Annotated in this window: 361 protein-coding genes, 6 pseudogenes and 1 riboswitch (1 of these 368 cut by a window edge); of the genes and pseudogenes, 192 read left to right on the forward strand and 175 right to left on the reverse strand. The window is 70.7% G+C overall.

Going from position 1 to position 436,299, the window contains the following annotated elements; translation table 11 throughout:
• A protein-coding gene (hflX, locus tag ABD355_RS19290) for a GTPase HflX (RefSeq protein WP_344401710.1) crosses the window boundary here: on the forward strand, positions 1 to 1,045 show its 3' portion. The gene continues 449 nt to the left of window position 1, outside the view; only the last 1,045 of its 1,494 coding nucleotides appear in the window; its start codon lies off the left edge, out of view; the stop codon is at positions 1,043 to 1,045.
• A gap of 100 nt (positions 1,046 to 1,145) precedes the next feature.
• On the forward strand, positions 1,146 to 2,360 hold the full coding sequence (locus ABD355_RS19295) for an IS30 family transposase (protein ID WP_344401711.1): 1,215 nt from the start codon (positions 1,146 to 1,148) through the stop codon (positions 2,358 to 2,360).
• A 71-nt stretch (positions 2,361 to 2,431) separates the two neighbouring features.
• Here the strand turns inward: ABD355_RS19295 and ABD355_RS19300 are convergent, their stop codons facing one another.
• The gene (locus ABD355_RS19300) at positions 2,432 to 3,670 is read right to left on the reverse strand and encodes a trypsin-like serine peptidase (RefSeq protein ID WP_344401712.1); all 1,239 of its coding nucleotides are present in this window, start codon (positions 3,668 to 3,670) and stop codon (positions 2,432 to 2,434) included.
• A 367-nt stretch (positions 3,671 to 4,037) separates the two neighbouring features.
• On the opposite strand from ABD355_RS19300, the gene ABD355_RS19305 reads away from it, so the two are divergent.
• The 4 genes from ABD355_RS19305 (at position 4,038) to ABD355_RS19320 (ending at position 10,937) form a co-directional block, all read left to right on the forward strand.
• A complete protein-coding gene (locus tag ABD355_RS19305) occupies positions 4,038 to 5,513 on the forward strand; it encodes a diaminobutyrate--2-oxoglutarate transaminase family protein (RefSeq protein WP_344402055.1) in 1,476 nt (491 codons plus the stop codon).
• Between the two features lie 398 nt (positions 5,514 to 5,911).
• Entirely contained in the window at positions 5,912 to 7,849 is a 1,938-nt protein-coding gene (locus tag ABD355_RS19310) for an IucA/IucC family protein (RefSeq protein ID WP_344402056.1), read from the forward strand.
• A gap of 78 nt (positions 7,850 to 7,927) precedes the next feature.
• Positions 7,928 to 8,737 carry a GNAT family N-acetyltransferase gene (locus ABD355_RS19315; RefSeq protein ID WP_344401713.1) on the forward strand — a complete coding sequence of 270 codons (810 nt, stop codon included), beginning with the start codon at positions 7,928 to 7,930 and terminating at the stop codon, positions 8,735 to 8,737.
• A 223-nt stretch (positions 8,738 to 8,960) separates the two neighbouring features.
• Complete coding sequence (locus ABD355_RS19320) at positions 8,961 to 10,937, forward strand: ATP-dependent DNA helicase (RefSeq protein WP_344401714.1); 1,977 nt, start codon at positions 8,961 to 8,963, stop codon at positions 10,935 to 10,937.
• 154 nt (positions 10,938 to 11,091) lie between these two features.
• Here ABD355_RS19320 and lexA read toward each other — a convergent pair whose 3' ends face one another.
• A complete protein-coding gene (lexA, locus tag ABD355_RS19325) occupies positions 11,092 to 11,871 on the reverse strand; it encodes a transcriptional repressor LexA (RefSeq protein ID WP_115909488.1) in 780 nt (259 codons plus the stop codon).
• 565 nt (positions 11,872 to 12,436) lie between these two features.
• Here lexA and nrdR point away from each other — a divergent pair.
• The 3 genes from nrdR (at position 12,437) to ABD355_RS19340 (ending at position 16,926) form a co-directional block, all read left to right on the forward strand.
• Positions 12,437 to 12,997, forward strand: coding sequence for a transcriptional regulator NrdR (gene nrdR / locus ABD355_RS19330; RefSeq protein WP_344401715.1), 561 nt, complete (start codon positions 12,437 to 12,439; stop codon positions 12,995 to 12,997).
• 162 nt (positions 12,998 to 13,159) lie between these two features.
• Entirely contained in the window at positions 13,160 to 16,054 is a 2,895-nt protein-coding gene (locus ABD355_RS19335) for a vitamin B12-dependent ribonucleotide reductase (protein WP_344401716.1), read from the forward strand.
• Positions 16,055 to 16,218: 164 nt separating this feature from the next.
• Positions 16,219 to 16,926 (forward strand): DUF6215 domain-containing protein, encoded by a 708-nt coding sequence (locus ABD355_RS19340; protein WP_344401717.1) that lies wholly within the window; start codon positions 16,219 to 16,221, stop codon positions 16,924 to 16,926.
• A gap of 7 nt (positions 16,927 to 16,933) precedes the next feature.
• Here ABD355_RS19340 and ABD355_RS19345 read toward each other — a convergent pair whose 3' ends face one another.
• A complete protein-coding gene (locus ABD355_RS19345; RefSeq protein WP_344401719.1) occupies positions 16,934 to 17,467 on the reverse strand; it encodes a TerD family protein in 534 nt (177 codons plus the stop codon).
• Between the two features lie 160 nt (positions 17,468 to 17,627).
• Between ABD355_RS19345 and ABD355_RS19350 the strand changes: the two genes are divergently transcribed.
• The 3 genes from ABD355_RS19350 to ABD355_RS19360 all read left to right on the forward strand — a co-directional run bounded on the left by ABD355_RS19350 (position 17,628) and on the right by ABD355_RS19360 (position 19,956).
• Entirely contained in the window at positions 17,628 to 18,233 is a 606-nt protein-coding gene (locus ABD355_RS19350) for a YdbC family protein (protein ID WP_344401720.1), read from the forward strand.
• A 133-nt stretch (positions 18,234 to 18,366) separates the two neighbouring features.
• Positions 18,367 to 19,026 carry a histidine phosphatase family protein gene (locus ABD355_RS19355; RefSeq protein WP_344401721.1) on the forward strand — a complete coding sequence of 220 codons (660 nt, stop codon included), beginning with the start codon at positions 18,367 to 18,369 and terminating at the stop codon, positions 19,024 to 19,026.
• A 12-nt stretch (positions 19,027 to 19,038) separates the two neighbouring features.
• The gene (locus ABD355_RS19360) at positions 19,039 to 19,956 is read left to right on the forward strand and encodes an ADP-ribosylglycohydrolase family protein (RefSeq protein WP_344401722.1); all 918 of its coding nucleotides are present in this window, start codon (positions 19,039 to 19,041) and stop codon (positions 19,954 to 19,956) included.
• Between the two features lie 306 nt (positions 19,957 to 20,262).
• On the opposite strand, the gene ABD355_RS19365 is transcribed toward ABD355_RS19360, so the two are convergent.
• Positions 20,263 to 21,810 carry an MFS transporter gene (locus ABD355_RS19365; RefSeq protein ID WP_344401723.1) on the reverse strand — a complete coding sequence of 516 codons (1,548 nt, stop codon included), beginning with the start codon at positions 21,808 to 21,810 and terminating at the stop codon, positions 20,263 to 20,265.
• Positions 21,811 to 21,997: 187 nt separating this feature from the next.
• On the opposite strand from ABD355_RS19365, the gene ABD355_RS19370 reads away from it, so the two are divergent.
• The 3 genes from ABD355_RS19370 (at position 21,998) to ABD355_RS19380 (ending at position 24,102) form a co-directional block, all read left to right on the forward strand.
• Positions 21,998 to 22,621 carry a TetR/AcrR family transcriptional regulator gene (locus ABD355_RS19370; protein ID WP_344402057.1) on the forward strand — a complete coding sequence of 208 codons (624 nt, stop codon included), beginning with the start codon at positions 21,998 to 22,000 and terminating at the stop codon, positions 22,619 to 22,621.
• Positions 22,622 to 22,702: 81 nt separating this feature from the next.
• Positions 22,703 to 23,404, forward strand: coding sequence for a ribonuclease HII (locus ABD355_RS19375; RefSeq protein WP_344401724.1), 702 nt, complete (start codon positions 22,703 to 22,705; stop codon positions 23,402 to 23,404).
• 68 nt (positions 23,405 to 23,472) lie between these two features.
• A complete protein-coding gene (locus ABD355_RS19380; protein ID WP_344401725.1) occupies positions 23,473 to 24,102 on the forward strand; it encodes a hypothetical protein in 630 nt (209 codons plus the stop codon).
• 338 nt (positions 24,103 to 24,440) lie between these two features.
• On the opposite strand, the gene ABD355_RS19385 is transcribed toward ABD355_RS19380, so the two are convergent.
• Both ABD355_RS19385 and ABD355_RS19390 read right to left on the reverse strand, forming a co-directional pair.
• Positions 24,441 to 25,076 (reverse strand): hypothetical protein, encoded by a 636-nt coding sequence (locus ABD355_RS19385; RefSeq protein WP_344401726.1) that lies wholly within the window; start codon positions 25,074 to 25,076, stop codon positions 24,441 to 24,443.
• Positions 25,077 to 25,381: 305 nt separating this feature from the next.
• Positions 25,382 to 27,547 (reverse strand): RecQ family ATP-dependent DNA helicase, encoded by a 2,166-nt coding sequence (locus ABD355_RS19390; protein WP_344401727.1) that lies wholly within the window; start codon positions 27,545 to 27,547, stop codon positions 25,382 to 25,384.
• 132 nt (positions 27,548 to 27,679) lie between these two features.
• On the opposite strand from ABD355_RS19390, the gene ABD355_RS19395 reads away from it, so the two are divergent.
• The 7 genes from ABD355_RS19395 (at position 27,680) to ABD355_RS19425 (ending at position 39,211) form a co-directional block, all read left to right on the forward strand.
• Entirely contained in the window at positions 27,680 to 29,470 is a 1,791-nt protein-coding gene (locus ABD355_RS19395; RefSeq protein WP_344401728.1) for a DUF4192 domain-containing protein, read from the forward strand.
• Positions 29,471 to 30,349: 879 nt separating this feature from the next.
• Positions 30,350 to 32,245: a glycogen debranching N-terminal domain-containing protein gene (locus tag ABD355_RS19400; RefSeq protein ID WP_344401729.1), complete on the forward strand. Its 1,896-nt coding sequence runs from the start codon at positions 30,350 to 30,352 to the stop codon at positions 32,243 to 32,245.
• A 131-nt stretch (positions 32,246 to 32,376) separates the two neighbouring features.
• Positions 32,377 to 33,135 (forward strand): NUDIX hydrolase, encoded by a 759-nt coding sequence (locus ABD355_RS19405; RefSeq protein ID WP_030939512.1) that lies wholly within the window; start codon positions 32,377 to 32,379, stop codon positions 33,133 to 33,135.
• An 89-nt stretch (positions 33,136 to 33,224) separates the two neighbouring features.
• Positions 33,225 to 35,225 carry an ABC transporter ATP-binding protein gene (locus tag ABD355_RS19410; RefSeq protein WP_344401730.1) on the forward strand — a complete coding sequence of 667 codons (2,001 nt, stop codon included), beginning with the start codon at positions 33,225 to 33,227 and terminating at the stop codon, positions 35,223 to 35,225.
• A 161-nt stretch (positions 35,226 to 35,386) separates the two neighbouring features.
• A complete protein-coding gene (locus tag ABD355_RS19415) occupies positions 35,387 to 36,274 on the forward strand; it encodes a FadR/GntR family transcriptional regulator (RefSeq protein ID WP_344401731.1) in 888 nt (295 codons plus the stop codon).
• 426 nt (positions 36,275 to 36,700) lie between these two features.
• Positions 36,701 to 38,230 carry an RNA polymerase sigma factor gene (locus ABD355_RS19420; protein ID WP_344401732.1) on the forward strand — a complete coding sequence of 510 codons (1,530 nt, stop codon included), beginning with the start codon at positions 36,701 to 36,703 and terminating at the stop codon, positions 38,228 to 38,230.
• A 135-nt stretch (positions 38,231 to 38,365) separates the two neighbouring features.
• Positions 38,366 to 39,211, forward strand: coding sequence for a S1 family peptidase (locus ABD355_RS19425; protein WP_344401733.1), 846 nt, complete (start codon positions 38,366 to 38,368; stop codon positions 39,209 to 39,211).
• Between the two features lie 115 nt (positions 39,212 to 39,326).
• Here ABD355_RS19425 and ABD355_RS19430 read toward each other — a convergent pair whose 3' ends face one another.
• A complete protein-coding gene (locus ABD355_RS19430; RefSeq protein WP_030945102.1) occupies positions 39,327 to 39,557 on the reverse strand; it encodes a DUF7455 domain-containing protein in 231 nt (76 codons plus the stop codon).
• 442 nt (positions 39,558 to 39,999) lie between these two features.
• On the opposite strand from ABD355_RS19430, the gene ABD355_RS19435 reads away from it, so the two are divergent.
• The 6 genes from ABD355_RS19435 to ABD355_RS19460 all read left to right on the forward strand — a co-directional run bounded on the left by ABD355_RS19435 (position 40,000) and on the right by ABD355_RS19460 (position 46,897).
• A complete protein-coding gene (locus tag ABD355_RS19435; protein ID WP_344401734.1) occupies positions 40,000 to 42,123 on the forward strand; it encodes a DNA gyrase/topoisomerase IV subunit B in 2,124 nt (707 codons plus the stop codon).
• Positions 42,124 to 42,328: 205 nt separating this feature from the next.
• Positions 42,329 to 42,853, forward strand: coding sequence for a DUF1453 domain-containing protein (locus ABD355_RS19440; RefSeq protein ID WP_344401735.1), 525 nt, complete (start codon positions 42,329 to 42,331; stop codon positions 42,851 to 42,853).
• Positions 42,850 to 44,001, forward strand: coding sequence for a sensor histidine kinase (locus ABD355_RS19445; RefSeq protein WP_344401736.1), 1,152 nt, complete (start codon positions 42,850 to 42,852; stop codon positions 43,999 to 44,001). Before ABD355_RS19440 ends, ABD355_RS19445 begins: the two co-directional genes overlap by 4 nt.
• Entirely contained in the window at positions 43,998 to 44,681 is a 684-nt protein-coding gene (locus ABD355_RS19450; protein WP_344401737.1) for a response regulator transcription factor, read from the forward strand. Before ABD355_RS19445 ends, ABD355_RS19450 begins: the two co-directional genes overlap by 4 nt.
• Before the next feature lie 69 nt (positions 44,682 to 44,750).
• Positions 44,751 to 45,308, forward strand: coding sequence for a DUF485 domain-containing protein (locus tag ABD355_RS19455; protein ID WP_344401738.1), 558 nt, complete (start codon positions 44,751 to 44,753; stop codon positions 45,306 to 45,308).
• Positions 45,305 to 46,897, forward strand: a complete 1,593-nt coding sequence (locus ABD355_RS19460) for a solute symporter family protein (protein WP_344401739.1) — start codon at positions 45,305 to 45,307, stop codon at positions 46,895 to 46,897. Before ABD355_RS19455 ends, ABD355_RS19460 begins: the two co-directional genes overlap by 4 nt.
• A 77-nt stretch (positions 46,898 to 46,974) precedes the next feature.
• On the opposite strand, the gene ABD355_RS19465 is transcribed toward ABD355_RS19460, so the two are convergent.
• Positions 46,975 to 47,667 (reverse strand): response regulator, encoded by a 693-nt coding sequence (locus ABD355_RS19465; RefSeq protein WP_344401740.1) that lies wholly within the window; start codon positions 47,665 to 47,667, stop codon positions 46,975 to 46,977.
• A 161-nt stretch (positions 47,668 to 47,828) separates the two neighbouring features.
• Here ABD355_RS19465 and ABD355_RS19470 point away from each other — a divergent pair, with 161 nt between their 5' ends.
• The 3 genes from ABD355_RS19470 (at position 47,829) to ABD355_RS19480 (ending at position 50,631) form a co-directional block, all read left to right on the forward strand.
• Positions 47,829 to 48,644 carry an ABC transporter ATP-binding protein gene (locus ABD355_RS19470; protein WP_344401741.1) on the forward strand — a complete coding sequence of 272 codons (816 nt, stop codon included), beginning with the start codon at positions 47,829 to 47,831 and terminating at the stop codon, positions 48,642 to 48,644.
• Positions 48,634 to 49,512: an ABC transporter permease gene (locus ABD355_RS19475; RefSeq protein ID WP_344401742.1), complete on the forward strand. Its 879-nt coding sequence runs from the start codon at positions 48,634 to 48,636 to the stop codon at positions 49,510 to 49,512. Before ABD355_RS19470 ends, ABD355_RS19475 begins: the two co-directional genes overlap by 11 nt.
• A 66-nt stretch (positions 49,513 to 49,578) precedes the next feature.
• Positions 49,579 to 50,631 carry an ABC transporter substrate-binding protein gene (locus ABD355_RS19480; protein WP_344401743.1) on the forward strand — a complete coding sequence of 351 codons (1,053 nt, stop codon included), beginning with the start codon at positions 49,579 to 49,581 and terminating at the stop codon, positions 50,629 to 50,631.
• Between the two features lie 54 nt (positions 50,632 to 50,685).
• Here the strand turns inward: ABD355_RS19480 and ABD355_RS19485 are convergent, their stop codons facing one another.
• The 4 genes from ABD355_RS19485 to ABD355_RS19500 all read right to left on the reverse strand — a co-directional run bounded on the left by ABD355_RS19485 (position 50,686) and on the right by ABD355_RS19500 (position 55,409).
• A complete protein-coding gene (locus tag ABD355_RS19485; RefSeq protein WP_344401745.1) occupies positions 50,686 to 51,366 on the reverse strand; it encodes a response regulator in 681 nt (226 codons plus the stop codon).
• Positions 51,363 to 53,033: an ATP-binding protein gene (locus ABD355_RS19490; protein ID WP_344401747.1), complete on the reverse strand. Its 1,671-nt coding sequence runs from the start codon at positions 53,031 to 53,033 to the stop codon at positions 51,363 to 51,365. Before ABD355_RS19490 ends, ABD355_RS19485 begins: the two co-directional genes overlap by 4 nt.
• Positions 53,034 to 53,134: 101 nt before the next feature.
• Positions 53,135 to 54,076 (reverse strand): ferredoxin family protein, encoded by a 942-nt coding sequence (locus ABD355_RS19495; RefSeq protein WP_344401748.1) that lies wholly within the window; start codon positions 54,074 to 54,076, stop codon positions 53,135 to 53,137.
• A gap of 79 nt (positions 54,077 to 54,155) precedes the next feature.
• Positions 54,156 to 55,409: a citrate synthase gene (locus ABD355_RS19500; RefSeq protein WP_344401749.1), complete on the reverse strand. Its 1,254-nt coding sequence runs from the start codon at positions 55,407 to 55,409 to the stop codon at positions 54,156 to 54,158.
• Between the two features lie 109 nt (positions 55,410 to 55,518).
• On the opposite strand from ABD355_RS19500, the gene ABD355_RS19505 reads away from it, so the two are divergent.
• Positions 55,519 to 56,685 carry a citrate synthase/methylcitrate synthase gene (locus ABD355_RS19505; protein WP_344401750.1) on the forward strand — a complete coding sequence of 389 codons (1,167 nt, stop codon included), beginning with the start codon at positions 55,519 to 55,521 and terminating at the stop codon, positions 56,683 to 56,685.
• Positions 56,686 to 56,759: 74 nt separating this feature from the next.
• Here ABD355_RS19505 and ABD355_RS19510 read toward each other — a convergent pair whose 3' ends face one another.
• The 3 genes and pseudogenes from ABD355_RS19510 to ABD355_RS19520 all read right to left on the reverse strand — a co-directional run bounded on the left by ABD355_RS19510 (position 56,760) and on the right by ABD355_RS19520 (position 58,207).
• Positions 56,760 to 57,005, reverse strand: a complete 246-nt coding sequence (locus tag ABD355_RS19510) for a hypothetical protein (protein WP_344402058.1) — start codon at positions 57,003 to 57,005, stop codon at positions 56,760 to 56,762.
• 105 nt (positions 57,006 to 57,110) lie between these two features.
• Positions 57,111 to 57,344 (reverse strand): annotated as a pseudogene (locus ABD355_RS19515) (hypothetical protein); the annotation flags it as partial.
• A gap of 305 nt (positions 57,345 to 57,649) precedes the next feature.
• Positions 57,650 to 58,207 (reverse strand): DUF6082 family protein, encoded by a 558-nt coding sequence (locus ABD355_RS19520; protein ID WP_344401751.1) that lies wholly within the window; start codon positions 58,205 to 58,207, stop codon positions 57,650 to 57,652.
• A gap of 321 nt (positions 58,208 to 58,528) precedes the next feature.
• Here ABD355_RS19520 and ABD355_RS19525 point away from each other — a divergent pair, with 321 nt between their 5' ends.
• Positions 58,529 to 59,620: a CobW family GTP-binding protein gene (locus ABD355_RS19525; RefSeq protein ID WP_344401752.1), complete on the forward strand. Its 1,092-nt coding sequence runs from the start codon at positions 58,529 to 58,531 to the stop codon at positions 59,618 to 59,620.
• On the opposite strand, the gene ABD355_RS19530 is transcribed toward ABD355_RS19525, so the two are convergent.
• The gene (locus ABD355_RS19530; protein ID WP_344401753.1) at positions 59,617 to 62,073 is read right to left on the reverse strand and encodes a DNA gyrase/topoisomerase IV subunit A; all 2,457 of its coding nucleotides are present in this window, start codon (positions 62,071 to 62,073) and stop codon (positions 59,617 to 59,619) included. The two genes, ABD355_RS19525 and ABD355_RS19530, sit on opposite strands and share 4 nt — an antisense overlap.
• A gap of 261 nt (positions 62,074 to 62,334) precedes the next feature.
• Between ABD355_RS19530 and ABD355_RS19535 the strand changes: the two genes are divergently transcribed.
• The 4 genes from ABD355_RS19535 (at position 62,335) to ABD355_RS19550 (ending at position 67,179) form a co-directional block, all read left to right on the forward strand.
• The gene (locus ABD355_RS19535; protein WP_344401754.1) at positions 62,335 to 63,738 is read left to right on the forward strand and encodes a M16 family metallopeptidase; all 1,404 of its coding nucleotides are present in this window, start codon (positions 62,335 to 62,337) and stop codon (positions 63,736 to 63,738) included.
• On the forward strand, positions 63,735 to 65,123 hold the full coding sequence (locus ABD355_RS19540; protein ID WP_344401756.1) for a M16 family metallopeptidase: 1,389 nt from the start codon (positions 63,735 to 63,737) through the stop codon (positions 65,121 to 65,123). The genes ABD355_RS19535 and ABD355_RS19540 overlap by 4 nt, the downstream gene beginning before the upstream one ends.
• 203 nt (positions 65,124 to 65,326) lie before the next feature.
• Positions 65,327 to 65,523, forward strand: a riboswitch (cyclic di-AMP (ydaO/yuaA leader).
• Positions 65,524 to 65,535: 12 nt separating this feature from the next.
• A complete protein-coding gene (locus tag ABD355_RS19545; RefSeq protein ID WP_344401757.1) occupies positions 65,536 to 66,300 on the forward strand; it encodes a M23 family metallopeptidase in 765 nt (254 codons plus the stop codon).
• A 186-nt stretch (positions 66,301 to 66,486) separates the two neighbouring features.
• Positions 66,487 to 67,179 carry a GntR family transcriptional regulator gene (locus ABD355_RS19550; RefSeq protein WP_344401758.1) on the forward strand — a complete coding sequence of 231 codons (693 nt, stop codon included), beginning with the start codon at positions 66,487 to 66,489 and terminating at the stop codon, positions 67,177 to 67,179.
• Between the two features lie 140 nt (positions 67,180 to 67,319).
• Here ABD355_RS19550 and ABD355_RS19555 read toward each other — a convergent pair whose 3' ends face one another.
• Positions 67,320 to 67,601, reverse strand: a complete 282-nt coding sequence (locus ABD355_RS19555; RefSeq protein ID WP_030605519.1) for an HPr family phosphocarrier protein — start codon at positions 67,599 to 67,601, stop codon at positions 67,320 to 67,322.
• A 208-nt stretch (positions 67,602 to 67,809) separates the two neighbouring features.
• Here ABD355_RS19555 and ABD355_RS19560 point away from each other — a divergent pair, with 208 nt between their 5' ends.
• From ABD355_RS19560 to ABD355_RS19575, 4 genes are read left to right on the forward strand one after another with little or no spacing between them, the layout of a single operon-like run.
• Positions 67,810 to 70,638 carry a bifunctional acetate--CoA ligase family protein/GNAT family N-acetyltransferase gene (locus ABD355_RS19560; protein WP_344401759.1) on the forward strand — a complete coding sequence of 943 codons (2,829 nt, stop codon included), beginning with the start codon at positions 67,810 to 67,812 and terminating at the stop codon, positions 70,636 to 70,638.
• 55 nt (positions 70,639 to 70,693) lie between these two features.
• Entirely contained in the window at positions 70,694 to 71,290 is a 597-nt protein-coding gene (locus tag ABD355_RS19565) for a DUF5998 family protein (protein ID WP_344401760.1), read from the forward strand.
• Complete coding sequence (locus tag ABD355_RS19570) at positions 71,290 to 72,483, forward strand: alkaline phosphatase family protein (RefSeq protein WP_344401761.1); 1,194 nt, start codon at positions 71,290 to 71,292, stop codon at positions 72,481 to 72,483. The genes ABD355_RS19565 and ABD355_RS19570 overlap by 1 nt, the downstream gene beginning before the upstream one ends.
• 47 nt (positions 72,484 to 72,530) lie before the next feature.
• Positions 72,531 to 73,178: a thymidine kinase gene (locus ABD355_RS19575; RefSeq protein ID WP_344401762.1), complete on the forward strand. Its 648-nt coding sequence runs from the start codon at positions 72,531 to 72,533 to the stop codon at positions 73,176 to 73,178.
• Between the two features lie 16 nt (positions 73,179 to 73,194).
• Here the strand turns inward: ABD355_RS19575 and ABD355_RS19580 are convergent, their stop codons facing one another.
• The gene (locus ABD355_RS19580) at positions 73,195 to 73,998 is read right to left on the reverse strand and encodes a VOC family protein (protein ID WP_344401763.1); all 804 of its coding nucleotides are present in this window, start codon (positions 73,996 to 73,998) and stop codon (positions 73,195 to 73,197) included.
• Positions 73,999 to 74,274: 276 nt separating this feature from the next.
• Here ABD355_RS19580 and ABD355_RS19585 point away from each other — a divergent pair, with 276 nt between their 5' ends.
• Positions 74,275 to 75,135 (forward strand): sulfurtransferase, encoded by an 861-nt coding sequence (locus tag ABD355_RS19585; protein ID WP_344402059.1) that lies wholly within the window; start codon positions 74,275 to 74,277, stop codon positions 75,133 to 75,135.
• A 1,051-nt stretch (positions 75,136 to 76,186) separates the two neighbouring features.
• Here the strand turns inward: ABD355_RS19585 and sepH are convergent.
• From sepH to ABD355_RS19600, 3 genes are all read right to left on the reverse strand, one after another.
• On the reverse strand, positions 76,187 to 77,233 hold the full coding sequence (sepH, locus tag ABD355_RS19590) for a septation protein SepH (RefSeq protein WP_344401764.1): 1,047 nt from the start codon (positions 77,231 to 77,233) through the stop codon (positions 76,187 to 76,189).
• Positions 77,234 to 77,635: 402 nt separating this feature from the next.
• Entirely contained in the window at positions 77,636 to 78,955 is a 1,320-nt protein-coding gene (locus ABD355_RS19595) for a D-arabinono-1,4-lactone oxidase (RefSeq protein WP_344401765.1), read from the reverse strand.
• Entirely contained in the window at positions 78,915 to 80,153 is a 1,239-nt protein-coding gene (locus ABD355_RS19600; protein WP_344401766.1) for an MFS transporter, read from the reverse strand. The genes ABD355_RS19595 and ABD355_RS19600 overlap by 41 nt, the downstream gene beginning before the upstream one ends.
• Before the next feature lie 220 nt (positions 80,154 to 80,373).
• Between ABD355_RS19600 and ABD355_RS19605 the strand changes: the two genes are divergently transcribed.
• Positions 80,374 to 81,501, forward strand: a complete 1,128-nt coding sequence (locus ABD355_RS19605) for a ferrochelatase (RefSeq protein WP_344401767.1) — start codon at positions 80,374 to 80,376, stop codon at positions 81,499 to 81,501.
• A gap of 8 nt (positions 81,502 to 81,509) precedes the next feature.
• Positions 81,510 to 82,325: an inositol monophosphatase family protein gene (locus ABD355_RS19610; RefSeq protein ID WP_344401768.1), complete on the forward strand. Its 816-nt coding sequence runs from the start codon at positions 81,510 to 81,512 to the stop codon at positions 82,323 to 82,325.
• A gap of 104 nt (positions 82,326 to 82,429) precedes the next feature.
• Here ABD355_RS19610 and ABD355_RS19615 read toward each other — a convergent pair whose 3' ends face one another.
• On the reverse strand, positions 82,430 to 82,594 hold the full coding sequence (locus ABD355_RS19615) for a hypothetical protein (RefSeq protein ID WP_016432180.1): 165 nt from the start codon (positions 82,592 to 82,594) through the stop codon (positions 82,430 to 82,432).
• Positions 82,595 to 83,023: 429 nt separating this feature from the next.
• Between ABD355_RS19615 and ABD355_RS19620 the strand changes: the two genes are divergently transcribed.
• The 4 genes from ABD355_RS19620 (at position 83,024) to ABD355_RS19635 (ending at position 86,546) form a co-directional block, all read left to right on the forward strand.
• Positions 83,024 to 83,677: a response regulator transcription factor gene (locus ABD355_RS19620; RefSeq protein ID WP_003993508.1), complete on the forward strand. Its 654-nt coding sequence runs from the start codon at positions 83,024 to 83,026 to the stop codon at positions 83,675 to 83,677.
• Positions 83,678 to 83,683: 6 nt separating this feature from the next.
• The gene (locus tag ABD355_RS19625) at positions 83,684 to 84,919 is read left to right on the forward strand and encodes a sensor histidine kinase (protein WP_344401769.1); all 1,236 of its coding nucleotides are present in this window, start codon (positions 83,684 to 83,686) and stop codon (positions 84,917 to 84,919) included.
• Positions 84,920 to 85,312: 393 nt separating this feature from the next.
• The gene (locus ABD355_RS19630; protein ID WP_005481602.1) at positions 85,313 to 85,609 is read left to right on the forward strand and encodes a DUF4193 domain-containing protein; all 297 of its coding nucleotides are present in this window, start codon (positions 85,313 to 85,315) and stop codon (positions 85,607 to 85,609) included.
• Between the two features lie 13 nt (positions 85,610 to 85,622).
• Entirely contained in the window at positions 85,623 to 86,546 is a 924-nt protein-coding gene (locus ABD355_RS19635) for a hypothetical protein (RefSeq protein ID WP_344401770.1), read from the forward strand.
• Positions 86,547 to 86,552: 6 nt separating this feature from the next.
• On the opposite strand, the gene ABD355_RS19640 is transcribed toward ABD355_RS19635, so the two are convergent.
• Positions 86,553 to 87,017 (reverse strand): DUF3093 family protein, encoded by a 465-nt coding sequence (locus ABD355_RS19640; protein ID WP_099931840.1) that lies wholly within the window; start codon positions 87,015 to 87,017, stop codon positions 86,553 to 86,555.
• A gap of 58 nt (positions 87,018 to 87,075) precedes the next feature.
• Here ABD355_RS19640 and ABD355_RS19645 point away from each other — a divergent pair, with 58 nt between their 5' ends.
• From ABD355_RS19645 to ABD355_RS19685, 9 genes are all read left to right on the forward strand, one after another.
• A complete protein-coding gene (locus ABD355_RS19645; RefSeq protein ID WP_344401771.1) occupies positions 87,076 to 87,660 on the forward strand; it encodes a PaaI family thioesterase in 585 nt (194 codons plus the stop codon).
• Positions 87,657 to 88,208, forward strand: coding sequence for a dUTP diphosphatase (dut, locus tag ABD355_RS19650; RefSeq protein WP_344401772.1), 552 nt, complete (start codon positions 87,657 to 87,659; stop codon positions 88,206 to 88,208). The genes ABD355_RS19645 and dut overlap by 4 nt, the downstream gene beginning before the upstream one ends.
• A 1-nt stretch (position 88,209) precedes the next feature.
• On the forward strand, positions 88,210 to 88,971 hold the full coding sequence (locus tag ABD355_RS19655; RefSeq protein ID WP_344401773.1) for a DUF3710 domain-containing protein: 762 nt from the start codon (positions 88,210 to 88,212) through the stop codon (positions 88,969 to 88,971).
• Between the two features lie 224 nt (positions 88,972 to 89,195).
• Complete coding sequence (locus ABD355_RS19660) at positions 89,196 to 90,326, forward strand: alginate lyase family protein (RefSeq protein ID WP_344401774.1); 1,131 nt, start codon at positions 89,196 to 89,198, stop codon at positions 90,324 to 90,326.
• Positions 90,327 to 90,398: 72 nt separating this feature from the next.
• A complete protein-coding gene (locus ABD355_RS19665) occupies positions 90,399 to 91,091 on the forward strand; it encodes an ABC transporter ATP-binding protein (RefSeq protein ID WP_344401775.1) in 693 nt (230 codons plus the stop codon).
• 122 nt (positions 91,092 to 91,213) lie between these two features.
• Positions 91,214 to 93,760, forward strand: a complete 2,547-nt coding sequence (locus ABD355_RS19670; protein WP_344401776.1) for a DUF4118 domain-containing protein — start codon at positions 91,214 to 91,216, stop codon at positions 93,758 to 93,760.
• Positions 93,757 to 94,443 (forward strand): response regulator, encoded by a 687-nt coding sequence (locus ABD355_RS19675; RefSeq protein ID WP_344401777.1) that lies wholly within the window; start codon positions 93,757 to 93,759, stop codon positions 94,441 to 94,443. Before ABD355_RS19670 ends, ABD355_RS19675 begins: the two co-directional genes overlap by 4 nt.
• A 156-nt stretch (positions 94,444 to 94,599) precedes the next feature.
• Positions 94,600 to 94,998, forward strand: a complete 399-nt coding sequence (locus tag ABD355_RS19680) for a single stranded DNA-binding domain-containing protein (RefSeq protein ID WP_115909545.1) — start codon at positions 94,600 to 94,602, stop codon at positions 94,996 to 94,998.
• Between the two features lie 3 nt (positions 94,999 to 95,001).
• Positions 95,002 to 95,763 carry a DUF3159 domain-containing protein gene (locus ABD355_RS19685; protein ID WP_344401778.1) on the forward strand — a complete coding sequence of 254 codons (762 nt, stop codon included), beginning with the start codon at positions 95,002 to 95,004 and terminating at the stop codon, positions 95,761 to 95,763.
• Positions 95,764 to 95,872: 109 nt separating this feature from the next.
• On the opposite strand, the gene ABD355_RS19690 is transcribed toward ABD355_RS19685, so the two are convergent.
• Together ABD355_RS19690 and ABD355_RS19695 are read right to left on the reverse strand one after the other, a co-directional pair.
• Positions 95,873 to 96,550, reverse strand: a complete 678-nt coding sequence (locus ABD355_RS19690; RefSeq protein WP_099931848.1) for a potassium channel family protein — start codon at positions 96,548 to 96,550, stop codon at positions 95,873 to 95,875.
• On the reverse strand, positions 96,550 to 97,221 hold the full coding sequence (locus ABD355_RS19695) for a potassium channel family protein (RefSeq protein WP_030939613.1): 672 nt from the start codon (positions 97,219 to 97,221) through the stop codon (positions 96,550 to 96,552). The genes ABD355_RS19690 and ABD355_RS19695 overlap by 1 nt, the downstream gene beginning before the upstream one ends.
• Positions 97,222 to 97,603: 382 nt before the next feature.
• Between ABD355_RS19695 and ABD355_RS19700 the strand changes: the two genes are divergently transcribed.
• On the forward strand, positions 97,604 to 99,658 hold the full coding sequence (locus ABD355_RS19700) for an APC family permease (RefSeq protein WP_344401779.1): 2,055 nt from the start codon (positions 97,604 to 97,606) through the stop codon (positions 99,656 to 99,658).
• A 91-nt stretch (positions 99,659 to 99,749) separates the two neighbouring features.
• Entirely contained in the window at positions 99,750 to 101,078 is a 1,329-nt protein-coding gene (locus ABD355_RS19705; protein ID WP_344401780.1) for a class I SAM-dependent RNA methyltransferase, read from the forward strand.
• A gap of 68 nt (positions 101,079 to 101,146) precedes the next feature.
• Here the strand turns inward: ABD355_RS19705 and ABD355_RS19710 are convergent, their stop codons facing one another.
• Positions 101,147 to 102,583 (reverse strand): endo-1,4-beta-xylanase, encoded by a 1,437-nt coding sequence (locus ABD355_RS19710; protein WP_344401781.1) that lies wholly within the window; start codon positions 102,581 to 102,583, stop codon positions 101,147 to 101,149.
• A gap of 521 nt (positions 102,584 to 103,104) precedes the next feature.
• Between ABD355_RS19710 and ABD355_RS19715 the strand changes: the two genes are divergently transcribed.
• Positions 103,105 to 104,529: a non-reducing end alpha-L-arabinofuranosidase family hydrolase gene (locus ABD355_RS19715; RefSeq protein ID WP_344401782.1), complete on the forward strand. Its 1,425-nt coding sequence runs from the start codon at positions 103,105 to 103,107 to the stop codon at positions 104,527 to 104,529.
• A 234-nt stretch (positions 104,530 to 104,763) separates the two neighbouring features.
• Here ABD355_RS19715 and katG read toward each other — a convergent pair whose 3' ends face one another.
• Together katG and ABD355_RS19725 are read right to left on the reverse strand one after the other, a co-directional pair.
• Positions 104,764 to 106,953, reverse strand: coding sequence for a catalase/peroxidase HPI (gene katG, locus ABD355_RS19720; RefSeq protein ID WP_344401783.1), 2,190 nt, complete (start codon positions 106,951 to 106,953; stop codon positions 104,764 to 104,766).
• A gap of 23 nt (positions 106,954 to 106,976) precedes the next feature.
• Positions 106,977 to 107,414: a transcriptional repressor gene (locus ABD355_RS19725; RefSeq protein ID WP_099931868.1), complete on the reverse strand. Its 438-nt coding sequence runs from the start codon at positions 107,412 to 107,414 to the stop codon at positions 106,977 to 106,979.
• 196 nt (positions 107,415 to 107,610) lie between these two features.
• Here ABD355_RS19725 and ABD355_RS19730 point away from each other — a divergent pair, with 196 nt between their 5' ends.
• Positions 107,611 to 108,021 (forward strand): hypothetical protein, encoded by a 411-nt coding sequence (locus tag ABD355_RS19730; protein WP_344401784.1) that lies wholly within the window; start codon positions 107,611 to 107,613, stop codon positions 108,019 to 108,021.
• A 17-nt stretch (positions 108,022 to 108,038) separates the two neighbouring features.
• On the opposite strand, the gene ABD355_RS19735 is transcribed toward ABD355_RS19730, so the two are convergent.
• The 6 genes from ABD355_RS19735 to ABD355_RS19760 form a co-directional block, all read right to left on the reverse strand.
• Positions 108,039 to 108,722, reverse strand: a complete 684-nt coding sequence (locus ABD355_RS19735; RefSeq protein ID WP_344401785.1) for a cupredoxin domain-containing protein — start codon at positions 108,720 to 108,722, stop codon at positions 108,039 to 108,041.
• A complete protein-coding gene (locus tag ABD355_RS19740; RefSeq protein ID WP_344401786.1) occupies positions 108,710 to 109,225 on the reverse strand; it encodes a hypothetical protein in 516 nt (171 codons plus the stop codon). The genes ABD355_RS19735 and ABD355_RS19740 overlap by 13 nt, the downstream gene beginning before the upstream one ends.
• A 106-nt stretch (positions 109,226 to 109,331) precedes the next feature.
• The gene (locus ABD355_RS19745; protein WP_344401787.1) at positions 109,332 to 110,369 is read right to left on the reverse strand and encodes a cupredoxin domain-containing protein; all 1,038 of its coding nucleotides are present in this window, start codon (positions 110,367 to 110,369) and stop codon (positions 109,332 to 109,334) included.
• Between the two features lie 61 nt (positions 110,370 to 110,430).
• Positions 110,431 to 111,765 (reverse strand): copper resistance CopC/CopD family protein, encoded by a 1,335-nt coding sequence (locus ABD355_RS19750; RefSeq protein ID WP_344401788.1) that lies wholly within the window; start codon positions 111,763 to 111,765, stop codon positions 110,431 to 110,433.
• Positions 111,762 to 112,388 carry a hypothetical protein gene (locus ABD355_RS19755; protein WP_344401789.1) on the reverse strand — a complete coding sequence of 209 codons (627 nt, stop codon included), beginning with the start codon at positions 112,386 to 112,388 and terminating at the stop codon, positions 111,762 to 111,764. The genes ABD355_RS19750 and ABD355_RS19755 overlap by 4 nt, the downstream gene beginning before the upstream one ends.
• Before the next feature lie 242 nt (positions 112,389 to 112,630).
• Positions 112,631 to 113,284: a helix-turn-helix transcriptional regulator gene (locus tag ABD355_RS19760; RefSeq protein ID WP_344401790.1), complete on the reverse strand. Its 654-nt coding sequence runs from the start codon at positions 113,282 to 113,284 to the stop codon at positions 112,631 to 112,633.
• Between the two features lie 105 nt (positions 113,285 to 113,389).
• Here ABD355_RS19760 and ABD355_RS19765 point away from each other — a divergent pair, with 105 nt between their 5' ends.
• From ABD355_RS19765 to ABD355_RS19780, 4 genes are all read left to right on the forward strand, one after another.
• Positions 113,390 to 113,926, forward strand: a complete 537-nt coding sequence (locus ABD355_RS19765; RefSeq protein WP_344401791.1) for a DUF2231 domain-containing protein — start codon at positions 113,390 to 113,392, stop codon at positions 113,924 to 113,926.
• Positions 113,927 to 113,961: 35 nt separating this feature from the next.
• On the forward strand, positions 113,962 to 114,384 hold the full coding sequence (locus tag ABD355_RS19770) for a hypothetical protein (protein WP_344401792.1): 423 nt from the start codon (positions 113,962 to 113,964) through the stop codon (positions 114,382 to 114,384).
• A gap of 170 nt (positions 114,385 to 114,554) precedes the next feature.
• Positions 114,555 to 118,637 carry a bifunctional nitrate reductase/sulfite reductase flavoprotein subunit alpha gene (locus ABD355_RS19775; RefSeq protein ID WP_344401793.1) on the forward strand — a complete coding sequence of 1,361 codons (4,083 nt, stop codon included), beginning with the start codon at positions 114,555 to 114,557 and terminating at the stop codon, positions 118,635 to 118,637.
• A 21-nt stretch (positions 118,638 to 118,658) separates the two neighbouring features.
• Positions 118,659 to 119,612, forward strand: a complete 954-nt coding sequence (locus tag ABD355_RS19780; protein ID WP_344401794.1) for an XdhC family protein — start codon at positions 118,659 to 118,661, stop codon at positions 119,610 to 119,612.
• 158 nt (positions 119,613 to 119,770) lie between these two features.
• Here the strand turns inward: ABD355_RS19780 and ABD355_RS19785 are convergent, their stop codons facing one another.
• From ABD355_RS19785 to ABD355_RS19795, 3 genes are read right to left on the reverse strand one after another with little or no spacing between them, the layout of a single operon-like run.
• Positions 119,771 to 120,409: a DUF305 domain-containing protein gene (locus tag ABD355_RS19785; RefSeq protein ID WP_344401795.1), complete on the reverse strand. Its 639-nt coding sequence runs from the start codon at positions 120,407 to 120,409 to the stop codon at positions 119,771 to 119,773.
• Positions 120,410 to 120,467: 58 nt separating this feature from the next.
• Positions 120,468 to 120,860: a DUF6153 family protein gene (locus tag ABD355_RS19790; protein WP_344401796.1), complete on the reverse strand. Its 393-nt coding sequence runs from the start codon at positions 120,858 to 120,860 to the stop codon at positions 120,468 to 120,470.
• A 39-nt stretch (positions 120,861 to 120,899) separates the two neighbouring features.
• Positions 120,900 to 121,382, reverse strand: coding sequence for a DUF5990 family protein (locus tag ABD355_RS19795; protein ID WP_425585771.1), 483 nt, complete (start codon positions 121,380 to 121,382; stop codon positions 120,900 to 120,902).
• Positions 121,383 to 121,466: 84 nt separating this feature from the next.
• Here ABD355_RS19795 and ABD355_RS19800 point away from each other — a divergent pair, with 84 nt between their 5' ends.
• On the forward strand, positions 121,467 to 122,075 hold the full coding sequence (locus tag ABD355_RS19800; RefSeq protein ID WP_344401797.1) for a hypothetical protein: 609 nt from the start codon (positions 121,467 to 121,469) through the stop codon (positions 122,073 to 122,075).
• Between the two features lie 39 nt (positions 122,076 to 122,114).
• On the forward strand, positions 122,115 to 122,849 hold the full coding sequence (locus ABD355_RS19805; RefSeq protein ID WP_344401798.1) for a YcnI family copper-binding membrane protein: 735 nt from the start codon (positions 122,115 to 122,117) through the stop codon (positions 122,847 to 122,849).
• A 10-nt stretch (positions 122,850 to 122,859) separates the two neighbouring features.
• Here the strand turns inward: ABD355_RS19805 and ABD355_RS19810 are convergent, their stop codons facing one another.
• Both ABD355_RS19810 and ABD355_RS19815 read right to left on the reverse strand, forming a co-directional pair.
• Positions 122,860 to 125,979, reverse strand: a complete 3,120-nt coding sequence (locus tag ABD355_RS19810; RefSeq protein WP_344401799.1) for an FAD-binding and (Fe-S)-binding domain-containing protein — start codon at positions 125,977 to 125,979, stop codon at positions 122,860 to 122,862.
• A 65-nt stretch (positions 125,980 to 126,044) separates the two neighbouring features.
• Complete coding sequence (locus tag ABD355_RS19815; RefSeq protein WP_344401800.1) at positions 126,045 to 126,563, reverse strand: MarR family winged helix-turn-helix transcriptional regulator; 519 nt, start codon at positions 126,561 to 126,563, stop codon at positions 126,045 to 126,047.
• Positions 126,564 to 126,696: 133 nt separating this feature from the next.
• Here ABD355_RS19815 and ABD355_RS19820 point away from each other — a divergent pair, with 133 nt between their 5' ends.
• Positions 126,697 to 127,212: a YceI family protein gene (locus tag ABD355_RS19820; protein WP_344401801.1), complete on the forward strand. Its 516-nt coding sequence runs from the start codon at positions 126,697 to 126,699 to the stop codon at positions 127,210 to 127,212.
• Between the two features lie 6 nt (positions 127,213 to 127,218).
• Here the strand turns inward: ABD355_RS19820 and ABD355_RS19825 are convergent, their stop codons facing one another.
• Entirely contained in the window at positions 127,219 to 128,961 is a 1,743-nt protein-coding gene (locus ABD355_RS19825) for a hypothetical protein (protein ID WP_344401802.1), read from the reverse strand.
• A 234-nt stretch (positions 128,962 to 129,195) separates the two neighbouring features.
• On the opposite strand from ABD355_RS19825, the gene ABD355_RS19830 reads away from it, so the two are divergent.
• The 4 genes from ABD355_RS19830 (at position 129,196) to ABD355_RS19845 (ending at position 131,851) form a co-directional block, all read left to right on the forward strand.
• Complete coding sequence (locus ABD355_RS19830) at positions 129,196 to 129,585, forward strand: cell division protein SepF (RefSeq protein WP_344401803.1); 390 nt, start codon at positions 129,196 to 129,198, stop codon at positions 129,583 to 129,585.
• 75 nt (positions 129,586 to 129,660) lie between these two features.
• Positions 129,661 to 130,860 carry an AAA family ATPase gene (locus ABD355_RS19835; protein ID WP_344401804.1) on the forward strand — a complete coding sequence of 400 codons (1,200 nt, stop codon included), beginning with the start codon at positions 129,661 to 129,663 and terminating at the stop codon, positions 130,858 to 130,860.
• Positions 130,857 to 131,183 (forward strand): nucleotide pyrophosphohydrolase, encoded by a 327-nt coding sequence (locus tag ABD355_RS19840; protein WP_344401805.1) that lies wholly within the window; start codon positions 130,857 to 130,859, stop codon positions 131,181 to 131,183. The genes ABD355_RS19835 and ABD355_RS19840 overlap by 4 nt, the downstream gene beginning before the upstream one ends.
• Positions 131,184 to 131,380: 197 nt before the next feature.
• Positions 131,381 to 131,851, forward strand: a complete 471-nt coding sequence (locus tag ABD355_RS19845; protein WP_344401806.1) for a DUF6099 family protein — start codon at positions 131,381 to 131,383, stop codon at positions 131,849 to 131,851.
• 10 nt (positions 131,852 to 131,861) lie between these two features.
• On the opposite strand, the gene ABD355_RS19850 is transcribed toward ABD355_RS19845, so the two are convergent.
• A complete protein-coding gene (locus tag ABD355_RS19850) occupies positions 131,862 to 132,026 on the reverse strand; it encodes a hypothetical protein (protein ID WP_181922541.1) in 165 nt (54 codons plus the stop codon).
• Between the two features lie 330 nt (positions 132,027 to 132,356).
• Here ABD355_RS19850 and ABD355_RS19855 point away from each other — a divergent pair, with 330 nt between their 5' ends.
• The 4 genes from ABD355_RS19855 (at position 132,357) to ABD355_RS19870 (ending at position 139,806) form a co-directional block, all read left to right on the forward strand.
• Entirely contained in the window at positions 132,357 to 133,280 is a 924-nt protein-coding gene (locus ABD355_RS19855) for an LLM class F420-dependent oxidoreductase (RefSeq protein WP_344401807.1), read from the forward strand.
• Between the two features lie 158 nt (positions 133,281 to 133,438).
• A complete protein-coding gene (locus ABD355_RS19860; RefSeq protein WP_344401808.1) occupies positions 133,439 to 134,911 on the forward strand; it encodes a 3' terminal RNA ribose 2'-O-methyltransferase Hen1 in 1,473 nt (490 codons plus the stop codon).
• Positions 134,908 to 137,466: a polynucleotide kinase-phosphatase gene (locus tag ABD355_RS19865; protein ID WP_344401809.1), complete on the forward strand. Its 2,559-nt coding sequence runs from the start codon at positions 134,908 to 134,910 to the stop codon at positions 137,464 to 137,466. Before ABD355_RS19860 ends, ABD355_RS19865 begins: the two co-directional genes overlap by 4 nt.
• A gap of 231 nt (positions 137,467 to 137,697) precedes the next feature.
• Positions 137,698 to 139,806 carry a RiPP maturation radical SAM C-methyltransferase gene (locus tag ABD355_RS19870; RefSeq protein ID WP_344401810.1) on the forward strand — a complete coding sequence of 703 codons (2,109 nt, stop codon included), beginning with the start codon at positions 137,698 to 137,700 and terminating at the stop codon, positions 139,804 to 139,806.
• Positions 139,807 to 139,958: 152 nt separating this feature from the next.
• On the opposite strand, the gene ABD355_RS19875 is transcribed toward ABD355_RS19870, so the two are convergent.
• A complete protein-coding gene (locus tag ABD355_RS19875; RefSeq protein ID WP_344401811.1) occupies positions 139,959 to 140,852 on the reverse strand; it encodes a hypothetical protein in 894 nt (297 codons plus the stop codon).
• 595 nt (positions 140,853 to 141,447) lie between these two features.
• On the reverse strand, positions 141,448 to 142,617 hold the full coding sequence (locus ABD355_RS19880) for an SPFH domain-containing protein (protein ID WP_344401812.1): 1,170 nt from the start codon (positions 142,615 to 142,617) through the stop codon (positions 141,448 to 141,450).
• Positions 142,618 to 142,748: 131 nt separating this feature from the next.
• Here ABD355_RS19880 and ABD355_RS19885 point away from each other — a divergent pair, with 131 nt between their 5' ends.
• Both ABD355_RS19885 and argF read left to right on the forward strand, forming a co-directional pair.
• Complete coding sequence (locus ABD355_RS19885) at positions 142,749 to 143,972, forward strand: arginine deiminase (RefSeq protein WP_344401813.1); 1,224 nt, start codon at positions 142,749 to 142,751, stop codon at positions 143,970 to 143,972.
• A 61-nt stretch (positions 143,973 to 144,033) separates the two neighbouring features.
• Positions 144,034 to 145,041 (forward strand): ornithine carbamoyltransferase, encoded by a 1,008-nt coding sequence (argF, locus tag ABD355_RS19890; protein WP_344401815.1) that lies wholly within the window; start codon positions 144,034 to 144,036, stop codon positions 145,039 to 145,041.
• Between the two features lie 15 nt (positions 145,042 to 145,056).
• Here argF and ABD355_RS19895 read toward each other — a convergent pair whose 3' ends face one another.
• Entirely contained in the window at positions 145,057 to 145,515 is a 459-nt protein-coding gene (locus ABD355_RS19895) for an ATP-binding protein (protein WP_344401816.1), read from the reverse strand.
• Between the two features lie 300 nt (positions 145,516 to 145,815).
• Between ABD355_RS19895 and ABD355_RS19900 the strand changes: the two genes are divergently transcribed.
• Positions 145,816 to 146,643, forward strand: a complete 828-nt coding sequence (locus ABD355_RS19900; protein WP_344401817.1) for an enoyl-CoA hydratase family protein — start codon at positions 145,816 to 145,818, stop codon at positions 146,641 to 146,643.
• Between the two features lie 2 nt (positions 146,644 to 146,645).
• Positions 146,646 to 149,018, forward strand: a complete 2,373-nt coding sequence (locus ABD355_RS19905; protein WP_344401818.1) for a bifunctional salicylyl-CoA 5-hydroxylase/oxidoreductase — start codon at positions 146,646 to 146,648, stop codon at positions 149,016 to 149,018.
• A gap of 34 nt (positions 149,019 to 149,052) precedes the next feature.
• Here the strand turns inward: ABD355_RS19905 and ABD355_RS19910 are convergent, their stop codons facing one another.
• The gene (locus tag ABD355_RS19910) at positions 149,053 to 149,865 is read right to left on the reverse strand and encodes a PaaX family transcriptional regulator (RefSeq protein ID WP_344401819.1); all 813 of its coding nucleotides are present in this window, start codon (positions 149,863 to 149,865) and stop codon (positions 149,053 to 149,055) included.
• A 15-nt stretch (positions 149,866 to 149,880) separates the two neighbouring features.
• Positions 149,881 to 151,473 (reverse strand): AMP-binding protein, encoded by a 1,593-nt coding sequence (locus ABD355_RS19915; protein WP_344401820.1) that lies wholly within the window; start codon positions 151,471 to 151,473, stop codon positions 149,881 to 149,883.
• 122 nt (positions 151,474 to 151,595) lie between these two features.
• Here ABD355_RS19915 and ABD355_RS19920 point away from each other — a divergent pair, with 122 nt between their 5' ends.
• A complete protein-coding gene (locus ABD355_RS19920) occupies positions 151,596 to 152,759 on the forward strand; it encodes an acyl-CoA dehydrogenase family protein (protein ID WP_344401821.1) in 1,164 nt (387 codons plus the stop codon).
• Entirely contained in the window at positions 152,756 to 153,154 is a 399-nt protein-coding gene (locus ABD355_RS19925; protein WP_344401822.1) for a RidA family protein, read from the forward strand. Before ABD355_RS19920 ends, ABD355_RS19925 begins: the two co-directional genes overlap by 4 nt.
• A gap of 9 nt (positions 153,155 to 153,163) precedes the next feature.
• On the opposite strand, the gene ABD355_RS19930 is transcribed toward ABD355_RS19925, so the two are convergent.
• Positions 153,164 to 153,358 carry a DUF5999 family protein gene (locus ABD355_RS19930; protein ID WP_344401823.1) on the reverse strand — a complete coding sequence of 65 codons (195 nt, stop codon included), beginning with the start codon at positions 153,356 to 153,358 and terminating at the stop codon, positions 153,164 to 153,166.
• Positions 153,359 to 153,583: 225 nt separating this feature from the next.
• Here ABD355_RS19930 and ABD355_RS19935 point away from each other — a divergent pair, with 225 nt between their 5' ends.
• Complete coding sequence (locus ABD355_RS19935) at positions 153,584 to 154,045, forward strand: DUF6299 family protein (protein ID WP_344401824.1); 462 nt, start codon at positions 153,584 to 153,586, stop codon at positions 154,043 to 154,045.
• 80 nt (positions 154,046 to 154,125) lie between these two features.
• On the opposite strand, the gene ABD355_RS19940 is transcribed toward ABD355_RS19935, so the two are convergent.
• Genes ABD355_RS19940 through modA form a run of 3 tightly spaced genes read right to left on the reverse strand, consistent with a single transcriptional unit; the run spans position 154,126 to position 156,883 of the window.
• Positions 154,126 to 155,211 (reverse strand): ABC transporter ATP-binding protein, encoded by a 1,086-nt coding sequence (locus ABD355_RS19940; protein ID WP_344401825.1) that lies wholly within the window; start codon positions 155,209 to 155,211, stop codon positions 154,126 to 154,128.
• Entirely contained in the window at positions 155,208 to 156,062 is an 855-nt protein-coding gene (gene modB, locus ABD355_RS19945) for a molybdate ABC transporter permease subunit (protein ID WP_425585773.1), read from the reverse strand. The genes ABD355_RS19940 and modB overlap by 4 nt, the downstream gene beginning before the upstream one ends.
• Positions 156,059 to 156,883, reverse strand: coding sequence for a molybdate ABC transporter substrate-binding protein (modA, locus tag ABD355_RS19950; protein WP_344401826.1), 825 nt, complete (start codon positions 156,881 to 156,883; stop codon positions 156,059 to 156,061). Before modA ends, modB begins: the two co-directional genes overlap by 4 nt.
• Positions 156,884 to 157,149: 266 nt before the next feature.
• Here modA and ABD355_RS19955 point away from each other — a divergent pair.
• Both ABD355_RS19955 and ABD355_RS19960 read left to right on the forward strand, forming a co-directional pair.
• Positions 157,150 to 157,633, forward strand: a pseudogene (locus ABD355_RS19955) (molybdopterin-dependent oxidoreductase).
• A 68-nt stretch (positions 157,634 to 157,701) separates the two neighbouring features.
• Positions 157,702 to 158,394: a M24 family metallopeptidase gene (locus ABD355_RS19960; RefSeq protein WP_344401827.1), complete on the forward strand. Its 693-nt coding sequence runs from the start codon at positions 157,702 to 157,704 to the stop codon at positions 158,392 to 158,394.
• Between the two features lie 275 nt (positions 158,395 to 158,669).
• On the opposite strand, the gene ABD355_RS19965 is transcribed toward ABD355_RS19960, so the two are convergent.
• Positions 158,670 to 160,199 (reverse strand): helix-turn-helix domain-containing protein, encoded by a 1,530-nt coding sequence (locus tag ABD355_RS19965; RefSeq protein WP_344401828.1) that lies wholly within the window; start codon positions 160,197 to 160,199, stop codon positions 158,670 to 158,672.
• Positions 160,200 to 160,649: 450 nt separating this feature from the next.
• Here ABD355_RS19965 and acnA point away from each other — a divergent pair, with 450 nt between their 5' ends.
• The 4 genes from acnA (at position 160,650) to ABD355_RS19985 (ending at position 165,827) form a co-directional block, all read left to right on the forward strand.
• The gene (gene acnA / locus ABD355_RS19970) at positions 160,650 to 163,367 is read left to right on the forward strand and encodes an aconitate hydratase AcnA (protein ID WP_344401829.1); all 2,718 of its coding nucleotides are present in this window, start codon (positions 160,650 to 160,652) and stop codon (positions 163,365 to 163,367) included.
• A 145-nt stretch (positions 163,368 to 163,512) separates the two neighbouring features.
• Positions 163,513 to 163,836 carry a hypothetical protein gene (locus ABD355_RS19975; protein WP_344401830.1) on the forward strand — a complete coding sequence of 108 codons (324 nt, stop codon included), beginning with the start codon at positions 163,513 to 163,515 and terminating at the stop codon, positions 163,834 to 163,836.
• A complete protein-coding gene (locus tag ABD355_RS19980) occupies positions 163,833 to 165,320 on the forward strand; it encodes a sensor histidine kinase (protein ID WP_344401831.1) in 1,488 nt (495 codons plus the stop codon). Before ABD355_RS19975 ends, ABD355_RS19980 begins: the two co-directional genes overlap by 4 nt.
• 345 nt (positions 165,321 to 165,665) lie before the next feature.
• A complete protein-coding gene (locus tag ABD355_RS19985; RefSeq protein ID WP_344401832.1) occupies positions 165,666 to 165,827 on the forward strand; it encodes a DUF397 domain-containing protein in 162 nt (53 codons plus the stop codon).
• Between the two features lie 265 nt (positions 165,828 to 166,092).
• On the opposite strand, the gene ABD355_RS19990 is transcribed toward ABD355_RS19985, so the two are convergent.
• Together ABD355_RS19990 and ABD355_RS19995 are read right to left on the reverse strand one after the other, a co-directional pair.
• Entirely contained in the window at positions 166,093 to 166,530 is a 438-nt protein-coding gene (locus ABD355_RS19990) for a hypothetical protein (RefSeq protein WP_344401833.1), read from the reverse strand.
• A 45-nt stretch (positions 166,531 to 166,575) separates the two neighbouring features.
• Positions 166,576 to 167,439, reverse strand: a complete 864-nt coding sequence (locus ABD355_RS19995) for a helix-turn-helix domain-containing protein (protein WP_344401834.1) — start codon at positions 167,437 to 167,439, stop codon at positions 166,576 to 166,578.
• Between the two features lie 585 nt (positions 167,440 to 168,024).
• Between ABD355_RS19995 and ABD355_RS20000 the strand changes: the two genes are divergently transcribed.
• The gene (locus tag ABD355_RS20000; RefSeq protein WP_344401835.1) at positions 168,025 to 169,098 is read left to right on the forward strand and encodes a lytic polysaccharide monooxygenase auxiliary activity family 9 protein; all 1,074 of its coding nucleotides are present in this window, start codon (positions 168,025 to 168,027) and stop codon (positions 169,096 to 169,098) included.
• 212 nt (positions 169,099 to 169,310) lie between these two features.
• Here the strand turns inward: ABD355_RS20000 and ABD355_RS20005 are convergent, their stop codons facing one another.
• Entirely contained in the window at positions 169,311 to 173,114 is a 3,804-nt protein-coding gene (locus ABD355_RS20005) for a GH92 family glycosyl hydrolase (protein WP_425585774.1), read from the reverse strand.
• A gap of 527 nt (positions 173,115 to 173,641) precedes the next feature.
• Here ABD355_RS20005 and ngcE point away from each other — a divergent pair.
• From ngcE to ABD355_RS20050, 9 genes are all read left to right on the forward strand, one after another.
• Positions 173,642 to 175,096, forward strand: a complete 1,455-nt coding sequence (gene ngcE / locus ABD355_RS20010; RefSeq protein ID WP_344401836.1) for an N-acetylglucosamine/diacetylchitobiose ABC transporter substrate-binding protein — start codon at positions 173,642 to 173,644, stop codon at positions 175,094 to 175,096.
• Positions 175,097 to 175,154: 58 nt separating this feature from the next.
• Positions 175,155 to 176,081 carry a carbohydrate ABC transporter permease gene (locus tag ABD355_RS20015; RefSeq protein WP_344401837.1) on the forward strand — a complete coding sequence of 309 codons (927 nt, stop codon included), beginning with the start codon at positions 175,155 to 175,157 and terminating at the stop codon, positions 176,079 to 176,081.
• A 6-nt stretch (positions 176,082 to 176,087) separates the two neighbouring features.
• Entirely contained in the window at positions 176,088 to 177,011 is a 924-nt protein-coding gene (locus ABD355_RS20020) for a carbohydrate ABC transporter permease (RefSeq protein WP_344401838.1), read from the forward strand.
• A gap of 205 nt (positions 177,012 to 177,216) precedes the next feature.
• Positions 177,217 to 178,416 (forward strand): ROK family transcriptional regulator, encoded by a 1,200-nt coding sequence (locus ABD355_RS20025; protein WP_344401839.1) that lies wholly within the window; start codon positions 177,217 to 177,219, stop codon positions 178,414 to 178,416.
• Between the two features lie 123 nt (positions 178,417 to 178,539).
• On the forward strand, positions 178,540 to 179,640 hold the full coding sequence (locus ABD355_RS20030) for a sugar ABC transporter substrate-binding protein (protein ID WP_344401841.1): 1,101 nt from the start codon (positions 178,540 to 178,542) through the stop codon (positions 179,638 to 179,640).
• A gap of 252 nt (positions 179,641 to 179,892) precedes the next feature.
• Complete coding sequence (locus ABD355_RS20035) at positions 179,893 to 180,684, forward strand: ATP-binding cassette domain-containing protein (RefSeq protein WP_344401842.1); 792 nt, start codon at positions 179,893 to 179,895, stop codon at positions 180,682 to 180,684.
• Complete coding sequence (locus tag ABD355_RS20040; protein ID WP_344401843.1) at positions 180,681 to 182,003, forward strand: sugar ABC transporter permease; 1,323 nt, start codon at positions 180,681 to 180,683, stop codon at positions 182,001 to 182,003. Before ABD355_RS20035 ends, ABD355_RS20040 begins: the two co-directional genes overlap by 4 nt.
• A 409-nt stretch (positions 182,004 to 182,412) precedes the next feature.
• Positions 182,413 to 184,341: a 1-deoxy-D-xylulose-5-phosphate synthase gene (dxs, locus tag ABD355_RS20045; RefSeq protein WP_344401844.1), complete on the forward strand. Its 1,929-nt coding sequence runs from the start codon at positions 182,413 to 182,415 to the stop codon at positions 184,339 to 184,341.
• 142 nt (positions 184,342 to 184,483) lie between these two features.
• Entirely contained in the window at positions 184,484 to 185,980 is a 1,497-nt protein-coding gene (locus ABD355_RS20050) for an amino acid permease (protein WP_344401845.1), read from the forward strand.
• A gap of 36 nt (positions 185,981 to 186,016) precedes the next feature.
• Here the strand turns inward: ABD355_RS20050 and ABD355_RS20055 are convergent, their stop codons facing one another.
• A complete protein-coding gene (locus ABD355_RS20055; RefSeq protein WP_344401846.1) occupies positions 186,017 to 186,391 on the reverse strand; it encodes an NTP pyrophosphohydrolase in 375 nt (124 codons plus the stop codon).
• 35 nt (positions 186,392 to 186,426) lie between these two features.
• Positions 186,427 to 187,311 carry an NAD(P)-dependent oxidoreductase gene (locus ABD355_RS20060; protein WP_344401847.1) on the reverse strand — a complete coding sequence of 295 codons (885 nt, stop codon included), beginning with the start codon at positions 187,309 to 187,311 and terminating at the stop codon, positions 186,427 to 186,429.
• Between the two features lie 129 nt (positions 187,312 to 187,440).
• Between ABD355_RS20060 and ABD355_RS20065 the strand changes: the two genes are divergently transcribed.
• Together ABD355_RS20065 and ABD355_RS20070 are read left to right on the forward strand one after the other, a co-directional pair.
• Positions 187,441 to 188,457: a DUF8189 domain-containing protein gene (locus ABD355_RS20065; protein WP_344401848.1), complete on the forward strand. Its 1,017-nt coding sequence runs from the start codon at positions 187,441 to 187,443 to the stop codon at positions 188,455 to 188,457.
• A gap of 41 nt (positions 188,458 to 188,498) precedes the next feature.
• On the forward strand, positions 188,499 to 188,891 hold the full coding sequence (locus ABD355_RS20070; protein WP_344402064.1) for a hypothetical protein: 393 nt from the start codon (positions 188,499 to 188,501) through the stop codon (positions 188,889 to 188,891).
• 60 nt (positions 188,892 to 188,951) lie between these two features.
• Here the strand turns inward: ABD355_RS20070 and ABD355_RS20075 are convergent, their stop codons facing one another.
• The 5 genes from ABD355_RS20075 to ABD355_RS20095 all read right to left on the reverse strand — a co-directional run bounded on the left by ABD355_RS20075 (position 188,952) and on the right by ABD355_RS20095 (position 195,584).
• Positions 188,952 to 191,078, reverse strand: coding sequence for a 3-hydroxyacyl-CoA dehydrogenase NAD-binding domain-containing protein (locus ABD355_RS20075; RefSeq protein WP_344401849.1), 2,127 nt, complete (start codon positions 191,076 to 191,078; stop codon positions 188,952 to 188,954).
• Positions 191,075 to 192,301: a thiolase family protein gene (locus tag ABD355_RS20080; protein WP_344401850.1), complete on the reverse strand. Its 1,227-nt coding sequence runs from the start codon at positions 192,299 to 192,301 to the stop codon at positions 191,075 to 191,077. Before ABD355_RS20080 ends, ABD355_RS20075 begins: the two co-directional genes overlap by 4 nt.
• A 223-nt stretch (positions 192,302 to 192,524) precedes the next feature.
• A complete protein-coding gene (locus ABD355_RS20085) occupies positions 192,525 to 193,829 on the reverse strand; it encodes an HRDC domain-containing protein (protein WP_344401851.1) in 1,305 nt (434 codons plus the stop codon).
• Positions 193,830 to 194,069: 240 nt separating this feature from the next.
• Positions 194,070 to 194,732 carry a response regulator transcription factor gene (locus ABD355_RS20090; RefSeq protein WP_030939825.1) on the reverse strand — a complete coding sequence of 221 codons (663 nt, stop codon included), beginning with the start codon at positions 194,730 to 194,732 and terminating at the stop codon, positions 194,070 to 194,072.
• A gap of 222 nt (positions 194,733 to 194,954) precedes the next feature.
• The gene (locus tag ABD355_RS20095) at positions 194,955 to 195,584 is read right to left on the reverse strand and encodes a DUF3000 domain-containing protein (RefSeq protein ID WP_344402065.1); all 630 of its coding nucleotides are present in this window, start codon (positions 195,582 to 195,584) and stop codon (positions 194,955 to 194,957) included.
• A 168-nt stretch (positions 195,585 to 195,752) separates the two neighbouring features.
• On the opposite strand from ABD355_RS20095, the gene hemE reads away from it, so the two are divergent.
• A complete protein-coding gene (gene hemE / locus ABD355_RS20100) occupies positions 195,753 to 196,820 on the forward strand; it encodes a uroporphyrinogen decarboxylase (protein ID WP_344401853.1) in 1,068 nt (355 codons plus the stop codon).
• 22 nt (positions 196,821 to 196,842) lie between these two features.
• Here hemE and ABD355_RS20105 read toward each other — a convergent pair whose 3' ends face one another.
• Positions 196,843 to 197,667 carry a rhomboid family intramembrane serine protease gene (locus ABD355_RS20105; RefSeq protein WP_344401854.1) on the reverse strand — a complete coding sequence of 275 codons (825 nt, stop codon included), beginning with the start codon at positions 197,665 to 197,667 and terminating at the stop codon, positions 196,843 to 196,845.
• 125 nt (positions 197,668 to 197,792) lie between these two features.
• Between ABD355_RS20105 and ABD355_RS20110 the strand changes: the two genes are divergently transcribed.
• Positions 197,793 to 198,113 (forward strand): hypothetical protein, encoded by a 321-nt coding sequence (locus tag ABD355_RS20110; protein WP_344401855.1) that lies wholly within the window; start codon positions 197,793 to 197,795, stop codon positions 198,111 to 198,113.
• 16 nt (positions 198,114 to 198,129) lie between these two features.
• Here the strand turns inward: ABD355_RS20110 and ABD355_RS20115 are convergent, their stop codons facing one another.
• Both ABD355_RS20115 and ABD355_RS20120 read right to left on the reverse strand, forming a co-directional pair.
• Positions 198,130 to 199,518: an FAD-dependent oxidoreductase gene (locus ABD355_RS20115; protein ID WP_344401856.1), complete on the reverse strand. Its 1,389-nt coding sequence runs from the start codon at positions 199,516 to 199,518 to the stop codon at positions 198,130 to 198,132.
• 48 nt (positions 199,519 to 199,566) lie between these two features.
• Positions 199,567 to 200,532, reverse strand: a complete 966-nt coding sequence (locus tag ABD355_RS20120) for a DUF4349 domain-containing protein (RefSeq protein WP_344401857.1) — start codon at positions 200,530 to 200,532, stop codon at positions 199,567 to 199,569.
• 129 nt (positions 200,533 to 200,661) lie between these two features.
• On the opposite strand from ABD355_RS20120, the gene hemG reads away from it, so the two are divergent.
• Together hemG and hemQ are read left to right on the forward strand one after the other, a co-directional pair.
• Positions 200,662 to 202,152, forward strand: a complete 1,491-nt coding sequence (gene hemG / locus ABD355_RS20125) for a protoporphyrinogen oxidase (protein WP_344401858.1) — start codon at positions 200,662 to 200,664, stop codon at positions 202,150 to 202,152.
• Positions 202,153 to 202,156: 4 nt separating this feature from the next.
• On the forward strand, positions 202,157 to 202,888 hold the full coding sequence (gene hemQ / locus ABD355_RS20130; protein ID WP_344401859.1) for a hydrogen peroxide-dependent heme synthase: 732 nt from the start codon (positions 202,157 to 202,159) through the stop codon (positions 202,886 to 202,888).
• A 22-nt stretch (positions 202,889 to 202,910) separates the two neighbouring features.
• Here the strand turns inward: hemQ and ABD355_RS20135 are convergent, their stop codons facing one another.
• The 6 genes from ABD355_RS20135 to ABD355_RS20160 all read right to left on the reverse strand — a co-directional run bounded on the left by ABD355_RS20135 (position 202,911) and on the right by ABD355_RS20160 (position 209,408).
• A complete protein-coding gene (locus tag ABD355_RS20135) occupies positions 202,911 to 204,551 on the reverse strand; it encodes an alpha/beta hydrolase (protein WP_344401860.1) in 1,641 nt (546 codons plus the stop codon).
• A gap of 99 nt (positions 204,552 to 204,650) precedes the next feature.
• On the reverse strand, positions 204,651 to 205,451 hold the full coding sequence (locus ABD355_RS20140; protein WP_344401861.1) for a TIGR04222 domain-containing membrane protein: 801 nt from the start codon (positions 205,449 to 205,451) through the stop codon (positions 204,651 to 204,653).
• Between the two features lie 104 nt (positions 205,452 to 205,555).
• The gene (locus ABD355_RS20145) at positions 205,556 to 206,314 is read right to left on the reverse strand and encodes a DUF4142 domain-containing protein (protein ID WP_344401862.1); all 759 of its coding nucleotides are present in this window, start codon (positions 206,312 to 206,314) and stop codon (positions 205,556 to 205,558) included.
• Between the two features lie 72 nt (positions 206,315 to 206,386).
• Entirely contained in the window at positions 206,387 to 207,697 is a 1,311-nt protein-coding gene (locus ABD355_RS20150) for an MbnB/TglH/ChrH family RiPP precursor modification enzyme (RefSeq protein ID WP_344401864.1), read from the reverse strand.
• A gap of 124 nt (positions 207,698 to 207,821) precedes the next feature.
• On the reverse strand, positions 207,822 to 208,607 hold the full coding sequence (locus tag ABD355_RS20155; RefSeq protein ID WP_344401865.1) for a DUF4142 domain-containing protein: 786 nt from the start codon (positions 208,605 to 208,607) through the stop codon (positions 207,822 to 207,824).
• An 84-nt stretch (positions 208,608 to 208,691) separates the two neighbouring features.
• Entirely contained in the window at positions 208,692 to 209,408 is a 717-nt protein-coding gene (locus ABD355_RS20160; protein WP_344401866.1) for a peptidyl-tRNA hydrolase, read from the reverse strand.
• Between the two features lie 53 nt (positions 209,409 to 209,461).
• On the opposite strand from ABD355_RS20160, the gene ABD355_RS20165 reads away from it, so the two are divergent.
• Complete coding sequence (locus ABD355_RS20165) at positions 209,462 to 210,334, forward strand: ABC transporter ATP-binding protein (protein ID WP_344401867.1); 873 nt, start codon at positions 209,462 to 209,464, stop codon at positions 210,332 to 210,334.
• Positions 210,331 to 211,002, forward strand: a complete 672-nt coding sequence (locus ABD355_RS20170; protein ID WP_344401868.1) for an ABC transporter — start codon at positions 210,331 to 210,333, stop codon at positions 211,000 to 211,002. Before ABD355_RS20165 ends, ABD355_RS20170 begins: the two co-directional genes overlap by 4 nt.
• A gap of 608 nt (positions 211,003 to 211,610) precedes the next feature.
• Here the strand turns inward: ABD355_RS20170 and ABD355_RS20175 are convergent.
• The 8 genes from ABD355_RS20175 to zapE all read right to left on the reverse strand — a co-directional run bounded on the left by ABD355_RS20175 (position 211,611) and on the right by zapE (position 218,113).
• Positions 211,611 to 211,790 (reverse strand): hypothetical protein, encoded by a 180-nt coding sequence (locus ABD355_RS20175; protein ID WP_344401869.1) that lies wholly within the window; start codon positions 211,788 to 211,790, stop codon positions 211,611 to 211,613.
• Between the two features lie 18 nt (positions 211,791 to 211,808).
• Positions 211,809 to 212,669, reverse strand: a complete 861-nt coding sequence (locus tag ABD355_RS20180) for a polysaccharide deacetylase family protein (protein WP_344401870.1) — start codon at positions 212,667 to 212,669, stop codon at positions 211,809 to 211,811.
• A 70-nt stretch (positions 212,670 to 212,739) separates the two neighbouring features.
• Positions 212,740 to 213,291, reverse strand: coding sequence for a YbhB/YbcL family Raf kinase inhibitor-like protein (locus ABD355_RS20185; RefSeq protein WP_344401871.1), 552 nt, complete (start codon positions 213,289 to 213,291; stop codon positions 212,740 to 212,742).
• Positions 213,292 to 213,414: 123 nt separating this feature from the next.
• Complete coding sequence (locus tag ABD355_RS20190) at positions 213,415 to 214,227, reverse strand: slipin family protein (protein ID WP_344401872.1); 813 nt, start codon at positions 214,225 to 214,227, stop codon at positions 213,415 to 213,417.
• 101 nt (positions 214,228 to 214,328) lie between these two features.
• Positions 214,329 to 215,786 (reverse strand): SulP family inorganic anion transporter, encoded by a 1,458-nt coding sequence (locus tag ABD355_RS20195; RefSeq protein ID WP_344401873.1) that lies wholly within the window; start codon positions 215,784 to 215,786, stop codon positions 214,329 to 214,331.
• An 8-nt stretch (positions 215,787 to 215,794) separates the two neighbouring features.
• Positions 215,795 to 216,373: a carbonic anhydrase gene (locus ABD355_RS20200; RefSeq protein ID WP_123968085.1), complete on the reverse strand. Its 579-nt coding sequence runs from the start codon at positions 216,371 to 216,373 to the stop codon at positions 215,795 to 215,797.
• Between the two features lie 87 nt (positions 216,374 to 216,460).
• On the reverse strand, positions 216,461 to 216,853 hold the full coding sequence (locus tag ABD355_RS20205) for a hypothetical protein (protein WP_344401874.1): 393 nt from the start codon (positions 216,851 to 216,853) through the stop codon (positions 216,461 to 216,463).
• 153 nt (positions 216,854 to 217,006) lie between these two features.
• Positions 217,007 to 218,113, reverse strand: a complete 1,107-nt coding sequence (zapE, locus tag ABD355_RS20210) for a cell division protein ZapE (RefSeq protein ID WP_344401876.1) — start codon at positions 218,111 to 218,113, stop codon at positions 217,007 to 217,009.
• 37 nt (positions 218,114 to 218,150) lie between these two features.
• On the opposite strand from zapE, the gene ABD355_RS20215 reads away from it, so the two are divergent.
• The 4 genes from ABD355_RS20215 to msrB all read left to right on the forward strand — a co-directional run bounded on the left by ABD355_RS20215 (position 218,151) and on the right by msrB (position 221,556).
• Entirely contained in the window at positions 218,151 to 218,990 is an 840-nt protein-coding gene (locus tag ABD355_RS20215) for a pyrimidine reductase family protein (RefSeq protein WP_344401877.1), read from the forward strand.
• Positions 218,991 to 219,123: 133 nt separating this feature from the next.
• Complete coding sequence (locus tag ABD355_RS20220; protein WP_344401878.1) at positions 219,124 to 219,597, forward strand: indole-3-glycerol phosphate synthase; 474 nt, start codon at positions 219,124 to 219,126, stop codon at positions 219,595 to 219,597.
• Between the two features lie 149 nt (positions 219,598 to 219,746).
• Positions 219,747 to 221,135, forward strand: coding sequence for a UDP-N-acetylmuramate--L-alanine ligase (gene murC, locus ABD355_RS20225; RefSeq protein ID WP_344401879.1), 1,389 nt, complete (start codon positions 219,747 to 219,749; stop codon positions 221,133 to 221,135).
• Between the two features lie 13 nt (positions 221,136 to 221,148).
• Positions 221,149 to 221,556 (forward strand): peptide-methionine (R)-S-oxide reductase MsrB, encoded by a 408-nt coding sequence (gene msrB, locus ABD355_RS20230; RefSeq protein WP_115909777.1) that lies wholly within the window; start codon positions 221,149 to 221,151, stop codon positions 221,554 to 221,556.
• Positions 221,557 to 221,561: 5 nt separating this feature from the next.
• Here msrB and ABD355_RS20235 read toward each other — a convergent pair whose 3' ends face one another.
• Positions 221,562 to 222,101: a hypothetical protein gene (locus ABD355_RS20235; RefSeq protein WP_344401880.1), complete on the reverse strand. Its 540-nt coding sequence runs from the start codon at positions 222,099 to 222,101 to the stop codon at positions 221,562 to 221,564.
• A 100-nt stretch (positions 222,102 to 222,201) separates the two neighbouring features.
• Entirely contained in the window at positions 222,202 to 223,437 is a 1,236-nt protein-coding gene (locus tag ABD355_RS20240; RefSeq protein ID WP_344401881.1) for a hypothetical protein, read from the reverse strand.
• A gap of 243 nt (positions 223,438 to 223,680) precedes the next feature.
• Between ABD355_RS20240 and nagZ the strand changes: the two genes are divergently transcribed.
• Positions 223,681 to 225,180, forward strand: a complete 1,500-nt coding sequence (gene nagZ / locus ABD355_RS20245; protein WP_344401882.1) for a beta-N-acetylhexosaminidase — start codon at positions 223,681 to 223,683, stop codon at positions 225,178 to 225,180.
• Between the two features lie 88 nt (positions 225,181 to 225,268).
• Here nagZ and ABD355_RS20250 read toward each other — a convergent pair whose 3' ends face one another.
• A complete protein-coding gene (locus ABD355_RS20250) occupies positions 225,269 to 226,558 on the reverse strand; it encodes a glycoside hydrolase 5 family protein (RefSeq protein WP_344401883.1) in 1,290 nt (429 codons plus the stop codon).
• A 5-nt stretch (positions 226,559 to 226,563) separates the two neighbouring features.
• On the opposite strand from ABD355_RS20250, the gene ABD355_RS20255 reads away from it, so the two are divergent.
• Positions 226,564 to 227,655, forward strand: a complete 1,092-nt coding sequence (locus tag ABD355_RS20255) for an N-acetylglucosamine kinase (protein ID WP_344401884.1) — start codon at positions 226,564 to 226,566, stop codon at positions 227,653 to 227,655.
• A gap of 90 nt (positions 227,656 to 227,745) precedes the next feature.
• Positions 227,746 to 230,007 carry a glycoside hydrolase family 3 N-terminal domain-containing protein gene (locus tag ABD355_RS20260; RefSeq protein WP_344401885.1) on the forward strand — a complete coding sequence of 754 codons (2,262 nt, stop codon included), beginning with the start codon at positions 227,746 to 227,748 and terminating at the stop codon, positions 230,005 to 230,007.
• Here ABD355_RS20260 and ABD355_RS20265 read toward each other — a convergent pair.
• The 6 genes from ABD355_RS20265 to ABD355_RS20290 all read right to left on the reverse strand — a co-directional run bounded on the left by ABD355_RS20265 (position 229,997) and on the right by ABD355_RS20290 (position 239,338).
• Positions 229,997 to 230,875 carry a carbohydrate ABC transporter permease gene (locus ABD355_RS20265; protein ID WP_344401886.1) on the reverse strand — a complete coding sequence of 293 codons (879 nt, stop codon included), beginning with the start codon at positions 230,873 to 230,875 and terminating at the stop codon, positions 229,997 to 229,999. The two genes, ABD355_RS20260 and ABD355_RS20265, sit on opposite strands and share 11 nt — an antisense overlap.
• The gene (locus ABD355_RS20270; protein ID WP_425585775.1) at positions 230,872 to 231,891 is read right to left on the reverse strand and encodes a carbohydrate ABC transporter permease; all 1,020 of its coding nucleotides are present in this window, start codon (positions 231,889 to 231,891) and stop codon (positions 230,872 to 230,874) included. Before ABD355_RS20270 ends, ABD355_RS20265 begins: the two co-directional genes overlap by 4 nt.
• Positions 231,892 to 231,893: 2 nt before the next feature.
• Positions 231,894 to 233,270, reverse strand: coding sequence for an extracellular solute-binding protein (locus ABD355_RS20275; RefSeq protein WP_344401887.1), 1,377 nt, complete (start codon positions 233,268 to 233,270; stop codon positions 231,894 to 231,896).
• 142 nt (positions 233,271 to 233,412) lie between these two features.
• Positions 233,413 to 234,123 (reverse strand): peptidyl-prolyl cis-trans isomerase, encoded by a 711-nt coding sequence (locus ABD355_RS20280; protein ID WP_344401888.1) that lies wholly within the window; start codon positions 234,121 to 234,123, stop codon positions 233,413 to 233,415.
• Positions 234,120 to 238,343 (reverse strand): glycoside hydrolase family 38 N-terminal domain-containing protein, encoded by a 4,224-nt coding sequence (locus ABD355_RS20285; RefSeq protein WP_344401889.1) that lies wholly within the window; start codon positions 238,341 to 238,343, stop codon positions 234,120 to 234,122. Before ABD355_RS20285 ends, ABD355_RS20280 begins: the two co-directional genes overlap by 4 nt.
• 110 nt (positions 238,344 to 238,453) lie before the next feature.
• A complete protein-coding gene (locus ABD355_RS20290; protein WP_123968103.1) occupies positions 238,454 to 239,338 on the reverse strand; it encodes a MurR/RpiR family transcriptional regulator in 885 nt (294 codons plus the stop codon).
• A gap of 171 nt (positions 239,339 to 239,509) precedes the next feature.
• Between ABD355_RS20290 and ABD355_RS20295 the strand changes: the two genes are divergently transcribed.
• The gene (locus ABD355_RS20295) at positions 239,510 to 240,274 is read left to right on the forward strand and encodes a sugar isomerase domain-containing protein (RefSeq protein ID WP_344401890.1); all 765 of its coding nucleotides are present in this window, start codon (positions 239,510 to 239,512) and stop codon (positions 240,272 to 240,274) included.
• A 90-nt stretch (positions 240,275 to 240,364) separates the two neighbouring features.
• Here the strand turns inward: ABD355_RS20295 and ABD355_RS20300 are convergent, their stop codons facing one another.
• Positions 240,365 to 243,454 (reverse strand): beta-N-acetylglucosaminidase domain-containing protein, encoded by a 3,090-nt coding sequence (locus ABD355_RS20300; RefSeq protein ID WP_344401891.1) that lies wholly within the window; start codon positions 243,452 to 243,454, stop codon positions 240,365 to 240,367.
• Between the two features lie 278 nt (positions 243,455 to 243,732).
• Here ABD355_RS20300 and ABD355_RS20305 point away from each other — a divergent pair, with 278 nt between their 5' ends.
• Entirely contained in the window at positions 243,733 to 246,621 is a 2,889-nt protein-coding gene (locus ABD355_RS20305; RefSeq protein WP_344401892.1) for a SpoIIE family protein phosphatase, read from the forward strand.
• Here the strand turns inward: ABD355_RS20305 and ABD355_RS20310 are convergent.
• Complete coding sequence (locus ABD355_RS20310) at positions 246,597 to 247,958, reverse strand: hypothetical protein (protein ID WP_344401893.1); 1,362 nt, start codon at positions 247,956 to 247,958, stop codon at positions 246,597 to 246,599. The genes ABD355_RS20305 and ABD355_RS20310 overlap by 25 nt on opposite strands.
• A 66-nt stretch (positions 247,959 to 248,024) precedes the next feature.
• Here ABD355_RS20310 and ABD355_RS20315 point away from each other — a divergent pair, with 66 nt between their 5' ends.
• The 3 genes from ABD355_RS20315 (at position 248,025) to ABD355_RS20325 (ending at position 250,094) form a co-directional block, all read left to right on the forward strand.
• The gene (locus ABD355_RS20315) at positions 248,025 to 249,263 is read left to right on the forward strand and encodes a molybdopterin-dependent oxidoreductase (protein ID WP_344401894.1); all 1,239 of its coding nucleotides are present in this window, start codon (positions 248,025 to 248,027) and stop codon (positions 249,261 to 249,263) included.
• Complete coding sequence (locus ABD355_RS20320) at positions 249,263 to 249,718, forward strand: hypothetical protein (RefSeq protein ID WP_344401895.1); 456 nt, start codon at positions 249,263 to 249,265, stop codon at positions 249,716 to 249,718. The genes ABD355_RS20315 and ABD355_RS20320 overlap by 1 nt, the downstream gene beginning before the upstream one ends.
• A gap of 160 nt (positions 249,719 to 249,878) precedes the next feature.
• Positions 249,879 to 250,094, forward strand: coding sequence for a hypothetical protein (locus ABD355_RS20325; protein ID WP_344401897.1), 216 nt, complete (start codon positions 249,879 to 249,881; stop codon positions 250,092 to 250,094).
• A gap of 76 nt (positions 250,095 to 250,170) precedes the next feature.
• Here ABD355_RS20325 and ABD355_RS20330 read toward each other — a convergent pair whose 3' ends face one another.
• The 3 genes from ABD355_RS20330 to ABD355_RS20340 are packed head-to-tail and all read right to left on the reverse strand — an operon-like array spanning position 250,171 to position 252,319.
• Positions 250,171 to 251,025 (reverse strand): methyltransferase domain-containing protein, encoded by an 855-nt coding sequence (locus ABD355_RS20330; RefSeq protein WP_344401899.1) that lies wholly within the window; start codon positions 251,023 to 251,025, stop codon positions 250,171 to 250,173.
• Entirely contained in the window at positions 251,022 to 251,630 is a 609-nt protein-coding gene (locus tag ABD355_RS20335) for a TIGR04282 family arsenosugar biosynthesis glycosyltransferase (RefSeq protein ID WP_344402067.1), read from the reverse strand. Before ABD355_RS20335 ends, ABD355_RS20330 begins: the two co-directional genes overlap by 4 nt.
• A 5-nt stretch (positions 251,631 to 251,635) precedes the next feature.
• A complete protein-coding gene (locus ABD355_RS20340) occupies positions 251,636 to 252,319 on the reverse strand; it encodes a glycosyltransferase family 2 protein (protein ID WP_344402068.1) in 684 nt (227 codons plus the stop codon).
• A gap of 185 nt (positions 252,320 to 252,504) precedes the next feature.
• Between ABD355_RS20340 and ABD355_RS20345 the strand changes: the two genes are divergently transcribed.
• The gene (locus ABD355_RS20345) at positions 252,505 to 253,242 is read left to right on the forward strand and encodes a response regulator transcription factor (RefSeq protein ID WP_344401900.1); all 738 of its coding nucleotides are present in this window, start codon (positions 252,505 to 252,507) and stop codon (positions 253,240 to 253,242) included.
• Positions 253,243 to 253,244: 2 nt separating this feature from the next.
• Positions 253,245 to 254,357 carry a sensor histidine kinase gene (locus ABD355_RS20350; RefSeq protein ID WP_344401901.1) on the forward strand — a complete coding sequence of 371 codons (1,113 nt, stop codon included), beginning with the start codon at positions 253,245 to 253,247 and terminating at the stop codon, positions 254,355 to 254,357.
• A 369-nt stretch (positions 254,358 to 254,726) separates the two neighbouring features.
• Here the strand turns inward: ABD355_RS20350 and ABD355_RS20355 are convergent, their stop codons facing one another.
• The 4 genes from ABD355_RS20355 to ABD355_RS20370 form a co-directional block, all read right to left on the reverse strand.
• Positions 254,727 to 255,032 carry a hypothetical protein gene (locus ABD355_RS20355; RefSeq protein WP_344401902.1) on the reverse strand — a complete coding sequence of 102 codons (306 nt, stop codon included), beginning with the start codon at positions 255,030 to 255,032 and terminating at the stop codon, positions 254,727 to 254,729.
• A 183-nt stretch (positions 255,033 to 255,215) separates the two neighbouring features.
• Positions 255,216 to 256,217 (reverse strand): NAD-dependent epimerase/dehydratase family protein, encoded by a 1,002-nt coding sequence (locus tag ABD355_RS20360; RefSeq protein WP_344401903.1) that lies wholly within the window; start codon positions 256,215 to 256,217, stop codon positions 255,216 to 255,218.
• A gap of 84 nt (positions 256,218 to 256,301) precedes the next feature.
• The gene (locus ABD355_RS20365) at positions 256,302 to 257,741 is read right to left on the reverse strand and encodes a sensor histidine kinase (protein WP_344401904.1); all 1,440 of its coding nucleotides are present in this window, start codon (positions 257,739 to 257,741) and stop codon (positions 256,302 to 256,304) included.
• Positions 257,738 to 258,427, reverse strand: coding sequence for a response regulator transcription factor (locus tag ABD355_RS20370; RefSeq protein ID WP_344401905.1), 690 nt, complete (start codon positions 258,425 to 258,427; stop codon positions 257,738 to 257,740). The genes ABD355_RS20365 and ABD355_RS20370 overlap by 4 nt, the downstream gene beginning before the upstream one ends.
• Before the next feature lie 152 nt (positions 258,428 to 258,579).
• On the opposite strand from ABD355_RS20370, the gene ABD355_RS20375 reads away from it, so the two are divergent.
• From ABD355_RS20375 to ABD355_RS20390, 4 genes are all read left to right on the forward strand, one after another.
• The gene (locus ABD355_RS20375; protein WP_344401906.1) at positions 258,580 to 259,917 is read left to right on the forward strand and encodes a ferredoxin reductase family protein; all 1,338 of its coding nucleotides are present in this window, start codon (positions 258,580 to 258,582) and stop codon (positions 259,915 to 259,917) included.
• Between the two features lie 19 nt (positions 259,918 to 259,936).
• Positions 259,937 to 260,638, forward strand: coding sequence for an FMN-binding protein (locus ABD355_RS20380; RefSeq protein WP_344401907.1), 702 nt, complete (start codon positions 259,937 to 259,939; stop codon positions 260,636 to 260,638).
• Positions 260,639 to 260,643: 5 nt separating this feature from the next.
• Positions 260,644 to 261,384: an FAD:protein FMN transferase gene (locus ABD355_RS20385; protein ID WP_344401909.1), complete on the forward strand. Its 741-nt coding sequence runs from the start codon at positions 260,644 to 260,646 to the stop codon at positions 261,382 to 261,384.
• Between the two features lie 532 nt (positions 261,385 to 261,916).
• The gene (locus ABD355_RS20390) at positions 261,917 to 265,066 is read left to right on the forward strand and encodes an ATP-binding protein (RefSeq protein WP_344401910.1); all 3,150 of its coding nucleotides are present in this window, start codon (positions 261,917 to 261,919) and stop codon (positions 265,064 to 265,066) included.
• On the opposite strand, the gene ABD355_RS20395 is transcribed toward ABD355_RS20390, so the two are convergent.
• The 4 genes from ABD355_RS20395 to ABD355_RS20410 all read right to left on the reverse strand — a co-directional run bounded on the left by ABD355_RS20395 (position 265,056) and on the right by ABD355_RS20410 (position 270,221).
• On the reverse strand, positions 265,056 to 266,285 hold the full coding sequence (locus tag ABD355_RS20395) for a cytochrome P450 (protein ID WP_344401911.1): 1,230 nt from the start codon (positions 266,283 to 266,285) through the stop codon (positions 265,056 to 265,058). The genes ABD355_RS20390 and ABD355_RS20395 overlap by 11 nt on opposite strands.
• 35 nt (positions 266,286 to 266,320) lie before the next feature.
• Entirely contained in the window at positions 266,321 to 267,109 is a 789-nt protein-coding gene (locus ABD355_RS20400) for an ABC transporter permease (protein WP_344401912.1), read from the reverse strand.
• Positions 267,106 to 268,062, reverse strand: a complete 957-nt coding sequence (locus ABD355_RS20405) for an ATP-binding cassette domain-containing protein (protein WP_344401914.1) — start codon at positions 268,060 to 268,062, stop codon at positions 267,106 to 267,108. The genes ABD355_RS20400 and ABD355_RS20405 overlap by 4 nt, the downstream gene beginning before the upstream one ends.
• Before the next feature lie 146 nt (positions 268,063 to 268,208).
• On the reverse strand, positions 268,209 to 270,221 hold the full coding sequence (locus ABD355_RS20410) for an ArnT family glycosyltransferase (protein ID WP_344401915.1): 2,013 nt from the start codon (positions 270,219 to 270,221) through the stop codon (positions 268,209 to 268,211).
• A gap of 208 nt (positions 270,222 to 270,429) precedes the next feature.
• Between ABD355_RS20410 and ABD355_RS20415 the strand changes: the two genes are divergently transcribed.
• From ABD355_RS20415 to ABD355_RS20425, 3 genes are read left to right on the forward strand one after another with little or no spacing between them, the layout of a single operon-like run.
• Positions 270,430 to 271,569: an ABC transporter ATP-binding protein gene (locus ABD355_RS20415; RefSeq protein WP_344401916.1), complete on the forward strand. Its 1,140-nt coding sequence runs from the start codon at positions 270,430 to 270,432 to the stop codon at positions 271,567 to 271,569.
• Positions 271,566 to 272,276 (forward strand): ABC transporter permease, encoded by a 711-nt coding sequence (locus ABD355_RS20420; protein ID WP_344401917.1) that lies wholly within the window; start codon positions 271,566 to 271,568, stop codon positions 272,274 to 272,276. The genes ABD355_RS20415 and ABD355_RS20420 overlap by 4 nt, the downstream gene beginning before the upstream one ends.
• The gene (locus ABD355_RS20425) at positions 272,273 to 272,944 is read left to right on the forward strand and encodes an ABC transporter permease (protein WP_344401919.1); all 672 of its coding nucleotides are present in this window, start codon (positions 272,273 to 272,275) and stop codon (positions 272,942 to 272,944) included. Before ABD355_RS20420 ends, ABD355_RS20425 begins: the two co-directional genes overlap by 4 nt.
• Before the next feature lie 87 nt (positions 272,945 to 273,031).
• On the opposite strand, the gene ABD355_RS20430 is transcribed toward ABD355_RS20425, so the two are convergent.
• The 4 genes from ABD355_RS20430 to ABD355_RS20445 are packed head-to-tail and all read right to left on the reverse strand — an operon-like array spanning position 273,032 to position 277,398.
• Entirely contained in the window at positions 273,032 to 273,634 is a 603-nt protein-coding gene (locus tag ABD355_RS20430) for a GTP-binding protein (protein WP_344401920.1), read from the reverse strand.
• Positions 273,621 to 274,037: a DUF742 domain-containing protein gene (locus ABD355_RS20435; protein ID WP_344401921.1), complete on the reverse strand. Its 417-nt coding sequence runs from the start codon at positions 274,035 to 274,037 to the stop codon at positions 273,621 to 273,623. Before ABD355_RS20435 ends, ABD355_RS20430 begins: the two co-directional genes overlap by 14 nt.
• A 53-nt stretch (positions 274,038 to 274,090) precedes the next feature.
• Positions 274,091 to 274,549, reverse strand: a complete 459-nt coding sequence (locus ABD355_RS20440; protein ID WP_344401922.1) for a roadblock/LC7 domain-containing protein — start codon at positions 274,547 to 274,549, stop codon at positions 274,091 to 274,093.
• Complete coding sequence (locus ABD355_RS20445) at positions 274,546 to 277,398, reverse strand: ATP-binding protein (RefSeq protein ID WP_344401923.1); 2,853 nt, start codon at positions 277,396 to 277,398, stop codon at positions 274,546 to 274,548. The genes ABD355_RS20440 and ABD355_RS20445 overlap by 4 nt, the downstream gene beginning before the upstream one ends.
• A 264-nt stretch (positions 277,399 to 277,662) precedes the next feature.
• Here ABD355_RS20445 and ABD355_RS20450 point away from each other — a divergent pair, with 264 nt between their 5' ends.
• Positions 277,663 to 278,622, forward strand: a complete 960-nt coding sequence (locus ABD355_RS20450; protein WP_344401924.1) for an ABC transporter substrate-binding protein — start codon at positions 277,663 to 277,665, stop codon at positions 278,620 to 278,622.
• 65 nt (positions 278,623 to 278,687) lie between these two features.
• Here the strand turns inward: ABD355_RS20450 and ABD355_RS20455 are convergent, their stop codons facing one another.
• The 7 genes from ABD355_RS20455 to ABD355_RS20485 all read right to left on the reverse strand — a co-directional run bounded on the left by ABD355_RS20455 (position 278,688) and on the right by ABD355_RS20485 (position 286,182).
• On the reverse strand, positions 278,688 to 280,094 hold the full coding sequence (locus ABD355_RS20455; protein WP_344401925.1) for a glycoside hydrolase family 43 protein: 1,407 nt from the start codon (positions 280,092 to 280,094) through the stop codon (positions 278,688 to 278,690).
• Positions 280,095 to 280,202: 108 nt separating this feature from the next.
• The gene (locus ABD355_RS20460; RefSeq protein WP_344401926.1) at positions 280,203 to 280,805 is read right to left on the reverse strand and encodes a GTP-binding protein; all 603 of its coding nucleotides are present in this window, start codon (positions 280,803 to 280,805) and stop codon (positions 280,203 to 280,205) included.
• Positions 280,792 to 281,151, reverse strand: a complete 360-nt coding sequence (locus ABD355_RS20465; protein ID WP_344401927.1) for a DUF742 domain-containing protein — start codon at positions 281,149 to 281,151, stop codon at positions 280,792 to 280,794. The genes ABD355_RS20460 and ABD355_RS20465 overlap by 14 nt, the downstream gene beginning before the upstream one ends.
• A gap of 1 nt (position 281,152) precedes the next feature.
• Entirely contained in the window at positions 281,153 to 281,584 is a 432-nt protein-coding gene (locus ABD355_RS20470) for a roadblock/LC7 domain-containing protein (RefSeq protein WP_344401928.1), read from the reverse strand.
• A 15-nt stretch (positions 281,585 to 281,599) separates the two neighbouring features.
• A complete protein-coding gene (locus tag ABD355_RS20475; RefSeq protein WP_344401929.1) occupies positions 281,600 to 283,951 on the reverse strand; it encodes a sensor histidine kinase in 2,352 nt (783 codons plus the stop codon).
• Between the two features lie 171 nt (positions 283,952 to 284,122).
• Positions 284,123 to 285,130, reverse strand: coding sequence for a substrate-binding domain-containing protein (locus ABD355_RS20480; protein ID WP_344401931.1), 1,008 nt, complete (start codon positions 285,128 to 285,130; stop codon positions 284,123 to 284,125).
• A 233-nt stretch (positions 285,131 to 285,363) separates the two neighbouring features.
• Complete coding sequence (locus ABD355_RS20485) at positions 285,364 to 286,182, reverse strand: SAM-dependent methyltransferase (RefSeq protein ID WP_344401932.1); 819 nt, start codon at positions 286,180 to 286,182, stop codon at positions 285,364 to 285,366.
• A gap of 318 nt (positions 286,183 to 286,500) precedes the next feature.
• Between ABD355_RS20485 and ABD355_RS20490 the strand changes: the two genes are divergently transcribed.
• Positions 286,501 to 287,958, forward strand: a complete 1,458-nt coding sequence (locus ABD355_RS20490; RefSeq protein WP_344401933.1) for an MFS transporter — start codon at positions 286,501 to 286,503, stop codon at positions 287,956 to 287,958.
• Positions 287,959 to 288,054: 96 nt separating this feature from the next.
• Here ABD355_RS20490 and ABD355_RS20495 read toward each other — a convergent pair whose 3' ends face one another.
• The 3 genes from ABD355_RS20495 to ABD355_RS20505 form a co-directional block, all read right to left on the reverse strand.
• Positions 288,055 to 289,059, reverse strand: a complete 1,005-nt coding sequence (locus ABD355_RS20495) for an Lrp/AsnC family transcriptional regulator (RefSeq protein ID WP_344401934.1) — start codon at positions 289,057 to 289,059, stop codon at positions 288,055 to 288,057.
• Between the two features lie 109 nt (positions 289,060 to 289,168).
• Positions 289,169 to 289,618: a DUF6114 domain-containing protein gene (locus ABD355_RS20500; RefSeq protein WP_344401935.1), complete on the reverse strand. Its 450-nt coding sequence runs from the start codon at positions 289,616 to 289,618 to the stop codon at positions 289,169 to 289,171.
• Complete coding sequence (locus tag ABD355_RS20505) at positions 289,618 to 290,271, reverse strand: DUF6230 family protein (RefSeq protein WP_344401936.1); 654 nt, start codon at positions 290,269 to 290,271, stop codon at positions 289,618 to 289,620. The genes ABD355_RS20500 and ABD355_RS20505 overlap by 1 nt, the downstream gene beginning before the upstream one ends.
• 667 nt (positions 290,272 to 290,938) lie before the next feature.
• On the opposite strand from ABD355_RS20505, the gene ABD355_RS20510 reads away from it, so the two are divergent.
• Positions 290,939 to 291,592 (forward strand): Tat pathway signal sequence domain protein, encoded by a 654-nt coding sequence (locus ABD355_RS20510; protein WP_344401937.1) that lies wholly within the window; start codon positions 290,939 to 290,941, stop codon positions 291,590 to 291,592.
• A gap of 18 nt (positions 291,593 to 291,610) precedes the next feature.
• On the opposite strand, the gene ABD355_RS20515 is transcribed toward ABD355_RS20510, so the two are convergent.
• The gene (locus ABD355_RS20515) at positions 291,611 to 292,534 is read right to left on the reverse strand and encodes a lytic polysaccharide monooxygenase auxiliary activity family 9 protein (RefSeq protein WP_344401938.1); all 924 of its coding nucleotides are present in this window, start codon (positions 292,532 to 292,534) and stop codon (positions 291,611 to 291,613) included.
• Positions 292,535 to 292,959: 425 nt separating this feature from the next.
• On the opposite strand from ABD355_RS20515, the gene ABD355_RS20520 reads away from it, so the two are divergent.
• The 3 genes from ABD355_RS20520 to ABD355_RS20530 all read left to right on the forward strand — a co-directional run bounded on the left by ABD355_RS20520 (position 292,960) and on the right by ABD355_RS20530 (position 295,512).
• Complete coding sequence (locus ABD355_RS20520; RefSeq protein WP_344401939.1) at positions 292,960 to 293,223, forward strand: AfsA-related hotdog domain-containing protein; 264 nt, start codon at positions 292,960 to 292,962, stop codon at positions 293,221 to 293,223.
• A 158-nt stretch (positions 293,224 to 293,381) separates the two neighbouring features.
• A complete protein-coding gene (locus ABD355_RS20525) occupies positions 293,382 to 294,026 on the forward strand; it encodes a ScbR family autoregulator-binding transcription factor (protein ID WP_344401940.1) in 645 nt (214 codons plus the stop codon).
• Positions 294,027 to 294,342: 316 nt separating this feature from the next.
• Positions 294,343 to 295,512, forward strand: coding sequence for a damage-control phosphatase ARMT1 family protein (locus ABD355_RS20530; RefSeq protein ID WP_344401941.1), 1,170 nt, complete (start codon positions 294,343 to 294,345; stop codon positions 295,510 to 295,512).
• A 17-nt stretch (positions 295,513 to 295,529) separates the two neighbouring features.
• Here ABD355_RS20530 and ABD355_RS20535 read toward each other — a convergent pair whose 3' ends face one another.
• Positions 295,530 to 296,792 carry a cytochrome P450 gene (locus ABD355_RS20535; protein WP_344401942.1) on the reverse strand — a complete coding sequence of 421 codons (1,263 nt, stop codon included), beginning with the start codon at positions 296,790 to 296,792 and terminating at the stop codon, positions 295,530 to 295,532.
• 158 nt (positions 296,793 to 296,950) lie between these two features.
• Here ABD355_RS20535 and ABD355_RS20540 point away from each other — a divergent pair, with 158 nt between their 5' ends.
• The 10 genes from ABD355_RS20540 to ABD355_RS20585 all read left to right on the forward strand — a co-directional run bounded on the left by ABD355_RS20540 (position 296,951) and on the right by ABD355_RS20585 (position 308,249).
• The gene (locus ABD355_RS20540; RefSeq protein ID WP_344401943.1) at positions 296,951 to 297,922 is read left to right on the forward strand and encodes an ABC transporter substrate-binding protein; all 972 of its coding nucleotides are present in this window, start codon (positions 296,951 to 296,953) and stop codon (positions 297,920 to 297,922) included.
• A 7-nt stretch (positions 297,923 to 297,929) separates the two neighbouring features.
• Positions 297,930 to 298,748 (forward strand): ABC transporter permease, encoded by an 819-nt coding sequence (locus ABD355_RS20545; protein ID WP_344401944.1) that lies wholly within the window; start codon positions 297,930 to 297,932, stop codon positions 298,746 to 298,748.
• Between the two features lie 68 nt (positions 298,749 to 298,816).
• Positions 298,817 to 299,593 (forward strand): ABC transporter permease, encoded by a 777-nt coding sequence (locus ABD355_RS20550; RefSeq protein ID WP_344401945.1) that lies wholly within the window; start codon positions 298,817 to 298,819, stop codon positions 299,591 to 299,593.
• The gene (locus ABD355_RS20555) at positions 299,590 to 300,342 is read left to right on the forward strand and encodes an ABC transporter ATP-binding protein (RefSeq protein ID WP_344401946.1); all 753 of its coding nucleotides are present in this window, start codon (positions 299,590 to 299,592) and stop codon (positions 300,340 to 300,342) included. Before ABD355_RS20550 ends, ABD355_RS20555 begins: the two co-directional genes overlap by 4 nt.
• A gap of 99 nt (positions 300,343 to 300,441) precedes the next feature.
• Complete coding sequence (gene cyc2 / locus ABD355_RS20560) at positions 300,442 to 302,598, forward strand: germacradienol/geosmin synthase Cyc2 (protein ID WP_344401947.1); 2,157 nt, start codon at positions 300,442 to 300,444, stop codon at positions 302,596 to 302,598.
• A 101-nt stretch (positions 302,599 to 302,699) separates the two neighbouring features.
• Positions 302,700 to 304,577 carry an O-aminophenol oxidase PhsA gene (gene phsA, locus ABD355_RS20565; protein WP_344401948.1) on the forward strand — a complete coding sequence of 626 codons (1,878 nt, stop codon included), beginning with the start codon at positions 302,700 to 302,702 and terminating at the stop codon, positions 304,575 to 304,577.
• Between the two features lie 83 nt (positions 304,578 to 304,660).
• Positions 304,661 to 305,236 carry a PDZ domain-containing protein gene (locus tag ABD355_RS20570; protein ID WP_344401949.1) on the forward strand — a complete coding sequence of 192 codons (576 nt, stop codon included), beginning with the start codon at positions 304,661 to 304,663 and terminating at the stop codon, positions 305,234 to 305,236.
• A gap of 149 nt (positions 305,237 to 305,385) precedes the next feature.
• Positions 305,386 to 306,003: a LysE family translocator gene (locus ABD355_RS20575; RefSeq protein WP_344401950.1), complete on the forward strand. Its 618-nt coding sequence runs from the start codon at positions 305,386 to 305,388 to the stop codon at positions 306,001 to 306,003.
• Between the two features lie 117 nt (positions 306,004 to 306,120).
• Positions 306,121 to 307,248: a M24 family metallopeptidase gene (locus ABD355_RS20580; RefSeq protein WP_344401951.1), complete on the forward strand. Its 1,128-nt coding sequence runs from the start codon at positions 306,121 to 306,123 to the stop codon at positions 307,246 to 307,248.
• A gap of 47 nt (positions 307,249 to 307,295) precedes the next feature.
• On the forward strand, positions 307,296 to 308,249 hold the full coding sequence (locus ABD355_RS20585) for an aminoglycoside phosphotransferase family protein (RefSeq protein ID WP_344401952.1): 954 nt from the start codon (positions 307,296 to 307,298) through the stop codon (positions 308,247 to 308,249).
• Positions 308,250 to 309,272: 1,023 nt separating this feature from the next.
• Here the strand turns inward: ABD355_RS20585 and treZ are convergent.
• Positions 309,273 to 311,018, reverse strand: a complete 1,746-nt coding sequence (treZ, locus tag ABD355_RS20590; protein ID WP_344401953.1) for a malto-oligosyltrehalose trehalohydrolase — start codon at positions 311,016 to 311,018, stop codon at positions 309,273 to 309,275.
• A gap of 173 nt (positions 311,019 to 311,191) precedes the next feature.
• On the opposite strand from treZ, the gene ABD355_RS20595 reads away from it, so the two are divergent.
• The 3 genes from ABD355_RS20595 to ABD355_RS20605 all read left to right on the forward strand — a co-directional run bounded on the left by ABD355_RS20595 (position 311,192) and on the right by ABD355_RS20605 (position 313,684).
• Complete coding sequence (locus ABD355_RS20595) at positions 311,192 to 311,743, forward strand: FHA domain-containing protein (RefSeq protein ID WP_344401954.1); 552 nt, start codon at positions 311,192 to 311,194, stop codon at positions 311,741 to 311,743.
• A 160-nt stretch (positions 311,744 to 311,903) separates the two neighbouring features.
• Complete coding sequence (locus ABD355_RS20600; RefSeq protein ID WP_344401955.1) at positions 311,904 to 313,268, forward strand: M14 family zinc carboxypeptidase; 1,365 nt, start codon at positions 311,904 to 311,906, stop codon at positions 313,266 to 313,268.
• On the forward strand, positions 313,265 to 313,684 hold the full coding sequence (locus ABD355_RS20605; RefSeq protein ID WP_344401956.1) for an SSI family serine proteinase inhibitor: 420 nt from the start codon (positions 313,265 to 313,267) through the stop codon (positions 313,682 to 313,684). The genes ABD355_RS20600 and ABD355_RS20605 overlap by 4 nt, the downstream gene beginning before the upstream one ends.
• A 43-nt stretch (positions 313,685 to 313,727) precedes the next feature.
• On the opposite strand, the gene ABD355_RS20610 is transcribed toward ABD355_RS20605, so the two are convergent.
• Both ABD355_RS20610 and lpdA read right to left on the reverse strand, forming a co-directional pair.
• A complete protein-coding gene (locus ABD355_RS20610; RefSeq protein ID WP_344401958.1) occupies positions 313,728 to 314,978 on the reverse strand; it encodes a M14 family zinc carboxypeptidase in 1,251 nt (416 codons plus the stop codon).
• A gap of 154 nt (positions 314,979 to 315,132) precedes the next feature.
• The gene (lpdA, locus tag ABD355_RS20615; RefSeq protein ID WP_344401959.1) at positions 315,133 to 316,578 is read right to left on the reverse strand and encodes a dihydrolipoyl dehydrogenase; all 1,446 of its coding nucleotides are present in this window, start codon (positions 316,576 to 316,578) and stop codon (positions 315,133 to 315,135) included.
• Between the two features lie 88 nt (positions 316,579 to 316,666).
• Between lpdA and ABD355_RS20620 the strand changes: the two genes are divergently transcribed.
• Positions 316,667 to 317,584 (forward strand): LysR family transcriptional regulator, encoded by a 918-nt coding sequence (locus tag ABD355_RS20620; RefSeq protein WP_344401960.1) that lies wholly within the window; start codon positions 316,667 to 316,669, stop codon positions 317,582 to 317,584.
• A 139-nt stretch (positions 317,585 to 317,723) separates the two neighbouring features.
• On the opposite strand, the gene treY is transcribed toward ABD355_RS20620, so the two are convergent.
• On the reverse strand, positions 317,724 to 320,081 hold the full coding sequence (gene treY, locus ABD355_RS20625) for a malto-oligosyltrehalose synthase (RefSeq protein ID WP_344401961.1): 2,358 nt from the start codon (positions 320,079 to 320,081) through the stop codon (positions 317,724 to 317,726).
• A gap of 81 nt (positions 320,082 to 320,162) precedes the next feature.
• Between treY and ABD355_RS20630 the strand changes: the two genes are divergently transcribed.
• Positions 320,163 to 321,446: an MFS transporter gene (locus ABD355_RS20630; protein ID WP_344401962.1), complete on the forward strand. Its 1,284-nt coding sequence runs from the start codon at positions 320,163 to 320,165 to the stop codon at positions 321,444 to 321,446.
• Here ABD355_RS20630 and glgX read toward each other — a convergent pair.
• The gene (glgX, locus tag ABD355_RS20635; protein ID WP_344401963.1) at positions 321,443 to 323,572 is read right to left on the reverse strand and encodes a glycogen debranching protein GlgX; all 2,130 of its coding nucleotides are present in this window, start codon (positions 323,570 to 323,572) and stop codon (positions 321,443 to 321,445) included. The two genes, ABD355_RS20630 and glgX, sit on opposite strands and share 4 nt — an antisense overlap.
• A 193-nt stretch (positions 323,573 to 323,765) precedes the next feature.
• Between glgX and ABD355_RS20640 the strand changes: the two genes are divergently transcribed.
• From ABD355_RS20640 to ABD355_RS20655, 4 genes are all read left to right on the forward strand, one after another.
• Positions 323,766 to 324,566 (forward strand): Tat pathway signal sequence domain protein, encoded by an 801-nt coding sequence (locus ABD355_RS20640; RefSeq protein WP_344401964.1) that lies wholly within the window; start codon positions 323,766 to 323,768, stop codon positions 324,564 to 324,566.
• Positions 324,567 to 324,621: 55 nt separating this feature from the next.
• A complete protein-coding gene (locus tag ABD355_RS20645; protein WP_344401965.1) occupies positions 324,622 to 325,944 on the forward strand; it encodes a copper amine oxidase in 1,323 nt (440 codons plus the stop codon).
• Positions 325,945 to 326,054: 110 nt separating this feature from the next.
• Positions 326,055 to 327,302 (forward strand): SAV2148 family HEPN domain-containing protein, encoded by a 1,248-nt coding sequence (locus ABD355_RS20650; protein WP_344402069.1) that lies wholly within the window; start codon positions 326,055 to 326,057, stop codon positions 327,300 to 327,302.
• 102 nt (positions 327,303 to 327,404) lie between these two features.
• Positions 327,405 to 328,133, forward strand: coding sequence for a 3'-5' exonuclease (locus ABD355_RS20655; RefSeq protein ID WP_344401966.1), 729 nt, complete (start codon positions 327,405 to 327,407; stop codon positions 328,131 to 328,133).
• A gap of 88 nt (positions 328,134 to 328,221) precedes the next feature.
• Here ABD355_RS20655 and ABD355_RS20660 read toward each other — a convergent pair whose 3' ends face one another.
• Positions 328,222 to 329,094 (reverse strand): phosphotransferase enzyme family protein, encoded by an 873-nt coding sequence (locus ABD355_RS20660; protein WP_344401967.1) that lies wholly within the window; start codon positions 329,092 to 329,094, stop codon positions 328,222 to 328,224.
• A 185-nt stretch (positions 329,095 to 329,279) separates the two neighbouring features.
• On the opposite strand from ABD355_RS20660, the gene ABD355_RS20665 reads away from it, so the two are divergent.
• The 3 genes and pseudogenes from ABD355_RS20665 to mgt all read left to right on the forward strand — a co-directional run bounded on the left by ABD355_RS20665 (position 329,280) and on the right by mgt (position 332,378).
• A complete protein-coding gene (locus ABD355_RS20665) occupies positions 329,280 to 330,032 on the forward strand; it encodes a carbohydrate ABC transporter permease (protein WP_344401968.1) in 753 nt (250 codons plus the stop codon).
• A gap of 296 nt (positions 330,033 to 330,328) precedes the next feature.
• Positions 330,329 to 331,108 carry an ErmE/ErmH/ErmO/ErmR family 23S rRNA (adenine(2058)-N(6))-methyltransferase gene (erm, locus tag ABD355_RS20670; protein ID WP_344401969.1) on the forward strand — a complete coding sequence of 260 codons (780 nt, stop codon included), beginning with the start codon at positions 330,329 to 330,331 and terminating at the stop codon, positions 331,106 to 331,108.
• 12 nt (positions 331,109 to 331,120) lie between these two features.
• Positions 331,121 to 332,378: pseudogene (mgt, locus tag ABD355_RS20675) on the forward strand (macrolide-inactivating glycosyltransferase).
• Positions 332,379 to 332,451: 73 nt separating this feature from the next.
• On the opposite strand, the gene ABD355_RS20680 reads toward mgt, so the two are convergent.
• Positions 332,452 to 334,710 (reverse strand): MMPL family transporter, encoded by a 2,259-nt coding sequence (locus tag ABD355_RS20680; protein WP_344401970.1) that lies wholly within the window; start codon positions 334,708 to 334,710, stop codon positions 332,452 to 332,454.
• A 390-nt stretch (positions 334,711 to 335,100) separates the two neighbouring features.
• On the opposite strand from ABD355_RS20680, the gene ABD355_RS20685 reads away from it, so the two are divergent.
• From ABD355_RS20685 to ABD355_RS20700, 4 genes are read left to right on the forward strand one after another with little or no spacing between them, the layout of a single operon-like run.
• Positions 335,101 to 335,649: a DUF1697 domain-containing protein gene (locus tag ABD355_RS20685; RefSeq protein WP_344401971.1), complete on the forward strand. Its 549-nt coding sequence runs from the start codon at positions 335,101 to 335,103 to the stop codon at positions 335,647 to 335,649.
• Positions 335,650 to 335,706: 57 nt separating this feature from the next.
• Positions 335,707 to 336,741, forward strand: a complete 1,035-nt coding sequence (locus tag ABD355_RS20690) for a ketopantoate reductase family protein (RefSeq protein WP_344401972.1) — start codon at positions 335,707 to 335,709, stop codon at positions 336,739 to 336,741.
• A 10-nt stretch (positions 336,742 to 336,751) separates the two neighbouring features.
• On the forward strand, positions 336,752 to 337,345 hold the full coding sequence (locus ABD355_RS20695) for a TIGR03086 family metal-binding protein (protein ID WP_344401973.1): 594 nt from the start codon (positions 336,752 to 336,754) through the stop codon (positions 337,343 to 337,345).
• A gap of 55 nt (positions 337,346 to 337,400) precedes the next feature.
• Entirely contained in the window at positions 337,401 to 338,018 is a 618-nt protein-coding gene (locus tag ABD355_RS20700; protein ID WP_344401974.1) for a mycothiol-dependent nitroreductase Rv2466c family protein, read from the forward strand.
• Between the two features lie 13 nt (positions 338,019 to 338,031).
• Here ABD355_RS20700 and ABD355_RS20705 read toward each other — a convergent pair whose 3' ends face one another.
• From ABD355_RS20705 to ABD355_RS20775, 15 genes are all read right to left on the reverse strand, one after another.
• The gene (locus ABD355_RS20705; RefSeq protein ID WP_344401975.1) at positions 338,032 to 338,781 is read right to left on the reverse strand and encodes a sirohydrochlorin chelatase; all 750 of its coding nucleotides are present in this window, start codon (positions 338,779 to 338,781) and stop codon (positions 338,032 to 338,034) included.
• A 4-nt stretch (positions 338,782 to 338,785) separates the two neighbouring features.
• A complete protein-coding gene (locus ABD355_RS20710; RefSeq protein ID WP_344401977.1) occupies positions 338,786 to 339,664 on the reverse strand; it encodes an ABC transporter permease in 879 nt (292 codons plus the stop codon).
• On the reverse strand, positions 339,651 to 340,430 hold the full coding sequence (locus tag ABD355_RS20715) for an ABC transporter ATP-binding protein (protein WP_344401978.1): 780 nt from the start codon (positions 340,428 to 340,430) through the stop codon (positions 339,651 to 339,653). Before ABD355_RS20715 ends, ABD355_RS20710 begins: the two co-directional genes overlap by 14 nt.
• 34 nt (positions 340,431 to 340,464) lie before the next feature.
• The gene (locus ABD355_RS20720; protein ID WP_344401979.1) at positions 340,465 to 341,577 is read right to left on the reverse strand and encodes an aliphatic sulfonate ABC transporter substrate-binding protein; all 1,113 of its coding nucleotides are present in this window, start codon (positions 341,575 to 341,577) and stop codon (positions 340,465 to 340,467) included.
• 231 nt (positions 341,578 to 341,808) lie between these two features.
• The gene (locus ABD355_RS20725; RefSeq protein WP_344401980.1) at positions 341,809 to 343,137 is read right to left on the reverse strand and encodes a sulfate adenylyltransferase subunit 1; all 1,329 of its coding nucleotides are present in this window, start codon (positions 343,135 to 343,137) and stop codon (positions 341,809 to 341,811) included.
• A 2-nt stretch (positions 343,138 to 343,139) separates the two neighbouring features.
• Positions 343,140 to 344,075, reverse strand: coding sequence for a sulfate adenylyltransferase subunit CysD (gene cysD / locus ABD355_RS20730; RefSeq protein WP_344401982.1), 936 nt, complete (start codon positions 344,073 to 344,075; stop codon positions 343,140 to 343,142).
• The gene (gene cysC, locus ABD355_RS20735; RefSeq protein ID WP_344401983.1) at positions 344,072 to 344,638 is read right to left on the reverse strand and encodes an adenylyl-sulfate kinase; all 567 of its coding nucleotides are present in this window, start codon (positions 344,636 to 344,638) and stop codon (positions 344,072 to 344,074) included. The genes cysD and cysC overlap by 4 nt, the downstream gene beginning before the upstream one ends.
• Positions 344,635 to 345,345: a phosphoadenylyl-sulfate reductase gene (locus ABD355_RS20740; protein WP_344401984.1), complete on the reverse strand. Its 711-nt coding sequence runs from the start codon at positions 345,343 to 345,345 to the stop codon at positions 344,635 to 344,637. Before ABD355_RS20740 ends, cysC begins: the two co-directional genes overlap by 4 nt.
• Positions 345,342 to 345,521 (reverse strand): hypothetical protein, encoded by a 180-nt coding sequence (locus ABD355_RS20745; protein ID WP_099932046.1) that lies wholly within the window; start codon positions 345,519 to 345,521, stop codon positions 345,342 to 345,344. The genes ABD355_RS20740 and ABD355_RS20745 overlap by 4 nt, the downstream gene beginning before the upstream one ends.
• A gap of 31 nt (positions 345,522 to 345,552) precedes the next feature.
• Entirely contained in the window at positions 345,553 to 347,250 is a 1,698-nt protein-coding gene (locus ABD355_RS20750) for a nitrite/sulfite reductase (RefSeq protein ID WP_344401985.1), read from the reverse strand.
• Between the two features lie 153 nt (positions 347,251 to 347,403).
• The gene (locus ABD355_RS20755; protein WP_313904670.1) at positions 347,404 to 347,487 is read right to left on the reverse strand and encodes a putative leader peptide; all 84 of its coding nucleotides are present in this window, start codon (positions 347,485 to 347,487) and stop codon (positions 347,404 to 347,406) included.
• A 127-nt stretch (positions 347,488 to 347,614) separates the two neighbouring features.
• A complete protein-coding gene (locus tag ABD355_RS20760; protein ID WP_344401986.1) occupies positions 347,615 to 348,187 on the reverse strand; it encodes a GNAT family N-acetyltransferase in 573 nt (190 codons plus the stop codon).
• A 154-nt stretch (positions 348,188 to 348,341) separates the two neighbouring features.
• Positions 348,342 to 349,616: a hypothetical protein gene (locus ABD355_RS20765; RefSeq protein WP_344401987.1), complete on the reverse strand. Its 1,275-nt coding sequence runs from the start codon at positions 349,614 to 349,616 to the stop codon at positions 348,342 to 348,344.
• Between the two features lie 174 nt (positions 349,617 to 349,790).
• Entirely contained in the window at positions 349,791 to 351,080 is a 1,290-nt protein-coding gene (locus tag ABD355_RS20770) for a GAF domain-containing protein (RefSeq protein ID WP_344401988.1), read from the reverse strand.
• 293 nt (positions 351,081 to 351,373) lie between these two features.
• A complete protein-coding gene (locus tag ABD355_RS20775) occupies positions 351,374 to 353,008 on the reverse strand; it encodes an acyl-CoA dehydrogenase family protein (protein WP_344401989.1) in 1,635 nt (544 codons plus the stop codon).
• Between the two features lie 192 nt (positions 353,009 to 353,200).
• Here ABD355_RS20775 and ABD355_RS20780 point away from each other — a divergent pair, with 192 nt between their 5' ends.
• Positions 353,201 to 354,343: a YihY/virulence factor BrkB family protein gene (locus ABD355_RS20780; protein WP_344401990.1), complete on the forward strand. Its 1,143-nt coding sequence runs from the start codon at positions 353,201 to 353,203 to the stop codon at positions 354,341 to 354,343.
• Positions 354,344 to 354,440: 97 nt separating this feature from the next.
• Here the strand turns inward: ABD355_RS20780 and ABD355_RS20785 are convergent, their stop codons facing one another.
• The gene (locus ABD355_RS20785; protein ID WP_344401991.1) at positions 354,441 to 355,283 is read right to left on the reverse strand and encodes an NmrA family NAD(P)-binding protein; all 843 of its coding nucleotides are present in this window, start codon (positions 355,281 to 355,283) and stop codon (positions 354,441 to 354,443) included.
• Between the two features lie 80 nt (positions 355,284 to 355,363).
• Between ABD355_RS20785 and ABD355_RS20790 the strand changes: the two genes are divergently transcribed.
• Together ABD355_RS20790 and ABD355_RS20795 are read left to right on the forward strand one after the other, a co-directional pair.
• Complete coding sequence (locus ABD355_RS20790; RefSeq protein ID WP_344401992.1) at positions 355,364 to 356,338, forward strand: AraC family transcriptional regulator; 975 nt, start codon at positions 355,364 to 355,366, stop codon at positions 356,336 to 356,338.
• Positions 356,339 to 356,831: 493 nt separating this feature from the next.
• Complete coding sequence (locus tag ABD355_RS20795; protein ID WP_344401993.1) at positions 356,832 to 357,518, forward strand: helix-turn-helix domain-containing protein; 687 nt, start codon at positions 356,832 to 356,834, stop codon at positions 357,516 to 357,518.
• Here the strand turns inward: ABD355_RS20795 and ABD355_RS20800 are convergent.
• The 9 genes from ABD355_RS20800 to ABD355_RS20840 all read right to left on the reverse strand — a co-directional run bounded on the left by ABD355_RS20800 (position 357,501) and on the right by ABD355_RS20840 (position 367,469).
• Positions 357,501 to 357,902 (reverse strand): VOC family protein, encoded by a 402-nt coding sequence (locus tag ABD355_RS20800; RefSeq protein ID WP_344401994.1) that lies wholly within the window; start codon positions 357,900 to 357,902, stop codon positions 357,501 to 357,503. The genes ABD355_RS20795 and ABD355_RS20800 overlap by 18 nt on opposite strands.
• Before the next feature lie 53 nt (positions 357,903 to 357,955).
• Entirely contained in the window at positions 357,956 to 358,588 is a 633-nt protein-coding gene (locus ABD355_RS20805) for a VOC family protein (protein ID WP_344401995.1), read from the reverse strand.
• A 165-nt stretch (positions 358,589 to 358,753) separates the two neighbouring features.
• Positions 358,754 to 359,797, reverse strand: a complete 1,044-nt coding sequence (locus ABD355_RS20810; RefSeq protein ID WP_344401996.1) for a LacI family DNA-binding transcriptional regulator — start codon at positions 359,795 to 359,797, stop codon at positions 358,754 to 358,756.
• A 184-nt stretch (positions 359,798 to 359,981) separates the two neighbouring features.
• A complete protein-coding gene (locus ABD355_RS20815) occupies positions 359,982 to 361,607 on the reverse strand; it encodes a glycoside hydrolase family 43 protein (RefSeq protein ID WP_344401997.1) in 1,626 nt (541 codons plus the stop codon).
• Between the two features lie 22 nt (positions 361,608 to 361,629).
• Positions 361,630 to 362,535, reverse strand: a complete 906-nt coding sequence (locus ABD355_RS20820; protein WP_344401998.1) for a carbohydrate ABC transporter permease — start codon at positions 362,533 to 362,535, stop codon at positions 361,630 to 361,632.
• Positions 362,535 to 363,419: a carbohydrate ABC transporter permease gene (locus tag ABD355_RS20825; RefSeq protein WP_344401999.1), complete on the reverse strand. Its 885-nt coding sequence runs from the start codon at positions 363,417 to 363,419 to the stop codon at positions 362,535 to 362,537. The genes ABD355_RS20820 and ABD355_RS20825 overlap by 1 nt, the downstream gene beginning before the upstream one ends.
• Before the next feature lie 19 nt (positions 363,420 to 363,438).
• Positions 363,439 to 364,773: an ABC transporter substrate-binding protein gene (locus tag ABD355_RS20830; protein WP_344402000.1), complete on the reverse strand. Its 1,335-nt coding sequence runs from the start codon at positions 364,771 to 364,773 to the stop codon at positions 363,439 to 363,441.
• A 262-nt stretch (positions 364,774 to 365,035) separates the two neighbouring features.
• Positions 365,036 to 366,124 (reverse strand): LacI family DNA-binding transcriptional regulator, encoded by a 1,089-nt coding sequence (locus ABD355_RS20835; protein ID WP_344402001.1) that lies wholly within the window; start codon positions 366,122 to 366,124, stop codon positions 365,036 to 365,038.
• 331 nt (positions 366,125 to 366,455) lie between these two features.
• The gene (locus ABD355_RS20840) at positions 366,456 to 367,469 is read right to left on the reverse strand and encodes a hydroxyacid dehydrogenase (RefSeq protein ID WP_344402002.1); all 1,014 of its coding nucleotides are present in this window, start codon (positions 367,467 to 367,469) and stop codon (positions 366,456 to 366,458) included.
• 641 nt (positions 367,470 to 368,110) lie between these two features.
• On the opposite strand from ABD355_RS20840, the pseudogene ABD355_RS20845 reads away from it, so the two are divergent.
• The 6 genes and pseudogenes from ABD355_RS20845 to ABD355_RS20870 all read left to right on the forward strand — a co-directional run.
• A pseudogene (locus ABD355_RS20845) lies at positions 368,111 to 368,323 on the forward strand (extracellular solute-binding protein); the annotation flags it as partial.
• A 58-nt stretch (positions 368,324 to 368,381) separates the two neighbouring features.
• A pseudogene (locus ABD355_RS20850) lies at positions 368,382 to 368,876 on the forward strand (carbohydrate ABC transporter permease); the annotation flags it as partial.
• The gene (locus tag ABD355_RS20855; protein WP_344402070.1) at positions 368,873 to 370,402 is read left to right on the forward strand and encodes a glycosyl hydrolase family 28 protein; all 1,530 of its coding nucleotides are present in this window, start codon (positions 368,873 to 368,875) and stop codon (positions 370,400 to 370,402) included. The pseudogene ABD355_RS20850 and the gene ABD355_RS20855, both read left to right, overlap by 4 nt.
• Entirely contained in the window at positions 370,399 to 373,749 is a 3,351-nt protein-coding gene (locus ABD355_RS20860) for a putative Ig domain-containing protein (RefSeq protein ID WP_344402003.1), read from the forward strand. Before ABD355_RS20855 ends, ABD355_RS20860 begins: the two co-directional genes overlap by 4 nt.
• A gap of 27 nt (positions 373,750 to 373,776) precedes the next feature.
• Complete coding sequence (locus ABD355_RS20865; RefSeq protein ID WP_344402004.1) at positions 373,777 to 375,036, forward strand: alginate lyase family protein; 1,260 nt, start codon at positions 373,777 to 373,779, stop codon at positions 375,034 to 375,036.
• A 93-nt stretch (positions 375,037 to 375,129) separates the two neighbouring features.
• Positions 375,130 to 376,716 (forward strand): carboxylesterase/lipase family protein, encoded by a 1,587-nt coding sequence (locus tag ABD355_RS20870; protein WP_344402005.1) that lies wholly within the window; start codon positions 375,130 to 375,132, stop codon positions 376,714 to 376,716.
• Positions 376,717 to 376,729: 13 nt separating this feature from the next.
• Here the strand turns inward: ABD355_RS20870 and ABD355_RS20875 are convergent, their stop codons facing one another.
• From ABD355_RS20875 to ABD355_RS20885, 3 genes are all read right to left on the reverse strand, one after another.
• Positions 376,730 to 377,785 (reverse strand): LacI family DNA-binding transcriptional regulator, encoded by a 1,056-nt coding sequence (locus tag ABD355_RS20875; protein WP_344402006.1) that lies wholly within the window; start codon positions 377,783 to 377,785, stop codon positions 376,730 to 376,732.
• Between the two features lie 147 nt (positions 377,786 to 377,932).
• Entirely contained in the window at positions 377,933 to 378,856 is a 924-nt protein-coding gene (gene mmuM / locus ABD355_RS20880; protein WP_344402007.1) for a homocysteine S-methyltransferase, read from the reverse strand.
• A gap of 186 nt (positions 378,857 to 379,042) precedes the next feature.
• Entirely contained in the window at positions 379,043 to 381,124 is a 2,082-nt protein-coding gene (locus tag ABD355_RS20885; RefSeq protein WP_344402008.1) for an autotransporter, read from the reverse strand.
• 186 nt (positions 381,125 to 381,310) lie between these two features.
• On the opposite strand from ABD355_RS20885, the gene ABD355_RS20890 reads away from it, so the two are divergent.
• Together ABD355_RS20890 and ABD355_RS20895 are read left to right on the forward strand one after the other, a co-directional pair.
• Complete coding sequence (locus ABD355_RS20890; protein WP_344402009.1) at positions 381,311 to 382,399, forward strand: glycoside hydrolase family 43 protein; 1,089 nt, start codon at positions 381,311 to 381,313, stop codon at positions 382,397 to 382,399.
• Position 382,400: 1 nt separating this feature from the next.
• Positions 382,401 to 383,813, forward strand: a complete 1,413-nt coding sequence (locus tag ABD355_RS20895; protein WP_344402010.1) for an RICIN domain-containing protein — start codon at positions 382,401 to 382,403, stop codon at positions 383,811 to 383,813.
• Between the two features lie 2 nt (positions 383,814 to 383,815).
• Here the strand turns inward: ABD355_RS20895 and ABD355_RS20900 are convergent, their stop codons facing one another.
• A complete protein-coding gene (locus ABD355_RS20900) occupies positions 383,816 to 385,492 on the reverse strand; it encodes a rhamnogalacturonan lyase B N-terminal domain-containing protein (protein WP_344402011.1) in 1,677 nt (558 codons plus the stop codon).
• A gap of 207 nt (positions 385,493 to 385,699) precedes the next feature.
• On the opposite strand from ABD355_RS20900, the gene ABD355_RS20905 reads away from it, so the two are divergent.
• Entirely contained in the window at positions 385,700 to 386,743 is a 1,044-nt protein-coding gene (locus ABD355_RS20905; RefSeq protein ID WP_344402012.1) for a rhamnogalacturonan acetylesterase, read from the forward strand.
• A gap of 81 nt (positions 386,744 to 386,824) precedes the next feature.
• Complete coding sequence (locus ABD355_RS20910; protein ID WP_344402013.1) at positions 386,825 to 388,531, forward strand: DUF2264 domain-containing protein; 1,707 nt, start codon at positions 386,825 to 386,827, stop codon at positions 388,529 to 388,531.
• 281 nt (positions 388,532 to 388,812) lie between these two features.
• Here ABD355_RS20910 and ABD355_RS20915 read toward each other — a convergent pair whose 3' ends face one another.
• Positions 388,813 to 389,817: an esterase/lipase family protein gene (locus ABD355_RS20915; RefSeq protein ID WP_344402014.1), complete on the reverse strand. Its 1,005-nt coding sequence runs from the start codon at positions 389,815 to 389,817 to the stop codon at positions 388,813 to 388,815.
• 173 nt (positions 389,818 to 389,990) lie between these two features.
• On the opposite strand from ABD355_RS20915, the gene ABD355_RS20920 reads away from it, so the two are divergent.
• Together ABD355_RS20920 and ABD355_RS20925 are read left to right on the forward strand one after the other, a co-directional pair.
• Positions 389,991 to 390,380: a hypothetical protein gene (locus ABD355_RS20920; protein WP_344402015.1), complete on the forward strand. Its 390-nt coding sequence runs from the start codon at positions 389,991 to 389,993 to the stop codon at positions 390,378 to 390,380.
• 104 nt (positions 390,381 to 390,484) lie between these two features.
• Complete coding sequence (locus tag ABD355_RS20925; protein ID WP_344402071.1) at positions 390,485 to 390,904, forward strand: NUDIX hydrolase; 420 nt, start codon at positions 390,485 to 390,487, stop codon at positions 390,902 to 390,904.
• A 2-nt stretch (positions 390,905 to 390,906) separates the two neighbouring features.
• Here ABD355_RS20925 and ABD355_RS20930 read toward each other — a convergent pair whose 3' ends face one another.
• Genes ABD355_RS20930 through ABD355_RS20945 form a run of 4 tightly spaced genes read right to left on the reverse strand, consistent with a single transcriptional unit; the run spans position 390,907 to position 394,529 of the window.
• Positions 390,907 to 391,635 (reverse strand): hypothetical protein, encoded by a 729-nt coding sequence (locus ABD355_RS20930; protein WP_344402016.1) that lies wholly within the window; start codon positions 391,633 to 391,635, stop codon positions 390,907 to 390,909.
• A gap of 47 nt (positions 391,636 to 391,682) precedes the next feature.
• Positions 391,683 to 393,044 carry a hypothetical protein gene (locus ABD355_RS20935; protein WP_344402017.1) on the reverse strand — a complete coding sequence of 454 codons (1,362 nt, stop codon included), beginning with the start codon at positions 393,042 to 393,044 and terminating at the stop codon, positions 391,683 to 391,685.
• Between the two features lie 59 nt (positions 393,045 to 393,103).
• On the reverse strand, positions 393,104 to 393,928 hold the full coding sequence (locus ABD355_RS20940) for an alpha/beta fold hydrolase (protein WP_344402018.1): 825 nt from the start codon (positions 393,926 to 393,928) through the stop codon (positions 393,104 to 393,106).
• The gene (locus tag ABD355_RS20945) at positions 393,921 to 394,529 is read right to left on the reverse strand and encodes a TetR/AcrR family transcriptional regulator (protein WP_344402019.1); all 609 of its coding nucleotides are present in this window, start codon (positions 394,527 to 394,529) and stop codon (positions 393,921 to 393,923) included. Before ABD355_RS20945 ends, ABD355_RS20940 begins: the two co-directional genes overlap by 8 nt.
• 183 nt (positions 394,530 to 394,712) lie before the next feature.
• Here ABD355_RS20945 and ABD355_RS20950 point away from each other — a divergent pair, with 183 nt between their 5' ends.
• Positions 394,713 to 395,627, forward strand: a complete 915-nt coding sequence (locus ABD355_RS20950; RefSeq protein WP_344402020.1) for an NAD-dependent epimerase/dehydratase family protein — start codon at positions 394,713 to 394,715, stop codon at positions 395,625 to 395,627.
• On the opposite strand, the gene ABD355_RS20955 is transcribed toward ABD355_RS20950, so the two are convergent.
• Positions 395,628 to 396,092, reverse strand: coding sequence for a hypothetical protein (locus ABD355_RS20955; RefSeq protein WP_344402021.1), 465 nt, complete (start codon positions 396,090 to 396,092; stop codon positions 395,628 to 395,630).
• A 381-nt stretch (positions 396,093 to 396,473) separates the two neighbouring features.
• On the opposite strand from ABD355_RS20955, the gene ABD355_RS20960 reads away from it, so the two are divergent.
• Genes ABD355_RS20960 through ABD355_RS20975 form a run of 4 tightly spaced genes read left to right on the forward strand, consistent with a single transcriptional unit; the run spans position 396,474 to position 399,325 of the window.
• On the forward strand, positions 396,474 to 396,671 hold the full coding sequence (locus tag ABD355_RS20960) for a hypothetical protein (RefSeq protein WP_099932078.1): 198 nt from the start codon (positions 396,474 to 396,476) through the stop codon (positions 396,669 to 396,671).
• A complete protein-coding gene (locus ABD355_RS20965; protein ID WP_344402022.1) occupies positions 396,668 to 397,303 on the forward strand; it encodes a sigma-70 family RNA polymerase sigma factor in 636 nt (211 codons plus the stop codon). Before ABD355_RS20960 ends, ABD355_RS20965 begins: the two co-directional genes overlap by 4 nt.
• 7 nt (positions 397,304 to 397,310) lie before the next feature.
• Positions 397,311 to 398,030, forward strand: a complete 720-nt coding sequence (locus ABD355_RS20970; protein WP_344402023.1) for a hypothetical protein — start codon at positions 397,311 to 397,313, stop codon at positions 398,028 to 398,030.
• Positions 398,027 to 399,325, forward strand: a complete 1,299-nt coding sequence (locus ABD355_RS20975) for an MFS transporter (protein ID WP_344402024.1) — start codon at positions 398,027 to 398,029, stop codon at positions 399,323 to 399,325. The genes ABD355_RS20970 and ABD355_RS20975 overlap by 4 nt, the downstream gene beginning before the upstream one ends.
• 29 nt (positions 399,326 to 399,354) lie before the next feature.
• On the opposite strand, the gene ABD355_RS20980 is transcribed toward ABD355_RS20975, so the two are convergent.
• The 12 genes from ABD355_RS20980 to ABD355_RS21035 form a co-directional block, all read right to left on the reverse strand.
• Complete coding sequence (locus ABD355_RS20980; protein ID WP_344402025.1) at positions 399,355 to 400,518, reverse strand: MFS transporter; 1,164 nt, start codon at positions 400,516 to 400,518, stop codon at positions 399,355 to 399,357.
• Entirely contained in the window at positions 400,515 to 401,321 is an 807-nt protein-coding gene (locus ABD355_RS20985; protein WP_344402026.1) for an ABC transporter permease, read from the reverse strand. Before ABD355_RS20985 ends, ABD355_RS20980 begins: the two co-directional genes overlap by 4 nt.
• Positions 401,321 to 402,124, reverse strand: a complete 804-nt coding sequence (locus ABD355_RS20990) for an ABC transporter permease (protein WP_344402027.1) — start codon at positions 402,122 to 402,124, stop codon at positions 401,321 to 401,323. The genes ABD355_RS20985 and ABD355_RS20990 overlap by 1 nt, the downstream gene beginning before the upstream one ends.
• 1 nt (position 402,125) lies before the next feature.
• Positions 402,126 to 403,133: an ABC transporter ATP-binding protein gene (locus ABD355_RS20995; RefSeq protein ID WP_344402028.1), complete on the reverse strand. Its 1,008-nt coding sequence runs from the start codon at positions 403,131 to 403,133 to the stop codon at positions 402,126 to 402,128.
• Positions 403,130 to 404,212, reverse strand: coding sequence for an MFS transporter (locus ABD355_RS21000; protein WP_425585776.1), 1,083 nt, complete (start codon positions 404,210 to 404,212; stop codon positions 403,130 to 403,132). Before ABD355_RS21000 ends, ABD355_RS20995 begins: the two co-directional genes overlap by 4 nt.
• 89 nt (positions 404,213 to 404,301) lie before the next feature.
• Positions 404,302 to 407,199, reverse strand: a complete 2,898-nt coding sequence (locus tag ABD355_RS21005) for a glycoside hydrolase family 2 TIM barrel-domain containing protein (protein ID WP_344402030.1) — start codon at positions 407,197 to 407,199, stop codon at positions 404,302 to 404,304.
• A 28-nt stretch (positions 407,200 to 407,227) separates the two neighbouring features.
• Entirely contained in the window at positions 407,228 to 408,094 is an 867-nt protein-coding gene (locus ABD355_RS21010; protein ID WP_344402031.1) for a carbohydrate ABC transporter permease, read from the reverse strand.
• Positions 408,091 to 409,059, reverse strand: a complete 969-nt coding sequence (locus tag ABD355_RS21015) for a carbohydrate ABC transporter permease (RefSeq protein WP_344402032.1) — start codon at positions 409,057 to 409,059, stop codon at positions 408,091 to 408,093. Before ABD355_RS21015 ends, ABD355_RS21010 begins: the two co-directional genes overlap by 4 nt.
• Positions 409,060 to 409,079: 20 nt before the next feature.
• A complete protein-coding gene (locus ABD355_RS21020; protein WP_344402033.1) occupies positions 409,080 to 410,354 on the reverse strand; it encodes an ABC transporter substrate-binding protein in 1,275 nt (424 codons plus the stop codon).
• Positions 410,355 to 410,591: 237 nt separating this feature from the next.
• The gene (locus ABD355_RS21025) at positions 410,592 to 412,436 is read right to left on the reverse strand and encodes a glycoside hydrolase (protein ID WP_344402072.1); all 1,845 of its coding nucleotides are present in this window, start codon (positions 412,434 to 412,436) and stop codon (positions 410,592 to 410,594) included.
• A gap of 11 nt (positions 412,437 to 412,447) precedes the next feature.
• Positions 412,448 to 413,692, reverse strand: coding sequence for an ROK family transcriptional regulator (locus tag ABD355_RS21030; RefSeq protein ID WP_344402034.1), 1,245 nt, complete (start codon positions 413,690 to 413,692; stop codon positions 412,448 to 412,450).
• Positions 413,693 to 413,819: 127 nt separating this feature from the next.
• Positions 413,820 to 415,073, reverse strand: coding sequence for an FAD-binding protein (locus tag ABD355_RS21035; RefSeq protein ID WP_344402035.1), 1,254 nt, complete (start codon positions 415,071 to 415,073; stop codon positions 413,820 to 413,822).
• Between the two features lie 110 nt (positions 415,074 to 415,183).
• Here ABD355_RS21035 and ABD355_RS21040 point away from each other — a divergent pair, with 110 nt between their 5' ends.
• The 4 genes from ABD355_RS21040 to ABD355_RS21055 all read left to right on the forward strand — a co-directional run bounded on the left by ABD355_RS21040 (position 415,184) and on the right by ABD355_RS21055 (position 420,014).
• Positions 415,184 to 416,191 (forward strand): hydroxyacid dehydrogenase, encoded by a 1,008-nt coding sequence (locus ABD355_RS21040; protein WP_344402036.1) that lies wholly within the window; start codon positions 415,184 to 415,186, stop codon positions 416,189 to 416,191.
• Between the two features lie 90 nt (positions 416,192 to 416,281).
• Positions 416,282 to 416,944 carry a pyridoxamine 5'-phosphate oxidase family protein gene (locus tag ABD355_RS21045; protein ID WP_344402037.1) on the forward strand — a complete coding sequence of 221 codons (663 nt, stop codon included), beginning with the start codon at positions 416,282 to 416,284 and terminating at the stop codon, positions 416,942 to 416,944.
• A 58-nt stretch (positions 416,945 to 417,002) separates the two neighbouring features.
• Positions 417,003 to 418,322 (forward strand): radical SAM protein, encoded by a 1,320-nt coding sequence (locus ABD355_RS21050; protein WP_344402038.1) that lies wholly within the window; start codon positions 417,003 to 417,005, stop codon positions 418,320 to 418,322.
• 216 nt (positions 418,323 to 418,538) lie between these two features.
• Entirely contained in the window at positions 418,539 to 420,014 is a 1,476-nt protein-coding gene (locus ABD355_RS21055) for a cellulose binding domain-containing protein (protein ID WP_344402039.1), read from the forward strand.
• Positions 420,015 to 420,088: 74 nt separating this feature from the next.
• Here the strand turns inward: ABD355_RS21055 and ABD355_RS21060 are convergent, their stop codons facing one another.
• Genes ABD355_RS21060 through ABD355_RS21070 form a run of 3 tightly spaced genes read right to left on the reverse strand, consistent with a single transcriptional unit; the run spans position 420,089 to position 422,967 of the window.
• Entirely contained in the window at positions 420,089 to 421,087 is a 999-nt protein-coding gene (locus ABD355_RS21060; RefSeq protein WP_344402040.1) for an ABC transporter substrate-binding protein, read from the reverse strand.
• Between the two features lie 12 nt (positions 421,088 to 421,099).
• Positions 421,100 to 422,164, reverse strand: a complete 1,065-nt coding sequence (locus ABD355_RS21065; protein ID WP_344402041.1) for an ABC transporter permease — start codon at positions 422,162 to 422,164, stop codon at positions 421,100 to 421,102.
• Positions 422,161 to 422,967, reverse strand: a complete 807-nt coding sequence (locus ABD355_RS21070) for an ATP-binding cassette domain-containing protein (RefSeq protein ID WP_344402042.1) — start codon at positions 422,965 to 422,967, stop codon at positions 422,161 to 422,163. The genes ABD355_RS21065 and ABD355_RS21070 overlap by 4 nt, the downstream gene beginning before the upstream one ends.
• 144 nt (positions 422,968 to 423,111) lie before the next feature.
• Between ABD355_RS21070 and ABD355_RS21075 the strand changes: the two genes are divergently transcribed.
• From ABD355_RS21075 to ABD355_RS21100, 6 genes and pseudogenes are all read left to right on the forward strand, one after another.
• The gene (locus tag ABD355_RS21075) at positions 423,112 to 424,128 is read left to right on the forward strand and encodes a LacI family DNA-binding transcriptional regulator (protein WP_344402043.1); all 1,017 of its coding nucleotides are present in this window, start codon (positions 423,112 to 423,114) and stop codon (positions 424,126 to 424,128) included.
• 231 nt (positions 424,129 to 424,359) lie between these two features.
• A pseudogene (gene rsgA, locus ABD355_RS21080) lies at positions 424,360 to 424,800 on the forward strand (GTPase RsgA); the annotation flags it as partial.
• A 70-nt stretch (positions 424,801 to 424,870) separates the two neighbouring features.
• Positions 424,871 to 426,241 (forward strand): recombinase family protein, encoded by a 1,371-nt coding sequence (locus tag ABD355_RS21085; RefSeq protein WP_344402044.1) that lies wholly within the window; start codon positions 424,871 to 424,873, stop codon positions 426,239 to 426,241.
• Positions 426,214 to 426,462, forward strand: coding sequence for a hypothetical protein (locus ABD355_RS21090; RefSeq protein ID WP_344402045.1), 249 nt, complete (start codon positions 426,214 to 426,216; stop codon positions 426,460 to 426,462). The genes ABD355_RS21085 and ABD355_RS21090 overlap by 28 nt, the downstream gene beginning before the upstream one ends.
• A 579-nt stretch (positions 426,463 to 427,041) precedes the next feature.
• The gene (locus ABD355_RS21095) at positions 427,042 to 427,368 is read left to right on the forward strand and encodes a hypothetical protein (protein WP_344402046.1); all 327 of its coding nucleotides are present in this window, start codon (positions 427,042 to 427,044) and stop codon (positions 427,366 to 427,368) included.
• Between the two features lie 1,451 nt (positions 427,369 to 428,819).
• The gene (locus tag ABD355_RS21100) at positions 428,820 to 429,509 is read left to right on the forward strand and encodes a ComEA family DNA-binding protein (protein WP_344402047.1); all 690 of its coding nucleotides are present in this window, start codon (positions 428,820 to 428,822) and stop codon (positions 429,507 to 429,509) included.
• A gap of 422 nt (positions 429,510 to 429,931) precedes the next feature.
• On the opposite strand, the gene ABD355_RS21105 is transcribed toward ABD355_RS21100, so the two are convergent.
• Together ABD355_RS21105 and ABD355_RS21110 are read right to left on the reverse strand one after the other, a co-directional pair.
• Complete coding sequence (locus ABD355_RS21105; RefSeq protein WP_344402048.1) at positions 429,932 to 432,172, reverse strand: hypothetical protein; 2,241 nt, start codon at positions 432,170 to 432,172, stop codon at positions 429,932 to 429,934.
• A 15-nt stretch (positions 432,173 to 432,187) separates the two neighbouring features.
• Positions 432,188 to 433,282 carry a hypothetical protein gene (locus ABD355_RS21110; protein ID WP_344402049.1) on the reverse strand — a complete coding sequence of 365 codons (1,095 nt, stop codon included), beginning with the start codon at positions 433,280 to 433,282 and terminating at the stop codon, positions 432,188 to 432,190.
• Positions 433,283 to 433,700: 418 nt separating this feature from the next.
• On the opposite strand from ABD355_RS21110, the gene ABD355_RS21115 reads away from it, so the two are divergent.
• Positions 433,701 to 435,323 carry a serine/threonine-protein kinase gene (locus tag ABD355_RS21115; protein ID WP_344402050.1) on the forward strand — a complete coding sequence of 541 codons (1,623 nt, stop codon included), beginning with the start codon at positions 433,701 to 433,703 and terminating at the stop codon, positions 435,321 to 435,323.
• Between the two features lie 62 nt (positions 435,324 to 435,385).
• Complete coding sequence (locus ABD355_RS21120) at positions 435,386 to 435,736, forward strand: DUF6886 family protein (protein ID WP_344402051.1); 351 nt, start codon at positions 435,386 to 435,388, stop codon at positions 435,734 to 435,736.
• The last annotated feature ends 563 nt before the right edge of the window (positions 435,737 to 436,299 follow it).

The following is a 436,299-nucleotide window of genomic DNA, read 5'->3' on the forward strand; positions in this document are numbered from 1 at the left end:
CATCTGCGACGGTGAGCTCAGCCCCGGCCAGCTCATCCACCTCGAAGACGTCGTCAAGGTCAAGGTCATCGACCGTACGGCCCTGATCCTCGACATCTTCGCCCAGCACGCCAAGTCCCGAGAGGGCAAGGCGCAGGTCGCGCTCGCACAGATGCAGTACATGCTGCCGCGGCTGCGCGGCTGGGGTCAGTCGCTGTCCCGGCAGATGGGCGGCGGCAAGGGCGGCGGCCTCGCCACCCGTGGTCCCGGTGAGACCAAGATCGAGACGGACCGGCGACGGATCCGCGAGAAGATGGCGAAGATGCGCCGGGAGATCGCGGAGATGAAGACCGGCCGCGAGATCAAGCGCCAGGAGCGCAAGCGCAACAAGGTGCCGTCCGTCGCCATCGCGGGCTACACCAACGCCGGAAAGTCCTCGCTGCTCAACCGCCTGACCGGCGCCGGTGTCCTGGTCGAGAACGCCCTGTTCGCGACCCTGGACCCGACCGTCCGCCGCGCGGAGACCCCGAGCGGGCGCCTGTACACGCTGGCGGACACCGTCGGCTTCGTACGGCATCTGCCGCACCACCTGGTCGAGGCGTTCCGCTCCACCATGGAGGAGGTCGGCGAGTCCGACCTGATCCTGCACGTGGTCGACGGCTCGCACCCGGCGCCGGAGGAGCAGCTGGCCGCAGTGCGCGAGGTGATCAGGGACGTCGGCGCCACCGACGTACCCGAGATCGTCGTGATCAACAAGGCGGACGCGGCCGACCCGCTGGCCCTTCAGCGGCTCATGCGGATCGAGAAGCGCTCCATCGCCGTCTCGGCCCGCACCGGAAAGGGCATCCAGGAGCTGCTCGCGCTCATCGACAACGAGCTGCCCAGGCCGTCCGTCGAGATCGAGGCGCTGGTGCCGTACACCCACGGCAAGCTGGTCGCCCGCGCGCACGACGAGGGCGAGGTGATCTCCGAGGAGCACACCCCGGAGGGCACGCTGCTCAAGGTGCGGGTGCACGAGGAACTGGCGGCGGACCTCGCGCCGTATGTCCCGGCCCCGGCGGTCTGAGCCGCAGGCCGGATCACCGCAGAACCGAGCATCGCCAAAGGGCCGCCCCTTCACCCTTCAGTTCTAGAGGTCGTTGCAACACCCCAGTTCAGGGGATGCAATGGACTTCGAGATCCGTGGGGACCGGACGGCTCAGGGGCCTGTGAAGCTGAGTCGGGAGCGCGCGGAATACTCCCGGCTCGTGCAGCAGGGCTACAGCAACAAGGAAGCCTGCCGGCTGGTCGGTATCGACGAGCGGACCGGCAGGAAGTGGCGCAACGGCCGTAGCGCCGACGGCAGGCAGAAGGCGGCACCACCGATCGGCACGGTGGTGCCGCCTTGTGGTTCGTCCCGGTACCTGCGCGAGGGCGACCGGATCCACATCGCCGACCGGCTGCGGGAGAAGGCGACCGTCCGGGCGATCGCCGCTGAGCTGGGCCGCAGCCCGTCCACCATCAGCCGGGAGATCCGCCGCAACCGGCACCCGGTGGGCGGGCAGTACCGGCCGCACGCTGCCCAGGCCCGCGCGGATGCCCGCAGGCCCCGCCCCAAGCCGGGGAAGATCGGACAGAACCCGGAGCTGCGGGATTTCATCCAGAGCCGCCTGCGTCTTCGGTGGAGTCCGGAACAGATCTGTCAGGCTCTTCGGGCACAGTTTCCCCAGCGGCCGGAGATGCACGTGGCCCACGAGACGGTCTACCAGGCTCTCTACATCCAAGGACGTGGAGAGCTACGCCGCGAGCTTGCCCGCGCCCTTCGGACCGGTCGCGCCCGGCGCAAGCCGCGCCGCCAGGCCCAGCAGCGCCAGCCGCGGTTCTCCGCCCCGATGGTCATGATCAGCGAACGTCCTGCCGAGGCGGAGGACCGGGCCGTGCCCGGGCACTGGGAGGGCGACCTCATCATCGGCAAGGACGGGAAGTCGGCCATTGGCACCCTGGTCGAACGCGCCACCCGCTACGTCATGCTCCTGCACCTGCCCGGCGACCACGGCGCCGAGAGCGTCCGGGACGCGTTGGTCACCACGGTCGAGACCCTGCCCTCACACCTCACGCGGTCCCTGACCTGGGACCAGGGAAGCGAGATGGGCGCTCATGGCGCATTCACCGTCGCGACCGGCATCCCGGTCTACTTCTGCGACCCGGCCAGCCCCTGGCAGCGCGGCTCCAACGAAAACACCAACGGCCTGCTCCGGCAGTACTTCCCCAAAGGCACCGACCTCTCGGTCCACCCCCGCGAGCACCTGGACGCCGTCGCGGCCGAACTCAACGGCCGGCCACGCAAAACGCTCGGCTGGGAAACCCCAGCCGAGCGTTTGCATAAACTGCTCGCGGCCTGATCCACACGACCACGTGTTGCGACGATCCCTAGAATCCGCCACCGAGGGGCGGGCCTTCAGCATGAGCAGCTCTACTGACCGGCGAACTTCTTGCTCACCGAGTCGTACACACCCTTGGCCACAGCACCCAGCCGCGGTCCGGCCAGCCAGCCCGAAGTCACCGGGCCGATCGAGGTGTTGGACACCAGCGCCGGCTTGCCGTCCGAGCCGGTCGCGACCCAGCCGCCGCCGGACGAACCGCCCGTCATGGTGCAGCCGATGCGGTACATCGTCGGGTCCGAGGCGTTGATCGACAGCCGTCCCGGCCTGTCGGTGCACCGGAACATCTTCTGGCCGTCGAACGGCGGGGCTGCCGGGTAGCCGGTCGCGGTGATGCTGGAAACCTTCGGCACGGCCGGAGCGTTGAAGTCGACAGGCAGTGCCGAACCGACCGTCTCCTCGAGCGACTTGCCGTTGCCGCCCTTCTCCGGCGTCACATGGATGACGGCGTAGTCGTAGGAGGCACCGTCACCGCCCGTCTCGCCGCCCTTCTCGATCCACTGCTGAGAGGTCTGCGCCCAGTCGCCCCACCAGACGCCGTACGGAGCGGCCTCCTCCCTGGTGGCGTTCTGCAGCTGGGCGGCCGACCTGCCCGCGTTGTTGTACGACGGCACGAACGCGATGTTGCGGTACCAGCCGCCCTTCTTGCCGGCATGCACGCAGTGGCCCGCCGTCCACACGAGGTTCGACTTGCCGGGGTGGGCCGGGTCCTCCACGACCGTCGCCGAGCAGACCATCGTGCCCTCGGGGGAGTCGAAGAACACCTTCCCGGACGCCGCCGCGTTGGCGTGGTACGGAGGCGCCACGGCCTTCGCGTCCACGGGTGCCGGCGTGGGGTCGGTCACGCCCTGGTCGCCGGAGAGGTCGTTCTCGTTGACGCCCTTGTCGGGGTCGTTGGCCTTCCGCATCCGGTCCGGGTTCCACAGACCCTTGATGATCGGGTTGATGAACTCGTCGGCCTCGCGCAGCCAGTCGTCCTTGTTCCAGTTCTTCCAGGCGCCGTGCTTCCACTTGTCGATGTCGAACCCGTGCTCTTTGAGCTTGTTCTTGATGTCGTCCGGGATCTTGATCTTGCCGTCGCCGCTGCTGCCGGTGTCACTCGCTGAGGCGGACGCAGAGGCCTGGCCGTCGGCCTTGTCGTTGCCCGAGTTGCAGGCGGTGACGGTGAGTGCCAGCGCCGATGCGAGGGCAACGGCGGCCAGAACGGGGGAGGTTCTGCGGCGGGCACCCCTCTCCCGGCGAACGGTGACGGACGGCCTGATGGTTCGCATGCGCTGACTCCCCCTGGGATGAACTGAACAAATCGGGTGCTGCGGCCGTGAATCCACGCCCGAAGCAGGTGATCCCAGGTGCCTTCACGGCTCCTTGGAACGGCATCACACACTATGCGCTCGCTGTGGGGGACTTCCGATGGAACGGCAACGGTTCCGTCACGGAAAGGATCTTGAGGCAACCCGTAACCCGGTGAGCTGCGGCGGGTTGGTACCGGTGGGGGTTCTGCTGTCCGTGTGCGGTTCCCCGGTGGGAGGACAGGGAGTCGTGGCCGAGTCTGCATGCGGCGGGAGTGCGTCCGAGGGGACTCTTGGACGGCGTGCTGCCGGTGAGGTCTCCTCTGCCGGCCGGGCCGCGCACGAGGGGATCCTGCGGCGGCAGTCGGCGCGCGAGTCGGCGGCGCGCACCTATGCGCGTGCCCTGCCGATCGTGCCGGTCCGGGCCCGGGGGCTGACCATCGAGGGTGCCGACGGCCGCCGCTACCTCGACTGCCTCTCCGGAGCCGGGACGCTCGCCCTCGGCCACAACCACCCCGTGGTGCTGGAGGCCATCCGCAAAGTCCTCGACTCGGGTGCCCCGCTGCACGTCCTCGACCTGGCGACCCCCGTCAAGGACGCCTTCGTCACCGAGCTGTTCCACACCCTGCCCCGCGGCCTCGCCGACCACGCGCGCGTGCAGTTCTGCGGGCCGGCGGGCACCGACGCGGTGGAGGCCGCGCTCAAGCTCGTCCGCACCGCGACCGGCCGCACCGGACTGCTGGCCTTCACCGGCGCCTACCACGGCATGACCGCCGGAGCCCTTGAAGCGTCCGGGGACGCCTCGGACGTACGAGTCGCCCGCCTTCCCTATCCCCAGGACTACCGCTGCCCCTTCGGCGTCGGCGGGCCCCGTGGCGCCGAACTCGCCGCACACTGGACCGAGTCCGTCCTCGACGACCCCAAGTCGGGGGTGCGCCATCCCGCGGGGATGATCCTGGAACCCGTCCAGGGCGAGGGCGGGGTGATCCCCGCGCCGGACGAGTGGATGCGGCGCATGCGGACGATCACATCGGCCCGCTCCATCCCGCTGATCGCCGACGAGGTCCAGACGGGGGTGGGGCGGACCGGTGCCTTCTGGGCGGTGGAGCACAGTGGCATCACCCCTGACGTGATGGTCCTCTCCAAGGCCATCGGCGGCAGCCTCCCCCTTGCCGTGGTCGTCTACCGCGACGACCTCGACGTCTGGGAACCCGGCGCCCACGCGGGCACCTTCCGCGGCAACCAGCTCGCCATGGCCGCAGGCACGGCCACCCTGGCCTACGTCCGAGAAAACCACCTCGCCGAGCGAGCGGCCACCCTCGGCTCCCGCATGATCACCCAACTCCGCTCCCTGGCAGGGGAGTTTCCCTGCATCGGGGATGTGCGCGGACGGGGGCTGATGATCGGGCTGGAGTTCGTGGATGCGGAGGGGGATTGCGCAGGGCGCCGCGTCCGGCCCGATCGTCCGGTGGATGGCGAGCCCCTCAACCGCGGGACGACTCCGGCGGCGGTGCCGGATTCCCGCGCCGGCAGCCCGCGCCCGGCCGATCCCGAACTCGCGGCCGCTGTCCAGCGGGAGTGCTTGCGACGTGGCCTCATCGTCGAGGTGGGGGGCCGCCACGCAAGCGTCGTGCGGCTCCTCCCGCCACTGACGATCAGCGACGAACAGGCGGCTGCCGTACTGGACCGACTGGCCGACGCCGTGGAAACAGCGGCCCGCGACCGCTCCGGCCGACCACCTGGAATACGACGGCCTCACGGATCCGATCCCCAGCACCGACGACTGGGCGAGCGCGCCGAGCGGGCGAGCCACCACGGCACCTGATGCTTGCCCGCTCGTCCGTGCCGTCGGCACCAACGTCCATACCAGCGCACGCCTCGCACCCCCTGAACGCCCCGAACTCTTCCAACCAGGACGCCCATACCTCCACTTCGTCGACAGCGCAGTAAGGCCCAGGTTCGTCACCGCGCGAACCCGAACCACCCACGAGGACCGCCTTGAACCCCACCCCTGCATCCGACGCCCGCACCCACGCCCCCGAGCGAGGCCCTTCCGAAGCACCGTCCTCGCAGCAGCTTCCGCCACCACGGGCGACCCCCTCAGCGCCTCGTCAGCAGGGACGAGCGGCTGCACGGGAGCTGGGGCGGGGTGCGGAGCGGGAGTCGGAACAGAGGCCGGCTCGGGCTTCGGCCGAGGGCGGAACCTCGCGGGACGGTCGCTCGATCGAGCGGGTTCCGGAGCAGCGTAAAGCCCCCGTCGCGGAGAGCCGGCGTCACGCCGACGCCGATCTCCTCGAGCATCCCGACCCGCACACCGCAGCCGAGGCCGCGGCGGTCGAGAACCTGCTGCGCTGCTGGGTGCGCGAAGCCGGCCTTCCCGCCCCCGGGGACGGCACCCTCCGTATCCCGCTGCCCGCCAGCGGCACGGCCCTCCTCGTCCCCGTCCATTACTGGTCCCCGACGGGATGGCACCGATTCGGTCTCCCCCTCCTCGCCAACGCTCCGGCACATGCCCGACCGGCCGACGCGGTCACCGTCGCCGCACTGCTGACCAGGGAAACGCCTGACCGTGGCAACGACACGGCCGTCCCGCCCGCGACCGCCGAACCCGGCACCACTGGCGCCAGCCGTCCTTCGACCGCCCCGACATCGGCCCCCACGCCAGTCGCCTGCACATCCGGCCCGGACCTCGTCGCCCGCGTCGCCGACTCCCTCCGCCGTACCAGCACGTTCATCCGCGAGCGCCGGGAGCGTCCCTCCGACGGACCGGACCTCTTCCTCTCCGCCGAGCAGGCACTCGTACTCGGGCACCCGCTGCATCCCACTCCCAAGAGCCGCGAAGGTCTCTCCGAGGCCGAGGCGCGGTCGTACTCACCCGAGTTGCGCGGCTCCTTCCCTCTGCACTGGCTGGCTGTCGCCCCTTCTGTACTCGCCTGGGACTCCGCGTGGACCGAGCGCGGCCGTCCTGTCCCCGCGCCCCAGCTCATGGCACGGCTCGCCGAAGCCGAGCTGACGCTGCCCGACGGCTACGCAGCCCTTCCCTTGCACCCTTGGCAGTTGCGCGAGGTGCGGCAACGCGCCGACACCGCGCCCCTGTTCGATGCCGGGCTCCTCCGTGACCTAGGCGCGCACGGCTCGCCCTGGCATCCCACCTCCTCCGTACGCACCGTGCACCGGACCGGCTCTGCTGCCATGCTCAAACTGTCGCTGGGCCTGCGGATCACCAACTCCCGTCGTGAGAACCTCCGCAAGGAACTGCACCGAGGTGTCGAGGTCCACCGCCTGCTGCGCAGCGGCCTGTTCAGGCAGTGGCAGGCTGCCCACCCCGGGTTCGACATCGTTCGCGACCCCGCCTGGCTCGCGGTCGACGCGCCGGACGGCAGCCCCGTGGCCGGACTCGACGTGATGATCCGCCACAACCCGTTCGGCCCGTCCGACGACGTCTCCTGCATCGCCGGCCTCGTCTCGCCCCGGCCGCAGGCCGCGACAGGCAGCAAGTCGGCGGACGCAGCGCGCCGCCCGCAGGACGGCCCGCCGCTTCTGCAGTCCCGGCTGGCCACGGTGGTCACGCGCCTTGCGGGCCGAACCGGTCGTCCCCGTACGGCCGTTGCCGTCGAGTGGTTCCTGCGCTACCTCCAGCAGGTCGTCCGCCCCGTGCTGTGGCTGGACGCGGAGGCGGGCATCGCCCTGGAGGCGCATCAACAGAACACGCTGCTCCTGCTGGACGCCGACGGCTGGCCCGCCGGCGGCCGCTACCGCGACAACCAGGGCTACTACTTCCGGGAGTCCCGACGCACCCAGCTCGACGCCCGGCTACCCGGTATCGGCGAGCACAGCGACACCTTCGTCTCCGACGAGGTCACCGACGAGCGTTTCGCCTACTACCTCGCGATCAACAACGTGCTCGGCCTCATCGGTGCCTTCGGCTCCCAGCGCCTCGCCGACGAACAGCTGCTGCTCGCCGCCTTCCGCCACTTCCTGAGCGACGTCGCCTCCGGCCCTGCCCGGTTGGGCACGTCACTTCCAGCCCACCTCCTGGACTCACCCGTGCTGCGCTGCAAGGCCAACCTGCTGACCCGCCTGCACGGCCTCGACGAACTCGTCGGCCCGGTCGACACCCAGTCCGTCTACGTCACCATCGCCAACCCCCTGCGTTTTTGAAACCCACCGCCGACCCCCGTCAACTCCCTTCGCTTCTGAGGAACATGCCCCATCCCGTCTTCTGAGAGGAGCGGCGCCGTGCCTCCCACCGACGCCAGCGCACACGCAGCCACCGTCCCCGGCACCGAGCTCGGCGCCGACTCGAGCCCCGTCGCGACCGAGAGCGGCACCGGTGCGAGCACGGACAACGAGGACACTCTGGACCTGCGGCTGCCCGGCGAACTGCTTGCACTGTTTGCAGCGGAAACGGACTCCGAGGAGCCACGAAGCCGGTGCGAAGATCCGGCACCGCCCGTTACCGTCACCAGAGCCGACGACGACCTCCTCGACCGTGTGGCGCACTGGGGGCCGGTCGTCACACCCGCGGGTGTGTTCCACCTCGTGCCCGTGCACGTCGAGCGGGACCTATCGCTGATCAGCCGGTGGATGAACGACCCTGCCGTCGCGGAGTTCTGGGAGCTGGCCGGCCCTACGACCCGGACCGAGAGCCACCTGCGGGCCCAGCTCTGCGGCGACGGACGCAGTGTTCCGTGCCTCGGTGTGCTGGAGGGCACACCGATGAGCTACTGGGAGATCTACCGCGCGGACCTCGACCCGGTGGCCCGCCACTATCCCGCTCGGCCTCACGACACCGGACTGCACCTCCTCATCGGCGGGGTCGCCGACCGAGGCCGCAAGCTCGGCAGCACCCTGCTCAGAGCCGTGGCCGACCTCGCCCTGGACAAGCGGCCCGCCTGCGCACGCGTCATTGCGGAACCCGACCTTCGCAACACCCCCTCCGTCGCTGCTTTTCTGAGCGCGGGCTTCCGGTTCGCCGCCGAGGTCGACCTGCCCGCCAAGCGGGCCGCCCTCATGATCCGAGACCGGTCCCTGCGCGATCTGCTGTGACTCGGTGTCGCAGCAGCATCACTTCCGGTACACCGCCCGGGCCGATCCGGTTCCCGGGTTTTCCGCAGCGCCGGTCCCGAGGGCACGCGAGCCGATCCTCCCGTGCCGATCTCCCGAGCGATCCACTCCTACCCTCACCCGAGGAGCAGCCGGCCTTGATCCCGCCCTTCGTCCCCGTCTTGATCACCCGTTTGTCAGTGCCGGGTCGTAGGGTGGTCGCGCTATGACGAAGCCCTCACTCCCCGAACTCCTGCATGCTGCCGTCACTGCCGTCGGCGGTACGGAGCGCCCCGGCCAGGTGACCATGGCCGAAGCCGTCGCGGAGGCGATCGACGACGGTTCCCATCTGCTGGTCCAGGCCGGCACCGGCACCGGAAAGTCGCTGGGCTACCTCGTGCCCGCGCTCGCCCACGGGGAGCGTGTCGTCGTGGCGACGGCCACCCTCGCCCTGCAGCGCCAGCTCGTCGAGCGGGATCTGCCGCGCACCGTCGATGCGCTGCACCCGCTGCTGCGCCGCCGCCCGGAGTTCGCCATGCTGAAGGGCAGATCGAACTACCTGTGTCTGCACCGGCTCCACGAGGGTGTCCCGCAGGACGAGGAGGAGGGGCTGTTCGACCAGTTCGAGGCGGCGGCGCCCACCAGCAAGCTGGGCCAGGACCTGCTGCGACTGCGCGAGTGGTCGGACGAGACCGAGACCGGCGATCGCGACAACCTCACACCCGGTGTCTCCGACCGGGCCTGGGCGCAGGTGTCGGTCTCCTCCCGGGAGTGCCTGGGTGCCACGAAGTGCGCGTACGGCGCCGAGTGCTTCGCCGAGATGGCCCGCGAGCGTGCCAAGCTCGCCGAGGTGGTCGTCACCAACCACGCCCTGCTCGCGATCGACGCCATCGAGGGAGCCCCGGTCCTCCCGCAGCACGAGGTGCTGATCGTCGACGAGGCGCACGAACTGGTCTCCCGGGTGACCGGAGTGGCCACCGGCGAACTCACGCCGGGCCAGGTCAACCGTGCGGTCCGACGCGCTGCGAAACTGGTCAACGAGAAGGCCGCCGACCAGCTCCAGACCGCCGCGGAGGGCTTCGAGCGGCTGATGGAGTTGGCCCTGCCCGGCCGTCTGGAGGAGATCCCGGAGGACCTCGGGTACGCGCTCATGGCACTGCGCGACGCCTGCCGCACGGTGATCTCCGGGATCGGCGCGACCCGGGACAAGTCAGTCCAGGACGAGGACGCGGTCCGCAAGCAGGCGCTGGCCTCCGTCGAGACGGTGCACGACGTGGCGGAGCGGATCACGAACGGCTCCGAGTGGGACGTCGTCTGGTACGAGCGCCACGACCGCTTCGGAGCCTCCCTCCGCGTCGCCCCCATGTCCGTGTCGGGGCTCCTGAGGGAGAAGCTCTTCGCGGACCGCTCGGTCGTCCTGACCTCCGCGACGCTGAAGCTGGGCGGCGACTTCAACGGCGTCGGCGCCTCCCTCGGTCTCGCACCGGAAGGCACCGAGGGCGAGGACCTCCCGCAGTGGAAGGGCGTCGACGTCGGCTCGCCCTTCGACTATCCCAGGCAGGGCATCCTCTACGTCGCCAAGCATCTGTCCCGCCCCGCACGGGACGGCGACCGCGCGGACATGCTGGACGAGCTGACGGAGTTGATCCAGGCGGCCGGAGGCCGCACCCTCGGCCTCTTCTCCTCCATGCGCGCCGCTCAGCTCGCCGCCGAGGAACTGCGCTCCCGGATCCCTGAGTTCCCGATCCTTCTCCAGGGCGAGGAGACGCTCGGCGAGCTGATCAAGAATTTCGCCGCCGACCCGAAGACCTGCCTGTTCGGCACGCTGTCACTCTGGCAGGGCGTCGACGTCCCCGGCCCCAGCTGCCAGTTGGTCGTCATGGACAAGATTCCCTTCCCGCGTCCGGACGACCCGCTGATGAGCGCCCGCCAGAAGGCGGTGGAGGATGCCGGGGGCAACGGCTTCATGGCGGTCGCCGCCACACACGCCGCGCTGCTCATGGCCCAGGGGGCCGGCCGCCTCGTACGGGCCTCGGGGGATCGCGGGGTGGTCGCCGTACTCGACCAACGACTGGCCACGGCGCGCTACGGCAGCTATCTGAAGGCGTCACTGCCGGACTTCTGGTACACGACGGACCGTAACCAGGTCCGGAAGTCGCTGGCGGCGATCGACGCGGCGGCGAGGAAGTCAGAGGCCGAATGAGCGAGGGTTGGTCTGTCGCGCCATCGCGGCAGACCAACCCCCAGTGCGTCACACCCGCTGGCGGGTGCCCGGGCAGCGCAGGGCCCCGGAACCGGCGCAGGGGTTCCGGGGCCCGGTCAGAGGGTGGCTCGGTACGAACCGCCCGCCGCAGCCGTCATACGCGCCGCAGCACTGCCACCACCTTGCCGAGGATGGTCGCGTCGTCGCCCGGGATCGGCTCGTACGCCGCGTTGTGCGGGAGGAGCCAGACGTGGCCGTCCTCGCGCTTGAAGCGCTTGACGGTGGCCTCGCCTTCCAGCATGGCCGCGACGATGTCGCCGTTCTCGGCGACCGGCTGGCGGCGCACCGTGACCCAGTCGCCGTCGCAGATCGCGGCCTCGATCATGGAGTCGCCGACGACCTTCAGCACGAACAGCTCGCCGTCACCGACCAGCTGGCGGGGGAGAGGGAAGACGTCCTCGACCGACTCCTCGGCGAGGATCGGGCCACCGGCGGCGATGCGGCCGACCAGCGGGACGTACGATGCGGCGGGCTTGCCGGCGGTGTCCGTGGGCTGCACGGAGGCGCCCTGGTCGGAGCCGCGCACCTCGTACGCGCGCGGGCGGTGCGGGTCGCGGCGCAGGAAGCCCTTGCGCTCCAGTGCCATCAGCTGGTGAGCGACCGAGGAGGTGCTGGAGAGGCCGACCGCCTGGCCGATCTCCCGCATCGACGGCGGGTAGCCGCGCCGCTGCACGGAGTCCCTGATGACCTCGATCACTCGGCGCTGCCGGTCGGTGAGGCCCGAGCTGTCCGCCCGGATGCCCGGAGGTCGGCCTGGCAAGGAGCGCTTGGGCCCCTCGGGATTCACGGCTTCGTTCATCGCATGCACCGGCTCGAGTCGGCCCTGGGAGCGGTCCTGGGCAGTGATGGTGGCACTGTCTGCGGTGGTGGTCACGTCGGCCCCTCTCGATGGTCTCCCTGCTGGACAACGGTAGTTGCTTTCGAAAGGTTGCGCCAAACACACGTTCGAGTGAAAAAACGCGGATCGCCGTACTTGATCATGTGTCTGGGTGTATGGCTAACGCGGCACCTGGCGGACAAAAGGGCCCATTGTTGTACTCTTCACCGCCGGGATGCGGACCTCGTGGGTTCCTGCCCCAGTCTGCCATCCGGCATTCCGTCAACCGGGCACAGGTCTCCATCTCTGCGGGAGCCCCACGTCGCCTCCCTGCGGCGCCCACGGTATCTCCGCATCTGCCGTAACGGTACGGCTGTGCACCCGCGGATCCGGTGCGCCGCACCGGTCGTGTGGCACATGCCCATACCTGCGCGACACGCGCGTACGGAGTGCATGCATGGGCCAATCCCCACATGTAGTGGTTGGATTGCGGCAGCAGCCCAGAAGTTGTGGTCCCCCGGGTCTTCAGGCTCCTGGCGATCGCCTATGCTTGGGGCTGCTTCGAGGGGCCCATGAGGCCCAGCGAGGCTATTGAGTCTGCTGTGAGGAGGGTTGGGAGTTCATGCACTGCCCCTTCTGCAGGCACCCCGACAGCCGTGTCGTCGACAGTCGTACGACCGACGATGGCACGTCGATCCGCAGGCGCCGCCAGTGTCCGGACTGCTCCCGTCGTTTCACGACCGTGGAGACGTGCTCGCTCATGGTGGTCAAGCGGTCCGGAGTCACCGAGCCTTTCAGCCGTACCAAGGTCATCAATGGCGTGCGCAAGGCATGCCAGGGACGGCCTGTCACCGAGGACGCACTCGCCCAGCTCGGCCAGCGGGTCGAGGAGGCGGTGCGGGCCACCGGAAGCGCCGAACTGACCACCCACGACGTGGGGCTGGCCATACTCGGCCCGTTGCAGGAGCTCGACCTCGTCGCGTATCTGCGATTCGCCTCCGTCTACCGGGCATTCGACTCGCTCGAGGACTTCGAGGCAGCGATCGCGGAACTCAGGGAGGAGAGGCGACCCGTCGCCGCGGACAACGACGACCGCGAGGACGCTGTCGCGGGGGGCCAGGAAGAAGACTGCGGGCCCTCAGGGACCGCTCAGGTCCCAGAGCCCGCCCACGCCGCCGACTGATCGGCGGGCCGGAACCGGGCGGAGGTCCTGATTCCGGCCGGACGGCGGCCATCGAAGACCCGTTGCGGGTGGCAGCGCGAGATACCCGCAACACCAGACACAACACGTGCCACGGGAACATCGGGGCACTTCAGGGCGTTTTAGCCCGTACAGGGAGGCGGCATGACAGAGACGGCGAGCGGTCCGGCACGGAGTTCCCGCGCCAAGGGCACCAAGGCGACCAAGGGACTGCGTATCGAGCGCATCCACACCACCCCCGGCGTGCACCCGTACGACGAGGTGGCCTGGGAGCGCCGTGACGTCGTCATGACCAACTGGCGCGACGGCTCGGTCAACTTCGAGCAGCGCGGCGTGGAGTTCCCCGACTTCTGGTCGGTGAACGCGGTCAACATCGTCACCAGCAAGTACTTCCGCGGTGCCGTCGGCACCCCGCAGCGCGAGGTGAGCCTCAAGCAGCTCATCGACCGCATCGTGAAGACGTACCGGAAGGCCGGCGAGGACTACAAGTACTTCGCCTCGCCCGCCGACGCCGAGATCTTCGAGCACGAGCTGGCGTACGCCCTCCTGCACCAGATCTTCAGCTTCAACAGCCCCGTGTGGTTCAACGTGGGCACCCCGCAGCCCCAGCAGGTCTCCGCCTGCTTCATCCTGGCCGTCGACGACTCCATGGAGTCGATCCTCGACTGGTACAAGGAAGAGGGCATGATCTTCAAGGGCGGCTCCGGCGCCGGCCTGAACCTCTCCCGCATCCGCTCCTCCAAGGAGCTGCTGTCCTCGGGCGGCAACGCCTCGGGCCCGGTCTCCTTCATGCGCGGCGCCGACGCGTCCGCCGGCACCATCAAGTCCGGTGGCGCCACCCGCCGTGCCGCCAAGATGGTGATCCTCGACGTCGACCACCCCGACATCGAGGACTTCATCGAGACCAAGGTGAAGGAAGAGGAGAAGATCCGCGCCCTGCGCGACGCGGGCTTCGACATGGACCTCGGTGGCGAGGACATCACCTCCGTCCAGTACCAGAACGCCAACAACTCGGTCCGTGTGAACGACGAGTTCATGAAGGCGGTCGAGCAGGGCGGCAAGTTCGGCCTGCGCGCGCGGATGACCGGAGAGGTCATCGAAGAGGTCGACGCCAAGGCCCTGTTCCGCAAGATGGCCGAGGCCGCCTGGGCCTGCGCCGACCCGGGCATCCAGTACGACGACACCATCAACCACTGGCACACCTGCCCGGAGTCCGGCCGTATCAACGGCTCGAACCCCTGCAGCGAGTACATGCACCTGGACAACACGTCCTGCAACCTGGCCTCGCTGAACCTGATGAAGTTCCTGAAGGACGACGGCAAGGGCCACCAGTCCTTCGAGGTCGAGCGTTTCGCGAAGGTCGTCGAGCTGGTCATCACCGCGATGGACATCTCCATCTGCTTCGCGGACTTCCCGACCCAGAAGATCGGTGAGAACACGCGCGCGTTCCGCCAGCTCGGCATCGGCTACGCCAACCTCGGCGCCCTGCTGATGGCGACCGGTCACGCCTACGACTCCGACGGCGGCCGCGCCCTCGCCGGTGCCATCACCTCCCTGATGACCGGCACGTCGTACAAGCGCTCCGCCGAACTCGCCGCGGTCGTCGGCCCGTACGACGGTTACGCCCGCAACGCCAGTGCCCACAACCGCGTCATGAAGCAGCATGCCGACGCCAACGCCGTGGCCGTTCGCATGGACGACCTGGACACGCCGGTCTGGGCCGCCGCCACGGAGGCCTGGCAGGACGTGCTGCGCCTCGGTGAGAAGAACGGTTTCCGCAACTCCCAGGCGTCGGTCATCGCCCCGACCGGCACCATCGGTCTGGCGATGTCCTGCGACACCACCGGCCTCGAGCCCGACCTCGCCCTGGTGAAGTTCAAGAAGCTGGTCGGCGGCGGCTCGATGCAGATCGTCAACGGCACGGTTCCGCAGGCCCTGCGCCGCCTGGGCTACCAGGAGGAGCAGATCGAGGCGATCGTCGCCCACATCGCCGAGCACGGCAATGTCGTCGACGCCCCCGGCCTCAAGCACGAGCACTACGAGGTGTTCGACTGCGCCATGGGCGAGCGCTCCATCTCCGCGATGGGCCACGTCCGCATGATGGCCGCGATCCAGCCGTGGATCTCCGGCGCCCTGTCCAAGACGGTCAACATGCCGGAGTCGGCGACCGTCGAGGAGGTCGAGGAGATCTACTTCGAGGCGTGGAAGATGGGCGTCAAGGCGCTCGCCATCTACCGCGACAACTGCAAGGTCGGCCAGCCGCTCTCCGCCAAGACCAAGGAGAAGGAGAAGGCCGAGGTCACGGAGAAGGCCGAGGCGGCCATCCGCGAGACGGTCGAGAAGGTCATCGAGTACCGCCCGGTCCGCAAGCGTCTGCCCAAGGGGCGTCCCGGCATCACGACGTCCTTCACGGTCGGCGGCGCCGAGGGCTACATGACCGCCAACTCCTACCCGGACGACGGTCTCGGCGAGGTCTTCCTGAAGATGTCCAAGCAGGGCTCGACTCTCGCGGGCATGATGGACGCCTTCTCCATCGCCGTCTCGGTCGGCCTCCAGTACGGCGTGCCGCTGGAGACGTACGTCTCGAAGTTCACCAACATGCGCTTCGAGCCGGCCGGTATGACGGACGACCCGGACGTGCGGATGGCGCAGTCGATCGTCGACTACATCTTCCGCCGCCTGGCGCTGGACTTCCTGCCGTTCGAGACGCGCTCCGCCCTCGGCATCCACTCCGCCGAGGAGCGCCAGCGTCACCTGGAGACCGGTTCGTACGAGCCCTCCGAGGACGAGGTGGACGTCGAGGGCCTCGCCCAGTCGGCTCCGCGCGCCCAGGAGCTCAAGGCCGTCGCCACGCCGCGTGCCGAGGTCGAGGCGGCCAAGCCCGCTCCGAAGCAGGCCCACACCAGCGCCGAGCTGGTGGAGATGCAGCTGGGCATCCAGGCCGACGCCCCGCTGTGCTTCTCCTGCGGTACGAAGATGCAGCGGGCCGGCTCCTGCTACATCTGCGAGGGCTGCGGCTCGACCAGCGGTTGCAGCTGACGCCGGTACTGGACCAGCTGTCGGGGGCGGCGGAGCGTTTCACGGCTCCGCCGCCCCCGGCGTTTCACACCGATGCGAAAACTTGTTCCTCCACGGGACGATCACAGGCTAGGCTCCCTCCGCGCACGACCGGCGCGAACGGCAGGGTGGGGAACGTGGGGGACATGGTCGACGATTTCGCCGACTCCAAAAGAGCAACGAGCGAGGCTGGGAAGCCCGTGAACGTCGCGGCTCAGGTGATCGCCGCGATTGTGGTGGTCGGGGGCCTCGCAGGGCTCCTGTGGGCGCTGGATCTGGACTCGAAGGCGTCCGCCGAACGCGGGCCGGCCACCTGCACGGCCACGCACGACAGCAAGCCGTCGAAGCCGGTCTCGGGGGCCCGGCTCTGCACGGCACTCAACCGCCCGGACCTGCCCGCGCTGCTCGGTACACCGGACGAGCACGCGGAGACCGCCGACGGCAACGAGAGCACGATCACCTCGGCCGACGGCACGAAAACCACCACCCCCGAGGCGGACGTCGACCTGAAGACGTACTCCCTGAGGCTCTCGGCATCAAACGACGATCTCGGCGTGGCCGACATGGCCGGCCTGCTGGGCACCGGCGCCGAGAAGAAGACGGTGCTCGGACATCCGGCGGTCGTCTACTCGGACCGGACCATCGCCCTGAGCTTCAACCTCGGAGGCGGCAAGGCCAAGAGTGGTCCTGGCGGTATCGCCCGCAGCCTGCTGGTCGCCCGGGACGCCAAGGACGGCGGCGGTTACTTCGAAGTCTCCATCTGGCGCCAGGACTTCGCTACGCCCGACGACACGGCCCTGTTCCGCGTCGCCGAGAAGGTGCTGCCGACGGTCCCGGGATGGGCCGCCCGCTGACCGGAGGTCAGGGCTGGTGTGCCCGGCCCATGTCCCGGGTGAACGACGCCGGGTCGTCCTCGAAGCCGTGGACCCCGGGACGAAACGTCCACTCGCCGGACTCGTCCCGTATGAACTCCCCGACCGTCGCCGCGGTGGCCCCGAGGACGCCGCCGAAGTCGTCCTCGGCCAGGACGGTGTAGCCCTCCCGTATGCGCAGCCCCGGGTTGATCACGCCGACGAAGGTCCGGGGCGCCGTGCGCTGCTGGATGACGACGCCGACCACCACGCGCGCGTACCGCTCGCTGAGCCGTTCCAGCTCCAGCGTCATGACCTCGTCCCAGCCGAAGCCCTTGCCGTCCTTGCTGTCCCGGTTGAGGTAGATCGTGCCGTCCGGGGAACGGCTGTCGAAGTGCACCACATAGGCGGGATCGCCGTACGCGTCGCCCGCCGGGTAGGTGGCGGCGACGATGTCGAGATCGGTGTCCGCCTGTCCCGCCGGACTGGGGTCCCACTTGAGCGCGACCTCGACCTTGCGGATCCCCTTGTTGATGCCGGTCACCGGACCTCCCCTTCCCCGTCTCCCCGTGTGCCCCCGTCCGTCCGAACTGCGCGACGGACTGGGCCTGTTGTCCATCCTGCCACGCGCGCGTGCAGGTGTGCGCCGGAGCTGTCCACCGGAGCGTGACCGGCGCCACGCTCCGTGGCCTTACCATGGCGCGGTGCTGGTCAAGTGGATTCGCTGCACCGTGGTGGACCGCCGCGGCTTCGAGCGGGGGCAGCGAAAGTGGGCGGGGCTTCTGGGGGAGCCGGGGTTTCGGGGACAAGGCGGTGGCTGGAGCCGGGGACGCACAGGAGTGGCCCATATCTTTGCCTTCTGGGAGAGCCGTGCCTTCTACGACTCCTTCATGGCCCGTTCCCATGATCGGCTTGCAGCGGCCCAGTCGGGCACCTTCAAGGACGCCCAGGTCAAGCTCTTCGACTACCGCTTCGACGTGAAGACCGGCTTCGAGCCGCGGTTCACGGACGCTGACCTGCTGCGGGTCGCCCTCTGCCGGGTGCACGAGGAACGGGCCGAGCACTTCACGCTGATGCAGGAGAAGGTCTGGAACCCGGCCATGGCCGGCTCTCCCGGCATGATCCGGGGCCTGTTCGGCGAAGCCCCGGGCCACGAGTTCCTGGTGCTGTCCATGTGGCGATCGGCCGCCGAACACGGCAAATACCGCACGGAGCGCGTGGAGCGGCTCGCCCTGCGGGCCCAGACGGAGGCGGACATCGCGGCCCTCACGGGCGACATCATTGAGCTGGAGCCGACCTGGACGGTCTGAAACGTTCGGTTTGGAAACTGGACGCGGTAATCGAGCAGCTTGGTGCGGCCAGAGGTGCAGGAAGTGTGTGACCTACGCCGTATGGGGGCTGTACGAGTGCTCGATCGGCCGTCACCCGATCTAGGGTTTTGGCATGGCACGACCACGGCGCATCGTCCTTGTCCGGCACGGAGAGTCAACGGGCAATGTTGATGACACCGTTTACGAGCGGGAGCCCGACCATGCGCTCGCCCTGACCGAGCGGGGCTGGCAGCAGGCCGAGGAGACCGGCAAGCGGTTGCGCGAGGTCTTCGGCCGTGAGCGCGTCAGCGTGTACGTGTCGCCGTACCGCCGCACCCATGAGACCCTGCGCGCCTTCCATCTCGATCCCGAGCTCATACGGGTGCGGGAAGAGCCCCGGCTGCGCGAACAGGACTGGGGAAACTGGCAGGACCGCGACGACGTACGCCTCCAGAAGGCCTACCGGGACGCGTATGGCCACTTCTTCTACCGCTTCGCCCAGGGGGAGTCCGGTGCCGACGTGTACGACCGGGTCGGCGGCTTCCTGGAGAGCCTGTACCGCAGCTTCGAGGCCCCCGACCACCCGTCCAACGTGCTGCTGGTGACCCACGGCCTGGCCATGCGGCTGTTCTGCATGCGCTGGTTCCACTGGACGGTCGCAGAATTCGAGTCGCTGTCGAATCCGGGGAACGCGGAGATGCGGATGCTCGTTCTCGGGGACGACGGCAAGTACGTGCTTGACCGGCCTTTCGAACGCTGGCGAGATCCGGAACCGTACGGGATCACCGGATAGAGTGGCAGAGCAATGACCCCTGACTCCTCTTCCGACGGGCGCCTGGACCGCGCCGTGGCCAGCCTGCGTGGACTGGCGGTGGGGGATGCACTGGGCTCCCAGTTCTTCGTACCGGTGAACTACCCGCTGCTGCAGCGTCGCGAGCTGCCGCCAGGCCCCTGGCAGTGGACCGACGACACGGAGATGGCCTGCTCCGTGGTCGCGGTCCTGGCCGCCCACCACCGCATAGACCAGGACGCCCTGGCGCATTCCTTCGCCCACCACCATGACTTCGACCGGGGGTACGGTCCCGCGGTCAACCGTCTGCTGCGGCTGGTCCGAGAGGGCGGGGACTGGCGCGAGCTGGCCGCCGAGCTCTTCAACGGACAGGGTTCCTGGGGCAACGGAGCGGCCATGCGGATCGCCCCGCTGGGCGCCTGGTACGCGGACGACCCGGAGCAGGCGACGCATCAGGCGGAGATCTCCGCGTACCCCACGCACCAGCACCGCGAGGCCGTCGTCGGCTCCATGGCGGTTGCGGCGGCCGCCGCGCTGGTCGCCGCCCCCGACGGCCCGCCGAGCCCGGAAGCGCTCCTCGACGCAGTCGTCGCACTCGTCCCGAAGAGCGCCGTCGGCGCGGGCCTGCGGCGCGCACGGGACATGCTCGACTACGCCGACGCCGGCACCGTCGCGGCCGTACTGGGCTGCGGACGGCGTACGTCCGCCCATGACACGGTGCCCTTCGCGCTCTGGTCGGCCGCACGTGCCCTCGGGGACTTCGAAGAGGCGTTCTGGACGACCGCGCAGGTCGGTGGTGACGTGGACACCACCTGCGCCATCGTGGGCGGGGTGCTCGCCGCCGGGAAGGGCGGCCTGCCGCCTGCCGAGTGGGCAGGGCGGACGGAGGCACTGCCGGACTGGGTGCCGACCGTCCGGACACCGTCGGTCTGAACCCTCCGCGGCCTTGTGCAGCTTGCCCGGAGATGCCGCTGGAAACTCTCTGTGCTCATCGGGAACTCTGCGTGACCGCGCGTCCGTTGTGGTGACATCAGCCGTGTGGCGCAGGAGCGGGTGTACTGCACCTGACGCGCGAAAGGTCCGGGGGTGGTCGTGCAGTTCGTGGTCGTGTGGGCGGTGCTTTCCACCCTGAGCTTGCTGTGCCCTGCGGAACGTGTGCGGAGGGCCGGACCGACGTCCTCGCCGTCGGTCCCCCGGACTCGGTCCGGCCCTCCGCGGCCCCGTGGAGGAGCGGTTGTTTCAGCCGACCGTCGCTCCCGCCGTGCCGGCGAGTGCCTCCAGGTCGCTCTTGCGGACCCGGATCACGAACCAGGCGGTGCCGAAGGCGAGTACGGCCATGGCCGCGGCCGCCACGAAGCCCATGGAAATCCCTTGGGCGAGCACCTCGTGTCCCCAGGTGCCGGGCAGCTGGTGCGTCTTGGCGAACTCTGCCTTCTGCTGCGCCGAACCGTTGGCGAGGAACTTCGGCAGCTGCTTCTGAGCCTCGTCCTTGCTGGCCGACCCGAACACCGTCGTCAGAATGGACAGGCCGAGCGAACCACCCACCTGCTGTGTGGCGTTGAGCAGTCCGGAGGCCGCGCCCGCCTCGTGCTGGGCGACACCGGAGACCGCTGTGACCGTCAGCGTCACGAAGTTCAGGCCCATGCCGAAGCCGAAGACCAGCATCGGACCGAGCACTCCGCCGGCATACGAGCTGCCGGAGCTGATGAGGGTCTGCCAGGCCAGTCCGATCACCGCGAGAGCCGAGCCGGTGAGCATGAACGGCTTGGGCCCCAGCACCGGCAGGAACCGCTGGGACAGCCCGGCGCCGAGCGCGATCACGACGGTCACCGGCAGGAACGCGAGACCGGCCCGGATCGGGCTGTACCCCAGCACGTTCTGCACGAAGAGAACGATGTAGAAGAACATCCCGAACATCGCCGCGGCCAGGCTCAACATGATCACGTAGGTTCCGGAGCGGTTGCGGTCGGCGAACATCCGCAGCGGAGTGATCGGCTCCTTGGCCCGGGACTCGATGAGCGCGAAGGCCACCAGCAGGACCACGGCGGCGCCGAAGGAGCCGATGGCCAGGCTGTCCCGCCAGCCGTCGTCCGCTGCGCGGATGAAACCGTAGACGAGGGAGGCCATGCCTGCCGTCGAGGTCACGGCCCCGGCGATGTCGAAGCGGCCCGTGTGTCGTTCGGACTCGCTGATGTAGAGCGGCGCGAGCAGGGTGATCAGGATGCCGATCGGCAGGTTGACGAAGAACACCCAGCGCCAGTTGAGCCACTCGGTGAGCATGCCGCCGGCCAGCAGACCGATCGCGCCACCACCCGCGGAGACCGCGGCGAAGACGCCGAACGCCCGGTTGCGCTCGGGGCCTTCGGGAAACGTGGTGGTGATGAGCGCCAACGCGGTGGGAGACGCAATTGCGCCACCCATGCCCTGCAGGACGCGCGCGGCCAGCAACTGCCAGGGTTCCTGGGCGAGTCCGCCGAGCAGCGAGGCGAAGGTGAACAGCACGATGCCGGTCATGAAGACCCGGCGGCGGCCGAGGATGTCACCGGCGCGGCCGCCCAGAAGCAGCAGGCCGCCGAAGGTGAGCGTGTAGGCGCTGACGACCCAGGTGAGGTCGGTCGTGCTGAACTGCAGAGCGTCTTGAATGTGCGGGAGCGCGATGTTCACAATCGTCGCGTCGAGTACCACCATGAGTTGGCAGGCCGCGATGACTGCGAGCGCAATGCCGGGATGTCCCTCCCGGCGAGCCGCACCTGGCTTCTGTTCCTTGATCAACTGAGAGGTTGTCACTATGGGTCCCCCACAAGTGCGTTAGTGAACGCTCGCGTTCACTGTCGCGTCAACCGTAGTGAGTCCCCGATAGTGAACGCAAGCGTTCACTTAAATTGGTGTCACGTGGCGAATCCCCCGTTGCTGCCACCTGGTGCTCTCCCGCCCCACGAAAACTCCGCTCCCCCTGCTCGCTGGAGATACGCAGATGGTTACTTCGCGCTGGACGGCCGCCCCCGCTCAGGCGGCCTCCCTCCGTCGGCGCGGCGCCGTACTCGAACGCGCGATCCTCGATGCCGCCCTGGAACAACTCAGCACGGTCGGCTGGAACGGCCTCACCATGGAGGGCGTCGCCGCCGGCGCCCAGACCGGCAAGGCCGCCGTCTATCGGCGCTGGCCGTCCAAGGAGGATCTCGTCGCTGACGCCCTGCAGGCCGGGCTCCCGCGGATAGAGGAGGCGCCCGACCTCGGCAGCGTGCGTGAAGATCTGCTCGCACTGTGCCGGCAGGCGCGTGAGGCGATGTTCTCGCGACCGGGTTTCGCGGTCCGCTCCGTGATTCACGAATGCGATCCGATTCAGGCGGAGCGCTTTCATGGCGTGATCTTCGAGGGGATCGTGGAGCCCACCATCAAGCTGCTTCGAGAGGTCATCACGCGTGGAATAGAGCGGAACGAGGTGCGGCCCGACGCGGCGAACAGCTATGTCTTCGATGCCATCCCGGCCATGATGATGTACCGCTCCAAGCTGCGCGGAAGCGAATGGGACGATCGTGATCTCGAGGAGATGATCGACCAGTTGATGGTTCCGCTGCTGCGACCGGGCATCGACTGAGTGCGGAGAGCCGTCGTCCTGAAGTGAGAGGGGGAGCCGGGGTGTCGCCGGGTGATCCGCGGGGCGTAGGCTGAGGGCGCCATGCCGTACGAACCACCTACACACACCGTCGAGCGCTCCCTTCGCGCCACGACCGGAGCGAAGATCATTGCCGGTGTCGACGAGGTGGGGCGCGGTGCGTGGGCCGGCCCCGTCACCGTCTGCGCGGCGATCACGGGACTGCGTCGGCCACCCGAGGGCCTCACCGACTCCAAGCTGCTCACCGTCAAGCGGCGCACTGTTCTTGCCGTGGAACTGCAGAAGTGGGTGACCTCGTACGCACTGGGTCACGCCTCGCCGGAGGAGATCGACGAGCTGGGCATGACCGCGGCACTGCGCCTGGCGGCCGGCCGCGCCCTGGAGGCTCTGCCGGTCCGTCCCGACGCGGTCATCCTGGACGGCAAGCACGACTATCTGGGCTCGCCCTGGCAGGTCCGTACGGTCATCAAGGGCGACCAGTCGTGCGTGGCGGTTGCGGCGGCCTCGGTGATCGCCAAGGTTCAGCGCGACAAAATGATGGCCGAACTGGGTATCGACCATGCAGACTTCGGTTTTGCGGACAACGCCGGGTATCCGTCGCCCGTGCACAAGGCCGCACTGGCGGAGCGGGGCCCCACCCCGTACCACCGGTTGTCGTGGGCGTATCTTGATGCGCTGCCCCAGTGGCGACATCTCAAGAAGGTCCGCAGTTGGGCGGACGGAGGCGTTCCGGAAATCGAGGGTCAGCTCGGCTTCGACTTCTGACGAATCCGCTCGCGCTCATGTGCCACCCGCCGACGCGAGCCGCACCAACGTTTGATAAATATCAGCCCATGCCTCTCATTCCCGAGGAGCCTCAGATTCACGAGAGTGCCCAGGGTCCCCGCGCCACGCCGGCCAGCGGCCGCACCGCGCCGACCCCCCGTCCCGTACCCGGTCCCCGTCCCGCGGCTCCGCCGCGTCCCGGTCGTCCAGGTCCGCTCCGGCCCACGCCGCCGGTGCAGCGCGCGTCGCGTGACGTGGCCGTGGCCACGCCCGGACCCTCGGTCCCGGCCGCCGCCACTGCTTCGGCCACCCCGCAGATCCAGCTGATCCCGGCCTCGGCGGAGGGCGCACTCGACGCCGCCGAGGAAGCCGTGGACCTGCTTCTGGACTCGGGTCGTGCCCCCGGCGACGTACTGGTGATCACCACCGGTGAACAGCACCCGTGGGCCGCCCACGAGCTGTCCTTCGGTGAAGCCTCCTACTGGGCGCAGCACGACGCGGGCGACGACGTCTTCTACACGGACGCCTCTGTCGCCGGTCGCGCCGCCTCGCGCCCCGTGGTCGTGGTCGCCGTCAACGGCGGCTCCGACGCGGCAGCCGCCTCTGCCCTTCCGCTGGCCCTCACCCGGGCCGGAGCCCTGCTGATCGTCTGCGGCGACCCGCAGCAGATCAACTCGGTGCTGGGCGCGGGCGTCTGAGTCTCTTCCGGTACGTCCACGGGGGCACCGGAGCGACGAGGACGCCGCTGTGGCGGCATCGGCACAGTGGGCGTTTCGGCGTGCGCAGATACGGCCGGGACGCCCGGTGCGCCCTTGCGCCTGCTCCTGTCGTGTGACGGACGAGAGCGAGCGTCGGCGCGCCGGGCGTCCGTCCGTCGTTCTTGCAGCGAACGTCTCCAGGGTGTGCGGCGGTGATTGCTCGGAGTGCCGACGGACGGCCCTGACCGGTGTGTGTGCAACTCCCCTCGTGCGGTGCGCTGCTCACTCGGCGTACGAAGGGAGTGTGCTGGTCGGTCGGGCGTGACCCGTCGGTGTTCTCAGCGGGCTGCGGCGCGGCGCAGGACCTCCGAGGCGGCACCACCGGTGCGGGGCAGCGGAGGCGGCACCTCGGATATGCCGAAGGGCTCCGGTGAGGAGTCCGCGTTGGGGCGGCGCCCGCCACGGCCCTCCCCGAGCACCTGCCAGCCGTCCCGGGTCAGGGTGATGTACGCCCCGCAGCGCAGCCCGTGCAGTGTGCACGCGTCACGCAGGCCCCACATCCAGGCGCCGTCCTCCTCGGTCCAACGCGCGTCGCCCTCACGGCAGTAGAGCAGCACCGCGGTGCGCACCGGTGTGCGGCGCCGCAGGTCGTGCGGGATGACCCGGCGAAGCTGCGCAAGCAGTGTGTTGCGGAACATCCAGCCGTCGGCGGGAGCCGGGCGGCGCGTGAACGAGGCGCTCGCGCACACGCGTTCGTCCGGGTCGAGGACGGCCACCACCGCGGTCGCGGGCCTTGGGTGATGCCGGGAATGGAGTCCGCTGACGACCTCTCGGGGATTGCGCAGCAGAGGAATTCCGGCGGCGGCCCACTCCGCGGGTTCGAGCATGCGGGTGAGAGGGTTGGCGGATGCGGCGGACAGGTCGGCAGACGTCGACGTGGATGCCGCCGAGGACGGAGCGAATCCGAAGGTCACGGTCCTCCCTTCGGCTACGCGCCCACACGGGGGCGGGGTCATGTTCAGGGGAGCGCACGCCGCAGCAGAGCCCTACCGGACCACGGACGAGCCGTGCGGGGAGCGGAGTTCAATTCTTCCTGTCGAACTTGGATGCGGCAACGAGCAATTGGGGCCACTGACCGAAACGCGGCGGTGTGCGGTTTATATCCCTACCCAGTACGTTGCGTCACGACGCATGCGCCGACCGTTCACCTCGAGTTCGTGCACCGTTGGAGTGGAGGGTTTCAAGGCGAGGCCGCCGAGCGGCGTGCTTCGGTTCGCGGTCAGCCCTGGACGGCCAGGACGAGTGGCAACACCCCCTGCGCACCGGCACGTCGGAGCAGCCGGGCCGCGACCGCGAGCGTCCAGCCGGTCTCGGTGAAGTCGTCCACGAGGAGCACCGGACCCCCGGCCTCGGCGAGAGCGGAGGCGAGGGCGGGCGGCACGGTCAGCGTGCCGGCCAGGGCCTTCAGGCGTTGTGCACTGTTGCTCCGGGAGACGTGGGCCGCGTCGCCCGTGTATTCCACGGAGCCGAGCAACGGCAGTCTGCCGACCTCCGCGATACGCGCACCCAGGGAGTTGATCAACTGCGGGCGGGTGTGCGAGGACACGGTGACCACACCCACCGGGCGCGGCTGCGGGTCGGCTGCTCCCGGGGCCCAGCCTGCCGGTCCTTTGGCCCAGTCGGCGAGTACGCCCACAACGGCCTTCGCCACGTCTTCCGGCACGGGGCCGTCCGGGGCCTGTGCGGCCAGCATCGGCCGCAGCCGGTTGCCCCAGCCGATGTCCGACAGGCGACCCAACGCCCGCCCAGGGGCGGCCTGTTCACCGACCGGGATGCGTCCCTTGAGGTCGACGCCGATCGCCGGCAGGCCGGTCGGCCACATACGGCGTGGCTCCACCTCGACGCCCGCCCGGCCGAGATCGACACGTGCCGCGTCCAGCGCGGTCGTGGACATGTCCGTGGTGAACCGTGCCCCCGCGCAGTTGTCGCAGCGGCCGCAGGGTTTGGCGCCCTCGTCGTCCAGCTGGCGCTGCAGGAACTCCATGCGGCAGTCGGTCGTCGAGGAGTACTCCCGCATCGCCTGCTGCTCGGTCCTGCGCTGCCGCGCGACCCACTCGTACCGCTCCGCCTCGTACGTCCACGGCTGCCCCGTGGAAATCCAGCCGCCCTTGACCCGCTTGACCGCCCCGTCCACGTCGAGCACCTTGAGCATGGTCTCCAGGCGGGAGCGGCGCAGTTCGACCAAGGGCTCCAGGGCCGGCAGTGACAAGGGCTTGTCCGCGCGCGCGATGACGTCGAGAGTACGGCGCACCAGGTCTTCCGGCGGGAAGGCGAGCGACGCGAAGTACTCCCAGATCGCCTCGTCCTCCTTCCCCGGGAGCAAAAGCACCTCCGCGTGCTCGACCCCGCGTCCGGCGCGGCCCACCTGCTGGTAGTAGGCGATGGGCGAGGACGGCGAGCCGAGGTGCACCACGAATCCGAGATCCGGTTTGTCGAAACCCATGCCCAGCGCCGAGGTGGCGACCAGGGCCTTCACCCTGTTGGCGAGGAGATCGTCCTCGGCCTGCTGCCGGTCGGCGTTCTCGGTCCTGCCCGTGTAGGAAGCGACCGTGTGACCACGGTGCCGCAGGAAAGCGGTGACCTCCTCGGCCGCGGCCACGGTGAGCGTGTAGATGATCCCGGAACCCGGCAACTCGCCCAGGTGATCGGCGAGCCAGGCCATGCGATGTGCGGCGTCCGGCAGCCGCAGCACGCTCAGGCTCAGGCTCTCCCGGTCCAACGGGCCCCGGAGCACCAGGGCGTCCGACGAGCCCCCGGTGCCGAGCTGTTCGGCGACGTCGGCTGTCACGCGGGCGTTGGCGGTGGCAGTGGTCGCGAGCACCGGGACGCCCGGCGGCAGATCGCCGAGCATGGTGCGCAGCCGCCGGTAGTCCGGACGGAAGTCATGCCCCCAGTCGGAGATGCAGTGGGCCTCGTCCACCACCAGGAGCCCGGTGGCGGCGGCGAGCTTGGGCAGCACCTGATCCCGGAAGTCCGGGTTGTTGAGGCGCTCCGGACTGACCAGCAGGACGTCGACCTCACCCGCGGCGATCTCGTCCTGAACGGTGTCCCACTCCTCGGTGTTCGAGGAGTTGATCGTCCGCGCATGGATACCGGCCCGGGCTGCGGCCTCGACCTGGTTGCGCATCAGCGCGAGCAGCGGGGAGACGATGACCGTGGGCCCGCTGCCCCTGGCCCGCAGCAGCGACGTCGCCACGAAGTAGACCGCGGACTTGCCCCACCCCGTGCGCTGCACGACGAGCGCTCGGCGTCTGTCGGCGACCAGCGCCTCGATCGCGCGCCACTGGTCCTCGCGCAGCCGGGCCGCGCCCATGGCGTCCCCGACGAGGCGGGCGAGGACCGCGTCCGCGGCCGCCCGGAGTTCCGCGTTGCTCGTGTGCTCCATGCATCCCATCAAACAGGACGCCACCGACAAGCCCGGCCCAGGCCTGTGGAGGAGAGGGCTGCCTGACGTGTCCCTGACCTGACTTATCCACAGGGCAGACCGGAATATCGCGATCCGCGAGATCGTCTGCGCATGACGAACCACGGCGAAACCACTGGATCCCCCGAAAACGGCAAGGCCACCGGACGCGAAGGCGCCCAGCGCCACGACGGACCCGGCCGGGAAAAGCACGTCGGCCCGGCCGCTTCGGACGACCGCGGCGGGCGCGATGCGCAGGGCAAGCACGGTGCACAAGACGCACACGAGGAGCGTCCGTGCCGCCCGGACCACGTCGACTGCACCGCCTACGACAGTCATGGCCCCGAGCACCAGGTCACGCTGCGCACCCCGGCCGAACTGGCCGATGCCCTGCCCTATCTGCTGGGGTACCGGCCCGAGGAAAGCATCGTCCTGGTCGCCCTGCACGACAGGGACGGCCGCGGCCGTTTCGGCGGCCGTGCCCGGCTCGGCATTCCGGCGAGTGCCGACGACTGGGCGGCCGTCGCCCAGCAGTTGGCCCACGGGCTGGTCACCGGCAGTGAGCGCAGGGGCGGCCGGCCCGAACAGATGGTCGCGTACCTCTGCCAGGAACCGGCGAAAGGTGAAACGGGTCGGCAGGTCATGGAGCGGTTGCGCCCGCTGGCGCAGAAACTGCGCGTCGAGTGCGGACAGCTCGATGTGCCGGTGATCGAGGCGCTGTGCATCTCGGACGGCCGCTTCTGGTCGTACTGCTGCGGGAACGAGGCGTGCTGTCCGCCCGAAGGACTGCCCATGGGCCTGCCCGGCACCTCAGTGCTGGCCGCCGCCGCCACCTATGCCGGCCTGCAGGTACGGGGCACTCTGCGGGAACTGCGGGCCCGGCTGCTGCCCTGGGAGACCGCGGCCGCCCTGGAGCAGGAGAGTGCCCTGGATGCCGCGAGCATGGCTTTGGTCCCCAGGATCCTCGACGGCGCCGGCCGCGAGGGTGTCGCCGCGGAGACACTGGAGCTGTCCGCGCAGATCATGCGCCGACTTGCGGGCGCACCGCCCGTGTCCGGCACGCTCACGGCGGACCTCCGCGACGACGAACTGCTCGCACATGACGAAGCCGCAACCCTGATTCTCGGCCTGCAGGACCGTGCGACCCGGGACCGAGCGGCCGAGTGGATGGAGGGCGAGGAGGCCGCGCTCGCCCTCAGGCTCTGGCGGGCCCTGGCCCGCAGGTGCGTCGGACCCTACGGCGAACACGCGGCGGCACCGCTGACACTGGCCGGTTGGGTCGCCTGGTCCACGGGTGACGACCTGGAGGCCCGGGAAGCACTCGCCATGGCACTCGGCGCGGATCCGGGTTACCTCTTCGCACGCCTGCTGCACCAGGCCTGCAACGAGGGGCTGGACCCGGAGTCGATCCGCCGCTGCCTGCGAGCGGAGCGGCAGGACCGGGGGCGGACGGCAGTCGAGCAGCCGCAGGGCACAACGGGAAGCGCAGAGCCGGTGACGGACCAGGACGTCGAGGCGGAGCTGGTGTCGGAATCGGTCTCGCAATCGGTCTCAGGATCGGAGCCGGAGCCGGAGCCGGAGCCGGGGCCGGTGTCGGAGTCGGAGTCGGAATCTGTGTCGCAATCGGTGTCGGATCCGAGGTCGGAGGAGGCTTCCCGCCCGCGACGCCGAGTCCGCTTGAGCGGCACGGTCCGCAGCCACTCCCGTTCGGCGAGGGCGGAGGACCGGGGGAGTGGCGCGAGCGTCCCGCGCCCGCGGACGGCAGTGGCAAGCGGCACCCGTCCCGGCTCCGCACGGACTGGTCGCACCCGTCCGCGCACCCCCGGGAAGGGCGCTGCGCGCCGCGGCGACCAGTGCCCCGAAGGCCTGCGTACCCGAAGCGACGGCACAGGGGAGCAGTCGTGAGCAGGTATGGGGCGAGCGATGGTCGTTGCGGCCGGACCGACGGCAGCCGCGGGACGCTCCGCGCGAGGGAACCACAATTGGCTGGGGGCGATCAGCGTCACCGCCGACCATCCGGGCGGACCCGTCGCGGGCGTGACCCGGAGGACTGCTCTTCCGTTCACCTGAGTGGCGGAACGCCTGGATGGGTGGGGCCGCCACACAGTCCACGTCCGTCCGGATCCTCCCACCCGGCGCCGCATACGCCCGAGGTGCACCGAGCGCAGAAGAAGCCGCCCCATGCATCAGCCGACTCCGCCCTCCGCTGCCGGCGACGACACTTCCGGCGCAAACCGGCCCACGCAGTCTCCCGGGGCCGGCGCCCCCCTGCCGACCCACGCGGGCCCTGCCGGTCGGCGCGACGCGTGGTCCGTGGCCGCCAGCACACCAGCCTCTGCACCGAGCGGCCAGGACCGGTACCCACCCGGGGTGACGGAACGACCCGGGTCGACCATCGGGGCGGCCTATCAGGATCGTCTCCCTGGCAGGCCGACCGACCGGGGCCTCACCGCCGTTCGTCTGCACGACCCCGGGCGCTGTGCACTCGAGCCGACCGAGCCGAGCCCCTCTGCGTCCAGGCCGACGCACCCGGATCAGCCCCCGCCCGGGTCGGCCGCCCCGACCCGGCCGCCCGAGCCACTCACAGATCGGCAACGCGCACTGCCGTCACCTTCAGGCCAGGGTCGGTTCCTGAGCTCACCCTCGGGCCAGACGCCCCGCCCGTCCACCTTCTCGCCCCCAGGAGCAACTCCACCGTCCCGAGCCGCAACGCCGCCGACGTCCCGCCGGTCCGTCGAACTGCCGTCCACGCACACCGCCATGATCTGCGTCGCGCTCCCTGGGATGGCCATCTCGCCGGAGGACGGGCAGATGACCGGTCAGGGGCTGGAAGGGTTCTACCGGGCGGGCCGACGCGTGCTCTCCCGTTGCCAGGTCCGCGTGGCCGGGCGCGAACCGCTGGCGGTGCAAGCCCGGATGACCTCGTCCGACCGGGCCCGCTTCGTGGGCACGCTGCGTGCCTCGCCGCACTCCGGCCCGGACCCCGACCTCGTCGTGGAGCGGATGCGCCATGCGGACGGGACGGAGCGCATCACCTTGCACAGTGCGGCCCGGCGCCCCCTGCGTGTGCCTCTCGAAGTCGCCCTCGGCACGGACCTGGCCGACCTGGGCGCCATCGCGTCCGGCACCGCTGGGCCCGAACTGCCCGCCACTGTCCACGACTCGGGCCTGCGCTGGTCGGGCGCCATCGGGAACTCGTCGGTCACGGCAGATCCGCCGCCCGCGGACGCACTGGCCTCCGCGGGGTTGCTGCGCTGGGAGTTCGAGCTGTCCCCCGGCGGCAGCACCAGCGTGGAGCTGAGGGTACGGCCGGACGGAGCGGGCCCTGTCCGGGCCGTGCGCCGCACGGCCACAAGCCCTCTCGCCGCCGCCAGGGGGTCCGGTGACGATCCCAGGGTCCAGCCGCTGCTGCGGACAAGCGTCGAGGACCTCCATGCCCTGCTGCTGCGCGACCCCGCCCACCCTTCCGACATACAACTCGCGGCAGGAGCCCCCTGGCGGTGCGGTCCGGCCCCGGCCGAGGCACTGGCGGCGGCGCGGATGACGCTGCCCCTCGGGACCCGGCTCGCCATAGGCACGCTGCGCACCCTCGCGCGCACCCAACTCCAGGGTGCGGGGCCGCAGTCCGGCATGATCCCCGGGCCGCGACGGGACGCGGGCATCCATCTGCCACCAGGTTGTACCGGCACGGAAGCCACGTTGCTCTTCCCCGCGCTCCTCGCGGAGGCCCGCCGCTGGGGCCTCCCCGAGGCCGAGACGGAGGAACTGCTGCCGGCGGCCGAGCGCTGTCTGGCCTGGCTGCGGACCGCCGTCGGCGAGGGCACCTACCTGAGTGACCCGCATCCCGGCGGTCCCGTCCGCTGCGAGACGCAGGCCCACGCCCACCGTGCGGCCCTGCTGGGCGCCGATCTGCTCGATGGCTGCGGGAGGCCGGGCGGCGCCGAGCTGCGGCAGTGGGCCCAGATGCTGCGGGCGGAGTTCAGGGAGGACTTCTGGGTCGACGACCGGAGTGGCGGCAGGCCGGCCGCCGCTCGAGCCCCCGACGGCACCCCGCTGCCGTACCTGAGTGCTGCCGCCGCCCATCTCCTGGACACCGGTCTGCTCGGCGGTGGCGAGCCGGCCCCCGGGCTGCTCGACAAGGTGCAGACCGAACAGCTCGCCCGCTTGCTCGGCGGCCCAGCGATGGACTCGGGCTGGGGGCTGCGCGGACTGGGCGTGAAGGAAGCCGGCTACAACCCGTTCGGCCACCGCAGCGGCGCCGTGCGGGTCCACGAGACGGCGATCGCCGTCGCGGGCCTGGCCGCCGTCGGCTACGAGAAGGAGGCAGGTTCGCTGCTGACAGGCGCCCTGGCGGCGGCCGAGAGCTTTGGGTACCGGCTGCCCGAGATGTACGCGGGGGAGCAGCGCACCGCCGCGAGCGCTCCCCTCCCGCACCCGGCGGCGTGTCGTCCGGCGGCCACCGCGGCGGCCGCCGGTGTGCTGCTGCTGGTGACTCTCGCGGGTATCCGTCCGGACGCTCCGGCCGGGACGATCACGCTGCGGCCCATGCACAGTGCCCCGCTGGGCGAGATCGTCCTGAGGGGACTTCGCATCGCCGGGGCTCCCTTCTCCGTACGGGTCAGCCGCCTCGGCCTCGCCATGGTCGAGGAGGCCGCCGACGGGCTGCAATTGGGAGTGTGACCTGGGACGACGTACCACCGCACAGCACCCGGAGCCAGGGGGTGCGTCTCATACCGGACCGAAGTGGATCAGCCGTCGAAGCGGCCGGCGAAAGGAGTGTTTATCGTCAGGCAGACGACTATGATCGCCGCATGCCCTACGACCCGTCAGCCTTTCCGCCCTTCGCCGTCACCGTGGACCTGGTCGTGCTGACCGTGCGCCGCCATGCCCTGTGCGCGCTGGCGGTACGCAGGGGCGAACCACCGTTCCAGGGGCGCTGGGCGCTCCCCGGCGGCTTCGTACGGGCCGACGAGGATCTGGCGCAGGCGGCCGCACGCGAGCTGGCCGAGGAGACCGGGCTGCGCGCCCACGACCCGGCCGTTCCCGCCCAGGACAACGGTGCCCACCTGGAACAACTCGCGACCTACGGTGACCCCAAGCGGGACCCGCGGATGCGTGTGGTCAGCGTCGCCCACCTGGCACTCGCCCCCGACCTGCCCGCCCCCCGAGCGGGCGGCGACGCCAGCAACGCGCGCTGGGCGCCGGTCGAGGAGCTGCTGCAGCAGGGTGGTTACGGCCGAGACGGCGAACCGGTGGCACCGCTCGCCTTCGACCACGCCCAGATCCTGTCCGACGGCGTGGAGCGCGCCCGCTCCAAGATCGAGTACTCGTCCCTCGCCACGGCGTTCTGCCCCACCGAGTTCACCGTCGGCGAGCTGCGCCGGGTCTACGAAGCGGTGTGGGGCGTGGCCCTCGACCCGCGCAACTTCCACCGCAAGGTGACGGGCACACCCGGGTTCCTCGTCCCCACCGGCGGGACCACCACACGCCAGGGCGGCCGCCCCGCCCAGTTGTTCCGGGCCGGCGGCGCCACACTGCTCAACCCCCCGATGCTGCGCCCCGAAGTGTGACGGCATGGTGCCGGGCGGACCGGTCACGGCCTGCAGAGCGGGCCGCGCTATACCCGAAAAATCGGACATAGCGCGCTATCTTGCTTCGGGTGATCCAGGCCTACGGATTGACCAGCAATCCCCGCAAGGAGCTTCCGCCCGCGGTCGACGACGTCTCCTTCGACGTGCGCGCAGGCCGCGTCACTGCGCTGCTCGGCGCGCCGGGGGCGGGCAAGACGACTGCACTCAAACTCATGCTCGAACTGCAACAGGGCCGTGGCATCACCTACTTCAAGGGCCGCCCCCTGCACCGCATCCCCCATCCGGGGCGCGAAGTCGGCGTGCTCCTGGGTGATGTACCGGGGCACCCGGCCCGTACCGTCCGTGGCCATCTCCGCATGCTGTGTGCCGCCGCAGGAGTTCCCGCCCGCCGCGCCGACGAGGTCCTCGAGGTGGTCGGCCTCGTCAGCCTGCGCGACGAACGCCTCGGCACCCTCTCGCGCGGCATGGACCGCCGCCTCGGCCTGGCCTGTGCCCTGTTGTCCGACCCGCACACGCTCGTACTCGACGAACCCGCCGGCGGTCTCTCCCCCCGCGAGGCCCGCTGGCTGTACGGCATGCTGCACGCGCACGCCGCCCAGGGCGGCACGGTCCTGCTCACCACGGCCGACCCCAAGGAGGCCGCGCGCAGTGCCCACCGGGTCGTCACGCTGGAGCGGGGCAGGCTCGTCGCCGACCAGGACGCGGAGGACTTCGCCCGCACCCGGCTGCGCCCCCGCGTCGCCGTCCGCAGCCCGCACGTCGTGCGCCTCGCCGCCCTGCTCACCAAGGAAGCCCGCACCGGCCATCGCTCCGTCGAAGTCGTGCACGAGGGCGGCAACCGCCTCTCCGTCTACGGCAGCAGTTGCGCCGAGGTCGGAGAGACCGCGTTCCGCCACGGCATCCTCGTACATCAACTCGCCGACGAGATCGGCGACATGGGGCCCGGAGCGGTGGAACCCCCGGTCGACTGGCCGGAATCCGCCGACGAGCCGCAGGTGCCGGACCAGCCGCACGCCTCGGACGGACCCCTCGGGCCCGACGCGGCAGCGCACTGCTCGACCCCGGCTGACGCGGGAGGCGCCGAACCGACCTCCCCGAGTCCGGCCGACGCATCCTGCGAAGCGCCCCCCGCGGTTGCGGCTGACGCGCCCGGGGAGATCGGCGCGCTGAAGGCGCCCGTCCCCGCACCCCCGTCACGCGTGACGTCGCGGCGCGCCCCGACGCCGGCGGTACGCCCGGCTGAAGCAGGCGCCCTCGACGGCCCGCCCTCCCTTCCGCCCCCCATCTCCGTCCGCCCGGCTCCCAGCCCCCTGCGTCCTCTGCGCTACGAAATCCGTCGCGCCGCCGGCATCGGCACCGGGTTCGTCACCGGGGCCGTCGTGCTCGTCGTGTCCGCCCTCGCCGCCGTCGTCCTCGCCCGGGTCGGACACACACCACAGGCGCGCCTGGTGGCCGCATGGCCGCGCGAGCTGCCGCTGCCGCCCGCCGCGCTCGGTGCGGGACTCCTCGGCGCGCTGGCCTTCGGCGACGAGTTCCGCCATCCCGCGCTTGCGGCGGATCGCGGCACCGTGCCCCGTCGGCTGGGGCTGCTCGCCGCGAAACTCCTCGTCGCCACGGCCACCGCGCTGATGCTGGCCTTCCTCACGGTCGGCTGCGACGCCGAGGTGCTCTACATCGTCTACGGACGGGAGCTCATGCAAGTTCCCATGGACTGGCTCTCGCTGAGCGCAAGTTGGCTCGGACTCGTCGTCGGATGTGCCTGGGCCGGAGTGCTGGCCGCGGGCGTCTTCCGGTCCACCACGGCAGGACTCGCGGCCGTGGTCTCCGTACCGGTCGTCGTCGTTCCGCTCGTACAGAAGGCCTTGGCAGGATCGTCCGTGCGGATGGCGGCCGGGCTTCCGCTGCGGTTGCGCGAGGTGTTCCTGCTGCAGTGGCCCTTCGGGGGAGAGCGCTATCTGTGGGCCGCGGCGAGGGTGATCGCCCAACCCGTCGGCGGTGCCCTGACGTTGTCGCTCACCGCTCTGCTCTGCGCATATCTGCTCACCACCCTGCGCAGCAGGGTCCGATGACAACCCTCCGCGCGCTTTCGTCCTACCCTGTGCGCAACTCCCTGGGGAAAGCCCATTTCTTTCCGATAAGGCGTCAATTGCGACGGGGTGAGCGATCACCCTTTCGTGTGCTTTTCACCAAAGACCTCAAGGGAGTTGGAGACGGCGCCGACAAAGGATCCGTGAGTACCCTTGCGCACACCATGATGACCGCCGCCCGCTCCGCCGACTCCGGTCTGGCCGGCCCGGGCGATCTCGACCGCTACCCCTACGCCGAGGCCCACGTGGTCGACCGCGTCGGAGCCCCCGCCTGGGAGAGCGCGGACCCCGAGCTGGGCCGCGTGGGCCGACGCGCCGCGGGCAGCCGCGGACGCGGGCTGCACGGCCAACTCGTCCAGCAGCTGGGCCAGATGATCGTCTCCGGCGACCTGGGCGCCGACCGTCCGCTGGTGCCCGAGGAAATCGGCCAGCGTTTCGAGGTCTCCCGTACCGTCGTCCGTGAGTCGCTTCGGGTCCTGGAGGCCAAGGGCCTGGTCAGCGCCCGACCGAACGTCGGTACGCGTGTGCGCCCGGTCAGCGACTGGAACCTGCTCGATCCGGACATCATCGAATGGCGCGCCTTCGGGCCGCAGCGCGACGACCAGCGCCGCGAGCTGAGCGAACTGCGCTGGACGATCGAACCGCTCGCCGCCCGCCTCGCCGCCGGGCACGGGCGCGAGGACGTCCAGCAGCGGCTCGCCGACATGGTGGAGATCATGGGCCACGCCATGGGGCAGGGTGACGCCATCACCTTCTCCCGTGCCGACGCCGAGTTCCACTCCCTGCTGATCCAGGTTGCGGGCAATCGGATGCTGGAGCACCTCTCCGGGATCGTCTCGGCCGCCCTCCAGGTCTCCGGCGGCCCGGTGACCGGCTGCGACCGGCCGAACGAGACGTCGCTGGCACACCACGGCAGGATCGTCGACGCCCTCGCTGCCGGGGACGGCACGGCGGCCGAGTCGGCCATGCGCCAACTGCTGACCGTCCACCCCGAGGTGGAGCGCGTGGTGCCCGCGCCGCGCGAACACTGACCGCACCCCGCGGGCGGCGCGGCCGGGAGATGCCTCCCCCTCCTGGGGCATGGCTCGGCCGCCGAACCGCCTCCGTCGGACCCCGCAGGATCTCCGGGATCCTGCGGGGTCCGACGGCGCCACGGACCGCGGAGATCTTGGAAAAGCCCCGATCTCACCCACGGGTGACCCCGTATGTCTCTGTCTGACCGTCTTTGGGTGCTTACAGGGTGTGATTCGGACCACGCAGATTGGGCGTAACACTCGGGGAAACAGCGCGATGACCTAAGAGGTGACAGCCGAGGAGGGAATACGGACGCCGTTTGCGGCGCTGTGCATCTTCCCGGTCCCGCCCGCGCCGTCGGCCCAATCCCCAAGCCGGCGGTCGGCTCCTGTCCGTCCTGGACGGGGCCGGAAGCCGTTTTCCAACGTTCCGAGAGGTTGTTCGTGTCGGCCAGCACATCCCGTACGCTCCCGCCGGAGATCGCCGAGTCCGTCTCTGTCATGGCTCTGATTGAGCGGGGAAAGGCTGAGGGGCAGATCGCCGGCGACGATGTGCGTCGGGCCTTCGAAGCTGACCAGATTCCGGCCACTCAGTGGAAGAACGTACTGCGCAGCCTCAACCAGATCCTCGAGGAAGAGGGTGTGACGCTGATGGTCAGTGCCGCGGAGCCCAAGCGCACCCGAAAGAGCGTCGCAGCGAAGAGTCCGGCCAAGCGCACCGCCACCAAGACGGTCGCGGCGAAGACGGTGACCGCCAAGAAGGCCACCGCCACCGCCACCCCCGAGGCGCCCGCCGCCGACACGCCCGTCGAGGACGACGCCAAGCAGGTCGCTGCAAAGAAGGCGGTCGCCAAGAAGGCGGCGCCCGCGAAGAAGACCGTCGCCAAGAAGACGGCGGCCAAGAAGACCAGCGCCAAGAAGGACGACGCCGAGGTCCTCGAGGAGGAGGTGCTCGAGGACACCCCCAAGGGCGCCGACGAGCCCGAGGGTGCCGAGAGCGCGGGCTTCGTGCTCTCCGACGAGGACGAGGACGACGCGCCCGCCCAGCAGGTCGCCGCGGCCGGCGCCACCGCCGACCCGGTCAAGGACTACCTCAAGCAGATCGGCAAGGTCCCCCTGCTCAACGCCGAGCAGGAGGTCGAGCTCGCCAAGCGCATCGAGGCGGGCCTGTTCGCCGAGGACAAGCTGTCCAACGCCGACAAGCTGGCCCCGAAGCTCAAGCGCGAGCTGGAGATCATCGCCGAGGACGGCCGCCGCGCCAAGAACCACCTCCTGGAGGCCAACCTCCGTCTGGTGGTCTCCCTGGCCAAGCGCTACACCGGCCGCGGCATGCTCTTCCTGGACCTCATCCAGGAGGGCAACCTCGGTCTGATCCGCGCGGTCGAGAAGTTCGACTACACCAAGGGCTACAAGTTCTCCACGTACGCCACCTGGTGGATCCGTCAGGCGATCACCCGCGCCATGGCCGACCAGGCCCGCACCATCCGTATCCCGGTGCACATGGTCGAGGTCATCAACAAGCTCGCGCGTGTGCAGCGCCAGATGCTCCAGGACCTGGGCCGCGAGCCCACCCCGGAGGAGCTGGCCAAGGAACTCGACATGACCCCCGAGAAGGTCATCGAGGTCCAGAAGTACGGCCGCGAGCCCATCTCCCTGCACACCCCGCTGGGCGAGGACGGCGACAGCGAGTTCGGTGACCTCATCGAGGACTCCGAGGCCGTCGTCCCGGCCGACGCGGTCAGCTTCACGCTCCTGCAGGAGCAGCTGCACTCCGTGCTCGACACCCTGTCCGAGCGCGAGGCGGGCGTCGTCTCCATGCGCTTCGGTCTCACCGACGGTCAGCCGAAGACCCTCGACGAGATCGGCAAGGTGTACGGCGTCACGCGCGAGCGCATCCGCCAGATCGAGTCCAAGACCATGTCGAAGCTGCGCCACCCGTCGCGTTCTCAGGTGCTGCGCGACTACCTCGACTAGGTCGCCGTCGTACGACATCGAAGGCCCGGTCCTCCGCGGGGAGGACCGGGCCTTCTCGTGCCGTCGCGCAGGTGCGGGCCGTGCCCGGCTGGATCACTCTGGGTCTCCCACGACATCCCAGAGTGAGGAGCTCGTATGCGTCGACCCTTTGTCCGGGCGCTGGCCCGGCCGCTGGCCCTGGTGGCCGCGGCGACCGCAATACCGTTGCTTTCCACTGCCCCCGTGGCCGCCGACAGCGTTGTCATAGGGAGTTTCCCGATCGATGTGTCCGAGAGCCCGTGGACGGTGGCGCTCTCCAGTCGTGACCGGTTCGGGGGTACGCGTGCGGGGCAGTTCTGCGGCGGTGTCGCCATCAGCCGTACGACCGTGCTCACCGCGGCCCACTGCATGGGCGAGGAGGTCCTGGGGGCGCCCCCGGAGCGGGTCCACGACCTCAAGGTCATCGCGAACCGCACGGACCTGCTTTCGGACCGCGGCCGGGAGATCTCGGTACGTGACGTCCAGGTGAGTCCGACCTTCGACAGCGACAGCAACGCCGAGGACTTCGCCGTCCTCACCCTCGCCACACCGCTGCCGCGCAGCTCGGTCATCGCAATGGCGGCCGCCGGCGATCCTGCGTACAAGCCGGGTACCAGTGCGACCGTCTCCGGGTGGGGCGATCTCACCGGCGGCGGCGACTATGCACACACTCTGCGGGCGACACGCGTCCACGTGCTGCCTGACGCCCGCTGCCAGGAGGCGTATCCGGGCAGTGCCGACGGTACGTACCAGGCCAAGAGCATGCTGTGCGCCGGGGAGGCGCGAGGAGGCCACGACGCCTGCCAGGGGGACAGCGGTGGGCCTCTTGTCGCCCAGGGGAAACTCATCGGGCTCGTGTCCTGGGGGAGCGGCTGCGGTCGTGCGGGCAGCCCCGGCGTCTATACGCGCGTCTCCGAGGCTCTACGAGGGATGGGCCGGCGGAGCGGGGGCAGGGGCCACTGACGGAGCCCGGACGGCATCCGGGGTGGTACGAGCGCGGGCGGCGCGGTCCCTGAAGCAGGGGCCGCGCCGCCCGTACCGGCCTGTGCCGGAGCTGGCTCGTCGTATGTGCGAGGTATCAGCGCTCTTCTTCGGAGGCGGATGCCGGAACGGACGTCAGCCGCTCCGTCTCGTCCTGTATCTCAGCGGCGATCTTCTTGAGTTCCGGCTCGAACTTGCGGCCGTGGTGGGCGCAGAAGAGCAGTTCTCCGCCGCTGAGCAGGACAACGCGCACGTAGGCCTGCGCGCCACAGCGGTCGCAGCGATCGGCGGCCGTCAGTGGGCTCGCGGGGGTCAGAACAGTAGTCACGTCGCCTCTTCTCTAGCTCGACGAGCTGTCGTACCAGGGTCAACATCCAACCAGCCCTAAAACGTTCCCGCCCCGGGCTTTTCCTCGAAAAAATCTTTCGAGGCCGGCTGTCTGCTGCCGGTTGGCGGCGAATGTGCCGTATTGCGTGTCTGTGTGTCGTACGGGTTCGCGCAGTCTGTCAATGTCAGGTCCTCCCGGCTGGCTTGCCGGTTGTTCATGAGGACGTGCCCGGAGCCTAAATGGTTCATGCCTCGAAGGGAACGTGATATGTACTTCACTCCATCGAGGGATCGAACATGCATGCGACTGTGGACTAGTCTTAACTCCAGACGAGGGTGGCGTTACAACGGCTCTACCAGGCCTCGGTACCCTCTTGACGGCGACCGAAGCCGGGTCCTTACCCACCAGGGCCCCACCTGAAATTCAGCGAGGAGCGAACCGCGTGACCGCCGAGACGTCCGTGCCGTCCACAGCGCTGCTGGCAGGAGCAGACCGGGACGGTTCCAACTACACCGCGCGGCACCTGCTCGTCCTCGAGGGGCTCGAGGCCGTGCGCAAGCGCCCGGGCATGTACATCGGGTCCACCGACAGCCGCGGTCTGATGCACTGCCTGTGGGAGATCATCGACAACTCCGTCGACGAGGCCCTCGGGGGGTACTGCGACCACATCGAGGTGATCCTCCACGACGACGGCTCGGTGGAGGTCCGGGACAACGGCCGGGGCATCCCGGTCGACGTCGAGCCCAAGACCGGTCTCTCCGGCGTCGAGGTCGTCATGACAAAGCTGCACGCCGGCGGCAAGTTCGGCGGCGGCTCCTACGCGGCCTCCGGCGGTCTGCACGGTGTGGGCGCGTCCGTGGTGAACGCCCTGTCGGCCCGCCTGGACGTCGAGGTGGACCGCGGTGGCCACACCCACGCGATCAGCTTCCGCCGCGGCGTGCCGGGTGCCTTCGCCGCGAACGGCCCCGAGGCCAAGTTCGAGGCCTCCAGTGGGCTGCGCAAGGCCAAGCGGATCCCCAAGACCCGCAGCGGCACGCGCGTGCGTTACTGGGCCGACCGCCAGATCTTCCTCAAGGACGCCAAGCTCTCCCTGGAGAACCTGCACCAGCGTGCGCGTCAGACGGCGTTCCTGGTGCCCGGCCTGACCATCGTCGTCCGGGACGAGTTCGGGCTCGGCGAGGGCGGCAGCAAGGGTGAGGAGTCCTTCCGCTTCGACGGCGGAATCAGCGAGTTCTGCGAGTACCTGGCGAGCGACAAGCCGGTCAACGACGTCCTCCGCTTCTCCGGCCAGGGCACCTTCAAGGAGACGGTCCCGGTCCTGGACGACCACGGTCAGATGACGCCCACCGAGGTCACCCGCGAGCTCGGCGTCGACGTCGCGATGCGCTGGGGTACCGGCTACGACACGACCCTGAAGTCGTTCGTCAACATCATCGCCACCCCCAAGGGAGGCACCCACGTCGCCGGCTTCGAGCAGGCGGTCACCAAGACGATGAACGAGGTGCTGCGCGCGAAGAAGCTGCTGCGCGTCGCCGAGGACGACATCGTCAAGGACGACGCCCTCGAGGGACTCACCGCGGTGGTCACCGTCCGCCTCGCCGAGCCCCAGTTCGAGGGCCAGACCAAGGAGGTCCTCGGCACCTCGGCGGCCCGGCGCATCGTGAACACCGTGATCTCCAAGGAGCTCAAGGCGTTCCTGACCTCCACGAAGCGGGATGCCGCCGCGCAGGCCCGCGTGGTCATGGAGAAGGCCGTCGCCGCCGCCCGGACGCGCATCGCGGCCCGCCAGCACAAGGACGCCCAGCGCCGGAAGACGGCCCTGGAGTCCTCCTCGCTGCCCGCGAAGCTCGCCGACTGCCGCAGTGACGACGTGGACCGCAGTGAGCTGTTCATCGTCGAGGGGGACTCCGCGCTCGGCACCGCCAAGCTCGCGCGGAACTCCGAGTTCCAGGCGCTGCTGCCGATCCGCGGCAAGATCCTCAATGTCCAGAAGTCGTCCGTGACCGACATGCTCAAGAACGCCGAGTGCGGCGCGATCATCCAGGTCATAGGAGCCGGCTCGGGCCGGACGTTCGACATCGACGCGGCCCGCTACGGCAAGATCATCATGATGACCGACGCCGATGTGGACGGCTCGCACATCCGGACCCTGCTGCTGACGCTGTTCCACCGGTACATGCGGCCCATGGTCGAGGCGGGTCGGGTCTTCGCCGCGGTGCCGCCGCTGCACCGCATCGAGATCGTCCAGCCGAAGAAGGGCCAGGACAAGTACGTCTACACGTACTCGGACCGTGAACTGCGCGACAAGCTGCTGGAGTTCCAGAGCAAGGGGATCCGCTACAAGGACTCCATCCAGCGGTACAAGGGCCTCGGCGAGATGGACGCCGACCAGCTGGCCGAGACCACCATGGACCCGCGGCACCGCACCCTGCGCCGGATCAACCTCTCCGACCTGGACTCCGCAGAGACGGTCTTCGATCTGCTGATGGGCAACGACGTGGCACCGCGCAAGGAGTTCATCTCCAGCTCGGCGGCGACGCTGGACCGGTCCCGCATCGACGCGTAGCCGCTGCGCTCGGTCGGGCCGGCGGCTCGGCTCGGGCTGCCTGGGTGTTCGTACGTCGGCTCCACCCGTGGGTGGAGCCGACAGCCGTTTGCGGATCCACCCACGATCCACCCCCGCTCCGATCTGCTGACCTGCGAACTTCCGTAGCGTCGAAGGCGTCGACAGCACTCGCTGCCGGCTCCCCTCTTCGCTCACGGAGGCTCTGATGTCCGGGCTCGTCAACGCGCTGGCGATCGCGGCTGTCGTCGTTCTCGTAGTCGTGCGGCAGTTCCGCGCGCAGCAGATCGGCGCCGGCAGGCGCTGGTGGCTGCTGCCCGTGATCCTCGCCTTCGTGGCCCTGCGTGAACCCGGCGTCCTCGACGCCCACCACCCCACGGAGTCTGCCGTCCTGCTGGGCGCCGAACTGCTCGTCGGCCTTGCCACCGGGGCCGGGTGGGCCTGGACGACCCGAATATGGGCGGAGCCGGACGGCACGGTGTGGAGCAAAAGCACCAAGGCGAGCGTGGCGGTCTGGATCGTCGGCATCGCCCTGCGTGTCGGCCTCTTCGCGCTCGGTACGCTCTTCGGGGTGCATCAGGACAGCTCCGCCCTGCTCGTCGCCCTCGCGGCCACCCTGCTGGTCCGCTCCGGGATCCTGGTCTGGCGGGCACAGTCCGTGGCTGCGACGCACGGTGGGGGCACGGCCTACGCTGACCCCATGGTCGGCCCGCCGCGGAAGGAGCGCGTGTGACGCAGAACGCCTGGATGCGCTGGCCCTCCCCGGAGGCGCTCGGGCGAGCGGGCATCTCGCGACCTCGGCGCATGCTCGCCTGGGCCGTGAGATTGTTCGCCCTCGCCATCCTGCTGTGGGGCGCCTTCGACAGCAGCCGGGTCCACGGCTGGGTGACGGTCGTGGGCGGCATCGGTGTGGTCGTGGCCGGAGTACTCGCCTGGGCCCTGTACCGGACCACGTTCCAGCACCGGCTCTGGCCCTCCCTCGGCATCCTGCTCGCGCTCCTGGGACTGGCCGTCGGGGCCGAGACCCTGGGGTTCCGGGGGCCGGCCCTCGTCCTGTGGTGCGGCTGCGCCATCACCGCGCTGGAACGGCTGCCGCTGGCGGCCGCTCTGCCGACGGCGTCCGTGGCCCTCGCGTCCTACGCCGCGGTCAACAACGACGTGTGGCTGACCACGGCGGCCACGACGGTGGGCCTGGCTCTGGCCGGCTATGTCCTGCGCCTCGACGCCGAAGCCCGTGGCAGCGCCCAGCGCCTGCTCGCCCAGGAGCGTGCCGCCCGGGCCGCGGAGGCGGAGTCGGCGGCGCTCGCGGAGCGGGCCCGGATCGCGCGAGAGATCCATGACGTGCTGGCGCACAGTCTCTCGGCCCAACTCGTGCACCTCGAGGCAGCCCGGCTGCTCATCGAGCGAGGCGCCGGCCGGGACCAGATCCTGGAGCGGGTGGTGGCGGCAAGGGGGATGGCCCGTGACGGACTCGACGAGACGCGGCAGGCGCTCTCGGCGTTGCGCGGGGAGCTGACTCCGTTGGAGGACTTCCTCTCGCAGCTCGTCGATACGTCGGCCGGTGCACAGGTCACCATTACGGGTGAGCGCAGGCAGCTGCCCGCGGAGGCATCGCAGGCCGTGCGCAGGGTCGCGCAGGAAGCCCTGACGAACGTGCGCAAGCACGCGCCTGGGGCCAAGGTGCGGGTGCGGCTGGACTACAGCGACCATCAAGTGACGCTGGACGTACGGGACTCCGGCGGCACGCCGGGCGAACTCGCCGGGGCGGGCGCCGGGTACGGTCTGCTGGGCATGCGCGAGCGTGCCGAGCTGTTGGGCGGCTCGCTGGAGGCCGGGCCGGACGAGGAGGGGTTCGCGGTGACGCTGAAGGTGCCCGTATGACGGAAGGGGCGGAGCAGCGGCCCGCACGCGTGGTGGTCGCGGACGACCAGACCGTGGTGCGTGAGGGCATCGTGATGCTGCTGGGCCTGTTGCCCGGGGTCGAGGTCGTCGGGGCCGCGGGGGACGGGGACGAGGCCGTGCAACTCGTGGCGGAACTCGCCCCGGACGTGGTGCTGATGGACCTGCGCATGCCGCGCTGCGACGGTGTGGAGGCGACCCGGCGCATTCGCGCGGAGTACCCCGGGACGCAGGTCGTGGTGCTCACCACGTACGCGGATGACGAGTCCCTGTTCCCCGCCTTGCGGGCCGGGGCCCGGGGCTATCTCACCAAGGACGCCGGCGGGGACGAGATCGTACGGGCCGTGCAGAGCGTGCTGTCCGGGGACGCCGGGCTGTCTCCGAGCATCCAACGGCGGCTGCTGGAGCGGCTGTCCGGCCCGGAGCCCCAGCCGCCGGCTGTGACGGAAGTGCCGGACGGGCTGACCGCGCGCGAGACCGAGGTGCTGCTGCTGATCGCCGACGGCCTCAGCAACCAGGAGATCGCCCGCAAGCTGCATGTCTCCACCGCGACCGTGAAGACGCACATCAACAACCTCTTCGGCAAGACGGGGCTCAAGGACCGTGCCCAGGCGGTGCGTTACGCCTATGCGAAGGGGCTCGCGCGGCCACCGGCGGGATGAGTCACCTGATGGGGTGAAGAGCGCGGAGAAGCAGAGTCGGGGATCTATCCGTTCTGTCCATCCTTGGGCATGCAGTCAAGCAATGGCCGTCCCTGCGGAGGCGGGGGCGGCGCCGATGGTTCGGCCGGGCGCCGCGATCACGACTCGTCCCCTGCGGAGGCGTCCGGAGGTGCGGGTTACGACGACCCGTGGTACGAGGCGCTTGCCTCCGGATGGGGCGAGTCGGACGGTGTCGGAGGTGCCGTACCCGAGGCCGGGCCTGCAAGCCGGCCGTGCCAGGACGAGACGGCCGCTGCGGCCGATGTGTATCTCGAGGTGCAGCGCAGCGCGGAGTTCCAGGAAGTGCGCAGCAGATACCTCGGGTTCGTCGTGCCGGGAGTCGCTGTCTTCCTCGTCTGGTACGTGGCATACCTCGTGACCGCCACCACCGCGCCCGCTCTGATGGCGCATCCCGTGGCCGGTGCCATGAACGTGGCGATGCTCGCCGGGCTCGGGCAGTTCCTCAGCACCTTCTTGTTCGCGTGGGCCTACGCCCGGCATGCGCGGCTGCGCCGCGACCGGGCCGCGCTCGAACTGCGCTGGAACACACAGGAGTTGACTCGCGGAGTCGGGGGTGGTGTGTTGTGACGGGCGGCCATCAGACGCTTGCGCTGTTCCTGTTCAGCGTGTTCGTCGCCATCACGCTGGCGATCACGACATGGGTGAGCCGCAACCGGCAGGGCTCGGCGGAGGAGTTCTACGCGGGCGGGCGTCTTTTCTCACCCATGGAGAATGGTTTTGCCATCGCGGGCGACTACATGTCGGCCGCTTCCTTCCTGGGCGTCACAGGGCTCATCGCCCTGTTCGGATATGACGGACTGCTGTACGTGGTCGGCTTCCTCGTCGCCTGGCTGGTGGTGCTCTTCCTCGTCGCCGAACTCGTGCGCAACTGCGGGCGTTTCACGCTCGCCGACGTGGTCGCGGCACGCATGAGCGAGCGGCCCGTGCGGATCGCGGCGGGAACTTCCTCGGTCACCGTGTCCGTCCTGTATCTGGTGGCGCAGATGGTGGGGGCGGGCAGCCTGGTCGCGCTGCTGCTCGGGGACACGAGCACGGCGGCGCGGGCCTGGACCGTCATCGGTGTCGGCGCGCTCATGGTGATCTATGTGTCGCTGGGAGGGATGCGGGCCACCACCTGGATCCAGATTGTCAAGGCGGTACTGCTGCTCGCCGGTACGGTCGTGTTGACCGTGCTCGTCCTGCTGCGGTTCCACGGCGACTTCGACCGGCTGCTGCTGACGGCGGCGGAGCGCAGTGGTCACGGCGACGCGTTCCTCGCCCCGGGGCTGAAGTACGGCGGGGACTGGACCGCCCGCCTGGACTTCATCAGCCTGGGGCTCGCCCTGGTGCTGGGCACGGCAGGGCTGCCGCACATTCTGTCCCGCTTCTACACGGTGCCCACCGCCCGGGCCGCCCGGTGCTCGGCGCTGTGGTCGATCGGGCTCATCGGGGGCTTCTATCTGATGACGATCGTCCTCGGCTTCGGGGCGGCCGCGATTGTGGGGCCGGACGCGGTACGAGCGTCGAACGCGGCCGGGAACACAGCTGTGCCGCTCCTGGCGCTCGCCCTGGGCGGCGGGGCGAACTCCACCGCAGGAACGGTTCTCTTCGCGGTCGTCGCCGCCGTCGCCTTCGCCACGATCCTCGCGGTGGTCGCCGGCATCACGCTCGCTTCCTCGGCGTCCGTGGCCCACGACCTGTACGCGTCACTGCGGCGCAGCCGTGCCGAGCCGCGCAGCGAAGTGGCCGTGGCACGCGTCGCCTCGGTCGGCATCGGCGTGGTCGCGATCGCCCTCGGCCTGCTGGCCCGTGACCTCAATGTCGCCTTCCTGGTGGGCCTCGCCTTCGCAGTCGCCGCGTCCGCGAACCTCCCAGTGCTGCTCTACTCGCTGTTCTGGCGCGGCTTCACCACCCGCGGCGCCGTGTGGGCCGTGTACGGCGGGCTGGTCCCGGCACTCGCCCTGGTCGTGCTGTCGCCCGTGGTCTCGGGCAGTCCGGAATCGCTGTTTCCGGCCGTCGACTTCCAGTACTTCCCGCTGCAGAACCCCGGCCTCGTGTCGATCCCGATGGGCTTCCTCGCGGGCTGGCTCGGCACGGTCACCTCCGACGAGGTCCCCGACGAGGCCAAGCACGCGGAGACCGAGGTGCGGGCGCTGACGGGGGCGGGGGCCGTGTAGGGAGCGCCGCCCTCACCGTCGTAGGACACACGCCTGTACACCTGCCGTGCCGTCGTACGGAGCAGCGCGGACGTCGGCTACGGCGTCACCCACGCGTACCGGTGTTCGGGGCGCCCCGTGTCGCCGTACTTGAGGGAGAGGCGGAGGCGGCCGGCCTGTTCGAGGTGGCGGAGGTAGCGCTGGGCGGTGGAGCGGCTCAGGCCGGTCTCCGCGGCCACCTCGTGGGCCGAGAGCGGGTGTTCGGCGTGGTGCAGGACCCGGCAGATCAGGTCGGTCGTCGGTTCCGAGTGGCCGCTGGGCAGGCCTGGCGACGACGGCGCCGACGTGGTGCGCAGAGCGCCGAAGATCCGGTCCACCTGCTCCTGGCCTGCGATGCCGCGGCCGCCGACGCGGTCGACGGTGCGGCGCAGCGCGGCGTACGAGTCGAGGCGGGTGCGCAGGGCGGCGAAGGTGAACGGCTTGACCAGATAGTGCAGCGCGCCGAGGCGCATCGCGGCCTGCACGGTCGCCACGTCACTGGCCGCGGTGATCATGATGACGTCCGTGCCGAGGCCCTGCTCCCGCATGCGGTGGACGAGTTCGAGGCCCGTCTGGTCGGGCAGGTAGTGGTCGAGCAGGACCAGGTCGATGGTCCCGCGCTGCACGCTGGCCAGCGCCTGGGCAGCGCTGTGTGCGCGGGCGGCGACCCGGAAGCCGGGAACCTTTCCCACGTACTTGGCGTTGATCTCGGCAACGCGGAAGTCGTCGTCCACGACCAGCACGTCAATCATCGGGCCTCTTTCTGTCAAGGCCTGGCGAGCGTTGAGCCCGTGTTTCGGCTCCGCTGTTGTAGCGCGCGCAAAACGAGCACAACAGGCTGTTGCAAGCAAAAGAACGGCATGCGCTCACAAGGCTGCTGCCGTGGCCCGGGCCACATCTACCGTCCCCGGCCATGAGCGCAGACACCAGCCCCGCCATCCGGTTGCGGGGCGCGAGCAAGATCTTCAGGACCCCGTCGGGGGGTCTGCACACGGCCGTCAGGGAGCTGGACCTCACGGTCGGGCGTGGCGAGTTCGTGGCGGTCGTCGGCCCCACGGGGTGCGGCAAGTCGACCACGTTGACCTTGGTCAGCGGGTTGGAGGAGCCCACCGAGGGCGAGGTTCTGGTTGCCGGGGAGCCGGTTCGCGGCGTCGGCGACAAGGTCGGTTTCGTCTTCCAGCAGGACGCCACCTTCCCCTGGCGCACCGTGCTGTCGAACGTCATGGCGGGCCCGCGTTTTCGTGGCGTGCCCAAGCCGGAGGCGAAGGCGAAGGCGCGTGAGTGGCTGGCCCGGGTCGGGCTCGCCGCCTTCGAGGACCGCTACCCGCACCAGCTCTCCGGCGGCCAGCGCAAGCGCGTCGCGCTCGCCGCGACCTTCGTCAACGACCCCGAGATCCTGTTGATGGACGAGCCGTTCTCGGCGCTCGACGTGCAGACCAGGGCACTGATGTCGGACGAGCTGCTCGAACTGTGGGAGGGCACGGGGGCATCCGTGGTCTTCGTCACACACGACCTGGAGGAGTCGATCGCGCTGGCCGACAAGGTCGTCGTCATGACGGCAGGCCCGGCCACCGTGAAGCAGGTCTTCGACATCGACCTGCCGCGGCCGCGCAAGGTCGAGTCGGTGCGCCTGGAGCCGCGGTTCATCGAGATCTACCGCGAGATCTGGGAGTCCCTCGGCGAAGAGGTCCGCATCACCCGTGAGAGGGGTGCCACCCATGTCGCCTGACGTCATGCCCGAGGCACAGGTCGCGCTGACCATGACCGAACCCGGAAACAAGACGGACCGCGCGCAGTCACGCGCGCGTGCCGCCCGTAGACGCAAGATCGTCGTCACGATCACCCGCGTACTTCTCCTGGTCGCCGTGCTGGGTCTGTGGGAGTTGCTCGCCCGGACCGAGGCCATCGACCCCTTCAACTTCTCGATGCCCTCGAAGGTCTGGGACCAGATCTACACCTGGGTGGCGCACGGGACCGCCATCGGGTCCCTGGGCGAGCAGATCTGGTACACGCTGTACGAGGCGCTGCTCGGCTGGGTTCTCGGTGTGATCGCCGGTGTCCTGTTCGGCATCACCCTCGGACGGATCACCTTCCTCGCCGATGTCCTTGGTCCATACATCAAGGTGCTCAACTCCATACCCAGGATCGTCCTCGCTCCGATCTTCATGATCTGGTTCGGGCTCGGTCCCGCCTCCAAGGTCGCGTCGGCGGTCGTCCTGGTCTTCTTCCCGGTCTTCTTCAACGCCTTCCAGGGCGCCCGCGAGGTCGACCGCAACCTTGTCTCCAACGCCCGGATCCTCGGCGCGAGCGACCGCAGAGTGACGCTTCAGGTGGTCGTCCCGTCCGCCACTTCGTGGATCTTCACCAGCCTCCATGTCAGCTTCGGGTTCGCCCTCATCGGCGCCATCGTCGGCGAGTACATCGGCGCGACCAAGGGCGTCGGCCTGCTGATCTCGCAGTCGCAGGGGACCTTCAACACGGCCGGTGTGTACGCGGCGATGGTCATCCTCGCCGTCGTCGCGCTCGCCGCCGAGGGGCTGCTGACCTTCGCCGAGCGCCGCATCTTCCGGTGGAAGCCGTCGGGTTCCGACAGCTGAACGCCGTCACAAGCCACCCCCCCCCCGTCTTTCCCGCACCGCCCTCTCACAAGGACGTGAACCCTCATGCGCAAGTCCGCCAGATACACCACCCTGGCCGCCGCCGGCCTGCTCACCCTCTCCGCGCTCACCGCCTGTGCGAACGAGGCGGCCAGTACCGCCTCCACCAGCAAGGGCGACGGCAAGGGCACGAAGGTCAAGATCATGGTCGGTGGCCTCGACAAGGTCATCTACCTGCCCGCGATGCTCACCCAGCGGCTCGGCTACTTCGACGCGGAGGGCCTCGATGTGGAGATGCTGAGCGAGCCCGCCGGTGTCCAGGCCGAGACCGCGCTCGTCTCCGGGCAGGTCCAGGGGGCCGTCGGCTTCTACGACCACACCCTCGACCTTCAGACGAAGGGCAAGTCGGTGGAGTCCGTGGTGCAGTTCTCGCACGCGCCCGGAGAGGTGGAGATCGTCTCCAGCAAGGCGGCGGGAGACATCAAGTCGCCCAAGGACTTCAAGGGCAAGAAGCTCGGCATCACCGGTCTCGGCTCGTCGACCGACTTCCTCACCAAGTACCTCGCCGTCAAGAACGGGGTGAACGTCAGCGACTTCACGCCGGTCGCCGTCGGCGCGGGACCGACCTTCATCTCGGCGCTCCAGAAGGGCGCCATCGACGGCGGCATGACGACCGACCCGACCGTCGCCACCATCCTCGACAAGAAGGCGGGCAAGGTCCTCCTCGACATGCGGACCCCGGAGGGGTCCCAGGAGGCGCTCGGCGGCCCGTACCCGTCGTCAAGCCTGTACATGCAGACGGACTGGGTCAACAGTCACAAGGACACCGTCCAGAAGTTGGCCAATGCATTCGTCAAGACGCTCAAGTGGATGTCCACCCACAGCTCGACGCAGATCGCCGACAAGATGCCCGCCGACTACTCGCAGGGCAACAAGATCCTCTACGCGGCGGCCATCGAGAGCACGCTGCCGATGTTCACCAAGGACGGCGTGATGCCCAAGGACGGCCCCGAGACCGTCGAGAAGGTCCTCAGGGCGTTCAACCCCAACATCAAGAACGCCAAGGTGGATCTGAGCAAGACGTTCACCACCGAGTTCGTGGAGAAGGCAGCGGGCTGAATCCGTATGTAGGAAAGGGCACGGCTACTTCCCCCGCCCCCACCGGCCGTGCCCTCAGGCGCGGGTCGCCCACACGTAACGGTGTTCAGGGCGGCCCGCGTCGCCGTATTTCAGGGTGAGCCGGGCCCGTCCGGTGCGCTCCAGGAGCTTCAGATAGCGCTGGGCGGTCTGGCGGCTCACTCCCGTCCGGTCGGCGATCTCCTGGGCTGACAGGGGCCCTTCGGCGCTCATCAGGGACTGACGTACGAGTTCCGCGGTGGTGGGGGAGTGGCCTTTGGGCAGCCCCGGCTCCGAAGAGGCCGACAGGGCACCGAAGATGCGGTCCACCTCGGCCTGCTCCGCCTCGCCTCCGCCGTCGAGCGTGCGGCGCAGCTCCGCGTACGCCTCCAGCTTGGCGCGCAGGCCCGCGAAGGCGAACGGCTTGACCAGGTACTGCAGCGCGCCGTGCCGCATCGCGGCCTGCACGGTCGACACGTCACGGGCCGCCGTCACCATGATCACGTCGGTCTGTTGGCCGCGCCGGCGCATCTCCTGGACGACCGCGAGACCGGTGTCGTCGGGCAGGTAGTGGTCCATGAGGACCAGGTCGAGACGGGGCAGCGTCTCCAGCAGACGGAGCGCCTCGGCGGCGCTGTGCGCCTCGCCGGCCACGTGGAAACCCGGCACCTTCTCGACGTAGGCGGCGTTGACCTGGGCGACCCTGGTGTCGTCGTCCACGACCAGGACCTCGATCATCGCGACTCCTCCTTGGCGGTCGTGTCCGCGGTGGCCGTGAGGGCCGGCTCCGGCGCCCGCTCGGTCAGTGCTTCCGGCAGGACGACGGTGAACTCCGCCCCACCACCGTCCGCTTCGCCCACCGTCGCGCTGCCGCCCTGCCGCTCCGCGAGCCTGCGCACCATGGACAGGCCGATGCCGCGCTTGCGGTGTGCGGGCGGCTCCTTCGTGGACCACCCGTCAGTGAAGATCAACTCGTGCTGTTCCGCCGGGATTCCGGGCCCGGTGTCGCGCACCCTGAGGACGGCGGTACGCCCTTCGGTGCGCAACTCGACCTCCACGCGCGCGTGGAGGGTGCCGGCGACCGCGTCGAGCGCGTTGTCCACCAGGTTCCCCACGATCGTGACGAGCCCCCTCGGGTCGATCAACCGGTCCGGGAGCCGCGTCCGGTCTGAGACCCACAGGGCGACACCGCGCTCGGCCGCAACGGTCGCCTTGCCGACCAGCAGAGCGGCGATCAGCGGATCCTGGATCTTCTCGGTGACCTGCTCGGCCGTGGCCCGGTGGTCTCCCACCACCTCTCCGACGAACTCCACGGCATCGTCGTACATCTCCAGTTCGAGCAGCCCCAGGAGCGTGTGCATACGGTTGGCGTGCTCGTGGTCCTGGGCGCGAAGGGCGTCGATCAGGCCGCGCGTCGAGTCGAGTTCCCGGCCGAGCTGCTCCAGTTCGGTGCGGTCGCGCAGGGTGGCCACGGCGCCGCCGTCGTCGGTGGGCATGCGGTTGGCGACCAGGACGCGCTGGCCGCGCACGGTGAGCAGGTCGGTTCCCGTCACCCGGCCGGCCAGGATGTCGGCCGTGCGTCCCTCGCCGAGTGCCTCGTCGGGGGACCGGCCGACGGCGTCCCCGTCAATGCTCAGCAGCCGGTGCGCCTCGTCGTTCAGGAGGCGTATCCGGCCGGCCCGGTCCAGGGCGACGACGCCCTCCCGGATACCGTGCAGCATCGCCTCGCGCTCCGCGAGCAGCGCCGAGATGTCCGAGAAGGCGAGGTCGCGGGTCTGCCGCTGGACCCGCCGCGAGATCAGCCAGGCGGCCAGCGCACCGACGGCCAGTGCGCCGCCGGCGTAGGCGAGCAGTCCGGGGATCGCGCCGATGAGGTCGGCCCGCACGCTGTCGTACTTGATACCGACCGAGACCGCTCCGATGATCTTGCCGTGGCTGTCCCGAAGGGGCACTTTGCCGCGGGCCGAGCGGCCCAGGGTGCCGCTGTCGATCTCCATGACCTCTTTGCCGGCCAGGGCCTCTCGGGGGCTCGTGGAGACGATGTTGCCTATCTCCGACGCCGTGGGGTGCGACCAGCGCACCTTGTTCCGGTCCAGCACCACGATGTACTCGGCGTGCGTGGCCCGCCGGATCCGCTCGGCCTCCTTCTGCACCGGGCCGTCCCTGGTCGGCGGGGTGTGCAGGACCCCCTCGGCGATCTGCGGGTTCTGCGCTGTGGTCTCGGCTATGGCGAGCGCCTGGCGCATCGCCTCCTCGTCGAGCTGCTTGCTCAGCGGAGCCAGGAACAGTCCGGTCGCGAGCACCGCGACCCCCGCGGCGATCGCCACCTGCATCAGCAGCACCTGCGAGAACACCCGCTTGGGCAGACCGAGGCGCAGGCGGCGGGCTGGGGGAGTGGGGCTCATACCCACGACGGTACGTGGACGCGTCGGAGCTGCCGTAGGGGGTGTGGCATGCATCTCTTGATCAATGCTGAGCCCAGCGACCGAAGTATTGAGGGGACCGGTCAACTCGCGAGTGCGGTCATGCTCAGCTCGTGCACCGCCAAGACCTCCATCCGTGCAGGTGAACCGAGGATCGACGTCCCACAGCTCTCCGGGCGGGGCGGCAGGGCCGCACCCTGGGCCACCTCGACGCGCCACCGGCGTCCGTCCACGTGAGCGACGGTCACCTGCCAGCGCGGCGCGGCCCCGTCCGTTCGTACGACTCTCAGGGCGTCCGCCGCGTACTCGCGTACGGCCGAGCGCACGGCCAGCTCGGCCGCCTGACCGGGCCGCTCCCAGGCGGAGCGCCCGCGGCAGCCCTCCACGGCCATCCGTCCCTCCTGGACGCCGTGCAGGACCTCCTTGACCGCGTGGGCCTCGGCGCGGCCGTACGCGTACCCGTACGGAAGGACGAGCAGTGTGGGCGAGAAGCGATGGCCACCCAGATGGGTGACCTCCCAGACGCCCTCCACCTCGGTGGCGGCGAGCTCGGCCGCGAGCGGGCGGCCGAGCAGCGCGCAGCAGCGGTCCCGCTTGCCGTTCGTACAGACGAGGGCGAGCGGAGCGCCGGCATGCGGTCGGGCATCGAGCGCCGTGTCGAAGGTGTGGTGCGCGCCCCTGCCGAGCGCGGTGAAGTCGAGGTCGAGCAGAGCCCGCGGATCGCGGACGGTGGCCGAGTGCAGCCATGCGTTGCCGGGCGCGGTGTGGGCCGCGTACACCTGCCGCATGGTGGGAGCGCCGCAGTCGGCGTGCCGTCCCGGGCGGCGGATCAGCGCGATGCGTACGCCCGTGCCCTTGACGGCCGCCTCCAGGGCGCGGCCGAGTGCCGGATCGAGGTGGCTCGAAGTGAGCGCCTTGGCGCCCCAGGGACCCGGCTGCTCCAGCAGCAGCCAGGTCCGCGCGGTGGCCGCGGTTCCCGAAAGGGGCTCGTCGAGCTCCCGGGAGACGGTTGAGCACGTACTCACAGAGGTGAGCCTAACCTGACTTGGCTCACCGCGGCTTCCGGCCGCGTCCGTGTCCTGCGCCTACAGGGGGTCGGTCCTGCTACGGCAGCGGCTGGGGCGGCTTCGGGCCGACGTAGTGTCCACTGGGCCGCATGCGCAGCGGGCGTTCCCCGTACTCCTCGAGCGCATGGGCGATCCAGCCCGCCGTACGCGCCACGGCGAAGATGGTCTCGCCTGCGGTGGAGGGCATGCCTGAGGACGCGGTGAGCACGGCCAGGGCCAGGTCGACATTCGCGTGCAGCGGAGTGTGACGGGCAGTGGTGGCCACGATGTCGCGGGCCGCAGCCAGGGCGGGCGCGGCGCGGGGGATCTCCTCCAGGAGCCCGAACAGGACACGCGCGCGTGGGTCCTCGCCGGGATAGAGGCGGTGACCGAGCCCCGGGATGCGGCGGCCCGCCCGCAACTCTTCCGCGATGACCGGGGCCGCATTGCCCTCGTCGAGCACGTCGAGCAGCAGCCGGTGGGCGAGGCCGCTGGCCGCTCCGTGCAGAGGGCCTTCCAGTACTCCGAGCCCGGCGGAGACGGCCGCGTACGCGTGGGCGCGGGCCGAGGCGGCGACGCGCACGGCGAGCGTCGAGGCGGCGAGGTCGTGGTCGACGAGCAGGGCGAGCGCGGTGTCCAGCACACGTAGCGAGGCCTCGTCGGGCTCGGCTCCGGTCAGCCGCGCCCACAGGCGGTGTGCCAGCGGACCCTCGTCACGGTGGCCGCGCCGGGCCGGCGGCAGGGCCGCGACCAGGGTGGGGATGAGCGTGCGCGCGGTGCCGAGCACGGCGTCCTCGGAGAGGTCGAAGCGCAGCGGATCCGCCACCGCGGCGGCGATCGCCGCAACCCGCAGCCGGTCGGTCGGTCCGGTGTGCTCGGGCAGCGCGTCGACGGCGCGGCGGGCCAGGGCGACGGGGGCCTCGGGCGCGGTGAACACCGTGCCGGGGCGCAGCCGACCGGTCCACAGCCACTCGGCGACCTCTTCGTAGGAGTGGCGCGCGGCCAGTTCGGTGGCGTCGACGCCGCGGAAGAAGTACCGGTCCGTCTCGATGAGGGTGATGCGCGTGCGCACGGAGAGTTCGCCCCCCGATGGTGAACTCCCGCTGCTCTCCCGTCTGTTGCGCCGGGCGAGTGCCTCCACCTCCTTGACGTCGAAGGTGCTGCCCCGGCCGCCGGGGACGCGGCGGCTGCTGAGCTGGCCGCGGCTCACGTACGCGTACACGGTCTCAGGCTTCACGCCCAGCAGTTCGGCGGCTTCCTTGGTGGTCAGCCGGCGTTCGGCGTGACCGGCGGAGGGGTCTTGATCGCGCATGGGGTCACCGTATCCGCATCACGACGCATGGATCGAAAGTATTGATTCAATCAACATTGACAGTGAAATAGTCAAGCATGGACAGTTGAATCAAGTCCAGGGAGGAATCATGTCCGTCAACAGGTCAGCCGTCGCCACCGTCGACGTGCCGCGGGGGCTCGCCGGCGTCGTCGTCACCGACACCGAGATCGGGGACGTCAGGGGGCTCGAGGGCTTCTACCACTACCGTCAGTACTCGGCCGTCGAACTCGCGCAGAGCCGCGGGTTCGAGGACGTCTGGCATCTCCTGGTCCACGGCGAACTGCCGGACGAGGCGCAGCGTGCGGCCTTCGTCTCCGAAACGGCCGCCCTGCGGCGGCTGCCCGACGAGGTGCGGGCCGCGCTGCCCGCCATCGCGGCGGCGAGCGGGGGATCGGGCCCGCTGGCCGGTATGCGCACCGTGCTGTCGCTGCTCGGTGCGGCGAAGGGCTTCCGGCCGGTGTACGACATCGACGCGGCCGCCCGCCGTCAGGACACCCTCGTGGCGGCCGCGGCCGTGCCGACCCTGCTCACGGCGCTGCACCGGCTGGGCCGCGGTCTCGAACCGGTGGAGCCCCGGGACGACCTCTCCTATGCGGCGAACTACCTCTACATGCTGACGGGTTCGGTGCCGGAGCCGAAGCGGGCCCGGGCGGTCGAGCAGTACTTGATCTCAACCATTGATCACGGCTTCAATGCGTCAACCTTCACGGCACGGGTCATCGCGTCGACGGGAGCGGACGTCGCCGCCTGCCTGGTCGGAGCCGTGGGGGCGCTCTCCGGTCCGCTGCACGGTGGTGCGCCCAGCCGTGCGCTGGACACTCTGGACGCGATCGGCACCCCGGACCGCATCGACCCCTGGGTCCGTGAACGCGTCCTCGCCGGCGACCGCATCATGGGCTTCGGCCACCCGGTCTACCGCACCGAGGATCCGCGTTCACGGATGCTCCGCGAGTTGGCCCAGAGTTTCGGCGGCCCGCGCGTGGAGTTCGCGGTGGAGGTCGAGCGTCACGTCGAGAGCATCCTGGCGGAACTGAAGCCCGGCCGCGAACTCCACACGAACGTCGAGTTCTACGCGGGCGTGGTCATGGAACTGTGCGGCCTGCCCCGCGAGATGTTCACGCCGACGTTCGCGGCGGCGCGGGTGGTGGGCTGGAGCGCGAACATCCTGGAACAGGCGGAGGACTCGAAGATCATCCGGCCGGTGGCCCGGTACGTGGGGGCGGAGGCGCCGGTGGCGGTGCCGGGGGTGGTCTGAGGGGCCGATCGTCGCAGCTGCACGAGGGGCTCGGCACCGCTCGGTGCCGAGCCCGGACGGCGCATCGCGACGCGTCAGGCGTCGGGAATGTCCTTCTTGGCCTCGATCAGGGTTTCGCGGCTGATGACGACGATGCGCTCGTAGTCCGCCCGTGAGGCGTCGGGCGGCAACTTGTCGTCGAGTTCTTTCGTGGCCTCCGTACCGATGACGGCGAAGTTGCCGTCGCTCAGCTCGAAGATGTCGGGGCAGGTTTGTCCTGTAGTGCTCGGTGATGACTTACGTGACTGAGGCGGCACGCCGATCCGCCGTACGATTTTCACGTTTTGTTGATCTCCCCTGCTTGCGGGTGTAGGCACAGGCCTGGTGCCGACGGCCTTTGAACGCCCCGCGCTGAGCAGTGCAGGAGCCGTTCGGAGACTTTCGGCGGCAACGGGAATGTCGACTTTGGCGTGAATCAGAGTTTCGCGTGTGACCATGACGATGCGGTCGCCGTCGGTCCGGCAGGTGTCGGCAGGAAGTTGAGCGTCCAGCCTGTTCGTGGCATCTGTTCCGATGACGGCGAAGTTCCCGTCGGCCAGCTCGAAGATATCCGGGCAATTCTGCCCGGATACGCTTCCTCGAGCCTTTGGAGGAGTGCCAAGCCGACGGATGATCCGAATCACTGTTCAAGTTCCCCTTGGTCTCAAGGCCTGAGCGCCTGCGCGCTGTCGCTGCGCGGTGTGACGCGGCCCTGTGGGGCTGCTGACTCGACGACCGGGCGGCATGGAGCGACGGTTCGGTGGGGTTGACCCTGAACGCGATCGCGGAGCAGTCAACCCTGTTGGCATGAGGGGAAACGCGAGAATTTGCGAGTTCGTTATCGCCCGACTGTGTGATCCACCCGGAAGGTGCTTCGGCGGACGAAACTTCACGGCCGACGCCGTGGCGGAGTCCGTGCGGCTCGGTCGACGGCGCAGCGAGGTCCTCAGTCGATCGGGGGTTCCCCCACTACCCACCACTCTTCGCCGTCGGCCTCTTCGAGCTGGCGCAGGAGGTCGTCGACCATCTGCCCAAGTTCTGCTTCCTCCGAGGTGTCGATCAGCGTGGCCCTGTGGGGGCGGGTGGCATACCAGTACTCCCTGAAGATGGGATTCTGCAGGATGCCTCGGGCGAATCCGAAGAATTCATCGCGGCTGATGTTGCCGATGCGGTAGTAGCAGAGTGCATTCGTGTACAGGGCGTTGGCGAACAGGAACTGACGCTGCTTCTTGGCGGAGACGGTCTCCTCGTAGGTGTCGAGCACCTCGGCAAGTTCGTGATCGTCCATGGCCTTGCTCAACAGTTCCCAGTGCAGACGCTGTTGGTGGGCGAGATTGGCATCGCGCTGGGCCTGTGCGGCCTGTTCCAAGTGCTCGAGGCGCATGCGCAGCGAGGCGAGGGCCTGCCGCTGTGCGGCCAAGGTGACGAGCGTTCCTGTCACCAGTCCCATTCCGGCCGCGGCGATCGCGCTCAGCCCTCGTACTCCACGCTTCTGTGTGGCCATGTCAACCCCCGAGTCAGGCGGCCGTCCGCCGGTCGTCGGGGTGCGGGTCGACTGATGGGGACCGGCGAGCGGTGGGCGGCGCTTGCCGTCTCCCAGGGTGCCGAGCGGCTCTGGTCGGCAGGGAGGCGGAGAGGAGGCGCACGGAGGGAAGCGAGGGTCGCACGCTCCGGCGCCTTGCCCAACGTCTGCCCCGCAAGTGCTGCTAACAATCGTTCACTTCGCGGGGATTATTCCGGCTCGTATCCTGGTCCGGCATTCAATCCTCATGCGTGCGCCGGGACCGCGATCCGGTGCACGCGTCGGTGTCAGAGAGGTCGCACGTTGAGTCAGCCGAGCCACAGCCTCCGGCAGATCCCGGTCGTCGTACTCGCCGGATTCCTGGGCTCCGGCAAGACCACCCTGCTCAATCACCTCCTCCACCGCAGCGGTGGCAGCCGCATCGGTGCCGTCGTCAATGACTTCGGCGCCATCGAGATCGACGCCATGGCCGTGGCCGGAGCGCTCGGCGATTCCACCGTCTCGCTCGGAAACGGCTGTCTGTGCTGTGCCGTGGACGTCAGCGAGCTCGACCTCTATCTGGAGCGGCTCGCCCGGCCCTCCGCCGACATCGACGTCATCGTGATCGAGGCCAGCGGCCTCGCCGAACCCCAGGAACTCGTGCGCATGGTGCTCGCCAGTGAGCAACCGGGGATCGTGTACGGCGGCCTCGTCGAGGTCGTCGACGCCGCCGAGTTCGACGACACGCGCGTGAAGCACCCCGAGATCGACCGGCACCTCGCCCTCGCCGACCTCGTCGTCGTCAACAAGCTCGACCGGGCAGCGGACGCAGAGCGCGTCCTCGGGCTCGTCCGCTCGCTCGTCGACCGCGCAGCCGTCGTCCCGGCCACCTACGGCCGCATCGACCCCGAGTTCCTCTTCGACTGCAGGCCCAGCGAGGAACGCATCGGGCAGCTGTCCTTCGACGACCTGCACGAACACGGCGAACACGGCGAACATGGGGAACTCGGCCGGCGCGGCCACGCCGATCATCTGCACGCGGCCTACGACAGCCTGTCCTTCAGCTCCGAAGCGCCCCTGGACCCACGCCGGTTGATGGAGTTCCTCGACAGCAGGCCCGAGGGGCTGTACCGGATCAAGGGGTACGTCGACTTCGGGGCGTACGACGTCCACAACCGTTACGCCGTGCACGCGGTGGGGCGCTTCCTCCGGTTCTACCCGGAGCCCTGGGCGCCGGGCGATGCCCGCCTCACCCAGCTGGTCCTCATCGGCTCCGGCATCGACGCGGCCGCCCTCGGCAAGGAACTCGAGGCGTGCAACAGCGACGCCCCGCACACCGCCGACGAGCACGGTATGTGGGGCGTCCTGCGCTATGTACAGGATCCGGAAGAGGATCTCGTGGAGCCGCCGGCCTAGACCGGGCCCGCCACCACCGCCACCGTCTTCGGCAGGGACACGCCCGAGCCGTCGCGGCGCGGGTCGAGCTCCGGGAGGTCGGCCGGGGTGCCGTTCTTCTGGGCGGCCTTGGCCGGGACGGTGCCCGCCCAGGCCAGGGACAGACAGTCCTCGCCCTTCAGGAAGCGCTGGCAGCGCACCCCGCCGGTGGCGCGGCCCTTGCGCGGGTACTGGTCGAACGGGGTCAGCTTGGCCGTCGTCTGGACCGAGTCGTCGAGCGTGCCGCGCGAGCCCGCGACCGTGAAGACGACCGCATCCGCCGCCGGGTCCACCGCAGTGAAGGAGATGACCTTCGCGCCCTCGGTCAGCTTGATGCCCGCCATACCGCCCGCCGGACGGCCCTGGGGCCGGACCTGCGAGGCCTGGTAGCGCAGCAATTGCGCGTCGTCCGTGATGAAGACCAGGTCCTCCTCACCGGTGCGCAGCTCGACCGCGCCGACGATCCGGTCGCCGTCCTTGAGCGTGATGACCTCCAACTCCTCCTTGTTGGACGGGTAGTCGGGGACCACACGCTTGACGACGCCCTGTTCGGTGCCGAGGGCGAGACCGGGGGAGGACTCGTCCAGCGTGGTCAGGCAGACCACCGTCTCGTCGTCCTCCAGGGAGAGGAACTCCGACAGAGGCGCACCGCCGGAGAGGTTCGGCGCCGACGCCGTCTCCGGCAGCTGGGGAAGGTCGACCACGTTGATCCGCAGAAGGCGGCCGGAGGAGGTCACCGCGCCGATCTCGCCGCGTGCCGTCGCCGGGACCGCCGACACGATCACGTCGTGCTTGGTGCGCCGGGCGTCGGCGTCCTCCGGGAAGGGCTCCCCGTTCGACGTGCGGGCCAGCAGACCCGTGGAGGACAGCAGCACCCGGCACGGGTCGTCCGCGACCTGCAGCGGTACGGCGGCCGCCGGGGCGCCCGAGGCCTCCAGCAGGACCGTACGCCGCTCGGTGCCGAACTTCTTGGCCACCGCGGCCAGTTCCGAGGAGACCAGCTTGCGCAGCTCCGCGTCCGACTCCAGGATCCGGGTCAGCTCCGCGATCTCCGCGTTCAGCTTCTCCTTCTCCGACTCCAGCTCGATGCGGTCGTACTTGGTGAGACGGCGCAGTGGCGTGTCGAGGATGTACTGGGTCTGGATCTCCGAGAGCGAGAAGCGCTCCATCAGGCGTTCCTTCGCCTGCGCGCTGTTCTCGCTGGAGCGGATCAGCCGGATGACCTCGTCGATGTCGACGAGAGCCGTCAGCAGGCCCTCCACCAGGTGCAGCCGGTCGCGGCGCTTGGTGCGGCGGAACTCGCTGCGGCGGCGCACGACCTCGAAGCGGTGGTCGAGGTAGACCTCCAGGAGCTCCTTGAGGCCGAGGGTGAGCGGCTGGCCGTCCACCAGTGCGACGTTGTTGATGCCGAAGGACTCCTCCATCGGCGTCAGCTTGTACAGCTGCTCCAGGACGGCCTCCGGCACGAAGCCGTTCTTGATCTCGATGACCAGGCGCAGGCCGTGCTCGCGGTCGGTGAGGTCCTTGACGTCGGCGATGCCCTGGATCTTCTTCGAACCGACCAGGTCCTTGATCTTGGCGATCACCTTCTCAGGGCCGACCGCGAAGGGCAGTTCGGTGACGACCAGGCCCTTGCGGCGGGCGGTGACGGTCTCGATCTCCACCGTGGCACGGATCTTGAAGGTGCCGCGGCCCGTCTCGTACGCGTCCCGGATGCCGGCGAGGCCCACGATGCGGCCGCCGGTGGGCAGGTCCGGTCCGGGAACGTGCTTCATCAGGGTGTCGAGGTCCGCGGCCGGGTAGCGGATCAGGTGCCGGGCGGCCGCGATGACCTCGGCCAGGTTGTGCGGCGGCATGTTCGTCGCCATGCCGACCGCGATGCCCGACGAGCCGTTCACCAGCAGGTTCGGGAAGGCCGCGGGCAGGGCGACCGGCTCCTGCTCCTGGCCGTCGTAGTTGGGCGCGAAGTCGACCGTGTCCTCGTCGATCGACTCCGTCATCAGGCTCGTCGCCTGCGCCTGGCGGCACTCGGTGTACCGCATGGCGGCCGGCGGGTCGTCGTTGCCCAGCGAGCCGAAGTTGCCGTGGCCGTCGACGAGCGGCACGCGCATGGAGAAGGGCTGGGCCATGCGTACCAGGGCGTCGTAGATCGACGCGTCGCCGTGCGGGTGCAGCTTGCCCATGACCTCGCCGACCACGCGCGCGCACTTCACATAGCCGCGGTCGGGGCGCAGCCCCATCTCGTTCATCTGGTAGACGATGCGGCGGTGGACCGGCTTGAGGCCGTCGCGGGCGTCGGGCAGGGCTCGGGAGTAGATGACCGAGTACGCGTACTCGAGGAAGGAGCCCTGCATCTCGTCGACGACGTCGATGTCGAGGATGCGCTCCTCGAACGAGTCGTCGGGCGGCGGGGTCTTCGTGCTGCGGCGGGCCATCGCTGCCGGCTCCTCTTTTCTGGCTGCTCGCGCTGAAGCGTGAACGGGTTCTGACGCGACCATTGTGGACCGCGGCACTGACAACGCGGACGAGGACCTGGCGTCGAAGTAGGTTCCCGGCGTGGCGGAAGGCTACGCGATCCGCTGTGGGCGTACGTCGTCCGGGAACTTCGCCGACGATCTGCACGCTTGCATACAGTGGCAGGACCGGCAGGAAAACCGCGGTTCGAACCACCGCATCCGCGAGGCGAAGGGACGTACATGCCCATGGGTCACACGGCCACAGACCAGGCAGGCACCGGGGGCCTGACAGCGACCGAGCACCGCCTGGCCAACGGCCTGCGCGTGGTGCTCTCAGAGGATCACCTGACCCCCGTCGCGGCGGTGTGCCTCTGGTACGACGTCGGCTCGCGCCACGAAGTCAAGGGACGTACCGGCCTGGCTCACCTTTTCGAGCACCTGATGTTCCAGGGCTCCGGGCAGGTCAAGGGCAACGGGCACTTCGAGCTGGTGCAGGGTGCCGGCGGCTCGCTGAACGGCACCACCAGCTTCGAGCGCACCAACTACTTCGAGACCATGCCCGCCCACCAGTTGGAGCTCGCCCTCTGGCTGGAGGCCGACCGGATGGGCTCCCTGCTCGCCGCCCTCGACGACGAGTCCATGGAGAACCAGCGGGACGTCGTCAAGAACGAGCGCAGGCAGCGCTACGACAACGTGCCGTACGGTACGGCGTTCGAGAGGCTGACCGCCCTCGCCTACCCGGAGGGCCATCCCTACCACCACACGCCGATCGGCTCGATGGCCGACCTGGACGCGGCGACCCTGGAGGACGCGCGCGCGTTCTTCCGCACGTACTACGCGCCGGGCAACGCCGTCCTCTCGGTCGTCGGCGACATCGACCCGGAGCAGACGCTCGCCTGGATCGAGAAGTACTTCGGGTCCATCGCCTCGCACGACGGGAAGCCGGAGCCCCGCGACGGCTCGCTGCCCGAGATCATCGGTGAGCAGCTGCGCGAGGTCATCGAGGAGGAGGTCCCGGCGCGCGCCCTGATGGCGGCCTACCGGCTGCCGCAGGACGGCACGCGCGAGGCGGACGCCGCCGACCTGGCGCTCACCGTCCTCGGCGGCGGCGAGTCCTCCCGCCTCTACAACCGGCTGGTGCGCCGCGACCGTACGGCCGTCGCGGCCGGATTCGGCCTGCTGCGGCTGGCCGGAGCGCCCTCCCTGGGCTGGCTCGACGTGAAGACCTCCGGTGACGTCGAGGTGCCGGTCATCGAGGCCGCCATCGACGAGGAGCTCGCCCGGTTCGCCGCGGAGGGCCCCACGGCCGAGGAAATGGAGCGTGCCCAGGCCCAGTTGGAGCGCGAGTGGCTGGACCGGCTCGGCACGGTCGCGGGCCGCGCCGACGAACTGTGCCGGTTCGCCGTCCTCTTCGGCGACCCGCAGCTCGCCCTCACCGCCGTCCAGCGCGTCCTGGAGGTGACGGCCGAGGAGGTCCAGGAGGTCGCCAAGGCCCGTCTGCGCCCCGACAACCGCGCGGTGCTCGTCTACGAGCCGCTCTCACCCGAGTCCGCGGAGCACACCCAGGACGAGGACTTCCCCGAAGACCCCGAGTCCGAAGCCACGGTGGAAGCCACCGACCAGAACGAGGAGGCGGCCAAGTGACCGAGCTCGCCACGATGCAGTTCCACCCGCAGCCCCGGGCGGGCGAGGCCAAGCCGTGGGCGTTCCCGTCCCCCGAGCGCGGCGCGCTCGACAACGGCCTCACCGTCCTGCGCTGCCACCGCCCCGGCCAGCAGGTCGTCGCCGTCGAGGTGCTCCTGGACGCGCCTCTGGAGGCCGAGCCGGCCGGTTTCGAAGGTGTCGCCACGATCATGGCGCGGGCCTTCTCGGAGGGCACCGACAAGCACTCCGCCGAGGAGTTCGCCGCCGAGCTGGAGCGCTGCGGCGCCACCCTCGACTCGCACGCGGACCACCCGGGTGTACGTCTGAGCCTCGAGGTCCCGGCCTCCCGTCTCGCCAAGGCGCTCGGTCTGCTCGCCGACGCCCTCAGGGCGCCCGCGTTCGCCGACAGCGAGGTCGAGCGGCTGGTCCGCAACCGCCTGGACGAGATCCCGCACGAGCTGGCCAACCCCTCGCGCCGTGCCGCCAAGGAGCTCTCCAAGGAGCTGTTCCCGGCGACCTCGCGCATGTCGCGTCCGCGCCAGGGCACCGAGGAGACGGTCGAGAAGATCGACGCGGCGGCCGTGCGCGCCTTCTACGACCGCCATGTCCGGCCCGCCACGGCCACCGCCGTCGTCGTCGGCGACCTCACCGGCATCGACCTGGACGCGCTGCTCGACGACACCCTGGGCGCCTGGACCGGCTCCAAGGCCGAACCCCGCCCCGTGCCGCCGGTGACCGCCGACGACACCGGGCGCGTGATCATCGTGGACCGTCCCGGTGCCGTCCAGACGCAGCTGCTCATCGGCCGCGTCGGCCCCGACCGGCACGACCGCGTGTGGCCCGCGCAGGTGCTCGGCACGTACTGCCTCGGCGGCACCCTCACCTCGCGCCTGGACCGCGTCCTGCGCGAGGAGAAGGGCTACACCTACGGTGTGCGCGCGTTCGGCCAGGTCCTCAGGTCCGCCCCGGACGGCTCCGGTGCCGCGATGCTCGCCATCAGCGGCTCCGTCGACACCCCGAACACCGGCCCGGCGCTGCAGGACCTGTGGACGGTGTTGCGCACCCTCGCCGAGGGCGGCCTCACCGACGCCGAGCGCGACGTCGCCGTACAGAACCTCGTCGGTGTGGCGCCGCTCAAGTACGAGACCGCGGCGGCGGTGGCGAGCACGCTGGCCGACCAGGTCGAGCAGCACCTGCCCGACGACTACCAGGCGACGCTGTACCAGCAGCTCGCCGCGACCGGCACCGTGGAGGCCACCGCGGCGGTCGTGAGCGCCTTCCCGGTGGACCGTCTGGTGACGGTTCTCGTCGGTGACGCGGCGCAGATCAAGGAGCCCGTCGAGGCGCTCGGGATCGGCGAAGTCAGCGTGGTGTCGGCCGAGTAGCGGCACGCGCGCGCGGGACGGCCCTGGTGACGGATGCGTCGCCAGGGCCCTCGTATGTCCGAATTGGCAGAGAATCGAAGGAGAGTTGCCTGTCTGCCCTGTGGGATGCGCTACAAACACCGTGATCCGTTTGGGGATTGAAAGCGGCCCCGCTTAGCGTCGTCCGGGCTGTCCGTCAGGCACCGCGCCGCATCCGCGGCACCGGACAGCCATCGCCGAGTCCCCGTACGGCGCGAGCCAGGGGAGCCGGGGACCCGCCCTCCTGTCGCCGCCATCGCGGCTGGAGGGGCCCAAGTCCCAGGGGTGAATCGGACGCCCGCGCGTGCAGCGAGGGGGTCCGTAGGAGACCTTCCTGCTCCGAACCCGTCAGCTAACCCGGTAGGCGAGAGGGAAGGAAAGGACCAGCCACTACATGGCGTTCACGCGCGCCACCGGGAAGCACCGTCGTCCCACGCGGATGCACCGCACCACCACCCGCGCCGCCGGAGTCGCGGCCCTCGCCGCCACCGGCGTCATCGGCACCCTCGCGGCTCCCGCGCTCGCCGCCGACACCGCCGTCGAGCAGACCGGCCTGACCCCTGTCATCACCATCGGCAACACCATCGCCGACAAGATCGACGCCCAGGCCGACGCCCAGAAGCAGGCCGCCGAGGAGGCCGCGCTCAAGAAGGCGGCCCTGGAGGCGGCACGCGAGAAGGCCGCCGCCCAGGCCAAGCAGGAGCGCGAGGCCAAGGAGCGCGCCGCCCGCGAGGCCGAGCGCAAGCGCCTCAACACGTTCGTGGCGCCGATATCGGACTCGTACGTCTCCACCGGCTACAAGGCCAGCGGCTCCCTGTGGTCCTCCGGCAGTCACACCGGCATCGACTTCCACGCCGCGAGCGGCACGGTCGTCCACGCGGTGGGCGCCGGGACCGTCGTCCAGACCGGGTGGGGCGGCGCCTACGGCAACCAGATCGTGATCAAGATGAACGATGGCACGTACACCCAGTACGGCCATCTGTCGTCCATCGGCGTCTCGGTCGGGCAGACGGTCACCCCGGGCCAGCAGATAGGCCTCTCCGGCGCGACCGGCAACACCACCGGACCGCACCTGCACTTCGAGGCCCGCACGACGCCCGAGTACGGCTCGGACATCGACCCCGTCGCCTACCTGCGCTCGCACGGCGTGAACGTGTGACGACGGATCGCAGGATCCGCTGAAGCCCCGGCTCCCGAGCCGGGGCTTTCGGCGTTTCTGCCGCCCTGCTGTCCAAAAAATATCCATGGATTCCGGCCCGCCGTCGGAAATTCCGCCTCCGTGCAATAGAGTCACCGATACACGTCAATCATCGACGTTTCACGGGGATTAAGTCGGAGGTCGGTCATGCGTATTCCGGCGCACTCGGTGTGCACGGCGATCCGGGACGACATCGTCGCCGGTGTCTACGAGCGCGGCAGCCGGCTCACCGAGGAACTCCTCGCGCGCCGCTACGGCGTCTCGCGCGTCCCCGTGCGCGAGGCCCTGCGCACCCTGGAGGCCGAGGGCTTCGTGGTGACCCGGCGGCACGCGGGCGCGTGCGTCGCGGAACCGACCGAGCAGGAGGCCGCCGACCTGCTGGAGATGCGCATGCTGCTGGAACCGCTCGGCGCCTCCCGGGCCGCCCAGCGGCGCACCGACGCCCATCTCAAGGTGCTGCGCGGCCTGGTCAGACTGGGCCAGGAGCGGGCCAGGAGGGGCAACAGCGAGGATCTGCGCTCCTTGGGGGGCTGGTTCCACGAGACGCTCGCCCAGGCCTCGGGCAGCCCCGCGCTGACCTCGATGCTGACCCAGTTGCGCCACAAGATCGCCTGGATGTACGCCGTGGAGGCGCCGGCCAACCCCGTGGAGTCCTGGGCGGAGCACGGCGCGATCGTCGACGCCGTGGCCCGCGGCGACAGTGAGCGCGCGCGGGCGGTCACCACACTGCACACCGAGCGTTCGAGCGCGGTGCACCGGCTGCGGTTCGGCGGCGCGGAGCGGGCGAACGCTGTGAGGAACTCGCAACATGCCGTAAACATGTCGGGCCTGCGGCATTAACACGGGCACCGTATACAAAGAGGGAACAATTCGCGGGGGCATTATTTCTGCTGCCCGCGATCGGTAATTCCATCGCCTCTGCGCGGGAAAAGCAAAGGGCTCGCCCGGCAATTCGGACGAGCCCTTCTGTGGTGCCGTGATCAGACGGTCTCGGGAAGCTCCTCGAGCCCCTCGGAGACCAGCTTCGCCAGCCGGTCGAGGGCGACGTCCGCACCCTCGGCCTCGGAGGCGAGGACGATCTCCTCGCCTCCCTGGGCGCCCAGGCCGAGAACGGCCAGCATGGAGGCCGCGTTGACGGGGTTGCCGTCGGCCTTGGCGATCGTCACCGGGATACCTGCGGCCGTGGCGGCCCGGACGAAGATGGAAGCGGGGCGGGCGTGGAGGCCCTCGGCCCAGCCGACGTTGACGCGGCGCTCAGCCATGTGATGCTGCCCTTCAGAGTCTCAGGGTTGTCTAGACCAGTTTCCCACACGTGAAACGTCTCCGGAGCGGTCCTGTGTCCCGTCCGGGGTGGGCAGTCGGACCGCGGCCTCGGCCCGACTTCCGTCCTTGTTCTCTTCTCAACGGACTGCCGTGTTCTCCACAGACTGCCTCGCGCCGTTGTCGGACGCGAGCCGTACTCTGGGGCCCATGCAGACCTCGCCGGACCGGCACGAGTACCCCGCCCACTGGGAGGCCGACGTGGTGCTGCGCGACGGCGGCACCGCGCGCATCCGCCCCATCACCGTTGATGACGCCGAGCGCCTGGTCAGCTTCTACGAGCAGGTTTCGGACGAGTCGAAGTACTACCGCTTCTTCGCGCCCTACCCTCGTCTGTCCGCCAAGGACGTCCACCGCTTCACGCACCACGACTTTGTGGACCGGGTGGGACTCGCGGCCACGGTCGGCGGCGAGTTCATCGCCACCGTACGCTATGACCGCATCGGCGCCGACGGCATGCCCGCGTCGGCCCCGGCCGACGAGGCCGAGGTCGCCTTCCTCGTACAGGACGCCCACCAGGGGCGCGGTGTCGCCTCCGCCCTGCTCGAACACATCGGGGCGGTCGCCCGGGAGCGTGGCATCCGCCGCTTCGCCGCCGAGGTGCTGCCCGCCAACACCAAGATGATCAAGGTGTTCACGGACGCCGGGTACACCCAGAAGCGCAGCTTCGAGGACGGCGTCGTACGCCTGGAGTTCGACCTCGAACCCACCGACCGCTCCCTCGCCGTCCAACGCGCGCGTGAGCAGCGCGCCGAGGCGCGGTCCGTGCGACGGCTGCTCGTGCCCGGCTCGGTCGCCGTCGTCGGCGCCGGCCGCACCGCCGGAGGCGTGGGCCGCAGCATCCTCGACAACATCCGTGACGCGGGCTTCACCGGGGCGCTGTACGCCGTGAACAAGGCGCTCCCCGAAGACGTCAAGGAGCTCGACGGCGTCCCCGCCCACCGCTCCGTCCGGGACATCGACGGCCCCGTCGACCTCGCGGTCGTCGCCGTGCCGGCCGAACGCGTCCCCGAAGCGGTCACCGAGTGCGGAGAGCACGGCGTACAGGGACTCGTCGTCGTCTCCGCCGGATATGCCGAGAGCGGGCCCGAGGGTCGCGAGCGCCAGCGCGAACTCGTACGGCACGCGCGCACGTACGGCATGCGGATCATCGGGCCGAACGCCTTCGGGATCATCAACACGTCCTCCGAGGTACGGCTGAACGCATCCCTCGCCCCCGAGATGCCCCGCCCCGGCCGGATCGGTCTGTTCGCCCAGTCCGGCGCCATCGGCATCGCGCTGCTGTCCCGGCTGCAGCGACGCGGCGGCGGCGTCACCGGAGTCACGGGCGTGTCCACCTTCGTGTCGTCCGGCAACCGCGCGGACGTGTCCGGCAACGACGTCATCCAGTACTGGTACGACGACCCCGACACCGACGTCGTCCTCATGTACCTGGAGTCCATCGGCAACCCGCGCAAGTTCACCCGCCTCGCCCGTCGCACGGCCGCCGCGAAACCCCTGGTCGTGGTCCAGGGTGCCGGATCCGCCCCGCAGGGACATGCCGTACGGGCCACCCGGTTGCCGCACGCGACGGTATCCGCGCTGCTCAGGCAGGCCGGCCTGATCCGCGTGGACACGATCACCGAGCTGGTCGACGCGGGCCTGCTGCTCGCACGGCAGCCCCTGCCGGCCGGCCCACGGGTGGCGATCCTGGGCAACTCCGAGTCCCTCGGGCTGCTCACGTACGACGCCTGCCTCTCCGAAGGGCTCAGGCCCCTCAGGCCACTGGACCTGACCACCGGGGCCTCGGCGGAGGACTTCCACCAGGCACTGCTGCGCGCCCTCGGGGACGACTCGTGCGATGCGGTGGTGGTGACCGCGATCCCGGCGATCGGCGAGGGGTCGCCGGGGGATGCCGAGCTGGCGGAGGCGCTGCGATCGGCCGCCGAGTCCGTGCCGGGCAAGCCCGTACTCGTGGTGCACGTGGAGCTCGGCGGCCTCGCGGCGGCCCTGTCGGCCGCGACCAGCACCGCCCCGCAGCCGGACACCACCGCGACCGGCAGCCGCCGGCTGCGCCCCTCACAGCAACTGCCCCCTCCGGCACGCGCACAGGAGCCCGCGGCGCCCGCCACCTGCTCCCGCCTCATCCCCGCCTACCCCGCCGCCGAGCGCGCCGTCCGTGCCCTCGGCGAAGCCGTGAAGTACGCGCAATGGCGCCGCGACAGCGCCGACCCCGGCAAGGTGCCCGAGTACGAGGACATCGACGAGAAGGGAGCCGCCCGGCTCATCGGCCGGATGCTCGCGCGCGGGCAAGGACTCACGCTCGGCACCGAGGACACCTGCGAGCTGCTCGGGCAGTACGGCATCCCCGTGCGCAGGGCGGTTCCCGCCTTCACCCCCAACGACGCCGTCCGGGCCGCCGAGACCCTCGGCTACCCCGTCGCCCTCAAGGCCACCGCCCCGCACCTGCGCCACCGCGCCGACCTCGGCGGCGTACGCCTGGATCTCGCGGACGAGGAACAACTGCGGCGCGCGTACGCCGAGTTGACCGAGTTGTTCGGGAAGCCGGAGGAGCTTCGGCCGGTGGTGCAGGGGATGGCACCACGCGGCGTGGACACCGTGGTACGGGCCGTCATCGACCCGGCGGCCGGGGCCGTCCTGTCCTTCGGGCTCGCCGGAGCCGCCTCCCAGCTGCTCGGCGACATGGCGCACCGGCTGGTCCCGGTCACCGACCGGGAGGCCACCTCCCTGGTCCGGTCGATCCGGACGGCGCCGCTCCTGTTCGGCTGGCGCGGCTCCACCCCGGTCGACACCCCTGCACTGGAGGAGCTGCTGCTGAGAGTGTCCAGACTGGTCGACGACCACCCCGAGGTCGTCGCCGTGACCCTGGAGCCGGTCGTCGTCGCACCCCGAGGTCTCACCGTCCTCGGCGCCTCCGTCCGCCTCGCGCCGCCACCGGCCCGCGACGACCTCGGGCCGCGCACCCTCCCCGTCTACTGAGACGTGCGCCAAGACAGCGCTGACCGGTGCCTCGCAGTCAGTGCACCCCCGTAGGATGGACGTCATGGCCAAGACCAGTACGACGACCCAGGGGCTGCGCGCGGCGATCGAGCGCAGCGGCTACTACCCGGCCCTCGTGGCCGAGGCGGTGGAGGCCGCCGTGGGCGGCGAGCCCATCCGGTCGTACCTGGTCCACCAGGAGACCACGTTCGACGCGAACGAGGTGCGGCGGCACGTCACGGTGCTCGTCCTCACCGGCAACCGCTTCATCGTCAGCCACACCGACGAGCAGGCCGCGGACACCACCTCCCCGACGCCGTACGCCACGACCTCGACGGAGTCCGTGAAACTCGGCCGGATCTCCTCGGTCGTGGTCAGCCGCGTGGTCGCCAACCCGGAGCAGTACCAGCCGGGCACCCTGCCCCGCGAGGTCGTCCTCACCATCGGCTGGGGCGCCGTCTCGCGCATCGACCTCGAGCCGGCCGCCTGCGGCGACCCCAACTGCGAGGCCGACCACGGATACACGGGCAACTCGACGGCGGACGACCTCAGCCTGCGCGTCAGCGAGGCCGGTGACGGACCGGAGACCGTCCGCCAGGCGCTCGCCTTCGCCCAGTCGCTCTCCGAGGCCACCGCGGACACCACCCGCTGATGTCGCAGTCCGCTCCCTGGGACACCCACCCGGAACCCCTCGCCGTCGACTCCGCGCCACAGCCCGAGTACGGCAGCGGCTCCCTTGCCGACCTGCTGCCCACACTGGCCGCCGGCATGGGCGTACCGGACATGACCGCCGCGATCACCGAGCTGACCCCCGCCGACCGCAACTGCGTGTTCCTGATCGACGGGCTCGGCTGGGAGCAGCTGAAGGCGCACCCGGACGAGGCGCCCTTCATGACCTCGCTCCTCGGCACCTCGCGCGGCGGCACCGGCCGCCCCCTGACCACCGGCTACCCGGCGACCACCGCGACCTCCCTCGCCTCCGTCGGCACCGGTCTGCCGCCCGGCGCGCACGGCCTGCCCGGCTACACCGTGCGCAACCCGGAGACCGGCGAGCTGATGAACCAGCTGCGCTGGCGGCCCTGGACCTCGCCGCGCACCTGGCAGCCCTACCCCACCGTCTTCCAGCTGGCCGAACAGGCCGGGGTGCACGCGGCCCAGGTGACGTCGCCGACCTTCCAGAACACCCCGCTGACCCAGGTCGCCCTCAGTGGCGGAACGTTCCACGGCCGGCTGTCCGGCGAGGACCGCATGGACCTCGCGGCCGCGCAACTCGCGGCCGGCGACCGCTCCTTGGTCTACACGTACTACGCCGAACTGGACGGCGCGGGCCACCGCTACGGCGTCGAGTCGGACACCTGGCGGGGCCAGCTCATGCACGTCGACCGCCTCGTCCAGCGCCTCGCCGAGCAACTCCCGCCGCGCACCGCGCTGTACGTCACCGCCGACCACGGCATGGTCGACATCCCCTTCGACGAAGAGCACCGCATCGACTTCGACGAGGACTGGGAACTGCGCGCGGGTGTCGCCCTGCTGGGCGGCGAGGGCCGGGCGCGGCACGTGTACGCGGTGCCGGGCGCCGAGAACGACGTCCTCACCTGCTGGCGCGAGGTGCTCGGCGAGCAGTTCTGGGTGGCCTCGCGGGACGAGGCGATCGCGGCGGGCTGGTTCGGACCGCACATCGACGAGCGCGTGTACGCCCGCATCGGCGACGTGGTCGCGGCCGCCCGCGACGACGTCCTGATCATCGCCTCCGAGCGGGAGCCCAAGGAGTCGGCGATGGTCGGCAACCACGGCTCGATGACCCCTGCCGAACAACTGGTCCCCCTCCTCGAAGTACGCTCCTGAGGCCCGCCCCTCCGATCCCCCTCCCACCGAAAGGTGCTCAACTCCCCATGCCCGAGCTGGTGTTCTTCTCCGGAACCATGGACTGCGGGAAGTCGACGCTGGCTCTGCAGATCGAGCACAACCGCTCGGCGCGCGGCCTGGCCGGGATGATCTTCACGCGTGACGACCGCGCGGGTGAGGGCAAGCTCTCCTCCCGCCTCGGCCTGGTCACGGACGCGGTGGAGGTCGAGGACGGGCAGGACCTGTACGCCTACGTCGTCGACCACCTCTCGCAGGGCGGCCGCGCGGACTACGTCATCGCGGACGAGGCGCAGTTCCTGGCACCGGAGCAGATCGACCAACTCGCGCGTGTGGTGGACGACCTGGGCCTGGACGTCTACGCCTTCGGCATCACGACCGACTTCCGCACCAAGCTGTTCCCCGGCTCCCAGCGGCTGGTCGAGCTGGCCGACCGCGTCGAGGTCCTCCAGGTGGAGGCCCTGTGCTGGTGCGGCGCCCGCGCCACGCACAACGCCCGCACGGTGGGCGGCGCCATGGTCGTCGAGGGCGCACAGGTCGTCGTCGGCGACGTCAACCAGTCGGAGGCCGTCGGCTACGAGGTGCTGTGCCGCCGCCACCACCGCCGCCGTATGACGGCGACGACGTCGGGCTCGGCGGCCCTGTCCCCCGACGTGCTGCCGGTGTCGCAGGCGTAGAACGGTCGCCCTGCCGTCAGCGGGGGCTCTGGATCAGTGAGAAGCGGGCGCCCTCCGGGTCGGCGACCGTGGCAACGCGCCCGTGGGCGCTGTCCCTCGGGGACTTGAGGACGTGGCCCCCCAGGTCCACGAGGCGGACGACCGCGTCGTCCGTGTCGGCGACTTCGAAGTACGTGATCCAGTGCGGGCCCCGGTCGCGCGGCAGGGCGGTGCCCACGCCGTGGATGCCGGCGACCGGGCGGCCCTCGATGTGCAGGCTCACGTAGTCGAAGTCGGCGGAGACGACCGGCTCCTCCTCGTAGCCGAAGACCGTCTCGTAGAACTTGGCCACGCTCGCCGACTCGAAGGTCAGCAGCTCGTTCCAGGCCGGGGTGCCGGGTACGCCCGTGAGAGCCGTGCCGAGGTGCTCGGCCGCCTGCCAGATGCCGAAGACGGCGCCGACGGGGTCCGAACCGATCGCGAGACGGCCGGCCTCGGCGGCGTCCAGGGGCCCCACCCCGATCGTGCCGCCGCACAGCCGCACCGTCTCCGCGGTCTGGTCCACGTCGTCCGAGGCGAGGTAGGGCGTCCAGGCGATCGGCAGATGGCGGTCCGGCGGCAGTTGGCCGATGCCGGCCACCTCGTAGCCGTCGAGCAGGGCTCGCGCGTACGGGCCGAGCTGCTGGGGGCCCGGCTGGAACTCCCAGCCGAACAGCGCACCGTAGAAGTCCTGGGTCGCGGCCAGACCATGCACCATCAGGCTCACCCAGCAGGGTGTGCCGGGCGCGTGCCGAGCGTGCGTCTCGCTGTTCGGGCCGGCCGACCCCCGTGCCTCCGTCATCGTCAACTCTCTCCTCGACCCCTCGCGGTCGCCGTGTCGCTTCCGCACTCCGGATCTCCGTGCAGATGCTCGCACCACAGATGCGACCGCGCGCTCCGGGCGCGCCGCATGCCAGGAGGATGCCCGGTGTGCGGTTTGTCGTCCGTTTCTGTGCGATTGCCGACGGGTGTCGGTCAGCTGTACAGCATGTGCCCGAACCCGTACGCCTCGTGATCGGGTCTGTCCGGCCGAGCAGAGTAGCCGGACATGGACGATGCGGCCACCCGGTGCGCAAGGATGGGGGCCATGAACGCCATCATCTCCGCTTCCGAACTCGCGAGCGAGCTCGCGGGGCCGCGCCCGCCCGTGCTGCTCGATGTCCGCTGGCAGCTCAGCGTGGCCAAGGCGGCCGGCGAGCCGCCCTTCGACGGCCGGGCCGAGTACGAGGCCGGGCACCTCCCCGGTGCCGTCTACGTCGACCTGGACTCGGAGCTCGCCTCCGCGCCCGGCGAACGCGGCCGCCACCCGCTGCCCGACCTCGGCGTCTTCGGCGCCGCGATGCGACGGGCGGGTGTCTCGGCCGGGACACCGGTGATCGTGTACGACGGCGGACAGGGCTGGGCCGCGGCCCGTGCCTGGTGGCTGCTGCGCTGGACGGGTCACCCGGACGTGCGAGTCCTCGACGGCGGGTTGCCGTCCTGGGAGGGGCCGCTGGAGACGTCGGCGCCCGCGCCGGCGGAGGGCGACTTCGAGCCGGTTGCGGGTGGGGCGGGGCTGCTGGACGCCGATGGCGCGGCGGCGCTGGCGCGGGCCGGGGTGCTGTTCGACGCGCGGGCGGGGGAGCGGTATCGCGGGGAGGTGGAGCCGATCGACCGGGTCGGCGGGCACATTCCCGGGGCGGTGTCGGCGCCCACGAACGAGAACGTGGGGGCGGACGGCCGGTTCCTGCCGGCGGAGGAACTCGCCGAGCGGTTCAAGGCGCTTGGCGCGGCGGACGGTTCGCCGGTCGGCGTGTACTGCGGCTCGGGCGTCTCCGGGGCGCACGAGGTGCTGGCGCTGGCGGTCGCGGGGATCGATGCGGCGCTGTACGTGGGCTCGTGGTCGGAGTGGTCGTCGGATCCGTCCCGGCCGGTCGCCGTGGGGGCTGATCCTCAGTAGACCTGGGCTGCTGTCGGGGCGGCCTCGCTCGCCGGCACTGGCCGGGCGCCGCCTCTCCTTGGCTCGCGAGCCGCCCCAGCGGCACGAATGCCCGCAGGCTACGCAAGACCGGGCGCTGCCCTGGGTGGCGTGACTGCGTGCAGGCTGCGGAGGGGGTGGGTCGGATGGCGGCCCCAGTTGCCCGCAGGCTATGCAGGTGGCGGGCTGGGTGCTGCCCTGGGTGGCGTGACTGCGTGCAGGCTGCGCAGGGGGTGGGGCGGGTGGTGTCCCGAGTGGCCTGCAGGCTAGGCAGGTGGCGGGCTGGGTGCTGCCCTGAGTGGTGCGACTGCGCGCGGGCTGCGCAGGGGGGGTGGGTCGGGTGGCGTCCGGAGTGGCCTGCAGGCTAGGCGGGTGGCGGGCTGGGTGCTGCCCTGGTGGTGCGACTGCGCGCGGGCTGCGCAGGGGGGTGGGTCGGGTGGTGCCCCGAGTGGCCCGGCGGCTGCGCAAGGTCGGGTGCTGCCTGAAGCGGCACGAATGCCCGGCAGGCTAGGCGGGCGGTTGGTGGGGTGCCGCTGTGTGCGGGACGACTGCGCGCGGGCTGCGCAGGGGGTGGGTCGGGTGGCGTCCCGAGTGGCCTGCAGGCTAGGCAGGTGGCGGGCTGGGTGCTGCCCTGAGTGGCGCGACTGCGTGCAGGCTGCGCACGTGGTGGCTCAGGTGGTGCCACGAGTGGCACGACTGCCGCAGGCTGCGCAGGTGGCGGTCGCGTGGCGCTCTGTGGGGCACGTTGCCCGCGGGCTGGGCAGGCGGTGAGTCGGGTGCCGCTGTGTGCGGGGCGACTGCGCGCAGGCTGTGGGCAGGTGCCGCCACGAGTGGCACGACTGCCGCAGGCTGGGCAGGCGGTGAGTCGGGTGCCGCTCTGTGTGGGACGACTGGGCATGCCGCCCCGAGTGGCAGCATGCCCGCCGGCTGCGCAGGTGGTCGGGGCCGCCCCCGTGCGGTACGCACTGCTCGCAGGCCCTGCATGAGTGAGGGCCGCGCTCGGTCGGCGCGGCCCTCGTTGGCGTGCGGTCGGCTACTCCTGTTTCTTGCGGCGGGTGCCGAACACGATCTCGTCCCAGCTGGGGACCGCCGCGCGGCGGCCCGGGCGGACGCCGTCGGCCTCGGCCTGGCGGTCCGTGGCGCCGACGAGGCGGTCACGATGGCTGGTGACCGAGCGGGGCATGAGGACGTCCGCGTAGGCGGAACCGGCCGAGGCCGCGGGAGCCGGGGGCTCCTCCTCCTCGGGTTCGGCTGCGGCGGGCTCCTCCGGCGGTGGCGGCGGGGGCGAGGCCTCCGCGGGACGCTCCGGGACCACCAGATCGCCGCGGAAGCTCGGTACCGCTTCCAGCAGGCTGGTCAGCGAGTCCCGTTCCCCCGCGCTCTCCTCTGCGGGCTCGGAGGCCTGCGCCGGCAGGCTCGGCCGGTCGAGGGCACGGTCCAGCGGGCGGTCCCGCGGCAGCCGTGCGATGCGTGGCACGAACGGAAAGCTGGGCTCCGGCGCCGCGAGATCCTCGGACTCGCCGATCAGCGAGCGCGCCTCCTCGTCGACGGCCTGGACGAGCCGCCGGGGCGGGTCGTACGTCCAGCTCGCCGAGTGCGGTTCGCCCGCGACCCGGTAGACCAGCAGGACCTCCCAGGTGCCGTCGTCGCGGCGCCACGAATCCCACTGCACGGTGTCCTTCTCGGCACCGCGCAGCAGCAGCCGCTCCTGGACGGCCTCGCCGAGCTGGGGTCCGGCGTTCTCACCGGGCCGGCGGACGGGTGTCTTGCGGGCCCGCTCGGCCATGAACGCGCGCTCCGCGAGCACCGGGCCCTCGAAGCGCCGTACGCGGTCGACGGGGATGCCGGCGAGCTGGGCGACTTCTTCAGCGGAGGCACCGGCGCGTATACGCGCCTGGATGTCACGGGGGCGGAGATGGCTCTCCACCTCGATCTCGATCTGGCCGAGGCGGGGCCGGTCGCCGCGGACGGCGGCGCGCAACCGTTCGTCGATCGGAAGCGTGTACTCCGTTGCGTCGGCAGCCTTCAGCACCAGCCGTGTGCCGTCATTCGAGACGGCCACGACACGCAGTTCGGGCATGGGGACCTCCCGGGTGGTGCCTGCCGACGTCACGTGCGTCGCTGCTTCCGCTAGTCGAGTGTGGCCTGCCCGGGTGCAGCCTGCCACAACCTTGCCGAGTTGCCCGGCGTGTCGGGCCAGGGCCCTGGATCGCCGTTATGGCACGGTTACCTATTCGCAACGCTAAGTGACCAACTCCGTCACCCTGTGCAACTAGCCCCCTCCCGGCGGTCCTTGAAGGTCACGGACGCCCTGGCGGGAGACCGGACCCAGGGCTCGCAACAGTACTCCATTCGGGCCACGTGCGTGGATTGGCGCGCCGCCCAACTTCTGGCAACGGACCGGACCCGGCCGCCCGTTGCGGGGTATTCGGGATCTTGAACGTGGCGTACTTCACGGAATCGGCAGAAACGGAACCAATGGCTACGGCCCCAACACCCGCCGCAGGTAGTCGTTCTGGAAGCGCCGGTCCGGGTCGAGCCGGTCCCGCAGTGCGGTGAACTCGCCGAAGCGCGGATAGACCCCGGAGAAGTACTCGGCGTCCCGCGTGTGCACCTTGCCCCAGTGCGGTCGGCCCTCGTGCGCGGTGAAGATGCGCTCGGCGGCGGTGAAGTACGCCTGATAAGGCGTCCCCCGGAACATATGGACGGCGATGTACGCACTGTCGCGGCCCGATGCCGTGGACAGCGTGATGTCGTCGGCGGGCGCCGTGCGCACCTCGACGGGGAAGCTGACCCGCAGGCCGGAGCGTTCCACCATCGTCTTCAGTTCGCGCAGCGTCTCGGCGAGCGCCTCGCGCGGGACGGCGTACTCCATCTCCACGAAGCGCACCCGGCGCGGTGACGTGAAGACCTTGTACGGAATGTCGGTGTACGTGCGCGCGGAGAGGGCCTTGCTGGAGATCTGGGCGATCGTCGGGACGGTCGCGGGCGCCGCCCGGCCGACCCACTGGGCGACCTGGAAGACGCCGTTGGAGAGGAACTCGTCCTCGAACCAGCCCGCGATCTGGCTCACCGGCTTCTCGGGGCCCGCGCTGCGGTTGTTGCGCTTGGTGTTGGTGGAGCCGGTGTGCGGGAACCAGTAGAACTCGAAGTGCTCGTTCTCGGCCCACAGTTGGTCGAACTCGGCGAGCACCCTGTCGAAGGGCATCGGTTCCTCGCGCGCGGTGAGCAGGAAGATCGGCTCCACGGCGAAGGTGATCGCGGTGACGATGCCGAGGGCGCCGAGCCCGATCCGGGCGGCCGCGAAGACGTCCGCATTCTCCTTCTCGGAGCAGGTGAGCACCGAGCCGTCGGCCGTGACCAGCTCAAGTCCCTTGATCTGGGCGGCTATCGAGGCCGACTCGCGGCCGGTGCCGTGCGTGCCCGTGCTGGTGGCGCCGGAGACCGTCTGCTCCATGATGTCGCCCATGTTGGTCAGCGAAAGACCCTCGCGGGCCAGCGCCATGTTGAGCCTCTTGAGCGGGGTGCCGGCCTCCACCGTGACCGTCATGGCCTCGCGATCAATCTTGCGGATACCGGTCAACAGTTGAGGGCGGATCAACACACCGTCGGTGGCGGCGATGGACGTGAAGGAGTGCCCGGTGCCGACGGCCTTCACGGTCAGCCCGTCCTGAGCGGCCTGCCGTACGGCCGCCGACAGTTCCTCCACGGAGGCCGGCTCGACCTCCCGCGCGGGACGGGCCGTGACGTTGCCGCCCCAGTTACGCCACGTGCCGTTCTTCCCGCTCGCTGTGCTGCTCAACGGTGCCTCCCCGACGCGGAGCCGGCCTGCTGAGCCGGCGGTACCCCAGGAAACCGACCGTGACCGCGACGGCCCCGGACACCGCCGGAACCCCGTACCCGGCACGTGCACCGGCCGCGTCGATGACCCAGCCGGCGACCGAGGAGCCGAGTGCGACGCCGACCGCGAGGCCGGTGCTCACCCAGGTCATGCCCTCGGTCAACTGTGCGCGTGGTACGTGCTCTTCGATGAGGGACATCGTCGTGATCATCGTGGGAGCGATGGACAGACCCGCAACGAACAGCGCCACGGCCAGAAACGGCAAGTTTCCGACCAGTAGGAGGGGGATCATACTCACGGCCATCACGCATATGCCCAGCAGCCAGCGGCGTGCGGGCGCCCCCTTGAAGTGCAGCAGCCCGAACACGACCCCCGCCACGCAGGAACCCGCCGCATACAGGGCGAGTACGACGCTCGCGGCCGCCTTGTGTCCCCGCTCGTCGGCGAAGGCCACGGTGACCACGTCGACGGAACCGAAGATCGTCCCGGTCGCCGCGAAGGTGGCCACCAGCACTTGCAGGCCACGCGCGCGTAGTGCGGTACCGCCGCCGTGCTTCTCCCGGGGATGCGGCTCGGGCTCGGTGGCACGCTGGGCGGTCAGCCAGAACACGCCGGTCGCCAGGAAGCAGGCGGCGAGCAGCGGCCCCGCCTCCGGGAACCAGGCCGTGGACAGGCCGATGGAGATGATCGGCCCGAAGATGAAGCACACCTCGTCCACCACCGACTCGAAGGAGTACGCGGTGTGCAGCTGCGGAGTGCCCCGGTACAGGGCGGCCCAGCGGGCGCGGATCATCGCGCCGAGGCTCGGCACCGAGCCGATGCCGGCGGCGCACACGAACAGCACCCAGTCCGGCCACCGGAAGTGCGCGGCGAGCAGCAGCCCGGCCGCCGAGGCGAGCGCGACGAGCGTCGCGGGCCGCAGGACCCTGCGCTGCCCGTACTGGTCCACCAGCCGGGAGATCTGCGGCCCGATCGCCGCGGCCGCGAGCGCGATGGTCGCCGACAGGCCGCCCGCGAGCCCGTAGCGCCCGGTGAGCTGGGAGATCATCGTGACCACGCCGATGCCCATCATCGACAGCGGCATCCGGCCGAGGAGGCCCGCGGCGGAGAAGCCCTTGGTGCCGGGGGCGGCGAACAGGGCGCGATAGGGGCTGGGCACGGGGTCTCCGATGGCTGCGGCTCAGAAAGGTGCTGACGACGGAAAGACGAAAGTGCTGGCTGGAGCTCAGTAAGGTGCGAATACAGCTGATACAGCTTACGAGTGGGGTCACCCTAATGCACCCGGCAATGCGGCGGGTGAACGCGTCCGGAATGCGGCCCGCCCCCGCTCGTCACCCCGCCGTTTCCCGGCTGTCAGTGCCGGGTGGCAGGATCGACCCATGTCAGACGCGCTCGATGCCACCCCCTACGACGCCCTGCTCCTGCTCTCGTTCGGCGGCCCGGAGGGCCCGGACGACGTGGTCCCGTTCCTGGAGAACGTGACGCGCGGGCGCGGCATCCCCAAGGAACGCCTGAAGGAAGTCGGGCAGCACTACTTCCGGTTCGGCGGGGTCAGCCCCATCAACGACCAGAACCGCGCCCTCCTGGACGCCCTCCGCAAGGACTTCGCGGACCACGGCCTGGACCTGCCGATCCACTGGGGCAATCGCAACTGGGCGCCCTACCTGACGGACACCCTGCGCGAGATGGTCGCCGACGGCCACCGCCGCATCCTGGTTCTCGCCACCAGCGCCTACGCCTCGTACTCGGGCTGCCGCCAGTACCGCGAGAACCTCGCCGACTCGCTCGCCGAGCTGGAGGCCGAGGGTCTGGAGCTGCCGAAGATCGACAAGATCCGGCACTACTTCAACCACGAGGGCTTCCTGGAGCCCATGATCGAGGGCGTCCTGCGGTCCCTGGCCGACCTGCCCGAGGACGTCCGGGACGGCGCGCACCTCGCGTTCTCGACGCACTCGATCCCCACCGCGTCCGCGGACACCTCCGGCCCGGTCGAGGACCACGGCGAGGGCGGCGCGTACGTCGAGCAGCACCTGGAGGTCGCTCAGCTGATCGCCGACGCGGTCCGCGAGCGCACCGGCATCGACCACCCCTGGCAGCTCGTCTACCAGTCGCGCTCCGGAGCCCCGCACATCCCGTGGCTGGAGCCCGACATCTGCGACCACCTGGAGGAGCGGCACGCGGCCGGCGTCCCGGCGGTCGTCATCGCCCCCATCGGCTTCGTCTCCGACCACATGGAGGTCCTCTACGACCTCGACACGGAGGCCAAGGCGAAGGCCGAGGAGCTGGGTCTGCCGATGCGCCGCTCGGCCACCGTCGGCGCCGACCCGCGCTTCGCCGCCGCGATCCGCGACCTCGTCCTGGAGCGGGCGTCCGTGGAGCGCGGCGAGGAGGTCACGCCCTGTGCCCTGGGCACGCTGGGCGCGAGCCACAACGTCTGCCCGGTCGGCTGCTGCCCGGCCCGTGCCCCCCGCCCGGCCGCCGCGGGCGTCGACAGCCCCTACGCGTGAGGAGCCCCGTGACCGACCCCCTGCATCAGGAACTGCTCGCACTGGCCCAGGAGGCCGCCCGCCGGGCCGGGGCGCTGCTGCGGGACGGCCGTCCGGCCGACCTCGCGGTCGCCGCGACCAAGTCGAGCCCGATCGACGTGGTCACCGAGATGGACATCGCGGCGGAGAAGCTGATCACGGACCTGATCTCCGAGCACCGCCCGGACGACGGCTTCCTCGGAGAGGAGGGCGCCTCCACCGAGGGCACCAGCGGGATCCGCTGGGTGATCGACCCGCTCGACGGCACGGTCAACTACCTGTACGGACTGCCCACTTGGGCCGTCTCCATCGCGGCCGAGCAGGACGGCGAGACCGTCGTCGGGGTCGTCGCGGTCCCGATGCGCGGGGAGACGTTCCACGCGGTCCGCGGCGGCGGAGCGCGCGCCACGGGCGCCTGGGAGGGCGAGCGCGAGCTGGCCTGCCGCCCCGCGCCGCCCCTCGACCAGGCCCTGGTCTCCACGGGCTTCAACTACGTCACCGAGGTCCGCACCCACCAGGCCGAGGTCGCGCAGAAGCTGATCCCCCTGCTGCGCGACATCCGGCGCGGCGGCTCGGCCGCCGTCGACCTGTGCGACCTCGCGGCGGGCCGCCTCGACGGGTACTACGAGCGCGGGCTGCACCCCTGGGACCTCGCGGCCGGCGACCTCATCGCCCGGGAAGCGGGCGCGCTGACCGGTGGACGCCCCGGAGAGCGCCCCGCACACGCCCTGACGATCGCCGGTACCCCGGGCGTCTTCGAGCCCCTCCAGCGCCTCCTGGAGGACTTCGGGGCCTGGCACGACTGACTGCGGCACAGGGCGTCCAACGCCCACAACCCAAAAAGCATGCCCCCGGCGCTGGATTCGCCGGGGGCATGCTGTCGTACGTACGCGCTGATCAGACGCAGACGCTAGGCGCCGACCTCCACACCGTGCTCGGCGGCGAGGCGGCGCAGGTCGTCGAGCTCGCCCTGCTCCACCTCGACGAGGAAGTCGTCGCCCTCGTCGCGAGCCCGCGTCAGGTCGGACTCGGTCGTCCTTATGCGCTGCAGAAGTCCTGCGGTGAATGCGTCCATGCTGCGCCCCCTCGTCCTGGGTCGTGGGTCGGTGGCACGGGGGTGTGCCGGTTGGGAAGGGGCGATCACGTCTCCATCAGGTGCCCGGCACACGGGCGCCGGGGGTGGCGACGGTGCCGGACACCCACGCCCACTCTGCGGAAAGCGGATTGCGCCGTGCCGCATGGTGCTGCGGCACTAGCAGAGCGTGATCGCGGGGTATGAACCGTCCTCCCCCCGCTTCCTTCCACGGAAACCTCAACCCGGCGAGAAAATCTCGCATTCCCGGGTCTCACACCTGTCCTTCATCCTGCGCTCATCCTCCGCCCACCCGCCTTACCGCCGACTTATGACCGAAAAGGGCAGGATGGAGGCACACAGTCATGAAGACCCCTGCCCGCGTGTGCCCTTGCAGGCGCTACGCGGGTGGACACAGGAAGGACAAGCGACGTGCGCGTACTCGTCGTCGAGGACGAGCAGCTGCTCGCCGATGCGGTGGCCACCGGACTGCGCCGGGAGGCCATGGCCGTCGACGTCGTGTACGACGGTGCGGCCGCCCTGGAGCGCATCGGCGTCAACGACTACGACGTGGTCGTCCTCGACCGCGACCTCCCGCTCGTCCACGGCGACGACGTCTGCCGCAAGATCGTGGAACTCGGCATGCCCACGCGCGTGCTGATGCTCACCGCCTCCGGCGACGTCAGCGACCGCGTCGAGGGCCTGGAGATCGGCGCCGACGACTATCTCCCCAAGCCCTTCGCGTTCAGTGAGCTCATCGCACGCGTGCGTGCCCTCGGCCGGCGCACGAGTGTGCCGCTGCCGCCCGTCCTGGAGCGTGCCGGCATCAAGCTCGACCCCAACCGCCGCGAGGTCTTCCGCGACGGCAAGGAGGTGCAGCTCGCCCCCAAGGAATTCGCCGTCCTGGAGGTGCTGATGCGCTCCGAGGGCGCCGTCGTCTCCGCCGAGCAGCTCCTGGAGAAGGCCTGGGACGAGAACACCGACCCGTTCACGAACGTCGTGCGCGTGACCGTCATGACCTTGCGCCGCAAGCTGGGCGAGCCGCCCGTGATCGTCACAGTGCCCGGCTCCGGCTACCGGATCTGATGCGCGATGGCCGCAACACCCGCTCTCCCCACGGCACCCCCCAAGCCCACCTGGGACCCCAGGAAGCCCGAGCCACCGTTCCCCTGGCTGCGCCCGACCATCCGCATACGCCTCACGCTCCTGTACGGCGGCATGTTCCTGATCGCCGGCATCCTGCTGCTGTCGATCATCTATCTGCTGGCGGCCCAGGCCCTCCACGAGGGCAGTGGCCAGGCGTTCTCGGTGTCCGGCAACTTCGACATCACCAGCACCACCTGCCCCGCGGTGAACTCGGCACCGCTGAGCGAGGTCGCCTCGATCCTCAAGAACTGCGACGCCATCCAGCGCCAGCACGCCCTCGACGACCTGCTCAGCCGCTCCCTGCTCGCTCTCCTCGGCCTCGCGATCATCGCCTTCGCCTTCGGCTACGCCATGGCCGGCCGGGTGCTCTCCCCGCTCGGCCGGATCCTTCGCACCGCCCGCGCGGTGGCCGGCTCGGACCTGTCCCGGCGGATCGAGCTGGACGGCCCGGACGACGAGATCAAGGAGCTGGCCGACACCTTCGACGACATGCTGGAGCGCCTGCAGCGTGCCTTCACCGCCCAGCAGCGCTTCGTCGGCAACGCCTCGCACGAGCTGCGCACACCCCTCGCGATCAACCGCACGCTGCTCGAGGTGCACCTGTCCGACCCGAACGCGCCGGCGGAGCTGCACCAGCTCGGCAAGACGCTGCTGGCCACCAACGAGCGCAGTGAGCAGCTCGTCGAGGGCCTGCTGCTGCTCGCCCGCAGCGACAACCAGATCGTCGAGCGCAAGCCGGTGGACCTCGCCGAGGTCGCCGAGCAGGCCGTCGACCAGGTGCGCTCGGAGGCGGACGCCAAGGGCGTGGTGATCCGCGGCGAGCTGAAGCCCGCGGTCGTGCAGGGCAACGGCGTCCTCCTGGAGCGGATCGCGCTGAACCTGGTTCAGAACGCCGTGCGGTACAACGTGCCGGAGGACGGCTGGGTCGAGGTCACCACCGAGGTCCAGCACGGCCAGGCGGTCCTGGTGGTCTCGAACACCGGACCGGTGGTACCGGCGTACGAGATCGACAACCTCTTCGAGCCGTTCCGGCGGCTGCGCACGGAGCGCACGGGCAGCGACAAGGGCGTCGGCCTCGGTCTTTCCATCGCCCGGTCGGTGGCCCGGGCCCACGGCGGGCACATTTCGGCCCAGCCCCGCGAGGGGGGTGGCCTCGTGATGCGCGTCGCGCTGCCGATCTGAGATCATGTCGCCGACACACGGGGATGTTCGCTTTGCGCGGAATTTTCTGGCCGCCGGATGGAGCATCCCATGTGTGATCGATCACAAGGGCGATTTTCCAGCCGTCTACTCTCCGTGATCATGGGGGCCGCCGTAAAGCCGGGAAAATCCGGGTTTTCGGGTGTCCTGATCACGGGAAGTACAGGGTGAGGCGCCTTTGAAGTGCGGTAGGGGGACCGTGTACGGTCCCGTTCGCCATCCAAGCCGATCACTCTTGAGGAGTCCGGTTGGGTGTCGATTGAGTAACAGACCTTGATGTGAGGCAAAATCTCCGCCTCGGGTCGGGCACAAGTCCGGCCTCTCACGCGTTACGTGCGCTGGAGACACCGCAGACACCCAGAGGGGGAGAGCGACATGGCAACGGATTACGACACCCCACGCAAGACCGACGACGACGTCGACTCGGACAGCCTTGAAGAGCTCAAGGCCAGGCGTAACGACAAGTCGACCTCCGCTGTGGACGTCGACGAGTTCGAGGCCGCAGAAGGCCTGGAGCTGCCCGGCGCGGACCTCTCGAACGAGGAGTTGGCCGTCCGGGTGCTGCCGAAGCAGCAGGACGAGTTCACCTGCATGAGCTGCTTCCTGGTGCACCACCGCAGCCAGCTGGCCCGCGAGAAGAACGGTCAGCCGATCTGCCGCGACTGCGACTGAGGCCGGGTCGGCCGTGACCGGCTCGACCCCTCCTTGGAAGCGCCGCTCCCTTTTGCCGGGAGCGGACGAAGGGCCGCCCGGCGGCCCTCACGGCGCGCGTGACGACGAGCGGGGCCCATCCGGTGCGACACCGGGTACGACAGGGCCCACAGGATCGGCCTCGCTCGAACCGGCGGCCGGCCGGGTTGACCTCCCGGCCCCGCCGCGGACACGCGTGCCCGGCGCCAGACGGGCCGCGGTGATCCGCGACAAGGCCAGGGAAGGCGTCCGCAGGAGCGGCAGCGCCGCCAGGGCGGGCCTGGCGTATGTCGCGGACCGGATCATCGAGAACGCCCCGCGGATCCCCGTCCGAGACCTCGCGGCGCTCCGCAGACAGTTCCCGGGGCTGGGGCCCGAGCAGCTCGCGGACAAGCTCGTGGCGGGTGCGGCGGCCGCCACCTCCACGGTCGGCGCGGGTATCGGAGCGGCGGCGATGCTTCCCGTACCGCCCGCGATGCCGACGGAATTGGCCGCCGAGATCACCGGGGTCGCGGCGATCGAGCTGAAACTGATCGCCGAACTCCACGAGGTCTACGGCGCACGCCCGCCCGGCAACCTCAAGCAGCGCAGCACCGCGTATCTCAACTCCTGGTCGGGAGAGCGCGGGATCGACGTGACCAAGCCGTCGACCGTGAGCTCCGCGCTGAACGGCCCCATGAAGCGCGAACTGCGTCAGCAGATCATGAAGCGCATGGTCCGCGACCTGCCGAACCTCATGCCCTTCATGGTGGGAGCCGCCGTGGGGGCGGTCATGAACCGCCGGGACACCAAGAGGCTCGCGGCGCGGATCCGGGCGGACCTGAGAAAGATCCAGGTGCCCTGGGACGCACTCGCCGGACTCCCGCCCCTGGAAGCCCCCGAGCGGCCGCTGGAGCTGGGGGAGGGCTCAGCGGGCTGAGCGGGGTTACGCCACGGCCTCCCTGGCCGTCCTCAGCGCCTGAGCCAGGCGCTCCGGCTCCCGCGTCGACAGGTACAGATACGGCGTCGGGTCCTCGGGATCGGTGACCTCCACGCGCAGCGCCGTGGGGATGTAGGCGCGCAGCAGGAGGAAGGCGCGGGTGTCGGCCTTGTAGGTGCGCCAGGCGCGTGCCTCCTCCGGATCCAGCACCTCCGCCTCGCCCAGCGCCGTCACCGGGATCTTCGCCTCGCCCGCGATCAGCGAGCCACCCACCACCCGGATGCGCACCGAGCCGTATGCGCTCGCCGCGACCGCCATCGCCGCCGTGCCGCCGACCAGGCCGCCGAGCAGCGGCAGGGTGCCGAAGGGCAGCAGGATCAGGGCGAAGGAGACACCCACCAGGAAGGAGATCAGCCACCACGAGCGGGGGGCGGTGAGGCGTTCTTCGTAAGGGGTGGCGGAGAGCTGCATGCAGCCAAGCTTGGCATGGTGTCCGGATTCGGTGGACGCGCGGGTAAGGTCTGCGGCTGTGAGTGGTACTTCCCCAGCTCTTCAGCCTCCCGCCGACGCGGTGAAACCGGTGCGGCATCCTGATGCTCCCGCGCCCGGTGAGCTGCTCGGTGCCCACTACGAACAGTGTTTCGGATGCGGCGGCGGGCAGCCCCACGGACTGCACCTGGAGGCGCGGGCCGGTGAAGGTGTCACGATCACCGCGGAGTTCACCGTCCAGCCCGCTCACCAGGGGGCGCCCGGACTGGCCCACGGCGGGGTGCTGGCCACCGCCCTGGACGAGACCCTCGGCTCGCTGAACTGGCTGCTCAGGACGATCGCCGTGACCGGACGGCTGGAGACGGACTTCGTGCGGCCCGTTCCGGTCGGGACGGTGCTGTATCTGGAGGCCGAGGTCACGGCGGTGGCGGGCCGCAAGATCTACTCGTCCGCCACCGGACGCATCGGCGGCCCGGACGGGCCCGTGGCCCTGCGCGCCGACGCGCTGTTCATCGAGGTGAAGGTCGACCACTTCATCGACAACGGCCGCCCGGAGGAGATCCGCGCCGCCATGGACGACCCGGACCAGAGGCGGCGCGCACGCGCGTTCGAGGTGAACCCGTGAGCCGTGACCCCGTGAACGTACCGATCCGGCGCGTCGACCCCGACGTACCGCTCCCGTCCTACGCACATCCCGGTGACGCGGGCGCCGATCTGCGGACCACCGAGGAGTGTGAACTGCAGCCGGGCGAGCGGGCCGTGCTGCCCACGGGGGTGTCGATCGCCCTCCCGGAGGGGTACGCGGCCTTCGTGCACCCGCGGTCCGGGCTCGCCGCCCACTGCGGTGTCGCCCTGGTGAATGCCCCGGGGACGGTTGATGCCGGGTACCGTGGGGAGATCAAGGTGATCGTGGTGAATCTCGACCCGCGCGAGGCCGTGCGGTTCGAGCGCTTCGACCGGATTGCCCAACTGGTCGTCCAGCAGGTCGAGAGGGTCCGCTTCCAGGAGGTCGCGGAGCTTCCCGGCTCGGCGCGGGCCGAAGGGGGCTTCGGGTCCACCGGAGGTCATGCGGCGGTGGCCGGAACGAGCAGCACAAGCGGTCAGGCCGCCGTGGGCGGCGCTACGGGTGGGAATCGATACGCTTCGGTCGTATCCGACCGGGAAGGACAGTGACGTGTTCGGACGTCGCAAGAAGAAGGGTGCCGCCGAGGACGCGGCCGGCGAGGCCGAGCAGGTCGTCGACTTTGTCGACACTGAGGCGGACGACGAAGAGGGCGAGCGTGAGCGCGTGAGGCTCGAGCCCGAGCCGCGGCCGGACGGGCCCTGGGACGACTCCGAGGTGCGCGATCCGGCCGAGGGCCGGGTGGACCTGGGCGGGCTGTTCGTGCCCGGCGTCGACGGCATGGAGCTGCGGGTCGAGGTGGCGGGCGACGCGATCGTCGCGGCGACCGTCGTGCTGCGCGACAGCGCCATCCAGCTGCAGGCCTTCGCCGCCCCCAAGCGCGAGGGCATCTGGGCCGAGGTGCGCGAGGAGATCGGCTCCGGCATCACCCAGCAGGGTGGCATCATCGACGAGGTCGAGGGCCCGCTGGGCTGGGAGCTGCGCGCCCAGGTGCCGGTGCAGCTGCCGGACGGCACGGGCGGTTTCCAGGTCGTGCGGTTCGTCGGTGTGGACGGTCCCCGCTGGTTCCTGCGCGGTGTGATCTCCGGCCAGGGCGCGGTGCAGCCGCAGGCGGCAGGCCTGCTCGAGCAGATCTTCCGGGACACGGTCGTGGTCCGCGGCGAGGGCCCGATGGCGCCCCGCGACCCGATCGTCCTGAAGCTGCCGAACGACGCCCAGATGGTCCCCGAGGGCGTCCAGCAGGAGGAGGGCTCGCGCTTCTCCGGCGGCATGGGGCAGCTGCAGCGCGGACCGGAGATCACCGAGGTCCGGTAGGCGCAGCTTGCGAAAAGGGCCGTACCCCAGGCGGGGTGCGGCCCTTTTTCGTATGTCCGCCCCTGACTTCGTGCGCGGACCCTTGACGGCGAATTGGTCTGTACCTACGGTCTCCGCTCAACGCCTGAGTTCATAGAGGCGCTCATCGTTCATATAAGAGAACGGATGGCCCCTAGATGCGCCGTACCGCATTCCTTACAACCGCCTCCGTGCTTGTCGTGTGCATGATCACCTGGCCCGCGGCCCGCCATGCCGACGCCGCCCCCGCCGCCTTCGTGCACCCCGGAGTCACCGTCTCCAAGGCGCAGTTGGACTTCGTGCGGACCCAGGTGAACGCGGGCGCCCAGCCCTGGAAGGGCGCCTTCGACCAGATGATGGCGAGCAAGTACGCCGACCTGAACCGCACGCCGAAACCCCGCGCGACCGTCGAATGCGGCTCCTACTCCAACCCCGACCACGGCTGCACGGACGAGCGCCAGGACGCGATCGCCGCGTACACCGACGCACTCGCCTGGTACATCACCCGCGACGACCGGTACGCCAAGAAGTCGATCGAGCTGATGGACGCCTGGTCCGCCGTGATCAAGGAGCACACCAACAGCAACGCGCCCCTGCAGACCGGCTGGGCGGGCTCCACCTGGCCGAAGGCCGCCGAGATCATCAAGTACACGTACACCGGCAGCTGGGCGAACTCCGGCCGTTTCGCGACCATGCTCCGCAACGTCTACCTCCCCGAGATCATCAACGGCTCCGACTCCAACGGCAATTGGGAGCTGTCCATGATGGAGGCCGCGGTCGGCATCTCCGTCTTCCTCGAGGACAAGGCGTCGTACGACAAGGCCATGGCGAAGTTCCGGACCCGTACCGCCGCCTATGTCTATCTCTCCTCGGACGGCGAGCTGCCCAAGACCGTGCCCGGACAGAACCTCGACACCAAGGCGAAGATCGTCGGCTACTGGCAGGGGCAGTCCACCTTCGTCACCGGGCTCACCCAGGAGACCTGCCGCGACTTCACCCACACGGGATACGGCATCTCCGCGATCTCGCACGTCGCCGAGACCAGCCGGATCCAGGGCCAGGACCTGTACGGCACCGACGTCGGCGAACGGCTGCGGCAGGCGCTCGGGTTCCAGGCCAAGTACCAGCTGGGCGCCGCCGTCCCCGGCTGGCTGTGCGGCGGCTCGCTCAAGCTCGGGCTCGGGCCCGTCACCGAGGTCGGCTACAACGCCCTGCACAACCGCCTCGGCATCGCGATGAGCAACACCCAGGCGCTGACCGAGCAGCAGCGCCCGGCCGGCACCAACAACCTCTTCGTCGCCTGGGAGACCCTCACCCACGGGGACGATCCGAACTGACCGACCGTTGAAGGGCCGGGCGCCGGGTGACCATACTGGGCGCCCGGCCGACGGCTGCACGGGGGAGGGCGCATGAGCCAGGTGGTCACCGAGACCATGGTGCGGGTCGAGAACGTCCACAAGTCCTACGGCCGGGGAGCGGCCGCCGTGCATGCCCTGCGCGGTGTCTCCTTCGAGGTGCCGCGCGGCGAACTCGTGGCCCTCAAGGGCCGCTCGGGGTCCGGCAAGACGACGCTCCTCAACATCGTCGGCGGACTGGACGTGCCGGACGAGGGGCGAGTGAGCGTCGACGGCCTCGACCTGTCGCAGCTCGGCGAGGACGGTCTTCTGGCCCTGCGGCGCGACCGCGTCGGCTTCGTGTTCCAGTCCTTCGGGCTGATCCCGATCCTCACGGCCGCCGAGAACGTCGGCGTGCCGATGCGGCTGCGCCGGGCCGAGGTGCGCGAGCGCGAGGAGCGCGTCGAGCTCCTGCTCGCCCTCGTCGGTCTCACCGACCACGCGGCACAGCGGCCCGGAGAGCTGTCCGGCGGCCAGCAGCAGCGGGTCGCCATCGCCCGCGCCCTCGCCAACAGCCCCTCGCTCCTCGTCGCCGACGAGCCCACCGGCCAGCTGGACGCCGAGACCGGGCACGCCGTCATGGAGCTGCTGCGGGCCGTCGTCGACAGCGAACAGGTCACCGCCCTGGTCGCCACCCACGACGCGACCCTGCTGGACCTCGCCGACCGGGTGCTGGAGCTGCGCGACGGGGAGATCGCCGAGGCCTGAGCGGTACGGCGTCAGAGTTCCGTCAAAGACCGCTCCGATGCCGCTGACGGGACCTTTTGTCGCGATTGCTGGCCGTAAGGTCGACGCTGCGTGGGCAGCAGGGACCGGAAGACAATGGGGCCATGGGACGCGGCAAGCTTCGGATCTACCTCGGTGCGGCACCGGGCGTCGGCAAGACGTACGCGATGCTCTCCGAGGCGCACCGGCGGGTGGAGCGGGGCACCGACTGCGTCGTGGCCTTCGTGGAGCACCACGGGCGCCCGCGCACCGAAGTGATGCTGCACGGCCTGGAGCAGGTGGCCCGCAAGGAGCTGGCGTACCGGGACGCGGCCTTCACCGAGATGGACGTCGACGCCGTCCTCGCCCGCAGCCCCCAGGTGGCCCTGGTGGACGAGCTCGCCCACACCAACGTCCCCGGCTCCCGCAACGCCAAGCGCTGGCAGGACGTGGAGGAGCTGCTCGCGGCCGGCATCGACGTCGTCTCGACCGTCAACATCCAGCACCTGGAGTCGCTCGGCGACGTCGTCGCGTCGATCACCAGCGTACGGCAGCGGGAGACCGTTCCGGACGAGGTGGTGCGGCGGGCGGACCAGATAGAGCTCGTCGACATGTCGCCCGAGGCACTGCGCCGGCGGATGGCGCACGGCAACATCTACCAGCCCGACAAGGTCGACGCGGCCCTGTCGAACTACTTCCGGCCCGGCAATCTGACCGCACTGCGGGAGCTCGCCCTGCTGTGGGTGGCGGACCGGGTCGACGAGTATCTGAAGCAGTACCGCAGCGACCACCGGGTGTCGAAGATATGGGGCTCGCGGGAGCGGATCGTGGTCGGGCTGACCGGCGGACCCGAGGGCCGCACCCTCATCCGGCGGGCCGCGCGCCTCGCCGAGAAGGGCGCGGGCGGCGAGGTGCTCGCCGTCTACATAGCCAGCAGCGACGGGCTGACGGCCGCCTCACCGAAGGAACTGGCCGTGCAGCGCACCCTCGTGGAGGACCTCGGCGGCACCTTCCACCACGTGGTCGGCGACGACGTACCGGCGGCGCTGCTCGCCTTCGCGCGCGGGGTCAACGCCACCCAGATAGTGCTCGGTGTCTCACGGCGCAAGAGCTGGCAGTACGTCTTCGGGCCCGGCGTCGGCGCGACGGTCGCCCGCGACTCGGGGCCCGACCTCGACGTCCACCTGATCACGCACGACGAGGCGGGCAAGGGCCGCGGGCTGCCGGTGGCCCGGGGGGCGCGGCTGGGCCGGTCGCGGATCATCGCGGGCTGGCTGGTCGGCGTGCTCGGCCCCGCGGTCCTCGCTGTGCTCCTGAACACCGTCCATCTCGGCCTCGCCAACGACATGCTGCTGTTCCTGGCGGTGACGGTCGCGGCGGCGCTGCTCGGCGGCCTGCTGCCCGCGCTGGCCTCGGCCGCGCTGGGCTCGCTGCTGCTGAACTACTTCTACACACCGCCCCTGCACCGCTGGACCATCGCCGACCCGAAGAACATCGTCGCCATCGTGATCTTCGTGGGTGTCGGCGTCTCGGTGGCCTCGGTGGTCGACCTGGCCGCCCGGCGCACCCACCAGGCGGCCAGGCTGCGCGCCGAGTCGGAGATCCTGTCGTTCCTCGCGGGCAACGTGCTGCGTGGCGAGACCGGCCTGGAGGAGCTCCTGGAACGGGTCCGCGAGACCTTCGGCATGGAGTCGGCGGCCCTGCTGGAGCGGGCCGGCGACCACGACCCGTGGACCTGCGCGGGCCGCGCCGGCCTCGGCCCCGCGGTGCGGCGGCCGGACGAGGCGGACGTCGACGTACCGGCCGGGGACCACATGGCGCTGGCGCTGACCGGGCGGGTGCTGCCCGCCGAGGACCGCCGGGTGCTGGCCGCGTTCGCCGCCCAGGCGGCCGTCGTACTGGACCGCCGGCGCCTCCAGGAGGAGGCCGAACAGGCCCGGACGCTGGCCGAGGGCAACCGCATCCGGACGGCGCTGCTGGCCGCCGTGAGCCATGACCTCCGTACCCCGTTGGCCGGGATCAAGGCGGCCGTGTCGTCCTTGCGCTCGGACGACGTGGCGTGGTCCGAGGAGGACCGGGCGGAGCTGCTGGAGGGCATCGAGGAGGGCGCGGACCGGCTCGACCACCTGGTGGGCAACCTCCTCGACATGTCCCGTCTGCAGACCGGCACGGTCACCCCGCTGATCCGCGAGGTCGACCTCGACGAGGTCGTACCGATGGCGCTGGTCGGAGTGCCCGAGGACAGCGTCGAGCTGGACGTGCCGGAGACCTTGCCCATGGTCGACGTGGACCCGGGCCTGCTGGAGCGGTCGGTGGCCAACCTGGTCGAGAACGCCGTCAAGTACAGCCCGCCGGACCGGGCGGTACTGGTCGCCGCCAGCGCCATCGCCGACCGGGTCGAGGTGCGCGTGGTCGACCGCGGACCCGGCGTCCCCGACGACGCCAAGGAGCGCATCTTCGAGCCCTTTCAGCGCTACGGCGACGCCCCGCGCGGAGCCGGCGTGGGCCTCGGGCTCGCCGTGGCGCGCGGCTTCGCCGAGGCCATGGGCGGCACCCTCAACGCCGAGGACACCCCCGGCGGCGGACTCAGCATGGTCCTCACCCTGCGCGCGGCGGGACCGCGCGCGCCCGAGCCTCTCCACCCGGCGGAACCCGAAAGGCAGGCCACATGACCCGTGTGCTGGTCATCGATGACGAGCCGCAGATCGTGCGCGCCCTCGTGATCAACCTCAAGGCGCGCAAGTACGAGGTCGACGCGGCCCACGACGGCGCGACCGCCCTGCAGCTCGCCGCCGCCCGCCACCCCGACGTGGTCGTCCTCGACCTGGGCCTGCCCGACATGGACGGCGTCGAGGTGATCCGCGGGCTGCGCGGCTGGACCCGCGTGCCGATCCTGGTGCTGTCCGCCCGGCACACCTCCGACGAGAAGGTCGAGGCCCTCGACGCCGGCGCCGACGACTACGTCACCAAGCCCTTCGGCATGGACGAACTGCTCGCCCGGCTGCGGGCCGCCGTCCGCCGCGCCGAGCCGGTCGGCGCCGGCGAGGACGACGTGACCACCGTGGAGACCGAGGAATTCACCGTCGACCTGGCCGCGAAGAAGGTCAACCGGGGCGGCAAGGACGTACGGCTGACGCCCACCGAGTGGCATCTGCTGGAGGTGCTGGTGCGCAACACGGGCCGGCTGGTGAGCCAGAAGCAGCTCCTCCAGGAAGTGTGGGGTCCGTCATACGGGACCGAGACGAACTACCTGAGGGTGTACATGGCCCAGCTGCGCAGGAAGCTGGAGGCGGACCCGTCGCACCCTGAGCACTTCATCACTGAGCCTGGGATGGGCTACCGCTTTGAGAGGTGAGCTGCGCGGCGGGCCGGGGGCCCGGGGGTTGTCCCCCGGGAGATGCAGCATCACTGCGCCCGGGATGGGGTACCGGTTCGAGAGGTGAGGGGCGTCGGTTCGGGCGCCGGGGTCGCGGGTACGTAGCTGTCAGTGCACCCCGGTACGCTTCAGAGTATGAGTGCTGTTCCTCAATCCGAAAAGCCGGTGGGCCGGATCCGGCGCATGCTCGACCGGCTCTCCTCTTCGCAGGAGGACCTGGAGTCCGAGGAGCTGCGGGAGGACACCGAGACCGCCGGATGCACCCGGATCGGTGACTGTCACGACCGACAGATCGTTACGGTTACTGGTACCTTGCGCACGGTCACCCTGCGGCCGCGCGCGGGCGTACCGGCCCTGGAGGCCGAGCTGTTCGACGGCTCCGCCGCCCTGGACGTGGTGTGGCTCGGCAGGCGCTCCATCGTGGGCATAGAACCGGGGCGCAGGCTGATCGCATCGGGCCGCGTCTCGCTCAGCCGGGGCCGCCGGGTGCTGTTCAATCCGAAATACGAACTGAGACCCCTCGGACGGGAGTAGCCGGTGACGTCGCTCGACAAGCCGACCGAAGACACTCAAGCCGACGACGCCCGGGCGGTGACCGAGGCCGCCCTGTTCGAAGCGTTCGGCGGAGTGCGGGGCATGGTCGAGACGGTGCTGCCCGGCCTCCTCTTCGTCACCATCTTCACGATCAACAAGGACCTGCACTGGTCGGCCATCGCCGCCCTCGCCGTGTCCCTGCTGCTCGTGGTGGTCCGCCTGGTCATGCGGGACACCGTCAAGCACGCGTTCAGCGGTGTCTTCGGTGTCGCCTTCGGTGTCGTCTTCGCGATGATGACGGGCAATGCCAAGGACTTCTACCTCCCCGGCATGCTCTACACGCTGGGCCTGGCACTGGCGTACATCGTCACGACGCTGTGCGGGGTGCCGCTGCTCGGACTGATCCTCGGGCCGGTGTTCAAGGAGAACCTCTCCTGGCGGACGCGCAATCCGGGGCGCAAAAAGGCGTATGCGAAGGCCAGTTGGGCCTGGGGGCTCATCCTGCTCGCCAAGTGCGCGATTCTCTTCCCGCTGTACTGGTGGGCGAACACGGCGCAGTTGGGCTGGGTGCTGGTCGCGCTGAAGATTCCGCCGTTCCTGCTGGCCGTGTGGCTCACCTGGGTGTTCCTGGCGAAGGCGCCCGCGCCGATCGATGTGTTTGCGGAGATGGAGGCGGAGGAGCGGGCCGAGAAGGAGCGGGCCGCTGCGGATTCCGCTGCCGCGGGGGCTGAGGCGAGTGGCGGGCGGCACCGTCGGGAGGCGTAGTCCCTGGGGGCTGCGCCCCCAGACCCCCGCTTTCGGCCTGACGGCCTCGTCCTCAAACGCCGGACGGGCTGAAATGACAGGGCGCCCCCGCTTTCAGGGGCGCCCTTCGTCAGCTCGCCGTGTCCTCGCGCCGTACCGAGAGCAGGTCCTCCAGCTGTTCCTCCCGGGCCTGGGCGGCGACGAACAGGAGTTCGTCGCCCGGCTCCAGGGAGTCGTCGCGGGACGGGGTGAGGACTCGGGTGCCGCGGATGATGGTGACCAGAGAGGTGTCCTCGGGCCACTCCACGTCGCCGACCTGGGTGCCGGCCAGGGCCGACTCCTCCGGCAGCGTCAGCTCCACCAGGTTCGCGTCGCCGTGGCTGAAGCGCAGGAGGCGTACCAGGTCGCCGACCGAGACCGCTTCCTCGACCAGGGCCGACATCAGACGGGGGGTCGAGACCGCCACGTCGACGCCCCAGGACTCGTTGAAGAGCCACTCGTTCTTGGGGTTGTTGACGCGCGCCACGACACGCGGGACGCCGTACTCCGTCTTCGCGAGGAGCGAGACGACCAGGTTCACCTTGTCGTCGCCCGTCGCGGCGATCACCACGTTGCAGCGCTGGAGCGCCGCCTCGTCCAGCGAAGTGATCTCGCAGGCGTCGGCCAGCAGCCACTCCGCCTGCGGGACGCGCTCGACCGAGATGGCGGTCGGCGCCTTGTCGACGAGCAGGACCTCGTGGCCGTTCTCCAGCAGCTCGCCCGCGATCGAGCGGCCGACCGCGCCGGCACCGGCAATGGCGACCCTCATCAGTGACCGCCCTCCTCTTCGGGACCCTTGGCGAAGGACGCCTCGACCTTGTCGACCTCGTCGGTGCGCATCATCACGTGCACCAGGTCGCCCTCCTGCAGCACCGTCTGCGAGCTGGGCAGGATCGCCTCACCGAGCCGGGTCAGGAACGCCACGCGGACGCCCGTCTCCTCCTGCAACTTGCTGATCTTGTGGCCGACCCAGGCGGCGGAGGCATGCACCTCGGCCAGCTGGACACCGCCGGTGGGGTCGCGCCAGAGCGGCTCGGCGCCCGAGGGCAGCAGACGGCGCAGCATCTGGTCGGCCGTCCAGCGGACCGTGGCGACGGTGGGGATGCCGAGGCGCTGGTAGACCTCGGCACGACGCGGGTCGTAGATACGGGCTGCGACGTTCTCCACGCCGAACATCTCGCGGGCCACCCGCGCGGAGATGATGTTCGAGTTGTCTCCGCTGGACACGGCGGCGAAGGCACCGGCCTCCTCGATGCCGGCCTCGCGCAGGGTGTCCTGGTCGAAGCCGATCCCGGTGACCCGACGGCCGCCGAATCCCGGCCCGAGGCGGCGGAAGGCCGTGGGGTCCTGGTCGATCACTGCGACCGTGTGCCCCTGTTGCTCCAGGGTCTGGGCCAGCGCGGAACCCACTCTTCCGCAGCCCATGATGACGATGTGCACGACCGTCCTTCCGGTGTCAAGAGTTACTGCTCAGCCACATCAGGGTCTCAGACAGACGCCCAAGCTACACACGCGCGTAGGACGTCGGCACCCCTGTGCACGGTTGCCGTGCCGCGTGTGACCTCAGCGACGGCTGATGCTGCGGACGCTGGCAAGAGTCAGGATTCCGAGGCCGACGAGGGCCGCCGCGGCGCCGATCAGCTCTGCGGTGGCATGCATGGAACCTCCAAGGGGCGGCAACTGGGGCGGAGATTGTCATATAGGCATGAGGGCGTGACGACCTGCGGAATCCGTCGCCGGAGCCCCCTTTGTTTTCACTCGGAGGGCAGATGGGTGGGGGAGGGTGGTTGGGTGCCCGTTCGAACGCCTACGATTACCTGTTGTGTCCAAACTGACCGACGTGCCCAAACGGATCCTGATCGGGCGCGCACTGCGCAGTGACCGGCTGGGCGAAACGCTCCTGCCGAAGCGCATCGCCCTCCCCGTCTTCGCCTCCGACCCGCTGTCCTCCGTGGCCTACGCCCCGGGAGAGGTGCTGCTGGTCCTGTCCATCGCGGGCGTGTCGGCGTACCACTTCAGCCCCTGGATCGCCCTCGCGGTCGTCGTGCTGATGTTCACCGTGGTCGCGTCCTACCGGCAGAACGTGCATGCCTACCCCAGCGGCGGCGGCGACTACGAGGTCGCGACCACCAACCTGGGCGCCAAGGCGGGCCTGACCGTGGCCAGCGCCCTGCTCGTCGACTACGTCCTCACCGTCGCCGTGTCGATCGCGTCCGGCATCGAGAACCTCGGCTCCGCGATCCCGTTCGTGGTCGAGCACAAGGTGCTGTGCGCCGTCTCCGTGATCGTGCTGCTGACGTTGATGAACCTGCGCGGCGTGAAGGAGTCCGGCAAGCTCTTCGCGATTCCGACGTATGTGTTCGTCGGCGGCGTGTTCATCATGATCGCGTGGGGTGCGTTCCGCGGGCTGGTGCTCAACGACACCATGCGGGCGCCGACGGCGGGCTACACGATCAAGGCCGAGCACCAGGGACTGGCCGGTTTCGCGCTGGTCTTCCTGATGCTGCGGGCCTTCTCCTCCGGCTGTGCCGCGCTCACCGGTGTCGAGGCGATCTCCAACGGTGTGCCGGCCTTCCGCAAGCCCAAGTCGAAGAACGCGGCGACCACGCTGGCCGCGATGGGTCTGCTCGCCGTCACCATGTTCTGCGGGATCATCGTCCTCGCCCTGACGACCAAGGTCCGCATGGCCGAGAACCCGGCCACCGACCTGCTCAAGCACGGCGTGGCGATCGGCTCCGGCTATGTGCAGAACCCGGTGATCACCCAGGTGGCCGAGGCCGTCTTCGGCAAGGGCAGCTTCCTGTTCGTGGTGCTCGCCGCGGCCACCGCCCTGGTCCTGTTCCTGGCCGCCAACACCGCCTACAACGGCTTCCCGGTGCTCGGCTCGATCCTCGCCCAGGACCGCTATCTGCCCCGCCAGCTGCACACCCGCGGCGACCGCCTGGCGTTCTCGAACGGCATCGTGCTCCTCGCGGGCGCGGCCACCCTGCTGACCGTGATCTACGGCGCCGACTCGACCCGGCTGATCCAGCTGTACATCGTCGGCGTGTTCGTGTCCTTCACGCTCAGCCAGACCGGCATGGTCCGGCACTGGAACCGCCATCTGGCCGTCGAGAAGGACGTCGCCACGCGCCGCCACATGATGCGCTCCCGCGCGATCAACGCCTTCGGCGCCTTCTTCACCGGCCTGGTGCTGGTCGTGGTCCTGGTCACCAAGTTCACGCACGGCGCCTGGGTCGCCCTGCTCGGCATGGTGATCTTCTACGCGACGATGACCGCGATCCGTAAGCACTACGACGGCGTGGCCGCGGAGATCGCGGCGCCCGAGGGCCCGAGCGACGACAGCGTACGGCCCTCCCGCGTCCACTCGGTCGTCCTGATCTCGAAGATCCACCGCCCCACGCTGCGCGCCCTCGCCTACGCCAAGCTGATGCGCTCGGACAGCCTGGAGGCGCTCACCGTCAACGTCGACGCGGCGGAGACCAAGGCGCTGAAGGAGGAGTGGGAGCGGCGCGGCATCGACGTCCCGCTGAAGGTGCTCGACTCGCCGTACCGCGAGATCACGCGGCCGATCATCGAGTACGTCAGGGGCCTGCGCAAGGAGTCGCCGCGGGACGCGGTGTCCGTGATCATCCCCGAGTACGTGGTCGGCCACTGGTACGAGCATCTGCTGCACAACCAGAGCGCTCTCAGGCTCAAGGGCCGGCTGCTGTTCACGCCGGGCATCATGGTGACGTCCGTGCCCTACCAGCTGCAGTCCTCGGAGGCGGCGAAGAGCAGGGCCCGCAAGCGGCAGGAGTGGAACGCGCCGGGCTCGGTGCGGCGCGGTCCGGCCCAGGAGGGCCGGCCGAAGGAGCCCTCGGGCTCCCAGGGCTGACCCACGTCGGTCAACGGCCGGACGACACCCACGTAGACTGGTGGGCTGTTGTCCGGCCGTTTCCCTTTCGATGTTGTGGAGTCACCCCGCCATGCAGGCAGAACCGAAGAAGTCGCTGGTCGGGGAGGAGTACGAGGTCGAGATCGGCCCCGTCGCCCACGGCGGGCACTGCATCGCCCGTACCGCCGAGGGCCAGGTGCTGTTCGTCCGGCACACGCTGCCCGGTGAGCGGGTCGTGGCGAGGGTCACGGAGGGCGAGGAGGGGGCCCGGTTCCTGCGCGCGGACGCCGTCCAGGTCCTTACGGCCTCCAAGGACCGCATCGAGGCGCCCTGCCCCTACGCCGGCCCCGGCCGCTGCGGCGGCTGCGACTGGCAGCACGCCAAGCCGGGGGCACAGCGGCGGCTGAAGGGCGAGGTGCTCGCCGAGCAGCTGCAGCGGCTCGCGGGTCTGACGCCCGAGGAGGCCGGCTGGGACGGCACGGTGATGCCGGCCGAGGGCGACAAGCTGCCCGCGGGCGAGGTGCCTGCCTGGCGGACGCGGGTGCAGTACGCGGTGGACGCCGAGGGCCGTGCCGGTCTGCGCCGGCACCGCTCGCACGAGGTCGAGGCGATCGACCACTGCATGATCGCGGCCGAGGGCGTCAGCGAGCTGGGCATCGAGAAGCGTGACTGGGCGGGCATGGCGTCGATCGACGCCATCGCTGCGACGGGGTCGCAGGACCGGCAGGTGATCCTCACGCCGAAGCCGGGCGCCCGGCTGCCGATCGTCGAGCTGGACAAGCCGGTGTCCGTCATGCGGGTGGAGGAGAAGGACGGCGGGGTGCACCGCGTCCACGGCCGCCCCTTCGTCCGGGAGCGCGCGGACGGCCGTACGCACCGGGTCGGCAGCGGCGGCTTCTGGCAGGTCCACCCGAAGGCCGCCGACACGCTGGTGACCGCGGTCATGCAGGGCCTGCTGCCGCGCAAGGGCGAGATGGCACTCGACCTGTACTGCGGCGTGGGCCTGTTCGCGGGCGCCCTGGCCGACCGGCTCGGCGACAAGGGCGCGGTCCTCGGCATCGAGTCGGGCAAGCGGGCCGTCGAGGACGCCCGGCACAACCTCGCCGACTTCGAGCGGGTGCGGATCGAACAGGGCAAGGTCGAAGCGGTACTGCCGCGCACCGGAATCACCGAGGTCGACCTCATCGTCCTGGACCCCCCACGCTCGGGTGCCGGCCGTCAGACGGTGGCCCACCTGTCGTCCCTGGGCGCCCGCCGCATCGCATACGTGGCTTGCGACCCGGCGGCGCTGGCGCGGGACCTGGCGTACTTCCGGGACGGCGGCTACCGGGTGCGGACGCTGCGGGCGTTCGACCTGTTCCCGATGACGCATCACTTGGAGTGCGTGGCGATTCTGGAGCCGGTGGCGAAGGGCGCCTGACCTGCCGGTCCGCAGCGAGGGCCGCCGCCTTCACGGCGGCGACCCCGGTCCCCGGGCGTGACGCACCCTCAGGTGCGGGTCCAGTGCTGGTTGGTGCCGTTCGAGCAGGAGTAGAGCTGGATCAGGGTTCCGTTGGCGGTGCCGGCTCCGACGGCGTCGAGGCACAGTCCGGACTGGACGCCGACGATGGAACCGTCGGAGCCCAGGCGCCACTTCTGGTTGTCGCCGCCCCAGCAGCTGTAGATCTGCACCTTGGTGCCGTTGCCCGTGCCGGCGGCGTCCAGGCACTTGTTGCCGTAGACCCTGAGTTCACCGGCGTCGGTGAGCGTCCACTGCTGGTTGGTGGCGCTGTTGCAGTCCCACAGCTGGACCTGGGTGCCGTCGGTGGTACTGGCGTTGGGCACGTCCAGGCAGCGGCCCGAGCCGACGCCCTTGATCTGTCCGCCTCCCGTGGGGGGAGGCGTGGTGGTGGAGCCACCGTTGAGCGCGTTGAGGACCGCGGTGTAGGCGGGCTTCTTGCTGCCGTCGCCGTTGAACAGCAGCGGCGTGTCCCCCGAGCGCCAGGAGTCGCTGTCGCGCACGCCCCAGACGGTGATGCCGAGGCAGCGCGAGACGGCCAGGCAGTCGTTGGTCACGTTGGCGTAGGTTGCGGACGAGGCGCCCTGGATGTCGAGTTCGGTGATGGCCACGTCGACGCCGAGAGCGGCGAAATTCTGCAGTGTGGTGCGGAAGTTGCTGTTGTAGGGGCTGCCGCTGTTGAAGTGCGACTGGAACCCGACGCAGTCGATCGGCACACCGCGCTGCTTGAAGTCGCGGACCATGTTGTACACGCCCTGGGTCTTGGCCCAGGTCCAGTTCTCGATGTTGTAGTCGTTGTAGCAGAGCTTGGCCGCAGGGTCGGCGGCCCGAGCGGTGCGGAAGGCGACCTCGATCCAGTCGTTGCCGGTGCGCTGGAGGTTGGAGTCCCGGCGGCCGCCCGAACCGTCGTCCGCGAAGGCCTCGTTGACGACGTCCCACTGGGCGATCTTGCCCTTGTAGTGGGCCATCACGCCGTTGATGTGGTCGATCATCGCCTGGCGCAGTGAGCTGCCGCTGAGGCTCTGCATCCAGCCGGGCTGCTGGGAGTGCCAGGCGAGCGTGTGGCCGCGCACCTTCTTGCCGTTCTGCACGGCCCAGTTGTAGACCCGGTCGCCGGCGGTGAAGTTGAACTGGCCCCGCTGCGGCTCGGTGGCGTCGATCTTCATCTCGTTCTCGGGCGTCACCATGTTGAACTCGCGGTTCGCGATGGTCGTGTAGGCCGAGTCGCCCAGCCTGCCCGAGGCGATGGCGGTGCCGAAGTAGCGGCCGCTCTGTGCCGCCGCGGCGCCCAGCGTGTTGCCGGCGGCGTGGGCCTTCGGCGGCGCGACCAGTGCGGTGACCAGACCGAGGACGCCGACGACCAGGGCCAGGAGCAGGCCGGGGGTCTTCCGGTGGATGACGGATCTGGGAAGGGCGTACGAGCCCATGACTGTTCCTCCGGGGGTTGAGATCACGGATGGACTGAAGTGCAGGGGGAGCGCAGGGGACTGCGTCTCCGCCCACGTCGTGCGCACCTCACCGGAACGGAAGGGGTGACGTGCCGTGCGGCACGCATCGCCCAGTCAGGGATGATTGGCGGGTTGACCGTGGATCGTCAATAGTCTTCGCAGAAGAAATTTCCGATTGACTTCCGAAACATTCGGAATCGGGGTGATCATCCCGTCGCCGCAATGGCCTCCAGCGATTGCATGACGGGTGGCATGGGAATTCCCTGCGTCACGCGTAAAAGTCGACTCGGCGTGGACCGTCCGGCGCATTGCAGCTCGAAAGATTTCGACGGTCATGGCGATACATGCGAGAGGTATTGACGCCGTTCAACGGCTCTCTATCATTCGGGTTGCTCGACCCTTCGGTCCTTGTTCGACCTAGCGAACATTCCGACGTCTCCTCGTCGTATATGTCATGAACCCGACAAACATCGAACGCTCCCGAGTCTGAGGAAGTGTCCATGCGCAGAATGAGGTTCAGTCGCAGGCATCGGTCCATGGCGCTCGCCGCCGTGATCGCGGCCCTGTCCGCGCTGGCAGCGATGCTCGTCGCCGGCCCGGCTCAGGCGGCCTCCAGCGGCGCCCTGCGTGGTGTCGGTTCCGGCCGGTGTCTCGACGTGCCGGGGGCCAGTCAGACCGACGGCACGTCTGTGCAGCTCTACGACTGCTGGGGTGGGACCAACCAGCAGTGGACGTCGACGGACGGCAACCAGCTCACCGTGTACGGCAGCAAGTGCCTGGATGTTCCGGGCCATGCCACCACGGCCGGTACCCGGGTGCAGATCTGGACCTGTTCCGGCGGGGCGAACCAGCAGTGGCGGGTGAACGCCGACGGCACGGTCGTCGGCGTGGAGTCCGGGCTGTGCCTGGAGGCCGCGGGCTCGGGCACGGCCAACGGCACGGCGGTGCAGATCTCGACGTGCAACGGCGGCAGCAACCAGAAGTGGACCGGCCTGTCCGGGACGACGACCCCGCCGAACGGCACGTGTGCTCTTCCGTCGACGTACCGGTGGACGTCGACCGGTGCGCTGGCGCAGCCGGCGAACGGGTGGGTCTCGCTGAAGGACTTCACCACCGTGACGTACAACGGCAAGCACCTGGTCTACGCGTCGAACGTGTCGGGATCGTCATACGGCTCGATGGCGTTCAGCCCCTTCACCAACTGGTCCGACATGGGGTCGGCCCGCCAGACCGGGATGAGCCAGGCCGCGGTGGCTCCCACGCTGTTCTACTTCGCGCCCAAGAACATCTGGGTGCTGGCCTACCAGTGGGGCGCGTGGCCCTTCATCTACCGCACATCGAGCGACCCCACCAACCCCAACGGCTGGTCCGCGCCGCAGCCGCTGTTCACCGGCAGCATCCCGGGCGCCGCACCGATCGACCAGACCCTGATCGCCGACGGCCAGAACATGTACCTGTTCTTCGCCGGTGACAACGGCAAGATCTACCGGGCGAGCATGCCGATCGGGAACTTCCCGGGCAACTTCGGCTCGTCGTACACGACGGTCATGAGCGACACGGTGAAGAACCTGTTCGAGGCTCCGCAGGTCTACAAGGTCCAGGGCCAGAACCAGTACCTCATGATCGTCGAGGCCCGCGGTGCGAACGAGCAGCGCTACTTCCGCTCTTTCACGGCCTCCAGCCTGAGCGGTTCGTGGACCCCGCAGGCCGCCACCGAGTCCAACCCCTTCGCGGGCAAGGCCAACAGCGGGGCCGGCTGGACCAACGACATCAGCCACGGCGACCTGGTCCGCAACAACCCCGACCAGACCATGACCATCGACCCCTGCAACCTCCAGTTCCTCTACCAGGGCAAGTCCCCCACCGCGAGCGGCCCCTACGACCAACTGCCCTGGCGGCCGGGCGTCCTGACCCTGCAGCGCTGAACCCGCCCGAGCACCGCGCCGGCGGCCGGCCTCATCCGGATGAGGCCGGCCGCCGCCTGCACTGCCCTGCGCAGCGCCCCCAGCACCCTGGACACCGGAGACCCCTCGACCGTCCGGCGGCGCTGCACCTGACGGCGGGCGTGCGGCCGTAAACGGCGACGTCCGGGCCGCCCCCTGCGGGACGGCCCGGACGTCAGTGGCCCTGCTCGGTGACCGAGCCGGTGACCGTGCGGATCAGGCGATGTCGAAGCGGTCCGCGTTCGACACCTTGACCCACGCCGCGACGAAGTCGTTCACGAACTTCTCCTTCGCGTCGTCGGCCGCGTAGACCTCGGCGAGCGCGCGGAGCTCGGAGTTCGAGCCGAAGACCAGGTCGGCACGGGTGCCGGTCCACTTGACCTCGCCGGTCGCGTCGTCACGGCACTCGAAGACCGTCTGGTCCTCGGAGACCGGCGACCACGTGTGGCCCAGGTCGAGCAGGTTGACGAAGAAGTCGTTCGTCAGCTTGCCGGGGGTGTCGGTGAAGACGCCGTGCGCGGTCTGCTGGTAGTTGGCGCCGAGGACGCGCAGACCGCCGACGAGGACGGTCAGCTCGGGGGCGCTCAGGCCCAGCAGGTTGGCCTTGTCGAGCAGCAGGTACTCGGCCGGCAGGCGGTTGCCCTTGCCCAGGTAGTTGCGGAAGCCGTCGGCGGTGGGCTCGAGCGCGGCGAAGGACTCCGCGTCGGTGTGCTCCTCCGTGGCGTCCACCCGGCCCGGGGTGAAGGGCACCTCGATGTCGTGACCGGCGTCCTTGGCGGCCTTCTCCACGGCGGCGGCGCCACCGAGGACGATCAGGTCGGCCAGGGAGACCTTCTTGGCACCGGTGTTGAACTCGGCCTGGATGCCCTCGAGGACACGCAGCACCTGAGCCAGCTGGTCGGGCTCGTTGACCTCCCAGCCGGCCTGCGGCTGCAGGCGGATACGGGCGCCGTTGGCACCGCCGCGCTTGTCGCTGTTGCGGTACGTCGAGGCCGACGCCCACGCCGTGGACACCAGCTGGGCCACGGACAGACCCGACTCCAGCAGCTTGGCCTTGAGCGCCGCGACATCGGCGGCGTCGATGGGCTCACCCTCGGCCTCCGGCAGCGGGTCCTGCCACAGCAGGGTCTCCTCCGGGACCTCCGGGCCGAGGTACAGGGACTTCGGGCCCATGTCACGGTGCGTCAGCTTGTACCAGGCGCGGGCGAAGGCGTCAGCGAACTCCTCCGGGTTCTCGTAGAAGCGGCGCGAGATCGGGCCATAGATCGGGTCGAAGCGCAGCGAGAGGTCGGTGGTGAGCATCGTCGGGAGCTTCTTCTTCGACGCGTCGTGGGCGTCGGGGATGATCGCCTCGGCGTCCTTCGCGACCCACTGCTTCGCGCCGGCCGGGCTCTCGGTGAGCTCGTACTCGTACTCGAAGAGGTTCTTGAAGAACCCGTTGCTCCACTGGGTCGGCGTGGCGGTCCAGGTGACCTCCAGGCCGGAGGTGATCGCGTCGCCGGCCTTGCCGGAGCCGTAGGTGCTCTTCCAGCCGAGGCCCTGGGCCTCGATCGGCGCGGCCTCGGGGTCGGCGCCGACGTGGTCGGCCGGGCCCGCGCCGTGGGTCTTGCCGAAGGTGTGGCCACCGGCGATGAGGGCGACGGTCTCCTCGTCGTCCATCGCCATGCGGCGGAAGGTCTCACGGATGTCGCGGGCCGCGGCGATCGGGTCCGGGTTGCCGTTCGGGCCCTCCGGGTTGACGTAGATCAGACCCATCTGGACCGCGCCGAGCGGGCTCTCCAGCTCACGGTCGCCGGTGTAGCGCTGGTCGTCGAGCCAGACCTTCTCCGGACCCCAGTAGACGTCCTCCTCCGACTCCCAGACGTCCTCACGGCCACCGCCGAAGCCGAAGGTCTTGAAGCCCATGGACTCCAGCGCCACATTGCCCGCGAGGATCATCAGGTCGGCCCAGGACAGGCTCTTGCCGTACTTCTTCTTCACCGGCCACAGCAGACGGCGGGCCTTGTCCAGGTTGCCGTTGTCCGGCCAGCTGTTCAGCGGGGCGAAGCGCTGCTGACCGGCGCCGGCGCCGCCACGGCCGTCGCTGATGCGGTAGGTGCCCGCGCTGTGCCAGGCCATACGGATCATGAACGGGCCGTAGTGCCCGAAGTCGGCCGGCCACCAGTCCTTGGAGTCCGTCAGGATCGCGGCGATGTCCTGTTTCACGGCCGGCAGGTCGAGGCTCTTGAACGCCTCGGCGTAGTCGAACTCCTCACCGAGGGGGTTCGCCACGGCAGGGTTCTTGGCAAGGATCTTCAGGTTGAGCCGCTCCGGCCACCACTGGCGGTTTCCGCCGCCCTGGGTCGGGTGCAGAGCGCGATCGTGCGCCACCGGGCACTTCGCTTCAGCGGCGTTGTTCTCAGACATGGGAATCCTTCCGGGGTTGGTGCTCAGGCCGTGCGAGCGGTGGAACAGTCGGGGCACAGGCCCCAGTAGATGACCTCGGCCTCGTCGATCGCGAAGCCTCGGTCGTCCGAAGCGGTGAGGCAGGGGGCATGACCGACCGCGCAGTCGACGTCGAGGACGGCGGCGCACGAGCGGCACACCAGGTGGTGGTGGTTGTCCCCGACCCTGCCCTCGAACCGGGCCGGGCTGCCCGGCGGCTCGATGCGACGTACGAGTCCGGCCGTGGTGAGGGCGTGCAGCGCCTCGTACACGGCTTGCAGGGATATGTGGCCCACACGGTCCCGCACACCCGAGGCGATCGCCTCGACGCCGAGGTGGTCACCCTCGCGGACGGTCTCGAGCAGCGCGACGCGGGCGGCCGTCACCCGCAGGCCGGCACCGCGCAGCTCCTCGGCGGTGGTCGGAGTCTGGGGTGAAGTCATGGCACCCAAGCTACCCGCACAAACACGAATGATTCAAGAAAACGAACAAGACAGGTTTGGTGGCCGGCGGATGACCTCCGGAGGAATCCCCGCAGATCAATGGCTGGCAAGGGGTTCGCACCACTGTTCACGCCTACGGGTGAATCAGTGAATGGATGTCCGTTCTGCGCTCGTTCCCTGCGCTGTGCTGGGGCGCGTGACTGTCTTCGTTCTGTGCGCGTGGCTGCTGACCGCGGGGCTCGGCGGCTATCTGGCCTCGGTGTGGATCCGCCACGGCGGCCTGCGGCAGCGCACGCCGGGGGTGACGCGGCTGCCGCTGTGGCTCGTCGTGGGGCATGTGGTGCTGGCCGTCGCCGGTCTGGTCTGCTGGACGGCCTATCTCGCGGGCGCGGTCCGTGGCACGGCCTGGGCGGCCTGCGCCGTGGTGCTGGTGGTCGCCGCGTTCGGCTTCATGATGCTGCTGCGCTGGCTGCCCAGCTCGGGACGGCACTCCCGGGGCGCACGGACCGCGGAGCGCCACTTTCCGCTGACGGCGGTCGTCGCCCACGGGACGAGCGCGGGCGCAACCGTGCTGCTGGTCGTGCTGGTGGTGCTGCGCCGGGCATGACCGGGCCCGGTGCGAGGTCAGCCCGTACCCGCCTCCTCGTTCCGGGACGCGGCGGCGGCCGAGCGGGAGCCGACCAGGAGCAGGCACAGGACGGCCACGCCTGCCACGACGCCGGTGAGGAGCAGGAGGGGGCTGAGGGGACGGATGGCGGAGGCGGCGTTGTCCACGGCGGGCTGCGCTGCCGCGGGGGCGGAGGCGGAGGCCGTGGGGGAGGGGGACGGGCTCTTGGCGGCGCCGGGGGCGGCGGCCTCGGCGCTGTGGCCCATGTGCATGGACGACGGCATCGCGCCGGCGGCCCGGGTGGCGGGTGCGGCGGCAGTCGGGTGCTGGTGCTGCTGGACGGTGGGCGCGGGCGCGGCGGCCGCCTCCACGACGAGCTGGGCCGTCATGCCCGGATGCACGGTGCAGAGGTAGCCGTAGGTCCCCGGCGTGGTGAACGTGTGGCTCCAGCTGCCGCCCTTGCTGAGCATCGGGGAGTGGACGGAGGCGGGGCCGGAGGTGGTCTCGACGTCATGGGGCGCCTGGTCCTGGTTGGTCCAGGTGACCGTGTCCCCGGCGGTGATGGTCAGGCTGCGGGGCGAGAACGCGTAGCCGGACATGAGGACTTGGTGGCCGGCGGCCGCCTGCACCGCGGGCGCGGGCAGGACGATGGCGGCGCCCGCCAGGAAGAGGGCGCCGAGGAGGGCGGTCAGACGGGGCATGTGAACTCCGCGGCTACGAGCAGCCGGATGCGGTCTGCGGGACGGATGCGGGGCAGGGCGAGGCCGGTCGTACGGCGCAGGGGGCGGTACGGCAGCCGGAGCGTGCCGAGGACCAGGAGGCGGTCGGCGGTGCGCTCCACGACACGGAAGCCGAAGAGGGCCGGGGCCGGTTCACCGGCCAGGGCGAGTTCGCCGGGGACGTGCAGCCGGGTGGCCTCGTCCGTGGGTGTGAGGCTGGTGCTGACGAAGGTGAGCACCCTGCCGCCCAGCGGCCGGCCGGCCACCTCCAGGCTCAGCACGCAGTCGTCGGAGTCGGGCGCCACGGTGAGGGTCGCGTCCAGGGCGGTGAGCCGGCGGCGCAGGGTGGTCAACGGACCGAAACGGGCGGTCAGTTCGACGATGCAGCGGTCCGGGGCGGCACCGTAGGTGCCGGGGTCGGGCAGCCAGTCGGGGCCCGGGCGGGCCGGGGGCAGGACGGCGGTGGGGCGGGTCTCGGTGGTCATCTCGGCACCTCGATGGGCGAGCGGAGTGACGGGCGGGGAGAATGGAGCGAGCGGCGGGCCGGCCGACTGCGACTCGGCCGGCCCGCCGCGTCCTGCTGAAAGGGGGTCAGCAGGAGTTGGTGACGTAGTTCTCGGTGGGAGCGAGCAGGTGCTCGGCCCAGACCGTGTGCATCTTCACGTAGGCGTCGGGGTTGAGGATGTCCGCGAGCTGCTGGCCCGGGGACTCCTCCAGATGCGCCTTGTCGATGTGCTGCAGGAGCACGCCGAGGGTGTCGTCGGCGACGCTGCCGGTGCCGTTCACCGCGGGGGTGAGGATGGACTCCAGCCAGACGGTGTGCATCTTGAGGTAGCTGTCGAGCTTGAGCGCGTCCTGGACCTGCTGGCCCGGGGACTCCTCCAGGTGCGCCTTGTTGATGTGCTGCAGGATCGGCAGCAGGACCTGCTGGACGCTGACGCAGTCGCCGCCGTCGCCCCCGCCGCCGGTACCGCCGGAGCTGCTGCCCCCGCCCGTCGAACCGCCCGTGGAGCCGCCGGTGCTGCCGCCCGTCGAGCCACCCGTGCCACCGCCGGTGGAACCGCCCGTGCCGCCGGTGGATCCTCCGGTCGAGCCGCCGGTGCTGCCTCCGGTCGAGCCCCCGGTGGAGCCGCCCGAGCCGCCGCCGCTGTCCGCGACCACGGTGATCGACGCCGTCATGTCCGGGTGGACCGCGCAGTAGTACTGGTACGTACCGGCCTTGGTGAAGGTGTACGACCAGCTGTCGCCCTTCTGCAGGGTCCCGGAGTCGAACTTGGCCGGGCCGCTGGTGGTGGTGACCGTGTGCGGAGCGGAGTCCTCGTTGATCCACTTCACGGTGTCGCCGACCTTCACGGTCAGCTTGGGCTGGGCGAACTTGTAGTTCTTGATCTCGATGGTGTACTTGGCCGCCGCGGCCTTGGTGGCCGAGTGGTTCATGTCCGGCATCGACTGCGCCTCGGCCGCCGGCGTGGCGGTCTGCGGGGCCGCGGCCCCGGCGGACGCCTGGAGCAGTCCGAGGCCGGCCACGGCCGCGAGGCCGGCGCCGAGGCCGGTGGCCAGCAGCACCCGGTTGCCCGCACGGGAGCGCCGGTGGTGCGGCGCGGGTGCGGTGGTTTCCTCTGTGTGCATGGTGGTGCTTCTCCCTTGTGAGTTCCCTGGTGAGGGCAGAGGGGTGGGACAGGGGTGCGGGTCAGCGGCCGGGAGCGGACGTGACCAGCAGACTCGTCGCGGCGAGTACGACGAGGACGAGCCCCGTCTCGGCCGCGACCGAGTGGACGAAGGGCCGCACCGTGGCGCGGTCGCCGCGCAGCAGTACGGCGATGTCAAGCCGGGTGCGCACCCAGCCGCGACTGCGCTGGGCGATGAGCAACACGGCGGCCAGTACGGCGAGTTTGACCAGCAGGAGCCGCCCGTAGCCGGTGTGGAACAGGGCGTCGAAGGACCCGACCACCTGCCAGGTCAAAACCGCCCCCGCCGCCACGATCGCCGCGACCGACACCCCGGCCAGCGTGGAGTAGCCGGTCACGACGGCCGACAGCTCGTCGGGGCGGCGCCGGGGCAGCACCCCGAGCAGCAGCACCGCCAGACCGCCGAGCCACAGTGAGACGCCGAGCAGATGGACCAGGTCGGCCACCGCGCCCCAACCGGGATGAGTGCCCTCGGAGTTGTGGCCGGTCATGCTCGTCGTCCGCAGCAGTCCGAGGGCGACGGCGAGTGCGCCGACGCGCCAGCCGGGCGACCGCGCGGCCCGGTCCCCGCCCTGCAGCAGGGCGGCCAGCGCGATGGCGGCGAGCACCCACATCAGCACCCGGCAGGCGGCCACGACGCCGACCTCGGTGCTCAACAGATCGGTATAGGTGCCGGCTCGGAACACGGCGCCGAGGGTGCCCATCGTTCCGTACGCGCCCTGGAGTCCGGGCGCGAGCAGACTCGCCGCGAGACCTGCGGCCCAGGAGAGGGTGAGGACGCGGCGGGTACGACGGTCCCACGCGCCCTGCGGCCACAGCAGCGCGAGGAACGCCAGACCGCCGACGAACAGGGCGAGCGACAGATAGCCGGCCCAGCGGACGGCGACCCAGGCGGAGTGCACCGTCTCGGACGGCTCCGGGACCGCCGCTGCTTCGGCCGGGTGGCCCGCCTTCGCGGTGAGGCGGAAGGAGAGCGTCCCGGACGTGAGATGCCCGTCCTCCATGTCGAGTACCTGCCAGACCAGGGTCAGACCACCCCGGTCCTTGCTCTGCTCCTGCGCCGAGATCTTCGGGACGGTGACCTCGATGGTGTCGTTGCCGTGGTCGCCCCGGGACACGGCCAGCGGCGTGCCGGCCGCCTTGATGTGCACGTCGGCCGGTTCGACCGGCTCGCTGAAGGTGAGCCGTACGGTGGCGGGGGTGTGCGGGAGCCGGGCGCCCTCCTTCGGCGCGGAGGACTTCAGCTCCGTGTGGGCCGAGGCGGGGGGTGCCGCGAACAGCAGGGCCGCGAGCGCGGTCAGGAGCAGGGCGAGCAGGGACGGGGTGCGGCGTCTCACGGCAGTACCTCCGGGACGACCGAGGGCGAGGCGGCGACACCGACGCACAGCGAGGAGAGGGCGCCGGCCGACGACGACGGGGACGGGGAGGGCGACGGACTCGGGGAGGCCGGGGCCAGGAGCCCGTCCAACAGACCGGTGACCGGAGTGACCACGCCGTTCAACAGCGGCTGTACGAGGTGGACTTCACCCTCGTTGCAGTTGTCCGAGGGCGTGGGGGTCGGAGTGGGGGAGGGCGAGGGGCCGGTGGTGGATCCGCCCCCCGATCCGCCGTGCGATCCGCCCGTACCGTGACCGTGACCGCTTTCCCCGCCGCCGGACGGCATGCCGCCCGCCACGGGAATTCCGGCATCGTTGCCGCCCGGCCAATAGCCGCCCGCCGCGCCGGAGCCGTAATTCCCGACGGCGGTGTCGGGAGGTCCGGTTGCGGAGCGGGCCGTGGGTTGATGCGGTTGGGGAGATGTCTCGGACGCCGGCGGGGACGCGGTGTCGATCGTCGTCGGTGCCTGGGCGCCAATGCCCGAGGCGTATCCGAGGACCACCACGACGGCCGCGACGAGCGCGCCCGCGACGATCTCGTCGCGATGGTCTGTTGGCCAGGACCCCCTGGCAAAGAAGGACATGGTCCCTCCTGACGCTGTGCGTGAACGGCGGTGACGAGGAGTGCACCGGTGTGACGATTCCCGTCCGCTACGCGTCAGTTAATCGATGGTTTCGTTGCCTCATTTCCGACCGGGGGGTGACTGTGAGAACGGACCTCACCGCCCCAATGCACGCATTGCATTCCGGTGGCATTCCGTGGAGAAAACGAAGGGATCGTGAATTCGAACGCGCACGGCATTTCCCTGCCGGCTCCTGTCGGTTCTTAACGCTCGGTGTGCAACTCGACGCAACAGATACCGGGTTGCGGAGTCAGCACGGCGGTCGTCTCGGGATGGCCGGACGCGGCGAGGCAGGCGCGCAAGAAGGCGTGGTTCATGCCGCAGATCAGATCCGGCGCCTGGGCCGCGACCGGATGGAAGGGGCAGTTGTGCAGCACCGTGCGGCCGGCCCCCTCCTCGGCGGGCTCGAATCCGAGCGATTCCAGGGTGGCCATGAGGTCGCCGGTCCGGGCCGCCGCGCCCACGGCCTCACCTCTCTCCCCGGCCACGCGCAAAGCCGCCTCCTGCGCGTTCTCCCCCGGCTTCTGTGCCGTCAGCGCCTCGGTCAAAAGCGAGGCCAGCAGGTCGTGGCGGCGCGGCGGAAGGCTCAGGGAGAGGGTGTGCGGGGTGGGCTCGTACACCTTCGGGGCGCGGCCGACCCGGCGCGGGCCGTGGCCGCCGTGCCGGGACTGCAGCAGCCCCGAGGCCACCAGCTTGTCGAGGTGGAAGGCCGCGAGCTTGCGGGAGATCCCGACCGCCGCCGAGGCCTCCTCCCGGGTCACCGGCCGCCGGGCCCGCCGTACGAAGTCCAGCAGGCGGCGCCGTGACTCGTCGCCGAGGACGGCGAGCGCGGCGATGGGGTCGGAGCCGGAGGTCACGGGGTCACGGTAACTCCGATCCGGGGTACTCGGCGCTTGTGGTTGACCTCGGCGCGAATAAGACCAACACTTGTTGGTGAAATACCTCTCAGGTGAGGTGGCACCATGACGGTCGACAGTGAGCTACGTCAGGCGAAGCAGCCGGTCAGCGGTGCGCTGGCAGGCCCGTACGGGCATCCGTTCCATCCGATCCTGGTGACCGTGCCGATCGGGGCCTGGGTGTGCAGCCTGGTCTTCGACATCGCCTCCAAGATCGTCGACCGGCCGGGCTTCCTGACCCATGGCTCCGCCTGGCTGATCGCGATCGGTGTGCTCGGCGCCCTGGCCGCGGCGTGCGTGGGCTTCCTCGACCTGTTCGCCATCCCCACCGGGACACCGGCCTTCCGTACGGCGCTGGTGCACATGTCACTGAATCTCGCCGTGACCGCGGCTTACGCGGCGGGTTTCGCCTGGCGTCAGGGCGACGGCTACGCGGGAGGGCAGAGTGTCGGCAACGGGCAGCTGACACTCTCCGCCGTCGCCCTGGCCGTCCTCGGTGTCTCCGGATACCTGGGCGGCAAGCTCGCCTACCGCTACGGCGTCCGCGTGGCCGCCGAGTCCGTGCAGACGGAGGGGTACCGCAGTACCCGTACGACGCCCTGAGCAGAACCACTGGGCCCGAGCCACTGGAGCCGGTCATGGACATCGCCGCTCTCGTCGCCTGGATCGTCACCGCCCTCGGCGGGTTCTTCCTCCTCGTGCGCTGGATCTCCGGCGGCGGCCTGCGCCAGCAGCAGACCGGGACCACCCGGTTCCCGGCGCCGCTGGTCTTCGGGCACTTCCTGCTGGCGGCCGCCGGACTGGTGGTGTGGATCGTCTATCTCGCCGCCGACAGGACCGCCCTGGCCTGGGCGTCCTTCGGCGTGCTCGTCGCCGTCGCCCTCCTCGGGTTCACCATGCTCGCCCGCTGGATCCCCGTGTACCGCGCGGCCCCTGCCGGAACGGAGGCGACGACACCCGCCGAACGGCATCTGCCCGTGCCGGTCGTCGGCGCCCACGGCCTCCTCGCCGCGACCACCCTGGTCCTGGTGCTGCTGGCGGCCATCGGAGTCGGCAGCTGACGTCCACCCCCCGATCGCTCCCCGAAGGTCCTCTCACACAGCCCGCCCGACTCCTGTGCGCCCGGCGTAACCCCTGATGACCGGCCCAGGAGACATCGGTGTAATGGGCATTTCGTACCGTCACGAAAGCTCCACCCGTACGGGACGATCATGAGAGGCAGGGGGTGCCCGTGGCCGCGCCGGACTCGCGGAACGCCAACTCGACGACGGCGCCGAAGGTGCGGACGGTCTGTTCCTACTGCGGGGTGGGCTGCGGCATCGTGCTGGACGTCGGGTTCGGACCCGACGGACGCCGTAGGGTCCTGAAGGCGTCCGGCGACAAGGAGCACCCCGCGAACTTCGGCCGCCTGTGCACGAAGGGCGCGACCACCGCCGATCTGCTCGCCGCTCCCGGGCGGCTGACCACGGCCCTCGTCCGGCACGGGCGGGGCGAGGAGCCGGTGCCTGACGCCGTCCACGCGGCCGTCAGGGAGACGGCCCGGCGCCTTCGCGCGATCGTCGACGAGCACGGGCCGGACGCGATCGCCTTCTACGTCTCCGGGCAGATGAGCCTGGAGGCGCAGTACCTGGCGAACAAGCTGGCCAAGGGGTTCGTGCGGACCAACCAGATCGAGTCGAACTCCCGGCTGTGCATGGCCAGTGCGGGCACCGGCTACAAGCTGTCGCTCGGCGCCGACGGACCGCCCGGCTCCTACCAGGACCTCGACCGGGCCGACCTCTTCTTCGTCATCGGCTCCAACATGGCCGACTGCCACCCGATCCTCTTCCTGCGCATGATGGAACGGGTGAAATCGGCCGGCGCCAAGCTCATGGTCGTCGACCCGCGCCGCACCGCCACCGCCGAGAAGGCCGACCTGTTCCTGCAGATCAAGCCGGGAACGGACCTCGCGCTGCTGAACGGCCTGCTGCACCTCCTGCACGAGAACGGTCACACGGACCCCGAGTTCATCGCCCGGTACACCGACGGCTGGGAGGAGATGCCCGCCTTCCTCGCCGACTACCCGCCCGCCACCGTCGCCGGGATCACCGGCATCCCCGAGGACGACATCCGGGAGGCCGCCCGGCTGATCGGCGAGGCGGGGGAATGGACCAGCTGCTGGACCATGGGCCTCAACCAGTCCACGCACGGCACCTGGAACACCAACGCCCTGGTCAACCTGCATCTCGCGACGGGCGCGATCTGCCGGCCGGGCAGCGGCCCGTTCTCCCTCACCGGCCAGCCCAACGCCATGGGCGGCCGCGAGATGGGCTACATGGGCCCCGGTCTCCCCGGCCAGCGGTCCGTGCTCGTCGACGAGGAGCGGGCGTTCGTAGAAGAGCTGTGGGGGCTGGAACCCGGCACCATCCGCGCCGACGGGGTCGGCAAGGGCACCGTCGAGATGTTCCGGAAGATGGCCGACGGCGAGATCAAGGCCTGCTGGATCATCTGCACCAACCCGGTCGCCTCCGTCGGCAACCGCAAGACGGTGATCGAGGGCCTGGAGGCCGCCGAGTTCGTCGTCACCCAGGACGTCTTCGCCGACACCGAGACCAACGCCTACGCCGACGTCGTCCTGCCCGCCGCCCTGTGGACCGAGACCGAGGGCGTCCTCGTCAACAGCGAGCGCAACCTCACCCTCGCCCGGCCGGCCGCCGACCCGCCCGGCGAGGCCACGGCGGACTGGCGGATCATCGCCGCCGTCGCCCGGGAGATGGGATACGAGAAGGGGTTCGCCTACGACAGCGCCGAGGAGATCTTCGAGGAGATCAAGCAGGCCCGGAACCCGAGGACCGGCTGGGACCTGCGCGGGGTGACGTACGAGCGGCTGCGGGAAACCCCCGTGCAGTGGCCCGCCGCGAGCGGCGACGGGCCCGACCGCAACCCGATCCGCTACGTCGGCGAGGACGGCTCCCTCACCTTCCCCACCGCGAGCGGCCGTGCCGCCTTCTTCGCCCGCCCGCACCTCCCGGCCGCCGAGATGCCCGACGACGACTACCCGTTCGTACTGAACACCGGGCGGCTGCAGCACCAGTGGCACACGCTGACCAAGACGGCGAAGGTGCCCAAGCTGAACAAGCTCAACCCGGGGCCGTTCGTGGAGCTCCACCCGCAGGACGCCGCCACACTCGATGTCGGCGACGGCGACTCGGTGGAGGTCGCCTCGCGGCGCGGACGGGCCGTGCTGCCCGCGGTGGTCACCGACCGGGTGCGGCCTGGGAGCTGCTTCGCGCCGTTCCACTGGAACGACCTGTTCGGCGAGTACCTGAGCGTCAACGCCGTCACGAGCGACGCGGTCGACCCGCTGTCCTTCCAGCCCGAGCTGAAGGTGTGCGCGGTGTCGCTGACCAAGGTCTCGACTCCGGTGACCGTACGAACCCCGGGCGTGGAAGCGGCAGTTGAAACTGCGCCGGTCGCGGCTGCCGCTTCCGATCCCTTCGGGCTCGCGCCCGCCCCGCCGCCCGTGCTCACCGCCCAGGAACGGCAGTACCTCGTGGGGTTCCTCGCCGGTATCCCCTCCGGCGCCCCGGGCGTGCCGGTGCTGCCGCCCTCCGCGCCCTTCAGCCCCGAGCACGCCCTGTGGGTCAACGGGGTGCTGGCCGGCATGTACTCGCGGGCCGCCGATTCCGCCGTACCGACCACGTCGGCACCCGGCCGTGAGGTCGTGATCCTGTGGGCCTCGCAGACCGGCAACGCCGAGGAGTTCGCCGCCGCCGTCGCCGAGCGGGTCAAGTCCGACGGACACGCCGCCTCGCTGCTGGGCATGGACGAGGCCGACCCCGCCGCGCTGCCGTCCGGCGCCGACCTGCTCCTGGTCACCAGCACCTTCGGCGACGGCGACGCACCCGACAACGGCAGCGGGTTCTGGGAGACCCTCGCCGCCCCCGACACCCCGCGCATGGAGGGGCGGCGTTTCGCCGTCCTCGCCTTCGGCGACTCCTCCTACGACGACTTCTGCGGCCACGGCCGCCGCCTCGACCAGCGCCTCGACGAACTCGGCGGACTGCGCCTCGCCCCGCGCACGGACTGCGAACCCGACTACGAGGACGCGGCACACGCCTGGCTCGACCAGGTACTCACCGCCCTGTCCGGTACGCCGGAACGCCCCGCCCTCGCAGCGGCGGCCCCGCCCGCGGCCGCCCCGCGCACGAAGAAACCCACCCCCGTCACCGCCCGCCTCACCGGCAACCGTCTGCTGAGCCTGCCCGGCGCCGGCAAGGAGGTCCGCCGGTTCACCTTCGACACCCGCGACAGCGAGACCCCGCTGCTCTACGAGGCGGGCGACGCGCTCGGCGTCCGTCCCCTCAACTCCCCTGAACTGGTGGCCGAGTGGCTGACCGTCACCGGCCTGGACGCGGAGACGGCGGTCGAGGTCAAGGGTGCCGGCGAGGTCCCCCTCGGCGAGGCCCTGCTCCGGCACCTCGACATCACCCGTGTCAGCCCCGACCTGCTCCGCTTCGCCGCCGAACGGGCCCGCGACCCACGGGAGTTGAAGAAGCTGCTGCGCCCCGACAACAAGGGCGAGCTGGCCAAGTGGTCCTGGGGCCGGCAGGCCGTGGACGTGATCGCCGAGCACCGGGTCCGGGCCGACGCCCAGGAGTGGGCCGACGCGCTGGGCCGCCTGCAGCCACGGCTGTACTCCATATCGTCCAGCCCGCTCACCGACCCCCACCTGGTCTCGCTGACCGTCTCCGTCGTCCGCTACGAGAACCTGCACGGCCGCCCCCGCCAGGGCGTCTGCTCCCCCTTCCTGGCCGACGCCGAGCAGGACACCCCCGTACCGGTGCACGTCCAGCGCTCCGCACACTTCCGCCCGCCCGCCGATCCCGCGACCCCGATGGTCATGGTCGGCCCCGGCACCGGCGTCGCCCCCTTCCTCGGCTTCCTGGAACAGCGCCGCGCCCTCGGCCACCGTGGCCCGGGCTGGCTGTTCTTCGGCGAGCAGCACCGGGCCACCGACTTCTACTACGAGGAGGAGCTCACCGCGTTCCTCGCCGAAGGCACCCTGGCCCGTCTGGACACCGCCTTCTCCCGCGACCAGCGCGCCAAGGTCTACGTCCAGGACCGGATGCGCGAACACGGCCCGCTGCTGTGGTCCTGGCTCCAGGACGGCGCCCACTTCTACGTCTGCGGCGACGCGTCCCGCATGGCCAAGGACGTCGACCAGGCCCTGCGCGACATCGCCGTGGTGCACGGCGGCCTGGACGAGACGGGCGCGGCGGCGTACGTCAAACAGCTCGCGAGCGAGAAGCGCTACGTCAGGGACGTGTACTGACCTGCGGACTACGCTGGATCCATGCGTGAACTGGCCGATACGGCAGCACAGTGGACGGCGCAGGGCCGCGCGGCGGTCCTCGCGCGGCCGCTCAGCGAGCGGGGCTTCGGGCCACGCCATCCGGCCGACGCGATCCTCGTCGACGAGGACGGACACTGCCACGGCCGGCTCTACCGGGGCGCCTTCGACCGGCAGCTGGTCGCCGAGGCGGCCTCGCTTCCGCCCGGTCACACCGCCCGGGTGGTCGCGGTGGCCGTGCACGACGACGGCGTGCAGGAGGCCGGACTGACCTGCGGGGGTCAGGCCGAGATCCTGCTCCAGCCGCTGGCCGCCGTACCGGCCCGCTGGTGGGAGCTGCTCGGCGCGGGTGCCGACGCGGCGCTGGTCACCTGGCTGGACGAGCGGCGGACGCATGCCGTCAGCGCCGTCGTCACCCCGGACGACAGGGCCGACGGCCCGGACGTGCCGCCGCAGGCCGCCGCCTGCGCCCGCGACCTGCTCGCCCGCCACCGCGCCGGGCGCGAGGTGCACGCGACGGAGGCCGGACTCTGCCTCGTCGAGACCTGTCCCGCCGTCCCCCACCTCGTCATCGTCGGCGGTGGCGAACTCGCCGAACTCCTCGTCGCCCAGGCCGGGTTGCTCGGCTGGCAGGCCACGGTGACGTCGGCCGCCCGGGATGCGGGCAAGCTGCTTGTTGCGCATCCGGCCGCCGCCTGTCTGATCATGCTGAGCCATGAGCCCGATGTGGACGTGCCGACTTTGCATGCCGGTCTGACCGCGCAGATCCCGTATGTGGGGGCGCTGGGGTCCCGGCACACGCAGGAGCGGCGCGCCGCCGGGCTGAGGGCGGCGGGCCTGGATGAGGGGCAGCTCGGGCGGATTCATGGGCCGATCGGGCTGGACATCGGGGCGCGTACGCCGGCGGAGACGGCCTTGGCCATCTGCGCGGAGGTGCTGGCGGCGCTTGGGCGGTGAGCTCCGTGGGGGCCGCGGTGTTGTTTTGTCTGCTGCGCCGTTGTGGCTGGTCGCGCCCACGCGGCGGAGCCGCATATGAATACAGCCCCGCGCCCCTATGGGGCGCGCCCTTCAGGGCTGTGGGGAGGGACCGGACAGCGGCCCCTCCCCTCAAGACGTCAGCTCCTGCCGAGGAGCTGGTTCATTTCCTTGATCTCGGCGGTTTGGCCCGTGATGATGGCGTCCGCCATGGAGGTGGCAGGGGTGTAGGCGCCCTTGGTCTTCTCCGTGCCGGCCATCTGTACGGCGCCCTTGTGGTGTTCGATCATCATGGTCAGGAACATGGTGTCGAACTCGGCGCCGGACGCCTTCGCCAGCTTGTCCATGTCCTTGGGATCCATCATTCCGGCCATGCCCGAGTGGGCCGAGTGGTCCATGCCGGGCATCGCCGAGGGCACGCTCTGGCCCCAGGACTTCAGCCAGCCGCTCATGGTGCGGATCTCCGGGTCCTGGGCCTTCTCGATGCGCGCGGCGAGATCCTTGACCTTGGCGGAGGAGGCCCGGCCGGCGGCCAGCTTCGCCATCTCCAGGGCCTGCTGGTGGTGCGGGATCATGCCCTGCGCGAAGGACACGTCCTGCGCGTTGTGAGCGGCGGCGCTCGACGAGGGCGAGGACGAGGACGAGCCGGCGGTGTGGCTGTCGTGGCCGCCGCTCCCGCTGTCGCTGCTGCCGCCGCAGGCGGCCAGGACGAGCCCGGCGGTGACGGTCGCGGCCACCAGGGCGGTGCGACGGGCCATGGAGGTACGGGTGTTGCGCATGCTGGAACTCCTGCGTTGCTGCGTGAAAGGGATCTGGACGTGCCGAAGCGCGCGGTGTCTAGATCCGCAGGAGCTGTAGTTCCGCCAGGGAGGGCGGCGCGCGTGCACCGTCCGGGGCCGTGCCCGCGTAGGGGCAGGGGGCGTCGGAGGGTGAGGGCACGGCCACCGGGTCGGCGGCCGGCGCGGGCAGCGTGGGCCCGCCGCTCAGGGCGCCGGACGCACAGGTCCGGTCGGCGTGCTGGGCATGGCCGCCACCGCAGTCGTCGCCCGCACAGCCGCCGTGCAGGGCGACCGCCGCCGTCATGTGCCGTGCGGCGGAGTGCTCGACGACACCGCCACCGGGCGCCAGGCCATGCATGGCGAGCAGCCCGGCCAGCAGCCCGAGCACGAGCAGCACCCGCCACCGCAGGGAAGGCGGTGGCGCATCGCGATGCTGTGTACGGGCTGTCACGGCGCCCATGTTACGCAGACCGCCGTGGGCCCCGGGCCGTCACCCCTGTTCCGCGGTCCAGGCGATGTGCGGCGGCACCACCCGTGCGCACAGCGGGTTTCCGCGGGCGTCGGTCAGCCGCAGCCGCCCCACCAGCAGCCCCTCGCGCGCGGCGGCGCCCAGCACCTCGGCGGGCACGGCGTCCAGCATCAGCTTGGCGCGCCGGAACATGCCGAAGGCGCCGGAGCCGTCGACCGTCCCCCAGGACAGATAGACGAACCGCCCGCCCGGACGCCCTTGAACATACGGCCCCTTGACGTCCGTACCTGTGACCGTGCACTCCAGCGTCCAACTCACGGACACGGCGTCGCCGGGCTGCGGATCGAGAAGCTCGCCCGGTCGGTCCCGGCGCTGTACGGCCACATGGATGTCGGAGTACGACGGCATGTCACCGCCGGGCCCGCACGCACGGCCCGGCAGGTCGACGCCGTCGATACGGATGCGCAGTCCGGCCGGCACCCCGTCACCGCCTTCGCTCGGCACTCCTTCGCGAGTGTCCAGTGTGCACCTGTGCGCTTGGGGATCCGCCGGACGCGGCCACCCGGGCGCGTGGCAGGATCGGGCGCCATGAGGGCGTCCCCTTCGGTACGCGTGCTGCGCGCGGCGGTGTTCGCCGCGCTGTGCGTGCTGCTCGCCACCGGGGGACACGCACTGGCGACCGGGACGGCACCGCCCGTGTGGGTGCAGGCCGCCGGGTTCGTACCGGTCTTCGGGGCCGGCTGTCTGCTGGGCGCCCGGGAACGCTCGCTGGCCGCGATCGGCGCGGGCACGCTCACGGCCCAGGGCGGCCTGCACCTCGTCTTCGACGCCGTACGCCCGCACCCCCTGATGCTCATGCGCGGCATGTACGGCATGCAGGGCATGGACGCCATGCACATGGGCCACTCCCACGCCCTGACCCCGCACGCCACCGTCGCCCATGTCGGCGCGGCCGTGGTGCTGACCTGGTGGCTGCGGCGCGGTGAGGCCGCGCTGTGGTCGCTGCTGCGGCGGGCCGTCACGCTCGTACCGGGCCTCGCGGCCTGGTGGCGGGTGCGCGGCGGGGCAAAGACCCTGCCGGCCGCGCCGGACGCGGTACGCCCGGGTGCCGACGGTCCGCGGCCGTTGCGACGGCTGCTGCTGCGGCACGCGGTGCAGCGGCGTGGCCCGCCGCGGGGGATGTCGTACGCGATCTGACCTCGACATCCCTTCCTCAGTACGGAGATCAGCTCACCCATGTCCACTGCACGCACCGCCCTGCGCCGCGCCGGCACCGTCACCGCGCTGACCGCCGGGGGGCTTCTGGCCGCCGCGGGAATCGCCTCCGCGCACGTCACCGTCCACCCCGAGAGCTACGCGAAGGGCGCCACGGACGGCGTCCTGACCTTCCGCGTCCCCAACGAGGAGGACACCGCGAGCACCACCAAGGTGCAGGTGTTCCTGCCCACCGACCACCCCGTCCTCGGTGTGCTCGTGTCGCCGCCGCAGAACGGCTGGACGGCGAAGGTCACCAACGCCAAGCTGAAGACGCCCGTCAAGACGGACGACGGCACCATCACCGACGCCGTCTCCGAGATCACCTGGACGGGCGGCAGGATCGGAGCCGGCCAGTACCAGGACTTCAACGTCGCCTTCGGTCAACTGCCCGACGACACCGACCAGTTGACCTTCAAGACCCTCCAGACGTACTCCGACGGCAAGACCGTCCGCTGGATCGACGTGCCCCAGTCCGGCGCGGCCGAACCGGAGAACCCGGCACCGGTCCTCAAGCTGACCGCCAAGGGCGCCGAGGAGGGCAGCGCATCCGCCTCGTCGACGGCGCCCAGGAGCGCCGCCGGCTCCGCGTCGAGCGCGGCCGGAAGCGACTCCACCGCCCGCGGACTCGGTGTCGCCGGACTGGTCCTCGGCGTACTGGGCCTGGCCGCAGCGGCGTTCGCGCTCGTCCGCAACCGCGCGGCCAAGGGCTCCTGACCGCGGTTCCTCACCGCCGCAGCACGCGCGTCACCGCTGCTGCGGCGGCCGCCGCGCCCAGCCCGACCCCGGCCAGGGCGAGGGACTGGGCGCGGCGGCCCGGCGGGGCCGGCCGTACGCCCGCGCCGACGCCGTAGGCACTGCCGTGCGCACCGTCGGGCAGTGCCGAGGCCAGCAGTTCCGCGAGGTGCACCGCCTCGTGGCCGCCGCTGTCGAACTCGTGGACCTGGGTGCGGCAGCTGAAACCGTCGGCCAGCAGTACCGTCGACGGGTCGCTCTCGCGCAGCCGGGGCAGCAGGACGCGTTCCGCGCAGGCCTCGCTGACGTCCAGGTGACCGCGTTCGAAGCCGAAGTTGCCGGCCAGCCCGCAGCAGCCCGACTCCAGTTGCTCGGCGTCCACTCCGGCCCGGCCGAGCAGTTCCCGGTCGGCGTCCCAGCCGAGCACCGCATGCTGGTGGCAGTGCACCTGCGCCAGCGCCCGCGCCGAACGGTCCGGCACCTGCGGGGGCTGGTAGCCGGGGGAGTGCTCGGTGAGCAGCTCGGCGAGCGTCACCGTCTGGGCGCTGAGCCTGCGCACGTCACGGTCGCCGGGGAAGAGCTCGCCCATGTCCGAACGGAACACGGTGGTGCAGCTCGGCTCCAGGCCGACCACCAGCCCGCCCGCCCGGACATGCCCGGCGAGACGGCGCACCGTGCGGCTCAACACCCGCTCGGCCATGGCGAGTTGACCGGTGGAGATCCACGTCAGTCCGCAGCACAGCGGTTCCCGGGGCAGCTCGACCCGCCAGCCGGCGTGCTCCAGCACCTCCACGGCCGCCTGTCCGACATGCGGGTGGAAGAAGTTGGTGAAGGTGTCCGGCCACAGCAGAACGCTGCCGCGGGACCCGTCGCCGTACGACTCACGACGGCCGGCGAACCACTGCTGCAGGGTCCGCCCCGCGAACAGCGGTATCTCCCGGTTCTCGACCCCGGCCGCCGCCACGGCCGCCCGGGACAGCGGCGGGGTGTGGGTGAGCGTGTTGACGAGCGGCCCGAGCCTGGCCCGGCCGACGGCCTGGGCGACGGCCGGCAGCCAGCCCATGGACAGGTCGGAACGGGGCCTGCGCCAGGGCCGGCCCTCGTAGTGGTGGGACAGGAACTCCGCCTTGTAGGTCGCCATGTCCACATCGGCCGGGCAGTCCTTCTTGCAGCCCTTGCAGGCCAGACAGAGGTCGAGCGCGTCCCGTACCGCCTCCGAGCGCCAGCCGTCCTGGATCGCGCTGTCGCCGTGCCCGTCGAGCATCTCGAACAGCAGCCGCGCCCGCCCCCGCGTGGAGTGCTCCTCCTCCCGGGTCACCTGGTACGAGGGGCACATCACCGAGCCGCCCTTGTTGGTCAGCTGCCGGCACTTGCCCACGCCGACGCACCGGTTCGCGGCCTCGGCGAAGGACCCGCCGTCGTGCGGGAAGCGGAAGTGCAGGTCACGGGGGGCGTAGGGGGCCCAGTCGCCGCCCAGGCGCAGGTTCTCGTCCAGCCGGTACGGCGCCACGACCTTCCCCGGGTTCATCCGGTCGAGCGGGTCGAACACCGCCTTCAGCCGTCCGAAGGCCTCGACCAGCTCCTCGCCGAACATCCGCGGCAGCAGCTCACCGCGGCTCTGCCCGTCCCCGTGCTCCCCGGAGAAGGACCCGCCGAACTCGGCGACCAGATCGGCCGCCCGTTCCATGAACCGCCGGTAGGTGGCCACCCCGTCGGCCGAGTACAGGTCGAAGGGGATCCGGGTGTGCACACAGCCCTGCCCGAAGTGGCCGTAGAGGCTGGGCCCGGTGTCGCTGAGATACCCGAACTCGTCGTAGAGGCGGCGCAGTCGGCGCAGATAGTCGCCGAGCCGCTCCGGTGCCACGGCCGAGTCCTCCCAGCCCTCGAAGGTGTCGGGCTTGCCGGGGATGTGCGCGGTGGCGCCGAGGCCCGCCTCGCGCACCTGCCACAGCTCCTCCTCGTGGGCGGGGTCGTCGAGGAAGGCGACCTCCGCCTCGTGCTCGGACTCGTGCAGCCCGTCGAGCATCCGGTGCGCCCGCTCGTCGGACTCCTCGACGGTGTCCCCGCCGAACTGCACCATCAAGAAGGCGTTGCCCTTGGGCATCTGGGCGCGGGCCTTCGGATTGAGGCGCTTGATCCGTTCGTCCTTGATGAGCCGCGCGTCGACGCCCTCCAGCGCCATCGGCTCGTACGGCAGGATCGCGGGTACGGCGTCGGCGGCCACGGAGATCTCCGGGAACCCGAGGACCACCAGCGTCCGTTCCTTGACCACGGGCACCAGCTCCAGCTCCGCCCGCAGGACGGTGACCAGCGTCGACTCGCTGCCCACCAGCAGCCCCGCGACGTCGAAGCCGTGCTCGGGCAGCAGCGAGTCCAGGTTGTAGCCGGAGACCCGGCGCGGGATGTCCGGGTAGCGGCGGCGGACCTCGTCGCCGTACCGGTCCCGCAGCGCGCGCAACTGCCGGTAGAGGGCGGCCCGCAGATCGCCCTGCCGTTCGATCTCGGCGTACTCCTCGTCGCTCGTCTCACCGCACCAGAAGCGGGTGCCGTCGTACAGCAGCACCTCAAGCCGGGCGATGTTGTCGACGACCTTGCCGGTGGCCTGGGCGGTGGCGCCGCAGGAGTTGTTGCCGATCATGCCGCCGATGGTGCAGTTCATGTGGGTGGCGGGCTCGGGGCCGTAGCGCAGGCCGGTCGGGGCGAGCTGCCGGTTCAGTTCGTCGAGGACGATGCCGGGCTGGACGACGCAGGTGCGGGCGTCCGGGTCCACGGATTCGAGCCGGTGGCAGTACTTCGACCAGTCGATCACCACGCCCGCGTTGGTGCACTGTCCGGCGAGGCTGGTCCCACCGCCGCGCGACAGGACGGGCGCGTCGTACTCGCGGGCGACGGCCACCGCCTCCGCGGCCGCCTCGGGGGTGCGCGGCACGACGACGCCGATCGGGGTCTGCCGGAAGTTCGAGGCGTCGGTGGAGTAGGCGGCCCTGCTCCCGGCGTCGAAGCGGACTTCGCCGTCGACCCGCTCACGTAGCGCGGCCTCCAGCCCTGCCGCGTCGACCGGCGGGGCGGCTCCGCTGCGGACGACGGGTTCGGGCAGGTCCAGTGCGCCCATGGAGCCCTCCTGCGATCGCCGGCACGGGACCGCCGAGTACCCAGGAGGGGGCGGGTCACCACGCGCTAGGGCTGTTCGTCCTCGGTGAGCGCGGCCTCTTTGGCCGGCTCGGGCAGCAGGCCGCACATCGCCTCGTGCTGGTCCGGGCCCATGACCTGGGCCAGCGCCCGGGTGACCGTCGAGGCGAGGGTGCCGGAGGCCTCCTCCAGGAGGCGGCGGGCCTTGTCGGTGAGGGCCACCTCGATGCCCCGCTTGTCGCCGCAGACCGACTGGCGGGTGACCAGCCCGGCGTGCTGGAGACAGGCGATCTGATAGGTGAGCCGGGTCTTGGGGCGGCCGAGCAGCTCCGCGATCCGCGTCATGCGCAGCCCCGCCCCGGGCTGCTCGGCGAGCAGGCACAGGATCAGGAACTCGTCGTGCGAGACGTCGAGGCGCTCCTTCACGACCGACCGCAGTTCCTGCTCCACCGCCCCCACGGCACCGAGCATCACCATCCAGGCCCGCAGCTCCTTGGGCAGCAGTCCGCCACCCTGCGCGGACGGGCATTCGGGCAGGTCGGTGGGGTGCTCCTCGGGGTCGGCCATGGTGTCGAGTCTACCTGTCGTTCAATTTTGGACCGAAGGGTTGTCCAGATTTGGATAATGCTCTACGGTCGTAGTCATCCAAATTTGAAGTACTTGCCTCAGATCCCCGGATCCGCGCTCACTGGAGAAGATCATGACCGTCGCCGTCGAAACCGGTGTCTGGCAGCTCGACGCCGCCGCTTCCACCGTCGCCCTGCGCCACAAGACGATGTGGGGCCTCGTCACCGTCAAGGGCACCTTCGGTGCCGTCGGCGGACAGGGCGAGGTGCAGCCCGACGGCTCCGCCACCGGCACCCTGACCCTGGACGCCGCCACCCTCGACACCAAGAACAAGAAGCGGGACGAGCACCTGCGCTCGGCCGACTTCTTCGACACCGCGAACCACCCCGAGATCACCTTCGCGGTCCGCAGCGCGAAGGTGGGCGCCGGCGACAACGTCGAGGTCTCCGGTCAGCTGACCGTGCGCGGCATCAGCAGGCCGCAGACCCTCACCGCCCGCCTGGCCGGTGCGGACGCCGACGCGCTCACGCTGGAGACGGAGTTCACCGTGGACCGCGGCGAGTTCGGCCTGGGCTGGAACCAGCTGGGCATGATCCGCGGCCTGACCACGGTGGCCGCCACCCTCCGCTTCGTGCGTACGGCCGCCTGACGCGCGTCAGCGGGTGCCGCGCACCCGCAGGTGGAGGTTCATGCTGGACAGCGTCTGCGGTGTGGGGGTGAAGACCCGCAGCCGGAGCCGGGCGTGCGGCCCCGGCAGGGTGAACTTCCCGTGGTCCGGCGGCCGGATCACATAGTCGGCCGAGGCGTGCGCGGGCAGGGTGGCCGGTCCCTTCAGGACCGTCCAGTACTGGCGCAGGCCCTGGCCGACGGTGAGCATGAAGTGCGGTTCCAGGGCGCTGTCGTCCTTGTTGGTGACCCGCAGGCTCAGCCGGCTGAGGACGTTCGCGTCCGCCGCCGTCCGGCGCACGGCGGTGATCTCCATTCTGAGCGGCGGCTTCCCGGTGACCGCCACGACGGCGCTGACCAGCGCCGGGGCGACCAGCAGCGCGGCCGTCGCGGCCAGCGCCGGGCGCCGACGGGGGCCGGTCAGCAGACGCGGGCGCGGCTGCCAGGCCCGTACGAACTCGGACGGCGGCGCGGTGACGGCGGTCGCCAGCCACAGCGGCGTCATCATCAGGTAGTAGCCGTCCTGGGACCGGGTCGCCAGGAAGAAGGCGCACCAGGGGAGCACGGTCGCCGCGGGCCCCAGCCGGCGCATGAACAGGATCAGCAGCCCGAGCAGGGCCGCGGCCAGCAGCATGCTCGCGTGCCCGTACCACTCGACCCGGTCGCTGCCGTTCGTGTAGTACAGGGACACCCCCACGAGGCCCTGCCCGTGCAGCGTCGCCCCCTGGGTCAGCGGCAGCGCGATACCACTGATCCAGGTGCTCGGCTCACTCACGATGAAGTACGTGTTGATCAGCAGCCACACGGTCGCGGCGATCCCCGCGATCCGCGCCACCACCAGCGTCGCGGCCCGTCCGCCCAGCTCACCGCGGCGCACCGCGTAGATCCCGGCCAGCAGGAACGGCGTCAGGAACCAGGGCAGCTGCTGTGCGGCACACGCGGCACCCAGGCATGCGGCCCGCGCGACACCGGCCGCCCCGAGACGCCCGCCCTGTCCGATCCGCGGCCAGCGCACCACCACCGGGATCAGCAGGGCCAGCGCGGTGATCGCCGGGTAGCCCTCACGGCCGTAGGTCGGCAGAAACCCGAAGCCCAGGCACGCCATGGTCGCCGCCGACCGCCACTGCACGGGCAGCATCCGCCACAGCACGACCGTGCCGACGATCAGCGCGCCCGTGCTGACCGCCGTCGCCGGGGCGCCGCCGTGACCGATCCACAGCAGGGGTGCGGTGAGCAGCGTGGCGAGCGGGGGATAGCCGTAGGTGTAGTCGTAGCCGCCGTCGAAGGTCGTGGTGAGGGCGATGCCCTTCTGGAAGAGCCAGGGCCACGGATGCCCGTAGACGGAGTGGCCCGCGACCAGCTCCTTGGCGGCCTGGGTGGTCAGCACCGCCTCGTCCGAGCCGCCGTGGTTCATGGCCCAGGCGCACAGGGCGAGGACCACGGCGGTCACCAGCACGACCACGTCGAGCCGGGCGAGCGACCGGGCCCGGCGCACGACGAGCGCCAGCACCCCGCACACCAGGATCGAGGCGTAACACACCGAGATGACGGCGGCCACGGCCGGCCGGTGACTCGCCGCCTGCGTCCACACCGTGCGCGTACCGATGAACAGGCTGACGTTCGCCAGCAGAGTCAGCACGCGATGCCACTGCGCGGGAGGTTCCGGTGCGGCGGACACCGCCGACTGCGTCCGCCGGCCGGGTGTCACCAGCTGGTTTTCTGCCAAGTGCACGTCAGGGGACGCTAGTGCCGCCCGGTGAGCAGTACGGGGCCGGAGGTGAAGAGTCCGGTGTGAGGGGGGTAAGAAGTCTTGTTCGATCAGGAACCGGCTCATACCTGACCGGTTCTCGTCGCCGAGGAACGGTTGTGACGGTCGCGGACCGTGTCGCTGTTGGGCCGAACGGGTGACTTGGCGTAAGAATTGGCTGGTGCAGGCAATGAGTGCGAGTCAGTTCGGGGGGAGCCGGTGAACAGCCACGACGTCACCGATGAACAGTGGGAAGGGCTCGCCCAGGTCGTGCCGCTGCGTGGACGCGACGCCTGGCCGTCCGCGGTGGACCACCGCGCGCACCCGGAAGCCCTGACGGAGACCCGGCGCCGTTTCGTGGTCCTCCGGGTCAACGTCTTCGCCGACGCACGCGAGGTCGCCGAGACCCTGATGGCAGGCGTTCCCGTCCTGCTCGACCTGAGCGGTGCGGAGGCCGAGGTCGCCAAGCGCGTCCTCGACTTCAGCACCGGAGTCGTCTTCGGCCTCGCGAGCGGCATGCACCGCGTCGACCGGAACGTCTTCCTGCTGGCCCCCGCGGACACCGAGGTCACCGACCTGGTGGAGAGCGCCGGGGTGGCCGGCTCCTGAGCCCGGTCCCCCGATCGTAGGAAGCTCCCGACGCCGTAACGGTTCACCTTCCGGGCACAGCCCTACGGTCCGGACATGACCGTGTCATCCGTGCCGCCCGCCGCGAACTCCGCCCCGTCGTCCCCGCTGCGCACCCTCGCGGACCGCCCGCGCCCGGACCGCCCGTGTGTCACCGAGCTGCGGCTGTCCGCCTTCGCCGGACACCGGCGGGCCGGGTTCGCGCTCGGGCCGGTCACCCTCTTCGCCGGGGGCAGCGGCTGCGGGAAGACGAGTGCCCTGCGGGCGTACGAGGCGCTGGCCCGGCTCGGTGGCGGTGCCGAGGTCGGGGAGGTGTTCCCCGACGCGGCCGACTGTGTGCCGCAGCGGGCGCGGCCCGATGCGCAGCGGCGGCGCGGATTCCGTATCGGCTGCACGGCCGACGGGCCCGAGGGGCCGGTCCGGCTCGACGTCGCCGTGCAGGCCGAGCCCGAACTGCGCATCGTGGGCGAGCGGCTGACCGCGGGCGGTCTTGTGCTCCTGGAGACCGCCCTGCGCGACCCCTCCCGCCGGACCGTGCAGGCCGCCTGGCACACCGCGGGCTCGGCACCGGTGACCCGGGCACCGCTGCCCGACGACCGGCTCGGCACCGCCCTGCTGCCGCTGCGGGTGGCCGGCAAGACCGACGGACAGCGCAGGGTGCTCGCCGGCGCCGAACAGATGGTGGTCGCCCTGCGGTCCGTCTTCGCCTGCGATCCGCGCCCCGGCCGGATGCGGGCCCCCGCCCCGCTCGGCTCCGGACTGCTCCTCGGCGGCTGCGACAACCTCGCCGACGTCCTGTGGCGCACCCGCGCCGAGTGCACACGACGGCACGCACAGCTGGTCGAGGTGGTGCGCGCCGGCTGCGCGGGACCGGTGGCCGACGTGCTCGCCGAGCCGCTGGGCGACGGGACCGTGCAGGCACTGCTCGACCGCGGTGACGGTTTCCGGACGGCTCTGGGGCGCCTCGGCGACGGCGAGCTCAGATATCTCGCCCTCGCGCTGGTCCTGCTGACCGGACCGGGCGTCCTGGAGGTGGACACCGCCGGGGAGGTGCCCGCGGCCATGCAGACGCTCACCGTCCTCGCCGACGGCTTCGACCGCTCACTGGACCCACGGCAGCGGCGGGAACTGCTGCGGCTGGCCCTGCGGACCGCCGGCCGCGGGCACATCCGGGTCGTGGCCGCGGTCAGCGACGCCTCGTGGGCCGCCGGGGCGGCCGGGCCGGAGCCCGTCACGGTGGTACACCTGGAGCCGTGACCGATCATCTCGACGTGGCGAAACTGCAGCGCAGGCTGGCCGACTTCGCCGCCGCCCGCGACTGGCGGCAGTACCACACCCCCAAGAACCTCGTCGCCGCGCTCAGCGTGGAGGCCTCCGAACTGGTGGAGATCTTCCAGTGGTTGACGCCGGAGGAGTCGGCCCGCGTCATGGACGATCCGGATACCGCGCACCGCGTGACGGACGAAGTCGCGGATGTGCTCGCCTACTTGCTGCAGCTGTGCGACGTCCTGGACATCGACCCGCTCGCGGCGCTGGACGCGAAGATCGACCGCAATGAACGCAGGTTCCCGGCGCCGTAGTCGAACAGGGCAGCCGTCGGGAGTGGTTCAGTCCACTTTCACTCTCCGGAGTCAAAAACCGGCCCGAAACCGATTTGTTGTCCACAGATTTCGGTCTTCCTCTGGCTTTTCGTCCCGCACACCCTCACTCTGGGTAGTGGACAACGGAGTTCGGGCGGACGTGCGGGCAGCGCGTCCAGACAGACGGGGGCAGCGGCATGGACGCTGTGCGGCTCATCGTGACGAGCAGACGTGCCCTTGCAGGGAGCGGCGACGCTCCGGAGACCATGACCGAGGTGTGGCAGGCGCAGGCCCTGGCGCAGGCGATAGGCAGCCGCCTCGCGGTCTCCGGACCACCCGAACTGCGCGGCGAGGCACTGGGGTTGACGGAGCTGGCGGGCCGGGGCTGCGGGGTCCTCGACACCCCGCACCTGGCCACCGAGGACCTGCGCGCGGCCCAGCTCACCGACCTGGGCGACGCCCGCCAGGCCCTCCTCTGCCTCGGCGGCCTCCTGGGCGAGGTGGGCATCGCCCTGGTGGGACTCGCCTGCGCCGCGGACGACGAGAGCACCTACTGGCAGTGCATGGAGGCCATCGACGCGGCGGACGAGTCCAGGGACCGGGTCCGGGAGATGCTGCGCAGACTCGCGGACCGGGAAGAGGCGTTACCCGAGCGGGAGGCCGGCTAGAGACGGGTTCTCAGCCCGCCTCGCTCTCCTCCGCGCCCCGCCCCGCGGACTGCAGATCCGCGTCCAGGGCCGACAGGTCCGCGTTCAGCGCCGCCATCAGCTCCTCCATCTGCTGCAGCAGGCCCTTCGGCCGGCCGGTGCCGCCGCCCTGCTGCGGCACGGACTCTTCGGACATGACGGCCTCCTCGGCCCCAGGCCCCGCCAGGAGGCCGATCGGGTGACATCCCGGCGACGGCCGCCGGCGCGGGTGCCGGGCGGTCCGGCTCCGCACGAGCCAACGACCACCACCGCAGCGGGTTACTCAGGTCTGCCTCGCGGTGGCCGCGCCGGTCAGAGTGGCTGGCTTGCTTCTCTGCTGGGGGTCCGGGGGTTGTCCCCCGGAAAAATGCAGAACTGGCGCGGGTGCGTACCCGCCCGCCGATGAGGGATTTTCACCCGACCGTGGACGGGAGTGCCCTCAGGGACCGGTGGGGTTGACCGCCACTGTGGAGTGCAGGATGGAGGTATGGATCTTCGCATCTTCACCGAGCCCCAGCAGGGGGCCTCCTACGACACGCTGCTCGCGGTGGCCAAGGCCACCGAGGACCTGGGTTTCGACGCCTTCTTCCGCTCGGACCACTTTCTCCGCATGGGCTCCGTGGACGGCCTGCCCGGCCCCACCGACGCCTGGATCACCCTCGCGGGACTGGCCCGCGAGACCAAGCGCATCCGCCTGGGCACCCTCATGACCGCCGGCACCTTCCGCCTGCCCGGCGTGCTCGCCATCCAGGTCGCGCAGGTCGACCAGATGTCCGGCGGGCGCGTCGAACTCGGCCTCGGCGCCGGCTGGTTCGAGGAGGAGCACAAGGCGTACGGCATCCCGTTCCCGAAGGAGAAGATCGGCCGGCTGGAGGAGCAGCTCGAGATCGTCACGGGCCTGTGGCAGACCAAAGTCGGTGACACCTTCGACTTCCACGGCAAGTACTACGACCTCACCGACTCGCCCGCGCTGCCCAAGCCCGCCCAGGACAAGATCCCGGTCCTGATCGGCGGCCACGGCGCGACCCGCACCCCGCGACTGGCCGTCCGCTACGCCGACGAGTTCAACATGCCCTTCGCCTCGATCGAGGACAGCGAGCGCCAGTTCGCCCGGGTCCGCGCCGCCGCTGAGGAGGCCGGCCGGCGACCCGAGGACCTCGTCTACTCCAACGCCCTGGTCGTCTGCGTCGGCAAGGACGACCAGGAGGTGGCCCGCCGGGCCGCCGCGATCGGCCGCGAGGTCGACGAACTGAAGGCCAACGGCCTGGCGGGCACCCCCTCCGAGGTCGTCGACAAGATCGGCCGATACGCCGAGACCGGCGCCGGCCGCTTCTACCTCCAGATCCTCGACCTGGCCGACCTGGACCACCTGGAGCTGATCTCCGCCCAGGTCCAGTCGCAGCTGTCGTAGCGACCGCCGTACAACGCTCCCCGCAGCAATAAACAAGGGCGCAGGTCGGCCGCCGTATGCGAAGGTGAGACCGTCGTCCTGCCGAGCCCCCAGGATCACCACCTGGGGGCTTTCGTGCGCACGGCGTCCCGAACCGTCCACCTGTGGAGAGTCTCCGCATGTTCCTGACCATCACCACCACCGGCACACCGGAACGCCCCGCCACCGACCTCGGCTTCCTGCTGCACAAGCACCCCGACAGGGCGCAGGCGTTCTCCACCTCCTACGGCACGGCGCACGTCCTCTACCCCGAGGCCGATGCCGAGCGCTGCACGGCGGCGCTGCTGCTGGAGGTCGACGCCGTGGCGCTGGTGCGGCGGGGGAAGGGCAAGGGACGCGGCGGTGCGCCCGACGCGGCACTCGCGCAGTACGTCAACGACCGTCCGTACGCGGCCTCTTCGCTGCTCGCGGTGGCGCTGAGCAGCGTGTTCTCCAGCGCGATCCGCGGCGTGTGCAACGCCCGCCCCGAGCGCGCCACGCAGCCGCTGCCGCTGCGCATCGAGGTGCCCGCGCTGCCGGCCCGCGGCGGACCGGAGCTGGTACGACGGCTCTTCGAGCCACTGGGCTGGACCGTCACCGTCGAACCGGTGGCGTTGGACACCGAGTTCCCCGAGTGGGGCGACTCGCGGTATGTGCGGCTCGTCCTGGAGGGCGGGGCACTCACCCTCGCCGAGGCCCTGCGCCACCTCTACGTCCTGCTCCCGGTCCTCGACGACGCCAAGCACTACTGGGTGGCCTCCGACGAGGTCGACAAGCTGCTGCGGGCCGGCGAGGGCTGGCTGCCCGGCCACCCGGAGCAGAAACTGATCACCAGCCGTTATCTCTCGCGCCGCTGGTCGCTGACGCGTGAGGCGATGGAACGCCTTGAGCTGGTGCGGCTCGCGGAGGCGGACGACAGCGAGGTCGAGGACATCGACAACGCCGTCGAGGCGGAGACCGAGACGGAGGAGAAGCCCACCCCGCTCGCCGTGCAGCGACGCGACGCGGTCATCGCCGCGCTCGGCGCGTCCGGCGCCGCCCGGGTGCTCGACCTCGGCTGCGGGCAGGGCCAGTTGGTGCAGGCGCTGCTCAAGGACCCGCGGTTCACCGAGATCGTCGGCGTCGACGTGTCGATGCGCGCGCTGACCATCGCCTCCCGGCGGCTGAAGCTGGACCGCATGGGGGAGCGGCAGGCCGCGCGGGTCAAGCTCTTCCAGGGCTCGCTGGCGTACACGGACAAGCGGCTCAAGGGGTACGACGCCGCCGTGCTCAGCGAGGTCATCGAGCACCTCGACCTGCCGCGGCTGCCCGCCCTGGAGTACGCGGTGTTCGGCTCGGCCCGCCCGAGGACCGTCCTGGTGACGACCCCCAACGTCGAGTACAACGTCCGCTGGGAGTCCCTCCCGGCCGGCCATGTCCGGCACGGCGACCACCGCTTCGAGTGGACCCGCGAGGAGTTCCGCACCTGGGCGCACACGGTGGCCGAACGGCACGGGTACGGCGTGGAGTTCGTGCCCGTCGGACCCGACGACCCCGAGGTCGGACCGCCGACCCAGATGGCCGTGTTCCAGATCAAGACCGAGAAGACCGAGAAGGAGGCGAAGGCGGCATGACCGAGACAGCGGAGAACGCATCTGAGAAGAAGGGACGGGTCCTCCCCGTCACCGACCTCTCCCTCGTCGTCCTCGTCGGCGCCTCCGGCTCCGGCAAGTCCACCTTCGCCCGCCGGCACTTCAAGCCGACCGAGGTGATCTCCTCCGACTTCTGCCGCGGCCTGGTCTCCGACGACGAGAACGACCAGAGCGCGACCAGGGACGCCTTCGACGTCCTGCACTACATCGCGGGCAAGCGCCTGGCGGCCGGCCGCCGCACCGTCGTCGACGCGACCAGCGTGCAGCAGGACGCCCGCCGTCAGCTGATCGACCTGGCCAAGCAGTACGACGTGCTGCCCATCGCCATCGTGCTGGACGTACCGGAGGAGGTGTGCGCCGAGCGCAACGCGGCCCGCACCGACCGGTCCGACATGCCGCGCCGGGTCATCCAGCGCCACATCCGCGAACTGCGCCGGTCCATACGGCACTTGGAGCGCGAGGGCTTCCGCAAGGTGCACGTCCTGCGCGGGGTGGAGGACGTCGAGAACGCCACCGTCGTCACCGAGAAGCGCTTCAACGACCTCACCCACCTCACCGGCCCCTTCGACATCATCGGCGACATCCACGGCTGCTCCTCCGAACTGGAGTCGCTGCTCGGAAAGCTGGGCTACGTCGACGGTGTCCACGCCGAGGGCCGTACGGCCGTCTTCGTCGGCGACCTCGTGGACCGCGGCCCGGACAGCCCGGGCGTACTGCGCCGCGTGATGTCGATGGTCGAGTCCGGCAACGCGCTGTGCGTACCCGGCAACCACGAGAACAAGTACGGCCGCCATCTCAAGGGCCGCAAGGTCCAGCACACCCACGGCCTCGCCGAGACCATCGAGCAGATGGAGGGTGAGAGCGACGAGTTCCGTGCCCGGGTACGGGAGTTCATCGACGGGCTGGTCAGCCACTACGTCCTCGACGGCGGCCGGCTGGTGGTCTGCCACGCCGGTCTGCCCGAGAAGTACCACGGCCGCACCTCCGGCCGGGTCCGCTCGCACGCGCTGTACGGCGACACCACCGGCGAGACCGACGAGTTCGGGCTGCCCGTGCGCTACCCCTGGGCGGAGGACTACCGGGGCCGGGCGGCGGTCGTCTACGGCCACACACCCGTGCCGGAGGCCAGTTGGCTCAACAACACCATCTGCCTGGACACCGGTGCCGTCTTCGGCGGCAAGCTCACCGCGCTGCGCTGGCCGGAGCGTGAGCTGGTCGACGTACCGGCCGAGCGGGTCTGGTACGAGCCGACGAGGCCGCTGCTGACCGAGGCACCCGGCGGGCACGACGGCCGGCCGCTGGACCTGAACGACGTGCACGGCCGCCGGGTCGTGGAGACCCGGCACTCGGGCCGGGTGTCCGTCCGCGAGGAGAACGCGGCCGCGGCCCTGGAGGTCATGAGCCGCTTCGCGATCGACCCGCGTCTGCTGCCGTACCTGCCGCCCACCATGGCGCCCACGGCGACCAGCCACGTCGACGGCTACCTGGAGCACCCGGTGGAAGCCTTCGCCCAGTACGCCGCCGACGGGGTGGCGCGGGTCGTGTGCGAGGAGAAGCACATGGGCTCGCGCGCGGTGGCCCTGGTGTGCCGGGACGCGGAGGCGGCCGGGAGGCGGTTCGGGGTCGACGGTCCGACCGGTGCGTTGTACACCCGTACCGGACGGCCGTTCTTCGACGACGAGTCGGTGACGGAGGAGATCCTCCAACGCGTGCGCACGGCGGTTGACGCCGCCGGTCTCTGGGACGAACTCGCCACTGACTGGCTCCTGCTGGACGCCGAGCTGATGCCGTGGTCGCTGAAGGCCGCCGGGCTGCTGCGGTCCCAGTACGCGGCCGTCGGCGCCGCGTCCGGGGCGGTGTTCCCCGGTGCGCTCGCCGCGCTGGAGGGTGCCGCGTCCCGGGGCGTCGAGGTGAGCGACCTGCTGGCGCGCCAGCGGGAACGGGCCTCGAACGCGGCCGCGTTCACGCAGGCGTACCGCCGCTACTGCTGGCCGACCGAGGGCCTGGACGGTGTACGACTCGCGCCCTTCCAGGTCCTGGCCGTCCAGGGCCGCAGCCTCGCCGGACTGCCGCACGACGAGCAGCTCGCCCTGCTCGACCGTCTTGTCGAGCACGACGGCAGCGGTCTGCTGCAGACCACCCGACGGCTCTACGTCGACACCGGCGACCCGGAGTCGGTGCAGGCCGGCGTCGACTGGTGGCTGGAGATGACCGGTCGCGGCGGCGAGGGCATGGTCGTCAAGCCGCTGGGCGCGCTGGTGAGGAGCGAGGCGGGGCGGCTCGTGCAGCCCGGCATCAAGTGCCGGGGCCGCGAGTACCTGCGGATCATCTACGGTCCGGAGTACACGCGCCCCGACAACCTCGTCCGGCTGCGCAGCCGCTTCCTGAACCACAAGCGGTCGCTGGCGATCCGCGAGTACGCCCTGGGCCTGGAGGCCCTGGACCGGCTGGCGGAGGGCGAGCCGCTGTGGCGGGTGCACGAGGCCGTGTTCGGGGTGCTGGCGCTGGAGTCGGAGCCGGTGGACCCTCGGCTTTGAGCCAATCGTGAGCCGTGTTCGCACAAGCGCCATGGAAGGCTTGTGTCACGCGCGCAGCCCCGCCTAACTTGAACAACCTTACGCATCAGGGGAGTTCGCGGAGGGCGGGGCAGGCGTGGAGATCAAGAAGGTGGTGGTCCGGGAGGAAGAGAAGACCAACCGGCAGCCCCGCATCGTGGAGAAACGGCCCACGCCCTGACCGGTCGGCGGGGCGGCACGGGCATCACGCTCGTGACGATGCCCTGGCATCCGATCGATCTGCCCTCGCTGCAGCTGGGCCTGTTGCACGCCCTGGTCTCGCGCATCCGCCCCCAGGACGAGGTGCGGGAGTTCCACGGCTCCCTGCGCTGGGCGGAGTTCCTGCTGGAACGCTCCGGCGGACGGCTGCGACCCGGCGACTACGTACGGGTCGGCAGCGACTCGATCTTCCACGGCCTGGGTGACTGGGTCTTCTCCGGAGCCCTCTACGACGACCCCGACTGGGGCACCGCGCGACTGCGCGACTACGCCGTCCGGCACGGGATCGACGTGGACACGGCATGCGAAATGCGCGCGCACGCGGCCGAGTTCATCACCGTGTGCGCGGACGAGGTACTCGCCGACGAGCCGGATGTCGTCGGATTCACCAGCACGTTCATGCAGAACGTGTCCTCCCTGGCGCTCGCCCGCGAACTCAAGCTCCGTCGCCCGCAGGTGACGATCGTCTTCGGTGGCAGCAACTGCGACGGCCCCATGGGGCACGCCCTGCACCGCAACCACCGCTTCGTCGACCATGTGGTGCGCGGCGAGGGCGAGTACGCCTTCCCCGCGCTCCTGCGCCACCTCGACGACGGCACACCTCCCGGGGACGTGCCGGGCCTGTGCTGGTGGGAGGGCCAGGTCTCACGCGCCAACCCCGAGTCGCGGCGCACGGTGGCGCCCGCCGACATCCCCTCGCCCGACTACGACGACTGGCAGTCGGCGCTGGAGACCTCCCCGGTCGCCGAGTACGTGCACCCCAAGCTGGTCGTGGAGGGTGCGCGTGGCTGCTGGTGGGGCGAGAAGCACCACTGCACCTTCTGCGGACTCAACGGCTCGGCCATGGCCTTCCGTGCCAAGCCCGGCGAGCGCCTCTGGTCCGAGGTCGACCGCCTGGTGCGCCGGCACCGCATCCTCGACGTGGTGACCGTCGACAACATCCTCGACATGGCGTACTTCAAGGACTTCCTGCCACGGGCCGCCGCCAGCGGGTGGGACTTACGCATGCACTACGAGGTCAAGTCCAACCTCACCCCCGACCAGCTCGCCCTCCTCGCCGACTCGGGCACCGTGCACATCCAGCCCGGCATCGAGAGCCTCGGCAGCCGTGTCCTCGACCTCATGGACAAGGGCGTCACCGCAGCCCGCAACGTCCGCACCCTCCGCGAGTGCGAGAACCACGCGCTGACCTGCTCCTGGAACCTGCTCTACGGCTTCCCGGGCGAGACCGCCGACGACTACACCGCCGTCATCGACCAACTCCCCGCACTCGTCCACCTCCAGCCCCCGAGCGGCGCCCACCGCATCCAGCTCGAACGGTTCAGCCCCCACTTCAACGACCCCGCCCTCGGCTTCGGCGAGCGGCGCCCGGCCGAGATGTACCGGCACGTCTACGACCTGCCCGAGGACGAACTCACCGATCTCGTCTATCTGTTCGATACGGAAGACGCAGGCATCAAGGGAGAGGTGGAGGCCCGCCTGAAGCAGGGCGTCGAGCGCTGGCTCACCGTCCACCCGGGGTCACGGCTGACGTTCGCCGAGGACGGGGGGACCCTGCTGGTGCACGACCGGCGGGCGGGCTGGCCGCGGCGCACGCACCGGTTCACCGGCTGGCAGGCGGCCGCCCTGCGCCGGCTGGAGGACGGGCGGACCGTCCCGGCGCTGCACCGTCTGCTGCTGGAGGACGGCCACCGCCTCACGGCCGAGGATCTGGACGAGTGGCTCCAACGCGCCCTGCACCTCGGCCTGTTGTTCCGCGACGGGCGGACATACGTCTCTCTGCCGACCTGGGGCGTTCCGGTGCGCCTGGACGAGCCGGGGTATGCCGGCGAGATGCTCCACCATCGGCGCGGCCCCGATTTCGTCATCGTCATGGACCGGAGGGACAAGGGGGTGTCGGTCCGCTACACGCTCGACGACCCCGACCTCCTCGCCACCTTCGACGTCCTTCAGGAGGCCACGCCGCTGGCCGGGTTGGGCGACAGACAGCTGGAAGCGGCGAAGCTGCTGGCGGACGAGGGACTGGCCCTGGTCGCGGAGGGCCGGGCGGTCGCCCTGCCACCCCGTCTCCGGCGCTGGCCCGTGCCCTGCACCGGGATCTGAGGGTGACCGCCCCGCCTGCTCTGCGCGGGACAGACCGCGGGCTCCGTCGGCCGCGGGGCACTGGCGGTGGCGCTGGGCAACGTACCGGTACTGGTGGCGACAGCAACGATCACACTGGCCTCCGGTACGACACTGTGGGCGCGATGCCTCCGCTACCCGACCAGGCGCAGTGATGTCCCCGCCATGCCCACCCGTACCGACTGCCCCCATGTCAGCTGCAGTGCGTCCTGCTCCATCCCGTCCCCGAAGGCGATCAGTCGTTCGGACTCGACGGTGAGGGTGAGACGGGCCGACGCGGCGAGTTCGCCCGCCACCAGTGAGGTCCCCGTGGCCGGTGACGGCCACGCCTCCCGTACGAACCACAGCAGCCGGTCGTCGGTCGGGCGCGGCAGCGACAGGGCGGCGCCCCGCTCCTGCCACACCGAGCGGATCCAGCCCGTCGCACCGGTCCCCGTCCCCACCAGCACCCCGGACGAAGCCTGGGCCTCGACGACACCCCCGTCGCCCTCGAGGCCCAGGCGGTACCTGGCCGTCTGATGTCCGGCGGCGCCCAGATAGATCTCGTTGAGCGCGACGATCCGCTGGGTGTCGTCGGCGACCGCCTCGACCATGGTGAGTTCGTCCACGGCGCTGGTGCGGACCGCCGGGAGCAGCGCCGCCGCGTCCGCGGGGCGGTGCCGTACCAGGACGCCCAAGTTGCGCCCCGGGTCCGTGTCGATGCCCACCACCGGCTGCCCGGCGAGGTACTTGGCGACGTTCGCCACCAGCCCGTCCTGCCCGACGACCACCACCACGTCCTCCGGTGCGAACAGGAAACGGTCCAGGTCGCCCCGCTCCACCTGTGTCTGACGCCAGGTCAGCGGAATCGCGGCGGTCACCTCGGCGAGCGCACGCCGGGTGCGGCGGTGCCGCTCGGCCACCTCCGCGATGTCCCGGCCCCGGGAGGAGAGGAAGAAGGCGGCCTGCCCGTGCGTACCGTGGTGGGCCACCAACTCCTCGTACTCCGTGGTCCGATGGACGAGCACGACACGTGGCGCGAGGCTCACGCGACGCACTCCCCGCAGAGGACGGGCCGGGTCCCCGCCACCCCGGCGGCGGACGCCGGCTGCCCGGCGCCCGGATCCGCGCCGCGCACGGGCCCGACGGGCGCTGCCGCTGGCTCGGCGGCGGGCGATGGCTGCATCGCTTTTGGACCGGTGTCGCGGACCGGCAGGGTCGCTGTCGGCGCGGTGGCGGATGGTGGCTGCCCGGTATTCGGGTCCGCGTCGCGGGCTGGCCCGGGCGCTGCCGCTGGCTCGGGGGCGGGCGGTGGCTGCATCGCTTTTGGACCGGTGTCGCGGACCGGCAGGGTCGCTGTCGGCGCGGTGGCGGATGGTGGCTGCCCGGTATTCGGGTCCGCGTCGCGGGCTGGCCCGACGGGCGTTCCCGCTGGCTCGGCGGCGGGCGATGGCTGCATCGCTTTTGGACCGGCGTCGCGGACGGGCCGGGGCAGGGTCGCTGTCGGCGCGGTGGCGGATGGTGGCCCGGCGGCGGACGGTGGCTGCCCCGCGCTAGGGTCCGTGCCGCGGAAGCCCGTCCGGTCGGCCGAGGACAGGCCGGTCACCCTCACTGCCGGGAATCCGGCCCGTCCGGCTCCCGTCTTCACGTCCGCTCCCCGTTGCCGAGCCGGGCGAGCAGCCCTGTCAGTACGTCCGGCGAGATGGTCACGCTGTCGATGTTCGGCAGGTTCTCCGCCAGCCGGGTCGCGGCGAGGGCGTGCAGGGTCGCGACGTCCACCTCGCCATGCACCCGCAGCCAGGCCGCCTGCGCCTGAGCCCGCGCCTCCCCGATCTCGCGCGCGCCTTCGGCCTCGGCACGGGCGAGCCGGACCGAACGAGCCGCCTCGGCATCGGCCATCCGCACTGTCCGCGCCGCCTCCGCCTCCGCCAGCCGCTCGGTACGCCGCGCCTCGGCGTCCGCGAGCTGCACGGACCGCGTGGCCTCCGCGTCGGTCAGCCGAAGCGAGCGGTCCGCCTCCGCCTGAGCCAGCTTCACCGTCCGCGCCGCCTCCGCCTCCGCCCGTACCGCGTCCGCCGCCGCGTGCTCCTCGGCCTCCCGGCGGGCGTTCGTGCCGCGCTGCTCGACCAACTGCTCCTCGCGGCGGGCGAGCTCGATCTGGCTGGCCAGTTCGTTCTCGGCGATCGCACGCTCCCGCTCGACGGCCACCGCCCGCCGCTCGTACGTCGCCCGGTCGGCCTCCTGCTGGATCTGCTCGCGGGCGGGTGTGCGCAGGGCCCGCTCCACCTCCGGCTCCGGACGCAGCGCCACCACACGGACGGCGACCACCTCGATGCCGGTCGCCGGCAGCCGCGGCTCGGCGCCCAGCCCCGCCGCGACCCGCTCCCGTACCGCCGCCACCCCGTCCACCAGCGTCGACGACAGTGACGTACGAGCGAGGACGTCCAGCGCATGCTGCTGCGCCGTCTCCGTCAGCAGCGTCCCCAGTTGCTCCAGCGGCGCACCCCGCCACACCCCCGTGTCCGGGTCGACGGAGAAGTCAAGACGGGCGGCGGCGAGCGCCGGGTCGCTGATCCGGTACGTCACCGTCGCCTGCACCGCCACGTCCTGGAAGTCGGACGTACGGGCATGGAAGGTCATCGCCAACTCACGGTCGTCCACCGGGACTTCGGAGAGCGCCGCGGTCAGTGCACGGAACCAGAAGCTGAGCCCCGCGCCGTCGTGCAGCAGCTTCCCCGCGCGCTGGTGCCGGATGTGAGCCGTCGGCGCCCCGCGCAGATGGCGCCAGCCCAGACGCCGTGTGATGTCGGCCATCGAACCCCCTCGGTTCTCGTCCGTTCGACGATAATCGCCACAAGCGCTTATCGTCAAGAGGACGAGAACAAGAAGGCGAAGAAACCGTCCATCAGCGGGTCAACATGGCCCGCGGTGGTCAGGATGGAGGCATGGGAATGCATGTCGACTCCGAGGCCGGGCGGCTGCGCCGCGTCATACTCCACCGGCCGGATCTCGAGCTCAAAAGGCTCACCCCCAGCAACAAGGACGCCCTCCTCTTCGACGACGTGCTCTGGGTGCGCCGGGCACGCGCCGAGCACGACGGCTTCGCCGACGTCCTGCGCGACCGCGGGGTCGCCGTCCACCTCTTCGGTGACCTGCTCACCGAGGCCCTGGAGCTCCCGGCGGCCAGAAAGCTCGTCCTGGACCGGGTCTTCGACGAGAAGGAGTACGGCGTCCTCGCCACCGACCACCTCAGAGCCGCCTTCGAGACCCTCCCTGCGCAGGAGCTGGCCGAGGCCCTGGTCGGCGGCATGACCAAGCGCGAGTTCCTGGGTGCCCACGCGGAGCCCACCTCCGTCCGCTTCCACGTCATGGACCTCGACGACTTCCTCCTCGCGCCGCTCCCCAACCACCTCTTCACCCGCGACACCTCCGCCTGGATCTACGACGGCGTCTGTGTCAACGCCATGCGCTGGCCGGCCCGCCAGCGCGAGACGGTCCACTTCGAGGCGATCTACCGCCACCACCCCCTCTTCCGTGACGAGGACTTCCGCGTCTGGTCCGAGGGGCAGGCCGACTACCCGTCCACCATCGAGGGCGGGGACGTCCTCGTCATCGGCAACGGCGCCGTCCTGATCGGCATGAGCGAGCGCACCACCCCGCAGGCGGTGGAGATGCTGGCGCACAAGCTGTTCGAGGCCGGCTCCGCGCAGACGATCGTGGCCCTCGACATGCCGAAGCGGCGCGCCTTCATGCACCTGGACACCGTGATGACGATGGTCGACGGCGACACCTTCACCCAGTACGCGGGCCTCGGCATGCTCCGCTCCTACACCATCGAGCCGGGCGCCGGCGACAAGGAGCTCAAGGTCACCGACCACCCGCCGGAGCACATGCACCGCGCGATCGCCGCCGCCCTCGGGCTGAGCGAGATCCGCGTCCTGACCGCCACCCAGGACGTGCACGCCGCCGAGCGCGAGCAGTGGGACGACGGCTGCAACGTCCTCGCCGTCGAGCCGGGCGTCGTCGTCGCCTACGAACGCAACTCCACCACCAACACCCATCTGCGCAAGCAGGGCATCGAGGTCATCGAGATCCCCGGCAGCGAACTGGGCCGGGGCAGGGGCGGCCCGCGCTGTATGAGCTGTCCCGTCGAACGCGCTGCCGTATAGAAATGCGATTCATCGTATAGACTTCCAGCGGTACATGTCCCCGCATTCCTGGAGCGCCCCCATGGCGACAGTCCCGACCGCCCTCGCCGGCCGCCACTTCCTCAAGGAGCTCGACTTCTCCCAGCAGGAGTTCCTCGGCCTGATCGAGCTGGCCGCCGAGCTGAAGGCCGCCAAGAAGGCCGGGACCGAGACGCAGTACCTGCGGGGCCGGAACATCGCGCTGATCTTCGAGAAGACCTCGACACGTACGCGCTGTGCGTTCGAGGTCGCCGCCGCCGACCAGGGCGCCTCGACGACCTACCTCGACCCCTCGGGCTCGCAGATCGGGCACAAGGAGTCCGTGAAGGACACCGCGCGCGTGCTGGGGCGGATGTACGACGCGATCGAGTACCGCGGGCACGGACAGGGCGTCGTCGAGGAACTGGCCGCCTACGCCGGGGTCCCCGTCTACAACGGCCTCACCGACGAGTGGCACCCCACCCAGATGCTCGCCGACGTACTCACCATGACCGAGCACAGCGACAAGCCGCTCGACGAGACGGTCTTCGCCTATCTCGGCGACTCCCGCTACAACATGGGCAACTCCTACCTGGTCACCGGCGCCCTGCTCGGCATGGACGTCCGGATCGTCGCGCCCCGGGTGCTGTGGCCCGACGAGACGATCGTCGAGGTGGCCCAGCGACTGGCCGCCACCTCCGGCGGCCAGGTCACCCTCACCGAGGACGTGAAGGAGGGCGTGCGCCACGCCGACTTCGTCGCCACCGACGTCTGGGTGTCGATGGGGGAGCCCAAGGAGGTCTGGGACGAGCGCATTGCGCTGCTCGGCCCCTATGCCGTGACCATGGACGTGCTGCGCGCCACCGGCAATCCCGACGTGAAGTTCATGCACTGTCTGCCGGCCTTCCACGACCTCGGCACACGCGTCGGCCGCGAGGTCCACGAGCGGCACGGCCTCACGGAGCTGGAGGTCACCGACGAGGTGTTCGAGTCGGAGCACTCCGTGGTCTTCGACGAGGCCGAGAACCGTATGCACACCATCAAGGCGGTCCTGGTCGCGACCCTGGCGTGACGCCCGGCCCCGTGCTCAGGCGGGACGCCGCTGCCGAGGCACCACCGGCAGACGGAACCACACGGCCTTGCCGGACGTCGTCGGCCGGTGACCGCAGGACGAACTGAGCGCGCGGATCAGCAGCAGCCCGCGCCCGTGCTCCTGCCAGGGGTCGGGCGGCTGAGCGCCCGGCCAGGTGAGATCGAACGGCGGTACCGGGTCGGGGTCGTGCACCTCGATCCGGCAGCCGCTCGGCAGCAGCTCCACCACGAGCTCTATCGGCGAGTCGCCGACGACGGTGTGCTCCACGGCGTTCGCGACCAGCTCCGCCGTGAGCAGTTCCGCGGTGTCGCAGTCGGCCCCGTGCTCCAGCTCGGCCAGCGCCGTGCGCACGAGTGCACGGGCCACGGGCACGGCCGCGGCGGAGTGCGGCAGTGCGATGCGCCAGGAGGCGCCGGACGCGGAGGGGCGGTCGTACAAGGCGGGTCCGTTCATGAGCAGGCTGTCCTGCTTTCAACTTTTACGAATGGTACGGCGCCGCCCGACGTGAGGCCCGGCGGGCACCGTGCGGGACCTGCGGCCCCGCTGACGGGCGGCTTACCCGTAGCAACGGCTTGCCTCGCGGTGCCGCTCCCGTCGTAGCCGCTCTGTCGACGAGCCGTGACGGATGTGACCGGGCCGGGTCACATCCGGCCAGCTCTATCGCGCCCTCGTGACGACAGTCACGGATGAGTGATAGCTTCGAAGGGTAGAGCTCAGTGAGGCAGTGCCCGCCCCCCGAGGAGGCCGCACGTCATGAGTCCCTTCACCGGCTCCGCCGCCCGCACCTCAGACTGGCGGCATCTGCGCGTGGAGCACGCCGACGGGGTCGCCACGGTCACCCTCGCCCGCCCCGAAAAGCTCAACGCGCTCACCTTCGGCGCCTACGCCGACCTGCGCGACCTGCTCGCCGAACTCTCCCGTGAGCGGTCCGTACGGGCGCTGGTCCTGGCCGGCGAGGGCCGCGGCTTCTGCTCGGGCGGCGACGTCGACGAGATCATCGGCGCGACCCTGTCCATGGACACCGCCCAGCTCCTCGACTTCAACCGGATGACCGGCCAGACCGTGCGGGCGATACGGGAGTGCCCGTTCCCGGTGATCGCGGCGGTGCACGGGGTGGCGGCGGGCGCCGGGGCGGTCCTCGCCCTGGCGGCGGACTTCCGCGTCGCGGACCCGTCCGCCCGGTTCGCGTTCCTGTTCACCAGGGTGGGCCTCTCCGGCGGCGACATGGGCGCGGCATACCTCCTGCCGAGGGTCGTGGGCCTGGGCCACGCCACCCGCCTGCTGATGCTGGGCGAACCGGTCCGCGCCCCCGAGGCGGAACGCATCGGCCTCATCAGCGAACTGACCGACGAGGGCCACGCGGACGAGGCGGCACGGGAGCTGGCCCGCCGCCTGGCCGACGGCCCTGCCCTGGCGTACGCCCAGACGAAGGCACTCCTCACGGCCGAGCTGGACATGCCACTCGCAGCATCGGTCGAACTGGACGCCTCAACCCAGGCGCTGCTGATGAACGGCGAGGACTACGCGGAGTTCCACGCGGCGTTCACAGAAAAACGCCCTCCCAAGTGGAGGGGACGGTGACCATGGCTCCCTCAGGGGCGCGGGAAAATGTTGAATTTGCGGCTACCGCCGCGTGGGCGCGACCAGCCACACGCGACCTGCAGCCGCCCGACGTGACTGGCCACCCCCAACGCATCGCGATCATCGGCGGCGGCCCCGGGGGCCTGTACGCCGCCGCCCTCCTCAAACGGCTGAACCCGGGACGGCAAGTCACCGTGTGGGAACGCAACGCCCCCGACGACACCTTCGGCTTCGGCGTCGTCCTCTCCGACGAAACCCTGGGCGGCATCGAACACGCCGACCCCGTCGTCTACGAAGCGCTGCAAAAACACTTCACCCGCTGGGACGACATCGACATCGTCCACCGAAACAACCGCCAAACCTCCAGCGGCCACGGTTTCGCCGCACTCGGCAGAAAACGCCTCCTGGAAATCCTCCACGACCGCTGCCGAGACCTGGGCGTCGACCTGCGCTTCCGCTCGGAAGCCCCCTACCCCGACTGGCTGGCACAGTCGTACGACCTGGTCATCGCCGCCGACGGAGTCAACAGCACCACCCGCGAGGCCTACGCCGATGTGTTCCGCCCCCGGGTGGCCACCCACCGCTGCCGCTACATCTGGCTCGCCGCCGACTTCGCCTTCGACGCCTTCCGCTTCGAGATCGCCGAGACCGAACACGGCGTGATGCAGCTGCACGGCTACCCCTACGCCCCCGACGCGTCGACGGTGATCGTCGAGATGCACGAGGACGTCTGGCGGGCCGCCGGTTTCGAGGACCTCGACGAGGCGGAGTCCGTGGAACGCTGCGCCAAGATCTTCGGGGAAGCGCTCGGCGGCCGCCCGCTCCGCTCCAACAAGTCGGCGTGGACCACCTTCCGTACGGTCGTCAACGAGCGCTGGTCCCACGGCAACGTGGTGCTGCTCGGCGACGCCGCCCACACCGCCCACTTCTCCATCGGCTCCGGCACCAAGCTCGCCGTGGAGGACGCCCTCGCCCTCGCCGCCTGCCTGGAGGAACAGCCGACACTGGCCGAGGCGCTCGCCGCCTACGAGGAGGAGCGCAAACCCGTCGTCGCCTCCACCCAGCGCGCGGCCCGCGCCAGCCTGGAGTGGTTCGAGAACCTGGGGCTCTACCTCGACCAGCCGCCCCGCCAGTTCGCCTTCAACCTGCTCACCCGCAGCCGCCGCGTCACCCACGACAATCTCCGGCTGCGCGACGCCCGCTTCACCGAAGCCGTGGAGCGCGAGTTCGGCTGCCCGCCCGGTACGCCCCCCATGTTCACCCCGTTCCGGCTGCGCGGTCTGACCCTGCGCAACCGGGTCGTCGTCTCGCCCATGGACATGTACTCGGCGGTCGACGGCGTCCCGGGCGACTTCCACCTCGTCCATCTGGGCGCACGGGCGCTCGGCGGCGCCGGCCTGGTGATGACCGAGATGGTGTGCGTCAGCGCGGAGGGCCGGATCACCCCCGGCTGTACCGGCCTCTACACCGGACGGCAGGCCGAGTCCTGGAAACGGATCACCGATTTCGTGCACGCCCAGTCGCCCGGCACCGCGATCGGCGTGCAGCTCGGCCACTCCGGCCGCAAGGGCTCGACCAGGCTGATGTGGGAGGGCATGGACGAACCGCTGCCCGAGGGCAACTGGCCCCTGGTGGCCGCCTCCCCGCTGCCGTACAAGCCGGGCAGCCAGACCCCGCGTGAGCTGACCCGCGCCCAACTCACGGATATCCGCGAGCAGTTCACGGCCGCCGCCTGGCGGGCCGCCCGCGCGGGCTTCGACCTCCTCGAACTCCACTGCGCCCACGGCTATCTGCTCTCCGGCTTCCTCTCCCCGCTCACCAACCGCCGCACCGACGCCTACGGCGGCTCGCTGGAGAAACGACTCCGCTTCCCGCTGGAGGTCTTCGACGCGGTACGCGGCGTGTGGCCCGAGGAGAAGCCCATGACCGTCCGCATCTCCGCCACCGACTGGGCAGAAGGCGGTACGACGGCCGAGGACGCCGTCGAGATCGCCCGCGCCTTCGCCGCGCACGGCGTCGACGCCATCGACGTGTCCACCGGGCAGGTCGTGTCCGAGGACCGCCCGGAGTTCGGTCGCTCGTACCAGACGCCGTACGCAGACCGCATCCGCCACACCACCGGACTCCCCGTGATCGCGGTCGGCGCGATCTCCTCCTGGGACGACGTCAACTCCCTGATCCTGGCCGGGCGTACGGACCTGTGCGCGCTCGCCCGCCCCCACCTCTACGACCCCCATTGGACCCTGCACGCGGCAGCCGAGCAGGGTTACGACGGCCCCGGCGTCGTCTGGCCGGCCCCCTACCGCGCGGGCAGCCGCCGCCCCCAGACCGGCCGCACGGACGCCCCCAAACCCCGCCTGACCCTGGAGACCTGACAGAGCACGCCGTCGCGTGTGAGGACCGCGGGGGTCATACGCCGGCGAACTCGGCCCCCGCGTCCCTGAGCCGCGCGTGCAGCTCCCGGAAGACGGCCGCCGAACGGACGCCGGGCCAGTCCTCGGGGAGGAGGCGGGCGGGCAGGCCGGGGTCGGTGTAGGGCAGGTGGCGCCAGGAGTCGAGGGCGAGGAGGTAGTCGCGGTAGGCCTCCTCGGGCGGGGTGTCCGGCCGGTGCTCCCACCCGTGCAGCACGGGTGCGTGCCGGTCGAGGAAGGCCTCGTGCTCCTTGGCGATCGCGGCCAGGTCCCACCAGCGGGCGACCGCCTCCGCGGTCGCGGCGAACCCGAGGTGCTCGCCGCGGAACAGGTCGACGTAAGGGTCGAGGTGCAGCCGCTGGAGGGTGTGCCGGGTCTCCTCGTACAGCCGGCCTGGAGCGATCCACACTCCGGGTGCCGCCGTGCCGAACCCCAGCCCGGCCAGCCGGGAGCGCAGCACGTGCCGCTTCTGCCGCTCCGACTCCGGTACGGAGAACACGGCGAGCACCCAGCCCTCGTCCTCGGGCGGGGCGGTGGAGTAGATGCGCCGGTCGCCGTCGTCGAGCAACTGGCGGGCGTCCGGCGACAGTTCGTACCCGGCCGCACCCTGCGCCGTACGGGCCGGCAGCAGCAGTCCGCGGCGTTTGAGGCGGGAGACCGACGAGCGCACCGAGGGTGCGTCCACGCCGACCGCGGCCAGCAGCCGGATCAGCTCGGCGACGGGCACGGGGCCCGGCGCGAAGCGGCCGTACGCGCCGTAGAGCGTGACGATGAGAGACCGTGGTGCATGCTGGTCGGACACGTTGATCATCTTAGGTCTTCGGCATCAGTGCTGGTCACCTTCGGTGCGCAGTCTGAAGCGCTGCAGCTTGCCGGTCGGCGTGCGGGGCAGGGCGTCCAGGAAGACGATCTCGCGGGGGCACTTGTACGGCGCGAGCTCGGACTTGACGAAGCCGCGCACGGCCTCGGCGTCCCGCTCGGCGCCCTCCCTGAGGACGACATACGCCACGACGACCTGTCCGCGCGCCTCGTCGGGCCGTCCCACGACGGCCGCCTCCACCACGTCTGGGTGGCGCAGCAGGGCGTCCTCGACCTCCGGTCCCGCGATGTTGTACCCGGCCGAGATGATCATGTCGTCGGCGCGGGCGACATACCGGAAGTAGCCGTCGCTCTCGCGGACGTATGTGTCACCGGTGACATTCCAGCCGTCGCGCACATAGACGCGCTGACGCGGGTCGGTGAGGTAACGGCAGCCGACGGGCCCGCGCACGGCGAGCAGCCCCGGCTGTCCGTCGGGCAGGGGCCGGCCGTTCTCGTCCTGCACGCGCGCGTGCCAGCCGGGGACGGGCACGCCCGTCGTGCCGGGCCTGATGTGCTCGTCGGCCGCGGAGATGAAGATGTGCAGCAGCTCGGTGGCGCCGATGCCGTTGATGATGCGCAGCCCGGTCCGCTCGTACCAGGCCTGCCAGGTGGCGGCGGGCAGGTTCTCGCCGGCCGAGACGCAGCGGCGCAGGGAGGAGGTGTCGTGGGCGTCGAGCTCGTCGAGCATCGCGCGGTAGGCCGTCGGGGCGGTGAACAGCACGGAGACCCGGTGCTCGGCGACCGCCGCCAACAGCTGCTGGGGATGGGCCTGTTCGAGCAGGAGCGCGCTCGCGCCGACGCGCATCGGGAAGACGACAAGACCGCCGAGCCCGAAGGTGAAGCCGAGCGGGGGGCTGCCCGCGAAGACGTCGTCCTCATGTGGTTGCAGCACATGCTTGGCGAAGGTGTCGGCTATGGCGAGCACATCCCGGTGGAAGTGCATGCACCCCTTGGGGCGGCCGGTCGTGCCCGAGGTGAACGCGATCAGCGCGACGTCGTCGGCCGCGGTCGCGACGGTCGGGTACGGGGTGTCGGGTGCCAGGCGGTGCAGGAGGTCGTCGGGAGCGTCGCCGCCGTACGTCGTGATCTGCAGGCCCGGTATCTCGGCCTTGGCGAGGTCGTCGACGGCACGTATGTCGCACAGGGCGTGCCGGATCAGTGCCATGTCGCAGATGACCTCCAGCTCGTGCGGCCGCTGCTGGGCCAGCACGGTGACCGCGACCCCGCCCGCCTTCAGCACCGCCAGCCAGCAGGCCGCGAGCCAGGGCGTGGTCGGGCCGCGCAGCAGGACGCGGTTGCCGGGGACGACGCCGAGGTCCCCCGTCAGGACATGCGCGATCCGGTCGACGCGGGCCCGCAGATCGCCGTACGTCCACGAAGGCCCGGCAGGGGCGTGGAACACCGGGCGGCCGGGGTCGGCGTGGTCCAGCAGCTCGGCGGCGCAGTTCAGCCGATCGGGGTAACGCAGCTCCGGCAGGTCGAACCGGAGTTCCGGCCACTCCTCGGGCGGCGGCAGGTGGTCGCGCGCGAAGGTGTCGACGTGGGCCGAGACATGCATGGCGGTGCGCCCCCTTGCCGTTGTGGGCGTCCTGGTGGGCTCGTTCGAGCGTATCGTGTTGGTGACGACAGTCAACGGTGCGCGATATCGTCGAGGGGTCATGTCGAGAGAGGGGACCGCCAATGCCCGTATTCTCGCTCGATCCGGTACAAACCGCCTGGTGTGCCGAGCTGCGCTCCCTCGCCGCCGACCGGCTGCGCCCGCTCGTGGAGAAGGCGGAGAAGAGCGAGCCGGGGCACGTCAACCGCCCGCTGGTCGCCGAACTCGGCCGACTCGGGCTCCTGGAGCGGCTGTTCACCTCGGGGGCCCTCGACCTCTGTCTGATGCGGGAGTCGCTCGCCTACGCCTGCACGGAGGCGGAGACGGCCCTTGCGCTGCAGGGGCTGGGCGCTCATCCGGTCCATGCGTACGGCACGCCCGCCCAACGGGAGCGCTGGCTGCCCCGGGTGAGCGAGGGGAGCGCCGTGGCCGCGTTCGCGCTCAGCGAGCCGGGCGCGGGATCGGATGCGGCGGCGCTGTCGTTGACCGCCCGTCCCGACGGCCCCGGCCGCTGGCGGCTCACCGGCGAGAAGTGCTGGATCTCCAACGCCCCCGAGGCCGACTTCTACACCGTCTTCGCGCGCACCACACCCGGCGCCGGCGCCCGCGGGGTGACCGCCTTCCTGGTGCCCGCCGACCGTCCCGGTCTGACCGGCAGGGCCCTCGACCTGCTCTCGCCGCACCCCATCGGCGCCCTCGACTTCGACACCGTGCCCGTCACGGCGGACGATGTGCTCGGTGAGGCCGACCGCGGGTTCCGCGTCGCCATGGGAACCCTCAACCTCTTCCGCCCGAGCGTCGGCGCGTTCGCGGTCGGCATGGCGCAGGCGGCGCTGGACGCGACCCTCGCGCACACGGCAGGGCGGGACGCGTTCGGCGGCAGGCTGAAGGACCTGCAGGCCGTCGCCCACCAGGTCGCCGAGATGGCGCTGCGCACCGAAGCGGCCCGCCTCATGGTGTACGCGGCGGCGACGGCGTACGACGAGAACGCCCCTGATGTCCCGAAGCGTGCGGCGATGGCGAAGCTGCTCGCCACCGAGACCGCGCAGTACGTCGTCGACCAGGCCGTCCAGCTGCACGGCGCCCGCGCCCTGCGCCGCGGCCACCTCCTCGAACACCTCTACCGCGAGGTGCGCGCCCCTCGCATCTACGAGGGCGCGAGCGAGGTCCAACGCGGCATCATCGCGAAGGAGTTGTACAAGCAAGTGGACAGCGAGCCGGCTGCCGACGTGGAGGCACCCCAGTGAGCACCGAGCGCGTCAACCCGCCCGACCTCTCCCCGCCCGCCGGCTTCTCCCACGCCGTCGTCGCCACCGGCACCCGTGTCGTCTTCCTGGCCGGTCAGACCGCGCTCGACACCGACGGCAAGGTCACCGGCGACACCCTCCCCGCCCAGTTCGAGCGGGCCCTCACCAACCTCCTCACCGCCCTGCGCGCGGCGGGCGGCACCCCCGCGGACCTCGCTCGCGTCACGGTCTACGCCACCGATGTCACCGCGTACCGCGCCCACGCCCCCGAACTGGGGCGCCTGTGGCGGGAGTTGGCGGGACGCGACTACCCGGCGATGGCGGTCGTGGAGGTCGTACGCCTGTGGGACGAGGAGGCGATGGTGGAACTGGACGGGTTCGCCGTCCTGCCCTAGGCGTGCTGCTCAGGCGGCGACGGCGAGCCGTTCCGCCGGTGCCCGGTGCGGTGCGACGGCCCTGCCGTCGGGGGTCAGTTCGCCGCTGTCGTCGAACACGATTGCGCCGTCGCACAGGAGGCTCCAGCCCTGTTCGGGGTGGGCGGCGACGACGTGCACGGCGAGCTCGTCGAAGGAAGGGCACGAAGTCTGGTGGGAACACATGGCGCACCTCCACGTCGGTCGGGACCGTCCGCCGGTCCCCATGGGTAGACCATGCTCCCGTCTCGAACGCATCGGAACGTCCCGGCGTGAAGCGTGACAACACGCGGACAACACCAGGACGGTTCCACGACCGTCGGGGCGGACTCGCCACCGAGTGGGTGACGGTCACGGCCGGGGGCGTGTCCGCCGGGTACCAGTGGAAGCCCCACCTACAGGAGGTTTCCGATGTCCAAGCGACCCGCCCTGGCTCTCGCCGCCGGTGCCGCCCTGCTCCTGCTCGCCGCTCCCGCCGTGACCGCGGCCCCGTACAGGGCCGCGGAGCTGGAGGAGACGGTGACCGTCGACCCGACGGGCCACATCTCCGCGGACGGCACCGTCACCCTCTCCGGCACCTACCGCTGCACGGACAGCACGGGCGCGGCGTTCGTCAGCTCCTCCGTGAGCACCACGAAGGCCTCCGCGACCCACGGCACCTCGACCCTGATCCAGGGCATCGGCGGCACGGTCGCCGTGTGCGACGGGGTGACACACCGCTGGGAGAACACGAGCAGACCGTCCCCGGCCATCGGCCCGGGCAAGGTCGGCGTCGAGGCCACGGTCGCGGAACTCCGCTTCGAGGGGATCCTGCCGCTGCCCCGCATCCACGCCGACGAGCGGCACGAGGTCACCCTGACCAAGGAGGGCTGACCACCGCCCGTGCGCGCCGCCGGACCGGCCCGGCGGCGCGCACGCGCTCGACACTCCACCAATGAGTGGTGCGGGGGGCCTCAGGCGGGATACGCATGCGTCTGCGCCGCCTTCACCGTCGCCCAGACCGTGGCGCCGGGGTGCAGGTCGAGTTCCGCGGCGGCGACCGTGGTGAGGTCGGCGGCGAGGGGCAGTTCGCCGGTGAGGGCGGCACGGATCTGGTCGCCGTGCGTCTCCAGGCCGGCCACCTCGCAACGCCAGAGGTTGCGGGCGCTGGTGCCGGTGGGGCGGTCCCGGTAGAGGGTGACGGCGCCGGGCGGGAAGGCCACGAAGACGGGTCCGGTGAGGTCCTCCTCGGTCGTGATGCCGGGACCGCCGTCGAGGCGGACCGTGTGGCCCTCGGCCTCTCCTCGGTAGAGATTCAGGCCGACCAGATGGGCGATGTAGTCGGTGCGCGGGTGGCGGGCGATGTGCGCGGGGGTGCCCTCCTGGACGATGCGGCCGTCCTCGATGACGACCAGGTGGTCGGCCAGGACCATGGCGTCCAGGGGGTCGTGCGTGACGAGGACGGCGACGGCCTCGAAGTCGGCCAGGTGGTGGCGGAGCCGGGCCCGGACGTCGAGGCGGGTGCGGGCGTCGAGGGCGGCAAGGGGTTCGTCCAGGAGCAGCAGGCGGGGGTGGGTGGCCAGGGCGCGGGCGAGGGCGACACGCTGGGCCTGGCCGCCGGAGAGGCGGCGGGGTCTGACCCCGGCGTGGTCGCTCAGGCCCATCCGCTCCAGCCATACGGCGGCCTCGGCGCGGGCCTCGGCCTTGGTGGCGCCGTGGCAGCGCGGCCCGAAGGCCACGTTGTCCAGGGCGGTGAGGTGGGGGAAGAGCAGATAGTCCTGGAAGACGACGCCGACCGGGCGGGACTCGGGCGGGACAGCGTCCAGCTGCTCGCCGTCCAGGCGCAGATGGCCGCCGGTGAGCGGCACCAGCCCGGCCAGGGCGCGCAGGGCGGTGGTCTTTCCCGCGCCGTTGGGGCCCAGTAGGGCGACCACGTCACCGGGCGCCGCGCTCAGCATCACGTCGAGGCGGAAGGAGCCGCGCACGACCAGCAGCCGGGCGTCGAGGCCTTCGCCGGTGCGGGTGGGAGCGCCCACGGCGGCCTTGTCGATGTCGGTCATGAGGGGGTCATCCAGCGGTCTCGCAGCCCCGCCAGCACGGCGACCGACACCGCCAGCAGAACCAGGCTGAGGGCGATCGCCGCCTCCGGATCGTTCTGGAGGGCGAGGTAGACGGCGAGGGGCATGGTCTCGGTGCGGCCCGGGAAGTTCCCGGCGAAGGTGATCGTCGCACCGAACTCGCCCAGGGCACGGGCCCAGGCGAGCACGGCGCCCGCGGCGACGCCGGGGGCGATGAGCGGCAGGGTGACCCGGCGGAACGCGGTGAAGCGGGAGGCGCCGAGTGTGGTGGCCGCCTCCTCGTAGCGAGGGTCGGCGGCGCGCAGGGTGCCCTCGACGCTGATGACGAGGAACGGCATGGCCACGAAGGCCTCGGCGACCACGACTCCGGCGGTGGTGAAGGGCAGGGTGACGCCGAACCAGGAGTCCAGCCACTTCCCCACCACCCCGTTGCGCCCGAGCGCCATCAGCAGCGCGACGCCGCCCACCACCGGCGGCAGTACGAGCGGCAGGGTGACCAGGGCCCGTACGACACCACGTCCCGGGAACTCGACCCGGGCCAGCAGCCAGGCCAGCGGCACCCCGAGCACCAGGCTCACCGCGGTCGCCGCCGTCGCGCAGACCAGGGACAGCTGGAGCGCCTGCCACACCTCGGTGCTGGTCAGCAGGTCGGGCATGCTCCGCCACGGGGCCCTGATGAGCAGGGCGACGAGCGGCAGGACCAGGAACGCCAGGCCGATCAGCGCGGGTACGAGGAGCGGCAGCGGAGCACTGCCCCGGAGAACACGGCGGCGCCGCGGGCCACCGGTCAGGGTGTCCGCGGCTCCGGCCTCGTCCGGGGAGGGAGGGATCACGGCTTGAGGAACCCGGCCCCGGTCAGGACCTGCCGGCCCTCGGCGGACTGCACCAGGGCGATGAACGCCTTGGCCGCCGCGGCGTTGGGCGCGTCCTTGAGCAGGGTGATCGGGTAGTCGTTGACGGCGTCGGCGGACTCGGGGAACTCGACGCCCTGCACCTTGGCGCCCGCCGCCTTCACATCGGTCTTGTAGACGACCGCGGCGTCGGCCTCCTTCAGCACCACCTTGTTGAGGGCGGACTTGACGTCCTGCTCGTAGGAGACCGGGGTGAGCTTCAGCTTGCTCGCGGTCAGGGCCTTCTGGGCGGCGGCGCCGCACGGCACCGTCCTGTCGCAGAGCACGACCTTGAGCGAGGACTTGGTGAGGTCCTTGAGGGAGGCGACCTTGTCCGGGTTGCCCGGCAGGGTGGCGATCTCCAGCTGGTTGCGGACGAAGGTGGCGGGCGTGCCCACCGCGTCGCCCTTGGCCGTCACGATCTTCATCGTCTTGGGGCTCGCCGCGGCGAAGACGTCGGCCGGGGCGCCGCCGGTGATCTGCGCGGCGAGGGTGTCGCTGCCACCGAAGCTGAAGGTCACCTTCGTACCCGGGTGGGCCTTCTCGAACTCCTTGCCCAGCGTCGTGAAGCTCTCCTTCAGCGAGGCGGCGGCGAACACCGTCACCGTGCCCGACAGCTTGGGCGACGAGGACGCCGGCGCCGAGGTGCCGGACTTGGCGGAGTTCGAGTCGGAGGACGAACAGGCGCTCAGGGCCAGCAGCGCGGCGGCGCTCACACCGGTCACCTGCAGCATCCGGCGGGTCCGACGCACGGAACGGGTCATCACGGGTAACTCCCTTGAGGTCCTGACGGACTCGGCTACGGTCTTGCGACCTTCTCCACGCTCTCTCGACGACCACGTGGGTCGACTTGATCACGGCAGCCGCCGGAACCCCGGGCACCCGGAACGGCCTGCGCCGATGATACTTCCGCAGATGCGAGGCGAAAGTCTGCTGTCGCATCGCATGAGCCGGAACTGTGATCCGCTGGCATGGCATGTGCGTTTGTACGGTCGGTGGTCCGGGTACGTCATGCGGGAGGTGGTAGCCCGTGAGCCGGACCCTCGCAGCTGCCCGTGCGGCCGCCGGACCCGCGGCGGAACTCGTCCTCACCGGCGACCTGGACCGACCGGCCCGGCTGACGGTGCCCGATCTGCTCGCCTGGCCCCAGCACCGCGCCGAGGTCGCCTTCGAGTGCGCCACCAGCGGCGGTCGGCAGCACACCTGCGCGGGCCCGCTCCTGCACGACGTCCTCATGGACGCGGGGCCCGCCTTCGACCCCGTCCGCCGCAAGGACCGCCTCCGCTTCCTCATCGCCGTCCACGGCACCGACGGCCACCACACCCTGCTCTCCTGGGCCGAGATCGGACCCCGACTTCGGCCGCGCCCCCGTCCTGCTCGCGGTCACCCTCGACGACACCCCGCTCGACCGCGCCGGCGCCCAGCTCGTCCTGCCCCAGGACCGCTGCGGCGCCCGCTGCATCAGCGGCATCGACGCCATACGCGTGGACGGCGGATACACCACGTGGACCTGACGGCGACCGGAGGAGCAGGCCCTTCGGCGATCGTTGCCGTGAACGATCCCGGTCACTACGTTCGGCCCATGGCGGACGATGACGAACCCACGCGTGCGGCGCGCCTGCTGGACGCCCAGGCCAAGGCCGTGCGGCTCTTCTCGGAGGTCGAGGAGCGCGGGCTGGTCGCGCCCGGGCAGAGGGAGCGGGCGGTCAGCGACCGGATCCGGGACCTGGCGAACGAGCTGTTCGGCACGACACGGCACTGGCACAAGCGGATCGTGCGCTCCGGCCCCAACACGCTGATGCCCTACAGGGAGAATCCGCCGGACCGGGTGATCGGCGCGGACGACATCGTGTTCGCCGACTTCGGGCCGATCTTCGAGGAGTACGAGGCCGACTTCGGCCGGACCTTCGTCCTCGGCGACGACCCGGTCAAACAGCGGCTCCGCGACGATCTGCCGAAGATCTTCGCCGCGGGCCGCAGCTTCTTCGAGGCCGATCCCGACATCACCGGTAAGCGGCTCCACGCCGAGGTGGAGCGGCTGGCGACCGGCGCCGGGTGGGAGCTGGGCGGCTGGCACGCCGGGCACCTGGTCGGGGAGTTCCCCCACGAACGGATCGACGGAGCGGACGCGGAGTCGTACATCACCCCCGCCAACGACACCCCACTGCGCCGCAGCGACAAGGCCGGGCGCACCTGCCACTGGATCCTGGAGATCCACCTCATCGACCGGGAAGGGCAGTTCGGCGGCTTCCACGAGGAGCTGCTCACCCTCTGATCACGAAGGCCCGGTCGCGCTTCCTTCCGCCATGCCCGCGTCGCGCAGGGCGCAGGCGAACGCCGGGGCGACCGGGTTGAAGCGGCCCTGCCCGCGACGAGGGGTCGGCGAAAACGCGCCGCCGGAGGCGGTCGCGCAGCCCGCGATCCCCTCGCGTCCTCCTGCACGGCTGGCTCGCCCGGTCTGCCGCCGAGGCGGTCGGCTCACGTCCCGGAGACACAGCCGCACCCTCCCGTACCCGTGCAGGTCAAGGAGGGCGCGGCGGCCTCGGTGGCTCAGATGTCCCGGAAGATCTCGATCTGCGCCCCGACCGAGTTCAGCCGCTCCGCCAGATCCTCGTAACCCCGGTTGATGACATACACGTTCCGCAGCACGGACGTGCCGTCGGCCGCCATCATCGCCAGCAGGACGACCACGGCGGGCCGCAGGGCGGGCGGGCACATCATCTCTGCGGCGCGCCAGCGGGTCGGGCCCTCGACCAGCACCCGGTGCGGGTCGAGGAGTTGGAGGCGGCCGCCGAGGCGGTTGAGGTCCGTCAGGTAGATCGCGCGGTTGTCGTAGACCCAGTCGTGGATCAGCGTCTTGCCCTGCGCCACGGCGGCGATGGCCGCGAAGAACGGGACGTTGTCGATGTTCAGACCGGGGAACGGCATCGGGTGGATCTTGTCGATCGGCGCCTCCAGCTTCGAGGGCCGCACGGTGAGGTCCACCAGCCGGGTACGCCCGTTGTCCGCGAAGTACTCGGGCGTGCGGTCGTGGTCGAGCCCCATCTCCTCCAGGACCGCCAGCTCGATCTCCAGGAACTCGATGGGCACGCGACGCACCGTCAGCTCGGATTCCGTCACCACCGCCGCGGCCAGCAGGCTCATCGCCTCGACCGGGTCCTCGGAGGGGGAGTAGTCGACGTCGACGTCGATCTGCGGCACGCCGTGCACGGTGAGGGTCGTCGTGCCGATCCCCTCGACCCTGACGCCGAGCGCCTCCAGGAAGAAGCACAGGTCCTGGACCATGTAGTTGGAGGACGCGTTGCGGATGACGCTGACGCCGTCGTGGCGGGCGGCGGCCAGCAGCGCGTTCTCCGTGACGGTGTCCCCGCGCTCGGTCAGCACGATCGGCCGGTCGGGCCGCGCCGTCCGGTCCACCAGCGCGTGGTACTGCCCTTCGGTGGCGGTGATGTCGAGGCCGAACCGGCGCAGCGCGATCATGTGCGGCTCGATGGTGCGCGTGCCCAGGTCGCAACCGCCCGCGTACGGCAGCTTGAAGTGGTCCATACGGTGCAGCAGCGGACCGAAGAACATGATGATGGACCGCGTCCGTACGGCGGCGTCGGCGTCGATCGCCGCCATGTCCAGCTCGGCGGGCGGCACGATCTCCAGGTCCACACCGTCGTTGATCCAGCGCGTGCGCACGCCGATGGAGTTCAGCACCTCGAGGAGCCGGTAGACCTCCTCGATCCGCGCCACCCGGCGCAGCACCGTGCGGCCCTTGTTCAGCAGGGAGGCGCACAGCAGCGCCACACAGGCGTTCTTGCTCGTCTTGACGTCGATGGCGCCGGACAGCCGACGGCCGCCGACCACCCGCAGATGCATCGGCCCCGCATAGCCCAACGAGACGATTTCGCTCTCCAGGGCTTCACCGATTCGAGCGATCATCTCAAGGCTGATGTTCTGGTTACCGCGCTCGATGCGGTTGACGGCACTCTGGCTCGTGCCGAGCGCCTCCGCGAGCTGGGCCTGTGTCCAGCCGCGATGTTGCCGGGCGTCACGGATGAGCTTGCCGATGCGTACGAGGTAGTCGTCTGCCATGAGGTTGAGGGTATCTCAGATATGAGATGAGGCACGTGAAGGGGGTCCATTCGAGTGACGGACCGTCAACGTCGCCCCATGGGAGGGCGGTGGCCGAGCGCCTCCCTTCAGGTCGGACGGACTTCCCCGTGGCGGGTCGAGTACCCAAGCTCCACGCACTGATGGGCGCCCGCGCTAAATGTCCCTTTTCGCCGGATAATCGGCTGGCGGGCCCGGTCGCGTGAGCGTGGCGGGCGGAGTCGTCGGGGCGTGGCTGTGAGGAGGTCGGGCATGACCACCCCGGCCCCATGTACTAGAGTTATCTCGACATCGAGATATCTGCCGAGGAGCACCGCAGCCGCCACGCCCCGGGTAAGGGTTACCTAACTTAGCCTTACCTTAGCGGATCGGCCCAGATGCCGTGGCGGCAGGATCGTGGTGAGTACGCGCACATCAATGAAGGAGACTGTCGTGTCGGCGAACAGCTTCGACGCCCGCAGCACGCTGCAGGTGGGCGACGAGTCGTACGAGATCTTCCGGCTGGACAAGGTGGAGGGCTCGGCTCGCCTGCCCTACAGCCTCAAGGTCCTGCTGGAGAACCTGCTCCGCACGGAGGACGGCGCGAACATCACCGCCGACCACATCCGCGCCCTCGGCGGCTGGGACTCCCAGGCGCAGCCCAGCCAGGAGATCCAGTTCACGCCCGCCCGCGTGATCATGCAGGACTTCACCGGCGTGCCCTGTGTCGTCGACCTCGCCACCATGCGTGAGGCCGTCAAGGAGCTCGGCGGCGACCCGGCGAAGATCAACCCGCTGGCCCCGGCCGAGCTGGTCATCGACCACTCCGTCATCGCCGACAAGTTCGGCACCAACGACGCCTTCAAGCAGAACGTCGAGCTGGAGTACGGCCGCAACAAGGAGCGCTACCAGTTCCTGCGCTGGGGCCAGACCGCCTTCGACGAGTTCAAGGTCGTCCCGCCCGGCACCGGCATCGTCCACCAGGTGAACATCGAGCACCTGGCCCGTACGGTCATGGTCCGGGGCGGCCAGGCGTACCCCGACACCCTCGTCGGCACCGACTCGCACACCACGATGGTCAACGGCCTCGGTGTGCTGGGCTGGGGCGTCGGCGGCATCGAGGCCGAGGCCGCCATGCTCGGCCAGCCGGTCTCCATGCTGATCCCGCGCGTCGTCGGCTTCAAGCTCACCGGTGAGCTGCAGCCCGGCACCACCGCCACCGACCTGGTGCTCACCATCACCGAGATGCTGCGCAAGCACGGTGTGGTCGGCAAGTTCGTCGAGTTCTACGGCGAGGGTGTGGCGGCCACGAGCCTCGCCAACCGCGCCACCATCGGCAACATGTCGCCGGAGTTCGGCTCCACCGCCGCGATCTTCCCGATCGACGACGAGACCCTGAACTACCTGCGCCTGACCGGCCGCTCCGACCAGCAGGTCGCGCTCGTCGAGGCGTACGCCAAGGAGCAGGGCCTCTGGCTGGACCCGAAGGCCGAGCCCGACTTCTCCGAGAAGCTGGAGCTCGACCTCTCCACGGTCGTCCCCTCCATCGCCGGCCCGAAGCGCCCGCAGGACCGCATCGTCCTCGCGAACGCCGCCGAGCAGTTCAAGACGGACGTACGCAACTACGTCGACGTCGTCGACGAGGCGGGCCAGGAGTCCTTCCCGGCCTCCGATGCCCCGGCCGTCGCCCCGAACGGCGCCCCGTCCAACCCGGTCACCGTGACCGCCCCCGACGGCTCGACGTACGAGATCGACCACGGCGCGGTGACGGTCGCGGCCATCACCTCCTGCACCAACACCTCGAACCCGTACGTCATGGTCGCCGCCGCGCTCGTCGCGAAGAAGGCCGTGGAGAAGGGCCTGACCCGCAAGCCGTGGGTCAAGACCACCCTCGCCCCGGGCTCCAAGGTCGTCACCGACTACTTCGACAAGGCGGGCCTGACCCCGTACCTCGACAAGGTCGGCTTCAACCTCGTCGGCTACGGCTGCACCACCTGCATCGGCAACTCCGGCCCGCTGCCGGAGGAGGTCTCCAAGGCCGTCAACGACCACGACCTCGCGGTCACCTCGATCCTCTCCGGCAACCGGAACTTCGAGGGCCGTATCAACCCCGACGTCAAGATGAACTACCTGGCCTCCCCGCCGCTGGTCGTCGCGTACGCCATCGCGGGCTCCATGAAGGTGGACATCACCCGTGACGCGCTCGGCACCGACCAGGACGGCAACCCGGTCTTCCTGAAGGACATCTGGCCCTCCGAGGCCGAGGTCAACGACGTCGTGGCCAACGCCATCGGCGAGGACATGTTCAACAAGTCCTACCAGGACGTCTTCGCGGGCGACGCCCAGTGGCAGGCGCTGCCCATCCCGACCGGCAACACCTTCGAGTGGGACCCGGAGTCCACGTACGTCCGCAAGCCCCCGTACTTCGAGGGCATGGAGCTGGAGCCGTCGCCGGTCTCCGACATCTCCGGCGCCCGCGTCCTGGCCAAGCTGGGCGACTCGGTCACCACGGACCACATCTCCCCGGCCGGTGCGATCAAGGCCGACACCCCGGCCGGCAAGTACCTCACGGAGCACGGCGTCGAGCGCCGCGACTTCAACAGCTACGGCTCCCGCCGCGGCAACCACGAGGTCATGATCCGCGGTACGTTCGCCAACATCCGCCTGCGCAACCAGATCGCGCCGGGCACCGAGGGCGGCTACACGCGCGACTTCACGCAGGACGGCGGCCCGGTCTCCTTCATCTACGACGCCTCCCGCAACTACATCGAGCAGGGCATCCCGCTCGTCGTCCTCGCGGGCAAGGAGTACGGCTCCGGCTCGTCCCGCGACTGGGCCGCCAAGGGCACCGCGCTGCTCGGCGTCAAGGCCGTCATCGCCGAGTCGTACGAGCGCATCCACCGCTCGAACCTCATCGGCATGGGCGTCCTGCCGCTGCAGTTCCCGGAGGGCGCGAACGCCGAGTCCCTCGGTCTGACCGGCGAGGAGACCTTCTCCTTCGCGGGCGTCGAGGAGCTCAACAACGGCACCACGCCGCGCACCGTCAAGGTCACCACCGACACGGGCGTCGAGTTCGACGCGGTCGTCCGCATCGACACCCCCGGTGAGGCCGACTACTACCGCAACGGCGGCATCATGCAGTACGTGCTGCGCAGCCTGATCCGCAAGTAAGCGGCGCAGCAGGGCAGTCGAGGGCCGCATCCCCGGTACGCCGGGGGTGCGGCCCTCGCCGTGTCCCGGCCGGGAAGACCCAGGTCATCACCCACTCCCAGGTGGAACACAGGGTTCCCTCAGCGGACCGGGACAGTATCGAGACATGTCAGGCACCTCCGCGTCCCGAACCGGCCGGGCCCGGGTCCTCGTCGTCGACGACAAGCCCACGCTCACCGCAGCGCTGCGGACCACCCGCGGCTGCGCCCCGCACGCCGTGGTGCTGCCCGCTCTGATGCTCACCGCCAAGCCCACCCCTGCCGACGACTCCGTACGCCTCCTCGGCGACCTCGCGCTGCCCCGGGAGCCCCGCCAGGTGCACCGCGCAGTCCGGCCGATCCGCCTCACGGCCGGGGAGCTCGACCTGCCGATGATCCACACCGTGCGCGGGGCCGTGCACACCATCACGCCGACGGAGTACGGCAGATGACCGCCCGCCCGGTCGCCCGCTCGCTGCGCGCCCGACTGCTGCTCTTCGTGGGCGCCACCCTCGTCGTCGTGTGCGCGGCGATGACGTTCACCACCGCCGTGGTCCAACGGATCTCCCTCATGGGCGAGTTGGACGGCCGCGTCGGCAACGCGGCCGAGCGCAGCCTGGGCGGGGCCGCTCTCCACCGGGACGACGAGGCGGACCTCTCCTTCCTCACCGAGAACGGTCAGCCCGTCGGCATGATCGCCGCCCGCCTCGACGACCACGGCAGGGTCCTCGCGGCGGCGGTCGTCGGCCAGGACGCCCCGCCGCAGAACCTGACCTCCCCCCAGCGCACCGCCCTGAAGGGCATCGCACCCAACGGCTCCAAGCACACCGTCACCGTCCCCGGCCTCGGCACCTACCGGGTCGCCGGGCTCGACTCGGACGGGATCCGCGTCCTCGCCGGACTCCCCATGGACGACGTACAGCACATGATCGACGGACTGGTCGAGACGGAGGCCGTCGTCGCGGCCACCGGCCTGGCCGTCGCGGGCATCGTCTGCGCCGTGGTCATACGACGTCAGCTGCGCCCCCTCGGCCGGGTCGCCGCCACCGCGGTCGAGGTCTCCCGCTCCCCGCTCGGCCACGGCGAGGTCAGCGGCCTCACCCGTGTCCCCGCCCGGGACGCCGACCCCGCCGGCGAGGTCGGCCAGGTCGGCGCCGCCCTCAACCGGATGATCGACCACGTCGAGTCCTCCCTCGCCGAACGCCGGCGCAGCGAGGAACGGATGCGCCGCTTCCTCGCGGACGCGAGCCACGAACTGCGCACCCCCCTCGCGTCCATCGCGGGCTACGCGGAACTGATGAACCGCGGCACGGACCCCATCGAGCCGGTACTCGCCTGGCGCCGCGTCTCGGCGGAGTCGGCCCGTATGACAGGCCTGGTCGAGGACCTGCTGCTGCTCGCACGCCTGGACGAGGGCCGACCGCTCCAGTCCGCCGAGGTCGACCTCGCGGCCGTGGTCGCCGAGGCCCTGTGGGACGCGCGGGCGGCAGGCAGCGGCCACGACTGGCAACTCGCCCTCTCCCTCACCGAGACCCCGCCCCTGGTCACCGGCGACGCGGCCCGCCTCCAGCAGGCGTTGGCCAACCTGCTGGCCAACGCCCGTGTGCACACACCCGCGGGCACCACGGTGGTCGCGGAGGTGGAGGCGACGCCACAGCGGTGCGTCGTCCGGGTGCGGGACAACGGCCCCGGCATCTGCCCGGACCTGCTCCCCAAGGTCTTCGAGCGCTTCACCCGCGCCGACACGTCCCGCTCACGCGCGCCGGGGACGGTGGGCGGGTCGGGCCTGGGGCTGGCCGTCGCGGAGGCGATCGTCCAAGCGCACGGCGGACGGATCTATGTGGACAGCCGCCCCGGGCGCACGGAGTTCACCGTCGAGCTGCCGACCGCCTTCGAGGCGGACGCGGGCGTTCTGCTGGCCTCAACCCGCCAGTGAGCAAGGCGACTTGAGCCAAATGGAGGACAAGGCGGTTGCGGCGGACGCAGGTTGGGAATGCGAACGTAGTGGGCTGCTCGGCGTGGGCTGTGTCGCTCGCAATGGCGTACGGCATATGGACCGGATCGGGTATGGCTGCGCAGATGCGGCTCCTCTACGCTGAGTATCAGTAGCCGTGTGTAGTCGTTCGGCTGCCGCGTGTGGTTCCTGGCCTGACGTTTGGGGGTACTTGCCTGCGGTGGTGCACAACCGTCCACTAACATGAACGGGCACTGCCCAGGCGCATCGGGGGGCAGGAGGGCTGAGGTGGTGCATAAGGGGCAACCCTTGTGGCGCAGGAGCAGCATGTGTGGCAATGAGAGCGAGTGCGTGGAGGTCGCCGTGGGGGAGGACCGGGTGCTCGCACGTGACTCCAAAAGGCCCGGACGCTCACATCTGTGCTTCGCCGCCGTTGCTTGGACGGATTTCGTCCGTGCGGTGATGCAGGGGGAGTTAGAGGGCCCGTGACGTCATTGACCAGCCATCGGCAGTAGGTAGGGGGCCTCTATGGGTGCCGGGGCATCAGCGGTGCAGCATTCGGGGAAGACGCGGAAACGGTCCGCGGTGGTGGGCGGGGCCGTCACTTACGCGCTCAGCGCCGGCGCGGCGGCGACTGTGGCCGCTGCCCTCGCGTCACTCCTCGTCGACAACGTGCTCGCCAAACGGATCCTGTGGGTGGTCGTGGCGCTGTCCGTGGCCGTCGGCACGGGAGTGTGGCGGGCGGGGATCAGCACTATGTCGTCCCCACCTGGTCCGGATCGCCTGCCTGAGGGTTCTCCGACCGAGCGGCGGCCTGAGGGCGCGTCAGGATCCTCTTCCTCACCTGCCAGCCCACCAGGCCGCTGACACCTGACGAGCCCAGCAGCGTGCAGACGACGGTGGCTATCGGATGCCAGGGAAGCTTGAGGTGAGCGGCCGCCCGTACGGTGACCACCAACGCCACGACCAGCACGATCAAGGCGATCAGCCCCAGGCCGCCGATGGCGAGCACCAACCTCAGCTTCATCGAGCCCCGGGCCTTCTCTATGGCTATGAGGTTCTGCGACTGCTTCTCGTCCTGGATGGCCTGCGCTTTCAGTTCCACGTCGGACAGCCCGGTCGTTTCGGTACCGGGCGCTTCGCTGCGGGCCCACGGCTGTTGCAGGCCCTGCCATATCGACCTGAAGACCACGTCGGTCCTCCCCCTGGCTCACCACCAGCCGTCGGTGCCGCAGAACTAGCGGCCAGCGAGGTCTTGCTTGATGTGATCGATCAGGTCGAGAGACTCGGTGGCGCCGAGTGCCAGATCCGTGATCGTTTGAAAGCACTCCTGGTAACGGGCCAGCAGTTCCAGGTCTTCGCCACCGGTCATGCTGCCTGCGGCGTGCTCCAGATACAGCAGGTCGTCGTCGTCGGAGAAGCCCAACAGGACGAAGCTGCCGAGGGTGCTGTAATGCGCCCCGGCCTTGAAAGGCAGTACCCGGATCGTGACGTTGTCGCGTTCGCTGAAGTCGAGCAGCTGCTGGAGCTGCCCGGCAAGCACTTCCTCACCTCCGATCTGGCGCCGTAGCGCGGCCTCGTCCAGGACGAAGGTGGTGGCGGGGCCGGCGGCGGAGGCGTCGAACATCCTCTCCTGCCGCTCCACCCTCAAGTCCACGACCCGGCGCGCCCGTTCGGGACTCAGACCGCGGGGGGCGAGGAGCGCCTCCGCGTAACCGCGCGTCTGGAGGTGCCCGGGGACGACGATGGGGTGATAGGTGTGCAGAGACGTTGCGGCACTCTCATATCCCAGGTACTGGGCGAACTGGGGCGTGGCGACGTCGTGGTACTTGGACCACCAACTGGGCCCCTTGCTGCCCCGGGCCGCATCCTCGAGTTCGTGCCTGGTGGCCGAGTCGGTGATGCCGTACAAGGCCATGAGGGCCCGCAGATCGCTGACGGACACACTGACCGTGCCGGTCTCCACCCGAATGAGTTTCGACTGCGACCACTCCACCCGCTCGGCGGCTTCGCGCTGGGTCATTCGGGCGCGCTCACGCGCCTGGCGCAGGGCAAGGCGTAGCTTTCGCCGGTTGAGGCTGGGGTCCACGGGGGGTGTCATCGCCGCTCCTTAGACGGTGCACGTACCCTGAACCCGGGCGGCCATGCACAAAAAGTTCCTAGCTCTTCGATCCCATCATTATGCCTCGGTCAAAGAGAATAGAGCTGATAGAACTTGGCATGATCGCGCCAGGTGGTCATGAGGTGTGGACGACCCCACGAAAACCACTGTGATCAGCGCTCCTGGCACCCTTCCCATCGCTGGAACAACGCAGGGCCGGCCGTACTTTCTCCGAAGTTGCCTGACGGAGTTCCGAGTTGTGGAAGCAGGGAGCGCGGGCGGAGCGCGAAATCCATAGCGGCGCACGAAAAAGCGCCGGGGCGCGTGAAAGGAGTGACCTGTGTCCTTCGAGTTCTTCCAGAACCAGTCGGACTCGGCGCGTGTCGTACCCCTGCGGCCCGGGACGACCACTGCGTCAGTCGTTTACAAGTGAGCCAAGCGGCGCTACTTTCCACCAGGGCGAGGTGGGAGCGCTCCCATACAGGACGACGGACCGGAACCCGCCGCCCCCCGGGCCGCGCGTCCCGCCTCGCTCGTACCCGCACATCCGCATCCATCCGGCCGTACCTGAAGGACTCAGATGTCATGATCCTGACAAGAACGCGCCGACCGGCGCGCCGATTAACCACCAGGGCTCTCTTCTTCGTCCTCGTCTCGCTCCTCGCCACCCTCCCCGCCTTCGCCCTCGTCATCACGGCAGGCGGCAAGGCGCAAGCCCACGGCACCCCCATGAAGCCCGGCAGCCGTACCTTCCTGTGCTGGCAGGACGGCCTGACCAGCACCGGTGAGATCAAACCGGTCAACCCGGCCTGCAAGGCGGCCCAACAGGTCAGCGGTACCACGCCGTTCTACAACTGGTTCTCCGTGCTGCGCTCCGACGGCGCGGGCCGCACCCGCGGCTTCGTCCCGGACGGGCAGCTCTGCAGCGGCGGCAACCCCAACTTCACCGGGTTCAACCTCCCGCGCAGCGACTGGCCGCTGACCCATCTCACCTCGGGCGCGACCGTCGACTTCTCGTACAACGCCTGGGCGGCGCACCCGGGCTGGTTCCACGTCTACATCACCAAGGACGGCTTCGACCCGACCAAGCCCCTCACCTGGGACGACATGGAGGACAAACCCTTCCTCACCGTGGACCACCCGCCCCTGAACGGCACCCCGGGCACGGTCGAGGCCCACTACTCCTGGACGGGGCAGCTGCCCGCCGGCAAGTCGGGCCGCCACATCATCTACATGGTCTGGCAGCGCTCGGACAGCACGGAGACCTTCTACTCCTGCTCCGACGTCGTCTTCGACGGCGGCCACGGCGAGGTCACGGGCATCCACGACCCCGGCAACCCCACCGACCCGGTACCGGGCAAGTGCGAGGCCGTCCGCAGGACCACCAACAGCTGGAGCGGCGGCTACCAGTCCGAGGTGACCGTCACCAACACCGGAGACGTCCCGATGCTGGGCTGGATGGTCGACTGGACGCTGCCGGGCGGCCAGAAGGTCGACAGTCTGTGGAACGGCAACGCCACCTACAACGGCCAGGACGTGATGGTCCACAACGCCGACTGGAACGGTTCGCTGGATCCGGGGAAGAGCACGACCTTCGGATACGTCGTCACGGGCGACGGCGGTGATACGGCGACGAGCCTGCCCTGCCGCGTCGGCTGAAGGGCCGCTCGGGGCGGACCCGGTGGCGATGGGTCGGCCACCGGGTCCGCGAGCCGGTGCAGGCCGGGGGAGTACCTGCCCGGGTGGTGTCGGCTTGCGGTGAGACCGGAAATGCGAGGACAACGTTGTCGCATGGTCTGCACAAGAACCCTATCGCCTCAACCGGCAACAGTGTCAAACCAGTTGAGGCGACAGGGTCCCGACGCCGCTGCTCAGGCGAGCAGTTCGACCTCCGACATCACTGCCTCGCCGTCCAGGACCAACCGGTACTTCCCGTACGTCCCGGGAGACGTCACAGTGAACGCGCGTGTCTGCCGGTCCCAGGTGAAGGACTCGCCGGACCGCTTGTCGAGGGTCTGCCAGGTGGTGCCGTCGTCGTCCGACCCCTGAAGCGTCCAGCCGGTCGGTGCCTTCGTGTGGTCTGCGGACGAAGTCAGCGTGTACTGAAGGCCCTTGACCGGCCCGGAGACCGGGAGGTCGACGGAGGTCACCGTCGCATCCGTGGCCGAGGTGTTGTCGAACAGCGGCCCGTCGCCCTTCAGCACGTCCGCGCGCGGTGCCGGCACCTTGTCGTCCTGGGTGATCGACACGGGCGCCGCGTTCCTGCCCGTGCCCCACGAGGACGGCTTCGCGCTCATGTCGAACTCCAGGACCCCGCCCTTGGCGAGCAGCGAGTGGGGGAGCGAAGTCGAGTTCCACGCCTGCCCGTTGAAGCGCACGCCCTGGACGTAGATGTTCCTGCGGCTGTTCGCGGGTGCCTTGATCACCAGGTCATGGCCGTTCTCCAGATGCACGGTGGCCTTGGTGAACAGCGGGGAGCCGATGGTGTACTCGCCGCTGCCCATGACGAGCGGGTAGAAGCCGAGGGCCGAGAAGAGGTACCAGCCCGACTGCTCGCCGTTGTCCTCGTCGCCGTGGTAGCCCTGGCCGATCTCGCTGCCGGTGTAGAGCCGCGAGAGGATCTCGCGCACCTTCTCCTGCGTCTTCCACGGCTGTCCGGCCGCGTCGTACAGATAGGGGATGTGGTGGGCGGGCTGGTTGGACTGCCCGAGCATGCCCATCCGGGTGTCCCGGGCCTCGGTCATCTCGTGGATGACTCCGCCGTAGGAGCCGGCGAACTGCGGGTCGGCCGTCTCCGGGGTCGAGAAGAACCGGTCCAGCTTCTTGGCCAGCGCGCCCTTGCCGCCGTACAGGTTCGCCAGGCCCCGGGTGTCCTGCGGGACGGTGAAGGCGTAACCCCAGCCGTTGCTCTCGGTGTAGTCGTAGCCCCACACCCGTGGGTCGTACGTGGAGGCGTCGAGCCGCCAGTCGCCCCGGTCGTTCCGGCCCTGAAAGAAGTCGGCCGACTTGTCATAGAGGTTGACGTAGTCCTGAGCGCGGTTGAGGAAGTACTCGGACTCCTCCTTATACCGCTTCTCACCCGTCTTCTGGTAGAGAGCCTGGCCCATCCGGGCGATGCCGTAGTCGTTGTTGTAGCCGTCCATCGCCCATGAGAAGCCCTCGTTGGTGGAGGTCGTGGTGTAGCCGAGGAAGGGCGAGGTCGTCATGCCCTTGCGGCCCACGCCCGACATCGGCGGGACCACCGTCGCGTTCTTCACGGCCGCTTCGTACGCCGCCTTCGCGTCGAACTTCACGCCCTTGATGTACGCGTCCGCGAACGCCACGTCCGAGGAGGTGCCGGTCATCAGGTCCGCGTACCCGGGGGAGGACCAGCGCGAGGTCCAGCCGCCGTCCTTGTACTGCTGCACGAACCCGTCCACCATCTCGCCCGCCTGACCGGGGGTCAGCAGCGAGTACGCCGGCCAGGTCGTCCGGTAGGTGTCCCAGAAGCCGTTGTTGACGTACACCTTGCCGTCCACGATCTTCGCGCCGGTGTGGGTCGGTGTGTCCTGGCTGGGCATCGGCGAGAACGGCGAGGCGTACTGGTATGCCGAACCGACTTTCTCGAAGCCGGAGTCGGGGTACAGGTACAGCCGGTACATGGACGAGTACAGCGTGGTCAGCTGGTCCGGCGTCGCGCCCTCGACCTCGACCTTGCCGAGCAGGCGGTCCCAGATCCGCTGGGCGCGGTTCTTCACCGCGTCGAAGGACGTGCTGTCCGGGATCTCCTGACGGAGGTTGTCCTTGGCCTGGTCGATGCTGATGAGCGAGGTGGCGAGGCGGAGGGTGACCGTGTGGTCCTCGCCGGCGTCGAAGCGCAGATAGCCCTTGACCCCGCTCGACGAGCCGTCCGTCACCTTCTTGTCGAACACGCCGTACACGAACAGCCGGGTCGCGCCCGTCGACAGCCCGGACTTCACGTCCGAGTAGCCGGTGACGATCCCGTCGTCCTTGTCGAGGGTGAGCCCCGCCTGCTCCGTCACATTGTCGAAGACCACGCTCGCGTCGTCGCCGGGGTAGGTGAACCGGAGCGCCGCCGCATGGTCGGTCGGGGCCATCTCGGCCTTCAGCCCGTTCTCGAACCGCACCCCGTAGTAGTACGGCCGTGCGGTCTCGTTCTCGTGCCGGAAGGCCAGTTCACGGGCCTGACGACCGGTGTCCGGAGTGCCGGCGGCGACCGACGGCATCACCTGGAAGGTCTGCCGGTCGCCCATCCACGGGCTCGGCTCGTGACTGGCACTGAACGCCTGGATCGTCGGCAGGTTGTCGTCGTTGTTCGCACGTGCATAGTCGTACAGCCAGCTCAGCGAGGACGCGTTGGTCACCGGCGTCCAGAAGTTGAAGCCGTGCGGCAGGGCGGTCGCGGGGAGGTCGTTGCCGCGCGAGAAGCCGCCGCTGGAGTTCGTGCCGCGGGTGGTGAGCGCGTAGTCGGACAGATGGGCCTTCGGCGGCTCCGGCGCGACCGGCCTGATCGCGATGTCGTCCAGCCAGCCGCGGAACTTCGCCGGGCCGCTGGGGGAGTCGTAGGCCACCAGGATCCGGTCGACCGTCTTTCCGGCCGCGACCGACCCGATCTGCGAGGCCACGTTGTTCCACTGGTTGACGTAGAGGGCCTTCGAGGCGCCCTGGCCCTGCGGCGACAGCGTGAACCCGTGCTGGTCCCTCGCGCCGAGGTCGCTCAGATAGGTGCCGTCCGTGAAGGCGAGGTCCACCGACACGTTCGTGGCGTCGTAGTCGCGGTCCCCGTCCGCCATCGACGGGAAGATCCGGTACGACAGCCGGGTGTTCCGGCCGACGGCCACGTTCACGTCGAAGACCTTGTTGTACGAGTACGCCCGCCCGGCGGCGGTGTGCCGTCCGGCGTAACGCAGGGCTCTCTTTCCGGTGAACCCGGCGCCCGCCTTCGCGGTGGGCGAGCCGCTCGGGCCGCGGTCGACCAGCGAGAGCATGTCCTGCGGGACCGGGCCGCCGCTGCCGCCCGTGGAGAACTGCACATCGGCCAGCTGCAGGATGTCCGCGCCGTTGTTCTTCGTGATGTCGAGCCGGAAGTGCTGGTACTCGGCCGGCGCGGCGAGGTCGAACGACCTGGTCTGGAAGCGCTCGGAGAAGGACTCGCCGGAGCGGGTGTCGACGGTCTTCCAGTCCTTGCCGTCCGTGGAGCCCTGCAGGGTCCAGTCCCTCGGATCGCGCTCGGCGACGTCGTTGGCCGAGGTCAGCGCGTATGTCACCAGCTTGATCGGCTTGTCCAGGTCGAACTCGACCCAGCCGGTGGGCGCGAAGGTCAGCCACTTGGTGCCGGACTCGCCGTCGACGAGGTTCTCCTTCACCTCGCCGCCGTCCGTGTTCTCGGCGCTGGCGCGCACGTCCGTGACATGGTCGGTGACATTGCCCGGGATGCCGGTGCTGTAGCCGCCGTCGACACCGGAGGCCCGCTTGCTGCCGTCCGCCGCGGTGTCGACGGTGTTGAGCCAGTCCGGGGCCGGATCGCCCGCCTCGAAGGAGGAGGCGAACTCCCGGTCGGCCTTGGGCGGCGCGTCGGGCAGGGCGACCGCCGCCCCCTGCGAGCCCACCGCCATGACAAAGGCGGTCGTGATCACGACCGCCGGACCCCACCTGTGCCGAGCTCTGTGCCGCATACGCCAGCACCCTCCCTGTCTTTTTGGCTCGTTCACCTGCGGGGCGCTCCATGCCGGTGTCGAGGGCACGACCGTGCTCACCCCTTCGGGCCTCCGCGCTCCCCCACGCTCGAACTTCGCTCGCGCGGGAGGGGCCCCCATCTCCCTCGACACCGGTGCACCCCTTCGGCTCACTCGCATGCGCTCTGGACAACGTTGTCAACTGGCACGCGCAGAGACCAGTAGTGGGTCAAGTGCTCAGTGATGTCAAGGGTGTTGACTGTGGCATTCGGGGTGTATGTCGCGGATTTTTCCGGCAAGGCGGCCACAGGCGCCTCATATTTCCTGGAGGTCTCAACTCGGATAAGACCATTGGCCAACCTTGCATTCGATCTTGCTCCGTTGGCGGGAAGTGGACTATACCTGTCGGCGATTCACCCGATCCGTTCTTCACCATCCGCACTTCCTGCACGACCCTGCTGACCTGACCGCGGTGCCGGGAGGATCCGGTTCACCGCCTGAGTCCTGGAGAAGGCGAGGACTTGAGCATGGGATCCACTTCCGCCGAGAACACCGGCAACGCGGGTGTCGGCCGCCGCGATCTGATCAAGCGGTCCGCTGCGCTCGGACTGATCTCCGTACCCACGATGAGTTTCCTGTCGGCCTGCGCCAGCAGTGGCGGCGGGGGCAACGGGAGCAAGGCCAAGGCGGGCAAGAAGACCGCCAAGAACCCGCTGGGTGTGAACGACACCGCGGGCATGGAGTTCGTCCTGTTCGACGGCGGTTTCGGCAAGGAGTACGCCCAGGACGCCGTGAAGATCTACGAGCAGAACTTCCCCAAGGCGAAGGTGAAGTTCTCCGCCACCCAGAAGATCCAGTCCACTCTCCAGCCCCGTTTCAACCAGGGCACCCCGCCGGACCTCATCGACAACTCCGGCGCCGAGCAGATGGACATGGGCGTCCTGGTCGGCAAGAACCAGCTCGCCGACCTCACCCCGCTCCTCGACGCCCCCTCCTACGACGACCCGAACAAGAAGGTCCGCGACACGCTGCGCCCCGGCATCGTGGAGATGGGCCAGTTCGACGGCAACCCCGTCTGGATCATGTACTACGCCTACACGGTGTACGGCGTCTGGTACTCGCAGAAGGCGCTGGACTCGCTCGACGCGCAGTACCCGAAGACCTGGGACGAGATGCTCGCCGTGTGCGAGAAGGCCAAGAAGAAGGGCATGGCGGGCTGGACGTACGCGGGCAAATACCCGTACTACATCCCCTTCTCGCTCTACCCGATGATCGGCAAGGTCGGCGGCCGTGAGGTCCTCGACGCCATCGACAACCTCGAGCCGAACGCCTGGAAGCACCCGGCCGTCAAGGCGTGTTTCGACGCCTACTACGAGCTCTACAAGAAGGGCTACATCCTCCAGGGCACCCCCGGCCTCGACCACATCCAGTCGCAGACCGCCTGGGCCAAGGGCAAGGCGCTGTTCATCCCGAACGGCTCCTGGGTGGAGAACGAGTCGGCGAACGTCATCCCCGCCGATTTCAATCTGGCGGTCTCCGCGCCCACCGGCATCGACAGCTCCGACAAGATGCCCTTCGGCACCATCTGGGCCTCCGGCGGTGAGCCCTTCATCGTCCCGGCCAAGGCGGCGAACCCCGAGGGCGGCATGGAGCAGCTGCGCATCATGCTCAGCGAGGCCTCCTCGAAGAACTTCACCACCAAGGTCAAGTCGCTGACCGCGTTCAACGGCGGCACCACCGGGATCTCCCTGACCCCGGGTCTGAAGTCCGGTGTCGCGGCGCTGAAGCTGGCCGGGAACAATGTGCTCAATCCGCGGCTGCAGGACTGGTACGTCCAGTTGCAGAAGGAGCAGATCGGTGTGGCGGGCCTCGGCGAGATGATGGCCGGCCGTATCACCCCGGCCGAAGCCATCAAGAAGATCCAGGGCTTCGCCGACGCGGCCGCCAAGGACACGTCGATCAAGCACTACAAGCACCAGTGAGGGCCCGTCACCACCAGCAGCACAGGCAGCACCCGCCCAGAGATCGGGGTAGGTAGTAATGCAGCACGGCAAGTACCGGTTCATCGTGGGGTTTCTGGCGCTGCCCCTGGGGCTCTATGCGCTTTTCGTCGTCTGGCCGTTCATCCAGTCCATCTACTACTCGTTCACGGACTGGACCGGCCTGAGCCCCGAATTCAAGATGGTCGGCTTCGACAACTACAAAAGGATGCTCGACGACGAGATCTTCTGGAAGTCGTTGCAGCACAGCCTGCTGTTCGCGTTGGTGCTGCCGGTGGTGACGATCAGTCTGGCGTTGTTCTTCGCCTTCATGATCAATGTCGGCGGGCGGAGAAGGCGGGGCGGCCCGGTGATTTCCGGTGTCCGCGGTTCGTCCTTCTACAAAATCGTCTATTTCTTCCCGCAGGTGCTCTCGATCGCGATCGTCGCCCTGCTGTTCGCCTTCGCGTACAACCCGGACAGCGGCGCGATCAACTCCCTGCTGCGGGGAATCGGGCTCGACAGCGTTCAGCCGCTGTGGCTGGGTGATCCGAGCCTGGCCCTGTGGTGTGTGATGGCGGTGCTGGTCTGGTCCTCGGTCGGCTTCTTCGTGGTCCTCTTCTCCGCCGGTATGGCCTCCATTCCGGCGGACCTGTACGAGGCCGCGCTGCTGGACGGGGCGAGCCGCGTCAGCACGTTCTTCCGGATCACCCTGCCCCTGCTGTGGGACACCGTGCAGTCCGGCTGGGTCTACATGGGCATCCTCGCGCTGGGAGCCGAGTCGTTCGCGGTCGTACAGATCATGACGACCGGGCCCGGCGGTCCCGACTACTCGACCACCGTCATGGTCCTGTACGTGTACCAGAAGGCGTTCCGTGACGGACAGGCCGCCTACGCGACCACCATCGGCGTCGCCCTGCTCATCGTCACGCTGGCCTTCGCGGCGATCGTGATGCGGCTGGGCCGGCGCGAGCGGCTGGAGTACTGATCAGAGATGAAGACGACCGATACCCCCGCCTCCGTACCGGCCGAGTCCGGTGCCTCCGTCTCCAAGCTCGACGTCCCGTCCGAGGTGCCCGGCAAGGAGAAGAAAGAGGGCAACGTCCTCAACGTCTTCTCCCACGGGATGCTCGTCCTGTGGGCGTTCATGGTCGTCATGCCGCTGCTGTGGGCGGTGATGACGTCCTTCAAGGACGACAGCTCCATCTTCAGCTCGCCCTGGGCGCTGCCGGACAAGCTGCACTTCGACAACTGGGCGCGGGCCTGGACCGACGCCAACATGAGCGACTACTTCCTCAACACCATCCTGGTGGTGGGCGGTTCGCTCATCGGCACGCTGGTCCTCGGCTCGATGGCGGCGTATGTGCTCGCCCGCTTCGACTTCCCGGGCAACCGCTTCATCTACTACCTCTTCATCGGAGGCATGAGCTTCCCGATCATGCTGGCGCTGGTCCCGTTGTTCTACGTCGTGAACAACATGGGCCTGCTGAACACCATCCACGGCCTGATCCTGGTCTACATCGCCTACTCGCTGCCGTTCACGGTCTTCTTCCTGACGGCGTTCTTCCGCACCCTGCCGACCTCGGTCGCCGAGGCGGCCTTCGTCGACGGGGCCTCGCACAGCCGGACCTTCTTCCAGATCATGCTGCCGATGGCCAAGCCCGGTCTGATCAGCGTGGGGATCTTCAACTTCCTCGGGCAGTGGAACCAGTACATGCTGCCGACGGTGCTCAACACCGACCCGGACAAGCGCGTGCTCACCCAGGGCCTGGTGCAGCTGGCGGCCAGCCAGGGGTACAAGGGCGACTGGTCAGGGCTCTTCGCCGGCCTGGTGATGGCGATGCTGCCGGTGCTGGCGGCGTACATCGTCTTCCAGCGGCAGGTGGTGCAGGGGCTGACGGCGGGCGCGCTGAAGTAGCGCTCCCACGCCCGGCGTGCGCGCCGTTCCCCGGGACTCGGGGGAACGGCGCGCATGCGTCTGTGCGCATCCGTCCGGGTGTGTTCGACGGCCCGGAAACAGTTCAACCTCTTGACGGGAGGCGACCCGAACGGCTCAGCTTAGAGTTCACTAGTTGGACATAGACGGGGCCTCATCGAAGCGGTCCCGCGCGCAGGAGGTCGTCGTGGAGACTCCGGGGTCGCAGTCGTCACTGCACCGAGCCAACCTGGAGCGGGTCGTACGGGCCGTCCGGCTGGCCGGGTCACTCACGCAGGCGGAGATCGCGAGGACCACAGGGCTGTCCGCGGCAACGGTCTCCAACATCGTCCGCGAGCTCAAGGATGGCGGAACGGTCGAGGTCACGCCCACATCGGCGGGCGGCCGAAGAGCCCGCAGCGTCTCCCTCAGCGGTGACGCCGGGATCGTCATCGGCGTGGACTTCGGGCACACGCATTTGCGCGTCGCGGTCGGGAATCTCGCCCACCAGGTGCTGGCCGAGGAGTCCGAGCCGCTGGACGTGGACGCCTCCTCCGCGCAGGGCTTCGACCGGGCGGAAGAGCTGGTCAATCGCCTGATTGCAGCAACGGGTGTCGACCGGTCCAAAGTCGCGGGCGTGGGCCTCGGTGTGCCCGGTCCGATCGACGTCGAGTCCGGCACCCTCGGCTCGTCCGCGATCCTGCCCGGCTGGATCGGCACCAAGCCCGCAGAGGAGCTGCGAGGGCGGCTCGGCGTCCCCGTGCACGTGGACAACGACGCCAATCTCGGCGCCCTCGGCGAGCTGGTCTGGGGCAGTGGCCGGGGGGTCAGGGACCTGGCGTACATCAAGGTCGCGAGCGGTGTCGGCGCGGGTCTGGTGATCAACGGGAAGATCTACCGGGGTCCAGGCGGTACTGCGGGAGAAATCGGACATATTACACTCGATGAATCCGGCCCTGTCTGCCGCTGCGGTAACCGGGGATGCCTGGAAACCTTTGCGGCAGCGCGCTATGTGCTTCCGTTGCTCCAGTCGAGCCACGGCACCGACCTGACGATGGAAGGCGTCGTGCGGCTGGCCAGGGACGGAGACCCGGGCTGCCGTCGGGTGATCGCCGACGTCGGCCGTCACATCGGTTCTGGAGTCGCCAATCTCTGCAATCTGCTGAACCCGAGCCGGGTGGTCCTGGGCGGTGATCTCGCCGAGGCCGGTGAGCTGGTGCTCGGGCCCATCAGGGAGTCAGTCGGCCGCTATGCCATCCCCAGTGCGGCGCGCCAACTGTCCGTTCTCCCGGGGGCACTTGGGGGCCGTGCGGAGGTGCTCGGAGCGCTCGCTCTCGCACTCAGCGAGATGGGCGATTCGACCCTTTTGGACGGCACCTTGTCGACTGCGACACCTGCCTTCACTTAGAGAACGCATGACGCCGTTGCCATCTCGTTAAGTATTTACTTCTTGACGTCGCACGTGTGGCCGAGTTGACTTCCAGCCACCTCGGCCGCAGCGTTGCGGCCCTGTCAGGGAGGCACCCCCAAAATGAACGCAACGATGCGTAAGGTCGTGATCGGTACGACCGCGGTCTCGATGGCTCTCGCTGTGGCCGCCTGTGGTAAGGCCGGCGACAACAACAAGAAGTCCTCGGGCACCACCTCGGGCGGCAACACGTCGATCGGCCTGCTTCTTCCCGACAACACCCAGACCCGCTACGAGCAGTTCGACCGGCCGCTCTTCGAGGCCAAGGTGAAGGCCCTCTGCTCCGGTTGCTCGGTGCAGTACGCCAACGCCAACGCCGACGCGGCCAAGCAGGCGCAGCAGGTCAGCAGCATGATCACCAAGGGTGTCAAGGTCATCGTGATCAGCGCCCAGGACTCCGCGGCCATCAAGTCCTCCATCCAGACCGCGGTGAACAAGGGCATCAAGGTCGTCGCGTACGACCGTCTCGCGCAGGGCCCGGTCTCCGCGTACATCTCCTTCGACAACGTCAAGGTCGGCGAGCTGCAGGGCCAGGCGCTGCTCACCTCGCTGGGCTCGAAGGCGACCAAGAGCTCCAAGGTCGTCATGATCAACGGTGACGACGCCGACCCGAACGCCGCGCAGTTCAAGAAGGGCGCACACCAGGCCCTCGACGGCAAGGTCGACATCGCCTACGAGCAGTCCGGTCTGTGGAAGGACACCGTGGCCGCCCAGAAGATGTCCGCGGCCATCACCCAGCTCGGTGCCAAGAACATCGCGGGTGTCTACTCCGCCAACGACAGCATGGCCGGTGGTATCGCCAACACCCTCAAGGGCGCAGGCATCTCCGGTATCCCGCTGACCGGTCAGGACGCGGAACTCGCCGCCATCCAGCGGATCCTCGCGGGCACCCAGTCGAGCACCGTCTACAAGGCCTACAAGCCGGAGGCCGAGGGTGCCGCGACGCTCGCGGTCGACCTGGCCCAGGGCAAGAGCATCACCTCCCTCGCCACCACGACCCTGACCAGCGGCTCCGGCGACAAGGTGCCCTCGCAGCTGCTGACCCCGGTCTCGGTCACCAAGGCCAACATCAAGGACACGGTCGTCAAGGACGGTCTGTACACCGTCCAGCAGATCTGCACCCCCGCCTACGCCAAGGCCTGCAAGGCCGCGGGCCTCGAGTAGTCGAGCACCCGAGTGACTGCCCGGACCCCTGGGCGGTCACCGCGGCCGCGACCGCCCTGTGGTGGTCCCGCGAAGCCTGTCCGGCGTCCGCCCCGGCTTTCAATACCCCGCTACCGGGACGGGCGCCGGACGGAACCGTTGCCAAGGGCAGCGGATTCGCGCATGTTCATCCTGTAAACCTCGTGCGTCCTCGCACACCTCTCCGCGCACTACCCCAAGCGCGGCATCCCCGCCGGTCAGGCGGCGAAGGAGATGGTTCACGTGTCCGCTACGCCCGTGCTGGCGTTGCGCGGAGTCTCCAAGCGATTCGGTGCGGTCCAGGCCCTCACCGATGTCGAACTGGAGGTCCACGCCGGAGAAGTCGTCGCCCTGGTCGGCGACAACGGCGCAGGGAAGTCGACCCTGGTCAAGACGATCGCCGGAGTCCACCCCATCGATGACGGCGTCATCGAGTGGGAGGGCCGGCCGGTCAGCATCAACAAGCCGCACGACGCCCAGGGACTCGGCGTCGCGACCGTCTACCAGGACCTCGCCCTGTGCGACAACCTTGACGTGGTCGGCAACCTCTACCTCGGACGCGAGCTGCTGCACCGCGGCGTCATCGACGAGGTGTCGATGGAGAAGAAGGCCCGCGAGCTGCTGAGCACGCTCTCCATCCGGATCCCGAGCGTGCGCATCCCGATCGCGAGCCTCTCCGGCGGTCAGCGCCAGGTCGTCGCCATCGCCCGTGCCCTGATCGGTGAGCCCAAGGTCGTCATCCTCGACGAGCCCACCGCCGCCCTCGGCGTCGAGCAGACCGCCCAGGTCCTCGACCTCGTGGAGCGGCTGCGCGAGCAGAACCTCGCCGTCATCCTCATCAGCCACAACATGGCCGACGTGAAGGCCGTCGCGGACACCGTCGCCGTCCTTCGCCTGGGCAGGAACAACGGTTCCTTCCCCGTGAAGGACACCAGTCACGAAGAGATCATCGCCGCGATCACCGGAGCCACGGAAAACGCCGTGACCCGTCGTGCGGGGCGTCGCAGCACGGAGGCGGCACAGTGAGCGACACGTCCAAGGTTTCCAAGACGGACAGCGCGCCGGAACAGCAGGAGACCGCGACCCCGGCCGACGACCCGACAGCCGCTCCGGTCGCCGTCGTCGACCCGCGGCTGCTGGTCCGCGAAGAGGGCTTCAAGGGCTACCTCACCGAGTTCAAGCGCAAGGTGAAGGGCGGCGAGCTGGGCTCGCTGCCGGTCGTCATCGGTCTGATCATCATCTGGACGATCTTCCAGCTGAAGAACGACCGCTTCCTGAGCGCCGACAACCTCTCCAACATCAGTTACTACCTGTCGGCCACCGGCATGCTCGCCATCGGCCTGGTGTTCGTGCTGCTGCTCGGCGAGATCGACCTGTCCGTCGGCTCGGTCAGCGGTCTGGCCTCGACGATCTTCGCCGTGTTCGTGGTCGAGCACGGGATGAACGACTGGCTCGCGCTGGTCCTGACGATCCTGACCGGGATCGGCATCGGTGCACTGCACGGGTTCTTCTTCGCGAGAATCGGCGTGCCCGCCTTCGTGGTGACACTCGCCGGCTTCCTCGGCTGGAACGGTCTGATGCTGTGGCTGCTGGGCTCCAGCGGCACCATCAACATCCCGGCCGACACCGGCCCGGTGCACCTCTTCGGCCAGAACTCCTTCTTCATGGACCAGGCCATCGTCGGCGCCTATCTGCTGGCCGGCCTGGGTGTCGTACTGGCGCTCGTGGGTCAGTTCAACGAGCAGCGCCGCCGCCGGGCGGCCGGTGTGCCCTTCCGTCCCACCAGCGAGATCCTGGTGCGGGTGGCTCTGCTCGCCGTGGCCTCCTTCGTGGCCGCGGCTGTGCTGAACAACGCCGCCGGTGTCTCCAACGCCCTGGTGATCTTCCTCGCCTGCCTCGTGGTCGTCGACTTCGTGCTCAGGCGCACCACCTTCGGCCGCAAGGTCTTCGCGGTCGGCGGTGGCATCGAGGCGGCCCGCCGTGCCGGTATCAGCGTGCCGATGGTCCGGATCACCGTGTTCGCCATCTCCGGCATGTTCGCGGCGATCGGCGGCATGTTCTTCGCCGGCCAGACCGCGAGCGCGACGCTGACCGCCGGTGGCGGCAACACCCTGATGCTCGCCATCGCGGCGGCCGTCATCGGTGGTACGTCGCTGTTCGGCGGGCGGGGTTCGGTGTGGTCCGCGCTGCTGGGCATGCTGGTCATCCAGTCGATCCAGACCGGGCTTGACCTGCTGAACATGAACACGTCGATCCAGTACATGATCACGGGTGCGGTTCTGCTCGGTGCGGTGGTTATTGACTCCGTCAGCCGTAGGAGCCAGAAGGCTGCGGGACGCGCATAACGCTCCGCGGGAGCGCCGTGGGGGTGCGGTGGTATTGCGGGTGCCGATCCATTGTGGCTGGTCGCGCAGTTCCCCGCGCCCCCTGAGGGGGCCGCAGGCGGCCCCTCTTGTCGGCGGGTGTGGCTGGTCGCGCCCGCGCGGCGGTAGCCGCACATCGATACAGCCCCGCGCCCCTGGGGCGCCTGCGGCGCCCTGCGCCCCGCGCCCCTGGAGGGGCGCCTTGCGGCGCCCTCCCCCCATACCTGTGCCCGGTGCCAACGGCGGTGCCGGGCACAGTCATGTCATAGGCCCGGCCGATCTTGGGTACAGCCGATCGCGTGACCTATGACGCACTGCCCGGGCGTCGGGCGTACGGGCGGAACATTAGACTCGACGAGCCCGGCAACAGCTCTACTGCAAGGAGGCACGGGTGCCGCTGCTGACCCGCATCAGGGGACCGCGCGATCTGGACCGGCTCAGCCTGGAGCAGCTGGACCAGCTGGCAGAGGAGATCCGGACCTTCCTCGTCGATGCCGTCTCCAAGACCGGCGGCCACCTCGGCCCCAACCTGGGCGTCGTCGAGCTCACCATCGCCCTGCACCGCGTCTTCGACTCCCCGAAGGACAAGGTGCTGTGGGACACGGGCCACCAGTCCTATGTGCACAAACTGCTCACCGGCCGCCAGGACTTCGCGAAGCTCAAGCAGAAGGGCGGCCTGTCCGGCTACCCCTCGCAGGCCGAGTCCGAGCACGACGTCATCGAGAACAGCCACGCCTCCACGGTGCTCGGCTGGGCCGACGGCCTCGCCAAGGCCAACCAGATCCTGGAGCGCGACGACCACGTGGTCGCCGTGATCGGTGACGGCGCCCTGACCGGCGGCATGGCCTGGGAGGCCCTCAACAACATCGCCGACGCCAAGGACCGCCCCCTCGTCATCGTCGTCAACGACAACGAGCGCTCGTACGCCCCGACCATCGGCGGCCTCGCCAATCACCTCGCGACTCTTCGTACGACCGACGGGTACGAGCGGTTCCTGGCCCGCGGCAAGGACCTGCTGGAGCGCACGCCCGTCGTCGGCAAGCCGCTCTACGAGACGCTGCACGGCGCGAAGAAGGGCCTCAAGGACTTCATCGCACCGCAGGGCATGTTCGAGGACCTCGGTCTGAAGTACGTCGGTCCCATCGACGGTCACGACATCGAGGCGCTGGAGTCGGCCCTCGCACGGGCCAAGCGGTTCGGCGGCCCGGTGATCGTGCACTGCCTCACCGAGAAGGGCCGCGGCTACCAGCCCGCCCTCCAGGACGAGGCCGACCGCTTCCACGGCATCGGCCCGATCCACCCCGACACCGGCCTGCCCATCAAGGCATCCGGTGCCGACTGGACGTCCGTCTTCGGCGACGAGATGGTCCGGCTCGGCCGGGAGCGCAAGGACATCGTCGCCATCACCGCGGCGATGCTGCAGCCGGTCGGCCTGAAGAAGTTCGCGGACGCCTTCCCGAAGCGGATCTACGACGTCGGCATCGCCGAGCAGCACGCCGCCGTCTCCGCGGCGGGCCTCGCCACCGGCGGACTGCACCCCGTCTTCGCCGTCTACGCGACCTTCCTGAACCGGGCCTTCGACCAGGTCCTGATGGACGTCGCGCTGCACAAGTGCGGGGTCACCTTCGTCCTGGACCGGGCCGGCATCACCGGCACCGACGGGCCCTCCCACAACGGCATGTGGGACATGTCGATCCTGCAGGTCGTGCCGGGGCTCAGGCTCGCCGCGCCGCGCGACGCCGACCAGGTGCGCGCCCAGCTGCGGGAGGCCGTCGAGGTCAAGGACGCGCCGACGGTGGTGCGCTTCTCCAAGGGTGCCGTCGGCCCCGCCGTACCCGCCGCGGGACGGGTGGGCGGCATGGACGTGCTGCGCGAGCCCGGCACGGACACCCCGGACGTGCTGCTCGTCTCCGTGGGCGCCCTGGCCCCGATGTGCCTGGAGATCGCCTCCCTGCTCGACAAGCAGGGCATCTCCACCACCGTCGTCGACCCGCGCTGGGTCAAGCCCGTCGACGAGGCCATGGCCCCGCTCGCCGAGCGGCACCGCGTGGTCGTCACCGTCGAGGACAACTCCCGTGTCGGCGGCGTCGGTTCGTCGATCGCGCAGGCGCTGCGGGACGCGGGCGTGGACGTGCCGCTGCGCGACTTCGGCATCCCGCCGCGCTTCCTCGACCACGCCTCCCGCGCCGAGGTCATGACGGAGATCGGGCTCACCGCCCCCGACATCGCCCGCCAGGTCACCGGTCTTGTCTCCAAGCTCGACGGCCGGTTCGACCGTGAGGCGGCCGAGGTCGACTCGGTGGAGCCCGCGCGCGACTGACCCGACACGCCGGATGGGCCGCTTCCGCCACCGCCCAGGGTGGTGAAAGCGGCCCATCTGCGTGAATCCGCCCGCGCCGGGGCATACGCAGTACGCCCCCTCTCGATCATGTCGAGGACGACGAAGCGTGGGAGGTCAGCCCGTGAGCAGCACCCTCTTTAGGACGAAGAAGGTCGAGCAGTCCATCCTCGATACCGAGGAACCAGAGCACGCGCTCAAGAAATCCCTCTCCGCGCTCGATCTGACGGTCTTCGGCGTCGGCGTCATCATCGGCACCGGCATCTTCGTCCTCACCGGCACGGTGGCCAAGAACAACGCCGGCCCGGCCGTCGCCCTGGCCTTCGTCGCGGCCGGCGTCGCCTGCGGCCTCGCCGCGCTCTGCTACGCCGAGTTCGCCTCCACGGTCCCGGTGGCCGGCTCGGCGTACACCTTCTCGTACGCCTCCCTGGGCGAACTGCCCGCCTGGATCATCGGCTGGGACCTGGTCCTGGAGTTCGCGCTCGGTACGGCGGTGGTGGCCGTCGGCTGGTCCGGGTACATCGCCTCGCTCCTGGACAACGCCGGCGTGCATCTGCCCGAGAGGCTGAGCGGCAGGGAGGGGGCGCACGGCTTCGGCTTCGACATCCTCGCCGCCGCCCTGGTCCTGGTGCTGACCGCGATCCTCGTGGTGGGCACGAAGCTCTCCGCGCGGGTCACCTCCGTCGTCGTCGCCATCAAGGTGACCGTCGTGCTGACCGTGATCGTCGCGGGCCTCTTCTTCGTCAAGGGCGACAACTACAAGCCGTTCATCCCGAAGTCGCAGACCGTGGAGGCGGGCGGCAGCCTCAAGGCCCCGCTCATCCAGCTGATGTTCGGCTGGGCGCCCTCCAACTTCGGAGTGATGGGCATCTTCACCGCCGCGTCCGTCGTCTTCTTCGCGTTCATCGGCTTCGACGTCGTCGCCACGGCCGCCGAGGAGACCAGGAACCCGCAGCGGGACATGCCGCGCGGCATCCTCGGCTCGCTCGTCATCTGCACGGTGCTGTATGTCGCCGTGTCGATCGTCGTCACCGGGATGGAGCACTACACCAAGCTGTCGGTGAGCGCCCCGCTCGCCGACGCCTTCAAGGCCACCGGGCACCCCTGGTTCGCGGGCTTCATCAGCTTCGGCGCCGCCGTCGGCCTGACCACGGTCTGCATGATCCTGCTGCTCGGCCAGACCCGGGTCTTCTTCGCGATGAGCCGCGACGGCCTGCTGCCCACCTTCTTCTCGCACGTCCACCCGCGGTTCAGGACCCCGCACCGGCCGACCATCCTGCTCGGCGTGATCATCGCGATCGTCGCCGGCTTCACCAGCCTCAGCGAACTCGCGGAACTGGTGAACATCGGCACGCTCTTCGCCTTCGTCGTCGTCGCGATCGGCGTGATCATCCTCCGCAACACCCGCCCCGACCTGCACCGGGCCTTCCGCACCCCGTGGGTCCCGGTCATCCCGGTCCTGTCGGTGTGCGCCTCGCTGTGGCTGATGCTGAACCTGCCGGCCGAGACCTGGCTCCGGTTCGCCATCTGGATGGTGATCGGCTTCGTCGTGTACTTCCTCTACGGCCGCTCCCACAGCCGTCTGGCACGCGGCGAGCAGGCGGTGTCGGCGAGGTCCTGAGGCCGCCGGGCCGGGAGGGGGCGGTCAACTCCGTCGTCACGCAGGCCTGACGGTACGGGGTCCCGAGACCTCCGCCCCCAACTCCCGTACCCTGCGCCGCAGTTCCCGGTCCGCGGTCACCACCAGGACCGGGCGGCCCACGGCCCCGGCGACCAGGTCGACCATGCGGTCGTCCCCGCTGCCCGGCGCCGACTCCACCCGGACGCCGGGCACCGTCTCCACCCCGCGCGCCGCTCCCTCCACCACGAGGACGATCTCCACGGGACCGGAGCGGCCGGGGAGGCCGTCGGCCGCGAGCCGGTCGCGGAGGCGTTCCGCGGCCCCCCGCCGGTCACGCCACCAGCCGTCGGGCACCGACCCGACGACGTTCGCGGCGTCGACGATCACGAGCAGGGGGTCGCTGTCAGCCATGCGGCAAGGTTCGCACAGCGGCCGCTGCCCGCCGCTCAGTCCACCGGCTTCTCGTCGAAGCTGGCGAAGTACGCGGCGGCCATGTCCTCGTCGCCGTGTCCCTGCGTGGCGGCGCGCTCCATGCGTTCGGCGGTCGCGGCGGCGACGTCCAGACGGACGCCGTTCTCCCGCCCGGCCTCGACGATCAGCCGGGCGTCCTTGGCGGCCGTGGCCACCGCGAACTGGGGCGGGGACAACTTGTTGTCGAGGACCAGCCCCGCCTTGACCTTGAGGTAGCCCATGTCCAGCGGGCCGCCCGCGATCAGGTCGAAGAAGTTCTGCGGGTCGACGTCCAGGGCCTGGGACAGGGCGAGCACCTCGCCCGTCGCCGCGGTCGCCGCGAGGACCCAGCTGTTGGCGACCAGCTTCAGCCGGGTCGCGCTGCCGGCGTCCTCCCCGGTCCACATGGTGCGGGCACCGACCGCGTCGAACACCGGCTCCACCACCCCCCGGCCCTCGGCGGGCCCGGCGGCCAGCACGGTCAGCTGCCCGGCCTCCGCGGGCTGCCGGGTCCCGAGCACCGGGGCGTCGTAGAAGACGAGGCCGTGCTCGTCGGCGAACGCGGCCAGTCGGGTGAGCGCCTCGATGCCGGCCGTGGTCGACTGCACCCAGGCGGCGCCGCGGCGCAGCGCGGGGGCCGCCTGGCGCATGACGTCCAGGGTGGCGGGACCGTCGTAGAGCATGGTCAGGACGACATCGGCGCCCTGGACGGCCTCGGCGGGCGTGTCGGCGATGTGCGCTCCGTCGGCGGCGAGCGGCTCGGCCTTGGCGCGGGTGCGGTTCCAGGCGCGGACCAAGTGACCGGCGCGGGCGAGGTTGCGGGCCATGGCGGCGCCCATGATGCCGGTGCCGAGGACGCTCACGGTGAGCTGGTCGGTCATGAGATCGGCTTCCTTCTCACTGGTGCTGTGGTTGCTCAGGAACAGCCTGCCCGCTCGGCGCCCGGCCGCACGTACGAGGACGCAGGGGCCGGGCCGCGTCCCGCGTGTCGCCCCGCTTAGAGTGAAGCGGTGAACGGCGACTGGCTCCTACGCGGCCGCGACGGCCGGCTCAGTGTCTACCTCCCCACCGACGACGCCCTGCTGTGCCGGGCGGAGCGCTCACCCGGCGGCCCCTGGACGGCCCCGCACCGGGTCGGCGGCGAGCAGATCCTGCACCCGTCACCCGCGGTCGGACAGGGCAGCGACTCGTACGCCCATCTGGTCTCCTGGCGGCCCACCGTGTCCGGCGAGGCGGGCCTCGTGCACTCCACCCACTTCCGGCCCCGGCTCGCCGCCCTCGACTGGGCTCCGCTCGGGCACCCGGACAAGAAGGGGTCCCGCACCGGCCCGCCCGCCGTCGCCGTCGACGCCGAGGGGCGCGCCCATGTCTTCGTCCGCAACAACGGCGGCGGGGTGAGCATGGTCGCACAGAAGGAGAAGGGCGGCTGGGAACCCTGGCGGGATCTCAAAGGGCGCGACGTACAAGGGGAGTTGGCGGCGGTGACGGGGGAGTCGGGGCGCGTCGAGGTGTACGCGGCCGCCCCCGGCGGCATCCTGCACTGGCGGCAGGAGGAGGCGGGAGCCCAGCCGTCCCTGGAGGAGGCGCTGGAGGCGCAGGTCCGCCCGGACACCCTGCGTGCGCTGGCCACCTCCCCGGACGGTACGACCCTCTTCTACACCGACGAGTCGGGTGACCTGTGCGCCTGGCGCCCCGGCGCCAAACCCGTCACCCTGCTGCCCTCGGCAGGACCCGGACCCGTCTCCGCGGTGCGCTGCGAACTCGACGGCCACGACTGCACCTTGCTCGCCCAGCGCTCGGCGAGCGGCCGGGTCGCCTTCGCCGCGTACCCGACCGAGCAGGAGGCGGCCGGCGCCTGGTGGGCCGAGTCGGGCCCGGCCCTGCCCGCGGACGCCACGGTGTCCCTCGCGGTGGACGAGGACGGTCGCGTGGTGGCGGCAACGTTGTCCCCGTCCACCGGACAGCTGCTGCTCACCCGCCGCAAGGACGAGCCGGGACTGGCGCTGGAGGCCTGGCGGGAGGTGTGATCGCCGCTGCCCCGAGGCCGCCGGGGCCGGCATGCGCCATGATGGCCGCCGTGGACACCGAGACACTCATCGACGCCTGGCGGCGTCTCCTCAGCGGCTCCGGAAAGTCATGGGTGCTGTTCGAGCATGGCACCTGCGTGGTGATCGACGAGCCCACCGGAGAACTCGCCGAGCGGGCCACCGAGACTCTGCGGGAGTTCGGACCTGTGCAGGTGGCGACCTCGGCCGGCGACTTCCGGGTGCTCGAACTCAAGAACGGCGAAGGGTGGTTGGTGACCGGCCACCACCCGGATGTCGTCACATTCGTCGCCCTCGACGAGCCCGCCGACCCCTCGCACCTCGCCGTCGGTATCCACGGGCGCTCCAAACGCGACCAGGACGGCACCGAGTTGCATGTCATCCATGTCGAGGACAACGGCCCGGCAGCGGAATGAAAATGCCGGTGCCCGGCACATCGGTCGATGTGCCGGGCACCGTACGCCCGTAGGGACCCGCTATGCCGGGACGCTCGCCAGGCCGGGAGCCAGGAACTTCTTGCCGTTCACGCGCTCCGAGACACCCTCGCGGTCCAGGTACGGCGTGATGCCGCCCAGGTGGAAGGGCCAGCCGGCGCCCGTGATCAGGCAGAGGTCGATGTCCTGGGCCTCGGCGACGACACCCTCGTCGAGCATGAGCCCGATCTCCTGGGCGACGGCGTCGAGCACACGGTCACGGACCTGCTCCTCGGTCAGGACGACATCGCCCTGCTTCAGCAGCGCGGCGACCTCGGGGTCCAGCTCCGGCTTGCCGGAGTCGTAGACGTAGAAGCCGCGCTTGCCCGCCTTGACGACGGCCGCGAGGTTCGGGGAGACCGTGAAGCGGTCCGGGAAGGCCCGGTTGAGGGTCTCCGAGACATGCAGACCGATCGCGGGGCCGACCAGCTCCAGGAGCACCAGCGGGGACATCGGCAGACCGAGCGGCTCGACGGCCTTCTCGGCGACCTCGACCGGGGTGCCCTCGTCGATGACGTTCTGGATCTCGCCCATGAAGCGGGTGAGGATGCGGTTGACGACGAACGCCGGGGCGTCCTTGACCAGCACCGCGGTCTTCTTCAGCTTCTTGGCCACCGCGAAGGCGGTCGCCAGCGAGGCGTCGTCGGTCTGCTCGCCGCGGACGATCTCCAGGAGCGGGAGGATCGCGACCGGGTTGAAGAAGTGGAAGCCCACGACCCGCTCGGGGTTCTTCAGCTTCGACGCCATCTCCGTCACCGACAGCGAGGAGGTGTTGGTGGCGAGGATCGCGTGCGCCGGGGCGACCGCCTCGACCTCCGCGAACACCTGCTGCTTGACGCCGATCTCCTCGAAGACGGCCTCGATGATGAAGTCGGCGTCGGAGAAGCCCTCGGCCTTGTCCAGCACACCGGTGACCAGGGCCTTGAGGCGGTTGGCCTTGTCCTGGTTGATACGGCCCTTGCCGAGCAGCTTGTCGATCTCGGCGTGGACGTAGCCCACACCCTTGTCGACGCGCTCCTGGTCGATGTCGGTCAGCACGACCGGCACCTCCAGGCGGCGCAGGAAGAGCAGGGCGAGCTGCGAGGCCATCAGGCCCGCGCCGACCACGCCGACCTTGGTGACCGGGCGCGCCAGGTTCTTGTCCGGGGCACCGGCGGGACGCTTGCCGCGCTTCTGCACCAGGTTGAAGGCGTAGATGCCGGCGCGCAGTTCGCCACCCATGATCAGGTCGGCGAGGGCCTTGTCCTCGGCGTCGTAGCCCTGCTGCAGGTCGCCGTTCTTGGCGGCGGCGATGATGTCCAGCGCACGGTAGGCGGCCGGAGCGGCGCCGTGCACCTTGGAGTCCGCGATGAACCGGCCCTTGGCGACGGCCTGGTCCCAGGCCTCACCGCGGTCGATCACGGGACGCTCGACCTCGACGTCGCCCTTCAGCACCTGAGCGGTCCAGATCAGCGACTGCTCCAGGAAGTCCGCACCCTCGAAGATCGCGTCCGCGATACCGAGGTCGAAGACCTGCTGGCCCCCCAGCTGCTTGTTCTGGTTCAGGCTGTTCTCGATGATCACCGAGACGGCCTTGTCGGCGCCGATCAGGTTCGGCAGGATCGTGCAGCCGCCCCAGCCCGGGACCAGACCCAGGAAGACCTCGGGCAGCGAGAACGCCGGGAGCGCCTTCGAGACGGTCCGGTACTTGCAGTGCAGTCCGACCTCGACGCCACCGCCCATCGCGGCACCGTTGTAGTACGCGAAGGTCGGCACCGCGAGGCCCGACAGACGCTTGAAGACCTCGTGGCCGCCCTTGCCGATGGCGAGCGCGTCCTTGTGCTCCTTCAGCAGCTCGACGCCCTTGAGGTCGGCGCCGACCGCGAAGATGAACGGCTTGCCGGTGATGCCGACACCGACGATCTCGCCGGCCGCGGCCTCCTTCTCGACCTGGTCGATGGCGGTGTTCAGGTTCGCCAGCGAGGCCGGGCCGAAGGTGGTCGGCTTGGTGTGGTCGAAGCCGTTGTCCAGCGTGATCAGCGCGAAGCGACCGGCGCCGAACGGGAGGTCGAGGTGGCGTACGTGCGCGGACGTCACGACCTCGTCGGGGAACAGCTCGGCCGCGCCCTTCAGGAGTTCGGTGGTGCTCACTTGTTGCCTCCGGCGTCCTTGTGGTTCGGGTTCTCCCAGATCACCGTGGCGCCCATGCCGAAGCCGACACACATGGTGGTGAGGCCGTAACGGACCTCCGGCTGCTCCTCGAACTGGCGGGCCAGCTGCGTCATCAGACGGACGCCGGAGGAGGCCAGCGGGTGGCCGTACGCGATCGCGCCGCCGTACTGGTTCACGCGGGCGTCGTCGTCGGCGATGCCGTAGTGCTCCAGGAAGGCGAGCACCTGGACGGCGAAGGCCTCGTTGATCTCGAAGAGGTTGATGTCCTCGATCGACAGGCCCGCCTTGGCGAGGGCCTTCTCGGTCGCCGGGATCGGGCCGTAGCCCATGACCTCCGGCTCGACGCCCGCGAAGGCGTACGAGACCAGGCGCATCTTGACCGGCAGGTTGTTCTCGCGGGCGAAGTCCTCGGACGCGATGATCGAGGCGGTCGCACCGTCGTTCAGACCGGCGGCGTTACCGGCGGTGACGCGGCCGTGCACACGGAACGGCGTCTTCAGGCCCTGGAGGTTCTCCAGGGTGGTGCCCGGGCGCATCGGCTCGTCGGCGGTGACCAGGCCCCAGCCCGTCTCACCGGCCTCCGCGTTGGTGCGGCGCACCGAGATCGGCACCAGGTCCTGCTGGATCTTGCCGTTGGCGTACGCCTTGGCGGCCTTCTCCTGCGAGCGCACGGCGTACTCGTCGGCGCGCTGCTTGGTGATCGTCGGGTAGCGGTCGTGCAGGTTCTCCGCGGTCATGCCCATGAACAGCGCGGACTCGTCGACCAGCTTCTCGCTGACGAAGCGCGGGTTCGGGTCCACGCCCTCACCCATCGGGTGGCGGCCCATGTGCTCGACACCACCGGCGATGACGGCGTCGTACGCACCGAAGGCGATCGAACCGGCGGTGGTCGTCACGGCGGTCAGGGCACCGGCGCACATGCGGTCGATGGAGTAGCCCGGGACCGACTGCGGCAGCCCGGCGAGGATGCCGGCCGTGCGGCCGAGGGTGAGCCCCTGGTCACCGATCTGCGTGGTCGCGGCGATGGCGACCTCGTCGATCTTCTTGGGGTCGAGACCCGGGTTGCGGCGCAGCAGCTCCCGGATCGCCTTCACGACGAGGTCGTCGGCACGGGTCTCGTGGTAGATGCCCTTCGGGCCCGCCTTGCCGAACGGGGTACGGACGCCGTCGACGAAGACGACGTCCCTGACGGTACGAGGCACGATGGCTCTCCTCCAGAGGTGCGGGACGCTGAGCGCTTGCTCATAGCCATGCTACTTATGAGTAACGTGGCTGCCCAGTCCTGTCGCCCCGAGCGGCGAAGGTCACATCGAACAGGCGGCGCTGTGGATCCCCGATGCCCGGCGCCGCCCGATGCCGCACGGCCTCCGTCACGGTCGTCACGTCGTCGGTCCACACGGATGTCGGTCCCCGTCAGTCCCCGCCCTAGGCGGACAACGCGGCGACCAGCACCGGCGTCACCTGCTCGACCTGCCAGGTCCGCGCGCCGAGACCCGCCAGCGCCGCACCGACCGAGTCCGCGTCGACGACCTTCGGCGGCTCCCAGCACACCCGCCGCACCGTGTCCGGCGTGATCAGGTTCTCCTGGGGCATGTTCAGCTGCTCGGCCAGGGCGGACACCGCCGCCCGGGCCGCCGACAGACGGGCCGCGGCGGCCGGGTCCTTGTCGGCCCAGGCGCGCGGCGGCGGAGGCCCGGTCACCGGCTGCCCCGGCGCCGGCAACTGCGCCTCCGTCAGGGCCTTCGCACGATCCACCGCGGCCTGCCACTGCTCCAGCTGCCGCCGCCCCATCCGGTTCCCGAACCCGTTCAGGGCAGCCAGCGCGTGCACATTGCTCGGAAGTGAGAGCGCCGCCTCCACAATGGCGGCGTCCCCGAGCACCTTCCCCGGCGACACGTCCCGGCGCTGGGCGATCCGGTCCCGCGTCTGCCACAGCTCCCGCACCACGGCGAGCTGCCGGCGCCGCCGCACCTTGTGCATCCCGGACGTACGCCGCCAGGGGTCCTTGCGGGGCTCCGGCGGCGGAGCCGAGGCGATCGCGTCGAACTCCTGCCGGGCCCACTCCAGCTTGCCCTGCCGGTCCAGCTCCTTCTCCAGCGCGTCGCGCAGATCGACGAGCAGCTCGACGTCCAGCGCCGCATACCGCAGCCACGGCTCGGGCAGCGGGCGGGTCGACCAGTCGACGGCGGAGTGGCCCTTTTCGAGTACGAAGCCGAGGACGTTCTCGACCATGGCGCCGAGGCCGACCCTGGGGAACCCGGCGAGACGTCCCGCGAGCTCGGTGTCGAACAGCCGCGTCGGCACCATGCCTATCTCGCGCAGACACGGCAGGTCCTGAGTGGCCGCGTGCAGCACCCACTCGACGCCGGAGAGCGCCTCACCGAGGCCGGAGAGATCGGGACAGGCCACGGGATCGATCAGCGCGGTCCCGGCGCCCTCGCGGCGCAGCTGGACGAGATATGCCCGCTGTCCGTAGCGGTAGCCGGACGCGCGCTCGGCGTCGACGGCGACGGGTCCTGAACCGGCCGCGAAGGCGGCGACCACCTCGGCGAGCGCGTCCGCGTCGGCGATCACGGGCGGGATGCCCTCGCGCGGCTCGAGCAAAGGGGTCGGCTCCGGGCTCGGTTCTGCGTTCGGCGCCCCCGTAACAGATGTTCCGCCGTCTTCCGGAGGGGCGCCTCCGGTGGTTCGCAGTGAGCTGTCTGCTGCGGTCTCTTGGGCGTCGGTCACGTGTCAAGGGTATCTGTGTATGGACAGCGCCCGCCGACGTAACGTTCCGTCGACGGGCGCCTGGGGGTCGTAAACCAGTCAGGTCGGTGAAAGATCCGGTTCACGACAGGTGGGACACGGGCGGAGAACCAGCGGCCGGTCCTGTTCACGTCCGTGAATGGCGGAGATGTACAGGGGGGAGAGGCGGGGAGGGGAGAGGGAAGAGGGGGAGGGGAGAGGCAAGGGGCAGAGGCGTACGGGTCAGTGGATGATGCCGGTCCGCAGGGCCACCGCCACCATCCCGGCGCGGTCGCCCGTGCCGAGCTTGCGGGCGATGCGGGCGAGGTGGCTCTTGACGGTCAGCGCGGACAGGCCCATCGAAACGCCGATCGCCTTGTTCGACTGGCCCTCCGCGACCAGTCGGAGCACCTCGACCTCGCGGCCGGAGAGCTCGCGGTAGCCACCCGGGTGACTCGGGGCACCCGGGGGGCGGCGGTGCATACGCGCGGCGGCGGATCCGATGGGGGCGGCGCCCGGCCGGGTGGGGAGCCCGACGTTGGTACGGGTGCCGGTGACGACATAGCCCTTGACGCCGCCCGCGAGGGCGTTGCGCACGGCACCGATGTCGTCGGCGGCCGACAGGGCCAGGCCGTTGGGCCAGCCCGCCGCGCGGGTCTCCGAGAGGATGGTGAGGCCGGAGCCGTCGGGCAGGTGGACGTCGGCGACGCAGATGTCGCGGGGGTTGCCGATGCGGGGACGAGCCTCCGCGATGGACGAGGCCTCGATGACGTCACGCACACCGAGCGCCCACAGATGGCGGGTCACGGTGGAGCGGACGCGGGGATCGGCCACGACCACCATGGCGGTCGGCTTGTTCGGGCGGTAGGCGACCAGGCTTGCGGGCTGCTCGAGGAGAACGGACACCAGGCCTCCTGGGGTGCGGGACGGCTTTCAAGGTCACAGTCGTCTTCGGCACCAAACCCGAAGTCCTTTAGGGAAAGATCACGATTTAGTGAGTATCAATTAGTGCAATTCGGACACGCGATCGATCGCGCGATGAACGAATGAGTTCGTTCGCGGCCCTGTTCGTGACCGAAAGTGGCCGTATCGACAAAGTGACGGTCAAGGCGACGGTCGCGGTGCCGGTCAGCGTGCCTGCGGGTCCCGCCGCTGCGGCAGCGTCACGACCGACGCATCACCCGGACCGGCCGGCGGCAGGCCCGCGACCTGGGCCAGCAGATCGCACCAGGAGGACAGGTGGGACGCCGTGTCCGGGACCCCGCCCAGGCCCTCGCGGGGGGTCCAGGAGGCACGGATCTCGATCTGTGAGGCCGCCGGACGCTCCGCCAGACCGCCGAAGTAGTGCGAGCTCGCCCGGGTGACGGTGCCGCTCGCTTCGCCGTACGACAGACTCCGCGCCTGCAGCGCGCCGGTCAGCCAGGACCAGCACACGTCCGGCAGCAGCGGGTCGGCGGCCATCTCCGGCTCCAGTTCCGCGCGCACCAGCGTCACCAGCCGGAAGGCGCCCCGCCAGGCGTCGTGCCCGTCCGGGTCGTACAGCAGCACCAGGCGGCCGTCGGCCAGGTCCTGGTCGCCGTCGACGACGGTCGCCTCCAGCGCGTACGCGAAGGGCGCGAGCCGCTTGGGCGCCGGCGCCGGCTCGATCTCGATCTGCGGCCGCAGCCGCGCGGTCCTCAGCGCGTCGACGGCAGCCCGGAAGGGCAACGGAGGAGGCGTACCGCCGCCATTCCGATCCCCCTCCTTGGTGTCGTCCATTCCGTCAGCGCCGTCCGACAGTCGTCCCTGAGCCGCAGCCATGCGGGGAAGATTAAGGGGAACGGGGGCTTCGCGCAGGGAGGGACACCCGTGCGGGGTCCGCATGTCCGGATAGTGCCCCAAGAACCCCGGCCGTAGCGCCTGCGGCGCCGTGCGAGACTTGCGGTCGTGAGTGCGAACGAGAGCCCCGCGGGCCAGGCCCGGACAGCGACGTACGAATCGGCCTTCCTCAAGGCGTGCAGGCGCGAGCCCGTGCCGCACACGCCGGTGTGGTTCATGCGGCAGGCCGGGCGCTCCCTGCCCGAGTACCGCAAGGTGCGCGAGGGCGTCCCGATGCTCGAGTCCTGCACCCGCCCCGAACTCATCACGGAGATCACCCTCCAGCCGGTGCGCCGGCACGGCGTGGACGCGGCGATCTATTTCAGCGACATCGTCGTCCCGCTCAAGGCCATCGGTATCGACCTGGACATCAAGCCGGGCGTCGGCCCGGTCGTCGCGCACCCGATCCGCACCCGCGCCGACCTGGCCCAGCTGCGTGACCTCACCCCGGAGGACGTCTCGTACGTCACCGAGGCGATCGGCCTGCTGACGCGCGAGCTCGGCCCGACCCCGCTCATCGGTTTCGCCGGTGCGCCTTTCACCCTTGCGAGCTACCTCGTCGAGGGCGGCCCCTCGCGCACGTACGAGAACGCCAAGGCGATGATGTACGGCGACCCCGAGCTCTGGTCCGACCTGCTCGACCGCCTCGCGGAGATCACCTCCGTGTTCCTGAAGGTGCAGATCGAGGCGGGCGCCTCGGCCGTCCAGCTCTTCGACTCGTGGGCCGGCGCCCTCGCCCCGGCCGACTACCGCCGCTCGGTGCTGCCCGCCTCGGCGAAGGTCCTCGACTCCGTCGCCGGGTACGGCGTGCCGCGCATCCACTTCGGTGTCGGCACGGGCGAGCTGCTGCGGCTGATGGGCGAGGCGGGCGCGGACGTCGTGGGCGTCGACTTCCGTGTCCCGCTCGACGAGGCGGCCCGCAGGGTCGGCCCCGGCAAGGCCCTCCAGGGCAACCTCGACCCGACCGTCCTGTTCGCCTCCACGGAGGCCGTCGAGGCCAAGACCCGCGAGGTCCTCGACGCGGCCGCGGGCCTCGAGGGCCATGTCTTCAACCTCGGCCACGGCGTCATGCCGTCCACCGACCCGGACGCACTGACCCGGCTCGTGGAGTACGTCCACACGCAGACGGCCCGCTAGGCATGGACCTCTCCTCGACGGCTCACCATGTGTGCCGGGGCCGCGCCCTCCTGCCGAACACCAGGCCGCGCGGTTCCGGCGGCGGGGGCGTGCCCGGCTTGAGCGGCCAGGCGAGCAGCATGCCCACGATGAAGCCGACGACGTGCGCCGCGTACGCCACCGTCCCCGCCGTGGAGACGCCCTCGCCGGACGAGTACAGGGCCTGCAGCACGAACCAGAAGCCCAGCACCAGCCAGGCCGGCAGTCTCAGCGGCAGGAAGATCAGGAACGGCACGAGGACCCAGACCCTGGCCTTCGGATACAGCACCAGATAGGCGCCCAGGACCCCGGCGATGGCTCCCGAGGCGCCGATCAGCGGGTCGGACGAGTCGGCGTTGACCAGCGCGAAGCCGTACGAGGCGGCGTAACCGCAGACGACGTAGAACAGCGCGTACCTGATGTGCCCCATGCGGTCCTCGACGTTGTTGCCGAAGATCAGCAGGAAGAGCATGTTGCCGAGCAGGTGCAGCCAGCTGCCGTGCAGGAACATCGCGGTGAAGACGGACACGGGCGGCGACTTGTCGTAACTCGGCGGCGCCACCACACAGCCCGCCCCGTGCGCGCCCACCCCTATGTCACCGGTCGGGACCACCCGGGGCATCTGATGGTGGATCAACTCCCTTGGTACGGCCGCGTAGTGGTCCAGGAACGCCTGCAGATGGCACAACTGGGACAGGCTGCTGTCGCCCGCCACGGAACCGGCGAGGCCGGGCGTGGACAGGAAGACGTACACGTTCGCGGCGATCAGTGCGTATGTCACCCAGGGGGTGCGGCGCACCGGGTTCACGTCATGGACGGGTATGACCACAAGGAAGTAGTGCCCCCGGTGGAGCGTGTGAATCGGTGAACGCGGCCACGCGCGCGTGCGTATGTCTCCTCAACCGCCCGCGGCACGGGGAAGGCGGGTCGCGGGGACGACGTGAGGAACAGGCGATGAACGACCGAGTTACTCCTCCGATGCACGCCACGCCCGACGGGGAGGCGGAGCTCTCCTTGGTGGTCAGGTTGCCGTGGGAGGACGTCGCCCGGCTCGGCCAGGAGGCCGGACGGCTGGCTTCGCAGATGCAGCGGCCGGTGACGCTGGACGAGGCGGTGAGTCACCGGTTGCGGTCCGTACGGGGGGCTGCGCATGCGAAGCCGGCGGGGGAGCAGCCTGCGGCTGTCGCTCCTACGGCTTCCGTGTCGTCGTTGCCGCCGCGGCCTCCGGCGGAGCAGGCGCGGCAGGCGATCGAACGGATCAATGGCTCGGCGTAGGGGTTGCGCCGTGCCCCTAAGAGCCTTGCCGTACCGCCGTTGATGCCTTGCGGGCGGCTACGAGTACCGGGTCCCAGACCGGGCTGAACGGCGGTGCGTAGCCCAGGTCCAGGGCTGTCATTTGTTCCACCGTCATGCCGGCCGTGAGGGCGACCGCAGCGATGTCCACTCGCTTGCCGGCGCCCTCGCGGCCGACGATCTGGACGCCGAGGAGGCGGCCCGTTCGGCGTTCGGCGAGCATCTTCACCGTCATCGGGGAGGCGTTCGGGTAGTAGCCGGCGCGGCTGGTGGACTCGATGGTGACCGTCTCGAACTGGAGGCCGGCCCGGCGGGCGTCCTTCTCCCGGAGGCCCGTGCGGGCGATCTCCAGGTCGCAGACCTTCGACACCGCCGTGCCGACGACGCCCGGGAAGGTGGCGTAGCCGCCGCCGACGTTGGTGCCGATGACCTGGCCGTGCTTGTTGGCGTGGGTGCCCAGGGCGATGTGGCGCTCCTGTCCCGAGACCAGGTCGAGGACCTCCACGCAGTCGCCGCCGGCCCAGATGTTCTCGTGCCCGCGCACCCGCATCGACAGGTCGGTGAGCAGGCCCGCGTGGGCGCCGAGGGGCAGCCCGGCCGCCTTGGCGAGCGCCGTCTCCGGGCGTACCCCGATGCCCAGGATCACCACGTCCGCCGGGTACTCGGCGTCCTCCGTGGCCACCGCCCGCACCCGGCCGTCCTCGCCGGTGTGCACCTTGGTGACCTCGGCGTCGTCGACCATGGTGATGCCCATGCCCTCCATGGCCTCGTGCACCAGGCGGCCCATGTCGGGGTCGAGCGTGGACATCGGCTCGCTGCCGCGGTTGACGACGGTCACCTCGTAGCCGCGCTTGATGAGCGCCTCCGCCATCTCCACGCCGATGTACCCCGCCCCGACGACCACCGCGCGCCGGCCACGCGTGCGCGTGAGGGAGTCGATGAGCGCCTGGCCGTCGTCCAGTGTCTGCACGCCGTGCACACCGGGGGCGTCGACGCCCGGCATGTCCGGGCGGATCGGGCGGGCACCGGTCGCGATCACGAGTTTGTCGTACGACGTCCAGGACTCGTCGCCGGAATCGACGTCACGCGCGCGTACCCGGCCGCCCGCCACATCGATCTCGGTGACCTCGGTCCGCATGCGCAGATCGATGTCCCGCGCGCGGTGCTCCTCGGGGGTGCGGGCGATCAGCTGATCCCGTTCGTCGACGTCGCCGCCCACCCAGTACGGGATGCCGCACGCCGAGAAGGAGGTGAAGTGGCCGCGCTCGAACGCCACGATCTCCAGCTCGTCGGGGCCCCGCAGACGGCGTGCCTGCGACGCCGCGGACATCCCCGCGGCGTCGCCGCCGATCACGACCAGTCGTTCCCTCGTAGCGCTCATGTCCATGCGAACACGCTACGGGGGCGCGGCATTTCGGGCCGCGCCCGGTACCGGTCAGTCCTGGTCGTTCTCGCGCGTGCCCGGCGCCTGCGGTGCCGGACGGGCCGTCGGCAGTGGGCCCGGTGCGCCGGTCGCGGGGGCCGGGCGGTGCGGCAGCCGGGGCCGGACGAGCCGCAGCCACACCAACGCGATCAGGGCCGCCACCGCGGCGAACGGCAGCACCGCGCCGAACGCCACCGCGAGCCAGCGCAGCATCGTCAGGAACGCGCCCCAGCCGCCGGCCAGCGCGTCCACGAACCCGGGGCTTTCGTCCTTCGTGTCCGCCTTCACCGGCGTCTCCGAGAGGGACAGGGTGATCGTCGCGAGGCTGGTGCGGTCCTTCAGGGACGACTGCTGGGCGAGCAGTGCCTCCAGGTCGGCCTCCCGGTTGCTCAGCTCGCCCTCCAGCTCCACCACGTCACTGAGCTTGGTGGCCCGGTCCATCAGCTCCCGGACCCGGGCGACGCTCGCCCGCTGCGACTTGATCCGGCTGTCCACGTCGACGACCTGGTCGGTGACGTCCTCGGCCTTCGCGGTGCGGTCGAGGAGCTTTCCCGTGCCCTGGAGGCCGGCGAGGACCTCGTCGTACTTGTCGACCGGCACACGCAGCACGACACGCGTGCGCTCCCGGCCCTTCCCGTCCCGGCTGGTGGTCTCGTCGCCGACGTAGCCGCCCGCGTTCTCGGTGGTGGTGCGGGCCGCGTCGAGTGCCTTCGGTACGTCCTCGACCTGCACGGTGAGCGAGGCGGTACGGATGATGCTGCTCGCGGTGAGCTTCGGCGCCCGCTTGGCCCCGGCGCCGCTCGCGTTCTTCTCGCCGCCCGGCGCGGCGGCCTTGCCGTCGCTCCGGACGGCCTTGCCGGCAGTGCTCCTGCCGCCGGAGTCGGAGGTGCTCCCGCTGCATCCGGTGAGCGCGAGCGCCGCGGCGAGCAGGAGCGCGGCCAGGGCCGGGACAGGTCGTACGGGACGTCGTGCGCGCATGTGGGTGTACCCCCGAGGGTCGTGACGACTGACGCTCCTTCGACGCCCCGAGGGGCCGGGACGTTGGACCGGGACGGTCCCGATGCGGTCACGGTCGGGACTCGTGAAGGACACCAGGTCGCCGACGGGTTGTCAGAGGGGTCTGAGACGCTTGAGGACATGCGCGAAGTGGAGAGTCGTACGGGCACCGGGCGGGTCGTCGTCGTCGGAGCCGGGATCGCCGGACTGGCCGCCGCCCACCGGCTGTTGCAGCGGGGCGCGCGGGTGACCGTGCTGGAGGCGTCGGACCGCGTCGGCGGCAAGCTGCTGCCCGGCGAGATCGCGGGCGCGCGCGTGGACTTCGGCGCCGAGTCGATGCTCGCGCGCAGACCGGAGGCGGTGGCCCTGGCCCGCGAGGTGGGCCTCGACGACCGGCTGCAGCCGCCGGCCACGGCGACGGCCTCGATCTGGACCCGCGGCGCCCTGCGTCCCATGCCCAAGGGCCACGTCATGGGCGTCCCCGGCACCGCCGCCGCGCTGACCGGCGTCCTGTCCGACGAGGGCCTGGCCCGCATCGAGCGCGACGCCGACCTGCCGCGCACGGAGGTCGGCGACGACGTCGCGGTCGGGGAGTACGTGGCGGCCCGGCTCGGCCGCGAGGTCGTCGACCGCCTGGTGGAACCCCTCCTCGGCGGTGTCTACGCGGGCGACGCGTACCGCATCTCGATGCGCTCGGCGGTCCCGCAGCTGTACCAGGTCGCCAAGACGCACGACTCGCTCACCGAGGGCGTCCGCGAGCTCCAGGCCAGGATGGCCGCCGCCCAGCAGACCGGCCCCGTCTTCATGGGCATCCGCGGCGGCATCGGCAGCCTGCCCCTCGCGGTGGCGGACTCGGTGCGCGCACGCGGCGGCGAGATCCTGACCGGGACGCCGGTGACCGAGCTGCGCCGCGAGACCTCCGGCGGCTGGCGCGTCGTCGCCGGAGACCGTGTGCTGCACGCGGACGCCGTCGTGGTGGCCGTCCCCGCCCCCGCGGCCGCCGGTCTCCTGCGCCCGGAGGCCCCGGAGGCCGCCGCCGAGCTCGCCGCCGTCGAGTACGCCTCCATGGCCCTGGTCACCCTCGCCTACCGCCGCGCCGACACCGCCCTGCCCGAGGGCAGCGGCTTCCTCGTCCCGCCGGTCGACGGACGCACCATCAAGGCGTCGACGTTCGCCTCCCAGAAGTGGGGCTGGATCGCCGAGGAGAGCCCGGACACGGTCGTCCTGCGCACCTCCGTCGGCCGTTACGGCGAGACCGAGATCCTTGAGCGCGAGGACGTCGGCCTGGTGGACGTCTCCCGTCACGACCTGCGCGAGGCCACCGGACTGGACGCCACCCCCCTCGAAACCCGCGTCACCCGCTGGACCGACGGCCTGCCCCAGTACCCCGTCGGCCACCACGCGCGCGTGGCCCGCATCCGCGAGCACGTGGCCAAGCTGCCGGGCCTCGCCGTGTGCGGCGCCCAGTACGACGGCGTCGGCATCCCGGCCTGCATCGCGAGCGCGTACGCCGCCGTGGACCAGATCGGCGGGGACCTGAGCGCTGTGGAGGAGCTCACCGCCCACCCGGTGCAGAGTCTGCACGGCGGAGCGGGAGAATAGCGACATGAGTGACGACGCCCCCACCACCGCCCCGGACCGCATCGCGAACAAGGGCAAGCTGGCCAAGGACCTCAACGAGGTCATCCGCTACACCCTGTGGTCCGTCTTCAAGCTGAAGGACGTGCTGCCCGAGGACCGCGCGGGCTACGCCGACGAGGTCCAGGAGCTGTTCGACCAGCTCGCCGCCAAGGACGTGACGATCCGCGGCACGTACGACGTGTCGGGCCTGCGCGCCGACGCCGACCTCATGATCTGGTGGCACGCCGAGACCAGCGACCAGCTGCAGGAGGCGTACAACCTCTTCCGCCGCACCAGGCTCGGCCGCGCCCTTCAGCCGGTCTGGTCGAACATGGCGCTGCACCGCCCCGCCGAGTTCAACCGCTCGCACATCCCGGCCTTCCTCGCCGACGAGACGCCCCGCAACTACGTCAGCGTCTACCCCTTCGTGCGCAGCTACGACTGGTACCTGCTGCCCGACGAGGACCGCCGCCGCATGCTCGCCGACCACGGCAAGATGGCCCGCGGCTACCCGGACGTGCGTGCCAACACGGTCGCCTCGTTCTCCCTCGGCGACTACGAGTGGATCCTGGCCTTCGAGGCCGACGAGCTGTACCGCATCGTCGACCTCATGCGCCACCTGCGCGCCTCCGAGGCCCGTATGCACGTCCGCGAGGAGGTCCCGTTCTACACGGGGCGCCGCAAGGACATCGCGGAACTCGTGGCGGGCCTGGCGTAGTCGGCGCCCGGTTGTCGCGTGGTCACGGCCGGGCGGTCTTTCCCTTCAGGTTCTCCTTGATGGGAGCCGGGTGGGCCCGGCCGTCCGTAGCGGCCGGGTTCGGCTCCGCGTGCGGGGCGCAGGACGCCTGCTCCTGCGGCAGCCGGCCCTCCAGCAGATACGCGTCCAGGTAGCCGTTGATGCACCGGTTCGGGCCGCCCGCGATGCCGTGCGTGCCCGCCCCCCGCTCGGTCACCAGCACCGAGCCGTTCAGCCGCCGGTGCAGCTCCACGGCACCGTCGTACGGCGTCGCCGCGTCCCGCTCGGCGGCCAGGATCAGCGTCGGCGGCAGCTCACCCGGCCCGGTCCGCACATCGAGCGGCTGCTGCCGGGGCGCCGGCCAGTAGGCGCACGGCAGGTTCATCCACGCGTTGTCCCAGGTCTCGAACGGGGCCACGCGCGCGAGCTGCGTGTTGTCCCGGTCCCAGACCTTCCAGTCCGTCGGCCAGGGCGCGTCGTTGCACTCGACGGCGGTGTACACCGCGTTGGTGTTCTCCGCCTCGGCGGCCGTCTCGGTGGCCGGACCGGCCTGCTCGACCAGCGGCTTCGCATCGCCCTTCAGATAGGCCGACAGCGCCTTCGCGCGGGTCGCCCAGTAGTCGTCGTAGTACCCGGCCGACAGGAACGCCGCCTGCAGTTCCGCCGGCCCCACCTTGCCGCCCGCCGGCTTCGCCGCGAGCTGCTCGCTCGCCTTCTCGTAGCTGGCCTGCACCTCGTCGGCCGTCTTCCCCAGCCCGTAGACGTCGTCGTGCCGGGCGATCCACTCCCGGAAGTCCGCCCAGCGCTTCTCGAACGCGGCCGACTGGTCGAGGTTGTTGCGGTACCAGATCTGCTCGGGAGCCGGGTTCACCGCCGAGTCGAACACCATCCGCCGCACATGCGAGGGGAACAGCGTCGCGTACAGCGCCCCGAAGTAGGTGCCGTACGACGCGCCCATGAAGGTCAGCTTCCCCTCGCCGAGCGCGGCCCGCACGACGTCCAGGTCACGGGCGTTGTTGAGCGAGTTGAAGTACTGCAGCCCGCCACCGGACCGCTTGGCGCAGCCCGTCGCATAGGCCTTGGCCTCCTTGATGCGCTCCTGTTTGTACGCCTCCGAGGGGTACGTCGGCGCCTGCGAGGGTGCCTTGAAGAAGAGCTTGGGCTCCTCGCAGGACAGCGGCGAGGACTTGCCGACGCCGCGCGGGGAGTAGCCGACCAGGTCGTAGGCCGCCGCGAGCCGCTTCCACTCCGGGAGCATCCCGACGAGCGGGAAGTACAGGCCGTCACCGCCGGGCCCGCCGGGGTTGTAGACCAGGGCGCCCTGCCGGGGCACCCGCCGCTTGCTGTTCTGGGGGTCCTTGTGCGTGGCCGTCACCCGGCTGACGGTCAGCTTGATCTGCTTGCCGCGGGGATGCGCGTAGTCGAGCGGCACGGACACCGTGCCGCACTCCATGGTGCCGGGCATGTCCTGCGCGGCGGCACACTTGCCGAACTCGATGCCGGCCGCCCGGGCGCGCGCGGCGGCCACCGCCGTGCCCTGCAGCTCGGCCGCGTCCGGGGCGACGGGGGTGCTGCCTGCCGGGGCGGCCGCGAGGGCGGTCAGGAGCAGTGATCCGGCGGCCGTGTAGAGGGCGGCAGCTCTCATGACGTAATCCCTTCGGTGCATGGCAGCGACAAAAGGGATGTTTCGTTCGGTGCATGCAGAAGGCAAGCACCGCCCCGGCGGTGTCGTCCTCAATGCCCCCTATGCGCCCCTGGCGTGTGGTTCGCGCCAGGACTGGTCGCGGTGCGCGAAGGCCGCGCGCAGGTCCGGTTCGCCGATCGCGCGGACGCCTCGTACGGCGACGGTGGTGAGATACGTACGGTCGTCACCGTTCGAGGCACGCCGGGTCAGGGCGCCCAGCAGCCGCTGCCCGGCCGGGGAGGCCCAGCGCGAGTAGGGGTGGGCCTCGACCCGGGCGATGGCGAGGCAGCTCAGCGTCAGCGCGAGCGGCAGGGCGAACCACAGGGCGACCAGGCCGCGCGGCATGTCCGGCTGGGCGGGCACCAGCAGCGCGACCGCCCCCAGCACGAGCACGGCCACCGCGGCGAGCTGCACCTGGCGCACTCCGGCCGCGACGGTGGTCCGGGCGCCGGCGGGCACCGCCAGGCCCGCGTCGACGAGCCGGTCGCCGAGGCCGGCGACCGCGTCCGCGGAGGCCGCCGCGGCCCGGACCGGGGCGATACGGCTCTGTCCCTCGGGCCCGATGGCCCCTATGACGGACCGCTCCATGTCGTCCCGCCCGCGCGGGTCGACCACCGTCGCCCACCCCGTGTGGGCGAGCAGCAGGCGCCGCTGCCGGGCCATGGAGACCATGGTCAGATCGGCGACCCTGCCGGGTCCGCCGGACAGGAACGCGGCCTCGTAGAGCGTCAGATCATGACGCCTGGCCTGCGTTGCGGCGCCCCCGTCCCCGCCCGCCGCACGTACGGCGGCCAGGCACAACCGCGTGCACGCGGTGCCGGCGGCGGCCCAGGCCAGCAGCAGGAGAACAACCCAGAACATGCCGCGTTTCTATGCCAGATGCCCGGAGAAATGCCATGCCCTGTTCACGATGCGGACGGAGTGTTGTGGGTATGTGACGTTCCGTTTTTTCGGCCGGGCAAGGGTCACGGCGGCGGGCTGGAGGCGGCCGGCGGCAGCGTGTAGGTCGGGGACGAGGACGGCTCGACCGGGACGACGGGGCCGGGGCCCGTGGTCGGGTCGGCCGGCGGGGGAGCGCTCGGGGAGGCCATGTCCTGGGCGAGGGCGTCCCAGTCGATGTAGCCCGTGGCCTCCAGGACCTTGATGTGGTCCAGCACGGTCGTGTTCGCGTCGTCGGCGAGCGCGCGCACCAGCGAGTTGCGGGTGCTCGCACGGACCTGGGCGACGACCGAGAACACCTTGCCGTGGGCCAGCCGCAGGATGTTGGCGAACTTGCTGTCGTAGTCCGTGCCCTGCGCCGCGTTCAGCGTCGCCAGCCACTGCTTCTGCTGGTCGTTGGGCTCGTTGGGCAGCTGCAGCCCGAGCTTGGCCGCCACGTCCCGTACCCGCTGGTCGAGGAAGGTGTGCCCCAGGACCAGATGCTGGCCCGCGGTGCGTACGGCGTCGGTGGTGCCCTTCTGCTCGGCCTGCTGTCCGGCGGGCAGCTCCCACAGGCCGGCAAGCCGGACCTTCGTGATGAAGTCGCGGTCGAGCGCGGACAGCGGACCGTACTGCGTCGAGACGGTGTCGGCGTTCAGTACGGCGGCACTGACTCCGGTCCCGGACCGGTCGGCGTACGACCAGATCGGGAAGATCAACGCCAGCAGGGTGGCCGTCAGGCCGATGATGATGACCCCGGTGCCGCTGAATATGCCTCGGCCGGTGACAGGTGGTCGCGGTCGCATGGTGCCTCCTACGGCACCGCATATTACTGCGGGGTTCGGAGGGCCCCGCTGTCGCGACCGTCACTCTGGCGCTCAGCGGTGCAGGAGCACCCGCCGCGCCGCCCGGGCCATCCTCACCGCCGGCCGCTGCGAGCGCGGGAGGGGGCCCGACCGCTCCAGCCACCACTCCCTGAGCTCCCGCCGGGCCCGGCCGTCCTCCGGGCGCCCGTCGAGCAGCAGCTGCCCGGCGAAGTCCAGGGCGTCCCGGCGATAGCCGCCGGTCATCGGGTGCCGCTGGGCGTACGCGAGGAAGGCGGGCCGGTACGTTTCTCCGAGGATCACCGGCAGCTCGGGCGCGACCTTGGCCACGACATCCGCCCGCTTCCCGGCGAGCGCCCGCGCCTGTACCCCCAGCCGCACCCGGTCGAACCCCTCCGGCACGGGCGTCCCGGCGACGAGCGCGGACAGCAGGGCGGCCTGAGCGAGCCCGAGACGCTGCCGGGCTGCGTCGGTCGCAGGGGCGGCGACGGAGCCCACGACCGCCTCCGCCGCCTCTGACACAATCTCCTCGCGTATCGCCCGTCCCTTCGCCACGGCTGCCCGGATCGCCTCCAACTCCCCTTCCAGTTCGGCAGGTTCGGGAAAGTTCTCGTCCCTCTCCAGCAGCACGCCGGGCGGCGAGATCCGGGCGGCGAGGTCGGTCAGGATGTCGAGGACGGGCTGCGGCACCGGGTGGGCGTGGCTGTCGTGCCAGACGCCGTCGCGTGCGAAGCCGCCCGCGACATGGACGTACGCGATGGCCTCCAGCGGCAGCTCGGCGAGCGCCTTGCCCGGGTCCTCGCCGCGGTTGACGTGGTTGGTGTGCAGGTTGGCGACGTCGATCAGCAGCCGTACGCCCGTCCGGTCGGCGAGCTCGTACAGGAACTGCCCCTCGGTCAGCTCCTCGCCCGGCCAGGAGATCAGCGCGGCGATGTTCTCGACGGCGAGCGGCACCGGGAGCGCGTCCTGTGCGATACGGACGTTCTCGCACAGCACGTCGAGGGCGTCCCGGGTGCGCGGCACGGGCAGCAGATGTCCGGCCTCCAGCAGCGGGGACGCCGTCAGCGGCCCGCCGGCCCGTACGAACGCGATGTGCTCGGTGACCAGCGGCGCGCCCAGCGCCTCGGCCCGCTCGGCGAGTGCGGTGAGCCGGTGCTCGTCGGGCCGGTCGGCGCCGCCGAGGCCGAGCGAGACGCCGTGCGGGATCACGGTCACCCCGCGGGCGCGCAGCCGCCGCAGTGACTCGGGGAGGTGTCCGGGGCACACGTTCTCGGCCACGGCCTCGACCCAGTCGATGCCGGGCATGCGCTCCACGGCGTCGGCGATCTCCGGCCGCCACCCGATGCCCGTTCCCAGTCGCTCCATGGTCCGTCCCCTCCCTGCCGTCTCCTCGAAGAACGTGACGGGGGTATGGCCCCGCCGCTCGGACGCGAATCCCGTCGCCGGAACCTTCAGAGCAACATTTGAGGTTCGGCCCGGTCGGCTCGGCTCACCGCAGCACACCCTCGGAGTCCACCGGATCCGGCCGGTTGGTGTTGACCGTGCCCGGCGCGCCCGGCGAGGGCCGGGAGGTGGTGCCGATGTCACCGGTGGGCTCGGCGGCGGGCGCCGAGGGCGCCACCTGGCCGGGGACCGGTGCGGACGGGCCGGTGGGGCTGGCGGTCGTGGTGGCCACCGCGTCGTCGGCGATGGCGTCGAAGTCGACCCGGCCGGTCTTCTCCAGCACCGTGATGTGGTCGAGGACCGTCTGGTTGGCGTCCGAGGCCAGCTGCCGTACCAGCGTGTTCCGGGTGGAGTTGCGGACGGTGCCGATGGCCGGGAATATCTTGCCGTGCGCGGAGCGCAGCAGGTTCACGAACTTGTACTCGTACTCCGCGCCCGTCGCCGCGGTCATCTCCTGCAGCCAGCCCTGCTGTTGCTCGTTCGGCTGGTTCGGCAGTTCGACGCCGAGCCGGGCCGCGACGATCCGCACCCGCTTGTCGAGGTCGGTGTGGCCGACGATGAGGTGGTCGCCGGCCTCCTTGATCGCCTGGCTCGGTGCGCGCTCGACCGCCTGCTGCCCGGCGGGCAGCTCCCACAGACCGGCCAGCCGCACCCGCACGATCAGATCGCGGTCGGCGGCGGTCAGCGGCCCCCACTGGGTGTTCACCGTCCCCGCCGCGAGGTTCGCCTGGCCAGTGCCGGACCGGTCGGCGTAGGACCACACGGGGAACGCGATGGCTCCGATGGTGACGACGAGGGCCGCGACGAGCAGGGCCGTACCGTTGATCCGCATGCCGGGAAGTACGCGCGGGACCCTCGCCTTGTTCAAGGAAAAGAAAAAAAGCTAAATGACTGGTAAAGCGGTGGCGTCCCCGGGTCAGCGCAGCGCCGGGTGATCGGCCACCACCGTGCAGGAGCCCGGCGCGATCTCCGTGAAGCCCGCGTCCCGCACCAACGGCAGCCCGCTCGTGGTCAGTCGGCCCCAGCGTTCCGGGTCGGCGCTCCGTACGGCGAGCGGGAAACCCGCGTCCCGCCAGGCCGCCCGCTCCTCGTCCGACAGCTCCCACCAGGCCAGTTGGGCGCCGTGTCCCGCCTGCGCCATCGCCTTGCCTGCGGACATGTCGAGATCGGGGTTCAGCCACAGCACCGGCACCGTGGGGTCCGCCGTCGCCGGCGGCTCCGGGTCGTCGAGATCGGTGCCGGAGACCTGCAACCGGGCCAGGTCCTTGGGCCATCCGTCGAGCGGTACGGGCGGGAACACCCGTACCTCCGCCGACTTGCCGCTCACCGTGATCCCGGGCAGCGCCTCGGCTCGCCGCCACTCGGCACCGCGGGCGCGCCGCACCACCTTGCGGATCCGGGCGTCCTGCCAGTCCCGCATGACCTCGGCCCACTCCCCGTCGCCGAGGGAGCGCTCGTCGCTGAGCATCCCCAGTACGGCCCGGGCCGCGGTCTCCAGTGCGTCGGTACGGGCGGGCGGTGCGGCCTTCTCGATGTGCACGACGAGAGGCAGCACGAACTGGGGTGCCTGATCGCGCTCGTTGGGCTCGGACCGGAAAGGGCTGTCGTCGGCGGACGTCACATCTCGGCTCACATCAGCCAACCTTAAGGGGGTGCCGGGCAGCGCCACTTTGCGAGGATGACGCCATGCGACGTGATCTTCGGCTCGACAACGTCGGCCGCCGCTACGGCATCCGCGGCCCCTGGGTCTTACGCGGCGTCCACCTCGCCGTGACGCCGGGCACACTGACCCGCGTCGAAGGAGCGAACGGCACCGGCAAGTCCACTCTCCTGCGGCTGCTGGCCGGGCTGGACGCCCCCAGCGAGGGCCGCATCACCGGCCGCCGCCGCACGGCGTACGTCCCCGAACGCTTCCCGTCGGCCCTCCCGTTCACCGCGCACGGCTACCTCACTCACCTGGGCACCATCCACGGCCTCTCCCGGCGTACGGCGATCCGCGCCGCGGGGGAATGGCTGGACCGCTTCGGGGCAGCCGCCCACGCCCGCACCCCCATGGCCCAGCTGTCGAAGGGCAGCAGCCAGAAGGTCGCCGTCGCGCAGGCCCTGCTCGCCGAGCCGGAGCTGCTCGTCCTCGACGAGGCCTGGACGGGCCTGGACGCGGCCGCCCGTACCGAGCTGGAGCGGGCCGTCGCCGAGCGCACCGCCGCGGGATGCGCCGTGGTCTTCGTCGACCACGACCCGCGCCGCCTGGCGGGGGCGCCCGACACCACGTACACCGTGCGCGACGGCGGCCTGGAACGCCGTACCCGCGACACCACCGCACCGTACGACGGCCCGCAGGTGGTGGTCGAGGTGCAGGGCCCGCAGGGCGGGCAGCCGCCCGTCGAGGCACTGGGCGCCCTCGTCTCGACGGAGGAGACCGCCCCGGGCACCTACCGCCTCACCGTTCCCGCCTCCCACTCGGACGTCGTGCTGCGCACCCTGCTGACGGCCCGCCCGCCGTGGCACGTGGTCAAAGTGCAGCCCATCGACAAACACGCCAAGGACGACCACCGATGACCGCCCTCCTGCGCTACCAGGCCGCCCTTCTGCTGCGCTCGCAGCGCTGGCTGCCGCCGGTGATCCTGTACGCGGCGTTCCTCGGCATCGGTGTGCAGAGCGGGCAGCCCGTCCTCGACTCGCTGGGTTACACGGCAGCGGCCCTGCTGCCCGTCGCCGCCTGGCTGGTACGGATCTGCGTCACCGTCGAACCGCCCGAGGCCCGTGCCTGCGTGGCCGCGGCCGCAGGGCCGGGGCGGGCGCATCTGGCCCGGCTGCTGGTGGCCCTGATCGCCGCGGCGGCGCTCGGTACGGCCGCGGTCCTCGTCGTGACCCTGATCAGCGCGCCGGTCAGCACGGACAACCGGACCCGGATCGCACTGCTCCCGGCAGCCGCGGCCGGGCTTCTCGCCACGCAGGCCTGCGCACTGCTCGGCACGGCGGTCGGGGCACTCACCAACTGGCCGGTACTGCGGGCACCCGGCCGGGCGGTCCCGGCGATGCTGCTCACGGCGCTGCTGTCGGCGGTGACGACGGGCTCCCCGGCGCAAGCGGCCGTCAGCGACCTGGTCACCGGCTCCCAGTCGGGCAGGATCCCCGTCCCCCTGCTCCCACTGGCCACGGCAGCCGTCCTCGCAGCGGCGGCGATCACGACGGCCTGCGCCGTCACGTCCCGCCGGTCATCTTGAGCCGGCGCTTTGCTGGGGGCGCTGATGAACCTGCGGGTGGGCAGGGGCTGATCGCGCAGTTCCTCGCGTCCCTTACGGCGCGGCGGCCTGCGGTGTCGCGTCCTGTCGCTCGTAGTGAGTCGGCGCTCCACTGGGTGGTGGTGATCGTGCGGGTGGGTGGGGGTTGGTCGCGCCCATGCGGCGGAGCCGCGAATCGACACAGGCTCGCGCCCCCTGTGGGGGGCGGCAGCCTGCGCTCTTGGGTGCCGCCGCTCACCTGAGCCGGCGCTTTGCTGGGGGCGCTGATGAACTTGCGGGTGGGCAGGGGCTGATCGCGCAGTTCCTCGCGCCCCTTACGGCGCGGCGGCCTGCGGTGTCGCGTCCTGTCGCTCGTAGTGAGCCGGCGCTCCACTGGGGGCCGTGATGATCGTGCGGGTGGGTGGGGGTTGTTCGCGCCCACGCGGCGGAGCCGCGAATCGACACAGGCTCGCGCCCCCTGTGGGGGCGGCAGCCTGCGCTCTTGGGTGCCGCCGCTCACCTGAGCCGGCGCTTTGCTGGGGGTGGAGATGACCGCGCCAGCTGGTGGGGCCGGTCGCGCAGTTCCCCGCCCGCGGCTCGTGTTCCGGCCGTCATCCTGAGCAGGCGGTGCGCTGGGCCTCCTGCCACTCGCACACCGGGCACAGCGTGATCCCCTTGTACGACTCCGGGTACTCCGTCGGTTCGCGGCAGAGTACGCACTCGGCATACGGCGGCCCCTCCGCACGGGGCGGCTTCGTCGCGTCGCGGATGGTGCAGTAGTCCTCGCTCACATCTCCAGCGTAAGCCGCTCACTGCCGACCCCTCGCGGCCCCGATCAGCTCGGACACCTTGACGAACCGGTAGCCCCGCTTGCGCAGCTCCGGCACGATCTGGCGGACCGCCTGCCCGGTCGCCGGCGCCGCACTGCGTGTGCAGTGCATGACGACGACCGAGCCCGGCCGTACCCCCTCCAGCACCTGCCGGGCCACCGCGTCCGCGTCCGTGGCGAACGCGTCGCCGCTCACCACGTCCCACTGCACGGCGGTGACGCCGGTCGCGGCCAGCGCCTTCAGGGCCTGCCGGTCGTAACAGCCGCCCGGGAAGCGGAAGTACGGCATCGCGTTCGGTACCCCGGCCCTGCGCAACGCGGTGTACGCCCGTTCCACGTCCGACCGCATCCGGTCCTCGGAGACGGTCGGCAGGCCGTAGCAGTTACCGGTGAAGCCGTAGTGGCTGTAGGAGTGATTGGCGACCTCGAAGAGCGGGTCCCGCCCGATGGACCGCGCCTGCGCCGGGTATTCCTCAGCCCACCGCCCGGTCATGAACACGGTCGCCGGAACCTTCAGCGCCCGCAGCGTCGCGATCAGCTCCGGATTGTCGAACCGCTCGCCCGCCGCCGCCCGCGCTCCCTGATCGGCGGTCATGTCGGCATCGAAGGTGAGGGCGACCGTTCTGCCCTGTGTGCGGGGGCCGTTCTTGAAGACGGGCGTGAGGCCGGCGGGGCCGCGGGCCAGGGTCGCGGGCCGGGAGGGGGCGGTGGAGGTCGCGGCGGGCGCCGGGCGAGCGGAAGGGGGCGCGCCGGGGGCACCACAGGCGGTGAGCACGCCGCCGAGCGCACAGGCGGCGGCCGCCCGGAGGACGACACGTACAGGTCGTACGGGACTGATCATCGTACGAACATAAATGGATGAAAGGGGTGAATCGTGTATTGGTGAACCCCTCCGCGGCAACGCCCGGCGATCAGCGCCCGTAGCGGCCCGTGAGGGTGCCGGAGGCCGCCGTGTGGCCGGTCAGTGCGCGTTTGACGTCGTCGGCCGTGGCGTCGGCCGACAGGGTGAGGGTCTTGTCGGAGGCGTAGACCGAGAAGACGTAGTGGTGGGGCTTGCCCTTGGGCGGACAGGGGCCGCCGTAGGCGTTCTTCTCGAAGCCGTTGCGGCCCTGTGTGGCGCCCTTGGGTACCTGCCCGGCGGCCAAGTGCGTGTCATGCGGGTCGATGCCCCACATCAGCCAGTGCACGAAGGTGCCGTGCGGGGCGTCCGGGTCCTCGACCAGCACGACCAGCTCGGCGGCGGTGCCCGGGACCCCGGTCAGGTTCAGCGGCGGTGAGATGTCCGCCCCGTCGCACGTGTAGCGGCGGGGGACGGTGCCGCCCTCCAAGAAGGCACTGCTCGTCACGGTGATCCGCCGCGCGGCGCTGGGTGTGGGGACGGACGTGCCACCGCCGTCGCCCCCGCACCCCGAGGCGAGCCCCACTGCCGCCGCGGCGGCGACGACCACGAGCCTGCGATGCATGGGCGAAACGCGACGTCGTGTCGCAGACATGAAGGGTGCAACCTTCCTGTTGGCGGACAGGAACTGTGACCTCGCTGTGTCTATCACCCGGTGCGGGGCGCGGGGCCACACCGGCAACACGTGTCATGTCTCGATCTGGTGGTCCGGCGGGGGAGCCGGCGCGGGCGGCGGCTGATGTTCCTGCGCCCTTTCCAGGAACCGCAGCAGCTCCACGGGGAAGGGCAGCACGAGCGTCGAGTTCTTCTCGGCGGCCACCGCGACCACCGTCTGCAACAGCCTCAGCTGGAGTGCCGCGGGCTGCTCGGCCATCTCCTTGGCCGCCTCGGCCAGCTTCTTGGAGGCCTGGAGTTCGGCGTCCGCGTTGATGATGCGGGCCCGCCGCTCGCGGTCGGCCTCGGCCTGGCGGGCCATGGAGCGCTTCATCGCGTCCGGCAGGGACACGTCCTTGATCTCGACCCGGTCGACCTGCACGCCCCAGCCGACGGCAGGGCTGTCGATCATCAGCTCCAGGCCTTCGTTGAGCTTCTCGCGGTTGGAGAGCAGGTCGTCCAGTTCGCTCTTGCCGATGATCGACCGCAGGGACGTCTGCGCCATCTGGGAGACCGCGAACTTGTAGTCCTCCACCTTGACGAGCGCGTTCGCCGCGTCGACCACCCTGAAGTAGACGACGGCGTCCACCCGCACCGTCACGTTGTCCCGGGTGATGCCCTCCTGGGCCGGCACCGGCATGGTGACGATCTGCATGTTCACCTTGTTGAGCCGGTCCACGAACGGGATGATCATCGTGAATCCGGGCTCCCGCACGGCACCGGCGAGCCGCCCGAGGCGGAAGACCACCCCGCGCTCGAACTGCTTGACGACCCTCGCCGCCGCGGCGAGGTAGACGATCCCCGCGGAACCGGCCACCACGGCCGCCGTCGCCAGCTCAGGAACCATCACGACCCCCTCTGTCAGAGGGCGGGTATGTCTGCTCCTGTAACGATATGCCCGGTGGCTGGCCCCGGGCCACGACGGACCCGGGACCAGCCACCGGCGAGCTATGCGGCCGTGACCCGCACGGGTTCGGTGCCGACCGCGCTGTGCCGCTCGGACCAGTTCTCCAGGGCCGTACGGCAGGCGTGGTCCAGGTGGTGCAGCCCGGACAGGTCCAGCTCGACCGGGCGGTCCTGGGGCAGCGCCTCCAGGCTGTCGAGGATCTTCGGCAGCCGCAGGAAGGTGGCGTTGCCCGAGAGGTGGACCTGGATGGGCCCCGCGCCCTTGTCGACGACCTCGGTCTTGAGATGCGAGGCCTCCCACGCGGTCTTCACCACGGATAGGGCCAGACCGATGAGCACGCCCTCGAACATGTTCACCGCGACGATCGACACCGCCGTCACCACGAGGATCAGCGCCTCGCCCCGGTGGCTGCGCCACAGCGTCGAGATCTGGCGGAACGGGATCAGCTTCCAGCCCGCGTGCACCAGGATGCCGGCCAAGGCGGGAATCGGGACCAGCGCGAGGGCGGAGGGCAGCGCGGCGGCGAACAGCAGGAGCCAGGCGCCGTGCAGCACCCGCGAGGCCTTGGTCTTCGCGCCCGCGTTGACGTTGGCGGAACTGCGCACGATCACCGCGGTCATCGGCAGCGCGCCGAGCAGACCGCACACCGTGTTGCCCACGCCCTGGGCGACCATCTCCTTGTTGTACTCGGTGCGCGGACCGTCGTGCAGCCGGTCCACGGCCGCCGCGCTGAACAGGCTCTCCGCCGAGGCGATCAGCGCGAACGCGATGATCGTGCCCCAGATGGCCGGGGTGGCCAGCTCGCCGAAGGCCGAGGCCCCGGGCACCTGGATGACACCGAACAGGCCCTCCACCGTGACGGTGGCGACCGGCAGGCCGAAGGCCAGGGAGGCGACCGTGGCCAGGACCACCGCGGCGAGGGCGCCCGGCACGGACTGCACCGCCTTCGGCAGCTTCTTCCACAACACGATGACGGCGATGGTGCCCGCCCCGATCGCGAGCGAGGCCAGGGCCGCGCTGCTCGCGAGCGCGTCGGCGAACGCCCCCGGCAGGCCCGCGATCTTGCCGATGCCGGTCGACGGGGCCTTCAGGCCGGCCGCCGCGTAGATCTGCCCGGCGATGATCACCAGGCCGATGCCGCAGAGCATGCCTTCGACGACGGAGACGGATATCGCCCGGAACCAGCGGCCTATCTTGAGGAAGCCCATGGCGAGCTGGAGCAGACCGGCCATCAGCACGATCACGCCGAGCGTGCCGACGCCGAACTCGCTGACGGCCTCGAAGACGAGCACGGTCAGGCCGGCGGCCGGCCCCGAGACCTGGAGGCTGCTGCCGGGCAGGAACCCGGTGACGAGGCCGCCCACGATGCCGGTGACGAGGCCCAGCTCCGCCGGGACGCCGGAGGCGACCGCCACGCCGACACACAGGGGCACGGCGACCAGGAAGACGACTATGGAGGCGAGGAAGTCCTGCCTCAGGTAAGGGTATTTGGTCGTCATCGCGGCGCTCACAGGGCCTTGAAGACGTCGGAGGCGGTGTCGTGCGCCAGGACGGCGCCGGTGTGGACCTCGTAGTACCAGGCGTGCAAGGACAGTTGACGGTCCTTCAGCTTCTTCTCGATGAAAGGGTACGAGCGCAGCCGCAGCAACTGCGTCAGGACGTGGCTCTGCACGCCCTCGGTGACGGCCGGGTCCTCGACCGCGCCTGCCGGGCGCGGGGTGGCGTGCGCGAGCCAGTCGCGCACGGCGGGGACGGCGGTCAGGTCGTCGCCGCGCACCAGGGCACCGACGGCGCCGCAGTGCGAGTGGCCGCAGACGACGATGTCGTCGACCCCCAGCACCTCCACGGCGTACTCGATGGTGGCCGCCTCGCTGGTGGGGTGCTCGGAGGCGAACGGCGGGACGATGTTGCCCGCGGTGCGCAGCTCGAAGAGCTCGCCCGGGCGGGCGCCGGTGATCAGGGCCGGGACGACCCTGGAGTCGGAGCAGGTGATGAACAGCACCTGCGGGGACTGGCCTTCGGCGAGTTTGGCGAACTCCTCAGGGCGCTGTCCGAACGTACGGGCGTTGTCGATGAGGGGCTGCATGATGTGGTGACTCCTCCTGGCGCGCCGCCACGGCGCGTCGGTGTGGGCAGGACAGAGGTGGGGGAACTGCGCTGTTCTGCTTCTCTCTCAGCAGCGGAAGACCTGAAGTGCCGCCGGGGAGTGGGATGTCGAGGGTCTCGACGGATGAGGGGCGCGGTTCGCGACCGGCATGTGCACGGAGGCCGGGTCCTGCCCTTGCAAGGGACGCTCGGGCTCCTCGGGGGTGCATCCGGTGTTCACATGCCGCTCGCGTGGGCGCAGGGGGCCGGTCGGGGCCCCGGAAACTCCGCAGTCGCGGAAGGTCGCGGCCTCCTCACGCAGCGCCTTGCCCGAGAGCTTGGTTCCGGGCAGATCCTTGGCTACGGCATGACGGACCGTGTGCGCGGCTGCGAAGGACGTGGTGGGTGCGAAGAAGGTGAACGCCAGCAGGGCGGCGGCGAGCACGGCCAGTACCGTACGGGTCGTCGTACCTCGGAACATGCGCCCCCCTTCCAGTCGCTCAGCTTCTTGCATCGACCAAGGAATGGTCAACCACCGGTCAAGAAACACGTTAACCCTGCAAAGTTGTTTGCAGGGTTAACTTAACGTTTCCAGCTGAAGAGAGCCTGAAATGCGCTGGTGGGGTGGCGTGAACTAGTCGCTCTCGGCGAGTCCCTTGCCATCGCGCGCCAGCGCGGTGAGCCGGGAGATCGCCCGGAAGTACTTCTTGCGGTAGCCGCCGTTCAGCATCTCCTCGCTGAACAGCCGGTCGAAGGGCAGCCCGGAGGCGAGGACCGGCACCTCACGGTCGTAGAGCCGGTCCGCGAGCACCACGAGCCGCAGGGCCGTCGACTGGTCGGGGACGGGGCGGACGTCGGTGAGGCAGACCGCCTTCAGGCCGTCGGTCAGCGCGCCGTACCGGCTGGGGTGGACCTTGGCGAGATGGTCCAGGAGGTGCGGGAAGTCGTCGAGCGAGGCGCCCGGGGTGGCGTATGCCGCCTTGGTCACCTGCTCGTCGGAGAAGGGCGCCGGTGCCTCGGGCAGACCGCGGTGGCGGTAGTCCTCGCCGTCGATGCGCAGGGCGCGGAAGTGGGCGGACAGGCCCTGGATCTCGCGCAGGAAGTCGGCGGCCGCGAAACGGCCCTCGCCCAGCTTGCCGGGAAGGGTGTTGGAGGTGGCGGCCAGGGCCACACCGGCGTCGACGAGCCTGCCGAGCAGGGTCGACACGAGAACGGTGTCGCCGGGGTCGTCGAGCTCGAACTCGTCGATGCACAGGAGGCGGTGGCCGCTGAGCGTCTGCACGGTCTGCTGGAAGCCCAGGGCGCCGACCAGGTTGGTGAGCTCGACGAACGTGCCGAACGCCTTGAGCGCGGGCTCCGCCGGGGTGGCGTGCCACAGGGAGGCGAGGAGGTGGGTCTTGCCGACGCCGTAACCGCCGTCGAGATAGACACCGCGGGGTCCTGCCGGGATCTTCGGCGCCTTCGGCTTCCCGAAGCCGAGGAAGCCGCGCCTGCCGCCGCCGACGGCGTGCGCCCCGCCGAGCCCGGCCGCGAAGCCCTCGAGGACGCGGACCGCCTCGGTCTGGCTGGGCTGGTTCGGGTCCGGTATGTACGTGCTGAAGCGGACCGAGTCGAAACGCGGCGGCGGCACCATCTCGGCGACCAGGCGGTCCGCGGGGACGTGCGGTGCACGGGCGCACAGGGACAGCGGGGCCGCGTCGGCTATCGGGCTGAGGCCGGGGACGGAAGGGGAGGACGACACGGTTCCCCATGCTAAGCGCCGTGCCACACTGCACGACATGCGACGCCTGTTCCCTGTGACCGACGAGACAGTGCCGAAAGCCCCTGGAACTCCCGGTGAGGAGGGTGTGACCGGTGGGGCCGGCGGACCCGAGGCCCCGGCCGACCGCGAGTGGAGCCTCGCCGAACTCGCCGCCGCCTATGCCTACCCCGAGCCCACCGCGGGTGGCCGGCCCGTCCCGTGGCTGCGCGCGAACATGGTCTCCACGCTCGACGGGGCCGCCCAGCACGACGGCCGTTCGCAGCCGATCTCCAGCGCTGCCGACATGCGGATCTTCGGCACGCTGCGCGGGCTGGCGGACGTCGTGGTCGTCGGTGCGGAAACGGTACGTCAGGAGGGGTACCGGCCGGCACGCGCGCGTGCCGAGTTCGCGGAGCTGCGACAGGCGGCCGGGCAGGCGCCGGCGCCGGCGATCGCGGTGGTCAGCGCCAGCCTGGACCTGGACTTCTCCCTTCCGCTGTTCATCTCGCCGGTCGTGCCGACCCTGGTCCTCACGGGCGCCGCGGCGGCTCCGGACCGGGTCGCCGCCGCCGAGAAGGCCGGCGCCCGGGTGGTGATCGCCGGCGACGGCGTCGGCGTGGAGCCCGCCCGCGCCGTACGGGCTCTGGGTGAGCTCGGGTACACCCGGCTGCTGACCGAGGGGGGTCCACGGCTGCTCGGCCAGCTGATCGCCGCCGGGGTGCTCGACGAGCTCTGCCTCGCCGTCTCCCCGATGCTCACCGCCGGCGACGCACAGCGCATCGCGGGCGGTCCGTCGGTCGCGGTTCCGCAGCGCTTCGTCCTCGCGTCGCTGCTGGAGGAGGAGGGTTTCCTCTTCACCCGCTACCGGCGGCCCTGAGAATCGTTCAGCGGTACCGCCGGTCCCGAAAACGACGGAACCTACCGTTCCGCTTTGCTCGGGGCGGGCACACTGAATCTCGCAGTCCCCGTGACAGCACGGGGCAGGATGGTTTCCGCAGAAGGGGCGCCCGGTGTTCACAAGCGTATTGATGATCGAGAAGGCCCTGACGTCCGCAGACGTGGAGTTCGTCACCAGCTTGCACGGAGACGAGGAGGTCTCCTTCCACGTGCTGCTCCAGCCCCGCGGCGACCAGGCGGACCGCCTGCTGCGGGCCATCGACGACGTCGCGCTCGGCGAACTGGACGAGGTCGCGCGCGAGCGGGACGTCCCCGAGGGGGAGGCCGCGAGGCCCTTCGGGGAACGGGCGTTGGAGGTGTCGCTGCAGGCCTTGCGGGCCGCGGGCAGCTCCGCCGAGGGGCGGCTGATCGAGGATCATCCCTTGGATGCGTTGAAGGGGCTCGTGGACGAGGTGGGGGCGGACGAGGTGATCGTGCTGACCGATCCCCACTACGTGGAGGAGTTCTTTCATCGGGACTGGGCGTCTCGGGCCCGGCACAAGGTCGGTGTGCCGGTGCTGAAGCTGTTCTCGCACAGCAAGGCCTAGACGCCGTCGGGGTGTGGGTGCGATTGCGGCTGCGGCCCTGCTGTGGCTGGTCGCGCAGTTCTCCGCGCCCCTTGGGGGGTGTTGTCGCCGGAGGCAATAGGCTGGGGTGCTGAGACATCCGCAGGACCAGCCGCACAGGGAGACAACGCATGGCACCCGGCCTTCCCCCCGCCATGGAGCGACCGCATTTCATCGGCATCGGGGGGGCCGGGATGTCGGGGATTGCGAAGATCCTTGCTCAGCGTGGGGGCAAGGTGGCCGGCAGTGATGCGAAGGAGTCCGCCACCGCCGAGGCGCTGCGGGCGCTGGGTGTGACCGTGCACATCGGGCATGCGGCGGAGCATCTCGCCGACGACGCCAGTTGTGTCGTCGTGTCGTCGGCGATCCGGAAGGACAATCCGGAGCTGGCCCGCGCCGCCGAGCTGGACATTCCGGTGGTGCACCGGTCCGACGCCCTCGCCGCGCTGATGGACGGGCTGAGGCCGATCGCGGTCGCCGGTACGCACGGCAAGACGACCACGACGTCGATGCTGGCCGTCTCGCTGAGCGAGCTGGGGCTGAAGCCGTCGTACGCGATCGGCGGCGACCTGGACGCGCCCGGTTCCAACGCCCTGCACGGCGAGGGCGAGATCTTCGTCGCCGAGGCCGATGAATCGGACCGCAGCTTCCACAAGTACGCGCCCGAGGTCGCGATCGTCCTCAACGTCGAACTGGACCACCACGCCAACTACGCGTCCATGGACGAGATCTACGAGTCCTTCGAGACGTTCGCGGGACGGATCGTGCCGGGCGGCACACTGGTGATCTCCTCCGACCACGAGGGTGCGCGTGAGCTGACCCGGCGGCTGGCCGGTTCGGTGCGGACGGTGACGTACGGCGAGGCCGAGGACGCCGACGTACGGGTCCTGTCCGTCGTACCGCAGGGGCTGAAGAGCGAGGTCACGGTCCTGCTGGAGGGGCAGGAGCTCACCTTCGCCGTCTCCGTGCCCGGCCGTCACTACGCGCACAACGCCGTGGCCGCTCTCGCGGCGGGCGTCGCGCTGGGCGTCCCCGCCGCCGAGCTGGCCCCCGCCCTGGCCGCGTACACCGGTGTGAAGCGCCGGCTGCAGCTGAAGGGCGAGGCGGCCGGCGTACAGGTCATCGACTCCTACGCCCACCACCCGACGGAGATGACCGCCGACCTGGAGGCGATGCGGGCCGCGGCGGGCGAGGCGCGGATCCTGGTCGTCTTCCAGCCGCACCTGTTCTCGCGGACGCAGGAGCTCGGCAAGGAGATGGGGCATGCGCTGGCCCTGGCGGACGCGTCGGTCGTCCTCGACATCTATCCGGCCCGCGAGGACCCGATCCCGGGCGTGACGAGCGAGCTGATCATCGAGGCGGCACGGGCCGCGGGCGCGGACGTGACGCCCGTCCACGACAAGGACGAGGTGCCCGAGGTCGTGGCGGGAATGGCGAAGGCGGGTGATCTCGTTCTCACCATGGGCGCGGGCGACGTCACCGACCTCGGACCGCGCATCCTGGACCGTCTCGCGAAGTAAGGGGCTGAGCTTCATGTCGTACGACGTCGAAAAGCCGGACGAGCAGTGGCGTGCGGAGCTGACCCCGGCCGAGTACGCGGTGCTGCGCCAGGCTGCGACCGAGCCCGCCTTCACGGGTGAGTACACCGACACCAAGACGACGGGCGTCTATTCGTGCCGCGCCTGCGGCGCCGAACTGTTCACCTCCACCACGAAGTTCGAGTCGCACTGCGGCTGGCCGTCCTTCTACGACCCGAAGGACACCGACGCGGTGGAGCTGATCGAGGACCGCTCGCACGGAATGGTGCGCACCGAAGTGCGGTGCGCGCGGTGCGGGTCGCATCTCGGGCACGTCTTCGAGGGCGAGGGATATCCCACGCCCACGGACCAGCGGTACTGCATCAACTCCATTTCCCTGCGGCTGACCGCTGACGAGGGCTGACCGTCCTAGTCCGCCGTCCTGGCATACGTGTAGGGGGCGGCGACCGCGCCGCTGTGGTGATCCGCCGCGCGCAGGGCGGCGGTGAGGCGTTCGCGTGGTTTCAGGCCGAGGCCGGCGGTGGCGTGGAGGGCGCCGAGGGCGTACTCGTCGCCGCAGCCGACCGCGGCGTACCCGTCCGCGGACTCGCTGACCTGGTAGTCGCCGTGGATGGCGAAGAGTCTGCCGTGGATGCCCACGAGGAAGCTGCCGGCCCGTTCCTGCTCGGACTCCTTGCGCGCCCAGCCGCCGTCCTTGAGACAGGCGCGGACCGCGTTGACGAAGGTCGTGGCCATGAAGCGGTAGAGGGCACCTTCCGGGTGCGGGGCCTCGAGTGCGTAGTGCAGCAACTGGCCCATGCGGAAGGACGTGGTGTACCCGAGGACGTAGGGTCCGTTGGTGAACACCTTGGGGTCGCGGCAGATGGTGAGCCGGTAGTCGTCACTGCCCGCGGAGTCTCCGGCCAGATGTACTCGCTTGCGGTGAACCAGGCCGACGATGACGGTCAAGTCAGCACCCCCGTAGTGGTGTTGAGGCATGGGTGGCCGCCTCGGGGCATTTCTGCCCGCCGACTGCGCGGAGTCACCGCTTCCGTTCAGCGGTACTTCATCAACAGTTCTGTGGCGCGTCATACTCGGCGGGGCGGCCGAGCGGGCTCGTGGTGTGGGGCCGGGCCGGTGACCCGCGGCCGCGGCGTCTGCTGCGCGGTGGGCGGTGGGGCCACAACAGGACGTATGCGGCGGAACCGGCCGCGAAGGCCAGACGGATCAGGCCCTGGGCGGAGTCCGAGGGGATGAACAGGGCGCTGCCGTACAGGGAGATGAGGGCGAGCCAGCTGACCCAGGGGACCAGTCGGCGCTGGCCGATGGAGTCCCAGATCAGGGTGCCGAGGAGGACCGAGGCGTTGTAGTACGTGTAGACGCTCGGGTCCAGGACGATGCGGGCGTCGGCGGCGAGCAGCACGACGGCCGGCCAGCGGTGCCGGCGGACGGCCAGGGCGCCCAGGGCGATGCCGAGGGCCATCTGGGCGGGGCGGTCCCACCAGGGGGTGGCGGCGTCGTGCACGCCGAACCAGCGCAGGGCCGAGGCGGGCTGGTTCGGGATCGTGAAGCGGGCGGCGGCCAGGGTGTCCAGGTGCGTGAGGTAGAACGGCAGCCAGGCGACGGCCACCAGGCCGACCGTCCAGGCGGCGGAGCGCAACCGGACGGGGCGCGGCAGGGCCAGCAGCAGGGGCAGGAAGCCGACCGCCCAGGGTTTGGAGTCCACCGCCAGGGCCAGGAAGACGCCCACGGCCGTCGCGTTCCCGCGCACCAGCGCCCGTACGGCGAGGGTGGTGAAGAACAGCGCCAGGACGTCGTCCAGGTGCGCGAAACGCACCGAGACCTCCACCCACATCGGGATGAAGGCCGCTCCGGCGATCAGCACGCGCTGCTGGAGGCGTTTGTGGTTGAGTCCCGTGCCCCGGTAGTGGTCGGCGGCGGCGCGGCCGACCAGCACCAGCATGTACAGGCCGAGGCCGGACATGAACGCGTCGGCGAGCTTCTCGCCGAGTTCGGCGGGGAAAGGCGCGAACAATCCGGCGACCAGGAAGCTGACCGGGCCGATCTGCAGCTCGGGGTGGTTGGCGTAGAGGGCGAGGCCGCCGCCGGGGAGCTGGTGGAAGAGCAGCTGCTGGCCCCTGACCAGATAGTGCCAGGACACGGCTTCATGGCGTTCGGCCACGAAGAACCAGGCGACTGTCCACAGGGCCAGCAGTGCGATGTGCCAGCGAACCGGATAGCCGCCGATACGGCCGATCCGTGCCCCGTCCCCGGGCACGGCTGTCGCCGTCCTCCGCTTCCGCACTTTCCGTCCTCCCCCTCCGCCCGCGCCCGGCGTCGGGACGGCCGAGGTCGCTGGTACTACCCCGTCATCCCATTAGAGGGGGACTCGGCGCTGTGGGTTGCCTGTCCGGGGCCACGATCCCGGCTACTGGACGAGAGACGCGAGGTCGGCGCCCGGATCCTCGCGCAGGGGGCCTGGGATTGATGAATCATTCATCCAATGAAGTGTTGACTTCCGGATGAATAAGCCAGAACAATCCATGAGGTGACCTCCGAGCGGCTGTCCGTGGGCCCGGCCCTGTCCTCCGTCTCCTCCGACCTGGACGAGGCCGTCCATCGCTGTCTCGTCGCAGGCTTCGAGGGCACGACGACCTTCCCCGACACCCTCAAGCGGCTCATCGACCGCGGCCTCGGCGGCGTCATCCTGTTCACCCGGAACGTGCGCGACGCGGAACAGGTCCGTGAGCTGACCGACGCACTGCGGGCGATCCGCCCCGATCTGCTGGTGGCCATCGACAACGAGGGCGGCGGCATCGGCCACCTGGTCGCCGCAGGCGCCCCCGAGGTCCCCGGCTCCTACGCGCTCGGCGTCGCCGACGACCCGAACCTGACCGCCCGCTGCGCCGACGCCCTCGCCGGCCACCTCGCCACCCTCGGCGTCACCGCCTCGTACGCCCCCGTCGCCGACCTCCAGCGCCGGGCCGACAACCCGATCGTGCGCACCCGCTCCTTCGGCGCCGACCCCGAACTCGCCGCCCGCCATCTGCGCGCCTGGATCACCGCCACCGAGGCCCGTGGCATCGCCTCCTGCGCCAAGCACTTCCCCGGCCACGGCGGTACCGAGACCGACAGCCACCACGACCTCGCGGTCGACCCGCGCCCGGCTGACGAGCTGCGTACCGACCTGGAACCGTTCCGCGCGGCCGTCGCCGCGGGCGTACCCATGCTGATGAGCGCCCACGTCGTCTATCCGGCGCTGGACGCCAACCGCCCCGCCACCCTCAGCCGCCGCATCCTCGGCGACCTGCTCCGCCACGACATCGGCTTCGACGGGGTGCTGGTCAGCGACGCCCTGGAGATGAAGGCCATCGCCGACCGTTACGGCGAGGCGGCCGGCGCGCGCATAGCCCTTGCCGCGGGCGCCGACCAGGTGATCGTCGCCGTACCGGACCTGGAGGTCACGCTCGCCTGCCGGGACGCGGTGCTCGAGGCGGTGGACTCCGGCCGGCTGTCCGAGGAGCGGGTGTGGGAGGCGGCCGGGCGGGTGCGGCGGCTCGCTCAGCGGTATGCGACCCCCGCCGGGGTGGTGGCCGCCTGGGACGCCGGGGCCGGGCTGGAGGCGGCGCGGCGTGCCGTACGCAGCCGGGCGGTACCGCCCCCCGTGCGCGGCGCCCATGTCGTCGACCTGTTCCCGCCCCCGCACCCCGCCCTCAACTGGGGCGGTGAGGACCTCCTGACCGAGCTGCGTCCGCTCGATCCTGCGGCGAGCGGTACGGCGGTGAGCGGGGAGCCCTGTGACCAGGGCGCCCTCGTCGACGGCATCCTGCGGCTGGCCGCGGGTTCGCCGCTGGTCGTGGCCACCTGCGACGCGGGGCTGCATCCCTGGCAGGCGGACTTCCGTGACGCCCTGCTGGCCCGGCGTCCGGACGCGGTGCGTGTGGACACCGGGCTGCCGGAGGGGGGTGACCTGTGCTCGTTCGGGCGGGGGCGGGTCAATCTGCGGGCGGTGGCAGAGCTACTGAGTGCTCCGCCGGAAGGTCGATGATGACCCTGCGGGCCGGTGGGGGCTGGTCGTGCCCACGCGGCGGTAGCCGCAAATCCAGCACAGTCCCGCGCCCCTGACGGGGCGCGTCTCAACCTCGCGGTTGCACGGTCCGGGCTATCCCTCGTGCTGCCAAATACCCCTTGTCGCCTGCTCTTTCCGCCAGCAGTACCGCCGGGCGTTCGCCCTGCTTGCGCAGGTGCATCCATGCGTCGAAGTAGGTGCCGCCCGGGCCGGAGACCGAGCGGGTCGAGGGCGTGCAGTCCAAGACCAGGGCGGTGGTGCGCGGTTGGGGGGAGATGGGCTTCGCGCGCAGTTCGGCGATCGTGTCCGCGAGGGCGGTGGCGATCGGCTTGGGGTGGCCCACGGAGTCGAACAGGCCGAGGGTGTACTCCAGCTCCGGATAGTCGGCCAGTGAGCGGTCCACGTCGTGGGAGCACCACCAGGTCACGCCCCAAAGCCCCTGGCAGGCGGCCGCGTTGAGGACCGTGGCCCGGGCGAAGGCGGGGGCGTCGGCCGCCGGGATGTGCGGTTCGGGGGCGCCCGTCTCCTGGACCCAGACGGGGCGGGACGGGTCGGTGGCGTAGGCCTTCGCGAGTTCTGTGGCGTACTCGGCGAGGTGCTGTACCTCGAAGGAGGCGGGGCCGTAGCGGCGGGCGCAGTCGGCGGAGAACACCCACGGGTGGACGGTCGTCACATCGCCCTTGCGGGCCGAGGCCTCGGGGGTGAACGGGTGGTCGTCGCCGTACCAGGCGGCGTCGTACGCGGAGTGCGTGGCCAGCTGCCCGGGGCGCAGGCCCTCGCGGGCGGCTGCCAGCAGCGTGTCGAGGTAGTGGTCGACCTCGGCCGTCGTCACCGGGTTGTGCTCGACCAGGTTGTTGAGCTCGTTGCCGAGCTGGAGGCCGATGAGGTTCGGGCGGTCGGCGAGGGCGCCCGCGAGTGTGCGCAGGAGCTCCGCCTGGGCTTCGACGGCCTCCGGGTCGGTGAAGACGTTGCGATGGTGCCAGCTGCGGGTCCACTCCGGGTAGAAGTCGAAGCTGGACAGATGGCCCTGTACGCCGTCCACCATGACGTCGAGGCCGGCCTCGGCCGCCAGGTCGACGAGCCGCGCCAGCTGGTCCACGGCGGCCGTGCGGATGAGGGTGCGGTTGGGCTGGAGCAGCGGCCAGAGGTGGAAGACCCGGATGTGGTCGAGGCCCAGACCCGCGATCTGGGCCAGGTCCTCGCGGGCGTGCTGCGGGTCGAAGTCGTGCCAGGCGTGGAACCAGCCGCGGCGGGGCGTGTAGTTGACGCCGAAGCGGAGCGTAGGGATGGGATCCTCCTCGGGTCGCCGACCCGGCGGGGTCGGGGGCTTGTCCTCGCTGAATGTATCAACCACCATGGTCGATGATGAATAACGATTTCAACCAGGAGTCACGGGAACTGGTGGTCGGCCTCGACGCCGGCGGCACCCGTACCCGCGCGGTCCTTGCCGCCGCGGCCGACGGCCGCGTGCTCGGCGAGGGCGCCGCCGGTCCGGGCAACGCCCTCACCGTCCCGCTGCCCCGGCTCACCGACCACCTCGCCGAGGCCCTCGCGCGGGCGGTCCCGGAGTACGCGCGGGGCCGTGTCGCAGCGGTGGCCGGTGGTTTCGCGGGCGCCACCGGGGCGGCGGAGGACGACCCCGGCCGCCTCAACGCGCTCACCGCCCTGGCCGCCGCCCTCCGCCGCCTCGGCATCAGCACCGGCTCGATCGGCATCAGCAGCGACATCGAGGCGGCCTTCGCCTCCGCCCCTGGCACCCCGGCCGACGGCCTCGCCCTGGTCGCCGGCACGGGCGCGGTCGCCATGCGCATCACCGGCCGCCGCTGCACGGCCACCGTCGACGGTGACGGCTGGCTCCTCGGCGACGACGGCAGCGGCTTCTGGATCGGCCGCGAGGCGGTCAGGGCCGCCCTGCGGATGGCGGACGGACGGGGCGGGGCGACCAGCCTCGCCGGCGCGGTGGGGCGGACCTTGGGCCTGCCGCGGGAGGTGCTGCCCGGGGGGCGGCAACCGGAGGCGCCGCCTGCCGGGCCGGGGGCGTCCCGCGGTGGCCCCGGACCCGACGCGCCCCATGGCGGTCCTGGCGCGCTGCCCGGCTCCGCCACGTGGTCGCTCGCCGATCGCGAGGCCTACCGCATGCATCTGCTCCCCGTCGTCATGGCCGAACCCCCGACCCGGCTGGCCCGGCTCGCTCCGCTGGTGGCCGAGGCGGCCCGGGCGAAGGACCCGGTGGCCGGGGCGCTCCTCGACGAGGCCGCCGGGCAACTGACCGACACCGTAAGGGCGTTGATGCCGCAGCCCGGTGAGCGTGTGGTCGCGACCGGCGGCCTTCTCGGCCCCGGCGGCCCCCTCACCGCCCTTCTCGCCACCCGCCTCCAGGCCCTGGGCCTCACCCTCGACTGGGTGGCCGACGGCTGCGCGGGCTCCGTGGCCCTCGCCCGCCTGCTCCTGTGACCGACACGACCCGCGAAGCCCGAATGGCACCACGGGGCCAACCGGCCTCCCGGAACGAGATCCACCCGCCAGCAAGGAAGGACCGGCCGCATGCCGAAGCCGGAGCGCGCGGCCGAACGCGCCGTACACCAGCAAGCAGGCCGTCCCCTCTACCGGGACCGCGACGCCCCCGTCGACGCCCGCGTCCACGATCTGCTCGCCCGTATGAGCCTGCGCGAGAAGGTCGGTCAGCTGAACCAGCGGATGTACGGCTGGGACGCCTACCGCCGCACCTCCGACGGCGGCTACGAACTCACCGACGCCCTGTACGCCGAGACCGACCGTTTCGAGGGGCTCGGGGCTCTCTACGGGCTGATGCGCGCCGATGCCTGGTCCGGTGTCGACCACGGCAGCGGGCCCGGCGGCCGGGACAGTGCGGCTCTCGCGGAGCTGGTGCAGCGGCACGTTCTCGAGCGCAGCCGGCTCGGCATACCGGCGCTGTTCGTGGAGGAGGTGCCCCACGGCCACATGGCCCTGGACGGCACGGTCCTCCCCGTCAACCTGGCGGTCGGCGCCACCTGGGACCCCGGGCTGTACGAGCGTGCCGCCGCGCACGCCGCAGCCGAACTCCGCGCCCGTGGCGGCCACGTGGCGCTGGTCTCGGCGCTCGACATCGTCCGCGACCCCCGCTGGGGCCGCACCGAGGAGTGCTTCGGCGAGGACCCGTATCTCGCCGCCCGCATGACGGAGGCACTGGTGCGCGGCATGCAGGGGGAGCCCGCCGAGTTCTTCGCCGACGACAAGGCACCCGTCGTGCTCAAGCACTTCGCCGGGCAGGGCGCCACCGTCGGCGGCCGCAACTCCGCCGAGTCGGAGCTCGGTTGGAGGGAGCTGGACGAGATCCACCTCCTCGCCGCCCGCGCGGGCGTCCGCGCCGGAGCCGCCGCCGTCATGGCCGCGTACAACGAGGTCGACGGGATGCCGTGCTCCGGCAACCGTGCCCTGCTCACCGGGCTGCTGCGGGAGAGCTGGGGGTTCGGCGGGCTGGTCATGGCCGACGGGCTGGCCGTGGACCGGCTCGCCCGCATCACCGGCGACAAGGTCTCCGCCGGGGCACTCGCCCTCACCGCCGGGGTCGACCTGAGCCTGTGGGACGAGGGTTTCACGCAGCTGGAGGAAGCCGTGGAGAGGGGGCTCGTCGAGGAGTCCGTCCTCGACGCCGCCGTCGCCCGCGTCCTGCGCCTGAAGTTCCGTCTGGGGCTCTTCGAACGGCCCTGTGGTGGCAGTGAGTTGCCGTCCGCCGAGCAGGGCCGCGCCCTGAGCACCGCCCTCGCGCGTGCCTCGGTCACCCTCCTCCACAACAGCGGCGGCGCCCTCCCGATACCGGCGACCGTCTCCCGTATCGCCGTCCTGGGACCCCAGTCCGCCACCGCCGCCCACCAGTCGGGCGACTACACCGCCCCGCAGCGCACCGGCAGCAGCGTCCTCGACGGGCTCCGCAAGCTCGCCCCGCCCGGCACCGACATCCGGTACGCCCCCGGCTGCGCGTTCACCGGCGGCGATCTCTCCGGCATCCCCGAGGCGGTCGCCGCGGCCGCCGCCTCCGACGTCGCCGTGCTGGTGCTGGGCGGCAGCAGCGCCCGCAGCCCCGAGACGGACTTCGCCGCCAACGGGGCCGCGCTCACGGCCGTTTCGGAGATGACCTGCGGCGAGGGCGTCGACCTCGCCGGGCTGCGGCTGGGAAGGGCCCAGTACGTGCTGCTCGACGCCGTCGTGGCGACCGGCACGCCGACCGTCGTCGTCCTGGTCCAGGGCCGCCCGCACCTCGTGCCCGAGACCGCGGCCGCGCTGCTCACCGCCTGGTACCCGGGCCCCTGGGGCGGTGACGCGATCGCCGAGGTGCTCCTCGGACGCGCGGCACCCGCAGGCCGGCTCCCCGTCTCGATGCCCCGCTCGGCGGCCCAGCTGCCCGTTCACTACAACCACAAGGACACCGAGTACGGCGGCTACGTGGACGAGAGCGCCGAGCCGCTGCACTCCTTCGGGCACGGGCTGTCGTACACCAGCTTCGCGTACGGCCCGCCCCGCACCGACGGGCACACCGTCACGGTCGACGTCACCAACACCGGTGCGCGGCACGGCCGTACCGTCGTGCAGGTCTATCTGCGGCGGCTGATCACGTCCACATGGCCGCGCACCCTCGAACTGTTCGCGTTCGAGGGTGCCGACCTGGCGCCCGGCGAGTGCCGTTCGGTCACCTTGCCGCTCGACAGGGACCGACTCGCCGGGACCAGGACCGTGGAGATCCGGGTCGCCGAGTCCGCGCGGGCCGCGCTCACCGCCGTGCCCGCGGTGCTGGATGTCAGAGCTTGACGGCTCCCGCCGAGACGCCCCGGTAGAACCAGCGCTGGGTGATCACGAACAGCACCAGCACCGGGATGACGGAGATCACCGAACCGGCCATCACCACCCGCTGGTCGTAGCCGAACGACGAGCTCTGCAGCCGGGACAGGCCCAGCGTCAGCGTCATGTGGCTCTCCGAGCGGAGCACGATCAGCGGCCAGAGGAAGTCGTCCCAGGCGCTGATGAAGGTGTTGATGGTGACCACCATGATCGCGCCCCACGCGGACGGCAGATACAGGTACCTGAACCGCTGCCACTCGTTCGCTCCGTCCAGCATCGCCGAGTCCTCGATCTCCCGCGGTACGGCCAGGAACGCGCCGCGCATCAGCAGCACGTTGATGGCGCCGACGAAGCCCGGCAGCCACACGCCCACCAGATTGTCGACCAGGCCCAGGTCGCGGATGCTCAGGAACAGCGACACCATGATCGACTCGAAGGGGAACATCATGGAGGCGACCAGCACCACCCAGACCGCCTTGCGGCCCTTCCAGCCGGGCTTGGAGAGCATGTAGCCGGCCGTGGTGGAGAACACCAGCTGGCTGGTGATGGACAGGACGACCACGATCAGGCTGTTGCGGATGTACGTCGCCACCGGGACCTGGTCGAAGACCTCACGGTAGGCCCGCAGGGTCGGGTGGTGCGGCAGCAGTGAGGCGTCCGCGCCGAAGACGTCCTCGCCGACACCCTTCAGCGAGGCCAGGAACTGCCAGACGAGCGGACCGACCGTGATGCCCAGCACGAGGAGCAACAGCAGATAGCGGACGACCAGTTCGCGAGGGCGGCCGTACTCCCGCCAGCGCGGCATCGGCCGCCGGGGCTTCTCGACGGCGGTCGTCATGCCTCGTCCTCCTTCGTCAGGCGCTGCGCCAGCAGGGTCAGGCCGAGGGTGAGTACGAACAGGGCGACGCTGACCGCGGAGCCGTAGCCGGCGTTGCCGCTGATCGGGTCGAGGCCGACGTCGCGGATGTAGAAGGGCAGGGTGCGGTCGGCGCCGCCCGGGCCGCCGGTGGAACTGCCCAGCATGAAGATCTCGGTGAAGACCCTGAGGCAGCCGATGCCGGTGAGCGTGCCCACCAGCATCATCGCCTGGCGCACGCCCGGCACGGTGATGTGCCAGAAGCGGCGGACCGCGCCGGCACCGTCCATCTGCGCCGCCTCGTGCAGCTCCTTGGGGACGTTCCCGAGCGCGGCCAGGTAGAAGATCATGTACCAGCCGAGCCCCTTCCACAGCGTCAGGCCCATCGCGGAGAAGAGGATGAGCCAGGAGTCGGAGAGGAACGGAACGGCGGACCTGATCAAGTGGGCTTTCTGCAGCCAGGTGTTGACCAGCCCGTCGTCGGCCAGCAGCCACTGCCAGCTCAGGCCCACGACCACGCTGGAGGCGAGGACCGGCGTGTAGAAGGCCGAGCGGAAGAACCCGATGCCGGGCAGGTTCTTCTCCACCAGTACGGCCAGCATCAGCGGCAGCAGCACCATCAGCGGGACGACGACGACCGCGTACAGGATGCTGTTGCGGGTCGCAAGCCAGAAGTCCGAGTCGCCCAGCATCCGGGTGTAGTTGTCCAGCCCGACGAAGCTCGCGGCGCCGCCCAGCGGCTTGGCGTCGGTGAACGACAGGATGACGGTGTTGAGGAACGGGAACACCCCGAACACCACCGCGCACACGATCGCGGGCGCGGTCCACAGCCAGGGCAGCCACCAACGGCGGTACAGCGCCGCGCCGTTGGCGCCCGGCACGGGGCCGGGCAGCACGGCGCGGCCGATGCGGCGGATACGGGACGGGGCCGTGCCCGGCACGGAGGCTGCACGCCCCGTACCAGGCACGGTCACCGGTTCAGCGGTCTCGGTCGCCACGCTCAGCCCGCCTGCTTCAGCAGCTCGTTCGCCTTCGCCTGGGCGTCCTTGACGGCCTGCGCGGGGCTCTTCTTGCCCTGCATGGCCAGCTGCACCTGTCCCACGATCGCGTTCTGCACGGCCGGGGAGAGGTTGGTCTGGTTGGTGTCGGCCGTCTTGAGCTGGTCGGCGACGAGCTTGCGGGCCTGCGAGAACGGGTCGCTGCCGGTGACGTTCTGGAAGAACGGGTCGTTCAGCGAGGCCGTCGTCGTCGGGAAGATCACCACGTCCGGGTCCTTGCACCAGGCCGTCTGGTTCTCGGCGTTGGTCAGGTACTCGGCGAAGGCGAGCGCCACCGGCGCGTGCTTGCTGGTCGCGGCGACCGAGATGTACTGCGGGGCACCGGCGGAGGCGCGGCCGAGCGCGTCGTAGGGCTGCTGGCCGACGGCCGTCCTGGCGTAGATCGACGGGCTGTTCTGCTTCACGAAGCGCACGAAACTCGGGTTCGTCGAGCCGTAGGCGACCTTGCCCTGGCTGTAGAGCGTGGACGGGTCGTTGCTGGAGGACAGCGAGTCCTTCGGCATCGCGCCCTCCTTGTACAGCTTCGCCATCCAGGCCACCCACTGGGTAGTCCTCGGATCATTGGCGAAGACGGCGGACTTGCCGTCCGCGGACAGCGTCTTGATGTTCATCTGGTCGAAGTCCGAGGGGATCCGCCAGATCGGGTTGGCCATCGTCGCGTAGAACTTGCCCTGGCCCGCCTTGGCGACCTTCTCGTAGTCGGCGAACAGGCCGAAGAGCGTGGTCGGCGGCTTCGCCGGGTCGATGCCCGCCTTGTTCAGCAGGTCCTTGTTGTACGTCAGCAGGACGCCGCCGGTGTACCAGGGGAGCGTGGTGTGGATCGCCGAGCCGGAGGCGTCCTGGAAGGTGGCGGACTTCCAGAACGACGGCACGAACGGCCTCGCGACCTGCGGGTCCTTCACGCTCAGGTTGAGCAGATAGCCCGCCTTGGTGAGGGCGGTCGCGGTCGGGGCGTTGACGTTGATGACGTCCGGCAACGTACAGGCCTGGGCGTCGGCGACGGTCCCCTGGGTGAAGGTGTTGTCGCCCGGGTCGTCGATCCACTTGACCTTGGCGCCGGGGTGCGCCTTCTCGAAGGAGGCGATCACTCCGTTGAAGAAGGCCCCGAAGTCTTTCTTCAGGTTCGTCGTCTGGAAGGTGATCTGTCCCTTGACGTCACCTGTCAGCTTGCCCGAGCCGACGTTGCCCTTGTCGACCTTGCAGCCACCTGCGGTGCCGTCCCCGCCGCCGGATCCGCCGCCGGACAGGCCGCAGCCGGCCGCCGTCAGCGTCAGGGCGATGATTCCCGCCACGGATGCGGTGAGTCTTCCAGCGCGCATGTCCACCCTCCTGGGACCAGCCGAGAGGCTGGTTCAATCAACCAACTTCGACTCCGATTGATGAAAAGGTGGACCAGAATTCATCGGAGGTCAATGGTTTGCCGTGTTGCGTTTCGGTTCCGCCCGCGGTTCCGCCGATGACTCAGTGGCGGTGCTCGTGGTCCGGGTGCGCGGGGTCGCCGGGGTGCTCGTGCCCCGCCGCGTACACCACGTCGGCCCGTGCGCGGTCGAACCAGGCGAAGAAGGCGCGCCGGCCTGCGGCGCGTCGCAGTTCGCCCGCGACGGCCTGCTGGACCTGCTCGAACGGCAGGAAGTCCGTGGGTGCCGCCCTCCCCCCGAACGGATCGACTCCGCGCCGTAGCGCGTCGGGGGTCAGGAAGCAGTCCCGGTTGCGGTCGTAGTAGTCGCGTACGGCTTCCTCGGGGATGTGCTGCTCGGCTTCCAGCTCGGTGAGGAGGGTTCGGGCGGCGGGGGAGTGGGCGAGGGCGGCTGCGACGATGCTGCCGAGGTCTGCCACGTCTTTTTCGGCCACGGCCAGTAGGCGGGTCGGCGATACCTCCGCCACCGGGGGCAGGCCCCGTTCCGCGACGGCCCTGCGGGCCAGTTCGTCTGCGACGACCACCTGCGTGGCCCAGCGTCTGCGTTGGCGCTCCGCGCGGGCCGGGGCGGATAGTGCCACGTCATGTGTGCTGTTGTCTGACGCGCCGTCGTGGTTTGTCGCGTCCCGCGGCGGAGCCGCTGATGGATGCAGCCCCGCGCCCCTGTCGGGGCCCCCTGGCACCGTCTCCAGGAAAGCGTCCACGCGGTCTTTGGGGACCGGTTCGCCTTGTACTACGGCTGCGTGGTCTGTCATGGCGTTATCTCCAGTTCCACGGCCTTTGTGTAGGCCACCCGGCCGTGCCAGGCGATCTTTGCCAGCAGCCAGTACGAGCCCGGTGGGATGGTGGTGCCGTTCACGGTGATGGTGGAGGTGAGTCGCTCGCCCGCTGCGATCGTGAAGCCCTGGCAGCCCGGGGTGACCCCGGGCCAGGTGCCCCAGGAGGAGACCGCCCACAGGGTGCCGTTGATGGGGCCCCGGGTGGTGTTGTGCAGCGTCACCGGGACGCGGGCGCGTTCGCGGCTCCTGAGAGTGATCCGGTCAACTCCTAGGTCTGTCACGAGAGTTGGGCCTGCCGGGCCGCCCGGTACATCGACCGCCACGACATCCTCGTACGTCTGCCCCTCGTACGACAGCCGTGCCGCCAGCCAGTGGCGGCCGGGGGGCGCGTCGGGTGGCGGTGTCACCGTGACCTCGGTGAGGGTGAAGCCGCCGGGTGCCAGTGCGTACGGCAGTGCGGCGGGCTCCGTGGACCAGCCGGGGGGTGCCTCGACGGTCACCGTGCCCGAGACGGGGGCGTCGGTGAGTTCCGAGGAGATCCGGACGGTCGCGTTGAAGGGGCCGCCGGAGGCGGTGAGCGTCGTCGGTGAGATGTACACCGCGACCGGCATGTTGCCGCGGGGTGCGGGGCCGCAGTTGTGGAGCCAGTAGCGGGTGTGGACCGGCTGGGCGGGCTCGTGGGCGGCGACTCCGGGGTCGTACACGCTCCGGGAGCCCTCGGTGGGTGTGGCCAGGACCGTGGTGACCTCGAACCCGGTCAGGCCGAGGGAGAGCACTCCCTGTTCGTCCGGTGCCAGTTGCTCCCCGGGTGTTTCCAGTACGTCGGTGCGGACGCCCCGTGTCCAGGGCCTTGGGCCGTGCACCCGCGCTCGTACCGGACGGCCGTTGACCTCGTGCATCCGCACGACCACCCCGCGCTCCGGGTCCGCCGGCGCCACGCTCCCGCGGGCGAGCGGCGAACCGGCCGGCTTGAGGGCGTCGAGCAGCACCTCACCCGCCGGTTCGAGGCGCAGGAGACTCAACTCCCTTGGAAGAGGTGCACCGTCCGATGTGCGTCGTACTCGCGCGCTCAGCGGGTGGTTGAACTCATGGCCGATGCGGGGCAGTTGCTGCTCCCGCCAGTCGCCCTCGCCGCCCACCACCGCGTACTCGAAGGTGTGGGACCAGCGTTGGAGCTGGAAGCCCGAGCCGTCGGGGGCCGTGCGGCGGGGTGGGTCGACCCAGACGCCGGAGGGCCAGCCGGTGCAGGAGCGCATCAGTGACATGTAGAGGTCGCCCGAGGAGGTGACGACACAGCCCGGGGTGCCGCGGTTGAGGACGGCGAAGCCGCGCCCGTCCCAGGCGTCGCCCGGTGGCAGGGCCTCGCCGCCGCCTGCCGCCGTGGCCATGACGGTCGCGTCGTCCAGGTCGGCGACCAGCGCGTCGACCGCCTTCGCGTCGCCCTCGGCGTCGGCGCCCGCCACCACCAGCAGCGGCAGTCGTTCGAGGTCGCGCAGGTCGGCCCCGGGCACCCACTCCTCGCGCAGTGAGGCGCGCGGCGCGACCCAGACGGCGGCCACCCCGCCCTGGCCGAGCTGCCGCTGCAGCTCGCGCCCGGCGGCCGGATCCCAGCCCAGCGCCTCGGCGACGAGGGAGTTGCGGTCCGGGCCGCCGACGGCGATCCGGATGTCGGGCAGGTTGGAGTCGACCTCCAGGTCGCCGTAGCGCGGACCGTCGGCGATCGTGGAGGTCGCCGTGACCCCGGCGCGCACCAGGGCGGCCGCGAGCGGCGTCCCCAGCTCACCCGCCTCGTCCCAGGAGGCGTACACCAGCTCGGCGACCCCGATCGACCGCCGGCCGAGCGACGCGCCCGTGTCGCCGCGCAGTTCGACCCGCGCCGTCGACCCGAGTCCGAACCAGGTGCCCGCCGGGTTGTCCAGCGTCCACGGGAACTGCTCGCTGTCCACGTCCACGAACCCGAAGCCGCGCCCGATCACCGCGTCCGCCACCTCGTGCACCGGCAGCCCGCCCTGCACATCGGACGGCCAGCGCACCCGGATCAGCCGGTCGGCGCCGTCGTAGCCGTCGATGGTCGTCGTCACGTCGACGCGCGGAACGCCGGTCCACAGCGTCAGGCGCTGGGTGTACCGGAACAGTCCGAGGTCGGCGCGGACGGTGATCCGCGCACCGGCGGGGGAGTGCTCGACCTCGGCCTGTGCCACCACGTCACGGCTGCGGGCGGCGGTGGTGCCCGTCGGCGTGAGGTGCCAGGGCCCCTCGCCGAAGCGCGGGTGCCTGGGGTACTCCTCCTGCACGACGAGCTCGTTGCCGATGTCTCCGTCGCGCAGCAGCTCCCGGCCGCCCTCGGTCAGCGCGCGGAGGCTGCTGACGCCGCCGCCGCGTGCCGGGTCGACCGTGACCTCGTAGAACTCGTTGCGGATGGTGGTGCCCTCGCCAGGGGCCCACTCCGGAACGGTGCCCTCGGCGAGGGGCAGGGCCTTGAGTCCCATGCCGGGCAACTCCGGTACGACGACGTGGAGTTGACCGTTCTCGCGGACCGCGGGGAGGCCGACGGGCACGAGCCCCGGGTCGTCGACCGTGAGGACGTCCCGCCGCTGCCAGGTCGCGGAGTTGAAGACGACCAGGTCGGCGCCCTCGCCCGGGGTCACCTGGTCGGCCAGTGCCTGCGTGGCATCGGCGTGCACGGTCTCGGCCAGGTCGGCCAGCTCGCGCCAGCCGGTCATCAGGTCGATGTAGACCTGGTCGGACTCGGAACCCGTGATGGCGTCGTGGTGGGCGCCGTAGATCAGCTGCCGCCAGGCCTTGTCGAGCGCCGCGTCCGGGTACGGATGCCCGATGACCAACGAGGCGAGAGTCGCCCAGGCCTCGGCGTCGGCGAGCAGCGTCTCGCCGTACCGCTGGGCCTGCTTGGTGTCGATGTAGGAGACGTCCTTGCCGGTGTAGACGGGGTTCATGTCCCGTGTCTGCGGGGACGCCTTGCGGCCCTCCGCGTCGAGCTCGGCGCGCACGGCGGCGAAGAAGTCGCGCGGTGTGCCGCTGATGAAGCGCGGCCAGACGTAACGGGCGTTCCAGTCCCGGTGGATGTCCATCACCCAGCGGCACGGCGGGGCGTAGTCACCGCCGACCGGGAGCAGCACGTTGCGGGTGAGGGCGACCGACCTCAAGCCCCGGAACAGCTTGAGGGCGGCCGCCTCCGCCGCCGGCAGGGTGGGCGCGTTGTCGATCGCCCAGCCGGCGCCGTAGTGGTTGACCATGTAGGCCGTCAGCAGCCCGCGCCCCGACGGGGCGATCCAGCTGAACTCGGCCGGGAACTGCATCCGCCCGGGATCGCGCGGCTCCTCGCCGAAGACGGAGAGGGTCGGCCCCCACTGGTGGAACGGCCCGCGCGCCCACGAACTGGAGCTGATCCCCGCGTCCGCCATCAGCCCCGGGAACTGCGGATCGTGCCCGAACGCGTCCAGCTGCCAGGCCGTCTCCGGCGACGAGCCCATGATCCCCCGCTGGAACCCGTCGCCGTACAGAGCGTTGCGTACGGTGGCCTCGGCGCCCGTGAGGTTGGTGTTGGGCTCGTTGTAGGTGCCGCCCATGATCTCGACGCGGCCGGTGCGGATCAGCTCGCGCAGGAAGGCACGCTCCTCGGGGAAGGAGTCCCAGTACGGCTTGAGGTAGTCGACCTCGGCGAGCACGAAGGTGTACGCGGGATCCCGGCGGGCCAGATCGCAGTGGGCGCGGACCAGGCTCATCCCGGACTGGCCGCGCGAGTCGAAGGTCCGGGCGGGCAGTCCGGTGGAGGCGGGGGCGTCGGCGACGTCCCAGGTCTCGGTGTAGGCGGCCTGGGTGTTCCACCACACGGGGTCGTAGTGGAAGTGGCTGACCATGAACATGGTCCAGCCCGGCTCGGCGGCCGTGAAGGGGACGGTGAGCGCACCGGTCCGCGCGGGGTCGCCGGCATCCTCGGCGGTGACCGTGACATGGGTGCCGGCACCGGGCGCGAGGTCGCTCGTCACGGGTATCTCGGCGCGGACCGTGCCGTCGTCGCCCGTGGTCGCGACCGTGGCCCCGGAGACGCCCGGTCCGTCGACGGCGATGCGGACGGTGCGGCCCGGGGCATGGCCCAGCTCGACGGCCATCACCTGGTGCGGATGCTCGGTCGTCCCGACGAAGAGCTCGGTCGACTCGGCGGAGGTGACGCGCATGGGTCTCCTACGAGGATGCTCGGGGGAGCCCCATCCTGGCACCGACGGGATGATTCAAACAACCACCTTCACGTATTCTCGGTGGTTCATCCATGCAGTCGTGTCCGGTTTCACCTCGTCCGGCGCGACTTCACCGCGTGCTGCGGGGCGATGTGGTCGGTGAGGGCGAGCGAGGCACTGGCCCGCTGGTAGGAGAGCTGGCCGACCCGGACGTAGAGGCAGTCGACGATCATCAGGACCGAGTGGCGGCCGCCGATGCTGCCCGTGCGGAAGCTGGTCTCCGAGGTGGCCGAGATGAGCCGGATGTCGGCGGCCCGGGCGAGCGGGGAGCGCGGGTCGGTGGTGATGGCGACGGTGGTGGCGCCGCGCTCCTTCGCCATCTCGAACGGTTCGAGGGTCTCGCGGGTGGCGCCGGAGTGGGAGATGCCGATGGCCACGTCGGCCGGCGTGAGCAGGGCCGCGGAGGTGGCCGCGCCGTGCACCTCGGTCCAGCCGCGGACCGCGCAGCCGATACGGAACAGCCGGGTCTCGGTCTCCTGCGCCACGGTGCCGCTGCCGCCGACGCCGTAGACATCGATCCGCCGGGCCTTGGCCAGCGCCTGGGCCGCGCGCTCGACCGCGTCGAGGTCGATCCGGTCGATGGTCTGCTGGATCGCCCGTAGATCGGCGCTGCCGACGACCTGGACGACCCGCTCCAGGCTGTCGTCCGGCGAGATGTCCGGGCCGATCTCGGCGGAGCCCCAGTCGGAGACCTCGCCGCGACCGCGCTCCTGGGCCAGTTCGATCAGCAGATGCTGGTAGGAGTCGAGCCCGATGGCGCGGCAGAAGCGGGTCACCGTCGCCTGTGAGGTGCCGGTGCGGCGGCCCAGTTCGGCGGCCGAGCAGTGGGTCACGGCGGCCGGATCCTCCAGGATCAGCTCGCCGACCTTGCGGAGGGATCCGGCCAGCCGGGGAAGCTCGGTGCGGATCAGTGTGGTGACGTCCGTCGAGGGCATGAAGAGAAGGTACCAGCCACCCATAGGGGGATGGATTGAATACCAGGACCACGAAGGCGAGCCATGTTCACGCATCGGCCCGGTGCATTGCTCGCTGCATGGCCTATGTGATTTATTGATTCATCTATCGAGTCAGGCAGGGTGGTTCAATCCACCAGTAGGGAGTGTCGTGTGTCCGTCGAGTCTGTGAGCGCCGAGGGCTTCGCGCGGGAGAGCCTGGCCGTCCTGGCGAACCTCACCGAGTCCGCACGCGAGGAGGTGACGGGCGCCGCCGGACTGATCGCCGACTGCGTCCGCTCGGACGGCGTGATCCAGGCCTTCGGCACCGGCCACTCCCAGGCCATGGTCCTCGAACTCGCGGGCCGGGCGGGCGGGTTGGTGCCGACGAATCGGCTGAGCATCGCCGATCTCGTCCTCTACGGCGGCGACGACCCGAGCGTCCTCGACGATCCGCTCCTGGAGCGCAGCGAAGGGGTGGCCGAGCGGCTCTATCGCCTCGCCGGGGCGAGCCCCCAGGACCTCTTCGTGATCATCTCCAACTCCGGTGTCAACAATGTGATCGTCGAGATGGCGTTGCAGGCCAAGGAACGGGGGCATCGGGTGCTTGCCATCACCTCCCTCACCCATACGCGGGCCGTGCCCGCCGGGCATCCGAGTGGCAAGAAGCTTGCCGATCTGGCGGATGTCGTGCTCGACAACCGGGCGCCGCGGGGGGATGCGCTGTTGGAGCTTCCCGGGGGTGGGGCGGTCTGTGCGTTGTCGACGCTGACCGGGGTGATGTTGGTGCAGATGGCCGTCGCCGAGGCCGCAAGGATCCTGCTCGACTCGGGTGAGCGGCCGCCGGTCTATGTGTCGGCGAATGTTCCCGGTGGGTTTGAGGGGAATCTGGAGTTGGAGAAGCGGTACGCCGGGAGGATTCGGCGTACCGCCAGTTGACTCCGTCGGTCGGGCCGTGATGTGTCTGCGGGTCGGTGGGGGCTGGTCGCGCCCCGCGGCGGAGCCGCTGATGTCACAGCCCCGCGCCCCTCAGGGGGTTATCGCTACCGCCAGTGGATATGCGCCGGTGGTGAAGGGCGTCGCTGCCTTCCCTGATGCCACATTGACCGGCACCAGTTCGTTCCCGTCGGCCGTCGTGACGTAGGCCGTGGTGCCGTTCCAGTTCAGGGCCACGTCGAAGGCCGACTTGCCGACCGGGATCTGTTTGCCGGGGGCTCCTGTGATCGTGTCCACAGGGGTTACGGAGTCGCCGTTGCTGGGGCTGACCCAGAGGGTCCGGCCGTCCGGGGAGAGGGCCAGGCCGTAGGCCTGGCCTGTGACGAGCAGAGTCGGTTCGGTGGTGTTCGTGGTGGTGTCGATCGGGGTGATCGTGGAGCCGCCGGAGTCGGAGACGTAGACGGTCCTGCCGTCGGGTGCGGCGACCACGTTGAAGGGGCTCGGGCCGACCGGGACGGCGGTCTCGGCCTTGCCCGTGGTCAGGTCGACGGGCGAGACCGTGTCGTCGTGGATGTTGGCGACGTACAGGGTCCTGCCGTCGGGTGTGATCGCCATGTTCTCCGGTCCGGAACCGACCGGGACGGGTGTGCCCGCCGTCAGCGTGGTCGTGTCCACGGGCTGGACCGTGCCGTCCGTGTAGTTGGCGACCCACAGCGTACGGCCGTCAGGGGTGAGGGCGAGACCGGCCGGGACCCGGCCCACGGGCACCGTCGCGGTGACCTTGCCGGCGCTGACGTCGATCACGCTGACCGTGTTCGAGCCCTGGTCGGCGGCGTAGGCGGTGCGGTCGTCGGCGCTCACGACCACCTCACCGGGGTTGGCGCCCACGGCGATGTCGGTGCTCTTGCCGGAGGAGAGGTCGATCGAACTCACCGAAGCGCCGCTGAAGTTGGCGGTCAGTGCCCTGGACGTTCCCGTTCCGTCGGTGATCCGGACCGGGAGCGCACGGCTGAGGATTCCGCTGCCGGACACGACGAGGGAGCGGACTGCCTGTGCCGTCCCGGCGGTGACCTTGACCGTTGCCGAGGCGCTGCCCCCGGCCGGGACGGTGACACTGCCCTCGGTCGGTGAGGCGGTGACGCCTTCGGGGACGGCCAGCTTCCAGGAGACCGTGCGGGAGGCGGTGGAGCGCTTGTCGGAGAGGTTGAGCGTGACCGTCCGGGTCGCGCCCGGTTCGAGGCTCAGCGAACCCGGGGCGAAGGAGGCGTCGACACCGGGGTCGGGCGCCGTGTCCAGCATCGTCGTATAGAGGAACTGGTCCATCACGCCCGGCGAGACCTGCTGGGGGATCGTGTCCAGTTCCTTGCGCTCGGCCCTCAGCCGGTTCCAGTACGTGGTGACGGCTTCCGTGTCGCCCTTCTTGTCGGCCAGCAGCAGGGCCACGGCGGTCCGGCCCGCGCTGCCGTAGCGGCCGAGCTTGTCCAGCCAGGCCGAGGTCTCTTCCAGGAAGGCCGAGTTGGCGAGGTGGGTGCGCAACTCGGCGGGTGTGGCTGCCATGTCGGTGAAGTACGAGGTCAGTGCGGCGGCCGCCCGGTCGAGGCCGTCGCCGTCGGCGTAGGCCTTGCGGAAGGCCGCGATGAGCTTGGTGAGCGTGGGCGACTCGGTCGGGTCCAGCTGGGAGGAGTAGTTGTTCTCGGCGAATATGCGCAGCCAGTTCGCGGTCGAGGGCCCCGCAAGGTCGCGGACGGAGGCGAGGAAGGCCGCGCGGGGGTCGTAGGCGGCCGGATTCCAGAGGTAGGCGGCGGAGGTGAACAGGGCCAGGCGGCTGGCCTCGCCCTGGATCATCGGGTTGGCGGTCACGCCGACGGCCTCCCTCGCCACACCGGGTTCGCGGCCGGTGTAGGGGCCGAGGAGGAGACGGCTGGTGACGTAGTCGTTCACCGGGTAGTTGTCCCAGACCAGGATCGGGTGACCGTAGACCGCGCGGGCCTGCTTCAGCTGCTCGGTGGTGATGCTCGGCGCGATCACGCCGACGCCGGTCCACTCCACGACGACGGACGGGTCCAGCTTCTCGCGCAGTGCCTTCTTGTACGGGGAGTCGGCGAGGTCGGAGTACTCGGTGGGGACCATCTCCAGGGGCTGCAGGCCGGTGTGGCGGGCGGAGAATTCCTTCCACGCCTGGTTGAGGAGATGAGCCTGGGCCGCACCCGCCGCGCCCCCTCCCGTGCCGAACTCCTTCTCGTCGGCGGCGCAGTTCCACTTCGTGTAGCTGATGTCGTCCAGCGGGATCGCGAACGACCGCACGCCGATGCCGTACAGCGAGTCGAACTTGCGGGTGAGGGCGGCGATGTCCGACGCGGAGGAGTAGCAGACCGACAGACCGGGGGAGAGGGCGTAGGTGAAGCGGACGTGGTTGGCGTCGGCGCGGTCGACCAGCTCCTTGAGCCGGGACAGCTCGGCGGCCGGGTACTCGTCGCGCCATCGGGCGCGCAGGTAGGCGTCGTCCTTGGGGGAGTAGACGTAGACGTTCTGTTTGGTACGGCCGTAGAAGTCGAGCTGGGCGAGGCGCTCGGTGTGGGTCCAGGGTGTGCCGTAGAAGCCTTCGACGACTCCGCGCAGGGCGGCGGTGGGCCAGTCGCGGACGGTGACCGGGGGCAACCCGCCCTTGTCGGCGACCAGTTGGCGCAGGGTCTGGGCCGCGTAGAAGGTGCCCGTGGTGTCGACGCCGGAGAGGGCGAGAAGGGCGCGACCGCCGGCGCGGCCGGATGCGAGGGCGTAACCGCCGGAGGGAAGGCCGGTGGGGGACTTGCCGTGCAGGCGTTTCAGGATGCCTGCGGTGGCCGGGTTTTCCGTGGGGCCGCCGAGATAGACGGTGAGACGGGCCTTCGGAGGTCTCTCGCCGGCTCGGACGGCGGTGATGTGTGTGGCGCCGGCGCCGCGGAGGACGGAGTCGACGAGACGGCGGGCCGAGGGGTCGGTGCCGGGGCCGACGACCTCGACCACCCTTGCGGGGACGGTGAGTTGGCCCGGCGCCGTCCTCTGGATCTGCTGGGGCGTCGGCCATACCTCGGGTAGCCGTGCGGTCGGGGCGGCCGTCGCGGTGGCCGCCGTGGGGGCGGTCAGGGCGGCGGTCAGCAGGAGCGCGGCGGCGGTGAGGCGCCATGGACGTCTGGCTGGGGACATGGATTCTCCTGAGCCAAGGGTGAATGCATCCACCGCGTGATGCTAGAGATGCTGAATGCATCATTCAATGGTGCGGAGGGAGAGGGTGTGGAGGGAGAGAACGGTGCGGCCCGGCCGGCACGGGTCGGGTGGCGCCCCGGCGGCGGACGAGCAGGTGGTGTGGTCAGGGTCTGATGTTGTGGTCTGGGTCACAGCGGGGCTAGGGTGAAAGCGCTTGGAGGACCACGCCCGGGCGTACCGATCAGCGGCGCGCGACCGGGCCTGCTCCAGGTGAGGAAGTGATCTCGGTGTCCGTCGCCTGGGACGACATCGGCGGACTCGTCGATGCCCACGAACGTTTCCTGGCGGGTGCGCGGGTCGAGGCGGACGTCCGGGGTTCGGTACTCGAATCCTGGAAGCGCTGCCGCTCCGCGGGGCTCGAACCCGGCCATCTGCTCGTCCCCTATGAGCAGGGCCTGACGCTGGACGAACGGTTCCTGCGCGCGGCCGAGCCGGTGCTGACGAAACTGAGCGCCTCCCTGGCGGAGATGGGCATGTCGATCGCGCTGTGCGATGCGCGCGGCCGCATGGTGCGGCGCCTCGACGGCGACCTGCGGCTGCGCGACCGGCTGGACGAGGTGAACTTCGCCCCGGGCTTCGACGCCTCCGAGCCGGTGGTCGGTACCAACGGCGTGGGCACCGCCCTCGCCGAGCGCGGCCCGATCTATGTCGTCGGTCGTGAGCACTTCGCCGACTGTCTGCAGCCCTTCGCCTGCGCCGGCTCGCCCGTCCGCAACCCGCTGAGCGGCCGGATCGAGGCCGTACTGGACCTGACGTGCCTCCGCGACGACGGCGATCCCACCATGCTGCGACTGGTACGGGCGGCCGCCCGGGACATCGAGGGCCGCCTCCTCGAACAGGCCACGGAACGGGAACGCGCGCTCCTCGCCGCCTACCGGCGCGCCGCACTCGACGTGCGCGGAGCGGCACGGCCGACCGTCCGCCCGGTGCCGGTCGACGGTGACGGGCACGACGGCGACGGCCTCGGCCGGATCGACCTGGCCGTACTGCGCGAGCGGGCCGAGGAACTCATCGCCTCGCCGGGCCGCACCCTTGACGAGGTCCCGCTCTCCGGCGGCCGTATCGCCACGTTGCTGCGGCGTCAGGTGAGGGGCGAGGCCGGGGAGACGGGCGTCGCGGTGGAGGCGCGCATCCTGGGCGGACCGCGTCTCAGCGGCCTGGGGCTGCCGACGTCGCCACCGGTCGCCGGGCCGGTGCCGGTGGCGACCCCGGGGCCGAACGGGCCGCCGGTGGCCGCGCGCGAGGCGACCGCCCCGACGGTGTCCCGGCCCGCCGTCGTCGTACGGGCCGTCGTGCCGCCGGCCCCGCCACCGCAGGCCGCCGAAACCGTCGGCGACATCCTCGACGGCGCCGAGAGCCGGCTGCTGCTCGTCGGGGAGCCCGGGGTCGGCCGGCTGGCCGTACTGGCGCGCAGGAGGCTGGAGCTGCTGCATGACGCGGGCGTGCGGATCGGCACCACCCTCGACGTCACCCGCACCGCGGAGGAACTCGCCGAGGTGACCGTGCCCCGGTTCGCCGACTTCGTCGCCGTCGACCTGCCCGACGCGGTGCTGCGCGGCGAGGAGCCGGTGGCGCTCGGCGGCCGGACGGTCCTGCGCCGGGTCGCCATCCGCGCCGTACGCAAGCAGCCCGCGAACCTGTACGACGTCGGTGACGCCGTCGAGTACGTCCCGTCCACGCCGCAGGCCCGCTGCCTGGAACTCACCCAGTCCGTCATGGAACCCGTCCTCGCCGAGGCGGGCGGCTGGATCGCGCAGGATCCCGAGCGGATGGGGCGGGTGCTCGCGGCGGGCGTCCACTCCCTGATCACCGTGCCGCTGCGGGCCCGCGGCACCACCCTCGGCGTGGTCAGCTTCTACCGCTCCGAGCGGCCCGCGCCCTTCGAGGACGACGACCTCTCCCTCGCCCAGGAGCTGGTCCTGCGCGCCGCGACCTGCATCGACAACGCCCGCCGCTACACCCGCGAGCACAACACCGCCCTCGCCCTGCAGCGCAGCCTGCTGCCCAAGGGCCGCCCCGAGCAGAGCGCCGTCGAGGTCGCCTATCGCTATCTGCCCGCGCAGGCGGGCGTCGGAGGCGACTGGTTCGACGTCATCCCGCTGTCCGGCGCCCGGGTCGCCCTGGTCGTCGGGGACGTCGTCGGCCACGGTCTGCACGCCGCCGCCACCATGGGCCGGCTGCGCACCGCCGTGCACAACTTCTGCTCCCTGGACCTGCCGCCCGACGACCTCCTCGCCCACCTCGACGACCTGGTGGGACGACTCGACCGGGGCGAGGGCTGGGCCGTGGAGAGCACCCAGGCCGACTCCGGCATCGTCGGAGCGACCTGTCTCTACGCCGTCTACGATCCGGTGTCCCGGCGCTGCACCCTCACCCGCGCCGGGCACCCTTTGCCCGCGGTCGTCGCCCCGGACGGCACGGTCGAGTTCGTCGACCTGCCGGCCGGGCAGCCGCTCGGCCTGGGCGGCATGCCCTTCGAGACCGTCGAGCTGGAACTCGCAGAGGGCAGCCAACTCGTGCTCTACACCGACGGGTTGGTGGAGGACCGGCTGCGGGACATGGACTCCGGTCTGGACCGGCTCCGTACCGTCCTGGGCGTTTCAGGCCGGTCGCCGGAGGACACCTGCGAGGCGGTCCTCGACGCGCTGTCGGCGGAGCGGCCGAGCGACGACGTGGCGCTGTTGGTCGCCCGTACCCATGTCCTCGGGCGGGAACGGGTTGCCGAGTGGCTGCTGCCCAGCGACCCGGCGGTCGTCTCGCGTGCCCGCACCGCGGTCACCGGACAGCTCGCCGCCTGGGGGCTGGACGAGCTCGCCTTCACCACCGAACTGGTCGCCAGCGAACTCGTCACCAACGCCATCCGACATGCCACCGGGCCCGTGCAGCTCCGTCTTCTGCGCGATCGGGCGCTGCTGTGCGAGGTGTCCGACGGGAGCAGTACGTCGCCGCGCCTGCGGCGCGCTCGCACGGAGGACGAGGGTGGCCGCGGATTGTTCCTGGTGGCTCAGCTCACCGAGCGGTGGGGGACCCGGTACACGCCGTACGGCAAGGTGATCTGGACGGAGCAGCCGCTTCCCCGAGCTCACCACCAGGTCCACAGCAGGTGATTGACGAGCAGTGCCAGCACCGCCTGTGCGGCGAGCCACGCGCGCTGCCGGGTCAGGAAAGCGCAGGCCGGGAGCAGCCACACCGCGAACGGCAGCCAGATGCGCTCCGTCTCCGCCTTGCTCATGCCGGAGACGTCGGCGACCAGGATGGCGATGAGGGCGGCGGTCGTGAGAACGGCCAGGCGCAGGGCGGGACTCGGGGAGCGTCCGACCAGGGCCGCTCCGGTGCGCCGCAGCGCCGCCGCCGTCGCAGGGCCCACGATGAACACCGTGCAGGCGAGGTTCGCCCACACCCAGTAGGAGTACGGCCGTACACCGCCCACGCCTTGGTAGTAGCGGGTGACCAACAGGTGGTACGCCTCCCACCAGTTGAAGCCCAGCGCGGTGAACACGGCCGGGACGACGGCCAGTCCGGCCAGCAGAAAGGGGAGCGGGCGGGTGCGGCGGGGGCCCAGCAGGAGGACGGCGGCCGCGATGAGGGCGAAGAGCGTGAGGCCGTAGGAGAGATAGGCCGTCAGGCCGAGCAGAAGGCCCGAGACGAAACCCGTCGCCCGCGGGCGGTGTCCCGTCACCGCCAGGGCCAGGAACGCCACGGCCCAGGCGGCGACCCCCGTGAAGTAGCCGTCCGCCGAGGCACCCACCCACACCGCGCCCGGCAACAGGACCAGGAAGGGCGCGGCACGGCGGGCCGACTGCTCGTCGGCGAGCGCCCGTACGGCGACCAGGACCGCGGCCGCCGCGCTCGTACCGACGGTGATGACGAAGGCGCCGGCCCAGCCTCCCCCGCCGAGGCCGATCCGGTCGAGGAGGACGAAGGTGACGGTCGCTCCCGCCGGGTGCCCGGCGACATGGGCCGGCCAGTCGTGCGGGCCGCTCACGATGTGCTGGGTGAAGTCCCGCAGGGTCTGCGGGATGTCCTGGAAGCGGCCGATGACCTGGAGGTACTCGTTACGGGTGGTGAGCCGCTGGGCCACGCCCCGGTACCAGCCGTCGACCAGGGCGAGGGACCACGTCCAGGCCATGCCCGCTCCCCACGCGGCGAACAGCAGGGACCGCCAGGGCAGGCGGGTCGCGAGGGTGGGGCCGTAGATCACGACGGCCACCGCGACGGCGATCGCCGCCGGGGTGCCGGGACCGATGTGAGGTTCCCATTTCGCCAGCAGCGGGGGCCAGGGGACGTAGAGGGAGCGGTTGCGGTGCTCGATGCCGGTGCCTACGACGGCGGCCGTCACGACGAGCAGCGCGGCTGCCGCGGCGGCGTACAGGTCTCGGCGGAGGTCGCGGTTCACGGCGCACACGCTAGGCCGCGGAACCTCCCCCGGACGGCTGACATGCATGGACGTCAGAGTTTCGTCATGGTTCGCGGAGCCGTTTCCGGGCCGGTCCGGACCTACGGTCGGGGCATGAGACGGACTCCCTTCTCGCCCTCCTTCTGGCGCAGCCCCTTGCGCGGCCCCTGGTTCACCTCGGTCCTCGGCATCGTCCTGCTCGGCGGCATCACCGTGCTGTTCGTGACGGGCCTGCTGTCGTACGCGGCCTACAACCCGGACCTGTCGCCGGTGAACGACCAGACCCCGGACAAGGGGATCCTCGGCTTCTACCTCTTCTCCTGGCCGACCGATCCGCATTGGCTGTACCGGCTGACGCAGGGCGTCCACGTCACCCTCGGGATCACCCTGATCCCCGTGCTGCTGGCCAAGCTGTGGTCGGTCGTGCCGAAGCTGTTCACGCTGCCGCCCGCGCGCTCCCTCGCGCACGCGCTGGAGCGGATCTCGTTGCTGCTGCTGGTCGGCGGCGGCCTGTTCGAGTTCGTCACCGGCGTGCTGAACGTCCAGCTCGACTACGTCTTCCCGGGCTCCTTCTATCCGCTGCACTTCTACGGGGCGTGGGTCTTCTTCGCCGCGTTCGTCGCACACGCGGTGCTGAAGACTCCGGCGGCCCTGCGCAATCTGCGGGGTATGCGCCAAACGCCTCAACAGGCGCAGGAGGAGCGGGAGTTGGTGTCTCCCGACCCCGACCCGCCGACGGTCTCCCGCCGAGGCGCCCTCGGGCTGGTCGGAGGCGGCTCGCTGCTGCTGTTCGGCACGACGGTCGGGCAGGACTTCGACGGGCTGCGGTGGTCCGCCGTTCTCGCCCCGCACGGGGGCGCCGACCCGGGCAGCGGTCCGGGCGGCTTCCAGATCAACAAGACCGCCGCGTACGCGGGCATCAGTGCGGCGGAGCGGAGCGAGGAGGCGTGGCGGCTGACCGTCAGCGGGCGGTCCCGGACCGTCCGGCTCAGCCGCGCCGACCTGCTCCGACTTCCGCTGCACAGCTCGGCGTTGCCCATCGCCTGCGTCGAGGGCTGGTCGACCTCCGACCAGTGGTGGCGGGGCGTGCGGCTGCGGGATCTCGCGGCGCTCGTGGGGTACGACGGCGATCCGCCGGACGTCTTCGTGGAGTCGCTGCAACGGCACGGCGCCTTCCGGCGGGCCGCCCTGCGCGCCAACCAGGTCGCCGACCCGCGTTCCCTGCTCGCCCTGTTCGTCAACGGCGAGGAGCTGACCCCCGACCACGGCCATCCGGCACGGGTCATCGTGCCCGCGGCGCCCGGTGTGCTCAACACCAAGTGGGTGGCGCGGATGACGTTCGGAGACCTGTGATGAGGCGTCCCCGGTTCGCGCTGCCGCTCGGCAGCCCGCTGCAGATCCTGCTGCTGGCCTGCTCGTTCGCGCTCGCCGCCTATGCGGGGGTGCAACTGCTCGCGGGGGACTGGTTCGGGGTCGCGCTGTGGTTCGTGGGTGCGGCGCTGCTGCACGATCTGGTGCTGCTGCCGCTGTACTCGGTGGCGGACCGCGCCCTGGTGAGGGCGGCGGGCCCGCGGCGGCTGTGGGTCGGGTACGTCCGAGTGCCGACAGCCCTGTCCCTGCTGCTTCTGCTGGTGTGGTTCCCGCTGATCGGCGGCCAGGTGACGGCGCGCTACGCATCCGCCACCGGCCTGTCCGCGGACCGCTTCCTGTCCCGCTGGCTGCTGCTGACGGCCGTGCTCTTCGGCGGTTCGGCGCTGTTGTTCGTGCTGCGGGTGCGCAGGGCGACGAGGCAGCAGTCCGTCCAGTGATCGGCGGCATGACTGCCGACGGAGTGAGCGTGTCGCAACGTGGCACCCTGGTGGCGAGCCGAAGCGCCGGCTACTTTCCGGTCTGCGGTCTGCGGTCTGCGGTCTGCGGTCTGCGGTCTGCGGTCTGCGGTCTGCCGTTGACGGCGCTTCTGTTTCTGCTGTGGCTGCGCAGGGCGACGAAGCAGCGGCCCCCGGCCGTCCACTGACCGACGGTGCGCGTGCCCCGGCGGGGCGGCCTGGTAGCGGGCTGAAGTGCTCCGCGACCGGCCTGTCCGCCGATGGTTACTTTCTCGGCTGCCGGCTGCCGTTGACGGCGCTGCTGTTTCTGCTGTGGCTGCGCAGGGCGACGAAGCAGCGGCCTCCGGCCGTCCACTGACCGACGGTGCGCGTGCCCCGGCGGGGCGGCCTGGTAGCGGGCTGAAGTGCTCCGCGACCGGCCTGTCCGCCGATGGTTACTTTCTCGGCTGCCGGCTGCCGTTGACGGCGCTGCTGTTCCTGCTGCGGGTGCGCAGGGCGACGAAGCAGCGGCCCCCGGCCGTCCACTGACCGACGGGACGCCAGCCCGCGTGGCGTGCGTGCCGCAGCAGGGCCGGGGTGCCGAGCCGGGCCCACGGGAAGGGGCTGCCGGCGGCCCCTCGGGCGTCGGTGACATGCACCCTGACCCGCTCGTCGACGTCCGGGTCCGTCACCGTCTCGGCGATCAACAGGCCGCCGGGGGCGAGGAGTTGGGCCATGCGGTCCAGCAGGGCGCGTGGGTCGCCGCCGATGCCGACGTTGCCGTCGAGCAGGAGTGCGGTGCCCCAGCGGCCCTCGGCGGGCAGCGGCTCGAAGACGGAGCGGCGCAGCGCCTGCCCGCCGAGCGCGACCGTGCGGGCCACTGCCGCCTCGCTGACGTCGATCCCGAGCACCGGCAGCCCCCGCTCGGCGAGCGCGACGACCAGCCGCCCCGGCCCGCACCCCACGTCGAGCACCGCCCCCTCACACCGCCGCAGCACCTCGCGATCGACCCCATCGGCCTCCGCGCACCACCGCTCGACCTCCAGCAGCAGCAACCAGCCGTCGGCACGGCGCAGGAACAGGGGGCCGCGGCCGGTGCGCAGGGCGTAGGCGTAGGGATCGGCGGACCAGGTGCCGTCGTCCCCAGGGGCGCTCGCCTCGCGAGGTCCCGGGGTGGCGAAGCCGATGTCCTGGTACGTCTGGCGGGGCCCCGGTGGGCGCTCGTCACGCTCTGCGGCCGGCCGGTCGTGCGGACCGTCGGTGCCCGGCCGGCGTCCGATCCGTGTCGTCAGCTCGGGGGTGCCGCTCATCGGTCCGCCGCCGTGAGGTGGGCAAGCTGAGCCGCGAAGCGGCCGGTGGGTGCGGTCTTGGCGACCAGTTCGGCGTCGTTGGCCGTGTCGACGTCCCGGAGGCGCGGCAGCTCCCGTACGCGCAGGCCTGTCAGCCGGGCGCGCTGGACGGCGCCCGTGCGGGGTGTCGACATCGGGACGCCGAGAAGGAGGGCCGGGTCCGGGTCGGCCAGGCCCAGGGCCCAGAAGCCGCCGTCCTCCGCGGGGCCGAAGTACGCGTCGCAGTCGGCGAAGTCCACAGCGAGCAGCTCGGGCGTCACCTGGGGGGTGTCCATGCCGATGAGCAGGGCCGGGCCGGCGCAGTGCGCGAAGGCGGCGGCCAGGCGTTCGTCGAGGCCGCCAGGACACTGCCGTACGACCTCGAAGCCGGGCGGCAGCCAGGGGCCCGGCTCGCCCTCCAGGACCAGGACCCGGCGGTGGGCCGGGGTCCGGGCGACGGCGTCCAGGGTGTCCGCCAGCGCCGCCTCGGCGAGTGCGGCCGCCTCGTGAGGGGTGAAGGGCGGCGTCAGCCGGGTCTTCACCCGCCCCGGCCTCGGTTCCTTCGCGATGACCAGGAGCGTGGGCAGGGGGGTCATGGGCGGACTCCTTCGCGTACCTGCGGTGCCACCGGCGGCTCGGCCAGGACCTGGCTCATGTCCCGCACCGCCTGCCAGGTGCCGCGCCAGGTGCCGGTCACCTTGGAGGCGCCGGCGCGCGGCAGATACGGGACGTCGTACTCGGCGATCCGCCAGCCCGCGTCCGAGGCACGCACGACCATCTGCAGGGGGTAGCCGCTGCGGCGGTCCGTGAGGGCCAGGGACAGCAGCGGCTCGCGGCGGGCGGCCCGCAGCGGACCCAGGTCGTGCAGGCGCAGGCCGGTGCGGCGGCGGAGGAGGCGGGCGAGGGCGAGGTTGCCCGCGCGGGCGTGCAAGGGCCAGGCGCCGCGCGTCCCCGGCCGCCGCCGGCCCAGCACCAGGTCGGCCTCCCCCGCCCGGAGCCGCTCCACGAACGGCACCAGCTCGGCCGGGTCCAGCGAGGCGTCGCAGTCGCAGAAGCAGACGATGTCCGCCGTGGCCGCCGTCAGCCCCGCGTGGCAGGCGGCACCGAAGCCGCGCCGCGCCTCGCGCACGACCCTCGCGCCGAGCGCCCGGGCGATCTCCGCCGAGCCGTCGGTGGAGCCGTTGTCCACGACGAGCGCGCGCCAGCCCGGCGGGATGCGCTCCAGCACCCACGGCAGGGCCTCGGCCTCGTCGAGGCAGGGAAGTACGACGTCCACGGACGTCGCGTCCGGTTCTCGTACATCGGATACGTCTTTGCCGGATACGTCTTTGTCGGAAGGGGGCGTCACGGCACTCACCCTACGAATGGGAATCGGGCAAATCGGGCTTCGGCTCCTTACGAAACAGGGACGTCGGGAGCCGGGTGGCGGCGTCTGCGCGTGCGCGGTGCGAGGCTGGCTCCATGGAGCAGCAGCAGTACGGACAGGGCGGCGCCCGGGTGCTCGTCGTGGACGACGATCCCACCGTCGCCGAGGTCGTCACCGGCTATCTCGACCGCGCCGGGTATGTCGTGGACCGGGCCGGCGACGGTCCCGACGCGCTCGCCCGCGCCGCCGCCCACTGGCCCGACCTCGTCGTCCTCGACCTGATGCTGCCCGGCATGGACGGCCTCGAGGTGTGCCGACGGATGCGGGGGCACGGACCGGTGCCGGTCATCATGCTCACCGCACGCGGCGACGAGGACGACCGCATCCTCGGTCTGGAGGTCGGCGCCGACGACTACGTCACCAAGCCGTTCAGCCCCCGCGAGCTGGTCCTGCGCGTCGAGTCCGTGCTGCGCCGCACCCGGCCCTCCCAGCCGTCCGGCCTGCTGCGGGCGGCCGGGCTGTCCGTCGACCCGGCCTCCCGCCGTGCCCTCAAGAACGGCGCCGAACTCGCCCTCACCATCAGGGAGTTCGACCTCCTGGCCTTCTTCCTGCGGCACCCCGGCCGGGTCTTCAGCCGCGAGGACCTGATGCACGAGGTGTGGGGCTGGGACTTCGGCGACCTGTCGACCGTCACCGTCCATGTGCGGCGGCTGCGCGGCAAGGTCGAGGACGACCCCGGCAGGCCCCGGCTGATCCAGACGGTGTGGGGCGTCGGCTACCGCTTCGACGGCTCCGAAGACGTGTCCGACGGCGTCTTTCGAGCGGAGGCGTGACCATGCACGCCAACCTCCTCATCGCCCTGTTCGCCTTCCTCGGCGCCGCCGCTGCCGGACTGCTCGGCGCCTGTGTGCTGCTGCTGATCCGGCGCCGCTCGCTCGCCCTGCACCTCGGTGTGGTCGCCGCCGTCGCCGTCACCGCGATGCTCGCGGGCACCCTCGCGGTCGCGCAGGCCATGTTCCTGTCCGGGCACGACCTGAAGGTCGTCACGACCGTCGTCGCGATGGCGGCCGTGGTCTCCCTGGCCACCGCCCTGCTGCTGGGCCGCTGGGTCGCCGCCCGCAGCCGCGCCCTCACCCTCGCCGCCCGCTCCTTCGGCGACGGTGGCGACTTCACCTCGCCCGCCGGTCCCGCCACCGCCGAACTCGCGGCCCTCAGCCGGGAGTTGGAGGCCACCAGCGCCAAACTCGCCGAGTCGCGGGAACGCGAACGTGCCCTGGAGTCCTCCCGCCGCGAACTCGTCGCCTGGATCTCCCACGACCTGCGCACCCCCCTGGCCGGCCTGCGCGCGATGTCCGAGGCGTTGGAGGACGGCGTCGCCGCCGACCCCGGCCGCTACCTCAAACAGATCCGCACCGAGGTCGAGCGCCTCAACGACATGGTCGGCGACCTCTTCGAACTCTCCCGCATCCACGCGGGCACGCTGGCGCTCAGCCCCAGCCGGATCTCCCTCTACGACCTCGTCGGCGACGCACTCGCGGGGGCCGACCCCCTGGCCCGCGAGCACGGCGTACGGCTGGTCGGCGACCGGGTCGAGCCCCTGCCGGTGGAGGTGGACGGCAGGGAGATGAGCCGGGTGCTGGGCAATCTGCTGGTCAACGCCATCCGGCGGACTCCGGCCGACGGCACGGTGGCGATCGCCGCGGAGCGCTCGCCGGACGGTGTGGTCGTGTCCGTGACGGACGCCTGCGGCGGCATCCCGGAGGAGGACCTGCCCCGCGTCTTCGACACCGGATGGCGGGGCACGCATGCCCGGACTCCCCCTGCCGGGGCGGGCCTCGGCCTCGCCATCGTGCGCGGCATCGTGGAGGCGCACCAGGGCCGCGCGACCGTCCGCAACATCCCCGGCGGCTGCCGCTTCGAGGTGACCCTGCCGGTCGCGGAGGCGTGAAGGGTCACCTCCCGGGCGGCATTCGATGTCGGTCGCGGAGATCTCCCGGCAGGTGAGCCCGCTGTCGGGGCCTATGGCGTGCGAGAGCAGCAGGGTGGGGCCCTTGTCGCAGGACATGTCCGGGCCGTCCTGGGAGTGCTCGCCTCGCGTGCTTGCAGGTGAGGCCGGTCGCGGAGGTCTGAACGCTCACCTCTCCGGGCGGCACTCGATGTCGGTCGCGGAGATCTCCCGGCAGGTGAGACCACTCCCGGGGCCTATGGCGTGCGAGAGCAGCAGGGTGGGGCCCTTGTCGCGGGACATGTCCGGGCCGTCCTGGGAGTGCTCGCCTCGCGTGCTTGCAGGTGAGGCCGGTCGCGGAGGTCTGAACGCTCACCTCTCCGGGCGGCACTCGATGTCGGTCGCGGAGATCTCCCGGCAGGTGAGACCACTCCCGGGGCCGATGGCATGCGAGAGGAGCGGTGCGACGAGCTTGTCGCAGGTCCCGTCCGCGCCGTCCTCGGAGTCCTCGCTCGCGTGCTTGCAGGCCCTGTCGATGACGGTGGCGCTGTCGACCTTCTTGCCGGGCGGCGGCGTGTCCGCAAAGGCCGACGGGGCGAGGAGGAACACGCCGACCACCGGGGCGCTGAGCAGCACGGCGATCCGGGTGCGGGCGGGCTTGAGGGTACGGCGGAGCATTATGCGGTCCTTTCAACTGATTTGCGACGAACAGCGCCATGATCGACGACAACGACGTCGTCCAGGCGTGGACACGCTCAGTGCGTCCGCGTGAACTCCCGCTTCCCCGGCGGTCCCCCTGTGTGGTGGTGCTGCCCGCCGCCGCTTCGTGAATGCGGGCAGCACCACCGGTCCGTCGGCGGCCTATGCCTCCCGCATTCCGGCCCGCGCGAACTCCCGCATGCCCTCCTCGAAGCCCACCTCGGCCTTCCAGCCCAACTCGGCCCGCAGCCGCGCCGAGTCCGCCGTGATGTGCCGTACGTCGCCGAGCCGGTACTCCCTGGTGACGACCGGCTCCGGGCCGCCGTACGCCGCGGCCAGCGCTCGGGCCATCTCGCCGACCGTGTGCACCTCGCCGCTGCCGGTGTTGTACGCGGTCAGCGCCCCCGCGCCGGAACCGGCCTCCAGCGCCGCCACGTTGGCCGCCGCCACGTCCCGCACGTGCACGAAGTCCCGCCGCTGACGGCCGTCCTCGAAGACCCGCGGGGACTCGCCGCGGGCCAGCGCCGAGCGGAAGAAGGAGGCGACGCCCGCGTACGGGGTGTCGCGGGGCATCCCCGGCCCGTACACGTTGTGGTAGCGCAGCGACACCGCCGAACCGCCCGTGGCGCGCGCCCACGCCGCCGCCAGGTGTTCCTGGGTGAGCTTGGTCGTCGCGTACACATTGCGCGGGTCGACCGGGGCGTCCTCGCCGACCAGTCCGGGGGACAGGGCCGCACCGCACTCCGGGCACGGCGGTTCGAAGCGGCCGGCGTCCAGGTCGGCCACCGTGCGCGGGCCCGGCCGTACCACCCCGTGCCGCGCGCAGGCGTAGCGCCCCTCGCCGTACACCACCATCGACCCGGCCAGCACCAGCCGCCGTACGCCCGCCTCGGCCATGGCGGTGAGCAGGACGGCGGTGCCCAGGTCGTTGTGGGAGACGTAGTCGGCGGCGTCCCCGAAGCCGGTGCCCAGGCCGACCATGGCCGCCTGGTGGCACACGGCGTCGACACCGGTCAGGGCACGCCGGACGGCTGTGGGGCTGCGCACGTCCGAGGCGGGATCGGTACGGACGTCGTACACGACGGGCTCGTGCCCGTGTGCCTCCAGTGCCCGCACGACATGGGACCCGATGAACCCGGCACCGCCGGTGACCAGTACTCGCATGCGGCCACGCTAGGGCCGCGACCAGGCGGGACACGTGGGCCGCGCCAGGGACGTCACGGGTCCGTAAGACTCCGGACCCCGGATCTAGGCCCGCACCGGCAGCGAGACCGTGAACACCGTCGACCCCGGTGCGCTGCGCAGCTCGATCGTGCCGCCGTGCGCGCGGACCAGGGAACCGGCGACCGACAGGCCGAGCCCGCTGCCGCCCCGGTCGCGGCTGCGGGCCTTGTCGACGCGGTAGAAGCGGTCGAAGACGCGTTCCTGGTCGGCGGCCGGAATTCCGGGGCCGGTGTCCTCGACCCGTACGACGGCCTTGTCCCCCGTCACCTCGATCGCCATCGACACGGGCGTACCGGCCGGCGTGTGCACGGCCGCGTTGGTGAGCAGGTTGTCCAGGACCTGGCGGATGCGGTGCGGGTCCAGACGGAGCTTCAGCGAGGGCGGGCCGGACGTGACCTTCAGGGGGCGTTCCGGGTGGGTGGCCCGGAAGGCGGCGGCCGCCTCGTCCACCAGCTCCACCAGGTCCGTGTCCTGCATCCGCAGCGGTGCGTCCACCTCCGCCGCGTCCAGGCGGGCGAGCAGCAGCAGGTCGTCCAGGAGCACGCCCATCCGGGCCGCCTCGGCGCGCAGCCGGGCCAGGTGCTTGTCGCGCTCCTCGGGGGCGTTCGCGGCGGCGTACTGGAAGAGGTCCGCGTAGCCCCGTACGGACATCAGCGGGGTGCGCAGCTCGTGCGAGGCGTCCGCGACGAAGCGGCGCAGGCGCTGCTCGGCCTCAGCGCGCACCGCGAGCGAGTCGTCGATGTGCTCCAGCATGGTGTTGAAGGCGGTGCGCAGCTCCTCGACCTCGGGGCCGCCGCCCCGCTTGTCGGCGCGCAGCGGCAGCCGGGCCGCCGACTCGGTCAGGTCGTGCGAGGCGATGCCGTGGGCGGTGTGGGCCATGTCGCTCAGCGGGTTCAGGCCCCGGCGCAGCATCCGCCGGCCCGCAAGCACCAGCGCCAGCAGGGCGAGCCCGAAGGCGACGACCTGGACCGTGATCAGCCGCCGTACCGTGTCGTCGATGTCGGCCGTCGGAGCCCCGCTGACCAGGATCACACCGGGTTTGACCTCGCAGCTGCGCAGGCGGTACTCGCCCTGGCCCGCGATGTCCTCGGTGCGCAGCACCTCCGTGTTCGCGGAGATCTGCGCCTTGGCCACGGCGGTGAGGCCGGCGACGTCCTTGGGCAGGTCGCTCGGCTCCTCGGGCTTGCGGAGTACAGGGGAGCCGTCCGACACGTCGTACACCGCGTAGTACCAGCCCCAGTACTTCTTGCCCGCAAGCGTGCCGCTCTCCGCGATGCTCCTGGACTGGGCGACCTGGGCGAGCCCCAGCTGGTCGTCGAGCTGGTTCGACAGGTAGTCCCGCATATAGGTCGTCAGGGCCGTGCCGACCACGGCGAACACCACCAGGGCCAGCGCCCCGAGGCCCAGCGCCAGCCGGGTGCCGAGCCGGAGCCTGCGGTACGACCTGAGGAGCCGGCGGATCACTCGGCCGCCTGCCGGATCACGTACCCGAAGCCCCGCACCGTCTGGATCAGCGGCTCGCCCGTGTCGTCGAGCTTTCGGCGCAGCCGGCTGACGACCAGCTCGACGACGTTCGAGCGGCCCCCGAAGCCGTACTCCCACACATGGTCGAGGATCTGCGCCTTGGTCATCACGGTCGGCGACTTGCGCATCAGGAAGCGCAGCACCTCGTACTCGGTGGGGGTGAGCGTGAGGAGCTTGTCGCCGCGCCGCACCTCGCGGGTGTCCTCGTCCATCGTCAGGTCCGCGACCCGTAGGACCGAGCGCTGGAAGCCGGGCCCGGCGCTGCGCCGCAGCACCGTGCGCAGCCGGGCCATCAGCTCCTCCACCGCGAACGGCTTGACCAGGTAGTCGTCACCGCCCCGGGTCAGGCCCGCCACCCGGTCGGCGACGCCGTCCCGCGCGGTCAGGAACACCACGGGCACCATCGTGCCCGAGCCGCGCAGCCGGTCCAGGACACCGAAGCCGTCCACGTCGGGCAGCATGAGGTCGAGCACCACGATGTCCGGGTGGAACTCGCCGGCCAGCCTGAGCGCCTCCTCACCGGAGTTCGCGGTGACCGCGTCCCAGCCCTCGTAACGGGCCACGGTCGCGACGAGATCGGCGATGGGCGGGTCGTCGTCCACGACCAGGAGGCGTACTTTTTCCACCCGCTCATAGTGCGGTACGCGCCCGGTCGGACCATGTGGTCGGGCACACAGCCGGCACATCGATAAGTACTTGTAAGTTGTACGACAGGTTATCGACAGCTCCCGCCAGCCAAGCTCGGTCACCCAGGACCCGATCAAGGAGCTGCCGTCCCGTGACGACCGTCCAATCACCCCCGGCGCCCCCCACGGCGATACGCCCCAGGGTGGTGGCCCGCACGGGCCTGTACGCCGTGCTCGCCGCGAACGCGGCCGTGGTCGCCTACTTCTTCGCCCAGGCGGGCTTCGCCTCCAACGCCCTGATCGTCATCGGCCGCCTCACCGGCCTGTACGGCGCCCTCGTCATGGCCTTCCAGCTGGTGCTGGTGGCCCGGCTGCCCTGGCTGGACCGCCGGATCGGCATGGACCGGCTGACCTCCTGGCACCGCTGGACCGGCTTCGCCCTGCTGTGGACGCTGCTCGCGCACGCCGTCTTCATCAGCTTCGGCTACGCCGACGGCGCGGGCGTCGGCCCCGTCAGCGAGCTCGTCGACCTCGCCGAGACGACCGAGGGCGTGCTCCGCGCGATCGTCGCCCTCGGCATCATCCTCGTGGTCGGCGCCGTCTCGGCCCGCTACGCCCGCCGCCGCCTCGCCTACGAGACCTGGCACTTCATCCACCTCTACACGTATGTCGCCGTGGTGCTCGCGTTCACGCACCAGGTAGCCGTCGGTACGACGTTCACCGCGTCGCCCGCCGCGAAGACGTACTGGTACGGCGTGTGGAGCGTCGCCCTCGGCGCGGTCGTCCTCGGCCGCCTGGTCCTGCCCCTGTGGCGGAACCTGCGCCACCAGTTGCGGGTCTCCGCGGTGGTCCACGAGTCCGACAACGTCGTCTCGATCTACATGACCGGGCGCGACCTGGACCGGATGCCCGCACAGGCCGGCCAGTTCTTCCTGTGGCGCTTCCTGACCCGCGACCGCTGGTGGCAGGCCAACCCCTTCTCCCTCTCGGCCGCCCCCGACGGCCGCACCCTGCGCCTCACCGCCAAGGCGGCGGGCGACGGCAGCGCCGCCCTTCGGCATGTGAAGGTCGGCACGCGCGTGTTCGCCGAGGGCCCCTACGGCGCCTTCACCACGCTGCACCGCACGAAGTCCGCGTCCCTGCTGATCGCGGGCGGTGTCGGCGTCACCCCCATCCGGGCCATCCTGGAGGACATCGAGGGCCATGCGGTCGTCATCTACCGCGTGGCCTCGGACCGTGACGCCGTCCTCTACGACGAACTGCGCGAGCTGGCGGTGGCCAAGGGCGCCGAGCTGCACCTGGTCACCGGACCGCCCGTCCCCGACAGGCTGGCGCCGCGCGAGCTGGCCCGGCTGGTGCCGGACATCGGCGACCGGGACGTCTTCCTGTGCGGGCCGCCGCCGATGATGAACGCGGTGCTGCGCAGCCTGGACGACCTGGGCGTGCCCAAGCAGCAGATCCACTTCGAGCGCTTCAGCCTGGCCGGATGAGGAAGACGGGAAAGACATCGTGAAGCGAGCCATACCTGTCGTCGTCCTGAGCATCGCGGGCCTGGTCCCGGTCTGGCGCTACGAACCGTCCGTGGGCGCTGCGACCTCCACCGCCGAGCCCGCCGCGACGCCGTCCTCCTCCGCAGGCTCTTCGTCCGGCACGGCCGTCAAGGGCACGACGATCCAGACGGAGAAGGGTCCCGTGCAGGTCCAGGTGACCTTCTCCGGCGAGAAGATCACGGCAGTGAAGATGCTGCAGCAGCCGAACCATCCGCAGACCACGGCGGCGGTGCCGAAGCTGGTCGCGGAGACGCTGAAGGCGCAGAGCGCGGACATCGACACCGTGTCCGGTGCGACGATCACCAGCGAGGCCTACAAGAAGTCCCTCCAGGCGGCGATCGACGCGAACGGTGCGCACGCGAAGGCGTCCGCGTCCCCCTCGGCCTCTCCCGCCTCCGCCGCGTCCCGGACCCTTTCCGGTCCGACGGTGAACACGGAGAAGGGTCCCGTGCAGGTCCAGGTGACCTTCTCCGGCGAGAAGATCACGGCAGTGAAGATGCTGCAGCAGCCGAACCATCCGCAGACCACGGCCGCGGTGCCGAAGCTGATCGCGGAGACGCTGAAGGCACAGAGCGCGAACATCGACACCGTGTCCGGTGCGACCATCACGAGTGACGGCTACAAGGAGTCCCTCCAGGCCGCGATCGACGCGAAGGGCTGATCCGCATGCACCGCGTCGAACACGTCATGGGTTTCCCCGTCTCGCTTCGGGTCGACGACGAGGACGTTCCCGAGTCGGCCGCCGACGCCGTCTTCGCATGGCTGCGCGAGGTCGACGCCCGGTTCAGCCCCTTCAAGCCCGACAGCGAGGTGTCCCGCCACGGCCGCGGCGAGCTGGCCTCCCACGAGCTCAGCGCGGACCTCGTCGAGGTCCTGGACCTGTGCGAGCACTACCGGATCGCGACGGGCGGAGCCTTCGACGTACGGCTGCCCGGCCGCGGTCTCGACCCCTGTGCGGTGGTCAAGGGCTGGTCGGTGCAGCGGGCGGCGGAGCTGCTGAAGGCGGCCGGCGCGCGGAGGTTCGTCCTGAACGCCGGCGGTGACGTGGTCGCCGCCGGCGGCCCCTGGCGGGTCGGCGTACGGCACCCCGAACAAGCCGACAAGCTGTGCACCGTCCTCGAACTCACCGAAGGCGCGGTCGCCACCTCCGCGCGCTACGAACGCGGCGACCACATCATCGACGGCCGTACGGGACTCCCCGCCACCGGGCTGCTCAGCCTGACCGTCGTGGCCGCCACCCTGACCGAGGCCGACGCGGTCGCGACGGCGGCATTCGCGCTGGGCGAGCAGGGCATCGAGTGGGCCGCCGCACTGCCGGGCTGCGAGGTGTTCGCCGTGGACGCCGGGGGCCAGGTGCTGCGGACGGAGGGTTTTCCGGTCGCGGGGGAGCCCTCGGCGGCCGCGTGATGCGACAGGCGCCCTCTCGGACCCCCGCTGCCGGCCTGAACGGCCTTGTCCTCGAACGCCGGACGGGCTGAAGGACTGACTAACCTGGCGCGGTGACCATCGAGTTGACGCTGCTGTCGTCCGTCGGCCGTGGCCGCCACACTGACCGACTCGCTCGCGATGGCGGCGTTCGCGCTGGGCGTGCCGGGCATCGCGTGGGCCGCCGCGGTCGCAGCAGCGTGTGGTGCCGACGGTGGAGTGTCGGACGATGTTTCCGGCGGTCGGCTTTTTCCCACGGTTCGCGAGTCGCCCGTGCCTGACTAACCTGGCGCGGTGACCATCGAGTTGACGCTGCTGTCGTCCGTCGGCCGTGGCCGCCACACTGACCGACTCGCTCGCGATGGCGGCGTTCGCGCTGGGCGTGCCGGGCATCGCGTGGGCCGCCGCGGTCGCAGCAGCGTGTGGTGCCGACGGTGGAGTGCCGGACGATGTTTCGGGCGGTCGGCTTTTTCCCACGGTTCGCGAGTCGCCCGTGCCTGACTAACCTGGCGCGGTGACCATCGAGTTGACGCTGCTGTCGTCCGTCGCCCACCGGGGGCAGGAGATCACCGCGCCCCGGCTGCGGGGGCTGCTCGCGCTGCTGGCGGGGGAGTTGCGGGCGGGGTGCGGTGCCGGGCGGCTGGTCGACGGGCTGTGGCCGGACGAGCAGCCCGAGAACCCGGTCAAGGCGTTGCAGATCCTGGTGTCGAGGGCCCGCCGTCAGCTCGGCGCCGAGCTCATCACCAGTACCCCGACCGGTTACCGGCTCGCCCTGCGCGAGGACCAGGTCGACACCTCCGCCGTCCTGCTGTTCGCCGCCGCCTGCGCCGAGAAGGCCCGGGCCGGGGACCACGCGGGCGCCCTCGCCGAGGCGGAGGAGGGGCTCGGACTGTGGGACGGCACCCCGGCCGACGTGGCGGGCACCTTCGGCGATCCCGTCGGGGAACTGCGCGCCGAGCGGGCCGTGACCCACCGCGCGCTCGTCCGCTGCCGCGCACTCTCCCTCGCCCGCACCGGCCGCCGGGACGAGGCCCTCGGCCCGCTCGCCGAACTGGCCGCCGAGCGGCCCCACGACGAGGAACTGCTCCTGGAGCTGATGCGCTGCCGGACGGCCGCCGAGGGTCCTGCCGCCGCCCTGGCCACATACGACGCCCACCGGCGCCGCCTGCGCGAGGAACTCGGCACCGACCCCGGGCCCGCCCTCCAGGAACTCCACCAGGAACTGCTGCGGGGCGAGGCACCCGTCGTGCGGCGCGGGGTTCCGCACGAGCCCAACCCCCTCCTCGGCCGGGACGCCGCTGTCGCCGCCGTCACCCGGCTGCTGCACGGTGCCCGCGTCACCTCGGTCGTCGGGCCCGGCGGCCTCGGCAAGACCCGCCTCGCAAGCGCCGTCGCCCGGGACGCCGAGCAGCGCGTGGTGCACCTGGTGCCGCTCGCCGGTGTCCGCCAGGACGCCGACGTCGCCGCCGAGGTCGCCTCCGCGCTGGGCGTCGGCGAGAGTCTGCGGCCCACCGCGGGTGGCGAGGTGATCGCCGGCATCGCGGCCGCCCTGGGCTCCGGGCCCGCGCTGCTCGTCCTGGACAACTGCGAGCAGGTGGTCCGCGGGGTCGCCGACCTCGTGCAGGCACTGGTGTCGCGGACGAGGGACCTGCGCGTCCTCACCACCAGCCGCGCCCCGCTCGGCCTGACCTCCGAGACCGTCTACCCCCTGCCCGAACTGGACCTCGCCACCACCGTCGAGCTGTTCGAGCAGCGGGCCCGGGCCGCCCGTCCCGACGTCGAACTGCCCGCCGACACCGTGGCCGCCCTCTGCCGCCGCCTCGACGGCCTGCCGCTGGCCGCCGAACTCGCCGCCGCCCGTGTGCGGGTGATGTCGGTCGCCGAGATCGCCCGCCGCCTGGAGGACCGCTTCGCGCTGCTGCGCGGCGGCCCCCGCGACACCCCGCAGCGCCACCGCACCCTGCACGCCGTCGTCGACTGGAGCTGGAACCTCCTCGACGCGCAGGGGCAGTGTGCCCTGCGCGCGCTGTCCGTCTTCCCGGACGGCTTCACCGCCGACGCCGCGGAGCAACTCGTCGGCGGCTTCGACGCGTTGGAGGCCCTGGCGGATCTCGTCGACCAGTCGCTGCTCAAGGTGACCGACACCTCGTACGGCACCCGCTTCCGGATGCTGGAGACGGTACGGGAGTTCGCCGCCGCCCACCGGGAGCGGACCGGCGAGGAGGCCGCCGTCACCGAGCGGTTCCTCGGCTGGGCGAGAGACTTCGGGGTCGTCCACCACGACGCCCCGTTCGGCGCCGATCCCTTCGCCTCCTGGCAGCTGATCCGTGCCGAGCAGGACAACCTCGTCCACGCGCTGCGGCTCGCCCTCGCCCGAGAGGACCTCGACACCGTCGCCGCGGTCACCGCCGTACTCGGCGCCCTGTGGACCACGGAGGCCAACTACCCGCGGCTGATCGCCCTCACCGAGGACTGCTCCCGGCCGCTCTCCCACTACCGGCCCGGCCCCACATACGTGGAGCCGACCCGCACCGCCGCCGCTCTGCTGGCCGCCAACCTCTTCCTCGGCGTCGGGCCGGGTGCCGTACGCACCCTGGTCACCCTGCGCCGACTGCCGCCCGCCGAGCCGGACACCCTGGTACGGGCCGTGGCGGCGGTGCTGCGGTCCTTCCCGCAGGTGCTGACCGACCGGGACGCGCTGGCCGAACTGTGCGACGCGGAGCAGCCGTTGCTCGCGGGCGTCGCCCACTGCGTGGCGAGCTACGTGTGGGAGAGCGAGCAACGGCCGGACCTCGCCCTCGCCGCCGCCCGCCGTATGGTCGAGCTGCTCGGTGACCGGGGCATCCCGCTGCTGCGGATCTGGCCCGCCTCCCGGCTCGCCGAACTCTGCCTGCAGACCGAGCGCGGCGCCGAGGCCCTGGTCCATCTGCGGGCGGCGCTGGACGCCCTGGAGAACCTCGGCGAATGGAACGACGCGATCGGCATGCGGTGGGGGCTGATGCTCGCCCATCTGCAGACCGGCGACCTGGACACCGCCGAACACTGGCTGGAGGAGGCGCTGCGGCACCAGCCTGAGGCCACCGCCTCCGACGCCTTCACCCCCGACCTGGGCGCCCGCGCCGAGCTGGCCCTCGCGCGAGGCGACACCGAGACCGGGCTCGGGTTGTGGCGCCGGGCCCTGGAACGGCTGCAGAACGGCCGCGCGGCCCCGGTCTTCGGCGACGAACTCCTCAGGGAGGGCTGGGTGCTGGAGCTCCAGTCGGTCGCCCTCGTCGCGCACGCCCGGCACGCCCGCACCGACCTGGTGGCTCCCCTGGCCGCGGCGCTGCCCGGCCGCCTCACCACCCTGCTGACCCGCCCCGGGCCGGCCCCGCACCACGTCACCGTCGAGTACCCGGTGTGCGGCGCCATGCTGCTCGCCCTGGCCACGGTCGCCCTGGCGGACGGCGACAGCGAGCGCGGGGCGCGGCTGACCGCCCTCGCCGAACGCTTCCGCGCCCTGCGCAACTTCCAGCCGACCATGTCCTCGGCGCGCGCCCGCGAGGCCGCCCGAAACGCCGACAAGGCGGCGTACGAGGACGCGGTGTCCACGTACGCCGCCCTGGACGGGGACGGGTTGCGCGAGGTCGCACTCGGCCTGCTGCGGGCCGGGGTCACAGCCTGACCGGCAGGCTCAGCAGATGGAAGCCGTCGCCGGGCCAGTGCCCGAACCGCACGTCGGCGCGGTCCACGGCGAGCTCCGGTGCCGTCGGCCGCCGTATCACAAGCTCCTCGAACACGACGCCCGTCACCAGCCGGCCGAGCGCCGCGCCGATGCAGTAGTGCGGGCCGTGCCCGAACGCCAGGTGTCCGTCCCCGCGGCCGAACTCCCTTGTCACGTCGAGACGTTCGGGGGCGTCATAGGCGGCCGGGTCGTGGTCCGCGGCGAACAGCCCGACCGTCACCGCCTCGCCCTTGCGCAGCCGGGTGCCGGCGAACACGAAGTCCTCGGTGGCGTACAGCGTGGCCCCCATCCGCACCAGGGTGACGTACCGCAGGAGCTCGGGGACCGCCCGGCCCAGCAGCTCGGGCTCGGCGCGCAGCCGCTCCAGCTGGTCCGGGTGGTCGAGCAGGGCGAGGACGGCGTGCGCGAGGAACAGGGCGGGTGGGGTGATCCCGGTGTTGATCAGCAGGAAGAAGACGGTGACGATCTCGTCGTCGGTCATCCCGCCGTCCGCCAGCAGCGCCGACACCAGGTCGTCCGCGGGCTCCGCGCGCCGCCGGGCCACCAGCTCCTTGGTGTACTGCACGACACCGCCGAGCCCTTCGAGGGCGCGGCTGCCGTCGCCGTGGGCGAAGTCCCGGATCCAGCCGCAGACCTTGTCCTGGTCGGCCGCGTCCACGCCGACGAGCGCGCAGATGACCGCCGTGCTCAGCGGATAGGCGAACTCGCCCAGCAGATCGGCCTGTTCGCGCTCGGCAAGGGTCTCGATCAGCTGCCGTGCGGTCTTCTCCACGAAGGGGCGGAGCGCGGCGACCCGGCGGGCGGTGAAGGCGCGGGTGAGCGGGTTGCGGCGTCTGGTGTGCTCGTCGCCGTCGAAGAGTGCCAGGTGGCCCGAGAGGTACTGCGCGTACTCGGGCGGCAGGCCGTCGGCGCCCTGGGTCAGCAGCTCGGCCTGCGGGTCCGGCATTGCGGCGTCGGGGATCGTCGAGCGGTCCCGGACCAGACGCGGTTCGGTGAGCGCGGCCTTCACGTCCTCGTGACGGGTGACGAGCCGTACGGCGGTGTCCAGGCCGGGGAGGACGACATGGCCGAGGCCGGGGCGGGTGCGCAGGGCGGTGTAGGCGCCGACGGGGTTCTCGACGAGCTCGGGGGTGAGGTGAACGGGGGTCTCGCTGGTCATCTCGGTTGCCTTTCCAGGTAGTTGGTGAGGTCGGCTCAGCTGGGGTCGCGGTCGAAGAGGCGGAGCGACCAGAGGAACCCGAGGACCGCGATCCCCACGCTCCACGCCACCGCCATCCAGCCGTTGTGCCCGATCCCCGTGCCGGTCAGCAGCCCGCGCACGGTCTCGATGACCGTGGTGAACGGCTGGTACTCGGCGAACCAGCGGATCCAGGACGGCATCGAGTCGACCGGCACGAAGGTGCTGCTGACGAAGGGCAGCAGGAAGGAGATCGGCAGCGGGGCGTTGCTGGCCCCCTCCGGGGTCCTGCTGATCAGTCCGAGGGCGACCGAAAGCCAGGTCAGGCCGAGGACGAAGAGCACGAGCAGCCCGCCGGCCGCCAGCCACTCCAGGGGACTTGCGTCGGGACGGAAGCCGATGGCGAGGGCGACGACGGTCACCAGGACCAGGTTGATCACTGTCTGGATGACACTGCCGACCACATGGCCGACCAGGATCGACGCCCGGGAGATCGCCATCGTGCGGAAGCGGGCCACGATGCCCTCGGTCATGTCCGTGCACACGGCGACCGCCGTCGGCACGCTTCCGGTGCCCGCGGTCATCAGCAGGATGCCGGGGACGAGATAGGCGAGATACGCGGTACGGCCGCCGCCCTGGCCGATTCCGGCGCCGAGCGCCGAACCGAAGACGTACACGAACAGGAGCAGCAGAAAGACGGGGATGAGCGCGACCTGGAGCGTCATCGAGGGGTAGCGGCGGGCGTGCAGCAGATTGCGCCGCAGCATGGTGAGCGAGTCGCGGACGTGCGGGGCGGCGGTGGTCATCGGGCCTGCACCTTCTCGTTCTCGGGGCGGTCGGTGACCGCGAAGAAGACGTCGTCGAGGTCGGGGGTGTGCACGGTCAGGGAGTCGACGTCGACGCAGGCACTGTCGAGTGCGTCGAGCAGGGCACGCAGGGTGTGCACGCTGCCGTCTCCGGGGACCTGGAGGGTCAGCGCCTCGTCGTCGCGCAGACCTGCGCCCCATACCTGGGCGGCGCGGGCGAGTTGAGCGGGGTCGAGGAACCGGAGCCGGACATGGCCGCCGGGGACCAGACGCTTGAGCTCGTCCGGCGTGCCCTCGGCGACGATCCGGCCGCCGTTCAACACCGCGATGCGGTCGGCGAGCTGATCGGCCTCCTCCAGGTACTGCGTGGTGAGGAAGACGGTGACTCCGCCGTCGACGAGCTCGCGGATGATCTGCCACATGGTGTGCCGGGAGCGCGGGTCGAGACCGGTGGTCGGCTCGTCGAGAAAGATCACCTCGGGGGAGCCGACCAGCGTCATCGCGATGTCCAGGCGCCGTCGCATACCGCCGGAGTAGGTGGCGGCGGGCTTCTTCGCCGCCTCCGACAGGTCGAAGCGCTCCAGGAGTTCGGCGCAGATGCGCCTGCCCTCGGGGCGGGGGAGGTGGTGCAGGTCCGCCATGAGCGCCATGTTCTCCTCGCCGGTGATCAGGTTGTCGACGGCGGAGAACTGCCCGGTGACGCCGATCGCGGCCCTTACGGACTGCGGTGCGGCGGCGACACCGTGACCGGCGACCCGGGCCTCGCCGCCGTCGGCGCGGATCAGGGTGGAGAGGATCTGGACGGTGGTGGTCTTGCCGGCTCCGTTCGGGCCGAGCAGCGCGAAGACGGTGCCGCGCGGGACATGCAGGTCGATGCCGTCGAGGACGACCTTGTCGCCGTATGCCTTGCTGAGGCCGGTGGCCTCGATGGCCGCTGGTGTCGTCGGGTTCATGCCGCAGAGCGTGCGGGACGCCGGATTCAGCGTGGCTTCACGGCGGTTTCAGCGGGGCGGAGGGACTGAAACCCGGGCAGGGGAAAGGGCGGGCCGCCGGTAGGGGAGTCCGGCGGCCCGCCCGCTGGGGGTTGGGGGTGCGGGGGTCAGCTGACGTCGGCGGCGTCCAGGCGGTAGAGGCCGCTGTAGGCGCTCACGGCCGTACCGTGCTTCTTGACCCAGGTGGCGATCTCGGAGTTGGTGGACTGGCCGCCGTTGCTGCTCACGACGATGTAGTGCAGCTCGCCCGACGTGACCAGGCTCTTGAGCCTGGCGAGGGTCATCGCGTTGTCACTGCCGGACCAGCCGCCCATGGAGATCACCGGCTGACCGGACTCGAGGATGATCGAGGACGCGGTCTGGTCCGTGGCCACCGCCACCAGCCAGCTGGCGCCGTCCTGGTGCTTCTTCAGATACGTGATCATCGCGGAGCCGACCTGACCGCCCATGCCGCCGCCCATGCCGGAGGGCGGCTGCCCCATGGACTGGCCGGCGGGGCTTCCGGAGCCGCTCGGCGGGTTCCCGCTGCGCTTGCTGCCGCTCCTGCTCGGCGCACCGCCCGGACCGCCGCCCATGCCGCCCCCGGTGTTGGGCCCGGCCGTCGGGTTGGTGCCGTTGCTGCTCGCGGTCGTCGCCGCGGAGGCGGAGTACGCGGCGGGCCCGGCGAGCAGGGCCACGATCGCGACCGCCGCCGCGAAGCCGGCCGGCTTCTGCCGCTGCATGAACCGTCCGACCAGCAGACCGAGTACGGCTGCCGCACCCGCGAGGCCGACGACGATCTCCGCGACCGTGTAGAGCGTGCCGGAACCGGAGACCCGTTGCAGCAGGACCACCGCCCAGACCGCGCTGACCGCGACCGCACCCGGCAGCACCCAGCCCCACCTGGCGACCGGTCCCTCCTTGAAGGCGCCGTACAGCATGACTCCGCCCGCACCGGCCAGCGCCGCGATGCCCGGGGCCATGGCGGTGACGTAGTACGGGTGGAAGGTGCCCTCGGCCAGCGAGAAGGTCAGGTAGTGCAGGACGAACCAGCCGCCCCAGAGCATCAGCGCCGCCCGCCTGGCGTCCGTGCGCGGCGCCCGCCCGCACAGCACCAGCCCCCCGGTCAGGGCGATCGCGGCGAAGGGGATCAGCCAGGAGATCTGGCCGCCCATGATGTCGTTGAACATCCGGTAGACGCTCGCGCTGCCGCCGAAGCTCGCGCCGTTGCCCTGCGAGCCCACCGACGAACTCGCCCCGAAGATACGGCCGAAGCCGTTGTAGCCGATGACCAGATCCCAGACGGTGTTGTCCGTCGAACCGCCGATGTACGGCCGGTCCGCGGCCGGAATCAGGTCGACGACCACCATCCACCAGGCACTGGAGACCACCAGCGCCACCGTGCCGACGGCCAGGTTGCGGATGCGGCGGCCCAGCGAGACGTTCGCCGCCCACAGATGGACCAGGAAGAACGCGGGCAGCACGACGTAGGCCTGCATCATCTTCGTGTTGAAGGCGAAGCCGATCGCGACGCCGGACCACACCAGCGGCAGCAGCCGGCCGGTGCGCACGGCCTTCAGCAGCGCGGCCGCGCCCAGCAGCATCAGGAAGACCAGGATCGGGTCCGGGTTGGTGTCACGGTTGATGGCGACCGTGATCGGAGTGAGGGTGAGCGTGAGCGCGGCGATCGTGCCGGCCACCACTCCGAAGTCCCGCTTGACCAGCCGGTACAGCAGGGCCACCGAGCCCGTTGCGACGGCCACCATCGGCAGCATCAACTGCCAGGTGCCATAGCCGAAAACCCGGGCCGACAGACCCATCACCCACAGCGCGAACGGCGGCTTGTCGACCGTGATGAAGCTGCCGGAGTCCAGGGCACCGAAGAAGAACGCCTTCCAGCTCTTCGTGCCGGAGTACACGGCCGCGTCGTAGAAGGTGTTGCCGGTGAGGGAGGACAGGTTCCAGGCGTACAGGGCCGTGGCCAGGACCAGGATCGCCCACAGGGCCGGGCGGGCCCAGCGCGGGTCCTCGGGAGCGCCGGCGAACAGCCTTCCGGCACGGGACGCTATGGGCGGGGTGGCGGCCCGGTGCCTGCCCTCCCGGGCGGGCGCGGGGGGCGGGGCGAGGGTCGTCTCGTTCATGCCCATGACCATCGGGGCCGTGTCTGTGGGATCACTGAGCGCGTGCTGAGCGGGGGGTGAGAATCAGCGCACTCACAGGCCGGGCACAGCCGGATGAGGGCCGACACCGAGGCTGGGGCCGGATCCGGCCAAACTCCCGAAGGAAACGCGAAACACAAGCGGTCTAGACTCTGCCTGCAACGGCCCAGACCGAAGGGTGTTCGGCGTCTTGATACGCATAGATTCAGTCACCAAGCGCTACCCCGACGGTACGGTCGCGGTCGACAACCTCTCCCTGGAGATACCCGACCGCTCGATCACCGTCTTCGTCGGACCGTCGGGCTGCGGCAAGACGACGACCCTGCGCATGATCAACCGGATGATCGAGCCCAGCGAGGGCACGATCACCCTCGACGGCAAGGACATCACCCAGCAGCCGGTCAACACCCTGCGGCGGTCCATGGGTTACGTCATCCAGAACGCCGGCCTCTTCCAGCACCGCACCATCGTCGACAACATCGCCACCGTGCCCCGGCTGCTCGGCTGGAGCAAGGACAAGGCGCGGGCGCGGGCCCGGGAGCTGATGGAGCGGGTCGGACTGGACGGCGCGCTCGCCAAGCGCTACCCGTACCAGCTGTCCGGTGGCCAGCAGCAGCGCGTCGGCGTGGCGCGGGCACTGGCCGCGGATCCGCCGGTGCTGCTGATGGACGAGCCGTTCTCGGCCGTCGACCCGGTGGTGCGCAAGGGCCTGCAGGACGAACTGCTCCGCATACAGGAGGAGTTGGGCAAGACCATCGTCTTCGTCACCCACGACATCGACGAGGCCGTCAAGATCGGCACCATGGTCGCCGTGATGCGCACCGGCGGACACCTCGCCCAGTTCGCGCCGCCCGCCGAGTTGCTGTCCGACCCCGCGGACGCGTTCGTCGAGGACTTCCTCGGCGCGGACCGCGGCATCCGGCGGCTGTCGTTCTTCTCCTCCGCCGGGCTCGACCTGCTGACCACCCCCGTGGTCGCCGTCGACGCCACCGCCGAGCAGATCGCCGAACGCAGCGCGAACGGCGCGCCGTATCTGCTGGTCACCGATGTGGACGGCAGGCCGCTCGGCTGGAGCGAGCCGGGCGCCCTGACCGCGGGAGCCGTCGACCCCGCCCGACTCCTCTCCCACGGGCGCCCCTTCGAGCAGGGCAAGGACTCGCTGCGCGCCGCGCTCGACTGCGCCGTGCTCTCGCCCACCGGATGGGCCGTCGCGGTGGGCGCCGACGGCCGCGTCGCGGGCGTGGTCTCGCAACAGACGATCGGCGAGGCCATCCGCACCGCCCACGCCGAGGGCGCCGGCGCCGCGGACGACGCGAAGGTCGCGGGATGAGCGGCGGCTTCTTCGACATCCCGAGCGACCTGCAGAACACCTACTGGGGTCTGGTCGGGCTGCATCTGCGCGAGGCGCTGATCCCCGTCGTGGCCGGACTGGTCGTGGCGCTGCCCATCGCCCAGCTGTGCGTGCGGCTGCGCTGGCTGTACCCGCCCGTGCTGTGGGTGACCACGATCCTGTACGCGGTCCCCTCGCTCGCCTTCTTCGTCGTCCTCATCGACTACACCGGCCAGACCGAGACGACGGTGATGATCCCGCTGGGCATCTACAGCCTGGTGGTGTTCGTCCCGGCGATCGTGGACGGCGTCCGGTCCGTGCCGCAGGAGACCATGGACGCGGCCACGGCGATGGGCCTCGGGCCCGTACGCCGCTACTTCCAGGTCCAGTTGCCGATCGCGGCGCCCGCGATCATCGCCGGGCTGCGGGTCGCGACCGTCTCCAGCATCTCCCTGGTCAGCGTCGGCATGCTGATCGGCAACCAGGGCGGCCTGGGCAATCTGCTCAACGACGGCATGATCTACCACCAGCCGCGCCTGGTCTGGCTGTCCGTCATCGGCACGGCCGTCCTCGCCATCCTCGCGGACGCCCTGCTGGTCCTCGTGCGCGTCCTCGTGACGCCCTGGATGCCGCGCGGCACCCGCAAACCCCGTCCCGTCGACGAACCCGAACCGATGCAGGCCGCACTGGAGGACGCCGTCCGATGAACGTCCTCCACTTCATCAACGCCTTCTTCAGCGACAGCGCCCACTGGCACGGCTACGACGGCATCCCCACCCGGCTGCGCGAACACCTCCAGTACTCGCTCACCGCGCTCGCCATCGCCGCCGCGATCGGCCTGCCGGTCGGCCTGCTCACCGGGCACACCGGGCGCGGCGGCAACACCGTGGCGTTCGTCGCCACCGCGGGCCGGGCCCTGCCCAGCTTCGGCCTCCTTGTGCTGATGTTCGTGCTGCTCGGGCTCGGTCTGACGCCGGTGATGATCCCGCTGGTCGTTCTCGCCGTTCCGCCGATCCTCGTCACCACCTACGAGGCGGTGCGCTCCGTCGACCCGTCCCCGGTGGACGCGGCCCGCGGCATGGGCATGGCCGAGCCGCGCATCCTCTTCCAGGTCGAACTCCCGGTCGCCCTCCCCCTGATCCTCAGCGGCCTGCGCTCGGCAGCCATCCAGATCGTGTCGACGGCCACCATCGCCGCGTACGTCTCGCTGGGCGGCCTCGGCCGGTACATCGTGGACGGCCTCTACCAGCGCAACTACGAGAAGGTGGTGGGCGGGGCGACGCTGGTGGCGGTTCTGGCACTGCTGACGCTGGGCTTCTTCGGGCTGGTAGCGCGGTTCACAGTGTCGCGGGGCGTCCGCAGAAGCGCCGGTTAGGGGCGCGGGGCTGTATCGATCGGCGGCTCCGCCGCGGGGCGCGAACAGCCCCCACCGACCCGCAGCCGAGCAGGGACCGTGGGGGCCTCAGCCCCCGGTGCGCGCCAGCGCAAGCTCCAGCACAACCAACAGGGCATCCCGCACAGACCCCCGCTCCCGGGCGTCGAACACCACCACCGGCACACCGTCGGAGACATCAAGCGCCCAACGGACCTCGTCCAGGCCGTGCTCGACCTTCCCGTCGAAGGCGTTGACGGCGACGGCGAACGGGATCCGGCGGTGCTCGAAGTAGTCGACGGCGGCGTAGCAGTCGTCGAGACGGCGGGTGTCGACGATGACCAGGCCGCCGACCGCGCCCTCCACGATGTCGTCCCACATGAACCCGAACCGCTCCTGCCCGGGCGTGCCGAACAGATACAGCTTCAGCGTCGGGTCGATGGTGATGCACCCGAAGTCCATCGCCACCGTGGTCGTGGTCTTGCGCGGGGTGTGGCTGAGGTCGTCCACGCCCGCCGCGACCTCCGTGATGGCGGCCTCGGTGGTCAGCGGCTCGATCTCGGAGATCGCACCCACGGCGGTGGTCTTGCCCACGCCGAAACCGCCCGCGATCACCATCTTGACCGGCAGCGGCGGTCGTACGGCGGCCCCCTGGTCGGCCGGGGCGAGGGTGGCCGGTTCAGTCGGTGTCACGCAGTACCCCTCGGGAGTTCGGGATGGCGCGCAGGCCATCGATCACCCTGCGCAGGACGGATGCGTCGTGGGTGACGTCGACGTCGGGCACGTACACCGCCAGATGCCCGGCGGCGCGCAGATCCTCGGCGAGGACCCGCACGACGTTGAGGTGCAGCCGCAGCCGGGCCGCCAGTTCCGCGACGGACTGCGGCAGCCGGCAGGCGGCGACGATGTCGTGCTGCTCGAAGGAGAGCCCGTCGAGGACGGCGAGGCCCTCGGCGGTGGCCACCACCTGGGTCTCGACCGGCATCGGCCTGCCGGACGCCGTCGGCGCCACCCGGCCGGCGGTGACCAGGAACGGCCGTACGGCGGGGGCCGGACCGACCGGGTCCGGGCCCGGAGGTGGGGAGCCGTCCGCCATGGGTGAAGTCTTTCTCCTCGACCGGGCCCGTGGAACCCGGGTCCGGGTGGCGGTCAGCGTGCCGACGCGGCGCCGACGCTGTTCTTGAGCTGGAGCACGAGCTGCGGGTTGAGGGCGCTGCCGGCCCGGTTGGCGAACAGGGTCATCTCGTAGGCGATGTTGCCCAGCTTGGCCTCCTTGTCGGTGACGACGCCGAGCACGGCGCCGCTGCCGATCGCGGAGACCAGGACATGGCCGCCCTCCAGGTCGATGATGACCTTGTTGAGTGCGCCCAGGCCGTAGTTGCCGGACGCGCCGGCGGCCAGGCTGGTGATGCCGGAGACGATCGCGGCGAGCCGCTCCGAGTCGGCGGGTTCGCGCAGCTCGGACACGGCGATGAGCAGTCCGTCGGACGAGACCGCGATGGCGTCGACGACGCCCGCGGTCTCCGTCGCGAAACGGTTGAGCAGCCAGGTGAAGTCGGCTGCGGCGGCCTGCAGTTCGGCGGGCGTGGCGCCAGTCGGCGTACTCACTGCTCGGCTCCTTCCGGGAGGTGCTTCTCGTCGTGCGGGTCGGGGGTCGCGGGCCGGCTGCCGGGGGCGCTGTCGCGGTGCGCGCGCTCCACGGCCGCCTCGAACTCGTCGAGCGCGTCCCGCACGGCGTCGGCATCGGCGAGCCGGGGGGCCTGCCGTGCCGCCTGCTGGGCAGCGGCGTCGACGGTCGTACGGAGAGTGGCACCGCGGACGCGGCGACGCAGGGGCCGCGAGGAGCCGTCCCCCAGGGGCGCTCGGCCGGTCCCGCCGGGGGTGACCTGGAGAGACGATACCTCCGGGCCAACGCCCGGAGAACGGGCGGGTGTTGTGTCCTCGGACCGGGAGTGGCTCACGTCGCTGAACGCCTCGTTACGGAGGACTTGCCCGGAACCGGACGGGGAGCCGGCACCCGGGACGGGCATCGCCGACGCCGTGTCCGACACGGGTGCGGTCGGTGCCGCGTCCGCGGTCGTGCCCGTGACCGGTGCGGTGCGGGTGGCGTCCGGTGCGGTCGGTGCCGCGTCCGTCGTGGTGCCCGCCGCGGGTGCGCTCGGCGCCGCGTCCGCGGCCCCGCTCGGCGCAGGTGCGGGCGTCGCCTCGTCTGCCGTGTTCGGCGTGGGTGCGCTCGGTGTCGCGTCCGCTGCCGGGTCCGAGGCCGGGCCCGGCCCGGGTGCGGTGGATGCTCCGCCCGAAGCCGCGCCGGTCGCGAGCGCAGTCTCGGCAGGGTCCGCTTCCCGGCGGGGCACCCGGCGCGGGAGCGGACCGCCGGGGCGCGCGGTGTCGGTCGGCGTTGCGGCGGCTTCGGTGGCGGCGGACCGGCGCGGGCCGGAGACGGCGCCGGGCAGCGGCAGTTCAGCGGCCGCCCGCCCCGCCGGCACCTCGCCCCGGTCCGCCGTGGGCCCGACCGGGCTCATCGTCAGCAGCAGTGACGACGGCACCGTCACCTCCGCCGTCATGCCGCCGCCCGGTGTGCGGGAGAGCAGGACGCTGACGTCCCAGCGGCGCGCCAGGGTGCCGACCACGAACAGGCCGAGCACCTTCGTCGGCACCACGTCGAGGCGTTCGCGGCGGATCAGCCGGGCGTTCTCCTCGGCGAGCCGCTCGGCGCTCATGCCGAGGCCGTGGTCGGAGATGACGATGGAGGCACCGCCCGAGAGGGCTGCTTCCTCGCCGGAGGTGTTCCGTACGTACACCTCGACCGGACTGTCCGCGGGGGAGAACGACACGGCGTTCTCCAGGAGTTCGGCCACCATCAGCGTCAGGTCGCCGATGATGTCGGGCTCCACCATGACCTCGGTGCGCGCATGCAGCCGTACCCGCTGGAAGCCCTCGATCTGTCCGAGCGCGGCGCGTACGACGTTGGTGAGGGCGGTGGGCCCGGAGTCGAGGACCGTCTCGCGGATGCCGGCCAGCAGCATCAGGCTGTCGGCGTTGCGGCGCAGACGGACGGCGATGTGGTCGATGGAGTAGAGGCGTTCGAGGAGGGCCGGGTCCGTCTCGCCCCGCTCCACCGCGTCGATCAGCGCGAGTTGACGGGTTGTCAGGTTGCTGACCCGGCGGCCCACGTTGCCGAACATCTCGGCGACGTTGCGGCGGCTGAGCACCTGCCGCTCCAGCAACGCGATCGCGGTGGTCTGCACGCGGTTGATCACCTCGGCCAGCTCACCGATCTCGTCGTCCGCGGTGACCGGCATCTCGCGCAGCTTCGGCGGGCTGTCGTCCTCGGCGTCGTCGTCGGCCACCCGGGCCAGTTCCCGGCCCGCCACCTCGGCGACCTCCCGCGCGGCGCCGGTGAGGGCCTGCACCGGCCCGACCACTGAGCGGCGCACCAGCACCGAGAACGCGAGCCACAGGACGAAGCCGAGCAGCGCCGCGGCCAGCAGCAGACCCGCGCGCCACCAGGCCTCGGTGGAGGCGTGGTCGGCGCCGTCGGCGATCTGGTCGATGAGGGACGAGGTGATCTTCAGCCGGGCCGCGGCCTGCTCCGGGTAGGCGGGGTAGTCGCTCAGGGCGTCCTGGAACGCGGCCTTGATCTCCGTCGGCGTGGTGGCCTGCAGGGTGCTGGGGGCCACCTGCAGCTCGGCGTAGGCCTGGGCGATGTCCCGCTGGGCGGCGGTGTGCTCGATGGCGGCGAGCTCGTCGGCCTGCTGCTCGGTGGCGAACCGGGAGAAGCGTTCGGCCTGGCTGGTGTAGAGCTGGTACGCGCCCACCGCGGTCGTGAACTCGATCTGCGCGTTCGTGTCACCGGTCGTCGCGGAGAACACGCCGGTCTCGAAGGAGCCGTGCGCGGCGTCCGCACGCAGCAGCGAGTCGAGGAGGTTGCCGGTGAAGGTGGCCGCAAGCTCCGCGTTGCGGTCGAGGCCCAGACCGTCGATCACGGTCCTGGCGGCGTTGTCGTAGGCGGGGTCGATGTTGCTGGCGGGCAGATAGCTCTGCTCGACCGTCCCGCGCAGGCTGGTGAGGCCCTCGACCTCCTTCAGCGCCTGCGCCTCGCCGTCCGGCAGCGCGTCGCCGAAGGTCCGGCGCACCTGTGCGATCTGCGTGTCGACCGCGTCCTGCGCCTTGCGGTAGGCGGTGAGCGTGGCCTGGACGCCCCGGCCTCCCGCCTCGTAGCGCACGGACAGCAGGATCGCCAGCTGGTGCTCGCTCTCCAGGTCGTTGACCAGCGACGCCACCTGTTCGCTGTTGCGCACGAGGTCCGCCGCGGACGCCGCGTCCCGCGCCTGGCCCACCTGTCCGGCGATGAGATAGGAGAGCAGGGCGGCCACGACCGCCAGGGGGACACCGACCAGGAGGTTGAGCTTGCGCCGGAACGACCACCGGTCGGCGAAGCCCCGTATGCCGCCCACCGGGCCTCCTCTATTTGACCGATTCTGATCGCCAACTGCGTGGAGACTATCGCCTCATTGAACGATCAAGCACGTTGCCCTTAGTCAAGAATCCATTACAAAGAGCCTCCGGTTCCGCCTCCGCCCGTTTACACAGAATTCACAACTGATCACGCATCGACGCCAATTGGTGACCCGGCTGCTCTTGACTGAGTAAGAACAGGCTGGATTGGATCAGTTCCAGAGCTTGCTTCTCATCAATCCCCAAGGTCCGGAACGGGAATCGTGACTTCCAACAGCCCACGCAGCAGGTCCCTCAGGAGCTACCCCGCGGCGGCCGTCGCGCTTGCCGCGACCACGGCCCTGCTGGCGGGATGTGGCTCCTCCGACGGCAGCAAGTCCTCCGATCCGCTCCAGGGCGGGGGCTCCGACGGCAAGACCGTCGTCGTCGGCTCGAACAACTTCCCTGAGAGCATCCTGCTCGCCGACATCTACGGCGAGGCCCTCAAGGCCAAGGGTGTCAAGGTCACCTACAAGCCGAACATCGGAAGCCGCGAGACGACGTACGGGCTGCTGAAGAACGGCTCCGTCACCGTGCTGCCGGAGTACAACGGCGCCCTGCTGGCCTATCTCGACCCCAAGGCCGCGCCGAAGACGGTCGAGGCGACCACCGCCGCGATCGAGGCCAAGCTGGACTCCAAGCTGACCCTCCTCGACCCCGCCTCCGCGCAGGACAAGGACTCGGTCACGGTCAACAAGGCCACCGCCGACAAGTACAAGCTGACGTCCGAGTCCAGCATCGCGGACCTCAAGGGCATCGCGAAGGGCCTGACCATCGGCGCCTCGCCGGAGTTCCAGACCCGGCAGCAGGGCCTGGTCGGCCTGAAGTCCGTGTACGGCCTGGAGTTCGAGGGCTTCAAGGCGCTCGACGCGGGCGGCCCGCTCACCCTGGCGGCGCTGAAGAAGAACACCGTGCAGGTCGCGGACATCTTCACCACGGACCCGAACATCACCAAGGAGAAGTTCGTGGTCCTCCAGGACCCGAAGAACCTCTTCGGGTTCGAGAACGTGCAGCCGCTCGTCTACAAGAGCGGTCTGCCCTCGAAGGGCGTCGCCGCGCTCAACGCGGTCTCGGCCAAGCTCGACACCAAGTCCCTGCTCGAACTGGACACCCAGGTCCAGCTCGAGAACAAGGACCCGCTGGACGTCGCCAAGGCCTGGCTGAAGTCGGCCGGCCTGGGCTGACCCCCGGACGAACAGACGCGGGCGTCCCCACCACGGGGGCGCCCGCGTCGTGTGCGCGGGCCCGCTCAGTAGCCGACGTAGAAGGTCGCGTCCTGCTTGTCGGTGGTGGTCGAGACGGGGTCGATGCGCAGGACGAAGTCGGAGTGGCGGAGGTAGCGGGTCGGGTTGTTGTACGAGCGGAAGGACGCCCAGGAGGAGTCGGCCAGTCCGGCAGTCCGGTAGAACGTGGCGTCCGCGGCGAAGGTCGACGTGCCGTCGTTGACGTCGAGCTGGAGCGCGTAGTTGTAGTGGCGCAGGTAGCGGGTGGGGTAGTTGACCGACTGGAAGGACACCCCCGCGCTGTCCGCGAGGCCCGGCACCAGCTTCCACTGGGAGTCGGTGTAGGGGTCGAAGGCGTACTCGTCGATCCGCCCCACGTAGTTGTAGTGGCGGACGTAACGCGCCGGGTAGTTGTAGGACTTCAGCCGGTTCCAGGTGGGCGTGCCCCACTTGGCGAGCAGGTTGTTGTACTCGGTCGAGGTGATCGGCTGGATGCCGCAGTGCTTGGAGTTGAGCGGCTGGGTGTAGATCTTCTGGTCGAGGGCCGTCCAGGTACCCGCGGCCAGGCTGCTGGTCTGCCAGGCGTAGAACACGCCGTTGGGCGACCAGGTGTCGCCCCAGAGGTACCAAGTGGAGCTGGACGTCAGGGACTTGACCAGGGTCGGGGCCTCGGTGCCGCCATGTGAGACGGGGGTGCTGAACGCGCTGAAGCTGCCCGGGTCGAGTGAGCTGGAGCGGGCGCCGACCAGCGTCGAGTTCTTCTTGAAGTAGAGGTAGTTGACGCCGTTCACACCGATCGCGAGGTCACCGTCGATGACGTCGTAGCCGGGGTCGAAGAAGACCTGCGGACTGCCCGCGGTCACGAAGTCGCTGGTGTAGTTCACCATGATCACGTTGTGGCCGCTGGAGTTCACGGCCGAGTAGATCACGCCGTACGTACCGCGGCCCGCGTCCCAGTAGGCCTCGGGCGCCCAGCTGTGGGTGTTCATGTCGTGCAGCTTCATCCGCCGGTAACCGGTGAAGGTGCGCAGGTCGGTGGAGTCCCAGACGTGGATGTACTGGCTGACGTACGTCCAGTCGGTGCCCTTGAGGTCGGTGGCGAGGACGACGAAGGTGCCGTCCTGCTTGCGCAGGATGAACGGGTCGCGCAGGCCCAGGGAGCCCTCGGTGGGGGTGGCGACCGGGTTGTTCTGGTTCAGCGGGGTCCACTGCAGCCCGTCGGGGCTGACGGCCAGGTGCAGTCCGTAGTTGGCGGCCAGCATGTCCGGCGACTCCGTGAAGTAGCACATGACATGGGCCGAGTCGGTGGCGGCCCGCGCGGTTCCCGCGCCCAGGGCCAGCGCACCGGTGGCGGCGAGCGGCACGGCCGCCGCCATGCCGAGGAAGGAGCGGCGGGAGGGGTGGGGGTGCGCGGGGTGCGGCGTCGCGTTCATTCCTGCGCCTGGTCGATATGTCGAACTAGGTTCGGTAAATCGATCAGAAGGTAAGGAGGTGGCGCATGCGCGTCAATGAGACGGTCGTGCTTGGCTGATTTTCGCCGTTCACTTGTCCGTCGGCCGTGGACCGCCTGTGTGGACCGCCGTCGCGATCAACTGGTCGATCAGCGCGATCAGTACGTCCCGGGACGACTCCCGCTCGCGTGCGTCGCACAGCAGCACCTGGACGTGGTCCGGGAGGGCGAGTGCCTCGCGGATCTCCTCGGGCGGGTACGGGTGGTCGCCGTAGAAGCCGTTGACGCCCACCACGAAGGGGATGCCCCGGCGTTCGAAGAAGTCGATGGCGGCGAAGCTGGTCTGAGGGCGGCGGACGTCGATGAGGACGACCGCGCCCAGGGCGCCCAGGGCCAGATCGTTCCACATGAACCAGAAGCGCTGCTGACCGGGCGTGCCGAAGAGGTAGAGGACGAGGTCGCTGCCGATGCTGATGCGGCCGAAGTCCAGGGCCACGGTGGTGGCCCGTTTCTCCTCGATGCCGTCCAGGTCGTCCACGCCGAGACCGGCGGCGGTCAGCGGTTCCTCGGTGCGCAGCGGGGCGATCTCGCTGACCGAGCCGACCATGGTGGTCTTGCCGACGCCGAAGCCACCGGCGATCAGGATCTTCACCGTGTCGGGCGCCGCCCGGGTGACGAGGTCAGAGCCGGCCAAGGCCGTCCCTCACTTTCTGCAGCAGGTCCAGGTCTTCCGGTTCGCACGAGACGGGGTGCGGGGCGCGGGCGGTGATACGGCCGCTCTCCAGCAGATCGCAGAGCATGATCACGACCACGCTCACCGGCAGATCGAGCAGGGCGGCGAGTTCCGCGACGGCGATCGGCTCGGCGCAGCGCCGCAGGATGCGCTGGTGCTCGGGCTGCGGTCGGGTGGCCCAGGCCGGCGGCGGGTCCACCGCGGTCACCGTCGTGATGAGCGTGAAGTCGGCACGGCTGGGCCGGGTCCGTCCTCCGGTGAGCGCGAACAGCCGTACCAGACGGCCGTCCGTGTCGCCTCCGCTCACCTCACGCGCCGGGCTCGGCGGTCGGGCCGAGACCCGTCCTCGGTGCCGCGCTCAGGTGCTCGCCGATCTTCTTCACCAGCATGTTCATCTGGTACGCCACCACGCCGACGTCCGCGCCCTGACTGGTGAGGACGACGAGATGGGCGCCCGGGCCGGCCGAGGTCAGGATCAGATAGCTGTGCGCCATCTCGATCAGCGCCTGCCGCACCGGACCGCCACGGAAGTCCATGCTGACGCCCTTGCTCAGGCTCATCAGACCGGACGCGGTCGCCGCCAGCCGCTCGGCGTCGTCGCGCAGGAACCCGGTGGACTTGCTGACGACCAGCCCGTCCTCGGAGAGCACCACGGCGTGGTTCACCTCGGCGACCCGCTCCACGAGTCCGGTCAGCAACTGGTCGAGCTGGGTATGGGTGGCTGGGACGGGGGGTGTCATGGCGGTGTTCCTTCGTCAGCGGTCGGCGGGCGGAGTCGAGGGGAGGGGGGTGCCTTCGTCGGCCAGGTGCGCATCCGGTTCCCGAGTACCGAATGCGCCCTCCTGACCCTGGTCGTACTGCGTGTCTGTGTCGTCGTCACGTGCCTGGAGCGTGCCGCGCTGGAAACCGGCGAGCGAGGAGGCGGCCCGCTCGGCGGTGAACTCCTCGGCGTGGTCGTGCTGTTCGTCGCCGGCGGCCTCCTCGCGCAGTTCGGCGGCCAGGCTGGTCTGGGGGACGCGGCGGGGGAGCGGGGCGAGGCCCTCACGCCGGGCCGAGGACGCAGCGGCGGCGGGCGCGGTGCGGGCCGGGGCGGCGGGGCGGGGCTCCCGTACGGGCTGCGCGGGCTCCTTTGCAGGGGGCTGTTCCTCCACGGCGGAGGTCTCCTCGCCGGGGGCCGACACCGGCTCCCGTACGACGATCTCGTGCGGCAGCAGCACGATCGCCGTCGTTCCGCCGTACGGCGAGGGGCGCAGAGTGACCGCGATGCCGTGCCGGGTGGCGAGCCGGGCGATCACGAACATACCGAGCCGGAGGTCGTCGGCCAGCGCCACCACGTCGAACTGCGGCGCGACCGCCAACTGCGCGTTGAAGGAGGCGTAGTCCTCCTCCGACAGCCCGAGGCCACGGTCCTCCACCTCGATCGCCAGGCCCTTGGCGACCAGCGCGGCCCGCACGTCGACCGGGGCCGGCGCCGGCGAGTACGCGGTCGCGTTGTCGATGAGCTCGGCCAGCAGATGGATCACGTCGGCCACCGCGGGCGGCGCGATGTACACGTCCTCGTCGGTGTGCACCTCGACCCGCTGGTACTCGGCGACCTCGCCGACGGCGCTGCGCAGGATGTCGATGAGTGCGACCGGCTCGCGCCAGCTGCGCCGCGGCTGCTCACCGCTGATGATGACCAGGTTCTCCTCGTAGCGGCGCAACTGGCTGGCCGTGGAGTCCAGTTCGTACAGGCCCTTGAGGACGTCCGGGTCGGAGTGGCTGCGCTCCAGCGCGTCCAGCTTGGTCAGCTGCAGATTGACCAGGTTCTGACTCTGCCGGGCGATGCCAAGGATGACCTTCTGGAAGCCGCGCCGGGTGTCGGCGAGCTCGACCGCGGTGTGCACCGCCGTGCGCTGCGCCTTGTTGAACGCCCGTGCCACCTGCCCGAGTTCGTCGCGGCCGTAGTCCAGTGGCGGGGTCGCCAGGTCCGCGTCGACCTTCTCGCCCCGGTCGAGGCGGGCCACCACGTCCGGCAGCCGTTCCTCGGCCAGGCTGAGCGTGGCCTCCCTGAGGCCGCGCAGTCGCCGGGACAGGGACCGGGTGATCCGCCAGGACATGCCCACGCACACCAGCAGCGCGAGCAGACCGCCCGCGCTCAGCGAGGCGGCGGTGAGCAGCAGGCTGTCGGATTTGTCGGCGCTGCGGTCGAGCAGCCCGGACGTCTGGACCCGGATCATCCGACCGTACTCGTCGCCGACCTTGGCGAAGGCGACCGCCCACTGCTTGCGCGCATCGGGCAGGGTCACCTTCCCGTCCGGGCCCGGCCGGGCCGCGAGCACCTTGTCCTCGATGTCCTGGACGGTCTGCCACTCGGGGCTCTGCAGGATCCGCTCGGTCTGCGTCTTCGCGTCGCCCTGCAGCGAGGGGACGATCTGGTCCTCGACCAGCCAGCGCCGGGTGTCGACCAGCTGTGTGAACGTGGCCCAGGACTTGTCGCTCAGCCGCCCCGCCGGCCAGGCCAGCGTGAGCTGCGCGTCCTCCTGCGCGACCAGCTCCGCCGCATGCTCCAGGGCGACCAGGGGTCCGGCCTGCGAGGTGAGGTCGCCGTCGTCGACCTGGGAAAGCTCCTGGAAGGCGTGGATCTGGTCGTCGATGATCGAGCTGTACTGGTCCAGCGCCTGCGCCGCGGTGATGTCGGTGGGATCGTCCACCTGGCCCCGGTAGTACTCCAGACTGCCCACCGAGCCGAGCACCGAGTACAGGCGGTCCGAGATGCGCGCGGGCGCCTTCCTGATCGCGTCGGACTGGCCGACCAGCTTCGCGACCGCCTTGTCCGTGTCCTTGCGCTGGGCGACCAGCGCGGTGCGGGAGCCGCGCGGGTCGCCGGCCAGCCAGGCCGCCGACAGGCTGCGCTCCCGCTGCAGCGCGAGCGTCGCTTCCGTGCCCATGGCCCCCGTCGACCGGCTCAGCTCGGTCTGCCCGCGCAGCCGCAGCCCCTCGTCGAACATCTGCGTGGTCGTCAGGGCCCACATCGCGGCGAGGGTGACGCTGGGCACCAGGGCCAGCAGGATCAGGGAGAGACGTATGGAGCCGAGACGGCGCCGGGCACCTGTCCGTGGAGACATCGTCGTCCTAGGCGGTCAGCGGAGCGGAGGGGCGGAAGGGGAGACACGGGGGTGGCCGTGAGCGGGGAGAGAAGGGGTGCACAGGATGCTATCCGTACAAGTGACCGCACGTGCCACAGGTCTCCGAATCTTTCGCGACATTGATGTACGAAGTGTCGCCGGCCGTCCGGCTCAGCGTGTGCCGCGCGCCGCGTACCTGGCGACCGAGGCCACGTTCGCCTTGGTCACGAAGGCCGGGCCGGTGAGCACGGGCGACACACCGCCGCCGCTGGTGTTGCCGTTGGTCCTGTACAGCCACAGCGCGTCCACCGCGAGATAGCCCTGCAGATACGGCTGCTGATCCACCGCGAACTGCACGTCACCGCTCTCGACGGCCTTCACCAGGTCCTGGTTGAGGTCGAAGGTCGCGACATGGGCCCTGCTGCCGGACTCCTGCACCGACTTCACCGCGGTGAGCGCGAACTGGGCGCCCAGGGTGACCACTTCGTCGATCGTCGGGTCCTGCCGCAGCTTCGCGGTGATCGCGGCGGCGGTCGCGTTCGCGTCGGCGCCCTCGACGTAGAGCATCTCGGTCCTGCCGTCGAAGGTCTTCTTCACGCCGGCGCAGCGGGCCTCCAGAGCGACGTTGCCGCGCTCGTGGATCACGCACAGGGCGTGCTTGGCCCTCAGGTCGTCGAGCTTGTTCCCGACGGCCCGCCCGGCGAGGCTCTCGTCCTGCCCGAAGAACTCCAGGACCCCCTCGGACTGCCAGGAGTCGATGCCGGAGTTGAGGCCGACCACGGGTGTGTCCGCGGCCTTGGCCGCCGCTATCGGGCCCTTCATCGCCTGCGGCTTGGCGAGTGTCACCGCGATGCCGTCGACCTTCTGCCTGATGGCGTCCCGCACCAGTTCGGCCTGCCCCGCCGCATCGGAGTCATTGGCGTACGTCAGGTCGATGTTGTCCTTCGCCGCGGCGTCCTCGGCGCCCTTCTTCACCAGGTCCCAGAAGGTGTCGCCCGGCGAGGCGTGCGTGACCAGGGCGACCTTGAGACGGGCGGTGCCCGCCCTGCCGGCGCCGTCCCTGGAGTCGGACGTGGCGCCGGCCGTGGAGCAGCCGGCCGCGAGCAGGCACACGGCCGCGGCCAGGGCGGCGACGCGCGCGGATCTGTGGGAGGCGGGCGGTGGGGGAGGAGTGTTCATGAGGGTGCGGCACCTCGCTGAGCGGCCGAGCAAGCGGAACGGCGAGAGAACTCCCCGAACGGCGTCCCACACTTCGTACACCCTCCGGATGACTCTCGCTGGCCGGAGCCAATCGTGTGTGACCGCCGGTAGTCAAGTGATCAGCAACCTTGAGTGAGTTGTTGCTGCCGCATCGTGATGATGCATTCCGGCTGGCAGGGGTATCCACGGCCCGCGGGCCGCGGCAGGACTCGTCACGGCTTGCGGGCCACCGCCCCGTACATGGCGATGTCCTCGTCGCGGATCACTTCGCCGTCCGTCCCGTCCCGATGCCACTTGTGGACCTGGACGATGCCCGGCGCGACGAGTTCGAGGCCCTCGAAGAACTCCGCGGCCTCCGCGAGGGTGCGCAGCCGCATCGGCATGCCGCGGGCCGCGTACTCACGGGCGACCCGGCCGACCTCCTGCGGTGCGAACTCGGCCGTACCGATGGACATCGCCAAGTAGCTGCCGGAGGGGAGCGGTTCGAGGAGGCGGCGGACGATGCCGACGGCGTCGTGCTCGTCGAGGAGGAAGTGGACGATCGCGACGACGGTCAGCGCCACCGGCTCACCCGGGTCCAGGGTGTCGCGGAAGGCTGCGCTGCCGAGGATGGCCTGCGGGTCGCGCATGTCCGCCTCGACATACGAAGTCCTGCCCTTTGGCGTGCTGTTCAGCAGCCCCTGGGAGAGGGCGAGGACGAGCGGGTCGTTGTCGACGTACACGACCCGGGAGGCGGGGGTCACCGACTGGGCGATCTCATGGATGTCGGGCGAGGTCGGTATGCCGCTGCCGATGTCGAGGAACTGCCGTATTCCCGCCTCCTCGGCCAGCCACCGCACGGCACGGTTCATCCAGTCGCGGTTGGCCCGCATATGGATCGGCAGGGCGGGCCACTCCCGGCGCAGGGCGTCGCCCGCCTCCCGGTCGGCGGGGTAGTGGTCCTTTCCGCCCAGGATGTAGTCGTAGATCCGCGCTGCGTGCGCGGTTGTCGTGTCGATGCGGCCGATCGGCCGGGCACTGTCCTCGGGCACGGCGGCCCCTCCCGTAATGTCGTCGATCTCCACGAGACCTCGACCACCCACCTCGTCAACTCAGGGGCGACGCACACCACTTGGCCCACAGGAGTCACGGGACCAACGGGTTCCGGACTGCGGCCGAAGGGGCGCGACGGGCCGGGCGCGACGTGTGAGAAATCGACACGGCAAACGCCCCGGATGGAAGAAATCCTCCTTCTGGGACCGTCGGCTGGAGGGCCTCTCCCGCCACCCGCACGCTGAGCCGTGGCCGGTCGGACGCCCTGCTCGGCGGGGTCGTCGGCCGAGGTTCTACGACGGTGGAGAGGACCCCCCATGACTGCTGAACGCGTGCTGACGCCGGCTCCCACGGCGTACCGATGGCGGTGGCCGGCGCTTGCCGCCCTGCTGCTAGGTGAGGCGATGAACCTGCTGGACGCGACCATCGTGCAGGTCGCCGCGCCGGCGATCCACAGCGATCTGGGCGGGTCGGTCTCCGACATCCAGTGGTTCACGACCGCCTACACCCTGCCCTTCGCGGTGCTGCTGATCACCGGTGGACGGCTGGGTGACATCGCCGGGCGCAAACGGCTGTTCGTGATCGGTGTCACGGGCTTCATGCTCGTGTCCGCCGCGTGTGCCGTGGCGCCTTCGGTGGGGCTGCTGATCGCCTTTCGGGTGGTGCAGGGCGGGGCGGCGGCCGTGATCATCCCCCAGACCATAGGGCTGATCAAGGCCATGTTCACCGGGCCCGAGGTGGCCAAGGCCCTCGGCAGCATCGGGCCCGTGATGGGACTGGCGGCGGTCTGCGGGCCGGTACTCGGCGGTGTGCTGACCCACGCCGACCTGTTCGGCTCCTCGTGGCGCGCGGCGTTCCTGGTGAACGTACCGCTCTCGCTGGTCGTGCTCGCGCTCTCGCCCAGGCTGCTGGAGAACCGCGCACCCAAGCGGCCCACCCTCGATCTGACGGGCACCTTGCTGGCCATGGCGGGGATCGGGCTCGTCGTCCATCCGCTGATCGGCGCGGACCTCGCCGCGTTGTCGGGATGGAGCTGGGGGGCAGTGGCGGCAGGGCTGTGCCTGATGACGGTGTTCGCGGTGCACCAGCGCAGGCTGGCCGTGGCCGGACGCAACCCGCTGGTGGAACCGAGCCTGTTCGCACACCGCGGCTTCCCGGCCGCCCTGGTGGCGTCGACGTCCTTCTTCGCGGTCACCAACGGTCTGCTGACGGTCGTCGTGCTTCAGCTCCAACTGGGCGCGGGGGTCGGTGTGTTGCAGGCGGGACTGACGCTGGCGCCCTGGTCGGTGGGGCTGGCCATCGCGTCCTGGATCGCCGGGGCCCATCTGGTCGGGCGGTACGGGCGGCGCGTGATGTCGCTCGGTCTCGCGGTGCTGTCGGCGGGGGCGCTGTCGGCCGTCGCGGTGTACCGCGGGACGGATGCACACCCGGGCTCCTACCCCACGCCGTTGCTGTTCGCGCTGGGGGTCGTGGGGGTCGGGGTGGGCCTCTTCACCCCCGCCTTCTTCACCATCGCCCTGAAACCGCTGCGGCCGCAGGAGATCGGCTCGGCGGCGGGGCTGCTCAATGCGGTGCAGCAGTTGGGGGCCACGCTCGGGGTTGCGGTGCTGGGCAGTGTGTACCTGGGCAATGCGGACTCCGGCGACGCGGCGGCCGGGATGCGGGCGGTGCAGTTGGCGATTTGGGGGGCGGTCGGGTTGCTGGCGGTGAGCTTCGGGTCAAGCCGGATGATGGTCGACGCGAGCGCGTCTGGGGAGGGTGGGGCGGGGCGGTGACCGGCGCTTGGTCTTTTCAGCCCGGCCGGCGTTCGAGGACGAGGGCCCTTCAGGGACGAACGGGGGCCCGGGGCGCAGCCCCCAGGGGTGGTCGCCTCAATGGCGGTGCCAAGCACCCGGCCGTATCGCAGAGATGATCGGACTCGCTGCCTTGAGGTTCTGGAGGACCGGGCTGGTTTCCAGGGCGTGGACCGAATCCAGGGAGCCGAGCCGGTGGACGAGATAGCGGTGCAGGTCGGCCGGGTCGCGGCAGAGGGCCTGGGCGACCAGGTTGGTGGGACCCGTGGTGGCCGCGACGAAGGCCAGTTCGTCATGGCTCGCCAGGGTTGCCGCCACGCGGTCCAGGTGGGCCGGCCGCACCGCCATCCACAGCAGCGCCCGCGTGTTGACACCGAAGTGCCCGGCATCGACCTCGACGTCGAAGAAGACCGTGCCGCCCGCCCGCAGATCCGCGAGCCGACGCGCCACGGTCACCGGTGACCAGCCGGTGGCCTGCGCCAGCTCGGCATGCGTGGCCCGCCCGTCCTGTTGCAGGGCGAGGAGCAACCCGGCGTCGGAGTCGGCGAGTTGGCGCGGCACCGGCACGTAGGAGCCGTCGGCCGCCTCGTGGTCGCGCAGGACCCGCTGTTGCCGCTCGTCCAGCGCGCTCGCGCTCCGGCGCCAGTTCGTCGGTCCGCCCAGATAGGTGTGCAGCAGGCAGTGCGCGGACACCGCGGTGATGGCTCCGGTGCGTGGAATGTCGTGCAGGAGGAGGAGGTTTCCCGCCCCCGACGAGTCCGTCGGCGCGTGGACGACCGCGACGACCTCCGTACCGCCGGAGGCGAGCTTCACCCACGACGTGTCCGGCCGGCGCGCCAGCGCATACGCCAGGTCCCGGGCGGAACTCGCCACCACCGTGAGTCGGACCAGCCACTGCGTCTGCCCCGCCCGATGCGGATCCGACAACCCCACCACCCGCAGCGACGCCTCCGCGCGCAGCCGTCGGTAGCGCCGCGCCACGGTCTGCGCAGAGACGTCGAGCGCGGCGGCGATCCGGCTGAAGGGCGCACGGCCGTCGATGTGCAGCGCGTGGATCAGAGCACGGTCCAGGTCGTCCAGCATGTGCACATTCTTCAGTGGCCTTCCTCAGCCGGGCGGGCCGGGATCCAGGCGGCCGCCCGAGGGGTGCAGGTCGACCTCTGGGCGAGCGCCGGATCCCGGCCCCGCGTGGCTACAGCTGCACGGCCTCGTGCACGGTCCGTGCGGCCTGTGCAGCCCGCGCTTCCTTCCGCCGCTTCCGGCGGCTGACCCGCGGCTCCTGGTCCGGCAGCCAGCCGAAGGCGAGGCAACTGCCGACAGCTCCCAGGAGCAGGCCGACGAAGAAGCCCCCGAGGTTCGAGGTGAGCCAGGTGGCCAGAGAGGCCAGCACGCCGATGATCGAGTAGAACAGGCGTTGCGTGGGGTTGAAAAGGATCAGCAGTCCGCACAGCAGCATCACGGTGGGCAGCAGGTAGCCGGCCAGGTTCTGCGCGCCGGAGTGCAGGATGACCTTCAGTGAGGCCTTCTCGGTGAGCAGTATCTCCGCCCCGCCCAGGGCGAGCAGCAGCCCGCCCCAGAACGGACGGCGGGCCCGCCACTCACGAAAAGCGGGCCGCGCGCCTTGTTTCGGACGGTCCGACATCAGCAACCCGAGTCGCTGAAGCTGAGTTTCAGGCCCGGCAGCTTGAACACCCCGGCCGTCGTCGCATAGTTGGTCTGCCGCAGGTTGTCGATGTGCACCGTGTCGGCCTGCTGGCTGAAGACGCCCGCCGGCCCCTTGACGCCGGCCTTGTTGAGCGTGCTCGCGTCGTTGCCGATCTCGATGTTCTTGAAGGCGGCGTCGCCGGTCAGCTGGGTCGAGTCCGTGGTGAGGTCGGTCGCCTGCACCTTCGACGAGCCGCTGCCCGCCTTGATCAGCAGGTTGGTGCCGCCCAGGTCGACACTCTGGCACAGACTGTCCAGTGTCGCGCTCTTGATGGCGGAGGTGACGACCAGCACCTGACCGCCGCTGTCGCCGGCGTTGGGGCTGTTGTCGATCATGTTGTCGAGCGCGCCGAACTGCTCGAAGCCGGTGCCGTCGAGCGACTTGGCGGTCACCGTGAAGGGCATTCCGGAGATCGAGAACGAGACCCCCAGCGCCCCCTCGGCGGTCATGATCGCGAGGCCGGCCGCGATAGCGACGGCCGGGACCGCCATCACGGCGGCGCGGCGCAGCCGGACCCGCCCGCGTCTTGCGGGGTCGGGCGAGGAACCGCTTTCCGGGTTCCCTGTGGTGAGTTCGGCGGACGAGGCCATTTCTGCTCCCATGTGCATAGTCAGTGCGGGTTGGGCATCATCGGCGCGTTGTCCTGGCGCGGACAGCGGCTGCAGACGCACGCCTCCTCCCAAACTCCCGGCGGGTGGAAGGGCTTTCTCGTACTCCGCAGTAGCCAGCGAGGAAGTTACCCGTGGTTACTTTCAAGGGTCAAGGGAGTTGTGAAAAAAGGGTGTTGGTTGTGCTCCACCTGTGGCTCGGCAGGTCGCGCGGGTTCGGTCCCCACTCTTGAACGATCGTCAACTACCTTGTCCTGCCTTGACGTTGACTGACACTCAGGTCTACAACTGCCCCTGGCTTCCCCCAGATCCGTGGCGCCGGATCCAGCCACGCGGCATCGTCCGCGTCTCCCGGACCCCTCATGTCCACACGGGGCCTTCACAGCCCGAGATCCCCCCCCCAGACGGCCCGGTAAGGGCACTTCCCCCCTGGTCCGCTCCAGGCCGTCGCCTCCGCCCGGCCCGGCCGGAGGCCCACCCCCAGGGTCTGCGGCCGGTCATCGGCCGGACGTCGTTGCCGGTCCGTGGCGTACGGAGAAGGCGTCACGGTCCGGCATCGGCGGACGCCGACCGGCGTCCCCCCACCTTTCCCGCGCCACATCGGAAGCCCCCAACCCTCGAACCCCGCACAAGAAAGAGGTACGTCCGCATGCGCACTCGCACTCTTCTCACCCTGGTCGGCACCGTCGCCGCACTCTCGATCCCCGCGGCCGTGCCGGCCTCGGCGGCCGACACCCCCGTCCTCACCACCGGTTCGGCCGGCGGCACCGCCGTCGCGGTCGGCGACGTCCTCACCGCGCCCCTGGCCGGCGGCACCAACGCCACGCTCTACTCCAGTGCGACCGGCACCAGCGGCGTGAGCTGCAAGTCCTCGACCTTCACCGCCACGGTCACGGACAACCCGGCCGCGCCGGGCACGGCCACCGAGTCGGTCGGCGCGCAGACCTTCGACAGCAGCAGCTGCACCAGCAACGTCTTCGGTGTCACGGGCGTCACCAGCATCACGGTCGACAACCTGCCGTACACCACCACCGTGGCCTCCGACGGCACGCTCACCGTGACCCCGGCGAGCGGCTCCACCGTCCAGACCACGGTCAAGCTGAAGACCCTGCTGGGCTCCATCACCTGTGTCTACCAGGCTCCCAGCCTGACCGGCACGACGAGCAACAGCGACGCCAGCATCAACTTCACCAACCAGCAGTTCACCAAGGTGTCCGGTTCGTCGCTCTGCTTCAACAGCGGCTACTTCACCGCCAAGTACGCCCCGGTGACCGACAACGGCGCCACCGTCTACGTCAACTGACCCTCAAGCAGGCGTGCTTCAGCGTCGACGCAGACGCAGCGCCAGGGCGGCGCCGCCGGTGAGCACCAGCACCGCAGCGGCGCCGCCCGCCAGCATGGGCGCGGACGGGCCCGAGCCCGCGGTGGAGGTCGAGGCCACCGGTGTGCTGTCGGGCTCGGTGGACCCCTGCCGTGGAGCCGCCTCCCCGGCCGTACGTGAGGGAGTCGTACGGGGTTCGGGCGTGGCGGTGGGGCTGCTGCTCGCGCCCTTCCCACCGCCGCCTGCGGACGTCGGCGCCGATGCTGCCGTACCGCCGCTCCCGGCCGCCCCGAACACCACGTCGGAGCACGAGTAGTACGTGTCCGTGGTGCTGCTGTTCTGCCAGATGGTGTAGAGCACGTGGTGCCCTCGCCGGTCGGCCGGCAACTTCGCGGTGATGCGGTACGCGCCATTCGTCAGGGCCGGGTCCTTGACCGATGCGAACGGCTGCTCCGGCAGCTCGGCCCAGGTCAGCGGCCTCTTCGGGTCGTAGCCCGGCTTGGTGAGGTAGAGCTTGAACGTGCCGGTGTGCGGGATCGTCGAGGCGTATTGCATGGTCAGGGTCGCGCCCGGCTTCAGGGTCGTCGACGGCCAGTCGGAGCGGGCGAGGTCAAGGCCCTTGTAGGCGGCCAGGCCGCCGCTGCACAGCTTTCCGTCGGGGATGACCTGCCGGTCCCTGCCGCCCACGTCCGCGACCCGCAGGTTGTCCCAGAACGTGAAGGGGGCGCCGTTCGCGGCGACGGCCGCCTTGCACGCCGCCGACTGCGCGTTGCTGCCGCCGTCGGGCGAGCAGGCGTAGGCCCTGCTGACCGGATCCGTGGGCGCACCGTGCGCCTGCGCGGGGGTCGCCGCCCACAGGGGCAGCAGGAACGGGGTCACGAGGGCGGCCGCCAGGGCGGTGCGGTGTGCGGTCATCCGGGGCATCCGGAACGTCTCCTCGGCCGGCGTGGAACGATGTGCTCCCGTGAAGTACGGGCAACCGGCCCGGTGCGTTCAGTACATGACGCTCGGGAGTGGTCCGGGCGCGAACAGCTCCTTGGACCTTGGCCGTTCACCTGCGCCGTACGCCCCTCGGAGCCACCCCGGCCACATTGAAGACCAACCGGTCGCCTCGTACTCTGGCAGTCGCCGTGACGGGCACCTCGCCGTCTGGTCTGTCGTCCGTTTCCAGGGGACCGAGGGAGGGATATGCCCCAACCGACCATCCCTCGACCTACCTTGACGGTCACCTTGCCTCGTCGGCTCGGCCATCGCGCCGCCGTAGCGGAAACGTTTCTCGCGGCTGGGAGCGCACCGGTCCCGCCCCTTTCCCGCCGTTCGCGCGGTGGCTCCGGACCGGTCGGTTACACGTGTCCCCGGGCCGGTCGCCGTATCACCCGCTGGTCGTCGCGAAGACCGTCCGCCAGTGGCAGCTCACCGTCGGCGCCCCGCCCAGGGTAGATACCGTCCATCCCGTTTTCTTCGATGTGCTCGATCACGTCTCTGGCATGCTGGTCTTGGAGGCGGCCCGGCAGGCGCCCGGGTCCGGGCCGTCCGGCCGACCGGGGGCGGGTCCTTTCATGCGGCCTTGCATCATTATCCTGAGCTGGATGGACCCATCTGGATCGAGGTGACCGACGAGGCCGGGACGGGTGCGGAGGTCCGCGGATCCCAGGGCGAATCGACGGTTTTCGCATGCGAAGTCGGCGCCGTCAGACGGTGAGATATCGTTCACTGGGAGTAAGAGAAACAGACAGTCCGGCCCGTTTACAGCCCCAGGAGTGTTCAGTCGATGGCGAGGCAGTTACGCGCCGAGCAGACCCGCGCGACGATCATCACGGCCGCAGCAGACCTGTTCGACCGCCGCGGCTACGAATCGACCAGCTTGAGCGACATCGTGGAACACGCCCAAGTCACCAAGGGCGCCCTCTACTTCCACTTCGCGGCCAAGGAGGACCTCGCCCACGCCATCATGGAGCTGCAGTCCAAGGCCTCGCACGAGGTGACGAAGGACCTGGACGGCCGGGGCTACTCCTCGCTCGAAACCCTGATGCGCATCACCTTCGGCATCGCCCGGCTCTCCGTCGAAGGCCCGATACCCCGGGCCGGCCTCCGGCTCGCCGCCGGCGAGGTCGCCGTGCGGCCGCCTCTGCAGCACCCCTTCACCGAGTGGCGGGACATCGCCACTCGCAAACTCCTCGGCGCCGTCAAGGAGTCCGACGTCCACCCGGACATCGATGTCGACGCCGTCGCCCACTCCCTCGTCAGCTTCTTCGTCGGCACCCGCGTGGTGGGCCGCTCCCTCGAACCCGTCGCCCACCAGCCCCGCAGACTGGCCGAGATGTGGCACCTGGCGATCCGCGGCCTGGTCCCGGTGACCCGCCGCGCCCGCTATGTGAGCCTCGCCGCCCGGCTGGAGCGGGAGCGCTCCGCTTGAAGTGCCGATGTGCGGCTTGGCCGCGGGGGTGCGAGGGGCCGTCGGCCGTCTGCGGCTGCGCCGCGGCTTGTCGCGCCCGCGCGGTGGAGCGGCGCATCGACATGGCCCCGTGCTTCTCATGGGTGCTCGTTTGCGCGGCGTGGTGGTGTGTTGCGCCTGCGCGGCGGGGCCGCCCATCGACACGGTCCCGCGCTCCTTCAGGGGGCTCATGTGTCGCGCCGCGCGCCTGCGAGGTGCGGCAGATCGACATGGCCCCGCGTCCCTCTCCGACGTCGGCAACCTGAGCGGACTCCCTCGGCCCGCTTAGGGTGGGCGCATGCCCCACAGTCCGTCCGCGCCCGTGATCCTCGGCAATGAGCCGGGGTCCTTCCCCCACAGTGTGCTCGCCGAGCGGCACCCCGCGATCATCCGGCAGGTCCGGGACGCCTTCCCCTACGGCCCCGCACAGCACCGCGCCCTCGACGCGCTCCTGGCGAGCTGCACCAAGGGAGTCGTCGAGCCGCTCCCTGCCGACGCGCACGACCGGGACCGCTGGGAGGCGTGGGGCCTGGCCCAGTACGCCGGCCGTTCCTGGTACGACATTCCCTGGCTCTGGTCGGAGAGCTACTTCTACCGTCAACTCCTCGACGCCGTGGGCTACTTCGGCTCCGGGCCCTGGCGGGGCATCGACCCCTTCCGCCCCTTCAAACTGGCCGAGCTCGACTCCCCGGAGACGGACGAGGAACTGGCCGCCCTCGACGCCCTGTCCGCCGACGACCAGGACCGCGCCCTGCTGCACGGCTCCCTCTGGGGCAACCGCGCCGACCTCGGCTTCCGCCTCTCCGGCACCGGGGCCGGCACCGCGGACACCGCCCCTGGCCTGGTCGCCGACGACAGCCAGACCCTCTGGTCGCTGCTCCCACCGTCCGGTGCGGGCACGCTCTGCCTCATCGCGGACAACGCGGGCCGCGAACTCATCCCCGACCTGCTTCTCATCGCCCACCTCCTGGAACGCGGGCGCATCGGCCGTGCCGTCCTGCACATCAAGCCGTACCCGTACTACGTCTCCGACGCGACGACGGCCGACGTGCTCGACGCGCTCAGGAGACTGGCCGGGGCGCGGGGCGCAGCCGTCGAGTACGGCCGCATCCTGTGGTCGGCGATGACCGACGGCCGCCTCAGCCTCCGCGCCCACCCCTTCTCCGCGGCACCGCTGCCGTACGCGGACATGCCGGGCGACCTCCGCGCGGAACTCGCCGCGGCCGCGCTGACCGTCGTGAAGGGCGACCTCAACTACCGCCGTCTCGTGGCAGATCGGATGTGGGCCCCGACCACGCCCTTCGCGGACGTCACGGCCCACTTCCCCGGCCCGGTCGCCGCCCTGCGCACCCTGAAGTCCGACGTGATCACCGGCCTGGACCCCGAAACGGAGGCCGCGCTCGTGGCGGCCGAGGGGCAGCGGTGGCGGACCGGAGGCACCCACGCCCTGATCCAGGTGCGGACCTGAAGACCCGCCCTTGAACCTCAGTCCACCTGCACCGGCAGCGACTTGATCCCGTTGATGAAGTTGGACGTCAGCCGCCTGGCAGGCCCCGCCGTGCGCAGGACCGGCAGGGCACGCAGCACCTCCGCGTACAGCACCCGCAGCTGCAGCCGGGCGAAGTGCGCGCCCAGGCAGACATGCGGACCGTCCCCGAAGGAGACATGCGGGTTCGGCGTACGGGACAGGTCGAGGCGGTCCGGTGCGGCGAAGACCCTTTCGTCATGGTTCGCGGAGGCATGGAAGACGACCACCTTGTCGCCCGTACGGATGCGCCGCCCCGCCAGCTCGGTGTCGCGGGCGGCGGTGCGGCGGAAGCTGAGGACGGGTGGATGCCGACGAAGCAACTCCTCTACGGCGAGGTGCAGTTCGGCCTTTCCGGCGCGCAGCAGCTGGTACGCCTCCGGGTGCTCGGCCAGGATCAGCAGGCCGCCGGGAGCGGCGCTGCGGACGGTGTCGTTGCCCGCGACGGTGAGCAGGAAGAAGAACATCTCCAGTTCGGCGTCGGTGAGTTCGGGGTCCTGGGCGAGCGTCGTCATCACGTCGTCGGCGGGGTGGCGGCGCTTGTGCGCGGCGAGCTGCTGGGCGTAGCCGAACATGTCCCGGAGCATCGCGGGGGAGCGGGGGTTGACCGGTCTGCCGTCCGCGTCGAGCACGGGGGTGCCGGCCTCGTCCGGGTCCTGGTAGCCGATGACCCGCTGCGTCCAGTGCAGCAGCAGGCCGCGGTCGCCGTCGGGGACGCCGAGCAGATCGGCGAGGTTGAGCAGGGCGTAGTCGTCGGTCACGGCGGTGACGAGGTCGACGGTGCCGTCGGTCGTACGGGCCGCCTCCAGCGCCCGCGCGCACAGGGTCCGGGCCCGCTCCTGCGCGACGGACGTGAAGCGGTCGATGCGGCCGGGGGTGAAGGCGCGGCTCACCAGCCGCCTCAACCGCCCGTGCCGCGGCGGATCCTGATTGAGCATCATGCGCCGGATGAAGGGGAGGTCGGCGGGGTCGGGATCGCGGATCTGGGTCGCGCCGAGGTGTGAGGAGTACGTGGCCGAGTCCTTGAGGACGCGTACGACGTCCGCGTGCCGGGTCACCGCCCAGAAGCCGGGCCCGGCCGGCCAGCCCAGTACCTCGGGCTCGTCCTGCCAGGCCACGGGGTGGTGGTCGCGCAGGACGCGGTAGGCGGCGTGGGGGACTCCGGCGGCGTACTGCCGGGGATCGAAGACGTCCGGGATCGGCGGGGCCTCGTACGCATGCATGCGACCACGGTGGGTTCCCTGCGGGGCTGTGGCAAGGTCTTCGCCTGCGGTGTCGCCGTGGTTGCTCGCGCCCGCGCGGCGGAGCCGCAGATCGATACAGCCCCGCACCCTTGGGGTGCGGTGTGGTGATCATGACAATTACCTGGTACTCATGCCGCATGGCGTTACGGGGATTGCGGACGGGAATCGGGAAAACGGCGGCTGTCGCGGCCGCCCTGGTGCTGCTCCTCGCGGGCTGCGGTGACGGCGGTGGGGATTCCGCGTCCGCGGGCGGGCGTACGAAGGTCACCGTGGCCGCCCTGCCGTTGACGGACTCCGCGGCGCTCTACCTCGCACGGGACCGCGGGCTGTTCACCCAGGAGGGGCTGGACGTCAGGATCCAGCCCGTGCAGCAGAGCATCCAGGCGCTGCCCGCCCTGGCCAAGGGACAGGTCGACGTGATCGCGAGCGCGAACTACGTGACGTTCCTGCAGGCCGACGAGAAGGGCACTCTCGACCTGCGCATCCTCGCCGAGGGCGTACGGGTGGCGCCGCACATGATGGACGTCCTGGTGCCGAAGGACTCGGACATCAGGACCGTCGCCGACCTCGCGGGCAAGAAGGTCGCCGTCAACATCCTCAACAACATCCAGTCGCTCACTCTCGACGCGATCCTCGACGCGAAGGGCGTCGGCCGGCCCGTCTACCGGCAGATCGCCTTCCCGCAGATGGGGCCCGCCCTGGAACGGGGACAGGTGGACGCCGTGCATGCGGTGGAGCCCTTCGACAGCGCGATCCAGGGGGAGCTGAAGGCGAGGGTGCTGCTGGACGGCGGGTCGGCGCCCGTCCAGTCGCTGCCCATCAGCGGGTATGTCACCACGCGGACGTTCGCCGCCGAGCACCCCAAGCAGGCCGCGGCCTTCCGGCGTGCCATCGAGGCCGCTTCGAAGATCGCGGCGCAGGACCCGGGCGCCGTACGGGAAGAACTCCCCAAGTACACCAAGGTCACCGCCGGCCAGGCCGCCTCGATCGGCCTGCCGGCGTATCCCGCCGCCACCGATGTGGCACAGTTGCGGCGGCTGACCGAACTCATGAAGAAACAGGGGCTGTTGACGAAGTCCCTCGATCCGGCGACGCTGCTGGTCAAGTGACGCCCAGGTGAAGCGGCTGACACGGCGGGAACGGCTGGCACGGCATCAGGAGCTGTGGCTCGGTCTGCTCGGGGTGGTGCTGGCCTTCGGGGTCTGCGAGGCGGTCGGCCGGGCAGGCGTCGTGAGGCGCAGCTATCTGCCGCCCGCCTCCGAAGTCCTCGCCCGCGCCGTCGAGTTGGCGGGCGACGGCGCCTTCCTGGACGGGGTCGGGGCCACCCTGCGGGCCTGGGCGCTCGGGCTCGGCCTCGCCGTCGCGATCGCCGTCCCGCTCGGGTTGCTGCTCGGCAGCGTGCCGGTCGTCTACTCCGCCGTACGCATGATCGTGGAGTTCCTGCGGCCGCTGCCCTCGGTGGCGCTGATCCCCCTGGTCTCGCTGCTCCTCGGCACCGGCACCGAGACCAAGGTCGCGCTGATCACCTACGCGTCGGTCTGGCCCGTCCTCTTCAACACCGTCTACGGCCTCGGGGAGACCGACCCGCTCGCCAAGGACACCCTGCGGGCCTTCGGCTTCGGCCGGCTCTCGGTCCTGCTGCGGGTCGAACTGCCAGGGACGGCCCCGTTCATCGCCGCCGGGATCCGTGTCTCGGCGGCCGTCGCCCTCATCCTCGCCGTGGCCACCGAGCTCCTCTCCGGCTTCGGCGAGGGCCTCGGCATCTTCATCGCCCAGGCGGGCCTGGCCACCGACGGCACCCGGGACGTCCTGGCCGGTGTGGTGTGGGCGGGCGCCCTCGGGCTGGTCATCAACGGCGTCCTGGTCCGGGCCGAACGCCGGTTGTTCCCGTGGACACCGGAGCGGCGGGCGGACGGACGCGGGGTGCGGTCGTGAGGCAGGTGATCCGGCGGAAGAGGACCGCGGCACGCCGGGGGCCTGGCGACCCTGCCCGGAGTACGTCGTTGCGTCACGTACTCCTCCGTGTCCTGGTGCTGCTCGTCGCCCTCGCGCTGTGGCAGGCGGCCGCGCAGGCCCACGGCAGCGTGTATTTCCCGCCCCCGGGGCGCATCGCGCACCGCGCCTACGAGTTGTGGTTCTCGGGGCCCGTCCGGCACGGGTTTCTCACCGAGGCCGCCGTGGGGGACGTACTGCCGAGTCTCGGACGGATGGCGGCGGGGTTCGGGATCGCCGCCGTCGCCGGGATCGGGGCGGGCGTCGCGGTGGGACGGTCGCGCCGGGCGTACGCCCTGTGCAATCCCGTCCTGCAGTTCGCGCGGGCCGTGCCGCCGCCCGCGCTGGTGCCCGTCTTCGTCGTCGTCCTCGACTTCGGCACCCCGATGCAGATCGCGTCGATCGCCTTCAGCGCCGTCTGGCCGGTGCTGGTCAACACGGCGGAAGGGGCGCGCAACACCGACCCGCTGCGGCTCGACGTCGCCGCCGTGCTGCGCCTGAACCCCGTCGAACGGCTCCGCTTCCTGATCCTGCCCTCCGCACTGCCCCGCATCTTCGCGGGCATGCGCCTGAGCCTCTCGCTCTCCCTCGTCCTCATGGTCTTCTCCGAACTGCTGCCGGGCACCGCCAACGGCATCGGCTACACCCTCACCGACGCCCAGTCCCGCTCCGACCTGCTCACCGTGTGGGCGGCACTGCTCCTGCTCGGGGTCCTCGGACACCTCCTCAACACCGCGCTGCTGGCGGTCGAGAAGCGGATCCTCGGACGGGTAAGGAGCACGGCATGACGCTCCGCCTCGACTCCCTCGGCCAGCGCTACGGCGACCAGCGCGTCCTGCACGACATCACCCTCACCGTGCCCGACGGCCAGCTCCTGTGCGTCGTGGGACCCTCCGGCTGCGGCAAGTCGACGCTCCTGCGCACCGTCGCGGGACTGCAGCCCGCACACGAGGGCACCGTCACCGTCGACGGAACCCCGGTCACCGGCGTACCCGACCAACTGGCCGTCGTCTTCCAGGACTACGGCCGCTCCCTCTTCCCCTGGCTCACCGTCCGCGACAACGTCGCCCTCCCGCTGCGCCGCCGCGGCCCCGCGCGGGCCGAGCGCCGCGCCGAGGCCGAGCGGATCCTGGAGCGTGTCGGCCTCGGCGGCGTCGGCCGTCGACACCCCTGGCAGCTGTCCGGCGGCATGCAGCAACGCGTCGCCATCGCCCGCGCCCTGGTCTGCCGCCCCTCCCTGCTGCTCATGGACGAACCCTTCGGCTCCCTGGACGCCCAGACCCGCGAGGACCTCGAGGACCTGCTGCTGGAGGTCCACCGCACCGAAGGCACCACCATCGTGTTCGTCACCCACGACATCGACGAGAGCGTCTACGTCGGTGACCGCGTCGTCGTCCTCTCCCCGGCCCCCGCCTCCCACATCGTCCTCGACCTGCCCGTCGAACTCCCCGGAAAGCGCGACCAGATCGCCACCCGGGGCCTGCCCGAGTTCGTGGCGCTGCGGACGGAGGTGGGGCGGGCGGTGCGGGGTTCCTAGGTCCGCCGTCTGTTCCCGGATCACCCCCGATTCACGCGATGGTGTGATCATGTCCCGGCCCGCGGATGGTCCCGCAGGGTCACGGGTAGGGCCCCGGCCATGACGCAGCAGCCCTTCGAACTCCCGCACTTCTACATGCCGTATCCCGCACGGCTGAACCCGCATGTCGACGAGGCGCGCGCCCATTCGACCGAGTGGGCACGCGGGATGGGCATGCTGGAGGGATCCGGTATCTGGGAGCAGTCCGACCTCGACGCCCACGACTACGGGCTTCTGTGCGCCTACACCCACCCCGAGTGCGACGGCCCCGCCCTCTCCCTGATCACCGACTGGTACGTGTGGGTCTTCTTCTTCGACGACCACTTCCTGGAGACCTTCAAGCGCAGCCAGGACCGCGTCGGCGGCAAGGCCTACCTGGACCGGCTGCCCTTGTTCATGCCCCTGGACCTCGCCACTGCCGTACCGGAGCCGCAGAACCCGGTCGAGGCCGGGCTCGCCGACCTGTGGGCACGCACCGTGCCGTCGATGTCGGTGGACTGGCGCCGCCGCTTCGCCGTGGCGACCGAGCATCTCCTCAACGAGTCCCTGTGGGAGCTGTCCAACATCAACGAGGGGCGGATCGCCAACCCCGTCGAGTACATCGAGATGCGCCGCAAGGTGGGCGGCGCCCCCTGGTCGGCCGGGCTCGTGGAGTTCGCGACCGCGGAGGTGCCCGCGTCCGTGGCCGCATCGAGACCGCTCAGGGTGCTGATGGAGACGTTCTCCGACGCCGTCCACCTGCGCAACGACCTGTTCTCCTACCAGCGGGAAGTCGAGGACGAGGGCGAGAACAGCAACGGCGTGCTCGTCCTGGAGACCTTCTTCGACTGCACCACCCAGGAGGCCGCCGACACCGTCAACGACGTCCTCACCTCCCGCCTCCACCAGTTCGAGCACACCGCCCTCACCGAAGTGCCCGCACTGGCCCTGGACCAGGTCCTCACCCCGGCCGAGGTCGCCGCCGTCGCCAAGTACACCCAGGGGCTGCAGGACTGGCAGTCCGGCGGCCACGAATGGCACATGCGCTCCAGTCGCTACATGAACGCCCGCGCACAGGCCACGCACCCGTGGCACGGCCTGACCGGCCCCGGCACCTCCGCCGCCGATGTCGGTGCCCTGCTCGCGGCGGCCGGCGCCGAGCGCCTGCGCGCCTACACGCACGTGCCGTACCAGAAGGTCGGGCCGTCCCTGCTGCCCGACTTCCACATGCCCTTCGAGGTGGAACTCAGCCCCCACCTGGAGGGCGCCCGACACCGCCTCACCGACTGGATGCACGCCATGGGCATGCTCCAGGAGGGCGTCTGGGACGAGGACCGGCTCGCCGCCGCCGACCTGCCGCTGTGCTCCGCGGGCCTCGACCCCGACGCGACACCCGAGGAACTCGACCTGAGTTCGCAGTGGCTGGCCTGGGGGACATACGGCGACGACTACTACCCGCTCGTGTACGGCCACCGCCGGGACCTGGCCGCCGCCCGGCTGACCACCCGGCGTCTGGCGGACTGCATGCCCGTCGACGGCGAGGAGGCCCCCGTCCCGCTCAACGGCATGGAACGCGGACTCACCGACCTGTGGGCGCGCACCACGGCGCAGATGACCCCCGAGCAGCGGCGCACCCTCAGGGACTCGGTGAACGTCATGACCGAGAGCTGGGTGTGGGAGCTGTCCAACCAGCTGCAGAACCGCATCCCCGACCCGGTCGACTATCTGGAGATGCGCCGCGCCACCTTCGGCTCCGACCTCACCCTGAGCATGTGCCGGATGGGCCACGGCCCCGCGGTCCCGCCCGAGGTCTACCGCAGCGGCCCGGTCCGAGCCCTGGAGAACGCCGCCATCGACTACGGGTGCCTCATCAACGACGTCTTCTCGTACCAGAAGGAGATCGAGTACGAGGGCGAGATCCACAACGCGATCCTCGTCGTGCAGAACTTCTTCGGCATCGACTACCCGACCGCACTGTCCGTCGTCCACGACCTGATGACCCAGCGCATGCAGCAGTTCGAACACATCGCCGCGCATGAACTGCCCGTGGTCTACGACGACTTCACGCTCTCCCAGGAGGCACGCGAGGCGATGGACGGCTATGTGAAGGACCTGCAGAACTGGATGGCCGGCATCCTCAACTGGCACCGGCACGTGGACCGTTACAAGGCGGACCATCTGGCCCGCCGCACTCATGGCTTTCTCCCGGACCGGCCTGCCGCCATGACCGCACATTAAACCTTTTCGTGCGGAACGTGACATTCAGGGAACTTGGGCGAGGCGTCGGGAGTCTTCTGAGGTAAGGGGAACAGACCACAGAACACGGGGGTGTTCGAGCCTTGACCGAGATCATCGAGAGGATCACCGAGGGCGGCAGCACGGGGGAGACGGCGCCGGCTCCCGACGAACTGGCGCCGTACGTCACGCCGTTACGCGTCCCGCCCGTCGTACGTCCCGGATCGGGTGACGTCCTGCGGGAGACGGAGATCGCCCTGCGCCCGACCTGGGTCCGGCTGCACCCGCAGCTTCCGCCGACCCTGATGTGGGGGTACGACGGGCAGGTGCCGGGCCCGACCATCGAGGTGCGCCGCGGGCAGCGCGTCCGCATCGCCTGGACCAACCGCATTCCCCAGGGCAGCGAGTACCCGGTCACCTCGGTGGAGGTGCCGGTCCGCGCACCCGGCACGCCGCCGCCCACCACCGAACCCGGCCGGGAGGGCGTCGAACCCGACAAGGACGTCGCCGCCCTGCCCGCCTGGACGGTGACGCACCTGCACGGAGCGCAGACGGGCGGCGGCAACGACGGCTGGGCCGACAACGCCGTCGGATTCGGCGACGCCCAGCTGTCGGAGTATCCGAACGAGCACCAGGCGGTGCAGTGGTGGTACCACGACCACGCCATGAACATCACCCGGTGGAACGTGCACACGGGCCTGTACGGGACCTACCTCGTCCGTGACGACGAGGAGGACGCCCTCGGGCTGCCCTCCGGGGACAGGGAGATCCCGCTGCTGCTCGCCGACCGGAACCTCGACACGGACGAGGACGGCCGGCTCAACGGGCGGCTGCTGCACAAGACGGTCGTCGTCCAGCAGCAGAACCCGGAGACGGGCAAGCCGGTCTCCATCCCGTTCACCGGCCCGTACACCACGGTCAACGGCCGCATCTGGCCGTACGCCGAGGTGGACGACGCCTGGTACCGCTTCCGGCTGGTCAACGCGTCCAATGCGCGGATCTACAGTCTCGTCCTCGTCGACGAGGACGACAACCCGGTGCCGGGAGTCGTCCACCAGATCGGCAGCGACGGCGGGCTGCTGCCCCGCCCGGTCCCGGTCGACTTCGACGACGCGCTGCCGACGCTGACCGCGGCCCCCGCCGAGCGGTTCGACCTGCTCGTCGACTTCCGGGGCCTCGCCGGCCGGACGCTGCGCCTGGTCAACAAGGGCCGCGGACAGGCACCGGGCGTGCCCGACCCGGTGAACGACGTGCGCTACCCGGCGGTCCTGGAGTTCCGGGTGGGCGAGAGCGGCTGCACGGACACCTTCGAACTGCCCGAGGTGCTCTCCGGCTCCTTCCGCCGGCTCACCCACGACATCCCGCACGGCCACCGCCTGGTCGTGCTCACCCCGGCCGCCACCAAGGGCGCCGGCGGACATCCGGAGATCTGGGAGATGACGGAGGTCACCGACCCCGGCGGCATCCAGGTCCCGGCCGACGGCATCCTCCAGCTCAAGGGCCCGGACGGTACGACGAAGACGTACCGGCGCACGTCCCGGACGTTCAACGACGGCCTCGGCTTCACCATCGCCGAGGGCTCCTACGAGCAGTGGAGCTTCCTGAACCTCGCGCCGATCGTCCACCCGATGCACATCCACCTGGCCGACTTCCAGCTGCTGGGCCGGGACGCGTACGACGTCTCGGGCTTCGACCCGGCGGTGGGCGGCACCCGCGCGCCGATCGCGTACGACGCGGGCACCCAGCTTCCGCTGGCGCCCAACGAACGCGGCTACAAGGACGTCTTCCGGGTGCCGGGCGGCCAGATACTGCGCGTCATGGGCAGGTTCGACGGCGCGTACGGCCGGTTCATGTACCACTGCCACCTCCTCGAACACGAGGACATGGGCATGATGCGGCCCTTCGTCGTGATGCCCGAGGAGGCGATGAAGTTCGACCACGGCGGCGCGCACGGCGGTCACGGCGAGGGCCACCCGGGCTGACCCCCGCGGGCCGCCGCAGTCTCACCCGTTCGTGGCTCGTCGGGCGCCGGGGCTCCGGGTAGAGCTCCAGCCGGAGGCGATCCATGGAACAGACTGCGTTGCGTCCGAAGCCGATGCCGGGCGGGGAGCCCGGCGGCGGCACCGAACCCGGCACCGCCCGGCGCCCGCATGCCGTGCGCCGGCGCGGCCGACGGCTCAGGGCCGCCCTGTTCGGCCTGCTCGTCGGAACGGTCCTGGTGCTGTCCGGGGTAGGACTCGGCACCGTCGGCGCCACGGTGATCGGCATGAGCAGACTCGCCGACCTGCAACGCCAGGCGCAGGCCACGGGCAGCCCGTCGGCCACGGCGCACCCCAGTCCGTCGTCCCCGACGGCATCGGCGTCCCCGGCGCCCGCCCTCGCGACCCTGGGCCTGGAGGCCGTGGACGCGTACAAGGCGGGCGCCCTGGTCGTCGGCGTCCACGTGCCCGGCCCGGGCTATGCGGCGGGCCTGGTCCGGGGAGACGTGATCCTCGCGTTCGGCAGGACCCGCATCGACTCGGCCGCCGACCTCGCACGCGCCGTCGCCCGGGCCCGCCCGGGCGAGGGCATCACCCTGACGGTCCGTCATCGAAGTGGCGGCTACCAGCAGCTGACGGCGCTCCCGGGCGTCGTCACATGACCGTCCGGCAGTGAGGGGGCGGCAAGGCCGACCGGGGCGTCCTGGTCCGGGCGATCCAAGCATTACGGCCAATGGTCTTGTGTCCTGTATCCGTCAAGCGGCGGGGAAACCACTGGTCCCCGCCCATGGAGTGGGCCACGATGAGCCGCATGCTGAGCACCCTTCTCGCCTTCCTCGGCGCCTGCACCCTGATCGCCGCCTCACCCGGCCCCAGCACGGTGCTGATCATCAAGCAGTCGCTGCGCAGCCGCCGCTCCGGCTTCCTGACCGTGCTCGGCAACGAGACCGGCGTCTTCGTCTGGGGCGTGGTCGCCGCGTTCGGGCTGACCGCGCTGCTCGCGGCCTCCGAAGTGGCGTACGAGGTGATGCGCATCGTCGGCGCGGTCGTCCTGGTGGGCTTCGGCATCCAGGCGCTGCGGCAGGCGCGGCGCACCAAGGAGGCCCCGGAGGGCTGGGAGGGCGCCGAGAAGAGCGGCTGGGCCGCCTACCGCGGCGGGCTGCTGCTCAACCTCGCCAACCCCAAGGCGGCGATCTTCGCCATGTCCTTCCTGCCGCAGTTCGTGCCGCAGGGCGCCCCGCACCTGCTCGCGATGGTGGGTCTCGCCGCGCTCTGGGCCGTCTACGAGGTCGGCTACTACGGCCTGTACGTGTGGTTCGTCGGCCGGATGCGGGCCGTCCTGTCCCGCGCCGGGGTGCGCCGGCGCCTGGAGCAGGTCTCCGGCGGTGTGCTGCTGCTCCTCGGCGCCCGCCTCGCCCTGGAGAGCTGACACCATGGCCGAGGCAGCGCCCGAAAGATCCGCAGACCGGTCGCGCCGCCCCCACGGTACGGGCAGGATGCTGCCCGTAGTCCCTTGTGGTCCCTTCACCCGTCCAGGGAGGCCCGGATGACCGGCAGTACGCGCGCGCCCTTCACCGCCGACGACTACCGGGACCGGATGGACCGCGCCGCGCGGGCCGCCGCCGACGCCGGTCTCGCCGGGCTGCTGGTGGCGCCGGGCCCGGACCTGGTGTGGCTGACCGGCTATGCGCCCCCCGCGGTCACCGAACGGCTCACCCTGCTGGTCCTCGTCCAGGGACGCACCCCCGTCCTGGTCGTCCCCACCCTGGAGGCTCCGGACGCCGCACAGGCCGCCGGCGCTCCCGCCCTGGCGCTGCGCGACTGGACCGACGGCAAGGACCCCTACGCCGCGACCGCCGCCCTGCTCGCCGGCACCGGCCGCTTCGGCATCAGCGACAACGCCTGGGCGATGCACCTGCTCGGACTGCAGCGCGCGCTGCCCGGCACCGACTACGCGTCCCTCACCGACGCCCTGCCGATGCTCCGCGCCGTCAAGGACCCGGCGGAACTGGAACTGATGGCGGCCGCGGGCGCGGCCGCAGACGCAACGTTCGAGGAGATCCGCAAGGTTCCCTTCGCCGGCCGCAAGGAGTCCGAGGTCGGCGCGGACCTCGCCGACCTGCTGCGGCAGTTCGGCCACTCGCAGGTCGACTTCACCATCGTCGCCTCCGGCCCGAACGGCGCCAACCCGCACCACGAGGTCGGCGAGCGCGTCATCGAACGCGGCGACATGGTCGTCCTCGACTTCGGCGGTCTCAAGGACGGCTACGGTTCCGACACCTCCCGCACCGTCCACGTCGGCGAACCCACCGACGAGGAGCGCCGGGTGCACGACCTGGTGCGCGAGGCCCAGGAGGCGGGCTTCAGGGCGGTGAAACCCGGTGTGGCCTGCCAGGAGGTCGACCGTGCCGCCCGGGCGGTCATCGCGGAGGCCGGGTACGGCGAGTACTTCATCCACCGCACCGGGCACGGCATCGGCGTCACCACGCACGAGCCGCCGTACATGATCGAGGGCGAGCGGCAGCCCCTCGTGCCCGGTATGTGCTTCTCCGTGGAGCCCGGGATCTATCTGCCCGGCCGCTTCGGCGTGCGGATCGAGGACATCGTCACGGTCACCGAGGACGGCGGTCGCCGCCTCAACGACACCGACCGCGAGATGGTCATAGTGGACTGAGCGACCCCAGGAGCCCCAGCAGACCTTCGAGTGACAACGGCGCGACCATGACCCAGGCACCGACACCCACCGCGGACACCGTCCGCCGGCTGGTCAGTTCTCTGCTCAAGGAGGGCACCACAAGGGGGGCCGACGCGGCCGGGCCCGAGGTGCGGCCCGTCGCCGAGGGCGGCGAGCACTCCACCTGGTGGGTCGGCGCCCGCCATGTGCTGCGGCTCGCCCCGGACCGCGAGGCCGCCCTGCGCCAGCGCCGCGAACTGCGCCTGCGCGACCTGGTACGCCCGCATCTGCCGGTCGCCGTGCCGAGCAGCGTGGCGCACGGCGAGTGGGCGCCCGGGCTGACGTACACGCTCGACACCAAGGTGCCCGGCGGGACGGCGGAGCAGTACGACGTGTCCGCCGTCGGCGAGGCCGACCTCGCGGGGGTGCTCACCGGGCTGCGCGAGGTGCCCGCACGGCAGGCCGAGACGCTCGGCGTGCCGCGCACCGCCCCGCGCTCCCTGGAGGCGCTGCGCCGGGCCGCCGGGCGCGCCGCGGAACGCCTCGCCGCGGCCGACGAGTTCGACCCCGTCCGCCTCCACCAGCTCACCCCGCAGGCCGCCGTCCAGCTCGCCGCACAGCCCGGCACCGCGGTCCTCGTCCACCACGGCCTCAAGGGCGAGCACCTCGTGGTCAGCGCCGACGGCAGGGTGCGCGGCATCCTCGACTGGACCGACGCGGCCGTCGGCGACCCCGCCGAGGACATCGCCGGCCTCGCGATCGCGGTCGGCTCACCCGCGGCCGTCCGCGCCGCCACACTCGCCGGCTACGCCGCCCGCCCCTGCCTCCGCGGCCTCTGGCTGGCCCGCTGCGACACCGTCGTACGCCTCGCCGACCACCTCAAAGCCCAGGACACCGCCCTGCTGCCCCTCCTCAGGCTGCAACTCCGGCGCGCCTGGGAGGCGATCCTCCTGGAGAGGGTGACGGAGTTCCGCGACGAGGACACGGACGAGGAGTTCTAGGCCGACGTCGGCAAGTCCGGCGCAGGGGCGCGGGGCCGTATTCCGTGTAGGCGCGACCAGCCGCGACGGACTCGGCTCGGCGCGCCGGAGCCGCTCGGTGGCCGTTCAGGCCTGCGGCAGGACCACGGCCGACTCGCCGGGCAGTTGCGGCACCCTGTGCGCGTCCGGGGGCGCGGGGCGGCGTCCATGTGTGGCTCCGCCGTGATGGACTCGCCGGGGATGGACGGCTGTGCGTGGCTCGGCGCGCCGGAGCCGCTCGGTGGCCGTTCAGGTTTGCGGCAGGACCACGGCCGACTCGCCGGGCAGTTGCGGCACCCTGTGCGCGTCCGGGGGGCGGGGCGGCGTCCATGTGTGGCTCCGCCGCGATGGACTCGTCGGCGATGGACGGCTGTGCGTGGCTCGGCGCGCCGGAGCCGCTCGGTGGCCGTTCAGGGCTGCGGCAGGACCACGGTCGACTCGCCGGGCAGTTGCGGCACCCCGCGGGCGTCCGGGGGTGCGGGGCGGCGTCCATGTGTGGCTCCGCCGTGATGGACTCGCCGGCGATGGACGGCCGTGCGTGGCTCGGCGCGCCGGAGCCGCTCGGCGGTCGTTCAGGGCTGCAGCAGGACCACGGTCGACTCGCCGGGCACATGCGGCACCCCGCGCGCGTCCGGGGACGCGAGGCGGCGTCCATGGGCGGTTGCGCCGGGACGGAGTCGCAGGCGATGCGCGGGGCGCTCGACGGCCGTTCAGGCCTGCAGCAGGACCACGGCCCAATGCCGGGCAGATGCGGCGCCCCGTGCGCGTCCGGGGACGCGAGGCGGCGTCCATGGGCGGTTGCGCCGGGACGGAGTCGCAGGCGATGCGCGGGGCGCTCGGCGGCCGTTCAGGGCTGTGGCAGGACCACGGCCGAATGTCGGGCAGATGCGGCGCCCCGTACGCGTCCGGGGTGCGGGGCGGTATCCATGTGTGGCTCCGCCGCGATGGACTCGTCGGCGATGGACGGCCGGGCGTGGCTCGGCCCTCGGGGCGCTCGGTGGCCGTTCAGGTTTGCAGCAGGACCACGGCCGACTCGCCGGGCAGATGCAGGACCCCGTCCGTGCCCGGCGGCTCGACGGGCTCCCATGCGGCGAGTACGTCCGCGTGGCGGGGGCCCAGGGGGATCGCTGCCGGCTCCTTGGCGAGGTTCACGGCCACGCGGACGTCCCCGCGGCGGAAGGCGAGCCAGCGCTCCCGCTCGTCGAAGGCCACCTTGGTGTCGGCGAGGTCGGGATCGGTCAGGTCGGCCTGCTCGTGCCGCAGGGCGATGAGCCTGCGATACCAGTCCAGCACACGCGCGTGGGGCTCGTCCGCGAGCTCCGCCCAGTCCAGGCAGGAGCGGTCGCGGGTCGCCGGGTCCTGCGGATCCGGGACGTCCTCCTCGGCCCAGCCGTGCGCCGCGAACTCCCGTCGCCTGCCCCGCCGTACCGCCTCGGCGAGCTCCGGATCGGTGTGGTCGGTGAAGAACTGCCAGGGCGTACCGGCCGCCCACTCCTCGCCCATGAACAGCATCGGGGTGAAGGGCGCGGTGAGCGTGAGGGCGGCCGCGCAGGCGAGCAGACCGGGGGACAGGAGCGCCGAAAGGCGGTCGCCCTGGGCACGGTTGCCCACCTGGTCGTGGGTCTGGCTGTAGCCCAGCAGCCGGTGCGCGGCCACCCGCGTGTTGTCCAGCGGGCGCCCGTGGTGCCGGCCGCGGAAGCTGGAGTACGTGCCGTCGTGGAAGTAGCCGCGGGTGAGGGTCCGGGCCACCGCGGCGAGCGGAGCGCGGCCGAAGTCCGCGTAGTAGCCCTGGGACTCGCCGGTCAGCGCGGTGTGCAGGGCGTGATGGAAGTCGTCGTTCCACTGCGCCTGCAGCCCGAACCCGCCCTGCGCCCGGGGCGTGATGAGCCGCGGGTCGTTGAGGTCGGACTCGGCGATCAGGAACAGCGGCCGGCCCAGTTCGGCCGCAAGGGCGTCCACGGCCGTCGACAGTTCCTCGAGGAAGTGGCACGCGCGTGTGTCCGCCAGCGCGTGCACCGCGTCCAGACGCAGCCCGTCGATCCGGTAGTCACGCAGCCACGCCAGCGCGCTGCCCAGCAGAAACGCCCGCACCTCGTCCGAGCCGGGAGCGTCCAGGTTGACCGCGGAACCCCAGGGCGTGTGGTGCGTGTCCGTGAAGTACGGGCCGAACGCGGGCAGGTAGTTCCCCGACGGACCGAGGTGGTTGTGCACGACATCCAGGACCACGCCGAGGCCGAGTTCGTGCGCCCGGTCGACGAACCGTTTCAGCGCCTCGGGCCCGCCGTACGGCTCGTGCACGGCCCACAGCGAGACGCCCTCATAACCCCAGCCGTGCCGGCCCGGGAAGGGGCACAGCGGCATCAACTCGACGTGGGTGACGCCCAGTTGGACCAGGTGCCCGAGCCGCTCGGCGGCCGCGTCCAGGGTGCCCTCGCGGGTGTACGTGCCCACGTGGAGCTCGTACAGGACCGCGCCCGGCAGCGGGCGCCCGGCCCACTCGGTGCGCCATGCGTACCCGTCGTGCTCGACGACCGCGCTCAGCCCGTCCGGGCCGTCCGGCTGCCGGCGCGAACGCGGGTCCGGCAGCACGGGGCCGTCGTCCACCGCGAACCCGTACCGCGAGCCGTCCCGCGCCGCGGCCTCCGTCCGCCACCAGCCCTCCCGGTCCTGATCACGCTCCAACGCGCGCGTGGCGCCGTCGCACTGGAGCGTCACTCGGCCGGCCTGCGGTGCCCACACCTCGAACTGCACGGACGGTTCCCCTTCGTCTGCTCACCGTGATGTAGCCCGTCCATGGTGCTTCAAACGAGATCAATCCGCTTTTGAATCACCCCTTTTACGGCGGGTGTCGTCAGGTACGCGCGCGTGGCGGCCGTTTTCTCGTTTCCTGGACACCCGAGGTCGGCTGACCGACAATCACCAACGTGACGTCGTCTTTCGAGTTCAACACGTACCCCGCGCGGCTGTCCGACGTGGAGCGCGACAAGGTGCTGAAGGTGCTGCGTGACGGCGTCGCCATGGGTCGGTTGTCGCACGACACGTTCATCCGCCGCATGGAGCTGGCCCTCACCGCCCGCCGCTCGGAGGAACTCGCCGCACTCACCGCCGACCTCCCGCAGGAAAGCCGCGTCGCCCGCCTGGTTTTCGGCACCGTGGAGGCGGTCTCCGGCTTCACCGTACGGCTGCGCAGGGCCTGGCAGGCCGAGCGTCTCCCCAAGCTGCTGCTGCCCCACCCCGCGGGCGGCTACCCGCTGCGCATCGGTCGGGATCCGGCCAACGGACTTCGCCTCACACATGAAACCGTGTCCCGTGTGCACGCCGAACTCAGCCGCCAGGGCGGCATGTGGGTGCTGCGCGACCTCGGCTCGACCAACGGCACGACGGTGAACGGCCGACGGGTCATCGGAGCGGCCGTCGTCCGTGAAGGCGATCAGGTGGGCTTCGGGCGGATGGCGTTCCGGCTCGCCGTCGACTGAGCCCCGACTGAGTCACCCCTTAGCTTTGGCCTGGGCATGACACCCTGTTGACGTGGGGTGATGGCGCAAATCGCATTGTGTTCCATGGTGTTGACGTACCCCTCAAGTCGTGACTGACTGTGCGTACGCCATGCACATCAGGTGAACCGACGGCGCCACATTGTGGAGGTGTGCCCTGCCGCCCCTCCTGCGCTACCCGACCGTCGACGAGCTCGGCGTGCGGGCGGCGGCACTCGTCTCCCGGCGTCCGAGCGACGCCCGTCTGCGCCGCGTCGGCACCTCGCGCGCGGGCACCCCCATGTGGCTGCTTTCCGTCGGTCACGGCAGCCGCCAGGCCCTCGTCGTCGCAGGGCCGCACGCCAACGAACCCGTCGGCGGCGCCACCGTGCTCCGCTTGGCCGAGCGGGCCCTGGCCGACCCCAGGTTCACGGAGGGCGCCGACGCCACCTGGAACCTGCTGCTGAGCCTCGACCCCGACGGCCTGCGCCGCAACGAGGGCTGGCTGCCGGGCCCGTACGGCCTCGGCCGGTACTTCCGGAACTTCTTCCGGCCCGGCTTCCTGGAACAGCCCGAATGGCTGCCCGACGGCGCGGCCGCCGCCGCCCTGCCGGAGACCCGCACCCTGCTCGACCTCCAGGACGAACTGCGGCCCTTCCTGCAGTGCTCCCTGCACGGCGTCGACGTGGGCGGCGGCTTCGTCGAGCTCACCCATGACCTGCCGGGCCTCGCCGGCCGCGTCGCGCACACCGCCGCCCGCCTCGGCATCCCGCGCGAACTCGGTCCCTACGACACCCTGTACTGGCCGAGCCTCGGCCCCGCCGTACACCGCATCCCGCCGCCCCGCATCGGCGACCTGGCCGCGGCCATCACCGAGGCGGCCGTCGAGTCGACCTGGTTCCACCCCTACCGGCACGGCACGGTCACGGCGGTCGTCGAGGCGCCCATGTGGGGCGTGGCGGCCGTGGAGGACGGCTCCCCGCCCGCCGACGCGGCCGGTGTGCTGCGCGCCGTCAGCCACACGCTGCGCCACGACGCACGGCTCCTGGAGGTGCTCCTGGCGCGGCTGCGGCCCCATCTCGCCGGTATGCCGGACGCGGCCCGCCTGCTCGCCCCGGTGGACGACTATTTACTGGTCTGCCCAGGGCTCGCCGACGCATGGGACCCCGATGTCGCCGACGGGGCGCGTCCCCTCCCGCCGCTCAGCACCGCCCACCTCGTCGCCCTGCGCATCGCCGGACGAAGGCTGGCACTGCGCACCGCGGGCCTGCTGCACCAGCTCGTGACCCGCGCCGGCCGCGACCCGGCCGGTGTGCTGCCCGACCTGGACCGTCTCATCGACGACTGGTGCGCCGACTACCGCGACGGCATGGGGGCGCGCTGGATCCCGGTCCCGCGCCAGGTGGAGTACCAGTCGCGCGTGGTGCTCGCCGCGTTCGAACTCGCCCTGCGGCATGCGCCCGCATGCTCCCGTTCGGGTGAGTCGGGGTGGGGTTCCCAGGCTGCCGTGCCGATGCATCGGGAATGACGATCAGCACCACAGTGAAAGCGGTACGGGGCTCGCTGCTGGCGGCCGCCCTCCTCGTCGCCGGCGCGGCCCCGGCCCAGGCGGCGTCCTCGGGTTTCCCGCCGAGCGACTGGCTCTACCTCACGGTCACCAAGGGCGACGCCCGGTCCCCCCACACGCGTGACACCCTCCTGCTGTGCGACCCGCCCCAGGGGCATGCGCGAGCGGCCGACGCATGTTCGGAGCTGGCGGCGGCGGACGGCGACATCGCCCGCATCCCGTCGAAGAAGAACATCTTCTGCCCGATGATCTACGCGCCGGTGACCGTTCACGCGCGCGGGGAGTGGAACGGCCGGCGGGTCGAGTACACGCAGACCTTCTCCAGCGCCTGCGTCATGGCCGGCCGCACCGGGTCGGTGTTCGCGCTGGACGCCTGACCCTCGCGCTGCGGCGGCCTGCCGTGCGCGTGACGGCTCGCGGTCAGGCCGCCCGGTCGCGTGCGTGCAGCGCCGCCGCGACGACCGTCCGCAACTGGTGCTCGACCTGGTGCTCCAAAGGCACCCAGCGGGCACGGAAGCGCTCCGCGAAGGCGTCGCTCCAGGATGCCACCAGCCGCTCCAGGCCCGGTGCCGCCCGGTCGTCCGCCTCCTGCAGGACACGCAGCAGCATGGCCGCCGCCCGCAGCGGCAGGCGGCGGCCGAACGCGTCCACACTGCCGACGTACGCCATCGTGTTGTCGGCGGGCGGGGTGTGCATCCAGTCCGCGGCCAGGCCCGGAACCAGTTCCAGGGCCCACTTGGCGGCCCGCAGCAGCGGACCGTCGAGGCCCTCCAGACGCGGCAGCGCCTCGGCGAGCACCCGCTCCACCTCCAGCGCGTCCCGCAGCAGCCGGCGCGCCAGCCGTCGCATCGCCGCGGCCGGAGCGGGATGCGGAGCAGGGTCGTCCACCAGATCGCTGGCCCACATCGGCACCTCGACCACCGCCGTCAGACCGCCGTGGCGGTGGGTGTCGTACCAGGTGCTGTGGCGTGCGTCGTCCGGCATGCTCGGATACGCGGCGCCCGCGCCGGGGGAGGGCATCACATGCACCCCCGGTCCGGACGCGGCCCAGCCCGCGGCGTCCGAGGCGCCCGTCTCCACCGGGATGTGCAGCTCGGCCGCGGATTTCGCGAACGGCTCCGCGAGACCCGGTATGTCCTTGGTCAGCTGGACCCAGCTGCCGCCCAGGTCGGTTCCGTGCAGGGTCGCCTGGAGGTAGGGGCGCAGCTCGTCGATGACCCGGGTCAGCGCGCGGGTCTCGGGCGGCAGCCGGTGCGGCGGAAGCACCGACGGCGACCACTCCGGCTGCTCCTCGGCGGCCGGCCGGAAGAACCCGAGGTGGTAGTCGAACAGGCTGCGCGGCGCCGGGGTGCGGTGCAGACTCGCCCCGTCGGGATCGGCGCACAGCAGGAAGTGCCAGGAGGTGTCCGCACGCAACTCCCGCTCGGACACCACCCGTTCGGCGAGCGCGAGCGACGTGGAGCCGCCGGTCGGCTCATTGGCGTGGGCGCCCGCGACGACGAGCACGGCACGCCGCGCATGACCCACGGACAGCAGGTGCAGCGGTCTGCCCGCCCGGGAGACGCCGACCTGCCTCAGCGTGCACAGACCGGGTCTGTGGGCGGCCAACGCGGCGGCGGACGCGACGAGTTGAGTCACGGTGGGGTAGCGCAGCTGCAGCAGGAGACTCACCCCCGTTACGTCCGCCCGGCTTCGCAATCCGCAGTACCCCACGCTCCAGGTGAAGTGTCAATAACGCCTGGGGGGAGGCTCCAGGGGGCGCCCAGATGCATTCACCGCCGATGACGAGGGGCATTGCCGACGACGGGGGCGCGGACACCGGCGCTCACTGCTGGTGCAGTCCGCGTCCGGCGAGCGTCAGGAAGGTCTCGCCGACCGCCTCCGACAGCGTCGGGTGCGGGTGGATGTGCCGGGCCACGTCCGAGGGATACGCGTCCCAGCCGACGATCAGCTGGCTCTCCGCGATCATCTCGGACACATGCGGGCCCACCAGGTGCACACCGAGCACCTGCCCGCCGCCGGCCTCCGCGACGACCTTCACCATCCCGCCCTGACCATGCACCATGCCCTTCGCGACCGCCGTCAGGGGCATGGTGTTGACGTCCACCTCGTACCCACGCGCGCGTGCCTCCGCCTCGCTCAGGCCCACGGCCGCGGTCTGCGGCGACGAGTACGTCACCCGGGGCACGGCCGCGTAGTCGACCGGCACTGACGCCACGCCGGCCAGCGTCTCCGCCACCAGCAGGCCCTCCGCGAAGGAGGCGTGCGCCAGGCCGAGTGACGGCGGCGGCAGCAGGTCACCGACGACGTGTACGCCACCCACCGGCGTCTCCAGCCGGGCCCAGTCGGCCGGTTCGACGAAGCCGCGCGCGTCCGTCGCAAGGCCCGCGGCGGCCAGGTCCAGGCCGTCGGTGACCGGGGCCCGGCCGACCGCCACCAGGAGCCGTTCCACCTCGACGGTACGGGTCTCGCCGCGGGCGGTGCGCACACGCGCGCGTACGCCGTCCTCGAGCAGCTCGGCGTCCAGCAGCCGGGCGCCCGTCTGCACGTCGACGCCGCGCTTCTTCAGCCCGCGCGTCAGGTGACGGCTCACGTCCACGTCCTCGAGCGGCACGAGCCGGTCGGCGGCCTCCACGAGGGTGACCTCCGCACCCATCGAGCGGTGGAACGAGGCGTACTCCACGCCGATCGCGCCACCGCCGAGCACCAGGACGGAGGCCGGCAGACCCGGCGCGAAGAGCGCGTCGTCGCTCGTCACCACGCGCCGGCCGTCCGGCTCGAGCCCCGGGAGCGTGCGCGGCCGAGAGCCGGTGGCCAGGACGATCCCACGGCGTGCGGCGAAATCCCGCACGCCCGGCGCGGATTCACCGTCCGGGCCCTGCACGAGTACCGTGCGCGGCCCCGCCAGCCGGGCGCTGCCCCGCACGACCCGTACGCCGGCCTGGGCGAGATGTGCCTCCACGCCCCGGTGGTTGCGGCTCACGATGTCGTCGCGCGTGGCGACCAGCGCGGGCCAGTCGACGGCGTCCAGGCTCGCCTTCACCCCCCAGCGCTCGCGCGCCTCGGCGATGCCGTCGACGAGTTCGGCGGCGTGCAGCATCGCCTTGCTGGGGATGCAGCCGCGGTGCAGACAGGTCCCGCCGATCTTGTCGCGCTCGACGAGCACCACATCCAGTCCGAGGGCGGCGGCGCGCAGGGCGGTGCTGTATCCGCCGGTGCCGCCGCCGATGACGATGACATCCGCAGTGCTCAAGTCCCGTGTGTCGGCCATGCCCCCACCCTCCGTCCGCCCCTTGCCATAAGTCCAAGGCAATATTCTTGTGGAACCGATGCAAGGCGTTTATGAGACGAGGCCGGTCATGAGTCTGCGCCAGATGGAGTACTTCCTGGCGGTCGTCGACGAGGCGTCCTTCACCCGCGCGGCCGAGGCCCTGCACGTCTCCCAGCCCGCCCTCTCGCACCAGATCAAGGCCCTGGAGCGGTCGATCGGCGGCGCCCTTCTGGAGCGCATGCCGCGCGGAGTGCGCCTCACGCCGATGGGCCGCGCCTTCCGGCCGCACGCCGAGCGTGCCGTCCGCAGCGCCGCCCAGGCCCGCCGCGCGGCCCGTGCCGCGGCCGGCGCCGAGGGCGGCGAACTGCACATCGCCGCCGTCCACTCCGTCGCGGTCGGCGTCCTGCCGGACGTGTTCGCCCGCTGGCGTGCCGCCCACCCCCGCGTGCTGCTCCACCTGCACGAGTACGCCACCTCCCAGGCCCTGGAGGAGGAGATCGAGCGCGGCACCGCGGACCTCGCCGTCGGCCCCGCACCCGCCGACTGTCCCGGCACCGTCGTGCCGGTCGGCGAGGAGGAGGCCGTCCTCGTGGTCCCCTTCGACGACCGCCTCGCGGGCCGTACGACGGTGACCCTGCCCGAACTCGCCGACCGCCACTGGATCCGCTGCGCCATGGAACCCGTCGTGCACGGCGAGCGCTTCCTCGACTGGGCCTGCGGGCTGTCCGGTTTCACGCCGCGCACCGCCGTGTGGACCGAGCACACGTCGACGGCCGTACGGATGGCAGCGTCCGGGGTCGGCGTCTGCGTCGCCCCCTCCCACATCGTGCGTGGAGCAGTGGGAGAGGACTGCACGGTCCTCTCCCACACCCCACCCTGGCGCCGCCAGATGACCGCCTTCGCCCGCGTCCCACCAACCGGCGCGGCAGAGGCTTTCGTGGACCTCCTCAGGACGTCGTGGCCGGCGCCGGGAACATCGGTCTCCCTGGCGGACCAAGCAGGCTGACCGAAGCCCACCGGGACCGGCAGCGCCCCCGTAAGGGGCGCGGGGAACTGCGCGACAAGCCACGACGCAGCCGCAGACGACCGACGAGCCCTCGCTGCCCCCGCGGCGGAGCCGCAAAGCAACGCAGCCCGCGGACGGCTCAGTCCGCGGCAACCCGCTCCAGCAGAGCCACCGGCAGCCGCCCGAAAAGCTCCCCCACCCGCGCGTGCCCCTCAAACTCCCGCCCGGGAGACAGCACATCGGACCAGCGTCCGTCCGGCAGGGGCAGCACGGTGTCCCCCCAGCCCCCCGCCTCCGCCAGCCGCAGCGACAACCGCGTCACGGCCGTGACGACCTCTCCGGACCGTGCGAACGCCACGCAGTGGCCCGCCGCCGGGCCCTCGGCGGTCAGCGGCGCGTACGTCGCCCCCTCCCCGAAGACCCCGGGCCGCCGCGCACGAAGCCGTAGCGCCGCCGCGGTCACCTCACCCTTGTCGCCGGGATCCGCGGAGGGCGGGAACCGCACCGGACGCCGGTTGTCCGGGTCCACCAGCGCCAGGTACTCGCCCTCGGTGCCCTGGTAGACGTCCGGCACGCCCGGCATCGTCAGCTGGACCAGGGCGGTCCCCAGCACGTTCGCCCGGATGTGAGCCTCCAGCGACCCGCGCAGAGCCACCACGTGCTCGCCCGGAGCCCCGCAGGGACCCGCCGAGACGAACGCCGCCACCGCCTCCTCGTAGGCGGGTTCCTGCTCCGTCCAGCTCGTCAGCAGCCCGGCCTCGCGGACATGCTTCAACAGGGCCTGCTGAACACGCTCCTCGGCCGCCGCACCGAGCCCGAACACCGTCTGCCACGCCGCCCACGCCACCTGCGCGTCCGGCACGCCCTCACCCGCCCGCGTCACCTCCGCCAGCACGTCCGCCCAGCGCTGCGGACACTCGGTGAGCACGGCCAGCGCCGCCCGTACGTCGGCACTGCGCTTCGTGTCGTGGGTCGACACGACGGTCCCGGTCGCCGGCCAGTCGCGCTGCACGCGCGCGCAGTAGGCGTGAAAGTCCTCCGCGGACACCGCCGGGTTCCCCGGGTTGCCGCCCACCTCGTTCGCCGACAGCAGCGGCACATGGCGGTAGAACGCCGTGTCCTCCACGGACTTGGCCCGCAGCGCGGACGCGGTCTGCGCGAACCGCGCCCGGAACTCCACGTGGTCGGGCCCGTCGCCATGCAGCCCGAGGACCAGATCCCGTACGACGTCCACCGCGCCGGCCTCCTCCGGCACGACGAAGGCGAGCCGGGCCTCGGCCGCGGCCTCCTCGGTGACCACGGCGGCCGCGTCCCCGGAGGCGTACGGCCGGTAGACCTCCAGGCGGACCAGCAGCTCCTGCAGCGCCGTGCGCAGCGCCCAGGGAGCGCGGTCGCGCAGCGCGGGATCCGGCGCGGCGGCGCAGAGTCTGCTCGCCACCCGGGTCAGCCGGTCGATCTCGGTGGCCAGCTCGTGCGTGAGCACCTTGTACGCCGCCCGCCGTACCGTCGCGGCCCAGTCGCCGCCCCGGTCCGTCTGCGGGGCCGCGAACCGCCGGTACTGGCCGAGGAGTTCACCGAACCCGGCCGGATCGGTGAAGAGGCCGTCGACGTGCCGCAGGGCGTCGTAGCCGGTGGTGCCCGCCACGGGCCAGGAGGCCGGCAGGGACTCCCCGTCGGACAGGATCTTCTCCACGACCGTCCAACGCCCGCCGGTCGCCTCGTGCAGCCGCCGCAGATACGCGTCGGGGTCGGCGAGCCCGTCGGGATGGTCGACGCGCAGCCCGTCGAGCACTCCCTCGTGCAGCAGCTGCAGGATCTTCGCGTGCGTGGCCTCGAACACCTCCGGGTCCTCGACCCGCACCCCGATGAGCTCCGAAATGCTGAAGAAACGCCGGTAGTTGAGCTCGGTACGGGCCAGCCGCCACCACACCGGCCGGTACCACTGCGCGTCCAGGAGCTGCGGCAACGGCAGTTCCCCGGTGCCCTCGCGCAGCGGGAACACATGGTCGTAGTAGCGCAGCACGCCACCGTCGACCCGCAGCTCACCGATGACCGAGCCGAGCGGGCCGCCCAGCACCGGCAGCAGCACCTGGCCGCCCTGCGCCTCCCAGTCGATGTCGAACCAGCGCGCGTACGGCGACTTGGGGCCCTCCCGCAGCACCTCCCACAGGGCGCGGTTGTGCCGCGGAGCCATCGCCATGTGGTTCGGCACGATGTCCGCCACCAGACCGAGACCGTGCTCCCGCGCGGTGCGCGCCAGCGTGCGCAGCCCCTCCTCGCCACCCAGTTCCTCACGCACGCGCGCGTGGTCGACGACGTCATAGCCGTGCGCCGAGCCCGGTACGGCCTCCAGGACGGGGGACAGATGCAGGTGCGAGACGCCGAGCGAGGCCAGATACGGCACGGCGGCCGCCGCGGCCGCGAACGGGAACTCGGGCTGCAGCTGCAGCCGGTAGGTGGCCGTGGGCAGCAGGGGGTCGGGTCGCTCAGGTGTCATGCAAACCTACGTACCCGCCCTGCCGCCCTTCGTGTCATCGTCCCCTGCACGGGTGCACGCGCGCGTGGCTAGCGTCGAACGATGGGGAGCACCGGGCGAACGTACAGGGACGTCATCGGCCTGACCGGGCCGCTGCTGCCGGTGGTGTCCTTCCTGGGACGGCTGCCGACGGCCACGATCCAGTTCGGCAGCGTGCTGCTGGTCGCCCGCACCAGCGGGTCGCTGGCCGCCGCGGGGCTGACCGGCGGGGCCCTCGCGGCCGGGCAGGTGACCTGCGGCCCGCTGGTGGGGCGGCTCGCCGACCGGTACGGCCAGCGCACGGTCGTGCTCGCCTTCTCCCTCGCCAACGCCCTTGCGATCGCCGCACTCGTCGCCGGGGCGCTGGCCGGCCTGTCCGTCGCTCTGCTGGCGCTCCTCGGGGCGGTGGCGGGCGCGACCGTGCCGCTGATCGGCCCCCTGGGCCGCGCCCGTCTGGTGGCGCTGGCCCGCCGGTCCGCAGCCCCCGAGTCCACGGTCGGCGCCGCCCTCGCCTTCGAGAGCACCCTCGACGAGATCTCCTTCGTCCTGGGCCCCGCCCTGGTCGGCCTGGCCGCCGTACTCGCCCACCCCGCCTACGCCCTCGGCGCCGCAGCACTCCTGGTGGCCGTGTGCGGCAGCGGCTTCGCGATGCACCCGACGGCGAGGGCGACACGGCGCGGCCGTCCGGCCCGGAGCGTTCCGCGCCCCCGCATGCCCCGCTCCGTCCACCCCCTCCGCGCCGCCCTGGCCCTCCAAGGAGCGATGTTCGGAGCCTGCCAGGCGGGTATCACCGCGCTGGCCGAGCGGCTGGGGCAGGAGGAGCAGGCCGGTCTCGTGTACGCCGCCATGGGGGTGATGAGTGCGGTGGCGGGCCTCTCCATGGCCGCCGTGCCCGCACGCATCCCCCTCACGGTCCGCTGGCGGGCGGCGACCACGGCCGCGTGCGTGCTCTCGCTGCCCCTGCTGTGGACGCAGAGCATGGGCGGCCTGTATGCGGTCGTCACCGTCCTCGGTGTCGCCTATGCCCCTCACCTGGTCACGGTGTTCGGCCTCACCGAGCGGGCGGTACCGCCCACCCGGCTGGCCGAGGCGATGGCGTTCGCGACCAGTGCGATCGTCGGCGGGCAGGCCCTCGCGGTCGCCGTCGCCGGCCGCCTCGCCGAGTCGTACGGCCCTGCGGCCGCCTTCGGCGCGGCGAGCACGGCTGCCGCACTCGCCTGCACGATCGCCCTGACGGCGCGCCCGTCCTCGTACACCGGGCCCACCACCGAACACGCCCACCACGCGCGCGTACCGGACGAGCGGCCGGCCACACCGACGCGGGAAGTGGACCCGGAGCCGACCTAGACCGGCCGCTGCAGCACCGTCAGACTGCGGTCCACCAGCGTCAGCCGGTCGCCCGCCTGTACCTTCGGGCCGGTGTGCGGCGGCACCCCGTCCGCGCGGGCGGTGTCGACGACCACCTCCCACTGGCGGCCGTGGTTGACGGGCACCACGAAGTCCAGCGTCCTCGGCGAGGCGTTGAACATCAGCAGGAACGAGTCGTCGGTGATCCGCTCCCCGCGCGTACCCGGCTCGGAGATCGCGTTGCCGTTGAGGAACACCGTCAGCGCCGAGGCCGGCGCCGAGTCCCAGTCCCGCTGGGTCATCTCCTTGCCCTCCGGTGTGAACCAGGCGATGTCCGACAGCTCGTCATGGGTGCCCTCCACCGGGCGTCCGTGGAAGAAGCGGCGCCTGCGGAAGACCGGATGGTCCTTGCGCAGCCACACCATCGCGCGCGTGAAGGCCAGCAGCTCGCCGTCGGCCCCGTCCTCCTCCGCGTCGGGATCCAGCCATGTGACCCAGGACAGCTCGTTGTCCTGGCAGTAGGCGTTGTTGTTGCCGCGCTGGGTGCGCGCGAACTCGTCGCCGTGGCTGATCATCGGCACGCCCTGGGAGAGCATCAGCGTGGCGACGAAGTTCCGCATCTGGCGCGCCCGCAGCTTCAGCACCTCGGCGTTGTCGGTCTCGCCCTCCTCCCCGCAGTTCCAGGACCGGTTGTGGCTCTCGCCGTCCCGGTTGTCCTCGCCGTTGGCCTTGTTGTGCTTCTGGTTGTACGAGACCAGGTCGTGCAGGGTGAAACCGTCGTGGCAGGTGACGAAGTTGATCGAGGCGAGCGGGCGCCGCCCGTCGTCCTGGTAGAGGTCCGAGGAACCGGTCAGCCGGGACGCGAACTCGGCGAGCGCGCGCTGCTCGCCCCGCCACAGGTCCCGTACGGTGTCGCGGTACTTGCCGTTCCACTCGGTCCACAGCGGTGGGAAGTTGCCCACCTGGTAGCCGCCCTCGCCGACGTCCCACGGCTCCGCGATCAGCTTCACCTGGGAGACCACCGGGTCCTGCTGCACCAGGTCGAAGAACGACGACAGCCGGTCCACCTCGTGGAACTGGCGGGCCAGCGTCGCCGCGAGGTCGAAGCGGAAGCCGTCGACGTGCATCTCGGTGACCCAGTAGCGCAGCGAGTCCATGATCAGCTGCAGGACGTGCGGGGACCGCATGAGCAGCGAGTTCCCGGTGCCCGTGGTGTCCATGTAGTAGCGCGGGTCGTCGGTGAGCCGGTAGTACTGCGGGTTGTCGATGCCCTTGAAGGACAGCGTCGGGCCCAGGTGATTGCCCTCGGCCGTGTGGTTGTAGACGACGTCCAGAATGACCTCGATGCCCGCTTCGTGCAGCGCCCGGACCGCCGACTTGAACTCCAGGACCTGCTGGCCGCGGTCGCCCCAGGAGGCGTACGCGTTGTGCGGGGCGAAGAAGCCGATCGTGTTGTAGCCCCAGTAGTTGTTCAGGCCCATGTCGACCAGCCGGTGGTCGTTGACGAACTGGTGCACCGGCATCAGCTCCAGCGTCGTCACCCCCAGCTCCACCAGATGCTCGATGATCACCGGGTGCGCGAGCGCCGCGTAGGTACCACGCAGTTCCTCCGGCAGTCCGGGGTGCTGCATGGTGAGGCCCTTGACATGGGCCTCGTAGATCACCGTCTCGTGGTAGCCGCGCCGCGGCCGCCGGTCGTCACCCCAGTCGAAGTACGGGTTGACCACGACCGACGTCATCGTGTGCGGCGCCGAGTCCAGGTCGTTGCGCCGGTCGGGTGCGTCGAAGTGGTAGCCGTAGACCTCCTCGCCCCAGCGGATGGAACCGCTGATCGCACGCGCGTACGGGTCGAGCAGCAGCTTCGCCGAGTTGCAGCGCAGCCCGCGCTCGGGGGCGTACGGACCGTGCACACGGAAGCCGTAGCGCTGTCCGGGCATGATGCCGGGCACGTACGCGTGCCGTACGAATGCGTCGCTCTCGCGCAGTTCCACCGCCGTCTCCGAGCCGTCGTCGTGCAGCAGACACAGCTCTACTCGGTCCGCGGCCTCTGTGAAGACCGCGAAATTGGTGCCGGCGCCGTCGTATGTGGCGCCGAGCGGATACGCCTCGCCAGGCCAGACCTGCATGGACACGACTCTTTCAGGTGGAACGCGCCCCCGGGGGCGCCTTGGCGTCGAGTGTCCCCGAAAGTGATGGAACCACCTATGACTTACGTCCCTCTTACCGAGCGACCTGTGCATACGCCGTATGGCAACGCCGTATGCCAATCAGTGGGGCAGAAAAGTACTCCCGGGGATGAAGGGGGAGTAGGGGGCAAATGTGCGCAAGATAGTGCACCGTCACCTGGGCAAGGTGGTGGCCGGTGCGGCCATAGCAGTGGCCGGAACCGCCGTGATGGTCGGGATCACGCTGCCGGGGACGGCGGGGGCCGACGATTCGGGAGGGACCAGGGCGGGACAGGCCCGGCAGGCGGCTCAGGCGAACGGCACGCCCGCTCCGGGTGTCGTGGAGCAGGCCCCGGCCGAGGGCGAGAAGGGCAAGGGCCTCGATCCGCTGACCGACGACGAGACGAAGCGCGTCGAGAAGATCGCGCTGAGCCCGCAACTGCTGAACTCCGGTGAGAACGTCGAGGGGGCCCGCGGCCCGCAGCGCCTCACCGTGGAGCTGACCGAGCCGGACACCGACCAGCCGGACAGCGCGAACGCGCCCCGGCGCGCGGACGTCACGTTCTACGACTACCGGAACGACACCGTCGTCACCAAGACCGTGAACCTCGACACCGGGAAGGTCGAGGAGACGAGCACCCAGCACGACGTCCAGCCGCCGCTCAGCATCGCCGAGCAGACCGAGGCGGCCCGGCTGCTGATCGCGGACCCGCTGGGCGCGGGCCTGAAGGCGGACTACAAGGACGCCACGGGCAAGGAACTCACCTCCCCGGACCAGCTGACGCTCACCAGCATGGTGTTCCGGGCGACCCCGGGCGTGAAGCCGGCCGAGCTCGGCAAGTGCGGCGAACACCGCTGCACCCGGCTCTTCCCGAAGGTCAGGAACGGTGCCTGGATCGACACCCGGGACTTCGTGATCGACCTGAGCGCCCGCAAGGTCGTCAGGCTCGGCTGAGCCGGGTTCCGTTCACTTTTCACACTTGCTTCTCCTGTGAGGGAGTCACTTCGTCATGCACGTCAACAGAGACAGCCGTGCCCGCCGCAGTGCGCTGCGCAGGCGGGCCCTGGTGGGCCCGCTCGCGGTCGGGCTCGCCCTCGGCGGCACGGCAGCGGCACCGGCCTTCGCCGACCACAAGGAGGCGGCCGCCGCCGCGGCCCCCCAGTGCAGCGCGGCCTACCAGATCGAACAGAAGCTCTCCTCCGGCACCACCTGGCGGATGTGCTGGCGCTTCGAGAGCAGGTCCGGGGTCGTCCTGGACGACATCTCCTACCAGCCGCCCGGCGAGTCCCAGCCGATCAAGGTCCTCAACAGCGCCAAACTCGCCCAGATCGACGTGCCCTACGACGACGGCAGCGTCGAGTACAACGACGTCACGGACTACAACTTCGGCGACGGCCTGCTCAACCTCACGCCCGACGAATGCCCGGGCGGCACCATCAAGACCGTCAAGGTCGCGACGCCCTTCTACTCGGACTCGCCGAACGTCAACGGCCTGTGCGCCACGACCCGTTCCCGCGGCCACGCCTACCACCTGCTGTCCGACGCCAACAAGACCTACCAGGCGCAGGGCAAGGACCTGCTCCTCTACACGGTCAACAAGGTCGGCTGGTACGAGTACATCACCGAGTGGCGCTTCCAGGACGACGGCACGATGAGCATGAACGCCGGCGCCACCGGCAGCCTCTCGCCCGACGACTACGACGCGGGCGACGGCCGCGGCTGGCCCATCGGCAAGGGCGCCAAGGCCTACGCCACCAGCCACAGCCACAACATCTTCTGGCGGCTCGACTTCGGCCTCGACGGCTCCTCCAAGACCAAGGTCGAGCAGTACGACTCGAAGGTCAGCGCCCCGGTGGGCGGCCAGCAGGCGCCGACCAACAAGACGACCCTCACCAAGGTCACCAAGGAACTCGCCGGCGACGCCAAGGACATGCGCTGGTGGCGCGTGGTCAGCACGGCCGGCAAGAACGCGGACGGCCACCCGCGCTCGTACGAGATCGTCCAGGGTCCCACCGCGAAGTACCCGGGCCGCAGCTTCACCCAGCACGACGTGTACTTCACCGAGTACAACAAGTGCGAGCAGTACGCCAGCGGCAACCCGCTCAACTGCGGTGCCGGTCACGGCACCTCCGTCGACAAGTGGGTCAACGGACAGACCCTCACCCACCCCATAGTCTGGGTGAATGTGGGTTTCCACCACATAGCCCGGGACGAGGACCAGCAGCCGATGCCGGTCCACTGGCAGGGCTTCTCCATCGCCCCGCGCGACGTCACGGCTATGAATCCGCTCACTCCGGCCGACCTTGTCGGTCAGAACGGGCACTGGCGCTAGGGCAGTTGAGAATCGACCTGTCCATCCGGCTGCACCGCTGACTGCTCCCGGAGTACCCTTCCTTGATCGTTGACACGGGGAAGCTCGGGGGAGCGGAAGGCGGTGCGCGGGTGGGGTCGGGAGGGCTGGAGTTGCCCCCTGGTGACGAGGGTCACGAGGGGAACTCCACAGATGTCCCGCCCGGCACGGTGTCCCTGGCCCGGCCGATGGCGACGAGTTCGATCGGGCCGGAGCTGGACTGGGATGCCGACGCCTGGCGCGAGGTGCGTACGCGCGCCCAGCGAGCCGGCCGGGCCTACATCTGGCTGAACCTCGTCGAACAGCGGCTGCGCGCGGTCGTGGCCGCTGTTCTGCGGCCCATCTACGAACCCGTCCACGGCGACGACTGGGTGGTCGCCGCGGCCGGGCCGGCCGGCCAGGAATGGGTGCAGCGGGCGGTCGCCGTACGGGAAGTCAGCCGCCGCAAGGGCTATCTGCTCGACCCGGCCGACGACAACGTGCTCAGCTTCCTCACCCTGCCCCAGCTGCGCGAGCTGATGGTGCAGCACTGGCCCTGCTTCGAGCCGTACGTCGACGACCGCCGCGACGTCGAACTCGCCCTGGACGAGCTCGAGGTCACCCGCAACGTCGTCTCCCGCAACCGGGCCCTGTCCGAGGCCGTCCTGAACCAGGCCGAGCGGGCCTCGGCGAAGCTGCTGGACGTCCTCGGCGCGGCCGGGGACGTTCCGTCGGCCCGCCGGCTGCCCGTGGACGCGGTGGAGGAACTGGTCGGCGACCGGTACGCGGACGTGGTCGCCGTACACCCCGACCGGGTGCGGCTGCTGCGCCAGTTCCCGGCCGAGGACATCTTCGGCGGCGCCCGCCGCCTCGACGCCGTCGGCATCGGCCTCAACCTGCTCGTGCAGAACTTCTCCGGGCGTCGGCTGGTGCGTCTGGCCGAGGCGGGCTGCCGGGTCCGGCTGCTGTTCCTCAACCCGGCCTCCAGCGCCGTCAAACGGCGCGAGCGGGAACTGGGGATGAAGCGCGGCGAGTTGAGCCGTGCGGTCGAGATGAACATCCTGCACATGCGCCGCGTCCGGTCCAGGCTGCGCGACCCGGCCGCCTTCGAGATCCAGGTCTACGACGAGACCCCGCGCTTCACGGCCTACCTCGTCGACGGCGACGGCACGGACGGTGTCGCCGTCGTGCAGTCCTATCTGCGGCGCTCGCGCGGCATGGAGGCTCCGGTGCTGGTCCTGCGCAACGGCAGCCGGGTGGTCAAGCCGGACGACATGGACAAGGGAGTCGAGAGCGGGCTCTTCCCGACATACCGCGAGGAGTTCGAAACGTCCTGGGCGGATTCGCGGCCTGTGTCCTGAACTGTCGTCGGGGTCAAGCGGAATGCGGTCCTCGGATTGTCAGTGGCCCATGGGAAGGTGGAGACCACTGGGGGAAAGCACCACCAAGAAGGGGGGCCACGCATGGGCTGGCACCGGGAGCTGCTGATCGGCTTCGACCTGGAGACGACCGGGACCGATCCGCGTGAGGCGCGCATCGTGACGGGGGCCGTGATCGAGGTCAGGGGCGGACAGCCCCTGGGGTACCGGGAGTGGCTGGCGGATCCGGGCGTGGAGATCCCGGCGGACGCCGTGGCGGTGCATGGCATCAGCAATGAACGTGCGGCGGCTCAGGGTCGCCCGGCAGACGAGGTGGCGAACGCCATCGCGGACGTCCTGGCGACGTACTGGAAGACGGGCGTCCCGGTCGTCGCCTACAACGCGACCTTCGACCTGAGCCTGCTCTCCGCGGAACTGCGCAGATACGGACTGCCGTCCCTGCGCGACCGACTGGGCGGACTCGACCCCGCCCCGGTCATCGACCCGTACACCATCGACCGCTGGGTCGACCGCTACCGCTGCGGCAAGCGCAACCTCGAAGCGGTCTGCACGGAATACGGCGTCACCCTCGACGCCGCCCACAACGCCTCCGCCGACGCCCTGGCCGCAGCCGGCCTGGCCTGCGCCATAGCCACCCGCCACCCCAAGATCGCAGCCCTCGGCCCGGCGGAACTCCACCTCCGCCAGATCGAGTGGTACGCGGAGTGGGCGGCGGACTTCCAGAACTTCCTGCGCGGCAAGGGGGACCCCACCGCGGTCGTCGACGGCACCTGGCCCCTTCGGGAACCGGCGTCCGAAGGGGCGCGGGGCTGAGTCGATGTGCGGCTCCGCCGCGCGGGCGCGACCAGCCACACAGACCCCGCAGTCGCCGGACAACAACAAGCCCCGGATCAATAGGCGCTCAGAACGAATACCACCGCACCGCCTCGTCCCCGTCCCGCAACGACGCCACCCGGCGTTTGAATTCGGCCAAGGCCTTGGGGTTGCTCGGTGCATGCTGGGCCACCCATGCGCAGCTGGCCGTCTCACGCGCCCCGCGCAACACACCGCACCCCTCCCACTCCCGCACATCCCACCCGTACACCTCGGTGAACTCCTCATAAGCCGCGGCAGGCAACCCGTAGCGGTCACGCGAAAGCGCCATCACCACCAGATCGTGCTCACGCAGATCCGCCGAGCAGGTCTCCAGGTCGACCAGAACGGGCCCGTCCGGCCCGACATGCACATTGCGGGGCAGCGCATCGCCGTGGATGGGCCCGGGCGGCAGATGCGGAACGAGCGCCGCGGCGGCCGCGGCGAACCCGTCGCGGCGCTCACGCAGATACGCCGCGTCCGCGGGATCGATCGCATCGCCCGCGAGCCGCAGCCAGCGTTCCACACCGCCCAGCAGCTCGCGGGGCGGCAGCTCGAAGGCATCGACAGGGGGAGTGGGCAGTGCATGGACGACCCGTAGCAGTTCGGCCAAATCCCGGGGCACGGCCGGTCGTACGGCATCCGGGATCCGGTGCCATACCGTCACCGGGTGACCCCCGACCAGCAGCGGCTCGGGCTCCGCCGCCCGCACCGCGGGCACTCCCGCCTCGGCGAGCCACAGCGCGATGTCCAGTTCGCGGCGCGCCCGGTCCAGGAGTTCGGCGTCACGGCCCACCTTGACGACCAGGTCGCCGGAGGCGAACACCGCGTTCTCGCCCAGGGCGAGCAGCCGTGCGTCCCGCGCGGGACCGGGCAGCACCCGCGCCGCGGCCAGTACGTCCCGCGCCCGTGACTCGTCCATCGCCTTCCTCCCACGTCCGTATGCATCGGTGAACTGCGTCGAGATCGCGCCACCCACCGGCCCAGTCTCGCATTCGCACAGGTCGGACCGTGTGCGTACGGCCTTGACGGTGCATACCCCCTTCACGACCATGACTCAGGCCCGCCGGGTCCGAACGTCACGAGCCGCGCAGAGGAGCCGATCACATGACACTGGTGACCGCGACGAGGCGGTCGGCGCAGGGCGTGCCACGCACCGCCGGGGACCGTCGGCTCCCGGACCGCGGGCCCTGGTTCCTGGTGCTGCCCGCGCTGATCCCGATCCTCGTGCTGAGCGTCGGACCACTGCTCTACGGCATCCTGCTGGCCTTCACCGACGCCCAGTCGGGCCGCACCAGGTCCACCGAGTGGATCGGCGGTCTCAACTTCCAGGACCTGCTGCACGACACGCTGTTCTGGGAGTCGTTCCGGATCGGGCTGGTGTGGGCGGTCGGTGTGACCGTGCCGCAGTTCCTGCTTGCGCTCGGCCTCGCCCTGCTGCTCAACCAGGACCTGCGGCTGAGATGGCTCGCCCGGGCCCTCGCGATCGTCCCCTGGGCCATGCCCGAGGTCGTGGTCGGCATCATGTGGCGGCTGGTCTACGACCCGGACGCGGGCGTCCTCAACGAGACGCTGCGCGACCTGGGCCTCGGTGACGGGCGGAGGATGCTGCCGACGGGCACCCAGGCGCTCAGGGACCCGGCCCTGCACACGGCCGAGAACGGCTGGGCGACCGGCACCGCCCTGGCCGCCCACCTCCGCTCGGCGCCCGCCCAGTCCGTCCGCGGCTACCCCGAATGGAAGGACAAGGTGGCGACCCCCGCGTTCCAGGAGTACTACAGCGGGGCCATCGGCCTCGGTGAACTGCGCAGACGGCTGGAGAAGGACGGCAACCTGGTGCTCGCCCGCTACCAGCGCTGACAGCCGGCGGCGGGGCGGACGCCACGGAAAACCCGTTGCCCGGGGAGCGGCCGCTCTCCTAGCGTGCCGTTCGTGGCAGCGAACAACGCGATCATCAACTCCGGTCTCGGCCGGGGCTGCACGCATTCCGTCCGGATGCGTCGTGGCCCCGGAGCCCTGACCGGCCCGGGGAGCCCCACCCGCTGACTCCACGCGGTGCGATCCGCCCCCGTCTTTCTCTTCGCTTTCTCTTCTTGCCTTCCGGTCAGGGCCTTCGGCTGCCCGTTCCCCCTTCCCGGAAGACAAGGACCGCCGCCATGGCCCGCTCCAGCCCCGTTTCCCGCGCGCTCTCGCAGAACTTTCTCGCCGACCGCGCCACCGCCGAACACATCGCCCGGCTCGCCGTCCCGCACCCACGGCAGGCACCCCTGCTGCTCGAAGTGGGCGCGGGCAAAGGCGCGTTGACCGAGCGGCTCGCCCCGCGGTGCCGCGAACTGCACGCGTACGAGATCGACCGACGGCTCGTCCCCGTGCTGCGCAACCGGTTCTCCGGCACGGCCCAGGTGCGGGTGATCGGCGGTGACTTCCTCGCCGCGCGGCACCCGCGCACCCCCTTCTCCGTCGCCGGAAACGTGCCCTTCTCCCGCACCGCGGCCATCGTCGACTGGTGCCTGAGGGCCCCCGCTCTCACCGATGCCACCCTGCTCACCCAGCTGGAGTACGCCCGCAAACGCACCGGTGACTACGGGAGTTGGACCCTGGTCACCGTCATCAGCTGGCCCCGCCACGAGTGGCGGCTGGTCGGCCGCGTGGCCAGGACACGGTTTTGGCCCGTGCCCCGCGTCGACGCCGGGGTCGTACGCATCGAACGGCGCCGCACCCCACTGCTCGAACCCGCCGCGTACGACAGCTGGCGCTGCCTCGTGGAGCTGGGCTTTTCGGGCGTCGGCGGCTCGCTGCACGCCTCGCTGCGGCGTGCGCACCCGAGGCGCCGGGTGGACGCCGCGTTCCGGGCGGCGGGTCTGGGTCCCCGGGTGCTGGTCGGGGAGGTGGCACCCGGGCGGTGGCTGAGGCTGCACGAGGTGCTGGCCGGGTGACCTTCGAAATGGTTGGACGAGACGTATCGTCTCGCTTACCTTCGACGACATGCCTACCCCGACCCCCACACCCCGTCCCGCCCACATCGCCATGTTCTCGGTCGCCGCCCACGGCCATGTGAACCCCAGTCTGGAGGTGATCCGCGAGCTCGTCGCCCGTGGCCACCGGGTCACCTACGCCATCCCGCCGGCGTTCGCGGAGAAGGTCGCCGGAACCGGCGCCGAGCCGAAGCTGTGGAAGTCCACGCTGCCGGGCCCCGACGCGGACCCGGCGGCGTGGGGGAGTGAACTGCTGGACCACGTCGAGCTGTTCCTCGCAGACGCGATCCAGGCGCTGCCGCAGCTGGCCGAGGCGTACCACGGGGACGCACCGGACCTCGTGCTGCACGACATCACGGCGTACCCGGCCCGTGTCCTTGCCCACCGCTGGGGCGTCCCCGCGATCTCGCTCTCGCCGAACCTCGTCGCCTGGGAGGGATACGAGGAGGAGGTCGCCGAGCCGATGTGGGCGGAGCCGAAGCGCACCGAGCGCGGCCGGGCGTACTACGCGCGCTTCCGGGCCTGGCTGGAGGAGAACGGGATCACGCAGCACCCGGACGACTTCGCGGGCCGCCCCGACCGCTCGCTCGTGCTGATCCCCAAGGCGCTGCAGCCCCACGCCGACCGGGTCGACGAGACCGTGTACACCTTCGTCGGTGCCTGTCAGGGCGACCGCGAAGCGGAGGGCGAGTGGCAGCGGCCGGCCGGAGCCGAGAAGGTGGTGCTGGTGTCGCTGGGCTCGACCTTCACCGACCGGCCCGGCTTCTACCGGGAGTGTGTCCAGGCGTTCGGCGGCCTGCCCGGCTGGCACCTCCTCCTGCAGATCGGCAGGCGCGTGGACCCCGAGGCGCTCGGGACCGTACCGGCGAACGTCGAAGTACGCTCCTGGATCCCGCAGTTGGCGGTGCTCCGGCAGGCCGACCTGTTCGTCACACACGCCGGCGCGGGCGGCAGCCAGGAGGGTCTGGCCACCGCCACACCGATGATCGCCGTACCGCAGGCCGTCGACCAGTTCGGCAACGCGGACATGCTCCAGGCCCTGGGAGTCGCCCGCCACATCCCCACCGCGGAGGCCACCGCCCAGACCCTGCGCAGGACCGCCCTCGCCCTCGTCGACGATCCCGAGGTCGCCCGCCGCCTCAAGGAGATCCAGTCCGGCATGGCCAAGGAGGGGGGAACTCGGCGGGCAGCCGACCTGATCGAGGCCGAACTGCCCGCGGAACTCCGGTAGTTCCGGGCATGGCGAGGGCCCGCCGGCTCCCCTGTGGCCGGCGGACCCTCGGTCGGTGAGGGTTTCAGCCCCTTCAGACGCCCAGTCGCTCACCCTCGTCGCGCCGCACCGAGTGCGTGATGACCTCAGCCGACTCGTCGTGCGTCAGGTCGGGCAACCGGTTCAGCCACTTCGGCAGATACCAGTTGCGCTCGCCCAGCAGCGCCATCACCGCCGGGAGGAGCACACCCCGGATGATCGTCGCGTCGATGAGCACCGCGGCCGCGAGGCCGACACCCATCTGCTTCATGGACTGCATGGACAGCGTGCCGAAGATCGCGAACACGGCGACCATGATGACCGCGGCGCTGGTGACGACACCGGCCGTGGTGACCACACCGTGCTGGATCGCATCCCGTGTGGTACGGCCGCGCAGTCGCGCCTCGCGGATCCGCGAGACCACGAACACGTGGTAGTCCATGCTCAGCCCGAACAGGATCACGAACAGGAACAGCGGCAGCCAGGTGATGATCGCGCCGACGCCCTGCGCGCCCACCAGCGAGGCGCCCCAGCCGTGCTGGAAGACGGCGACGAGGATGCCGTAGGCCGCGCCCACCGACAGCAGGTTGAGCAGGATCGACGTGATCGCGACCGTCAGCGAGCGGAACGACAGCAGCATCAGCACGAAGGCGAAGACCACGACGAACGCGAAGACCGGGACGACCGCGCCGCCGAGCTGGGCGTTGAAGTCGTGCGAGCCGGCGACCTGTCCGGTGATCGGCGCCTGCACGCCGTCGAGCTTGCCGAGGGTGGCCGGCCGTACCTCGTCGCGCAACTTCTCCAGGCTGGCGCCCGCCTTGTCCAGGTCGGAGCCGCCGACCAGCGGGACGTACACGTAGGCGATGTTCTGCGCATCGTGCAGCTTGATCTCGACCGGGCCGCGCGAGGCACCCGAACTGATCGCCCGCGCCTTGAAGTCGGCGAGCGCGGACTTCACCTCCGGCGCGTTGATGTCCTTGGCCTTGACGACGACCTCGGCCGGCTCGGAGCCGCCCGGGAAGGCCTCGTTGACCCGGTTGTACGTCTGCACGATCGGCAGCGAGTCGCCGAACTCCTGGTCCAGCGTGAGGTTCTGCGTCTTCATGCCGAGTGCCGGAGCCGCGACGGCCAGCAGCGCACCGGCCGCGACGAGCACGGACACCAGCGGCTTGGCGAGCACACCGCGCAGGACCGCCGTCCAGAACCGGCTCTCCCCGCCCGTGCGGGCGGCCCGGCGCTCCATCGCCTTGCGCAGGAAGGGAATCCGCCCCTTCTCGACCCGCTCGCCCAGCAGCGACAGCAGCGCCGGCAGCACGGTCACCGACCCGACCATGGCGACCGCCACGACCATCAGCGAGGCCAGACCCATCCCCTGGAACGTGACGAGCCCGGTGAACAGCATGCCCGCCATCGCCACGCACACCGTGATGCCGGAGACGACGACCGCCCGACCGCTCGTGGCGGCCGCGATCCGCAAGGCCGTCTGCGCGTCCCGTCCGGCCGCGCGCTCCTCGCGCTCACGGCGCAGATAGAACAGGCAATAGTCGACACCGACCGCCAGACCGACCAGCAGCATCACGGAGTTGGCGGTGTCGCTCATCGGCATCACATGGCTGACGACGCCCATCAGACCCATCGTCGCCATGATCGCGGTGATCGCCAGCGCCACCGGCAGCAGCGCGGCCACCAGCGCACCGAAGGCGATGAGCAGGATGCCGAGAGCCACCGGCACCGCGGACAGCTCCGCCTTCTTGAAGTCGTCGCCGAACGCGTCCTTGAACGTCTTGTTCATACTGGCGCTGCCGATCTCCTCGATCCGCAGCGTCCGGTGCTCCTTCTGCGCCCCCGCGACCGCCTTCAGCACCGGCTCCACGCGCTCGTACGCGGTCTCCGCGTCGCCGCGCATGTCGAACTGCACCAGCGCGCTGCGCCCGTCCCTGGAGATCGTGTGTGTGTCGTACGGCGACTTCACGTCCGTGACCCTGCCGGTCCCGTCGACCGCCTTCACGACCGCGCTCACGGCTGCCTTGAACTCGGCGTCCGTCGCCCTGACGTTCCCGTCCTTCGCCTGGATCAGAACCGTCTCACTGGCCGGTTCCTTGATCCCCGCATCCTCGATGATCTTGGCGGCGGTGTGTGTCTCGCCCTTGAGCTGTTCGCTCTCCTTGACGTCGACCCGGCCGGCGGCCGAACCGAGCCCCATCGCCAGGACGACGAACAGCACCCAGATGCCGACGGCAGCCCATCGGTGCCGGGCGCTCCAGCCGCCGGCCCGGGCGGCTATGCCCCGCACCCGCGAATCTCCGTTCCCCATGACGGGCTTGCCCCCTCGTGTGCGGCGACGGCCCCCTGCCGCCACCTTTCGCTTCGAAGGTATGGGCCGGACAAGAGCGTCTCGTCGTACTGCCCGGTGACGTGCGATGGGCGCGGGTCCTCCCCTCGGACCCCGGTGTCTCACCGCTGGGGAGGATTTCGGCCCCTTACATCTATCGGGACTTCTCGGGGATGAAGATCGGGGTGTCCGGTCCGTCGGCATCGCTCCCCTTTGTTATTGCGAAACCTTGTTGAACAAGTCACAGGTGCGTGTATCGGTTGAACCGGAGCCCCGGGTTCGGACAGAGTTTCGGGCAGTCCGCCCGCGCGGACCGCCGCGGCCGTCGTGCCCGCCCCCACGGGGCACGACGGCCGCTCTATGGTGTGCGCCATGACGACGACGTATGCGGCGCTGCTGCGCGGGATCAACGTGGGCGGCAAGAAGAAGCTCCCGATGGCCGAACTCCGGCAGCTGATGGACGGCCTCGGCTACGACGGCGTCCGCACCCATCTGCAGAGCGGCCAGGCCGTCTTCGCCTCCGGCCACGGCGACGAGGAGTCCCTGGCCGCCGAACTCGCCGAGGCCATCCAGAAGCACTTCGGCTTCGCCGTCGACGTGATCGTGCGCGACCACGCCTACCTCAAGGCGATCGCCGAGGACTGCCCGTTCCCGGCCGCCGAACTGGAGGCCAGGCAGCTCCACGTCACCTACTTCTCCGCCCCGGTGGACGCCGAACGGTTCGCGGAGATCGACCGGGAGGCCTATCTCCCCGAGGAGTTCAGGCTCGGCGACCGCGCCCTGTACCTGTATGCGCCGGACGGCCTCGGCCGCTCCCAGCTCGCCGCCCACCTCGCCAAACCCCGTATCAACAAAGGCCTGATCGCCACGAGCCGCAACTGGAACACCGTCGTGAAACTGGTGGAGCTCACGGGCGGGTGACCGGGGGGAAACCCGGCTCTTCATGGCAGGTACACACGACTGTGCGAGGCTCCTCCCATGCGTTACATCATCATCGGAGCGGGAGCCGTCGGCGGTTCGATCGGCGGGCGTCTCGCGGGTGCGGGGCACGAGGTGGTCCTGGTCGCGCGCGGCGCGCACCACGCGGCGCTGCGGGACGGCGGGCTGCGCCTGAAGGTGCCCGACGGCGACCACACCTACCGGCTGCCGACCGTCGAAGGGCCGGACGAGCTGGACGAGTTGAGGGCCGACGACGTGCTCGTCCTCGCCGTGAAGACCCAGGACACCGTGACCGCGCTGCAGGCCTGGGGCCCGGCGCCGGTCGCGGGCGGCGGCACGGCGGCCGAGCGGCTGCCGTTGTTCTGCGCGCAGAACGGAGTCGAGGGCCAGCGGCTCGCCCTGCGGGTCTTCCGGCGGGTGTACGGCGTCTGCGTCTGGCTGCCGTCCACCTTCCTCGAACCGGGCGTCGTCTCCGCCCCGTGCGCCCCGCTCACCGGCATCCTGCACCTGGGCCGCCATCCGCACGGCATCGACGAGACGGTACGACTGGTCGCCGCCGACCTGGAGAAGTCCCGTTTCGAGGCACCGGTCGTGCCGGACGTGGCGCGCTGGCAGTACGCCAAGCTGCTGTCCAACCTGGGCAACGCGCTGGAGGCGGTCGCCGGGCCGATCGCCGGTGACGAGGCCGTGGCGCTGTACGCGCGCGTGCGCGCCGAGGGCGAGGCCGTGCTCGACGCCGCCCAGATCGCGTACGCGAGCGTCGAGGAGCAGAAGGCGGTACGCGGCCACAAGGTGGACCTGGTCCCCCTCGACGGCGCCCCGCGCGGCGGCGGCTCCTCCTGGCAGTCGCTCACCCGGGGCACCGGCACCATCGAGGCCGACGTCAACGGCGAGATCGCCCTGCTGGGCCGCCTGCACGGCGTACCGACCCCGCTCAACGAGCTCCTCCAACGCCTCGCCAACACCTTCGCGCGCGAGCGCCGGGCCCCCGGATCCATGCCGGTCGTGGACCTCGTCCGCCTCGCCGACGAGGCTGTCGCGTTTGTTCAAGAGTCCGGAGCGGCCTCCTCCTAACGTGTGGTGCATGACGTACGACGACCCGAAGCACCTGCACACGTTCATGACCGAGTGTGCCGCCGAGGCGGCGCGTGTCGCGCGCGGCGTCCCGGCGGACCGGCTCGGCAATCCCACTCATTGCGGCGACTGGGACGTCCGCGCCCTGGTCAACCACTGGGTCCTCTACACCTCGCACGGCCTGGAGCACCGCGCCCTGCGCAAGCAGCTCCCCGAGGAGCTGACCGCCCGCGACTTCACCACAGAGCCCGACTGGCCCGCGGCCTACGCCGCCCAGATGGACCGCGCCGTCGCGGCCTGGGCCGACCCGGCGGTGTGGGACGGCGAGATCGACCTCGGCATGGCGAAGATGCCCGCCGCTGAGATCGCCTCGATGGTCATCAAGGAGATGGCGGTGCACGGCTGGGACGTCGCCACCGCCACCGGCCAGCAGTTCCACGTCTCGGACGACGCGGCCCGCTTCGTCCTCGACGTGGTCGAGAAGCACGCCGAGCTCTACCGGCAGTACGACGGCTTCGCCGACCCGGTACCGGTGCCGGACGACGCCCCGGTGTTCGACCGGGCGCTCGCCGCCAGTGGGCGGGACCCCGAATTGGGCCAGTGAAAAGGCCGCGGATTGGGCCGGGACACTGCACCACCTGGCCAGTACCGTCGACCCCATGACGAACACCTCGCCGACCCGGGTCGACTTCTGGTTCGACCCCGCCTGCCCCTTCGCCTGGATCACCTCCCGCTGGCTCCTGGAGGTCGAGCGCGAACGCCCGCTCGACCTCCGGTTCCACGCGATGAGCCTCTACCTGCACAACCTCGGCAACGAACTGCCCGACTGGTACCGGGAGTTGGTCGACAAGTCGATCGGCCCGGTACGGGTCGCGGTGGCCGCGGCCGAGCGGCACGGCGAGAAGGTCCTGCGGGACCTGTACACGGCGTTCGGCACCCGGATCCACGAACGCAAGGACGAGGACTTCGACGCCGTGATCAGCGACTCCCTCGCCGAACTCGGCCTCCCCGCGGATCTCGCGACCGCCGCGCACGACCCGTCGTACGACGAGGCCGTACGCCGCAGCCATGAGACGGGCACCGAGCCGGAATCGGGCGGCTATGTGGGCACGCCCACGATTCATGTCGACGGAACGGTGTGGTTCGGCCCTGTGCTGAGGGCGATCCCGCGGGGCGCACGAGCGGCCGAACTCTTCGAGAGCTTCCGGGTGCTGGCGACCGACCCCGACTTCTTCGAACTGAAGCGCACCCGCACCGGCGGGCTGTCCTTCGACTAGCCTCTGCCGACCCTCAGGCGCTCGCCCGCACCGGCAGCAGCGCCCCGGCGGACGTCTCGTCGTACCTGTGCAGAAGCACCCGTGCCACTTCCGGCGCCGCGCCCAGCACATCGGCGAGGACATCCGCCTGCGCCGCGCCCCGGGCGATGCGGTCCGGCAGGAAACCGGGTGCCAGGACGTACGGCGCCACGGCCACCCGCCCGCAGCCCAGGGCCCGCAGTTCGCGGACCGCGTCCTCGGTGCGCGGAAGGGACGCGGAGGCGAACGCAGGCCGCACGGCGCACCAACCGGTGTGCCGCCACTCCCGCGCGATTTCTGCGATCACTGCGATCGCCTCCGGGTCGGTGGACCCCGCCGAGGCCAGCACGACCCCGGTCGAGGACTTGTCGGCGGGGCTCAGCCCCGCCTCGTACAGCCGCCGTTCCAGTGCGGACAACAGCAGCGGCGACGGGCCGAGCACCTCTGCCTGGCGGATGCGGAGGGATGGCGGCGCGTCCCGCAGGACCGCCGGGATGTCCGCCTTCGCGTGGAACGCGCGCGTCAGGAGCAGGGGGAGCGCCACGACGTCACGGACGCCCTCCGCCGCCAGGGACTCCAGCACGCTTTGCACGGAGGGGATGTTGAAGTCCAGGAAGCCGGTCTCCACGCGCAGCCCCGGTCGCAGCGACCGTACGCGCCGCACCAGGGCGTGCACCGTCGCGGCGTGCCGCGGGTCGCGGCTGCCGTGAGCTATGACAAGGAGGACCGGCTTCGACTGGCGCATGGGATCAGCTCTTCACCAGGAGGCCGCGGCTGCGCAGCACCCACCGCTCCAGCGGGCTGAAGATCAGCAGGTCGATGGCGATGCCGACGAAGAGGATGAGCAGGATCGCGAGGAAGACCGTCGACATGCTGCTGTTGGTACGGCCCACCTCCAGCAGCTGGCCCAGGCCCATGCCCATGTCCGGGGACTGGGCGATGATCTCGGCGGCCATCAGCGAACGCCAGGAGAACGCCCAGCCCTGCTTCAGACCGGCCACATAGCCGGGCAGCGCCGCCGGCATCACGATGTGCCAGGTGCCGCGCAGCCCGGTCGCACCGAGTGTGCGGCCCGCCCGCAGGAACAGCGGGGGCACCTGGTCGACACCCGACACCAAACCGTTGGCGATCGAGGGAACGGCACCCAGCAGGATCACCGTGAACATCACCGAGTTGTCCAGACCCAGCCAGATCACCGCGGGGGCGACCCAGGCGACCGAGGGCAGCGACTGGAGTCCGGAGAGGATCGGGCCGAACGCCGCACGTACGAACTTCACCCGGGCCACCACCAGACCCAACGGTGTCCCGATGACCAGTGCGAGCAGGAAGCCGAGCAGACCGCGGGAGACGCTGCCCCAGATGTAGGAGAGCAGGGTGCCCTTGACCCACTGGTCCTCGACCTCGCCCCAGACATCGGCGGGGGAGGGCAGCTTCGACGGGTTGTTGACGACCGGATAGAGCAGGATCCAGGCCACCAGCACAACAGCGATGGCGATGACGGGCGGCAGGATCTTGTTCTTGAAGGTCTGCGCGAAGGGCGTACGGCCGGTGGCCGTGGTCTCCAGTGCGTCGAGGCCTGCCTCGACGCTTCCGGCGTCCTGGGCCGGTGTCGTCTCAGTGCTGGCCATGACGGCGGATCTCCCCACGCAGTACATCGGTGATCTCAAGGGACAGTTCGGCCACGGGCGCGTCCTCGATGCGGCGCGGCTGGGGGATGTCGACCGCCCACTCGCGCGCGATCCGCCCGGGGCGGGACGACAGGAGGATCACACGCTGCGCGAGCCGCACCGCCTCGCGCACGTTGTGCGTGACGAAGAGAACGGACACGCCCGTCTCCGCCCAGATCCGCGTCAGCTCGTCGTGCAGCACGTCTCGTGTGATGGCGTCGAGGGCCGAGAACGGCTCGTCCATCAGCAGCAGGTTGCTCTCCTGGGCGAGCGCCCGGGCCAGCGCCGCACGCTGCCGCATACCGCCCGACAGCTCGTGGACACGCTTGCCGTACGCGCCCTTCAGACGGACCAGTTCGAGCAGCCGCTCGGTCCGTTCACGCCGTTCGTTCTTCGGAACTCCCCTGAGCTTGAGGGCGAGTTCGATGTTCTTGCCCGCTGTCAGCCAGGGGAAAAGGGCGTGCTCCTGGAACATGAGGGCCGGGCGGCCGTCCGTCGCGATGGAGCCGACGGTCGGCTTGTCCAAGCCCGCCACCAGGTTCAGCAGCGTGGACTTGCCGCAGCCCGAGGCCCCCAGGAGGGTGACGAACTCGCCGGGCGCGACATCAAGAGTGATGTCGTCCAGGACGAGCTGCTGCCCGCCCGGTCCTGCGAAGGACTTCGAAACATGCTCAAGGCGAGCGGCGTACTCCACCGACTCTTCGGCCTTGGCGAGGGTCGTTGCCATGGTCGTCACCTCCTGGGAACTCGTCGGGCGGGGATCAGCTGGAGCCGAGACCGGCGTCGTCGACCGTGCTCTCGCCCTCGGCCTTGAGGACCTTGTTGAGGATCGTGAGGTCGTAGATGCCCTTCAGGTTCGGCTTCTCCAGGAGGCCGGCCTTGACCGCGTGCTCGGCCTCGGTGTTGAGGGTCGCGGCCAGCGGGTCGTTCGTGAACTGGATCGACTTCCAGGCCGGGTCCAGGACCTTCGGCTTGAGCGCCTTGCCGGAGTCGGCCTCCAGCTGCTTGTTGGCCGCCGCCTTCGCCTGGTCCGGGTTGGCGTTGATCCACTTGTTGGCCTCGACCGAGGCCTTCAGCACGGCCTCGACGGCCTTCGGGTGCTCCTTGAGGAAGGCCTGCCGCACGATGATGTTCGTGATCACGAACTTCTTGTCCGGCCACAGGGACGCCTCGTCGAGCAGGACCTTGCCGCCCTCCGCGACCAGCTTGGACGCGGTCGGCTCGGGCACCCAGGCGCCGTCGATGGCGCCGGACGCGTAGGCGTCGGGAGTGATCTTGTTGTCGGTGCGGACCACCGACACATCGCCCTTCCCGGTGTTCGCGTCGACCTTCCAGCCCTGGTCGGCGATCCAGTTGAGGAACGCCACGTCCTGCGTGTTGCCGAGTTGCGGGGTCGCGATCTTCTTGCCCTTGACGTCCTTCAGGGACTTGATCTTCTTCGGGTTGACGACCAGCTTCACGCCGCCGGAGGCCGAACCACCGATGATCTTCAGGCCCTTGCCGCCGGACTTGACGTAACCGTTGATCGACGGGGACGGGCCGATCCAGCCGATGTCGATGGAGCCGGAGTTGAGCGCCTCGATCTCGGACGGGCCCGCGTTGAAGATCTGGTAGTCCGCCTTGGTGGCGCCCAGCTCCTTCTGGAACAGGCCCTGCTGACGGGCGACGAGCGCGGTGCCGTGGGTCAGGTTGCCGAAGTAGCCGATCTTGACGGAGTCGAGGCCTTCGATCTTCGACGACCCTGCGGCGACCTTCTCCTTGGAGTTGTCGGTCGTGGACTTGGACCCGTAGCCGCAAGCGGCAAGCGTGAGCAGGGGAAGTGCGGCTACCACGGCCACGCCGCGGCGAAGGAACGTTGAGCGGTTGACAGGCACGGGAGGTGTTCCTCTCGGAGGCCCGGCGGTCACGGTCTTTAAGGCCGTGGCCGGGAGGTCGGCAGGTCTTCGTCGCTTCCGGGACGTCGGGTGGGGGGACGGGGCGCGCAGGCAGTGCGCGTACGTCAACGCACACATCGCGCCACTCCGCCCTGCCCGCTACCCAGAGCGCCGCTGCCGACGCGGCCGCCCTCCTTCGCGAACGTGGAGTAGTAGTCGAGGGAGTTCATGTCAGAAGTCCCAACCGTCGTCTTCGGACTCGTCCTTGACTGGCTCCGGGGACGCGAACGACTCGCCGACCATGCCCGCGGTGAGCGTGGTGCCGTCGTTCGGGTCGATCAGGATGAAGGAGCCGGTGCGGCGCGAGTCGGCGTAGGAGTCCACCGGCAGCGGTTCCGCCGTGCGGATCTTCACGCGGCCGATGTCGTTGGCGACGAGCTGTCCCGGGTGCGGGTGCAGGGACAGGTCGTCGAGCGTGAGCCGGGACGGGATGTCCTTGACGATGGCCTTGACGATGCGGGTGCCGTGCTTGAGCAGCACCCGGTGGTTGATGGTCAGCGCCTGGTCGGCGACATGGCAGACGGTCGCCTCGATGTCCTGCGTGGTCGCCGGGGCGTCCTTGCTGGGCACGATCAGGTCGCCGCGCGAGATGTCGATGTCGTCCTCCAGCAGGAGGGTCACCGACTGGGTGGTCCAGGCGACGTCGACCGGCTCGCCGAGCAGGTCGATGCCGGAGATGCGGGAGGCACGGCCCGAGGGGAGCACCGTGACGGCCTCGCCGACGTGGAAGGAACCCGCGGCGATCTGGCCCGCGTAGCCCCGGTAGTCCGGGTGCTCGGCGGTCTGCGGGCGGATCACGTACTGCACGGGAAGGCGCGCGTGGCAGTGGCTCAGGTCGTGCGTGACCGGGACCGTCTCCAGGTGTTCGAGCACCGTCGGGCCGCCGTACCAGTCCATGTTCGCGGACGGCTCCACCACGTTGTCACCGGCGAGCGCCGAGATCGGGATCGCGGTGACCTCGGGGACGCCCAGTTCGGTCGCGTACGCCGTGAACTCCTCGGCGATCGCGGCGAAGACCGGCTCCTTGTAGTCGACCAGGTCCATCTTGTTGACGGCGAGGACGACGTGCGGGACGCGGAGCAGGGCCGCGATCGCGGCGTGCCGGCGGGTCTGCTCGACGACGCCGTTGCGGGCGTCGACCAGGATCACGGTCAGCTCGGCGGTGGAGGCACCCGTCACCATGTTGCGGGTGTACTGCACATGGCCGGGGGTGTCGGCGAGGATGAACCGCCGCCGGGGCGTGGCGAAGTAGCGGTAGGCCACGTCGATCGTGATGCCCTGCTCGCGCTCGGCGCGCAGACCGTCGGTGAGCAGCGCGAGGTCGGGGGCCTCCTGGCCACGGCTGGCGGAGGCGCGCTCGACGGCCTCCAGCTGGTCGACCAGGACCGACTTGGAGTCGTGCAGCAGCCGGCCGACGAGCGTGGACTTGCCGTCGTCGACCGAACCGGCGGTCGCGAACCGCAGAAGGGTCGTCTCGGAGAGTTCCGTGGTGGTGCTCATGCTTAGAAGTACCCCTCGCGCTTACGGTCTTCCATCGCGGCCTCGGACATCTTGTCGTCGGCGCGGGTGGCACCGCGCTCGGTGAGCCGTGAGGCGGCGATCTCCGTGATGACCTGCTCCAGCGTCACTGCGTCCGAGTCGACGGCGCCCGTGCAGGACATGTCGCCGACGGTCCGGTACCGGACGAGCCGCTTCTCGACGGTCTCGCCGTCCTTGGGCCCGCCCCACTCGCCCGCGGTCAGCCACATCCCGGCCCGCTGGAACACTTCACGCTCGTGCGCGAAGTAGATCTCCGGCAGTTCGATGCCCTCGCGGGCGATGTACTGCCACACGTCCAGCTCGGTCCAGTTGGACAGCGGGAAGACCCGGACGTGCTCGCCGGGCGCATGGCGGCCGTTGTACAGGTTCCACAGCTCCGGGCGCTGGCGGCGCGGGTCCCACTGCGAGAACTCGTCGCGCAGGGAGAACACCCGCTCCTTGGCCCGGGCCTTCTCCTCGTCGCGGCGCCCGCCGCCGAAGACCGCGTCGAACTTCTCCGCCTGGATCTTCTCCGTCAGCGGCAGCGTCTGCAGCGGGTTGCGGGTGCCGTCCGGGCGCTCCTTGAGCACACCCCGGTCGATGTAGTCCTGCACCGACGCGACGTGCAGCCGCAGCCCGTGCTCGGCCACCGTCCGGTCGCGGTACTCCAGGACCTCGGGGAAGTTGTGCCCGGTGTCCACGTGCAGCAGCGAGAAGGGCACCGCGGCCGGCGCGAAGGCCTTCAGCGCCAGGTGCAGCATGACGATGGAGTCCTTGCCGCCGGAGAACAGGATCACCGGCCGCTCGAACTCGCCCGCCACCTCGCGGAAGATGTGCACTGCCTCGGACTCGAGGGCGTCCAGGTGGGAGAGGGCGTACGGAGCGGCCGTGCCCTCCTCCGCCTTGGCAACGGTCGTCATGCCAGTCCCCTTTCGGTGAGCAGCGCGTGGACCGCGGCCGCGGACTCCTGGACGGTCTGGTGCTGCGACTCGATGCGCAGATCGGGCGTCTCGGGCTCCTCGTAGGGGTCGTCCACCCCGGTGAGCCCGGACAGCTCGCCCGCCGCCTGCTTGGCGTACAGACCCTTCACATCACGTACGGAGCACACCTCGACCGGGGTCGCCACATGCACCTCGATATACGGCGCCCCGCCCTCCTGGTGGCGCTTGCGCACCGCCTCGCGGCTGTCGGCGTACGGCGCGATCACCGGGACGAGCGCCTTGACGCCGTTGCGGGCGAGCAGTTCGGCGAGGAAGCCGATGCGCTGCACGTTGGTGTGCCGGTCCTCGCGGCTGAAGCCGAGACCCGCGGAGATGAACTCGCGGATCTCGTCGCCGTCGAGCACCTCGACGAGGTGGCCCTCCTCGCGCAGCCGGCCGGCCAGCTCGTACGCGATGGTGGTCTTGCCGGCACTCGGCAGACCCGTGAGCCAGACGGTGGCTCCGGTCGTCACGTTCGTCTCCTGAATGTCTGTCGTCGTCATCCGTGCAGCCCGCACTCGGTCTTGGCACTGCCCGCCCAGCGGCCCGCGCGCGCGTCCTCGCCCTCCAGGACGCGGCGGGTGCAGGGGGCGCAGCCGACGGACGCGTAGCCGTCCATCAGCAGCGGGTTGGTCAGTACGCCGTGCTCGGCGACGTAGGCGTCCACGTCGTCCTGGGTCCAGCGGGCGATCGGGGAGATCTTGACCTTCCGGCGCTTCTCGTCCCAGCCGACGACCGGGGTGTTCGCCCGGGTCGGGGACTCGTCGCGGCGCAGACCGGTCGCCCAGGCCACATAGTTCTTCAGGCCCTGCTCCAGCGGCTGGACCTTGCGCAGCTTGCAGCACAGGTCGGGGTCGCGGTCGTGCAGCTTGGGGCCGTACTCCGCGTCCTGCTCGGCGACCGTCTGGCGCGGGGTGAGCGTGATGACGTTGACGTCCATCACGGCCTCGACCGCGTCGCGGGTGCCGATGGTCTCCGGGAAGTGGTAGCCGGTGTCGAGGAACACCACGTCCACGCCGGGCATGGCGCGCGAGGCGAGGTGGGCGACCACCGCGTCCTCCATCGACGAGGTCACGCAGAAACGCTTGCCGAAGGTCTCGGCCGCCCACTGGAGGATCTCCAGCGCGGAGGCGTCCTCCAGGTCACGGCCGGCCTGCTCGGCGAGCGCCTTCAGGTCCTCGGTCGCCTTCTCTTCCTGAACCGCGGTCATATGTCGTCTCCCCCTGCTTCGGAGTGCTGAAGACCCCGGGCGAGCAGCCCGAGGAACTTCAGCTGAAAGGCCCGGTTGCACGCCGCGCATTCCCAGGCGCCATGGCCCTGCTCGGACGGACGCAGGTCCTCGTCGCCGCAGTAGGGGCAGTAGAAGGGGGCGGCCCGCTCGCTCACGGCCCCTCCTTTCGCTGTCGTTCGCTGACGCTCACGACAGGGCCTCCTCGGACGCACGGGAGGCCCAGGCGGCGAACCGCTCGCCGTCCTCGCGCTCGGCCTGGAACCGCTTGAGGACACGCTCGACGTAGTCGGGCAGCTCCTCGGAGGTGACCTTCAGGCCACGGACCTTGCGGCCGAACCCGGCCTGAAGGCCCAGCGCACCGCCGAGGTGCACCTGGTAGCCCTCGACCTGCTCGCCCCGGTCGTTGAGGACGAGCTGGCCCTTGAGACCGATGTCCGCCACCTGGATACGGGCGCAGGCGTTCGGGCAGCCGTTGATGTTGATGGTGATCGGCTCGTCGAACTCCGGGATGCGGCGCTCCAGTTCGTCGATCAGGGACGAACCGCGCTGCTTGGTCTCGACGATGGCGAGCTTGCAGTACTCGATGCCGGTGCAGGCCATGGTGCCGCGCCGGAACGGGGACGGCTTGGCGGTCAGGTCCAGCGCCTCCAGGGCCTCGACCAGCGGCTCGACCTGCGCCTCCTCGACATCGAGGACGATCATCTTCTGCTCGACGGTGGTACGCACCCGGCCCGAGCCGTGGGCCTCGGCGACCTCGGCGATCTTGGTGAGCGTGGCACCGTCGACGCGGCCGACGCGCGGGGCGAAGCCGACGTAGAACCGGCCGTCCTTCTGCCGGTGCACGCCGACGTGGTCGCGCCAGCGGCCGAAGGGCTCGGCGGGCGCGGGACCGTCGACCAGCTTGCGCTTGAGGTAGTCGTCCTCCAGGACCTGGCGGAACTTCTCCGGGCCCCAGTCGGCGACGAGGAACTTCAGACGGGCGCGGGTGCGCAGCCGCCGGTAGCCCCAGTCGCGGAAGATGCCGACCACGCCGGCCCACACCTCGGGCACCTCGTCCAGCGGGACCCAGGCGCCGAGCCGGACGCCGAGCTTCGGGTTGGTGGACAGGCCGCCGCCGACCCACAGGTCGAAGCCGGGGCCGTGCTCGGGGTGCTCGACGCCGACGAACGCCACGTCGTTGATCTCGTGCACCACGTCGAGCAGCGGGGAGCCGGAGATCGCCGTCTTGAACTTGCGCGGCAGGTTGGAGAACTCCTTGCTGCCGATGTAGCGCTCGTGGATCTCCTCGATCGCCCAGGAGCCGTCGATGATCTCGTCCTCGGCGATACCTGCGACCGGCGAGCCGATGACCACACGCGGGCAGTCGCCGCAGGCCTCGGTGGTGGACAGGCCGACGGCCTCCAGCCGGTTCCAGATCTCCGGGACGTCCTCGATGCGGATCCAGTGCAGCTGGATGTTCTGCCGGTCGGTGATGTCGGCGCTGCCGCGCGCGAACTCCTGCGAGATCTCGCCGATCACGCGCAGCTGCTGGGTGGTCAGGCGGCCGCCGTCGATGCGCACCCGCAGCATGAAGTACTTGTCGTCCAGCTCCTCCGGCTCCAGGATCGCGGTCTTGCCGCCGTCGATCCCGGGCTTACGCTGGGTGTACAGCCCCCACCAGCGCATACGTCCGCGCAGGTCGTTGGGGTCGATCGAGTCGAAGCCGCGCTTGGAGTAGATCGTCTCAATGCGTGTCCGCACATTGAGACCGTCATCGTCCTTCTTGAACTGCTCGTTGCCGTTCAGCGGGGTGTGGTGCCCCGCGGCCCACTGACCCTCACCACGGTGACGGCTCACCTTGCGGCGGGGAGTCGAAGCGGCAGGCTTCTGCGGGGTGGCGGCCATGGTGATTACGTCCTTCGGGACAGGCGGGAAGCGGCTCTGACCTGCGCATTCGGGCGCATGGGCATGCGTGCGCGTCGTTGCGCGGGATGAGAGGGAATGTCAGGAGATGTCGGGTGTGTCGCGGCCCCGTGGCCGGAGGCCACTAATGGGCGCTCAGCACGCCGGACAGATGGCGCTGGACATGCGGCCGAGGTCGACGTGCCGCCGACTCACCAAGGCAATTCCAGTTCCAGACATGACGGAAGCGTGTCATGGCAATCTGGACACAGTCCAGCTTCGTCCATGATGCGGACACCCTGGTCTCGAAGTGTGAGACAAGGGTGTCGTCGATCACATCGGCCGCCGCCGGTCTTGTCGGTGCAGGTCAGGCGCGGTATGCCCCGGGCCACGGGCCCGGTGCCGGCACCTCGGCCTGCTCCTCGACCTTGGTGTCGAAGAGCTTGAAGCCCCGGCGCAGATAGTTGTCCATGGCGTGCTCCCCGTCCAGGCTGCACGTATGCAGCCAGACCCGCTTCGTCTGCGCCAGCCCGGGCCAGCGCTCCGCGAGGTCCCAGGCGCGGGCGGCGCCGTACGACAGCAGGTGTCCGCCGATCCGCCGCCCCCGGAAGGCGGGAATCAGACCGAAGTACACGATCTCCACGACCCCGTCGTCCTGCGGCTCCAGTTCCACGTATCCCGCGGGCGTTCCCCGGTCGTATGCGACCCATGTCTCCACGCCCGGCCGCCCCAGGTGCTCCTGCCACCGCGCATACGTCCAGCCCAGCCGGTCGATCCAGCGGATGTCACCGCCGACGGACGCATACAGGAACCGGCTGAACTCGGGCGAGGGAACCTCGGAGCGAACGATCCGCACGTCCCCCTCCGGCATGGCGGCCGAAAGCAGATCGGTCGGTGCGGTCTGCTCCAGGGACCAGGTGGTCACGGGAATGTTGGTCATGCCGGTCAGGGAATCATCCGCCGGGCGGATCTGTCGATCGGCGTCCAGCCCGCGCCCCAAAGGGGCGCGGGGCTGTGTCGATATGCGGCTCCGCCGCGTGGGCGCGACCAGCCACGATGTTGCCGCAGACGAATGACGGCCCAACGCGGAGCGACTACCCCAGAGACCTGTCTACTGAGCTCAACGGCAGCGCATACAACATCCGCCCGGATTGGGACCAGACCTCACCGGTCTCCTCCCAATAAGACAGGGCCCCGGAGGGTCCGCCCCAGCACCGGTTCGTCCCGTCCGAACCGCACCGCGTGGCCTTCGCGCCGCGCGCGTTCTGTCGCCACAAGGTGCCGTGGCCGTCCGCGGTGCCCGCCGTGCGGGCCAGGTACCACTGTGATCCGTACGACAGGACCCCGCCGACGCCGGCCGTCTTCGTCTCGTACGCCTCGGTCGCGCTCGCGCGTCCCGCGGGATCGGTGGCCAGCAGGCCGGCGCGGTCCGGGTCGCTGCTGAACGCGTAACGCCACAGGCGGGTGTGCCGGCCGCTGTCCGCGGGCACCCACTCGCTCGCCACCAGGCTGTCCGGCGCGGTGCTGCGGTCGAGGGAGATCGCCGCCGGGAGGGCGCTCCCACCGGTGAGCCGGTACGAGCCGACGGCCGGCAGGACATACCGCGCGCCGTCCGCGGCCCAGCCGCCGGGCACCCGGCCGACCGCGCCGCTGTCGACGGTGGCCCGCTGGATGCGGTGCACGTCGTACACGTACAGCCCGTCCGCGGCGGTGACCAGGAGCTTGTCCTGGTACCAGACCATGCCGGAGACGGCGGAGGTGAGCCCGCGGTAGTCACGGCCGCCGTCGACGGGGACGGCAAGGGTCGCCCAGGCATAGGTGAGGCGGTCGGGGTCGCCGGCGTCGACGAAGGCGACCCGGGCGAGGCCCGGCTGCGCCGACCTGCCCGCCTGGTGGGTCCAGCCGGAGAGGATCACGCGGCGGTCGCCCCAGTGGCCGTCGTCGTCCGCGTCCCCGGAGGTGGTGACCGCGCCGGCCCGCCAGCCGCGGGTGTCGGCGGCGTCCCAGCAGTACGCGCGGGTGGCCGCGGGTGCCACGGGCAGCGCCGTGCGCTCGCCGGCCGTACAGTCGGCCGCGCCCAGCAGCGAGTGGTCGGCGTCGTCGAGGACGGTGCTGACGCCGACGGGCCTGCCCATGGCGGCGGCGAGCCGGTCGAGGGTGCTGCGAGGCACCAGCCGCTCCTGGAGCCGCAGCCCGGTCGTCCGCTCGGACGCGTCGAGTGCCTTGAGGGCTCCCGGCCTGTCGCCGACCGTGGCCTGCGAGGCGCTGATCATGGTGGCGGCGGCGGTGAGTGCGAGGGCGGTCCCGGCGAGGAAGGCGCGCAGCGCACGGCCCCGCTTCTGCCTGCGGTGTCGGCCACGTTGCTTCATACGTCCTCCCGAGGCGGGCCAACTGCGGCCATTGGTCCGTGTGTTGACCAAAGGAGCAGGTGGGGTGGCCCGTAGAGGGATGCTACGGCAGTCCGGGGCGGTAGGGCACGAAGACCGTGCAAATATGCGGAAGATACGGCCGTGTGGTCACTGAGGGGTATGTGTCGGACACGCTCAGGGCATGTCGGCCGGCTGCCGTACGTTGATCACCGCCGGTGCCGTCGACTGCGGCAGCAGATCGTGCGGGTCGGCCGGCAGGAGCAGCTCCACCTCCGCGTCCTCCGCGAAGCGGTACGGCCGGTGCTCCAGCAACCCGCCGAGATAGCGCCGTACTCGGGACATCTCCGCGCGCACCGTCACCGTACGGGCCGGGTCGCCGAACACCTCCTCGGCCAGGCCCGCCGCGCTGCGGCCGCCGCGCTGCAGGGCGAGCAGATAGAGCAATTCGGCGTGCCGGGGGCTCAGTTCATGGCTCCAGGAGCCCGCGGACCCGGACACCGTGACCGACCAGCGGCGCGACTGCGTCAGGTCCAGCACGATGCGCGTGGCGCCGCGCGGCACGGGCTCGTCCGTGGCCCGGACCAGCCAGCCCTCGGCCAGCGGCTCCACCGAGCACAGGCCGAGCGGCGGCAGCCACCGGCGGCCCGCCGTCAGGGACTTGGGCAGGGCGATCCGGCTGGTGTACGGCATCCCGGTCACCGCCGCGGTCCAGCCGTCCCGGTCCACCGCCAGGGCCCGGCCGCCGACCCGGGCCAGCACCGGTGCGGCCACCGCGCGCAGCCGCTCCAACGAGGTCAGATGCAGCTCGCGCAGCCGGGCCTCGGCGAGTTTGGCCACCGAGTCCACCCAGGCGAGCGTGGCCGGGTGCATCGTCTCCAGCGGTCCGCTGACGTCGACGACACCGAGCAGCCGGCCGTCGCGCGGGTCGGTGATGGGCGCACCGGTACAGGTCCAGGAGGTCTGCGAGCGCACGAAGTGCTCGGAGGCGAAGACCTGCACGGGCCGGCGCACCACGGCCGGGGTGCCGATGCCGTTCGTCCCGACGACGTCCTCCCGCCAGTCGGCGCCCAGTTCGAAGCCGAGCCCGTCCGCCTTGCGCAGCACGGCCGGGCTGCCCTCGCGCCACAGCACCCGGCCGTCCTCGTCGGCGACGACCATGATGTGGTGGGCGACGTCCGCGACCGACAGCAGCCCCTCCCGCAGCACCGGCAGGACGTGCCGCAGCGTCGTGCTCTCCCGGCGCCGCCGCACCTCGTCGGAGGGCAGCAGCCCGGAGCGGTGGTCGCGTTCGGGGTCGATGCCGCTGCGCAGCATGCGCCCCCAGGACTGCTCGATCACCGGGCGCGGCGCGACGGCGGTGCGCTGCCCGGAGAGCCTGGCGGCGCGGACCTCGCTGAGTACCCGCGCCGCGCGCGCCGTGTCGACCACGGCGAGCTGCGTCACGTCCGTCGGCGGGTGCGCCACGGGGCCTCCCGGAAGAAGGGCTCGGGACAACCGGTTTCTCGCCGCGTTTCGGCCACGGAGCCGGAGTCGTCCGTACTGTCCGTCCATAGTGCCGTCCGTTCCCGGCGGACGGGCCCACTCCAGTCGCAGACAGCAGCAAGTTGCAACCCCTTGCAACCCTGGTGGACAGGCTCCTGCTTGATTGAATATTGAGCAACGCCGTCCCGAGCGGCGTTCGTGGCCTCGAACGGGCCGGTTGGGCGGGGGTGGTGCCGTGTCGGCGCAGCACCACCCCCGTACGACATGAGCCCAGGTCAGGACACCGGCCGGGCCCGCTCCACCACCGACGCGAGGTCCAGGGTGTGGGGCAGTGTCCCGAAGGCCGCGCCCCCGTCGCCGCCCAGTCGTGCGGCGCAGAAGGCGTCGGCCACCTCCGGTGGGGCGAACCGGACGAGCAGCGAACCCTGGAGCACCAGCGCAAGCCGCTCCGTCAGCCGCCGGGCCCGCCCCTCGATCCCGTCCAGGTCGGCCAGCTCGGTCAGCAGGTCCTTGATCGCGGCGTCCAGGCGGTGGTCGGCGCCGCGGGCCTCGCCGACCTCCTGGAGGTAGGCGTTGAGCGCCTGCGGCTCGCGCTGCAGGGCGCGCAGCACATCCAGCGCCTGTACGTTCCCGGCGCCCTCCCAGATCGAGTTGAGCGGCGACTCGCGCACGAGGCGGGGCAGCCCCGACTCCTCGACGTACCCGTTGCCGCCCAGGCACTCGGCGGCCTCCACCGCGACCGGCGTACAGCGCTTGGTCACCCAGTACTTGGCGGCCGGCACGGCGATCCGCAGCAGCGCCCGCTCCTGCTCGCCGCCCTCGTCACAGGCGGCGGCGAGACGCAGCGCGAGCGTGGTCGCCGCCTCGGACTCCAGCGCCAGGTCGGCCAGCACGTTGCGCATCAGCGGCTTGTCGACCAGCTTCGCGCCGAACGCCTCCCGGTGGGTGCAGTGGTGCACGGCCTGCGCGACCGCCTGCCGCATCAGGCCCGCCGAGCCCAGCACGCAGTCCAGCCGGGTCGCCGCCACCATGTCGATGATGGTCCGCACCCCGCGTCCCTCCTCGCCGACCCGGCGGGCCCAGGTCCCGTCGAACTCGACCTCGCTGGAGGCGTTGGAGCGGTTGCCGAGCTTGTCCTTGAGCCGCTGGATCAGAAAGACGTTGCGGGAGCCGTCCTCCAGGACACGCGGCACGAGGAAGCAGGTGAGCCCGTCCGGAGCCTGGGCGAGCACCAGAAAACCGTCGGACATCGGGGCCGAGCAGAACCACTTGTGCCCGGTGAGCTCGTACGTACCCTCCTCGGCGAGGGGCCGTGCGGTCGTCGTATTGGCGCGTACGTCGCTGCCGCCCTGCTTCTCCGTCATGCCCATCCCGAACAGCGCCCCGGCCTTGAGGCGGGCGGGCCGCAGCTCGCGGTCGTAGACCATGGACGTGAGCCGCGGCTCCCACTCGGCGGCCAGCGCCGGGTCGGTGCGCAGGGCGGGGACGGCCGCGTGGGTCATCGACAGCGGGCAGAGGTTCCCGGCCTCGACCTGCGTCCACACCAGGAACGCGGCGGCTCTGCGGACATGGCCGCCGGGCCGTACCCAGGCCGCGGTCAGTCCCGCGGCGACACCCTTGCCGAGCAGGCGGTGCCAGGCGGGGTGGAAGTCGACCTCGTCGACACGGTGGCCGTGACGGTCGTGGGTGCGCAGCCGGGGCGGGTTCTCGTTGGCCTGGACCGCCCACTCCTGCAGCTGTGCCGAACCGGAGGCCCGGCCGAGTGCGGCCAGCTCGCCGTGCGCCTCGTCGAGCAGCTCGGGGTCCAGGTGCCGTTCGACGGCCTCGGTGAGGGCGCGGTCGGCGCCGAAGAGGTCGTAGTCGGTCAGGGGTGGGGGCTGGTTGGTCACGGTGTGGGTGCGGCGTGCCATGCGGCGAAAGTACCCCCGGCCGGTGTCGTCAGCCACAGGGGGCTGCGCCCCTTGGACCCCCTGTCGGCCTGAAAGTTGCCGACCGGCGCCAAGACGTCGCCCCCATGGCCGTCACGCCGGGCCGATGGGCCGGGGGATGCCGTGGGATGCCGGGGGATGAGTGCACTCGGCCACGGCGGATACCGTTAGGTCGTGCAGTCAGCAAGTGAATCGCCGCAGAGCAGCCCCCCCTCCGGGCGTCTCCACCGGGCGCGTGCCCTCTATCGGAACGTCTCGAAGCGCAGGACTGCCTGGCTGCTGCTCAAGGACACGGTCAACTCGTGCATGGAGTACCGCATCCTGGGCCTCGCGGCCGAGGCCGCGTTCTTCACGCTGCTGTCCGTGCCGCCCCTGCTGCTGAGCCTGATCGGCCTGCTCGGCTACGTCGACGCCTGGACCGGCGCCCACTCCATCGCGAGCCTGGAGAACAACATCCTGGAGGCGTCCCGCACCGTCCTGTCCGACAAGGGCGTCCACGAGATCGCCCAGCCGATCCTGCACGACGTCATGAAGGGCGGCCGGCCCGACGTCATCTCCATCGGCTTCCTGTTCGCCCTGTGGTCGGGCTCCCGAGCCGTGAACGTCTTCATCGACACCATCACCGTGATGTACGGCCTCGACGGGGTCCGCGGCATCGTGAAGACCCGCCTGCTGTCGTTCGCGCTGTTCATCGTGGCCCTGCTGATCGGCTCCGTCGCACTGCCGCTGATGGTGGCCGGGCCTGACGCGGTGGTGAACGTCGTGCCGTGGTCGACGACCGTCGTGCAGGTCCTGTACTGGCCCGTGGTCATCGTCCTGTCCATCGCGTTCCTGACCACGCTGTACCACGTGTCCGTGCCCGTCCGCTCCCCGTGGATCGAGGACGTGCCCGGCGCCCTGGTCGCCCTCGCGATGTGGGTGCTCGGCAGCTTCCTGCTGCGCATCTACCTGACCAGCACGGTCGAGGGCCCCACCATCTACGGCTCGCTCGCCGCGCCCGTCGCCGTACTGCTGTGGATCGGCGTGTCCGCGTTCGCCGTCCTCGTCGGGGCCGCGGTCAACGCCGCGATCGACCGGGTCTGGCCGGCCGCCGCGACCGCCGCCGCCCGCGCCGCCAACGAGCGGCTCCGCGAGGTCCAACTGGCCGAACACGTGGCCCGCGCGGCCGCCGGCCACGAAACGGACCCGACCGACCCGGACATGCCCTCCGAGTTTCCGGAACGCTGGTCCCGCTTCCTGCCCCCGGAGGACGTGACCTCACGCCTGCGTACGCACGTGAAGAGCACCCACCCGCACCACAAACACGACGGTCCGTGAGGCGCCCTGAGGAGGCGCGAAGCGCGGGGCTGTGTCGATGTGCGGCCACTCACAAGTCGCAGTCCGCAGACATCCAGCACCCCAAAGGCGCTCCCCGTCAAACCTTCCAGGCCCCTGCCGCCGCAGCCTCCCGCACGAAGTCTTCGAAGTCCCGGGGCGCACGCCCCAACACCTGCCGGATTCCGTCCGTGAGATGCGCATTGCGCCCATCGAGCAGCCCCTCGAACACCTCCACCAGAAACTCCGCCTCCTCCGCCGGCACGCCGAACCCGGTCAGCGCCTCGCCATAAGCCCGTGCAGGCACCGGCGTACAAGAAACCTCCCTACCGATGGCCGCGGAGATCTCTGCGACCGCCTCGCGGAACGACAGCAGCCGCGGCCCGGTCACCTCCACCGTCCGCCCGACGTACCGCTGCCCGGCCGTCAAAGCGACAGCGACCACCTCGGCGATGTCCCGCACATCGACGAACGGCTCCCGCACCTCACCGGCCGGAAACACCAGCTCCCCCCTGCGCAACTCCTCCACCAGCGGTCCCTCGCTGAAGTTCTGCGCGAACCACGCGGCCCGCACCACCGTCCAGTCCGCACCCGGGGCCTTCAGCGCCGCCTCGGTCGCCGGCGCCTGCTCCTCGCCGCGCGCCGACAGCAGCACCAGCCGCCGCACCCCGAGCCCGACCGCCTCCCGGGCGAGCGCCCCGACGCCTTCCGTCGCCGCGGGGGCGCCGACGTCGGACGGGTACATCAGGTACGCCGCGTCGGCGCCCCGCAGTGTCTGCGCCCAGGTCGTCGGGTCCTCCCAGTCGAAACCGTGGGCGCGGGACGCGGCCCGCACCGCTAGCCCAGCCGCCTGTGCCGCCCGCACCACGCGGCTCCCGGTGCGTCCCGAGGCACCGGTCACCACCACCGTCATGCTCTGCGTGTTCGCTGCGTTGTCAGCCATGCCTCCAGTCAAGGGCCGCACGCCCCAAGACCCCATCGCTGAACGGCTCATTCCCATGCGCGGGCGTCTACGCTCACGGCATGGACCCCCTTGCAGGTCTCCTCGACGGACCCCGCGCGCGGGGCGCCTTCATGATCCGGGCGTGCTTCGAACCGCCCTGGTGCGTACGGATCGAGGACCGCGCCCCGCTCACCGTCATGCTGATGGTCCGCGGCGAGGCGTGGATCATGCCGGACGCGGGCGAGCGAAGCGAGATGGGGGTCCCCCCGGCCGAAGGCTGGGGGAGGGTGCTGCTGCGGCCCGGCGACCTCGCCATCGCGCGCGGCCCGGACCCGTACACCTGTGCCGACGACCCCGAGACGGAGCCGCAGGCGCTGATCCTGCCGGGGGCCGAGTGCCGCTACCCCGACGGGCGCTCCCTCAACGGCGTCATGGACCTCGGCGTGCGCACCTGGGGCGACCGGCTCGACGGGTCTGCCGTGCTGCTGATCGGCACCTATCTGTGGCAGGGCGAGGTCAGCGGGCGGCTGCTGGACGCCCTGCCGCCGCTGCTGTCCCTCACACCCGAGGTGTGGGACTGCCCGCTCACCCCGCTCCTCATGGAGGAGATCGTGCGGGACGAGCCGGGCCAGGAGGTCGTCCTGGACCGCCTCCTCGACCTGCTGGTCATCGCCGCGCTCAGGGCCTGGTTCGCCCGCCCGGAGGCGGCCGCCCCGGCCTGGTACCGGGCGCTGGCGGACCCCGTGGTGGGCAGGGTCGTCCGCCTGCTCCACGACGACCCCGCCCACCCCTGGACGGTCGCCTCCCTCGCGGCCAAGGCGGGAGTCTCCCGAGCCGCCCTCGCCCGCCGCTTCACCGGCCTCCTGGGCGAGCCCCCGATGACGTACCTGACCGGCCGGCGCCTGGCCCTGGCCGCCGACCGGCTGCGCGACACCGACGACACCCTGGAGGCAATCGCCCGCCAGGTCGGCTACGGCAGCGCCTTCGCGCTGTCCAGCGCCTTCAAACGGGTGTACGGCGTGAGCCCGCAGGAGCACCGGGCGCGGACGGCGTAGTCGTTCGGGAGTGGGCGTCCTGGCCGACCGGGGCCATTGTGTGGGCGAAGGGCCGGTAGGTGGGTGGGGGTGGACGTGTGCTGGGGGCGGTCTCCGCCAGGTCGGCTGCGGCAGCGCTTTCATGCGGGGTGGGGGCGTGAGACGGCAGGAGCACCGGGCGCGGACGGCGTAGTCGTTCGGGAGTGGGCGTCCTGGCCGACCGGGGCCATTGTGTGGGCGAAGGGCCGGTAGGTGGGTGGGGGTGGACGTGTGCTGGGGGCGGTCTCCGCCAGGTCGGCTATGGCAGCCGGGTGTAGGGCGTGAGCCCGCAGGAGCACCGGGCGCGGACGGCGTAGTCGTTCGGTAGTGGGCGTCCTGGCCGACCGGGGCCGTCGTGCGGGCGAAGGACCGTCGGCGGGTGGGGGTGGGCGTGTGCTGGGGGCGGTTTCCGCCAGGTCGGCTATGGCAGCCGGGCGTGAGCCCGCAGGAGCGCGGACGGCGTAGCCTTCCGTACGTGTACACGGAGAGGGTGTCCCGGCTGACCGGGGCCGTCGTGTGGACGAACACCCCGTCCGAGGCGGGAGCCGGACGGGTGCTGCCCGACGGCTGTATGGACCTGCTGTGGCACCAGGGCCGGCTGCTGGTCGCCGGGCCCGACACTCACGCGTACGTCACCGCGGGCGAGCCCGGGGTGTGGGCGGGCGTCCGCTTCTACCCCGGCACCGCGCCCGCCCTCCTGGGCGTGCCCGCGCACGAGCTGCGCGACCGGCGCGTGGCGCTCAGCGAACTGCGGCCGCCCGCGGAGGTCCGCCGTCTCACCGCCCGCGTGCACGCCGCCGCCGAACCGGCGGACGGTCTGGAGGAGTTGGCGCTGAGTCTGGCCGCCGACACCGAACCCCCCGACCCGCTGCTACGGCACCTCGTGACCGCCCTCGGCGAGGGCCGCCCGGTCGCGGCCACCGCCGACGAACTCGGCCTGGGTGCCCGCCAGTTGCACCGCCGCTCCCTTGCCGCCTTCGGTTACGGCCCCAAGATGCTGGCCCGTGTACTGCGGCTGCAGCGGGCGCTGCGGCTGGCCCGGGAAGGGGTGCCGTTCGCGGAGACGGCGGCCCGGGCCGGGTTCGCCGACCAGGCCCATCTGGCCCGCGACGTCAAGGAGTTGGCGGGACTGCGGCTCGGGCAGCTACTCGGCCGCGGGTAGCTGCGCGAACAGGTCGACGCCGTTGCCGTCAGGGTCGTGCACCACGGCGTACCGCATCCCCCAGAAGGCGTCCCACGGCTTGAGTTCGCCGTGGTACCCGGCGCCCACGAGGTCCTCGTAGACGGAGTCGACCTCGGCGGGCGACCCGCACTGGAAGGCGAGCGAGATCCGGCCGCCGGTGGCCGGCGGCCGCCACCCCGGGTGGAAGGAACGGACGGTCTCCTCGGGATCCAGGGCGAGGGTCAGCCCGCCGGGCAGTTCGGCCTCGACGTGCGGCTGGTCCTCGGAGCCCTCGGGGAAGACGAGCCCGAGGCGACGGTAGAAGGCGAGCGAGGCGGCCAGGTCGGAGACGACCAGGCCGACCACGGCGAATCGTGGGGTCATGCCGTCACCGTAGGCAGCGCCCCGGCGGCCGGTCTTGAAGGAATCGGACACCCTCAGCCGAAGGTCACCGGCCCGCGAGGGCTGTCCACCGTGAACGAGAGACCCACCGGCCCCTCGGTCACGGCCAGCTCGGCTCCGACGGCGGCCAGCAGAGGGCGTATCTCATCCGGGTCCGGGGCAGTCGCCGACAACCGGAGCAGGGGAGTGACCGGCAGCCCCGCAGCCGTCGGGTGCACCGAGGCCCCCCAGTCGATGAGAAAGGGCACGAGACCGGACGGATGCGCGGTGTCACCATCGGTCAGGCGCCACTCCAACAGCGTCCCGTCCGGCCGACGACGACTCATCGGCCGCACCGGCCCGGGGTCGTACCCCCGCGCCCGCGCCTCAACGACCGCCGCGTCCAGATCGGGAGGGCTGATCGCCCAGGTCACCGTGCGCGCGGAGACCAGTTGGTCGACGTCGAACGGCCGCGGCCCGTCCGCCCCCGCCTGCTCCGGATCGGGACCGATGATCTCCAGATAACTGGAACCACCCAGCGACACCAGGTGGTTGCGGGTGCCGAAACCGACATGCGCCCCGCCCGGCGCAGGCATCACACCGGTACGCCGAGCGAAGTCGGCCACCGTCACGGCGAGTTCGGGCGTCGCAAGGACAAGATGGTCCAGGCGCGCGGGAATGGGGTTCATCGAAGCCGAGGCTACGCAGACAGCCACCACAAGGGAACGCCTGTGCGGCGGAGTCGTCACTTCCCGTCGGCTTCGAACTCGACAGTGTCCCGGCTTTTAAGGGGCGCGGGGAACTGCGCGACAAGCCACAGCGCACCCGCAGACCACCGACGACGCACAGCGGCACTACCGCCGGAGGCACCCCGTACTGCCCCGCTCCACCAGCCGAGTGGACAACTCCGTACGAGTCCCCTCCAGCCGATCCCCCGCCATCATCCGCACCAGCAAGTGCAACGCCCCCGCCGCCATCTCGGACAACGGCTGCCGAATCGTCGTCAGGGCGGGAGCGACCCACCGCGACTCGGGCAGATCGTCGAAGCCCACCACACTGATGTCGTCCGGAACCCGCAACCCCCGTGCGGCCAAGGCCCCGTACACCCCCAACGCCATGTGGTCGGAGCAGACGAACACCGCCGTCGGCGGCTCGGGCAGGTCCAGAAGGTCCAGCATGCGCCGATGCGCGACGCTCTCGTCGAAGCCGGCGTGCCGGACGTACTCCGGCCGATGCCGCACCCCCGCCGACGCGAGTGCCGAGCGGTATCCGGCGACCCGGGCGCTGCTGCACATCTTGCGCTGGTGGCCGGCGATGACGGCGATGCGTTCGTGGCCGAGGGAGAGCAGATGCTCGGTCGCGGTGACCCCGCCCTGCCAGTTCGCCGCGCCCACCGACACGACACCCGGCGGGGGTTCGAGGACCGGGTCGATCAGGACGTACGGGATGCGGTGCGTGTCCAGCCAGGCGTACTGCGAGGGCGTCAGCTCGGCCAGGTTGAACAGCACGCCGGACGACCCGCGCGCGATCAGCTTGTCCAGCCAGCCGCGCTCCGGGCGGCCGCCACGCGTCCGGGTGAGGCCCGCCGAGACGACCACCTCGAGCCCCACGTCGTGCGCCGCCGCCTCCACACCCTGCAGCACCGCCCCCGACCAGGAACTGTCCAGCGAGTGCACGACCAGGTCGACCAGCCCCGGCACCTTCGCCGCGTCGAACCGGGGTCTGCGGACGTAGCCGAGCCGGTCGAGTGCCTCGGTGACACGGCGGCGCGTCTCCGGGGCCACGTCCTCCCGGCCGTTGACCACCTTGGACGCGGTCGGCACGGACACCCCCGCCTCGCGGGCGACGACCGCGAGCGTCGGCCCGGCCGCCACGCTCGTACTCCCCGTCCGGACCATTCGGGAACCACCTCTCCGGCCCGCCCGAGGGCCATGAAAAGTTTCGACCAGCGCGGAAACAGTAAGCGCTTCCTACACTAAGTTCACCGGATCACGTCGGGAAGAGGCCGGACTTCGCAGGTCTTCACGGTTTCGGACTTTCGAAACTTCGAACGCGGCTGGGGCGGCGCCAACCAGGGGGCAGCTAGCGGCAGATCAGCCGAAAGCCGGTGAAGTCGGCCGTGAACTCCGCGTCCACCAGGTCCACGGCATGGATGCCGGCCATCGACCCGGTGAAACGGAGCCTGGACCCGTGGTCGTCGGAGAGCCTGCCGAAGTCCAAGAGCCCTCCGACCGGCACCCGCACCCCGCCCCGCACCCACCAGAATCGCGCCTCGGCCCCGTCGGTCGTCACGCCCAGCGTCACCGGAGCGCCCGCGTCGACGTCCACCACGGCCACCGTCCGGGTGCCGGCCTCGTCACGCTCCACGAGCCGTAGCACGGTACGGCCTTCGCCCCGCCACTGCTGCCCGCGCTGCTCTTCGCCCTCGGGCTCCGCCCAGGTCAGGTCCAGGCTCAGATACGCCTCCGCGTCGTACCGCAGCACCAGCCCCGCGGCCTGTGTGAAGGTGTCCGGCCGCGCCTCCACGGTGACCTCGGCCTCCGCGCGGTGCTCCGTGATCCGCTGGGCCAGCAGGCTGTGCGCCCATCGCGACTCGGGCCCGTGCCGGCCGCGCAGCCGGATCCAGCCCGGACGGCTCGTGGCGTCCGCCCAGGACGGGTCGGGGGCCGCACGCAGAGTGCTCCACGGCCAGCCCAACAGACTGTCGGGGTGGGCCAGTGGGCGTGGTGACGGCTCGGGAGGGGAGTCGGTGGGCGGAGCCGGCAGCGGCTCGGGACGGGTCGGTACGTCGACCTCGACGGCCGGATGCCAACCCCCGTGCGGCAGCCTCGGCCAGCCGTCCTCGTCCCAAGCCACCGCCTGGACCGCCGTCTCCCGGCCCAGCGTGCAGCGCGGGCCCTGCGGCGTCCGTACCGGGCGGGCCGTCAGATGGCTGAGCACCCACTGCCCGCCCGGAGTCTGCACCAGTTCGCCGTGCCCGGCCTTCTGCAACGGCAGCGACGCGTCGTCGCGCGAGGTCAGCAGGGGCCGGTCGTCGAGTTCGTACGGGCCGGTGAGCGCGTGAGCGCGGGCCACCCGCACTCCGTGCTCGAAGCCCGTGCCGCCCTCCGCCAGCACCAGGTAGTACCAGCCCTCCCGCCACAGCAGCTTCGGGCCCTCGACGAGACGTTCGTGCTGCAGCAGCAGATGGGTGTCACCGACCGGGTTCAGCGTCTCCCGGTCCAGCTCGGTCAGGACGATCCCGGCGAACCGGCGTCCGCCCGGTCGGTGGTCGTTCTGCAGGTTGAGCAGCCACAGCCGGCCCTCGTGGTGGAAGAGCGCGGGGTCGAAGCCATGGCTCCTGACCCGTCGCGGGGCCGTCCACCTGCCGCTCACCTCGGTGGCCGTGCTGACGTAGGTGTCGGTGTCGAAGTACGGCGTCCCCACCGACCGGACGACCGAGTACACCACCCAGAACCGCTCACCGTCCCAGCTCAGCGACGGCGCCCAGATGCCGCCCGAGTCCGGCACCCCGGCCAGCGAGTCGCCTGGAGCGGCGCCGCGCACATGACCTGCGTACTCCCAGTGGGCCAGGTCCCGCGAACGGTGCAGGGGGATGGTCGGAAACCACTCGAAGGAACTCGTCGCCACGTAGTACCAGTCGCCGACCCGGACCAGTGAGGGGTCGGGGGCGAAGCCGCGGATGACGGGGTTGTGCAGCACCGTCACTTCAAGGCTCCCGGGAGGACGGTCACTTGAGGGCCCCCAGCGTGACTCCGGTCCGCCAGTAGCGGCGCATCGCCACCATCATGATCGCCATCGGCACGATGGACAGCAGCGCGCCGGTCAGCACCAGACTGGTCAGGTCGACCCCGGACTCGAGACGCTTGCCGGACCAGTTGTACAGGCCGATGTTGAGGGTCCAGTTGTTCTCGCCGCGCAGGACGGTCAGCGGCAGGAAGAAGGCGTTCCAGGTGTTGACGAAGGCCAGCAGGAAGACGGTCGCCCCGCCCGTGGTCATCATCCGCAGCACGATGCTGAAGAAGATCCGGAGCTCACCGGCGCCGTCGATACGGGCCGCCTCCAGCAGCTCGTACGGGATCGTGGCCTCGGTGTAGACCTTCGCGAGGTACACGCTGAACGGGTTGATCAGACAGGGGATCAGCATCGCCCAGGGCGTGTCCACCATGCCGATCTGCGAGAACAGCAGATACAGCGGCAGCGTGAGCAGCGCGATCGGGATCAGGAACGAGCCGACCACACACGCGAACACCAGGTTCCGGCCCGGGAACTGGAAGCGGGCGAGACCGTAACCCGTGGCGAGGGCGAGCAGGGTGCCGCCGAGCGAGCCGACCCCTGCGTACAGGAGGGAGTTGGCGGTCCAGCGCAGGAAGATGCCGTGCTCGTAGGTGAACAGCTGGCGCAGGTTGCCCCACAGGTGCCAGCCGGAGAACCACAGGCCGTTGCTCTGGTAGAGGCCGACGCGGTCCTTGGTGGCGGCGACGATCAGCCACCAGACCGGGAAGAGGCTGTAGACACTGGCCAGGCTGAGGCCGATCAGGAGAAACCGCTGGCCGCCGCGTGAACGGGCCGCCGGGTCGGGGCGGTTGAGGCGCCGTACGGCATGGGGCTCGGTGCGCTCTTCGGTGAGCGTCATCAGTCCGCCTCCTTTGCGGTCAGCCGGTAGAAGAGGAAGGAGGTGACGCCGAGGATGAGGGCGAGCAGCACCGACAGGGCGGCGGCGTAGTGGTAGTCGCCGGCGTTGAACGCCTGGTTGTAGATGATCATGATGGGGGTGAAGCTGTCGCTGACCGTCTGCGGGGTGATGTTCCGGAACAGCGCGGGTTCGTTGAAGATCTGCAGCATCTGGATGATCGACAGCATGCCGGTCAGCACCAACGCCCCCCGTACGAACGGGACTTTGATGCTGACCGCGATCCGTCCCTCGGAGGCGCCGTCGAGCCGCGCCGCCTCGAACAGCTCACGCGGGACGCCCTGCAGCGCCGAGTAGATGATCACCATGTTGTAGCCGATGCCGTGCCAGGTGAGCAGATTGCCGATGGACGGCCACACCATCGACGGCGCGAAGAAGTTCCAGTCGAAGCCGAACACCTTGCCCAGCGGGGTCAGCGGACCGACGTCCGGGCTGTACAGGTTGATCCACACGAGCGCGGCCACCACACCGGGGATCATGTACGGCACCAGGAGCAGGATCCGGAACCGGCCGGCGGCCTTGGAGGCCAGCATGTCCAGGAACAGCGCCAGTACGAGGCTGATCAGCAGCATCACCGGGATCTGCACGCAGGCGAACAGCACCACCCGCAGCACCGAGCCCATGAACGCCGAGTCCGTCAGGCCGTGCTGGTAGTTGTCCAGCCCGGCGAACCTCTCCGTCGAGCCGCCGAGGCCGAGCCCGGACTGCTGTTCGCGGTAGAGCGACTGGTAGACCGCGTAGCCGATCGGGAGCAGATACAGGAAGACGAAGCCGAGCTGGAAGGGCACCGTGAAGGCGGCCCCCTTCCAGCGCAGTGAGCGAATCATCGGTTCTCGACCCCGGCCTCTAGCCCTTGACGCTGATGCCGCGGGACTTCAGGTCCTTGACCGTCCAGTCCTGCATGTGCGCCAGCAGATCGGTGACCTTCTCCTCCTTGTTGACGACCTTCGCCCAGCCGGCCTGCATCTCGGTGAACATGGCGGTCCAGTCCGGCCCGAAGGTCCAGTCCGTGGTGATGGTGTTCAGGCTGTCGGTGACCACCTTCTGCGCGGGCCGGTAGTTCTTGCCGAGCAGTTTGTCGGAGATGGCCTCACCGACGTACGCGTCGGAGTCGGCCAGCGCCGGCATCACGCCGTTGCCGGTCGTCGGGCTCGCCATGGTCTTCACCGCGTCGGTGTCGGTGGACATCCACAGCGCGGCCTCCGCGGCCTGCTGGACGTCCTTGCACTGCTTGGTCACCAGCGTCACGCTGCCGGTCAGATTGGTGCCGGCCGGTGTCTTGGCGGCCTCGCCCTGGTACGCCGGCCACGGCGACAGCGCCCACTTGCCGAAGGACCTGGTGAAGTTCTGCACCATGCCGGCCATCTGCCAGGTGGAGATCTGCCGGGTCGCGGTGCCGCCGTTGTCGTAGTTGCGCTGCACGGCCGCGTAGTCGGCGAAGGACAGCTTCGAGTTGAGGTCGTTGTCGATGATCTCCTGGATCACCTTCGCGGCCTTGAGGGTGCCCACGTCCTGGAAGTCGACCTTCCAGGAGTTGCCGTCGATCGCGTACCAGTGGGCCCCGGCCTGCATGGCGAGCACCTCCAGGGTGCTCGGGTCCTCACCGGCATAGTTGGTGATCTTGATGCCGTGCTTCTTCAGGACCTTGCCCGCGGCGATGAAGTCGTCCCAGGTGGCAGGGGGCTTGATGCCGTACTTGTCGAAGATGTCGGTGCGGTAGATCGTGAAGTCGGGCGCGGAGCTGGTCGGGACGCCGTAGCTCTTGCCCTGCACCTGTGCGCTCGCCCAGGAACCGGCGTTGAACTTGTCCTTGCTCGACGAGACGTACCGGCTGATGTCGGCGAGCGCGCCCTGCGAGACCCAACTGGTCACGTACTCGGCGGTGTTCTGCACCAGGCAGGGTGCGTTGCCCGCCTTGACCGCGTTGGTCAGCTGCTTCTGCATGGTGAGCTGGTCGGTGACCTTGGTGTACTTGAGCTTGATGTCCTTGTGCGAGGCGTTGAACGCCTTGGCGACGGCTTCCTGACCGTTGGCCCAGCCCCAGAAGGGGAGGGTGACCGGGCCCGACGACTTGGTGCCGTCCCCGGAGTCCGATCCGCCGCAGGCGGAGAGCAGACCTGTGAGTGCGAGTCCCGCGACAGCGGCGTGGGCGAACCTTCTCCGGGGGCTGGTGAAGTTCATCTGACCGTGTTCCTTCGGAAGTTGGGCGTCTGGAGACAAGAAGGCGGCGGCTCGGTGCAGGCCGGGAACGGCGGCCGGAATCCGTCGGCTCGCGGCTGAGGGGGGTCGGCCAAGCGGAAGCTGTAGTAAACGGTTGCTGCGAAGGTAGGCCGACAGGTCCGGATGGAGCAAGGGGCGTGCGCGAACTTGTTGCGTCAGACTGAGAAAAGCGCTGGTAGGCGACGGAAACCGGTTACGAAACGATCGCTTCGAGGGCGGCCCATCAACGCCTGGTGACGGGCGGCTGTACCGAGTTTCGTACGACGACATGGGTGCCGAGCACGAGATGGTCGCCGTCGGTGCCCTTGCGGCGGCCCGCGCCGCCCTCGCGCCGGTCGGCCACCGCCCGCAGGGCCACCCGGCCCATTTCCTCGTACGGCACATGCACGGTGGTCAGTTGAGGCGTGAGCTGGGAAGCGAGCGGGATGTCGTCGTAGCCGACGATGGAGACGTCCTCCGGCACGCGCAGGCCCGCCGCGCGCAGGGCCTGCATGGCGCCCGCGGCGACCACGTCCGTCCCCGCGAGCACGGCCGTGAAGTCCGGCGTCTCGTGCAGGGCTGTCTCGACGGCGCTGTACCCGTGCTCGTCGTCGTACGGGCCGTGCCGCACCATGCCCGGGTCGAAGGGCACGCCGTACGCCTCGAAGGCCCGCTCGGCGCCCCTCAACCGGCCCTGCGCCGTGGTGAGTTCGGCGGGACCGGGCAGCACCAGGACCCTGCGGTGGCCGGCCGACAGCAGATGGCTGGCCATCGCGTAGGCGCCGCCCTCGTTGTCGTAGTCGACCGTGGTGGCCGGGACGTCGCCCTCCAGGGGCGGCCTGCCCACCAGGACGAGATGCGAGCCCGCCGCGTCCAGGGAACGGGCGAAGCGGGCCATGCGCAACTGGTACTCGTCGTAGTCGTAGGCGCCGCCGAGCAGCACCACCGCGGCCACGCCCTGCTGGCGCATCATGTTGACCAGCGCGAGCTCCCGTTCGGGGTCGTCTCCGGTGGTGCCGACCAGGGAGAGCCAGCCGCGCAGCGCGGCGGCGCCCTCGACACCCCTCGCCACATGGGCGAACGCGGCGCCGGTGATGTTGTTGATGAGGATGGCGACCGTCGGGGTGCCGCCGCCGGCGAGGGAGCGGGCGTGCGCGTTGGTGACGTAGTCCAGGTCCCGGACTACCTTCATCACCCGGCGGCGCAGGTCCTCCGAGACGGGATAGTTCCCGGACAGGACGCGGGAGACGCTCGCGACGGAGACCCCCGCCCGCTCCGCCACATCACGAATGGTGGCCCGTCCGACGTCCCCGGCCGCCTTGCGCTGACTCACCGTTGCGGCTCCTTCACCTCAAGAACTTCCCTTGCCGGACGCCGAGCGGGTGCGCCCCTGGGCGGGCCGGGCGAGGTCTGCTGCGGTTCGGCCGCGCCCCGAAGGGGCGCGGGGCCGTATCCACAGCGGCTCCGCCGCGGGGCGCGACCCGCCACGACGACGCCGCAGACGGTCGACAGCACATCCCCCCGCGACGGAGCCGCACATCCGCACGGCCCGCGGAGCGCGCCTTGCGGAAACCGTATCCCATCGTTTCTCCGGCATGCAGGGCTGTGGACAACCGGCGGGAGCCCTGCTGCCCGAACCCCGGCGCAGCCGCGGGCACCGCTCCTCACGCGACCCGGGCCAGGTCCGAGTGCCGTACCTCGTGGGCCGGCGGCAGGCCCGCGACCAGGCGTTCCAGTTCCTCCACGACGATACGGCCGAGACGTTCCAGCTCGTTGCCGAGCGAGCCGGCGATGTGCGGGGTGAGGAAGACGTTCGGTAGGCGGTAGAGCGGGGATCCGGCGGGCAGCGGCTCCGGTTCGGTGACGTCGAGGATCGCGTGCAGCCGCCCGGAGACCAGCTCGTCGGTGAGTGCGTCGGGGTCGACGAGGGCGCCGCGCGAGGTGTTGATCAGGACGCCGCCGTCCCGGATCAGCGCGAGCCGGCCGGCATCCAGCATGCGGTAGGTCTCGGGGATGTCGGGGGCGTGCAGCGACACGATGTCGCTGTGCCGCAACAGGTCCTCCAGCGGCAGGAGTTCGGCACCGAGGGAGGCGGCCGTGGCGGGGCTGACATAGGGGTCGTGCAGCAGGAGCGTGAAGTCGAACGGCCGCAGCAGCTCCAGCAGCCGGCGGCCCACGCGTGAGGCCCCGATGATCCCGATCCGGCGGCCGACGTTGCCGGTGTGCGCGGTCTCCGCGTCGGTCGGGTAGGCGTGGCTGGTGCGGAAGCGCTCGCGGTGGGTGAAGGTGTCCTTCCCGGCGAGCAGGATCATCGCGAGGGTGTACTCCGCGACCGGCAGGGCATTGCCCGTCACCGCGCTGGACACAGTGATCCCGCGCTCCCACAGGGCCTCGCCGACCAGCGAACGGACCGAGCCCGCGGCATGCAGGACGGTGCGCAGCCGGGGCGCCGCGGCCAGCACCCCGGCGTCGAGGCCGGGGCAGCCCCACCCGGTGATCAGCACCTCCGTCCGGGCGAGGGCCTCCGCGGCCGCCGGGTCGGCGAAGTCCCGTACGACGAACCCGGGGTCGAGGTCGGACGCCTGCTTCAGCCGTGCCATGAGCGGCGGGGGGAACAGCAGCGGGAGGTGCGCCGGATCCATCGCGAACACGGCCCTCGGCGGCTGGAAGTTTGGCATGGCTCTCCTGAACGCTGGACGAGTCGCTGGGCGGGATGGAAACAGTTTCAGAAAGCGCCTTCTACCGTAGATCTGTGGTGAAGCGGTGGTCAATCGCCGGGAAGAGTGGCGTGTGGACGTCCTTCTCCGGCGAGGTGCGGACCTTGATCCTGCTCTGGGGTGAAATCGGTTACTGCGATTTCCCGAGCGGGGTCGCGCCGCGGATCCGGTACTGACAACCGGTTGCCGTCCTGACCGGCACCGTAGCCACTCCCACCCCCTGCACACAGCGAACCCACTGTTTTCGAAAGTTCGCGATGTCTCTTGACGTGCCGTGCTCTCCGACGGAAGCTCCGTGACACCGCGCAGCAACCGGTTCCCGAAACATGCGCACGTCGCATTCATTCCCGTCGCGTGCCCCGACTCCCGTCATCCATCTCAGCGAAGAGAGTGGGTAGTTCATGCACTCCCAGGCCGGCGCTGCCGCAAGCCGCCGCCGCTTTCTCGCCCTCTCGGCAGCCGGTGCCGCGGCCGGCGGCGGCGAGAGCATCACGGTGACGGCCGAGCTCACCGACCTCGACCCGACGCTGATCCGGCAGGCCCACAAGGAGCTGGGCATCCGGATCACCGTGGTGAAGAACGACATCACCGGGCTGATCGCGATGCTCACCAGCGGCGACGCGCCGGATCTGGTGCGTGGCGCCGACGCGCTCGACGCGCCGTACTTCGCAGCCCGCGGCGTGGCCGAGAACCTGGACCCGTACTTCGCCAGGTCCACCGTCCTCACGGTCGACGACCTGGCCCCGGCCAACGACCTGTGGCGCTACGACGGGAAGACGCCGGGCAAGGGGCCCCGCTACCGCATGGCGAAGGACTTCTCCCAGGACGCGATGTTCTGGTACGACACCTCGCTCTTCGACAAGGCGGGCGTCGCCCACCTGCCTCATCTTCGCGAAGCTCGGCATGGTCGGCACCTACTGGCCCTGGGTGCTGTGGGGGCCGGCGGCCGCACCCTGTCTGGTCTTCCTGTTCCGGCAGTTCTTCGCCGGCATGCCGCGGGAGCTGGAGGAGGCCGCGATCGTCGACGGCTGCGGCTACGGCGGGACCTTCTGGCGGATCTTCCTGCCGCAGACCTGGCCGGTCCCGACCGCGAGCTTCGTGATCACCTTCACCCGGAGCTGGGGCGACTTCATCGCGCCCATGCTGCTCCTGCCCGGCGACCGCACCCCACACTCCGTCGCCATCATGGCCTCGTACGTCAACGGCAACGGACTGCCGGTGAACAACCTCCTGGCCGCCGGTTCCGTGACGTACGTCGTCCCGATCCTCTTGATCTTCCTCGTCGCCCAGCGCGGTTTCGTGGCCGGGACGTCCACGACCGGCCTCAAGCAGCCCCCTTGTCGACCCTTTGCAAGGAGTCACGCATGAACATGGCCTTGTCCCGCCGCACCGCCCTCCAGACGGCCGGCGCCACCGTCCTCGCCGCCGGCCTCACCAACCTGACCGCCACGGCGGCCCGTGCCGACGGGGCGAGCGACAACTCGGCGCCCAAGCTGGTCACTTACCCCCGCCCGGCCACCATGCCGACCAACACCAGCTTCAAGGTGCGGGTGCGGACCGCTCCCGAAGGCGACTGGCAGACGCTCGACATCTACCGTCCGCAGCTGGAGGAGATCAACCCGACCACAGGATCCGGCAAGGTCTACAACACCTCGATGGTGTACTTCGACTTCCAGGGTTCCGTCGAGATCGAGGTCACCTACCTCAAGGGCGGCACCACCAAGACCCGGGTGAGACCGGACTCGCTGGGCATCAAGCCCGAACTCGGCGGCGACACCCTGGTGTTCACGCTCCACGAGCCGAAGGACGTCGTCGTCCAGATCAACGACGAGATCTTCGACTGTCTGCACGTCATCACCAACCACATCTGCGCCGACCCGCCCTCGGCGGACGACCCGGACGTCATCTACTTCGGCCCCGGTGTGCACACCGTCACCGGCAACGTCCTCACTGTCCCCAGCGGCAAGACCGTGTACCTCGCGGGCGGCGCCGTCCTGCAGGCGCAGGTGTTCTTCAAGAACGTCGAGAAGGCCGCGCTCACCGGCCGCGGCATGCTCAACGCCGGCCCCGGCGGCATCCTCTGCGAGGGCAGCAGGAACATCCGCGTCGAGGACGTCATCATCATGAACCCGAACGGCTACGCGGGCACCTTCGGCATGAGCGAGAACGTCCACGTCAAGAAGGCGCGTTCCTTCAGCTCGAAGGGCAATGGAGACGGTTTCGACGTCTTCTCCTCGACCGGGATCGTCTTCGACGGCTGTTTCATGCGCACCTCCGACGACTGCTTCGCCATCTACTGCCACCGCTGGGACTACTACGGCGACACCCGCGACATCACCATCCAGAACTGCACCCTGTGGGCCGATGTCGCGCACCCGGTCAACGTGGGCACGCACGGCAACACCGACAACCCGGAGACGCTCGAGAACCTGGTCATCAGGAACATCGACGTCCTCGACCACCGCGAGCCCCAGATGAACTACCAGGGCTGCATCGCGCTCAACCCCGGCGACTCGAACCTGATCAGGAACGTGCGGATCGAGGACGTCCGCATCGAGGACTTCCGCTGGGGCCAGGTCATCTACATGAAGGTGATGTTCAACCCGAAGTACAACACGTCGGTGGGCCGCGGCATCCAGGACGTCTACGTCAAAAACCTCAGCTACACGGGCACGCACGCCAACCCGTCGCTGTTCCTCGGCTACGACGCCGATCACGCCATCGACAACGTCACCTTCGAGAACCTGGTGATCAACGGCATCGTCGTCGCCGACTCGATGAAGAAGCCGAAGTGGTACTACACCACCGACGAGATCCAGTGGTACTACAACGAGCACGTGACGAACCTGAGGTTCCTCACGACCGCCGAGGCCGAGGCGGCCACCGCGTCATGAGCACCTACGCGACCAGCCGCCGGGGCTTCCTCGGCGGCGCGGCGGCCCTGCTGCTGGCGTCGGGCACGAGCGGGCTGCTCGTGCCGACCGCCGCCCGGGCCGCCGACCGTAACGACACCGGCACCAGAGCCTTCGCCCACCCCGGCCTGCTGCACACCGCCGACGACCTGACCCGTATGAAGGCCGCCGTCGCCGCCAGACAGTCCCCCGTCTACGACGGCTACCTGGCGTTCGCGGGGCACGCCCGCTCCTCGGCCTCGTACACCGTCCAGAACACGGGCCAGATCACCTCCTGGGGCCGCGGCCCCACCAACTTCCAGAACCAGGCCGTCGCCGACTCGGCCGCCGCCTACCAGAACGCCCTCATGTGGGCCGTCACCGGCGACCGGGCGAACGCCGACAAGGCCCGCGACATCCTGGGCGCCTGGTCGGCGTCCCTGACGGCGATCACCGGCGCCGACGGTCCGCTCGGCGCCGGGCTGCAGGCCTTCAAGTTCGTCAACGCGGCCGAACTCCTGCGCCACACCGGTTACGACGGCTGGTCGGACGCGGACATCGCCCGCTGCGAACGCTCCTTCCTCGACGTCTGGTATCCCGCCGTCTCCGGCTACATGCTCTACGCCAACGGCAACTGGGACCTGACCGCCCTGCAGACCATCCTGGCCATCGGCGTGTTCTGCGAGGAGCCCGTGCTCTTCGAGGACGCCCTGCGCTGCGCAGCGGCAGGCGCCGGAAACGGCAGCATCCCGCACCGCATCGTCACCGTCGCGGGCCAGGGCCAGGAGGCCGGCCGCGACCAGGGCCACGAACAGCTCGCCGTCGGCCTGACCGGCGACATCGCCCAGGTCGCCTGGAACCAGGGCATCGACCTGTGGGGCTTCGAGAACAACCGCATCCTCGCCAACTTCGAGTACGCCGCCCGCTACAACCTCGGCGGCGACGTCCCCTTCACCCCCGACCTCGACCGCACCGGCAAGTACATCAAGAAGACGGTTTCCGCGACCGCGCGCGGCAACCTGCCGCCGATCTACGAGATGGCCTACGCCCACTACGCCGGCGTCCGCGGCCTCGACACCCCGTACACCAGGGCCGCCGTCTTCCGCGGCACCGGCGGCGCCCGCGTCGTCGAGAGCAGCAACGACGACCTGCCCGGCTGGGGCACCTTCGCCTACGCGGGCGCGACGGCCCCCGTGGCCACGGTGCCGACGGCCCCGGCGGGCGTCACCGCGGTCGGCGCCGGCAGGTCCGTCACCGTGAGCTGGCTGCCGTCCGCGTGGGCGAGCACGTACACCGTCCGCCGTGCCGGCAAGCCCGAGGGCCCGTACGAGGACATCGCCACCGGCCTCGACAAGCCGACGTACAACGACACCGACGGTCGCCCGGGCCGGACGTACCACTACACGGTCCTCGCCTCCAACTCGCGGGGTCGCAGCGGAAATTCACGCACCGTCTCCGCCGCTGCCGGCCTCCCCGCCCCCTGGTCCACCCAGGACCTGGGCGATGTGAAGATCCCCGGTTCGGCCGCGTTCGACGGCGAGCGCTTCGTGCTGGAGGCGAGCGGCACCGCCGACACCTATCGCCTCGCGTACCTCCCGCTGCCGGGCGACGGGACGGTCAGCGCGCGGATCGTATGGCCGCTCAGCTCGCAGTACTCCAAGATCGGCGTCACCCTGCGCGACTCGCTCGACGCGGCCGCGGCGCACGCATCCATGCTGATCCAGGGGCTGCCGCTGCACACCTGGAGCGGTGTGTGGAGCGTGCGGCCGTCGACGGGAGCGGACATCTCCGCCACCGGCAGCACCCCCGTGCCGCCGACCCAGCAGGACGCCATCACCACCAACGCCGCCTTCCCGATCTCCAGCCTCGGCACCCTCCCTCAGTCCGCGACCCCGCTGGAGGCCCCGTACGTCGAAGGCGCGGGCGACGGCTACCGGCTGCGGGCGCCGTACTGGGTTCGGGTGACCCGCAAGGGCCGCCGGTGCACCGGTGCGATCTCCCCGGACGGCATCCGCTGGACCGAAGTCGGCTCCACCGAGGTCGAGTTGGGGCGTACCGCGTACGCCGGTCTCGTCCTCACCTCCTGCCTCGGCGTCGACGAGGACTACGCCGAGACCGGCACCGGAGCCTTCGACAACGTCACGGTGGCGTCGGGCTCCGCCGAGGTGTGGTCGGCCCCGCGTCCGGCCGGTGTGGCCACCGGCCTCACGGCGACCGCCGGCGCCGACGCCGACGCCGTCGAGCTGGCCTGGACCGACCCGGACCTCTCCGCCCGCTACAAGGTGCTGCGCTCCACCGACGCCGACGGCCCGTACCGCACCATCGCCACCGGCATCGGCCCCGTCGGCTTCGGCACCCGCATCCGGTACGCCGACTCCACCGGGACGCCCGGCACGACGTACCACTACGTCGTCGCGAAGACGAACGCCGGCGGCCGCGGCCCGCTCCCGGCGCCGTCGGCGGCAGTCATGCCCACCCCTGCGACACCTCAACTCATCTCTCCCGCCACGGCATTCGCGAACCAGGGTGTCCCCTTCCGGCACCTCCTGCGGGCCTCGCACGAGCCCATACGCTTCACCGCCGACGGGCTCCCCGACGGCCTGCGTGTCGACAGACGCACCGGCCTGATCTGCGGCACCCCCAACGAGACCGGTGAATTCACCGTCACCACCACGGCGGGCAACGCCGCGGGCGACGGCACCGGCACCCTCGCCCTCACGGTCGGCACACCCCCACCCGACCCGTGGACCTACGGCGACCTCGGCGACGTGGTCCTCGACGACCGTGCCTATGGGACCTTCGGCGTGGTCGCGATCCGCACGCCGGGCAGCACCTCGTACGACGGCGGGGCCTTCACCGTCCGCGGCGCGGGCGTCGACCTGACCGTCAACAACCAAGGGATGACAGGGCAGTTCGTACGACATCCCGCCACCGGCGACTGTACGGTCACCGCCCGGCTGGTCTCCCGCAGCGGAGCCACCGCCGACCGGGTGGGCCTGCTGATGGCCAAGTCGCTGTCACCGTTCGACCAGGCCGCCGGAGTGATCGTCACCGGCGGGACCTCCGCGCAGCTGATGCTGCGCAGGACCGTGGCCGGTGCCTCCGCGTTGTCCGGCACCGCGACCGTCACTTCCATCGGGCTGTCCCTGCTGCTGCGGCTGAAGCGCACCGGGACCGCCTTCGCCGCAGCGGTTTCCAGCGATGACGGCGCCACCTGGACCGCCCTCGCCTCCGGCGAGATCCCCGGCTTCGGTGACGCCCCCTTCCACGTGGGCCTGGTGGTCTGCTCGCGCAGCCCACTGGCCCTCGGTACCGCCCGGTTCGAAGAGGTGAGCATCACCCCCGACTGATCCCCCCACGGATTGGAGTCGCACACCATGAGCCGCATCTCCCCCCACCAGAGCCCCGAACAGGGCGAGTTGAGTCGCCGCGGTCTGCTGAGGGCCGCGGGCGGTCTCACCGCCGCACTCGCCCTCGGGGGCTCCGCGGCCGCGCTGGCGGACACCGCCGCCGTCGCGGCACCGGCGACCTTCACCCACCCCGGCATGCTCCACAACGCCGGAGACATCAACCGCGCCAAGGTCAAGGTCGCCGCGAAGGCCGACCCCTGGCTGTCCGGCTGGAACAGGCTCACCGCCAACTCCCACTCGCAGTCCACCTGGACGCCCGACCCGCAGGCCACGGTCATCCGCGGCGGCACGGGCGAGAACTACGGCATCCTCTACAACGACATCGCCGCCGCCTACCAGAACGCCCTGCGCTGGGTGGTCGGCGGCACGGCCGCCAACGGCGACACCGCGGCGAAGATCCTCAACGCCTGGTCGTCCACCCTGACCACCCTCACCGGCGACGCCGACCGGTTCCTCGCGGCCGGCATCTACGGCTGGGAGTTCTGCCAGGCGGCCGAGTTGATGCGCGGCTACGCGGGCTTCGACCTCGCCGCGTTCCAGAAAATGATGGTCGACGTCTTCTACCCGCTCAACAACAGCTTCCTGACCAACCACAACGACGCCTGCATCACCAACTACTGGGCCAACTGGGACCTGTGCAACATGGCCTCGATCATGGCCATCGGGATTCTCACCGAGGATGCGGCCAAGTACGACCAGGCCGTCACGTACTTCAAGTCCGGTGCAGGAAACGGTTCCCTCGCGCACGCGGTCCCGTACCTGTACACCGACTCCGACGGCTACGCCCTCGGCCAGTGGCAGGAGTCCGGCCGCGACCAGGGCCACACCATCATGGGCATGGGACAGATGGGCGCCCTCTGCGAGATGGCCTGGAACCAGGGCGACGACCTGTACTCGTACGACGACCGGCGCTTCATGAAGGCCGCCCAGTACGTCGCCAAGTACAACATCGGCCAGGACGTGCCCTACACCACCTACACCTGGGGCACCGGACAGAACTGCGCCCAGTCCTCCCAGACGGTGATCGGCTCCGGCTCCCGCGGCCAGCTCCGCCCGGTGTGGGCCATGCTCCACTTCCACTACAACCGGCGCCTGTACCTCGACGACAAGTACATCTCGGCCATCTACTACGACCTCGTCGCCCCCGAAGGCGGGGGAGGTGACTACGGCTCCACCAGCGGCGGCTACGACCAGCTCGGCTTCGGCACCCTGATGTACGCCAAGTAGCCGCCGAATCGCGCTCTGCACCGGAATACCGGGGCGATCTGTGGTGCTCTGGTGTTACCGGTGCAGTGGCGCGGTGAGGAGGCTGGTGGTCGTATGACGGCAGCAGTCCAGGCAGACCCGGTGGTGAGCACGCCGTACGGAGCCGTACGCGGCCGGTACGAGCACGGCATCGCGGTGTTCCGCGGCATCCCGTACGCCGCGCCCCCCTTCGGCCCCCACAGGTTCCGGCCGCCGGTACCGCCCGAGCCCTGGGACGGCGTGCGCGACGCGGGCGCGTACGGGCCGACGCCGCCGAAGCCGCCGTACTCCGAGGCTTTCGAGAAGTACCTGTCCGACCCGGTGATCCCGGGTGACGACTGCCTCAATCTGAACGTGTGGACGCCGGAGCCGGGCCCGGGGGCCCGGCTCCCGGTCCTTGTGTGGCTGCACGGCGGCGCCCTGACCAGGGGATCCTCCGCTGTGCCCGTGTACGACGGGCGGAACTTCGCCCGGGACGGCGTCGTCCTCGTCTCGGTCAACTACCGGCTGGGAGTCGAGGGCTACGGACTGTTCCCGGACGCCCCCGCCAACCCCGGCCTGCGCGACCAGCTCGCCGCCCTGCGGTGGGTGCACGAGTCGATCACCGCCTTCGGCGGCGACCCCGACCGGATCACCGTCGCCGGGCAGTCCGCGGGGGCGATCAGCATCGGCGCCCTGCTGGCCGCCCCGCAGGCGCAGGGGCTGGTACGGCGGGCGGTCCTGCAGAGCGGGCCGCCCGAGGCGTTCGAACGGGACAAGGTACGGCGCATGGTGCGCCGCATGGCGACCCGGCTGAAGATCCCCGCCACCGCCGCGGCCTTCGCCGACGTCGACCGCGAACTGCTCCTGCGCACCCAGGCCGACGTGGGCAAACTCAGCAGCCCGGTGCTCGGCGGCCCTTCCTTCGGCATCGTCGTCGACGGCGACCTGGTGCCGCGCGACCCCCTGGAGGCGCTCATCGACGGCGACGCGGCGCACGGGGTCGACCTGATGATGGGCTGGACCAGCGACGAGTACCGCCTCTGGCTCGTCCCCGGCGGTCTCCTGGAACGCGTCGATCACTTGGGCGCGGTCGCCCTCGCCGGCGCCATGGCCCGCTGCCACTGCAACACCGAGGTACCCCGCGGCTACCGCACCCTGCACCCCGAGGCCGGCACCGCCGAGATCGTCGGCCAGATGGTCACCGACCACCTGCTGCGCCTCCCGCTGCACCACCTGGCCGACGCCCGCCCCGGCACCTCGTACGTGTACGAGTTCGCCTGGCCCTCCAACCTCCCCGACCTCGGCGCCTGCCACGCCCTGGAGCTCGGCTTCGTCTTCGACACCGGCGACGTACCGGAATCCCGCAAACTCGCAGGTGAGGGCGCGCCTCAGAAGCTGGCCGACGCCATGCACGCGGCGTGGGTGCGGTTCGCGGCCGACGGGAACCCAGGCTGGGAGCCCTGGGACGCCTCGCATCCGGTGCGGATCTTCGACGCGGGCGAGCCACGCACCGTCCACGGGCCGCGGGACGCCGAGATCGCCCTGTGGACCGCCGACGCCCTCAGGACTGCGCCCTCCACACCGGCAGCGGTCCCGGTCGACGGCTCGCCCGTGCGCAGCACGGAACTGCGGTCCGTCGTACGGCGGCTGCGGCTGCCCGGCTCGGTCCGCCGGCAGTGACCACCGGAGGCGGCTACTGCCGAAGTGCCGCCACCGAGTCCCGCACCACCACATGCGTCCCCAGCAGCAGATGCTCGTCCGCAGACTCCGGGGTGCGCTCCAGGGCGGTGCGCACGGCGAGACGGCCCAGTTCCTCGTACGGGACGTGGACCGTGGTCAGCGCGGGGTGCAGGTCGCGGGCGAAGGGGATGTCGTCGTAGCCGGCCAGGGAGACATCGCCGGGGACGTCCAGGCCCGCTTCGTGCAGCGCGGTCAGGGCGCCGGCCGCGACCATGTCGGTGGCGGCGACCACCGCCGTGAACTCCAGCCCCTCCTTGAGGGCTTGGCGCATCAGCCGGTGGCCCGTGTCACGGGTGAAGTCGCCGTGGAGGAGCAGCGCCGGGTCCGGCTCCAGGCCGCGGGCGCGAAGGGCGGCGAGACAGCCGCGCTCACGTCCCTGGGCCGTCGTGTGGTCCGGTTTCCCGCCGAGGAACAGAATCCGCCGGTGGCCCCGGGAGAGCACATGGGCGACCAGGGCGTAGGCGCCGCCCTCGTTGTCGTACTCGATGGCCGTCACCGGAGCCCCGGGCCCGAGCGGCGGCCGTCCGCACAGCACCAGCCGCGACCCCGCCGACGCCAGCGAGTCGGCCATACGGCGGGTGCGCTCACGGTACTCGGCCGTGTCGGCGGCCCCGCCCACCAGGATCACGGCGGCGGCGCGCTGGGCCCGCATCATCTCGACGAACTCCAGTTCGTGCCGCACATCCCCCTCCGTGCTGCACACCAGGCACAGATGCCCGAGCCGGGTCGCCTCGCGCTCCACCCCGTACGCCATGTGCGCGAACGACGGTCCGGTGATGTCCTCCAGCACAAAGGCAAGCGTGGGCGTCCCCACCCCGGCGACCGCCTTGGCCCGCGCATCGGCGACGTAGTCCATCTCCCGCACGGCCCGCATCACCCGCGCCCGCGTCGCCGCGCTCACCGGATACACCCCGCCCAGCACCCGCGACACGGTCGACGCGGAAACCCCCGCCCGGGCCGCCACATCCCGAATGGTGCTCCGCCCGAGGTCCTGGCTCTTCCTGGTCATCGGCAACCGGTTCCCATGCGCTGAGGCTAGCGCCCCGAAAGGGGCGCGGGACAGTGTCAATTTGCGGCTCCGCCGCGTGGGCGCGAGCAACCACGAACAAGCCGCGGTCGCGAGACAACAGAACCCCTACGGCGAGAAGGCGCAGGCTCAGCCGCGCAACGCCCCGGCAATCCCCGCGATGGCCTCCGGCCCCACCCGGCAACAACCACCGATCAGCCGCGCCCCGGAGGCACGCCACCCGGATACCTGTTCGGCGGCGAAGGAAGAGCTCCCCGCCCAGGTGCGACCCTCCGCATCCCAGGCCTCCCCACTATTGGGGTAAACGACGACCGGTTTGCCAGTGACCCGGACGGCAGTCCGCACCGCCCCGTCCACGTCCTGAGGCGCACAGCAGTTCACGCCCACAGCGATCACCTCGTCCGCCTCGGCCGCAAGACCGAACGCCTCCTCCAGCGGCTGCCCGGCCCGAGTCCGACCACCCTCCACGGTGTACGAAAGCCAGGCGGGGACGCCAAGTCCGCGCACCCCCCGCAGCAGCGCCGCCGCCTCGTCGGCGTCCGGCACCGTCTCCAGCGCCAGTACGTCAGGACGGGCAGCGGCCAGCACCTCCAGCCGGGGCCGGTGGAAGCGCTCCAGCTCGTCGACGGTCAGCCCGTACCGCCCCCGGTACTCGGAGCCGTCCGCGAGCATCGCCCCGTACGGACCGACCGACGCGGCCACCCACAGCGGCCGCGTGACCCCCTTCGCCTGCGCCCGCCGCGCCGCCTCGCGGGCCAACTCCACGCTCAGGGCGAGCAGTTCGGCGGCCTTCTCCCGTCCGATCCCACGCCCCGCGAACCCCTCGAACGTGGCCTGGTAGCTCGACGTGATCGCCACGTCCGCACCCGCCTCGTAGTACGCGAGGTGTGCCTCGGTGATCGCCTCGGGCCGCTCGGCGAGCAGCCGCGCCGACCACAGCTCGTCGCTCAGGTCGTGCCCGGCGGACTCGAGCTGGTTGGACATGCCGCCGTCGAGCACGACGGTTCCGGTGGCGAGGGCCTCGGCGAGGGAGGAAGGGGTGTCGCTGGTCATGGGAAGACGCTAGCCGAAGGGGCCGGTGACGACCGTTCATGTCCATCACGTGAACGGATCGCCCAGCATGTGGGACGCCGGGTTACGATCACGCACCCCCCGTTCCCCTCTGCACGGAAAGCACCATGAAGCGGGAACCGGCGGGGGAGACGCCCGCGCCGTCCGTGTGAGGCGACACGGCGCCCGCTAACCGTGCGCCGCATGCCGTCCACCCTTCCGCCCGCGGCTGACCGCCGGCACCACCAGCCCCACGAGCAGCCCCGCCGCCAGCACGTACGGCCACCAACCGAGGCCGCTGTTGGCGGTGGAGACCGCCGCCGCACCGGACGATGCCGTGTCCGGGTGGGCGGCGGTCGGGGAGTGACTCCCGTCGGTCGCGGTCAGGGTGACGTCATTGCCGTCGCCGCCGCGGTAACTGATTCGGTACGTGGTGTCGGCGAGCTTCAGCCGTGTACCTTCCGCCAGCCCCTTGAAGGCGCCGGTGGTCCTCGACTTCCCCGAGTGCTCGATGACGGTGATCGCAGCGGCCGGTCTCGCCCCGGCGGCCGACAGGTCGAGGTCTCCGGCCAGCCGGACCGACGATCCCGTCACCTTCAACGGCTCGGCACCCAGGACGAGTTCACCCTTCGCGCTCTGCGTGTAGCTGCCGGAGACCGTGACCCCGCCCGCCACCACACCGTCGTTGGTCACGGCTCCCTTCACGGTGCCCTTGCCGGTCAGCGTGGTGGCCACGTGCAGTCCGGACGGCCCGGGGTCGAGCCGCGAGCCCGTCGAGTTGAGTCTGATCGCCTTGCTGTGGACGAGGGTCGCGCCGGAGCGCAGCGCCAGGGTGCCCTTCTCGACCGTCGTCGTGCCGGTGTACGTCACCCCGCTTCCCGTCAGGGTCGCCGTGGCGGCCCCGGTCTGCGTCAGCGATCCGCTGCCGCTGATGCGGGACAGGGCCAGGGCCTTGCTCGTGTTGTTCAGCACCAGTGAGCCGTCGTCGACCACCTTGTAGAGGTCGCCCTTGGTGTAGAGCCCACCGTCCCCGCCCGGCTTGCCGCTGCCCAGTCGCAGTACCGCGCCCTTCTCGACCGTCGTCGAGCCGTTGTAGTACTGGACGGCGGCGAAGGTCACGTCGTTGCCCTTCGTCCCCTTGACGACGATGTCCCCGGCGCCGGGCGCGGCCAGCGTGTCGTGGAACCTGCCGCCGCCGATGGGGGCGCCCAGCGTCACCGGCCCGTCGTAGTCGAACGTGAGCAGCGAACGGGAGCGCGCCGCGAGCAAGTTGATGTAAACGGTCTCTGCCGTGCCCGGCATGAAGATCTTGTCGGTCGTGCCGTCGCCCCACTGGACGTTCGCGCCCTTGATGTTGGTGCCGCGCTTGTTGACGTTCTTGTGCGCGGGCGTCCAGTTCAGGGACGGGTCGCTGAGTGAGGGGTCGGTGTCACCGCCCTGGTTCGACCAGCTGTACTGGCCGGTCAGGATCACCTTGCTGCCGGGCCGGGACTGGACGTTGATGTCACTGCCGTACTCGCGCTGGTAGAAGTCCATGCCCATGGTGACGGTCTGACCCAAAGGCGTGTCCACGGTCCAGGTGCCCTGGTTGAGGACCTTGCGCACGTTCGGCAGCGACGTGGCGAACTCCGGCGCGCCGGCGTTGAGCTGCGTGCCGTTGTCGATCACTCCCGAGAAGGAGTGGGTGCCCGACAGGGCCCAGCTGCCCCACAGGAAGCGGGGCTGTGTGATCAGGCCCGAGCCGCTGATCGTGCCCAGGTTGTAGGCGCTCGTCAGCGACAGCCGCAGCGTGCCGTCGACCCGGATGTTGTCCTGGTTGAGCCGGAACGCCGGGGTGTTGTACGGGAAGTGCCCGATCAGCCCGGTCGTCCCGCCGTCGCCGTACTGCAGGGTCGCGCCCCGCTCGACGGTGATCGCGGGCGGATCGGCGTCGGCCGTGGTGACGTACGGGTGGTTGCCGCCCTGGATGTTCACGGACTGCCGCTGGCGGGATCTCGGCAGCGTGAAGTCGCTGTCCTTGGTGAGGACCAGCGTCCCGCCGCCGCGGACCGTGAGCGTGCCCTCGCCGCGGAACACCCCGTCGTACGTCGTGGTCCCGGACGGCACGGTGACCACGGCGTCGCCGGTGAGCGTCACGTCCTGGTCGGCGAGCACGTCGGCGGTGATGTCACGGGTGCCGGCGGCCGCCGCGGGGGGAGCGGTGGAGAGCAGGGCGGCGACGGCCGCGAGGGCTCCGGCGACGGCTGCTGTCTGGTGGATATGGCTGCGCACATCACAGGAGACGGGCCGGGAGGGCAGCCGATAACAGAAAAACCGCCGGACGGCCGAAATTGGGTAAGCGCTGTCTGTCGGTCACGTCAGACCCGTTGACCTCCTTGTTCCACACCCTTACCTTTTCGGCGTTCGTAATCACAGATGTTGTTCGCTACCTCGAACGTCCCCTTGAGAGGCAGCCGCATGAGCCGCAACAACGACCTGCCCCAAGTCCCCAGCCGCCGCCTGATGCTGAAGGGAGCCGCCCTGGCCGCGGGCGCCCTGGCGGCCACCCCCGCCGCGGCCACCGCCGCACCGACCGCGAAGGCGGCCCCGTTCGTGAACCCGCTCGTCCGTCAGCGCGCCGACCCCTACATCCACCGCCACGCCGACGGCCACTACTACTTCACGGCCACCGTCCCCGAGTACGACCGCATCATCCTGCGCCGCTCCCGCACCCTGAACGGCCTTGCGACCGCCGCCGAGTCCGTCATCTGGACCAAGCACGCCACGGGAGTCATGGGCGCGCACATCTGGGCGCCGGAGATCCACCGCATCGGCGGCAAGTGGTACATCTACTTCGCCTCCGCGCCCGCCGAGAGCGTCTGGGACATCCGCATCTGGGTCCTGGAGAACGCCGGCCCCGACCCCTTCAAGGGGGCGTGGGTGGAGAAGGGCCAGGTGAAGACCGCCTGGGAGACCTTCTCCCTGGACGCCACCACCTTCAGCCACCGCGGCACCCGCTATCTCGTCTGGGCCCAGCACGAGCCCGGCATGGACAACAACACCGCCCTGTGGCTGTCGAAGATGGCGAACCCCTGGACCCTGACCGGCCCCCAAGTGCGGCTCTCCACACCGGAGTACGACTGGGAGACCATCGGCTACAAGGTCAACGAAGGCCCCGCCGTACTCGCCCGCAACGGCCGCCTCTTCCTCTCCTACTCGGCCAGCGCCACCGACTACCACTACTGCATGGGCCTGCTGACAGCGGATGCGAACGCCGACCTGATGGACCCCGCCAACTGGTCCAAGTCGCCGACGCCCGTCTTCACCAGCAACGACACCACCAAGCAGTACGGCCCAGGCCACAACTGCTTCACGGTCGCCGAGGACGGCCGCAGCGACGTCCTCGTCTACCACGCCCGCCAGTACAAGGAGATCACCGGCGACCCCCTGAACGACCCCAACCGCCACACCCGGATCCAGAAGCTGGGCTGGAACCAGGACGGCACCCCCCACTTCGGTGTCCCCGTGGCCGACACGGTCGCCGGCTCCGCGAAGGAGAGTGCGTGACATGAGACGTGCGTACGCGGTACTGCTCGCCCTCTGCCTCGCCCTGTTCGGCGCCCTCGCCACCGCCGGCCCCGCGCAGGCCGCCGCCCAGACCGTCCCCAACGGCGTCCAGTTCGCCGACACCTCGGGCAACCCGGTCCACGCCCACGGCGGCGGCGTCATCAAGGTCGGCTCGTACTACTACTGGTTCGGCGAGGACCGCAACAGCGACAACACCTTCAGGTACGTGGATGCCTACCGCTCCACCGACCTGAAGAACTGGGAGTTCCGGAACCACGTCCTGACCCAGTCGTCCGCCGCCGAGCTGGGCACCGCCTACATCGAGCGCCCGAAGGTCATCTACAACGCCTCCACCGGCAAGTTCGTGATGTGGATGCACAAGGAGAACGGCGTCGACTACAGCCAGGCCCGCGCGGCCGTCGCCGTCTCCGACACCGTCGATGGCAACTACACCTACCAGGGCAGCTTCCAGCCGCTCGGGCAGTACATGTCCCGGGACATCACCACGTTCGTCGACACCGACGGCACCGCCTACATGGTCTCGGCCGCCAACGAGAACTACGACCTGCACATCTACAGGCTCACCGCCGACTACACCGGCATCGCCTCGCTGGTCGCGAACCCTTGGCCGGGCGGCCACCGCGAGGCTCCCGCGCTGTTCAAGCGGGGCGGCGTCTACTTCATGCTGACTTCGGCGGCCACCGGCTGGAACCCCAACCAGCAGCAGTACGCCACCGCCACCAGCATCTCCGGCCCGTGGACCTCGATGACGAACGTCGGCGACTCCACCGCCTACGGCTCGCAGACCGCGTACGTCCTTCCCATCCAGGGGACTTCGGGCACCTCATACCTCTACATGGGCGACCGCTGGGGCAACTCCTTCGGCGGCACGGTCAACGACTCCCGGTACGTCTGGCTGCCGCTGACCTTCCCGAGCTCCACCTCGATGGCCATGTCCTGGTCGCCGGAGCTCACCGTCGACACGGCCGCCGGGACCGTCACCGGCACCAGCGCCACCTACCACACGCTGATCGCGCGGCACAGCGGCAAGTGCGCCGACGTCACCAGTCAGTCGCTGTGGCAGGGCGCCCAGATCAAGCAGTACGACTGCAACGGCGGCAACAACCAGAAGTACTGGTTCAAGTCGCTCGGCAGCGGCTACTACCAGCTGGTGGTCAGGAACAGCTCCCTGTGCGTGCAGGAGAACGCGAGCACGGTCACCCAGGAGAACTGCAGCGGCTCGGCCACCACCCAGCAGTGGTCGCTGACCACCTCGGGCTCCTACGTCAACGTCACGTCCCGCGCGAGCGGCCAGTGCCTGGACGTGTCCGGCGCGTCCACCGCCAACTCCGCCGCGATCATCACGTACACCTGCAACGGAGGCACCAACCAGCAGTGGACGCGCGGGACCTGACGTCAGACCAGGAGATCGATGGCGTCGATCGCGGTGCCCGCACTGAGGAAGGACGTCGTCCCCGAACCGCTCACCACGTTGATCTTCAGCACGTTGTACCGGCTGGTGTCGGAGAGCCAGGCACTCGCCGGAACGCTGTAGGCGAAGGTGTAGTTGTTGCCCCGGTACGAGCCGACGGTCAGCGACCTGGTGCTCGGCTGGCCGGGCGGCGAGGGGATCGACGAGGTCCAGTCGTTGACGCTGATCTGCGGCCGTCCGTTGGCGTAGGCCGTCGTCACACCGATGCGCAGGGTGTGCGCGGCGGCGGCCTGCGCGGCCGTCAGCCTGAAGTAGACGAGGATGCCGCTGTTGACGTCCTTCCAGAGGTAGCAGGGGAAGGTGGAGGTCTCCGTCCCGCTGCCGATGACCACGTTGCCGGTCCAGGACGCGGCCCGGCTGTCGGACGGATGCGCGTACGTCATCAGGTCCGCGTTCTTGAACCCGCTGGGCGAGCCGTTCCAGTCCCCGATGCGCCAGATCGCGCTCGCGTTGCCGGGGTCGTTCGACGAGGGGATCGCGACGGTGTTGAGAGTGGTCGTGCCGCCCGCGGTGACCGTCACCGAGGCGGTGTGGACGGCCAGTTCACCCTTGAAGACGGTCAGGGTGTACGTCCCCGGGAGCACCCCGGGGATGGCGAAGTAGCCGTCCGAGGAGCGGGCCGGACCCCAGTACTGCGCGGCCGGGTTGGCGAGTCCGACGGTGTACGGGAACGCCGTGTTCCGACCGGTGATCCCGACGCCGGTGACCTTGCCGCGGCCGCTCGCCGCGACGTAACCGGAGATGCCGAGCGAGTCCGCCCAGGAGGTGGTGAGGTTGGCGTGGTACAGCGCGGAGGAGGGCGCGCCGCCGTCCGTGAAGGCGATGACGTACGGGCCCTGGAGGCCGAAGCGCTGGGCCTCGGTCTGGTTCTCGCCGTAGTAGAGGATCTCGTACAGGCCGCCGCCGTCGGCGCTCTGGTGGCGCAGCAGGGAGCGGTAGAAGGGGCCGCCGGAGGCCTTCTCGTGGTTGGAGCGGACCACGTACAGGCCGACGCTCCCCGTCGACCAGCCGATGTAGTCGTAGTCGATGACCCGGAGCTTCGAGTAGTGCTTGGAGCGGGTCTGGCCGTCGGACTTCTCGAAGACGTCCGACGCCTCGACGGTGGTGGGCGCGTAGGTGTACGAGTCGGGCTCGTCGTTGAGGAACATGCCTGCCTTGACGCGCACGATGTAGCGGGTGGCGCTGACCGAGTCGTCGGCCTTGTTGGTCCACAGGTAGACGTTGTTCTCGCCGCTACGGGCCGCGTAGTAGTGCTTGAGGGTGCCGTGGGCGACGGAGATCAGGATCGTCGAGGCGGACTGCTTGATCGTCACCGTGGAGGTGCCGAGGCCCGACTCGATGTGCGAGTTCTTGCCGCCGTAGCCCTGGTACTCGGTGCCCCTGTAGACCAGCGAGGTCAGGTCGCCGTTGGTCTTGCTGACCTTGAAGACCAGGCTCGCGCCGGTGTCGACGACGTAGTTCGAGCCGTCGTCGGAGTAGCCGAAGCCCGCTGCCGACGCCGGGACGGCGAGCGGCCCGGCGAGGGCGGCCGTCCCGGCGGCAGCGGCGGAACCGAGGACGAAGGTGCGGCGGCCGACCGGTCTGTTCGCGGTCTCGGACATGGGGGGTGCCTCCTCCGGAAGCCGTGTGGGGGTGGTGCGAGTGGTTGTGAGGGTGGCAGTTGAATCGATTTCGCGAAAGGGCTTTCACTCGTCGGAGGTTGGCAATCTTGTGAAATCGGCTCAAGGTCTAGAAAGCGCTTGTGCAGAGCGGTACGGTCCCTGCCGCCAGGCCCTGTCGACCGGTCGTTTCCTGGGAGGGACCCGCGAATGAGACGTTTCAAGCTCGCCCTGCTGGCGGCGCTGACCCTCAGCGCCGGCCTGACGGCCGCACCGGCCCGGGCCCACGAGGGGCCCCGCCCCCTCGGCATCGAGAACTGCACCGCCGGCGCCTGCCACTTCGACGTACCGCCCGGCACGTACGACGTGAAGGTCCTCCTCGGCGGCGAGGCCGCGTCCAGCACGAGCATCAGTGGCGAGGCGCGCCGTTCCCTGCTGCCCGAGACACCCGCGGCGGCCGGTGAGCGGGTCGCCCGCAGCTTCACGGTGAACGTGCGCACACCGGAGGGCGAGCCGACGGGACCGGACGGAACTCCCGGTCTGGATCTGGCGGTCGGCGGCTCGGCCCCCGCGCTCGCCGGCATCAGCGTCACACCCGCCCGGCACGCCCGCCAGATCCTTCTGGTCGGCGACTCCACGGTCTGCGACCAGCCCGCCGCCCCGTACTCCGGCTGGGGTCAGCAGCTGCCGCAGTACCTCCGCAAGGGCCTGTCCGTCGCCAACTACGCGGACTCCGGCGAGAGTACGGTGACGTATCTGCGGAACCCGCAGCTCTGGGCCACCGTCCAGCCGCTGATCCGCCCCGGCGACCTGGTCCTGATCCAGCTCGCCCACAATGACAAGACCACGGACGAGGCGACGTACCGGGCCAACTTGGAGACACTGGTGGCAGGTGTACGGGAGAAGGGCGGCGAACCGGTGCTCGTGACCCCCGTCGTGCGGCGCTGGTTCAATGCCGACGGCACTTTGAACAACAACACCGCACTGCTGGTCAACAGCCTCGGAGTGGACCATCCTGCTGTCATCCGCTCGGTCGCCGCGGCGCAGCACGTGCCACTCGTCGACCTGACGGCCGAGACGAAGGCGCTGGTGGAGTCCCTGGGCGTCGAAGGCTCCAAGGCGATCTACCTCTACAACGAGAAGAAGGACAACACCCACACCTCCGTCCACGGCGCCACGGTGTACGCGGGACTTGTCCGCGACGCACTTGTCGCCCAGCATCTGGTACCGGAGGGACTGGTGCGGGTGGGATGAACTCCTGGGGCGTCTCGACCGGAACCGGGGCGCCCCAGGTCCCACCCTTCGTCCGTCGCCGCAGCTCCTGGAAGAGAACCGATGCACCTGCCTGCCGAGGACCGCACCGTCAGTCCGCACACCGGCTGCACCCGGGCCCACTGGGAGGCGGCCGCGGACGCCCTGCTGGCCGCGGTCGAGCCGTACGCCGCGGAGGGCGGCGCGCTCTACCACCTCCCCGGCGACCGCACGAGCTGGTCCGGCCGGCTCTCCGACGGCCTGGAGGGCTACGCCCGTACGCTGCTCGCCGCGGCCTTCCGCCGCGACGAGACCGCGCTGCAGCGCTACGCCGACGGGCTCGCGGCCGGTGTCGCGGGCGTCTGGCCGCGGATCGAGGACCGCAGCCAGCCCCTGGTCGAGGCGGCCTCGATCGCCCTCGCGCTGCGGCTGACCCGCCCGCTGCTGTGGGACCGCCTGGACGACGGCGTACGACAGCGGGCGGCCGCCTGGCTGGGGGACGCGCTGACCGCCGAAGCGTGGCCGTGCAACTGGGAGTTGTTCCCGGTGACGGTGGGCGGATTCCTCGCCGAAATCGGTTACGAGACAGAGGCGTCCCGCAAGGCCGTCGACCGGGGCCTGGAGCGCATAGAGGCCTGGTACGTCGGCGACGGCTGGTACACCGACGGCGACGGCCGCAAGTTCGACTACTACAACGGCTGGGCCATGCACCTGTACCCGGTGCTGCACGCCTGGCTGGCGCGGGACACCGCACTGCTCGACCTGTACGGGGGCAGACTCTCCCGCCATCTCGACGACTACGCCCGGCTGTTCGGCGGCGACGGCGCCCCGATGCACCAGGGCCGCTCGCTCACCTACCGCTTCGCGACGACGGCCCCGCTGTGGCTGGGCGCGCTGACGGGACACACTCCGCTGCCGCCGGGGCAGACGCGGCGGCTGGCCTCGGGGGCCCTGAAGTACTTCCTGGAGCGAGGCGCGCTGGACTCCCGCGGCCTGCTCACCCTCGGCTGGCACGGCCCCGACCCGGCCGTACTGCAGGGCTATTCGGGTCCCGCCTCCCCGTACTGGGCGAGCAAGGGCTTCCTCGGCCTGCTCCTGCCGCCGGACCACCCGGTGTGGACGGCGACGGAGGAGCCGGGCCCGGCGGAGCGCTCCGACGCCCTCACCCCGGTCGCGGCCCCCAACTGGCTCCTGCAGTCCACGCGTTCGGACGGTGTGGTCCGCCTCCACAACCACGGCAGCGAGGACGTCCGCTACGACCCGTACTACACGCGCCTCGCCTACTCGACGGCGACAAAGCCCTCTTCGTCGTACGACAACAGCGTGATCGTCGGCGGCGATCCGAGCCGCACGGAGATCGAACCGTTGGGCGTGGGCGACGGGTGGGTGGCCTCGCGGCACACGGCGGGCGGGGGAGCGCGGGTGACCAGCGTCGTGCTGGCGCGCGGGGCCGTGGAGGTACGGGCTCAGCTGGTCACGGGTGCCGAGCCGGGGACGGCGGTGCGGGTGACCGGGTGGGCGGCGGCAGGAGGGCTGCGGGCCGAGCTGTCGCCGGCCGTCGGACTCTCCGACGAGCTCACCGGGGTCTGCGGCGAGGGCGACAGCCTGTTCGTCGCTCTGGTGAGGCTCACCGGTGAGGAGGATCCCGTGCCACTGGGGGAGACGGTGAGCGTACGCGCAGATGCCGCCGGGGAGTTGACGGTGTGTTGGAGTGAGGGGCCCGAGATGCGCGTCCTGTTCGGTGGAGCCCGCGACGAGGTCGTCGTGGAGGAGAGCCTTCCGGCCGGGTGACGGAGTGGTGGCGGCGCGCGGGGCCGAACCCGCGCGCCGCCCGGCCGTGTCCACGCACCTCACCGGTTCGTGCGCCGGGAGCGCCGCCCCGGGTCCGCCTGCCCGCCGGACGTCATCCAGCGCCCGGGCGGGCACAAGGCCGTGTCCCGCCTCGTCCTCGCCGGACCCTGCGACCACGCGCCGGCCGGTCCGCCACTGGGTGCGGCAGTGGTGGCCGGACGGCCTCATCTGCCCGGACCGCTGTGGCGGACACCGTTGTTCGCCCTGACCGACCGCCGGCGTCAGCCGCCGAGCACGGGCAGGGTGAGGCCGCAGTCGACGGGCTTCGCGTGGGCGGGATCGAGGGCATTGCGCACCAGTTGGGCGGCGTTGGAGTCGTAGGCGATCGAAACGTGTTCGGAGAGGTCCTGGCGGCAGATGTCCTGGATCGTGATGTTCTTGACGGTCGCGCCCGGTCCCGGGGTCAGGAACTGGTGCGTGTACGGGGTGACGACCTCGTCGAACCTGGTGGCGATGACGGTGTAGGAGACGCCCGGCTGTGTGTCCCCGTCCCGGTCCAGGGTCTTGTTCACCTCCGAGCCGACCATCTGGTCCGCGTACGCCTGGCCGAGGACGAGGGAAACGGGCTGGTTGAGGCCCAGCTTGGTGGTCAGTGTGCCGAGGCCGGAGGCGGTCGTGCCGTGGTTGGAGGGCGCCAGTCCGATGAGGCTGTGCACCTTGTTCCGCTTCGGGTGCGCGGGATTGGTGCCGCCCTCGAACCGCAGGTACCAGCGGGGCGTCAGACCACCCCCCTGGGAATGCCCGACGAGGTCGACCTGTTCGGCCCCGGTGGCCTGCAGCACGCGGTCGACGTAGGCGGCGATCTGCCGGGCGGAGTCCGGGACGTGCGCGGTTGCCTTGATGGGGCTGCCGGGTGCACCGCCGTAGTCGACGGCGAAGACGCAGTAGCCCTGCTGCTTCAGATACGGCGACAGCAGGCCCCAGTTGAGACGGGCGTTCGCCCAGGTCCCGTGCACCAGGACGACCGGGCGCGGATGCTCGCGCGTGGGCTTGCAGTTCCAGTCGTCGGCCCCGGGCGGCGCCGCGTCGGGGTTGACGAGTCCGCCGACCGCCGCCGCGGGCAGGGCGAGGAGGTTGCGCGGCGGTGTCGGGGGAGCGGGGCTGTCGGCCGCGACCGCAGCCCCCTGCTGCCCCACGGCCAGCGTCAGGGCGAGCCCCGCACAGAGCGCCGCCCACTTGGCGCGCCGCCGGCCCGACCGCCTCCGGGAAACCATCCGATCCGACATCGGGCCCTCCTCGTCTCAGGCCGGCCGAGCGCCGACGCCGAGATGATCGAGGAGCGGCCCGCATGCGGTGGGCGACAGCCGCGCGCGACACCCCTCATGGAGCAGCCCGTTTTCACCCGTTCACCTGCCCCGGCCGCCTTCGGCGGGAACAGTCCGGCCGGGGCAGAAACGACATGGTCGACCACGTCCTCGAACCGGGCGCCACCTGGACGACCCTTGACGGCAGGCCCGCCCACGTCGACGACCGCATCGACACCCCGCACAAGGCGATCCGCCGGGTCGCCGCTCACCTCGCGAGCCGGAGGCCCGGCTGGCGGGTGAGAAGCCGCAGCCGGACCACTGGCACGCCTCCGCCACGACGACCGAGGCGGACCGCCCTCTTCACCCCGGCAGACCGCGACGAGGCACGCAGCCGCCGCGCCCGCATCCGGGCGAACCGTCTCGGCTCCCTCACCGACGACCGGCTCGACCACTCGCCCGGCGAAGACCGGAGCCTTGGCGAATCAGCCCCGCACCTCAAGGGACCGGCGTACTGCGCCGACTCGGTGGGCGGCCTCTCATGACCCGGCTCACAGCGCTCGGCGGTGAGTCATTGGTAGAGTGGGGTCTTTCGTGGGTATCAGACCCTTTGGACTCATCTCCGGCGAGGGACCGAGGAACCATGGACATGGACATCCCCGGCGACAAGCGACTGGCGGCTGCCGTCGTCATGGACGACGAGGGCCGGGTGCTCCTGGTCCGCCGCAGTGAGACGGAGAAGTTCCTGCCCCGAGTGTGGGGCGTCCCCTGCGGCAAGCTCGATCCGGACGAGAGTGCCCGGGACGGCGCGCTGCGGGAGCTGAAGGAGGAGACGGGGCTCCTCGGGGAGGTCGTCCGCAAGGTCGGCGAGTCGTCCTTCGTCAGCGAGTACCGAGGGCACGAGATCAAGAACTGGCAGGAGAACTTCCTGGTCAGGCCATTGAGTCAGCAGATCACCCTCCCTCGGCCCGACCAGTCCTACGCCTGGCTCGCGCGCTCCGAGCTCACCACGGTCGAGATCGACGAGTACAACCTCGACATCGTGGACCAGGCCTTCATGAACTCATGAACTCATGAACTCCTGAGCAGCTCGGCGAGCCCGCTCAGCGCTGCCAGATAGTCGTCCCTCTCCAGCGGCACCTTCGGTACGGCGCCCGGATGCGGGCCCGCCGCGGTGAACACGTCGGTGTGCCGGCGTCGTCCGTTCCCCGTCTCCAGGAACAGCGTCACCGTGGGTACGTCCGTGTCGCACCAGGCGCGGTGCAGGGTGTGCGCGGGCAGGGCGTAGGCGCTGCCCGCCGCGTACTGCCCCACATGCGTCATCCGCAGCCGCGCCGGACCGGCCGGCTCCAGCAGCCAGTCCGCCGAACCCTCCTTCAGCGACTCCTCGTACCGGGCGGCCGGGATGCCGCCCCCGCCGCCTTCCACGTCGTACAACTCCATGGCGAGCCTCCCGCGCACGACATAAGAGGCGAGTGCGGAACGATGGTTGTGGATGTCCTCCTTGCCGATCGCGCCGGCACCCGGATGCCACAGATGGGCGCGGAGCATGAGCCGCGGTCCGCCGTCGATCAGCAGCAGCTTGTCGAAGCCGAGAACGTGCCGGTACGAGAGCCGGGCGCACGCTTCCGGATCGCCCTCCCCGGAGGCCAGCTCGGCGATCAGCTCCAACAGCCGCTCGGGGCAGCCGAGTTCGGCGACGACGGAGCGGGCCGCGGCGACCCGCTCGTGTTCGGGCAGTTCACCGTCCAGCGTCCCGGCCAGCAGTCGTCGCGCCGCCAGAACCTGCCGACCGCCCATGCACACATACCTCCGCGCTCACTGCTCCCGGGGTTACCGCTTCCGGTTCATTCTTCCGGTCGATACATCCATACGGCATGTGCCCGCAGCGCCGAAAGGCCTTGGTAGGTCATCCACATGGGATGCCGCAGCTCACTGCCGTCGGTGCGGCCCCAGGACCAGATCCCGTCCGTCTGCCCGGCCCACACGGCGGCCGCCGCGCCGTCCAGCCGCTCCCGCCACGCCTCCTCCAGCCCGTCCTGCGACGCGACCTCGCGGGCACCCGGGGTCATCAGCGCGCGCAGCACCCAGGAGGCGGTGAAGTGCCGTACGTTCAGCACCTCGTGGCGCTCGGGGTCGTCGGTGCGGGGGCGGCGCACCTCCTCGCGCAGGTTCCGCAGGTCCGGGCAGCGGCTGTGGGCCGCGCCCGCGCAGGCCAGCAGCCAGCGCACGCCGTCCTCGCGGGCGGAGCGGACGCCCGCGCCCTCGGGTTCGTCCAGCACCCGGGCGGCCCGGTCGAGGGCCACCACCGCCTGCGCGGTGTGCAGTGCGGAGGGCATGCCGTACGGCGGGTCGAGACGGTAGCTCCAGCAGCGCAGATGCTCACGGCGCGGGTCGCTGATCGCGCCGTCGGCCAGGGCCTCGCGCAGCACGGGCAGTACGGCCGAGTCGGGCGCGGCGCGCAGCAGCCCGCGCAGCACGGTCGTCACCACGTGGGTCGACTCCCGCCCGGCGCGGTCGTGTTCGTGGGTGAAGCCGGCCGCGCAGCGGCCCACCTCCTCCGCCAGCCGCTCGCCGGACGCCCCCGCCCGGGCCAGCGCACCCAGCACCAGCGCGGTGACCTCGGGCCGTGGCTCCGAGCCCTGCGACCGTGCGGACCAGCCTCCGGCGGGCAGCCGCAGCCGCCACAGCGTGTCCACGAGGTCCCCGGTGCGCAGCCGTCCGTCGGGCACGCCGAAGTCGAGCATGATGTGCAGGCCGTACGCGGTGCCGACGGAGGTGGGGCGGGGCGGGCTGCTCTCGCCGAGGGAGTGCGACCAGCCGGTGAGCCGCCCGCGGGCCGGGTCGTCGACAACGCACACCTTGTCGACGAGCGTGCCGTAGGCGGCGGTGAAGACCTGCGGGAGCGGGCCCTGCGCGGAGGGTGCCGCGGCGACGGGGGCGGTGGTGGGGGGCCGGGAGGGTCCGGCCGCGGCCCGGGCCCTGAGCAGTGCCGCCGCGAGCCAGGCGGCCACGCCGGTCCCGATCCCGCTGACCCCTGAGATCAGGTATTTGGCGGCCTCTCCGCCGAGGGAGCCGGGCAGCACCCCGAACAGGAACTGGAACACGGCATACCCGGCGGCGGCGCAGCCGAGGCTGCCCAGCCAGCCGACGAACCGTGCGGCCTCGCTCGGCCCGCCGGGTTCCGGTGCGGTGCCGTCCGATCTCAAGGGACCGCGTCCCAGCTGCTGTTGAGACAAGGCACGCTCCCTCCCCCGAAGCTTCCAGTCTAAGTGGTCAGCGGGACAGGTGTGCCGCCACCTCCGAGCAGCGTCTCGGCGAGCAGCTCGGCGAACACGACGGGATGCTCGGCCACACCGACATGGCCGCCGGGGAACTCGACGAAGCGGCTCCCGTTGCCGCTGTACTCGGCGAGCAACAGCGCGGTGCGATGGAGGAGTTGACCACGGGAGTCGGCTCCCGCGGCGAGGGTGAGGCGGGCGGCGGAGGCGGTGAGCGCAGGGAGGTCGGGGACGTACGAGGTGAACTGCCGCAGTACATGGGCGAGGAAGAGGGCCATCGGGATGCCCAACTCCTCGTCACGGGAGAGGGGTTCGCCCGACAGGCTCCCCTCCGGCTCCTGTCCCGTCAGTACGGCGCCCAGACTGACGGCGGCCGCTTGCAGCCCGGCAGCGCGATAAGTGTCGTACACCTCCTGGAACATGGCTTGCTGTCGTATCCCGTCCGGGAGCACCCCCACGCACGGCGGCTCGTGCGCCACGACGTGCCGCAGCCGCTCGGGGTGCCGGGCGAGCAGGTCGAGGACGGGGATACCGCCGGAACTGGTCCCGAAGACGTATGCGGACTCGCCCTCCGTAAGGGCCTCGTCGAGGACGCGGCGCGCCCCGTCGCTCCACTCCTCCACCCGCTGGTCGCCGACGGGTTGGCCGAGCCGTCCGTGGGCCAGCCCGAGGGGGTCGTACGTCACGACGGTGAAGCGGTCGGCGAGCACGTCCGTCAGCGGGGCGAATCCCATGGGATGCCCGGCCCCACCCGGGACGATCAGCAGGACGGGCCCCTTGCCGCGTACGTCGTAGTGCAGGTCCTCAGCCATTGCTCTGCTCCTCGCTGTTCTTCTCGCTGCTCGTCTCCCGGGGCCAGTTCTCGAGCGTCACATGCAGGGCGTCGACGGCCTTGTCCCAGGACTTCTGTACCTCGCGTGCGGCGCCGAAGCCGCCGGTGGCCTCCAGGGCGCAGTAGCCGTGGAAGGTGCTGCGCAACAGGCGGACGGCATCGGTGAGATCGGGCTCCTCGAGGCCGTAGGCGCGGAGCATGCCGTAGGTGATCTCGGCGGTGCGGCGGAAGTCCGGGGAGGCGGCGATCAGCGCCTGGTCCATCCGGATCTGGGTGGCGGCGTACCGCCCGGGCCGCTCCAGCGCGTACTCCCGGTAGGCGCCTGCGAAGGCGGCCAGCGCGTCCTTTCCGGCACGTCCGGCGACCGCGACGGCGATGCGGTCGATCAGCTCGGCGCCCGCGAACAGCGCGAGGCGGGTGCGCAGGTCGTCGAGGTTCCTGACGTGCGAGTAGAGGCTCGCGTCCTTCACACCGAAGTGGCGGGCCAGGGCGGACAGGGTGACGTTCTCGAAGCCGACCTCGTCGGCGAGGTCGGCTGCCGCCGCGACGATGCGGGCGGGGGTCAGGCCGGCTCTGACCATGGATGCAGTTCCTTCCTAGGGGCCCTAGGAAGGAACCTAGTACGCCCAGCTACTTCTCGGCGACCGAATTACCGCCCGTGTCACAGGCGGCCGGGCTGTCTCGTCCCAGGTCTCGAAGCAAGGCTTCGGAATCAGTTCGGAATCAGGTCCGGAATCACGTTCGGGATCAGGAAGGTGAGGGTCATGCGGGTGTTCGTGGCGGGCGGGAGCGGGGTCTTGGGGCGGCGGCTGGTGGGGCAGTTGGTGGCCCGGGGGCATCAGGTGACGGCCACGACGACGAGTCCGGCCAAGCTGGACATGCTGAGGCGGCTGGGTGCCGAAGGGGTCGTGATGGACGGGCTGGATGCGGTGTCGGTAGGCCAGGCGGTGGCGGGGGCCCGGCCGGACGTGATCGTGCATCAGATGACGGGCCTGTCCGAAGTGCACGGCGGCAAGCCCGACATGAGGAGGGCCGAGCGGTTCTTCGCCACCACCAACCGGCTCCGTACCGAGGGGATCGACCATCTGCTGGCCGCCGCCGAGGCGACCGGTGTCTCCCACGTCGTCGCGCAGAGCCACGCCAGCTTCAACGGGAGCCGCCAGGGCGGCTGGGTCAAGACCGAGGAGGACCCGCTGCAGATGGTGGAGGGCACCAAGGCGCTCGGTCACCTCGAGGACGCGGTCGTCAGGGCCGGCGGCGCGGCCCTGCGCTACGGCGCGTTCTACGGGCCGGGCGCCAACGACGATCAGGTCGAGATGGTGCGCAGGCGGATGTTCCCGCTCGTCGGGGGCGGCACCGGCTACACCTCGTGGGTGCATCTCGACGACGCGGCGAGCGCCACCGTCCTGGCCGTGGAGCAGAAGGCCAGGGGCGTCTTCAACATCGTCGACGACGAGCCGGCGCCGGTCGGTGAGTGGCTGCCGTATCTCGCGCGGTGTGCCGGGGCCAGGCCGCCGCGGCGGCTCCCGGCCTGGCTGGCACGGCTGCTGGCCGGGGAGATGGTGGTCGGCATGATGACCGAGGGCCGCGGCTTCTCCAACGCCAAGGCGAGGCGGGAACTGGGCTGGGAACCGCGGTACCCGTCGTGGCGCCAGGGGTTCCGTGAAGAGCTGGTGTGATCACCGCCGCCGCTGGACGGCGTCGAGTTCCCCGACCGCCGCCCGTACGTGCTCCGGTTCCCGCCCGGCGCCGACGCACCGCCACACGGGCCGCCCGTCCGCCTCGCCCAGGTGCATCCCGAGGTCGTGCACGGTGCACACCGGCCAGGCCTGCCACAGGCACTCGGTGACGGTGTCCTGCGCCGCCTCGGCGACGGCGGCCAGGGCGGCGAGAGGCTCCTCGCGGCGTGAGTCGGGGTAGCCCTGCCAGAGCGGGTTGCCCCACCACTCCCCGTTCGGCAGGGTGACGTACACGTCCTCCGGCTCGCCCTCCTCCCAGTGCGGCAGGGCCATCAGCCGCAGCGGCTCCCGTTCCGGCAGGGTCGCGGCAACGTCCCGGTTGATCAGGGCGAGGGCCTCGTCCAGCACGGGGTACTCGCCGGGCTGGACCTGGCGGGGCGCGGGTTCCTCGAAGGGCGCGTACATGTCCCCATCCTCCGTGGCGGGCCGCACCCCGCACGTACGAATGTGACCTACGGCACACCGCTAAAGGGGCGCACCAAGTCGCGTTCGCGCAAACGGCGTTCGAAGTTCTTCGCTTTCGGTGGATGCGCAGTTCGGCGGGGGTGGCGCATGAGGCGCGAGGGTCGGCGGACCGTGGCGGTGCGCGGCTGTGAATTCGCCGCTGGCCAACCGTCAGCGGAAAGTTACCCTCCGTTAGAAAGATCTGTTCGAAGGACTGCACGTTTTCCGGGTCGCGTCCGGTTGTCTGTTTCCCAGAGCAACGAGGCTCTAGGTGCCAGGCCCGTCCAGTGCGGGGGACCGGGCGGTAACGGCACTGTCTGAAAGAGAAGGAAAACAGTCACTGTGAACTACGACGTAGTCAGCCTCGTGCTGGCCTTCGCCGCCGTGGCGCGCTCGTACGCGCCCGACGTGTGGTTCTTAGTGCGGCGTCTGCTCGGCGCCGGAGTCCGCGTCGGGGCCCTCGCCCTGAGTGAACAGCAGCCTCCCCCCGCTCCGACACCCCCCGCCCCGGCCTCCTGGACCGAAGGAGGCCACCGATGACCGGCCCGCAACCCGACCCCGCAGGACGCACGAGGCGCAGTTCCGACTTCGTCATGCCGCCCGAGTTCTGGGACTTCCACGCCCGCTACGACCGCGCGTGCTTCGAGTACAGCCGCATCCACCTCGGCGGCAACGCCCTCGCAGCCCGTCGGCTGGTCAACCGCACCTTCCTGTACCTGGCCACCATCTGGCCCCGCCTGGAGGCCATGGAGAATCCCGGTGCCTACGCCTGGGCCCTGTTCAAGCAGCGGGTCCACGGCGAACTCACCGCCCAGGGCCGCAGCCCGGCCACGACCGAGACCCTGGCCTTCGCGCGGGCCATCCGTGCGGCCAGCGCGCCCCTGCTCGGCGCCTTCCGCAGCGCCTTCCAGGCCGAGTACGGAGAGGAGATCGCCGAACTAGAGGAAGGGCTGGGCCTGTTCCGCCAGATGTCACGGCTGAGTGAGCGCCAGTTCGACGTGATCCTGCTGCGTGACGTGCTCGAGTTCGACACCAGGGACACGGCGCTGATCATGGGCATCCGTGAGGCCACCGTCCGGTCCACCCGGCGCACCGCGATCCACCGGCTCGCGACCGCCATGGGCTACCGGACCGAGAACGCCCCGGACACCGCCGACGACGAGAAGGAGTGACCCACCCGTGAACCGCACCCCGCGCAGCATCGAGGAGGCCCTGCGCCGTTCCCGCGTCTTCCAGGGCGAGTACGGCTACGCCGACCTGGAAGCCGCCCGGCACGACCTCGCGCGTGATCTGCACGAGCTGCGCTGGATGCGGTTCCTCAACACCGCCGCGCACTGCGGCCACACCGCCGGGACCAACCCGTTCCCGGCCGCCCTGCACGAACAGGCGGCGCACGATCTGCGCCTGCTGTGCCGCGGCACCGTCCACCACCACGGTGCCGCCGGCCGCATCACCGCCTTCGACGCCGAACGCGACCCCGACGGCGCCCTCACCTTCGCCTGTCTGCTGTACCTCGCCGACCAGGAGGAGGGCGCCCAGTTCTGGTGGCGCTACACCGCGGGCGCCGGCAGCGTCACCGCCGCCCTGTGCCTGTATCTGCTCCATCTGCGTCGCGGTGACATGCGTGACGCGCAGCACTGGGCCGGCCAGATCCACCGCCTCAACAGTCTCGACTGGACCAGCTACACGCCCGTACCGCACCACGCCGACACCACCCCGCACACCTGCGACGGCCCGGGCGTCCGCTACACGCTGCCTCCCGTGCCGCCGGCCGTCTCCGAACGCGCGGTCAAGGACGCGGTCGACGAGCTGGAGGCACCCTGCGACGGAGGCCTCGGCCCCGTCCCGCAGCCCATCCCCGCGCTCGCCGACCACTGGGACGAGCTGGTCACCGCGTGAACGGCGGCCGAGCGTGGCTCAGACGTCCGGGGGCGTCCGACCGCCGCGAGCCCGGGAGCAGCACACCCGACACCGCACCCGCGGCTCCCCGACCCCTTTGGCGGCAACGGGACTTCGGTGTCTTCTGGGCCGCCCAGACCCTGTCCGTCCTCGGTGACTCCTTCGCCCTGGTCGCCCTGCCTCTGCTGGTCCTCCAGGCCACGGGGTCGGTCGCCCGAATGGGTCTGCTGACGGCGGTGGGCACGGCCGCCGCCGTCCTCGCGGCGGTGTTCGCCGGGGTCGTGGTGGACCGTGCCGACCGCCGCAGACTCCTCATCGCCTGCGACCTCGTAAGGATGCTGCTGTACGGGCTGATCCCCGCCGTATGGCTGTTCGGGCCGCAGCTGTGGCTGCTGTACGTGGTGCTGCCGCTGTGCGAGGCCGTCGGCACGTTCTTCGCCGTCGGCTATGTCACCGTCGTGCGCAGCCTGGTGGGCGGCGACCGGCTGACGGAGGCCAACGGCCGCCTGAACGCCACGGCCGCCGGGGCCGGGGTGCTGGGACCGCTGGGTGCGGGACTCGTCGCCGCCTGGACCGGGCCGGCCGCCGCCGTCGGCGTGGACGCGGCGAGCTTCGGGGTGTCGGCGGCCTGCATGCTCCTCGTACGCTTCCGCGCGCGCCCCGCCGACGAGAGCCCGGCCGAGCGCACCGGCCTCCGGCGGGACCTGCGCACCGGGGTGTCGTTCCTCTACGGTCACCCGGTCCTGCGCTCCCTGACCGCCCTTCTCTTCGTCTTCAGCTTCCTCACCCTCGGCCTGACCGACCTGGTCATCTACCACCTCAAACACGACCTCGGCCACGACGACGGCACGGTCGGCACCGTCATGGCCTGCGGCGCGCTCGGCACCATCACCGGCTCCCTGCTGGTCGCCCGGATCCGGCGCCGGCTCGGCTTCGGGCGGACCTGGACGGGCGCGGTCGCGGTGTGCGGACTGGCCTTCGCCGGCCTGGGCTGGGCGCGGGACGTACGCGTGGTGGCCGCCCTGGGCGCCACCTTCCTGGCCTGCATCGCCGTCGCGGGCACCTGCTCCATGTCCCTGCGACAGGAGATCACCCCCGAGCCCCTGCTCGGCCGTGTCACCTCAGCCTTCTGGACCCTCCACTACTCCGCGGCCCCGATCGGCGCGGCCGTCCTCACCTGGTCGGCGGAGCAGCAGGGGACGGCCCCCGTGGGTGTGGTGGCGGGCGGCTGCTGCGTACTGATCGCGATCGCGGCCCTGTTCACGCCGATACGACGGTCGGGGCGCGGCGGCTGACCGGCGTACGGGCGGGCGCATACGGTGGCTCAGGTGCCGGGGGGCACCGCCACCCATCTCACCAGCACGGCCGCACAGATCCCCGCCACGATCAGCGCCGCCGGCGCCACGCGCAGGCTCGTGGCCTCCGCCAGCAGGCCCACGGCCGGGCCCGCCAGCAGAAAGCCGGGCCACTGGCCGATGGTGATCACCGAGACACCCTCGCCCGCCGGGACGTCCGGCTGTCGGCCCGCCAGGGCGATCGCCGCCGGGAGCACACACGCGACGCCCAGGCCGACGACGACGAACCCGGCGACGGCGAGCCACACGTCGGGGTGTACGACGACCACCGTCACGCCCGCCGCCACCGTCAGCAGCGAGACGCGCAGGAAGGCCCGCCGGCCCAGCCGTGCCACGCAACGGTCGCCCATCAGCCGCCCCGCGAGGATCGCCACCGAGAACGAGGTGTACGTCGCCGCGCCCAGCGCCGCCCCCTCGCCCAGGTAGTCCGCCGTGTACACCGAACTCCACTGGGACGCGGCCCCCTCGACGAAGGAACCCAGGAAGGCGATGGCGGCGAGCAGGACCAACTGAGGGGTGAACCGGTTGCGCAGCGGCCGCCGTTGTTCCTTCTCGACCGCCGCGTCCTGCGGCAGCCCGGCACCGAGGACCAGGAGCAGCGCCCCCAGGACACCACTGCTGATCGCCATCTGAACGCCCGGTGCGATGTCCGCGGCCGCGGCGAGTGTGCCGAGGGCACCGCCCGCCAGCACGCCCACGCTGTAGCAGGCGTGGAAGCCGGACATCAAAGGACGGCCCTGGACGCGTTCCACCGCGACCGCGAGCGCGTTGACCGGCGTCGCAAGGAATGTCGCGCCGACTCCCCACACCGTCAGACCGAGCACCAGGGCCGGGACGGACGAAGCCCCGGCCAGCACGGGCCCGTTGAGCAGGACGACCGACGCGGCCGCCAGGGCGAGCAGCCGCGTGCTCACCCGCCCGATCAGCATGGTGATCAGGGCGATCGCGACCAGGTCACCGGCCGCCGAGGAACTGCTCAGCAGCCCCCAGCGGGCCGTGTCCACCCCGACCTGGTCCCGGATCGCCGGGATCCGGGCCATCCAACCGCCTTGCGTACCCCCGAGGATGACGAACACGAGACGCACCGCGAGGCGGGCCCGTAAGTCGGCGGACGGCGTCGCGATCGACGTCATCCGTTCACCCCCGTGTAGTGGTTCAGGCTCCAGCGCCACAGCAGCCGTGCCCCGAGGTAGGCGAGCACGCCCAGCAGCGGGGAGGCCGCTGCCAGCCAGTAGGGGACGCCCGTGTCGTGTCCGTGTCCGGTGAGGACCGCGGCCGGGAAGTAGGCGACGAACGCGAGCGGCAGGCCGAAGGTGAGGAATCCGCCCACCGCCTTGGGCAGCACGTTCAGCGGATAGCTGCCGAAGGTGCCGAGCAGCTCCTCCAGCCAGCGGCCCCAGTAGTCCGCGGCCGGGAAACGGAGCGCGGCGCAGGCGACCGCCGTGAACAGGGCGGCCTCCAGCAGCATGGCGCCGAGCAGACAGGCGACGAGATACGTGATCCGCCCCGCCGTCCAGTCGAGGTGGCTGCGGGACAGGGCGCCGACCATCAGACCGACGGCGACCGTCAGGTCACCGAAGGCGTTGGTGGGGAAGAACTCCAGCTGCACCTGCCGGTGGACCGGGATCGGCCGCAGCAGATAGATGTCGATCTTCCCCTCCTGGACGAACCGGCCCAGCTGGTGCACCCGGCCCAGGCACAGCACGAACAGCCCGTGGGCCAGCATCCGCGTCGCCGGGATCAGCAGCACCTCCGAGCTGTCCCAGCCGCCCATCCCGGTGAACCGGGTCAGCAGCACGGTCGCGAACACGATCACCGACACCTGCCAGATCGCGCCGATCGCGATGTTCAGCAGGAACTCGATGCGGTACTCCATCTGGGCGCGAATGTTCAGACGTGTGATGCGCCAGGCGATCCGGACGGCATTCACAGTCATCAGCCCCCTTGGGAGACGACCCGGTGGGCGGCCCGCCGCCACAGGAACCGGGTGAGGAAGAAGAGCAGGACGACCCAGACGGCCTGGATCGCCAACTGCCCGCCCGCGTCGGACAGTCGGATCCGGCCCACGTACAGGGACAGAGGCACGCTGAGCGTCGCCTGGAAGGGCAGGAAGGTGCTCATGGCGCGGAACCAGCCGGGGAAGAACCACAGCGGGGCGTACACCCCCGACAGCAGGTTCTGCGCGAAGAGCAGGATGAGCATCGCGGAGGTGTTGCGGATGGTCCAGAAGCACAGCTGGTCCAGGAGCAGCATCACGAAGTACAGGACCAGCTGCCCGAGCAGCAGGCTGACCACGAACACCCCCGCCACCGCCGCCGACCCGGGCGGCTCGATCACCCCGGCCGCGAGACACACCGCGTATCCGGCGAGCGCCCACGCGGCCCCGTAGACCTGCTCGCCGAGGGCGCGCAGCGCGTGGTAGCGGGCGGGCGGCAGCGGACGCAGATACCAGTAGACGATGGTGCCGAAGTGCATGTGCTGCAGAACCGTGTCCCGGCCCGCGTACTGGTCCAGCTCCCGCAGCCGGGAGGCGAGTACGGCCAGCACGGCGTAGGTGATGGCCTGCTCGCGGGTCATGCCGGCCGTGGCGCCGGAATGGGCGTACAGGCCGCTCCACAGGGACGCCACCAGGACCACCTGGACGACCAGCCTGACCAGGACGGCCGTCATCCGGGGCGGGGCGTGCAGCTCGCCGAGCGGGGTGACACGGGCGGCCCGCCACGCGTGCAGAACGGCCATGTCAGACCCCTTCCGCCGCGGGCTCCGCATGCGCGTACGCGGCCCGCATCACGTCCTCCAGGTCCGCCTCGTCGATGGCGATGCCGGTCACCTCGTACCGCTCTATGACCGCCTTGAGCGCCTGGTGGACCGTGGGAGCCTCGGGTCCGTCCGGGCCGAACACCACCTGCGGGCCGTCCTGCCGCAGCAGGGCGATGCCCGGCGGCGGTACGACGTCGGTGTGGCCGTCGGCGAGCGTCGCCCGCACCTGCCAGGTCGAGCCGAACTTGCGGCGGATCTCGTCGAGGGAGCCGTCCAGGACCAGCCGCCCGTGGTTGATCAGGACGACCCGCTCGGCGAGCCGCTCGACCTCCGTCATGTCGTGCGTCGTCAGCAGCACCGTACGGCCGCGCTGCTCCACCTGGTGGCGCAGGAACTCGCGGACCTGCTCCTTGACCACCACGTCCATGCCGATGGTCGGCTCGTCGAGGAAGACGACCGGCGGGTCGTGCAGCAGCGCGGCGGCCAGGTCGCAGCGCACCCGCTGGCCGAGGGAGAGATGGCGTACACGGGTGTCCCAGAAGGCGGACAGTTCGAGGATGTCGTCGAACTCCCGCAGCCGGGCGGCGTGTTCGGCATCCGGCACGTCGTAGATGTCCCGCAGGATCGAGAACGACTCCCGCACCGGCAGGTCCCACCACAGCTGGGTGCGCTGCCCGAACACGGCGCCGATGTTGCGGGCGTTGCGCTCCCGCTCCTCGTACGGCACCACGCCCGCCACCCGGGCCTCGCCGGAGGTGGGCGTGAGGATGCCGGTGAGCATCTTGATGGTGGTGGACTTGCCGGCGCCGTTCGGGCCCAGCAGGGCGAGGAGTTCGCCCGGCGCCACGTCGAAACTGATGTCGGAGACGGCGTGCTTGACGGCCCGCTCCGGGTTGACGAGCGATCTGAGCGCGCCGATGAAACCCGGGCGGCGCACGGTGGTGTGGAAGGAGCGGGAGAGGGAGCGGACCTCGATACTGCCGATCACTCGATGAACCTCCGGGTGAGCTGGATCAGCCAGACGGTCACCGCGAGCGAGGCGGCGGAGAGCGCGGTCAGCAGCCAGGGGACGGCGTGGATGCCCGAGGCCTCGATGCCCGCCCCCAGCAGCGGGGGAGCCGCCACTCCGCCGATCATCGACGCGGCGATGACCCAGGCACCGGCGCGCCTCGCCTGGGGAAGCGCCCTGTTCAGCCAGGGCAGTCCGGTCGGGAAGACCGGCGCGATGAACAACCCAACACCGGCGTAGGCCACCGGCGCCACTCCTTTTACACGTGCCAGCAGCAGACACACCGTCATGCCGGCCGCGCAGATCGTCAGGATTCGCTCGGGGGAGTACTTCAGGGTGATCGGCACGACGAGGAAACGGCCCGCCGTCATCATCAGCCAGTACCCGGAGGTGGCCGAGGCGGCCACGGTCGCGCTGTAGCCCACGGTCTCCAGATGGGTGGGCTCCCAGCCGCCCACACCTGCCTCCACGCCGACGTTCAGGATGTACAGGGCGAGGAAGCCGACGAGGATGCGGGGAAGGCCGCCCGACGATCCGGGTTCCTGCTCCTTCTCCAACGGCTCGACCGGGCGCGTCCGTACGCCGCTCGATCCCAGCGGGACGAGCACCGCGGCCAGCACCGCACACGCCCCGAAGGCGTACGCGTACGCGTCCGGACCCAGCCAGGCCACCACCGCGGGGCCGAGCACCGCCCCGATGCCGAAGTGGGCGTTGAGCACGTTCAGCATGGCCGTGGAACGGTCGCCGAAGCCGACCGCGAACAGCTGGTTGAGGCCGTAGTCGATGCCGCCGAAGCCGAGGCCGCCGAGGAAGGCGGCGGCGAGCGCGAGGGGCCAGTCCGGGGCGAGCGCGAAGCCCGCACCGCCCAGCGCCATCAGGCCGTAGCTCGCTGCCAAGAGCGCCCTGTTGCTGATCCGCGAGTGGATCGCGTTGAAGGCCAGGACGCCCGCGACACCGCCCGTGAAGTGCAGGCTCAGACCGAGCCCGGCACCGGACGGGGACAGGCCGAACTCCGCGCGCAGGCCCGGCACCGCCGGGCCGTACAGCGCCTGGAGCATGCCGATGAGGACGAAGCCGAGGCAGGAAGCGACCGCGGCCGGCCGGCCGAAGAGCCGGTCGGCCGCGGGGGACCGTATGCCCGTTTCCGTCAACTGATCTCCGAGAACACGAAGGAGAACTCGGCCGGCTCGGCGCGCAGGGCGTACTGCGGCAGCACACCCGGGCCGCAGGACCCGGTGCCGATGCCGTGCAGCGCGTGGTCGAGGTTGACCCAGACCGTGTCACCGGGGGTGAGGTCGGTGCGGTGCGAGGCTGCGTCCAGCTGTTCGGTGGTCCAGCGCCGGGCGCTGAAGGAGAACTCCGGGTCGCCCTCGATGCGCAGCCCGCCGATCTCCGCCCAGCGGACGTCGGCGCGGGCGCCGTTCTCCTGCGGGCGGAGGTACGGCGTCTGCAGACCGTCGACCGTGGACTCCCAACGGCCGAGCTGAGAGGCCGACTTGGTGTCCGCGTACCCCTCACCGGGGCCGCCGCCGAACCAGCGCACACGGTCGGCGCTCGCGTCCAGCCCGAAGCGGACGCCGAGCCGCGGCAGCGGCACCGTCCACTCACCCTCCGGGCCCACCGAGACCGTCAGCTTCAGCCGGTTGCCGTCGGACGTCCAGCGGTACACGGTCGCCAGACCGAACTCCCAGGCGGCGGGGGCCACCCTGGTCCGCACGGTCAGCGCATCGTCGCCGATCTCCACGCCGTCCAGCCGGTGCCGCATGCGGTGCAGGCCGTACTTGCGCCACAGCTCCGCGAAGCTGGTGCCGGTCACCCATTCGGCGCCCTCGTCGTTGTCGGTGGTCGCCCGCCACACGTCGAGGCGCAGACCGTTCACCGCGACCCCGCCGATGGTCCTCAGCGCACCGGTACGGGCGTCGAAGGAGGCCGGGCCCAGGGTGATGACACGCTCGCCGAGGACCGGCCCGTCGGTCGCCGCGACCTTCGGCGACTGTCGAGCGGACACCGCGAACTGCCCCCACGCCACCGGATGGCCCTTGGGCGCCCACGCCGTGTCGGTCGCGAGCGAGGCCCGCACCGTCCACTGCGTCTCGCCGCCACTGCCGTCGGCGGGCGGCTCGGGCAGCTTCACCTCGCCCGACTCGCCCGGGGCGAGCGCGGGCACCGACAGGGAGCCCGACTCGACGGTCTCGCCGTCCACTTGGTAGGACCACTCGAACGCGAAGGCGGACAGGTCGGCGAAGTCCTGCTTGTTCGTCACCCGCACAGTGCCCGCAAAGCCTCCCCCAAACTCCGTTTGGGGGGACCCCCAGCCCTCGATGCCCACCGGCTCGACGACCTTCTTGAACTCCAGGAGCCCCGGCGACGGGGTCCGGTCCGGGAACAGCAGTCCGTCGCAGACGAAGTTCCCGTCGTGCAGCTCCTCGCCGAAGTCGCCGCCGTAGGCGTAACCCAGCTCGGGGTGGGTGATGCCGTGGTCGATCCACTCCCACACGAAGGCGCCCTGGAGCCGCTCGTACGTCTCGAACAGCCGCTGGTAGTCGGCGAGTCCGCCGGGGCCGTTGCCCATGGCGTGCGCGTACTCGCAGAGGATGAAGGGGAGCCCGCGCCGCTTGTGCGTGCCTCCGTCCAGCTCCTGGCCGATCTGCTCGACCTCGGCGTGGGAGGCGTACATCCGCGAGTACATGTCCGTGTCACGGGAGTTCCAGTCGCCCTCGTAGTGTACGAGGCGCGAGGCGTCCCGGCCGTGGATCCACTCGGCCATGGCGGTGAGGCCGCGCCCGGTGCCGGCCTCGTTGCCCAGCGACCAGATGACGACCGACGGGTGGTTCTTGTCCCGCTCGACCATGCGGGCCGCGCGGTCGAGGAGGGCCGGGGTCCAGCGGTCGTCGTCGACCGGGTTGTCCCGCCAGGCCTGCTCGGTGAAGCCGTGGGTCTCAAGGTCGCACTCGTCGATGACCCACAGACCGTACTCGTCGCACAGGTCGAGGAAGGCCGGGTGCGGCGGGTAGTGGGAGGTGCGGACGGCGTTGACGTTGTGCCGCTTCATCAGCAGCACGTCCTCGCGCATGGTCTCCAGGTCCAGGGCACGGCCCTTGTCGGGGTGCCACTCGTGGCGGTTGACGCCCTTGAAGAGGACCGCCTTGCCGTTGACCTTGATCAGACCGTCCTCGAGGACGACGGTCCGGAAGCCGATGCGCAGCGGGACGCGCTCGCCCTCGGTCACCAGCTCGCCGTCGTACAGCTTCGGCGTCTCGGCCGTCCATGCCTGGACCGGGACCGTCACCGGTTCGCCCGTGGCGACATCGATGTCCAGGGCGGGCACGGTCACCCGCCCGTCCACGTCGGAGTCGACGAGCAGGGTGCCCTCGCCCGTGACGTGGTCGTAGGAGGCGTGCACGAAGAAGTCGGCGGCGCTGCCCGCCGGGCGGTGCAGCAGCGTCACATCACGGAAGATGCCGGGCAGCCACCACTGGTCCTGGTCCTCCAGGTAGGAGCCCGCGGACCACTGGTGCACGCGTACGGCGAGCACGTTGCCGCTCGGCTTCAGCAGGTGCCCGACCGCGAACTCGTGCTGCAGCCGGGAGCCCTTGAACTCGCCGATGTCCGTGCCGTTCAGCCAGACGCGGGCGCAGGACTCGACGCCGTCGAAGCGGATGACGGCCCCGCCGTCGGTCGGCCAGTCCGCGGGCAGGTCGAAGACGCGCAGATGGTCGCCGGTCGGGTTCTCCGTCGGGACGTGCGGCGGGTCGACCGGGAAGGGGTAGAGGTGGTTGGTGTAGATGGGCAGGCCGAAGGCGCCGTCGCCCTGGAGGACCCAGTGGCCGGGGACCGTGACCTCGGGCCAGCCGCCGGCGTCGAACCCGGGCTCGGCGAACGAGTCGTCCTCGGCGTCGATGGTCGGCGATACGCGCAGGCGCCAACTGCCGTTCAGTGACAGGGACTTGGCGTCCGAAGACGCGTACCAGGCGCGAGGCGGGAGGGCGCCGCTGCCGGGGGAGACGTCCTCGACGTAGTCGATGGCCGTGGTGCGGGAAGTCATCGGTCTCCAGGTCTCGGGATTGCGGGTGTCAGCCCTTGATGCCGGTCTGCGCGATCCCCTGGACCAGCCAGCGCTGGAGGAAGAGGAACACGAAGATCAGGGGCAGGATGGAGATGGCGGTGGCCATGAAGATCAGATGGAAGTTCACGGTCTGGTTGGTCATGAAGGAGGACAGCGCGATCTGGACGGTCCAGGAGCTCGGGTCCTGGCCGATCACCAGCGGCCACAGGAAGGAGTTCCAGGCGCTGATGAACGTGATCGTGGCGATCGCCGCGAAGAAGTTCAGCGAGTTGGGCACGACGATCCGCCAGTACGCGCCCCAGTAGCCGAGCCCGTCCACGCGTGCCGCCTCCTCCAGCTCCTTCGGGAATCCGAGGAAGTACTGCCGGAAAAGGAAGCAGGTGAAACCGCTGAACAGACCCGGAATGATCAGACCGCGGTAGGTGTCCACCCATCCGAGGGACGAGACCAGCACGAAGCTGGGCACGAAGGTGACGGCCGTCGGGACCATCAGGGTCGCCAGGACCGCGTAGAAGACCTTGTTGGCGTGCTTGTACGGGATGCGGGCCAGGCCGTAGCCGGCCAGGGAGCAGACCAGGAGGGTGCCGAAGGTGGTCAGGACGGCGACCACCAGTGAGTTGATCATGGAGCGGCCGAAGTCGACCGTGGGGTCGTCGAACAGCTCGGAGATGTTGCCCCATTGGAAGGAGGGCAGCACCTTCCAGTTCTCGCCGGTGATCTCCAGGTCCGTGGAGAGGGAGTTGCGGACGATCAGGTAGAACGGGATCAGGAAGAGCAGCGCGGCGACGCCGACGGCGATGTACAGCCCCGTGTTGCCGAAGACGCCGCGGCCCTTCTTGCGCTGCTTGCCGATCTGCGGTGCGGTGGTGGTCACTTGGACTCGTCCCCCCTTCCGAAGCCCATGAACTTGCCCTGGATCAGGGTGACGAGGCAGATGAGCAGCGACAGGATGACCGCGCCAGCGCTGCCGGCGCCGTAATCCTGGCTGGTGCCGAGGGCCGATTTGTAGAGCACCATGAGCGGTGTCTGGGCCCAGGTCGCCTTCTGTCCGATGATGTTGAAGAACTCGTCGAACGCCTGGTACGCGGCGATGAGCAGCAGCAGGATCACCGCGGTCGAGGTGGCGCGCAGCTGCGGCAGCGTGATGTACCGGAAGGTCTGCCAGCCCTTCTTCGCGCCGTCGATGGCGGCGGCCTCGTACAGCTCGGTCGGGATGTTCTGCAGCGCCGCCAGGAAGAGGATCATGTAGAAGCCGGACTGGATCCACAGCCGCAGGGTCACGATGACCAGCCAGTACCAGGGCGGGGTGGGGTTGGACATCCAGGCGATGGTGTCGGCGCCGAACCAGCCGATGACCGTGTTCGCGAGGCCGAAGCGGACGCCGCTGAAGATGGACATCTTCCAGATCAGGGCGGCGGCCACGTAGGAGACGGCCGTCGGCAGGAAGAACACCGAGCGGAAGAACGCCCGCATGAACCGCAGCCGGTTGACCAGCAGCGCGAGCCCGAGCGACAGCGCCCAGGTGGTCGGCACGATGAACGCGGCGAACACGGTGAACGTCACCAGCGAGCCGGGAAACTCGCTGTTGGTCAGGATCTGCTTGTAGTTGTCGAAACCGATGAAATGGCTCGGCGTGACGGTGTAGCGGGCGTCGAAGAAGCTGAGCCAGATGCTCCAGACGATCGGCACGAAGACGAAGATCGCCAGGCCGATCAGGAAGGGCCCGGTGAAGAGCCAGAAGTTGACGGTGGCGTTGCCCCGCAGGCCCCGCCGCGGCCGGGCCGGGGAGGCCTTGGCCGGGGCGGGCTGGGCGACCCCGCGTGCGGTGGTGGTCGACATGTCGTGGTCTTCCCGGCGGCCTATCCGAACAGCTTCTTGAGCTCGACGTTGACCTTCTTGTCGCAGGTGTCGAGCGCCGCCTCGGGGTTGCCGTTCTTACGGACGGAGGACGCGATGACGTCGGCGAACGCGGTCTGCATCGTCTGGTCGTAGGCGATGTTGTCGAAGTGGCCGTAGTCGGTGAAGAGCTTGACGCCCTCGGCGGGCAGGCCCGACTTGAGCTTGTCGGCCTTGTTGGCGATCGAGGTGCGCGGCGGGATGTGGAAGCCGTACGAGGTGGCCCAGTCCTCCTGGTACTGCGTCTGGTCGATCCACAGCCACTTCACGTATTCCTTGGCCGCTTCGACGTTCTTGCCCTTGGCGTTGACGAAGATCGACCAGCCGCCGTTGTAGACGGACAGCTTGCCCGCGCTGCCGATCTTCGGGAACGGGAAGATGCCGAGGTCGTCGCCGAGTGCCTTCTGCATGGCCGGCATGGACCACATGCCGCCCCACTGGATGGCGCACAGACCCTGGTTGAGCGAGGAGGGGTCCCAGAAGTCGGTCGGGGCGTCGATGAGCACATTGCCGCTGGTCCACAGCGTGCGAAGCTTCTTGAGGCCCTCGACGACACCGTCCGTGTGGTAGGCGATCTCGTTCTTCTCGTTGATGGTGTCGGCGCCGGCGGACCAGATGATGGGGTTCTGGATCGCGCTGAAGTCGTTGCCGAGGAAGACGCCCTTGACCTTGCTGGTGGTGAGCTTGGCGGCGGCCTCGATCAGCTCGTCGAGCGTGGTCGGGACGTCGACCTTCGCCTTCTCCAGCATCGACTTGCGGTAGTAGAAGAACTGCGGGTCGTCGATCATCCGGATCCCGTAGATCTTCCCGTCGACCGTGTGGGACTTGATGTCGTTCGGGTTGAAGTCGCTCTTGACCGGGTCGATGAGGTCGGTCAGGTCCGCCACCTGGCCGCTCTTGACGAGCTGCAGCTGGGGGTGGAACTCGAACACGTCGGGCGCCTTCGAGGTGAGCAGCGCCGCGAAGAGCGCGGACTCGAAGTTGTTGCCCGTGATCCAGTTGGTGCTGACATTGGCCTTCTTGTAGGCCGCCGCGTACCGCTTGAGGGCCTGCTCCGTGCCCGCCTCGCCGTAGGCGTGGAAGTACTGGGTGAGCGGCGTGCCCGAACCGGACCCGCCCGACCCGCCCCCACGCCCGTTGTTGCTGCCGCACGCGGCCAGCGTGCCGGCGGCGGCCATGCCCGCGGCGGCCCGGAATATGGACCGACGGGAGAAGTTGCTGTTGCTCATTGCCGACATGCTGACGTCCTTGTCTCGATTGCGGCTGCGGCTCCACGGCTCCAGCGCACCTGGCTGCTACGTGGCTCGAATTGCGTTGTGGTGCGGGGACGTTAACCTTCGGCTAAGGCTTCGGCAAGGGGTTGGACGAAGTCTGTTCGAAGCGTTAAATCCGGTTCGGAATCCCGAACATGGGGGTGGAGCGGGGGTGAGGGCCACCGGGTCAGGGTGTGGCCGGCGGCCCTCGGTACAGGGGGACTAGGCCTTGTTCCAGACCTCGTTGGTGCCGCCGTTGCAGCTGTACAGGATCACTTTGCTGCCGTCGGCGGTCGCCTGTCCGCTGACGTCCAGGCACTTGCCGGACGCCTCGCTGAGGATCTGGCCGTTGGCGTTCAGCAGCCAGCGCTGGCTTGCGTCACCGGTGAAGTCGGCGGTCGTCGTCAGGCCCGAACTCCCGGCCGTGAGATAGCCGTTCGGGCCCTTGAGGGCGCCCTTGCCGTCGTACGACCACGACTGCTCGGTCCCGCCCGTGCACGTGCTGATGGCGGCCCCGGTCGCGCCGGCGGTCAGGCACTTGCCGGACTGCTTGCCCTGCAGCGCACCCGTGATCGCCGAGCTGCCGTGGCCCTTCTGGTCGAAGACGTACGTCGTGATGGACCGGGCCGCGAGGGTCGTGGACGCCGTGCCGCCGCTCACCGTGGGCCTCGCGATGTTCGCCCAGTCCTCGGTGGCCGAGGTCCGCACGGCCTGCGCGGCCCGCACCGGCGTCTTGTTGTTGAAGTGCAAACTCAGCGGTGTGTCGGTGGAGTTGTGGTTGTTGACCACCACCACCCACTTGCCGTTCCGGTCGTACGACGACACCTCGACGCCGTCCGGCGCCCCGGTCACGTTGTGCGCGACCGAACCCGGCCTCACGAACCTGCTGTACTGGCCGAGCGCGTAGTACCGCTTGGTGAAGTACAGCTTCTGGTTGCCGTTGGTCGCGTAGCCGGGGTCGTAGTAGATCAGGCCGTCGTTCCAGCCCGTGTCGTTGCGCTCGGTGGGGGAGGTGCCGTAGCCGCTGGCCAGGGCCACCCACCACTGGAACGCCGAGTCGTGCGCGCTCGCGAAGTCCTTGTAGATGATCCGCGACATCAGCAAGGCGTTGTCGATGGTGGGGTCGTACTCCTGGTTCCAGCCCGTGCCGCCCTTGCCGAAGCAGCAGATCTCGGTGGCCCAGGACTTCTTGCCGACCGTCCTCGACGTCTCGTAGACGTTGCCCAGCTGGCCGTCATTCGGGTTGTCGTAGGTGTGGTCGGCGAGCGCGGACACGTACTGTGCGGTCCCCGGCTGCGAGATCCACTGCGGCAGCTCGTCGACGAACTGGGTGGTCTTGCTGGACTCGTCGGCGATGATCGACGTCCGCTGCTTGCGGGCCCGCTGCTCCGCGCCCAAGGCGCGCACGATGTCGTCGCGTTGGTCGACGGTGACCTGCATGCCCTCCTGGCCGCAGTCCCCGAAGTCGTTGTCGGGTTCGTTGAACGGACTGATGTAGTCCAGGTTCACGCCCTCCTTGGCGAAGTGGTCGGTCACGTCCGCCACGTACTTGGCGAAGTCCGGCTCGCTGCCCGCCTTCAACTGGCCGCCGCAGCTCTGGCCGTTGGTCGTCCACCGCGCGGGCGCGCTGTTGACGAAGCCGATCAGGTCCTTGACGCCGTACTTCGCGGCGTACTTCAGGAACGTACGGCCGCCTTTGTCACTGCTCCAGTTGTACGAGCCGTCGGGGCCCAGGAAGTCCTGGGCGGCGCGGGCCGGGGTGGTGACCGCGACGCCGCCACCGCCGATGTTGTAGCGGTACGAGGAGAGCGCGAGGCCCTGCTGGGAGAACAGCAGACCGGCGACCCGGGCCTGCACCTCGGGCTTGAAGTGCTGCAGATCGTTGACCCACCAGGCGCCCGACGCACCGATGTCGTCGATGGTCTGGGCGGCGTGCGGGGAGACCTCGGCCGCCGTGGGGGTGGCGGCCGAGGAGGGCGGGGCGGATATCAGGGGGCCCGCGACGGCGAGCGCGGCTGCGGCCGTCAACAGGGCGGATCTACGGGGGTGGGGGTGAGTCATGTGCATCCCTTCCGTCGTCATGAAGGTGGTGCGGTACGGCTCCTCGCGGGGGTGGTGCGTTTCGCATTCCTCTGCCCGACGGACTGCAGCGCGCCTTCCAGCGCGAACGTCGCCGCACCCAGGCACGCCGGGTCGGTGGGGATCGGGGAGAGGACGATCTCGGTGGCGGCCATCGGCCGCGGCAGCGCGTGCCGGGCGACGGCCTCGCGCACCTCCGTGACCAGGGGCTCGCCGAGGGCGGCCGCGACCCAGCTGCTGAGCACGACCACTTCGGGGTTGAACAGGTTGACCAGGTCGGCGATGCCGGCGCCGAGGTAACGGGCGGTGTCCCGGACCACCTTGACCGCCACCGGGTCGTGCTCGCGCATCCCCCGGGCCAGCGCGGCGATGGTGGCCGTCTGGTCCTCCGGATGCAGCAGCGGGCTGCCGGGGCTCAACTCCCGCAGGTTCAGCATGATTCCGGGCGCTCCGACATACGTCTCCACACAGCCGTGGTTGCCGCAGTGGCACAGCCGGCCGTCCAGGACGATCGTGTTGTGGCCCCACTCGCCGGCGCTGTTGCTGATCCCGCGGTGCAGCCCGCCGCCCAGGACGAGCCCGGCGCCCACGCCGGTCCCGAGGGTGACCACGACGGCGTCCCCGCGCCCGCGGGCGGCCCCGAACCACAGCTCGGCGACCGCGACGGCACGCAGCGGGTTGTCCAGGTACAGGGGGTAGGCGATGTGCTCGGAGAGCAGGTCGAGCAGCGGCACGTCGTGCCAGTCCCAGTTCGGCGCGTACTCCGCGACACCGGTGGCGCGGTCCACCTGCCCCGGCACGCTCACGCCCACGCCCAGCACCCGCGCACCCTCGATGCCGGCCTGCGTGACCACCGAGCCGACGGCGGCGGCGACATGGCCGACCAGCTGCTCGGGGAGGCTCTCGCCGGGGTGGACGTCCTCCTCGGCGCGGGCGAGGACGTTCAGCGCCAGGTCGAACAGTTCGACATGGACGTACGTCTCCGCGATGTCGACGCCGATCAACGCGCCCCCCGACGCATTGACCGCCACGAGACCCCGGGGGCGGCCGCCCGCCGAGTCCTCGAACCCGACCTCGGTGATCATCCGCAGATCGAGCAGCTCGCCGACGAGCGTGGCGACCGTCGCAAGACTCAGTCCGGTGGCGGCCGCCAGCTCCTGCCGGGAGGTGGGAGACGCGGCGATGATCTGGCGCAGCACCTCGTAGCGGTTCGCGGTGCGGATGTCACGTGATGTGCGCTTCAAAACTCGCCCCCGGTTCTTTCAGGCCAGGCGCACCGGGCACGTCGGCACCGGCGCTGCGCAAGGCTATGGCCTGCGGGGGACTTTCGACAAGGGGTTAGGAAAGGGGGTTTATAAAGCCCTTCGCGGTTCAGTCTCCCAGCACGGTCCGCACGAAGGGGTTGGCGAATTTTCCGTCCCCGTCCAGCGCCCGCGCAAGCGCCCGGAAGTCGGCCAGCCGGGGGTAGCGGCCGCGCAGCACCGTTGCAGGCGTGGTGAAGACCTTGCCCCAGTGCGGACGGGCGTCGAACGGGTCGAGTGCCTCCTCCAGCCGCCGCACCACCGGCAGCACGGCCTGTGTGTCCTCGACCCAGGTGAAGTGCGCCGCCACGGTGTCCCGCCCGTACGCCGGGCTCAGCCACTGCCGGTCGGCGGCGACCGTGCGTATCTCGCAGGTCTGCAGCACGGGGGCCACCGTGGCCCGGATCCCGTCGAGGGCGTGCAGCACGTCGACGGCGTGCTGCCTCGGCAGCAGATACTCCGACTGCAGCTCGGCCCCGCTGCTCGGCGTGAACTCCGCCCGGAAGTGCGGCAACCGCTCGTGCCACGGCCCGGGCACCCCGAACTGTTCGGTGCAGTTCACGGCCGGCATCCCCGGCACGGGGTGCAGCTTCTCGGTGGCGGGCGCGGCCCACGGGAAGTCCGGGAGCGGCTGGTCGGTGCGCCGCTTGAGCCACACCTGCCGGAAGCCGGGCTCCCGCCAGTCGGTGAACAGGCTCACGCTGTACGCCGCCGAAGCGATCGTCCCGAACGTCTGCGGGTCCAGACCGGCGAGGGGGAGTTCGGTGAACACATGCTGCTCGACCTCGAAGGCCGGCTCCAGGTCGAGGGCCAGGGCGACCACGACGCCGAGCGCGCCCAGCGAGGTGACCGCGCCGTCGAAGCGTGCGTCGCCCCGCCCGATCCGCACCGTGTCGCCGTCGGCCGTGACCAGCTCCACCTCGCGCACCGGTGCCGCCAGCGATCCGTTGGTCACCCCCGAGCCGTGGGTGCCGGTCGCCACCGAACCGGCGACGGAGATGTGCGGCAGGGACGCCATGTTGGGCAGCGCGAGCCCGTGCGTGTGCACCACGCGGGCCAGTTCCGCGTACCGGACGCCGCCCGAGACCCGTACCGTGCGGGCCGTGGTGTCCACGTCGATCACCGGCGGCAGTCCGGCGATCGAGAGCAGGGTGCCCTCGGGGCCCGGCTCGGCGATCTCGTTGAAGGAGTGGCCGCTGCCCAGGACGCGGACCTTCGCGCTGCCGGCCACGAGGGTCCTCAGCGCGTCGAGCGAGTGGGGGCGGTGCAACTCCTTTGCCGCATAGGTGATGTTGCCTGCCCAGTTGGTGACCGTTTCCGTCATTCCCTGTCGTCCCTCCCGCGAGTGCGTGTGCATTGACCCTCTCATCTGCCGCGACCTACCGTGGAGAGCGTTTTCTACAACTTCCTCGCCGAAGCCGGAGGGCCCACGCCTTGCCCGAGCGTCCCCAGGCTCTGTTCGCCATGACCGCCGAGAACCTGCCGCTCGTCTTCCCCGCAAGGGTCCTCGCGCGACTGCGCGAGGCGGTGGACATCGATCCGGACCTGATCGCCGAGGACTTCGCCGGGCCGCGCGTCCGGGAGGTGCTCGCGCGCACCGAGATCCTGGTCACCGGCTGGGGCTGCCCCCGCCTGGACGCCGGCGTCCTCGACGCGGCCCCGAAACTGCGCGCGGTCCTGCACTCGGCGGGCTCGGTGAAGGGTTTCACCACGCCCGAGGTCTGGCGGCGCGGCATCGCGGTCTCCTCGGCCGCCGCGGCCAACGCGCTGCCGGTCGCCGAGTACACGCTCGCGATGATCCTGCTCGCCGGGAAGGACCTCCTGGGCGCCCGGGAACGCCTGCGCACCACACGGGCCCACCCCGGCTGGGGTGTCGTCCCCGGCATCGGCAACCACGGCCGCCGTGTCGGCGTGATCGGCGCCTCCCGCATCGGCCGCCGCGTCATCGAGTTGCTGGCCCCCTTCGACCTGCGGGTGAGCCTCACCGACCCGTATGTCACCGAGCCGCGAGCTGCCGAACTCGGCGTGGTGCTCCTGCCGTTGGACGACCTTCTGCGCACCTCGCACATCGTCACGATCCACGCGCCCGAGACCCCTCAGACCCACCACCTGATCGGGCGCAGGGAACTCGCCCTGATGCCGGACGGGGCGACCCTGATCAACACCGCGCGCGGCGGCCTCGTCGACCACGAGGCCCTGGTCGACGAGGTCCGCACCGGCCGTCTGAACGCCGTCCTCGACGTCACCGACCCCGAGCCCCTCCCCGCGGACTCCCCCCTCTACGACCTCCCGGGCGCCTTCGTCACCCCGCACCTCGCGGGCTCCCAGGGCAACGAGCTGTCCCGCCTCGGCATGACGGTCGCGGAGGAAGCCGCACGTCTACTGGCCGGTGGGGAGCCGGCCCATCCGGTCGACCCCCGGGCGCTGGAGCGGGAAGCGTGACACTGCGGAATTCGTAGCTCAACACCTGTATGACTTGGCTATCCGTAAATATCTGGCGCAGTGGCTGCGATATCAGTAGCGTCCATGCGTATGACGCTCGAACCGCTCCCCGAGACCCCCCTCACCCGACACCGCCGTCTGCGCGAGCAGGGCAGCCTCGACCGGGCCGATCTCGACGCCATCCTCGACGCGGGGTTCGTCTGTCATCTGGGTGTGGTGGTCGAGGGGCGGTCGCTGGTCGTGCCCACGGTCTACGGGCGGGACGAGCGGCAGCTGTACCTCCACGGCTCGGTCGCCAGCCGCAGCCTCGCCGGCGGCACCCCGGTCTGTGTCACCGTCACGCACGTGGACGGCCTGGTCCTCGCCCGCTCGGTCTTCGAGCACGGCGTCAACTACCGCAGCGCGATGATCCACGGCGAGGCCCGCAAGGTCACCGACCCCGAGGAGAAGCTGGAGGGCCTGCGCCGGCTCACCGAGCACGCGGCGCCGGGCCAGTGGTCGTACGCCCGGCTGCCCAACCGCAGGGAACTCGCGGCCACCACCCTGCTCGCCCTGTCCCTCGAAGAGGCCTCGGTCAAGATCCGCACGGGCGCCCCCGACGACGGCGACGGACCCGACGCGCAGCTGGGCCTGTGGGCCGGAACCCTCCCGCTGACCTCGGCCTGGGGCACCCCCGTCCCCGACCCGCTGCTTTCACCGGGCATGCCCGTACCAGGGCACATCGCGCGGCGCGGGGGGACCCGGCACGGCTGACGCGGGTCCCAGGGCATACCGTGAGGAGTCGAACGCCTGAGCCGGAAGGAGAGTCGGGATGGGCAGCCGTACCGCACTGGTCGAGGATCTGATGGAGCGTTTCCCGCATGTCCCGCGGGAAGCCGTCTTCAAGGAGGACCTGCTGCGTGGAGGCGTGGCCTTCGACCCGTCCGCGCTCAGCGACAACGAGTCCGGCGAGGTCAAGCCGAAGTCGTACTTCATCTTCTCCTTCGACCACGGCACCCTGCCGGAACTGGGCGAGGCCGCGCTGAGGCGTCCCCCGGAGGAGATCATCCTCACCGGCGGCCCCTACGACCTGCGCCGTACCGTCGTCTCCGTGCGAGTGAACCCCACCTCGCCCTACCGCGTCGCCGCCGACGACGAGGGGGTGCTCGGGCTCTACCTCGACGGCAAGCGCATCGCGGACGTGGGTGTGCCGCCGATGCCGGAGTACTACCGGCACACCCTGTCCAACGGGAAGTCGGTCATGGAGGTGGCCCCGACCATCCAGTGGGGCTATCTGATCTACCTGACCGTCTTCCGGGTCTGCCAGTACTTCGGCGCCAAGGAGGAGTGCCAGTACTGCGACATCAACCACAACTGGCGCCAGCACAAGGCGGCCGGGCGGCCGTACACCGGTGTGAAGGACGTCGACGAGGTCCTGGAGGCGCTGGAGATCATCAACCGTTACGACACGGCGAAGGCCTCGACCGCCTACACCCTCACCGGCGGCGCCATCACCTCCAGGCTCCAGGGCCGTGACGAGGCCGACTTCTACGGCATGTACGCCAAGGCCATCGAGGACCACTTCCCGGGCCGCTGGATCGGCAAGGTCGTCGCCCAGGCGCTGCCCAAGGACGACGTGCAGCGGTTCAAGGACTACGGCGTGCAGATCTACCACCCCAACTACGAGGTGTGGGACGAGTATCTGTTCAAGATGTACTGCCCGGGCAAGGAGCGCTACGTCGGCCGCGACGAGTGGCACAGGCGGATCCTCGACTCGGCGGAGATCTTCGGCGCGCGCAATGTCATCCCCAACTTCGTGGCGGGCGTGGAGATGGCCGAGCCCTTCGGGTTCAAGACGGTCGACGAGGCCATCGAGTCCACCACCGAGGGCCTGCGCTTCTTCATGTCGCACGGCATCACGCCCCGCTTCACCACCTGGTGCCCCGAGCCCACCACCCCGCTCGGCAAGGCCAACCCGCAGGGTGCCCCGCTGGAGTACCACATCCGGTTGCTGCAGGCCTATCGCCAGACGATGGACGACTTCGGCCTCTCCTCCCCGCCCGGATACGGCCCGCCCGGACCCGGCCGCGCGGTGTTCTCCGTCAGCTCGTTCATGGACAGTCTCCCGGCGCAGGAGGCGGCCGAGGTGTGAGTGACGGACGGGGGCCTTGAGTAAAAACGGGTCCCCGTCCGTACATGAGGCCGGAGTTGTGTCCTCCGGCCGGTTCACGGGTTCTGCCAGGGCAACTGAACACAGCGCTTGTCAGTTGTGTCGAAAACGTGAAAGGCTCCTGTCCTGCCGCGAGGTTCCCCCCAACTCCTTCGCCGAAATTGGTGAGTTGACCTCGCTTGTGGATGCAGGAGACTCATGCCCGACCTGCCGAACCCGAAGGACGCCGCCGAAGCCGCGCTGTTCTCCGAGTGCTGGGACGCGGTGCTTTCCTACGCCGATCTGTGCACGGCCGGCGCCACCGCGGCCACTCAGCTGGCCACGGAGGCGTTCGCGCTCGGTATCCGCGAGGTCCGCGCCGCCGAGACCGGGGGCGCCCGGAGCAACGGCCGCCGCTCGCCCCGGCTCCCCGTGATCCCCCTGTTGCTCACCGCCGTACGCACCACGGCGGCCGCCTGGGAGGCCGACGGACAGGGCCAGGACCTCGATCCCGATCTGCGTCTGTGGCTCAACTCGGAGAAGGCCGCCCGCTATACCGGCCCCCCGCTGCGCCGCCCGATCGCCCTGCGCGGTCTGCGCGACCTCCAGGAGGCGGATGCGGCGCTGCTGTGGCTGTCCGAGGTGGAGTCGTTGCCCCGGTCCGTGGTGGCCCGCCGGCTCGGCCTCGACCCGGCCCTCGTCGGCGAGGAACTCGACCAGGTGCGGGGCCTGTTCAGGGACCGCTGCCACCGCAACCACCTCGACACGCCGATGGACGCGCGGTGCCGCAGCTATGCGCGCCTCCTCGACGCGATCACCAGGTCGCCCGCCGCCGACATCCCGCCGGACCTCTCTCGGCACCTCGCCACCTGCGTGGACTGCGCGGAGGCCGCCGCCTGTCTGCGTCCCCAGGGCGGCGGGCTGCCCGCGGCCCTCGCCGGCGGTGTCATCGGCTGGGGCGGCCTCGCCTATCTGGAGCGCCGCCGCCGGGCCGCCGAGGTGCGCCTCGGTGTGGGGCGACCGGAGGCGGCAGATGGGCAGAGCGGTGAACCGAAGGCCGTCATCGACCGCGCACGTGTCGTCCGGGGCGGGCTGCTGGTGGCCGCCGTCATGGTGTCGCTGCTGGCGCTGGCCACGTCGATGATGCCGTTCGGCGGCAGCGACAACGAGGCCGCCGGCAGCGACGCACCGACCGACAGCAGCCCGGTGGCGGCCCCGCGCCCGTCCCTGCCGTCGGCCACCCCGACACCGAAGAGCGCCTCCCCGAGCCCCTCCGCCACCCCGACGAAACCCGAGGGGGCCAAGCACTCCGACCCGGAACCCCAGGGCACCTCCGACACCACGCAGAGCAGCGCCCCGGATCCCGGCACCAGCGCGCCCGCCACCTGCAAGGTCGCCTACCACCTGGACACCCAGTGGACCGACGGCTTCCAGGCCACGGTCACCGTCACCACCGCCGCCGCCCTCGACACCTGGCGCGTCGCCTGGTCCTTCCGGGACGGCCAGAAGGTCGGCCAGATGTGGGACGCGAGCGTCTCCCAGAACGGCTCCCGGGTCACCGCGACCGCCGCCGACTACAACAAGGCCGTCCCCGCACACGGCAAGATCACCTTCGGCTTCCTCGGATCCTGGCAGGGCAGGAACTCCTCTCCGTACGACTTCACCCTCAACGGGCTGGACTGCGCGAAGAGTTGATCTCGTACGGCCTCTGACAGGCGCCGCGACCGGGTGAACCCGACAGGGTCACCCGGTCGTTCGACGACGCTCGGTCAGCAGCCCGACTTGTAGAAGTACTTGCTGACCGACGGGTCGTTCATGTTCGCCTTCGTGATGGCGACCATGTCGGTGCCGATCGACTTCTGGACGCTCTTGCCCTCGAAGGCGGCCGCCAGCTGGTCGACGGCCTCCCTGCCGATCGCCGCCGGGTCCTGGGCGACGAGGACCTGCAGCGTGCCGGCCTTGAGCGAGGCCACCTCGTCGGGTTCGGCGTCGAAGGCGGCGACCTTCACCGCGCCCTGCTTGCCGGCCTGCTTGAGGCCGGTGGCGATGCCCTGGCCGGTGTTGGTGTTGCCCGCGAAGACACCGCCCAGGTCGGGGTGGGCCGCCAGCGTCGACTGGATCTGCGAGGCGGCCGTCGCCGGCAGGTCGTTGTCGTAGAGCGTGGGCAGCATCTTGATCTTGGGGTACTTCTTCATCTCCTCCGTGAACCCCTTGATCCGGGCGTCGGTCGTGGAGACACCGGGCTTGACGCTGATCACGATGGCCGAGCCCTTCTCACCCATCAGCTTGGCGAGCGCGTCGGCGGCGACCCGGCCGCCCTTCTCGTTGTCCGAGGAGATACGGGTGATGCCGATCGAGTCGTCGGTGACCGTGGTGTCGACCAGCGCGACCTTGGTGCCCGCCGACTGGATCTGCTTGAGCGACGGCGTGAGCGCGCTGGTGTCCACCGGCGAGATCATCAGCCCGTCCGGCCGGGAGGCCGCCACCGAGTCCAGGAGCGGCCGCTGCACCGACACGTCCCACTGCGCGGAACCGTCCGCGCTGAAGTCCATGCCCTTGGCCCTGGCCTCCGTCTGCGCCGCGCAGGTCATGGTGATGTAGAAGGGATCGCTCTTCACGCCGGTGATCAGCCGCACCTTCTTGTGCGCGGCCCCACCCGACGACCCCGACCCGCCACCGCTGGACGAACTGCACGCGGCGGCCCCGGTGAGGGCCAGTACGGTGCCCGCGGCGACCAGTGCGCTGCGCCTGCTGCGAATGCTCAACATCGAGACATCTCCTTAAGCTTGCTCTCGGGTCTTCCTGCGCATCTGGTCGACGTAGACGGCCGCGACGAGCACCACGCCCACCGCGACGTCCTGCCAGTACTGCTGAACGCCGATGACGATCAGCCCGGTGGTGAGCACGGCCGGGATGAACACACCGATCACGGTGCCCAGCACCGAGCCGCGCCCGCCGAAGAGGCTGGTGCCGCCGAGCACCACGGCCGTGATCACCTTCAGGTTGTCGGTGGAGTGCCCGGCGATCGACGTGGTGCCGTACGAGGCCAGCCACATCACCGCGCCGAGCCCGGCCAGCAGGCCCATCAGCCCGTACACCTTCACCAGGTGCCGGCCGACTCCGATTCCCGCACGCCGTACGGCGGTCGGATTGGAGCCGATCGCCAAGGTGTGCGTGCCGAACTTCGTCGCGCCCAGCACCAGCCCGAACACGGCCGTCACCACCGCGGCCAGGACCACCATCCAGGGAATGCCGAGCACCTTGCCGAAGCCGAGGCTGTTCTGCAGATGCGTGGCCGCCGCACCCGCCGGGTCCTGGCCGCCGGTGGCGAGTTCGGCGATCCCCAGCGCCGCTCCCAGACCGCCGAGCGTCACGATCAGCGGCGGCACCTTCCCGGTCGCCACCACCGCGCCCTGCAGCACACCCCAACCGGCCCCCACCGCAAGGGCGATGACCGCACAGACCGCGACCGTGCCCCAGCCGGCGTCCGGCCCGCCGTGGTGGATGTTGTACTCGCCGGCGGCCACCGCGGACAGCACCAGCACCGAACCGATCGACAGATCGATCCCCGCCGTGATGATCACGAAGGTCATGCCGACGCCCAGCACCAGATAGATGGCCGCGTTCACGGCGATCTGCGTGAGGTCGTACTGCGTGAAGAACTTGCCCGGTGCGGCGATGGTGAAGAACAGAACCAGCACCACGAGGATCACGAAGGTCCACAGTTCGCTGATCCCGGCCGCCCGCCGCAGCCAGTCGGGTACGGTCCTGCCCGCACCGTCCGGCGCGGGCGGGGCCTGCTGCTGTGCCGCGGCCGGCCGGACTTCCTTGCTGTCGGCGGTCATCGCCCGTCCTCCGCTTTCCTCAAGGACCCGTTCTGCGGGGCCGGTTCGTCCAGCGAGCCGGTCATGGCCCCGACCAGTTCCTCGATCGTCGTGTCCGCCGCGGTGAACGAGGCGACCCGGCGCCCGAGCCGCAGCACCTCCACCCGGTCCGAGACCGAAAGCACCTCGGGCATGTTGTGACTGATCAGCACGACACAGATGCCCCGGTCGGCGACCCTGCGCACGGTCTCCAGGACCCGGGCGCGCTGCACCACCCCAAGAGCGGCCGTCGGCTCGTCCATGAAGATGACCTTGTTCGCGAACGCGACCGCACGCGCCACGGCCACCGACTGCCGTTGACCGCCGGACAACGTTGTCACGGGAGCGGTCACATCTTTCAGTTCCACGCCCAGCTCCGCGAACGCCTTGACCGCCTCCCGTCGCATCGCGGGCCGGTCGAGCACCCCCAGGCGGCCGAGCAGCCCGCCGCGCACGACCTCCCTGCCCAGATACAGATTGGCCGCCGCATCCAGATCCGGAGCGAGCGACAGATCCTGGTAGACGGTCTCAAGTCCGTGCCGCTGAGCCTCCATCGGGCCGCTGAACCGAACCGGCCGCCCCTCCACGCGCACTTCGCCCTCGTCGGGTGCGAGCACTCCCGACAGGACGTTCACCAGAGTCGACTTTCCTGCGCCGTTGTCGCCGATCAGGGCGACGACCTCGCCCGCGTACGCCGTGAAGTCGGCGCCCTGCAGCGCCTGGACGTGACCGAAACGCTTGACCACGCCGTGCGCCGCGAGAAGTGGTTCCCTTGCAGAGGCCATGTTGTGCCTTCGCGTTGGTATCGTTAACAGTTCGTCGATTCTGGGAGCCCCATGGGTGGGCGTCAAGGGTCGTGTGTGACCTGTTCCCAAGAGGTTGCACAGCGGCCCGGAGCTGCCCGCCCGACTGCCGAGGAGGACTGCGGCGTGGTCGGCCGCCCCACGATGAAGGACGTCGCCGCCGAGGCGGGCGTCAGCGCGATGACGGTGTCCCGGGTGGTCAACGGCGCGGGGAGCGTGGCACCGCGGACCGCCGCGAGAGTCGAGGCCGCCGTCCGCAAACTGGGCTACCAGCGCGACGAGCTGGCACGTCAGCTGCGCCGCGCGGACCAACCCAGCCGGACGATAGGCCTGTTGGTCGACAACGTTGCCGATCCCTTCATGGCCGCCGTCGCCTCCGCCGCCGAGGACGTCGCCCGCCGCCGCGGCAGCGTGGTGCTGATCGGCTCCAGCCGCGCCGACCCGCGCCGCGAGCGCGAGGTCGTCGCCGCCTTCACCGCCCGCCGGGTCGACGGCCTCATCCTCACCCCGGCCGCGGGCAGCCACCGTTTCCTGCGCCCGGCCCAGGCGCAGGGCACCAAGATCGTGTGCGTGGACCGGGCGGCACCCGGCCTGGACGCGGACGCCGTGGTGGTGGACAACCGCGCCGCGGTCGAGGAGGCCGTACGGCACCTGATCGCGCACGGCCACCGCCGTATCGGCTACCTCGGTGGCCGGCAGGACATCTGGACCAACGGCGAGCGCCACCAGGGCTACCGGACGGCACTTCAGGGCGCGGGCATCGCCGCCGACCCCGGGCTCGTCCGGCACGGTCTGCGCTCGGCGCCGTCCGTCGTCGAGGCCGTCACGGCCCTGCTCGCCTCCGCCGAGCCGCCCACCGCCCTGCTCGCCGACAACGAGCACCTCGCCTTCGGCGCGCTGACCGTCCTGCCGCCCCGGATCGCCTTCATCGCTTTCGACGACTTCCCGCTGGCCGAGCGGCTGACACCGCCCGTCACCGTCATCGCCCAGGATCCCGTCGCACTCGCCACCACGGCCGCCCACCTCCTGTTCGCCCGCATCCAGGGGGACACCTCGCCGCCCCGCACCCTCGTCATGCCGACGGAACTGATCAGACGGGGGTCGGGGGAGGTGCCGGGGCCCTACGCCGGACGGAGGGACTGAGCGGTTCCTCGAATATTCCGTGGCGCCCGGCGGACGTACCGCTCTAGGGTGAGCGGGCGTGGAGCGGTGGCCGGTGGCCGCCGCTGTCGAACGAGTGCGGAACCGGGAGGTGTTGACCGATGGCTGTCTTTGCGACGAGCGCTGCCCGCATCCAGATCATCAAGTCCACCTCCGTGGCCGTCGGCTGACCTCAACTCCTTTCGCCGAGGCCACCCTTGTGAAGGGTCACCCTTGACTTCCAGCTCGGCTTCCCCTGTTTTCTCCGCCCTCGCTCCCTACGGCTGGGACGAGGCATGGGCGGACGCGTTCGCCCCCCACGAGCCCGAGGGGCTCCTGCCCGGACGTGTGATCCGGGTCGACCGCGGCCAGTGCGACGTCGTCACCGCCGACGGCGTCCTGCGGGCCGACACCGCGTTCGTCACCCCGCACGACCCGATGCGGGTCGTGTGCACCGGCGACTGGGTCGCCGTCGAACCCGGCGGCAATCCGCGCTACGTACGGACGTATCTGCCGCGCCGTACCGCCTTCGTGCGCTCCACCTCCTCCAAGCGGTCCGAGGGGCAGATCCTCGCCGCCAACGTCGACCACGCGATCGTCGCCGTGTCCCTGGCCGTCGAACTCGACCTCGGGCGCATCGAACGCTTCCTGGCCCTGGCCTGGGAGAGCGCCGCCTAATACAGCGCAGCCCTCACCTGCACAGATGCCGTTTGGAGCGGCCGGATCTGTGTTGTAGGAGGGAAATATGGCGAAGCAGAAGGTGGCAGAGGAGTTCCGGGACGCGACTCCCGAGGAAGTGGCGGGCAAGCGGCCGGACGACCTGGCTGATCTCTACCTCCGCCGTAGCAAGAAGCGGGAAACGGTCGAGACGCTCAAGCAGCACGCCCGCGACCTCCGCCGAGAGATGGACCGGCAGGGACTCACTGTGCGCAAGGTGTGGCTGGAGCAGCGCAGCGCCTCCAAGGCACATGTTCGGCGCGTGAAGCTCGAAGGTGCGATGGACGCGGTCATCGCCGGCGAGGTCAAGACGCTGGCGGTGTGGAAGACGGACCGTTTCGATCGACGAGGTATGGCTGCAATTGGCAGCGCCCTGGACGAATTCGATCGGCGCAGGGCTCGCCTCTACGTCCTTCAGGAGAACCTGGACTCCAGCCAACAGGGCACCCGCATCGTCTTCGCCATCTTGGCTGAGCGGGCTCGCGAGGAGATCAAGGACCTCACCCTGCGGGTGACCACAGGTAAGACCGCCGCACGTACGGCGGGAAAGTGGCCAGGAGGTCGAACACCGTACGGCGTCCGGTCGCCCAAGGGATCGGGGCGGATAGAGCCGGATCCGTCCGAATACCCCCATGCGCGGCGGATCGCAGATGCCCTCTTGCTCGGGCGCTCGGCGATGCGCGTGGCGCACATGCTCAACGGTGAGGGAATCAAGACCCGCGATGGCGCCCGCTGGGATGCGCGTGCGATCACCCGCATGGTCCGCTCTACCGCTTGGGCTGGCCTTCTACCGGAGAAGAACAGGCTGTACGACGAGTTCGACCAGCCGCTGGACATCTGGGTGCCCACGGATGAACCGGTTCGGGACGTTGAGGGGAACCCGGTGGTCATCGGGAAAGGCGTCGTGACGCCGGGGGAGCGCTTGCGGATTCTTGCTCTGATCGACGAACGTGTCGCCAAGGTCGGAGGAGGGTCGCGAGGAAGGCGCCCGCACACCACGTTCTTGGGCGGTGTCCTTACTTGCCCGCGCTGCAAGGGGTCGATGACTGGTAGCGGCGGTAATCGAGGCCGCATGTACAGGTGCCGCACGCGCACTGTGCACGGTAAGGACGTGTGCGCCGGCGTGGTGGTTCGAGCAGAGCGGATAGACGCAGCCGTCGAAGCGATGTGGCTGAGTCACGTCTCTGCACTCGAGTACGAGATCCTGGCCTTGACGCCATCGTCCGGCGCTGGACTGTCCTCCACGACGTCGAGAGGGAAACGCGAAGGAAGGACGTCATGGCCGCGCTCGATGCCGCCAAGGCCCGTCGCCACAAGCTGGAGCACGATTTCTACGTCGAGGGAACGCTGGCCGAGGACCGATTCAAGCTCGTGTCTGCTGAGCAGACATCGGTTATAGACACGCTCGAAAGCGAAGCTGCGGAGCTCGCGCGAGAAGCCGACCTGTCGATCTTCTTCGCAGACGGACAGGCCCTGGCGGAAGCTTGGCAGGAGTCGACGATGACGGACCGGCGCATGCTGCTCGGATGCGTTCTGAAGTCCCTGACGATCACTCCAGCTCGCCGTCAAGGGGACCACACCCCGATCATGGACAGGATCGTTCCTGAATGGGTGGCGTGATGCGTTTGCGTGCAGGTTGCGGGGGCGAATCCCGAAGGCGGCCGGTGGACGGCTCAGGCCAGACGCAGCTGACATGAGCCTTCCATTGGCTGGGGGAACAGAACCCGGCGTATAGCCCGACTCGTCTGCTTTTACGGTCCTGACCTGGCGTTTTCCCGGGGTCAGGACCGTTAGGCGTCGTGGTGGGCGTGCCCGGCTGACCTGGGGTGTTCCCGGCAGTTCCCGCGAGTTTGTGCAATGGATGTGCAATGGGGGATCGGCTGGCGGGGGCGTTGTGCCTCGTGGGGCAGGGTGCCGGGTGACCGGTGCTGCGCAGGTTCGAGCCCCCGGCGGGGGACACAGAACATGGGAACGAGGGAAGCCGCCGGTCGGGGGTGGGCAGCTGGTGATCCAGACGGTCGTCCAGCTGAAGCGGTAAGCCGATGTCGCTTGGCCGCAGGTTCGAGTCCCGGGCAGGAGCCACAAAACTTGGCTGGTCGTGCACACGGCGCTGACCTGCGCACTTATGCCACAGTGAGAGTGGAGGGGCGATCCCGGTTGGTACCGGTCGGCCGGGTGACGGGTCGGTGAAGCGTCACCGTGACCGCGACGCAGCCGCAGAAGAACCGGTTCCTCACCGTCTACCCCAACGAGCTGGCGGTGCCGAACGCCTCCAACCTGCACTTCAGGGCAGGCGAGACCGTGCCGAACCTGGCGTTGGTCGCCGACTCCGGTCTGATGATCGGCGTCTACGACCACAGCAGCGGCACCGTGGAGGTCATTGTGGACGAAGAGGGCTACTACATCGCCCGCAGACCTGGGCAAACTGACAGCAGCAACTCAGCGGGCCCCGCCGGACCTCCCGATCCGGCGGGGCCCGAAGCCGCCTGGGTGCGGATGAAGATGGGGCCTCGATCTCCGCGATGAGGATGGGCAGCACGGCGTGGTCGTGCTCGACAGCGGAGGCGGTCATCCGCATCGTGATGCCGTCGTCCGGCGCGGCCGGCCCGGCAGGGGAGCGGGGGTCGGGGATCTCCACGGCGGCGGCGTGGCAGCGGGCGTGTTCGTACCGCACGTGCGCGACGTGACTGCCGATCTGTACGACGATGTTGGTCGGCTCGTCCGGGGCGATCTTCTTCTCGCAGGCAGGCCCGGGTCTCGTACGGGACCCGGGCCTGCTCGCGGAGCTCTGTCGTGCCGTTCAACGCCTCTGGAGCGCAGCCGGGGTGGCAGTGACGTGGGGCTGGACGAAGGCCTACGCCAGCTGTTCGCCTGGGCGTGCTCGTCGCCGGTCAGGACCCACAGCGGCTGGTCCTTTTCATGGCGGGGCGCCGGGACGACGAAGTTTCAGGGGTCCAACCAGCTCGGAGGCCCTCTCTTGCTCCGCAGACCCTTTCGACGAACGGGTGCCGCCGGAGTCACGCCACGGCGACGGCGAGTTCCGCCAGGTCCTCGCGTTGGCAGATCTCCGCGATCTGTCCGGGGTGGATGAGCGAGCCGTCGGGGTTCGCGCTCAGCTCGGTGATTACCTGTTTTCAATGGTCTTGGGCGGCCGAGGGGCAGAAGGCAGTGGGAAAGCGAGCAAGATCGCCCTGATCCAGGAGCGGGTGCTGCTGCGCCCGCTGGCTTCACGTGAACAGTGCCGGATGGTGGCGTACTGCAGCGAACAGGACGGAAACTTAGAAAAGAGCACCACAATCCGACCTGGCGCTTCCTGTCGCTGTCGTGGAGGTGGCCATGCGCATCGGCATTCATCTCGGCCCCCTCTACGCAAGCACGAGTACGCGGCGGCGCAGCTCCAAGGGTTCCGGATGCGGGCCGCTCCTCATCTTCTTCCTTGTCGCGCTCGTCTACGTCGGCCCGATCGGTGCGGCGGTCAACGGGCACGGGCGGCCGTCCCCCTCGGCATCGTGGGTGCTGTCCTGGTGTACGGAACCACGCTGCTCTGGATCGCGGGAAAGATCATCCAGGCTCGCCAGCAGAGCGCGGCATCACGCCGTGGCCCCTCGGCCGCACAGGGCTCAATGACTCCCAGACCCCCGGTCAACAGAGTGGGAAAACCCGTCCCGACCGGCCCCCTGCCCTATCTCACCGCCAGGCCCGGGACGTACATCCTCAGCTCCGGCGGTGTGCACATCAGTGACGCCGGTCTGGCTGGTCACGAGGACCTGTCTGTAGGCAAATTCGTGCTGTTCAGAGAGGGAGTGCAACAGCCATCCCGCCCTGCAGAGGTGGTGACGCGTGACGTCGAACGCGGCTGGTGGGGCCTGCGCTTCCGAGACTGAGATGACGGTGGCCTGCCGGGCAATCGATCCTTGATCCCTCCGCTGGGCGGCAGTGCACTGGCCGACTTTCGTCGCCGGTCGTAGCGTGGAGCCATGGCCAGGCCGGGCAACGCTGCCCTTCCCTTCAAGCCGCGGATGAGCAGAGCGGGCAGCGTACTCTGGGCGCTGGTGCCCCTGCTCACCGTTGGCCTGGGAACGATGGTCATCCTCGGGTGGGCCGCGTGGCGATTGCGGTCCCGTGCTCTCGCCCTCGCCTCTGCAGTGGCATTGATCGTCACGGTTGTTGCGTTGGCCCTCACCAGCGCGCCCGCAGATTCAGGGCGGAGCAGCGCCGGGGGAGGGCTGATCGTCGTCGTGCTGATCGGCGGCGGCCTCGTGGTGACTTTCGGGGTGCGCAGCAGACTCGTCGACCCCGACCGCACAATGGTGAGGACCACGTCCGGCAGCGACCGCGCGGCCGTTGAAGCGGCGATGGAACGACGAGCCCGGCGCGCCGAAGCCCGGTGCATCCTCGAACGTGATCCCGCGCTCGCCCGCGAGCTTGGGATCGGCCGCCCCGATCTGCCACGTCGCTTCGACGACGGCGGCTTGGTCGACGTCAACCATGTGCCGCTGGCGGTGCTCCTCGACCTGCCCGGATTCACCCGAGAGCTCGCAGAACGCGTAATCCAGGTCCGCAACCAGCAGGGCCTCTTCACCTACCTCGAAGAGCTCAGTGTCTACGCCGAGCTGCCCGCCTCGCTGATCGACGAACTCGCAGAGCGGTTCGTCCTCCTCTCCTAGCCCCGGACTTCGCGGGTCACCGTTCCAGGCAGCAAGTCGGTCGGGCCGACGCCGTGCGCGGTCTGAACCCGCCCGCATACCCGATTGCTGTGGCCGGTGCGCCTGGCGGCGGGGCGTTCGCGGGTGCTGAGGCCGCCTCTGCGGTCGGCTTGTGTGCGTGGCAGGATCCCCGCACCCACCCACGGTCTCGTGGCGTGCCGACCTGCCGACGGGACGTAGGCGCGGGCCGACGGCAGGCGCAGCCGAACCCGACACCCCGCCGGAACCGGACTGTTCTCCGCGGTGTATCAGGGGCTCGTCGCGGCCAGCTTCGGGGCGGGTGGTCGTCGGCTGCCGGGCGAGCCGCCGGGCGCCCCACCTGAGTTCTCCCCGGCAACGTGCTCCAACCGCATGCACGGCTCGGCTGCCCGTGCTCCTCCCAATCAATTGGGTGCGGTTGGCGATTGCGCCGTGAGCCGGTCGGATAGGGCCTGCCGTACCTCCAGCGCCGGATCACTCGCGAGAAGCGCTTGTCGATCCGGCGTCAGAGGGACGATGCTGGCGCCGAGGACGCGGACTTGCGGATCGGGGTGGGAGAGCATGCCGGTGGTCTGGACAGCGGCGTCGGGTGCGCCGTGAGCGAGATCGTGCATTGCGATCGCGCCCAACTTCCGCACCTCCGCGTCCGGATCGCGCATCAGTGCCGCACTTGAGGCCATCACTTCGTCAGCGAACGCGGTCTCCTGTGCCGCGAGTGGGGACTGGCGATCGCGCTGCTGGATGAACGCGTCCGTCGCGAGTACCAAGGCCATCCCGGGCAGATGCGTGATGCCCAGATTCAGGCGGCCTCGGCTGAACGCGCCGCTGGCCTCCAACGTGAGCCGGTCGAACTCCGGGAGCCCCGGGTTACGGCTGACGATCAGCATCCGGTCAGTGATGTCGAACAGGACCGGCCCGGGCAGGTGGAAGGCCAGAGCGCGCAGTGCGTCGATCGCCTGAATACGCGACGGTGACGTGTCGTGGGTGTCCTCGGCCATGGCGAGCAGGTGTCGTGCGATGGCCTCAGCCAGGGCGGGCAGCGGCCCTGAAGCGAGGAGAGCCGCTTGGTCGGGCCCCGTGGCCGTCTGAATAGCCGCCTGGTCAGGTATGTGCTGTGCGGTGGGCTGACCATAGACCTGGGTACTGCTTGTATCGGCCGGGGGATTCAGCTGGATCTGCAGCACGACGCGGCCAGCGGGCTGGGCCTGGTCGGGACCTAGATCGTCGGGGGAGACGTCGATGAGGGTGTCTGCCTTGAGCAGCGCTTTGAGGAAGTCGACGGTTTCGGTGGCCTGGGTGGGGTCACAACGTTGCGAGGGATGTCCACGGGGCGGCGCAGCAGCGCGGCGCAGGCTTGACGGGCTGCGGTCTGGACCGCGGGCGTGTCCTCGAGCCAGTGCGCGAGGACACGCAGGGCGTCCCGGTCGCCGTCCTCGGCGCGGGAGCGCACGATGCCCAGTAAGGGCTCGCGTGCCTGCTCGGGGATCTCGAGCATCAGGGGCCACAGGTTGAAAGGCGGCACTGGCAGCGCCAGCAAGGAGTCCAGCATCTGGGCGATTTCGGGGCGTTGTGGTTCCACGGGCCCAGTAGGCCTGGATGAGGAGGTTCGCGACGACGGGGGCGACCACCACCCAAGAGGCAGGCGCGGGGGTAGCGGTGGCTGGCCTGGCCAGAGCGAGGATGGTGTCCACGGCACTCTCGGGGATGCGCCGTCCGAACGCCGCCACAGCATTCAGAGCTTGGCGCTCGGGAGCGGGATCTGCATGGGGAGCTGCCCACACCGTGGCTGCATGCTCCAAGAGCTGGCGCACCGACTCGGGGACCACAGTGTCGGGCAGGGCGGCTGCCTGCGCTTTCATGACCGCGATGCTCGCGGCCTGGCGGTGACGCACCGGGGAGTTGAGCCAGTTGGTGACGTCGAACGGCCGCGGCAGCGCGCGCACCGCCGCGGCGGCTTTGTCTCCGGCCCCTGCCTCCAGGTAGTAGTGCGTGGCTGCGAGGTGGTGACCGCCGGTGCTGAGCACATCGCCCAACAGCGCTTGTGCGCTGGCTTCCTCGCGTCGGTCGCCGGACAGTCGCGCCTCCCACAGGTACCGGCGGACGTCTCCGAGTGCATCGGGCAGGCGACCGTGGTGGGCCGCTTCCAGCGCGGACAGTGCCGGGTCAAGAGCTGCCGCCAGCAGCCGCTTGCGATCGGGCAGGCCGCCGGTGGCGCCGTTCGGTCCGCCAAGCGGCCGGCCCTGGTCGATGGCCAGGTACTGCAGCGACCGCATCGCTCCCCGGGCGTCGCCATACAGTTGCTCCTCGCTGCTGGCCAGCACGGCCTGCCGCCACAGGTTCTCCGCCTGCTCGCCATCACCGCGTGCCGCGAAGGCGTAGGCGGCTCGGGACGCCACCAGCGCGCGGGCTCCGCGGAACCGCCCGGCCGCCGCAGCACGGACTAGCTGCTGCCATGACCGCTCGAGCTCCTCGCGTGTGCCTTCAAGGGGCACGGCGGCGTCGGCGTAAGCGCAGCGCAGCCGCGCCCGGATCACCGGATCACGGTGGTCGGCGGACGCCGCGAGCGACCGAAGCCGCGCCAACAGCCCGTCGGTGTCCGCGTCCAGCGGCGACAAGACGGGCCGTGCAGGAATCCAGTCATACAAGCCGTCGACGATGGCCTACTCGATCACCAGACAGCACAGCAAGGCGGCATGCTCGTCGCCAGCAGCAGCCAGGGCCTCGAGCGCCGGCACCGGGGCAGCCAGCTGGCTTCCGTGCTCGGACCAGCCGTCGACCGCAGCCAGAACTGTTGCCGTGGCGGGTGCCGAATTCCCCAGCTGGCCCGCAGTCCTTTCCAAATCCATGCGGACGAACGCGGCTGCCGTGTGGTCGGCAGTGGAGATCGCCGTCAGCGTCAACTTGACCAGGATGGAAAACGCACCCGACAGATCACCGCCCGACAGCAAGTTCCGCGCCTGGCGACGGTAAATCGCTGCCGAGTGCACCGGGAAGCCGCCTGCCTGCAGACCGTCGGCGACGAGCCCCAGCAGGTGCGCCGCATCCAGCGGGGTCCGCTCCTCCTGCGCGACAGCGTCGGCCTGGAGCGCGTCCAGGCCGAGTACCTCGGCGGGGTCATCGACCAGGCCCAAGGCTTCGGGTGCGATCTGTGCCGCGGGGGAAGGTGTGAATCCACAGAACGCCTCGGCCCAGTGTGGTCCGAACACCGCGAACACGAGATGGTGGGCATCGCGCAGGGCGCGGCTGAGCGCTTCCGCACCCCAACCCTCGATCACGAGATCGCCGGCGTACTCGTTCTGCAACTTGGCCAGCGCATCCACGGTGGCAGTGTCGTTCTCGGTCTGCGCCGACGTCACTACGACGAACCTGTAAGGGTCGAACCGCCGGGAGTCTCCCTGGAAGTTCGGGCCCCTGACGGGTCCGGCGTACGTCTCGACGGCCTCCCGGAGCTGCGCTTCCGTAATCTGCTGGTAGCGCTTGACCTGGTAGAGGGAGCGGCGCTGGGACGGCTCCCGCTCGACGATGTCCAGGCCGTGCTGCTTCTGCCCGCGCCGTCCGTAGAACTGCACACCCAGGTTGTGCCGCCGACTGACCACCTCGGCGACGACCCGCTCGAACACCTCGGGATCCAGCTCGTTGAACGGCAACAGGGCAGGGTTCTGGATCGGCGGCGGCAAGGGGCCGGACTGCCTGTGGCGGGTCAGCTGCGCCAGTGTCAGTTCTTCTGCCAGGTCGTCGCTGGCGTTCGCGGACATCCGCCCAGTATGGCGGCCACCGGCGACGGCACACGCCGCGCGACCAGCCGCTCACCAAGGAGTCGCCTGCAGCAAAGCGAGTTCGCCGAAGCAGAGCCAGAGGGGTGTGACGTCGACTTGCGATCCGGGGATCAAAGTAGGCCGTCGCGGGGCCCGGCGGAGGTGTGCCGGGTGCCGGTCGGCAGCACGAAGCTGTGTGAGCAACGAAGGCTGATTGCGGGGGGGCTCGGGGTCCGGCTGGGCGGGCGTGGCACGGGTGGATCTCATCTGATGCCAACTGGCGTGTGGCGTCGGTGATCCCCGCTAGGGTTCACATCTCGTCCACAATTTGCTCTCGGCGGGGGTCGTGTTTGTGTCGTGGATTGCCGCTCGTCGTGCTTCGGACCCGGCTCGGATCGGGCGCTTCCGGGTGGTCGGCGTGCTGGGCGCGGGTGGGATGGGCACCGTGTACGCCGCGGTCGGGGAGCGGGGCGAGCGGGTAGCGGTGAAGGCCGTGCACGCAGGGCAGGCCGCGGATCACCAGTTCCGGGCCCGATTCAGGCGCGAGGTGCAGGTGCTGCGGCGGGTGTCGGGTCCGTGTCTGGTGCCGCTGCTGGAGGCCGATCCCGAGGCGGAGATCCCGTGGCTGGCGACGGCCTACGTACCCGGCTTGACGCTCGCAGAGCACACTGCGGCGCACGGGCCGCTGGCCGGGATCCAGCTGCACCTGTTCGCCGCGGGGACGGCCGGGGCGCTCGCGGCCGTGCACGCCGCCGGGGTGGTCCACCGCGACCTGAAACCCGCGAATGTGATCCTGGCCCCCGACGGGCCGCGGGTGCTGGACTTCGGAATCGCCCACGTCGCCGACGGCACCGCCGTCACCCGTACCGGCATGCTCACCGGGACACCGGGCTGGCTGAGCCCCGAGTACTACCGGGACGGCACCGCCGGGCCGCCAGGGGATGTCTTTGCCTGGGGTGCGCTGCTCGCCTTCGCGGCCACCGGCCGCCACCCCTTCGGCACCGGCAATGCCGAGGCCGTCGCCTTCCGCGTCCTCAGCGCCGAGCCGGACCTCGACGGTGTCCCCGACGACATGCTCAGCCTCGTGACGGCGTGCCTCGCCAAAGACCCCGGCCATCGGCCGTCGTCCGCCGCCGTGGCGCACAAGACCGCCGAGCTGCTCGGCGAGCAGGCGACTCAGGTCCTCGGGGATGTCCACGACAGGCCGACCGAGTTCCCGAACCTGATCGCAGAGCAGTGGCACCCCCCGACCGTCGAAGACCCCGCCTGGCTGGCTTCCGCAACACGCCCTCCGCACGGGCGCGCCCGGCTCATCGTCGTCGCGGCCGCCGTATTTGCCGCGGCCGCCACAGGGACCTGGTTCGCGCTGGCCCCAGGCCACGCCTCAGCGCGCGCCACCCACTCCCCGCAGCCCGTCGCGGCCCGCTCCACTCCTGGCGCCACACCTGCTGCGACCACGTCATCTCTCGCCCGTTCAGCCGTTGCCGAGTCGCAGCCCCCGACTGCCGCGGCGTCGTCCGCGCCGACGCAGACCCAGGTGATCACCCTCAGTCCCTGGTCCCCAGGCGGCACCCCGGCAACCGGCATCACCATCACCGACCGCGCCAGCGGCTCCTGCTTCGGGACCGCCGAATCCACGATGCGTACGGATGCCTGGCGCTGCACCGCCGGCGACCGGATCCTCGACCCGTGTTTCTCCCCGGACTCCGATCCCTCGGACATCAGTGCGCTGTGCCTGGACGGAGCCCCCGACCGCATGGTCGAACTGTCGGTCCCCGAGGGCTTTCCTGGCAACAACGACCACATGCCGGGCGGACCCGACATCGAACCGATCAGCGTCGTCCTGGCCAACGGCGCCCGCTGCTCGTTCGCCGGTGGCGGCACCGCGACGCTCGCGGGACAGCGCCTGAACTACGGCTGCGACAACGGCGGCTACTTGTACGGCTACCCGAACAAGACCGCTGCAGTGTGGACCATCTCCTATGCCGCCCCCGGCAGCGGAGCCAGCGTCTCGACGCCGATCACCACCGTCTACCAGTAGCGCGCCGACGGCCACGCCGCTGAAGCGGCGGATGGCCGACTTGGCCACCGCTGCGGCCGCTGGTGGCCGCAGACGAAACTGCGGAAAGCTCGGCGGCCGGGGCGGCGATCAAGGTCTACATTTTAGACCGCGAGCGGATCATCGGCCCTGGCGGGGGAGATCGAGTACATGCGGTCGAGTACGCCTGGCTGGAGGAGATCCGCGACGTTCGCCTCTGCGCCTACCGGTTCGACTTCACGCCCTTCCGTCCCATCGGGGAGCCCGTCCCGCGTGCCCATGTGGCGGACGAAACTGTCGAGCCGCTGGGGTCGCCAGAGCCCGTCGGTGACCTGCTTGCCCTGTACGCCGAGGCTGGCAGCCAGCTGCGGGTTCTGGACGTCCTGTGGCCGTTCTCCAGACTGCCGCATGTCTGATGAGACATGCGGCCTCATGAGTGCCGGGGAACAGGTCCGCGAATGAACAGCACGGCCAAGTGGTCCCGGATCCGGATCGCCAGGCTGTCCCGGGGGAGTGCGGTCCGCGCCACCCGTGCCGTCTGCCGGCACGTCAGCCGGTCCTCGCTGGCCGAAACGAGATCGCTGACCTCTTTCCGTCACGACGTCGGCCCCGAGAACCAGATTCGAGGCTGACGAGATCACGCGCCGGAGACTTGACCAACAGGGTCACAAGCTGGCGAACTGATGTAAGATCAAGGATGGAATTGAGTAAGATTTCGCTAAAGTTATCCATCGTGAAAGCATGAAGAACCATGAGCAGGGTCGCCCGAAGGGAGAGCGGGTGGCAACTTGTGCACTCTTGCTCCACATTTGCAGCACTTCGTCCCCGTCTCATCGTGAACTAAGTGCGCAGGTTCCATGACCTTCCCGTGGTGATCGCCACATTGTTTCCGGGCTTACGCCGTTTTAGGGTCTCGCTCGACCACTTATTTTCGCTTTACAACTGTATACACGGGGGCTGTAGATGCTTTTTCGTCATG

The organism is Streptomyces longisporus, assembly GCF_039532765.1.
GTDB lineage: Bacteria > Actinomycetota > Actinomycetes > Streptomycetales > Streptomycetaceae > Streptomyces > Streptomyces longisporus.

What these genes read in the sequence shown, in the direction of transcription:
- ABD355_RS19740 (WP_344401786.1), bottom strand. Translation starts at nt 109,225, where the DNA reads ATGACCACCGAGACCCGCCCCACCGCCGTCCTGCCCCCGGCCCGCCCG.
- erm (WP_344401969.1), top strand. Translation starts at nt 330,329, where the DNA reads ATGGCCCGCTCCAGCCCCGTTTCCCGCGCGCTCTCGCAGAACTTTCTC.
- ABD355_RS20655 (WP_344401966.1), top strand. Translation starts at nt 327,405, where the DNA reads ATGGGCTGGCACCGGGAGCTGCTGATCGGCTTCGACCTGGAGACGACC.
- ABD355_RS19815 (WP_344401800.1), bottom strand. Translation starts at nt 126,563, where the DNA reads ATGGCCGACCCCGAGGAGCACCCCACCGACCTGCCCGAATGCCCGTCC.
- ABD355_RS20280 (WP_344401888.1), bottom strand. Translation starts at nt 234,123, where the DNA reads ATGACAGACCACGCAGCCGTAGTACAAGGCGAACCGGTCCCCAAAGAC.
- ABD355_RS20860 (WP_344402003.1), top strand. Translation starts at nt 370,399, where the DNA reads ATGAGCACCTACGCGACCAGCCGCCGGGGCTTCCTCGGCGGCGCGGCG.
- cysC (WP_344401983.1), bottom strand. Translation starts at nt 344,638, where the DNA reads ATGACGACGACAGACATTCAGGAGACGAACGTGACGACCGGAGCCACC.
- ABD355_RS20695 (WP_344401973.1), top strand. Translation starts at nt 336,752, where the DNA reads ATGACGTACGACGACCCGAAGCACCTGCACACGTTCATGACCGAGTGT.
- ABD355_RS20015 (WP_344401837.1), top strand. Translation starts at nt 175,155, where the DNA reads ATGCAGCACGGCAAGTACCGGTTCATCGTGGGGTTTCTGGCGCTGCCC.
- ABD355_RS19910 (WP_344401819.1), bottom strand. Translation starts at nt 149,865, where the DNA reads ATGATCAACGTGTCCGACCAGCATGCACCACGGTCTCTCATCGTCACG.
- ABD355_RS20705 (WP_344401975.1), bottom strand. Translation starts at nt 338,781, where the DNA reads ATGCGCCAGTCGAAGCCGGTCCTCCTTGTCATAGCTCACGGCAGCCGC.
- ABD355_RS19390 (WP_344401727.1), bottom strand. Translation starts at nt 27,547, where the DNA reads ATGGAGCACACGAGCAACGCGGAACTCCGGGCGGCCGCGGACGCGGTC.
- ABD355_RS20250 (WP_344401883.1), bottom strand. Translation starts at nt 226,558, where the DNA reads ATGGTGGTTGATACATTCAGCGAGGACAAGCCCCCGACCCCGCCGGGT.
- ABD355_RS19335 (WP_344401716.1), top strand. Translation starts at nt 13,160, where the DNA reads ATGACAGAGACGGCGAGCGGTCCGGCACGGAGTTCCCGCGCCAAGGGC.
- ABD355_RS20980 (WP_344402025.1), bottom strand. Translation starts at nt 400,518, where the DNA reads ATGACGTCGATCGCGACGCCGTCCGCCGACTTACGGGCCCGCCTCGCG.
- ABD355_RS20665 (WP_344401968.1), top strand. Translation starts at nt 329,280, where the DNA reads ATGACACTGGTGACCGCGACGAGGCGGTCGGCGCAGGGCGTGCCACGC.
- ABD355_RS20855 (WP_344402070.1), top strand. Translation starts at nt 368,873, where the DNA reads ATGAACATGGCCTTGTCCCGCCGCACCGCCCTCCAGACGGCCGGCGCC.
- ABD355_RS20005 (WP_425585774.1), bottom strand. Translation starts at nt 173,114, where the DNA reads ATGCGGCACAGAGCTCGGCACAGGTGGGGTCCGGCGGTCGTGATCACG.
- ABD355_RS20725 (WP_344401980.1), bottom strand. Translation starts at nt 343,137, where the DNA reads ATGAGCACCACCACGGAACTCTCCGAGACGACCCTTCTGCGGTTCGCG.
- ABD355_RS20985 (WP_344402026.1), bottom strand. Translation starts at nt 401,321, where the DNA reads ATGACTGTGAATGCCGTCCGGATCGCCTGGCGCATCACACGTCTGAAC.
- ABD355_RS19545 (WP_344401757.1), top strand. Translation starts at nt 65,536, where the DNA reads ATGGCGTTCACGCGCGCCACCGGGAAGCACCGTCGTCCCACGCGGATG.
- ABD355_RS19640 (WP_099931840.1), bottom strand. Translation starts at nt 87,017, where the DNA reads ATGCAGCTCTCCGCCACCCCTTACGAAGAACGCCTCACCGCCCCCCGC.
- ABD355_RS20060 (WP_344401847.1), bottom strand. Translation starts at nt 187,311, where the DNA reads ATGACCGACCAGCTCACCGTGAGCGTCCTCGGCACCGGCATCATGGGC.
- ABD355_RS20500 (WP_344401935.1), bottom strand. Translation starts at nt 289,618, where the DNA reads ATGTCGGACCGTCCGAAACAAGGCGCGCGGCCCGCTTTTCGTGAGTGG.
- ABD355_RS19885 (WP_344401813.1), top strand. Translation starts at nt 142,749, where the DNA reads ATGGGAATGCATGTCGACTCCGAGGCCGGGCGGCTGCGCCGCGTCATA.
- ABD355_RS19480 (WP_344401743.1), top strand. Translation starts at nt 49,579, where the DNA reads ATGCGCAAGTCCGCCAGATACACCACCCTGGCCGCCGCCGGCCTGCTC.
- ABD355_RS20255 (WP_344401884.1), top strand. Translation starts at nt 226,564, where the DNA reads ATGATGAATAACGATTTCAACCAGGAGTCACGGGAACTGGTGGTCGGC.
- ABD355_RS19490 (WP_344401747.1), bottom strand. Translation starts at nt 53,033, where the DNA reads ATGAGCCCCACTCCCCCAGCCCGCCGCCTGCGCCTCGGTCTGCCCAAG.
- ABD355_RS19605 (WP_344401767.1), top strand. Translation starts at nt 80,374, where the DNA reads ATGTCAGACGCGCTCGATGCCACCCCCTACGACGCCCTGCTCCTGCTC.
- ABD355_RS20265 (WP_344401886.1), bottom strand. Translation starts at nt 230,875, where the DNA reads ATGACGACCGCCGTCGAGAAGCCCCGGCGGCCGATGCCGCGCTGGCGG.
- ABD355_RS20190 (WP_344401872.1), bottom strand. Translation starts at nt 214,227, where the DNA reads ATGGTTCCTGAGCTGGCGACGGCGGCCGTGGTGGCCGGTTCCGCGGGG.
- ABD355_RS19940 (WP_344401825.1), bottom strand. Translation starts at nt 155,211, where the DNA reads ATGACCGACATCGACAAGGCCGCCGTGGGCGCTCCCACCCGCACCGGC.
- ABD355_RS20155 (WP_344401865.1), bottom strand. Translation starts at nt 208,607, where the DNA reads ATGCGGATCAACGGTACGGCCCTGCTCGTCGCGGCCCTCGTCGTCACC.
- ABD355_RS20290 (WP_123968103.1), bottom strand. Translation starts at nt 239,338, where the DNA reads ATGCCCTCGACGGACGTCACCACACTGATCCGCACCGAGCTTCCCCGG.
- ABD355_RS20875 (WP_344402006.1), bottom strand. Translation starts at nt 377,785, where the DNA reads ATGACCAGGAAGAGCCAGGACCTCGGGCGGAGCACCATTCGGGATGTG.
- ABD355_RS21055 (WP_344402039.1), top strand. Translation starts at nt 418,539, where the DNA reads ATGCCCGACCTGCCGAACCCGAAGGACGCCGCCGAAGCCGCGCTGTTC.
- ABD355_RS20185 (WP_344401871.1), bottom strand. Translation starts at nt 213,291, where the DNA reads ATGCATCGCAGGCTCGTGGTCGTCGCCGCCGCGGCGGCAGTGGGGCTC.
- ABD355_RS20900 (WP_344402011.1), bottom strand. Translation starts at nt 385,492, where the DNA reads ATGTCCGAGACCGCGAACAGACCGGTCGGCCGCCGCACCTTCGTCCTC.
- ABD355_RS19810 (WP_344401799.1), bottom strand. Translation starts at nt 125,979, where the DNA reads ATGGGCGCACTGGACCTGCCCGAACCCGTCGTCCGCAGCGGAGCCGCC.
- ABD355_RS20095 (WP_344402065.1), bottom strand. Translation starts at nt 195,584, where the DNA reads ATGGACGACACCAAGGAGGGGGATCGGAATGGCGGCGGTACGCCTCCT.
- ABD355_RS19915 (WP_344401820.1), bottom strand. Translation starts at nt 151,473, where the DNA reads ATGCATGTCTCGGCCCACGTCGACACCTTCGCGCGCGACCACCTGCCG.
- ABD355_RS21065 (WP_344402041.1), bottom strand. Translation starts at nt 422,164, where the DNA reads ATGACCGCCGACAGCAAGGAAGTCCGGCCGGCCGCGGCACAGCAGCAG.
- ABD355_RS20360 (WP_344401903.1), bottom strand. Translation starts at nt 256,217, where the DNA reads ATGCGAGTACTGGTCACCGGCGGTGCCGGGTTCATCGGGTCCCATGTC.
- ABD355_RS19995 (WP_344401834.1), bottom strand. Translation starts at nt 167,439, where the DNA reads ATGACACCCCCCGTGGACCCCAGCCTCAACCGGCGAAAGCTACGCCTT.
- ABD355_RS19860 (WP_344401808.1), top strand. Translation starts at nt 133,439, where the DNA reads ATGTTCCTGACCATCACCACCACCGGCACACCGGAACGCCCCGCCACC.
- ABD355_RS20425 (WP_344401919.1), top strand. Translation starts at nt 272,273, where the DNA reads ATGAACGTCCTCCACTTCATCAACGCCTTCTTCAGCGACAGCGCCCAC.
- ABD355_RS19560 (WP_344401759.1), top strand. Translation starts at nt 67,810, where the DNA reads ATGCAGACCTCGCCGGACCGGCACGAGTACCCCGCCCACTGGGAGGCC.
- ABD355_RS20320 (WP_344401895.1), top strand. Translation starts at nt 249,263, where the DNA reads ATGAGGCGTCCCCGGTTCGCGCTGCCGCTCGGCAGCCCGCTGCAGATC.
- ABD355_RS20715 (WP_344401978.1), bottom strand. Translation starts at nt 340,430, where the DNA reads ATGGCAACGACCCTCGCCAAGGCCGAAGAGTCGGTGGAGTACGCCGCT.
- ABD355_RS19920 (WP_344401821.1), top strand. Translation starts at nt 151,596, where the DNA reads ATGCCCGTATTCTCGCTCGATCCGGTACAAACCGCCTGGTGTGCCGAG.
- ABD355_RS19835 (WP_344401804.1), top strand. Translation starts at nt 129,661, where the DNA reads ATGACCGTGTCATCCGTGCCGCCCGCCGCGAACTCCGCCCCGTCGTCC.
- ABD355_RS20410 (WP_344401915.1), bottom strand. Translation starts at nt 270,221, where the DNA reads ATGAACGAGACGACCCTCGCCCCGCCCCCCGCGCCCGCCCGGGAGGGC.
- ABD355_RS19735 (WP_344401785.1), bottom strand. Translation starts at nt 108,722, where the DNA reads ATGCCCCGTCTGACCGCCCTCCTCGGCGCCCTCTTCCTGGCGGGCGCC.
- ABD355_RS20890 (WP_344402009.1), top strand. Translation starts at nt 381,311, where the DNA reads ATGAGCCGCAACAACGACCTGCCCCAAGTCCCCAGCCGCCGCCTGATG.
- cysD (WP_344401982.1), bottom strand. Translation starts at nt 344,075, where the DNA reads ATGACGACCGTTGCCAAGGCGGAGGAGGGCACGGCCGCTCCGTACGCC.
- ABD355_RS19530 (WP_344401753.1), bottom strand. Translation starts at nt 62,073, where the DNA reads ATGGCCCGCCGCAGCACGAAGACCCCGCCGCCCGACGACTCGTTCGAG.
- ABD355_RS20760 (WP_344401986.1), bottom strand. Translation starts at nt 348,187, where the DNA reads ATGACCAACATTCCCGTGACCACCTGGTCCCTGGAGCAGACCGCACCG.
- ABD355_RS20680 (WP_344401970.1), bottom strand. Translation starts at nt 334,710, where the DNA reads ATGGGGAACGGAGATTCGCGGGTGCGGGGCATAGCCGCCCGGGCCGGC.
- ABD355_RS19425 (WP_344401733.1), top strand. Translation starts at nt 38,366, where the DNA reads ATGCGTCGACCCTTTGTCCGGGCGCTGGCCCGGCCGCTGGCCCTGGTG.
- ABD355_RS20690 (WP_344401972.1), top strand. Translation starts at nt 335,707, where the DNA reads ATGCGTTACATCATCATCGGAGCGGGAGCCGTCGGCGGTTCGATCGGC.
- ABD355_RS19565 (WP_344401760.1), top strand. Translation starts at nt 70,694, where the DNA reads ATGGACGTCATGGCCAAGACCAGTACGACGACCCAGGGGCTGCGCGCG.
- ABD355_RS20930 (WP_344402016.1), bottom strand. Translation starts at nt 391,635, where the DNA reads ATGGGCGGTCGGCAGGTTCTGGCGGCGCGACGACTGCTGGCCGGGACG.
- ABD355_RS20920 (WP_344402015.1), top strand. Translation starts at nt 389,991, where the DNA reads ATGGTCGACCACGTCCTCGAACCGGGCGCCACCTGGACGACCCTTGAC.
- ABD355_RS19670 (WP_344401776.1), top strand. Translation starts at nt 91,214, where the DNA reads ATGGGACGCGGCAAGCTTCGGATCTACCTCGGTGCGGCACCGGGCGTC.
- ABD355_RS19985 (WP_344401832.1), top strand. Translation starts at nt 165,666, where the DNA reads ATGTGTGGCAATGAGAGCGAGTGCGTGGAGGTCGCCGTGGGGGAGGAC.
- ABD355_RS19535 (WP_344401754.1), top strand. Translation starts at nt 62,335, where the DNA reads ATGCCCATGGGTCACACGGCCACAGACCAGGCAGGCACCGGGGGCCTG.
- ABD355_RS20605 (WP_344401956.1), top strand. Translation starts at nt 313,265, where the DNA reads ATGACGATCAGCACCACAGTGAAAGCGGTACGGGGCTCGCTGCTGGCG.
- lpdA (WP_344401959.1), bottom strand. Translation starts at nt 316,578, where the DNA reads ATGGCCGACACACGGGACTTGAGCACTGCGGATGTCATCGTCATCGGC.
- ABD355_RS20310 (WP_344401893.1), bottom strand. Translation starts at nt 247,958, where the DNA reads ATGCATGTCAGCCGTCCGGGGGAGGTTCCGCGGCCTAGCGTGTGCGCC.
- ABD355_RS20710 (WP_344401977.1), bottom strand. Translation starts at nt 339,664, where the DNA reads ATGGCCAGCACTGAGACGACACCGGCCCAGGACGCCGGAAGCGTCGAG.
- ABD355_RS20145 (WP_344401862.1), bottom strand. Translation starts at nt 206,314, where the DNA reads ATGCGACCGCGACCACCTGTCACCGGCCGAGGCATATTCAGCGGCACC.
- modA (WP_344401826.1), bottom strand. Translation starts at nt 156,883, where the DNA reads ATGACCCGTTCCGTGCGTCGGACCCGCCGGATGCTGCAGGTGACCGGT.
- ABD355_RS19380 (WP_344401725.1), top strand. Translation starts at nt 23,473, where the DNA reads ATGCCTCTCATTCCCGAGGAGCCTCAGATTCACGAGAGTGCCCAGGGT.
- ABD355_RS19785 (WP_344401795.1), bottom strand. Translation starts at nt 120,409, where the DNA reads ATGCGCAACACCCGTACCTCCATGGCCCGTCGCACCGCCCTGGTGGCC.
- ABD355_RS20480 (WP_344401931.1), bottom strand. Translation starts at nt 285,130, where the DNA reads ATGAACACTCCTCCCCCACCGCCCGCCTCCCACAGATCCGCGCGCGTC.
- ABD355_RS20470 (WP_344401928.1), bottom strand. Translation starts at nt 281,584, where the DNA reads ATGACACCCCCCGTCCCAGCCACCCATACCCAGCTCGACCAGTTGCTG.
- ABD355_RS20925 (WP_344402071.1), top strand. Translation starts at nt 390,485, where the DNA reads ATGGACATCCCCGGCGACAAGCGACTGGCGGCTGCCGTCGTCATGGAC.
- ABD355_RS20940 (WP_344402018.1), bottom strand. Translation starts at nt 393,928, where the DNA reads ATGGCTGAGGACCTGCACTACGACGTACGCGGCAAGGGGCCCGTCCTG.
- ABD355_RS20865 (WP_344402004.1), top strand. Translation starts at nt 373,777, where the DNA reads ATGAGCCGCATCTCCCCCCACCAGAGCCCCGAACAGGGCGAGTTGAGT.
- ngcE (WP_344401836.1), top strand. Translation starts at nt 173,642, where the DNA reads ATGGGATCCACTTCCGCCGAGAACACCGGCAACGCGGGTGTCGGCCGC.
- ABD355_RS21110 (WP_344402049.1), bottom strand. Translation starts at nt 433,282, where the DNA reads ATGTCCGCGAACGCCAGCGACGACCTGGCAGAAGAACTGACACTGGCG.
- ABD355_RS19975 (WP_344401830.1), top strand. Translation starts at nt 163,513, where the DNA reads ATGTCAGGCACCTCCGCGTCCCGAACCGGCCGGGCCCGGGTCCTCGTC.
- ABD355_RS21020 (WP_344402033.1), bottom strand. Translation starts at nt 410,354, where the DNA reads ATGTCGGCAATGAGCAACAGCAACTTCTCCCGTCGGTCCATATTCCGG.
- ABD355_RS20510 (WP_344401937.1), top strand. Translation starts at nt 290,939, where the DNA reads ATGCGCACTCGCACTCTTCTCACCCTGGTCGGCACCGTCGCCGCACTC.
- ABD355_RS20685 (WP_344401971.1), top strand. Translation starts at nt 335,101, where the DNA reads ATGACGACGACGTATGCGGCGCTGCTGCGCGGGATCAACGTGGGCGGC.
- ABD355_RS19845 (WP_344401806.1), top strand. Translation starts at nt 131,381, where the DNA reads ATGGACGCTGTGCGGCTCATCGTGACGAGCAGACGTGCCCTTGCAGGG.
- ABD355_RS19625 (WP_344401769.1), top strand. Translation starts at nt 83,684, where the DNA reads ATGGCCGCAACACCCGCTCTCCCCACGGCACCCCCCAAGCCCACCTGG.
- ABD355_RS20420 (WP_344401917.1), top strand. Translation starts at nt 271,566, where the DNA reads ATGAGCGGCGGCTTCTTCGACATCCCGAGCGACCTGCAGAACACCTAC.
- ABD355_RS20000 (WP_344401835.1), top strand. Translation starts at nt 168,025, where the DNA reads ATGATCCTGACAAGAACGCGCCGACCGGCGCGCCGATTAACCACCAGG.
- ABD355_RS20030 (WP_344401841.1), top strand. Translation starts at nt 178,540, where the DNA reads ATGAACGCAACGATGCGTAAGGTCGTGATCGGTACGACCGCGGTCTCG.
- ABD355_RS20395 (WP_344401911.1), bottom strand. Translation starts at nt 266,285, where the DNA reads ATGACCAGCGAGACCCCCGTTCACCTCACCCCCGAGCTCGTCGAGAAC.
- ABD355_RS19905 (WP_344401818.1), top strand. Translation starts at nt 146,646, where the DNA reads ATGGCTCCCTCAGGGGCGCGGGAAAATGTTGAATTTGCGGCTACCGCC.
- ABD355_RS19715 (WP_344401782.1), top strand. Translation starts at nt 103,105, where the DNA reads ATGCGCAGAATGAGGTTCAGTCGCAGGCATCGGTCCATGGCGCTCGCC.
- ABD355_RS20020 (WP_344401838.1), top strand. Translation starts at nt 176,088, where the DNA reads ATGAAGACGACCGATACCCCCGCCTCCGTACCGGCCGAGTCCGGTGCC.
- ABD355_RS19500 (WP_344401749.1), bottom strand. Translation starts at nt 55,409, where the DNA reads ATGCGCGATCAAGACCCCTCCGCCGGTCACGCCGAACGCCGGCTGACC.
- ABD355_RS20140 (WP_344401861.1), bottom strand. Translation starts at nt 205,451, where the DNA reads ATGTTCTGGGTTGTTCTCCTGCTGCTGGCCTGGGCCGCCGCCGGCACC.
- ABD355_RS20275 (WP_344401887.1), bottom strand. Translation starts at nt 233,270, where the DNA reads ATGCGCGCTGGAAGACTCACCGCATCCGTGGCGGGAATCATCGCCCTG.
- ABD355_RS20660 (WP_344401967.1), bottom strand. Translation starts at nt 329,094, where the DNA reads ATGGACGAGTCACGGGCGCGGGACGTACTGGCCGCGGCGCGGGTGCTG.
- ABD355_RS20260 (WP_344401885.1), top strand. Translation starts at nt 227,746, where the DNA reads ATGCCGAAGCCGGAGCGCGCGGCCGAACGCGCCGTACACCAGCAAGCA.
- ABD355_RS19370 (WP_344402057.1), top strand. Translation starts at nt 21,998, where the DNA reads ATGGTTACTTCGCGCTGGACGGCCGCCCCCGCTCAGGCGGCCTCCCTC.
- ABD355_RS21060 (WP_344402040.1), bottom strand. Translation starts at nt 421,087, where the DNA reads ATGTTGAGCATTCGCAGCAGGCGCAGCGCACTGGTCGCCGCGGGCACC.
- ABD355_RS20785 (WP_344401991.1), bottom strand. Translation starts at nt 355,283, where the DNA reads ATGGCTGACAACGCAGCGAACACGCAGAGCATGACGGTGGTGGTGACC.
- ABD355_RS20800 (WP_344401994.1), bottom strand. Translation starts at nt 357,902, where the DNA reads ATGACCCCACGATTCGCCGTGGTCGGCCTGGTCGTCTCCGACCTGGCC.
- ABD355_RS20120 (WP_344401857.1), bottom strand. Translation starts at nt 200,532, where the DNA reads ATGCGCGCACGACGTCCCGTACGACCTGTCCCGGCCCTGGCCGCGCTC.
- ABD355_RS19675 (WP_344401777.1), top strand. Translation starts at nt 93,757, where the DNA reads ATGACCCGTGTGCTGGTCATCGATGACGAGCCGCAGATCGTGCGCGCC.
- ABD355_RS20135 (WP_344401860.1), bottom strand. Translation starts at nt 204,551, where the DNA reads ATGAGAGCTGCCGCCCTCTACACGGCCGCCGGATCACTGCTCCTGACC.
- ABD355_RS20215 (WP_344401877.1), top strand. Translation starts at nt 218,151, where the DNA reads ATGCGACGCCTGTTCCCTGTGACCGACGAGACAGTGCCGAAAGCCCCT.
- ABD355_RS20965 (WP_344402022.1), top strand. Translation starts at nt 396,668, where the DNA reads ATGACCGGCCCGCAACCCGACCCCGCAGGACGCACGAGGCGCAGTTCC.
- ABD355_RS20035 (WP_344401842.1), top strand. Translation starts at nt 179,893, where the DNA reads ATGGTTCACGTGTCCGCTACGCCCGTGCTGGCGTTGCGCGGAGTCTCC.
- ABD355_RS19665 (WP_344401775.1), top strand. Translation starts at nt 90,399, where the DNA reads ATGAGCCAGGTGGTCACCGAGACCATGGTGCGGGTCGAGAACGTCCAC.
- ABD355_RS20700 (WP_344401974.1), top strand. Translation starts at nt 337,401, where the DNA reads ATGACGAACACCTCGCCGACCCGGGTCGACTTCTGGTTCGACCCCGCC.
- glgX (WP_344401963.1), bottom strand. Translation starts at nt 323,572, where the DNA reads ATGCAGGTCTGGCCTGGCGAGGCGTATCCGCTCGGCGCCACATACGAC.
- ABD355_RS19295 (WP_344401711.1), top strand. Translation starts at nt 1,146, where the DNA reads ATGGACTTCGAGATCCGTGGGGACCGGACGGCTCAGGGGCCTGTGAAG.
- ABD355_RS20385 (WP_344401909.1), top strand. Translation starts at nt 260,644, where the DNA reads ATGCACCGCGTCGAACACGTCATGGGTTTCCCCGTCTCGCTTCGGGTC.
- ABD355_RS20585 (WP_344401952.1), top strand. Translation starts at nt 307,296, where the DNA reads ATGACCCAGGCACCGACACCCACCGCGGACACCGTCCGCCGGCTGGTC.
- ABD355_RS20740 (WP_344401984.1), bottom strand. Translation starts at nt 345,345, where the DNA reads ATGACCGCGGTTCAGGAAGAGAAGGCGACCGAGGACCTGAAGGCGCTC.
- ABD355_RS19690 (WP_099931848.1), bottom strand. Translation starts at nt 96,550, where the DNA reads ATGAGGGTCGCCATTGCCGGTGCCGGCGCGGTCGGCCGCTCGATCGCG.
- ABD355_RS19935 (WP_344401824.1), top strand. Translation starts at nt 153,584, where the DNA reads ATGTCCAAGCGACCCGCCCTGGCTCTCGCCGCCGGTGCCGCCCTGCTC.
- ABD355_RS20405 (WP_344401914.1), bottom strand. Translation starts at nt 268,062, where the DNA reads ATGAACCCGACGACACCAGCGGCCATCGAGGCCACCGGCCTCAGCAAG.
- ABD355_RS19780 (WP_344401794.1), top strand. Translation starts at nt 118,659, where the DNA reads ATGCGTGAACTGGCCGATACGGCAGCACAGTGGACGGCGCAGGGCCGC.
- ABD355_RS20765 (WP_344401987.1), bottom strand. Translation starts at nt 349,616, where the DNA reads ATGAAGCAACGTGGCCGACACCGCAGGCAGAAGCGGGGCCGTGCGCTG.
- ABD355_RS19580 (WP_344401763.1), bottom strand. Translation starts at nt 73,998, where the DNA reads ATGACGGAGGCACGGGGGTCGGCCGGCCCGAACAGCGAGACGCACGCT.
- ABD355_RS20435 (WP_344401921.1), bottom strand. Translation starts at nt 274,037, where the DNA reads ATGGCGGACGGCTCCCCACCTCCGGGCCCGGACCCGGTCGGTCCGGCC.
- ABD355_RS20200 (WP_123968085.1), bottom strand. Translation starts at nt 216,373, where the DNA reads ATGCAGCCCCTCATCGACAACGCCCGTACGTTCGGACAGCGCCCTGAG.
- ABD355_RS19630 (WP_005481602.1), top strand. Translation starts at nt 85,313, where the DNA reads ATGGCAACGGATTACGACACCCCACGCAAGACCGACGACGACGTCGAC.
- ABD355_RS20345 (WP_344401900.1), top strand. Translation starts at nt 252,505, where the DNA reads ATGGAGCAGCAGCAGTACGGACAGGGCGGCGCCCGGGTGCTCGTCGTG.
- ABD355_RS20195 (WP_344401873.1), bottom strand. Translation starts at nt 215,786, where the DNA reads ATGACGACCAAATACCCTTACCTGAGGCAGGACTTCCTCGCCTCCATA.
- ABD355_RS19455 (WP_344401738.1), top strand. Translation starts at nt 44,751, where the DNA reads ATGCAGTCAAGCAATGGCCGTCCCTGCGGAGGCGGGGGCGGCGCCGAT.
- ABD355_RS20790 (WP_344401992.1), top strand. Translation starts at nt 355,364, where the DNA reads ATGGACCCCCTTGCAGGTCTCCTCGACGGACCCCGCGCGCGGGGCGCC.
- treY (WP_344401961.1), bottom strand. Translation starts at nt 320,081, where the DNA reads ATGACACCTGAGCGACCCGACCCCCTGCTGCCCACGGCCACCTACCGG.
- ABD355_RS19575 (WP_344401762.1), top strand. Translation starts at nt 72,531, where the DNA reads ATGCCCGAGCTGGTGTTCTTCTCCGGAACCATGGACTGCGGGAAGTCG.
- ABD355_RS20115 (WP_344401856.1), bottom strand. Translation starts at nt 199,518, where the DNA reads ATGGACATGAGCGCTACGAGGGAACGACTGGTCGTGATCGGCGGCGAC.
- ABD355_RS20775 (WP_344401989.1), bottom strand. Translation starts at nt 353,008, where the DNA reads ATGGCACGCCGCACCCACACCGTGACCAACCAGCCCCCACCCCTGACC.
- ABD355_RS20495 (WP_344401934.1), bottom strand. Translation starts at nt 289,059, where the DNA reads ATGCTGGACGACCTGGACCGTGCTCTGATCCACGCGCTGCACATCGAC.
- ABD355_RS19710 (WP_344401781.1), bottom strand. Translation starts at nt 102,583, where the DNA reads ATGGGCTCGTACGCCCTTCCCAGATCCGTCATCCACCGGAAGACCCCC.
- ABD355_RS20830 (WP_344402000.1), bottom strand. Translation starts at nt 364,773, where the DNA reads ATGAACTTCACCAGCCCCCGGAGAAGGTTCGCCCACGCCGCTGTCGCG.
- sepH (WP_344401764.1), bottom strand. Translation starts at nt 77,233, where the DNA reads ATGCCCGAACTGCGTGTCGTGGCCGTCTCGAATGACGGCACACGGCTG.
- ABD355_RS20870 (WP_344402005.1), top strand. Translation starts at nt 375,130, where the DNA reads ATGACGGCAGCAGTCCAGGCAGACCCGGTGGTGAGCACGCCGTACGGA.
- ABD355_RS19880 (WP_344401812.1), bottom strand. Translation starts at nt 142,617, where the DNA reads ATGGCCGACATCACACGGCGTCTGGGCTGGCGCCATCTGCGCGGGGCG.
- ABD355_RS20455 (WP_344401925.1), bottom strand. Translation starts at nt 280,094, where the DNA reads ATGAACGCGACGCCGCACCCCGCGCACCCCCACCCCTCCCGCCGCTCC.
- ABD355_RS20180 (WP_344401870.1), bottom strand. Translation starts at nt 212,669, where the DNA reads ATGATCAGTCCCGTACGACCTGTACGTGTCGTCCTCCGGGCGGCCGCC.
- ABD355_RS20400 (WP_344401912.1), bottom strand. Translation starts at nt 267,109, where the DNA reads ATGACCACCGCCGCCCCGCACGTCCGCGACTCGCTCACCATGCTGCGG.
- ABD355_RS20475 (WP_344401929.1), bottom strand. Translation starts at nt 283,951, where the DNA reads ATGTCTCCACGGACAGGTGCCCGGCGCCGTCTCGGCTCCATACGTCTC.
- ABD355_RS19550 (WP_344401758.1), top strand. Translation starts at nt 66,487, where the DNA reads ATGCGTATTCCGGCGCACTCGGTGTGCACGGCGATCCGGGACGACATC.
- ABD355_RS20645 (WP_344401965.1), top strand. Translation starts at nt 324,622, where the DNA reads ATGCACGTCAACAGAGACAGCCGTGCCCGCCGCAGTGCGCTGCGCAGG.
- msrB (WP_115909777.1), top strand. Translation starts at nt 221,149, where the DNA reads ATGTCGTACGACGTCGAAAAGCCGGACGAGCAGTGGCGTGCGGAGCTG.
- ABD355_RS19895 (WP_344401816.1), bottom strand. Translation starts at nt 145,515, where the DNA reads ATGAACGGACCCGCCTTGTACGACCGCCCCTCCGCGTCCGGCGCCTCC.
- ABD355_RS20110 (WP_344401855.1), top strand. Translation starts at nt 197,793, where the DNA reads ATGAACGACCGAGTTACTCCTCCGATGCACGCCACGCCCGACGGGGAG.
- ABD355_RS20515 (WP_344401938.1), bottom strand. Translation starts at nt 292,534, where the DNA reads ATGCCCCGGATGACCGCACACCGCACCGCCCTGGCGGCCGCCCTCGTG.
- ABD355_RS20915 (WP_344402014.1), bottom strand. Translation starts at nt 389,817, where the DNA reads ATGTCGGATCGGATGGTTTCCCGGAGGCGGTCGGGCCGGCGGCGCGCC.
- ABD355_RS19765 (WP_344401791.1), top strand. Translation starts at nt 113,390, where the DNA reads ATGACGGTCGACAGTGAGCTACGTCAGGCGAAGCAGCCGGTCAGCGGT.
- ABD355_RS20950 (WP_344402020.1), top strand. Translation starts at nt 394,713, where the DNA reads ATGCGGGTGTTCGTGGCGGGCGGGAGCGGGGTCTTGGGGCGGCGGCTG.
- ABD355_RS19900 (WP_344401817.1), top strand. Translation starts at nt 145,816, where the DNA reads ATGAGTCCCTTCACCGGCTCCGCCGCCCGCACCTCAGACTGGCGGCAT.
- ABD355_RS19745 (WP_344401787.1), bottom strand. Translation starts at nt 110,369, where the DNA reads ATGCACACAGAGGAAACCACCGCACCCGCGCCGCACCACCGGCGCTCC.
- ABD355_RS19930 (WP_344401823.1), bottom strand. Translation starts at nt 153,358, where the DNA reads ATGTGTTCCCACCAGACTTCGTGCCCTTCCTTCGACGAGCTCGCCGTG.
- ABD355_RS20300 (WP_344401891.1), bottom strand. Translation starts at nt 243,454, where the DNA reads ATGTCCCCAGCCAGACGTCCATGGCGCCTCACCGCCGCCGCGCTCCTG.
- ABD355_RS19805 (WP_344401798.1), top strand. Translation starts at nt 122,115, where the DNA reads ATGTCCACTGCACGCACCGCCCTGCGCCGCGCCGGCACCGTCACCGCG.
- ABD355_RS20955 (WP_344402021.1), bottom strand. Translation starts at nt 396,092, where the DNA reads ATGTACGCGCCCTTCGAGGAACCCGCGCCCCGCCAGGTCCAGCCCGGC.
- ABD355_RS19615 (WP_016432180.1), bottom strand. Translation starts at nt 82,594, where the DNA reads ATGGACGCATTCACCGCAGGACTTCTGCAGCGCATAAGGACGACCGAG.
- ABD355_RS19850 (WP_181922541.1), bottom strand. Translation starts at nt 132,026, where the DNA reads ATGTCCGAAGAGTCCGTGCCGCAGCAGGGCGGCGGCACCGGCCGGCCG.
- ABD355_RS20910 (WP_344402013.1), top strand. Translation starts at nt 386,825, where the DNA reads ATGCACCTGCCTGCCGAGGACCGCACCGTCAGTCCGCACACCGGCTGC.
- ABD355_RS19680 (WP_115909545.1), top strand. Translation starts at nt 94,600, where the DNA reads ATGAGTGCTGTTCCTCAATCCGAAAAGCCGGTGGGCCGGATCCGGCGC.
- ABD355_RS19360 (WP_344401722.1), top strand. Translation starts at nt 19,039, where the DNA reads ATGACCCCTGACTCCTCTTCCGACGGGCGCCTGGACCGCGCCGTGGCC.
- ABD355_RS20575 (WP_344401950.1), top strand. Translation starts at nt 305,386, where the DNA reads ATGCTGAGCACCCTTCTCGCCTTCCTCGGCGCCTGCACCCTGATCGCC.
- ABD355_RS20490 (WP_344401933.1), top strand. Translation starts at nt 286,501, where the DNA reads ATGACTGCTGAACGCGTGCTGACGCCGGCTCCCACGGCGTACCGATGG.
- ABD355_RS20150 (WP_344401864.1), bottom strand. Translation starts at nt 207,697, where the DNA reads ATGGAGCGACTGGGAACGGGCATCGGGTGGCGGCCGGAGATCGCCGAC.
- ABD355_RS19485 (WP_344401745.1), bottom strand. Translation starts at nt 51,366, where the DNA reads ATGATCGAGGTCCTGGTCGTGGACGACGACACCAGGGTCGCCCAGGTC.
- ABD355_RS19865 (WP_344401809.1), top strand. Translation starts at nt 134,908, where the DNA reads ATGACCGAGACAGCGGAGAACGCATCTGAGAAGAAGGGACGGGTCCTC.
- ABD355_RS20580 (WP_344401951.1), top strand. Translation starts at nt 306,121, where the DNA reads ATGACCGGCAGTACGCGCGCGCCCTTCACCGCCGACGACTACCGGGAC.
- ABD355_RS20630 (WP_344401962.1), top strand. Translation starts at nt 320,163, where the DNA reads ATGGGGAGCACCGGGCGAACGTACAGGGACGTCATCGGCCTGACCGGG.
- ABD355_RS19965 (WP_344401828.1), bottom strand. Translation starts at nt 160,199, where the DNA reads ATGGCAGACGACTACCTCGTACGCATCGGCAAGCTCATCCGTGACGCC.
- ABD355_RS20285 (WP_344401889.1), bottom strand. Translation starts at nt 238,343, where the DNA reads ATGCGCGTCACCTCCGCCGAGTCGACCGAGCTCTTCGTCGGGACGACC.
- ABD355_RS19320 (WP_344401714.1), top strand. Translation starts at nt 8,961, where the DNA reads ATGACGAAGCCCTCACTCCCCGAACTCCTGCATGCTGCCGTCACTGCC.
- ABD355_RS20055 (WP_344401846.1), bottom strand. Translation starts at nt 186,391, where the DNA reads ATGGCTGACAGCGACCCCCTGCTCGTGATCGTCGACGCCGCGAACGTC.
- ABD355_RS20620 (WP_344401960.1), top strand. Translation starts at nt 316,667, where the DNA reads ATGAGTCTGCGCCAGATGGAGTACTTCCTGGCGGTCGTCGACGAGGCG.
- ABD355_RS20570 (WP_344401949.1), top strand. Translation starts at nt 304,661, where the DNA reads ATGGAACAGACTGCGTTGCGTCCGAAGCCGATGCCGGGCGGGGAGCCC.
- ABD355_RS19800 (WP_344401797.1), top strand. Translation starts at nt 121,467, where the DNA reads ATGAGGGCGTCCCCTTCGGTACGCGTGCTGCGCGCGGCGGTGTTCGCC.
- ABD355_RS19770 (WP_344401792.1), top strand. Translation starts at nt 113,962, where the DNA reads ATGGACATCGCCGCTCTCGTCGCCTGGATCGTCACCGCCCTCGGCGGG.
- ABD355_RS20805 (WP_344401995.1), bottom strand. Translation starts at nt 358,588, where the DNA reads ATGAACCCCATTCCCGCGCGCCTGGACCATCTTGTCCTTGCGACGCCC.
- mmuM (WP_344402007.1), bottom strand. Translation starts at nt 378,856, where the DNA reads ATGACCAGCGACACCCCTTCCTCCCTCGCCGAGGCCCTCGCCACCGGA.
- ABD355_RS20905 (WP_344402012.1), top strand. Translation starts at nt 385,700, where the DNA reads ATGAGACGTTTCAAGCTCGCCCTGCTGGCGGCGCTGACCCTCAGCGCC.
- ABD355_RS21100 (WP_344402047.1), top strand. Translation starts at nt 428,820, where the DNA reads ATGGCCAGGCCGGGCAACGCTGCCCTTCCCTTCAAGCCGCGGATGAGC.
- ABD355_RS19395 (WP_344401728.1), top strand. Translation starts at nt 27,680, where the DNA reads ATGACGAACCACGGCGAAACCACTGGATCCCCCGAAAACGGCAAGGCC.
- ABD355_RS21005 (WP_344402030.1), bottom strand. Translation starts at nt 407,199, where the DNA reads ATGACTTCCCGCACCACGGCCATCGACTACGTCGAGGACGTCTCCCCC.
- ABD355_RS21070 (WP_344402042.1), bottom strand. Translation starts at nt 422,967, where the DNA reads ATGGCCTCTGCAAGGGAACCACTTCTCGCGGCGCACGGCGTGGTCAAG.
- ABD355_RS20315 (WP_344401894.1), top strand. Translation starts at nt 248,025, where the DNA reads ATGAGACGGACTCCCTTCTCGCCCTCCTTCTGGCGCAGCCCCTTGCGC.
- ABD355_RS20755 (WP_313904670.1), bottom strand. Translation starts at nt 347,487, where the DNA reads ATGTCTGGAACTGGAATTGCCTTGGTGAGTCGGCGGCACGTCGACCTC.
- ABD355_RS19570 (WP_344401761.1), top strand. Translation starts at nt 71,290, where the DNA reads ATGTCGCAGTCCGCTCCCTGGGACACCCACCCGGAACCCCTCGCCGTC.
- ABD355_RS19355 (WP_344401721.1), top strand. Translation starts at nt 18,367, where the DNA reads ATGGCACGACCACGGCGCATCGTCCTTGTCCGGCACGGAGAGTCAACG.
- ABD355_RS21045 (WP_344402037.1), top strand. Translation starts at nt 416,282, where the DNA reads ATGACGCTCGAACCGCTCCCCGAGACCCCCCTCACCCGACACCGCCGT.
- ABD355_RS21025 (WP_344402072.1), bottom strand. Translation starts at nt 412,436, where the DNA reads ATGCACATGACTCACCCCCACCCCCGTAGATCCGCCCTGTTGACGGCC.
- ABD355_RS20205 (WP_344401874.1), bottom strand. Translation starts at nt 216,853, where the DNA reads ATGTTCCGAGGTACGACGACCCGTACGGTACTGGCCGTGCTCGCCGCC.
- ABD355_RS20350 (WP_344401901.1), top strand. Translation starts at nt 253,245, where the DNA reads ATGCACGCCAACCTCCTCATCGCCCTGTTCGCCTTCCTCGGCGCCGCC.
- ABD355_RS19440 (WP_344401735.1), top strand. Translation starts at nt 42,329, where the DNA reads ATGTCCGGGCTCGTCAACGCGCTGGCGATCGCGGCTGTCGTCGTTCTC.
- ABD355_RS19475 (WP_344401742.1), top strand. Translation starts at nt 48,634, where the DNA reads ATGTCGCCTGACGTCATGCCCGAGGCACAGGTCGCGCTGACCATGACC.
- ABD355_RS19505 (WP_344401750.1), top strand. Translation starts at nt 55,519, where the DNA reads ATGTCCGTCAACAGGTCAGCCGTCGCCACCGTCGACGTGCCGCGGGGG.
- ABD355_RS19340 (WP_344401717.1), top strand. Translation starts at nt 16,219, where the DNA reads ATGGTCGACGATTTCGCCGACTCCAAAAGAGCAACGAGCGAGGCTGGG.
- ABD355_RS20990 (WP_344402027.1), bottom strand. Translation starts at nt 402,124, where the DNA reads ATGGCCGTTCTGCACGCGTGGCGGGCCGCCCGTGTCACCCCGCTCGGC.
- argF (WP_344401815.1), top strand. Translation starts at nt 144,034, where the DNA reads ATGGCGACAGTCCCGACCGCCCTCGCCGGCCGCCACTTCCTCAAGGAG.
- ABD355_RS19960 (WP_344401827.1), top strand. Translation starts at nt 157,702, where the DNA reads ATGGCGGACGATGACGAACCCACGCGTGCGGCGCGCCTGCTGGACGCC.
- ABD355_RS21000 (WP_425585776.1), bottom strand. Translation starts at nt 404,212, where the DNA reads ATGCTCCAGGCGCTGTACGGCCCGGCGGTGCCGGGCCTGCGCGCGGAG.
- cyc2 (WP_344401947.1), top strand. Translation starts at nt 300,442, where the DNA reads ATGACGCAGCAGCCCTTCGAACTCCCGCACTTCTACATGCCGTATCCC.
- ABD355_RS20825 (WP_344401999.1), bottom strand. Translation starts at nt 363,419, where the DNA reads ATGATTCGCTCACTGCGCTGGAAGGGGGCCGCCTTCACGGTGCCCTTC.
- ABD355_RS19300 (WP_344401712.1), bottom strand. Translation starts at nt 3,670, where the DNA reads ATGCGAACCATCAGGCCGTCCGTCACCGTTCGCCGGGAGAGGGGTGCC.
- ABD355_RS20540 (WP_344401943.1), top strand. Translation starts at nt 296,951, where the DNA reads ATGGCGTTACGGGGATTGCGGACGGGAATCGGGAAAACGGCGGCTGTC.
- ABD355_RS21050 (WP_344402038.1), top strand. Translation starts at nt 417,003, where the DNA reads ATGGGCAGCCGTACCGCACTGGTCGAGGATCTGATGGAGCGTTTCCCG.
- ABD355_RS20750 (WP_344401985.1), bottom strand. Translation starts at nt 347,250, where the DNA reads ATGGCCGCCACCCCGCAGAAGCCTGCCGCTTCGACTCCCCGCCGCAAG.
- katG (WP_344401783.1), bottom strand. Translation starts at nt 106,953, where the DNA reads ATGTCTGAGAACAACGCCGCTGAAGCGAAGTGCCCGGTGGCGCACGAT.
- ABD355_RS19725 (WP_099931868.1), bottom strand. Translation starts at nt 107,414, where the DNA reads ATGACTTCACCCCAGACTCCGACCACCGCCGAGGAGCTGCGCGGTGCC.
- ABD355_RS21015 (WP_344402032.1), bottom strand. Translation starts at nt 409,059, where the DNA reads ATGTCGACCACCACCGCACGCGGGGTCGCCCAGCCCGCCCCGGCCAAG.
- ABD355_RS20165 (WP_344401867.1), top strand. Translation starts at nt 209,462, where the DNA reads ATGCGACGTGATCTTCGGCTCGACAACGTCGGCCGCCGCTACGGCATC.
- ABD355_RS20530 (WP_344401941.1), top strand. Translation starts at nt 294,343, where the DNA reads ATGCCCCACAGTCCGTCCGCGCCCGTGATCCTCGGCAATGAGCCGGGG.
- ABD355_RS20895 (WP_344402010.1), top strand. Translation starts at nt 382,401, where the DNA reads ATGAGACGTGCGTACGCGGTACTGCTCGCCCTCTGCCTCGCCCTGTTC.
- ABD355_RS20330 (WP_344401899.1), bottom strand. Translation starts at nt 251,025, where the DNA reads ATGAGCGGCACCCCCGAGCTGACGACACGGATCGGACGCCGGCCGGGC.
- ABD355_RS19450 (WP_344401737.1), top strand. Translation starts at nt 43,998, where the DNA reads ATGACGGAAGGGGCGGAGCAGCGGCCCGCACGCGTGGTGGTCGCGGAC.
- ABD355_RS20535 (WP_344401942.1), bottom strand. Translation starts at nt 296,792, where the DNA reads ATGCATGCGTACGAGGCCCCGCCGATCCCGGACGTCTTCGATCCCCGG.
- ABD355_RS19855 (WP_344401807.1), top strand. Translation starts at nt 132,357, where the DNA reads ATGGATCTTCGCATCTTCACCGAGCCCCAGCAGGGGGCCTCCTACGAC.
- ABD355_RS20505 (WP_344401936.1), bottom strand. Translation starts at nt 290,271, where the DNA reads ATGGCCTCGTCCGCCGAACTCACCACAGGGAACCCGGAAAGCGGTTCC.
- ABD355_RS21035 (WP_344402035.1), bottom strand. Translation starts at nt 415,073, where the DNA reads ATGACGGAAACGGTCACCAACTGGGCAGGCAACATCACCTATGCGGCA.
- ABD355_RS20170 (WP_344401868.1), top strand. Translation starts at nt 210,331, where the DNA reads ATGACCGCCCTCCTGCGCTACCAGGCCGCCCTTCTGCTGCGCTCGCAG.
- ABD355_RS19980 (WP_344401831.1), top strand. Translation starts at nt 163,833, where the DNA reads ATGACCGCCCGCCCGGTCGCCCGCTCGCTGCGCGCCCGACTGCTGCTC.
- nrdR (WP_344401715.1), top strand. Translation starts at nt 12,437, where the DNA reads ATGCACTGCCCCTTCTGCAGGCACCCCGACAGCCGTGTCGTCGACAGT.
- ABD355_RS20555 (WP_344401946.1), top strand. Translation starts at nt 299,590, where the DNA reads ATGACGCTCCGCCTCGACTCCCTCGGCCAGCGCTACGGCGACCAGCGC.
- ABD355_RS20355 (WP_344401902.1), bottom strand. Translation starts at nt 255,032, where the DNA reads ATGCTCCGCCGTACCCTCAAGCCCGCCCGCACCCGGATCGCCGTGCTG.
- ABD355_RS20525 (WP_344401940.1), top strand. Translation starts at nt 293,382, where the DNA reads ATGGCGAGGCAGTTACGCGCCGAGCAGACCCGCGCGACGATCATCACG.
- ABD355_RS19520 (WP_344401751.1), bottom strand. Translation starts at nt 58,207, where the DNA reads ATGGCCACACAGAAGCGTGGAGTACGAGGGCTGAGCGCGATCGCCGCG.
- ABD355_RS21085 (WP_344402044.1), top strand. Translation starts at nt 424,871, where the DNA reads ATGGCGAAGCAGAAGGTGGCAGAGGAGTTCCGGGACGCGACTCCCGAG.
- ABD355_RS19375 (WP_344401724.1), top strand. Translation starts at nt 22,703, where the DNA reads ATGCCGTACGAACCACCTACACACACCGTCGAGCGCTCCCTTCGCGCC.
- ABD355_RS19820 (WP_344401801.1), top strand. Translation starts at nt 126,697, where the DNA reads ATGACCGTCGCCGTCGAAACCGGTGTCTGGCAGCTCGACGCCGCCGCT.
- ABD355_RS19705 (WP_344401780.1), top strand. Translation starts at nt 99,750, where the DNA reads ATGCAGGCAGAACCGAAGAAGTCGCTGGTCGGGGAGGAGTACGAGGTC.
- ABD355_RS19755 (WP_344401789.1), bottom strand. Translation starts at nt 112,388, where the DNA reads ATGTCCTTCTTTGCCAGGGGGTCCTGGCCAACAGACCATCGCGACGAG.
- ABD355_RS20070 (WP_344402064.1), top strand. Translation starts at nt 188,499, where the DNA reads ATGGCCGCCGTGGACACCGAGACACTCATCGACGCCTGGCGGCGTCTC.
- ABD355_RS19465 (WP_344401740.1), bottom strand. Translation starts at nt 47,667, where the DNA reads ATGATTGACGTGCTGGTCGTGGACGACGACTTCCGCGTTGCCGAGATC.
- ABD355_RS19470 (WP_344401741.1), top strand. Translation starts at nt 47,829, where the DNA reads ATGAGCGCAGACACCAGCCCCGCCATCCGGTTGCGGGGCGCGAGCAAG.
- murC (WP_344401879.1), top strand. Translation starts at nt 219,747, where the DNA reads ATGGCACCCGGCCTTCCCCCCGCCATGGAGCGACCGCATTTCATCGGC.
- ABD355_RS20820 (WP_344401998.1), bottom strand. Translation starts at nt 362,535, where the DNA reads ATGACGCTCACCGAAGAGCGCACCGAGCCCCATGCCGTACGGCGCCTC.
- ABD355_RS20945 (WP_344402019.1), bottom strand. Translation starts at nt 394,529, where the DNA reads ATGGTCAGAGCCGGCCTGACCCCCGCCCGCATCGTCGCGGCGGCAGCC.
- hemQ (WP_344401859.1), top strand. Translation starts at nt 202,157, where the DNA reads ATGAGTGACGACGCCCCCACCACCGCCCCGGACCGCATCGCGAACAAG.
- ABD355_RS19585 (WP_344402059.1), top strand. Translation starts at nt 74,275, where the DNA reads ATGGGGGCCATGAACGCCATCATCTCCGCTTCCGAACTCGCGAGCGAG.
- ABD355_RS20810 (WP_344401996.1), bottom strand. Translation starts at nt 359,797, where the DNA reads ATGGTCCGGACGGGGAGTACGAGCGTGGCGGCCGGGCCGACGCTCGCG.
- ABD355_RS19660 (WP_344401774.1), top strand. Translation starts at nt 89,196, where the DNA reads ATGATCACCTGGCCCGCGGCCCGCCATGCCGACGCCGCCCCCGCCGCC.
- ABD355_RS19555 (WP_030605519.1), bottom strand. Translation starts at nt 67,601, where the DNA reads ATGGCTGAGCGCCGCGTCAACGTCGGCTGGGCCGAGGGCCTCCACGCC.
- ABD355_RS19405 (WP_030939512.1), top strand. Translation starts at nt 32,377, where the DNA reads ATGCCCTACGACCCGTCAGCCTTTCCGCCCTTCGCCGTCACCGTGGAC.
- ABD355_RS19400 (WP_344401729.1), top strand. Translation starts at nt 30,350, where the DNA reads ATGGCCATCTCGCCGGAGGACGGGCAGATGACCGGTCAGGGGCTGGAA.
- ABD355_RS20840 (WP_344402002.1), bottom strand. Translation starts at nt 367,469, where the DNA reads ATGCCAAACTTCCAGCCGCCGAGGGCCGTGTTCGCGATGGATCCGGCG.